The sequence below is a fragment of the Tumebacillus lacus genome (assembly GCF_026410385.1).
Taxonomy (GTDB): Bacteria; Bacillota; Bacilli; order Tumebacillales; family Tumebacillaceae; genus Tumebacillus; species Tumebacillus lacus.
In genome coordinates, this window is record NZ_JAPMLT010000002.1 from 1 (window position 1) to 461,373 (window position 461,373).

General features: G+C 57.4%; 435 protein-coding genes, 2 tRNA genes, 1 pseudogene and 6 riboswitches (1 of these 444 only partly in view). Of the genes and pseudogenes, 100 read left to right on the forward strand and 338 right to left on the reverse strand.

What is annotated here, in order from left to right; all coding sequences use genetic code 11:
• Both OS242_RS04345 and OS242_RS04350 read left to right on the forward strand, forming a co-directional pair.
• The coding region (locus OS242_RS04345) for a deaminase domain-containing protein (protein ID WP_323372903.1) at nucleotides 1-1,584 on the forward strand (1,584 nt) is incomplete at its 5' end.
• 15 nt (nucleotides 1,585-1,599) lie between these two features.
• On the forward strand, nucleotides 1,600-1,968 hold the full coding sequence (locus tag OS242_RS04350) for an Imm3 family immunity protein (RefSeq protein ID WP_267150434.1): 369 nt from the start codon (nucleotides 1,600-1,602) through the stop codon (nucleotides 1,966-1,968).
• A gap of 225 nt (nucleotides 1,969-2,193) precedes the next feature.
• Here OS242_RS04350 and OS242_RS04355 read toward each other — a convergent pair whose 3' ends face one another.
• Complete coding sequence (locus OS242_RS04355; protein ID WP_267150435.1) at nucleotides 2,194-2,379, reverse strand: hypothetical protein; 186 nt, start codon at nucleotides 2,377-2,379, stop codon at nucleotides 2,194-2,196.
• A 79-nt stretch (nucleotides 2,380-2,458) separates the two neighbouring features.
• The gene (locus OS242_RS04360; RefSeq protein WP_267150436.1) at nucleotides 2,459-2,788 is read right to left on the reverse strand and encodes a hypothetical protein; all 330 of its coding nucleotides are present in this window, start codon (nucleotides 2,786-2,788) and stop codon (nucleotides 2,459-2,461) included.
• Between the two features lie 115 nt (nucleotides 2,789-2,903).
• Here OS242_RS04360 and OS242_RS04365 point away from each other — a divergent pair, with 115 nt between their 5' ends.
• The gene (locus OS242_RS04365; RefSeq protein WP_267150437.1) at nucleotides 2,904-3,182 is read left to right on the forward strand and encodes a hypothetical protein; all 279 of its coding nucleotides are present in this window, start codon (nucleotides 2,904-2,906) and stop codon (nucleotides 3,180-3,182) included.
• A gap of 76 nt (nucleotides 3,183-3,258) precedes the next feature.
• Here OS242_RS04365 and OS242_RS04370 read toward each other — a convergent pair whose 3' ends face one another.
• The 6 genes from OS242_RS04370 to OS242_RS04395 all read right to left on the reverse strand — a co-directional run bounded on the left by OS242_RS04370 (nucleotide 3,259) and on the right by OS242_RS04395 (nucleotide 8,886).
• Nucleotides 3,259-3,510, reverse strand: coding sequence for a hypothetical protein (locus OS242_RS04370; RefSeq protein ID WP_267150438.1), 252 nt, complete (start codon nucleotides 3,508-3,510; stop codon nucleotides 3,259-3,261).
• A 20-nt stretch (nucleotides 3,511-3,530) separates the two neighbouring features.
• Nucleotides 3,531-3,860: a hypothetical protein gene (locus OS242_RS04375; protein ID WP_267150439.1), complete on the reverse strand. Its 330-nt coding sequence runs from the start codon at nucleotides 3,858-3,860 to the stop codon at nucleotides 3,531-3,533.
• A gap of 465 nt (nucleotides 3,861-4,325) precedes the next feature.
• Nucleotides 4,326-5,075, reverse strand: coding sequence for an enhanced serine sensitivity protein SseB C-terminal domain-containing protein (locus tag OS242_RS04380; RefSeq protein ID WP_267150440.1), 750 nt, complete (start codon nucleotides 5,073-5,075; stop codon nucleotides 4,326-4,328).
• 13 nt (nucleotides 5,076-5,088) lie between these two features.
• Entirely contained in the window at nucleotides 5,089-5,403 is a 315-nt protein-coding gene (locus tag OS242_RS04385; protein ID WP_267150441.1) for a hypothetical protein, read from the reverse strand.
• Between the two features lie 17 nt (nucleotides 5,404-5,420).
• Nucleotides 5,421-6,833 (reverse strand): WXG100 family type VII secretion target, encoded by a 1,413-nt coding sequence (locus tag OS242_RS04390; RefSeq protein WP_267150442.1) that lies wholly within the window; start codon nucleotides 6,831-6,833, stop codon nucleotides 5,421-5,423.
• A gap of 70 nt (nucleotides 6,834-6,903) precedes the next feature.
• Nucleotides 6,904-8,886: a restriction endonuclease-like protein gene (locus OS242_RS04395; RefSeq protein WP_267150443.1), complete on the reverse strand. Its 1,983-nt coding sequence runs from the start codon at nucleotides 8,884-8,886 to the stop codon at nucleotides 6,904-6,906.
• 118 nt (nucleotides 8,887-9,004) lie between these two features.
• Here OS242_RS04395 and dndB point away from each other — a divergent pair, with 118 nt between their 5' ends.
• From dndB to OS242_RS04420, 5 genes are read left to right on the forward strand one after another with little or no spacing between them, the layout of a single operon-like run.
• A complete protein-coding gene (gene dndB / locus OS242_RS04400; RefSeq protein WP_323372904.1) occupies nucleotides 9,005-10,129 on the forward strand; it encodes a DNA sulfur modification protein DndB in 1,125 nt (374 codons plus the stop codon).
• Nucleotides 10,104-11,492: a DNA phosphorothioation system sulfurtransferase DndC gene (gene dndC / locus OS242_RS04405; protein WP_267150972.1), complete on the forward strand. Its 1,389-nt coding sequence runs from the start codon at nucleotides 10,104-10,106 to the stop codon at nucleotides 11,490-11,492. The genes dndB and dndC overlap by 26 nt, the downstream gene beginning before the upstream one ends.
• Nucleotides 11,489-13,486 (forward strand): DNA sulfur modification protein DndD, encoded by a 1,998-nt coding sequence (gene dndD / locus OS242_RS04410; RefSeq protein WP_267150444.1) that lies wholly within the window; start codon nucleotides 11,489-11,491, stop codon nucleotides 13,484-13,486. The genes dndC and dndD overlap by 4 nt, the downstream gene beginning before the upstream one ends.
• On the forward strand, nucleotides 13,483-13,854 hold the full coding sequence (gene dndE / locus OS242_RS04415) for a DNA sulfur modification protein DndE (protein ID WP_267150445.1): 372 nt from the start codon (nucleotides 13,483-13,485) through the stop codon (nucleotides 13,852-13,854). The genes dndD and dndE overlap by 4 nt, the downstream gene beginning before the upstream one ends.
• A 12-nt stretch (nucleotides 13,855-13,866) precedes the next feature.
• Nucleotides 13,867-15,000 carry a cysteine desulfurase family protein gene (locus OS242_RS04420; RefSeq protein ID WP_267150446.1) on the forward strand — a complete coding sequence of 378 codons (1,134 nt, stop codon included), beginning with the start codon at nucleotides 13,867-13,869 and terminating at the stop codon, nucleotides 14,998-15,000.
• 26 nt (nucleotides 15,001-15,026) lie between these two features.
• Here the strand turns inward: OS242_RS04420 and OS242_RS04425 are convergent, their stop codons facing one another.
• The 4 genes from OS242_RS04425 to OS242_RS04440 form a co-directional block, all read right to left on the reverse strand.
• On the reverse strand, nucleotides 15,027-16,760 hold the full coding sequence (locus OS242_RS04425; protein WP_267150447.1) for a DUF262 domain-containing protein: 1,734 nt from the start codon (nucleotides 16,758-16,760) through the stop codon (nucleotides 15,027-15,029).
• A 104-nt stretch (nucleotides 16,761-16,864) separates the two neighbouring features.
• Nucleotides 16,865-17,716 (reverse strand): HNH endonuclease, encoded by an 852-nt coding sequence (locus OS242_RS04430; RefSeq protein WP_267150448.1) that lies wholly within the window; start codon nucleotides 17,714-17,716, stop codon nucleotides 16,865-16,867.
• 4 nt (nucleotides 17,717-17,720) lie between these two features.
• Nucleotides 17,721-19,283, reverse strand: coding sequence for a ParB N-terminal domain-containing protein (locus tag OS242_RS04435; RefSeq protein ID WP_267150449.1), 1,563 nt, complete (start codon nucleotides 19,281-19,283; stop codon nucleotides 17,721-17,723).
• Nucleotides 19,284-19,560: 277 nt separating this feature from the next.
• Nucleotides 19,561-20,895: a helix-turn-helix domain-containing protein gene (locus tag OS242_RS04440; protein ID WP_267150450.1), complete on the reverse strand. Its 1,335-nt coding sequence runs from the start codon at nucleotides 20,893-20,895 to the stop codon at nucleotides 19,561-19,563.
• 183 nt (nucleotides 20,896-21,078) lie between these two features.
• Between OS242_RS04440 and OS242_RS04445 the strand changes: the two genes are divergently transcribed.
• A complete protein-coding gene (locus OS242_RS04445) occupies nucleotides 21,079-21,444 on the forward strand; it encodes a hypothetical protein (protein WP_267150451.1) in 366 nt (121 codons plus the stop codon).
• Here the strand turns inward: OS242_RS04445 and OS242_RS04450 are convergent.
• Nucleotides 21,348-21,911 (reverse strand): hypothetical protein, encoded by a 564-nt coding sequence (locus OS242_RS04450; protein ID WP_267150452.1) that lies wholly within the window; start codon nucleotides 21,909-21,911, stop codon nucleotides 21,348-21,350. The two genes, OS242_RS04445 and OS242_RS04450, sit on opposite strands and share 97 nt — an antisense overlap.
• On the opposite strand from OS242_RS04450, the gene OS242_RS04455 reads away from it, so the two are divergent.
• The 5 genes from OS242_RS04455 (at nucleotide 21,888) to OS242_RS04475 (ending at nucleotide 25,031) form a co-directional block, all read left to right on the forward strand.
• On the forward strand, nucleotides 21,888-22,772 hold the full coding sequence (locus OS242_RS04455; protein ID WP_267150453.1) for a DNA/RNA non-specific endonuclease: 885 nt from the start codon (nucleotides 21,888-21,890) through the stop codon (nucleotides 22,770-22,772). The genes OS242_RS04450 and OS242_RS04455 overlap by 24 nt on opposite strands.
• On the forward strand, nucleotides 22,769-23,248 hold the full coding sequence (locus OS242_RS04460) for an antitoxin YezG family protein (protein WP_267150454.1): 480 nt from the start codon (nucleotides 22,769-22,771) through the stop codon (nucleotides 23,246-23,248). The genes OS242_RS04455 and OS242_RS04460 overlap by 4 nt, the downstream gene beginning before the upstream one ends.
• Before the next feature lie 236 nt (nucleotides 23,249-23,484).
• Nucleotides 23,485-23,964: a DUF6985 domain-containing protein gene (locus OS242_RS04465; RefSeq protein WP_267150455.1), complete on the forward strand. Its 480-nt coding sequence runs from the start codon at nucleotides 23,485-23,487 to the stop codon at nucleotides 23,962-23,964.
• Nucleotides 23,965-24,011: 47 nt separating this feature from the next.
• Nucleotides 24,012-24,449: a hypothetical protein gene (locus tag OS242_RS04470; protein ID WP_267150456.1), complete on the forward strand. Its 438-nt coding sequence runs from the start codon at nucleotides 24,012-24,014 to the stop codon at nucleotides 24,447-24,449.
• A 45-nt stretch (nucleotides 24,450-24,494) separates the two neighbouring features.
• A complete protein-coding gene (locus OS242_RS04475; RefSeq protein ID WP_267150457.1) occupies nucleotides 24,495-25,031 on the forward strand; it encodes a T6SS immunity protein Tdi1 domain-containing protein in 537 nt (178 codons plus the stop codon).
• A 106-nt stretch (nucleotides 25,032-25,137) separates the two neighbouring features.
• On the opposite strand, the gene OS242_RS04480 is transcribed toward OS242_RS04475, so the two are convergent.
• The 5 genes from OS242_RS04480 to OS242_RS04500 form a co-directional block, all read right to left on the reverse strand.
• Entirely contained in the window at nucleotides 25,138-25,608 is a 471-nt protein-coding gene (locus tag OS242_RS04480) for an SMI1/KNR4 family protein (protein WP_267150458.1), read from the reverse strand.
• A gap of 408 nt (nucleotides 25,609-26,016) precedes the next feature.
• Complete coding sequence (locus OS242_RS04485) at nucleotides 26,017-26,490, reverse strand: hypothetical protein (protein WP_267150459.1); 474 nt, start codon at nucleotides 26,488-26,490, stop codon at nucleotides 26,017-26,019.
• A gap of 288 nt (nucleotides 26,491-26,778) precedes the next feature.
• Nucleotides 26,779-27,162: a VOC family protein gene (locus tag OS242_RS04490; protein WP_267150460.1), complete on the reverse strand. Its 384-nt coding sequence runs from the start codon at nucleotides 27,160-27,162 to the stop codon at nucleotides 26,779-26,781.
• 155 nt (nucleotides 27,163-27,317) lie between these two features.
• Nucleotides 27,318-27,746, reverse strand: a complete 429-nt coding sequence (locus tag OS242_RS04495) for a hypothetical protein (RefSeq protein ID WP_267150461.1) — start codon at nucleotides 27,744-27,746, stop codon at nucleotides 27,318-27,320.
• 55 nt (nucleotides 27,747-27,801) lie between these two features.
• Nucleotides 27,802-28,104, reverse strand: coding sequence for a hypothetical protein (locus tag OS242_RS04500; RefSeq protein ID WP_267150462.1), 303 nt, complete (start codon nucleotides 28,102-28,104; stop codon nucleotides 27,802-27,804).
• A 174-nt stretch (nucleotides 28,105-28,278) separates the two neighbouring features.
• On the opposite strand from OS242_RS04500, the gene OS242_RS04505 reads away from it, so the two are divergent.
• Nucleotides 28,279-29,574, forward strand: coding sequence for a helix-turn-helix domain-containing protein (locus OS242_RS04505; RefSeq protein WP_267150463.1), 1,296 nt, complete (start codon nucleotides 28,279-28,281; stop codon nucleotides 29,572-29,574).
• Between the two features lie 66 nt (nucleotides 29,575-29,640).
• On the opposite strand, the gene OS242_RS04510 is transcribed toward OS242_RS04505, so the two are convergent.
• The 9 genes from OS242_RS04510 to OS242_RS04550 all read right to left on the reverse strand — a co-directional run bounded on the left by OS242_RS04510 (nucleotide 29,641) and on the right by OS242_RS04550 (nucleotide 36,872).
• Complete coding sequence (locus tag OS242_RS04510; protein WP_267150464.1) at nucleotides 29,641-30,108, reverse strand: hypothetical protein; 468 nt, start codon at nucleotides 30,106-30,108, stop codon at nucleotides 29,641-29,643.
• 5 nt (nucleotides 30,109-30,113) lie between these two features.
• The gene (locus OS242_RS04515) at nucleotides 30,114-30,479 is read right to left on the reverse strand and encodes a DUF5412 domain-containing protein (RefSeq protein WP_267150465.1); all 366 of its coding nucleotides are present in this window, start codon (nucleotides 30,477-30,479) and stop codon (nucleotides 30,114-30,116) included.
• A gap of 79 nt (nucleotides 30,480-30,558) precedes the next feature.
• A complete protein-coding gene (locus OS242_RS04520) occupies nucleotides 30,559-31,836 on the reverse strand; it encodes an amino acid permease (RefSeq protein ID WP_267150466.1) in 1,278 nt (425 codons plus the stop codon).
• A gap of 23 nt (nucleotides 31,837-31,859) precedes the next feature.
• Complete coding sequence (gene dapF, locus OS242_RS04525; protein WP_267150467.1) at nucleotides 31,860-32,696, reverse strand: diaminopimelate epimerase; 837 nt, start codon at nucleotides 32,694-32,696, stop codon at nucleotides 31,860-31,862.
• A gap of 17 nt (nucleotides 32,697-32,713) precedes the next feature.
• The gene (locus OS242_RS04530) at nucleotides 32,714-33,862 is read right to left on the reverse strand and encodes an argininosuccinate synthase domain-containing protein (protein ID WP_267150468.1); all 1,149 of its coding nucleotides are present in this window, start codon (nucleotides 33,860-33,862) and stop codon (nucleotides 32,714-32,716) included.
• Nucleotides 33,863-33,889: 27 nt separating this feature from the next.
• Nucleotides 33,890-34,960 (reverse strand): iron-containing redox enzyme family protein, encoded by a 1,071-nt coding sequence (locus OS242_RS04535; RefSeq protein ID WP_267150469.1) that lies wholly within the window; start codon nucleotides 34,958-34,960, stop codon nucleotides 33,890-33,892.
• Nucleotides 34,961-35,015: 55 nt separating this feature from the next.
• Nucleotides 35,016-36,023: a fatty acid desaturase family protein gene (locus tag OS242_RS04540; protein WP_267150470.1), complete on the reverse strand. Its 1,008-nt coding sequence runs from the start codon at nucleotides 36,021-36,023 to the stop codon at nucleotides 35,016-35,018.
• 47 nt (nucleotides 36,024-36,070) lie between these two features.
• Entirely contained in the window at nucleotides 36,071-36,400 is a 330-nt protein-coding gene (locus tag OS242_RS04545) for an NIPSNAP family protein (protein ID WP_267150471.1), read from the reverse strand.
• Between the two features lie 7 nt (nucleotides 36,401-36,407).
• Nucleotides 36,408-36,872, reverse strand: coding sequence for a pyridoxamine 5'-phosphate oxidase family protein (locus OS242_RS04550; protein ID WP_267150472.1), 465 nt, complete (start codon nucleotides 36,870-36,872; stop codon nucleotides 36,408-36,410).
• A 211-nt stretch (nucleotides 36,873-37,083) separates the two neighbouring features.
• On the opposite strand from OS242_RS04550, the gene OS242_RS04555 reads away from it, so the two are divergent.
• Nucleotides 37,084-38,445 (forward strand): tetratricopeptide repeat protein, encoded by a 1,362-nt coding sequence (locus OS242_RS04555; RefSeq protein WP_267150473.1) that lies wholly within the window; start codon nucleotides 37,084-37,086, stop codon nucleotides 38,443-38,445.
• Between the two features lie 53 nt (nucleotides 38,446-38,498).
• Here the strand turns inward: OS242_RS04555 and OS242_RS04560 are convergent, their stop codons facing one another.
• Nucleotides 38,499-38,672, reverse strand: a complete 174-nt coding sequence (locus OS242_RS04560; RefSeq protein ID WP_267150474.1) for a hypothetical protein — start codon at nucleotides 38,670-38,672, stop codon at nucleotides 38,499-38,501.
• Nucleotides 38,673-38,956: 284 nt separating this feature from the next.
• Here OS242_RS04560 and OS242_RS04565 point away from each other — a divergent pair, with 284 nt between their 5' ends.
• Entirely contained in the window at nucleotides 38,957-40,321 is a 1,365-nt protein-coding gene (locus OS242_RS04565) for a helix-turn-helix domain-containing protein (protein WP_267150475.1), read from the forward strand.
• A 51-nt stretch (nucleotides 40,322-40,372) separates the two neighbouring features.
• Here OS242_RS04565 and OS242_RS04570 read toward each other — a convergent pair whose 3' ends face one another.
• From OS242_RS04570 to OS242_RS04615, 10 genes are all read right to left on the reverse strand, one after another.
• Complete coding sequence (locus OS242_RS04570; RefSeq protein ID WP_267150476.1) at nucleotides 40,373-41,107, reverse strand: type 1 glutamine amidotransferase; 735 nt, start codon at nucleotides 41,105-41,107, stop codon at nucleotides 40,373-40,375.
• A gap of 33 nt (nucleotides 41,108-41,140) precedes the next feature.
• Complete coding sequence (locus tag OS242_RS04575; protein WP_267150477.1) at nucleotides 41,141-42,166, reverse strand: LLM class flavin-dependent oxidoreductase; 1,026 nt, start codon at nucleotides 42,164-42,166, stop codon at nucleotides 41,141-41,143.
• A 16-nt stretch (nucleotides 42,167-42,182) separates the two neighbouring features.
• Nucleotides 42,183-44,093, reverse strand: coding sequence for a bifunctional homocysteine S-methyltransferase/methylenetetrahydrofolate reductase (locus OS242_RS04580; RefSeq protein ID WP_267150478.1), 1,911 nt, complete (start codon nucleotides 44,091-44,093; stop codon nucleotides 42,183-42,185).
• 152 nt (nucleotides 44,094-44,245) lie between these two features.
• A riboswitch (SAM riboswitch) is annotated at nucleotides 44,246-44,369 on the reverse strand.
• Between the two features lie 55 nt (nucleotides 44,370-44,424).
• A complete protein-coding gene (locus tag OS242_RS04585) occupies nucleotides 44,425-45,258 on the reverse strand; it encodes a DUF2935 domain-containing protein (protein ID WP_267150479.1) in 834 nt (277 codons plus the stop codon).
• Nucleotides 45,259-45,348: 90 nt separating this feature from the next.
• A complete protein-coding gene (locus OS242_RS04590; protein ID WP_267150480.1) occupies nucleotides 45,349-46,851 on the reverse strand; it encodes an aldehyde dehydrogenase family protein in 1,503 nt (500 codons plus the stop codon).
• A 72-nt stretch (nucleotides 46,852-46,923) separates the two neighbouring features.
• The gene (locus OS242_RS04595) at nucleotides 46,924-47,541 is read right to left on the reverse strand and encodes a nitroreductase family protein (protein WP_267150481.1); all 618 of its coding nucleotides are present in this window, start codon (nucleotides 47,539-47,541) and stop codon (nucleotides 46,924-46,926) included.
• A gap of 83 nt (nucleotides 47,542-47,624) precedes the next feature.
• On the reverse strand, nucleotides 47,625-48,485 hold the full coding sequence (locus tag OS242_RS04600; RefSeq protein WP_267150482.1) for a hypothetical protein: 861 nt from the start codon (nucleotides 48,483-48,485) through the stop codon (nucleotides 47,625-47,627).
• On the reverse strand, nucleotides 48,482-48,907 hold the full coding sequence (locus tag OS242_RS04605) for a VOC family protein (protein WP_267150483.1): 426 nt from the start codon (nucleotides 48,905-48,907) through the stop codon (nucleotides 48,482-48,484). Before OS242_RS04605 ends, OS242_RS04600 begins: the two co-directional genes overlap by 4 nt.
• Before the next feature lie 103 nt (nucleotides 48,908-49,010).
• Entirely contained in the window at nucleotides 49,011-49,199 is a 189-nt protein-coding gene (locus OS242_RS04610) for a twin-arginine translocase TatA/TatE family subunit (protein WP_267150484.1), read from the reverse strand.
• 22 nt (nucleotides 49,200-49,221) lie between these two features.
• A complete protein-coding gene (locus OS242_RS04615; protein WP_267150973.1) occupies nucleotides 49,222-50,880 on the reverse strand; it encodes a PhoX family protein in 1,659 nt (552 codons plus the stop codon).
• Between the two features lie 179 nt (nucleotides 50,881-51,059).
• Between OS242_RS04615 and OS242_RS04620 the strand changes: the two genes are divergently transcribed.
• The gene (locus OS242_RS04620) at nucleotides 51,060-52,334 is read left to right on the forward strand and encodes an erythromycin esterase family protein (RefSeq protein WP_267150485.1); all 1,275 of its coding nucleotides are present in this window, start codon (nucleotides 51,060-51,062) and stop codon (nucleotides 52,332-52,334) included.
• A gap of 46 nt (nucleotides 52,335-52,380) precedes the next feature.
• Here the strand turns inward: OS242_RS04620 and OS242_RS04625 are convergent, their stop codons facing one another.
• A complete protein-coding gene (locus OS242_RS04625) occupies nucleotides 52,381-53,223 on the reverse strand; it encodes a DUF72 domain-containing protein (protein WP_267150486.1) in 843 nt (280 codons plus the stop codon).
• A 132-nt stretch (nucleotides 53,224-53,355) separates the two neighbouring features.
• Between OS242_RS04625 and OS242_RS04630 the strand changes: the two genes are divergently transcribed.
• A complete protein-coding gene (locus OS242_RS04630) occupies nucleotides 53,356-54,975 on the forward strand; it encodes a M14 family metallopeptidase (protein WP_267150487.1) in 1,620 nt (539 codons plus the stop codon).
• A 51-nt stretch (nucleotides 54,976-55,026) separates the two neighbouring features.
• Here OS242_RS04630 and OS242_RS04635 read toward each other — a convergent pair whose 3' ends face one another.
• Entirely contained in the window at nucleotides 55,027-56,271 is a 1,245-nt protein-coding gene (locus OS242_RS04635) for an ATP-binding protein (RefSeq protein ID WP_267150488.1), read from the reverse strand.
• A gap of 180 nt (nucleotides 56,272-56,451) precedes the next feature.
• On the opposite strand from OS242_RS04635, the gene OS242_RS04640 reads away from it, so the two are divergent.
• Complete coding sequence (locus OS242_RS04640; protein WP_267150489.1) at nucleotides 56,452-57,339, forward strand: DMT family transporter; 888 nt, start codon at nucleotides 56,452-56,454, stop codon at nucleotides 57,337-57,339.
• 71 nt (nucleotides 57,340-57,410) lie between these two features.
• Nucleotides 57,411-58,988: a phytoene desaturase family protein gene (locus OS242_RS04645; protein WP_267150490.1), complete on the forward strand. Its 1,578-nt coding sequence runs from the start codon at nucleotides 57,411-57,413 to the stop codon at nucleotides 58,986-58,988.
• A 35-nt stretch (nucleotides 58,989-59,023) separates the two neighbouring features.
• Here the strand turns inward: OS242_RS04645 and OS242_RS04650 are convergent, their stop codons facing one another.
• The 3 genes from OS242_RS04650 to OS242_RS04660 all read right to left on the reverse strand — a co-directional run bounded on the left by OS242_RS04650 (nucleotide 59,024) and on the right by OS242_RS04660 (nucleotide 62,271).
• Entirely contained in the window at nucleotides 59,024-59,869 is an 846-nt protein-coding gene (locus OS242_RS04650; RefSeq protein ID WP_267150491.1) for an EamA family transporter, read from the reverse strand.
• Nucleotide 59,870: 1 nt separating this feature from the next.
• Nucleotides 59,871-60,410 carry a histidine phosphatase family protein gene (locus OS242_RS04655; RefSeq protein ID WP_267150492.1) on the reverse strand — a complete coding sequence of 180 codons (540 nt, stop codon included), beginning with the start codon at nucleotides 60,408-60,410 and terminating at the stop codon, nucleotides 59,871-59,873.
• Between the two features lie 124 nt (nucleotides 60,411-60,534).
• Entirely contained in the window at nucleotides 60,535-62,271 is a 1,737-nt protein-coding gene (locus OS242_RS04660; RefSeq protein ID WP_267150493.1) for a methyl-accepting chemotaxis protein, read from the reverse strand.
• A gap of 277 nt (nucleotides 62,272-62,548) precedes the next feature.
• Between OS242_RS04660 and OS242_RS04665 the strand changes: the two genes are divergently transcribed.
• Nucleotides 62,549-63,079 (forward strand): hypothetical protein, encoded by a 531-nt coding sequence (locus OS242_RS04665; RefSeq protein ID WP_267150494.1) that lies wholly within the window; start codon nucleotides 62,549-62,551, stop codon nucleotides 63,077-63,079.
• Between the two features lie 70 nt (nucleotides 63,080-63,149).
• Here OS242_RS04665 and OS242_RS04670 read toward each other — a convergent pair whose 3' ends face one another.
• From OS242_RS04670 to OS242_RS04710, 9 genes are all read right to left on the reverse strand, one after another.
• The gene (locus OS242_RS04670) at nucleotides 63,150-63,527 is read right to left on the reverse strand and encodes a VOC family protein (protein WP_267150495.1); all 378 of its coding nucleotides are present in this window, start codon (nucleotides 63,525-63,527) and stop codon (nucleotides 63,150-63,152) included.
• 35 nt (nucleotides 63,528-63,562) lie between these two features.
• On the reverse strand, nucleotides 63,563-63,931 hold the full coding sequence (locus tag OS242_RS04675; protein ID WP_267150496.1) for a DUF4180 domain-containing protein: 369 nt from the start codon (nucleotides 63,929-63,931) through the stop codon (nucleotides 63,563-63,565).
• Between the two features lie 89 nt (nucleotides 63,932-64,020).
• Nucleotides 64,021-65,403 carry a 23S rRNA (uracil(1939)-C(5))-methyltransferase RlmD gene (gene rlmD / locus OS242_RS04680; protein ID WP_267150974.1) on the reverse strand — a complete coding sequence of 461 codons (1,383 nt, stop codon included), beginning with the start codon at nucleotides 65,401-65,403 and terminating at the stop codon, nucleotides 64,021-64,023.
• A 20-nt stretch (nucleotides 65,404-65,423) separates the two neighbouring features.
• Nucleotides 65,424-66,008 (reverse strand): cyclodeaminase/cyclohydrolase family protein, encoded by a 585-nt coding sequence (locus OS242_RS04685; RefSeq protein WP_267150497.1) that lies wholly within the window; start codon nucleotides 66,006-66,008, stop codon nucleotides 65,424-65,426.
• A 39-nt stretch (nucleotides 66,009-66,047) separates the two neighbouring features.
• Nucleotides 66,048-66,938 carry a diacylglycerol kinase gene (locus tag OS242_RS04690; RefSeq protein ID WP_267150498.1) on the reverse strand — a complete coding sequence of 297 codons (891 nt, stop codon included), beginning with the start codon at nucleotides 66,936-66,938 and terminating at the stop codon, nucleotides 66,048-66,050.
• 74 nt (nucleotides 66,939-67,012) lie between these two features.
• Entirely contained in the window at nucleotides 67,013-68,458 is a 1,446-nt protein-coding gene (gene gatB / locus OS242_RS04695) for an Asp-tRNA(Asn)/Glu-tRNA(Gln) amidotransferase subunit GatB (protein ID WP_267150499.1), read from the reverse strand.
• Nucleotides 68,459-68,474: 16 nt separating this feature from the next.
• On the reverse strand, nucleotides 68,475-69,947 hold the full coding sequence (gene gatA, locus OS242_RS04700; protein WP_267150500.1) for an Asp-tRNA(Asn)/Glu-tRNA(Gln) amidotransferase subunit GatA: 1,473 nt from the start codon (nucleotides 69,945-69,947) through the stop codon (nucleotides 68,475-68,477).
• A gap of 3 nt (nucleotides 69,948-69,950) precedes the next feature.
• Nucleotides 69,951-70,241: an Asp-tRNA(Asn)/Glu-tRNA(Gln) amidotransferase subunit GatC gene (gene gatC, locus OS242_RS04705; RefSeq protein WP_267150501.1), complete on the reverse strand. Its 291-nt coding sequence runs from the start codon at nucleotides 70,239-70,241 to the stop codon at nucleotides 69,951-69,953.
• Between the two features lie 84 nt (nucleotides 70,242-70,325).
• Nucleotides 70,326-71,390 carry an FG-GAP repeat domain-containing protein gene (locus OS242_RS04710; RefSeq protein ID WP_267150502.1) on the reverse strand — a complete coding sequence of 355 codons (1,065 nt, stop codon included), beginning with the start codon at nucleotides 71,388-71,390 and terminating at the stop codon, nucleotides 70,326-70,328.
• A 441-nt stretch (nucleotides 71,391-71,831) separates the two neighbouring features.
• On the opposite strand from OS242_RS04710, the gene OS242_RS04715 reads away from it, so the two are divergent.
• Together OS242_RS04715 and OS242_RS04720 are read left to right on the forward strand one after the other, a co-directional pair.
• Entirely contained in the window at nucleotides 71,832-72,980 is a 1,149-nt protein-coding gene (locus OS242_RS04715) for a HesA/MoeB/ThiF family protein (protein WP_267150503.1), read from the forward strand.
• Nucleotides 72,977-74,194, forward strand: coding sequence for a hypothetical protein (locus OS242_RS04720; RefSeq protein WP_267150504.1), 1,218 nt, complete (start codon nucleotides 72,977-72,979; stop codon nucleotides 74,192-74,194). Before OS242_RS04715 ends, OS242_RS04720 begins: the two co-directional genes overlap by 4 nt.
• Nucleotides 74,195-74,224: 30 nt before the next feature.
• Here the strand turns inward: OS242_RS04720 and OS242_RS04725 are convergent, their stop codons facing one another.
• The 24 genes from OS242_RS04725 to cobT all read right to left on the reverse strand — a co-directional run bounded on the left by OS242_RS04725 (nucleotide 74,225) and on the right by cobT (nucleotide 96,859).
• Entirely contained in the window at nucleotides 74,225-74,515 is a 291-nt protein-coding gene (locus OS242_RS04725) for a hypothetical protein (RefSeq protein ID WP_267150505.1), read from the reverse strand.
• Nucleotides 74,516-74,532: 17 nt separating this feature from the next.
• Complete coding sequence (locus tag OS242_RS04730) at nucleotides 74,533-75,633, reverse strand: anti-sigma factor (RefSeq protein WP_267150506.1); 1,101 nt, start codon at nucleotides 75,631-75,633, stop codon at nucleotides 74,533-74,535.
• Nucleotides 75,623-76,129 carry a sigma-70 family RNA polymerase sigma factor gene (locus tag OS242_RS04735; protein WP_267150507.1) on the reverse strand — a complete coding sequence of 169 codons (507 nt, stop codon included), beginning with the start codon at nucleotides 76,127-76,129 and terminating at the stop codon, nucleotides 75,623-75,625. The genes OS242_RS04730 and OS242_RS04735 overlap by 11 nt, the downstream gene beginning before the upstream one ends.
• 130 nt (nucleotides 76,130-76,259) lie before the next feature.
• On the reverse strand, nucleotides 76,260-76,961 hold the full coding sequence (locus tag OS242_RS04740) for a HoxN/HupN/NixA family nickel/cobalt transporter (RefSeq protein ID WP_267150508.1): 702 nt from the start codon (nucleotides 76,959-76,961) through the stop codon (nucleotides 76,260-76,262).
• A gap of 15 nt (nucleotides 76,962-76,976) precedes the next feature.
• Nucleotides 76,977-77,723, reverse strand: coding sequence for a uroporphyrinogen-III C-methyltransferase (gene cobA / locus OS242_RS04745; RefSeq protein WP_267150509.1), 747 nt, complete (start codon nucleotides 77,721-77,723; stop codon nucleotides 76,977-76,979).
• A 31-nt stretch (nucleotides 77,724-77,754) separates the two neighbouring features.
• Entirely contained in the window at nucleotides 77,755-78,720 is a 966-nt protein-coding gene (gene cbiB / locus OS242_RS04750; RefSeq protein ID WP_267150510.1) for an adenosylcobinamide-phosphate synthase CbiB, read from the reverse strand.
• On the reverse strand, nucleotides 78,710-79,414 hold the full coding sequence (locus OS242_RS04755) for an adenosylcobinamide amidohydrolase (protein WP_267150511.1): 705 nt from the start codon (nucleotides 79,412-79,414) through the stop codon (nucleotides 78,710-78,712). Before OS242_RS04755 ends, cbiB begins: the two co-directional genes overlap by 11 nt.
• A complete protein-coding gene (locus OS242_RS04760; RefSeq protein ID WP_267150512.1) occupies nucleotides 79,411-80,916 on the reverse strand; it encodes a cobyric acid synthase in 1,506 nt (501 codons plus the stop codon). The genes OS242_RS04755 and OS242_RS04760 overlap by 4 nt, the downstream gene beginning before the upstream one ends.
• A complete protein-coding gene (locus OS242_RS04765; protein ID WP_267150513.1) occupies nucleotides 80,913-81,515 on the reverse strand; it encodes a histidine phosphatase family protein in 603 nt (200 codons plus the stop codon). Before OS242_RS04765 ends, OS242_RS04760 begins: the two co-directional genes overlap by 4 nt.
• A gap of 2 nt (nucleotides 81,516-81,517) precedes the next feature.
• Nucleotides 81,518-82,273 carry an adenosylcobinamide-GDP ribazoletransferase gene (gene cobS, locus OS242_RS04770; protein WP_267150514.1) on the reverse strand — a complete coding sequence of 252 codons (756 nt, stop codon included), beginning with the start codon at nucleotides 82,271-82,273 and terminating at the stop codon, nucleotides 81,518-81,520.
• Nucleotides 82,273-82,818, reverse strand: coding sequence for a bifunctional adenosylcobinamide kinase/adenosylcobinamide-phosphate guanylyltransferase (locus OS242_RS04775; protein ID WP_267150515.1), 546 nt, complete (start codon nucleotides 82,816-82,818; stop codon nucleotides 82,273-82,275). The genes cobS and OS242_RS04775 overlap by 1 nt, the downstream gene beginning before the upstream one ends.
• Nucleotides 82,818-83,900 (reverse strand): threonine-phosphate decarboxylase CobD, encoded by a 1,083-nt coding sequence (gene cobD / locus OS242_RS04780; protein WP_267150516.1) that lies wholly within the window; start codon nucleotides 83,898-83,900, stop codon nucleotides 82,818-82,820. Before cobD ends, OS242_RS04775 begins: the two co-directional genes overlap by 1 nt.
• A 268-nt stretch (nucleotides 83,901-84,168) precedes the next feature.
• On the reverse strand, nucleotides 84,169-84,714 hold the full coding sequence (gene cobO, locus OS242_RS04785; RefSeq protein WP_267150517.1) for a cob(I)yrinic acid a,c-diamide adenosyltransferase: 546 nt from the start codon (nucleotides 84,712-84,714) through the stop codon (nucleotides 84,169-84,171).
• A 5-nt stretch (nucleotides 84,715-84,719) separates the two neighbouring features.
• Complete coding sequence (locus OS242_RS04790) at nucleotides 84,720-86,117, reverse strand: cobyrinate a,c-diamide synthase (protein ID WP_267150518.1); 1,398 nt, start codon at nucleotides 86,115-86,117, stop codon at nucleotides 84,720-84,722.
• Nucleotides 86,095-87,219 (reverse strand): cobalt-precorrin 5A hydrolase, encoded by a 1,125-nt coding sequence (locus tag OS242_RS04795; protein WP_267150519.1) that lies wholly within the window; start codon nucleotides 87,217-87,219, stop codon nucleotides 86,095-86,097. Before OS242_RS04795 ends, OS242_RS04790 begins: the two co-directional genes overlap by 23 nt.
• Nucleotides 87,219-88,007 carry a precorrin-4 C(11)-methyltransferase gene (gene cobM, locus OS242_RS04800; RefSeq protein WP_267150975.1) on the reverse strand — a complete coding sequence of 263 codons (789 nt, stop codon included), beginning with the start codon at nucleotides 88,005-88,007 and terminating at the stop codon, nucleotides 87,219-87,221. The genes OS242_RS04795 and cobM overlap by 1 nt, the downstream gene beginning before the upstream one ends.
• Nucleotides 88,007-88,729: a precorrin-2 C(20)-methyltransferase gene (gene cobI / locus OS242_RS04805; RefSeq protein WP_267150520.1), complete on the reverse strand. Its 723-nt coding sequence runs from the start codon at nucleotides 88,727-88,729 to the stop codon at nucleotides 88,007-88,009. The genes cobM and cobI overlap by 1 nt, the downstream gene beginning before the upstream one ends.
• Nucleotides 88,726-89,967 carry a precorrin-6y C5,15-methyltransferase (decarboxylating) subunit CbiE gene (cbiE, locus tag OS242_RS04810; RefSeq protein WP_407702083.1) on the reverse strand — a complete coding sequence of 414 codons (1,242 nt, stop codon included), beginning with the start codon at nucleotides 89,965-89,967 and terminating at the stop codon, nucleotides 88,726-88,728. The genes cobI and cbiE overlap by 4 nt, the downstream gene beginning before the upstream one ends.
• Nucleotides 89,954-91,066 carry a cobalt-precorrin-5B (C(1))-methyltransferase gene (locus tag OS242_RS04815; RefSeq protein WP_267150521.1) on the reverse strand — a complete coding sequence of 371 codons (1,113 nt, stop codon included), beginning with the start codon at nucleotides 91,064-91,066 and terminating at the stop codon, nucleotides 89,954-89,956. The genes cbiE and OS242_RS04815 overlap by 14 nt, the downstream gene beginning before the upstream one ends.
• Complete coding sequence (locus OS242_RS04820) at nucleotides 91,066-91,722, reverse strand: precorrin-8X methylmutase (RefSeq protein WP_267150522.1); 657 nt, start codon at nucleotides 91,720-91,722, stop codon at nucleotides 91,066-91,068. Before OS242_RS04820 ends, OS242_RS04815 begins: the two co-directional genes overlap by 1 nt.
• Nucleotides 91,706-92,497 (reverse strand): precorrin-6A reductase, encoded by a 792-nt coding sequence (cobK, locus tag OS242_RS04825; RefSeq protein WP_267150523.1) that lies wholly within the window; start codon nucleotides 92,495-92,497, stop codon nucleotides 91,706-91,708. The genes OS242_RS04820 and cobK overlap by 17 nt, the downstream gene beginning before the upstream one ends.
• Nucleotides 92,494-93,582: a sirohydrochlorin chelatase gene (locus OS242_RS04830; RefSeq protein ID WP_267150524.1), complete on the reverse strand. Its 1,089-nt coding sequence runs from the start codon at nucleotides 93,580-93,582 to the stop codon at nucleotides 92,494-92,496. The genes cobK and OS242_RS04830 overlap by 4 nt, the downstream gene beginning before the upstream one ends.
• A gap of 16 nt (nucleotides 93,583-93,598) precedes the next feature.
• Nucleotides 93,599-95,407, reverse strand: coding sequence for a precorrin-3B C(17)-methyltransferase (gene cobJ, locus OS242_RS04835; RefSeq protein WP_267150525.1), 1,809 nt, complete (start codon nucleotides 95,405-95,407; stop codon nucleotides 93,599-93,601).
• Between the two features lie 148 nt (nucleotides 95,408-95,555).
• Nucleotides 95,556-95,738, reverse strand: a riboswitch (cobalamin riboswitch).
• A gap of 83 nt (nucleotides 95,739-95,821) precedes the next feature.
• A complete protein-coding gene (gene cobT / locus OS242_RS04840; RefSeq protein ID WP_267150526.1) occupies nucleotides 95,822-96,859 on the reverse strand; it encodes a nicotinate-nucleotide--dimethylbenzimidazole phosphoribosyltransferase in 1,038 nt (345 codons plus the stop codon).
• A gap of 103 nt (nucleotides 96,860-96,962) precedes the next feature.
• On the opposite strand from cobT, the gene bluB reads away from it, so the two are divergent.
• Nucleotides 96,963-97,610: a 5,6-dimethylbenzimidazole synthase gene (gene bluB / locus OS242_RS04845; protein WP_267150527.1), complete on the forward strand. Its 648-nt coding sequence runs from the start codon at nucleotides 96,963-96,965 to the stop codon at nucleotides 97,608-97,610.
• Between the two features lie 33 nt (nucleotides 97,611-97,643).
• Here the strand turns inward: bluB and OS242_RS04850 are convergent, their stop codons facing one another.
• The 6 genes from OS242_RS04850 to OS242_RS04875 all read right to left on the reverse strand — a co-directional run bounded on the left by OS242_RS04850 (nucleotide 97,644) and on the right by OS242_RS04875 (nucleotide 102,403).
• The gene (locus OS242_RS04850) at nucleotides 97,644-97,910 is read right to left on the reverse strand and encodes a hypothetical protein (protein WP_267150528.1); all 267 of its coding nucleotides are present in this window, start codon (nucleotides 97,908-97,910) and stop codon (nucleotides 97,644-97,646) included.
• 1 nt (nucleotide 97,911) lies between these two features.
• The gene (locus OS242_RS04855; protein WP_267150529.1) at nucleotides 97,912-98,406 is read right to left on the reverse strand and encodes a DUF1722 domain-containing protein; all 495 of its coding nucleotides are present in this window, start codon (nucleotides 98,404-98,406) and stop codon (nucleotides 97,912-97,914) included.
• A 109-nt stretch (nucleotides 98,407-98,515) separates the two neighbouring features.
• Nucleotides 98,516-99,100, reverse strand: a complete 585-nt coding sequence (locus OS242_RS04860; RefSeq protein WP_267150530.1) for a hypothetical protein — start codon at nucleotides 99,098-99,100, stop codon at nucleotides 98,516-98,518.
• A gap of 4 nt (nucleotides 99,101-99,104) precedes the next feature.
• Complete coding sequence (locus OS242_RS04865; RefSeq protein ID WP_267150531.1) at nucleotides 99,105-100,013, reverse strand: MerR family transcriptional regulator; 909 nt, start codon at nucleotides 100,011-100,013, stop codon at nucleotides 99,105-99,107.
• Nucleotides 100,014-100,117: 104 nt separating this feature from the next.
• Nucleotides 100,118-101,164, reverse strand: a complete 1,047-nt coding sequence (locus OS242_RS04870; protein WP_267150532.1) for a YheC/YheD family endospore coat-associated protein — start codon at nucleotides 101,162-101,164, stop codon at nucleotides 100,118-100,120.
• Between the two features lie 6 nt (nucleotides 101,165-101,170).
• On the reverse strand, nucleotides 101,171-102,403 hold the full coding sequence (locus OS242_RS04875) for an ATP-grasp domain-containing protein (protein WP_267150533.1): 1,233 nt from the start codon (nucleotides 102,401-102,403) through the stop codon (nucleotides 101,171-101,173).
• Between the two features lie 150 nt (nucleotides 102,404-102,553).
• Between OS242_RS04875 and OS242_RS04880 the strand changes: the two genes are divergently transcribed.
• From OS242_RS04880 to OS242_RS04905, 6 genes are all read left to right on the forward strand, one after another.
• Nucleotides 102,554-103,321, forward strand: a complete 768-nt coding sequence (locus tag OS242_RS04880) for a ferritin-like domain-containing protein (protein ID WP_267150534.1) — start codon at nucleotides 102,554-102,556, stop codon at nucleotides 103,319-103,321.
• A 310-nt stretch (nucleotides 103,322-103,631) separates the two neighbouring features.
• A complete protein-coding gene (locus OS242_RS04885; protein ID WP_267150535.1) occupies nucleotides 103,632-104,306 on the forward strand; it encodes a TerC family protein in 675 nt (224 codons plus the stop codon).
• 123 nt (nucleotides 104,307-104,429) lie between these two features.
• Nucleotides 104,430-104,669 carry a hypothetical protein gene (locus tag OS242_RS04890; RefSeq protein WP_267150536.1) on the forward strand — a complete coding sequence of 80 codons (240 nt, stop codon included), beginning with the start codon at nucleotides 104,430-104,432 and terminating at the stop codon, nucleotides 104,667-104,669.
• Nucleotides 104,670-104,811: 142 nt separating this feature from the next.
• Nucleotides 104,812-105,147, forward strand: a complete 336-nt coding sequence (locus tag OS242_RS04895; RefSeq protein WP_267150537.1) for a VOC family protein — start codon at nucleotides 104,812-104,814, stop codon at nucleotides 105,145-105,147.
• A 135-nt stretch (nucleotides 105,148-105,282) separates the two neighbouring features.
• On the forward strand, nucleotides 105,283-106,056 hold the full coding sequence (locus OS242_RS04900; RefSeq protein ID WP_267150538.1) for a YhfC family intramembrane metalloprotease: 774 nt from the start codon (nucleotides 105,283-105,285) through the stop codon (nucleotides 106,054-106,056).
• Between the two features lie 108 nt (nucleotides 106,057-106,164).
• Nucleotides 106,165-106,683 carry a superoxide dismutase family protein gene (locus OS242_RS04905; protein WP_267150539.1) on the forward strand — a complete coding sequence of 173 codons (519 nt, stop codon included), beginning with the start codon at nucleotides 106,165-106,167 and terminating at the stop codon, nucleotides 106,681-106,683.
• Between the two features lie 63 nt (nucleotides 106,684-106,746).
• Here OS242_RS04905 and gluQRS read toward each other — a convergent pair whose 3' ends face one another.
• The 5 genes from gluQRS to OS242_RS04930 all read right to left on the reverse strand — a co-directional run bounded on the left by gluQRS (nucleotide 106,747) and on the right by OS242_RS04930 (nucleotide 110,821).
• A complete protein-coding gene (gene gluQRS / locus OS242_RS04910) occupies nucleotides 106,747-107,712 on the reverse strand; it encodes a tRNA glutamyl-Q(34) synthetase GluQRS (RefSeq protein WP_267150540.1) in 966 nt (321 codons plus the stop codon).
• A gap of 107 nt (nucleotides 107,713-107,819) precedes the next feature.
• A complete protein-coding gene (locus OS242_RS04915) occupies nucleotides 107,820-108,638 on the reverse strand; it encodes an MBL fold metallo-hydrolase (protein ID WP_267150541.1) in 819 nt (272 codons plus the stop codon).
• A gap of 70 nt (nucleotides 108,639-108,708) precedes the next feature.
• Nucleotides 108,709-109,221 carry a YobA family protein gene (locus OS242_RS04920; RefSeq protein WP_267150542.1) on the reverse strand — a complete coding sequence of 171 codons (513 nt, stop codon included), beginning with the start codon at nucleotides 109,219-109,221 and terminating at the stop codon, nucleotides 108,709-108,711.
• A gap of 112 nt (nucleotides 109,222-109,333) precedes the next feature.
• On the reverse strand, nucleotides 109,334-109,996 hold the full coding sequence (locus OS242_RS04925; RefSeq protein ID WP_267150977.1) for a YetF domain-containing protein: 663 nt from the start codon (nucleotides 109,994-109,996) through the stop codon (nucleotides 109,334-109,336).
• 123 nt (nucleotides 109,997-110,119) lie between these two features.
• Nucleotides 110,120-110,821, reverse strand: a complete 702-nt coding sequence (locus OS242_RS04930) for a protease complex subunit PrcB family protein (RefSeq protein ID WP_267150543.1) — start codon at nucleotides 110,819-110,821, stop codon at nucleotides 110,120-110,122.
• Nucleotides 110,822-111,015: 194 nt separating this feature from the next.
• Between OS242_RS04930 and OS242_RS04935 the strand changes: the two genes are divergently transcribed.
• The 4 genes from OS242_RS04935 (at nucleotide 111,016) to OS242_RS04950 (ending at nucleotide 113,959) form a co-directional block, all read left to right on the forward strand.
• Nucleotides 111,016-111,534, forward strand: coding sequence for a GNAT family N-acetyltransferase (locus tag OS242_RS04935; RefSeq protein WP_267150544.1), 519 nt, complete (start codon nucleotides 111,016-111,018; stop codon nucleotides 111,532-111,534).
• Nucleotides 111,535-111,602: 68 nt separating this feature from the next.
• Nucleotides 111,603-112,373, forward strand: a complete 771-nt coding sequence (locus tag OS242_RS04940) for an isocitrate lyase/PEP mutase family protein (RefSeq protein WP_267150545.1) — start codon at nucleotides 111,603-111,605, stop codon at nucleotides 112,371-112,373.
• Nucleotides 112,374-112,394: 21 nt separating this feature from the next.
• Nucleotides 112,395-112,970: a bifunctional transcriptional activator/DNA repair enzyme AdaA gene (locus OS242_RS04945; protein WP_267150546.1), complete on the forward strand. Its 576-nt coding sequence runs from the start codon at nucleotides 112,395-112,397 to the stop codon at nucleotides 112,968-112,970.
• 278 nt (nucleotides 112,971-113,248) lie between these two features.
• Nucleotides 113,249-113,959, forward strand: a complete 711-nt coding sequence (locus OS242_RS04950) for a B3/B4 domain-containing protein (protein ID WP_267150547.1) — start codon at nucleotides 113,249-113,251, stop codon at nucleotides 113,957-113,959.
• Nucleotides 113,960-114,071: 112 nt separating this feature from the next.
• On the opposite strand, the gene OS242_RS04955 is transcribed toward OS242_RS04950, so the two are convergent.
• The 3 genes from OS242_RS04955 to OS242_RS04965 all read right to left on the reverse strand — a co-directional run bounded on the left by OS242_RS04955 (nucleotide 114,072) and on the right by OS242_RS04965 (nucleotide 117,028).
• Nucleotides 114,072-114,698, reverse strand: coding sequence for a LysE family translocator (locus OS242_RS04955; protein ID WP_267150548.1), 627 nt, complete (start codon nucleotides 114,696-114,698; stop codon nucleotides 114,072-114,074).
• 342 nt (nucleotides 114,699-115,040) lie between these two features.
• Nucleotides 115,041-115,511 carry a hypothetical protein gene (locus OS242_RS04960; protein ID WP_267150549.1) on the reverse strand — a complete coding sequence of 157 codons (471 nt, stop codon included), beginning with the start codon at nucleotides 115,509-115,511 and terminating at the stop codon, nucleotides 115,041-115,043.
• Nucleotides 115,484-117,028 carry a WXG100 family type VII secretion target gene (locus tag OS242_RS04965; protein ID WP_267150550.1) on the reverse strand — a complete coding sequence of 515 codons (1,545 nt, stop codon included), beginning with the start codon at nucleotides 117,026-117,028 and terminating at the stop codon, nucleotides 115,484-115,486. Before OS242_RS04965 ends, OS242_RS04960 begins: the two co-directional genes overlap by 28 nt.
• A 97-nt stretch (nucleotides 117,029-117,125) precedes the next feature.
• Here OS242_RS04965 and OS242_RS04970 point away from each other — a divergent pair, with 97 nt between their 5' ends.
• On the forward strand, nucleotides 117,126-117,332 hold the full coding sequence (locus OS242_RS04970; RefSeq protein WP_267150551.1) for a DUF1272 domain-containing protein: 207 nt from the start codon (nucleotides 117,126-117,128) through the stop codon (nucleotides 117,330-117,332).
• Nucleotides 117,333-117,412: 80 nt separating this feature from the next.
• Here the strand turns inward: OS242_RS04970 and OS242_RS04975 are convergent, their stop codons facing one another.
• The gene (locus OS242_RS04975; RefSeq protein ID WP_267150552.1) at nucleotides 117,413-117,820 is read right to left on the reverse strand and encodes a DUF1259 domain-containing protein; all 408 of its coding nucleotides are present in this window, start codon (nucleotides 117,818-117,820) and stop codon (nucleotides 117,413-117,415) included.
• Between the two features lie 217 nt (nucleotides 117,821-118,037).
• On the opposite strand from OS242_RS04975, the gene OS242_RS04980 reads away from it, so the two are divergent.
• From OS242_RS04980 to OS242_RS04990, 3 genes are all read left to right on the forward strand, one after another.
• Complete coding sequence (locus tag OS242_RS04980; RefSeq protein WP_267150553.1) at nucleotides 118,038-118,460, forward strand: VOC family protein; 423 nt, start codon at nucleotides 118,038-118,040, stop codon at nucleotides 118,458-118,460.
• A 24-nt stretch (nucleotides 118,461-118,484) separates the two neighbouring features.
• Entirely contained in the window at nucleotides 118,485-119,036 is a 552-nt protein-coding gene (locus OS242_RS04985; protein WP_267150554.1) for a DUF1697 domain-containing protein, read from the forward strand.
• A 322-nt stretch (nucleotides 119,037-119,358) separates the two neighbouring features.
• Nucleotides 119,359-120,840 (forward strand): protein adenylyltransferase SelO, encoded by a 1,482-nt coding sequence (locus OS242_RS04990; RefSeq protein ID WP_267150555.1) that lies wholly within the window; start codon nucleotides 119,359-119,361, stop codon nucleotides 120,838-120,840.
• A 65-nt stretch (nucleotides 120,841-120,905) separates the two neighbouring features.
• Here OS242_RS04990 and OS242_RS04995 read toward each other — a convergent pair whose 3' ends face one another.
• Complete coding sequence (locus OS242_RS04995) at nucleotides 120,906-122,819, reverse strand: putative bifunctional diguanylate cyclase/phosphodiesterase (RefSeq protein WP_267150556.1); 1,914 nt, start codon at nucleotides 122,817-122,819, stop codon at nucleotides 120,906-120,908.
• A 305-nt stretch (nucleotides 122,820-123,124) separates the two neighbouring features.
• Between OS242_RS04995 and OS242_RS05000 the strand changes: the two genes are divergently transcribed.
• Complete coding sequence (locus tag OS242_RS05000) at nucleotides 123,125-123,934, forward strand: ion transporter (RefSeq protein WP_267150557.1); 810 nt, start codon at nucleotides 123,125-123,127, stop codon at nucleotides 123,932-123,934.
• 47 nt (nucleotides 123,935-123,981) lie between these two features.
• Here the strand turns inward: OS242_RS05000 and OS242_RS05005 are convergent, their stop codons facing one another.
• The gene (locus OS242_RS05005; RefSeq protein WP_267150558.1) at nucleotides 123,982-124,971 is read right to left on the reverse strand and encodes an MraY family glycosyltransferase; all 990 of its coding nucleotides are present in this window, start codon (nucleotides 124,969-124,971) and stop codon (nucleotides 123,982-123,984) included.
• Nucleotides 124,972-125,197: 226 nt separating this feature from the next.
• On the opposite strand from OS242_RS05005, the gene OS242_RS05010 reads away from it, so the two are divergent.
• Entirely contained in the window at nucleotides 125,198-125,341 is a 144-nt protein-coding gene (locus OS242_RS05010; RefSeq protein ID WP_267150559.1) for a hypothetical protein, read from the forward strand.
• 105 nt (nucleotides 125,342-125,446) lie between these two features.
• On the opposite strand, the gene OS242_RS05015 is transcribed toward OS242_RS05010, so the two are convergent.
• The 6 genes from OS242_RS05015 to OS242_RS05040 form a co-directional block, all read right to left on the reverse strand.
• Nucleotides 125,447-125,707: an IreB family regulatory phosphoprotein gene (locus OS242_RS05015; RefSeq protein WP_267150560.1), complete on the reverse strand. Its 261-nt coding sequence runs from the start codon at nucleotides 125,705-125,707 to the stop codon at nucleotides 125,447-125,449.
• 54 nt (nucleotides 125,708-125,761) lie between these two features.
• Entirely contained in the window at nucleotides 125,762-127,036 is a 1,275-nt protein-coding gene (gene murA, locus OS242_RS05020; protein ID WP_267150561.1) for a UDP-N-acetylglucosamine 1-carboxyvinyltransferase, read from the reverse strand.
• 93 nt (nucleotides 127,037-127,129) lie between these two features.
• Nucleotides 127,130-127,666: a TlpA disulfide reductase family protein gene (locus OS242_RS05025; RefSeq protein ID WP_267150562.1), complete on the reverse strand. Its 537-nt coding sequence runs from the start codon at nucleotides 127,664-127,666 to the stop codon at nucleotides 127,130-127,132.
• 126 nt (nucleotides 127,667-127,792) lie between these two features.
• Nucleotides 127,793-129,796, reverse strand: a complete 2,004-nt coding sequence (ligA, locus tag OS242_RS05030) for an NAD-dependent DNA ligase LigA (protein ID WP_407702093.1) — start codon at nucleotides 129,794-129,796, stop codon at nucleotides 127,793-127,795.
• A gap of 39 nt (nucleotides 129,797-129,835) precedes the next feature.
• Complete coding sequence (pcrA, locus tag OS242_RS05035; protein WP_267150564.1) at nucleotides 129,836-132,088, reverse strand: DNA helicase PcrA; 2,253 nt, start codon at nucleotides 132,086-132,088, stop codon at nucleotides 129,836-129,838.
• Nucleotides 132,089-132,206: 118 nt separating this feature from the next.
• Nucleotides 132,207-133,274 carry an ATP-binding protein gene (locus tag OS242_RS05040; RefSeq protein WP_267150565.1) on the reverse strand — a complete coding sequence of 356 codons (1,068 nt, stop codon included), beginning with the start codon at nucleotides 133,272-133,274 and terminating at the stop codon, nucleotides 132,207-132,209.
• A 172-nt stretch (nucleotides 133,275-133,446) separates the two neighbouring features.
• On the opposite strand from OS242_RS05040, the gene rseP reads away from it, so the two are divergent.
• From rseP to OS242_RS05055, 3 genes are all read left to right on the forward strand, one after another.
• Complete coding sequence (rseP, locus tag OS242_RS05045; protein ID WP_267150566.1) at nucleotides 133,447-134,484, forward strand: RIP metalloprotease RseP; 1,038 nt, start codon at nucleotides 133,447-133,449, stop codon at nucleotides 134,482-134,484.
• Nucleotides 134,485-134,628: 144 nt separating this feature from the next.
• Nucleotides 134,629-134,705 (forward strand) — tRNA-Pro (locus OS242_RS05050).
• Nucleotides 134,706-134,728: 23 nt separating this feature from the next.
• A tRNA-Pro gene (locus tag OS242_RS05055) sits at nucleotides 134,729-134,805 on the forward strand.
• Between the two features lie 51 nt (nucleotides 134,806-134,856).
• Here OS242_RS05055 and OS242_RS05060 read toward each other — a convergent pair.
• From OS242_RS05060 to OS242_RS05070, 3 genes are all read right to left on the reverse strand, one after another.
• The gene (locus tag OS242_RS05060; RefSeq protein WP_267150978.1) at nucleotides 134,857-135,435 is read right to left on the reverse strand and encodes a GNAT family N-acetyltransferase; all 579 of its coding nucleotides are present in this window, start codon (nucleotides 135,433-135,435) and stop codon (nucleotides 134,857-134,859) included.
• Nucleotides 135,436-135,530: 95 nt separating this feature from the next.
• Entirely contained in the window at nucleotides 135,531-136,226 is a 696-nt protein-coding gene (locus tag OS242_RS05065) for a geranylgeranylglyceryl/heptaprenylglyceryl phosphate synthase (protein WP_267150567.1), read from the reverse strand.
• 89 nt (nucleotides 136,227-136,315) lie between these two features.
• Nucleotides 136,316-136,606: a YerC/YecD family TrpR-related protein gene (locus OS242_RS05070; RefSeq protein ID WP_267150568.1), complete on the reverse strand. Its 291-nt coding sequence runs from the start codon at nucleotides 136,604-136,606 to the stop codon at nucleotides 136,316-136,318.
• Nucleotides 136,607-136,813: 207 nt separating this feature from the next.
• Between OS242_RS05070 and OS242_RS05075 the strand changes: the two genes are divergently transcribed.
• A complete protein-coding gene (locus OS242_RS05075; protein WP_267150569.1) occupies nucleotides 136,814-138,535 on the forward strand; it encodes an ATP-dependent nuclease in 1,722 nt (573 codons plus the stop codon).
• Nucleotides 138,536-138,587: 52 nt separating this feature from the next.
• On the opposite strand, the gene OS242_RS05080 is transcribed toward OS242_RS05075, so the two are convergent.
• The 3 genes from OS242_RS05080 to OS242_RS05090 are packed head-to-tail and all read right to left on the reverse strand — an operon-like array spanning nucleotide 138,588 to nucleotide 143,575.
• Nucleotides 138,588-140,765 (reverse strand): DEAD/DEAH box helicase, encoded by a 2,178-nt coding sequence (locus OS242_RS05080; protein ID WP_267150570.1) that lies wholly within the window; start codon nucleotides 140,763-140,765, stop codon nucleotides 138,588-138,590.
• Entirely contained in the window at nucleotides 140,762-142,096 is a 1,335-nt protein-coding gene (locus OS242_RS05085) for an ATP-binding protein (protein ID WP_267150571.1), read from the reverse strand. Before OS242_RS05085 ends, OS242_RS05080 begins: the two co-directional genes overlap by 4 nt.
• On the reverse strand, nucleotides 142,097-143,575 hold the full coding sequence (locus OS242_RS05090) for a TerB N-terminal domain-containing protein (protein ID WP_267150572.1): 1,479 nt from the start codon (nucleotides 143,573-143,575) through the stop codon (nucleotides 142,097-142,099).
• A gap of 126 nt (nucleotides 143,576-143,701) precedes the next feature.
• Here OS242_RS05090 and OS242_RS05095 point away from each other — a divergent pair, with 126 nt between their 5' ends.
• On the forward strand, nucleotides 143,702-144,811 hold the full coding sequence (locus OS242_RS05095; RefSeq protein WP_267150573.1) for an aminopeptidase: 1,110 nt from the start codon (nucleotides 143,702-143,704) through the stop codon (nucleotides 144,809-144,811).
• 75 nt (nucleotides 144,812-144,886) lie between these two features.
• Here the strand turns inward: OS242_RS05095 and OS242_RS05100 are convergent, their stop codons facing one another.
• On the reverse strand, nucleotides 144,887-145,771 hold the full coding sequence (locus tag OS242_RS05100) for an MSCRAMM family protein (protein ID WP_267150574.1): 885 nt from the start codon (nucleotides 145,769-145,771) through the stop codon (nucleotides 144,887-144,889).
• Nucleotides 145,772-145,988: 217 nt separating this feature from the next.
• On the opposite strand from OS242_RS05100, the gene OS242_RS05105 reads away from it, so the two are divergent.
• Nucleotides 145,989-148,139, forward strand: coding sequence for a HelD family protein (locus tag OS242_RS05105; RefSeq protein ID WP_267150575.1), 2,151 nt, complete (start codon nucleotides 145,989-145,991; stop codon nucleotides 148,137-148,139).
• Between the two features lie 123 nt (nucleotides 148,140-148,262).
• Nucleotides 148,263-149,252, forward strand: a complete 990-nt coding sequence (locus OS242_RS05110; protein ID WP_267150576.1) for a WD40/YVTN/BNR-like repeat-containing protein — start codon at nucleotides 148,263-148,265, stop codon at nucleotides 149,250-149,252.
• Nucleotides 149,253-149,334: 82 nt separating this feature from the next.
• On the opposite strand, the gene OS242_RS05115 is transcribed toward OS242_RS05110, so the two are convergent.
• Nucleotides 149,335-149,673, reverse strand: a complete 339-nt coding sequence (locus tag OS242_RS05115; protein ID WP_267150577.1) for a hypothetical protein — start codon at nucleotides 149,671-149,673, stop codon at nucleotides 149,335-149,337.
• Nucleotides 149,674-149,763: 90 nt separating this feature from the next.
• On the opposite strand from OS242_RS05115, the gene OS242_RS05120 reads away from it, so the two are divergent.
• Complete coding sequence (locus tag OS242_RS05120; RefSeq protein WP_267150578.1) at nucleotides 149,764-150,972, forward strand: MFS transporter; 1,209 nt, start codon at nucleotides 149,764-149,766, stop codon at nucleotides 150,970-150,972.
• A gap of 24 nt (nucleotides 150,973-150,996) precedes the next feature.
• Here the strand turns inward: OS242_RS05120 and OS242_RS05125 are convergent, their stop codons facing one another.
• Nucleotides 150,997-151,665, reverse strand: coding sequence for an MOSC domain-containing protein (locus OS242_RS05125; protein ID WP_267150579.1), 669 nt, complete (start codon nucleotides 151,663-151,665; stop codon nucleotides 150,997-150,999).
• A 120-nt stretch (nucleotides 151,666-151,785) separates the two neighbouring features.
• On the opposite strand from OS242_RS05125, the gene OS242_RS05130 reads away from it, so the two are divergent.
• The 3 genes from OS242_RS05130 to OS242_RS05140 are packed head-to-tail and all read left to right on the forward strand — an operon-like array spanning nucleotide 151,786 to nucleotide 154,748.
• Nucleotides 151,786-152,349, forward strand: a complete 564-nt coding sequence (locus OS242_RS05130; protein WP_267150580.1) for a GNAT family N-acetyltransferase — start codon at nucleotides 151,786-151,788, stop codon at nucleotides 152,347-152,349.
• Entirely contained in the window at nucleotides 152,346-153,671 is a 1,326-nt protein-coding gene (locus OS242_RS05135) for a radical SAM protein (RefSeq protein WP_267150581.1), read from the forward strand. The genes OS242_RS05130 and OS242_RS05135 overlap by 4 nt, the downstream gene beginning before the upstream one ends.
• Before the next feature lie 24 nt (nucleotides 153,672-153,695).
• On the forward strand, nucleotides 153,696-154,748 hold the full coding sequence (locus tag OS242_RS05140) for a hypothetical protein (RefSeq protein ID WP_267150582.1): 1,053 nt from the start codon (nucleotides 153,696-153,698) through the stop codon (nucleotides 154,746-154,748).
• Nucleotides 154,749-154,768: 20 nt separating this feature from the next.
• Here OS242_RS05140 and OS242_RS05145 read toward each other — a convergent pair whose 3' ends face one another.
• The 9 genes from OS242_RS05145 to OS242_RS05185 form a co-directional block, all read right to left on the reverse strand.
• The gene (locus OS242_RS05145; protein ID WP_267150583.1) at nucleotides 154,769-155,788 is read right to left on the reverse strand and encodes a thiaminase II/PqqC family protein; all 1,020 of its coding nucleotides are present in this window, start codon (nucleotides 155,786-155,788) and stop codon (nucleotides 154,769-154,771) included.
• A 347-nt stretch (nucleotides 155,789-156,135) separates the two neighbouring features.
• Nucleotides 156,136-156,942 (reverse strand): dienelactone hydrolase family protein, encoded by an 807-nt coding sequence (locus tag OS242_RS05150; protein WP_267150584.1) that lies wholly within the window; start codon nucleotides 156,940-156,942, stop codon nucleotides 156,136-156,138.
• A gap of 33 nt (nucleotides 156,943-156,975) precedes the next feature.
• Nucleotides 156,976-157,659: an MOSC domain-containing protein gene (locus OS242_RS05155; protein ID WP_407702094.1), complete on the reverse strand. Its 684-nt coding sequence runs from the start codon at nucleotides 157,657-157,659 to the stop codon at nucleotides 156,976-156,978.
• 55 nt (nucleotides 157,660-157,714) lie between these two features.
• Nucleotides 157,715-158,092 (reverse strand): VOC family protein, encoded by a 378-nt coding sequence (locus tag OS242_RS05160; RefSeq protein WP_267150586.1) that lies wholly within the window; start codon nucleotides 158,090-158,092, stop codon nucleotides 157,715-157,717.
• A gap of 97 nt (nucleotides 158,093-158,189) precedes the next feature.
• The gene (locus tag OS242_RS05165) at nucleotides 158,190-159,629 is read right to left on the reverse strand and encodes a sensor histidine kinase (RefSeq protein ID WP_267150587.1); all 1,440 of its coding nucleotides are present in this window, start codon (nucleotides 159,627-159,629) and stop codon (nucleotides 158,190-158,192) included.
• Between the two features lie 4 nt (nucleotides 159,630-159,633).
• Nucleotides 159,634-160,338: a response regulator transcription factor gene (locus OS242_RS05170; protein ID WP_267150588.1), complete on the reverse strand. Its 705-nt coding sequence runs from the start codon at nucleotides 160,336-160,338 to the stop codon at nucleotides 159,634-159,636.
• 14 nt (nucleotides 160,339-160,352) lie between these two features.
• On the reverse strand, nucleotides 160,353-161,120 hold the full coding sequence (locus tag OS242_RS05175; RefSeq protein ID WP_267150589.1) for an ABC transporter permease: 768 nt from the start codon (nucleotides 161,118-161,120) through the stop codon (nucleotides 160,353-160,355).
• Complete coding sequence (locus OS242_RS05180; protein ID WP_267150590.1) at nucleotides 161,113-161,919, reverse strand: ABC transporter permease subunit; 807 nt, start codon at nucleotides 161,917-161,919, stop codon at nucleotides 161,113-161,115. Before OS242_RS05180 ends, OS242_RS05175 begins: the two co-directional genes overlap by 8 nt.
• Complete coding sequence (locus tag OS242_RS05185; protein ID WP_267150591.1) at nucleotides 161,916-162,656, reverse strand: ABC transporter ATP-binding protein; 741 nt, start codon at nucleotides 162,654-162,656, stop codon at nucleotides 161,916-161,918. The genes OS242_RS05180 and OS242_RS05185 overlap by 4 nt, the downstream gene beginning before the upstream one ends.
• Before the next feature lie 104 nt (nucleotides 162,657-162,760).
• On the opposite strand from OS242_RS05185, the gene OS242_RS05190 reads away from it, so the two are divergent.
• Complete coding sequence (locus OS242_RS05190) at nucleotides 162,761-163,642, forward strand: SDR family oxidoreductase (protein WP_267150592.1); 882 nt, start codon at nucleotides 162,761-162,763, stop codon at nucleotides 163,640-163,642.
• Between the two features lie 55 nt (nucleotides 163,643-163,697).
• On the opposite strand, the gene arsC is transcribed toward OS242_RS05190, so the two are convergent.
• The 6 genes from arsC to OS242_RS05220 form a co-directional block, all read right to left on the reverse strand.
• Nucleotides 163,698-164,114, reverse strand: coding sequence for an arsenate reductase (thioredoxin) (gene arsC, locus OS242_RS05195; protein WP_267150593.1), 417 nt, complete (start codon nucleotides 164,112-164,114; stop codon nucleotides 163,698-163,700).
• Between the two features lie 62 nt (nucleotides 164,115-164,176).
• Nucleotides 164,177-164,632 carry an ArsI/CadI family heavy metal resistance metalloenzyme gene (locus OS242_RS05200; RefSeq protein ID WP_267150594.1) on the reverse strand — a complete coding sequence of 152 codons (456 nt, stop codon included), beginning with the start codon at nucleotides 164,630-164,632 and terminating at the stop codon, nucleotides 164,177-164,179.
• Between the two features lie 111 nt (nucleotides 164,633-164,743).
• A complete protein-coding gene (locus OS242_RS05205; RefSeq protein WP_267150595.1) occupies nucleotides 164,744-165,604 on the reverse strand; it encodes a cation diffusion facilitator family transporter in 861 nt (286 codons plus the stop codon).
• 2 nt (nucleotides 165,605-165,606) lie between these two features.
• On the reverse strand, nucleotides 165,607-165,828 hold the full coding sequence (locus OS242_RS05210; protein ID WP_267150596.1) for a hypothetical protein: 222 nt from the start codon (nucleotides 165,826-165,828) through the stop codon (nucleotides 165,607-165,609).
• A gap of 196 nt (nucleotides 165,829-166,024) precedes the next feature.
• Nucleotides 166,025-166,522: a hypothetical protein gene (locus tag OS242_RS05215; RefSeq protein WP_267150597.1), complete on the reverse strand. Its 498-nt coding sequence runs from the start codon at nucleotides 166,520-166,522 to the stop codon at nucleotides 166,025-166,027.
• A 111-nt stretch (nucleotides 166,523-166,633) separates the two neighbouring features.
• Nucleotides 166,634-166,762: a hypothetical protein gene (locus OS242_RS05220; RefSeq protein ID WP_267150598.1), complete on the reverse strand. Its 129-nt coding sequence runs from the start codon at nucleotides 166,760-166,762 to the stop codon at nucleotides 166,634-166,636.
• A 179-nt stretch (nucleotides 166,763-166,941) separates the two neighbouring features.
• Here OS242_RS05220 and OS242_RS05225 point away from each other — a divergent pair, with 179 nt between their 5' ends.
• Nucleotides 166,942-167,553: a hypothetical protein gene (locus OS242_RS05225; RefSeq protein ID WP_267150599.1), complete on the forward strand. Its 612-nt coding sequence runs from the start codon at nucleotides 166,942-166,944 to the stop codon at nucleotides 167,551-167,553.
• Between the two features lie 73 nt (nucleotides 167,554-167,626).
• Here the strand turns inward: OS242_RS05225 and OS242_RS05230 are convergent, their stop codons facing one another.
• On the reverse strand, nucleotides 167,627-168,247 hold the full coding sequence (locus tag OS242_RS05230) for a class I SAM-dependent methyltransferase (protein WP_267150600.1): 621 nt from the start codon (nucleotides 168,245-168,247) through the stop codon (nucleotides 167,627-167,629).
• A 98-nt stretch (nucleotides 168,248-168,345) separates the two neighbouring features.
• On the opposite strand from OS242_RS05230, the gene OS242_RS05235 reads away from it, so the two are divergent.
• Nucleotides 168,346-169,482 carry a glycerate kinase gene (locus OS242_RS05235; protein ID WP_267150601.1) on the forward strand — a complete coding sequence of 379 codons (1,137 nt, stop codon included), beginning with the start codon at nucleotides 168,346-168,348 and terminating at the stop codon, nucleotides 169,480-169,482.
• Between the two features lie 45 nt (nucleotides 169,483-169,527).
• On the opposite strand, the gene OS242_RS05240 is transcribed toward OS242_RS05235, so the two are convergent.
• From OS242_RS05240 to OS242_RS05250, 3 genes are all read right to left on the reverse strand, one after another.
• A complete protein-coding gene (locus OS242_RS05240; protein WP_267150602.1) occupies nucleotides 169,528-170,166 on the reverse strand; it encodes an FMN-dependent NADH-azoreductase in 639 nt (212 codons plus the stop codon).
• Between the two features lie 29 nt (nucleotides 170,167-170,195).
• On the reverse strand, nucleotides 170,196-170,900 hold the full coding sequence (locus tag OS242_RS05245; RefSeq protein WP_267150603.1) for a pirin family protein: 705 nt from the start codon (nucleotides 170,898-170,900) through the stop codon (nucleotides 170,196-170,198).
• Between the two features lie 124 nt (nucleotides 170,901-171,024).
• Complete coding sequence (locus OS242_RS05250; protein WP_267150604.1) at nucleotides 171,025-171,906, reverse strand: GNAT family N-acetyltransferase; 882 nt, start codon at nucleotides 171,904-171,906, stop codon at nucleotides 171,025-171,027.
• A 91-nt stretch (nucleotides 171,907-171,997) separates the two neighbouring features.
• On the opposite strand from OS242_RS05250, the gene OS242_RS05255 reads away from it, so the two are divergent.
• On the forward strand, nucleotides 171,998-172,606 hold the full coding sequence (locus tag OS242_RS05255; protein ID WP_267150605.1) for a TetR/AcrR family transcriptional regulator: 609 nt from the start codon (nucleotides 171,998-172,000) through the stop codon (nucleotides 172,604-172,606).
• A gap of 69 nt (nucleotides 172,607-172,675) precedes the next feature.
• Here OS242_RS05255 and OS242_RS05260 read toward each other — a convergent pair whose 3' ends face one another.
• From OS242_RS05260 to OS242_RS05285, 6 genes are all read right to left on the reverse strand, one after another.
• Nucleotides 172,676-173,755 carry a M42 family metallopeptidase gene (locus OS242_RS05260; protein WP_267150606.1) on the reverse strand — a complete coding sequence of 360 codons (1,080 nt, stop codon included), beginning with the start codon at nucleotides 173,753-173,755 and terminating at the stop codon, nucleotides 172,676-172,678.
• A 109-nt stretch (nucleotides 173,756-173,864) separates the two neighbouring features.
• Nucleotides 173,865-174,722, reverse strand: coding sequence for a GNAT family N-acetyltransferase (locus OS242_RS05265; protein ID WP_267150607.1), 858 nt, complete (start codon nucleotides 174,720-174,722; stop codon nucleotides 173,865-173,867).
• A gap of 79 nt (nucleotides 174,723-174,801) precedes the next feature.
• Nucleotides 174,802-177,531, reverse strand: a complete 2,730-nt coding sequence (locus OS242_RS05270) for an AAA family ATPase (RefSeq protein ID WP_267150608.1) — start codon at nucleotides 177,529-177,531, stop codon at nucleotides 174,802-174,804.
• Between the two features lie 125 nt (nucleotides 177,532-177,656).
• Entirely contained in the window at nucleotides 177,657-178,280 is a 624-nt protein-coding gene (locus tag OS242_RS05275) for a TVP38/TMEM64 family protein (protein ID WP_267150609.1), read from the reverse strand.
• 133 nt (nucleotides 178,281-178,413) lie between these two features.
• Entirely contained in the window at nucleotides 178,414-180,765 is a 2,352-nt protein-coding gene (locus OS242_RS05280; RefSeq protein WP_267150610.1) for an FdhF/YdeP family oxidoreductase, read from the reverse strand.
• Between the two features lie 155 nt (nucleotides 180,766-180,920).
• Nucleotides 180,921-181,064, reverse strand: a complete 144-nt coding sequence (locus OS242_RS05285; protein ID WP_267150611.1) for a hypothetical protein — start codon at nucleotides 181,062-181,064, stop codon at nucleotides 180,921-180,923.
• A gap of 311 nt (nucleotides 181,065-181,375) precedes the next feature.
• On the opposite strand from OS242_RS05285, the gene OS242_RS05290 reads away from it, so the two are divergent.
• Nucleotides 181,376-182,668 carry a helix-turn-helix domain-containing protein gene (locus OS242_RS05290; RefSeq protein ID WP_267150612.1) on the forward strand — a complete coding sequence of 431 codons (1,293 nt, stop codon included), beginning with the start codon at nucleotides 181,376-181,378 and terminating at the stop codon, nucleotides 182,666-182,668.
• A gap of 53 nt (nucleotides 182,669-182,721) precedes the next feature.
• Here OS242_RS05290 and OS242_RS05295 read toward each other — a convergent pair whose 3' ends face one another.
• From OS242_RS05295 to OS242_RS05365, 15 genes are all read right to left on the reverse strand, one after another.
• A complete protein-coding gene (locus OS242_RS05295; protein ID WP_267150613.1) occupies nucleotides 182,722-183,762 on the reverse strand; it encodes a hypothetical protein in 1,041 nt (346 codons plus the stop codon).
• On the reverse strand, nucleotides 183,749-184,267 hold the full coding sequence (locus OS242_RS05300) for a sigma-70 family RNA polymerase sigma factor (RefSeq protein ID WP_267150614.1): 519 nt from the start codon (nucleotides 184,265-184,267) through the stop codon (nucleotides 183,749-183,751). The genes OS242_RS05295 and OS242_RS05300 overlap by 14 nt, the downstream gene beginning before the upstream one ends.
• Before the next feature lie 337 nt (nucleotides 184,268-184,604).
• Nucleotides 184,605-184,865, reverse strand: coding sequence for a metal-sensitive transcriptional regulator (locus OS242_RS05305; RefSeq protein ID WP_267150615.1), 261 nt, complete (start codon nucleotides 184,863-184,865; stop codon nucleotides 184,605-184,607).
• Between the two features lie 35 nt (nucleotides 184,866-184,900).
• Nucleotides 184,901-185,374 carry a DsrE/DsrF/DrsH-like family protein gene (locus tag OS242_RS05310; protein WP_267150616.1) on the reverse strand — a complete coding sequence of 158 codons (474 nt, stop codon included), beginning with the start codon at nucleotides 185,372-185,374 and terminating at the stop codon, nucleotides 184,901-184,903.
• Between the two features lie 48 nt (nucleotides 185,375-185,422).
• Nucleotides 185,423-185,650, reverse strand: coding sequence for a sulfurtransferase TusA family protein (locus tag OS242_RS05315; RefSeq protein WP_267150617.1), 228 nt, complete (start codon nucleotides 185,648-185,650; stop codon nucleotides 185,423-185,425).
• Between the two features lie 39 nt (nucleotides 185,651-185,689).
• The gene (locus OS242_RS05320; RefSeq protein WP_267150618.1) at nucleotides 185,690-186,823 is read right to left on the reverse strand and encodes an MBL fold metallo-hydrolase; all 1,134 of its coding nucleotides are present in this window, start codon (nucleotides 186,821-186,823) and stop codon (nucleotides 185,690-185,692) included.
• Nucleotides 186,824-186,849: 26 nt separating this feature from the next.
• Nucleotides 186,850-187,419 carry a sulfurtransferase TusA family protein gene (locus tag OS242_RS05325; RefSeq protein ID WP_267150619.1) on the reverse strand — a complete coding sequence of 190 codons (570 nt, stop codon included), beginning with the start codon at nucleotides 187,417-187,419 and terminating at the stop codon, nucleotides 186,850-186,852.
• 27 nt (nucleotides 187,420-187,446) lie between these two features.
• Nucleotides 187,447-187,845: a DsrE/DsrF/DrsH-like family protein gene (locus OS242_RS05330; protein WP_267150620.1), complete on the reverse strand. Its 399-nt coding sequence runs from the start codon at nucleotides 187,843-187,845 to the stop codon at nucleotides 187,447-187,449.
• 64 nt (nucleotides 187,846-187,909) lie between these two features.
• Nucleotides 187,910-188,287 carry a rhodanese-like domain-containing protein gene (locus OS242_RS05335; RefSeq protein WP_267150621.1) on the reverse strand — a complete coding sequence of 126 codons (378 nt, stop codon included), beginning with the start codon at nucleotides 188,285-188,287 and terminating at the stop codon, nucleotides 187,910-187,912.
• Nucleotides 188,288-188,334: 47 nt separating this feature from the next.
• Complete coding sequence (locus OS242_RS05340) at nucleotides 188,335-188,703, reverse strand: YidH family protein (RefSeq protein WP_267150622.1); 369 nt, start codon at nucleotides 188,701-188,703, stop codon at nucleotides 188,335-188,337.
• 38 nt (nucleotides 188,704-188,741) lie between these two features.
• The gene (locus tag OS242_RS05345) at nucleotides 188,742-189,527 is read right to left on the reverse strand and encodes a sulfite exporter TauE/SafE family protein (RefSeq protein WP_267150623.1); all 786 of its coding nucleotides are present in this window, start codon (nucleotides 189,525-189,527) and stop codon (nucleotides 188,742-188,744) included.
• Nucleotides 189,528-189,554: 27 nt separating this feature from the next.
• Nucleotides 189,555-189,866: a rhodanese-like domain-containing protein gene (locus OS242_RS05350; RefSeq protein WP_267150624.1), complete on the reverse strand. Its 312-nt coding sequence runs from the start codon at nucleotides 189,864-189,866 to the stop codon at nucleotides 189,555-189,557.
• Between the two features lie 191 nt (nucleotides 189,867-190,057).
• Entirely contained in the window at nucleotides 190,058-190,441 is a 384-nt protein-coding gene (locus OS242_RS05355) for a DUF302 domain-containing protein (RefSeq protein WP_267150625.1), read from the reverse strand.
• A 17-nt stretch (nucleotides 190,442-190,458) separates the two neighbouring features.
• Nucleotides 190,459-191,184: a hypothetical protein gene (locus OS242_RS05360; protein ID WP_267150626.1), complete on the reverse strand. Its 726-nt coding sequence runs from the start codon at nucleotides 191,182-191,184 to the stop codon at nucleotides 190,459-190,461.
• 6 nt (nucleotides 191,185-191,190) lie between these two features.
• Nucleotides 191,191-191,760 (reverse strand): TlpA disulfide reductase family protein, encoded by a 570-nt coding sequence (locus OS242_RS05365; protein ID WP_267150627.1) that lies wholly within the window; start codon nucleotides 191,758-191,760, stop codon nucleotides 191,191-191,193.
• Nucleotides 191,761-191,967: 207 nt separating this feature from the next.
• Here OS242_RS05365 and OS242_RS05370 point away from each other — a divergent pair, with 207 nt between their 5' ends.
• Entirely contained in the window at nucleotides 191,968-192,738 is a 771-nt protein-coding gene (locus tag OS242_RS05370; RefSeq protein WP_267150628.1) for a peptidoglycan DD-metalloendopeptidase family protein, read from the forward strand.
• A 54-nt stretch (nucleotides 192,739-192,792) separates the two neighbouring features.
• Here OS242_RS05370 and OS242_RS05375 read toward each other — a convergent pair whose 3' ends face one another.
• Genes OS242_RS05375 through OS242_RS05385 form a run of 3 tightly spaced genes read right to left on the reverse strand, consistent with a single transcriptional unit; the run spans nucleotide 192,793 to nucleotide 195,476 of the window.
• Nucleotides 192,793-193,710: a ketopantoate reductase family protein gene (locus OS242_RS05375; RefSeq protein WP_267150629.1), complete on the reverse strand. Its 918-nt coding sequence runs from the start codon at nucleotides 193,708-193,710 to the stop codon at nucleotides 192,793-192,795.
• 2 nt (nucleotides 193,711-193,712) lie between these two features.
• A complete protein-coding gene (locus OS242_RS05380; protein ID WP_267150630.1) occupies nucleotides 193,713-194,675 on the reverse strand; it encodes a DMT family transporter in 963 nt (320 codons plus the stop codon).
• Between the two features lie 48 nt (nucleotides 194,676-194,723).
• Nucleotides 194,724-195,476, reverse strand: coding sequence for an SAM-dependent methyltransferase (locus tag OS242_RS05385; RefSeq protein ID WP_267150631.1), 753 nt, complete (start codon nucleotides 195,474-195,476; stop codon nucleotides 194,724-194,726).
• A 91-nt stretch (nucleotides 195,477-195,567) separates the two neighbouring features.
• On the opposite strand from OS242_RS05385, the gene OS242_RS05390 reads away from it, so the two are divergent.
• Nucleotides 195,568-196,245: a phosphopantothenoylcysteine decarboxylase domain-containing protein gene (locus OS242_RS05390; protein ID WP_267150632.1), complete on the forward strand. Its 678-nt coding sequence runs from the start codon at nucleotides 195,568-195,570 to the stop codon at nucleotides 196,243-196,245.
• A 75-nt stretch (nucleotides 196,246-196,320) separates the two neighbouring features.
• Here the strand turns inward: OS242_RS05390 and OS242_RS05395 are convergent, their stop codons facing one another.
• Complete coding sequence (locus tag OS242_RS05395; protein ID WP_267150633.1) at nucleotides 196,321-197,484, reverse strand: pyridoxal phosphate-dependent aminotransferase; 1,164 nt, start codon at nucleotides 197,482-197,484, stop codon at nucleotides 196,321-196,323.
• Nucleotides 197,485-197,788: 304 nt separating this feature from the next.
• Here OS242_RS05395 and OS242_RS05400 point away from each other — a divergent pair, with 304 nt between their 5' ends.
• From OS242_RS05400 to OS242_RS05455, 12 genes are all read left to right on the forward strand, one after another.
• Nucleotides 197,789-198,040, forward strand: a complete 252-nt coding sequence (locus OS242_RS05400; RefSeq protein ID WP_267150634.1) for a chorismate mutase — start codon at nucleotides 197,789-197,791, stop codon at nucleotides 198,038-198,040.
• A 13-nt stretch (nucleotides 198,041-198,053) separates the two neighbouring features.
• The gene (locus OS242_RS05405; protein ID WP_267150635.1) at nucleotides 198,054-199,136 is read left to right on the forward strand and encodes a bifunctional 3-deoxy-7-phosphoheptulonate synthase/chorismate mutase; all 1,083 of its coding nucleotides are present in this window, start codon (nucleotides 198,054-198,056) and stop codon (nucleotides 199,134-199,136) included.
• A gap of 96 nt (nucleotides 199,137-199,232) precedes the next feature.
• Nucleotides 199,233-200,390 (forward strand): chorismate synthase, encoded by a 1,158-nt coding sequence (gene aroC / locus OS242_RS05410; RefSeq protein ID WP_323372907.1) that lies wholly within the window; start codon nucleotides 199,233-199,235, stop codon nucleotides 200,388-200,390.
• The gene (aroB, locus tag OS242_RS05415) at nucleotides 200,387-201,487 is read left to right on the forward strand and encodes a 3-dehydroquinate synthase (RefSeq protein ID WP_267150636.1); all 1,101 of its coding nucleotides are present in this window, start codon (nucleotides 200,387-200,389) and stop codon (nucleotides 201,485-201,487) included. Before aroC ends, aroB begins: the two co-directional genes overlap by 4 nt.
• 5 nt (nucleotides 201,488-201,492) lie before the next feature.
• On the forward strand, nucleotides 201,493-202,785 hold the full coding sequence (aroA, locus tag OS242_RS05420; RefSeq protein ID WP_267150980.1) for a 3-phosphoshikimate 1-carboxyvinyltransferase: 1,293 nt from the start codon (nucleotides 201,493-201,495) through the stop codon (nucleotides 202,783-202,785).
• Between the two features lie 115 nt (nucleotides 202,786-202,900).
• A complete protein-coding gene (locus OS242_RS05425; RefSeq protein WP_267150637.1) occupies nucleotides 202,901-203,494 on the forward strand; it encodes a type 2 periplasmic-binding domain-containing protein in 594 nt (197 codons plus the stop codon).
• Nucleotides 203,495-203,500: 6 nt separating this feature from the next.
• Nucleotides 203,501-204,193, forward strand: coding sequence for a cupin domain-containing protein (locus OS242_RS05430; protein WP_267150638.1), 693 nt, complete (start codon nucleotides 203,501-203,503; stop codon nucleotides 204,191-204,193).
• Between the two features lie 62 nt (nucleotides 204,194-204,255).
• Nucleotides 204,256-205,038: an SDR family oxidoreductase gene (locus OS242_RS05435; RefSeq protein WP_267150639.1), complete on the forward strand. Its 783-nt coding sequence runs from the start codon at nucleotides 204,256-204,258 to the stop codon at nucleotides 205,036-205,038.
• Between the two features lie 37 nt (nucleotides 205,039-205,075).
• The gene (locus OS242_RS05440) at nucleotides 205,076-205,837 is read left to right on the forward strand and encodes an SDR family NAD(P)-dependent oxidoreductase (protein ID WP_267150640.1); all 762 of its coding nucleotides are present in this window, start codon (nucleotides 205,076-205,078) and stop codon (nucleotides 205,835-205,837) included.
• Nucleotides 205,838-205,857: 20 nt separating this feature from the next.
• Nucleotides 205,858-207,294: an ATP-grasp domain-containing protein gene (locus OS242_RS05445; RefSeq protein WP_267150641.1), complete on the forward strand. Its 1,437-nt coding sequence runs from the start codon at nucleotides 205,858-205,860 to the stop codon at nucleotides 207,292-207,294.
• On the forward strand, nucleotides 207,291-208,517 hold the full coding sequence (locus OS242_RS05450; protein ID WP_267150642.1) for an ATP-grasp domain-containing protein: 1,227 nt from the start codon (nucleotides 207,291-207,293) through the stop codon (nucleotides 208,515-208,517). The genes OS242_RS05445 and OS242_RS05450 overlap by 4 nt, the downstream gene beginning before the upstream one ends.
• A gap of 17 nt (nucleotides 208,518-208,534) precedes the next feature.
• Nucleotides 208,535-209,815, forward strand: a complete 1,281-nt coding sequence (locus tag OS242_RS05455; RefSeq protein WP_267150643.1) for an MFS transporter — start codon at nucleotides 208,535-208,537, stop codon at nucleotides 209,813-209,815.
• 43 nt (nucleotides 209,816-209,858) lie between these two features.
• On the opposite strand, the gene OS242_RS05460 is transcribed toward OS242_RS05455, so the two are convergent.
• The 3 genes from OS242_RS05460 to OS242_RS05470 all read right to left on the reverse strand — a co-directional run bounded on the left by OS242_RS05460 (nucleotide 209,859) and on the right by OS242_RS05470 (nucleotide 211,494).
• Nucleotides 209,859-210,368 (reverse strand): methylated-DNA--[protein]-cysteine S-methyltransferase, encoded by a 510-nt coding sequence (locus OS242_RS05460; protein ID WP_267150644.1) that lies wholly within the window; start codon nucleotides 210,366-210,368, stop codon nucleotides 209,859-209,861.
• Between the two features lie 4 nt (nucleotides 210,369-210,372).
• Nucleotides 210,373-210,909 (reverse strand): bifunctional transcriptional activator/DNA repair enzyme AdaA, encoded by a 537-nt coding sequence (locus tag OS242_RS05465; protein ID WP_267150645.1) that lies wholly within the window; start codon nucleotides 210,907-210,909, stop codon nucleotides 210,373-210,375.
• Between the two features lie 120 nt (nucleotides 210,910-211,029).
• Nucleotides 211,030-211,494, reverse strand: coding sequence for a hypothetical protein (locus tag OS242_RS05470; protein WP_267150646.1), 465 nt, complete (start codon nucleotides 211,492-211,494; stop codon nucleotides 211,030-211,032).
• Between the two features lie 147 nt (nucleotides 211,495-211,641).
• Here OS242_RS05470 and OS242_RS05475 point away from each other — a divergent pair, with 147 nt between their 5' ends.
• The 4 genes from OS242_RS05475 to OS242_RS05490 all read left to right on the forward strand — a co-directional run bounded on the left by OS242_RS05475 (nucleotide 211,642) and on the right by OS242_RS05490 (nucleotide 216,157).
• The gene (locus OS242_RS05475) at nucleotides 211,642-212,343 is read left to right on the forward strand and encodes a response regulator transcription factor (protein WP_267150647.1); all 702 of its coding nucleotides are present in this window, start codon (nucleotides 211,642-211,644) and stop codon (nucleotides 212,341-212,343) included.
• Nucleotides 212,344-212,427: 84 nt separating this feature from the next.
• Nucleotides 212,428-213,420: a sensor histidine kinase gene (locus OS242_RS05480; RefSeq protein ID WP_267150648.1), complete on the forward strand. Its 993-nt coding sequence runs from the start codon at nucleotides 212,428-212,430 to the stop codon at nucleotides 213,418-213,420.
• An 81-nt stretch (nucleotides 213,421-213,501) separates the two neighbouring features.
• On the forward strand, nucleotides 213,502-214,272 hold the full coding sequence (locus OS242_RS05485; protein WP_267150649.1) for an ABC transporter ATP-binding protein: 771 nt from the start codon (nucleotides 213,502-213,504) through the stop codon (nucleotides 214,270-214,272).
• Complete coding sequence (locus OS242_RS05490) at nucleotides 214,247-216,157, forward strand: FtsX-like permease family protein (protein ID WP_267150650.1); 1,911 nt, start codon at nucleotides 214,247-214,249, stop codon at nucleotides 216,155-216,157. The genes OS242_RS05485 and OS242_RS05490 overlap by 26 nt, the downstream gene beginning before the upstream one ends.
• A 67-nt stretch (nucleotides 216,158-216,224) precedes the next feature.
• On the opposite strand, the gene OS242_RS05495 is transcribed toward OS242_RS05490, so the two are convergent.
• Entirely contained in the window at nucleotides 216,225-217,277 is a 1,053-nt protein-coding gene (locus OS242_RS05495) for an oxidoreductase (RefSeq protein ID WP_407702084.1), read from the reverse strand.
• Nucleotides 217,278-217,309: 32 nt separating this feature from the next.
• Entirely contained in the window at nucleotides 217,310-217,732 is a 423-nt protein-coding gene (locus OS242_RS05500; RefSeq protein WP_323372909.1) for an acyl-CoA thioesterase, read from the reverse strand.
• 132 nt (nucleotides 217,733-217,864) lie between these two features.
• On the opposite strand from OS242_RS05500, the gene OS242_RS05505 reads away from it, so the two are divergent.
• Complete coding sequence (locus OS242_RS05505; RefSeq protein ID WP_267150652.1) at nucleotides 217,865-218,248, forward strand: hotdog domain-containing protein; 384 nt, start codon at nucleotides 217,865-217,867, stop codon at nucleotides 218,246-218,248.
• A 60-nt stretch (nucleotides 218,249-218,308) separates the two neighbouring features.
• Here the strand turns inward: OS242_RS05505 and OS242_RS05510 are convergent, their stop codons facing one another.
• Both OS242_RS05510 and OS242_RS05515 read right to left on the reverse strand, forming a co-directional pair.
• Entirely contained in the window at nucleotides 218,309-219,481 is a 1,173-nt protein-coding gene (locus OS242_RS05510; RefSeq protein ID WP_267150653.1) for an MFS transporter, read from the reverse strand.
• Nucleotides 219,481-220,161: a TetR/AcrR family transcriptional regulator gene (locus tag OS242_RS05515; protein ID WP_267150654.1), complete on the reverse strand. Its 681-nt coding sequence runs from the start codon at nucleotides 220,159-220,161 to the stop codon at nucleotides 219,481-219,483. Before OS242_RS05515 ends, OS242_RS05510 begins: the two co-directional genes overlap by 1 nt.
• A gap of 165 nt (nucleotides 220,162-220,326) precedes the next feature.
• On the opposite strand from OS242_RS05515, the gene OS242_RS05520 reads away from it, so the two are divergent.
• Nucleotides 220,327-221,304, forward strand: coding sequence for an aldo/keto reductase (locus OS242_RS05520; RefSeq protein WP_267150655.1), 978 nt, complete (start codon nucleotides 220,327-220,329; stop codon nucleotides 221,302-221,304).
• Between the two features lie 103 nt (nucleotides 221,305-221,407).
• Here the strand turns inward: OS242_RS05520 and OS242_RS05525 are convergent, their stop codons facing one another.
• From OS242_RS05525 to OS242_RS05540, 4 genes are all read right to left on the reverse strand, one after another.
• Complete coding sequence (locus tag OS242_RS05525; protein ID WP_267150656.1) at nucleotides 221,408-221,542, reverse strand: hypothetical protein; 135 nt, start codon at nucleotides 221,540-221,542, stop codon at nucleotides 221,408-221,410.
• Nucleotides 221,543-221,855: 313 nt separating this feature from the next.
• Nucleotides 221,856-222,713 carry a dimethylarginine dimethylaminohydrolase family protein gene (locus tag OS242_RS05530; RefSeq protein WP_267150657.1) on the reverse strand — a complete coding sequence of 286 codons (858 nt, stop codon included), beginning with the start codon at nucleotides 222,711-222,713 and terminating at the stop codon, nucleotides 221,856-221,858.
• Between the two features lie 21 nt (nucleotides 222,714-222,734).
• A complete protein-coding gene (locus OS242_RS21425) occupies nucleotides 222,735-230,873 on the reverse strand; it encodes a non-ribosomal peptide synthetase (protein WP_267150658.1) in 8,139 nt (2,712 codons plus the stop codon).
• Nucleotides 230,874-233,969, reverse strand: coding sequence for a non-ribosomal peptide synthetase (locus tag OS242_RS05540; RefSeq protein ID WP_267150659.1), 3,096 nt, complete (start codon nucleotides 233,967-233,969; stop codon nucleotides 230,874-230,876).
• A 268-nt stretch (nucleotides 233,970-234,237) separates the two neighbouring features.
• On the opposite strand from OS242_RS05540, the gene OS242_RS05545 reads away from it, so the two are divergent.
• Together OS242_RS05545 and OS242_RS05550 are read left to right on the forward strand one after the other, a co-directional pair.
• A complete protein-coding gene (locus tag OS242_RS05545; protein WP_267150660.1) occupies nucleotides 234,238-239,958 on the forward strand; it encodes a non-ribosomal peptide synthetase in 5,721 nt (1,906 codons plus the stop codon).
• Between the two features lie 32 nt (nucleotides 239,959-239,990).
• On the forward strand, nucleotides 239,991-241,295 hold the full coding sequence (locus OS242_RS05550; RefSeq protein WP_267150661.1) for an MFS transporter: 1,305 nt from the start codon (nucleotides 239,991-239,993) through the stop codon (nucleotides 241,293-241,295).
• Between the two features lie 45 nt (nucleotides 241,296-241,340).
• Here the strand turns inward: OS242_RS05550 and OS242_RS05555 are convergent, their stop codons facing one another.
• On the reverse strand, nucleotides 241,341-246,887 hold the full coding sequence (locus OS242_RS05555; protein WP_267150662.1) for a type I polyketide synthase: 5,547 nt from the start codon (nucleotides 246,885-246,887) through the stop codon (nucleotides 241,341-241,343).
• Nucleotides 246,888-247,218: 331 nt separating this feature from the next.
• Nucleotides 247,219-249,234 carry an acetoacetate--CoA ligase gene (locus tag OS242_RS05560; RefSeq protein WP_267150663.1) on the reverse strand — a complete coding sequence of 672 codons (2,016 nt, stop codon included), beginning with the start codon at nucleotides 249,232-249,234 and terminating at the stop codon, nucleotides 247,219-247,221.
• Between the two features lie 183 nt (nucleotides 249,235-249,417).
• On the opposite strand from OS242_RS05560, the gene OS242_RS05565 reads away from it, so the two are divergent.
• Complete coding sequence (locus OS242_RS05565) at nucleotides 249,418-249,801, forward strand: DoxX family protein (RefSeq protein WP_267150664.1); 384 nt, start codon at nucleotides 249,418-249,420, stop codon at nucleotides 249,799-249,801.
• Between the two features lie 191 nt (nucleotides 249,802-249,992).
• Here the strand turns inward: OS242_RS05565 and OS242_RS05570 are convergent, their stop codons facing one another.
• From OS242_RS05570 to OS242_RS05600, 7 genes are all read right to left on the reverse strand, one after another.
• Nucleotides 249,993-251,627, reverse strand: coding sequence for a M20/M25/M40 family metallo-hydrolase (locus OS242_RS05570; RefSeq protein ID WP_267150665.1), 1,635 nt, complete (start codon nucleotides 251,625-251,627; stop codon nucleotides 249,993-249,995).
• Between the two features lie 147 nt (nucleotides 251,628-251,774).
• Nucleotides 251,775-253,802, reverse strand: a complete 2,028-nt coding sequence (locus OS242_RS05575; protein WP_267150666.1) for an Mbeg1-like protein — start codon at nucleotides 253,800-253,802, stop codon at nucleotides 251,775-251,777.
• A 1,432-nt stretch (nucleotides 253,803-255,234) separates the two neighbouring features.
• Nucleotides 255,235-255,708, reverse strand: coding sequence for an SMI1/KNR4 family protein (locus tag OS242_RS05580; protein ID WP_267150981.1), 474 nt, complete (start codon nucleotides 255,706-255,708; stop codon nucleotides 255,235-255,237).
• Nucleotides 255,692-256,018 (reverse strand): DUF6572 domain-containing protein, encoded by a 327-nt coding sequence (locus OS242_RS05585; RefSeq protein WP_267150667.1) that lies wholly within the window; start codon nucleotides 256,016-256,018, stop codon nucleotides 255,692-255,694. The genes OS242_RS05580 and OS242_RS05585 overlap by 17 nt, the downstream gene beginning before the upstream one ends.
• A 20-nt stretch (nucleotides 256,019-256,038) precedes the next feature.
• Nucleotides 256,039-257,361 (reverse strand): DNA-binding protein, encoded by a 1,323-nt coding sequence (locus OS242_RS05590; RefSeq protein ID WP_267150668.1) that lies wholly within the window; start codon nucleotides 257,359-257,361, stop codon nucleotides 256,039-256,041.
• A gap of 346 nt (nucleotides 257,362-257,707) precedes the next feature.
• The gene (locus tag OS242_RS05595; protein WP_267150669.1) at nucleotides 257,708-260,584 is read right to left on the reverse strand and encodes a DUF5704 domain-containing protein; all 2,877 of its coding nucleotides are present in this window, start codon (nucleotides 260,582-260,584) and stop codon (nucleotides 257,708-257,710) included.
• Nucleotides 260,585-260,925: 341 nt separating this feature from the next.
• Nucleotides 260,926-262,032 carry a copper amine oxidase N-terminal domain-containing protein gene (locus OS242_RS05600; RefSeq protein ID WP_267150670.1) on the reverse strand — a complete coding sequence of 369 codons (1,107 nt, stop codon included), beginning with the start codon at nucleotides 262,030-262,032 and terminating at the stop codon, nucleotides 260,926-260,928.
• A gap of 190 nt (nucleotides 262,033-262,222) precedes the next feature.
• Here OS242_RS05600 and OS242_RS05605 point away from each other — a divergent pair, with 190 nt between their 5' ends.
• Together OS242_RS05605 and OS242_RS05610 are read left to right on the forward strand one after the other, a co-directional pair.
• Complete coding sequence (locus tag OS242_RS05605; RefSeq protein WP_267150671.1) at nucleotides 262,223-263,842, forward strand: WXG100 family type VII secretion target; 1,620 nt, start codon at nucleotides 262,223-262,225, stop codon at nucleotides 263,840-263,842.
• A gap of 5 nt (nucleotides 263,843-263,847) precedes the next feature.
• Nucleotides 263,848-264,276, forward strand: coding sequence for a hypothetical protein (locus OS242_RS05610; RefSeq protein WP_267150672.1), 429 nt, complete (start codon nucleotides 263,848-263,850; stop codon nucleotides 264,274-264,276).
• Between the two features lie 75 nt (nucleotides 264,277-264,351).
• Here OS242_RS05610 and OS242_RS05615 read toward each other — a convergent pair whose 3' ends face one another.
• From OS242_RS05615 to OS242_RS05625, 3 genes are all read right to left on the reverse strand, one after another.
• Nucleotides 264,352-265,692 carry a TrkH family potassium uptake protein gene (locus OS242_RS05615; protein WP_267150673.1) on the reverse strand — a complete coding sequence of 447 codons (1,341 nt, stop codon included), beginning with the start codon at nucleotides 265,690-265,692 and terminating at the stop codon, nucleotides 264,352-264,354.
• 213 nt (nucleotides 265,693-265,905) lie between these two features.
• Nucleotides 265,906-266,274, reverse strand: coding sequence for a DUF2294 domain-containing protein (locus tag OS242_RS05620; protein ID WP_267150674.1), 369 nt, complete (start codon nucleotides 266,272-266,274; stop codon nucleotides 265,906-265,908).
• 271 nt (nucleotides 266,275-266,545) lie between these two features.
• A riboswitch (cyclic di-AMP (ydaO/yuaA leader) is annotated at nucleotides 266,546-266,691 on the reverse strand.
• A 114-nt stretch (nucleotides 266,692-266,805) separates the two neighbouring features.
• Nucleotides 266,806-267,882 carry a ferritin-like domain-containing protein gene (locus OS242_RS05625; RefSeq protein ID WP_267150675.1) on the reverse strand — a complete coding sequence of 359 codons (1,077 nt, stop codon included), beginning with the start codon at nucleotides 267,880-267,882 and terminating at the stop codon, nucleotides 266,806-266,808.
• A 147-nt stretch (nucleotides 267,883-268,029) separates the two neighbouring features.
• On the opposite strand from OS242_RS05625, the gene OS242_RS05630 reads away from it, so the two are divergent.
• The gene (locus OS242_RS05630; protein ID WP_267150676.1) at nucleotides 268,030-268,353 is read left to right on the forward strand and encodes an antibiotic biosynthesis monooxygenase family protein; all 324 of its coding nucleotides are present in this window, start codon (nucleotides 268,030-268,032) and stop codon (nucleotides 268,351-268,353) included.
• 75 nt (nucleotides 268,354-268,428) lie between these two features.
• On the opposite strand, the gene OS242_RS05635 is transcribed toward OS242_RS05630, so the two are convergent.
• Nucleotides 268,429-269,028 (reverse strand): class I SAM-dependent methyltransferase, encoded by a 600-nt coding sequence (locus OS242_RS05635; protein ID WP_267150677.1) that lies wholly within the window; start codon nucleotides 269,026-269,028, stop codon nucleotides 268,429-268,431.
• A gap of 145 nt (nucleotides 269,029-269,173) precedes the next feature.
• On the opposite strand from OS242_RS05635, the gene OS242_RS05640 reads away from it, so the two are divergent.
• A complete protein-coding gene (locus OS242_RS05640; RefSeq protein WP_267150678.1) occupies nucleotides 269,174-269,599 on the forward strand; it encodes a VOC family protein in 426 nt (141 codons plus the stop codon).
• Between the two features lie 46 nt (nucleotides 269,600-269,645).
• Here OS242_RS05640 and OS242_RS05645 read toward each other — a convergent pair whose 3' ends face one another.
• Nucleotides 269,646-270,218, reverse strand: a complete 573-nt coding sequence (locus OS242_RS05645; protein ID WP_267150679.1) for a TetR/AcrR family transcriptional regulator — start codon at nucleotides 270,216-270,218, stop codon at nucleotides 269,646-269,648.
• Between the two features lie 183 nt (nucleotides 270,219-270,401).
• Between OS242_RS05645 and OS242_RS05650 the strand changes: the two genes are divergently transcribed.
• Nucleotides 270,402-271,712, forward strand: coding sequence for a cytochrome P450 (locus OS242_RS05650; RefSeq protein WP_267150680.1), 1,311 nt, complete (start codon nucleotides 270,402-270,404; stop codon nucleotides 271,710-271,712).
• 78 nt (nucleotides 271,713-271,790) lie between these two features.
• Here OS242_RS05650 and OS242_RS05655 read toward each other — a convergent pair whose 3' ends face one another.
• The 18 genes from OS242_RS05655 to rocF form a co-directional block, all read right to left on the reverse strand.
• Nucleotides 271,791-272,579 carry an HpcH/HpaI aldolase family protein gene (locus tag OS242_RS05655; protein WP_267150681.1) on the reverse strand — a complete coding sequence of 263 codons (789 nt, stop codon included), beginning with the start codon at nucleotides 272,577-272,579 and terminating at the stop codon, nucleotides 271,791-271,793.
• Nucleotides 272,580-272,584: 5 nt separating this feature from the next.
• Nucleotides 272,585-273,277, reverse strand: a complete 693-nt coding sequence (locus tag OS242_RS05660) for a YjjG family noncanonical pyrimidine nucleotidase (protein WP_267150682.1) — start codon at nucleotides 273,275-273,277, stop codon at nucleotides 272,585-272,587.
• Between the two features lie 82 nt (nucleotides 273,278-273,359).
• Nucleotides 273,360-274,259 (reverse strand): 3-hydroxyacyl-CoA dehydrogenase, encoded by a 900-nt coding sequence (locus OS242_RS05665; RefSeq protein ID WP_267150683.1) that lies wholly within the window; start codon nucleotides 274,257-274,259, stop codon nucleotides 273,360-273,362.
• Between the two features lie 294 nt (nucleotides 274,260-274,553).
• A complete protein-coding gene (locus OS242_RS05670; protein ID WP_267150684.1) occupies nucleotides 274,554-274,820 on the reverse strand; it encodes a hypothetical protein in 267 nt (88 codons plus the stop codon).
• A gap of 1,057 nt (nucleotides 274,821-275,877) precedes the next feature.
• Nucleotides 275,878-277,095, reverse strand: a complete 1,218-nt coding sequence (locus OS242_RS05675; protein ID WP_267150685.1) for a cytochrome P450 — start codon at nucleotides 277,093-277,095, stop codon at nucleotides 275,878-275,880.
• Nucleotides 277,096-277,298: 203 nt separating this feature from the next.
• Nucleotides 277,299-278,741 carry a DHA2 family efflux MFS transporter permease subunit gene (locus OS242_RS05680; RefSeq protein WP_267150686.1) on the reverse strand — a complete coding sequence of 481 codons (1,443 nt, stop codon included), beginning with the start codon at nucleotides 278,739-278,741 and terminating at the stop codon, nucleotides 277,299-277,301.
• Between the two features lie 131 nt (nucleotides 278,742-278,872).
• Nucleotides 278,873-280,372 (reverse strand): thiol-activated cytolysin family protein, encoded by a 1,500-nt coding sequence (locus OS242_RS05685; protein WP_407702085.1) that lies wholly within the window; start codon nucleotides 280,370-280,372, stop codon nucleotides 278,873-278,875.
• 177 nt (nucleotides 280,373-280,549) lie between these two features.
• Nucleotides 280,550-282,382, reverse strand: a complete 1,833-nt coding sequence (gene glmS, locus OS242_RS05690) for a glutamine--fructose-6-phosphate transaminase (isomerizing) (protein WP_267150688.1) — start codon at nucleotides 282,380-282,382, stop codon at nucleotides 280,550-280,552.
• A 432-nt stretch (nucleotides 282,383-282,814) separates the two neighbouring features.
• Nucleotides 282,815-284,164 (reverse strand): phosphoglucosamine mutase, encoded by a 1,350-nt coding sequence (gene glmM, locus OS242_RS05695; RefSeq protein WP_267150689.1) that lies wholly within the window; start codon nucleotides 284,162-284,164, stop codon nucleotides 282,815-282,817.
• A gap of 209 nt (nucleotides 284,165-284,373) precedes the next feature.
• A complete protein-coding gene (locus OS242_RS05700; RefSeq protein ID WP_267150690.1) occupies nucleotides 284,374-285,591 on the reverse strand; it encodes a CdaR family protein in 1,218 nt (405 codons plus the stop codon).
• A complete protein-coding gene (gene cdaA, locus OS242_RS05705) occupies nucleotides 285,591-286,415 on the reverse strand; it encodes a diadenylate cyclase CdaA (RefSeq protein WP_267150691.1) in 825 nt (274 codons plus the stop codon). The genes OS242_RS05700 and cdaA overlap by 1 nt, the downstream gene beginning before the upstream one ends.
• Before the next feature lie 161 nt (nucleotides 286,416-286,576).
• On the reverse strand, nucleotides 286,577-287,185 hold the full coding sequence (locus tag OS242_RS05710) for a zf-HC2 domain-containing protein (RefSeq protein WP_267150692.1): 609 nt from the start codon (nucleotides 287,183-287,185) through the stop codon (nucleotides 286,577-286,579).
• 12 nt (nucleotides 287,186-287,197) lie between these two features.
• On the reverse strand, nucleotides 287,198-287,764 hold the full coding sequence (gene sigW / locus OS242_RS05715) for an RNA polymerase sigma factor SigW (protein ID WP_267150693.1): 567 nt from the start codon (nucleotides 287,762-287,764) through the stop codon (nucleotides 287,198-287,200).
• A 172-nt stretch (nucleotides 287,765-287,936) separates the two neighbouring features.
• Nucleotides 287,937-289,193: an MFS transporter gene (locus OS242_RS05720; RefSeq protein WP_267150694.1), complete on the reverse strand. Its 1,257-nt coding sequence runs from the start codon at nucleotides 289,191-289,193 to the stop codon at nucleotides 287,937-287,939.
• Nucleotides 289,194-289,416: 223 nt separating this feature from the next.
• The gene (gene sat / locus OS242_RS05725) at nucleotides 289,417-290,589 is read right to left on the reverse strand and encodes a sulfate adenylyltransferase (protein ID WP_267150695.1); all 1,173 of its coding nucleotides are present in this window, start codon (nucleotides 290,587-290,589) and stop codon (nucleotides 289,417-289,419) included.
• A gap of 34 nt (nucleotides 290,590-290,623) precedes the next feature.
• Nucleotides 290,624-291,394: a sulfite exporter TauE/SafE family protein gene (locus OS242_RS05730; protein ID WP_267150696.1), complete on the reverse strand. Its 771-nt coding sequence runs from the start codon at nucleotides 291,392-291,394 to the stop codon at nucleotides 290,624-290,626.
• 86 nt (nucleotides 291,395-291,480) lie between these two features.
• The gene (locus tag OS242_RS05735) at nucleotides 291,481-292,182 is read right to left on the reverse strand and encodes a phosphoadenylyl-sulfate reductase (RefSeq protein ID WP_267150697.1); all 702 of its coding nucleotides are present in this window, start codon (nucleotides 292,180-292,182) and stop codon (nucleotides 291,481-291,483) included.
• Nucleotides 292,183-292,423: 241 nt separating this feature from the next.
• The gene (rocF, locus tag OS242_RS05740; RefSeq protein ID WP_267150698.1) at nucleotides 292,424-293,323 is read right to left on the reverse strand and encodes an arginase; all 900 of its coding nucleotides are present in this window, start codon (nucleotides 293,321-293,323) and stop codon (nucleotides 292,424-292,426) included.
• Between the two features lie 136 nt (nucleotides 293,324-293,459).
• Between rocF and OS242_RS05745 the strand changes: the two genes are divergently transcribed.
• Together OS242_RS05745 and OS242_RS05750 are read left to right on the forward strand one after the other, a co-directional pair.
• Nucleotides 293,460-293,753 carry a hypothetical protein gene (locus tag OS242_RS05745; RefSeq protein WP_267150699.1) on the forward strand — a complete coding sequence of 98 codons (294 nt, stop codon included), beginning with the start codon at nucleotides 293,460-293,462 and terminating at the stop codon, nucleotides 293,751-293,753.
• 23 nt (nucleotides 293,754-293,776) lie between these two features.
• The gene (locus OS242_RS05750; RefSeq protein WP_267150700.1) at nucleotides 293,777-294,166 is read left to right on the forward strand and encodes a hypothetical protein; all 390 of its coding nucleotides are present in this window, start codon (nucleotides 293,777-293,779) and stop codon (nucleotides 294,164-294,166) included.
• Nucleotides 294,167-294,231: 65 nt separating this feature from the next.
• Here the strand turns inward: OS242_RS05750 and OS242_RS05755 are convergent, their stop codons facing one another.
• The 34 genes from OS242_RS05755 to OS242_RS05920 form a co-directional block, all read right to left on the reverse strand.
• Nucleotides 294,232-294,576 carry a flagellar protein FlaG gene (locus tag OS242_RS05755; protein WP_267150701.1) on the reverse strand — a complete coding sequence of 115 codons (345 nt, stop codon included), beginning with the start codon at nucleotides 294,574-294,576 and terminating at the stop codon, nucleotides 294,232-294,234.
• 132 nt (nucleotides 294,577-294,708) lie between these two features.
• Complete coding sequence (locus OS242_RS05760; protein WP_267150702.1) at nucleotides 294,709-294,954, reverse strand: hypothetical protein; 246 nt, start codon at nucleotides 294,952-294,954, stop codon at nucleotides 294,709-294,711.
• A 130-nt stretch (nucleotides 294,955-295,084) separates the two neighbouring features.
• A complete protein-coding gene (gene fliS / locus OS242_RS05765; RefSeq protein WP_267150703.1) occupies nucleotides 295,085-295,474 on the reverse strand; it encodes a flagellar export chaperone FliS in 390 nt (129 codons plus the stop codon).
• Between the two features lie 28 nt (nucleotides 295,475-295,502).
• Entirely contained in the window at nucleotides 295,503-296,945 is a 1,443-nt protein-coding gene (gene fliD, locus OS242_RS05770; protein ID WP_267150704.1) for a flagellar filament capping protein FliD, read from the reverse strand.
• A gap of 184 nt (nucleotides 296,946-297,129) precedes the next feature.
• On the reverse strand, nucleotides 297,130-299,886 hold the full coding sequence (locus OS242_RS05775; protein ID WP_267150705.1) for an RCC1 domain-containing protein: 2,757 nt from the start codon (nucleotides 299,884-299,886) through the stop codon (nucleotides 297,130-297,132).
• Between the two features lie 154 nt (nucleotides 299,887-300,040).
• Complete coding sequence (locus tag OS242_RS05780) at nucleotides 300,041-302,848, reverse strand: RCC1 domain-containing protein (protein WP_267150706.1); 2,808 nt, start codon at nucleotides 302,846-302,848, stop codon at nucleotides 300,041-300,043.
• 157 nt (nucleotides 302,849-303,005) lie between these two features.
• Nucleotides 303,006-308,726, reverse strand: coding sequence for an OmpL47-type beta-barrel domain-containing protein (locus OS242_RS05785; RefSeq protein ID WP_267150707.1), 5,721 nt, complete (start codon nucleotides 308,724-308,726; stop codon nucleotides 303,006-303,008).
• Nucleotides 308,727-308,894: 168 nt separating this feature from the next.
• On the reverse strand, nucleotides 308,895-310,793 hold the full coding sequence (locus OS242_RS05790; protein WP_267150708.1) for a glycosyltransferase: 1,899 nt from the start codon (nucleotides 310,791-310,793) through the stop codon (nucleotides 308,895-308,897).
• An 86-nt stretch (nucleotides 310,794-310,879) separates the two neighbouring features.
• Nucleotides 310,880-311,716 carry a flagellin N-terminal helical domain-containing protein gene (locus tag OS242_RS05795; RefSeq protein ID WP_267150709.1) on the reverse strand — a complete coding sequence of 279 codons (837 nt, stop codon included), beginning with the start codon at nucleotides 311,714-311,716 and terminating at the stop codon, nucleotides 310,880-310,882.
• 201 nt (nucleotides 311,717-311,917) lie between these two features.
• Entirely contained in the window at nucleotides 311,918-312,151 is a 234-nt protein-coding gene (csrA, locus tag OS242_RS05800) for a carbon storage regulator CsrA (protein WP_267150710.1), read from the reverse strand.
• Entirely contained in the window at nucleotides 312,151-312,579 is a 429-nt protein-coding gene (fliW, locus tag OS242_RS05805) for a flagellar assembly protein FliW (RefSeq protein ID WP_267150711.1), read from the reverse strand. The genes csrA and fliW overlap by 1 nt, the downstream gene beginning before the upstream one ends.
• A gap of 62 nt (nucleotides 312,580-312,641) precedes the next feature.
• Complete coding sequence (locus tag OS242_RS05810; protein ID WP_267150712.1) at nucleotides 312,642-313,226, reverse strand: DUF6470 family protein; 585 nt, start codon at nucleotides 313,224-313,226, stop codon at nucleotides 312,642-312,644.
• A gap of 3 nt (nucleotides 313,227-313,229) precedes the next feature.
• A complete protein-coding gene (flgL, locus tag OS242_RS05815) occupies nucleotides 313,230-314,135 on the reverse strand; it encodes a flagellar hook-associated protein FlgL (protein WP_267150713.1) in 906 nt (301 codons plus the stop codon).
• 26 nt (nucleotides 314,136-314,161) lie between these two features.
• Nucleotides 314,162-315,766 (reverse strand): flagellar hook-associated protein FlgK, encoded by a 1,605-nt coding sequence (gene flgK / locus OS242_RS05820; protein ID WP_267150714.1) that lies wholly within the window; start codon nucleotides 315,764-315,766, stop codon nucleotides 314,162-314,164.
• A gap of 13 nt (nucleotides 315,767-315,779) precedes the next feature.
• On the reverse strand, nucleotides 315,780-316,286 hold the full coding sequence (locus OS242_RS05825) for a flagellar protein FlgN (protein WP_267150715.1): 507 nt from the start codon (nucleotides 316,284-316,286) through the stop codon (nucleotides 315,780-315,782).
• Nucleotides 316,287-316,303: 17 nt separating this feature from the next.
• Nucleotides 316,304-316,576 (reverse strand): flagellar biosynthesis anti-sigma factor FlgM, encoded by a 273-nt coding sequence (flgM, locus tag OS242_RS05830; RefSeq protein WP_267150716.1) that lies wholly within the window; start codon nucleotides 316,574-316,576, stop codon nucleotides 316,304-316,306.
• A 146-nt stretch (nucleotides 316,577-316,722) separates the two neighbouring features.
• On the reverse strand, nucleotides 316,723-317,124 hold the full coding sequence (locus OS242_RS05835; RefSeq protein WP_267150717.1) for a TIGR03826 family flagellar region protein: 402 nt from the start codon (nucleotides 317,122-317,124) through the stop codon (nucleotides 316,723-316,725).
• A gap of 74 nt (nucleotides 317,125-317,198) precedes the next feature.
• Nucleotides 317,199-318,485: a beta-ketoacyl-[acyl-carrier-protein] synthase family protein gene (locus OS242_RS05840; RefSeq protein WP_267150982.1), complete on the reverse strand. Its 1,287-nt coding sequence runs from the start codon at nucleotides 318,483-318,485 to the stop codon at nucleotides 317,199-317,201.
• Nucleotides 318,486-318,507: 22 nt separating this feature from the next.
• On the reverse strand, nucleotides 318,508-319,248 hold the full coding sequence (locus tag OS242_RS05845; protein WP_267150718.1) for an SDR family oxidoreductase: 741 nt from the start codon (nucleotides 319,246-319,248) through the stop codon (nucleotides 318,508-318,510).
• Complete coding sequence (locus OS242_RS05850) at nucleotides 319,235-319,630, reverse strand: hotdog family protein (protein ID WP_267150719.1); 396 nt, start codon at nucleotides 319,628-319,630, stop codon at nucleotides 319,235-319,237. The genes OS242_RS05845 and OS242_RS05850 overlap by 14 nt, the downstream gene beginning before the upstream one ends.
• A gap of 84 nt (nucleotides 319,631-319,714) precedes the next feature.
• Nucleotides 319,715-320,431: a ComF family protein gene (locus tag OS242_RS05855; protein WP_267150720.1), complete on the reverse strand. Its 717-nt coding sequence runs from the start codon at nucleotides 320,429-320,431 to the stop codon at nucleotides 319,715-319,717.
• An 8-nt stretch (nucleotides 320,432-320,439) separates the two neighbouring features.
• Complete coding sequence (locus OS242_RS05860; protein WP_267150721.1) at nucleotides 320,440-321,279, reverse strand: DegV family protein; 840 nt, start codon at nucleotides 321,277-321,279, stop codon at nucleotides 320,440-320,442.
• Nucleotides 321,280-321,384: 105 nt separating this feature from the next.
• Nucleotides 321,385-323,187: a two-component system histidine kinase PnpS gene (gene pnpS, locus OS242_RS05865; RefSeq protein ID WP_267150722.1), complete on the reverse strand. Its 1,803-nt coding sequence runs from the start codon at nucleotides 323,185-323,187 to the stop codon at nucleotides 321,385-321,387.
• 15 nt (nucleotides 323,188-323,202) lie between these two features.
• Complete coding sequence (locus tag OS242_RS05870; protein ID WP_267150723.1) at nucleotides 323,203-323,898, reverse strand: response regulator transcription factor; 696 nt, start codon at nucleotides 323,896-323,898, stop codon at nucleotides 323,203-323,205.
• A gap of 16 nt (nucleotides 323,899-323,914) precedes the next feature.
• Entirely contained in the window at nucleotides 323,915-326,122 is a 2,208-nt protein-coding gene (recD2, locus tag OS242_RS05875; protein WP_267150724.1) for an SF1B family DNA helicase RecD2, read from the reverse strand.
• A 40-nt stretch (nucleotides 326,123-326,162) separates the two neighbouring features.
• Complete coding sequence (phoU, locus tag OS242_RS05880) at nucleotides 326,163-326,822, reverse strand: phosphate signaling complex protein PhoU (RefSeq protein ID WP_267150725.1); 660 nt, start codon at nucleotides 326,820-326,822, stop codon at nucleotides 326,163-326,165.
• Between the two features lie 46 nt (nucleotides 326,823-326,868).
• Complete coding sequence (gene pstB, locus OS242_RS05885; RefSeq protein WP_267150726.1) at nucleotides 326,869-327,642, reverse strand: phosphate ABC transporter ATP-binding protein PstB; 774 nt, start codon at nucleotides 327,640-327,642, stop codon at nucleotides 326,869-326,871.
• Nucleotides 327,643-327,682: 40 nt separating this feature from the next.
• The gene (pstA, locus tag OS242_RS05890) at nucleotides 327,683-328,537 is read right to left on the reverse strand and encodes a phosphate ABC transporter permease PstA (protein WP_267150727.1); all 855 of its coding nucleotides are present in this window, start codon (nucleotides 328,535-328,537) and stop codon (nucleotides 327,683-327,685) included.
• On the reverse strand, nucleotides 328,538-329,449 hold the full coding sequence (gene pstC / locus OS242_RS05895; protein ID WP_267150728.1) for a phosphate ABC transporter permease subunit PstC: 912 nt from the start codon (nucleotides 329,447-329,449) through the stop codon (nucleotides 328,538-328,540).
• Between the two features lie 142 nt (nucleotides 329,450-329,591).
• On the reverse strand, nucleotides 329,592-330,476 hold the full coding sequence (locus tag OS242_RS05900) for a phosphate ABC transporter substrate-binding protein (RefSeq protein WP_267150729.1): 885 nt from the start codon (nucleotides 330,474-330,476) through the stop codon (nucleotides 329,592-329,594).
• A 135-nt stretch (nucleotides 330,477-330,611) separates the two neighbouring features.
• Nucleotides 330,612-332,285, reverse strand: coding sequence for a methyl-accepting chemotaxis protein (locus OS242_RS05905; protein WP_267150730.1), 1,674 nt, complete (start codon nucleotides 332,283-332,285; stop codon nucleotides 330,612-330,614).
• 447 nt (nucleotides 332,286-332,732) lie between these two features.
• Nucleotides 332,733-332,828: riboswitch (cyclic di-GMP riboswitch) on the reverse strand.
• Between the two features lie 79 nt (nucleotides 332,829-332,907).
• Nucleotides 332,908-333,345 (reverse strand): hypothetical protein, encoded by a 438-nt coding sequence (locus OS242_RS05910; protein ID WP_267150731.1) that lies wholly within the window; start codon nucleotides 333,343-333,345, stop codon nucleotides 332,908-332,910.
• A 69-nt stretch (nucleotides 333,346-333,414) separates the two neighbouring features.
• Nucleotides 333,415-334,107 (reverse strand): response regulator transcription factor, encoded by a 693-nt coding sequence (locus OS242_RS05915; protein ID WP_267150732.1) that lies wholly within the window; start codon nucleotides 334,105-334,107, stop codon nucleotides 333,415-333,417.
• 18 nt (nucleotides 334,108-334,125) lie between these two features.
• On the reverse strand, nucleotides 334,126-335,271 hold the full coding sequence (locus tag OS242_RS05920) for a sensor histidine kinase (RefSeq protein WP_267150733.1): 1,146 nt from the start codon (nucleotides 335,269-335,271) through the stop codon (nucleotides 334,126-334,128).
• A 479-nt stretch (nucleotides 335,272-335,750) separates the two neighbouring features.
• Between OS242_RS05920 and OS242_RS05925 the strand changes: the two genes are divergently transcribed.
• Nucleotides 335,751-336,995, forward strand: coding sequence for a helix-turn-helix domain-containing protein (locus tag OS242_RS05925; RefSeq protein WP_267150734.1), 1,245 nt, complete (start codon nucleotides 335,751-335,753; stop codon nucleotides 336,993-336,995).
• 149 nt (nucleotides 336,996-337,144) lie between these two features.
• On the opposite strand, the gene metK is transcribed toward OS242_RS05925, so the two are convergent.
• The 6 genes from metK to OS242_RS05955 all read right to left on the reverse strand — a co-directional run bounded on the left by metK (nucleotide 337,145) and on the right by OS242_RS05955 (nucleotide 342,327).
• Nucleotides 337,145-338,341 carry a methionine adenosyltransferase gene (gene metK, locus OS242_RS05930; protein WP_267150983.1) on the reverse strand — a complete coding sequence of 399 codons (1,197 nt, stop codon included), beginning with the start codon at nucleotides 338,339-338,341 and terminating at the stop codon, nucleotides 337,145-337,147.
• Between the two features lie 240 nt (nucleotides 338,342-338,581).
• Nucleotides 338,582-338,824, reverse strand: a complete 243-nt coding sequence (locus OS242_RS05935) for an alpha/beta-type small acid-soluble spore protein (protein ID WP_267150735.1) — start codon at nucleotides 338,822-338,824, stop codon at nucleotides 338,582-338,584.
• Nucleotides 338,825-338,916: 92 nt separating this feature from the next.
• A complete protein-coding gene (locus OS242_RS05940; RefSeq protein WP_267150736.1) occupies nucleotides 338,917-339,837 on the reverse strand; it encodes an LCP family protein in 921 nt (306 codons plus the stop codon).
• 43 nt (nucleotides 339,838-339,880) lie between these two features.
• Nucleotides 339,881-340,414, reverse strand: a complete 534-nt coding sequence (locus OS242_RS05945) for a hypothetical protein (RefSeq protein WP_267150737.1) — start codon at nucleotides 340,412-340,414, stop codon at nucleotides 339,881-339,883.
• Between the two features lie 96 nt (nucleotides 340,415-340,510).
• The gene (locus tag OS242_RS05950; RefSeq protein ID WP_267150738.1) at nucleotides 340,511-341,236 is read right to left on the reverse strand and encodes a WecB/TagA/CpsF family glycosyltransferase; all 726 of its coding nucleotides are present in this window, start codon (nucleotides 341,234-341,236) and stop codon (nucleotides 340,511-340,513) included.
• 17 nt (nucleotides 341,237-341,253) lie between these two features.
• Nucleotides 341,254-342,327, reverse strand: coding sequence for an LCP family protein (locus tag OS242_RS05955; protein ID WP_267150739.1), 1,074 nt, complete (start codon nucleotides 342,325-342,327; stop codon nucleotides 341,254-341,256).
• A 152-nt stretch (nucleotides 342,328-342,479) separates the two neighbouring features.
• On the opposite strand from OS242_RS05955, the gene csaB reads away from it, so the two are divergent.
• Together csaB and OS242_RS05965 are read left to right on the forward strand one after the other, a co-directional pair.
• Nucleotides 342,480-343,613, forward strand: coding sequence for a polysaccharide pyruvyl transferase CsaB (csaB, locus tag OS242_RS05960; RefSeq protein ID WP_267150740.1), 1,134 nt, complete (start codon nucleotides 342,480-342,482; stop codon nucleotides 343,611-343,613).
• Between the two features lie 117 nt (nucleotides 343,614-343,730).
• Nucleotides 343,731-343,892, forward strand: coding sequence for an aspartyl-phosphate phosphatase Spo0E family protein (locus tag OS242_RS05965; RefSeq protein ID WP_267150741.1), 162 nt, complete (start codon nucleotides 343,731-343,733; stop codon nucleotides 343,890-343,892).
• A 67-nt stretch (nucleotides 343,893-343,959) separates the two neighbouring features.
• Here OS242_RS05965 and OS242_RS05970 read toward each other — a convergent pair whose 3' ends face one another.
• The 18 genes from OS242_RS05970 to OS242_RS06055 all read right to left on the reverse strand — a co-directional run bounded on the left by OS242_RS05970 (nucleotide 343,960) and on the right by OS242_RS06055 (nucleotide 370,852).
• On the reverse strand, nucleotides 343,960-345,234 hold the full coding sequence (locus OS242_RS05970; protein ID WP_267150742.1) for a stalk domain-containing protein: 1,275 nt from the start codon (nucleotides 345,232-345,234) through the stop codon (nucleotides 343,960-343,962).
• Between the two features lie 98 nt (nucleotides 345,235-345,332).
• Nucleotides 345,333-345,435, reverse strand: a riboswitch (cyclic di-GMP riboswitch).
• 111 nt (nucleotides 345,436-345,546) lie between these two features.
• Nucleotides 345,547-347,142 carry a stalk domain-containing protein gene (locus tag OS242_RS05975; RefSeq protein ID WP_267150743.1) on the reverse strand — a complete coding sequence of 532 codons (1,596 nt, stop codon included), beginning with the start codon at nucleotides 347,140-347,142 and terminating at the stop codon, nucleotides 345,547-345,549.
• A 350-nt stretch (nucleotides 347,143-347,492) separates the two neighbouring features.
• Nucleotides 347,493-348,785, reverse strand: a complete 1,293-nt coding sequence (locus tag OS242_RS05980; RefSeq protein WP_267150744.1) for a tetratricopeptide repeat protein — start codon at nucleotides 348,783-348,785, stop codon at nucleotides 347,493-347,495.
• A gap of 112 nt (nucleotides 348,786-348,897) precedes the next feature.
• Nucleotides 348,898-350,550 (reverse strand): CPBP family intramembrane glutamic endopeptidase, encoded by a 1,653-nt coding sequence (locus OS242_RS05985; protein WP_267150745.1) that lies wholly within the window; start codon nucleotides 350,548-350,550, stop codon nucleotides 348,898-348,900.
• Between the two features lie 101 nt (nucleotides 350,551-350,651).
• A complete protein-coding gene (locus OS242_RS05990; protein WP_267150746.1) occupies nucleotides 350,652-352,121 on the reverse strand; it encodes a S41 family peptidase in 1,470 nt (489 codons plus the stop codon).
• A gap of 84 nt (nucleotides 352,122-352,205) precedes the next feature.
• Entirely contained in the window at nucleotides 352,206-355,904 is a 3,699-nt protein-coding gene (locus OS242_RS05995) for an S-layer homology domain-containing protein (protein WP_267150747.1), read from the reverse strand.
• 180 nt (nucleotides 355,905-356,084) lie between these two features.
• Nucleotides 356,085-356,474 (reverse strand): hypothetical protein, encoded by a 390-nt coding sequence (locus OS242_RS06000; protein ID WP_267150748.1) that lies wholly within the window; start codon nucleotides 356,472-356,474, stop codon nucleotides 356,085-356,087.
• A gap of 545 nt (nucleotides 356,475-357,019) precedes the next feature.
• Nucleotides 357,020-357,988 carry an immunity 26/phosphotriesterase HocA family protein gene (locus tag OS242_RS06005; protein WP_267150749.1) on the reverse strand — a complete coding sequence of 323 codons (969 nt, stop codon included), beginning with the start codon at nucleotides 357,986-357,988 and terminating at the stop codon, nucleotides 357,020-357,022.
• Complete coding sequence (locus OS242_RS06010; RefSeq protein ID WP_267150750.1) at nucleotides 357,985-359,157, reverse strand: stalk domain-containing protein; 1,173 nt, start codon at nucleotides 359,155-359,157, stop codon at nucleotides 357,985-357,987. The genes OS242_RS06005 and OS242_RS06010 overlap by 4 nt, the downstream gene beginning before the upstream one ends.
• 124 nt (nucleotides 359,158-359,281) lie before the next feature.
• Nucleotides 359,282-360,472: a stalk domain-containing protein gene (locus OS242_RS06015; RefSeq protein WP_267150751.1), complete on the reverse strand. Its 1,191-nt coding sequence runs from the start codon at nucleotides 360,470-360,472 to the stop codon at nucleotides 359,282-359,284.
• 51 nt (nucleotides 360,473-360,523) lie between these two features.
• Nucleotides 360,524-361,816: a helix-turn-helix domain-containing protein gene (locus tag OS242_RS06020; RefSeq protein ID WP_267150752.1), complete on the reverse strand. Its 1,293-nt coding sequence runs from the start codon at nucleotides 361,814-361,816 to the stop codon at nucleotides 360,524-360,526.
• 160 nt (nucleotides 361,817-361,976) lie between these two features.
• Nucleotides 361,977-362,132: a hypothetical protein gene (locus tag OS242_RS06025; RefSeq protein ID WP_267150753.1), complete on the reverse strand. Its 156-nt coding sequence runs from the start codon at nucleotides 362,130-362,132 to the stop codon at nucleotides 361,977-361,979.
• 1 nt (nucleotide 362,133) lies between these two features.
• Nucleotides 362,134-363,315, reverse strand: a complete 1,182-nt coding sequence (locus tag OS242_RS06030) for a helix-turn-helix domain-containing protein (protein WP_267150754.1) — start codon at nucleotides 363,313-363,315, stop codon at nucleotides 362,134-362,136.
• A gap of 115 nt (nucleotides 363,316-363,430) precedes the next feature.
• On the reverse strand, nucleotides 363,431-364,006 hold the full coding sequence (locus OS242_RS06035) for a hypothetical protein (protein ID WP_267150755.1): 576 nt from the start codon (nucleotides 364,004-364,006) through the stop codon (nucleotides 363,431-363,433).
• Nucleotides 364,007-364,163: 157 nt separating this feature from the next.
• Nucleotides 364,164-367,106: an S-layer homology domain-containing protein gene (locus tag OS242_RS06040; protein WP_267150756.1), complete on the reverse strand. Its 2,943-nt coding sequence runs from the start codon at nucleotides 367,104-367,106 to the stop codon at nucleotides 364,164-364,166.
• Between the two features lie 539 nt (nucleotides 367,107-367,645).
• Nucleotides 367,646-368,779, reverse strand: a complete 1,134-nt coding sequence (locus OS242_RS06045) for a glycosyltransferase (protein ID WP_267150757.1) — start codon at nucleotides 368,777-368,779, stop codon at nucleotides 367,646-367,648.
• 19 nt (nucleotides 368,780-368,798) lie between these two features.
• The gene (locus OS242_RS06050; RefSeq protein ID WP_267150758.1) at nucleotides 368,799-370,157 is read right to left on the reverse strand and encodes an O-antigen ligase family protein; all 1,359 of its coding nucleotides are present in this window, start codon (nucleotides 370,155-370,157) and stop codon (nucleotides 368,799-368,801) included.
• A gap of 2 nt (nucleotides 370,158-370,159) precedes the next feature.
• A complete protein-coding gene (locus OS242_RS06055; RefSeq protein ID WP_267150759.1) occupies nucleotides 370,160-370,852 on the reverse strand; it encodes an S-layer homology domain-containing protein in 693 nt (230 codons plus the stop codon).
• A 164-nt stretch (nucleotides 370,853-371,016) separates the two neighbouring features.
• Here OS242_RS06055 and OS242_RS06060 point away from each other — a divergent pair, with 164 nt between their 5' ends.
• Entirely contained in the window at nucleotides 371,017-371,673 is a 657-nt protein-coding gene (locus OS242_RS06060; RefSeq protein ID WP_267150760.1) for a YigZ family protein, read from the forward strand.
• On the opposite strand, the gene OS242_RS06065 is transcribed toward OS242_RS06060, so the two are convergent.
• The gene (locus OS242_RS06065; RefSeq protein ID WP_267150761.1) at nucleotides 371,634-372,056 is read right to left on the reverse strand and encodes a hypothetical protein; all 423 of its coding nucleotides are present in this window, start codon (nucleotides 372,054-372,056) and stop codon (nucleotides 371,634-371,636) included. The two genes, OS242_RS06060 and OS242_RS06065, sit on opposite strands and share 40 nt — an antisense overlap.
• Before the next feature lie 301 nt (nucleotides 372,057-372,357).
• Between OS242_RS06065 and OS242_RS06070 the strand changes: the two genes are divergently transcribed.
• On the forward strand, nucleotides 372,358-372,927 hold the full coding sequence (locus OS242_RS06070) for a sigma-70 family RNA polymerase sigma factor (protein ID WP_267150762.1): 570 nt from the start codon (nucleotides 372,358-372,360) through the stop codon (nucleotides 372,925-372,927).
• A gap of 113 nt (nucleotides 372,928-373,040) precedes the next feature.
• Here OS242_RS06070 and fabZ read toward each other — a convergent pair whose 3' ends face one another.
• From fabZ to OS242_RS06235, 33 genes are all read right to left on the reverse strand, one after another.
• Entirely contained in the window at nucleotides 373,041-373,472 is a 432-nt protein-coding gene (gene fabZ / locus OS242_RS06075; RefSeq protein WP_267150763.1) for a 3-hydroxyacyl-ACP dehydratase FabZ, read from the reverse strand.
• A 155-nt stretch (nucleotides 373,473-373,627) separates the two neighbouring features.
• Nucleotides 373,628-374,452, reverse strand: coding sequence for a flagellar hook-basal body protein (locus OS242_RS06080; protein ID WP_267150764.1), 825 nt, complete (start codon nucleotides 374,450-374,452; stop codon nucleotides 373,628-373,630).
• 13 nt (nucleotides 374,453-374,465) lie between these two features.
• The gene (locus tag OS242_RS06085; protein ID WP_267150765.1) at nucleotides 374,466-375,284 is read right to left on the reverse strand and encodes a flagellar hook-basal body protein; all 819 of its coding nucleotides are present in this window, start codon (nucleotides 375,282-375,284) and stop codon (nucleotides 374,466-374,468) included.
• A gap of 30 nt (nucleotides 375,285-375,314) precedes the next feature.
• Entirely contained in the window at nucleotides 375,315-376,343 is a 1,029-nt protein-coding gene (mreB, locus tag OS242_RS06090) for a rod shape-determining protein (RefSeq protein WP_267150766.1), read from the reverse strand.
• A 130-nt stretch (nucleotides 376,344-376,473) separates the two neighbouring features.
• Complete coding sequence (spoIIID, locus tag OS242_RS06095; RefSeq protein WP_267150767.1) at nucleotides 376,474-376,782, reverse strand: sporulation transcriptional regulator SpoIIID; 309 nt, start codon at nucleotides 376,780-376,782, stop codon at nucleotides 376,474-376,476.
• Nucleotides 376,783-376,981: 199 nt separating this feature from the next.
• On the reverse strand, nucleotides 376,982-377,968 hold the full coding sequence (locus OS242_RS06100; RefSeq protein ID WP_267150768.1) for a peptidoglycan DD-metalloendopeptidase family protein: 987 nt from the start codon (nucleotides 377,966-377,968) through the stop codon (nucleotides 376,982-376,984).
• Nucleotides 377,969-378,073: 105 nt separating this feature from the next.
• Nucleotides 378,074-379,078: a stage II sporulation protein D gene (gene spoIID / locus OS242_RS06105; protein WP_267150769.1), complete on the reverse strand. Its 1,005-nt coding sequence runs from the start codon at nucleotides 379,076-379,078 to the stop codon at nucleotides 378,074-378,076.
• Nucleotides 379,079-379,166: 88 nt separating this feature from the next.
• On the reverse strand, nucleotides 379,167-381,035 hold the full coding sequence (locus OS242_RS06110) for a LysM peptidoglycan-binding domain-containing protein (RefSeq protein ID WP_267150770.1): 1,869 nt from the start codon (nucleotides 381,033-381,035) through the stop codon (nucleotides 379,167-379,169).
• A 65-nt stretch (nucleotides 381,036-381,100) separates the two neighbouring features.
• A complete protein-coding gene (locus OS242_RS06115) occupies nucleotides 381,101-381,523 on the reverse strand; it encodes a YxiG family protein (protein ID WP_456128173.1) in 423 nt (140 codons plus the stop codon).
• Nucleotides 381,524-381,628: 105 nt separating this feature from the next.
• Entirely contained in the window at nucleotides 381,629-382,927 is a 1,299-nt protein-coding gene (gene murA / locus OS242_RS06120; RefSeq protein ID WP_267150772.1) for a UDP-N-acetylglucosamine 1-carboxyvinyltransferase, read from the reverse strand.
• A gap of 39 nt (nucleotides 382,928-382,966) precedes the next feature.
• On the reverse strand, nucleotides 382,967-383,725 hold the full coding sequence (locus OS242_RS06125; RefSeq protein ID WP_267150773.1) for a YwmB family TATA-box binding protein: 759 nt from the start codon (nucleotides 383,723-383,725) through the stop codon (nucleotides 382,967-382,969).
• Between the two features lie 94 nt (nucleotides 383,726-383,819).
• Complete coding sequence (locus OS242_RS06130) at nucleotides 383,820-384,026, reverse strand: DUF1146 domain-containing protein (RefSeq protein ID WP_267150774.1); 207 nt, start codon at nucleotides 384,024-384,026, stop codon at nucleotides 383,820-383,822.
• A 93-nt stretch (nucleotides 384,027-384,119) separates the two neighbouring features.
• Nucleotides 384,120-385,640 (reverse strand): NADH-quinone oxidoreductase subunit N, encoded by a 1,521-nt coding sequence (locus OS242_RS06135; RefSeq protein ID WP_267150775.1) that lies wholly within the window; start codon nucleotides 385,638-385,640, stop codon nucleotides 384,120-384,122.
• A gap of 5 nt (nucleotides 385,641-385,645) precedes the next feature.
• On the reverse strand, nucleotides 385,646-387,166 hold the full coding sequence (locus tag OS242_RS06140; RefSeq protein WP_267150776.1) for a complex I subunit 4 family protein: 1,521 nt from the start codon (nucleotides 387,164-387,166) through the stop codon (nucleotides 385,646-385,648).
• Complete coding sequence (nuoL, locus tag OS242_RS06145; RefSeq protein WP_267150777.1) at nucleotides 387,167-389,071, reverse strand: NADH-quinone oxidoreductase subunit L; 1,905 nt, start codon at nucleotides 389,069-389,071, stop codon at nucleotides 387,167-387,169. It abuts the gene before it with no gap.
• 42 nt (nucleotides 389,072-389,113) lie between these two features.
• On the reverse strand, nucleotides 389,114-389,422 hold the full coding sequence (gene nuoK / locus OS242_RS06150; RefSeq protein ID WP_267150778.1) for an NADH-quinone oxidoreductase subunit NuoK: 309 nt from the start codon (nucleotides 389,420-389,422) through the stop codon (nucleotides 389,114-389,116).
• Nucleotide 389,423: 1 nt separating this feature from the next.
• Complete coding sequence (locus OS242_RS06155) at nucleotides 389,424-389,954, reverse strand: NADH-quinone oxidoreductase subunit J (protein ID WP_267150779.1); 531 nt, start codon at nucleotides 389,952-389,954, stop codon at nucleotides 389,424-389,426.
• Nucleotides 389,954-390,397: a NuoI/complex I 23 kDa subunit family protein gene (locus OS242_RS06160; protein ID WP_267150780.1), complete on the reverse strand. Its 444-nt coding sequence runs from the start codon at nucleotides 390,395-390,397 to the stop codon at nucleotides 389,954-389,956. Before OS242_RS06160 ends, OS242_RS06155 begins: the two co-directional genes overlap by 1 nt.
• Nucleotides 390,398-390,416: 19 nt before the next feature.
• A complete protein-coding gene (gene nuoH / locus OS242_RS06165) occupies nucleotides 390,417-391,409 on the reverse strand; it encodes an NADH-quinone oxidoreductase subunit NuoH (protein WP_267150984.1) in 993 nt (330 codons plus the stop codon).
• 6 nt (nucleotides 391,410-391,415) lie between these two features.
• A complete protein-coding gene (locus OS242_RS06170) occupies nucleotides 391,416-392,516 on the reverse strand; it encodes an NADH-quinone oxidoreductase subunit D (protein ID WP_267150781.1) in 1,101 nt (366 codons plus the stop codon).
• A 15-nt stretch (nucleotides 392,517-392,531) separates the two neighbouring features.
• Complete coding sequence (locus OS242_RS06175) at nucleotides 392,532-393,245, reverse strand: NADH-quinone oxidoreductase subunit C (RefSeq protein WP_267150782.1); 714 nt, start codon at nucleotides 393,243-393,245, stop codon at nucleotides 392,532-392,534.
• Nucleotides 393,246-393,797 (reverse strand): NuoB/complex I 20 kDa subunit family protein, encoded by a 552-nt coding sequence (locus tag OS242_RS06180; protein WP_267150783.1) that lies wholly within the window; start codon nucleotides 393,795-393,797, stop codon nucleotides 393,246-393,248.
• Nucleotides 393,788-394,156, reverse strand: a complete 369-nt coding sequence (locus OS242_RS06185) for an NADH-quinone oxidoreductase subunit A (RefSeq protein WP_267150784.1) — start codon at nucleotides 394,154-394,156, stop codon at nucleotides 393,788-393,790. Before OS242_RS06185 ends, OS242_RS06180 begins: the two co-directional genes overlap by 10 nt.
• 218 nt (nucleotides 394,157-394,374) lie before the next feature.
• Nucleotides 394,375-394,788 (reverse strand): F0F1 ATP synthase subunit epsilon, encoded by a 414-nt coding sequence (locus tag OS242_RS06190; protein WP_267150785.1) that lies wholly within the window; start codon nucleotides 394,786-394,788, stop codon nucleotides 394,375-394,377.
• Between the two features lie 32 nt (nucleotides 394,789-394,820).
• On the reverse strand, nucleotides 394,821-396,230 hold the full coding sequence (atpD, locus tag OS242_RS06195) for a F0F1 ATP synthase subunit beta (RefSeq protein ID WP_267150786.1): 1,410 nt from the start codon (nucleotides 396,228-396,230) through the stop codon (nucleotides 394,821-394,823).
• A gap of 32 nt (nucleotides 396,231-396,262) precedes the next feature.
• On the reverse strand, nucleotides 396,263-397,141 hold the full coding sequence (atpG, locus tag OS242_RS06200) for an ATP synthase F1 subunit gamma (protein ID WP_267150787.1): 879 nt from the start codon (nucleotides 397,139-397,141) through the stop codon (nucleotides 396,263-396,265).
• A 45-nt stretch (nucleotides 397,142-397,186) separates the two neighbouring features.
• Nucleotides 397,187-398,695: a F0F1 ATP synthase subunit alpha gene (gene atpA, locus OS242_RS06205; protein WP_267150788.1), complete on the reverse strand. Its 1,509-nt coding sequence runs from the start codon at nucleotides 398,693-398,695 to the stop codon at nucleotides 397,187-397,189.
• Nucleotides 398,696-398,717: 22 nt separating this feature from the next.
• Nucleotides 398,718-399,251 carry a F0F1 ATP synthase subunit delta gene (locus tag OS242_RS06210; protein WP_267150789.1) on the reverse strand — a complete coding sequence of 178 codons (534 nt, stop codon included), beginning with the start codon at nucleotides 399,249-399,251 and terminating at the stop codon, nucleotides 398,718-398,720.
• Entirely contained in the window at nucleotides 399,248-399,733 is a 486-nt protein-coding gene (atpF, locus tag OS242_RS06215) for a F0F1 ATP synthase subunit B (RefSeq protein WP_267150790.1), read from the reverse strand. Before atpF ends, OS242_RS06210 begins: the two co-directional genes overlap by 4 nt.
• Before the next feature lie 99 nt (nucleotides 399,734-399,832).
• Nucleotides 399,833-400,051 carry a F0F1 ATP synthase subunit C gene (gene atpE / locus OS242_RS06220; RefSeq protein WP_267150791.1) on the reverse strand — a complete coding sequence of 73 codons (219 nt, stop codon included), beginning with the start codon at nucleotides 400,049-400,051 and terminating at the stop codon, nucleotides 399,833-399,835.
• An 87-nt stretch (nucleotides 400,052-400,138) separates the two neighbouring features.
• A complete protein-coding gene (gene atpB / locus OS242_RS06225; protein ID WP_267150792.1) occupies nucleotides 400,139-400,909 on the reverse strand; it encodes a F0F1 ATP synthase subunit A in 771 nt (256 codons plus the stop codon).
• 34 nt (nucleotides 400,910-400,943) lie between these two features.
• Nucleotides 400,944-401,330, reverse strand: a complete 387-nt coding sequence (locus OS242_RS06230; RefSeq protein WP_267150793.1) for a hypothetical protein — start codon at nucleotides 401,328-401,330, stop codon at nucleotides 400,944-400,946.
• A gap of 283 nt (nucleotides 401,331-401,613) precedes the next feature.
• Nucleotides 401,614-402,798 carry an acetyl-CoA C-acetyltransferase gene (locus OS242_RS06235; RefSeq protein WP_323372912.1) on the reverse strand — a complete coding sequence of 395 codons (1,185 nt, stop codon included), beginning with the start codon at nucleotides 402,796-402,798 and terminating at the stop codon, nucleotides 401,614-401,616.
• Nucleotides 402,799-403,003: 205 nt separating this feature from the next.
• Here OS242_RS06235 and OS242_RS06240 point away from each other — a divergent pair, with 205 nt between their 5' ends.
• A complete protein-coding gene (locus tag OS242_RS06240) occupies nucleotides 403,004-404,317 on the forward strand; it encodes a helix-turn-helix transcriptional regulator (protein WP_267150794.1) in 1,314 nt (437 codons plus the stop codon).
• 66 nt (nucleotides 404,318-404,383) lie between these two features.
• On the opposite strand, the gene wecB is transcribed toward OS242_RS06240, so the two are convergent.
• The 14 genes from wecB to prfA form a co-directional block, all read right to left on the reverse strand.
• A complete protein-coding gene (gene wecB, locus OS242_RS06245) occupies nucleotides 404,384-405,526 on the reverse strand; it encodes a non-hydrolyzing UDP-N-acetylglucosamine 2-epimerase (RefSeq protein WP_267150795.1) in 1,143 nt (380 codons plus the stop codon).
• Between the two features lie 22 nt (nucleotides 405,527-405,548).
• Nucleotides 405,549-406,178 (reverse strand): uracil phosphoribosyltransferase, encoded by a 630-nt coding sequence (gene upp / locus OS242_RS06250; RefSeq protein ID WP_267150796.1) that lies wholly within the window; start codon nucleotides 406,176-406,178, stop codon nucleotides 405,549-405,551.
• 119 nt (nucleotides 406,179-406,297) lie between these two features.
• Entirely contained in the window at nucleotides 406,298-407,563 is a 1,266-nt protein-coding gene (locus OS242_RS06255; protein WP_323372913.1) for a serine hydroxymethyltransferase, read from the reverse strand.
• Nucleotides 407,564-407,664: 101 nt separating this feature from the next.
• The gene (locus OS242_RS06260; RefSeq protein ID WP_267150797.1) at nucleotides 407,665-408,225 is read right to left on the reverse strand and encodes a TIGR01440 family protein; all 561 of its coding nucleotides are present in this window, start codon (nucleotides 408,223-408,225) and stop codon (nucleotides 407,665-407,667) included.
• A complete protein-coding gene (gene rpiB, locus OS242_RS06265; protein WP_267150798.1) occupies nucleotides 408,219-408,689 on the reverse strand; it encodes a ribose 5-phosphate isomerase B in 471 nt (156 codons plus the stop codon). Before rpiB ends, OS242_RS06260 begins: the two co-directional genes overlap by 7 nt.
• 171 nt (nucleotides 408,690-408,860) lie before the next feature.
• Nucleotides 408,861-409,553, reverse strand: coding sequence for a low molecular weight protein arginine phosphatase (locus OS242_RS06270; protein WP_267150799.1), 693 nt, complete (start codon nucleotides 409,551-409,553; stop codon nucleotides 408,861-408,863).
• A gap of 59 nt (nucleotides 409,554-409,612) precedes the next feature.
• A complete protein-coding gene (locus OS242_RS06275; RefSeq protein ID WP_267150800.1) occupies nucleotides 409,613-410,347 on the reverse strand; it encodes a ZIP family metal transporter in 735 nt (244 codons plus the stop codon).
• A 17-nt stretch (nucleotides 410,348-410,364) separates the two neighbouring features.
• Nucleotides 410,365-410,934, reverse strand: coding sequence for a manganese efflux pump MntP (locus OS242_RS06280; RefSeq protein ID WP_267150801.1), 570 nt, complete (start codon nucleotides 410,932-410,934; stop codon nucleotides 410,365-410,367).
• Nucleotides 410,935-411,072: 138 nt separating this feature from the next.
• Nucleotides 411,073-411,495, reverse strand: coding sequence for an NAD-binding protein (locus OS242_RS06285; protein WP_267150802.1), 423 nt, complete (start codon nucleotides 411,493-411,495; stop codon nucleotides 411,073-411,075).
• A 64-nt stretch (nucleotides 411,496-411,559) separates the two neighbouring features.
• Nucleotides 411,560-411,713: riboswitch (cyclic di-AMP (ydaO/yuaA leader) on the reverse strand.
• 127 nt (nucleotides 411,714-411,840) lie between these two features.
• Nucleotides 411,841-412,887 carry an L-threonylcarbamoyladenylate synthase gene (locus OS242_RS06290; protein WP_267150803.1) on the reverse strand — a complete coding sequence of 349 codons (1,047 nt, stop codon included), beginning with the start codon at nucleotides 412,885-412,887 and terminating at the stop codon, nucleotides 411,841-411,843.
• Nucleotides 412,888-412,971: 84 nt separating this feature from the next.
• Nucleotides 412,972-413,469 carry a GNAT family N-acetyltransferase gene (locus tag OS242_RS06295; RefSeq protein WP_267150804.1) on the reverse strand — a complete coding sequence of 166 codons (498 nt, stop codon included), beginning with the start codon at nucleotides 413,467-413,469 and terminating at the stop codon, nucleotides 412,972-412,974.
• A gap of 170 nt (nucleotides 413,470-413,639) precedes the next feature.
• Nucleotides 413,640-414,335, reverse strand: a complete 696-nt coding sequence (spoIIR, locus tag OS242_RS06300) for a stage II sporulation protein R (RefSeq protein WP_267150805.1) — start codon at nucleotides 414,333-414,335, stop codon at nucleotides 413,640-413,642.
• Between the two features lie 92 nt (nucleotides 414,336-414,427).
• The gene (gene prmC, locus OS242_RS06305) at nucleotides 414,428-415,324 is read right to left on the reverse strand and encodes a peptide chain release factor N(5)-glutamine methyltransferase (protein WP_267150806.1); all 897 of its coding nucleotides are present in this window, start codon (nucleotides 415,322-415,324) and stop codon (nucleotides 414,428-414,430) included.
• Complete coding sequence (gene prfA, locus OS242_RS06310) at nucleotides 415,311-416,384, reverse strand: peptide chain release factor 1 (RefSeq protein WP_267150807.1); 1,074 nt, start codon at nucleotides 416,382-416,384, stop codon at nucleotides 415,311-415,313. The genes prmC and prfA overlap by 14 nt, the downstream gene beginning before the upstream one ends.
• Before the next feature lie 187 nt (nucleotides 416,385-416,571).
• Here prfA and OS242_RS06315 point away from each other — a divergent pair, with 187 nt between their 5' ends.
• Genes OS242_RS06315 through OS242_RS06325 form a run of 3 tightly spaced genes read left to right on the forward strand, consistent with a single transcriptional unit; the run spans nucleotide 416,572 to nucleotide 420,433 of the window.
• Nucleotides 416,572-418,170, forward strand: a complete 1,599-nt coding sequence (locus OS242_RS06315; protein WP_267150808.1) for a spore germination protein — start codon at nucleotides 416,572-416,574, stop codon at nucleotides 418,168-418,170.
• Nucleotides 418,167-419,318, forward strand: coding sequence for a GerAB/ArcD/ProY family transporter (locus OS242_RS06320; RefSeq protein WP_267150809.1), 1,152 nt, complete (start codon nucleotides 418,167-418,169; stop codon nucleotides 419,316-419,318). The genes OS242_RS06315 and OS242_RS06320 overlap by 4 nt, the downstream gene beginning before the upstream one ends.
• On the forward strand, nucleotides 419,318-420,433 hold the full coding sequence (locus OS242_RS06325) for a Ger(x)C family spore germination protein (protein ID WP_267150810.1): 1,116 nt from the start codon (nucleotides 419,318-419,320) through the stop codon (nucleotides 420,431-420,433). The genes OS242_RS06320 and OS242_RS06325 overlap by 1 nt, the downstream gene beginning before the upstream one ends.
• A gap of 66 nt (nucleotides 420,434-420,499) precedes the next feature.
• On the opposite strand, the gene OS242_RS06330 is transcribed toward OS242_RS06325, so the two are convergent.
• The 3 genes from OS242_RS06330 to rpmE all read right to left on the reverse strand — a co-directional run bounded on the left by OS242_RS06330 (nucleotide 420,500) and on the right by rpmE (nucleotide 422,181).
• A complete protein-coding gene (locus OS242_RS06330; RefSeq protein WP_267150811.1) occupies nucleotides 420,500-421,165 on the reverse strand; it encodes a YhcN/YlaJ family sporulation lipoprotein in 666 nt (221 codons plus the stop codon).
• Between the two features lie 128 nt (nucleotides 421,166-421,293).
• Nucleotides 421,294-421,908, reverse strand: coding sequence for a thymidine kinase (locus OS242_RS06335; protein ID WP_267150812.1), 615 nt, complete (start codon nucleotides 421,906-421,908; stop codon nucleotides 421,294-421,296).
• A gap of 75 nt (nucleotides 421,909-421,983) precedes the next feature.
• Nucleotides 421,984-422,181, reverse strand: coding sequence for a 50S ribosomal protein L31 (gene rpmE, locus OS242_RS06340; protein ID WP_267150813.1), 198 nt, complete (start codon nucleotides 422,179-422,181; stop codon nucleotides 421,984-421,986).
• Nucleotides 422,182-422,453: 272 nt separating this feature from the next.
• On the opposite strand from rpmE, the gene OS242_RS06345 reads away from it, so the two are divergent.
• A complete protein-coding gene (locus OS242_RS06345; RefSeq protein WP_267150814.1) occupies nucleotides 422,454-423,743 on the forward strand; it encodes a helix-turn-helix domain-containing protein in 1,290 nt (429 codons plus the stop codon).
• A 481-nt stretch (nucleotides 423,744-424,224) separates the two neighbouring features.
• On the opposite strand, the gene OS242_RS06350 is transcribed toward OS242_RS06345, so the two are convergent.
• From OS242_RS06350 to glpX, 3 genes are all read right to left on the reverse strand, one after another.
• On the reverse strand, nucleotides 424,225-425,490 hold the full coding sequence (locus tag OS242_RS06350; RefSeq protein WP_267150815.1) for a radical SAM protein: 1,266 nt from the start codon (nucleotides 425,488-425,490) through the stop codon (nucleotides 424,225-424,227).
• Between the two features lie 89 nt (nucleotides 425,491-425,579).
• Nucleotides 425,580-426,851 carry a transcription termination factor Rho gene (gene rho, locus OS242_RS06355; RefSeq protein ID WP_267150816.1) on the reverse strand — a complete coding sequence of 424 codons (1,272 nt, stop codon included), beginning with the start codon at nucleotides 426,849-426,851 and terminating at the stop codon, nucleotides 425,580-425,582.
• Between the two features lie 91 nt (nucleotides 426,852-426,942).
• Nucleotides 426,943-427,911 carry a class II fructose-bisphosphatase gene (gene glpX / locus OS242_RS06360; protein WP_267150817.1) on the reverse strand — a complete coding sequence of 323 codons (969 nt, stop codon included), beginning with the start codon at nucleotides 427,909-427,911 and terminating at the stop codon, nucleotides 426,943-426,945.
• A 156-nt stretch (nucleotides 427,912-428,067) separates the two neighbouring features.
• On the opposite strand from glpX, the gene OS242_RS06365 reads away from it, so the two are divergent.
• Complete coding sequence (locus OS242_RS06365; RefSeq protein WP_267150818.1) at nucleotides 428,068-429,576, forward strand: M1 family aminopeptidase; 1,509 nt, start codon at nucleotides 428,068-428,070, stop codon at nucleotides 429,574-429,576.
• A 47-nt stretch (nucleotides 429,577-429,623) separates the two neighbouring features.
• On the opposite strand, the gene OS242_RS06370 is transcribed toward OS242_RS06365, so the two are convergent.
• The 26 genes from OS242_RS06370 to OS242_RS06495 form a co-directional block, all read right to left on the reverse strand.
• Nucleotides 429,624-430,763 carry an N-acetyldiaminopimelate deacetylase gene (locus OS242_RS06370; RefSeq protein ID WP_267150819.1) on the reverse strand — a complete coding sequence of 380 codons (1,140 nt, stop codon included), beginning with the start codon at nucleotides 430,761-430,763 and terminating at the stop codon, nucleotides 429,624-429,626.
• A gap of 72 nt (nucleotides 430,764-430,835) precedes the next feature.
• Nucleotides 430,836-431,549: a 2,3,4,5-tetrahydropyridine-2,6-dicarboxylate N-acetyltransferase gene (gene dapD, locus OS242_RS06375; RefSeq protein WP_267150987.1), complete on the reverse strand. Its 714-nt coding sequence runs from the start codon at nucleotides 431,547-431,549 to the stop codon at nucleotides 430,836-430,838.
• Between the two features lie 132 nt (nucleotides 431,550-431,681).
• Complete coding sequence (gene fsa, locus OS242_RS06380; protein ID WP_267150820.1) at nucleotides 431,682-432,326, reverse strand: fructose-6-phosphate aldolase; 645 nt, start codon at nucleotides 432,324-432,326, stop codon at nucleotides 431,682-431,684.
• Between the two features lie 51 nt (nucleotides 432,327-432,377).
• Complete coding sequence (gene fba, locus OS242_RS06385; RefSeq protein WP_267150821.1) at nucleotides 432,378-433,235, reverse strand: class II fructose-1,6-bisphosphate aldolase; 858 nt, start codon at nucleotides 433,233-433,235, stop codon at nucleotides 432,378-432,380.
• Between the two features lie 74 nt (nucleotides 433,236-433,309).
• Nucleotides 433,310-434,125, reverse strand: coding sequence for a 3-keto-5-aminohexanoate cleavage enzyme (kce, locus tag OS242_RS06390; RefSeq protein ID WP_267150822.1), 816 nt, complete (start codon nucleotides 434,123-434,125; stop codon nucleotides 433,310-433,312).
• A gap of 16 nt (nucleotides 434,126-434,141) precedes the next feature.
• Nucleotides 434,142-434,543 (reverse strand): 3-aminobutyryl-CoA ammonia lyase, encoded by a 402-nt coding sequence (kal, locus tag OS242_RS06395; protein ID WP_267150823.1) that lies wholly within the window; start codon nucleotides 434,541-434,543, stop codon nucleotides 434,142-434,144.
• A gap of 80 nt (nucleotides 434,544-434,623) precedes the next feature.
• Nucleotides 434,624-434,992 (reverse strand): response regulator, encoded by a 369-nt coding sequence (locus OS242_RS06400; protein WP_267150824.1) that lies wholly within the window; start codon nucleotides 434,990-434,992, stop codon nucleotides 434,624-434,626.
• A 253-nt stretch (nucleotides 434,993-435,245) separates the two neighbouring features.
• Nucleotides 435,246-435,419 (reverse strand): hypothetical protein, encoded by a 174-nt coding sequence (locus OS242_RS06405; RefSeq protein WP_267150825.1) that lies wholly within the window; start codon nucleotides 435,417-435,419, stop codon nucleotides 435,246-435,248.
• A 117-nt stretch (nucleotides 435,420-435,536) separates the two neighbouring features.
• A complete protein-coding gene (gene def / locus OS242_RS06410; RefSeq protein WP_267150826.1) occupies nucleotides 435,537-436,016 on the reverse strand; it encodes a peptide deformylase in 480 nt (159 codons plus the stop codon).
• A 5-nt stretch (nucleotides 436,017-436,021) separates the two neighbouring features.
• Nucleotides 436,022-436,801, reverse strand: a complete 780-nt coding sequence (locus OS242_RS06415; protein WP_267150827.1) for a type III pantothenate kinase — start codon at nucleotides 436,799-436,801, stop codon at nucleotides 436,022-436,024.
• Nucleotides 436,802-436,857: 56 nt separating this feature from the next.
• Nucleotides 436,858-437,700, reverse strand: a complete 843-nt coding sequence (nadC, locus tag OS242_RS06420; RefSeq protein ID WP_267150988.1) for a carboxylating nicotinate-nucleotide diphosphorylase — start codon at nucleotides 437,698-437,700, stop codon at nucleotides 436,858-436,860.
• Entirely contained in the window at nucleotides 437,700-439,334 is a 1,635-nt protein-coding gene (gene nadB / locus OS242_RS06425) for an L-aspartate oxidase (protein WP_267150828.1), read from the reverse strand. The genes nadC and nadB overlap by 1 nt, the downstream gene beginning before the upstream one ends.
• A 37-nt stretch (nucleotides 439,335-439,371) precedes the next feature.
• On the reverse strand, nucleotides 439,372-440,316 hold the full coding sequence (nadA, locus tag OS242_RS06430) for a quinolinate synthase NadA (protein ID WP_267150829.1): 945 nt from the start codon (nucleotides 440,314-440,316) through the stop codon (nucleotides 439,372-439,374).
• Nucleotides 440,317-440,480: 164 nt separating this feature from the next.
• Entirely contained in the window at nucleotides 440,481-442,199 is a 1,719-nt protein-coding gene (locus tag OS242_RS06435) for a formate--tetrahydrofolate ligase (RefSeq protein ID WP_267150830.1), read from the reverse strand.
• A 53-nt stretch (nucleotides 442,200-442,252) separates the two neighbouring features.
• On the reverse strand, nucleotides 442,253-443,338 hold the full coding sequence (locus tag OS242_RS06440; RefSeq protein WP_267150831.1) for an HD-GYP domain-containing protein: 1,086 nt from the start codon (nucleotides 443,336-443,338) through the stop codon (nucleotides 442,253-442,255).
• 193 nt (nucleotides 443,339-443,531) lie between these two features.
• A complete protein-coding gene (gene ftsH, locus OS242_RS06445) occupies nucleotides 443,532-445,535 on the reverse strand; it encodes an ATP-dependent zinc metalloprotease FtsH (protein ID WP_267150832.1) in 2,004 nt (667 codons plus the stop codon).
• A gap of 49 nt (nucleotides 445,536-445,584) precedes the next feature.
• Complete coding sequence (hpt, locus tag OS242_RS06450) at nucleotides 445,585-446,124, reverse strand: hypoxanthine phosphoribosyltransferase (RefSeq protein WP_267150833.1); 540 nt, start codon at nucleotides 446,122-446,124, stop codon at nucleotides 445,585-445,587.
• 15 nt (nucleotides 446,125-446,139) lie between these two features.
• Nucleotides 446,140-447,555, reverse strand: a complete 1,416-nt coding sequence (tilS, locus tag OS242_RS06455) for a tRNA lysidine(34) synthetase TilS (RefSeq protein WP_267150834.1) — start codon at nucleotides 447,553-447,555, stop codon at nucleotides 446,140-446,142.
• Entirely contained in the window at nucleotides 447,521-448,003 is a 483-nt protein-coding gene (locus OS242_RS06460) for a threonine/serine exporter family protein (RefSeq protein WP_267150835.1), read from the reverse strand. The genes tilS and OS242_RS06460 overlap by 35 nt, the downstream gene beginning before the upstream one ends.
• Nucleotides 448,000-448,776: a threonine/serine exporter family protein gene (locus tag OS242_RS06465; protein ID WP_267150836.1), complete on the reverse strand. Its 777-nt coding sequence runs from the start codon at nucleotides 448,774-448,776 to the stop codon at nucleotides 448,000-448,002. The genes OS242_RS06460 and OS242_RS06465 overlap by 4 nt, the downstream gene beginning before the upstream one ends.
• A 74-nt stretch (nucleotides 448,777-448,850) precedes the next feature.
• Nucleotides 448,851-449,777 carry a protein kinase domain-containing protein gene (locus OS242_RS06470; protein WP_267150837.1) on the reverse strand — a complete coding sequence of 309 codons (927 nt, stop codon included), beginning with the start codon at nucleotides 449,775-449,777 and terminating at the stop codon, nucleotides 448,851-448,853.
• Nucleotides 449,767-450,513, reverse strand: a complete 747-nt coding sequence (locus tag OS242_RS06475) for a VWA domain-containing protein (RefSeq protein WP_267150838.1) — start codon at nucleotides 450,511-450,513, stop codon at nucleotides 449,767-449,769. Before OS242_RS06475 ends, OS242_RS06470 begins: the two co-directional genes overlap by 11 nt.
• 216 nt (nucleotides 450,514-450,729) lie before the next feature.
• Nucleotides 450,730-451,614 carry a GNAT family N-acetyltransferase gene (locus OS242_RS06480; RefSeq protein ID WP_267150839.1) on the reverse strand — a complete coding sequence of 295 codons (885 nt, stop codon included), beginning with the start codon at nucleotides 451,612-451,614 and terminating at the stop codon, nucleotides 450,730-450,732.
• Nucleotides 451,615-451,633: 19 nt separating this feature from the next.
• Nucleotides 451,634-452,917, reverse strand: a complete 1,284-nt coding sequence (locus OS242_RS06485; protein WP_267150840.1) for an MFS transporter — start codon at nucleotides 452,915-452,917, stop codon at nucleotides 451,634-451,636.
• 245 nt (nucleotides 452,918-453,162) lie between these two features.
• Complete coding sequence (gene spoIIE, locus OS242_RS06490; RefSeq protein WP_267150841.1) at nucleotides 453,163-455,697, reverse strand: stage II sporulation protein E; 2,535 nt, start codon at nucleotides 455,695-455,697, stop codon at nucleotides 453,163-453,165.
• Nucleotides 455,698-456,043: 346 nt separating this feature from the next.
• Complete coding sequence (locus OS242_RS06495; RefSeq protein ID WP_267150842.1) at nucleotides 456,044-456,370, reverse strand: hypothetical protein; 327 nt, start codon at nucleotides 456,368-456,370, stop codon at nucleotides 456,044-456,046.
• A gap of 67 nt (nucleotides 456,371-456,437) precedes the next feature.
• On the opposite strand from OS242_RS06495, the pseudogene OS242_RS06500 reads away from it, so the two are divergent.
• A pseudogene (locus tag OS242_RS06500) lies at nucleotides 456,438-456,878 on the forward strand (ComE operon protein 2); the annotation flags it as partial.
• 73 nt (nucleotides 456,879-456,951) lie between these two features.
• A complete protein-coding gene (gene cmpA, locus OS242_RS06505) occupies nucleotides 456,952-457,074 on the forward strand; it encodes a cortex morphogenetic protein CmpA (RefSeq protein ID WP_267150844.1) in 123 nt (40 codons plus the stop codon).
• Between the two features lie 70 nt (nucleotides 457,075-457,144).
• On the opposite strand, the gene OS242_RS06510 is transcribed toward cmpA, so the two are convergent.
• The 5 genes from OS242_RS06510 to OS242_RS06530 all read right to left on the reverse strand — a co-directional run.
• Nucleotides 457,145-457,897, reverse strand: coding sequence for an ABC transporter permease (locus tag OS242_RS06510; protein ID WP_267150845.1), 753 nt, complete (start codon nucleotides 457,895-457,897; stop codon nucleotides 457,145-457,147).
• 16 nt (nucleotides 457,898-457,913) lie between these two features.
• Nucleotides 457,914-458,651, reverse strand: a complete 738-nt coding sequence (locus OS242_RS06515) for an ABC transporter permease (protein WP_267150846.1) — start codon at nucleotides 458,649-458,651, stop codon at nucleotides 457,914-457,916.
• Nucleotides 458,648-459,571, reverse strand: coding sequence for an ABC transporter ATP-binding protein (locus tag OS242_RS06520; RefSeq protein ID WP_267150847.1), 924 nt, complete (start codon nucleotides 459,569-459,571; stop codon nucleotides 458,648-458,650). Before OS242_RS06520 ends, OS242_RS06515 begins: the two co-directional genes overlap by 4 nt.
• Before the next feature lie 70 nt (nucleotides 459,572-459,641).
• Complete coding sequence (locus OS242_RS06525; protein WP_267150848.1) at nucleotides 459,642-460,994, reverse strand: sensor histidine kinase; 1,353 nt, start codon at nucleotides 460,992-460,994, stop codon at nucleotides 459,642-459,644.
• A protein-coding gene (locus tag OS242_RS06530; RefSeq protein ID WP_267150849.1) for a response regulator transcription factor crosses the window boundary here: on the reverse strand, nucleotides 460,991-461,373 show its 3' portion. 295 nt of this gene lie beyond the right edge of the window; only the last 383 of its 678 coding nucleotides appear in the window; its start codon lies beyond the right edge, outside the window — the gene reads right to left on this strand; its stop codon occupies nucleotides 460,991-460,993. Before OS242_RS06530 ends, OS242_RS06525 begins: the two co-directional genes overlap by 4 nt.

Consider the following 461,373-nt stretch of genomic DNA (forward strand, 5'->3'; position numbering starts at 1 on the left):
GATACAGTGGCACATCATTCAGAGGCGTCCTTTTCCTTTTCTAGGATATGTACGGTGGTCATTATATCCGTCAATCTTTGGACAGGCAATAGCGTCAGCTTTTGGGCATTTAGCATCGGCCGCAACACCAAACGTATAAGCGAAGATATAAATGTATCAAGTGAAGCATTTCAAAATGTTGCAAGCGTCCTTTCTAGCCTCGCATCCCAACTAGATCAAGTCAACCAACTTCGTCAACAAGCTATGCAACTGGAAAATCGTATCCACTCTCTACAATCAGAACTTTGGGGCGCCGATGAGATCAGAAAAGACGCCATTCGAGATCAAATTGCATCTCTTCGTTATCGCATGAATGACTTTGATCGGAATGCAGATTATCTGGAGAATAACTCCAATAAAGCCGCTGAAAATGCTTTCGAAGGAATTTCCGCTATGACCAATCGTCTGCATTTTGGTGATGCAGCATCGGTACCGGATAAAATGGCCGACTTTTTCGGTGATTTTTGGAGCAACGTTCAGGATAAGGCTCGTGAGATTCGTGATGAGGTTGAAGAAGCATACGGAGATGTAACAGATTTCTTCGAGGAGAAATATTTAGAGGCTCAGGAAGGAGGAGCATTCGGGGCATTCTTAGGGTTACTTGAAGGTCTTGGTAAGTATGTGTACGAGACGTTGGAGGTATTAGCTAAGCAAACTCCAAGCTACATGCTATCTCACCCCGGAGAGACTTTTGAGCGAGCCTCTGCGATTTTCAAAGCAGTTTCACACCCCAATGAAACCAAGGAGACCATTGTCAAAGAACTGAAAGGTATCCCATATGACCTAAAAGTTTATTGGGAACGAGACTTGGTGAATGGAACTTCGTACACACGAATGAAAGCAGTTGGTACGGGCCTCGGCGTACTAATTGAATTCTTTGGAACGGAAGGATTAGGACGACTCGCGAGGGTAGAAAAATCATTAGACGATGGATTACGACTCGTAGATACGGATCAAGACCCAGTAAAAAATACCACCTCTAATAAAGTCGATAAAGTCGAAGATCAGACGGACCTTTCAAACTCCTATACGATAAGTGATTCCATTTCAATTCGTACAATCAGTCCAGTAGCAGACTCACATATCTATGATCGTGTGATTTCTCTAAGACAGCAACTTCCAAGCGATTTAAAACGATCAGGAAACTTCGGCTACGCACAGGTCAGCATAGAAAATATAAAGGACGAATTCTTCGCCCACAGTGGTATCAATGAAATCGGAGAGAGAGGTTATGACAGCCTCATTGGAATAACATTAAAACCTGATCCAGCGACATTTATTGCCATCGAAACCCCTGATAGACTGGGGAAAAATTATCTCAGGGATCGGGATACCGAATATAAAATTTTAAACGAAATCGCTTTACAACTTGGCGAAAAAACAACTGCATCGGGTTCTATAAAATTGTATACTGATAGAAAGCCATGCGACAGTTGTTCGATCATCATTCAACAGTTCAAAGACAAGTACAAAAATGTAGACGTTGAGATTCTATATAACAGTGTTGAAAAACCACTGTTTAAACGAACTGAAAATAATCAATAACACGGGGGCGTTATGATGGAGTGGGAGTTTGACGAATTACATGAAGCAGTAAAGTATAGATTTCTTAATACTATCAATAGTGGACGAAATGGATTGGTTGCAGCTGCAGTCTGTTTCTACGAGTTTGACAATGTCATTGAAGAAGGCAAAGCAGAAAGCTTGATTTTCCACACGACACTTGGAAAACTATGCCTTGACTACGGCAAAATCCCGGATACATACCTTGAAGAGATTCTGAAAGTAATAGACACATTCGAACCCAATGAGCTTCAAGGCGAATTAACGAATGAGGAAATCACCCGCCTGGGTAATGATGTTACTTTGTTAAAGAAAGAACTAGTTACTATCGAAGTTATCCACGACAATGATATCGAGAAATATTAACCGACGTATATGAATCAAAAAGCCCCCGGCCTGAGCCGAGGGCTTGGTTTTATTTCGGGAAACCAGACGCTTCACGCAGCGCGCTGGCCATGTAGCTGTTGACGTGACGGACATCCGGCGCTCGACTACGGTTTGCTAGATTTGGTCGTGAAAGCTCGCCAGCACATCAAATACTCACGAACATGCACCTTATGCGCCGCTAACAAAGCTTGAACCCCCGCAGCATCAGATGTGCTCGAATCGATCACTACTAGCCTCGGCCTGAAGTAATACAAAAGGGATACACGGATTCGCGTGTATCCCTTTTTTTGGTGTGTTCGTGTTGACTGGCACGCCGTATTTCTCAGACAGAGCCTTCGGGCCCTCGCCCACTTTGTAATCCTGCTCGATCTTGGCATCTACATCAGCCATTACATGATCACCTCCGCCGCTTTTTGTATGATCATACAGGGGCAAGCCTATCACATTGCCACCAACCGAGTACGTCGATTCACTTCCCCAACATCCGCTCCAACTCCCGCACCCGCCGTTCCAGTTCTGCGATCTGCCGGGTGTGGAGGTGGACCGTGTGTTGGAGGGTCAGCGTGCGCTCCAGCCGGGCCAGTTGCTCCTTCACCTGTTGCAACTCCCGCAGGTGATTCCCCGTCGCGTGGGAGCGATGCACCGCCCCCACCGGCGGTACCAGCCGTTGCGGGGTGATCGGGCGCACTTCGAACCGCCTCGGGTCAAAGAAATTGTTCGGCTGCATCACCGCCAACACCGGCACCCCAAATCTCGCCGCAATCGACGCCAGATGTTCTGAAGCCCGTACATACGTCATGACTGATCCTCCCTCTCGCAGATCTCGATTTACTAGATGATATGCATCTGCCAGAGCAGTCATGATTTAAAAAGAACGGTATAATATGGTAAAAACACTCATCAGGAGGATTATCATGGCCCACCGTATCACCGGCCTCACCTTTCTCTTCATCGCCGCCATGCTCTACTGCGGCCGCTACATCACCGCCGCGCTTCTAAGCGATAACCCTAGCACCCACGAATGGTTCGCTCAGACCCTCAAAGACATCATCGGAGGCGGCTACACCACATGGAATGTACTCGCCCTCCTCGTCGGCATCGGGTACCTGATCTATGCTGAGATGGCGAACCACGAACAGAAAGCGACCAAAGAATCCGCCCAAGACACCACCCAAGACACAGAATCACTCTGATCCCCACCGCCCCCACACCCACACAAAAAAGAGCCGAGTCCCGCGACACGGCTCTTTCCCTCCTACAAAGACCCTACTAAGACTCAAACGCCGTTCGTTCTGGAAAAATCCCACCTTCTCGAACTAGACAAACTGCCAACCTCTGTGCCGCTCTGTCAAAATAGAACTTTGATGGCAGACTTGGGTCAGGTATACCTTCTAACTCAGAAAATTTTCTGGTTATTTTGTTTAACTCGATTTTCCCCATTACATTTTCATTGGGTCCAAATTTGTAGATCACAGATTCATCGCTTTCATATTCTTTAAGTAACAGTACATACGCAGCCAAAATTACTCCTCCTCTGGCAGCTATGATTGAGGGAACATCTCCAAATATGTTTCGTACCAATCGGGGCGTTGCGTTTTGATTAAGGAAAGCACCTCTGTCAAAGCAATACCGTTTAGATAAGTTAACTTGTCATAACTTATCTGCTGTGTTGAAAGCCAAATTTGACCTATAGACTCCCCACAACTTGCCTTAATCATCTCATCGCAGTTATTATCGTTTGAAACTTTAATTAAAATATCCACAGTCTCAGCATCTTGGAAGTTCTCTCCTAGTTCAATCACTGCGTCATCTTTTTCTGCATCTGACGCTGTTGGGTCTGTTAATATTTCCAATAACCTTTCCCTCTTCATACACTTCACTCCCCTAATGGAATATGAGTTCCAACACTCCTACCGCCCGTTTCTCCTGTAAACGGATTGATATATGTTCCCTTATCGTCTAGTCTAGCATCGAATCGAGGTTGATTACTCCCTGCTCCTAGTCCTTCCCTTGTACTAGCTTCGGGCTTCAACTTCAGCCTCCAACTAAACGTTCCATCGGCGTTCTTTACTCCCCATTGCTCGACACCACCAGCAGTATCTTGTCTCACCCAACCATTCTTTTCTGCCCAAGCCCTTAAGTTCGCAGTGTTCGTGGAAATGCTACCAATGTCTTTAACTATAGCAGTACCCAACCCCTCGAAATAGGACAGGATCTCCTCATTGGACTGAATCACTCGCTCGGACACTCGAATCACGGTGCCATCAGATCCGCAAGCCTATATCACATTGCCACCAACCGAAAGAGCCGAGTCCCCCGACTCGGCTCTTTCCCTACTACTTCGTCTCCCACATATAAAAAGGTTTTGTTTCCTCCACCATATAAGAAGCAACACCGTTCGGCTGATCCTGACGAATCTCAAAAAAATCGACCAATGCCTCCTCGCCAATCGCCGCTCGAACCACTTGATCCAGTTCGGGCAGAGCACTTAGAAAAGGTGCGCTGCCTGCCTTCAACTCGATCCCCACCACCGGATGCGGCGGCTCGTCTTGATCTGGAAGATAAACCTGAGCGAGATACGCCTTTTCCACAGATCCGCTGCGCTTAAAATAGGCGCTCAACGCCTGCACCAGCGCCTCCGGGTATTCGGCGGGCTGTCCGATAGCCACTTTCTGCCCAGCAGACAAGGGTTGCGGTTGCAAATCTTGGAACAAAACGCCCGTGCACAATGCCTCGATCTCATCGGGCAAAAACTCCTTCCCGACGTTGGTCGCCGGATTCAGGATCGCCGTCACATCAGCAGGCACGCTCGGAAACAGATGCTGCCCTTCCAACACCACGTAGGGTTGCCCCTCCGGGATCACCCGCTCCATCAGCTCCATCGAGGAAAAAAGCGGCAACGTCTTGCGCCCTTCTATATCGAAGAAGGACAGCAACAACTCCTCCCCTTCCACACGCCCCGTCACATACAGATCCGATTCCCACAGCAACTGATAAAAGGCCGGACGCTTCAGCGGGTCTTGCTTACCTTCTACCAGCAATTCCACCAACAGATCGGTCTTTGACTTCTCTTTTTTCCAAAACATCGGTATCCCCCTCCTACTTTCGTTCCGCTTCCTTCAACAATTGCTCAACTAAACTGCTGACCTCACTCAAAACGTCAAAAATCGGATCGTCCCATCCGTGAATCGCACCACTGCTTCCATCAGCCACCATACGCATAATGTTCGAAACCGGAAGATCAAGGCGGGTCAATTCCGAGATCGCTTTTGTCTGGATTCGTTCCTCCGCTTTCCGGTACCTTTTCAATACGTCCTCCAAAGTACCGTCCGGCTCGATACGGATATATTCCTCCAGCATCGTGATCCCTTTTTTTAGCTGTAGCAACAATTGATTTTTTATTTCAGTGCTCAAAAAAACTCCTCCCACACTCATCGACTTGGCACAACTCTTATTTTTTGTATCCATTCCATCGGGAAGTTTTGAGGCAACACGATTTGGTCGATACCACCCGTTAATATAGTACCTGTATCTTCAATCACCTGAGGTGCAACCTTGCCGATTTGTAGTTGCGTTCCTTTTGGGACATGAATCGTCGCTTCATACATTCGGGAATTCTTCCATTCTGGTAAGAGCGCCAAATCGATCTTGACCTGAATACGGTTAGCTGCAGGCGCCGTCGTCGTAAACGAACCCTTTGCCTCTGCCTCCCAGCCAAACGTGCGGTAGACATAGATGTCTTCCTTTGTAACGACCGTCCGGTATTCGCCGTCGAGAAAAGTGTCTTTCAGCCACTGCTTGACTTCCACCTGTCCGATCACTTCCACCTTCTCATCAATCGCCGTCGCGTACTTCCCGAAATCGGCCGCATCGTCCGCCTTGCCAGCCACCCTCGCCGCATGAGACATCTCATCCGAGACCTGACCGGCTGCCTTGGCAACAGATGCCCCCTTTGACACGGTGACCGTTTCCTCGACGACTGTCGCTCCTTTGAACATCGACGCACCCTTCTGTACCACTCCGGAAGCCTTCACTGCTTTGACCGCTTTGTCAGCCCCTTTGGTGCCGACCAAGGACAGCGCGATCTGCCCGACCGCATTGCCAAACCAACGCGCCCTCGTATTCGCATCGCCATTGACGACATCCTGTTCCCACGAATCGCAGATCGCTTTCCAGATCGCCTTCCCCGTCTCCACCGGATGAGAAAGCGCAGCGGCAAGGTTCTCAATAGTTTGAATCGGATGCGTCACCACATCCCAAAGACCCTCCGCCGTATCCACAACCGCATCGCCCACGCCCTTGAAGAAACTGCCGACCACACCGGCCCCTTCCTTCACGCCGCCGACAAAGCGATCCCACCAAGAAGGATCGGCAAAGTTTCGCAAAAAGGGCGACTCTGCCAATTCATCAAAACCTCGCGCGGCCTGTTGATCAGCGACACGCGCCTCATACTCCGCACGATTTTGCAGATCATGCATCCTGTGCCGCAAGTCACTTGCTTCATGCCGCCCCTCCGGTGTCGACGTATCAATGTGCCACAATTGCCGCTCCAACCTCTCCGCTTGCTCTCGAAGTTGATTGACCTGCTCCATCCGATACCCGAACATCTGCATCACTGAAGCCGCTCTTTGCAACACCTCGCTCGCCTGATCCATTTCACGGCGCAATTGCTCACCGATCTGTTCAAACGCCTGTGCTCCTTGGCCTGTCCACCCATACTGCCCGCTCAAGGCATTCTGAGTGATCTCCTCCAATCGCCTTCCCTTGCTTCGCAACTCCTGCGAACCCGCTGCAAAACGATTGGCTCCGTATTTCAATTTTTGTGGATCTGCCTGCACACTCATTCAGCGTCTCCTCCACTCCAGTCGTCTCTATGATTTCCAGTATACGGTATCTGAACTTTGAGAAAAAGCCCTACCCCTCCCCCACGATCTCCACCAGCCGCACCGCCTCGTCCACGTGCTCGCGATCCCACGTCACGCGCACGCGACCTTTGCGGCGTTGTTCGCGCCAGATGGCGACATGTGCGTCCTCCGACAGCCGCAGTTCGGCGACCTGCCCGGCTCGGTCCAGCAGGTATGACGAGGTGAGCAGACACCGCTGCACCCCATGTCCCCCCGGCACGATCACTCGGCTTCGCTCTTCCCACGCCTCGATCTCGAACCGCACATACAACAGGCTCTCCGTCCCCGATCTGGCCGGGATCTCCGTGATCAGCGAGCGGGGCACCACCGTCCAACTCTTGATCCGCCCCGTATACCGGATACCGGCATCCTTGCCAAACGCATCGCGGTGCTGATAGATCCCGATCCGGCGCAGCTCCGTCAGACCCTCCTGCTTCGTCACATTCTTCAGCGGCATGTGATAAAAATTCCGCTCCAGACTGACCGCGAGCTGCTCCCGGCTGCGCACCGACCCGATCAACACATCCAGCCCGCCGAGCTGCTCTGCAAAATAAGCCCCAGACCCTGCCGGCAACGTCGTCCGCTCAAACGCCTTCTCCGGGGAGTCGAGGATCAGCTCGTCCAAAAACGCCTCCACCAGCGTCGTCGCCCCCGGCAGAAACGGCAACGCGCCCACGTTGACCTTGGCGATGCTCCGGTAAAACGGATGCTCCCGATACCGCTCTTCCTCCCCATACGGAAACAGCACATACGCCCCAAACATCGTCCGCGCATACGCCCCGTCGCCATCCTCCGCATGCACGATCGCATCCCGGTAGCGGTGCATCGTATTGATATCGCCCTCCTGCGGCCCAGGCCCGCGATACTGCTCGGCATACGCTGACCCCGCCTCCGCCGGATCGATCCGATACTTCGCGTCAAATACATAGCTGTACGCCACATCGGAGTCCTGCTTTTGCAGCCGCAACACATGGTCCGGCCGCTGTCCGACCGTCGGCGATCCGGTCATCTTCGGATTGAAAGCCAGCGTAAACCGCTCCCCCGTCCGCGGATGTGCATATTCGACCTTCGCCGCCTTCCGCTGATCCAGCGTCACAAACAGTCCGCCGCGATCCACCCGGATCAGATCCTGACTCACCAGCCGATACTTTTTCGCCAGCAGACTGTGCAGTTTCAGGAAGCACCAGTACTCATACAACTGCGCCACATCCTTCAACGACAGCCGAAACAGATCCCCCTGCAACTCCAAGCCTTTGAGCAGCATCAGATAGAGCCGGTACACCTCCCGATACCCCGGTGCCATCTGCAACACCAGCGTCACCGACATCTGCCGCATCTCGCCGACCCCTTGCAGAAAATCAGCCCGGAGCAGCCGCGCCAGATGCCCCTGCATCCGCTCGATGCGCGCCACGCGGTCCTGTTGCTCGGCATCCCCACGCCGCCACCGCTTCCGGCCCGAGAGCAGGTGCTGCTTCATCCGCTTCAACTTCGCGTCGATCCGCAGCAACGCCCATCGCAAAAATCGATTTTCCACCGTGTCCGTATCGACCCGCCGACGCGACTCGATCAGATGCGTCGGGCGATACCCCTGCCCCGCGATCTCGATCACGCCGTGCCGGTCATCCTGTACGAGCAGATGCGGTCGCTTGGCGAGATAGGACACATTGTCCCGTCCCGCCCGCTTGACCCGATCCGCCACCGTCACCCGATCCTCCCGCACGAGCCGATGATGTGGCATCTTCTCGATCCGCTCCACCGCTCGGACCAGATCGTCAAAGATCGCCCGCAGGATCGAGAAAAACTCCGTCAGACTCTGCGACGACGTCTCTTTCAACCCCGTCATCTGGTACGTGCGGCGCAGGAAATCGAACGCGAGATTGTGCACCTGCTCATTCACGTCCCGCAGGATCTCCCGGTAGTCCTTTTGATAATCGAGCTTTGACGGAAAGACCTCCAGCCGCACCTCCAGCACCGTCTCGCCCTTTTGGTGCACCGCATGTCATCGAGATCACCTATTAATCGGTATTAATTCATGTAACTGCATTGACTAGCATTCTACGAAAGACTAATATTAGACTTGCAAACTACGTACGTAAAAAGAGGAGTTGCTAATGATGGATGCAACGTTCAGCTATAACTTCCCGGCCATCCGAGGCGTACAGGCAGGCGAAGACTACTATGTGGTGATGTGCCCGCTTCGGCTGATTCCGAAGATTTTTTTATTTGATGAAGAAGAAATCGCACCGGAACACCGTGCGCAACGGACTTTGAATCGCTCTAGAATCCCTGACATTGCAAACTACATCTTAGACAATCCAGGTGACTATGTGTTCTCATCCCTGACCGCGTCTATTGATGGCGATGTCTCATTCACTCCCTTTTCCATCGAGCCGCAGTTCAAGGATATCGGTAAACTTTCCGTATCACTGGACTCTCGTTTCCTAATAAATGATGGTCAGCATCGTCGTGCTGCAATCGAAGAAGCCTTGAGAACCCAACCTGACATGGGAAATGAGACGATATCCGTTGTCTTCTTCCGGGATGTAGGCTTGGTCAAGAGTCAGCAAATCTTTGCGGATTTGAACCGGCATGCTGTCAATACCACTTCTTCGCTGGGTATCTTGTATGACCACAGAGATCAACTTGCAACGCTGACCAAAGAGATCGTCTCGTCGATCCCGTTGCTCGACCGGTACACAGATCGGGAAAAACAATCACTTCCAAAGATGTCCGCAAAACTATTTGCCCTTAGCAGTATCCACCGTGCGAACTCCCGCATCCTCAACAAGAAAAAAGGCGAGTTTATTTCGGATCAAGAGAAACAGTTCCTCAAAGATTTTTGGGAACAACTATGCAACTCCATGACTGAGTGGCAACAGGTCTTCAAAAAAGAACTCACCCCGACAGAAGTCAGAACCAACTTCATCAACACTCACGGTGTTTTCTTAGAAGCAATCGGCCTCGTCGCAAACTACCTGTTCCACAATCATCCTACCGACTGGAACGAGTACATTCGTACACTCTCAGGAGTTGATTGGAGCCGTAGTAATACGTCCGACTGGATGGGACGTGCGTACAGCCCGAGCGGTCGAATCAACAAGAATAAAGACACCATTCAGTTGACTGCCAATCTGATTAAGATCAAATTGGGACTGCCGCTGTTTGAGCAAGAACTCGCAGCAGAAGAAAAGATAAAAGTAGGTGAAACCGATGATGCTCGACTTGTTAGATCGTAAGAAAATAGCAGATCGGATCAAACAGATCCAAGATATGTACCTCGAAGACTCGCGACCTTGGGTAGTCGGGTACAGCGGCGGGAAAGACTCGACCGTTATCGTGCAGTTGGTTTTTCACGCTTTGTCCGAACTTCCGAAAGAAAAGCTCACGAAAAAGGTCTATGTCATCTCTTCCGATACTCTCGTAGAAACACCTTTGATTATCTCTTCGATTAGTCTCACTCTAAAGCGAATACAAGAAAAAGCACTCGAACTCGGCATGCCCTTTGAAACACATAAAGTACGACCAGATGCAGAGAAAACGTTCTGGGCCTCCTTGATCGGCAAAGGATATCCATCTCCCCGTCAAAAATTTCGTTGGTGCACAGACCGGATGAAGATTGACCCGGCGAACAAATTCATTTTAGACAGGGTATCCGAGTACGGGGAAGTTATCATGGTACTCGGCGTTCGCGATGATGAGAGTGCTACACGTGCTCAAGTTATGAGCTCCCACACGGTAGAAGGAAAGACACTCATGCGTCACTCTACATTAAATAACGCATATGTCTACGCTCCAATTCGCGATTTCACACTGGATGATGTTTGGAGCTACCTGCTGAACGAACCGTCTCCCTGGGGTAACGACAATCACGAACTGATGGCACTTTATCAGAACTCTCAGAGTGGTGAGTGCCCGTTGATCGTCGACAAAGAGATCAAAGAGAGTGCCGGTTCCTGCGGGAACAGCCGCTTTGGTTGCTGGGTGTGTACGGTGGTCGTACAGGATAAAGCCCTGATCGGTTTCATTGAAAACGGCGAAGAATGGTTGATCCCCCTCCTCGAATTCAGAAACTGGTTGTCCGATATTCGAGACGTTCGTGAATACCGGCAAAAACATCGCATCGATGGCACCATCTACTTCGTCGGCCAAGACGAAGATCGGAAACTCGGCCTCGGTCCGTTCACGCTGGAAGCCAGAAAGATGATTTTGCGCCGCCTGCTTGAAGTTCAAAAAGAAGTTCAAAACCCTTACGATCCAAACTACACACTGATCTTGGAGGAAGAACTTCGGGTCATTCGTAAGATCTGGAGCGATAACGGTGACTGGGAGGACTCCGTACCTCAAATCTACCGCGAAGTGATGGGAGAGGATCTGGATTGGGAATACGATGATCGTTCTCTCTTCGAAGACGATCAAATGACCGATCTTGAAACTCTCTGCAAAGAGTTCGATGTCGATATTCAACTGATCAAAAGATTGATCAATATCGAGAAGAAATACAGCGGCTACAAAGTGCGTCGAGGACTCTTCCAAGAGTTTGAAAGAATCCTAAACCAAGACTGGCTACACTACGGGAAAGTTGAAGGGTACAAAGAATGAAGTTCACAAGATTAAGACTAACCAATATCGGCGCGTTCTACGGAAGCTACGACTTCAATCTCACAACCAAGTATCAAGATAAGAATGTCGTCTTGTTCGGTGGACAAAACGGTTCAGGTAAGACAACCATTCTCGAAGGATTCCGCCTTGCGTTGTTTGGACCGCTCTCGTTCGGATATAAAACGGACACTTCGTCGTACTACGAAAAAATCGATGCGAAACTTAACACGATCGCGAAGAAGAATCAGGAAAGAAACTACCAGATCATGCTCGACATTGAACTCGTTGAGAACTTCCAGCGTGTACAGTACACCATCAAAAGAAGTTGGGATCGCAGCAAGAAATCGATCCGCGAAAACCTGAACATACAAAAAAATGGAGCATTCATGTCTGAAAAAGAGATGGAGATTTTCCAAACCAAGTTGCGAGAAGAAACACCTCCGCAACTCTTCGAGTTCTGTCTTTTCGATGGTGAGCGGATCACCCAAATCATCTCTGATGAAACTCTCCCGGCTTACTTGAAGGACACGGCAAAAGTTATGTTCAATCTCGACCTCTTCGAAAACCTAGAAACCGATATTAACAGTCTGCTGCGTCAGGATTCGATCTACGGTAGCTTAACAACCGAAGAGAAACAATTGCACGAGGTTGGACAAACCTTGGAGGATTTGCGCCAAAGACAGAAAGGACTCCTTGATAAACAGGTGACTTTGGAAGTCGAAACAGAGGACAAGAAAGCGCTATTGACCGATCTCTCGAAACAGTTTGAAGTCCACGGTGGTTTGGTGAAAGAAAAGCGAGATGCTCTGCTGTCCGAGATGAGTCATCTTGAAAAGCAACGCGGTGCAATGATGGAGCGAACCAAAGATGCAATAACCTCGATCTTGCCATTTGTTTTGGTACGTGGTCTCGTAGAAAAAACAGCCGAACAATTGAAATCAGAGTCTGTACTAGATGTTCGAAACAACGTTCAAAACATGATTTCAGCCCATGATGTTCAAGGTCTGCTAGAATCTCTAAAGATCACGACTCAAGACTCCAAGGAATCTGCATCCGAACAGATCTATAGGGGCATCCTTGATCTTCTATCTTCTGATACCTCTGACATGTTTCACCACGCCTCTTCTCAACAGAGGGCAGAGGTGGAAAGCCTGCTCGAACAGGTAAAGAAGTTCAGCAAAAACGAAATACTCGATAACTACAAGAAGAATGCTGAAATGCTCACCACCGTTCAAAAGATTCGTAAACAGATTGACGAGAACGATTCTGCAACAGATCTGAAGAAACTCATGGATACGATGCATGACCTTCGAAATGAGATCGAATCCATGCAACTCACAATGGAGCAGCACCAAATAACTCTCGGTGATCTTACAGAAGAAATCACCCAAAAAGAGCATGAGTATGATGCATTGAAACAAAAGATCGTTCGTGCGAAAAAAGCAGAAAACGTCTTTGCCATATCGAATCGTGTATTAGATGTCAGCCGTGCCTTCCGCGATATCCAGCTCAAGAAAAAATTGCAACAAGTAGAGTGGGAAACCACGAAGATGTTGCAAGCTTTGTTTAGAAAAGAGCTATTCATCTACAAGATTTCTCTTGATCCAGAAACCTTCCACCTAAAATTGTACAATTCGTCAAACGAGGAGATTAACAAGCATGTTCTCTCCGCAGGTGAGAAACAAATCCTCCTGTTGGCAACAGTGTGGGCAATGGTGAAGTGCTCTCATAAACGTATTCCTTTCGTATTTGATACACTGCTCGGTCGCCTTGATCAATCGCATAGGAAGAGTTTGATTAAACACCTAATTCCGCAATGCGGAGATCAGGTCATCATCTTGTCCACGGACTCTGAAATCAACGAAGAGTTGTACAAAGAAATCTATCCTACTGTGGCTAAATCCTACACGATCGATTTCAACACCAAAAAATCAACGGTAGAAGTAGGTCATCACTACTTCATGTTTGATCCTCGGGAGGTGACAGCCCAATGAACTTCCGTCTAAGAACATCCAAGAAAACCGCAGAACAGTTGAAAACTCTTCAAAGTTCTACGGGCTTAACCCCCAACTTGTTGGTCCGGTTTGCAGTCAGTTTGTCGTTAAGAGACGAGCAGCCTGTCAGTCAACTGGTCAAAGATGTGAGCGGTATCGAGTTCAATCGAAACACCCTCACCGGACAGTACGACTATGTATTCAAAGCCTTGATCACACAACATGCAAAACGTGAGATCAGCGATGACGAGTACTTCCCGGATCTTTTCAATGCACACCTCGAACGTGGAGTGCGTTTGTTAGCAAACGAGTACAACTACGCGGGCAACTATGAAAAGATGATCACGAACCTGCTGGCTAAAGTCTAAGGAGGTGCCGTCATGATCTACTTTGACAACAGCGCCACTACGCCCATCCATCCCGAAGTTCGGGATGCGATGTGGCCATATCTTTTCGAGATCTACGGGAACCCCTCTAGCAAGTATTACACTCAGGCAAACAAAGCAAGAGATGCAGTCGAAGAATCCCGCGATCATGTAGCCCGACTTCTCGGATGTCAACCGGAGGAAGTCATCTTTACCAGTGGGGCAACTGAAAGTAACAATATGGTCTTGAAAGGTGTTGCCGACCAATACTCATCCAAGGGCAATCACATCGTGACCACGAAGACGGAACATCCCTCCATCCTTGAGACCGCGAAATACCTTGAAACCAAGGGCTATCGAGTCACCTACTTAGATGTGGATCGTTTCGCTCGCGCTGATCTTGATCAACTTTCTCGAATCGTCTTAGATACACCGTCAAAACCGATCTTGGTTAGTGTCATCTGGGGCAACAATGAAGTCGGATCTCTCAACGACCTAGAGTCGATTGCCAAACTGTGCAATGAGCATCAAATCTTTCTGCACACAGATGCCACCCAGGTACTCGGAAAGATCCAAGTCGATATGACCGCATTAGGGATCAACTTTTTATCCTGCTCTTCTCATAAACTCCACGGACCAAAAGGTATTGGGGCAACGGCGATCAAGAAACACCGCTTAGGCTTCAAAACCAAAATGACCCCCTTGCTCCACGGTGGAGAACAAGAGGGTGGGTATCGAAGTGGAACATTAAGTGTCCACAATATCGTAGGGTTTGGCAAGGCTGCCGAAATTGCTTATCGCGACCTGAAAGAGTCCCAACTGAAAATGTCTCAACTCGAAGGTTATCTGATGAGCCGACTGAGTGAAGCATTTGCTTCTTCCATACAATTCAACTCAGATGTCGAAGCCAAGATACCCGGCATTGTAAATGTTCGATTCGAAAGCGTCAACAACGAACTTTTGCTGAAAAAACTTTCGGACCATGTTGCCTTGTCAACAGGATCGGCATGTAGTTCTGGAAAACCCTCACATGTTCTCTCTAGTATGGGAATCAACGTAGATGGGATTCGTTCCTCGGTTCGTATTTCCTTATCGAAACTCAACACAATAGAAGAGATCGATCAGTTTTTGATCGAACTCAAAAAATAAAGAAGGCGGGCTGAGCCGCCTTCTTTTTATAATTTCGAGATATCCAGCGTGAAGATATCCACTGCGCGAGCTGCCATTTCTGCCTGACGTTCATCAATCTCATCTACTGTCCACTTATCGTAATTCGCCAGTTGGGCAGTCATGATCATGTCCGTATGCTGCTCATATACTCGTCTCTTCTCTGCGAACTTTTTATTCCCGGCCTTCCCTTGGGCAGATGGTCCAAGCAGCGTTAAGTTCCCAAGTCGATTCAAGTACATGTCATGCTGTTCCTTCGTGAAGAGAGCCCCCCACTCCCCCTCTTCAATCTTTGTGAAGTCCACTGTTTGAGGGAGAATATGCTCTACCGTAACGTAAGTGCGGCCGGGAGCAATCCATCTTTCAGCGTGCACAACTCTTTCAAATTCAGTAAGGATAAAGTAAGTGGGGTATGTCGTCTCATTGACGATAAGCGACATAAACTTCGCCTTAAACTCACTATCCCCCGCATTCGAAAGGAACTTCTCTGCCAGTGCACTAATTCCAAGACCGAGGCTTCTTGCGAAATCGCTAATTTCTTTTTCTATCGTTGCCGGTTTCTCTCGCATAACCGTTATGAATCGAATCATAAAGTTTAAGCACAACCTTGCAACTTTGTAGATTTTATCTTCGTCATCCGAGAAACGCTTAAAAGCAGCCAGCAGAATCGGGTGAGTCAGATCGAAGTTCAACGATTTGATCTCTTCTAAAACCACTCTCAGCGGTCCCGGATTTAATGTATGCGGGTTCTCTAGGATTCCATAGTAAGGTGCCATATGGTAGAGATCCGAGATCAACGCCTTGGATGTTTCATAACTGGTCGCGACTTCACGTACAGACTTAAAAAGACTTTGGTGAGAGGTATGTCCATAATTTGCGATCCAATAATGACGCAGGTATTTCTTTACGACTGTGCTGTCCAGTCTGCGAATCATATCCAGCCACTTGTCTTTAACTTCGTTAAAGTCTGGGCTATTTGCACAAAACTTGAACAATCTGTTCTTGATCAGATCCACTGAGGACAACTCAAGACCACGATCATTCAACGTTTCGAAGATAAGGAATGCATCCGCATCCTGTTCCACGACAATCTCAACTACTTCAAACTTAGTCAACAACACATCTTGTAACTTTTTGATTCGCCCTAATGCAACTGTGTCATCATTGGCATCAGCAATGTATTCGTTAATGCGAGAGTAGATGTTATCGAATGCATCTTTGATCGATTTCGAGGAGTTATACTCATTTCCCCGCTTGAAGCGATCTACGATCTCACGCCGGAATCCAGCATCCTTATTCCAACCGTTGACGACATATTGCTCAAAGAAGTTTCGGTTAACTTCACCTAACTTAAACTTAGATCCAACAGTCTGACCATCGTCATCTAGAAATTCGAGATATTCTTTTAACTTATTTCTCCGATGCTCTACACCTTCCAGATCTCTAAATCTGGGCTCTTGGTAGAGCCCTCGAAGCACATAGAGGAAAATGGCCACTGTTGTCAACCGCTGCTGGCCATCGATTACTTCAATTGCATCGTCAGATTTCTTCCGCTCCTCGTTGAACACAAATGCACCAAAATAGTGATTTGACTCAGTGAGAATAGTTGCTTCGAGGTCATTAAAAAGATCAGTTAACTCATTTTTGGTCCATGAATACGGGCGTTGATAGTCGGGGATTTCATAAGTGACTTTTTCAGTTAGTATTCTAACCAAATCTTTACCATTTGCAGAAATTTTCACTTGTTTGTCTCCTCAAGCATTAGATATGTATACTTTCTAAGTATAGCAGATTTCCGTCCTGTAACATGAATATCTTTTGTCTGACATACTACTTAATTACACTTCTATTCCGTACTTGTGCTCCTTACAAAGCGAACTTCCCTTACGGGGTCATTCTCCTCTAGACAGGAGTAACAGACGGTGAGTAGATTATCATAAGTATATAATGTTTTCTTTTGGACAGGCATGATCGTTAGACTGCTAACATTTTCCCCTTTGCATAATACGCACGATCTATCCCTATTCAATACTCTATAAAACAACCTGAAAGGAAAAAAATTCTTGTCTGCCTTGGTTGATCCAGTAACGTAGTTCCTCTCAGACTCCACAAACTCATTATATCTCTCTATTTCTACTCTTTCACTGAATGTATTCATCTTATCAACTGATGCAAATAGATCTGACTTTCCAGAATTACAAACAAAACAAAGTACTTGAAGATTTCCAGCAGAACCAGTCCCTAATTTACTTATCGGGGAAATATGGTCTATTTGAATATCATTATTTTTATCTATATTCGAAAAGTATGTTCCAGGATTAAGCACATCCATTATATTATTGCGTTCGAGACCGATATGTCCAGTTGAAAAACTAACACTACAAGAATTACAGAAATTATTGTGCTCAATCCTGTCAATCTTTCGATCTCTATTGTGATAATTAATAGATTGAACAACAAGATACGAAATGAACTGCTGATTATTCGCTAACTCACTCCCCTGAACTTCCCCCACTAAACATTTAATGTATTTACTCAATCTTACTACATCAGTGGTTGGAAGGCGGTTTGGGATATATGTCGCAATTAGTCTCTTTAACATGAAGTCCTTGAACTCCTCTTCGAAAGAAGATAAAAAGCCCCCATCAGGAGCTTTTGGAAATGCACTCATTATTTCTTCAATACTAAACGGAAGCATATGTTTACCTCCCGCTGAATAGCCCGTGCCGTTTTGATTGTACAGTGCCGAACGCAGCATTAATCGCCTCGTACTTGTCTGGCTCTCTTCTAAATTTGGAGAGTCCTTTCCAAGGTGACTCAAAGAAGTCATGACCCTTCCCATGCTGGTGTATCCACTGCTTAAAAACACTTCTCAAGGCAGAGTAATCTACATCCCCATTTACAAAGGTTATTTCGTGGCCGGGAATTTGTTTCAGAAGACTATAGGAATTGTTTATATAGTTAATAAAGTGATCTTGAATAAACAGCATCGAAACTTTGAGACTTAGGTGTGTTCCATTTTCTCTATTACCATTATCATCAACTTTTAGTGGTAAGTACTTCAACTCTTCATCGCTAGTGAATGCTTCCTCGATCAGATGCCATAGGTATACAAAGAATTTGAACCAACTGTCATGTTGCCAAGCCTCTTCACTTAATCCAAATTCATTTAAGACGAGGTTTCTATAGGTTTCGTATGGCCTGCCAAATGCAGCTGAAGTGGTACCTTTAAACTCTCGAAGACGTCGGACTAACGATGTTACTGTAGTATATCGAATTGCGGTCTCAGATTCTCCAGGGACACGATGCTCGATATTATTATAAAACGGATTAATTTGAACTCCATCCACTTCGACCATTGATGAATTTAATTTATTGACTATTAGAGCTTCTGTAACAGGTGCTCCAGATCTCTCTAATTGGTTTCGAAAGCTCACCAATTCATCATCTGTCAAGGATGTAGAAATAATCGAACTTAAAAACTTATTATCTATTTTCTGCGAAGTTTGGTTTATTATAACAAACTGAAACACTGACTCCTTCCAATCCGCATTGATTACTGCGCTGATTGGCATTAAAATTTCATATCCCGCATTTCCATTTGCGTACTCATCATAAATTTTACGTAATGCACCATGGGTACGATGCTGTCCATCCACTAAAAATGCAGGCTTAAGGTAGTCTTCGCAAAATGTCTCTATCTCCTCTCTCTCCTGCTCTGAAACTTCCCCTCCAGTTTCAATTCTGGCTCGGAACTCCCTCAGAAAAGTAAGAGTATCACTCAAGTAGGACTTATAATCAACAATTAACTCCTCATCAGTATCGGTTAGTTCAATTTCCGACTCCTCATCTATTTCCTCATGAGGATTATTTCCAAGCCTAATATTTAAAGATTCGATGACACTGTCAATGTCTTGAACAATATTCCGATCAACATCACTAACCCGAACCTGCAATTGTCCAAAATATGTGTTTTGAGCTAATAAACCGTCTTGAATTTCACCTAGATTTGTTATAGATCCTTCTTTGAATGTCACTAACAAAGAGTTTGGCGTGACACAACTAGAATAATGTGATTTGATTTTATCTAATCTAGAGTCATCAATCGGTCTTTGGAACAGTATTTTCTCAGTATCGCTATACTTCTTTCTTGGTACACCAGCCCAGTTTACAAGATCAGATACCCCCACCACAAAAGTTGCTAGAATAAGATTGTTATTTCCCGGCTGTTTAAAAAAAATCGCATCATAGGAATTAATCCGCACAATAATATACTCCTTTCTTTTTTAGACAATCAGTTCATATTATACTCTTCCTTATTTAATAGTAAACATTTGGAGGGTAATGGAATGCTCACCTCCAAAAACATCACAACGTCGTAAATCCTTTTTGCCTGTCATCGATGGTATGAGTACTCATTTATGGAATATACGAAATCAAATGAGGGCCAGGCCCCATTTCCTGAGCATATGCCGTTTGAGTGGTGATAAATCCTATATACAGAATCGTGATCATAAATGTGACTACCACTTTTCTCATCTCTTACTTCCTCCCCTCGTAACGTAATAACTCATTAATCATTAAGGATACCTCTAAAGCTTCTCGATAGTTCCCCTGCTGTTTATAGACCTGTACAATTAGGTCTAGGGCTTTAGACTTATCTGTTTTCATTCCCATTTTACCATAAAGCATGCTAGCTTTTTCAGCACTTTGTAAACATTGATCGTAACTTTGTCTTGAGAAGTTATATTTTGCTCTAGCAAAATAGTAATAGGGAGTATATTGTCCTGTCTCATTTCCTATCTCGTGGAATTTCCGTGTAGCCAAAGTAAAGGCGTCCGTGGCCCGTATCGAATCATCATTATCTACACATAAAAGAACAGTTCGAGAATATGTAAACAGAGCACGTTCATGTTCATTTAACTTTTCAAATTCACAACCAATATCCAATAGCGTATCAACCGCCGACAAATAACTATCCTTTACATCAAAATGGTATGCCTGAAATTGACGTACTACCTGTAACATAGAGAAACATTCCAAACTTTCATATATATTCTTAGCTTTCAATAAAAATTCTGAGTCATGGGTTGCGATAGCAGATGAGAAGTAAACATCTGCTAGTTTTCTTAGGTCAGAAACAGATTCGTAATACTTACTAGCCATTTCTAAATACTGCCTCGCCTCATCATTTATACCTAACTCATTACATGTGATGGCCAAATTATATGTAACAGATGCAGCCGTCATATCAAACGTACTCAACCGCAAAGAAGATTGATATCCTCGCATATATGCAGCATAGGCTTTTGTAAAATCCCTCATAGAGAAATAGGATGTTCCTAGCTGGTTATACGCTTTACATCTAAATTCATCATCAGCGTTTTTTCTGATTTCTAATGTATCAATTAAACCATCCAGTAAATCACAAGCCTCCTGTGCTTTTCCAATCTTATTATACAATTCTCCTTGCAATAATGCGTGAAATTGCCTCTCAATTTCTACCAAGTCGTCACGATCATCTAATTGACTTAGCGCTAATTGCGCAGCCTCATACTCCCCACGCTTCATATACGCCTCTACCAACTGCAACTTCACCCGATTGGGAAACTCGTCCTCGTCCGGCTGGTAGATCTCCTTCAGCGGGACATTCAGCCGATCCGCGATCATCTCCAAGGTTTTGACCCTGGGGTTGTTTGTGCCGCGTTCGATGGCGGAGATCAGTTGCACGGAGCAGAGGCCGTCGGCGAGTTCTTGCTGGCTCAGGCCGCGTTGGAGGCGGTGGTAGCGGACTTTCTCGCCGACTTGGACCGATTTGAGGCCGGTGGCTTTGGTGCCGCCTTTGTAGAGGGTCTTTGGTTTTTCGATGGTCAACATGGTCACCTCTTTCACGTATCCGGTCGAGTGATTCTAAAGTAGATTTTACCACCTCTGTGGGGAATTTCAAATAAAATCAGATGATTGATTCAGTTTTTCTCCCATCATGATTATAATCAGATAAAATAACGTGATTTTTATTCATACAAAAGTTCACGCAGTACTGCCAAAGGAGGGCACAGCATGAAGGTGGCAGAGCTGATCCGAAACGTTTACTTCCATGACAGCAGCATCCTCCATGTCACACGTGATGAGCGTGCGCGTGAGGTGCGTGTTGAGATCGAACTTTGCAATTGGATGCAAGCGGGTTACACGAGCGAACAGCCGGAGATCGTTGTCGGTATTTTAACTCTGCAACATGTTCAAAAATTCAGGATGCAACCGGAGCTTGAACTCTCAGCAGACGGCCATGAGATCCTGACCACGGAAGTTACGCCATCCGTACATGGGGACTATGAGACGCTGACGTTTGTGGCCCGTGGTGGAGAAGGTGTGATCGTGTTTGAGATAACTTGCCAGTCCGTCTCCTTCCACTTCCAAAACATGTAATTTTTGATTAAACAGCGAGCAGTGCCTTTGAGAGCGTCGCCCAGACGCTCATCCGGTTTGCGATGCGCATGGAGCAGGTGCTGGAACTTCGCCGCCGTGCCGACCGCTTGGACCAACAAGCGTTCGAGTACGGGGATGACACGCTCGACAGCATCCACACAAGGCAACACCTCCATCACCAAGCAGCCCAGATCCGGCATCAAGCCGATGCCGAAGCGAGCCATGCGGACGCGCAGGCATCGTCCGAGTTTCAGACGATCGCCCGGATGATCCCGCCGTCCTTGATCCCCGGTGCGGAGGCGGACGCTCCCGACGCTCTTCTCGCAGGTCTCCCGAAGCACTGGCAGGACTACTACAGCCGACACCCGGAACTGCTCGCAGAAGAAAAAGTCGCTCCCCCGCTGACGGCCGACCAGATCGAGGCCCACCGGCGAGCGGATGCGATGACGATCCTGATCCTGTATCACAAACAGACCCAGTCCCCCTGGCTCCCCGACGAAGATCGCACCGAGGCAGCCCGCGTCTACTGTGAGCAAGCCTATGGCAAGCTGAGCGCGGATGACTTGGAGAACGAGATCGAACTGATCCGGGCCGAGGAGGAAAGAAACTACCTCTGGCAAGAACGCATCCAAAACGGTGCCCCCGGGAAAGAACTGATCGAGCAAGAAGGATACACGGAGTACGCGCTTAAACAGTACTATCAGGATGGTGCCTTCCTCGGCATGGCAGCCGCGATCGCGGCTGCCGGTGGGTTCAAGCGGTCGAAGGGTCAGGGGGAGATTCCCTCAATACCTCAACCCAAGGGGCATGATGGATCGTCTCATCCCCCTAGTACTCACACAACGGTAAACTATGGTGATCACTATACGAGAGATGGTAGAAAAAAAGTATTGAAACCAAATGTGGAGTATACAACTCCATCCGGTCATACTTACAGAACCGACGATCAGGGAAGGATCATCAAAGCCGAAGGGAAACTAAGTTTAGGGTTTGGCAAAAGAAACAACCATGCCCAAAAGGTTGCTGGACGAGAAGACAGATTGCCTGATGACGATGGTGGACACCTGATTGCAAGTATTTTTGAAGGGTCGGGCAGTCTTGACAATCTTGTATCTATGAATGGTAACCTGAACAAAGGTGAATGGAAAAAGCTTGAGAACATGTGGGCGAAGCAACTTGACAATGGGAGAACCGTGGAGGTGCAAGTGATACCGAAATACTTCGGTGACTCCCAAAGGCCTGATCGTTTTGAAATAAAGTATAAAATTGGCGGAGGTAGATGGAGTAAGGTAGACTTCGAAAATGTACCGGGAGGGAAAAACAAATGAATGAGTCTCGTTTAAGTTCTCTCTATCAAGGAATTGCCGAAACAGTCGTTGCAGCCATTCCAGAGGAGTGGTCAAAGGTTTATCTGTATGGCGAGATCGCAGATGGGGTACGAAAAGCGTTTTTCTTCTATTACCCCAAAGACATTGATGCACCCGTGTATGTCCACGATATTCCTGAACTTTTCCAAGTCGATGAAGAAGAGCATGACACGTACTGGTATCGATTGCTGGATCATGTCCAGGAACTCTGGCAAGAGTTCCTGCAGGACGGAAAAGCTTGGACAAACTTTACGATGTTTTTCGATCATACGGGCACATTTAACATTGATTACGGGTATGAAGATTTATCTGACGCAGATGATCATGAACGAGCGATTCTTTGGGAGCATACGTACCTGGGTCTTGCACCAACGGATGAAACTGATCGACGGTTTTTAGAAGAACATCTGAACCGTGCCAAACCAGATCATCAATGATCGTAGATTGATCGTTCAAGTGCCAGCAAAAAAAGCGGTGGAAGCGCCATACGAGCGCCTTCCACCGCTTTTTAACTCCCCCTGACCTCACCACTTCCAAATCATGTAATTCTGCATTAAAATGGAGCCTATCCCCTATCTTCTCAGATAAAGGAGACTCTCCTATTTGATAACAGCCGACCCGAATGTTTTACTAGAACATAATCTCAAAGAGAAGAAGTTAGGAGACTGATGGCATGGCTGAACGTAACCACGAGCTGTTCGGAAAGATCTCGTACGATTACTATTGGAGTGGACAGCAGACGATAAAGATTTTTGGCAAAGAACACAACGTAATTTTGAGCATCGACGGCAATGAAGAAGGCGAGTTTCAAGATGCTCAAAAAGAAGCGTACACCAATCTGGTTCATGATATGGAGTCGATCATGGCGAAGGCTGAGGCGGCTCTTTTTGACTATTATCAAGAAGTGTACATGGAATACAGAGAGATGGTGGGTGATGACGAAGCCGACAAGATCGCGCCTAGTATCGAAAAAATGGACGAGTTGAGTGACTTGGTTGAGCCTACTCAATTGATCATTCGACGAGTGCGAAAAAATGGTGTTCGTAGAGTTGGGCTCCTTTTCGAGTGTACGTGGGAAGAGGAACATGGACTCGGTGTGAAGATTGAAAACGAAGAAGTCGTTGAGGTCGGATTCCAAGATATAGTCCTGTAAGGTGATGCTTGCGTAACAGCATCCCTGTGATCGTGCCGGAGGACGTTATGAAACTACATGGAACAATCTGTGCCAGTATCACCGATGGGTATGAACGTCTGATTCATTTAGACGTCAGTGCTCCCAAAAGAAAACTCTGGTGTCACTTGGTTAAACATGAGGAATATTTGGAAGCCGGGGAGAAGTCTGCGTATCTTTCGGTTGGTCAACGTGTGACTGTAGAGGTTGGAATTGATCTGGTGAATGAATACTCGGTTCTTGCAGCCCCGTCGTCGGTACCCCATACATTCATACAGCCGATCAGCGAATCTTCTCATGTTCTAGTCGAAGTGACTGTGACGGAAGTGGAAGATGAGTACACGCTGCTCTGTGAAGTCGAGGATTTAGGAGGAACCATCTTCGTCGAATTTGAAGAAAAGGTGGATGTGAAAACAGGAGTGACGCTCAGAGTAACGGGTAATTTGAAAGCGGAACTTTGCGGGTAATCGGTTGCCCCCACCCATACACGAAAGGAATGAGGGTACATCCTTGTGTTACAGGATTTTGCGTTACATCAGAGGGCACCGGCATCCGTTATCGAAACATATACCGGGAAAATCCCCGATGAAATGATCGCGATCTTGCAGCAGTTCGGCTTTGGCAGTGTCTTACAGGGTTATCTGAAGATCGTCCATCCTGATCGGTGGCAAGAACTGCTGAGCGACGTATATGTGCGGCATCAAGATGCGATTCCCTTGTTTGCGACCGCGATGGGCGATCTTATCGTTTGGGAAAAAGGCAGGTACTTGAATCTCTTGAACTTCCGCAAGGGTCATGTATCCGTGCTTGCATCCGGATTTGATTTTTTCTTGGATGATCTGATGGATGATGATTTTTTACGCGAGGAAGTAGATGGGGCTCCGTATCCTCAGGCCATTGAAAGGTATGGTCTGCCAACCTTCGATGAGTGTTTCGGCTACGTTCCCCTTCTCGGATTAGGTGGAGCGGAGCAAGTCGAGAACTTGAAAAAGGTCAAACTCATAGAGCACATCTATTTGATCACTCAATTCATGGGGGCTATGGAGTAATAATGAAAAACGCGGTGGAAGTGCCACGAAGGCTGCCTTCCACCGCGTTTTTATTCTCCTGATCACCGAGACTTTCCAAATCATGTGATCTCAGACGGCACAATATTTATTTGATTTTTGAAATAAACTCACTAAAAGTATCTGATACAAAATATGTTATTGGTTCTAGCTCAGCAGATTTTTCATTATCCCACACGCACACACTAGGATTTTTTCTGTCTTTTGTAAAATCCAGGCATACAAAATCACCCGCAAACAATACTACAATCGGTAAAATATCAACACCAATTAGATCTTCATGATCAGTCAATCGATCCTCAATTTGAGTCAGTGTCACATCAATATCATACATGCCTAACACATTTTCTCTAGGTGCATTCAATAAACATAGAAAACGGTCGATCGCATACTCACGACCATTACATTCAAAAGCCCCATCTTTCGTTCTGGCTCCATTATTTTCTTTTAAAAAACCCACATAATCCATTGGGAGATCAACTCTCCAATATTTCTCCTTTCTTTCGAATAACTCATCCGTTGGTAATGGATAAATGATGCTGGCTTTATCAATTAACATAATCATTTCCTCCTCCTTTTATTTTACCTTGGAGCATCTGCCCACATACCAGTTGACCTGCCACCATTATGGAGTGTAATTACGCGCTTAAACAATACTACCAAGACGGTGCCGTCCTCGGCATGGCAGCCGCGATCACGGCTGCAGGTGGGTGCAAGCGGTCGAAGGGTCAGGGGGAGGTTCCAAGCGTGCCCGAGGTGACAGGCAATCTTGATCGCGACTTAACAAAGTCATATGTACGAGATATCGAGGCGAAAACGGGACTCAAAGTTCATCATGAAAGGAAACAAGATCTACGAGGTACTCGACGAAGATATTTCAAAAGCCGAGAACAGAATGGGTATCCGTGTGCCAAATGACCTGAGACAACTGTATTCAGAGGTTTTTCATTTCCAGTTCACCACAAAATTAGTTCGGCAATTTCTCTTCAATATAGGGATGGTCAAGCAAACTGAGTCGATCTGCGGTGAAGTACTTTATCTGGTATTGGTCCAAATCATTACTGACAATTAACTGGCCATTCTCCTTTCTAAGTAATTGATCTGAACCATTTTCTAAAAATAACAGATTGCCACAACACCCCTTCATAATCTTCCCCATGATTTTAAACAAATACTCAAGTCCTTGATAAAAAGTGTTGCCGTATAATTGAACTCTAATGCAAACGTTAACATATAAGTTATAGTGATTTCTTACAAAATCTATGCCGGAAATATCTTCAATTTCAAAAGCCAATGAAAAGTATTCAGTTCCGATAACTATTTCTTCTTCATCATAGTGAACAGATATCTTTTCGTTCAAAGCGTCGTTTATCTTTTTTTGAATAACTTCTGCCAATGATTTGCAACTCAAATTAGATTCTAAAAACAATTCGAAATCCATACATATCTGTCCTCCAAATACCCGTGTGCGTCCAGCCGTCTTGACCTTGCCGAGCATGGCTTGTCACTTGTTCAAGCTGAATCGCCTGTCTCTTCATCTCCTGCGCGGCTGCCGCAAATCGATTGGCACCGTAACGCAACGTATTTGGGTCGGCTGTAATCAAATTTTGCTGTCCCCTTCGCCTAGCAATAATTTCCACACGTATCATTTTAATAGAAAGTTACATCATCCGTCCAGATCGAAAAAAGCGGTGGAAGCGCCATACAGGCACTTCCACCGCTTTTTCGTTTACCCCTGATGGATCGAGATGAGGTTGCCGCAGGTGTCGTCGAACACGGCGAGGACACCCCACTCCGTTTCGGAGGGCAGTGTGGGGAACACCACACCCAGTTTGGACATGCGGTCGTACTCGGCTTGGACGTCGTCGACGAAGAAGGAGGTCGTCGGGATGCCTTGGGTGTAGAGCGACTCTTGGTATGCCTGGGCAGCCGGGTTGATGTTTGGCTCAAGGAGCAGTTCCAGATCGTCCGGTCCTTCCGGCGAGACGACGGTCAGCCACTTGTAGTTGCCGGCCGGCATGTCCTGCTTGACTACGAAGCCCAAGACTTCGGTGTAGAACGTGCGGGCTTTTTCCTGATCGTTGACGAAGATGCTGGTGAGTTTGATCTTCATTGATGGTCCTCCCCCATGCGATGGGCTCGTGCGTGTGGCGAGCTGTACGTATTTGAATTGGATCTGTCAATTGGATGTCTGTGTCTGAGGAGAAGGTCTATCTTGTGATTTCGACGGATTGGAAGTGAGTTCCTTTCTATCGAGAGGAAAGATCTTTATTCAATTGTGTCAGGTTCTGTCGGGAGTTGGAAGCCCCAGATCGGAGTGCGCTCTTCCCACATTTTTTCGAGCTCGCTGCGATCCACTTCTTTTTCGTATTCGAATCGGTCCACCATGTTAAAGCCCAGTTCCTCCGCTTGGAGGCTCGGACCACTGTGATAGAGGAGGACTCGATCCCCTGTAGTTTTTGTAACTTGGAACTGGGTTCCTTGGTAGAGGGCGTACGATGTGACGCTGTAGGCAGATTCGATCTCACTTGGAGCTACCTCTTTGTAGTAACAGCCCTTTGTAAATTCCACGAAACCTGATTGAAGGTCCGCAGAATCAGTTGATATCAATTCAATGTTGGTTTGCCGATATGGACGGTGAGCACTGTATTCTTTGCCTTTGTATCGTGCGTTCGTACTATTTCGTGCTGCTTGCATGATGTCCCTCACCTCTCGTCATCGTTTACCAACTTCCGTAAGGCTTGGCATTTTACTACTCCGTCACGATTTCCACGAAGACGGGGTCCCTCTCTCCTCTTTGGAAGTGGGTGATCATGTAGGTTTCGTGTGTGGACATGGTGGACCAGATGTCGGGGTCTTTCACTTGGACTCGGATTTCTTTCCTTTGCGCGGTGTTGGGGTTGTAGCCTTGTATCCACAGTTTGTTGTCTTGTTCGTATTTGCTGACGATAGTGAATTGTGAGGTGGTGCTCGTTCTCCTTTCATAGGGAGCGATCCAGATCACAAGGAGGACGACAGCGATGGTGAGGAGGCTGTATCGAATGAGTTTGCTCATCCTTCTATTTTATTCCAGATTATAAAAATTTGCATCCGTCTATGATGGGTCTCTAAAATTTTGGATTTCATTTGGTATTTTCTAGAGGTGTGTTGTTTTCTAGAATCAGGGGTGTAAGAGGCGCGCTATACATGGTAAACAATTATTTATTACATAGAAGGATGGTGTTGTTTAATGGAGATGTTTTCTTTAGGGCAGCGTATCCGCGAGTTGCGGTTGAAAAAAGGGTTGACGCAGGTCGACCTTGGCAAGGGGATCTGCACGGCGAGCATGATCTCGCAGATCGAGTCGGATCGGGCGCGGCCTTCTTATAAGATGTTGTTTGCCATCGGCGAGCGGCTCGGGGTGACGTTGGATCGGCTGTTGCTCGATGTGGAGATGAATCTGGAAGCGGTCAGCCTCTTTCGGATGGCGCGGGCGATGGTGGCCGGCAAGGAGTATGCGACGGCGATCCCCCTGCTGCGGGAGTTGATCGAGATGCCGCGGGCGCAGGTGTCGCAGATGGATCTGCTGCTCGATCTCGGGGAGTGTCTGCTGCACACGGGGTCGTATGCGGAGGCGGAGCAAGCGTTGTTGCAGGTGCAAGAAGTGGCGGTGGTACGGCGGGATGCGCGGGTGGCGGCGTTGGTGCTTCGGCTTCTGGGGCAGTTGGAGTATGCGCGCAAACGCTATTCGTTGGCGGTGTATCTCTGGACGAAGGGGCTCCAGGAGGCGGACAAAATGGAGGAGCCGGACGCGTATCTGCGGGCCGGGCTGCTCTACTTACTGGGGGAGGCGCACACGAGGGTCGGGCAACGGGAGCAGGCGCTGACTTCGCTGGAGGAAGCGGCGCGGATGTATGAGGGGTTGGACAGCCTGTATGAGATGGGACATGCGTATCTGGGCCTTGGAATCTCGTATCAAAAGGCGGCCGATCTGGAGCGGTCGGTGGAGTATTCCAATCGGGCGATCGGGATCTTTGAGGGGTTGGACAATCTGCTGATGACGTTGGAGCATCAGGTGACGTGCGCGACGTTGTACGGACAGACGGGTCGCGTGGACGAGGCGAAGCAGATGTTTACCGGGGCGATCCGGCAGTTGCGCGAGTTGGGTCGGACGGAGGAGCTGGGACGTGCGTTGGTGGAGCATGCGGCGTTTTGTCAGACGCAAGGGCGGCTCGGGGAGGCGGAGACGGCGTGCTTGGAGGCGCGTGGGTTGTTGCCGGAGCAGCACGTATATCAGGCGCGGCTCAGTCGCGTGCTGGCCCGCGTCGATCTGGAACGCGACGAGCAGGCGCAGGCGATCCGGCGATATCAGGCGGCCGCCGATGCGTTTGCCCAGGCGGAGGAGGTCGGTGAATGGGGCGACACGTTGCATGAGCTGTCGTTGCTGTATGCGCGGCAGAATGAGTATGCGGAGGCGTTGCGGATCTTGGACCACGTGCGGACGGAGACACAGGTGGCGATGGAGCAGAGAGGGGTCGCGTTGTGAGGGAAGAGAAAAAGCGGTGGAAGGCGCGAAGGGGGCGCTTCCACCGCTTTTTTGTGTAAGGGACTGTTAGAGACCTTTCGCTTTTACGTCCTCGATCCGTTGCATTTCCAGTTGGTAGATGGATGGCGGGATGGGCATGTTCATGCCGAGGATGGAGATGTCCGGGTCTTGGGTATGGACCTCTCGTTCGTCGTTCTCATTGATCGACATGTATGCGACGATCTTGTTGCCACGGTAGATGTTGATCTGGATGTGCTCGGCACCGACGTCTTTCTTGTATTCTTTCTTATGGCTGTACACTTCGGCGATGACGTTGCCGTATTTTTCGTTTGCTTCGGTGCTGGTTTTGTACGTTGCATCGATCACCAGCGTCGGTTGGGGGTCTTGCTGCGTTTGGACGGCTACGACTTCGGTATATCCCTTTGCATGCAGTTTGTCTTTTACGGCATCTGCGGGGTCGGAGGACCGGGCCGTGGTTGCAAGGAAGACGAAAACAAGCAAGGCGAGCGTGCCAAACAGGATTTTTTTATTCAAGTCGTTCACTCCTTCCCTCTTCGCCAGTCGTACTGCTCGTTTCGTACGTCTAAGACTCGGCCGTTGATGGTTACGGTGTGGGAGTCGAGCCACTCTGTGCGTACGTCCTGCTCGCGGTAAGCCCAGTAGATGTTTTTCCTTTCGGAGGTGTGGTGGTTTACCAGTTCGCCTCGGATGCTGTAGGCCGTGGTGGCTCCGCCGTTTGTGAGGTAGAAGTGGATCGTGTAGGTCTCCTCCGGTGACGTCGTGCTGGTCAGCCACTCTCCCTCGGGCAGTCGGCTCATGGAGAAGAACAGCGTGTAGACGATGTAGGCTAGCAGTCCGCCCACAAGGAGCAGCATCGTCGCGCAGCCCAGCAGCCATTTTTTCAAACAGGTCCCCCTCCTTCCCTTCTATATATAGAAGAGCCCGCTCTCCTTATGAGAGAGCGGGCTTTCGCTATGTGTTTTCCTATGCTTGGTGCTGTTGGACGGAGTTTTTGTCGCCGGTCATTTTCTTCGCCAGGAAGAAGCCGGCGATGATGATGATCGGGTAGATGACGACCCAGCCAACAAACGGGAAGACAGCAGCGGTCAGCAGGAAGGACAGCCAAGAGATGGCGACGCCGCCTTTGGTGTCTTTCAGGAGCTTGATGCCCGCTGCGCAACCGCCGAGGTACACCAGCAGGAAGGTCGCGTTCGGGAACTGGATGATCGTCTTCAGCGGGACGAGGCCCGACCAGTAGACGGAGATGACGATCACGAAGCAGCAGGTCAGGAAGCCAAGACCGCCCAGCGGGGTCTGGTACTTCTTGCTCAGGATGCCGAGGATCTTCGGTGCGTCACCGCTGGATGCCAGCGAGTACGCGAGACGGGATGCAGCACCCACGTAAGCGATGATCGTCGCGAGGCAGATGAAGACGGCGGTGATCCCGATGACGATGGCGCCGCCGGTGCCGAGGATCTTGTCGACGACGAGAACGAGCGAGACTTCGGAGCCGGAGCCGCCGTAGGACTTGGTGCCGACGGTCGCCAGCGCGGTCAGGAAGTACAGACCGCCGACGAGGAACGCGGAGTAGGTGACGCCGCGAACCGCTTCACGCTTCGGATCTTTGAACTCAGCCGAGAGATGGGAGATCGCTTCCCAGCCGATGAAGCACCAGTACAGGATCGCGGCCGCTTGGCCGATGGAGACCCAGTCACCGGTCATGAACGGCTGGAAGTTCGCCGCTTCGATGTTCGGAATCGAGCCAAAGCCGGTCAGGAGCAGAACGCAGACAATCGCTGCGACGACGGCGACTTGGATCGCGCCGGCGACTTTCATACCGAGAAGGTTGACGATGAGACCGATAAGCAACATGCCGATGCAAATGAACATGCGTACGTTTTGTTCCCAGCCAAACGCCGAAGCGAGGTAGCCGGAGCCGGTGATCGCGATGACCGGTGCCCCGATCGGGACGGACATCAGGAAGAACCAGCCGATCAACGAGCCGGCCTTCGGGCCGAACGCGTTGGTCACGAAGGTGGAGACGCCGCCTGCGCTCGGGAACTTGGCAGCCAAGAGGCCCATGACGAGCGCCATCGGCAGCACGAGCAGGGCCATCAGCCCCCACGCGATCAGGGATGCCGGACCGGCGATGTCGGCAGCCAGGCCCGGGACGAGCAGGACCCCGGAGCCGAGGACCGCACCGATGTTCAGCGCGATGACCTGCGGCAAGCCGATGGTCTTTTTAAATTCTGCTTTTTCCATGTTGTTTGTACTCCTTTGTTCACTTATTTGGACAGGTAGCCCACTGCGTGCGGTTGGTCAAAGGTGCGAACAAACTCTTCCGCAAAGTTGCCGCTGGAGACGGCCGCGACCGGTCCGATCATCTCGATGCCGTAGTCGTCGCCGATCTTGATCTGCAAGGTGCCGCCCGCCATATGGACGGTGACCTGCTCGTCGACGAGGCCGAGCTTTCTGGCAGCAGCCGCCGCTGCGCAAGAAGAGCTGCCCGATGCGAGGGTATAGCCTGCCCCCCGCTCCCAGATCTCGATCTGGATGTTTTGACGGTCGAGAACTTTCAGGATCTGCATGTTGGTGCGGTTCGGGAACAGCGAATGGTTTTCGATCTGCGGCCCGATCTGTTTGGCCAGTTCCGCCGTCACGTCGTCGACCGGGATGACGCAGTGCGGGTTGCCCATCGAGACGCAGGTGGTCTGATAGGTGACGCCGTCCACCTCAATCGCCGGTGCCATCGGGAAGGTGGCGGTGCCCATCTCGATCTGCAGGTGCGTTTCCTTGTCGATGACGAGGCATCGCACGACGCCGCCTTTGGTGACGATCTCAAACGGTTCGCCGATCTTGCGGTAGCCCGCGTCGATCAGATACCGGGTGAAGATGCGCACGCCGTTGCCGCTCTTTTCCGCTTCCCCGCCGTCGGGGTTGTAGATGTGGAACGTCAGCGTGCCGTCCGATTCAAACGGTCCGTAGAGGATGCCGTCCGACCCTTCGCCAAAGTGGGCGGTGCAGATCGCCCGGATCGCATCCGGTGTCAGGTTGATCTGTGTCTTGTTCGGGTCCATGACCAGGTAGTCGTTGCCAAGACCGTGGTAGCGATAGAAATCCATGAAGATGAACGAGGGGCTTAGTACAGCCCCCCGACCTCCTTTTTCAACAGCAGGCTGTCCGGCACGTGACCGTCGAGGATGCGGATGTTCCCTTTATACAGTTCGACCTTCAGGGTGCCAGTTACCTTCATTTGCCAAGGCATAACTTCCGATTCGATCTGCAGACGCTCCGGAGAGTTCCAGTCGCCGTGGTACATCATCTCGCCCCAACGCTTGTCGAGGATCGCTTTGCGGTCGCGCTCGTACTTGTTCATGACGATCGACTCGATGAAGGCGTGGGTTTTGAGGATGATCTCCGCACCCGGCGCTTCGTAGATCGAGCGGATCTTGTCGCCAAACGCGGTGTCTTCCACGTTGATGATCCGGCCCAGCGCATGGACGCGGCCGATGTCGTTGAGACGGCGGATCACGTCGGAGAGCTTCATCGGCTCACCGTTGACTGCGACCGGCAGACCGTCCTGGAAGGTCAGCTCGATGATCTCCGGGGTGTCGACCGCGTCATGCAGGTCCACGGTGAGTTGGAACCAGCGCGGGTCCATCTCGGTCAGGTTGATCTTGTTGATCTCGTGCGACTCGGTGCAGCGGGACCAGAGGTTCTCGTCGGTGGAGAAGTTGTCTGCGATGCCGACCGGGAAGTCGTAGTCTTTGAGCAGTTCGACTTTTTCACCGCGGGAGAGGACTTGGTCTGCCAGCGGAGCGTAGACTTTGATGTTCGGAACGTGGTTCAAAACGCGGATCGCACGGAGGCGGGTGTTTTGGCAACGGGTCGAGCCGAGCGACAGCAGTTTGTCGCCTTCGCCTTTCAGCGCGCGGATCGCGATGTCAAACGCCATCGCACGTGCCAGCGGGGTGCCGAGCGGGAAGCCCTGGTAGTCGGCGTTCATCTGGATCGCCGACGCGATGTACACATCGCAAAACTCGTCGATGCCGTCATACATCAGGTGGTCAAAGCCGATCAGCTTGGCGCGTTCCACCGACTTTTTAATCTCTTCTTCGCCGATGCCTGTGTCGAGGGTCAGCAGGAGGACTTTGCCCCCGTTGACGCGCTCTTTGGTTTTCATCGCGGTGACGGTCGAGTCTGTGCCGCCGGAGAACAGGCAGACCGCGTCGTACCCTGCGATTTTTTCAGACAGGTTGGTGAAGGTTTGGGATGCAGAAGTCGACATGTGTTTTTCTCCCCCTTGGGTCAACGCTTATGCGTTGACCAGTTCTTTATTTTCGGTGAAGCGCTTGTACAGACGGTCTGCATAGTCGAGGGAGGTGTGCAGGCGATAGAACGCGCCTTTGATGATCTCCCAACGGATGTCTTTGTCTGCTGCCACGAACGGAACGACCGCGTTGCGCAGCCAGCCGTTGCCGTGACGGGTATCGATCGCAACGTGCAGGGAATGGTACATCGCCGCTTGCTCAGACAGGCCGAGGCGTTTGTAGCCGCCGACGAGTCGGTCGAAGCGCTTCGGAGACATCATCTCCAGTGCACCGAGGGAGCCGAGCGCTTTGTAGACGTTTTTGCGATAGAGGACGTTGTTCAGCAGGGCGTTGCCGCATGCCAGCGCTTCCCACGATGCGCCTTCCATCAGGTTGAGCAGGGTGTCTTGGTTGGTCAGGTTGAGCTCTTCCAGCAGGTGGTTGAACATGACGGTGTGGACTTCTTCCATTTTGCCGTTGCCCATCTCGTCCCAGTAGTTCTCTGCCAGCTCCATCTTGATCGTGCCGTCGGTGCCGACTTGGGCAAAGGCGACCAGATCGTCGAAGCGGGTGTCGACGGTGATCTCTTCGGACATGAATTCGCGCATCTCTTCGAAGGTCGCGTCGTTTTCCAGGTATTCGTAGAGCGGGTGATCCGCTACGTAGTGGTTGAGGACGAAGTGACGCAGCCAGCGCTCAAACTCTTTCGGATCTTCCGGCACGTCGTTCAGCTCCGGCATACGGGCTTCTTCAAACGCTTCCCACGCCGCTTCCAGCTCGCGTTGGATCTCGACGAGGATCGGGTCGTTTTGGTTGTAGACCGGCTTTTTGTCCGGGATGTACAGGGAGGTCTCATAGATGTAGCTCAGGGAGCGATGCAGGGTGTAGCGAGCATCTGCGTCACCTGCGTTGTACGCGTCGACGGTGCGTTGCACGTGAGCGAGGACCGCGTCGCGGCGTGCGCTGTTGTTGCGGAAGAAGCTGTAGAGGTCTTCGAAGACGATCAGTTCTTTAACCAGTTCGTGCAGGGCGATGGTTTCATTGGACAGCAACTGTTCGATTTTGGTAGCGGACATGTTTGGAACCTCCAATTTTAGGTAAGGTGGTGTATTGTGAAGATTTCGATATTTTTTAGAAAGCTTTCGTCATTCCGTTGACGTTGTTGACGGAGAAGACGTGTTTTCTGATCCCGCGCAGGCGGATGTCGTCGAGGACGCAGTTGACGCCCTGGTACGGCGACGTGAAGTAGCCGATGCAATGTTTGGCTTTGCAATACTCCGGCTCTTGCATCAGGATCTGGTGCGCGGCGTGCATGTTGTAATGCGGGATGCCGGCATACAGATGGTGGATCAGGTGGAAATGGTCTTTGTGCGGGTAGAACAGCTTCAGGAACAGGATGTTGCCAAAGACGTTGCGCGTTTTAAACAGCGGGTCCGGCTCTTCCATGATGCCGGCGTGTTCCGACATCTCCGCGTAGTAGCGAATGACCTGCAGCACGGTGACGTACGGGACGACCCAGTAGAGCACGAGGTCGAGGCCGTGACCGGTCAGGACCGCTGCGGTGATGACGACCGCCCAGTAGGCCAAGCGGCCGAGTTGTTCCTTGAGCGGGATCTCCTTGGAGAAGATGAAGGAGCTCAACGTCCCGTAGATGTAGCGCGGCACATGGATGAGCGTCAGCGGCTTGATCATGTGCTTGAGGATGAACACCCATTTTTTCTGCGGCGGATTTTCCAGACCGAACAGCTTGTAGCGGATCAGGTCCGGGTCGATCTCTTCCGACAGGTGTTTGTGGTGGGTGAAGTGGGAGACTCGGTAGGCGGAGAGCGACGTGAAGATCGGAAACGACGCAAACAGCATGCCGAGCCAGTTGTTCATCGTCTTGTTTTTGAACAAGGAGTTGTGGCTGGCTTCGTGAGTCAGGTTGTCGAACGCCCGTTGGCGGGACGCGATGAGAAACACGGCGATCAGGTACGTGATCATGCCGCCGACCATTTGGGACAGCGCGATGGCGCCGATGATGACCGCCCAGTCAAACGCGATAAAGAACAAGTTGGTGGTGTTGTTTCGCGTTTGCAGTTTGCGGATGCCCTCCCGGGTCTCTTTGGAGAAGGTGGATTGACCTCCTTTTTCTTGCACAGTTGACACCTCCATAATGGAATATTGTGTAGCGGACGGAGCCGTGGTCACTCGTAGCGGAACGGGAAGAACTCCGAGGCGACGAGCACCTTTGAATCAATCTCTCGAATCAGCGGACCGTCCTGCTGCGTGATGCGCTTGCATTCGATCCACTCGGGATCGCTGGAGAAGTTCTCCCAGGAACGCTCCATCGCTTCCTCGTTTTCAAACTCGCAGATGTAGACAAACTCGCCGGTCTCATGCTGAAGGTTCTCATAGAAGGCGATCACGCGGATGTTGTGACGCCGGAACAAGTGCTTGGCGTGGCGGTCGAATCGGTCGCGCAGTTTGTCCCTGGCTCCCGGCTCGCACGTGTAGGTGCGGTGTTCATAGATCATCTCTTCGTTACTCCTTTCCCACCAGACGCGGGATGCGGGCATTGCAGTTGCCGTAGACTTCCTGCGTCGTCACTTTGACGAACTGGATGGCCGTCGGGAACCATCGCTTCCACTCCGGGTGCGTGTCGATGATCTCCGCGCGACCGTTGATGCGGATGCGGATGGCGTGTTCGAAGTTGACGAACAGCATGCCGACGTGCGGGTTTTCCAAGATGTTGCCAAGGCTCTGGAACGCGCCGTTCCCTTCGTAGTCCGGGAAGATCAAGGTCTGATCGTCCAACACGACGACGGGAGGGATGCCACCTCGGAACGAGCAATCGCACTCGCCCTTTGCGTTCGATGTGGCCAAGAAGAAAAATTGCTGGGATTCCATAAAGGATTTGAAGAACGGATGGATTCTCGTGCCGACGTGAATGCCGCTCGTCCCAAACTTTTCACGAAGGAGTTCTTCTCCAGACTGCTGAAGTTGCATCGTCTCCCCCCTCTCTTTTAACGAGTGAGCCTCGTTTTTTATTCAAACTATCAAATGCTTGTGTGTAAATGATACTATAACGAGATTTCTGGTGTCAACATGAAAATTACTGACTGGGAAATTTATTTTCTGCGTGTTATCATATAAGTAAACAAAAATCACTGAGATAGTTCTTTCGGTGAACAAAGTAGGTTGTAAAGGGGGTCTTTGGATGTATTTTTCGTCTGCCAAGCTGGAGCAATTGATCGACGGGCTGCAGCAACGAAGCGGCCGGTCGTGGACGATTCGGGAGATCTCAGGGGCTACGGGCATCTCCCCCGCCTATCTCACCCATTTACGGAAGGGAAGCCGCAAGTTCCCCAGTTTGGAGGTGATCGATCGGCTGTGCCGATTCTTTCAGATCCGGCTGTTCGATCTGATCGAGGAAGGCGACGGCGACCCGTGGCTTTCGACCCAGGACACGCCCGAGTCGGATCCGCCGATGGCGACGTGGCAAGGGCGCATCCGTCAGGCGCTCGATCTTTGCAACCGCATGATCGCCGCCCGCGACCCGCAGCATGCACTGGAACTGCTGTCGTTGCTGGGCGGCTCCCATCAGTTTTTCTCCGGCGAACGAGATCTGGAGGCGGAGATGAAACTGACGCAGGCGGCAGCGCTGATCGAACTCGGCGAGTTTGACGGGGCGGCTGAGGTGCTGGACGCGCTGTTGTCCGGCACCGTGTCGGACAAGGTCCGCACCCGCGCTCTCTGTTTACAGAGTGAAGTCTGCCTGCGCCGGGGCCGAACGGCCGAAGCCCGATCCGCTCTGCAGGCGGCCAAGACGGTGGCGATGGCCGCCGAGGATCACGAGTTGACGGTGCATGTGATGAGCTCGCTCGGTCAGTATTATGCCAAGCTCGGTGAACACGGCGCGGCTGTTTACTATTATGAAAAGGCCCGTCAGCAATCGGCCGGTCCCGGCGGTTGCCCGGAGCAGGCCCGCGTGTTGCTGAGACTTGGGATCGAGCAGATGAAGATCTTGAATTTTGACGCGGCCGAACGGACGCTGTGCACAGCCAAGGCACACAGCGCGCCGGACGACGGGGTGCGGGCCGATGCGGATCACTATCTGGGACGGCTCGCCTGTTTGCGGGGGGACATGGAACAGGCGATCCTCCATTTGAACCGGGCTCTGATCGCCCACCGCGAATCGGGCCGCTGCCGGGATGCGGGCTCCGATCTGCTGATGCTCGCGATGTGCAAACGACGGATGAACAACTGGCACGATGTCAGCGAACATGCGCTGGAGAGCGCGATCTCTTTTGAAAACGTCAACGAGCGCCGCTCGGCTGTCCGGGCCCGGCTTTTGTGGATCGAGTCGCAGATGCAGGGCGATCACCTGCAGGAGCAACTGTCGCAGTGGCTCGCCGAGATCGGCGAGGAGTTGACCGGAGTCGATTCGCCGCTCGATTCGGCCCGCTGGCTGCACTTGCAGGCCGAGATGTGCCGACGCACGGGACATGTGGAGCTCGGGCTGACGCTGAGCTTGCAAGCGCTGTCTCTTTATGAAGATCTCGCCGGTCGAACGGCATAAAAAAACTCACCCGCGCGGGTGAGTTTTTTGTTTCCTGTGAGAATTCAAACTCGCTATCCTTTGATCGGTGCGATCGGCCACGGCGGTTGAATGTCTGCCACTTTGACCTTCTCTTGCGGTGCGACCGGCCACGGCGGCTGAATGTCAGCCAGTTCGTTGACGGCATTAAAGGCGAACGGCACGACTGCAATCCCTACGATCAGCATCCATTTGACTGTCTTTTTCATTGGTTGATTCCCCCTGTTTCATTGACCCCTGCGTGTCGAGATTTGTTGGTTTTTGATTTATTTTGTTTTCTAGGCTGTATTTGTTAGCAACGTATCAGTAAACAAATAGTAACTCATAAAGTTTCCTCAGTCAACAAAAATCTTAAAATTTGTTTTGTAAAGAATCTATAAAAGTGAGAGATTCCGGGGTGCTACTCGACACAGTAAACAGATTTCTGTATAATGAAGTAAACAAACTAACTTGTACTCCGAGTTACTAGCCTACCGCATAGGAGAGATTTCTCTTGTCTACTTTTTCTGCCAAAAAACTGAACCAGTTGATCGATCATCTGAAACATATAACCGGACACCGCTGGACAATCCGTGAAATTGCTGAGAAAACAGACATTTCTCCTGCCTACCTGACATTACTGAAAAACGGCCAACGCACCAATCCCAGTATGGATATGGTACTGAAGCTCAGTGAATTTTTTAATGTGCCGCCCGATGATTTGCTGGAGGCGGAGATCGGCAGCGGAGCGGGGACGCAACGCACGGTCGAGTCGTATGAGATGACCACCCCGTCGCCGATTCGGCAAACGATCCAGATGAGTGAACAACTCATTCAATCAAACAACCCCCAGCAAGCGCTGGAGTTGCTGAAATTGATCCGCACCGATTATCTGCAAGAGGAGATGCCGGATCTCTACCAAGAGGCGGAGTTGGCACGCGCGTCCGCGTTGGTGGCATTGCGTCAGTATGAAGAGGCGGAGCCGGTATTGGCGACCGTTTCTCAAGAAGGAATGCCGGCGTCGAACCGATTGAAAGCACTGTATTTGCAGAGCCGGATGCTCTATCAACAAGAAAAATATCGACCGGCCATCTCCTCGCTGCAAGCGGCGAAAGATTTGGCGGACAGCATTCATGATTCGGAATACCTCTATAAGATTCATTACTCCTTGGGTCTGTGCTACAACCAATCGAGCGACCTCGGGGCCTCGATCTATCATTATGAGATGGCGTATCATTTCTTCCCGGAGAGCCTGCATCTGGTGCATAAAGCGCATTTGTCGATGGGCATGGGGTTGACGTATATGCGGTTGCACAGCTTGAACAAAGCGCGGGAGATCTTCCAGTACGCCTATCAGATCTACAACGACCTTGGCGAGATCAAGTACCGGGCGGACATCGAGCACAATCTCGCCTGCATCGACACGATCAACGGCGAGTATGAAGCGGCGGTCGAACAATTTCTCCATTGCCTGCCCGCCTTCCAGTCGCTGTCCGACCATGTCGGCATCGCCAACACGCTCTATCAGCTGGCGATCTGCTACAAGGAGATGAAGCGGTGGAGCGAGATGGAGGACAACGCTCTGCGCGCAGTGATCACCTACGAAAACCTGCAACAAAAAGGCCAGGCAGCGCGAGCCCACCTCCTGCTGGCCGAAGCGCAGTTTCAGCGCCATCCGCATGAGGCGGATGTGCTGCCGATGATCGACAAGGCGTACGATGTGTTTACGGAGCTCGATTGGACGGTGGATCAGGCGAAGGCGTTGTATTTGAAAGCGACGGTCTTCCAGCAGCGAGGCGAGTTGGAAACGGCTCTTGGCAACAGTTTGGATGCGCTGGCCTTATATTCGGAACATCATATGCATGTCTTGGAGCATTAAAAAAAACGGCGGCCGTGTCGAGAACACGTCCACCGTTTTTTTTCTTTTGTGTCAGGCACCGACCCATTTGCGCACGAGCTTTTGCTGGGTGCGGCCTTCGAGCGAGTTGTCGAGCGGCGTGAGCAAGCGCTCGGCGTCGTGACGTCGCAAGGCGAGACGCAGCAGGTAATCGGCAAAGTCCGGGCTCTTGGCGAGCAGCGGGCCGTGCAGGTAGGTGCCAAAGATGTTGCCTTGACGCACCCCTTCGAGGGCGTTGTCTTTTTGCGTGTAGGCGACGCTACGCAGCACGCGGGCGAGCGGCTCCGCTTGCGGGCCGAGCTCGGTGCGGCCGGAGCGGTTTTCGTAACCGATCAGCAGGGTCTTCTCCCCTTCGATCTCCATCTCGCAGACGACGTTGCCGACGACGCGGTTGTTGTCGCCGATGGTGATGATGTCGATCAGCTCAAGGCCCGGCACGCGGGTGCCGGTGTGCGTTTGATAGTAATGGCCGAGCATCTGGTATCCGGCGCAGATGCCGAGGATGACCGTGCCGGACTGGATCGCGTCGTCGAGCTGGTCGCGGCGGCGGCCGAGGTCTTCGGCGAGGATGATCTGTTCGCGGTCCATGCCGCCGCCCATAACGATCAGGTCATAATCTTTGAGCTCGGGCATCTCGCCGAGCGTGATCTTGTCGACGGTGACGTCGAGGCCGCGCCACTGGGCGCGTTTTTGCAACACGATCACGTTGCCGCGGTCGCTGTAGAGATCGAGCAGGTCAGGGTACATATGGGCAATGCGCAGCTTCAAATGGACAGCCTCCTAAGTACGGCGTTTCCCCTATTATACCGTACGCATGACGTCGCGTGCGAAACGCTCCATCTCTTCCAGTTGCGGAGAGAACTGCAACAGGAGCAAATCGAGTCCCGCTTCCTCGTATTCCCGGATTTTCTCGCGAATCTGCTCGGGGGTGCCGATCAGGTTCGGTCGCAGGCCGCGGTTGGAGACGGAGTAATCTTGCAGGGTAATTTTTTGCTCCAACTGCGATTTGCTGGTGAAGTCTTTAAATCCGGCGTATCCGCTGACGTCCGCTTTGACATCGGTGATGCGGGCCAACTCAGCCTGCGCTTCTTCTTCTGTGTCGCGGCAGATCACGTAGGCCGCCATGCCAAAGGAGGCAAACGGCGGCAGTCCTGCTGCTGCGCGACGGGCTTTCATGTCGTCGATCTTGACGCGGATCTCCTCCGGGGTGCCGCCGTGCATGACGTAGGCGTCGCAACTTTGCGCGATCAACTGTTTGCCTCGCTCCGACTCGCCGCCTGCGTAGAGGATCGGGTTGGGACGCTGCACGGGCTTTGGCGACAGGTGGGCGTTTTCGATCGTGTAGTAGCGGCCTTTGTAGGAGAAGGTGTGTTCCGTCCACAGGCCTTTGAGCACGTCGACAAACTCCTGGGTGCGCTCATAGCGCTCGTCATGCTCGGCAAAGTGACCGCCGTATTGTTTCGCCTCTTCCGCCCACCACGCCGAGACGACGTTCAAGGTGAAGCGGCCCCCCGAGATCCGGTCGATGTTGGCAGCCATTTTGGCCGCGACGGCCGGGTTGTGGTATCCGGGCCGGATCGCAGTCATGATCTCGATCTTTTCGGTGACGGCAACCAAAGCGGCTGCTGTCGACCACGCCTCCAGCACGTCTTGATCCGGGCCTTTGATGTCGTTGAGGTAAAGTTCGGCGATCAAGGTCGTGGAGTAACCCCACCGCTCTGCCGATTGGATCACGTGTTTCGCGTAGTCGTAGGTCGGCGGCATCCCCTCGTCCTCGACATTGCGCAGCCACCCCCCGAAAATGGGCAACCAAAATCCGTATCTCATCTCATCTGTCTCCTCTCTAGTGAATGCGGTCCGGGACCGCCAGCACCGCTCGCTCCGCTTTGGTGATCTCATGCACATAGCGGGTCAGCTCCGCTGTCATTTCGTAGTAATGGAACGGGGTCATCAGGTAGATGCCCCGGAAATGTTTGACCGCTTCATCGAGCAGCTCTTTGGCGATCTCGACGCCTTCCTCGCGGGCGCGCTCGCCTTCATAACGCTTGATCCGCTGCCGGATCGAGTCGGCGATCTTGATGCCGGGCACTTCGTTGTGCAGAAACTCGGCGTTGCGCGACGAGGTGATCGGCATGACGCCGATGAAGATCGGCACCTGGATGTGCTGCGTCGCTTCCCGGATGGCGATGATCGTCTCCACATCGTAGACCGGCTGGGTCATGATATAATCCGCCCCCGCCTCGACTTTCCGCTCCAGCCGCGCCACGGCTGTTTCGAGACGGCGCACATGCGGGTTGAAGGCGGCGCCGACGACAAAGCGGGCGCGGTTTTTCATCGGCTTTCCGGAGAAAGCGATGCCTTCGTTGAGCTGTTTGACCATGCGGATCAGGTCGAACGAGGAGACGTCGAACACGGAGGAGGAGCCGGGCAGATCGCCGTAGCGGGCCGGGTCGCCGGTGACGACGAGGATCTGATTGATCCCGAGCGCGTGCAGGCCCATCAAGTGCGACTGCTGACCGATCAGGTTGCGGTCGCGGCAAGCGACGTGGACGAGCGTTTCGATGCCGTACTCGCGCTTGATGATCGAGCCGAGCGCCATGTTGCTCATCCGGGTCGAGGCAAGCGAGTTGTCGGCGATGGTGACCGCGTCCGCTCCGGCGTTGTGCAACTCGATGGAGCCGGTGACGAATCGCTCGATGTCGAGGTCGCGCGGCGTGTCGTACTCGACGATGACGGTGTGGCGTTCTTTGACGATGTCGAGCACGCTCGGTTTCTCCGTGGTGACGTGGCGCAGCGGACGCAGGTCGCCGTCGATCACTTCAAGGCGCGGCCGGACCGGATCCGGGTTGGTGCGGATGATGCGCGGACGATCTGCCAGCGCGTCGGAGATCGCTTTGATATGCTCCGGCGTGGTGCCGCAACAGCCGCCGATCAGCCCGACACCCTGCTCCCACAGTTTGACGGCGCTCTCGCCAAAGTAGTTCGCCGTCGAGGTGTAGGAGAACTCGCCGTCGATCAGGCCGAGACGGCCTGCGTTCGGGAAGGCGGACAGAGCCAGCCCCTCCGGCACGACGGTGTTTTCAATCGAACGCAGGATCTCAGCCGGACCGAGTCGGCAGTTCAGTCCGACCATGTCCGCTCCTGCCGCTCTCAACTGTTCAAACGCAGTGCCCAGTTCATAGCCGTCGCGGGTGCGTCCGACCTCGACCAGCGACAGTTGCGCGATCACAGGCGTGCCGGACGACTGGGTCAGCGGTTTGAGCACGTCGAGCGCGAGCAGCAGTTCTTCGAGGTCGTAGAACGTTTCCAGGAGCAGGCCGTCCGCGCCTTCATGCAGCAAGGCGACCGCCTGTTCCTCGTAGACGTCACGGTATTCTTCCAGATCGCGGGACCGGATGCGACCGGCGAGGATCGAACCGACGGTACCGACGACAAACGCGTCTTTGTCCGCTTTTTCAATCGCCTCCCGCGCCAGTTGAACAGCGGCGCGGTTGATGCGCGTCGTTTTGGTTTCCAGTCCGTAGCGGGCCAACCCTTCGCGATTGGCCGCGTAGGTGTTGGTTTCGATCACGCGCGCTCCGGCACGCAGGTAGGCGAGGTGCACGGAGCGCACCCAGTCCGGATTGTTCAGCGTCAGTTCTTCAGTGGAAGCACCGAGCGCACTCCCCTGTTGATACAGCAAAGTGGCCATCGCACCGTCGCCGACCAACAATTCTGTTTGCAAACTTTTTTTAAATTCTACTGTTCGTGCCATTTCTGTCACCCACCTTTTCGATTGTTGGTACGGCTCGCCACTGCATCACAGAGGGAAAGGATCGAATCAAATAAAAAAGCCTCTTCTTGAATGGCATCAAGAAGAGGCGATCATACGTCATCCGAAAAAAAAAACAGAGAGTACGCGGGCTCCTCTTATCTGCCAAAACGCGTGACGTTTTGATGGAATTGGCACCTTGTACGCTGGATTTACAAAAACAGCGTACCGGTTGCCGAGGTTTCACAGGGCCAGTCCCTCCACCTCTCTGGATAAGAGCATGCATATGAAGTTTAAACTTACAGAAAAATCGTAACACCTGCGGAAGAACCTGTCAAGGAGCAGTTGGATAAAGCAAGCTGCAAGCTTTGGCGAATTTGTCAACTTCGGGCACGTAGCGGGACAGTTTGCGCAGGAAATAGCACGTCTCCGGGAAGTGATGCTCGAGGAAGCGCAGCGTCATCCGGTTCGCGACCGAATCGCGCCGGTAATAGGCGACCAACTCGCGGATGAACGGTTCAAAGGCGAGCGTCGCCAGCCCCACGTCACGCGCGTATTTGCGGATGACAGGATTGTCGTCGGGGACGCTGCGCAGGAAGTTCCGGATCGAGACCAAGGCGGCGAGCAGGCCTTGGAAGGTCTGCGAATACTCCTGCAGGCGGCGTTGGATCGCCACCTCAGCCGGATCGACGCCGTTGATCGTCAGCATGACGTGGCCGAACTGGTCGAGCAGCCACAGGTCGATCAATTGGATCAGCGACAATTCGGGAGGTGTCCGGCCTTGCTTGTAAGAGCGAAGCACGCGCAGGTACTCCCCGTTTTCGTTGAGCGTGCCGTTGAAGTAGGTCGGGGTGAGATTCAGCACGACGTCGTTGTAGAGTCGCAGGTTTTGCATCCGGTTCTCCAGTTGGTAGTACCCCGTGGCAACGCGGTCGGCCTCTGCCGCCAGCGCGATCATCTCCTTCGAGGAGGCGGGCAACTGCGGGTCGAGCCGCTCCAGCCGGTCGATCACCGCTTGAAAAGCATCGATGTACGAACTGGCATAGCGCACCCACGTCTCTTCCGCCGGCGACAGGAAGTCGCGCAAAAAGACGGCATGGTCTTGCAGCATATGCAACCAAAAATGGTGTTCTTCCCACGGCGTCATCATCGCCGCTTCTCCGCTCATTCGGTCACACCCCTCGCCTAGTCGGATCGTGTTACTATCTGTATGCAAAAAAGGGCCTCCGATGAGACCCTTTTTTGAAAAGATGTTGAATCAGTTGTGGTTGACCCACACGCTCTTGATCTGGGTGTAGTTGTCGAGTGCGTACTGCCCCATCTCGCGGCCGATGCCGGACTGTTTGTAGCCGCCAAACGGAGAGGCTGCGTCAAACATGTTGTAGCAGTTGATCCAGACGCTGCCCGCTTTGAGCTTGTTCGCGACGTGGAAGGCGGTCTTCATATTTTGCGTCCACACGCCCGCTGCGAGGCCGTAGGTGGACAGGTTGGCGCGGCGGATGATGTCGTCGATGTCATCGAACGGCATCGCGGCGACGACCGGGCCGAAGATCTCTTCTTGGGCGATCGCCATGTCGTCCGCCACGTCGTAGAAGACGGTCGGTTTCACGAAGTAGCCGCCCGCGAGGTCGCCTTCTGCGCGCGCGCCGCCGACTGCCACTTTCGCCCCTTGTTCGATGCCTTTTTCGATATAGCCGGTGACGCGGGAGAGCTGCTCGCCGGTGACCAGCGGACCCATCTGCGTTTTCGGGTCGAGGCCGTTGCCTTGGCGGACGTTGCCCGCGTAGGAGGCGAGATCGGACAGCACGTTGTCATAAGAGGACTTGTGGATGTAGAGGCGGGAACCGGCCGAGCAGACTTGACCTTGGTTGAAGAAGATCGCCTGCATCGCGCCCGGGATCGCCTGCGAGAAGTCTGCGTCCGGGAAGACGATGTTCGGGGACTTGCCGCCCAGTTCCAAGGTGACGCGCTTGAGCGACTCGGCCCCGTAGCTCATGATCAGCTTGCCGACTTCGGTGGAGCCGGTGAACGCGATCTTGTCGACGTCCGGGTGGGTCGCCAGCGCTTTGCCCGCCGTTTCGCCATATCCGGTGACGACGTTGACGACGCCTGCCGGGAAGCCTGCCTCTTGGATCAGTTTCGCCAGATAGAGAGCGGACAAGGGCGTTTGCTCCGCCGGTTTGAGCACGACGGTGCAGCCGGTCGCAAGGGCCGCGCCCAGTTTCCACGCCGCCATCAGCAGCGGGAAGTTCCACGGGATGATCTGGCCGACGACGCCGATCGGCTCGCGACGGACGTAGTTGTGCATGTTCGGCACGTTGACCGGGATCACTTCGCCGCCGATCTTGGTCGCCCAGCCCGCGTAGTAGCGGAAATGTTCAGCGGTCATCGGGACGTCGAAGCCTTTCGCTTCGGAGATCGGCTTGCCGTTGTCGAGCGTCTCGATCTCGGCAAAGACGTCTGCGTCGCGCTCGATCAGGTCGGCGAGGTGGAACATCAGGCGGGCGCGCTCCTGCGGCATCAGGCGCGACCACGGGCCGTCTTCAAACGCGTCGCGGGCGCAGGCGACCGCGCGGTTGATGTCTTCCGCGTCGCCTTCGGAGACGTAGGCGAGGATCTCGCCGGTCGCCGGGTTGTAGGTCGGGAACGTCTTACCGCTCGCCGATTCGACGAACTGGCCGCCGATGAAGAGTTTTTTCACCGTTTTCGATTTGACGAAATCGACGGTGCGCGGGTTTAATTTGTGCGTGGTGGTTTCCATAAAAAAATCCCCCTCTTGAGTATGTAGGATCGATGTCTGTCCTACTCTCAATCTATGAGGGGGATGGATGTTTTAGAAGGACTCTTTGATGACCAATTCTTCGATCGGCAGACGGCCGGTCGGATGCGCCGGTGCTGCCGCTTTGCCGAGGGTCAGACCCATGACGATGTGGAAGCGCTCCGGGATGTTGAGCAGTTTGCGCAGGCCGTTGCGGTCGATGCCGCCCATCGGGCAGGTGTCGTAGCCTTTCGCTTTGGCAGCCAGCATCAGTTGCATCGCGGCAAAACCGGAGTTGAGCACCGCTTCGTCTTGTGCCCATGCTTTGTTGTCCGGGTTGTACGCCCCTTTGATGTTGCCGATCAGGGTCTCGGCCGCTTGCTTGGGCATCAGGCCTTTGTCGACGAGCGGCAGGTAGAGGTCGTCCGCCATCTTGTCCGCTTCACGGTCGCCGAGGACGAGGATGAACACCGGCGCGTCGACCGTCTGTTGCTGGTTGTAGGTCAGCGGCAGCAGCTCTTGTTTGCGAGCCGGGTCGGTGATGACGAGGAAACGCCAGTGTTGCAGGTTCCACGCGGACGGCGCGGTCGCTGCAGCGGTCAGGATGTCGTGCAGGTCCTCAGCCGGGACCGGAGCGGACGAGTCGTATTTGCGGACGGTATGGCGAGCTGTAAACGCTTCAAACAGTTCCATGATTTCAATACACTCCCTTTGTTTGATCGTATGTAGAGTTCTAATTCTTTCTTTTCTAAAGTAATACCCGTTGGCAACGTCTGTCAACCCTTGTTTTGCACGCCGATCACCCAACCTTCGACGGAAGCCCGTCTGCGTTCGTCGTCTGTGAGGTCGGGATGGAAATAAGCATTGAGGGTGCCGGCCCGGTCCCGGTCGCGCAGGCCGACGGCGCAGGCGCGGGCGTCTTCGGCGTCGGAGCGGGTGCCGTGGTTGAAGAGGGTCGGGTAGACTTCGACGAGCACGTGGCCGTGATCCGGCGGCTCAAAGCCGTCGAAGGGCCAGAAAAACAGCGGGATCTCCCGTTCCCGGCAATAAGTGCGCAGGCGTGCCAGGCGGCCGATGCCAAACAGCGCCTGCAACCCGACCGCGCCGTTGCCGCCGATCTGGTAGAGCGGCTTCATGCGCGGGCACCGCTCTTCGACGAGGCGCCGGTTGCGCAAGGGGGTGGCGTCGTGCGGGAAGCGTGGATTTTTCAACTGAGCAAAGTTGGCACCCCAAAACGGACCGCCGCTGTCGATGCCGATCAACTCCCCGATCCGCCGATTGGCTGCCATCGCCCACTCGCGGGGTACGTCCCCGATCGGCGGCAGTCCGTGGCCGCCTTGCACCAGCAGGCTCAAGAGTTGTTCCCACGAGGTCCACTCCGACCCGCTGACCGTCTCATAAAATCCGGTCGGAAACGAGTAGGAGTGATCGAAGCCGAGCAGCACGCGCTGTCCGTTTGCAGTCGCTTCCGCCAAGAGGATCTGGACCGCTTCCAATAAAGACTCCCGGGTCAGCCCCTGCACGAGGCGCACGTTCTCGTCGCGGTGAGAAGCGACGGCGAGCACGATGTGTTTTTTCTGCTGCCGTTCGTCTTTGGCTCCGCTGTAATCGGCAAATGCGTAATAATCGTAGGTCATTTCGTATCCTTTCGCTCCATCTCTTCGATCACGGTCATCCGCTCGGCCAGATCGGAACAATGGAACTCCCATTGCACGCCGTCCGGGTCGAGGAAGTTGACCGACTGGCCGATGCCCCGCAGCACCGGCTCGCGGACGATGGGCACCTGCTGGCGGCGCAGGTGTTCGACCGCCGCTTCGAAGTCGTTCCGGCTCACGGTGAGGGCGATGTGGTGGACGCCGTTGGTTGCCGGCGCATCGTCCGGCAGCGGTTGCTCGGAGAGGCAAAACCAGGTCGTCCCGGACTCCAGATAGGCATATCCTTCCCCGGCGTGCACGACGCGCATCCGCAGGGTGTCGGTATAAAAACGGAGCGAGCGTTGCAGGTCTTTAACGAAGAGAGTGATGTGATTCAAACCGCGCGTTTCGAACAGGAGAGCCACTTCCCTTCTCTGAATGCATAAAACATCACGGGCAGATCTCACTCTCCATTATATAGCAAAAGAGTGCAAACAGCCGTTCCTGTCTGCACTCTTTCTTTCGTTCTTACACAGCCGGTTTCTCTTTTTTCTCTTCCTTGTCGTCCCCGCTCATCAAACCGCGGGTCGCCCCTTTAAACTCAGACAGGGTGCGGCCGACAGCACGGCCGAGCTCCGGTAGTTTGGACGGGCCAAAGACGATCAGGGCGATCACGAGGATCAACACCAGACCTGGGATGCCGATATTGGAAAGCATGTCTGTTCAGCCTCTTTTCCCTCTAAAATTTGAATCCGGTGATCGCGACGACAGCCGGGCGCGGCATCTTGTCACCGGCGCGATGCGGCCACATCGAGGTGAGTTCACCCATCGATTTGGACTGCTCGCCCGGGTGCTGGACCGCCAGGAACAAGGTGCGCTCGTCCGGCGTGAAGGTCGGACCGGTCAGCTCGGCGTCTTTCGGAGCGGAGGCGAACTGCAGAGCCTCCCCTTTTGCTTTGCCCGAGGTCGGGACGACGTAGAGGCCGTTGTGACCAAACGAGGTAAACACGCCTTTGTTCATCGAAGAGCCGGACATGTCGGTGACGATCCACAGGTTGCCATTGGAGTCGAACGTCAGGTTGTCCGGTGCGGAAAAACCGGACTGTCGGCCGCCCGCCGCAAAGATCTCAAAGTCAAACTCGGTCGCCGCCAGATCGCCGTCTTTTTCAAAGAAGCGGGTGACGTGGCCGTGGATGTTGCCGTGCGTGTCGTTGTTGGTGTGGGCGATGAAGACGGTGTTGTCAAACGGCGAGATCTCCACGTCTTCCGGACGGTCTGTCGGGGTCGCGCCGAGGAGCAGCGCCGCTTCGTCTGCGTGGACGAGCACGTCGCCTTGCGTTTGGAAGATCGCCAGCATCTCCTCGCGGGTGCCTTTCACGCCGAACGGAGCGGACCATTTGGCGTTGGACAGGACTTTTTGCACCGCTTCGAGGGTAAGAGCGACCCATTTGCCCGCTTTGAAATTGGCGGCGTAGAGCGTGCCGTCTTCCAGCAGTTTCGAGTTGTTGTACCCGGCTGCGGAGTCGTATTTGCCGTTGGAGATGTATTTGTAGACGCAAGCGTCTTTTTTGTCATCGCCCATGTAGACGACGACGCGGCCGTCTTTGGAGAGACCCATGCAGGTGTTTTCGTGGTGGAAACGGCCGAGGGCGGTGTGTTTGCGCACCTCCCATTTCTCCTCAAACGGCGCGATCTCCGCGACCCAGCCGTAGTGGGTTTCGTTGAGACCGGCTTCCGAGCAGGTGTCCTCATAGTTTTCTTCGCAGGTGAGGACGGTGTTCCACAGCGTCACGCCGCCGGAGCAGTTGGCAAACGTGCCGCGTACGGTCGTTGCGCCGTTGACCGCTTGCGAGCCCGCAGCCGGGCCGGTCAGTTTGAACATCGTCAGGCCGTTAATGCGACGCGCGTATTTCGATTTCGTGTCCATCTTCCAGACGCCGTTCTGGTCGCGGTAGACTTCGAGGATCGAACCGCCTTGGTTGTAGAGCATCTGCTCGGTCTGCGCCGCCGTCCAGCCGCCCGCGCCTTTCGGGCCGGTGACGAACAGTTCGCTGACGTACTCGTGGTTGACCCACAGCAGGCCGCGCTCGTTGGAGCCGTCGATGGGGAAAAAGGCGGTGTAGTCGTTGTTGAAGCCAAACGTGTCGCCACGCTCGTTGATCTTGTCGCCAAACGCTGCGATCACGTCATATTTGAAGCCCGGCGGCAGGAGCAGTTGGTCTTCGGTGGAGTGGCTGATCGGGTTGAAATAGCCGGAGACTTTGTTGGTTTTGAAACCAAACAGGTGATCGGCCGTCTTGGCCTCCGCCTTGCTGCTCAGGACGCCAAGTCCTGCCGATGCGGCGGCCAGCGTCGCAGCCCCGGTGCCCAGATAGCTCAAAAATGTGCGGCGATTCATGTTTTCCACTGCAATCCCTCCCGGAAATACGTGCGAATGAGTGCTTACGGCTCTCATTCTAGCGACCGAACGTAAAAGGGGGATCGTGATTTCCTAAAGTTCTCATTCATTTTCTGTAAACGGGGAACCTGTAGACGTACGAAGTCCTGGAAGAGTTTCTTGGAAAGGAGTCGGAGTTTATGAACCAAAACGAGATCATCGAAGCGATTCAAAACCAATCGATCCGGCTGGATCCAGAGGAGGGGCTCGACGCGCTGATCGACGCCATCGGCGAGGCACGCTATGTGCTGCTCGGCGAAGCGTCGCACGGCACATCGGAATTTTACACGCTGCGCACGGAGATCTCCAAGCGGCTGATCGAGCGGAAAGGGTTCCATTTTCTCGCAGTCGAAGGGGATTGGCCGTCGTGCTACCGGCTGAACCGCTATGTGAAGCGATACGAGGGAGCGGATGACAACGCGGCCGCCGCGATGGGCGATTTTACCCGCTGGCCGACCTGGATGTGGGCCAATCGGGAGGTGATCGCGCTCGCCGACTGGATGCGTGAACACAACGCAGGGAGAGCGGCGGCGGAGCGGGTCGGATTTTACGGGATCGATGTGTACTCGCTGTGGGAGTCGATGGAGGCGATCATCGAGTATCTGGAGCAGACGGGCGCGCCGGAGTTGGAGCAGGCCAAAGCGGCGTTTTCCTGCTTTGAACCGTTTGCTCGCAGCGAGCAGACCTACGGGATCTCGGCCGCGTTTCTGTCGGAGAGCTGCGAGAACGAGGTGGTCAAACTCCTGCGCGACCTGCAGCAAAAAAGGGGCGAGCGCCGGCACGCCGATTATCAGGACGGCGAGGAGTCGCTCAGCGCGGAGTTGAACGCGCTGGCTGCCGTCAACGCAGAGCGCTACTACCGCTCGATGGTGCGCGGGGGTCCCGATTCGTGGAATGTGCGCGACCGACACATGGTCGAGGCGTTGAACCGACTGATGAAATTTCACGGGTCTCGTGCCAAGACGATCATCTGGGAGCACAACACGCACATCGGCGACGCCAGAGCCACCGACATGGCGGGCGAAGGCATGGTCAACGTCGGTCAACTCCTGCGCGAGGCGTATGGCGACGAGGTGTACGCGGTCGGATTTGGCACCCATCGCGGGACGGTGATCGCTGGCCGCGAGTGGGGGGCACCGCTGCAGGTGATGAACGTGCCGCGAGCTGAGCCCGGCTCGTGGGAAGACCTGCTGCACCGGGCAGGCGGCTACGACAAACTGCTCCTCCTCGGCAGCGGCCACCCCCTCTTCCAAGCCACGCTCGGCCACCGCGCCATCGGCGTCGTCTACCACCCGGAGTACGAACGCCGCGGCAACTATGTGCCGACCCGCGTGGCGGAGCGGTACGACGCCTTTTTGTATGTGGAGGAGTCGAAGGCGTTGGACCCGATCAAGGTGGGGAGAGTCCTCGTCTAGCAAACGAAAAAGACCCGGATCAGCGACCGGGTCTTTTTTTGCTTTCTCAAATATCGAAGAGATTGATCTGCCCCGGAGCCTCCCCCTTATACTCGATGCAAAGCAGCCGCATCAGTTCCTTCGCGTTGGGCCCCGCATCGCCGCCGGAGTTGTTGTTGAAGATCACGCAGATCTCCTCCGTCGTCTCCTGCAAACGCAAGAGCCGCACTTTCCAGTCGATCAGTTCGTTGGTGTTGTACCGGTAGAGATAACGCACGTCGCGCCAGTTCTCTTCGCTCGGCTGGCTCCATGCCTTGGTGTTGCGCCCGTGAAACCGGACCAGCGTCAAACGGCTGTCGGTCGCCCGCAGCACCGTCGGCACCGAGCCGGGCCGCACCTGCGGCTCGTCGCAGATCGAGTGAATCCACCCTTCCCGCTCCATGAAGGAGAGCGTTTTGTCCCGCATTTCTCCGTCAAACCAGCTCTGGTGCCGAAACTCCAACGCCAGCGGCAGATCGGCCAGTTTCGCCTTCGTATACCGCAGCAGGTCGACGTTGCGACGGTTGCAGTCAAACCACGGCGGATACTGAAACAGCACCATCTTGAGCTTCCCCGCCTCCCGCACCGGTTCAATCGACCGGGCAAACGCCGCAAACATCTCCTGTGCATCGGCAAACGGGTTGTCCCCTCGCAGATGCCCGGTCATGCCCTGATACGCTTTGATCACAAAGCCAAAATCGGGCGGTGTCTCCCGGCACCATTTTTCAAAATGTCTCGCGGGCTGCACCGCGTAAAACGAGCTGTCCACCTCGACGATGGGAAACTGCGCGCTGTAGGCCGCGATCCCGCCTTTTTCCCCCAGTCCCACCGCATGATGACCGTTCCAGCCGGTCAGTCCTATTCGTATCATCGATCCTCTTCCTGTCTGTGTTCTTTCTCCTATCGTGCCTCACATGGATTCCCATCGCAAGTCCTAAAGGAAATTGATATAAGACCAGAGAACTCTTTACTCACGATAGTAAGGAAATTCTCGGAGGTCGGAATGAAACTGTTTAAGCATCGCTCAAAGAATCGACACCTGTCCCTCCTTGTCCTCTCCTCCGCACTGCTGCTGACCGCCACCCCGGTTCAGGCAGCCGATGTGGTCCAACCGCTCCAAACCTACACCTACGACCTGCTCCAGCGCGACATCGAACGATTGGCCGCCGCTTACCCCGGACTGATCACCTACAAATCGATCGGCAAGACCCCGTTCGGCCGCGAGATCTACGCGGTCAAACTCGGCAAAGGCGAACCCTCGATCACCATCAACGGCTCGCATCACGCCCGCGAGTGGCTGTCGACCAATCTCAACATGTACATGCTCGACCGCTATGCGGAAGCCTATTCCCGCGGCGGCGGCATGGACGGCTACAACGTGCGCGAACTGCTCGACAAAACGTCGATCTGGTTTGTCCCGATGGTCAACCCGGACGGCGTCACGTTGGTCCAGTACGGGTCGGACGCGTTTCCCGACTGGTACCGAGGCGAACTGGTACGGATGAACGAAGGCTCGTCCAATTTTAAACGCTGGAAAGCAAACGCCCAAGGCATCGATCTCAACAGGCAATACAACGCCGACTGGGCGAATATCCAATACAACATCCCGTGGCGCAACTGGTACAACCACAAAGGCGACGCACCGGAGCAAGCCCCGGAGACAAAGGCGATGGTCGCCTTTACCAACGAGATCAACCCGATGGCCTCGCTGGCCTACCACTCCTCGGGTCAGATCCTCTACTGGCATTTCCACAATCGCGCGGAACATCTGGCCCGCGACACCCGCATCGCGGGTCAAGTCAGCGCCTACACCGGCTATTTTCTGGTCAGACCGACCGCTTCTCCCTCCGGCGGCGGTTATACCGACTGGTTTATTCAACAGTTCGGCCGTCCCGCTCTGACGCCGGAACTGGGCAAGTTTGTCGGCGACGCCGAACTGCCCTTGTCCGTTTTCCCGGACGAGTGGAACCGCAACCGCCCGGTGGGGCTGTATATGGTGCAGGAAGGATTTAAAGTCTGGTGGAACTCCACGCCGACCGAGCCTTTCAATCAGCGGATCTATGTCGGCGTGGATGTCGGCATGTTTACAGACCCGACCTGGGATCACAACGCCGACTACCGGATCACGCCGCAGAACGTCAACGCTTTTGAGAAAAAAGGCAACTGGTACAACATCCGCACATGGGTCGGCGACCAGTGGGTGCATGTGCCGAACGCGTATCCGGCGATCACCCCGACCCCCGTTCAGAAACGCGTCGCGCTGACGGCGACCGCCTCGCTGTACTCGGCACCGTTTGAACCGTTCAAATCGGGAGCGGCGATCTCGCCGCAGACGGTCACCGTATTTGAAGAATGGAACGGCTGGTACCACATTCGCACATGGGCAGGCGACCGCTGGATCATCGCGCAGGCCGGCGGGACGGAAACACCGGTGCCGCCTCCGCCGCCCGCGACGACCGAGAAAAAAATCGCGCTCACCCAAGTCACGCCGCTCTACGAACGCCCGTCCCCCGACGCGCTCACGAAAAACGCCGTCACCCCGCAGACGGTCACCGCCTACGAAGTACGCGACGGCTGGGCACGGATCAAAACGTGGCTCGGAGATCGCTGGATACAGCTGTAAGGCTCATTGTGCAAAAAGCCGGCTCCCTTGTGGGTAGCCGGCTTTTTCTGCTCACACGTCACACAGCGGCAGTGAGACGGTCACTTCGGTGCCCACGCCCGGGGTGCTGTGATACTGCGCCTTGCCGTTCATCGACTCGATGATCCGCAGCGACACCATCGTGCCAAGGCCGGTGCCTTTGTCTTTGGTCGTGTAAAACAGCGATCCGAGCCTCGCGAGCTGATCTTTGGACATGCCTTTGCCCGTGTCGTGGATGGTGATCACCGCCATGCCCTTTTCCTCGGCGAGGCAGACCTGCACGAGGCCGCCGGTGGGCGTGGCCTCGATGGCGTTTTTTACGAGGTTGATCAACGCCTGTTTGAGCTGGTTTTTATCGGTCCGGATGTACAGCCCGTCGAGCGGACAACACTCGACTTCGACACCGTTTTTCATGCCGTAGGAGTACAGGAGCGTCACCACCTCGTTCACCACGTCGACAACATGCAGCACCGCGACTTTTTGCATCTGCGGCTTGGCAAAGTTCAGATAGTCGTTGATGATCGACTCAGCCCGCCCCAGTTCGCTCAAGATCAACTGCGTGTAGCCGCGATGCTTCTCATTTTGCTCCTCGTTCATGATCTGCAAAAATCCTTTGACCACCGTGAGCGGATTTCTCACCTCATGGGCTACCGAGGCGGCCAACTCCCCAAGGATGTTGAGCTTTTCCGCCCGCTGGATCTCTCGTCGCATCAAGTTGATCTCCCGCGTCCGTTCCGTCAGCGAGACGGCGAACCCCGCAGCGGCCGCCTGGAACAACGCAAACAGCACCAAGTTGACCGAGCCCTGCTCCATCGCACCGTTCCACCCGTGATACAAGAAGAACAGGCCAAACGGAAAGACGCAGGAAACCAACGAGATCCCCATCGCCGCGAGCACCCGTTGTCTGGGTCGCAACGTCTGGAACTTGCCGGCCAACAGAAAGTAAAATCCGGCGATCAACACCGCACCGACCATCCCGTAGGCCACCGCATCGCCGCCGAGCAACAGCCGGAACACGAGAATCACCGCCAGCACGATCCCGCTGGGCACAAGACCGCCGTACAAGAACGTCAGCAACAGCGGGACATACCGCAAATCCCAGTTAAAACCGTTCGCCTGTATCGGGAACGACATGCACAGCACCACGGCAGCCCCTTGCAGCGTGGCACATAAATACGGTCGGTACACACCGCCCCCTTCTCGCTTTTCAAAAAAGATCGTGTAGAGAAAAAGCGGACAGAGGACGATCAACGTATGCAATAGGAGCTTTTCAGCCAATTTCGCGCCTCCTAAGAATAGGGCTTCGTTTTTTTCTTGTTAATTCGACCTGAAACCTCTCAATTCCTACTTGATAGTTACACCGGAAAAGAGCGCAAGATTTGAAAAGAAAGGGAAGAGCTGAATCATTATAATGGAAAAGGAGCCTGACGCGGCTCCGGGAGAGGAGCCTTGTCGAAGATGAAAATGAAAGAACTGGGAGCCCTGGTCTTATTGGCGTCCATGTGGGGCGCTTCCTTTTTGTTTATGAAAGTGGCTGTGGCGGAACTGGGGCCCCTCGTGACCAGTGCCGTGCGCGTGTTGCTCGCAGGCCTTGCCCTGCTGGCCTATGCCCTCCTGATCGGGAGCCGGCCGGATCTTTTGAGTCGTTGGAAACAATATCTCCTGCTCGGCGCGATCAATGCCGCCCTGCCGTTTGCGCTGATCTGCGCGGCGGAGCTCCATCTGGCCGCTTCGCTGGCAGCGATCCTCAATGCGACGACGCCGCTGTTTACCGCGCTGGTGGCGCTGGGCTGGCTGCGCGAGCCGATCGGCTGGCGAAAAGGCGCAGGACTGTTGCTCGGCGTGTTCGGCGTCTCGATCCTCGTCGGCTGGCACCCCGATTCGCTGGAGTCGGGCAGTGCCTTTTACACCGCCGCCGGGCTGAGCCTGCTCGCCGCGCTCTCCTATGCGTTTGGCGGCATCTACGCGTCGCGGACGTTCACCGGCACCGCATCGCTCGACCTCGCCGTCGGCCAACAACTGGCCGCGAGCGTGTGGCTCGTGCCCGTCGCGCTGGTGACGCTGCCGGAGCACCTGCCGTCGATGGCGACGGTGTGGTCGGTGCTCGCTCTGTCGCTGCTGTGCACCGCGGTCGCGTATCTCCTGTATTTTTTCCTGCTCCAAAGCGTCGGTCCGGTCAAGACGCTCAGCGTCACGTTCTTGGTCCCGCTCTTCGGCGTGGTCTGGGGGACGATCTTCCTGAACGAGAGCCTTTCGATGAACACGCTGCTCGGGCTGATCGTCATCTTCGTGAGCATCCTGATGGTCACCCTTCAGAAAAAGAAAAAACTCCTGCCGACTGCCTAGTCAGCGGGAGTTTTTTCTTAATACACGGAATAAGAATCAGTGAAACACAGTATAAGGAGTGGTTAACTGCAATGAAAGCTTATGACGTGATTATCATCGGCAGCGGGCACAACGCCCTGATCACCGCCGCCTATTTGTCGCGTGCCGGCCGCAGCGTGCTCGTGCTGGAGAAAAATGATCGTCCGGGCGGCTTTGTCCGCACCGAGGAATTGACGTTGCCAGGATTTTTACACGACACGTATTCGGCCGCGCATCCGCTGTTTTTGACAGGCAGCGCGTATGCGGATCTCGGAGCGGAGTTGGAAGCTCGCGGGCTGACGTACGTCAACACCGACCTGCCGACCGGCGTCTCGATGGAAGACGGTCAGACGGCCGTCTTGCCGCGTTCGTTTGAAGCCCTGATGGCAGAGGCGGAACGTCTCGCACCTGGCGACGGTGCCGCGTTGGCCGGGATGTTTGAGGAGCTGAACCCGTATGTGAACGACGTGTTTGGCTTGTTCAATCTCGACCTCGCCAGCCCGGAGGCCGCCCCGGTCATCCACCGCCTGATGCGGGAAGCGGACAGCGGCCGCTACACGCCTTTTGCCGCGTCGATGTTCTCGACCGCTCGCAACGCCGTCGCCCGCTTCAAGTCCCCGGTCATGCGTGCCATGCTCGCCCCGTGGGTCACCCACCTCGGCCGCACCCCGGACGAAGTCGGCAGCGGCGTCTGGGTCCCGCTCACCGCGATGGCCCTGATGGGCGGCGGCATGCCGATCCCCGTCGGCGGCAGTGAAAGGCTGGCGAAGTCGTTGGCGCAGTTGGTCACCGACAACGGCGGCGTGATCGTGACAGGCACGGCTGTGAAGAAGATTTTGGTGGAGAATGGCCGTGCGGTGGGCGTGAAGACAGCGGGTGGCGAGAAATACAAAGCGTCGCAGGCGGTCGTGGCATCGACAGGGCCGGATCAACTGTATTTGGAATTGCTCGCCGACACCGAGATCGCGCCTCCCCTGCGCAAACAGGCGAGCGAATATCGCTACGGCCGCGGCTGCGTGCAGATCCAACTGGCATTGAGCGAACCGCCGAAATGGGGGGATGCACGATTTGACAAGATCGGGCAGCCGCATCTCACCGACGGGCTGAACGGGTTTACAATGGCCATCGCGCAAGGGATGGCCGATCTGCTCCCGGCCAAACCGACGTTTACGGTCGACTGCCCGACCAACCACGACCCGTCGCGTGCACCGGAAGGCAAGGCGATCATGCGAATTCAAGTGCTGGAGGTGCCGTGCCGCCCAGTGGGTGACGCGGCCGGGAAGATCGATGTCGGGGATGGCACGTGGACGGCCGATCTCACGGAAAGATTTACAGAGCGCGTCCTCGACATCGTGAGCCAACACATCCCGAACATCCCGAGCGCCGTGATCGGGAAACACGTCGTGACCCCGCGCACCATCGCGCAGTTCAACCCGAACGCAGGCCCCGGCGATCCCTACGGCGGCTCGCACGACCTCGCCCAGAGCTACCTCTTCCGCCCGCTCCCAGGGCAACCGAGCCATCAGACGGCGGTGCCGAATGTCTATATGCTCGGAGCGGCTACGTGGCCGGGGCATGGGATCAACGGCGGGTCGGGGTATATTGTGGCGCAGAAGTTGTTGTCCTTGTAAGACGAAAGGCTCCCTATTCAAAGGGAGCCTTTTTCTCATCCCGCCCCATACATCCCGAGCAGCACCACGCCCGCTGTCACCAGCATCGATGACACCACCCGCTTTTTCCCTTGCTGTTCGCGCAGCAGGAAAATACCGAGCAGCGTTCCAAACACCGTGCCGATCTCCCGCATCGGGGCCAATTGCGCCACTGGAGCCAGCTCCATGGCGAAGAGGAATAGCAGATACGATCCCGGAGCGAGCACGCCGCCGAGCAGGATCGTCTTCCAGTTCACCGTCCACTCCCGCCGGATCGCGCCCGAACTGACGGCTGCGTAGGTCAGGGCGAGGAGGTTGCCGACGTTGGTCGCGATGTTGAGCACGGCGGGGGTGACGTAGGCGAGCGTGACTTTGTCGAGCACGATGTAACTCGATGTGCAGAGCCCCACGGCTACGGCAAACAGCGGGGCTTTCAGGGAAGCGGAACAGCCGCGTTTGATCTCGCTGATCGAGAGGATGCCCGCCAGAATGCACAGCACCCCGAGCCAGCCGAACGCTGTCAGCGACTCGTTCAGCAACAGTACGCCGAGGATCGGCACCACCAACGGGCTCGTCCCGCGCATGATCGGGTACACCTGCGACAGATCGCCCAACGTGTACACTTTGGCGAGCATCAGCACATACACCCCGTGCAGCACCATCGTCGCCGCCAACCACGCATACCCGATGTCCGGGATGTCCGTTCGTTGGAGATCCATCACGACCCACGGCAGAAACACCACGATGGCAAACCACTGGCACCACCAGAGAAAGACGTTTTTATCCAGGCTCTTTTTCGTAAACAGGTTCCACGTCGCATGCGTGAACCCGGACAGCAAGACAAGCGTAATGGCAACGGTCATCTCACTCGGTCCATATCCGTTTAACCGTCGGTGGATTCTCGGTGAACGCAAGATGATAGACGTCCGGATTGGACAATGCGGCCCATTCTTCAAACCCGATGCGATCCTCGAAATGCTTCAGGATCAACGCCATCAAGTTCCCGTGCGTGACGATCACCACATTCCGCTCCTCGCCACGGACAACCTCATCGATCACGGCCACACCTCGCGACATGGCCACCCGGCTCGACTCTCCGCCTGGATAGCTCAGATCCAGATCACGGAACGTCTCGCGCAGCATCTCGTACCAGTCTGGATGATGGCCTTCGCACAAGACGCGTTCTGCCAATCGCTGGTCCTGAACCGTTTCCATCCCCAACCGCTGCGCCAAAGGTTGGATCGTCTGCCGGGTTCGGACAAAGGGACTTGTCCAAATCGCGGCGATCCCTTTGCCTTCTAAAAAATCAGCAAGCTTCTCCGCCTGCGCATTTCCTTCGTCTGTCAGTTTCGCCTCTGCGGACTGACCTTCTGCTTTGCAATGTCTGATCAGATAGACGTTCATGAAAATCCCCCTAAATCTGGTATTGCGCTGCTTTTCCTTATCTTAAAGGATCGACTGACTGCATGGATACCTTTTTTACGCAAAGCAAAACAGCACCCGCCCGGTAGGCAGGTGCTGTTCTCGTTTACAGGTGGAATCTCTGGATCTTCTCATCCAACTTTTCAGCCATGCGAGTGAGAGAAGCGGCCGAACTCGCGATCTCCTCCAAGGCGGCCAACAATTGCTCGGTGGACGCCGAGATCGAGTGGGTGCCGGAAGCCGATTCATTTGTGGCCTGCTCGACCTGACGGAACGCTTGGACCACCGCTCCTGTGCCGTCCGACAGACCGCGCACCGCACCGGTCACATCTTGGACTTCCGACGTGACGTCCTGAACGGTCGTCTTGATCTGATCGAACAGTTCCCCGGTATGCTGCACCGCTTCGATCCCGCTCTGCACATCGGTGAGGCTTTGCTCCATCTGCCCGACCGACTGATCGAGCGTCTGCTGCACCAGGGAGATCGACCCGGTGATCTGTTGCGCAAATCCGGACGTCTGCTCGGCCAGCTTTCGCACTTCATCCGCGACCACGGCAAATCCTTTGCCTTGCTCCCCGGCGCGGGCTGCCTCGATGGCTGCGTTTAAGGCGAGCAGATTGGTCTGCCCGGCGATGGCGGTGATCGAAGCGACCAACGCGCCGATCTGATCTGTCTGGTCGCTCAAGGTCGTCATCGACGAAGCGGATCGGTTGACGCTGGTCTGGATCGACTGCATCTGCCGGATCGAGCGCGTGACCGCTTCGAACCCTTCCTGCGACAGATCGGACGCATTCCCAGCTCGCGATGCGACAGCCTGCGCCCGTGCCGCGATCTGCCCCACATCCTTCGCCATCCGTTCGACGACCGTCTGCGTCTGAGAGACGATTCCCATCTGCAGATCGGCGCCTTGGGTCAACTGCTCCAGCGTCAGGGCCGCATGCTGCACCGCCTGCTCCGACTCCGATGTGCCGGCGGTCAGTTGTTGCGAAGCGGCTGCCAACTCACTGGACGTATGGTTCACATCGAGCAGCAACTCGCGCAAATTGCCGAGCATCAGATTGAAATGTTGGGCCAACTCCCCGATTTCATCCTGTGATCGGACCGGCACTTCCACCGAAAGATCCCCTTCCCCGACCTTCCGGGTCTGCTGCGCAATCTCCAAGATCGGACGGCTGATCGAACGGGACACATAGATCACCACCGCTGCAGCCACAAGGATCAACAGCACGTTCACGAGCGCCATCAGCGGCAATTTTTCACTCATCACTCGTTTGCTGATCTCCTCCACTCGATCTGCACCCGTATCCACGCCCAAAATGCCGATCACTTTCCCGGACCCGTCACGGATCGGAACGAACGCAGACAGATAATCCCCGTATTCCTCATCGTGCACGACCGGAGTGGTGCTCGTCCCGCCTTCCAAGACGGCGCTCACGTCTTCAAACGTCGTTGCAGTTGTCGGCGCGCCGATCTCGGAGGCCACGTCCGAGCCTTTCGGTTGCCCGTCGATCAGGATGGTCAGCTTTTTGTTTTCCGCGGCCAGGGTGTACACATACAAGGAGCCGTTCTTCTCTCTCCACTCATTCAACTGATTGCGTACTTTCCAATACCGCTCATCTTCTTGCGGATCGGCCAAGAAAGCCGTATATGCCTCCTGATCGATTGAGTTCGCGATCCGCTCCGCCACGCTCACCGTGTATTCAGAAATCGTCGACTCCACAGTATCCATCATCGTTTTGTACGTAAACAAGCCGTTGGCCACCACGACGACCAAGAGAATCAACATCATGGGGACGATGATCTTCGTCCGTATGCTTCGCTGTTTTTTCATGGTGACTGACATCGACCTCCTGTATTTCTGTGGCTGTACCAAGCTCCTTTCTACAAATATATATCCAACTTTTTGACCTGTCTATACAAATTCTATTATGATAAAAATGGTAAGTTATCTCGATTTGATAATTTGTAACTAATCGGTTTAACAGATTCTTTTTCAGATCATAACCGTGTGGAGGCTGCGACACCTGATCCTCGTCTATGCGGAACATCAGGTGGTAAACTTGCATACTGTATACAAACAAGATTCTTCAGTCCACAAAAAACATTCGGGAGGAATGAACATGACACTTCGTATTAACAAGTCCGCCTACACCATGCCCGTCTATTCCGACTACGGCATGCCGAGTTGGGGGACGAAGGTCGGGGATATCTATGTGGGGGAACTGTACACGGAACAAGGCTTTTTCAGCGAAGGGAACTCCGCGATGTCGATCAGTTTTTATTCGCCGAACGGTTGGAAGGGTGGGTATATCAAGTATGAGCACTGGTCGAGATCCGGCGCCGCAAATAAAGCGTTCTCCTCTTCCTATGACCTCGGCACCCAAGCAGACGGCTATGAGTTTAAAGTCAAACTCCGCCAGTGCCGGATCTTCTCAGGTGAAAACCATGTCGCGACGATCTATCCCGGTGACTTCATCGTGACGGACGGCTATTCCAGCAGCGGCTCCAAACACCCCTATCGACTCAGCATCAAAGGATACCGAAAAGCAGGCTCCGCTTTCACCACATCGGTCACGAACGGTTGGTGCGACACGGATATTGAACTCGGCTATTCGATGCATACGGAATGTACGCTGGAAGGCACTTGGTAACGCGCGCTCTCTGCCAGACATTGAAAAGGCGGCTGACACTTCCTGTCAGCCGCCTACACTGGATTTCAATTTAGTTCTTTTTCTCCATGACTGCGAAGTAATTTTCTTCATCATCCGCAAAGTTAAAGACTCTCCCGGACGGCAGATCGACCACTTCTCCGACTGTGATCTCTTTCTTGACTAAGTCACTGCGAAACGCATCGAGGTCTTTCGTGAAAAACATGAGCGAAGGCGTGCCCAGATGCAAGCCGGGAGACATTTTGGCGATCACTTCTTTATCGTGCAGAATGAGGCTCGTTTCTGCGCCCTCCGGAGCGATTTCGATCCATCTCATGTGATCGTTCTTCTCTTCCGAAATCACGCGGAACCCCACTTTTTCTGTCCAAAACTTCACGGCCGCATCTTGATTGTTTACATACAACATCACTTGTCCGAGCTTGCTGATCATCGACGTTTCACTCCCTGATAAAAAATAGAATTCTGCTACTTCACCATGCCTACCTTTTCAATCGCTTGTTCTTCTGTCGGCAGGAAAAAGATATCGCTCCCGCCGTTGCTTTCATAGATGAAGTCCTGGAGGGCTCGGCTTGTATACGCGGAAAAGTCACCGACAATCGCGAGCTTCACGCGATAATTGATGAACTTCTGCAGGATCTCGCCTGCAAGTCGTGTTTTCAAATCGAAAAACGCTTCGCTCAGTGCGGATTTGTGGATGACGATCCGGTCACAGTCTGCTTCATATCGCACGGTCGCCATCAGATCCAAGGCCGACTGGACATCCTGTATCAAGATCTCGCTGCTGTGTACGACGGCAATCGTTCTTCCGCCCGATTCTCTTTTTGAGATTTCCATTATCACCCTCCCCATTTACCTTATTCAAACATAAAAAGCCCCCCTTCGCAAAGGGGGACTCACATCCTGAATGTCCGATCATGCGATCTCTACTGTTCCTGTCTCACCAACCGTGCCACGCACTCGACATGAAACGTGTGCGGGAACATGTCCACGGGCTGAACCTCGACGGTCTTGTACCCGTGTTGTTCGAGGTATTGCAGGTCTCTCGCCAGTGTGGACGGGTTGCAGCTGACGTACACGACGCGGTCGAGCTGCATCGCGGCGATCGTCTCCAGCAGGCGTTCGTCGCAGCCTTTGCGGGGCGGGTCGACGACGAGCACATCGGGCTTGATGCCTTCTTCGTGCCATTTCGGGATGACGGTCTCCGCCTCGCCGACTTCGAAGCGGGCGTTGGTCAGGCCGTTCAACGCGGCGTTCTTTTTCGCGTCTTCAATCGCTTCCGGGACGATCTCGACGCCGTAGACTTCCTTCGCTTTTTTCGCGAGGAAGAGGGAGATCGTGCCGATGCCGCAATAGGCGTCGATGACCGTTTCCGCGCCGGTCAGTTCGGCGTACTCCAGCGCCTTGCCGTAGAGCACTTCCGTCTGCACCGGGTTGACCTGGAAGAACGACCGGGCCGAGATCTCAAACTTGATATCGCCGATGGTGTCGGTGATCGAGTCTTTGCCCCAGAGCGTGATCGTTTCGCGGCCGAAGATGACGTTGGTCTGCTGCGTGTTGACATTCTGCACGATGCTCACCAGATGCGGCACTTTGGCCCGCAGGCGGTCAACCAGCGCTTCGACGTTTTGGATCTTGCGGCCGTTGGTCACGAGCACGACCATCGTCTCGCCGGTGTGGAACCCGACGCGGCCGATGATGTGGCGGACGAGGCCTTTGCCGGTCTGCTCGTCATACGATTTGATCCCGAGTCCTTGCAGAATCTCCTTAGTCGTGTGCACGATGTCGTCGTTGTACGGATGCTGGATGCCGCACGACTGCATCTCAATGATGTCGTGCGTACGCGGCGCGTAGAAGCCGACGGCCAGCCGTCCGTCGATCTCGCCGAGCGGGACTTGCGCTTTGTTGCGGTACTCCCACGGGTTGTCCATGCCGAGCGTGTCGTGGACGGTGACGTCGTCCATGTTCAACTTGCCGATGCGGGTGAGAGCATCGACGACGGTCTGCTTTTTATGGCGCAGTTGCGCCTCGTAGGTCATGTGCTGGAGCTGGCAGCCGCCGCAGCGGTGGAAGATCGAGCACGGCGGTTCGGCGCGGTCGGTGCTTCCCGACAAGACGTCGATCAGCCGCCCGTTGGCGTACGTTTTCTGGGTGCGCACGATCTTGACTTTCACCCGTTCGCCGGGCAGAGCGCGCGGCACAAAGACGGTAAATCCGTCGACTTTCCCCACACCTTCGCCTTCGTGGCCGAGGCCGTGGATGTCGATCTCGTAGTATTCGTTTTTCTGTACCGGGATCGGCGTTTTGATTTTTGACATGCTCTATCTCCTTAACTATGCGAGACGATGCGGTCGCGACAGAGCGTCGCTTGGTCTCGCCAGGTATCGATGCGTGCAAGAAGTTTGTCGTCCGCGCCGCCTGCGCTGCGGATGTTGGCGAGGGCGATCTCCGTGATGCCCATGACGGCGGCGTGACCTAGGAAAGCGACGACGCGCAGGTCGCTGTGCAGATGCACCGGGACGTGCGGAGTCAACTCGTCGGTCTGCCGCAGCAGTTTCACGATGTGGCCCGCGATTTTCGCCGGGGACCCGACGTCGTGACGGACGCAGGCGGCCCGCTCGCCTTGGATGATCTTTTGCGCTTCGTAGACGTCCGCTTCGCCGTAGTCGAGCAGGGTCTGACGCAGCGCGAGGATCTCGGCCAGCCGTTGGTCCAGGTCTGCTACACCCTCCCCTTTTTTCTCCAGACGATTGCGCGTGACGCGGGTGATCAGTTCGAGGAGCGAGGCGGACAGCGCCGCACACAGCGCGACGACGGTGCCGCCTGCCGGGCTCGGCACGTCCGGGTGCGCGATCCAGTCGCACAAGCTTGGCATCGGTTCATCGACGAAGCGTCCCTGTCTGATTCGGTTCATGTTGCCTCGACTCCCTTCTCTTGGAAAAAGTATGCCCGGTTAGCGTCCGACCAACACGTTCAGGTGATGCTTGAGACAACGGAAGCTTTGCGGCAGGACGCCGCCGTACTCGCCGTCGAGGTTCAGTTCGACCGTCTCCGGGCTTTGCACGGTGAGCAGATCGGTCTGGAAATAGATCACGCGGTCGCTCTGCAGATGCTCGCCGCGCACCGCCATCGTGGCGAGGTGCACCAATTCCGGCAAGGTGCATGGCTTGACGAGGATGACGTCAAACACGCCGTCGTTCAGCGACGCTTGCGGAGCGAGCTTTTCAAAGCCGCCGACGGAGTTGCTGTTGGCGATCAGGCAGAGCATCGTCTTGCCTTCAAAGTCAAAGTCGGGCGAAGTGATGTCGAGGTGGATCGGTTTGAGCCTGGGCAGTTTCTCCAGCCCTTTTACATAGTAGGCGAGCTGGCCGAGGTGCGTTTTCAGCTTGCTCGACACTTCATAGGTGATCTCGGTCATCCGGCCGCAGCCTGCGATGTTGATAAAATACCCGCTGCCCGCCAGTCCCACGTCCATCGGGATGGCGTTGCGCTGGTTGATGATCTCGCATGATTTTTTCCAATCGCGGGGCAGGTTCAACGCGCGGGCGAGGTCGTTGGTGGTGCCGGACGGCAGGATGCCGAGGGTGGGGCGGTTCTCCATGATGGAGAGGCCGTTGATCACCTCGTTGATCGTGCCGTCGCCACCCGCCGCAAAGACGTAGTCAAACTCGTCGAGGCAGGCCTGTTTCGCCGCTTCGGTCGCTTCGTTTTGAGCGTGGGTCATGAAGGTCGAAACTTCATAGCCGCCTCTCTCCAGCGTGTCGAGGATGCTCGGCAGATTGCTTTTAAATGCTTCCCGACCTGAAGTCGGGTTGTAGATCAGACGCGCGCGCGGTCTGCGCATACGCGACACCTCCGTTGTGTGACGGGAAAAATTTCTCATGAAAAACCCCAAGCCGGGCTTGGGGTCTCATGGGTTTACCCTTGGATGCGTTCGAGGATGAGCTTGTTGACGAGGGCCGGGTTGGCCTGGCCTTTGGTCGCTTTCATGCATTGGCCGACCAATGCCCCGAGGGCTTTCTCTTTGCCCGCTTTGTAATCCTCGACCGATTTGGCGTTGTTCGCCAGCACTTCTTCGACGATCTTCGCGATCGCGCCTTCGTCGGAGATCTGCACGAGGCCTTTTTCCTTGACGATGACGGCCGGGTCGTGGCCCGTTTCCAGCATGTCTTTGAAAACAGACTTGGCGATCTTGGTCGAGATCTGACCGTCCTGGATCATCTTGATCATCGCGCCAAGGTGCTCCGGCGTGATCTGCGTCTGGTGGATCTCGAGGTTGTTGTGGTTGAGATAGGCGAGCAGGTCGCCCATGATCCAGTTGGAGACCGTTTTGGCCTCTGCGCCGCTCGCCACGGTCGCTTCAAAGAAATCGGCGACGCGCTTGGAGGCGGTGAGCACGTCCGCGTCGTAGGACGGCAGCCCGTATTGCTCGATGTAGCGGGCTCTGCGCTCGCCCGGCAGCTCCGGGATCGTGGCGCGGATCGAGGCGATCCAGTCGGCGTCGATCTCCAGTTGGACAAGGTCCGGCTCCGGGAAATAGCGATAGTCGTGCGCGTCTTCTTTGGTGCGCATGACCAGCGTCTTTTTCGCCGCATCGTCCCAGCGAAGAGTCGATTGCTGGATCTCCTGACCGGCTGCAAGGATCGCTTCTTGGGCGGCTTGCTCATATTCCAGCGCCTTTTGGACGTTGGAGAAGGAGTTCATATTTTTCAACTCGCGCTTGGTGCCGAACTGTTCCCGGCCCCACGGTCGCAAGGAGATGTTCGCGTCACAACGCAGAGAGCCCTCTTCCATCTTGCAGTCGGAGATCTCGCAGTATTGCATGATCGCTTTTAATTTTTCCAAGTACGCCTTGGCTTCTTCCGGGGTGCGGATGTCCGCTTCGGAGACGATCTCGATCAGCGGCACGCCGACGCGGTTGAAGTCGACCAGCGTGGAGGAGCCGTCTGCGGCGTGGCTCGATTTGCCCGCGTCTTCTTCGAGGTGGACGCGGTTGATGCGGATGCGCTTGGTCTCGCCGCCGACTTCGATCTCGATCCAGCCGTGTTCGCCGACCGGCTTGTCAAACTGGGAGATCTGGTACGCTTTCGGCGAGTCGGGATAAAAGTAGTTTTTGCGGTCAAATTTGGACTCGCTGTTGATCGTGCAGTTGAGCGCCAGCGAGGCTTTGATCGCTTTGTTCAACGCCTCCCGGTTGAGCACCGGCAGGACGCCCGGGTGGCCGAGGCAGATCGGACAGACGTTGGTGTTCGGAGGAGCCCCGAACTCCGTCGAGCACCCGCAAAAAATCTTCGAATGGGTGTTCATCTCGACGTGGACTTCAAGGCCGATGATCGTTTCATAGGTGGAAGTGGTCGCCGTCATGTCTGTTCCCTCCTCCTTACAGCATGGCCCGCGGCATCGCACCGCGTGCAGTTTCGTACGCGTGGGCGACGCGCAGGAGCGTCGTTTCATCAAATGCCTTGCCGATCAATTGCAGGCCGACCGGCAGCCCGTCCGCGAGACCGCACGGCACGGAGATCGCCGGGATGCCCGCGAGGTTGACCGGGATGGTGTAGATGTCGTTGAGGTACATCGTCACCGGATCTTCGACTTTGGCGCCGATTTTGAAGGCGGTGGTCGGAGCGGTCGGGGAGAGGATGACGTCGTAGGATGCAAAGACGTGGTCAAAGTCTTGTTTGATCAAGGTGCGGGTCTTCTGCGCGCGCAGGTAGTACGCGTCGTAATAGCCGGACGACAGCGCGTAGGTGCCGAGCATGATCCGGCGTTTGACTTCTTCGCCAAATCCTTGGGCGCGGGTCTGCTTGTACATCTCGACGAGCGTGTCCGCCTCGGTGCGCACGCCGTAGCGGACGCCGTCAAAGCGAGCCAGGTTGGACGACGCTTCGGCCGGGGCGATCAGGTAATAGGCGGCCAGCGCGTATTTGGTGTGCGGCAGGGAGACTTGGCCGACGGTTGCACCGAGGCTTTCGAGGACCCGAATCGCCTTTTCCACCTCGGCGCGGACGGCCGGGTCGAGACCTTCTTCAAAGTACTCGCTCGGCAGCGCGATGCGCAGACCTTTGATGTCGCCGGTCAGCGCGTCGAGGTAGCGGGGCACGGCGACGTTCGCCGACGTGGAGTCGTGCGGGTCGTGGCCTGCGATCGCCTGCAAGACGACGGCAGCGTCCTCGACGGTCTGCGTGAACGGGCCGATCTGGTCGAGCGACGACGCGTACGAGATCAGTCCGAAGCGGGAGACGAGGCCGTAGGTCGGCTTGAGGCCGACGACGCCGGTGTAGGCGGCCGGCTGACGGATCGAGCCGCCGGTGTCGGAGCCGAGCGCAAACAGCACCTGTCCCGCCGATACGGCCGCTGCGGAGCCGGACGACGAGCCGCCCGGCACGCGCTCCAGATCCCACGGGTTGTGCGTCGGGAAGTAGCCGGAGTTTTCACCGGACGAGCCCATGGCAAATTCGTCCATGTTGGTCTTGCCGACGAGCACATAGTTTTCTTTGTTGAGCCTGTCCACGGCGGTCGCGTCGTAGGCGGACGTGTAGTTCGCCAGGATCTTCGAAGCGGCGGTGGTCGGCAGGCCTTTGGTGTTCAGGTTGTCCTTGATCGCGCCGGGGATGCCGAACAGCAAATGCGAGAGGTCGCCCGTTGCGCTGCGCTGGCGGATGTCGTGGACTTGTTCATCCAGCGCTTTTGCACGTTCCATCGCTTCTTCCGCCGCGATGTGCAGGAACGCTTTTATTTTCCCGTCCGTCGCTTGGATGCGCTCCAGAGAAGCGGCGGCCAGTTCGGACGGTTTGATTTCTTTGGAGATGATCTTTGTATGTAACTCGCGGATCGAGGCGTTCAGTAAAGACATTGATTATCCCTCCATGACAGCAGGCACGCGGAATTGGCCATTCTCTTGATCGGGCGCATGGGAGAGAGCTTCCTCTTGGCTCAACCACTCGCGGGACACGTCCTCGCGCAGCACGTTCTTGAGCGGCTGCGGGTGCGTGGTCGGTGCCACGTTCTCGACGTCCAACTCTTGGAGTTCCTGAGCGAAATGCAAGATCTTGCCGAGCGTGTCGGCCATCTTCCCTTTCTCTTCCTCGGAAATCGCCAGACGGGACAGATTGGCGATATGCTCAACTTCTTTGATGGTGATGCTCATGTTGACACCTCCGTACCTGTGTGACATGCATCTTGCAATTATAGCATATAGGCATTTTTACCAGCAACTTGGGGGCGGAGATCGTCATCCCGCCCTCGTCACCTTCCACTCGCTCACCGCATCCGGCTGTTGCACCAGCTCAAAACTCAGCGGTCGCTCCGTGTCGTAGTACCCCTCGGCGAGCCACTCGTAGACCACGGCTTGCACCTTGCCCCCTTTGACCGCTCCGATCTCGTAGGAGTAGAACGTCCCCGGCGCCGCTGTGACCGCCGCTTGGTTCGCACCTTTTCCTACATATAGTTTCGCCCCTGCCGCATCCCCGATCTGCAGCGAGGACAAAAACGCTTCCACCGTCTCTTGCGGGGTATCTGCCCGTTGCAAGGTGCGCTCTTCGGCGCGGACAAACTCAAACACGGGGCTCTCTCCCGGTTTGCGGGTGTAGCGGTGCAGGCGGATCACCTCGCGAAACGGGGTGGTCGCTTTCTGCTCGATCCACGCATCGCCGCGCCCGATCCGCCGAATGCCTGTATAGCCGTGAAAGCCGGTCAGCGCATTGTCTGCCGCTTCCCAGATGTGCATGTGCGGCACGTCGTGCTCCTCCCAGAACACGAGCACTTCCGGGCGGCCGTCGCGGTTGATGTCGACCACTTCGACGCGCAGGCCGTTGTCCGGGTAGACTTCTTGGAGCAGGATCGCACCGGTGGCGGACGTCACGCGCAGGTGGCCGCACTGGTTGGTAAAATACGTCTGCACCGTATCCAGCCGACCATCATGGTCAAAGTCTGCCGTCTCCAGTTGCAGCGGCAAAGGCAGCGTCTCCGTGCACGCGCCGAGCGCGTCGACTTTGGGATAGCGAAAGAAGATCTGATGCGTCCGCCCCGATTTTCTGATGTGCAACCAGCCGTCCGGCTCGGTATCCGGCACGACGATGCGGCCGTTTTGGATCTGCACGACGCGGGCGAACGGCAGCGGGTACACGTCGCCGGTCAGATCGGTTTGCAGCGGCGTGCATTCGATCAGCATCCGCGTCCCACTGCTTCCTTCTTTCATTTGAAACGGCAACGGCGTCTCCTCCACCAACCCAAGCCACTGTCCGTTCACTCGCACCGATGCGCCGAAGAGATGATCTGGCATCACGAGAAATTCCATACCCTTGCACCTCCGATCTGTGTCTCGATATCGTATGCGAAGATTGGGCAGAAAGCGCACGGGAGAGCGGGTTTTTAAAAGGGGTTAAAATTTCAATATATCAGAATGGATCACAGATAGGAAACGTTGTTAAATATATTAAATTAATGAATTCAAGAGAGAATCAGCCGCAAACACAGAATAGTTCGATTATTGGATATTTTACAGTTTGAATGTTCAGAATTTTTCGTTGTATGATGGACTCAGGAAACAAATTCACCCACTCTCACTGAAGGAGGTGCCATCAACAAATGAAAATCACCGTGAAAAAAGTTGAGAAACTCGCTCCGCTGATGATCGTACCGCACGCTTCCTAATGTAAGTGAACAGGGGTTTCACGGGTCGTGTTGTGGTTCCCACAGCACGGCCCCTTTCCCATTAGATCCGGATGGAGGTGCGACGATGCAACCGACGTTTAAACCGATTCTGAAGCCGCTGATGCGAAACGGCGATGTCCTGCGCATCGGGTTCGAACGCGAGGTGTACGAACTCGAAGACGCGGACGGCGCGATCGAACGTTTTTTGACCGCATTGGACGGGACTCTTTCTATAGAAGAAATCGCCGCTTTACACGACTTGAGCACAGACGAGGTGCGTGACGCGCTGGCGACTTTTGACGAACTGGGATTTCTCGATGATAAGTCTGCGGTGAGCGACCGGATGACCGACCGCGACCGTGAGCGCTACCGGGCCAATCTGACCTATTACTCCAATTTCTCCAAGTTGGAGCACAGCCCCGCCGTCTACCAGCAGCGCGTGCAAGACGCGACGGTCGCCGTGCTGGGTCTTGGCGGTGCCTCGCTGATCGCCGCTGCGCTGGCGGGGCTTGGTGTCGGCAAGATCATCGGCCTCGACTGCGACCAGGTGGAGCTGAGCAATCTCAACCGCCAGTTCGTCTTTCGCGAAGACGACATCGGCAAGCTGAAAACGGACGCGGTCGCCGAGCACCTGCACCGCTTGAACCGGGACATCGAGGTGGTCACCCACAATCAACTCGTGACCTCGGCGGCGTCTCTGCTGCCGGTGCTGGAAGGGGCGGATCTCGTTGTCAACATGATCGACACGCCGAGCCTGATCTCGGCGCGCTGGGTCAACTCCGCCTGCGTGCATCTGGGCCTGCCCGTGCTGCTCGGCGGGATCGGCAATAACCGCGTGATGTACCAACGGTTTGTGCCGCATGAGCACGGATGCTACGACTGCTTCCTGATCCATTGTCTGCAACTGGATCAGACGGGCGAATTGGAACTGCGCGCGCTCTACGGGCAGGTGTTTGAAAATCGCAACACGGCGATGGCGCCGCACGTGGCGATGCTCAGCGGATTTATTTCCACGGAGGTCTCGAAACACTTTGCCGGATACGCGTCACCGATGCCGCCGTCGTCGTCGGTCGAGTTGGACTTGATCACGATGGAGTTGAAGCACAGCGGTCCGTGGCAGCGTTACGCCGAGTGCCCGACCTGCGGCGAAGCGCGTCATGCGCGGGAAGACATTGAGCCGGTCGAGTTGGATGCGCTGATCACCATCGCCAAAGAGAGGATGATGCAGCGATGAGCGATCTGGCAGTGACGTTGGACTCGAAACTGGACGTCTCCCACCTCTCGATCCAGCCCGACGGGGACGAGTACACCGTCGGCGACGTGGCGGCTGACGAATTTATCCGCATCCCGTATGAAGGGGTGGCCGCGATCCGGCTGCTCGACGGCACCCGCACGCTCGGCGAGGCGCAGGCGCATCTGCTGGCGAGTGAGGAGATCGAGGTCGATTTCCTCGACTTCGCCGAGACGCTGTTGGAGCTGAAGTTGGTGCGCAGCCTCGACGGGCAGATGCTGATCGAGGAGGCTCCGCAGGCGGCCGAGGCAAAGCTCGGATGGACGCAGCCGCTTGGAAACTTTCTATTTGGCAAAGGGGCGTTGGCTCTGTACGTGCTCTTTGCGGTCGCCAGCGTGGTGATGATCGCAGCACTCCCTTCGGTGCAGCCCCATTATCAGGACTTGTTTGTCTTCTCTTCCATCGGGGTCTCAATGCTGGTGCTGTTTGTCTGGACATGGGGGCTGTTGTTGCTCCACGAGGTCGGTCACATGTTGGCCGCGGCCGGAGCCGGTGCTCCCGTGCGGTTCAAGCTGAGCGTGCGCTGGATGTGGGTGGTCGTCGAGGCGGAGATGAACGGCCTGTGGGCGAAAAGTCGCAACGCCCGCTATGTGCCGTTCCTCGCCGGGATGTGCTGGGATACGACGGTGCTGTTCCTCTCCTTGCTGGTCCAACTGTGGCTTCCGGAGTCGGGTCTTTTGCATCGCTTGGCCGAGATGACCGCCTTGATGATGATCTATCAACTGTTTTCCCAACTGATGATCTTCCTGCGCACCGATCTGTATTTCGTGCTGATCACCGCCACCCACGCGGCCAATTTGTCCGGAGACGCGAAACTGTTCCTCAAGCGCACGTTCCTGCCCTCGACGGCGACCCGCGAGGCTTGGCAAGCACTCTCCCACGTCGAACGCCGTCACGCCACGTGGTTCGGTCTGCTCTACGGCGTCGCCGGTGCGGTCGTCGCCGGGCTGGCAGGACTGGTGATGATCCCGGCGATCCTCGACGCGGTCTCCCGCGCGTGGACGGAGGTCGCCTCGCACAGCGGTTCCTCGCTGCTGTTCTGGGACGGGATGCTGGTCTTGCTCGTGACGGCGGCCAATCTTGCGCTGTATGCGGCAGGCACTTGGTCCCGCTACAGAGGCGGACGCGTGCAACAAAAAGAAGCTGTCGAGTCCTAGGACCCGGCAGCTTTTTTATGTGCATCAGGTTTACGGCTTTGGATTGATCATCGTCCAGGAGATTCCCATATAGGCAAACACAAACACCAGCAAAAACACGTTGATAAAGATCCCCCACACGGCGTACTTTTTGCTCCGCTGCGGGATGAGCAGGCCGATCAGCCCCAGGACGATGCCGATGGGAGGGTAGCCGAACGAGTCGCCGAAGACCTGCTGGTTGACCTCCACATCGAACAGGATGCCGATCACCAGCACGAGCAGCAGCAGAAAGCCGATCCCGAGGGAGAGTCTGCTGCACAGACTTCCGATTTTACTGACCATCGCTCTCTCCTCCTTCCCTACCAGTTCCACAGGCGGACTTCGCCGATCTGGATGCCGCGCACGTTGGGATGTTGTTGCAGTTTCAAGATCTCTTTCGTCGGTCCGGTCACGGCGACCCCGTAGAGGCGGACGCCGTTTTGTTCGACGTAGGCGACGCGCTGTTCGAGATACAGTTCCTTGGCCCGCGCCACGTCTTCCGCCAGATGCGCGTGGTCAGCCAGCACGCGCAGGTCCTTTTTAAAATCATCCGGAGTCTTCGTCTGCGCCCGGTAGCCGACCGGTGTGGCGAGGGCGTATTCCTCGGCAAACTCCTTTTCCACCCCCGTGTCGACCGCATACCAGAGGTCGGTCAGCGAGGCGTCCTCGAACAGGGTCGGGACTTGGTTGGGCGAAACGAAGTCTTGGAAAGAGACGTACGCCTCCGCGACGGTGCCCTCCGGCAATTTGGCGAGTCGCTCCCAACCTTTTTTCAAATCGAGCTGCGTACCGGCCGTCGGGTAGGCAAACTCGATCGTTTTCCCCGTCGGGGTCTCCGGCGGCGGCGCGATGATCAGGTTGCGATGGGGCGTCTGCGGCTCGTTGAGGACAAATCGCATCTCAAACTCCCCGACTGGCTCCGGGTCGCGGCCGATCTGTTTGTAGAGATCCATCCGCGTGTCCAGCGTGAAGAACGGACGGGTGCGCACGTCGATCTGCTGATCGTCGACGTACAGGTTGGGCTCGGTCGTCTCGATGGCCGTGACGATCACGTCGCGGTTGTCGTTGGCGCGGTTGTCATACTGGCCGCCGGTGGCGTAAAAGATCAGGGTGACCAATTGCACCGTGGCGATGGCGAGCAGGACGAACAACACATTGAAAAATCCGCTGGTCAGCCGCGACTTCCATTTGCTGCGAAACAGGATGCGCCGCTCGGAGCGTTCATCGAGATCGTACAGGGCGGACCGGCGTTCGGACGAGGCGAGAGTCGACGGGTGCTCGCCCAATTCCGCTTCGAGGAACGTTTGGTACGTTTCCATTTTCTCCAGTTCTCGTTCGAACGCCGCTTGCTCCTCCTCCGTCATGTTGCCGTCGGCGTAGTTGCGCAGTTTTTGCTGAAACTCTTGCATGTCATCTGCCACGGTTGTCACTCCTTTCTTTATACTGCCGCAGGGCTTGGCGTGCGCGGAAGACCAAAATTTTAAAATGAGACAGGGTCACGCCCATCATCTCCGCCGCTTCTTTGTAGGCCAGTTGCTGGACATCGCACAGCAGCAGGGCCTGTTTTTGTTTGTCGGGCAGTTTGTTGATCCATTGTTGCGTTTCGGCCAGCTCCTCTTTGATCAGCAGGTCGCGCTCCGGCGAGTCGGTGCCGGGGATCGCGTTCAGCTCGGTGTCTTCGGAGGGGACGACGCGTTTGTTTTTTCGGTAATGGTCGATGAAGACGTTGCGGGCGACGCGGAACAGCCAAGCTTTCACTTTGTCAACTTCCGCTTTTTCAAAGGCGACGTACGCCCGATAAAAGGTCTCCTGCACCAGATCTTCCGCGACATGGTGGTCGCGGGTGAGGGAGAGCAGATACCGGTAGACATCATGCAAATAAAAACGATACAGATCATCCAATGTCCATTTTTCCATCGATGCCGCGGCTCGGCTCCCCCCTCTCTCATTTGGAACAACGCTCCGTGCGTTGAAAAGTTACAAGTATTTTGGCACAGAATACAAAAAACCTCCAGCGAGGCTGGAGGCCGATCTGTTTCCCGCATTTCTACGCGGTCAAGATGATATACAGTCCGAGGTACAAGCTGTAGCCCCCCGCCAAACAGCCCATCAAGAGATTGACGGCGCGCACGGAGCGGGCTTTCATAAAGCCCCAGGCCGAGATCAGCGACACGGCAGACGTCGACATCAACAGCCCGACGACAAACATCAGCAGGATGCCGACGCTCACGTACAGGTTGCCCAGTTGCGAGCTGTGACCGATGATCGTGAGCTGAGTCGGCGTTTCCGCACCGAGGCCGTGCACGATGCCGATACACAGCGCTCCGAGCACCCCGACGTGCATGGGAGACAGCGATTTTTCCGTGCTCGGGCGCTTCGTCAGCCGGTCGCGGAATCGGCGGCCGTAGGAAAAGACGAGGGCCCAGCGGCTTTGGTATTTGTAGTCAGGGCCGCTCTTGAACAGCGAACGCAAGATCATGCTGCCGAGGATCAACAAGGAGAGACCGACCAGCATTTCGGTGATGCGAAGCACCGACTCGGGCAGGCTCTTGCCAACGAGGATCGCCAGCAGCCCGATCAACAGGACGACCAGACCATGCCCGAGTGCATAGAAGATCCCCAGTTTCAAGCCGCGTTTCGCTTTTGTATCCGACCCGACCATGTCGGTGATCGCCGCCATGTGGTCCGGGTCCAACCCGTGCCGAAGTCCCAGTACGACAGACAAACCCATGATACTCATCCATTCCATTGAAGAGATCCTCCCTTAGTCGAACCAGCGGATCTGCTCCCTTACCTTGACGACGTCCCCGACCAGAATGATCGAGGGGTTGGCAATCTCTTCGCGGCGGGCGATCTCGACAATCGTCGAGAGCGTCCCGGTCACCGTCTTCTGCTCCGGCATCGTGCCCCAGTGGATGATCGCCACCGGCGTCTGCGGATCGCGGCCGTGGCGTACGAGTTGCTCGCAGATCTGCGGGAGATTTTTCACCCCGAGATAAAAGGCGAGTGTGTCGACTGCGGTCGCGATCTTTTCCCAGTTGATGCTCGACTGCTCCTTTTGCGGGCACTCATGCCCGGCGACCACCGCAAACGAGGAGGACAGCATCCGATGCGTCACCGGAATCCCGGCATACGCAGGCGCTGCGATGCCGGCCGTGATGCCCGGCACCACCTCAAAGGCGATGCCGTGCTCCGCGAGCACCATCGCTTCCTCGCCGCCGCGTCCGAACACGAACGGATCGCCGCCTTTCAGACGGGTGACGATCTTGCCCTGCTGCGCCAGTTCGACGAGCAGCGCGTTGGTGTTCTCCTGCGGAAAATGGCCGTCGGGCTTTTTGCCGACATCGATGAACTCCGCTCCAACACGTGCGTGTTCGAGCAGTTTCGGATTGGCGAGCCGGTCGTAGAGAATTACATCCGCTTCCCGGATGCATTCCACGCCGCGCAGAGTGATCAGTTTCGGGTCTCCGGGACCCGCGCCGACCAGATAGACTTTTCCTGTTGTCGTCATGATGTTCTCCCCTTCTCTCTTCTCTCTCTTCTCAGATCAACGTTTCTATCGTACAGCCGACGAGCAGCCAAAAGACCAGATACAGAGCGGTCGACGCATACAGGAGCCGGATCGTGCCGCCGATATGCTCCGGCGCGATCTCCTCCAGCGGATCGCCCATATAGGCACGCAGCGAGGTGACACCGTGATAGGTGTTGTACCCGCCGAGCCTGATCCCGAGCGCCCCTGCCACCGCTGCTTCCGCGATCCCGCTGTTGGGACTCGGATGCAGGCGAGCGTCGCGCCGAGCTATAAACCAAGTATTCCTACCATTATACCTGAGAATTGCAGAAGAGAAAACGAGAAACGGTAAGGTCAGACGTGCTGGCAGATAATTGGCCAAATCGTCGAGCCGAGCGGAAGCCCAGCCGAGGTGCAAATACTTGTCATTTTTATAACCGACCATCGAATCGAGCGTGTTGACCGCACGATATGCGAGAGCCAGCGGTGCGCCGCCGAGAAAGGCAAACAACAGCGGGGCGGTCACCGCATCCACGATATTTTCCGCCACCGTCTCGATGCCGCCGCGCGAGATCTCGCCCTCGTCGAGGTGTGCCGTGTCGCGGCCGACGATCCACGACAGCCGCTGCCGGGCGAGGGGCAGATCTTTTTTCAAGAGTGCCTCGTACACCCCGCGCCCCGCATCGGCGAGCCCCTTGACGGCGATCGTCGTCGAGATCAACCAGATCTCCACCGCCCAACCGAGCCAAGGGGAGATGCGGTGTGCGCCTTCGACCGTGAGCCAGGCGAGGACGTAGACGAATGGGACGAGCAGCAGCGGGAACAGCATGCCTTTCAGCCGCTGCGACCACTTTTTCTTTGAGCCGCGGGACAGGAGGCGGTCGAGCATCGAGATCAACTTTCCCATCCCCACCACTGGATGCGGGAGGCGGCGGGGATCGCCGACCAGAAGGTCGGTGACATAGGCGAGTGCGAGGACGAGAAGGTTAGCACTCATACGACTCTGTCCTCTTCTTCAAATGGGCGAGCGATGCCGTCAATGACTGATACACCGCATCGGCCAACGCATTGCCCAGTTCCGTCGCCACGCCCGCATATTGATGCACCCCTGAGTACTCGGGGTGTTGCGTGGCGGCGACGATCACCGTATCGGTCGTCGTGCCGGTGGCGACCTGACCCTCGGCGTCGAGGACACCGAGATCCTGCAGCGCGGCCGCCTTCGCCTCCGTGATCGTGATCAGGCAGTTGACCAGCGCGGCGTGCGTCAGCCGCCCGTCGATGGCGGCGATGATGTTGATCGTGCCGGCCACATAGCCGGGGTAGGTGCGCCGCTTGCGTCCGGCGCGGGCGGCGTTGCCGACACCGGCGGTGACATAGACGCGCAGTTGAAACTGCTCCCCGCTCCTGTCGCCCTCCACCACCTCGCCGACCTCCGCCGCCGTCATCATCGCCGTCGTCCCCTCGACGGGCAGCCCCAGATCATGCACCCGTTGCTCCATATCGAGGATCGGATCATCGGACGCATAGCCATGCGGCACCTGCAGATTGAGCAAATACCGCTTGCGCCCCAGCCCGCCGCCGATCAGACCGCTGGACAGCGTCTCAAACTCCCCGCTGCCGCTGACGATCAGCGCTCCGTCGCACATCTGTCTGTGAATCCACTCCCCGCCTGTTGCGCGGGCTCTCTTCATCCCGACCACCTGCCTGCTCGTTCCAACATCGAATACACCTTCTCCAGATCCAGATGACGCCGCAGATGAGCGGCGAGTTGACGATACGAGTTCTCCCGCCGCTCGGCTTCCGTCACCACATCGTCCTCCAGCGGCGCGAGACCTTTCGCCACGCGGATCTCATTCAAGAAATCACGGGTGAAGCTCCGGTTTTGGAACAACCCGTGCAGATACGTCCCAAACGCCCGGCCATCTCCCGAAACCGCCCCGTCATAGTCGCCCGACTCAAACTGTAAAAACGGCGACGTCCCCTCGCGCACCGTGCGCCCGAGATGGATCTCATACCCTTCCACCTTCGTCCCGCTCCACGTGCCGAGCAGTTGACCTTGATTGCGCACCGTACGCTTGTCGGCCACAAACGTCGTCTCTACCGCCAGCAGCCCGAGTCCCTCGACCTGATCATGCGTCGACTCCACATGCTCCGGGTCATACAGCACCCGACCCATCATCTGAAATCCGCCGCACAGCCCGACGACCCGTGCCCCCTGCTCCGCCCGCTCCCGGATCGCGGCTGCGAGACCCTGCCGCTCCAGCCAGAGCAGATCATCGACCGTGTTCTTGCTGCCCGGCAACAAGATCAGATCCGGTCGTCCGAGGCCCCGTGCAGACGTGACAAACCTCACCTCCACACCCGGCTCATCCAGCAGCGGCGACACATCGGTAAAATTCGAGATGCGCGGAAACTTGATCACCGCCACCTCCACATCGGCCCGCCCGCGATCCCTGGCTTTCAGCCGCAAAGCATCCAGCGCCAGCGAATCCTCCGGGTCGATGTCGATCTGCAGATGCGGCACCACCCCGAGCACCGGAATGCCCGTCCGCCGCTCCAGCCACTCCAGCCCTGGATCGAGCAACTCCTTGCGGCCCCGAAATTTGTTGATCACAAATCCCTTCACCCGCGCCCGCTCCTCCGGGTCGAGCAGATCCAGCGTCCCGACCAACGAAGCAAACACCCCGCCCCGCTCGATATCGGCCACCAAGATCACCGGACAATCCAACAACTCCGCGATCCGCATATTCGCTACATCGCGATCCTTCAAATTGATCTCCGCCGGACTCCCGGCTCCTTCCGCCACGACCAGCTCAAACTCCCGTGCCAGTTCATCGACCGCCTCCGAGATCATCGGCATCACCGTCGGCACAAACTCATTGCGATACGAAAACGCCTCCATGTCCGCATAGTGCTTGCCGCGCACGATCACCTCCGACGTCATCTCGCCCTTCGGTTTGAGCAGGATCGGATTCATCGCCGTCGTCGCCTCGATGCCGCAAGCCTCCGCCTGCACACCTTGGGCCCGCCCGATCTCCCCGCCGTCGCGCGTGATATACGAGTTGAGCGCCATATTCTGCGACTTGAACGGCGCCACACGCCAACCGTCTTCCCAAAAAATGCGGCACAGCCCTGTCACCAGCAGACTCTTCCCCGCATCCGAAGACGTCCCTTGCACCATGATCGCTTTCATCGAGTCACGACTCCTTTGACGAGATTCCATCGTCCCTCACTCCGCTCACAGACCACATGCCCGCCAGGGGGCACCCACAACTGTGGAAACAACCCCGCATCGCCAAACGCATACTTGGCCACCCACAGCCGGATCGGCCCCCCGTGCGTCACAGCGATCACCGTCTCACCGCCATGCCCGGCACACATCTCCTCCTGCCAGGCCGTCAGGCGTTCATCCAACGCCCGCAACGTCTCGCCTCCGGGCGGAGCCACCGTCCACGGATCGTCATACCACGCCCACAGCCGAGCACCGTCCCGAGCATGAGCCTGCTCATACGTCAGCCCTTCCCACGCGCCAAAGTCCAACTCCCACAACCGTTCCTCTGCCTCCAGTCGCATCCCCCCCACATTCATTCCAGCCGCCAGCAACACCGCCGTCTCACGTGTTCGCCTGCTGGGAGCGTGCACCAACCGTCCGACCGACTCTTCCGCCAACTCCCTGCCCAAGGCGGCAGCCTGCACCCGCCCATTCTCATTCAGCGGCACATCCGTCCGTCCGGTATATCGTCTCATCACATTCCCGTCCGTCTCCCCGTGCCGCACCAAAACCAACCTCATCTCTACCTCACTCCACCCAGCGTCAGCGCGACCAACACCACCGTCTCCGTCACCTCGCAGACAGCACCGTACACATCACCCGTGCATCCGCCAATCTTCTTCTGCGCCACACGCACCAGCCACACGGCCGCTCCGGCCGCCAACAGCACAGCCACCGCCACACTGCCCTGCAACCAAACGGCACAACCGGCGACAGCCACCGCCGCGAACAAAAAGGGCCACACCCTCTCCCACCGTCCGCCAAAGCGCAAACTGTTCGCCAAGCCGTTCTCCCGCGCATAAGGAGCCCCGTACAACACCGCCAGCATCGCAGTCCGCCCGACCACAGCCGCCAGCACCACCGCTGCCGCTTGCATCGATCCCGCAGGCAGCGCGGCCAGCGCCGCGACCTTGTTGCCGAGCAACAACACCGCCGCCAACACCCCCATCGCGCCGACGCGCGAGTCCTTCATGATCTCCAGCACCCGCTCGCGGCTGCGGTAGCTGCCAAATCCATCCGCCGTATCCATCACGCCGTCCAGATGCAGCCCCCCGGTCAAATACACCCACAGCGTCACCGTCAGCATCGCCGCCACCCACCCGGGAGCCACGACACCCAACGCCCACACCGCCAGTGCCACCGCTGCGCCGAGGAACAGCCCCACGACCGGATAAAACGGCGGACTCGCCTCCCACGCCTCCTCCTCCAACCGTCCCGGAACAGGAAACCGTGTCAAAAACGCCACCGCATGCCAAAACCCGCCCACCTGTTTCTTCATTAATTAGACAACCTCACCGGCCGCCCCGACACCAGCAGAACCATCTCCTCCGCCTGCCCGGCCAGCACCTGATTGACCTCACCGAGCAGATCCTGAAACGCCCGCCCGAGCGGCGACATCGCCACCCCGCCGAGTCCCGTTTCACTCGTCACCACCACGGATCGTTTCTCGCTCCCGCTCAAAACGTCAGCCAGCAGCCCAGCTTCCAAAAGTACTCGCCGCCGCGTCGACTCCGACCGCCACTCTTCCTCCGGCAGGTCCATCAACACCCGGCTGACCCACGTCGACAGACAATCCACCAACACACCGTCCCACCGTCCGCTCTCCAGAGCCTCCATCAGCGGCGCCACCAACTCGCCCTCCGCCTCCAGAAGCCCCCAATGCCCGGGCCGACGCTCCGCATGCCTCGCGATGCGCTCCCGCATCTCGTCATCCCACGCCATCCCGGTCGCCACATACAGCACTCGCTCCACCGTCGCGACCCGTTCCTCCGCATAGCGGCTCTTCCCCGAGCGCACCCCGCCTGTCACCAACACAAACGCCATCACGCACCTCCTTCTGTCGCTGCGGCCAACGCCCCGAGCAACCGCTCACTCTCCGCCCGCGTCCGCACCGCGACCCGATAAAAACCATCACCCAGCCCCGTATACGCCGCACAACTGCGGATCAAAATCCCCTGCCGTCCCAACTTCCCCTGCAGATCAGGCACCTCACACCGAAACAACACAAAATTCACTTCCCCGCCGTACACCTTCACCCCCGGCACCCGGCGCAGCCCTTCCACCAAAAATGGCCTCTCCTCCGCCAGCCACGCCAGCGACCGCCTTTCAAACTCCACATCCAACAGCCCCGCGATCCCGGCCGCCTGCGCCAGCGCATTCACACCCCACGGCGCGAGTTCCTTCTCCACCCGCTCCACCAACACTTTCTCTGCCAACAAAAATCCCAGCCGCAGACCCGGAATCGAATAAAACTTCGTCATCGACCGAAGCAACAGCACATTTGGATACTCTGCCAGCCGCTCCAACAACGACCCCACACCTGGCACAAAATCCAAAAATGCCTCATCCACCACCAGATGCCCCCCGCGACGCGCCAACATATCCGCCATCCGCGCCAGCGTCTCCAACTCCAGCACCCGACCGTTCGGATTATTCGGCTGCCCGATCACAAACAGATCCACCTGCTCACAAGCCGCCAAAAGCTCCTCCACCCGAGGCGCAAAATCCTCCTCCTCCCTCGTCACCACCGACAGCACCTCTGCGCCCACAACCTCCGCCGCCTCCGCATACTCCGAAAAACAAGGCTCCATCAACCCCACGGCCCTTGGCCGCAAGGCCCTCATCATCCCATAAAGGATCTCCGCCGCCCCGTTCCCGACCAACACCCGTTCCGTCGGCTGTCCGAACTTCGCCCCGAGCACCTCACGCAGCTCTCTCGCCTTCGCATCCGGGTACGCCGTCACAGCCGACAGGCTATCCTGAATCGCCTTCCACACCGACTCCGGCGGCCCCAGCGGATTGATATTTGCGCTCAAATCCAACAGTTGTTCCTTCGGAACGCCCAAAACCTTCTCCGCCGTCCACACATCCCCGCCGTGTCCAAACTTCTCAATCAACTCACTCACAACCATCACCCTTCCCATCTCTTCTGCCGCAACGGCGGGGGGAGGGGAGGTTCCGTTCGGTTCGCGAAGTCGCTGATGCTCCTATCTCACACTCACTGGAACCTCCCCTCCCCCCCTCTCACCTGAGTGCCTTTCCAAACGGCGGACACCCAGTGTGGTCGTAGGGGCGGGAGGATGTTCACTGGAGAGAGATAGGAGCGTTAGCGACTTCGCGAACGACAGGAACATCCTCCCGCCCCGCGCCACCCAACCTCCGTCCACCATCAAGCTAGTACTCAACCCCGAACACCGCCGGCACACCCTCCTCGTAATAATGCTTCACCACCTTCATCTCCGACACCAAATCAGCCACCTCAATCATCTCCTGCTTCGCCCCACGCCCTGTCACAACAACGTGCAGATAAGACGGCCTGCCCTGAATCATCTCCACCACCTCCCCCAAAGGCAACACATCATCAATCGGAAACCTCTCAATCCCCAACGCATTATTCAACTCATCCAAAACCACCACATCATACACCCCGCTCGCAATCTCCTCCTTCGCCATCGCGAACGCCTTCCGAAGAGCCTCCCGATGTTCCTCCGGCGTCTTCGTCCACGTAAACCCGACCCCAAGTTGCCGCACCTCCACCCCGAGCCGTTCCAGCGCGATCTTCTCCCCGTACACCCGCTGCGGTCCCTTAATAAACTGCAACACCAGCACCTTATACCCGCGCCCCACAGCCCGCAGCGTCAACCCCAGAGCAGCCGTCGTCTTCCCTTTCCCATCGCCGGTATACACCAGCACCATCCCGCGCCGTCTCGCCCGATCCACCAAACCTACACACTCCTCTCCCGCGCAAAAGCCCTTGCTTCCTCCACAAATCTCCTTGCCACCTCCGGATTCGAAGGAAAATACAAATGCGTATACCCGGCAACCAACCGCCCACCGGCATACCCCTCTTCCTTCTCCCCGCGCAGCCCTTTCACCCGATACGCGTACGCAAACTCCCCCAACTCCGTCAGAGTCGAATAGTGGAACTCATGCCCCCGCACCGTCTCCCCAACAGGCAACAGAAAATGCCCGCCAACAGCCGTCGCCTCCCGATACCCGAGAGCCGCCAACTTCCCCTGCATCTTCACCTCACCCGGCACCACGCCGCACATCTCATGCACAACGCCGTCGCGATCAGCCAACGAAGCTCCGAGATACATATACCCCCCGCACTCCGCCAACGTCGGCAACCCGCCCAAAACCCGCTCCTTCAAATCCTGCCGCGCATCGGTATACCCGGCCAGTTCCCCGGCAAACTCCTCCGGAAACCCGCCGCCGATATACAAAGCCCCCGCATCCTCCGGAACCTTCTCCCCGGCCAGGGGACTAAAAAACACCAACTCCGCCCCGAACCTCTCCAACAGTTCCAAATTCTCCGGATAATAAAAATTAAAAGCCGCATCCCTCGCCACCGCGATCTTCACCCCGGCCGCCTCTTCAACAGCCCCGCCAAACAAACCCGCCTCACACTCATCCAAATCAGGAGCACTCCGCGCGATCTCGATCACCCGATCTACATCCACAAACTCCTCCACCAAATCGGCGAGCCGGTCAAACAACGGAGCCAACTCCCCCCGCTCCACAGCCGGAACCAACCCGAGATGCCGCTCCGGGATCTGAATGCCCTCCGTCCGCACAAACCCGCCGAGCACCGGCACCTCACACTCCTGCTCAATCGCCGCCTTGCACAGCGAAATATGCCCGGCACTTCCAGCCTGATTGCACACAACGCCTGCCAAAGACACACCCTCCGACAGCGTCGCAAACCCTTTCACAATCGCCGCCGCCGACCGCGCCATGCTCGCGATCCCGACCACCAAAACAGCCGGAGCCTCCAGCAACATCGACACCTGCGCCGTGCTTCCTTGATCCGACCGAGGGTCTTTCCCGTCGTAAAACCCCATCACGCCCTCGATCACCGAGACATCCGCGCCCTCACTCCCGCGCAGAAAAATCTCCTTCATCACATCGGCCGACGCCATCCACGTATCCAGATTTCGCGACGGTCGTCCCGTCACCGCCGTATGATACGTCGGATCGATATAATCCGGCCCCACCTTAAAACCTTGCACCGTCAACCCGCGACGCCGTAACGCCGCCATCAACCCCAGCGTCAACGTCGTCTTCCCGGCTCCGCTTCCGGTGCCGCCGATCACAATCCTAGGTCTGTGCAACCTCCGCATGAACACCTGCTCCTCCCGGCACCCGCGCCATCGAAATCGTCACATTGCCCGACTTCTTCTTCTCCAAAATCCACTCCTCAGCCCCTGCCGACAACAAAGCGGCAGGCTCCGACACCCCATACGCCCCGGTGTACTTGAACACCGTCTCAGACGGATTCAACAACTCCACCCGATTCAGCTCCTCCGGCGCATACGTCACCAATTCCCAGCCATACTTCTCGCACAGCACCAGCAGCCCGGCCTCATCCTTCTTCAGATCGATCGTCGCCACATTGCGCACACTCTTCACCGACAACCGCAGTTCCGACAGCGTATCGAGCACCACCGCCTCGATCTCCTCAAAGGAAGTCCCGCGGTTGCACCCGATCCCGAGCACCAGCGACTTCGGCCGATACACCACCGTATTGCGCAGCAAAACGGCCGACTCCACCTCACTCAACTCCCGATCCGTCACGATCAGGGCCGCCTTCCACCAATCGGCGAGCTCCACCGCCTCCGCCGCACTTCCGACCACGCGGATATGCTCCGGCAACGGCTTCTCATACGTCCACCACTCGCGCTCGCCAGCTTCCTGCACCAGCACGACCGGCTCCTCATTCACCACCGACGCGGACACCGGCGTGGCATGCTCAAAACTCTCGATCACCCAGCCGAACTGCCGCCCGAACATGTCGACCGGAATCGTCTTCTGCACATCGGAGGCAGTCGTGATCACCGGCGCCGCTCCGATCAACTCCGCGACCACCCGCGTCAACTCATTGGCCCCGCCCAGATGCCCCGACAGCACCGAGATCGCAAACTGCCCGCGATCATCGACCACCACCACGCCCGGATCGGTCTTTTTATCTTTCAAAATCGGCGCGATCATCCGCACCACCGCCCCGAGCGAGATAAACTGGATGATCCCCGTATACCTCGCAAACAGATCCGGGAGAATCAATTTGACCGATCCTTCAAACAGCCGGATGCCCTTCTCTTCCTCATCGCCGCGGGCGAACTTGCTCATGTAATACAAATCCGCCCCCGGCAGTTTCTCGCACAGTTCCCTCGCCATCTCCACTCCGTGCTTGGTGATCGCGACAATCGCATACGGGTTCGACATCAGGTCGTCACCCCTTTGCGGAACTTGTGGGTAAACTCCTTGTCGTACAATTTCGAACGATGCTCATCCCGGTCCACCAGCGTCGGATCGAGCGCCCATCCGGCCAAGATCATCGCATGCGAGCGAATTCCGTTTTCCTTCATCGCCTCATCCAGCCCTTCGACCGTCGTGCGCACGATCTTCTGATCCGGCCACGACGCCCGCTGCACCACCGCCACCGGCGTCTCCGGTGCCCAGCCCGCGTCGATAAATTCCTTCATCACTTTCTTGGTCAGCGTCGCGCTCAGATACAGGGCGATCGTGCAATGATGCTTCGCCAGATCGGCCAATTTTTCGCGCTCCGGTACCGGCGTCCGTCCTTCCGCACGGGTCAAGATCACCGTTTGCGACAACTCCGGCACCGTCAATTCCGCACCCAGCGCAGCCGCCGCCGCAAACACCGACGACACCCCCGGCACATTTTCAAACGCGACGCCTTCCTTCTTCAGCAACACCATCTGCTCCAGGATCGCCCCGTACACCGCCGGATCGCCCGTATGCATTCTGGCTACGCTCTTGCCTTGGGCCACGGCCGCTTTCATCACATCGACCATCTCTTCCAGATCCATCCCCGCACTTTTCAGCACGGTCGCATCCGGCTTCGCTTTGGCGATCAGGTCCTCGTTGACCAACGAATCGGTGTACAGCACCACATCCGCCTGTTGCAAAATGGTCAGACCTTTCACGGTGATCAGATCCGGGTCGCCCGGTCCTGCGCCTACGATGTACACTTTCGGTTCCAGCACCATCATGATTTTCGCACCACCATCAGCGTGAGATAGTTGAGTTCCTGCCCGCGCAGTTCCTCGACGTTTCGCCAAACCTGTTCTTCGCCGGACGTGACCTTGGTGACGACCGACGCGTTTTCCTTCAAGCCCAGTTCTTCCAGGATGCCGATCATCTGATCGATCACTTTCGCCACCTTGATAAAGACGACCGTGTCATGCGACTCGAGCGCCTGCTTCATCGCCTCGCGATCCTCCGTCGCCGGGACGATGGCAAACAGGTCGTCGCCGTCCGCCAGATGCAGACCGAGTCGTGCCGCCGCTCCCAGTGCCGACGAGATCCCCGGCACCGACACGATCTCCACGTTCGGATGCGCCTCCTGCATGCCGCGCGCCATATGAATCCACGTCGAGTACAGATTGGGATCGCCTTCCGTCACGAACGCCACGTCCTTGCCCTGTTCCAGCAACGCATAGATGTCGCTCGTCACTTTTGCCCACGCCGTCTTCAACGTCTCCTCATCTTTCGTCATCGGAAACACCAGCCCGAGCATCTCCTTCTCACCGGGACGGACATACATCTCCGCGATCTGATGCGCATAGCTCTTGCTGCCTTGCCGCTTCTTCGGATAGGCCACCACATCGACCTCTTTCAAGATCCGAAACGCCTTGACCGTGATCAACTCCGGGTCGCCGGGACCCACTCCCAGACCGTACAGGCGGCCTGTCTTCGTCGCTGTCGTCATTCTGTCTCCTCCTCCGCCTTTGCGTTCCACGCTGTAATGATCCAGATCGGGTTCAACCCTTCAAACCGTGTCAGGTGCAAGACCGGCTTGCTCCTCGCCACCTGCAACTGCGTGACCCGCGTCTTCATGCCAAGTGCCGCAAACGTCTGCGTCGCTTCATACAGCGTCTCGATCGTCGCCGCGTTGAGCACCACGCGCCCGCCTTCCCGCAACCGCTCCGAGCAGATGCGCAACACCTCGCCCATCTCGCCGCCCGAGCCGCCGATAAACACCGCGTCCGGGTCCGGCCACTCGTCCAGCCCCGCCGGCGCCTTGCCGTGCAAAAGCGTCAAGTCGGCGCGATATCTCCGCCCGTTCTCCCGCGCATTTTCCAGATCGGCCTCGTTTTTTTCGATGCCGTACACGTGCCCTTCACTGGCCACTTTCGCCGCTTCAATCGCGACCGATCCGGTGCACGTCCCGATGTCCCACACGATGCTGTCCCGCTTGAGTTGCAACTCCGAGATCGACAGCACGCGCACTTCCCGCTTGGTGATCAGCCCTTTGTCCGGCTTGCGTTGGGCAAACTCCTCGTCGTCGATCCCGAGCGCCCATCTGCGCACCTTCGCTTCTTTCTTCCGCACCAGCACGACCACGTTGAGCGGCGAACACTCGATCTCCGCCGCTTCCTCCAACTCCAGCAAACGGCACCGCTCTTCCGCCCCGCCAAGATTTTCCGCGATGAACATCCGGTACTCGGTCATCCCGTAATGAAGCAGATAGCAGGCGATCACCGACGGCGTATTTTGATGATCGGTCAGCATCGCGACCTTCTCCCGTCCGTCGATGCGCTGGGCGAGGCCCTTGATGCTTTTGCCGTGCAAGCTGTGGATGTACGCATCCTGCCAGCCCAACCCGAGCCTCGCAAACGCGAGTTGGATCGACGACAGATGCGGGTGGATCACCACGCCTGCCACTTTCGACGCCAGATAGCTCCCGATGCCGTAAAACAGCGGATCACCCGATGCCAGCACGACCACATTGCGTCCGGTCGACCGCTCTTCGATCAGTCGCTCGGTCAGTTCGGTCAGCTTCCCGGTGATCGTCACCTTTTCCCCGGCAAACAGCGGGAAAAACTCCAGATGCCGCTCCCCCCCGACCAGCACGTTCGCCCGCTCGATCACCGCCAGCAGGTGCGGAAACAGCCCTGCCGCCCCATCATCGCCGATCCCGATGACATGGATCTCATTTTGAATCATCAACAGTCGCCCTCCCCAACAGATCGCCTTTCATCGTCGTCAGCACCGTCTCCACACAGAGCCCGCCGCCGACCTCTTGCAACGCGTGTCGGCACGCATGCAGGCTCAGCTCGACAAAAAATCGGTCCAAACCGGCTGCGGCCATGATGTCGCCCACCTGCGAAGCCGTGTTGGCCCCGCGTATTTCCTCCCGCATCTCCGGCATCGCCCCGCAGCCCGCCGCCACGTCCGCCAAAAATTCAAAATCCACCGGAGCCGATTTAGAATGCACCATCATCACGCCCTGCGCGATCTTTGAAAATTTGCCCATCATGCCGACGAGAGAGATTTTTTTCGCCCCTTGCCGCTTGCCGTGACGCAGAGAAAATCCGACAAAGTCGCCCATCTGAATAAACGCTTCCTGCGGCAGTTCCGGGAACATCCGCATCGCGTATTTCTCCGATGAGCCGCCTGTGGTCAGCACCAGATGCTCCACACCGCCTGCGCGGGCGACTTTGATCGCCTGCACGACGGACGCCTGATACGCCGCCGTTGAAAAAGGGACGACGATGCCTTTCGTGCCGAGGATCGAGATGCCGCCGATGATGCCGAGCCGCTCGTTGAGCGTCTTTTTGGCGATCTCTTCGCCGTCCGGCACGGAGATCACCACGCGCACACCCCGGTCGATGCCGTACTCGTTCAGCACGTCGGCCACCGCTTGCCGCAGCATCCGGCGCGGCACAGGGTTGATCGCCGCTTCGCCGACGGGGACGGGGAGACCTGGCTTGGTGACGCGGCCGACGCCGATGCCGCCGTCGAGCTCATATTCGCCCGACGCCGACCACGAGACCTCGGAGCGGATCAACGCCAGATGGGTCGCATCCGGGTCGTCGCCCGCGTCTTTGATCATGCCGCAAATCGTCATTTCCCGGGAAACTTCGAGCTGTTCGACAGCAAATGTCGCCACTTCGCCGATCGGCAAGCGCAGTTCGACACTCGCGACAGGCTCGCCTGTGATCAGCGCTTGGAGCGCCGCTTTCGTCGCCGCCGTTGCGACGGCGCCGGTGGTGTAGCCGTGTCGCATCTGCGACGGGTCTTTCTCCTCTTCCTTTTTGCGCATTAGCCGCGCTCGGCCATCAGCGAGATCGCATTCATCGCCGCGACCGAGACCGGGCTGCCCCCCTTGCGTCCGATGTTGGTGATAAACGGCACGTCGCCGTCGATCAGTTTCGCCAGTTCATCCTTCGACTCGGCAGCGGAGACAAAGCCGACCGGCATGCCGATCACCAGCGACGGTCTCGCTTCGCCGATTTTGATCAGACGAATCAGTTCCAGAAGGGCGGTCGGCGCGTTGCCGATGACGAAAATGCCGTCCGGCTGCTCGGCGACCGCTTTGCGGGTGGCGATGATGGCGCGGGTGAGATTGTGCTGTTTCGCTTCAGCGGCCACGTCCGCGTCGGAGATGTAGACGCGCACGTCACCGCCGAATTTTTCAATGCGCGGTTTGGAAATGCCCGACTGGATCATCTGCACGTCGGCGTAGACGTTTTTGCCGGCGCGGATCGCTTCGATGCCGGCACGCACCGCATCGCGGTGGAAGACCATGCTCAGGCCCAGGTCAAAGTCGGCCGATGCGTGGATGACGCGCTGGACGACCGGGTATTGTTCTTCGGTGAACGGGTGCGGGCCCAGTTCCTCGGTGATGATGTTGAAGCTGTAGGCTTCGATCTCCTGCGGTTGTACGGTCAACGGGATAAAATCAGTTTTGAAGTCCATGTGCCACTTCTCCTCTCAGACGTTTCAGATGTGCGAGCACCGGCTCGCTTTCGCTGTACACATCGCCGTACGCAAGGCCCGGACGGCCGATGACGATCACTTGCAGGCCCAGTTCCAGCGCAGATTCGACCTTTTCGTCGACGGCGCCGACTTTGCCGCTTTCCTTGGTGATGACGACGTCGGTGTTGTAGTTGCGGTAGAGGGCGATGTTGAGTTCTTTGGAAAACGGGCCTTGCATGGCGATGATTTGCTTTTGTTCAAGGCCGAGTTCAGCGCATTTTTCCATGTTGTCGAGGCGGGGGAGCATGCGGGCGACGAGGTGGACGCCTTCGACGCCGAGCAGCCGTTTGGTGAAGATGCCGAGCGTTTTGGAACCGGTGGTCAGCATGACCGTGCCTTTCAGTTCAGCCGCTTTGTCGGCGGCGGCCGCGTAGTCGTCGACGAAGTGGAGGTTTGGGTGGGCTTGAAATTGCAGGGCCGCGCGTTCGAACCGGATATACGGGATGCCGCAGGCTTGCGTCGCCGCCATCGCGTTTTTGTGCGCTTCTTCGGCAAACGGATGGGCTGCGTCGACCACGACTTGCACCCCTTGTTCCCGGAACAGCGCGATCATCTCCTCCAGCGTCAGCCGCCCGACGCGCACCGGCAGCCCGGCTTCTTCCAGACTCTTCGCCGCACTGTCGGTCACCACCGACGTCAACACCTCATGCCCCGCCTCGCGGACCTGCACCGCCAGCTCGCGAGCGTCGCTCGTGCCGCACAATTGAAAAATCATAACCCCCCAACCTCCAACCGCTTCGCCGCAACATGATCGTGATCGTGTTCATGTCCGTGTTCATGTCCGTGTTCATGTCCGTGTTCATGTCCGTGTTCATGTCCGTGTTCATGTCCGTGTTCATGTCCGTGTTCATGTCCGTGTTCATGTCCGTGTTCATGTCCGTGTTCATGTCCGTGCTCATGTCCGTGATCATGTCCGTGATCATGTCCGTGATCGTGCCCATGGTCGTGATCATGATCATGATCATGATCATGATGATGGTGATGCCCATCCATCGCGGCCAGCCGGAACTGGCAATTGTCGCAGTTCATCTTGGCCTCGCCGCGTGCGGCCTCTTCCACGCGGTCGCGCAGGATCTCGATCAGCGCGTCGTGGAATCCAAAATACCCGGCCAGTTGCATCGGCACCTCCCGGTACTGCTCAGAAAACTCCAGCAACATCGCTTCCATCCGCTTGATCAGTACGCCCGTGAACAGAAAATACGGCAGCACGTACACCCGCTTTGCCCCCAGGCTCACACAACGCCGCATCCCCTCTGCAAAATCAGGCTGTGTCACGCCGATATAGCACGTCTCCACATACCGCACCGGCACCTTCTCCCACAGCAGCCGCGCCACTTTCATCAGATCGCTGTTCGCATCCGGGTCACTGCTCCCGCGCCCCACGATCAAGATCGCATCCTCGCTGCGTTCCTGCCCGGTCTCCCACGCATATCCCGCCTCGCGCAACCGTGCCGCCAAGATCTCCAGCGTCAACGGATGCACCCCGATCGGCTTGCCATACGCAAACGTCACGTCCGGATACCGCACTCTCGCCTCATCGATCTCATGCGGGATGTGCAGTTTCGAATGCCCGGCTCCGAACAAAATAATCGGCACCAACGTCACCTGCGTCGCGCCCGCCGTCACACAGTTTGCGATGCCCTGTGCGATATTCGGCTTGGCAAATTCCAAAAAACACGTCTCCACCACCGGATACTCTCCGGCGAGCCGCTCCCGCACCCGCTCGGCAAAAGCGAGCAGTTCCTCATTGCCCTGCGGATCGCGGCTGCCATGTCCGACCAGCAAAATCGCCTGTTTCATCGCGTTCGCTCCCTCCTCAATCTCCGCACACCGTATCGACTGGAATCGGTTCCGCCACTTCCTGATGGCGATATCCGGCGACCACGCCCATTCGTTTGAAAAATTTGTGGAATCGCTCATCCGGATGCCCTTTTTCTCTGTACTCCGCCACGATGCGCTCGACCGTCTCGACGATTTCGTCTGCATCCAACCCTTCGGCGACCTGCTGGGCTGCGTGGGCATTGCGGCCGATCGTCTTGCCGCCGAGGAAGAGGTCATATCGATTGCGGCGATACACCACCGCGACATCTTCCATCACCGATCCGTAGCACGCCATCGCGCACCCGGCAAAGCCGATGCGCAGCTCCTTCGGCACAGTCAGTCCGGCGAGCCGCTCGGCCAACCGTTCCGCCTCCGGGATCGAAGCCGCCTTTTCCCCTTGGCAAAAATCGCACGCTTTCATCTGCACCACATTGCCGATGCCTTGCACGTTCAAACCGGCCGCGCGGAGTTTCCGGACGACAGCGTCCGGTTCGGCGGTCGGCACGCGCAGGAGCAGATGATGATTCGGTGTATACTCCATTTCGCCGTCTTCCCCGACCACTTCGAGGATCGTCATCATCTGCCCGTTGGAGATCTTCTTCTCCCACACCCCCGGCGACACCGCCAGTTCCAAGATCGCGGTCATCGAAGCGTAGTAGGGAGACACCTGCTCCTTGCTTACCACATCCGTCTCGATCACCCCGCGCTCCACCAGCCGCGTCACAGCGTCCATCGCCAACTCCAGCGGAGAAACGGCCGCTGCCTCAGTCTCCATAACACCCTTTCCCGTCACCGGCACCGCATTCAAAACCGCAGCACCAGCACCAGCACCAGCACCAGCACCAGCACTACCTGCACTACCTGCACTACCTGCACTACCTGCACTACCTGCACTACCTGCACTACCTGCACTGCCTGCACTGCCTGCACTGCCTGCACTGCCCGCGCCTTTCCCTTCCTTGACCCCGCCGTGCAGGGCCCACGGCTCGTGTTCTTCTTGGAGTCGTTCGTTCATCCGCAGCGGCTGCTCCTCTTTCCCGAGCGTGTATTTGCGCTGATAGCCGCGCGGCGTGATCATCTTGCCGTCGTAGAAGAACGTCGACGAGTTGCCGATCACCACCGTCGTCAGCATCCCGATGTCGTGCTCCAGCATCTCCCCGAGCGTCGTCATCACGATCTGCTGCCGATCCCGGTACGCGCTTTTCACCAGCCCGACCGGCGTCTCAGCCGGGCGGTACTTCAGCAGGATCTTCTGCGTCTCCGCGATCTGCCGCGTACGCTTCCCGCTCTTCGGGTTGTACAGCGCGACGATGAAATCTCCCATCCCCGCCGCTTCCACCCGCCGCGCGATCAACTCCCACGGCGTCAGATGGTCGGACAGCGAGATGCAGCAGTAGTCGTGCATCACCGGCGCCCCGAGCAGCGACGCCACCGAGTTGACCGCCGAAATCCCCGGCACCACCTCGACCTCGACGCCCGACTCCTCACGCCAGCCCTTCTCGATCAACACCTCATACACAAGGCCCGCCATCCCGTACACCCCGGCATCCCCGGACGAGATCACCGCGACCTTCTTCCCCATCTCCGCCTGCCGCACCGCTTCGATGGCCCGCGACACTTCCTCCGTCATCCCCGTCCGCACGATCTCGTGCTTCTCCGTCAACAGCCCGCGAATCAGATCGACGTACGTGTTGTACCCGATGATCACATCCGACTCCTCAATCGCTTCCCGAGCCCGCTTCGTGATATGCTCAAAGCTCCCGGGTCCAAATCCCACGATCAACAGCTTGCCTCGCACACTCATCTCCCCTTCCAAAAAAATCCAACAAAAAAAGACGCCCTTCCCAAAGGAAAGGCGCCTCCTATCGACACGCACAACTGCCACAACTCCGGCAACCCGCACGATTTGTCCACAAAAGCAGTCACCCATCCCCTTATTCCTCGTAAGAAGGCATGGAACAAACAACCGGGCAGGTCTCCTGACTTATGGATCTCTGCTTTCTTCGCCTTCCCATGATCGATATTCTCACAGTGGCAGATGAAGAAAGCTCCCCATTTACAGTGGCGGGACCGTGCTGGACTTACACCAGCTTCCCTTTTAAGCTCTCGCGAACACCCGGTTGCGCTCATATGTATTTTTCAAAAAACAAGTGGCAAATCTTTCATCCAACTGACTAGAATTATAGGCGAACGTCGCCGCCCCTACAAGCCCATCTTGCTAAAGTCCCAGATCGGCAAACGTCGCCATCTCGGCCACCAACCGCGTCGCAGCCTCCAGCAACGGCATCGCCAACACAGCGCCCGTCCCTTCTCCCAGCCGCATATCGAGCGTCAACAACGGACTGAGCCCGATCTCCTGCAACATCACCGCATGCGCCGGCTCCTGCGACAGATGCGACGCAAACAAATAACAACCGGCGTTCGACTCGATCCGGCACGCCGCCAATGCGGCCGCACCCGCGATCACCCCGTCCACCACAACAGCCATTTTATTCGCCGCCGCGCCCAATATGACGCCAACCAGTCCCGCGATCTCCAAACCGCCCACTTTCGCCAGTACATCGAGCGGATCGGCCGGGTCCGGACGATTGACCTCAATCGCCTTTTCGATCACCGCGATCTTCCGCGGTTTCTCCTCCACCGTGATCCCCGTGCCGTAGCCGGTCAGCGCCGCCACCGGGTACCCGATCAGCACCGACGCCATCGCCGCACTCGGAGTCGTGTTGCCGATGCCCATCTCGCCGAGCGCGACCACTTCCACGCCGCGAGCTTTGAGATCGTCCGCCACCTCCACGCCGACCTGGATCGCCTGCAGCACCTCATCACGCGTCATCGCAGGTCCCTGCGCCATGTTGTCGGTGCCCGCCTTCACCTTGCGATGCAGCACCCCGTCCCATTTCTCCTCGACGCGGGAGCCGACATCGACGATCAGCACCTCCGCCCCGGCCTGCGCCGCCAGCACGTTGATCGCCGCCTTTTGCTTCAAAAAATTCTGCATCATCAGCCCTGTCACATCGGCCGGATACGCGCTGACCCCTTCCGCCGCGACCCCGTGATCGCCGCACATCACCACCACCGCCCGACGTGCCACCGACGGGTACACCGTCCCTTGAATCCCGGACAACTTCACCCCGATCTCCTCCAGCTTGCCCAGCGCACCCAGCGGTTTCGTCAATTGATCCCACCGCTCCCTCGCAGCCGTCATCGCCGCTGCATCGAGTTCTGCAATCTTCCCTTTGACCGTCATCAGCATCATCTGCACACTCGCCCCCTTCATTGCCGCATAGTATATACCAGAAGTCTGAGCCAAGGAAGACAAATCATGGTAACATCATGTCAAACAGGAGGTGTCACACAACATGAACTTCACACCCGAACAGCGCGATGCCGTCTACGAAGCGATCCGCAACCGACGCGACGTCCGCTCTTTCAAATCAGACCCGCTGGAAGACGAAAAAGTCCAGCGCATCCTGCTCGCCGGCCACCATGCGCCGTCTGTCGGCTTCATGCAGCCGTGGGATTTCATCCTCGTGCGCGACGAGCAGATCAAAGACCAACTCGCCCTCGCCGCCGACAAAGAACGCCGCGCCCTCGCGATCCATTTCGCCCAAGAAGGCCGCGACGCTCATTTCCTCACCCTCAAAGTCGAAGGCTTGCGCGAAGCCCCGCTGACTGTCTGCATCACCTGCGATCCGACGCGCGGCGGCGACCACGTCCTCGGCCGCAACTCGATCCCCGAGACGGACATCCTGTCTGTCGCCTGTGCCATCCAAAACATGTGGCTCGCCGCCTACGCGGAAGGGATCGCCATGGGCTGGGTCTCCTTTTATAAAAAACCGGACGTCCGCCGCATCCTCGGCATCCCGCCGCACATCGAACCGGTTGCACTGCTCTCGTTCGGCTACACCGACGACTATCCGAGCGCTCCGATCCTCGAACAGTCCGGCTGGCGCAAACGGGAGCACTTTGCCGACCTCCTGCACCAAGACCGCTGGGGGCAAAAATAAAAAGAGGTTCCGATCCCCTCGGAGCCTCTTTTCCTATGTGCAGCAAATGACCGCTTCCTCCTGATCCTTTTTGCGAATCTCCAGATCGCCCTTCTCTGTCACGCGCACTTCGATCCCTCGCTCCGTCAGCCGTTCCACCGCCCGGTTGCGCAGTTCAGCACCGCTCGGACCCTCGAAGGTGCCCCACGGAACCCACGCCTCGCGATCCTCACTCCACACCTTTTCAACCATATAGCCGCCCGTCACGACGACGAGAATCGTCAAAACGGACAGCACCAGCACCCAAACTTCCTTTTTCATCTCACACGATCCCTTCCAGCGGCGGGTCCATCAGATTGCGCTTGCCATGCCGCGCATGCAGGTCGGCAAACAGATCAAACAACCGCTTGGTGACATCGAGATTTCCTTTCGACAGCTCGCCGATCAGATCGAGCACCTCATCCCGCTCCGACTCGACGACATGCTTCTTGAGATACCCCCAGATGTGCGTCAACAGATTGATCATGTTGTCATCCGAGACCTCGCCCGCCAGCGAATCGTAAAAGATGCGAAACACATTTTGCTTCAACATCGGATAGGAGACCGCGCCCAGTCGATGATTGTTAAACATCGTGCGAATGCGGAAATAGCCGCTCGGATTGCTTTCGAGCACAACAAATTTGAGCCGGTGCCAGATCTCCTCCAGCGCCTTGACCTCCCGCACCTTTTCCTCCATCCGCTGTAGCTCGGCCGTCAGCCGCCGGTTGCGGCGATCGATCATCTCGTAGACTTCCGCGTCCACTCGTCCATACGTCATCTGGATGTCACCTCCCGCAGCCTGTTTCCTCTTATCCTATCGAAAGATTCCGTATGATCAGTTCATGCATCGAACCCTCGAAACATGCCGAAACCCGCTTCTTCTACATTCATTCGGTCGCACCCGCCCTGTTTCTGTCGGACACAGCTACCCTTTTCGCCAATTCCAGCCCCAGTTCCTCTGCCAAAAACGCCGTCATCCGCGAAACGGCCGGATCGGTCAGCACCCCGACATCGTCCGCCCCTGCCGCCAGCATCTCCCGCAGTCGCTCCGCTCCGGAGGCCGGATCGACCTGCAAACGCACCGCCCCTTGCCAGACAAACTGCGCCACGCACAGCAACCGGATCACCTCCGACAGCTCCACGTCTTCGTCCTCGGCGACAGTCACCTTGACGGTGCAACCGGACGCACACTCCCGGCATCGCTCCCGGATCGCATACAGCGCATCGACCCGCTCAGCCCACGTCTGCCCCGGCCGCACCGGCAGTTCGATCACCGCCGCCTCCTCCTGCAGACACCACGTCACAGCCCGCCCGAACGCACGTCGGCGAATCATCCACGACGCTTTTTTCAGATCGGCCAGCCGTCCCGCAGGCAACTCGCCCATCGCCAGAGCTTCCTCGCGGGACATCACCGTGCCGAGCGCCACTTTCGCCAACAGTTGATAGAGGGCACGCAGATCCTGCTCCGGCACCGGGCTACCCCCTTTTCATCGTCTGCACGTCAGCCGCGTACCACGTCTCCCACGCTTCCCTGTTTCCGTCCAGCACCAAAGGACGCCACGGTGCAGACACTTGCGCAAACCCTTGCCCGCCCAGCACCAGTTTGATCTTGGGAAACTCCGCCTTCAGCTCGCCGAGCATTCGTTCCGTCTCCTCGCACTGCGCCGGGTCGGTCAGCGACACGGCGACGACCTTCACCCCGTGGTTGCGGATGATCTCCCGCACGCCGAGTTGCGGCGTGTTCGGCCCGAGGTGGATCACGTCCATCCCTTTTTTGCGCAGGAACAGCAAGAACAAGAGCAGTCCGATCTGATGCTCCTCCTTCGCCGGGCAGAACGCCAGCGCTTTTGGCAACGCCGGATCGACCGGAAACACGCGGAAAAATTGATAAAAACGCTGCGACAACAGGTTCGAGGAAAAATGTTCCTGCGCCACGCTGACCTCGCCGCGCTCCCACTCATCGCCGATCCGGCACAGGATCGGCGCCATCACCCCATGAAACATCTCTTCGTAGTGAAACATCGAAAAACCCAGATCCAGCACCGCGTTTGCACGACCGGCATCGAGTTGCAGCAACGCCCGGTACAGATCGCTGCGCAGTTCCTCAAGATTGTCGGACATCACCGGCATCTGCGTTTCCGAGACCGGGAGCCTGCGCCGTTCTTCGCGCATCTTCTCCAGCATCTTCACCGCTTGCGAGATGTTGATGCCCTTTTCCTCCGTCTGCACCTTCAGCCAGCGCAGATCCTCGATGTCCTGATCGGTGTACAATCGATGCCCCGACTCCGAGCGGACCGGCGTCACGACATGATACCGTCTCTCCCACGCCCGGATCGTCACCGCCGGCATCTCCAACATCTTCGAGACCGATTTGATATTATACATAAAATGGTTCTCCATTCTTTTTCATACCTTATACAATCATTATACATCTACAGTACGCAGAAAAAAAGACCTCATTCCTGTACGGAAGAGGTCCGGTTGATTACTCACTGGGCCCGCCACTTATTTTGCCCGTAATGGGCGGCGAGATATTTGCAATACAAGATCATATTCCGCACCACATCCAGTTCCAATCGGAACAGCATCGGCTGACCGGGACGCCAGTTTACCTCATAGAGCCAGAACTTGCGATGCGGGTCGAGACCGATGTCGATCCCGAGTTCATCAAAGTTCTCCTCATACACCTCGTCCATATGAGCCGCGAGTTGCAGCGCAAACACCTCCAACTCGCGAGCGATGTCGTACGCCTCCGTCCCAAACTCATGCTCCAGGAAAAACTTCAACTCGTTCGTCGCCCCGCCGGCGCTCAAGTTCGTGATGATGCTTCCCGCCTGCCCGATGCGCGGGTAGATCGTCGTCATCACCCATTGGCCTTGCCCGCCCTTTTGCACATGGAGCCGGAAATCAAACGGTTGCCCCGCCTTCGTTCGCGACGCCACATACGGCTGGACCAGCAAGTCCTCCATCTCCAGCCACTGCTCCAACCATCGTTCAAACTCACGGCGGGTAAACAGCGAGCGCTCCGTCTGCTCGATCGTGACAAAATCATCGCCGTTCTGCTCCACATAGACCACGCCGATCCCTTTCGCGCCGGACGTCGGCTTGACGATCACCCGCTCGTACTCGTTGAGCTTGTCGAGCACGTCGTCCTCGCTGCGCACCCGGTGCGTCGGCAACAGGTACTTGGCAAACAGGCGGCCTTTGAGCAGGCGATTGTAGACCGTCACCTTGTCGCCGACCGAGTGGCTCGTGTACGGGATCTCGTCGAAGAGACGTTCGATGACTTCATCCGTCTTTTCACTGACCGAGCCGCCGCTGTTATAAATCACATCCGGAAAGGAAGTCTCGCGCTCGACCCATGCCCCGTCTTCATAAAACCAAGCCACGATTGTCCGCTTCTCCAAATCGACTCGTCCCGGCGTGAAATAAAAGAAATCGACCCCTTCCATCTTTGCCGCCGCCGCATACGCATACGCTTTGAACAGCGTACGCGGGTCGCGACGGTAATGCATCATGCCTACTGTGACCTTCAACCCTCTTCACCTCCTTTCCTCAGAACGAAGGTGAAAGGTGATCTTGCCCGCCGCATGCTTTGCCAGTTCCCTCGCCTCGTCCAGCGTGTTGCCTGTCGCGATCACATACGCATACCGATGTCCCATCGACAGCGGGGGTTGCAGCCGCGTCCCCTGCTTCGGCTTGACATACACCTCGTGTACAGACGGGTAGCTCGCCGCCTGCTGTTTGCCGGTCACGCGTTGGAGCACACCGCGCTCCTTCACCGTCACATATTGCGCAAACGCCGGCCGCACATGCCGCCGTGACAGATTCGGCGTTTCGCCAAGAAACAGCCGCAGCGTCTCATACATCAGATTGATCCCGTAGGCGGCCTCGATCAGCGAGTTCATCGCACCGCCGGAGATGCGCGGGTTGCTCTCGATCAGTTTCCATCCGCCGCGCACATCGCGCATCTCCAGATGGCACGCCCCAAGATCCATTCCCATCGCCGTCACGATCTCCTGCACGGCGCGCGGCAGACTCTCCCGCCACTCGTCCGGGATCACCGTGTGCACCGCATACCCGGTGACGATAAATCGCTCCTCCTTCGAGATCTCTTGCTCGATCACCGCGACGATCCGCGCCGTTCCCTCCCACACCAGCGCTTCCACCAGCACCTGCGGTCCGTCGAGATACTCCTCGATCAGCACCGGCTCCCCGTCGTACTTCGCCGCCAGCCGTTCAGCCGCCGCCCGCAGTTCCTCCTCATCCACCGCCTTCAGCACATCCTTGGAACCGGTCGAGCGCGGCGACTTGACCACCGCCGGCAGCGGCATCCGCTCCCGCTCGGTCCACGACTCCCACGACTCCGCTTCCGGGTCCCAACTGGCAAATTGCACGCCATACGCCGTTCCCCGCAGTTGATCGCGCGTGAGAATCTTGTCTTGCATGCGCTCCATCGCTTCACAAGAGAGAGGCGTGCCGCAGATCTCCCGCGACAGACGAGCGGCCGTGGTCACATGCGGCTCGATCATGCTGACGATCAGTTCAATCACCCTTCCCTGCCTTTGCAACATCACCAGTTGCTGACGAATCGCCTCCTCATCCGTCAGATCCACCCGGATCATTCGATGGACATCAGGAAACAGCGACCTCTGCTGCAAAAACGCATCCCGGTCTGTCAACAGCACAGTCAAATACCCGAGATTGGCCGCCGCCCGAACCGCCTCACGACTGGACCCGGACTTGTTCACCCCAAGAAACACAATCGTTCGCATGGGTTGGCCCCCTTCACGCTCTGTCTGATCGTGTTATCCTATGCCCCCCTCAAATGGAAGGAAGCGGCCTGAAAAAAATTGTGCGCATGCCTGTATCTGGCAAGGAAACAATAACCACGAACGAGCATCCATCCAAAGGAGTGTCATCAAATGGAGCACAGAAACACCCCAAATCTAACCAACGCCGAAATGGGCGAACACCCGCCGCATGATCTGCGCGCGATGCTCACCAACGCGTCCAACTTCGAAGGGCGTTTCAACCTCGACAAATCCGGCTTTGACCCGATGATGCCGGGACACGCCTCCGACCACAACATGATCCTGCGCCAACAGCCGCGCACCGTCAAACAGGTCGGCTGCGGCATCTCCCTCCCCTATGAAGTGCGCCTCGAAATGGCTTTGATGCTCGACGACCATCAGTGCGCCCTGAACGTGTTGCTGCACCAATACCAAAAGCACCACTGGTTGTCCGAAGGCGCAGAGTCGTTCCTCTCGCTGCACGAACTGCTCAACGAACACATCGAACAAACCAAAAAGCACATCGACGAGATCGGCGAGCGCGTCGCCCGCCTCGGTGGCGTCCCGACCGCACACCCGGTCACCCAACATGAACTGTCCTACGTCAAACATGAAGTCGAAGGCCGCTACAGCATGCGCGACTACCTGCGCAACGATCTCGAACACGAGCTGAAAGTCCAGCAGATGCTCCGCGCGCAGATCCGCCGCGCCGGCGAACTGGGCGACTACGGCACCGTGCAAGTCCTCGAAGAAGTGCTCGTCGACCGCGAAGACCTCGGCTACCACCTGTACAGCAACCTCGAAGACGACACCCTCGTGCGCGGCATGACCCACCTCGTCGACGGCTACCAAGACCGCGCCGGCGACCGCCCGATGGACCCTGGCACTCGTTTGCAGTAAGAGCTTGGACGGCCCTTCACAAAAGATTTACAAACTTCCACGCCAAATCTATAGACATGTGACGCCTTTTCGCATAATATGTTGGTAACAAAGTTCATACGTGTGCTCCAAAGGGGAGTAGCTGCCACGATTGAGTCGTCATTTCGAGATCGCCTGATCTCCGGCTCTTTCGGCAACGAGAGTTTTATTCAACATTCGTTGTTAGCAAGACCTTTGCCCGATTTTCCAAACGCGGCAAAGGTCTTTTTTGTCTTCGTTCATAGAAAACATCGGGAAGAGCACACACTACCCTTATGAAGGAGTGATCTCGATGGAATTTTTGTCTGCCGGATTTTTCATGGCTCTGCTCTCAATCGTCATCATCGACCTCGTGCTCGCCGGTGACAATGCGATCGTTATCGGATTGGCAGCCCGCAACCTGCCAAAAGACCAACAAAAAAAGGTGATCATCTGGGGCACCGTCGGCGCGATCGTCATCCGCGCCATCGCCACCATGCTCGTCGTCTGGTTGCTGGAGATCCCGGGACTGTTGCTGGTCGGCGGCCTGCTCTTGATCTGGATCGCCTACAAACTGCTCACCGAAGAAAAACAGCATGACGTGCAAGCCACCTCGTCCTTCTGGGCGGCCGTGCGCACGATCATCATCGCCGATGCCGTCATGGGCATCGACAACGTCCTCGCCGTCGCAGGCGCAGCACACGGCTCGTTCCTGCTGGTCATCCTCGGCCTGTTGATCTCCGTGCCGGTCGTTGTCTGGGGCAGCACCTTGGTCCTGAAATGGATCGAGAAATACCCGTGGATCATCTACATCGGCTCGGCCGTGCTCGCCTACACCGCATCGAAGATGATCGTCGAAGAGCGCTTCCTCGCCCCCGTCTTCGAAGGCAACCCGGTACTGAAATGGACGCTCACCATCGTCCTGATCGGCGGCGTGCTGGTGGCCGGTCGCATGAAAAACATGCGTCAACGCAGCACCGCAAACTAATACTGTATCGTATGACCCAGTGCCGCTTTAAGCCACTGGGTTTTTTGTATAATTTTCATTCGATCCGACACATACTAACCCGGGTTCCATACCCTTCTATCATCTCAAAGGGGGAATGTGGGGATGACGACCAACCAAAACGGCACGCAACAGGGACAACATGAAGTGATCGCCTGCTCCCGCGAAGTGTTGGACGAGCTGATGTCCGCCATGCAAGGCTACGAAGCGGAACTGGTCGGTCATCAGCACAGCGGCCACGCCCGCGCCGTCATGGGCCGCTCGTTCGGCCGCCCCGAAGGCGAGATCCGCGAGGACATCGACCGCGTCCAAGCACAGCTCCGCCAGTGCAATCCCGAGTCTTGAGATGAGACACCGCCCCGTTGCCTTCTCGGCAGCGGGGCTCGTGTGCGTTCTGAAAATTCTCCCCCCTTCCTTGAAGGAGTTCGAGACGAATGATTGAATTTTATTACATATCCAAATAACCGCCGAAGCGGAGGGATCACCTGTGACAGCACCGCCTAGCGACCAGCCGCACCTGTACATCCATTGTGAAGATGCGACGCGTGCAAGAAACTGGTACATCCGCGTCTTGGGTCTGACAGAAGACCTGAGTTGCGGCAGTCAACGCCTCCTGTTGATCGACTGGGGCAAAGACAACTACGTCCCGATCTGTAAATCCCCGCAACTCCACGTTCGAACACCTGACATTCACTCCGCCTACGCCGACTTGCAAACCCGCGGCGTTACCCCCGTCGACACCATCCATCCCTGCGAAGACGGACTCCTCGCCTTCCACATCAAAGACTCCGAAGGCAACCTGATCCGCATCCTGCACGAGTAAAAATCGCGCCTCCTCACCGGGAAGCGCGATTTTTTTCTTGACAGCCGACCTGTCCATCCACTATTTTGTAATTAGAAAACAATCTAATTATCTAATCATCTAACCAAATCCATCTCCCAAAGGAGGCACTCCCTCATGATCTCCACCACCTCCATGATCATGCAAATCTTGGCCATCCTGATATCGGTCGCCTTTCCCGTCGCCCTGATCCTCTACTTCCGCCGTCGGGGCGGCCTGTCGTGGAAAGCGGTCGCGTTTGGCGCACTGGTCTGGTTCCTCTTTTCGCAAGTGCTGGAAAAAGGGCTCCACCTCTACATGTTCCAGTTCAACGGCACCACGGCAGAATGGCTCAAACAGCCCCTGTTCTACGCGCTCTACGGCGGGCTGGCAGCCGGGATCTTCGAAGAGGTCGGCCGCTACGTCGCGTTCCGCTACTGGCTGAAAGACCGTCGCGAGCGCCTTGACGGGATCTCGTTCGGGATCGGTCACGGCGGCCTCGAAGCGATCTTGATCGCGTTGACGCTCGGCGTGTCCAACCTCGTCTACATGAACCTGCTCAACGCCGGCACGTTCGACACCACGCTCGGCAGCCAAGTGCCGGCCGAGACGGTCGCTCAGATCAAATCGTCTTTGCTCGACTCCTCGCCGCTCCTGCACCTGCTCGGCGGATTCGAGCGCATTGCCGCTCTCTTCCTGCATATCGCCTTCTCGCTGATCGTCCTGCTCGGCGTGCGCAGCGGCCGCATCTCCTATCTGTTCTGTGCGATCCTGCTCCACGCGGGCGTTGACATTGTGGCCGCCTACGCGACCGCCGCCAAATGGAACCTCTACCTGCTCGAAGCGATTCTTTTCGTCTTTGGCGCCGTCGCCTTCTGGTACATCGGCCGCACGAAACGACTGTTCCACTAAATCAAATGCCTCCCGCCTTCGGGCACTCCTGCGAACCGATCGATCCCGCCGACCATAAACTGACGGAGGGCATCTGTGCAGGATGCCCGAAAAAAGGAGGCTTTTCGCATGTACGGAACGTATTTCCTCCCCGTCACCTACCGCTCCACGAGCGAAACGCGCGCCCCGCTCCAAGCATACGCCCACATCCAGGGCGGACCGCTCGCGCCCGGTCTGCGCGGTCTCGTCTGGTTTCGCGACCTGACGTACGGCACCGAAGTCTCTGTCGAAGTGACCGGCCTGCCCGCCTACACACCCGGCGGTCCCGATCGCGACCCGATCGGCCCGCACGGATTTCACATCCATCAGTCGGGCAACTGCGCCGTCGGTGACCCGAACGATCCGTTCCAAGGGGCAGGCGGCCACTGGAATCCGACCAACCAACCGCACGGCAACCACGCCGGCGACATGCCCAACCTGTTCTCCAACAACGGCTATGCCCGCATGAGCTTTTTCACCAACAAATTCCGCGTCCAAGACATCATCGGCAAAGCGGTGATCATCCACCAAAGCCCGGACGACTATCGCACCCAACCGGCCGGAGACGCGGGCAAACGCCTGGCCTGCGGTTTGATTCGCGGCCGCTGACCGCACAACACCCACAGCAACCGCACACAAAAAAGCAGGAGGCCGCCGACGCCTCCTGCTTTTTTATTCCCCTGCCAAACGGCGCAACAGGCTCTCGCTGACCGCCACCGGATCGCTCGGCACCTTCGCCAGATCAAACGCCCCGATCATCTCCCTTGCTGTCATCCGCTCCGGCCGTTCGACCAGCCCGCCGAGCCACGCCAACTGGCCGACCACCTCTTCCGCCCCTGTGCCCGCCTCCCGGATCGCCGCCAGCGTCAGAGACTTGTCCCGCTTTGACAGCCGCTGTCCGTCCGGGCCGCAGAGCAGCGGCACATGGGCAAACTGCGGCGGCTTCAGGCCGAGTGCCGCATACAGCCACAACTGGCGAGGCGTTGAGCAGAGCAGATCATAGCCGCGCAGGACATCGGTGATCCCCATCGCCGCATCATCCAGCACCACGGCGAGCTGATACCCGAACATCCCGTCCGCCCGCTTGACCACAAAATCTCCGCCGCTGCCTGCTACCGTCTCTTGCCGCCCGGCCAAGAGGTCGACAAACCCGAGCGGCTCGTCCGGCATCGCAAATCGCATCGACGGCACCTTCACCGCCGCCTTTTCCGCCTGTTCGTCCGCGCTCAGACGGCGGCAGTTCCCCGGATACACCGGCCCCTCCGACCCGAGCCCGTGCGGGGCACTTGCGATCTTCATCAGTTCCGACCGCGAGCAATAGCACGGATACAGCCAGCCGTCTTGCAACAGCCGCCGCAGCGCGTCGTCGTACCGCTCCTCCCGCTCGCTTTGCCGGTACGGTGCACAGGGTCCTCCCCGATCCGGTCCTTCGTCCCAGTCGATGCCGAGCCAAAGCAGGTCCTCGACGAGCTGCGCGGCGTACTCCGGCTTGGAACGCGCCTTGTCGATATCCTCGATCCGCAGCACATATTCACCGCCTTCGCTGCGGATCTGCCACCATGACAGCAGCGCCGTCCACGCATTGCCCAGATGCAGGTGCCCGGATGGCGTCGGGGCAAACCGTCCGCGTTTCTTCATGTGCAAACCCTCCGTTCGTCCGTTCAGTCCATACCAGTATTATGAAAGAAAAGAGGAGAGTTTGCCAATCCGGGCAACAAAAAACCACCGAAAATGGTCGGTGGTTTTCATCCCTTTACGTATCGGCCGTGCTCCGGGATCGCCATCGTGTCAAACTCGCGGGCGAGCTTCGAAAGCCCTTGCGCCAGTTCTTCGCCTTGCATCGGCAGCCCGTGCCCGGTGACGACGACGCGAGGTTTGAGCCGCTCCAACTTTTTCACCGAGTTCCACGCCGCCTCCCAATCGGGCGTAAAATACATCGGCGGCCCGTGGATCTCCTGTTCCTGCGTCAACACGTGCCACACCGACTCCTGCTTGGTCGTGATAAACGCATCTCCTGAGATCATCGTCCGATCCGACTCCCGGAACAGCGAGATGTGCCCCTGCGTATGCCCAGGCGTGTGGATCGACTGCCAGCCCGGCAGAACAGGGATGCTGCCGTCCGTCGGCAAGGCGCGCACGCGCTCTCCAAGGTCGATCGGGTCGTTCGGGAACATCGGCGACATCATCGCCACGAGCCCGCCGCCGACCGTCGGGTCCGGCTCCGGATAGGCCATCTTTCCGGTGAGATAAGGCATTTCGAGCGCATGCGCATACACCGGCACCTGCCATTTCTCGAGCAATTCATGGAGAGCTCCGACGTGATCAAAATGCCCGTGCGTCAAAAGGATCGCCTTCGGAGGCCGCTGCCCGTACCGCTCTTCAGCCGCCTCGATGATCTTCCCCGCATAGCCGCGGACCCCGGCATCGACCAGCACATAGTCGTCGCTCCCCGGCTCCCCGACAAACACCACATTCACAATCGCCGTCCGCAAACACAACACATCGCGCAACACCGCAAGGCCGTGTACGTGACGATCCTCCTCATGAACCGATTGCGTCTCCATCCAAGGCCACCTCCTGAAAAAAGGGTTCTCCTCCGTATCGTCTGCCATTGCAGGCAAAAACATCCCCCGCTCAATCTTCATACAACTTCCCCGCCGCGTCTGATACTCGTAACGTCACGTCTTTTCCCTGATCCTCCATCGCTTCCAGCAGCGTCACATCCCAACGACCGGACTCCACATACTTCACCCCGCGAACCACTGGCACATTCCAGTCGGACGCACCGACCAGAGCGGCCGCCACCGCTTGCTCCGGCGTCAGGCGAGCCCCCGCCGGTTTCTCCTGCGGGATCACCGCGATGCTCCTCGCCGCTCCTTGGCCTGGATACGATGTGAGAATCGGACCGTCAAAATACACCTGCACCTTCTGCCCGACATGGATCGACGCGTCGGTCGTCTTCACCCAGACCGCGTTGTAAAACATCCGCTCGACCTGCTTCCCCACCGGATCGACCACCAACACCCGGTCCCCCTCCCGTTTCACGACATGTCCTGCCATGCCAAAAGGCTCCTCCTCCGCAGCACAACCTGCCAAACCGACTGCCAACACCAATGCGACCAACACAGCAAAAAAACGCTTCCACATAACAGAGCACCTCTCTCGTCTCGATCTGCTATGCATACAGTCGCCTCTGCCCTCTCCCGCGTTACAAATCGAAAAAACCCTGCCGTTTCCAGCAGGGTCCCCTCTTTTTTGCTCAATGAAGATCCTCTCGCCGATCCACATACAAACTCCCGTCCTCCTGCAACTCCACAAAGAACACATCTTCCAAACTCTCGACGCCTTCCTGCCGCAGTTTGCTCTCCAGCCATTCGCGGGTGCGATGCAACTTCGCGAGATTGCGCTCGACCAGTTGTCCGTCCACGATCAACTCCGTCGGCAAAAAGCGGCGGCGATTTTGCGGCGGCTTGACTTTTTTCAGCACGCTCAGTTCCCCGTTCGGCTCCAAAATCGCATAGTCCACCTCGCCCACGGAAAACACATCTTTATTTCGCAACAGCATGCTCAGATCGTCCATGTTCAACCGATTCGAAGCCATCGCCCGCTCCAGCACCCGTCCCTCTTTGATCACAATCGTCGGCTCGCCGTCGAGCAGCACCCGCGCCTTGGACGACTTCAAAGAGGCGAACTCCACCACCAGCGTCAAAACCGCCCACAGCACCATGCCCGTGACGCCGTCGAGCACCGTGATATCGCGATGCACCACCATGTCCCCGGCGATGTTGCCCAGCGCGATCCCCGTGATGTACGTGAAAAACGTCATCTGACTGATCTGCTTTTTCCCCAAAATGCGCGTCAACATCAGCAACACCACAAATCCCACGAGCGTCCGCAACGAAGTCACGAGCACCGATTCCATACCATCCCTCGATTCCGGCAGTACTTGCACTCTCTCCTAGCATAGACCACAATCTCGGCAATACAAACAACCCTCCGACCGTTCCAGTCAGAGGGTTGTTTGCTGTTGATTCTGCCGTTCCGCCTACAAAGCCAACGCCTCGCTGTTGACCACCGCAATCGGTTTGACCGCTCTGGCAAATCGCACCACCGTCTGCGGATACGTAATCGCCTGCAACGGGATCTCATCCGGCCCTGGGGCGGTCAGAGACACCGTCACTTCGGTGCGCCCTGCCGTCTCCGCCACGTTTGTCACCTCGATGGCATAGCCGCCCGTGTAGCGTTCGCCCGCTGTGAGGATCAGGTACATATCCTCGCCGCTGCGCTGCGTCACCGCTCCCACCTTGCCTTGCAGGGACAGCGCCGTCTCTTGCACCTCCTGCGGGAGCGTCGACAGGTCGGTGATCACCTCATAGCCGGACACCTCCGTCCCCGGCGTCGCTCCGATCCGGGCCTGCGTCCGCTGCGTGATCGTTCCGAGCTCCGCACGGGTGAGCTTCAACTCCCCGTGGAACAACTGCCCGTCCCCGAGCATGATCCCCAGTGCATACAGCGTCGAAACCGCCTGCTGCTGTACCAGCGTCATCGTGTTGAGATCCGCAAACGGAGCGGGCAGCCCTCCGGCGATCCCCATATTCATCGGCGGCAACGCGCCTGCCAAAACCACAGCCGCTTCTGCCCGCGAGATCCAATCCCCCGGCTCTCCGTCCATTTTCGCCCGCAGACCGATCTGATTCAACTCCTCCAAAAACACCATCCGGGTCACTTTCTCGTTGTTCGCGGCCATATCAAAACGCCTCCTTCTACGAGTTCACCCTTCTCTCGCCCATTGTGCTCCTCAATGTATTCACGATCAACTCGATCAATATCTTCTTTTTGACTTTACTGATTCAAAATACTGTCCTCCAAGACCCCGCTATGCTCGAACAGCGGGCTCTATTATAATAAAGAAAACTGTTTTTTCCAAGAGGAGGAAATCAAATGCCCGAAGAGTTCGTACTCGAAGAACTGACCGAGATCTCCCCGCACGATCTGGAGAGCCTCTCCCGCCTGCTGGTCGATGTGGTGGCAGACGGAGCCGCCGTCGGCTTTCTGCCCCCGATCACCCCGGACGAAGCTGCAACATACTGGCAATCTGTGCTCGCCCCCGACGCCATCCTCTGGGTCGCCCGCTGGCAAGGCGAGATCGTCGGCTCAATCCAATTGCACCTCGCCACCAAAGCAAACGGCACCCACCGCGCCGAGATCGCAAAACTCATGGTCCACCCGACCGCAAGGCGCAAAGGAATCGCCCAACACCTGATGGCCGCCGCCGAATCACGCGCCCGAAGCGAAGCCCGCACCCTGCTCATCCTCGACACCCGTGCAGGCGACCCCTCCAACACCCTCTACCGCTCCCTCGGCTACACCGAAGCAGGCCAAATCCCCCACTACGCCCGCTCCGCCGACGGCACCTTGCACACGACGGTGCTGTACTACAAGTCATTCCCTTCCGACTAGAAGAGCAAGAAACAGGACGAAATCCCACCCGGTCGCTTGCTATAGTGAGTGCGAAAGGATGGGATGAAATGAACAACATTCAGAAATTCAACGAATTGCACCACGGAGAGCGCCTCTTATTTTTAGGGAATGCCTGGGACTTACTGTCTGCATTGGCACTTGAAAAAGCGGGATTCCAAGCGATCGGCACGACCAGTTGGGGCATTGCACAGTCGCTCGGCTTTGAGGACGGAGAAAAGATGGATTTTAAGACCCATCTCGAAGTGATCAAGAGAATCGTCGACCACGTTCGCATCCCGGTTTCCGCAGACATTGAAGCCGGCTATGGAGAAGACACGCACACGATCTTGGAGCATGTACTTCGAACCGCAGACCTCGGCGTGGCAGGCATCAACATCGAAGATTCTTTGAAAAGAAGGCCGGGCCTGCGCGCTGCAAAGGAGCATGCTGAGCTGTTGTCAAAAATCAGAACTGCTCTCGACCAGCGCGGGTTTGCCGATTTCTTCCTCAACGCCAGAATCGATACGTATTTCCAACTCGACGATCCTCTGCCGGAGACGCTCACCCGAGCCGCCGTCTATGTGGAACACGGGGCCAGCGGGATCTTCGTGCCCGGACTCAAGGACGAAGACGAGATCCGAACGGTCGCCGTACAGGTGTCGGCCCCGCTGAACCTTCTCTCCTTGCCGGGGCTGACCAACTGCAAAAAGCTCGCGGAACTCGGTGTGAAACGGTTCAGTATCGGCAATGCGCTGTCCGACCAACTGGCCGCATTCGCAGAAAAAAGCGCGGTACGCCTGTTCGAAGCACAGGATACCGCTGCACTCTATCCCAATTGACCAAACACAGGAGGTGCGGCAATGGCTGCTCTTTCTCTCTCTTTTGACGAGATGTGGGAGAAGATCATCGCTTGTGACAGCTCGTACGACAATTTATTTTACACAGCCGTGAAAACTACCAAGATCTATTGCCGCCCCTCCTGTAAAGCCAGAAAACCGTTGCGGGTCAACGTCACCTTCTACCCGACTATCCCCGAAGCGGAAGCAGCCGGTTATCGCGCATGCAAGAGATGCCAACCGGACATCGCTCAAGCGCCGCAGGCGGGTCTCGTTACAAACGTCAAGGCATTTCTGGTGGAACACTACAAAGAAAAACTGGTGCTGCAAGACATCTCCCAACATGTCGGTATCAGCGCGTACTATCTGGATCGGTTGTTCAAACAGCACACGGCGGACACTCCGCGCGCCTATTTGGAAAAGATCCGAGTCGACAAAGCGGCTCATCTGTTGTCGAGCACCCACCTGACCAATCTTGAGATCTGTTATGAAGTCGGATTTCAAAGCACGTCCGCTTTCTATAGAGTGTTTCGCCGTTATAAACAGTGCTCCCCAGCTGAATATCGGCTGGCTAATGCGAATCGTCCTATTCAACCATGATCAGGTGGACATCGAATACAACTGGAATGCATCGCCCCCTGACCCTTATCCTCCCCCAACTCCAAACCTCCTGCTCCACCCACCCGCTCTTGCTCAGCTTCCACCCCCGGAATCAGCAGAAGAGATCTTTCTGAAACTTGATTTCGAGCAACTGGACACCGCCTTTGAACGGAGTTCCCAGTGAATGGGGGTACTTAAGTGAGTGCAAAGTTACAGATTTGGATCACAAATTATTTGTATAATGGAAGGTATCAATAAAATGAAATGGAGAGATTTTCATGAAGAGATTTATCATTGAAGATGATTTCTGGACGTTATTCCCTTCTGCAAAAATAGGCGTCGTGGTTTGCCAAGGGATTGATAATTCAGTGCGGGACGTAGAGAAATACGAGACGTTGCTGCAAGAAGCGCAGAAAGAAGCGCATAAGTTTATTGAACTGGAGGAATTCAGTCAGAACCCGGCAATCTCCGTATGGCGAGACGCGTTTCAGAAGTTTAAGACCAAGAAGGGGGCAAGGTCTTCCATTGAGTCTTTGTTGAAACGAGTGAAGACTGGCAATCAGATCGGAACCATCAATCCGCTGGTAGACATCTACAATTCCATATCGCTGCGTTATGGCTTTCCATGCGGCGGAGAAGACATCGACACGTTCGCAGGCGATCTGCGGCTGACTCAGGCAATTGGGGACGAGTCGTTTGTCCCGTTGGGCAAAGACGAGAACGCCTCGCCCTATGAAGGGGAGATCATCTACAAAGATGATGAAGGTGCCATCTGCAGATGCTGGAACTGGAGAGAAGCGTTGCGTACGATGCTCACCGAAAATACGAAAAACGCGTTTCTCTGCCTGGAAACTGTAGACGAAACAAGAACCGATGAGTTGAACCTGGCCCTGAAAGAATTGTCCGATTTAGTGACCCATCATCTCGGCGGTGTTGCAAAAATCGAAGTGTTGGATCGTAACAACCGGGAGATCACGATCGTCGATTAAGCAAAAAACCTCGCTGCGGCGGGGTTTTATTTTGTCCGCATCAGTTACCTTGTCCATATCTCACACATGAAAAAGGCTCTGCACCGATGCAGAGCCTTCGATTCCTTTCCCGTCACCGTTGCTGCAACGCCACTTTCACGCCCAGCCCGATGTAGATCAGGCCGACGATCTTGCCGCTCCAGCGACCGATCCACGACACGCGCCCGACCAGCCGCCCCAGCGGACGCACTGTGAGTACGATCATCGTCGTATAGATCACGCCGAGCACCGCAAAGATCGCGCCGAGCATCAAGAACTGCATGACCACCGCTCCCCGTGACGGATCGACAAACTGCGGCAAAAACGCGAGGAAGAACAGAGCGGTCTTCGGATTGAGCACCTCGGCGAGAATCGCCGACCCGTACGATTTGAGCGGTGTCACCGGCGCCACCTCCGGCAACTGCGGATCGGACGGCTTTTCCAAGATCGCACGAATGCCCAAATACACCAAGTACGCCACACCGGCAAACTTCACAAAATTGAACGCAAACGCCGACGTCAGCAAGATCGCAGACAGCCCGACCGCCGCAAACAACGTATGAATGAAATCCCCCGTCGCGATCCCAAGCCCGGCCATCAAGCCACCCCTGCGCCCGCCCTGAACCGTGCGGGTAACAGTCAACAGCACCGCTGGACCCGGAATGAGAAACAGCCCAAACACCACCGCCACAAACGTCCCCAAAGTCGCGAGATCGAACATTTGCCAGCCCTCCTCCTGCCTTCATAAAATTCCGTCAACTCCCGGTGTATGAATCAGTTCGACACGATACGACACGGCTCCTTTTAGGGAAAAGAGGAAAAAGGGATGTGTTCAGTCGTTGATTTACGTTGGGTAGGTAAGATTCAGATCTACTCGAAAATGAATCTGATCCGAGGGATCATCCACATAAGAGGACTTTTGTGGTCGGTCTTCACGATGTGCAGGTCTATTGGCACTGTTGCTTTCAGCTTTACCAAGAGCCACCACCAACCACATACGTTTCTCGCGGTCCAACATAAACAGTCCCGTATTACTCGCTCCTTCCTGCTTCCACCCCATGATTCATTCGGATCTTGGAGATGACAAGGTGAAATTTTCATAAAACCCGTCTCTTTCATAGGCTTTTGACAAATAAACAAAAAAATCAACCGTTTCCTCATCGGCCCACGGATCTAGAATGGGAGGGCCTACAGGATAATCGATGCTTATTTCCACTCCATTGTTTGAGGAGAACACAAACTTTCTGAACTCCGAATTTGTCCCAATACCTTGTACCTCAATTTTGAAATCACGTTGTTTCAGTTGATACATTTTATTATTTCTAAAAAAAATCGGCCCTGCATCAGAAGCAAACACTCCATATAGCTTTCCATCAACATTACAGTAAGAGCCTCTCCTAAGTTTATCCGCTACTGTGTTTCGCTCGACTTCCTTATATTCTCCGGTGTCTGGGTGATATTCGCATACTACTGCATGGATATCATGATTTCTAAGATAGATCGGCGTTACAGTCCGTTTTTCTTCAATAGCCATTGTTTAAACCCTCCCAATAATTTATCTACATCTGGATTTGGCCTATATGATGATTGAATAATAGCTTGATAGGCTTCTTCAGTGGATAGACCCCGTTCCATATTTTTTTCTAGTAAAGAATTGAAAGTAGGTCCGAGCGGATCACCATACCTCCCTTTATTAATTTCATAGATATATTCTCTTAAGTCCGGAGGTGTCAGATCTTTGTATTTCAAACCCAAGTCACGACGTGCTTGATGCAGTTCACCAGCAATCTCTTTATTACTTAAGCCTTGCGCTCTTAGTTCCTGCTCTTTAGTGGATAACTCTTTCACTGAGTTCTCGTATTCTTGCCTGAGAGGGTGATTCTTGATCGAGTTGCCAATGCTATCAACCATGACATCGATCTGATTCTGCGTTAACTTTCCACTGTCCCCCTCTCCTGCTCTTTTGAAGAAGGAAAGGAGTTCCTCATTGGACTGAATCACTCGATCAGACACTCGAATGACTGAGCCGTCGGACAAGACCACTTTACCGGCTGGATTGAGGATATTGCCAAACAGCTCAATGTTCGATTTGGCTACTCTTGTTGCTACTTCTGCGCCTTCTTCACCCGCCCCTGCTCCTTTTAATCCGATTACACTCCAGATCATTTCATGAAATGTCTTACTCCATCCGTAGGTGTTGCCATTCTGCCAATCGGATACAAACTCGTCTTTTTTCCGGACTAGACTCTCGATCACCACATCAGGATGGGTGACGGCATATGCGATGCCTTTTAAGGTTTCGATAGGGTGAGACACGGCGCTTATGAGTCCGATGAGCAGTTCCTTCTCCCCGTCCACGCCGCCTGCGATAAATCCTTTTATTTTTTCCAGCATGGACGGGTCTTCATGTTGATGTTCCTCTACATACTGCTTGACTCCTACTTCATCCGCGCGTTTGAATGACCCCATTGTGAGCTTAGGTGCGACCTTCTCCTCATCCAACAGTTCAGGGTGGCGACGATAGTAATCCTGCCAGTGCTTCGGGAGCCCGTCAAGCAGAGGGACGCTCGTATCTGCACCAGGTATGAGCGTTGCGGGTATCATTTTCGCGATCATTTGAAACTCAGCAGATGCTTGCGAGTCTGCGATACCGGCCTCTGAATCAGCCTGATGACGCAGTTGAGCCGCTTGATGACGAATGTGTTGCCGGGTGTGGATGCTGTCGAGCGTATCATCGCTGTATTCAAATGCTTGCTGATCGAGCCGGTCGGCACGCAGGCGGAGTTCCAGCACACGTTCCATTCTCATCGCGAATCGGCTCAACGTGTTCGCAACGCTCGAAAAGGCGTTGCTTGCTTGTTTCACGTCTGCTGCGAGACGTTCACTGCGGAGTTGAAAGGACTGTGCGCCTTCGCCTGACCAGCCCTCTTGTCCTATACGAGCGCTGTTTGTCGCCTCCATGAGCCGGTCGGCATTTCTTTGCATCTCTTGCGCGGCTGCCGCAAAACGATTGGCACCGTATCGCAGTGCATGTGGGTCGGCTGTGATCAAAAGTTGCGGTCCCCTCCCTCTTTTTCTTGGTTGCCTTTTTTTGGTAACAAGAGTAGTATACTAGCTAGTAAAACCAAATGAAAGGGGCTCGTTGAATATGGCATTAGAGATGAGACATGAATGTGAACGTTGCACGACAGCAATTGAGGAGACGATGGACGCTTTCATCTGTGTGCATGAATGCACGTTCTGCTCCCCGTGCACCGAAGAAATGAATCATGTGTGCCCGAACTGCGGCGGGGAACTGGTCAGAAGACCGAAGCGGCCGAAAAACGTCTGCACGTTATCGAACAGCCCGGCCTAAAGGCAACAGATCTTTTCATACAAGTCCAAGCAAAAAACCGCCTCCTTCGAGACGGTTTTTTGCTTGTTCTCCCCGGACCATTACCGTTTTGGCAGGATGCCCACCGCTCTTGCAGCGGCGGCACTTTTTTGGACAAAACTCACGGGGTTGTCGATCGATTCCCAGTGGATATATTTGAAGGAAGTGCTCTGGAACAGCCAATGGTTATGAACGGCCGTTACTTTGATGCCGCGTTTTCGAAGTTCGGAAATGAACGGATTGATTTCCCGTTCCAAGATCACTGTCTCCCCCAAGTTCAAGGTGCGTCCGCGAGAATCTCTCGCTTCGACAGACAGCGCAAAAGGCAGCGTCAAAGGGGAACGACTGCGGCGGCCCAAGATTCTTACATTGAGATCCCGAAGCGTTTGCACGACGCACGCGCCGTTCGTCACGCTGCCAGTCCCCCCGATGATTCGAGCCAGTCGATTGCAAAGAGTTTGATTGATCATTCATGGTTCCTCCTTTCTCTCTTTTGGTACAAGTTATGAGAAAGGAGTTTTTTCTGTTTGTATCCTTGTCCAGCCACTGCGCGGATTAAGACTGTTGGCTGGGAAAAAATAGAGATGCCTGATCAGTTACGATCACACGTTTTATTATACAAACCGTCTATTGTTTTGTATAATTTCCATCATCTGAACAAGCCCTTCAAAGGAGGCAGCGCATTCTATGAAACCGCGAATTACGGTACTTACCTTGGGTGTCGATGATCTGGAAAGATCGTTGCATTTCTATCGCGACGGACTGGGGTTCCACACACAAGGCATCATCGGGCAAGAATTTGAACATGGCGCTGTAGCCTTTTTCGATCTGCAAGCAGGACTGAGACTCGCGATTTGGAAACGGCAAGATATCGCCCACGATGCACAGATCACTCAGACCGCACCGAGTCCCACCGAATTTACCATTGGCCACAATGTAGGAAGTAAAGAGGAAGTCGATCAGGTCATGGAGCAGGCAAAAAAGGCCGGTGCTGTGATCACCGTCCCTGCCCACGACACGTTTTGGGGCGGATACGCCGGCTACTTCCAAGACCCGGACGGCCATCTGTGGGAAGTAGTCTGGAACCCGGACTGGATGTTTGCAGACTAAACGATGCGGGGAGTGCAACCTTCGATGACGATCTATCTCGCACTGCTCAGAGGGATCAATGTGGGCGGTCACAAGAAAATTAAAATGGCAGATTTGAAACAAACGCTCGAATCCATCGGGCTCTCTCGTGTTCAGACGTATATCCAAAGCGGCAACGTCCTGTTCGAATCGGCAGAAGAGCCCGTACGTTTGCAAACGAAAATCGAGGAGGAGATCCACCGGGTCTTCGGCTTTCAAGTCCCCGTGATGTTGAGAACCTCCGCGGAACTGCAACGCGTTCTCGACCATTGTCCGTACTCCCCCGACTCGCTGGCGGAAGGGGACAGCATCCACGTCTCCTTTTTAACAGCAGCACCTACGCAAGCCGAGATCGAGAAACTGCCCGATCTCTCAGACGAAACGGACGAGTACCTGCTCCTGGGGCGGGAGATCTACTATCTGTTCCATCAGAGAATGCCGGACTCCAAACTGCCGATCAAACTGCAAAAATTGGGCGCACCCGCCACGGTCCGCAACTGGAACACGGTGACGAAACTCGCTGCATTGGCGAAAGCGATGGACTCTTCGATCTCCTGATCCAAGCATCAGTACATGTCAGCGGCTCAGATCAATTTGAAACCACATCTCATCGTTTGCGATCACAATCGGACCAAGAGCACCGAGTCAAACGCCGGCTGTTGGGTCGTCTTCCGATCCCGCGACGGTGACTTTTTCACGGCTTATACTCGTCCTTCATTTTGGAGAATCTCGAGTGCTTTTTGATTTCAAACGTGCAGATCTTCGTCGAAGGAAAGTAAGCGTTGCTTGTAATCCCCGCCACTGCTCCGGTGGCGGGGATATTTTATACTCAACAGAGATACATTAGCCACGATGAGCACATCGTCCAAGGAGGTTCCCTATGTCCGCGAACCATCTCCATACAACATCCGACGCAGGATGGAACTTTGACAACAGTTACGCCCGTCTGCCGGAGATCTTTTTCTCCAGCCAAACTCCGTCCCCCGGACGCGCTCCGAAGTTGGTCGTTTTCAATGACCGGCTGGCAGCGACTCTGGGGCTGAACGCAAAAGCTTTAAAAGGGGAAGCAGGCGTCGAGGTATTTGCCGGCAACCGGGTCCCCGAAGGCGCTTCGCCGCTGGCTCAGGCGTATGCGGGGCATCAGTTCGGGCATTTTACGAGGCTCGGCGACGGCCGGGCTGTGTTGCTGGGCGAGCAGATCACGCCTTCTGGCGAGCGGTTTGATATCCAACTCAAGGGTCCGGGCCGAACGCCGTACTCCCGCGGTGGTGACGGCCGGGCAGCACTGGGGCCGATGCTGCGCGAATACATCATCAGCGAGGCGATGCATGCGCTCGGCATCCCGACCACCCGCTCTCTGGCCGTCGCGACAACCGGTGAGCTCGTATTTCGGGAAACAGGCGGCCTGCCGGGTGCCGTGCTGACCCGTGTGGCGGCGAGTCATCTGCGCGTCGGCACCTTCCAGTACGCAGCTGCATGGGGCACTGTGGAGGATCTGCGGGCTCTGGCTGATTATGCTATCGAGCGCCATGACCCGGAAGTGAAAGACGCTGACAACCGCTACCTTGCGCTGCTGCAAGAAGTGATCAAGCGTCAAGCCGCGCTGATCGCCAAATGGCAACTGGTCGGCTTTATCCACGGCGTGATGAACACCGACAACATGACGATCAGCGGCGAGACCATTGATTACGGCCCGTGCGCTTTTATGGACACCTATGACCCGAAAACGGTCTTCTCCTCCATCGACAGACAAGGCCGCTATGCGTATGGCAACCAGCCGTATATCGGCGGTTGGAATCTGGCGCGTTTTGCAGAGACTCTGTTGCCGCTGTTGCATGACGAGGAAGAGAAGGCGGTTGAAATCGCGCAGGAGGCGATTGCAGAATACAGCAAGGAGCACCACCGTCACTGGCTGACCGGCATGCGAGCCAAACTGGGGCTTTTCAACGAAGAGGAACAGGATACCGCTCTAATCGAAGGTCTCCTCAACATGATGCAGCAGCACAAAGCGGACTTTACCAATACGTTCCGGGCTCTGACTCTGGATAAACTGGAAGAGACGGTCCTCTTCGGCGCACCGGAATTTGCCGACTGGATCGTGCAGTGGCAAGAGAGACGCGGCAGACAACCGGAATCGAAAGACGCCTCGTATGAACGGATGCGGAAGACCAACCCCGCCGTCATCCCCCGCAACCATCGGGTGGAAGCAGCTCTGGAAAGCGCAAACGAGGGAGACTACAGCGTGATGGAGAACCTGCTTGCCGCCCTGGCAGACCCCTACGCGCACTCCCCCGAACAAGAGGAGTACACGACGTTGCCCGGGCCTGCCGCCCTTCCCTACCGGACTTTTTGCGGGACTTAAACCAAAGACTGCAAAGACAACAAAGACCCCCGATTCTCAGAATCGGGGGTCTTTGTCTGCTTCTTTTACGCTCTCTCTTCTTCCTGCTTCTCCACAAATCGGATCAAATTCTCCAACCGGTCCACCGGCAGCGGCGGCGAGAACAGGTACCCCTGCATCTCCTGACAGCCCTGCTCCAGCAGATAGCCCAGTTGCTCCTCGGTCTCGACGCCCTCGGCGATGACTTTGAGGTTCAGCGCATGAGCCAAGGCGATGATCGAGTTGGCGATCGCGGCATCGTCCGGGTCGACGGTGATGTCACGGACGAACGATTGGTCGATCTTCAGCATGTGGATCGGGAAGTGCTTCAAATAGCTCAGCGACGAGTAGCCGGTGCCAAAGTCGTCGAGTGAGATCATCACGCCGAGGTTTTTCAGTCCGTGCAGGATCTGGATCGCCCGGTCGACGTTGTGCATCGTCATGCTCTCGGTGATCTCAAGGTCCAGCAGATGCGGCTTGAGCCCGGTGTCGCGCAACGCCCGTTCGACGACGTCGACGAGGTCATCGCGCATGAACTGGCGGGCGGAGAGGTTGACGGCGACGCGCATCTCCGGGTATCCGTCCTCCGCCCACGCTTTGACCTGCGCGCAGGCAGTGCGCAGTACCCATTCGCCAATCGGGATGATCAGGCCGGTCTCTTCGGCGAGCGGGATGAACTGCGCGGGCGAGATCATGCCGCGCGTCGGGTGGTTCCAGCGCAGCAGCGCCTCGACGCCGATCAACTCGCCTGTCGGGACACGGATCTGCGGCTGGTAGTAGACGACAAACTCGCCCTTGTCCAGCGCCTTGCGCAGATCGCTCATCAAGGACAGGCTCTGCACGGTGGGCGCGGCCATCTGCGGGTTGTAGAGCTGGTAATTGTTGCGACCGAGCTCTTTGGCCCGGTACATGGCGGTGTCGGCGTTTTTGATCAGATCGATGACGTGATGCCCGTCGTTTGGACCGATCGAGATGCCGACCGATGCGGTGACAAACAGTTCGATCTCGTCGAGCATGAACGGCTGCGCAAAGGCGGCCAGCACCTGTTCCGCGAGGACGACCGCATCGGCCGGATCGTCGAGATCGCTCAAGATGAGCGTAAATTCATCCCCGCCGACGCGGGCGACGGTGTCGCCTTCCCTCGCGCACTCCCGCAGTCGCTCGGTGACGGACTGCAGTAAAAGGTCACCCATCGTGTGCCCGAGCGTATCGTTGACGTACTTAAATCGGTCGATGTCGAGCGAGAAGACGGCGAGTGTACGATTGTTCTGCCGCGCACGGCTCAGTTCACGGCCCAACTGGTCCTCGAACAGGATGCGGTTCGGCAGATTGGTCGTGGTATCGTAGAACGCCATGTGGCGCAGACGCTTTTCGACCGTCCGGTGCACCGTGATGTCTTTGGCGATGGCGTAGACGCCTTGCACTTCACCGTTGACGAGGATCGGGACGTTGGTGACGGCCAGTTCCACCGAATGACCGTCCCGGTGGCGAGCGGTCAACTCGTAGTTTTGCGGCTCCCCTTGCAACGCTTTGAAAAAATTCTCTTGGGCCCGAAAACGCTCGTCCGGCGGTATCAGATCATTGACGGGCAACCCGTGCGTCTCCTCCGGCCCGTAGCCGGTCACTTTGACGCTGGCCGCGTTGGTGTGGATGATCGCCCCCTCCAGATTCAGGGTGTAGACGGCATCCGGATTGTGTTCAAACAGCGACTTGTAATATTGTTCTTTTTCCTCTAACTTCTTCGCGAACTGCATCCGCTCATCGAGAATGGAGATGACAAATCGCACCGCGAGGAAGGTCAATACACTTTCAATCAGCCAGTACAGATCGGTGTCCGGCCCAAAGATCGAAAACGGACTCGACAGGCTCGCCAGACTGGCAAGATAGATCTGAAAGACCGCGACGCTCCCCAGCACCGCCGACAAAAACAGCAGGCGGTAGTCGCGCAAACGCCTCAACATGGCGAAGGTATACCCTAATCCCAACAGCCGAATCATGATCGATGTGAGAAAGAATAGACTCATAATAGCTCCTCATTCCTGAAAACTCAGGTCCCTAATTTGCTCTTCAACTTCGACATGATTCGTCATATTTCCTGTTTTTCTTCTGACAAATTTGCAAATTCATGTTGAAACACTGGGGATATTGGTGAAATCTTTCAATAGGAACGAGGACCTATCCATCAATTTTATGGAAAATACCAGTCAGGGAGTTGCTCTCCCTCTTTTTTAATGCTTACATGGTAGAGTAGAGAGGGAGTGTGCGTTTGCTTTTCATTGGACGGATGTTTTATGAAGTCTTTATCATTCTGACCGTTCTGACGTATGCCATCATCATCTTTGCCGATCCGGCCGATCACCCGTTTTTGACTCCCCAATTGATCTGGAGAATCGACATCACGCTGATCTCCGTATTTGCGGTCGAGTACATCTGGGGCTTGCAACGAGCGGCGCGAAAATGGGAGTATGTAAAGAAAAATTGGTTCGACCTGCTGGCGATGATTCCGCTGGAGTCTTTTTTCCCGCTCGCCCGATTCATCCGGGTGGTGCGGTTGATCCGCATTTTTAAAGAGTCGCCGCTGCTGTGGAGTCTGATCACGTCGCGGGAGCTCGGTGTGATCTTCCTGTTTGTCTTCGTCGTCTTAATGTGGGCCTCTTCCGGGGTTTATATGTTGGAGTACGGCGTGAACGATTCGATTCAAACGTTCGGAGACGCGGTGTGGCTGGCCATCGTCACGACGACGACGGTCGGCTACGGGGATATTTCACCGAAAACAGAGGGCGGGCGGATGATCGTGGCGTTCCTGATGGTGACCGGCATCGGCATGATCTCGACGCTGACGGCCAATCTCGCCAACCACTCGATCACGTTTTTTGACTCGATCAAAATGAAATACAAACTGCAAGCGTTGGAAGACGGGTCGCTGGAGGAAGAGGAAGCGGCCGAGGACCGCCTGCATCTGCGGATCAAGGAAGATGTGATCCACCAGATCCAGCACATCGAATCGCTCAGCGACGCGGAGTATCGGACGCTGCTGCGGATGATGGCGTTGCTGCGGGATACATCCAAAGACTAGCATACAAAAGAGCGACTCCCCGGATGCGGGTGAGTCGCTCTTTCTTGTTATTTATTGACCAGCAACACGACGATTGACGCCAGTGAGAAGCAGATGCCGAGCAGATACATGAAGGACACGGTCTGCACCTGATTCATGCCGCTCTGCATCAGCGTGTGGTGCGTGTGCGATTTGTCGGCGTGGTGGATCGGGCGTTTTTCTTTGATCCGGCGGATGATGACAAACACCGTGTCAAAGATCGGCACCCCAAGTGCAAGCACTGGCACGATCACGGAGACGAACGTCGCCGATTTGAACGCGCCGTCGACCGCGATGGCCGCCAGCGTGAAGCCGAGGAACGTCGCGCCCGCGTCGCCCATGAAGATGCGCGCCGGGTGGAAGTTGTGCTTGAGAAACGCCAGGCAGACGCCGATCAGCGCCACTGCGTACAGCGCGACCGAGCCGTTGTCGGCCATCAAGGCGATGAACAGAAGCGTCGTGCCGGAGATCGAGGCGATCCCTGCTGCCAGACCGTCCACCCCGTCGAGGAAGTTGAGCATGTTGGTGATCGCGACCACCCAGAGGATCGTCACCGCGTAGGAGACCCAGCCGATGCCGTGATCGCTGAAGTTATAATACGGCGCGTCGATCCACGGAATGGTGATCGAGTTGACCCGGACGTCGAACGCCACCAGCACGACAGCCGCCGCGATGTGGGTGAGCAGTTTCGGCCAGGCCGGGAAGTCTTTGCCCCGCGTCTTGTAGTAGTCGTCGAGGACCCCGATGGCAAAGAGCAAAAAGCCGCCGATCAAGATCCCGTAGAACGTGCCGTCGATTTTTCCAAAGAAGAATTCCATCACAAAGACGGTGATGACAAATGCGAAGTACAGCGCGACCCCGCCGAGCAGCGGAATCGGTTCCTTGTGCAGTTTGCGCGGATTGGGCAAGTCCACGAATCCGTATTTCATCGCCACTTTCCTCACGTACGGAACCATAAAGTACACGAGCGCAAATGAGACGATCAACGTCGCCGTCAGCACTGAGATCAGGGATTGCATGTTCTGTGTTTCGCCTCCCTCTGCGCCACTTTGAGTTACAAGATTTGAGTTACCAGTAGTGTGCGCAAATTCCCTTATAAAAACCGTACCCATTATACCAGAGTCCCGAAGAAAAACAAAAGAGACGATTCTTGAAAAAACAGCGACGATTTGTGTTCTATCAACTCTTGGCCCTTCATAGAATCTAGCAATCGAACCAAAAATGACAGTTTAGGAGGAGTTACTCATGATCAGCGGTATTCTGTTGTTCCACTTGGTTGCTATTCCATTGGTATTCATGCTCGGCCGGATGTCGAACAAGATCGCGTTTGTTCGCGTAAAAGCGCAAGACCGCTCCACGGTGAGCGAGTTCCTGCGCGGCCGCGATTGATCGCGAAAAGGAACGCCATTCGGTGGACGGGCTGATTCGTAAACAGGAGAAGAGACGCGGCCTCCGAGGCGACGCGTCTCTTTCCATTGTGCCGGAAGTGCCAGATTACGAGAGGCCTTTCAGCTTGAGATAATCGTTCAAGATCTGTTCGACGGCGGTCAGGCGGTCGATCTTCGCCATGGTGGCGCGGGCGTTGTGGGCCGAGGTGATGTAGTTGCTCTCCCCGGTCACGATGTAGCCGGCCAGTTGGCGGGACGGATCGTAGCCTTGTTCTTTCAATGCCGGGATGACTTTTTCGATGATCTCGAGCAGGAGATCGGATTCTTGGTCAGGACGGAAAATCATGGTCTTGTCGAGGTTCGACATGTACTATTCCTCCTTTAAGTTCCGGGATCTGTGGCGCGTCTGTTGCTCTGGATGTCAAACGGTGATGCGTTCCACCTCGGCGCCGAGGGCGATAAACTTATCGACCGGACGCTCGTAGCCGCGGTCGAGGTATTGCAGACCTTCGATGGTCGTCGTGCCCTTGGCTGCGAGACCTGCGAGGATCAACGCGCCGGATGCGCGCAGGTCGCTGGCGACGACGCGGGCGCCGTGCAGGTTTTCCACACCGCTGACGATCGCGGTGTCGCCGCTGATCTTGATGTCGGCGCCCATGCGAGTCAGCTCTTGGGTAAAGCCAAAGCGAGCGTCAAAGACGGTCTCTTTGACATAGGAGATGCCGGTCGCCGTCGTCAGCAAGGTGAGCATCGGCGGCTGCAGGTCGGTGGCAAATCCCGGATACGCAAACGTGATCACGTTCGTCGAACGCAGGTCGCGGTCGCGGGCGTCGACGGTGACGCTGTCGCCGTCCAGCGTGATCTCGCAGCCCATGTCGAACAAGAGAGCCGGGAGACCGGCCAGCGTTTGCGGCGGGATGTTGGAGACGGTGACTTTGCCGCGCGTCATCGCGCCGGCGCACAGGTAGGTGCCCGACTCGATCCGGTCGGTCATCACCGAGTAGCGGACGCCTTTGAGCTCCGGCGTGCCTTCGATGGTGATGATGTCGGTGCCGACGCCGCGAATGCGCGCACCCGCTTTGTTCAGGAACATCACGAGGTCGACGATCTCCGGTTCGCGGGAGGCGTTGTAGATGACCGTCGTGCCTTTGGAGAGCGCGCCGGCCATGATCGCGGCGTTGGTTCCGCCGACGGTCGCGCCAAATCTCGTGCCGAGGTACATTGCAGCGCCTTGCAGACCGCCCGGCGGGACTTCCGCATAGACGGAGCCTTCGAGCATTTGGATCTTGGCACCCAGCGCCTGCATCGCTTTGAGATGCTGGTCGACCGGACGGGCGCCGATCACGCAACCGCCCGGCAGCGGGATCTGCGATTTGCCCGCTTTGGCCAGCAACGGACCGAGGACGGAGAAGGAAGCGCGCATTTTGCGCACGAGATCTTCCGATACCGACCAGTTGGTGACGCCGTTGTTGACGATCTTCACGGAGTTGGTATCGATCCATTCGCAGGCGAGGCCTGTTTCATTGAGGATCTGCATCAACGTGTTGACGTCAGAAAGTCTCGGGACATTATCTAAAATGGTTTCGCCGTCACAGAGCAGGACGGCGCACATGATCGCCAGGACGGAGTTTTTGCTTCCCGACGCTTGAATCTCGCCATTGAGCGGTTTCCCGCCGATCACACGAAGTAATTCCATCGTTGCACACCTCATTTAACTTGTACTGGCTCGACAGACACATTTTACCACATCTTACCGTGAGGATCATCTTAGAGTGTTCGAGGGGTCGGTCTATGGAGCGAGGGTCAGGCGGTCAAACATCGCTTTCATCTGTTCGTGGCTGAGTTGGCCGTCGTAACGGTCGATCACCCGGCCGTCGGGGCCGATGGTCACGGAGACGGGCAGCGACAGAGCCCGGTAGTCGCGCTTGACGGTGCCTTCGACGTCCATCAGGTGCGGGAAGGTGAGCGCGAGCCTGCCGACCAGCTCTTGCGCCTTCTCCACGGTGTCCTCCGATGTGGCGTTGACGCCGTAGACGACGACCTTGCCTTCATAGTCGCGGGACATCTGCTGGAGATCGGGCATCTCCTTTTTGCAAGGCGGGCACCACGACGCCCAGAAATTTAAAAAGATACGCTGCCCGCGCAACTCCGACAGCGTCACCGTCTGCCCGCTCATCGTCGTCAGGGTAAAATCGGGCGCGATCTTGCCCGGATACCCGCCGACGTTCGGATCGGTCGGGGCTGCCGGGGGCTCCTCGCTGCCGCAACCGGCGACGACGACAGCCAGTGTGAGGGCGAAAAAGAGCCCGAGCCATTTTCGGATCATAACGGGTGTTCCTCCTGCATGTTGTTCTTCGTTCAGTATAACGAATGCGGACCGCACTTGCACAGAGCGGTTGTCTGACAATCTCGTGAGCAAAAAAACAACCGGGACGCACAGTCCCGGCCGCGTTTATTTGGTCATTTCGATAAATTGCTCTTCGGTCAGCACGGTGACGCCGAGGCTTTGGGCTTTTTCCAATTTGGAGCCCGCCTCTTCGCCCGCGATGACGAAGTCGGTCTTTTTGGAGACGCTCCCCGTCACTTTCGCTCCGAACGACTCCAGTTTGGCTTTGGCGTCGTTGCGGCCCATCGTCTGCAAGGTGCCGGTCAGGACGACCGTCTTGCCGTAGAACGGGCTCTCCTCCGCCGCTTCGGCCACCTGCGGCGCTTCGAACGTCGGATCGACTCCGGCGTCGCGCATCCGCCGGATGCTCTGCTGCACCCGCTCCGTCGCAAAGAACGTCACGATGCTCTCCGCCACGATCTCGCCAAATCCGGGGATCGCCACCAGTTCTTCGAACGTCGCGTTCATCACCGCATCCAGCGAGCCAAACGTTTCGGCCAGGTCGCGTGTCATCCGTGCGCCGGTGTTCGGGATGCCGAGGGCGTGCAGGAATGCGGCCAGATCGCGCGTCTTGCTCTTTTCCAGAGCGGCGATGAGGTTTTGCGCCTTCTTCTCGCCAAAGCGCGGCAGGGACAGCAGTTGCTCCATCGTCAGCCGGTCGTAGAGATCGGCCGGGTCGCTCACCTGCAACTCTTTGAACAACTGCTGAGCCGTCTTGATCGAAAACGTCTCGATGTCCATCCCCCCGCGCGACGCAAAGTGCGAGATGCGCTCCACGACCTGCGTCTCGCAGCCAGTCACGTTCTGGCAGAACAGATGCGCGCCTTTTTCCGTCAGTTCCGTCCCGCAGCTCGGGCAGTGGGTCGGCTTTTCAATCGGTTGCGTGGTGAGGCTGTCGTCATCCAGTTTGTACAGCACTTCCGGGATGACGTCGTTCGAGCGGCGGATCGCCACCCGGCAGCCGACCTCCACGCCTTTGCGCTGGATGTCGCCCCAGTTGTTCAGAGTCGCCCGTTGCACCGTCACGCCGCCGATGTCGACCGCCTCCAACAGAGCGGTCGGCGTGATCTTCCCGGTGCGCCCGACGTCCCACACGACGTCTTCGAGGATCGTCGAATACTCTTCCGCCTCAAATTTGAACGCCACCGCCCAGCGCGGGAACTTGTCGGTGTACCCAAGCACCTCGCGGGTGCGGATGTCGTTGAGTTTGATGACCATCCCGTCGATCAGATAATCGAGCGATCCGTGCTCTTCGTTGTCAAACCGCTCGATCTCCGCCACGAGATCGTCCATGCCGGTAAACGTTTTGCTGTATGCGCTCGCCTTGATCTGATGGGCCCGCAAAAACGCCGTGATCTGCTCGTGCGTGGTAAATTCCACGCCCTCGTAATAGCCGACCGAGTAGAAATACGCATCCAGATGGCGCTTGGCCGTCACTTCGACGTTTTTTTGGCGGATCGCCCCGGATGCAGCATTGCGGGCGTTTTTCAACAATTCAGCTCCGGTTTCGATGGCTTGTTTGTTGTATGTCTCCAGCACCGACAACGGCATGATGACCTCGCCTTGCACCTCGATCAAGCCTTTGAAGCCGATCGACAGGGGCACCGAGCGGATCGTCTTCACCTGCGCCAGTACCGACTCGCCGACCACACCGCGACCGCGGGTGGCCGCTTGGACCAGCACGCCGTCCCGGTAGGTGAGATTGATCGTCAGTCCGTCAAACTTTTGCTCCAGCACAAACGTCGGCTCGGGCAACGGGTCTTCCGGGTTTTTTTTGTTAAATTCGTCGATCAATTTCCGTACGCGCTTTTCCCACTCGCGCAGTTCATCCGCATTCTGCGCTTTGTCTAGGCTCCACAGCCGCGCCAAATGTTTGTGCTCGGCGAACGAGTCGATGATCACGCCGCCGACCCGGTGCGTCGGCGAATCGGGCAGCGTGACCCCGGTCTCCGTCTCCAGCCGCACCAGTTCGTCGTACAGCCGGTCGTACTCCGCGTCGGTCACTTTCGGCTGATCCAATGTGTAGTAGGCATGGCCGTATTCATTCAGCAAATCGACCAATTCCCGCATCCGCTCTTGTTGTGTTTCCGCCACGCTCGCTCTCCTCCTCTACACTTTCACAATCGGCGCAAATCTCGCCAGCAGCTTTCTCTCGCCGATCGGCTCCGGGAATCGGATATACAACTCCAGATCGTCTCCCGAGTTTTCCGTCTGATAGATCTCGCCGATGCCCCATTTGCGGTGCTCGACCTGCTCGCCGATGTCCCACGTCTGGGACATGTCCGCCCCCATCGACGCCGGGATGCGCATGCCAAAGTTGCCGCCGACGGTCGCCGGTGCCGCATCGCGCGCCGGTCGCTCCGGCCGGTCAAAGCCGCGCCGTGCCGGCACGACCTCTTCCAGCAGATCTTTCGGGATCTCCTTTAAGAAGCGAGACGGCGGGTTGGCCTTGGTCTGGCCGTACATCGTGCGGGTCGCCGCATAGGACATGAACAATTTCTCCTCCGCCCGGGTGATGCCGACGTACATCAGACGGCGCTCTTCCTCGACCTCGCCGTATTCATCCGCCTGCATCGCCCGTGCGCTCGGAAACACGCCTTCCTCCAAACCGACGAGAAAGACGACCGGGAACTCCAGTCCCTTCGCCGCGTGCAAGGTCATCAACTTCATGCCTTCGACCGTTTCGGTGCCGCCTTCATTGGTCTGCTCGCTGTCGGCGATCAGCGCGACGTCGGTCAGGAATGCGACCAGTCGGTCCTCTTCCGTCACGTCGTGCTTGCGGTCGAACTCCGTCGTCACCGACAGAAATTCGTCCAAGTTTTCCAGTCTCGCATCCGCTTCCAGCGTCTTTTCGTTTTCCAGCTCTTTGCGGTATCCGGTCAGCTTGAGCACTTCTTCGGTCAGTTCCGTGACGGTCAGGTATTTGGCCTGTGCCGCCAGCGAGCCGATCAGCCGCACAAAGTCCTTCAGGGCTTGATTGGCCTTGCCCCGCACGCCGACCTGTTCGACCTCTTGCGCCACTGCAAACGCGGACATTTCATTGACCGCGCCGTATGCCAGCAGTTTCGCCACCGTCGTGTCGCCCACGCCGCGCTTGGGCACGTTGACCACGCGCTCAAACGAGATGTCGTCGTTCAAGTTGGCGATCAGGCGCAGATAGGCGAGGATGTCCTTGATCTCTTTGCGTTCATAAAAGCGAATGCCGCCGTAGATCGTGTACGGCAGCGTCGATTTGAGCAACGCTTCCTCGACCACGCGGGACTGGGCGTTGGTGCGGTACAGCACGGCGATGTCGCCGTATGCGCCGCCCGCTTTCACATGCTCCATCGCCTGCCCGATCACAAAATGCGCCTCGGCATGCTCGTCATACGCCTTGAACAGACGCAGCGGTTCGCCCTCCGGCTTGGTCGACCAGAGATTTTTCTCCACCCGCTCGGCGTTGTTGATGATGACCCGGTTGGCCGCTTGCAGGATCTTGCCTGTCGAGCGGTAGTTTTGCTCCAATTTGATGACTTTCGCGTCCGGGTAGTCCTTTTCAAAGCTCAAGATATTGCGGATGTCAGCACCGCGCCACGCATAGATCGACTGGTCGGAGTCGCCGACGACGCAGATGTTTTTCTTTTTTTCAGCCAGCAGTTGGACCAGTTTGTACTGCGACCGGTTGGTGTCCTGGTACTCGTCCACGTTCAGGTAGTGCCAGCGGTTTTGGTAAAACTCCAGCACGTCCGGGTGATGCTTGAACAGATCGACCGTCTTCATGATCAGGTCGTCAAAGTCAAAGGAGTTATTGGCCCGCAGTTTTTTCTGGTAGGCCACATAGACATTTACTGCCGTCTTGCCAAACACGTCGCCTTCGCGAACGGTCTTTTCGTAGCTCTCCGGCCCCATCAGGTCGTTTTTCGCGTTGGAAATCGTCGCGAGCAGGCCTTTGGGGTCAAATTTTTTCGGGTCGAGGTTGAGCTCTTTGAGCACCTGTTTGACGGCTGTCAGTTGATCCCCGCTGTCGAGGATCGTGAACGAATTGGTATACCCGAGCCGGTTCGCATCGCGGCGCAGGATGCGCACGCACATCGAGTGAAACGTCGAGATCGACACGTCGTGCGCCATCGGTCCGATCAGATCTTCGACTCGCGACTGCATCTCTTTGGCCGCTTTGTTGGTAAACGTGATCGCGAGGATCTGCCACGGGGCGACGTTTCGCTCGCGAATCAGATAGGCGATGCGGCGCGTCAACACGCTCGTCTTGCCCGAGCCCGCGCCGGCGACGATCAACAGCGGTCCGCTGCCGTGCATCGCCGCTTCTTTTTGCTGGGGGTTCAATCGTTCGAGCAGCTCTTCCGAACTTTTCGCAGAAAATAACATATGTACAACACCTCAAAAGGTCTAAGATCCCAAGATAATACACCCAGTATAGCAAACATCTGTTCTCAAAAGAAACCCAAAACGCAGGAAAAACGGACGTGTCTTCCCGCCCGTTTCCTCATTTGCCGCGATCATCGGCGAGGCGCACCCACATCAGATCGCCCGCGTACGCGCCGACTTTGTCATAAAAACTGCGCATTTCCTTCAGATCGGCCTCGTCCGGCTGACGCGGCAACAGCATGTGAAACTGAATCAGCGTCGCCACCTCCAGCGCAAAGTCGTGGTCGTAGCCGAGCCGCGTCAACACGCGGAAGGAGAGTTGAGCGCCTAGATTTTCATGTTCGTAAAAATGGCCGACGAGATTGGTGTCCACGCAGTCGCGCGGGATCTGACGTCCCCGCACGATGTAAGACTCGCCGGAGTCCCGTCCCTCGCGGATGTCCGCTCCGTTTTCGATGATCACGCGGTCTTTTTTCTTCCAGCCGTCAAAGTCCTGTGTGACCACGCCGGTGAACTGCTTGATATCGGGGTAGGCTTTGCCGATGTCGTGCAGGAGCATCGTCCAGACCATCTTCAGCGTGCTGCCCGCCATCACGTCGCTCGCTTTCAGGATATGCTCGTAGATCGTGAAGCGATGGTGCGGGTTGTGCTGATCGATGGGGATGCACCGATGCAACTCCGGGAGCCACCGTTCAAGACGGCCGTCTTGTTCCAACTCGCGGATCAACCCCGTCGGGTCTTGGATCAAACGGGCTTCCTCGTCGCGGAAAAAGTCCCGAGCCGCCTCCAAGACCGGTTCGCTCGTGCGCACTTCGATGCGGTCAAATCCTTCCGCATAGGTCGGGATGCGCAGTTGGCGCTCCCATTTTTTCAAGTCCCGCTGATGATTCGAGCCGCCGAGCAGGGCTTCCAGCGGCTCGTTCAATAAAATCGCCTCGGTCCGATAGCCGAACCGTTGCGCCATCTCCAGATAAGGTTTGCGCAGCTTGGGCGTGCGCAGGGCGTCGTCGAGCACGATCCGTTTTCCGGTCGGCAACGCTTTGCCCAGTTGCAACAAAATCGCGTTCGTCGCATCGGCCTCGCCGTCCATGCGGATGACGACGTTGCCCGACCCGGCAGCCCGTTCGCGGACGACGGGAGCCTTGTCGATGCCGGGACTTCCGATCACCATGGTGAGTACGGACATGGGACTCTCCCTCCTTCAAGGTTAGAATGCGCCATTCGACGCTTCAAAAAACAGCCCGTTTCTCTCAGATAACTTGCCTCTTATGTTATAATAACGAATATTACGTTTCTCTGGGACATAAGTATGATCGGACGCTTCCCCCTACATATTACAAATGGGAGTGATGAATCGAATGAACATCGTGATGGCCCTACTCGCACTTGGGTTCCTCATCTTCATTCACGAACTCGGACACTACTGGGCTGCACGAGCCACTGGCGTCCGCGTCGAGGAATTTGCTGTCGGCTTTGGTCCTGCGATCTTTAAGCACGAGCAAAACGGGATCATCTACCGCCTGAACTGGGTACCGCTCGGCGGGTATGTTCGCATGCTCGGAGAGGACAACCCGGAGGCGGCCGCAGCGCCTGACAACTTTAACAACCGACCGTTGGCTGCACGCGTTCTCGTCATCGCAGCCGGCGTGATCATGAACATGATCGGCGCGTTCCTGATCCTGACCCTGCTGTTCAACGTCTACGGCACGCCGGAGCCTCAACTGAACATCGCGAACGTCGTCGCCGGACAACCGGCTGAAAAAGCGGGCCTCCTGCCCGGGGACCGCGTGATGGCGATCAACGACAAGCCGATCAACGAAAACTTCAACGTGTTTAACGAAGAGATTCGCGCCCATGAAAATAAACCGGTGGAGATCGAAGTCCTGCGCGATGGCAAGACGGTCGAACTGACCGCTGTCCCGCAGAAAAACGCGCAAAACATCGTCGCCATCGGCGTGGAGATCCGTCCGGAGCGCGTCTACATCCGCTCGGGCGACTTTATGGCCAACACCGAGTACGCATTCCGCCACACCGGCGAGATCACGATGATGACGGTCGACGGATTTAAACAACTGATCACCGGCGCCGTCTCGTTCAATGACCTCGGCGGTCCGGTCGAGATCATCCGCATCACCGGCCAAGCATCGGAGACCGGGATGCAGCATTTCCTGTATATCGTCGCTCTGCTCTCCGTCAACCTCGCCGTCCTGAACATCATGCCGTTCCCGGCACTCGACGGCGGCCGCCTCGTGTTCCTCTTCTTGGAGTGGATTCGCCGCGGCAAACGAGTCAGCGTGGAGCGGGAAGCTTCGATCAACTTTATCGGCATCCTGTGCCTGCTCACGCTGATGGTGCTCGTCACGTTCAAAGACGTGTTCAAGATCTTTACCCAGTGAGCCTTGCCGAATACATCTACAGCCTATCAAAAGTCCCTTCCGTTGCGAAGGGACTTTTTGTTTTCTTGAAAATGGCACTTGCAAACTAGCGGGCGGCATGGTATCTTATTTCTTGTCACCGCGACAAACGGTCACAAACAACGTCGGAATGTAGCGCAGCTTGGTAGCGCGCACGCTTCGGGAGCGTGAGGTCCAGGGTTCGAATCCCTGCATTCCGACCATTTCCCATCTTTGTTTTCCATATCGGAATGTAGCGCAGCTTGGTAGCGCGCACGCTTCGGGAGCGTGAGGTCCAGGGTTCGAATCCCTGCATTCCGACCAACCATATCGATCAGCAAAAAACCATCGGTGATGTTCCCGATGGTTTTCTGTTTACATAGATTTTTGTTTTGATTGCGATGTCTTCGCTTCCCATTCCTCGCGCAAGATCCCCATTTTGATCGCATCGTAGTAGTCGCCGCGCACGATTCGCGCTTTGCGCATCCTTCCTTCTTCGATCATTCCGCATCTCGCTGCCAGTCTCATCATCCGTTCATTGCCTGACCACGTGGCGATGCCAAGCCGCACGATGTCGTCCATTTCGGCAAACAGATAGTCGATCCACATCTGAAACGCTTCCGTGCCGTAGCCGCCCGACCAGTTGCGGGAATCATAGAGCACGATGCCGATCTCCAGCCATTTCGTATTTTCGTCCACCCAGTAGCGGGTGACAGTTCCGCGCAGTTCGCCGTCGATCTCGATCCCGAGGCAGATACGCACCGCGTCGGCCGCCACCGCGTCGAGGTAGTGTTGATGATCCTTGCGAAACACCTCCCGCGTCCGCTCCGGGATCGGGATGTAGGGTCCGTTCCAGTTGCGATGTTCGCGGTCTTCGGCGAGATAAGTATACTCATAGAGCCTGTCCAGATCCTCGCACGTCACATCGCGCAGCACGACCCGTTTTCCTTGCATACGAACCAAAACAAAATCCCCTTCCAAGTCTCCACAAACTGAAAGCTCACAAACTCACACTTAGCACTTGCACTTCGCATTCCATGTTGCTCTGCTTATTTTACCGCTCGTACGGTTTCTCTCAGCACTTCTCGCCAGTTTTCACTGTACAGGGCGTTGCCGACGACGATGGTGTCGGCGTAGCGGCCCATTCTCTCGGCCTTTTCGTAGCTGTCGATCCCGCCCCCGTAGAAGAGGTGCGCCCGCTGGAGCACGCGACTAACCTCTGCGACCAGCTCCGGGTCGCCGTAGGTGCCGCTGTATTCCAGATAGATCGACGGCATCGAAAACAGTTGCTCGCCGGCCGCCGCGTACGCCCCCGCCTGCTCGCGGTCAAGGTCGGTGACCGCCTGGGTCAGCCCGGCGACCGCCGCCTGCCCGTTGAGGACGAGGTATCCCTCCGTCAACACGCGCGACCAGTCGACGAACGGCCGATAGCGTGCCAACGCTTTGGCATGGGCGCCGATCAACCACTCGGTCGTCCCGGCGTTGAGCACGACGGGGACCGCGTAGCCGTCGACTCCGTCGAGGATCGACTCTGCGTCGGAGATCTCCTGCCACACCGGCAACTCCGGGGCCAATCGGCGCAGTCGTCCGAACAGCCGGTTCACATTTTCATAGGTGATCCCCAGCGTGCCGCCGACAAACACCGCATCTGTGCCCGATGCCGCGAGCGAAGAGAGCAGCTCGTCCGATGTGTCGCGGTCCGGATCGAGCTTGACGACGTGCCGCCAGTCTTTCCATACGGTCACTTGCGATCCCTCCCTGATCCTGTCTTTCCGGGCACACCGCAAAAACCCCTGCTGTTTGGCTTCCTGAGCAGGGGTCTGGTGCGACTGGCTTATCGATTGAGACGTTCCAGCACCGTCTTGTACCCGTCGGTGCCGTAGTTCAAGCAACGCTTGACACGGGAGATCGTCGCCGTGCTCGCGCCCGTCTCGGCTTCGATCTGATTATACGTGTGCCCTTTGCGCAGCATCCGCGCCACTTCCAAGCGCTGAGCCAGGGACTGCACTTCATTGACCGTGCAAAGATCATCAAAAAACTGATACGCTTCTTCCAAGGTGTTCAACTGCAAAACCGCCTCGAAGAGCTGATCAACCGTTCTATCCCGAAGTTTATCGAGCTGCATGATATCCCTCCAACGCTTTCACACTTTAACGCTGATCTTTTCGACAGTGCGAATGCGGATTCCTGCCATTCCTTGCTTTCATTATCCCCCATCCGACCTTATCTCGCAAGCATTTTCAAGAGTTGATGACGTATTTATTGCGTTTAAACCCCTCACATTTCGGTAACGATTGCTAACAAAAACCTACCGAAATGCGAGGTCCTGTTCATGAAGCTCGAAAAGCTGATCGTCCGCCGATTCCGAGGCATCTGTCACCCTGTCACCCTGCGCTTCCACAACAACAACCTGATCTTTCTGAGCGGCCCGAACAACGCGGGCAAATCGACGCTGATGGAGGCGTACGATTTCTTTGTCACGGCAAAGCGAACCGCCGATCCGGACGATTTTCATAAAGGCGATGCATCGTCGCCGATTGAGATCGAGGCGTGGTTCCGTGCGGAGAGCGAGCAAGACCGCACCCATCGCGCGTTTCGATCCTGCCTTGACGAAAACGGACGCGCACGCATTCGCAAAGTCTGGACCACTCCAGGCAGTGAGGGTGCCAAACAAACCTACCATCCGGCCGAAGAAAAATGGGAGGACGGCGGTGCGGGCGGCTTTGACACGATCCTGCAAAACGGCTGCCCGACCCCGATCTGGATACGCGGCATGATGACCCCGGAGGAGGCGGTGTCAGGGCTGCAAGCGCTGGTGAAAGAGACGTTGCTCAAAACGGTTCGCGAGACCGATGCCTACCGACAGGCGAAACGGGCGCTCGAAGCCCTGCAAACGGAAATCTCCACGCTCCCCTACACAGCCGATCTCGAAGCCGGACTCAACCAACTCAACGACCGCACCTTCCCCGGCATCCGCTTCCGGCTGGACACCGAGCCGGAGCCGGACTTTGTCAACAAGCTGATGAAGGACAAGACCCGCGTCAAAGTCTGCCGCAGCGACGACGCCGACCCGGTCGAGCTCGACCTCGACTCCTTCGGACACGGAGTCCGTCGTCAATTTGTGCTCAACTCCTGCTACTCCCTTTCCGAACAGATCCTCCTCTCGAAAAAGAAATCGGCGAAAACACCGGACATGTTTGCATTCCCCGCCTCGTGCGACGCAGCCGACACGCCGGTACGAAAGACCAAGATCCTGCTCTTCGAAGAACCGGAGCTCTACCTCCACCCGGACGTCGCCCGCTCCATCCGCGACCTGCTCTACGAACTGGCCGACCACTCGGAGTTTCAAGTGCTCTGCACCACCCACTCACCGCTGATGGTCGACCTGGCCAAAGAACACACCACCCTCGTGCGCGTCGTGATGAACGAGCGACAGGAGACCACCGTGCATCAGGTCGAGTCCACCCTCTTCGAAGACGACGAACGCGACCGCATGCGGATGCTCAAATCGTTCGATCCCTATGTCTGCGAGGCATTTTTCACCGACCGCGTCCTGCTCGTCGAAGGCGACACCGAAGCGGTGGTCGTGCGCACGCTGGCACCGATCCTTGGCGAGCGGGTGCACGTCGTCAACTGCGGCTCAAAAATGAACATCCCGCTGTTTCAAAAAGTGCTCCGTCACTTCGGCATCGGCTACTCCGTCTTTCACGACCTCGACGACAAAACCAACAGCAAAGGCCAGCTCAACGCCGCGTGGACGATGAACGATCGCATCTGGCACGAGATCGTCGCCGCCCGTCAGGTCGGAGTTGCCGCGAGACGCTACCTCTTTGAACGCAACTTTGAAGAGGCCCATCACTACGAGCACTCCCCCCACGACGGCAAGCCCTACTCCGCCTACAAAATGGCTCGCGCTCTGCTCGATCACGCAACGGCGGCTCACGCTCCCGTCGTGCAGTTCCTGCGCTCCGTCTGCGGACAGCTCGACCTGCCCGAGACATTCAACCAAGACTACGTGGAAGATCGCGGGGAGAACACCGGCACCACCGCCTGACCTGTCTCCACCACTCACACAAAAAAACGACGTCCCGAGGGCGTCGTTTTTCCTACCGTTCCACTTTCCATTTGCGGCCGCCGATCCACTCGCGCAGCCCTTCCACGTCGCGTTCGATCTCATCCTCGATCATCAGTTGCAGATGGCGGGGCAGATACTGGGCAAACTTCGTTGCAGCAGGCTTCTCCGGCTCCATCCCGCGCCCCATCAGCAGGTATTTCTCCTCCTGCCCGCGCGCAAGGATCTCCCCGACGGCCGTCACCGCTTTTTTGCCGATTCCCTTCTCGATGTCGCCGCCTTCGATCACCACGGCAAACGCCGTCTGCTTGACCGTCAGCCGCAGTTCCTGCTCGCGGAACCACCCGCGCAGGAGCCTCGCCAACGCGTTCTGCCGACGCGTCCCGGCAAAGTCGAACACCGTCACCGACCGCGACCCTTCCCGGATCACGCGACGCTCCCGCTCCCAGCCCAGTTCGGCCGCCACCGCACGCGCCGCTTGCAACCGCTCCCACGCACGGGGGCTGAGATAGTCAAGGTCGTCGGTGCCCGTGTAGACCTCGTACATCTTGTCTGCGATCTTCGGATGCAGATAGCGCGACCCGGACAGCCAGATCGGCTTTTTCCCTTCAAACGACGGCGTGACGTAGACGATGCCCCGCTGTTCGTCGAGATCGGTGATCTCCCACATCGCGCCGGCCAGCAGCAGCGACTCGCCCTTCTGTACCAAAGGATTGGCCTCGACGGTGCCGACCAGCCGCAGCCCGTGCATCACCTTGTACAGCGCAGGCGACTGAAACACCGCATAAAAGTCCCGCGACCGCACCAGTTGCTCACCTTGCACACCGAGGATGCATCGTCCTTCGACGACCTCCAGCCAGTCCTCTTCCAGCATGTACGCCAACAACTCGCGCACACGCGACGCAGGCAGTCCGGCAAATACCGGATGGGCCGCGATCTCGGTCAGCAGGTCCTCCTGATAGAGACCGCTGCGCTCCGTGCACATCCCGAGCACCTGATGAAACAGCAGATCGTACACCTCGCGACGCGGCACAGCCGGTTCGATCCATTTGTCAAACAGCAGTTCTGTCACCGCCACCGCCTGCACCAGTTCCTCCGTCTCCGTCGCGTACATCATCAGGTACGAGTCCTGTCCCTCGCGCCGACCGGACCGCCCGAGCCGCTGTTTGAGCGCCGACACCGAATAGGTCGCATCGACCTGCACCACCAGATCGAGCGTGCCGACATCGATCCCCAGTTCCAGCGTGTTCGTGCAGACGACAGACAAGGGTGTCTTGGTCGTCTTCATCTCTTCTTCGATCCACTCGCGCTCGCCTTTGTCGATGGAGGAATGGTGCGGAAAATAGCGCGGCTTATACAGGGGCCCGCCCAGTTCCCGTCCCAGTTCGTTCAAGCGGTGGGTCAGTTCCTCGACCTGCCCCCGCGAATTGCAGAACAGGATCGCCTTCTGGTCTTTCGTCAGATCATACAGGTCCCGCACCAGCGCGGGAGGCAGTCCGGCTTTTTCCTTCTCAAAAAACTCCGCCTGCAAGAAGATCTGCCGTTTCACATCTCCCGGATTGACCACTGCGACCGCCTCCGGGTCCTCCGTGTGCAGGAACGCCTGCCCCTGCGCCGGATCGCCGACGGTGGCCGACAGCCCGATCATCACCGGCTCCTGTCGCATATACCGACGCATCCGAGCCAGCAGCGACTGCACCTGCAGCCCGCGATCCCCTTCCAAAAAGGCGTGGAGTTCGTCGATGATCACATACTCGACCCGCTCCAGCACCCGTGCCAGATCGTCGATGCGGTTGACGAGCAGCGACTCCAGCGACTCCGGCGTGATCTGCAGGATGCCTTTCGGATCTTCCAGCCAGCTCATCTTTTTGCTGCGCGACACATCGCCGTGCCATTTGACCAGCGGAATGTCGAGCGTGTCGGTCAGTCGTTCGACCCGCTCAAACTGATCGTTGATCAACGCCCGCAGCGGCGACAGATACAGCACCTTCACCCCGTCGAGCCCAAGTCCCGTCTGCCCGCTGCTGTCGAGCGCCGACAACACCGGCAAAAACGCCGCCTCCGTCTTCCCCGACGCCGTCCCCGCCATCAACAGCGCATGCCGCCCTTCCAAAATCACCGGGATCGCCGCCTCCTGGATCGGCGTCAATCCCCGCCATTCCATATCCCAGATCTTCTTCTGCACCGTCCGGCTCAGCAGTTGAAACGTCATTCCAACACCCGCCCTGTAAATCTTCGCGTCTCCTGACTTGCCATCTCGAGGCGTTCTGCAAAGATATTGCCTTTCTCCATCTCCGGGTTTTGGTGCAACAGGTTCAGGATGCCGATAAACTCGCGCACCAGTTCGCGGGGCGTGATAAACTGCACGCCGCCCGGTCTCGCCAGCGCTTTCTGGACGATCTCCAGAATGTTTTCGTCGCTGACCAGTGCGGTGATGTTTTCCACGCTGTACAAGGCCGCGTAGATCTCGCGCAGTTTCTGCAACAGCACATACAGCTCTTCTGCCGACAGCGGAGCGAGCTTGATCACCGGCTGTCGCAGGTCGCGGAACTCCTCGGTCTCGTACTGGTTGGTCTGCAACCGCGACTTCAACGCCTTGTAGGAGAACAGCCCGCGCCGCTCGTCTTCGAGAAAATCGGTCGTGCCCATAAACAACAGCATCAGATGCTCGGCCCGGCCTTGCGCGCACTCGTTGTAAAACTCCAGCACGCGCTCGTAGTTTTTGTTGCGCGACTGCGGGTGGTCGATCTTGTACAGGTTGATCGCTTCGTCGAACAGTGCGAGCAACCCGTTGTAGCCGACGGAGGTAATAAATTTGGTCATCACCTTCAGATAATCGAACCAGTTGTCGTCGTTGATGATGTCGCGCACCCCGAGCTCCTGCCGCGCTTCTGTCTTGGTTCGGTACTCGCCGCGCAGCCATTTGACCGCCGCTTCCTGCGTGGTCTCGTCGCCGCTGAGATAGGCGTTGTAGTACTTGGTCAGCACCGTCGCAAAATCAAATCCGCCCGCGAGCTCCTGCAGCTCGCGCACCACGTTTTGCACCTCGGCCGTCACCAGGCGCGTAAACCTCATGTCGCTCGCATCCGGGATGCCGTCAAACTCATTCTCCAGCGCGACCTTCTGCTGCACGTCCGACAGCCACCGCTCGATGATCGAGCGCAGGGCGTTGCCGTTTGGCCTCGATTTGGTGGAGAGGTTTTGCATCAGATTGGCGTAGGTCGCCAGTCCTTTGCCGTCGTGAGCGTAGAGCCGCCGGTTGGCCGTCAGATCGGTGTAGGCGACCGCAAACTGCTCCTTGTACGCGATATAGCGGGTGAGCGTCGCCATGAAGCTCTTGCCTGTGCCGTAGTCACCGATCAGAAACTTCATGCAGGACAGGCCGTCGGCCGTATTCTTCAGATCCTCCACCAACTGCCGGATCTCCTTGACCCGGCCGACCACCACATGCTCGATCCCCTCTTGCGGCACCACGCCGCCACCCATCGACTGGATGATCGCGTTTGCCCCTTTGCGCGTCAATTTCTGCATCGCTTGACTCATCTACGACTCCTCCTTCTGCGCCCACGCTCTCACTTGCGCCGCCGTCTCTTCTTCCAGCCCGATCTCCTCATCTTCGTCGATCAGCACCGGCTCCAAACCTGCATCGACCGCCGCTTCATTGATCGCCGCCACCGTCGCGTCCAGAAACATCCGGCGCCCCTTCAGCCACTCCGCCAACGCCCGCCGTCCTGTGTGACCGGACAACGCCACATGGCGCAGAAATGCCTGCTCGCCGCTTGGAAGCGCATCAAGAAAATCTTCCACTTCCTCCGCTTCGGAGGAGGCAAACAAACTCTGGATCAAATCTTCTTTGTCAGACGGAACAGACGGCGGCGACAGTTCCAACAAACTGTCGGCTGACCCATCCGTCGGCACATGGCCCAGAACTTCCGCAGTCACTTCTCTCGCCACTCCACGCGGCTTCGGAGACCGCTCTAGATTCCGCACCAGCAGCTCTCCGCCTTCTTCCGCCATCATGTCCACCAGCCAGTCGGTCTCCGCCGTCAACTCGCGCACGCGGGTGAGATCGACTTCGACCGGCGTCTCCGGCAGGTCCCGGGCCAGCAGCGGCACCGCTGCTTCCTCGCCCGCCTTGGTCTTGCGCTTTTTCTCGGAGACCTTTTGCGGATACACGCTCTCCCACTCGGCAAAATAAGCCGACACATCGTCCTCGTGTTTGAGCGGCACCTTGCCTTCCGCCCGCCGCAGCAGATTTTCCGCATGTCGCAGGCAATTTTTCACCCAATGCACAAATCCGCCCGAATAGTCGTAGCGACGAAACCCGTCCAGATAGAGCTTTTCATGCACCGGCGTGTTCGAAAACAGATAGATCACCGGCTCTTCCGAATACCGCGCATACCGATCCAACGGATGCTCCCCTTCGATCCGCGCAAACGCTCGAAACGCGCTGTGCACCATCTCTTCGATCTGCTCGTCGATCTGCGGCAGCCGCTCCCGGTAAAACTGCGACTTTTGCAAGCTCGCCACCTTTTGCAGCAGAGCGAGCGGGATGTCGCGGTCGCCGTAGCGGTACCAGGACAACTTTTCATAGAGGTCCCCCGCCGTGCCTTTCGTGTACCAATAGATCGCGTTGTCCGGATCGTCCATCTTCAGATACAGATCGCCAATCCAACGCACCAGCGTCACGTCCAGCTTGGGCTGGATGTTGTGAAACTCGCTGTAAAACTGAATCAGCCGCTCCACCGCTTCTTCCGGCTTTTGCAGATACTCAAGGCTGAGCAACTCAAAAATGTGAATCATCATATACGACAGGCTCGTCTTCCGCACGTCACCCTGCTCCCACAGCGTCCGCCAATACAAAAACCAGCGCAACTGACCGCGGCTCAGATGCTCATGCTTCGGCCAAGGGTGGTAAAACTCGACCTCAGGCGCAGGCTGTCCCTGACGCCCACGCCAGCGGACCACCGCTTCCCGAAACTGTCTCGCTTTCACATGACCGATGTCCAGAGGCCCTGGCACCTCCCTTCCGTCCAAACGTCCTACTCTCCATCGTACCGCATTTGTGTGAAAAAATCTTCCTGCTTGACCGCCAATGTTACAATAAAAGAAAGTATGAAAATTCCAAAAGACTATCGGAGGCCTTCCATGAAAGATCCGCGCTACGCCAAACTGGCACATCAACTGATCAATTTCTCCATCGCGCTTCAGCCGGGAGAAAAGATCCTGATCCACGCCTTTGACGGCGAGATCGAACTGACTCGCGAACTAATCAAAGCCGCCTATGCTGCCGGCGGCTTCCCTTATTTCAAACAACAAGACCGCAAACTGCTCCGTGAAATGAAAATGGGCTGCTCCCCGGAACAGCTGCAGGCGATGGCCGAGATGGACCGCCGTCAAATGAACGAGATGGACGCCTACATCCAACTCCTGCACATCAAAAACATCAACGAGTACACTGGCGTCCCGCAGGAAAAAGAGACGATCTGGGCGGAACACTACGGCCGCCACGTCCGTCCTCCGATGAGCATGAAATGGTGCGTCGTCGGCGTCCCGAACGATTCGATGGCGCAGTCGTCCGGCCGCTCCACCGAAGACTTCGAAGATTTCTACTTCGACATCGTCAACCTCGACTATGCGAAGATGTCGCAGGCGATGCAGCCGCTCAAAGACCTGATGGAGCGCACCGACAAAGTCCGCATCACAGGCCCTGGCACCGACCTGACCTTCTCCATAAAAGACATCATGGTCTTCAAAGCGGACGGCCACTACAACATGCCGGACGGCGAAGTGTTCACCGCCCCGGTCAAAGACTCGATCAACGGCGTGATCCAGTACAACGCCCCCTCCAACTATCGCGGCGTCACGTTTGACAACGTCCGCTTTGTCTTTGAAAACGGCAAGATCGTCGAAGCGACCGCCAACGACACGGAAAAGCTCAACGAAGTCCTCGACTCCGACGAAGGCGCACGCTACATCGGCGAGTTTGCCATCGCGTTCAACCCGAGCATCCTCGAACCGATGCTCGACATTCTCTATGATGAAAAGATCGCCGGCTCCTTCCACCTGACGCCGGGCAACGCCTACGCCGGCATCGCCGACAACGGCAACCGCTCGGTCGTGCACTGGGACCTCGTCTGCATCCAACGCCCGGAGTACGGCGGCGGCGAGATCTGGTTTGACGACGTGCTGATCCGCAAAGACGGCCGCTTCGTCCTCCCGGAGCTCGAAGGACTCAACCCGGAAAACCTCAAATAAACTTCATCGAATACACAGAAAAAGGCATCCTTCTCAGGATGCCTCTTTTTGATCAGGTTCAGAACCAGACCCTGTTCAAAACGCAAACGACAGCTGCACCGTCTCGCCTGTCGTCACCGTGACCGGGCTGCTTTGCGACGTCACGCCGTCCGCTGCGACGACGTTGACCGAATACGTGCCCGGCTCCAGATCGCCGACGCCAAAATGACCTTCCATGTCGGTCTTGACCAGATAATACACGCTGGCATTGGAGACCGACACCGACAGCATCGCCGCCGGAGTGCCGAACGAATCGGTGACCGAGCCCGCGACCGCACCAGCGGTCTCGGTGGCCGACTGTGTGAAATGTGCGCGGACCGTCACCGTACCGTCCGCTTTGACGAGCAGATTTTGATATTGAACGGACGACTCGGTCATCGGGTCAAGCACATACAGCGCATAGGAACCGGCCGGCAAGCCGCCGATGGCGAACTGGCCGCTCATGTCGGACTGCTTCTTCCACACGCGCCCGTTCGAACTCAGTTGCACCGTCGCGCCTTGGATCGGCCAGCCGTCCCAGCCGATCACACCGCCTGTGACCGCTCCATACTCCGCAGACGGTCCGTCGCCAAACACAAAGTCTGCCGTCCGCACCTCGTCTGCTGCAAGCGTCACATACTCCGAGATGTGATCAAAATAGAAATCCGGACCTGCCAGTACCGAATAGGAGCCCGGCAGGATGTCGGGAATCGTGTACACGCCGTGCTCATCCGTCATGCCGTTCCATTGCGACCATCCATCCGATACGGAGACGGTCATCATGTGCAGCGGTTGACCGTACTCATCGATCATCGTGCCGGTCAGAGTGGCCGTGCCGGGCGTCGTCGCCTGAGCCGGAGTGAACAAATACAGGAATACCAGGGCAAGTGCCAACAAGGCCGTCGCCAAACAGCGGCCGTTTGTAAATAAACGAGATTGCATAAGTAAGCCTCCCTTTTGTTATCTGCGAATCTATTTCTATGAACTCACTATACATAAGATATAAGCTGTTTACAAGGTTTTTTGAAGTCAAATTAAAGACGAATATTTTACTTCTGCCCGGACATCCTGAACCGTGTTGCTCTCCCACAGGGGCTGTGATATATTGGAACCTCTCGTCGGTTCAGGCGAAAAATTCTCACTACGGAGGTAACTGATCTTGGAGCCTGAGATTCAAAGTGCCTATCAAGAAGAGTTGCAGCGGCTCGAAGAAACCGCTGCCGAGATTGACCGCCAGATCCAGACCCTGGCCGGGATTCCCCGCTACTACGGAGATGACCTGACAGAACAAGCGTTGGAAAACGTCCGGGAATCCCGCCGTCGAAGCCTCGCCATCGCGGAGCACGAACCGTATTTTGGCCGACTCGACTTTCAAGAGCAAGGCCGCGAACACGCGCAGCCGCTCTACATCGGCAAGGTCGGCGTCGAGGACGATGAGACGGGCCGACTGCTCGTCATCGACTGGCGCGCCCCGGTCGCGTCGCTGTTCTACTCCTTCACCGGCGGCGATGACAGCATCGCCTACGACTCGCCGGACGGGATGATCAAAGGTCTCGTTTATTTGAAGCGAAACCTCGTGATCCGCAAGCAGATCCTGCAACGCGTCGTCGACGCCTACGTCAAAGGCGGCGACAACCTCGCCGTCGCCGATGAGTTTCTGCTCTACCGCTTGGAAGAAAACAAAGACAATCGCCTGCGCGACATCGTCTCGACGATCCAAGAAGAGCAGGACCGCATCATCCGGGCAGCCAAAAACACCGCCCTCGTCATCCAAGGCGTGGCCGGGAGCGGCAAGACGACCGTCGCGCTGCACCGACTGGCGTTTCTGTTGTATCAATACCGCGAGAACATCCGTGCCGAGCGCATGATCATCTTTGCGCCCAACTCGATGTTCCTCGACTATATCTCCGGCGTGCTGCCGGAGCTCGGGGTCGGCGGCATCCAGCAGACCACCTACACCGACTGGGTGCTCGACGCGCTGGACCGCGAAGTCGAGCTGGCCGACCCGGCGGAGCGACTCGCTCATTGGTTCCAGATCGGCCCGCATCGCCCCGTGGCGGACGACACAGCCCCCGGCCGCTTCAAAGGCGCGGTCGCGTACAGGACCTACCTCGACCGCTGTCTCGACCGGTGGGAGCAGGACGCCCTGCCCGCCGAAGACTTTGAGCCGTGGGACGGTGCCCGGCTGCCCGTCGCGACGATCCGCGACTGGTTCCACACCGAGTATCGACACTACCCGCTGATGAAGCGTCGCGAGCGGGTGATCGCCCGCCTCAAGCGCTGGGTCGAGATGGAGCTCGACAAAGTCTGGGAGCTTCATTTGAAAAAAGAGCACAAAAAAACGGCGGCCTCCCGCCTGCGCGCCTATCAAAAGGCGTGGCCGGAACTGACCCCGTTCGGATTTTACAAGCTCGTATTTGCCAAGACGAAACGTCCGCACTGGCTGCCGGACGATCTGCTGACCGAGATCCCAGCGGCGATCGTCGAGGCGTCGAACAAATTATATAAGAAAAAACAGGTCGCCCTCGAAGACCTCGCCCCGCTGATGCACATCCACCAGCGGTTCCAAGGCATTGACGGCAACGATACGTTTGACCACGTCGTCATCGACGAAGCGCAAGACTTCTCGCCGTTCCAAGTGGCGGTGCTGAACGAGCGCACGCGCGGCGGGTCGTTCACCATCCTCGGCGACCTGTCGCAAGGCATCCACTCCTATCAAGGTATCCGCGACTGGCAGGAGTTTCTCTCTCTGTTCCTCGGTGAGGAGCGCTCCGGCTATTTCCGCCTCGACCGCTCGTACCGGTCGACGATGGAGATCATCCACTTCGCAAACGAAGTCATCGCCCGCTCCGGCGACCCGGTCACGCTGGCCAAACCGGTCTTTCGCTCCGGCGAACCGGTGCGCGTCGAACACGTCGCGCCGGAGCAACGCCTCGACGCGATCCTCCGCACCGTCCGCGAACTGACCGGCGGCACGGCCGACACCGTCGCCGTAGTCGGCCGCACCGACGACGAGTGCGCGGCGATCCACGCCCACCTCCGCGAGCAGGGGCTCGAAGCCACGCTGATCACCTCCAAGCAGACGGCGTACAAAGGCGGCCTGTCCGTCCTCCCCGTCTACCTGACGAAAGGCTTGGAGTTCGACGCCGTACTGATCACCGACGTCGACGCCGACCACTACGAACGCAACGCGCAGGATGCCAAGCTGCTCTACGTCGGCTGCACCCGCGCTCTGCACCAACTGCACCTCCACTTCAGCGGCGACGTATCACCGCTGATCGAGGGCATCGACACAGACGCAAACGTATAAAAAGGAGCCTCCCCGCGAGGCTCCTTTCTTTAATCTCCTCCATAAATAACGATTTGAAAAACATGGAATAAAAGGGTAAACTTGATCTTGGCAACGATGATTTTTGAAAGGAGATTTTTCCTTATGTATAAACGCACGCTGCTCGCTGTCTCGCTGACGGCCGCCCTGCTCACCGCAGGATGCTCCTCCGGCGGGAACGAGCCGACTGTGGCCACCGTCAATACTACCAAAGACAAAAAACAGCCAGACCCCAACCAGATCATCATCGGACAAGTGACCGGGCTCGGCTACTCGGCAGACGGCACCTCGCTGTATGCGGCGACAGACAACGCGCTGCTCCCTCATAAACGGGAGGGCTGGTTGGCTCCACTCAACCGCTACGACCTCACCTCGCTGATCACCACCGAAAAGACGATGTACATCTCCGGCCGCGACCCGGAACAGGGCAGCACGCCGCTCGGACTGCTCAAAAGCGCCAACTCCGGCAAAAAATTTGAATCGTCCGCGCTCGCGGGCGTTGCCGCTCTGCCGACGACCACCGCCGCCTCGTATCGCAAAGGCACGCTGTACACCTACAACAAAGAGGCACAAGGCGATTTCAAAGCCGGTCTCTACATCAGCGACGATCAAGGCGAAACGTGGCGCCCGACCGAGATGATCATTCAAAAATCGGACATCCGCGCGCTCGCCGTCCACCCGGATCACGGCAACGTGCTGGCGATCGGCACGAGAGAGGGCATCCTGTTCTCCGAAGACAGCGGCAACACCGTGCTCGTCGAAAGCCCGTTCTTCAAAAACACCACGGCGATGGCGTTCGACCTGAACAACCCGGACACGCTGTTCGTCGCCACGCAGGATGAAAAAGGCTCCTACCTGTACGCCTTCCACAACTATCGCAAACTGCGCAGCGCGCCCAAAAGCGGCTTCACCTACTCACCGCGGATCACGCTGCCACAAGGCAACCGGATCACCGCCGTCGCCGTCAATCCGAAAGTCGACGAGATGGCCATCGCCACCGAGAGCGGCAACATCTATCAGTTCCCTCGCACCAAACCGTCGATGGCCAGCGCCGCACTCACGCAGCAAGGCACCGTGCAGATTTTGAAAAAATAGCGCATAGACTGGCTAACGAACGACCAAAAGGATGCCCGCCGCATGCAGGCATCCTTTTTTCAGAAACACAGGAAGACGAGACTTACCGATTGCCCGGACGCTCGTTCGGATCTTTCTGCCCGTCGCCGCCCTCGACCTGCAACTCCATCTCGTCCAGTTGCTGTTGCAACGCTTCCAGCACTTTGTCGCCGTTGACTTGATCGGTCTGCGTGACATCGTGCATCGGGTGCATAAACATGCCGGACTGAGCCTGCAGCGTCTCCATCGCAATCGTGTTGCTCGCGTCCTCGGTGATGTATTGGCGATTGTCGGTGGACGCGTCGCCGGAGAGGTGCTGAACCGGATAGTTCGGATCATCGGTCAGCCGCAGTTGTTTTTGGTTGGTAAAATCCTTAAAACTCTGCTTTTTGCCTTCTGTCACACGCAAAACCCCCTTTGCTCCTGCCTGACACTAAGATTCCCCGCCTGAAAACGCTTATGCCTGTTTCGTCAAAAAAGGAGGCTACACTCAATGAACCCGAAATTTTCCTACGGGAAGATCTTCGCGATCGGCAGCGGATTTTTTGCGATCTCGGTCGTCTGGATGGTGTACAACACGTTCATGCCGCTGATCCTCAGCGAATTTATCCAGTCCAGTGCCTTGCGCGGTGCGATCATGGGACTCGACAACCTGCTCGCCGTCTTCCTGATCCCCTTTATCGGCGTCTGGTCGGACCGCACCTCGACCCGCTTCGGCCAACGGCTGCCGTTCATCGTCGTCGGCATGCCGCTCGCCGCTCTGCTCGTGATGCTGTTGCCTTTGTCAAACGGAGCCTTGTGGACGTTGCTGGCTGTCGACGTGCTGTTCCTGCTGTCGATGACCGTCTTCCGCGGTCCGGTCATCGCCTTGATGCCCGACCACACCCCGCCGGTCAAACGCTCGTCGGCCAACGGTGTCATCAACCTGATGGGCGGCATCGGCGCGCTCGTCGCCCTGTTTGTGCTCGGCAAGCTCTGGGATACGCACCACGCCTACCCGTTCCTCGCAGCGGGCGCGATCATGCTGCTCGCGTTCGGCTTTCTCTTCTTCGCCGTCGACCGCCGTCCGCCGTATGCAGAGCCGTCGACCGATGACAGCGAATCGCTCGGCTCGTTCCGTCAAAATCTCAGCCAGTTGTTCAGCACCGAACACCGCCCGCAGCTCTATATTCTGATCGCCATCTTCCTGTATTTCATCGGCTATGCGGGCGTCGAAGCGCAGTTTTCCACCTACGCCGTCCACCATCTCGGCGTCACCGGCGGCCAGGCGGCGACCGCGCTCGGCTTCTTCTCGCTCTCGTTCGTGCTGTTCGCGCTTCCGGCCGGCTTTGTCGGCACGAAGATCGGCAAGGCGAACGCGATGAAAATCGGCCTGATCCTGATGCCGGCTACCTTTGTCCTGATCCCGTTCTTCTCGTCGCTCACGATCATCAAAGTCCTGCTCCTGCTCGGCGGCATCGGTTGGGCGCTGATCAACGTCCAAGCCTACCCACTCGTCGCCGACCTCGGCGGCAAACAGCGGATCGGCCTGTTCACCGGGATGTACTACTTCTTCTCGATGGGCTCCTCCATCGTCGCGCCGTTCCTGCTCGGCCTCGTGATGGACTTCCTCTCGTACCCGGCCCTGTACTACGTCGGTTCGGCCTCGGTGCTGCTCGGCCTGTGGTTCCTGCACACCGGCGTCAAAAAGCTCTCTGTCTGATGACAGAGAGCTTTTTTATCAGTGTCAGGCTTCGTTTGCCTTCTTTTCCAGTTCCGCCAGTTGCTTCTCCAGACCCTCACGCCACGCTTGCGACAGTTCCGGGACTGCGAGAATGCGCTTGATACTCTCGACGTTGTTTTTCTCGAGGAAGCGCGCATGGTTCGTGAACGCCACCGTCACGCCGAGCGGATGACGCTCCAGCAGCCGCAGTTCCTGACCGGCCTCGACATGACCTTCCTGCAAGACACGGAGATAAAACCCGGTAAATCCGGTTTGCATCACTTGAAGCCCGACTTTGTCGACGCCGTGGGCCATCGCGATTTTAAAGCAAGGAATCCGCGCTTCCGTGATCTGCACCACCGCTTCGCCGAGCGCAAACGTGTCGCCGATGCACAGATCGTCCTCCAGCATCCCCTGCACCGTCAGATTCTCCCCAAACGCGCCGGGGGTCAGCTCTTTGCCAAACACTTTTTCCCAATAGGGGTAGTGTTCGACCGGATAGACGCACACCGCTTTGTCCGGCCCGCCGTGAAATTCCAGATTGGCTTGCTGATCGCCTGTCAGATTGGTTTTCCCGAGAAACACCGGACCTGCCACCGGCTGTTTGAAAAAGGCGGTCTCCACCGGCTTGCCTTTATACTCCGCCAGTTTCGGTCTTGCCACTTGTATCGATAGCACACGTGCGGTCGTCATCATCGCTTCCCCATTTCCCCAAGATCTTTTCCTTATTTTATCGGGAACTGGCAGGAAAATCCACAGGGCTCCAGAATTATTGTCATATAAAATAATTTATATTCATGGAGTTGCTCATAAATGTTTAACAGAACTCACTTCCCCGTACACTTCGACCTGCGCCCGGTTACTTTATCGGATGCTGACAGCCACTTTGCCTTGATCGACGGCAGCCGGGACTACCTGCGCCGCTGGTTGCCGTTTATCGACGACAGCCGCTCGCCGGAAGACTCGCTCGGCTTTCTGCAATACGCCCTGCAAGCGCAGGAGGAAGGGTCTGCGATGTACTTCGCGATCCTCTCGGAGGGCGAGTTTGCCGGTGTGATCGGCTACCACCGCATCGACCGTGAAAACAACATCGCCACCGTCGGTTGCTGGCTCGGCCTGCCCTACCAAGGGCGGGGACTGGCTCACGCGGCGTATGCGGCGGTGATCGAGTACGCGTTTACCGAGTTGGACATGAATCGCGTGCAGATGTTCGTCTCCACCGACAACGAGCGGAGCAACCGGGCCAAGGAGCGGCTCGGCATGACCCGCGAAGGCCTGATTCGTCAGGCGGAATGGCTGTACGACCGCTACGTCGACCACTGCATCTGGTCGATCCTGCGCGACGAATGGAACCAGAGAGAGGAGCCTGCCCGATGACGACGACCGACTACTCCTATTTGCAAAAAGCCACCCCGCGTCAGATCGATCGGCTCGCCTCGCACCTCCTGCGCCGCTATCGGGAAAAGGAGCAAAAAAGCGGGCTGTCGATCGTCTATGACATCACCTACATCTGCAACCAAGCCTGCCCCGGCTGCTGCGTCTCCGCCATCGCCTACAAGAAAGGCACGGAGATCGCGCCGGAGTCACACGGCCATGATTTTCAGGGAATTTCAAAAGTTCTGCACAAGATCCGCGCCTACCTCGACTCGCGGCCGGACCTGCCGTTCTTTCTGGACTTTGGCGGCGGGGAACTGACCCTGCGCCCGGATTGGAAAGACATCGTGCGCCTCGCCTCGGAGCTGTTCGGTCGCGAGTCGGTCGGCATGAACACCAACGGCACCCGCGCGTCTGTGGAGGACCTGCTGGAGATCGAGCCGTACATCTCGTACATCGGCATCTCCATCGACGGATTGGAGGAGTATCACAACCGTTGGCGGAAAACGGTCGAAGGCGTGAACTCGTACCAAAAGACGATGACCTTGATCTCGCAGATGATCGAGCACCCGTCCCTGCGCGACAAACTGGACATCACCACCGTCCCGACCAAGGACAACCTCGCCCAGATCCCCGATCTGATGCGGGAGTTGCATGCGCTGGGCATCCGGCATTACTCGGTGCACCGGGCGATGCAGGTCGGCCGCTTCTGGGAGCGGGACGAGCTGCTGCCGGGCAAGGAGGACTATTTTGACCTGCTCCTGCGCCTGATCGAGACGGGCGAGGAACTGGGCATGAACGTCCACCTGCACCATTCCATCGAGTCGATCTACACCGCGCTGCTGCTCGGTCACAACACGTACGCCGGCGACAACATCGGCAATCCGGACCGCAAAGCGTCGCTTGGCATCGACCCGTGGGGCCGCGTGTTCTTCGATCCGTGGTGCACCGTCGCGCCGTGGGACAAACTGGCGAGTTCCTCGCTGCTCGACGACGGCATGGACTTCGAAGACATCCTGCGCTCGCACGGCGGCGTGCAGGATCTGATCGACTCCTACTGCCGGATCGAGACCCGCTGCCAAGGCTGCCCGGTCGCCTGCTCCGGCGGCAACCGCATCGCCTCCGCCGCCCAGCACATCCGCTCCACCCGCGGCCTCAAAGCCAGCGCCGTCACCCGCGACGACCTGCTCGGAGCCCTCGCCGCCGTCGACCCGGCCTGCCCGCTCTACCGCGACGGCGACACCTTCGCCCCGCCTGACGATGCCGACCTGCTCGACGTGCTCCGCCCCTTCCGCGAAGCAGCCCGGGGTGCGGCTCAGAAATAAGAAAAAGGAGCGATCCTCTACAGCATGAGCACTCCCAACACCGCCGCGAAAAGCACCTATCGTTTTGGCGCCAGTCCCAACCGTCTTTTACAAATGGACGTACTCTACTTTCTCGTCACATTGCTCTTCTTCTACGTCCAGCTCCACATGGTCATCCAGTTCGCGTGGCTTGGCCATATCACCCTGCTCGCCCTGTTCCTGAACCTGCTCTGCTTCAAACTCGGGGAACTGGCCCACGAGCTGTTCGACGGCGGTCCGGCCCCGCTGTGGATCGTCCTCGCAGCAGGCTCGGCGATCCTCTCCGCGACGATGCCCGACCTCTCCGTCCTCTACTTCGTCTTCGGCCTCGCCATGATGAAGATCCGCGTCGAGCTGTCCGCCTACTCCGCCCGCAGCGTCAAGCTCAGCTCGCGGGCGCTCGGCTTCATCCTCGCACCCTTGTTTCATCCGGTCGTCTTCGAGATCTTTGTCGTCGCCACCTTCGCCCTGTGCCTGCTCCACATCAAGCACATCAAAACGAACGAAGCCCCGCGCCTTCATTGGTTCACCCTGCCGGAGAACAAACGCGTCTACTGGACGATGGGCGTCCACCACGCCCACTATTTCATCTACTGCTACTCGATTCCGATCTCCTTCGCCGCCTGGAGCGACCTGCCGATGTGGAGCATGGGCCTCGTCTTCTACGTTGGCTGGGCCGCGTACAACGCCTATGAAAAATGGCTCCGTCCGAGTTGGCCCGCCTTCATCATCGGCCACTTCATCGGTGCTCTGTCCCTCATCGGCCTGTACTATGCCGAGGCTCTGTCTCCGCTCCTCTTCTGGTGGTTCATGACGGGACTTGGCGGCGGCACCGTCTTCATGCTCCATCGCCTCGTGCCGCGTCCGGCAGACGTCGTCGACCGCGAGTTGAGCATCACTGAAGGGTTCGGCCACGTCTTCGGCGTCGCCGTCTGGGGCCTATTGATCTTCACCGTCTCTCCGGAGAGCCCCTACCTCGCCGGCGCGATCCTCGCCGCCCTCTCGATGTTCATCGCCTACAACGCCTCGAAATCAAAAAATGGTCAACCCGCTTCCTAGCCGGGTTGACCTTTTCTTTCTTACAGCGAGAAATAATCCACATACAAACGCGGAATATACGACGCCGGATCGTTGTAATACGAGATGATATTGTCATGATACAGATCGAACGCATGCTTCAGATCATGCACACAGTTGATCACAAAATGCGCTTCTTTCGCTTCGATATACTCCACATGCTCCAACGCCCGCTCGATCAGGCTCTGATGCCCGCCTTCGATATCGCCGCGCATATGTTGCAGAATCGGCTCAATCGTATCCGGAATGTGGCCAAAGTTGCCCGAGATCTTCTCAAACGACGCCTGCGCCGTCGCGTAGTCCTCCTGACGCGCCTCAAACAGCGACGTGCAAGCGATATACGCCAGCGAGCTCTGACGCCCGATCTCGCACAGCATCTGGATCAACGCCGTCGTCCCGACCAGCGGGTTGGCCGTCTGTGCCACCTCGCGCGGGATGCCCACGTTCTCCAGCGTCTGCAAGATCAGATCGGTATGGTTGTACTCATCGAGGAAGTAGTCGGTCAGGATCTTCTCATGATGCTCGTCCCGGCAATGAGCCAGCGCATTGGAGATATGACGGGTCGCCGACTTCACATACTGGTAGGTCTCCAGCAGTAGCCCGTGGAACACTTCCTTCGGATACTCGTTGCGCTCCAGACCCGCGAACAGCTGATGATACCCGATCTGACGGGACCACATCACCGCCGTGTCGTCGATCGCGCGGAGGAAGTCCTCTTTTTTAATCCGGTCGAGCGGCAGTTCTTCGCGGAACATCCCCATCTCGTCCATCATCGCGACGATGTCGCGCACGCTCTCCTCGTTGACACCGGTGTGTTCGGCGATCTGCGGGATCGTGTGACGGCCGTCCATGTAGCGTTTCAGCTCCATAAACTTGCGCGGGTCGCCCACATCCTTGCCGATTTCAAAATAGTCTTTGCCAAACACCAGAAAAATGCTTTCTTTATCGTTGCGGATCACAAACGTGCAGTGACGCAGACGCGGTTTTCCCAAATAGCCTTTCGCGGTGGACAGTGTGCTCAATGAGTGACTCCTCCTCGATCTCCTGGTAAATAGATCGATCACCTGACCGGACAGCCAGGTGATCGAGGGCGATCACTTGGCGATTATGCGCAAGCGATCAGAGCTGCGGTGGAAGAAGACAGAGCGGAAGATTCACCGATCTTCTTGATCGTCACTTTCAGTTGCATGCTGTCACACCTCCTTGAACGTTAATAGGTAACTCAAATTAATCTTACTTTGGAAAAAATTCACTGTCAATAGATTTGGCTGAATTTTTTCAAAAAAATGTAGCCGTTCATAAAATTGCCTAAATTGAAAGAAGCACCCGTTTCTAAATCGGGTGCTTCTTTCCTTTTTATACGTCCTGTTTACGCCAACACCTCGCGCATAAACGTCAACGTCTGCACCCACGCATCGCGCGCGGCGTCCACGTTGTAGAAATTGCGCGTATCGTTGAAGAACCCGTGATGCGCCCCTTCGTACATCAGCGTGGTCAACTGCTTGCCCTCCGCTTCCATCGCTTCCCGGAACTCCGGGAGCAACGCGTTGATGCCTTTGTCCTCGCTGCCGAACACCCCGAGCACCGGGCAGCCGACCCCTGCGATCAGTTCACGGCGCGGCAGCATGCCATAATAGATCACCGCGCCCGAGAGCGCATCCGACCGGCACGCCATCTGCGCCGACAGCGCCCCGCCCATGCAGTATCCGATCGTCGCGATCCGCTGTCCGGCCGACACGTCGGCCGTCTGCGCATACGCCAGCGCCGCGTGCAGCTTGTTGATATACAAAGGAGCCCGCTCGGCGATGGCAAAGACAGCGGCAAACGTCTCTTGCAGTTCCTTCGATTCCTTCGCCAGCAATTGCCCCAGCAGTTCGCGGTCATGCAGGGAAGTCGCCGGGATGCGGTCGAGGAAGCCTTTGATCAGATCGACCCGCTCCTGTTTGTACACCTCCGGGAGTGCGCCGTTCTCCGCATACAGAACCGGCGCGATCACGTTGTACCCCGCCTGTGCAAACCGGTCGGCCACATCCTGAATGTGATCATCCACGCCAAAGATCTCCTGAATCACCACCACCGTCGGCAGCGGCGTCTGGGCCGCCTCCTGACGCACCGTGTAGAGATAGACCTCCTGCTCGCCTTCCGTCACATGCACCCATTCTTTGCGCAACGTCATCGGTATGTACCCCTCTCCTCTGTAAAAGTAAACCTACAACTTCCCTTTCTCCGCGTAGACCCGGCGCAGTTTATCCCGCCGTTCCTCCGCCAGTACCCGCCACTCGGAAGCCAACGCTTTGGCGGAGAGCACCTCTTCCAACAGTTCCAGATTGGTGTACTCGTGATACAACGACCGGTTGATCATCGCCACCGACACGCCTTCTTCCGCCCGCTCCAGCCGTTCAAACCGGCGGTCTTCGCCGATCATCCCTTCTTCCAGCACGCGCAGATAAAAGCCGGTGTACCCCGTCCGGGCGACCTTCGGCAGCACCGTCGGATCACCGAGCCGCACCTCGACTTTAAAACAAGGCACTCGCGGCTGACAGACCTGAACCACCGCCTCGCCCAGCCGGTACACGTCGCCGATGCACACCTCATGCTCCAGCATGCCGCGCACCGTCAGATTTTCACCGAAAGCGGAGATCGGCATCTCCCGGCCGATCTGTTCCGCCCAGTAGGGGTAGTGGTCGTAGGAATAGACCATCACCGCTTTGTTTTCGCCGCCGTGATGGATCAGGTCCGCCTGACCGTCGCCTTCCAGATTGGTCTTCGCCAGATAGACGGGGCCGTCGACCGGCTGCTTGAAGATCCCGGTCTTGATCCTCATCCCGCGATATTCCACCATCTGCGGCCGTCCGACATTCAGCGAAACGACCTCGATTGATTGAGACATGATATTCCCTCCTTGACATTGATAGATCTATTTATAATGTCAATTCGGGACATGTCCGTCAATTCCTTGCCACGTCGATGATTTCCACGCGATTTCCCCACGGATCGGCGAGAAAGAACCGCATCACGCCGGGGATTTCATCGTTATCCTTGACTTCGATGCCGTGAGCGAGCAATTTCTCACGCAGCGCGGCTGCACCTTGCACCCGAAATGCCGGATGCGCCTTTTTCGCCGGAGCAAACTCCGCCTCCACGCCGACATGCAGCTGCAGGCCGCCGCCGACTTCAAACCAGCAGCCGCCGCGCACCTTCAGCTTTTCCGGCTTCTCGATCTCCGGCATCCCGAGCAATTCGCCAAAAAACCGGCGTGCCTCTTCTTCGCATCCTTTCGGAGCGGCGAGTTGGACATGGTCGAGCCCTGCAAATACGAACGACATATGCGATCCCTCCTTTTGTAAACTTCTTCCTGCTATTGATTGTATCCTGCCGAGCGCCCTTTCGGTTATGCAACATCTCTCTGTCGTTATCGAAAATTCAAAGAACCACTCGCACCACCGCGCCGCCCTCTGGATGATTGCTCGCGGTCACCTCGCCGCCGTGTTGCTCGGTGAGGCGTTTGGCGATATAGAGCCCGAGACCGGCGTGGCCTTTGGCTTGCGAGCGGGACGGGTCGCCTTGATAAAATTTATCGAAGACGCGACCCAGATCCCGTTCTGCAAATCCCGCTCCCGTATCGCGCACTGTGATCGCCAGCCGCCCTGCTTCCACCTCGGCCCTCATCTCGATCCGTCCACCCTCGGGCGTAAACCGCAGCGCGTTGCCGACGATGTTGTCCAACACCTGCGCCACTCGCTGCGCATCGAGGCACAGCACATCGTCGACACCCGCCCCCACGGCATACTCAAACGCAAACACTCGGCCTTTCTGCTCCGCCAGCCACGCATACCCCTGCGCCTTTTCCTCCAAAAACCCCCTCGTCTCAACCGCTTCCGGCCGCAGCGAAAACTCCGCCCTGTCGATCTCCGACACCGCGTTCATCTCTTCGATCAGCCCCACAGCACGCCGCGTGTTGCTCTCAATCGTCCGCAGATACCGCTCCAGCCGCTCCGGTTTGTTCATACCGCCCCCGAGCAGCCCCTCCGCATGACCTTGGATGATCGTCAGCGGCGTCCGCAGATCGTGGGCGATCGCCGCGACCATCTCCCGCCGCTCCTGCTCCAGCCGCCACTCGCGCAGCAACGACTCCTTCAGTTCCGCCCGCATCGCTTCAAACGACCGCGTCAGTTCGCCGATCTCATTTTCCGCCCGATACTCCAGCGAAAAATCGAGGTCCCGCTCCCTGATCCGCTCCGCCGCCCGCACCAACTCCCGGATCGGCCGATTCAACCGCCTGCCAAACCCGCGCGCAAACCCCAGCGCAAAGATCAGCACATACAAAAACGGCGACGCCAACACGATCACCGCCACCATCACACCCCACCAGTTGCGGCGCGGGTCCGCCACCGACACTTCCAAGTCATAGCGCACCGCCACCGCGCCGCGCCACTCCCCCTCCGGATCGAGCAGCGGATACACAGTTGTCACCGTCTGCCCCGATACCGACTGCCGATTTAAGAGGCGAGCCAACTCCGCTCCGTTCGCCGCCAGCTGCCCCTCCAGCGTTCCGTAGCGCACCCGCGCCGACCGGTCCATCACCTGATACCGCATTCCCGGCGACGGCACCTTTTCCTCAAACGCAGCCCGCGCATCCGCTTCGAGCAACGCCGCACCCTGCTCCTCTACATACTCCGCGAGCGCAGGCATCCTTTTTTCATAAAAATTTGCCGGCCGCACCACCCGATCCCCGCCATGCGTCCACCACAAATATCCGACGACGTACGTCACCGCCGAACAAAGCACGCTCAGAACGAGGATCAGCAAAAACGTCGCACCCAGTTGATTTTTCAAACTCCACCGCTCCATCAACCGCCCCATCGTCTCACCCCCGCTCCCATCTGTACCCGACACCCCACACCGTCGCCACAAAAGCGGCGGCCGGATCGACCGCGCCGAGTTTGGCCCGGATCTTTTTCACATGCTCCGTCACTGTGCTCGCATCCCCGACCGCATCCAACCCCCAGACGCGGTCATAGATATCCTCCTTCGAAAACACCTGCCCTGGATGCAACGCCAACAGCTCGACGATGGCAAACTCCCTCGCCGTCAGCACCACCTCCCGACCCTGCAACCGCACCGCATGACCTTGCACATCGATCTCCAATCCGCCGTAGCGCAGCACCGTCCGCTCCGCTCCCTGCCCGCGCTTTTCCCGCCGCAGATGGGCTGCGATCCGCGCCTTGAGCTCGACCAGCGAAAACGGCTTGCCGATATAGTCATCCCCGCCCAAGGCCAGCCCCTTCACCCGGTCGGTCTCACTCTGGCGCGCGCTCAAAAATAAAATCGGACACGCCACCCGCTCGCGAATCGCCTGGCAGACCTCATACCCGTCCTTCCCCGGCATCATCACATCGAGCACGATCAGATCCGGCTGCCTCTCCGCCATCGCGACCGCCTGCTCGCCGTCGAACGCCGTCCAGACCTGATACCCTTCGTCCTCCAGCGCATCGGCAATCAAACTCACGATCTCTTCCTCATCATCCGCGATCAAAATCGTCTCTCGCACCGCACTGTCACCCGCTTTCACTCTTTCCAATCACCTTAACACAATTCCCGCTTTTTCCACATCACCCACGATGCCCCAAACGACAACACCATCACCGAGCCGAGCGCCATCGCGAACACCCCGGCCCCGTTTCCCGACAGCACCTGAAACACCGCCTCCCCGCCCAGCAGGAAAAAGCGCAGATGCTCCGACACATACAGCATCCCGACATAGCTCCCGACCAGTCCGGCATAGGCCAGCACCGTGCTCGGCACGAGCAGGCAGATCAGCGTGCACAGTCCCATCGCCGCCACCGCGATCAGATAAAACACCCCGTAGTACGCCAGCACATCGCCAAACGACGCCAACCCTGCCGCACTCGCTGCAGCAGCCCGCTCCGTCAGTGCCCCGCCATCGCCGAGCCACGTCTGCCCCGCGATCACTCCGACCGCCAACACCACCGCGAGCAACATCGCAACCCACACAGCCAACGCCACCCATTTCGCGAGCAACAGCGCCCCGCGCCCATGCGGCCGCAGCAAAACCATCCGATACGCCCCCTGCACCCGCTCTCCGGCAAGCGCATCGACAAACAACATCGGTGCCGCCACCAGCATCAGCACAAACGACGTCTCCTTCAACAAAAACGCGGGGAAATTCCACGCATCGAGCCGCACCTCCGTCCCCGCATTCACAAATCCCACCCCAAACCGGCTCAACCACATCGCCGCGAGCACACTCACGGCTGCAAATAAAACGAGCGTCACCACCGTCTTCTTTCTGGCCCACATCCGTTCCCACTCGCTCACAAACAACTCAAACATCCAGACCCCTCCTCTTCACAAACCACAGATAACCCACCGTCAAACACACCGCCACATAACAGACCATCACCCCGAGATTCCACCTCATCATCGGCCGCCCGTCTGCCAACATCGCCGCAATCCCCTGATGCTGAATGTGCGTTATCGACAGGGATTGCACCTGCGCCCCAAACATCCTCGCGGCCACCGGCCAGCCAAACGACAGCAGCAACCATCCGATCCCCATCCCGACCGCCGCCGTCGCCGTCTGCGCCATCACAGCCAGCAACAGCATCACGCTCGCCATCGCGACCACCGTCAGCCCGGCGAGGCCGTAATAAGCCAATCCGTACCGCACTGCCTCGCCCCCTGCAAAAGCCCCTTCCCGATAAAACAACCCCACCGTCTCCGTCCGCTCAAACAGCCACCACCCGATCCCCCAGCACTCGAGATAAAAAGCCCCCAAAAACACCCCCACCGCCGCCAACACCACCGTCCACTTCGCCCAGAACAGCTCCGCAAACGTCACCGCCCGCAGCAGCAAAAACCTCAACTGCCCCGACCTTGCCTCCTCTGTCACAGCCGCAGCGAGCAGAACGACGACGAGCAGATTGAACACCGTCATCAGGTGCTCCGCCAACGCCAGCACTGGGAAATTCCACACCGTCGCATACTCCGGCATCCCCGGCGACAAGGCGCCGTTTTGCTCCAAGCAATACCTTGCAGCCGCATACACCAACACCGGCATCATCAAAAACATCCCCCACGTCCGCTTTCGGCTCCACAATCGCAGCCACTCGCTCATCCACAGCCCCTTCATCCGCGCACCAACTCCACAAACGCATCCTCCAGCCGTCCGTCCGCTCCGGCCCGCAAAACCAATTCCCGCGTCTCGCCCTGCCAGAGCAGTTTGCCCTCGCGGATCACGACCAGCCGCGAGCAGATCTGCTGCAATTCATCAAGCAGATGGCTCGACACAAAAAACGTCAATCCAAACTGATCCCGGAGCGACAAAATCAACTCCCGCAACTCCCTCATCCCCAGCGGATCGAGACCGTTGGCCGGCTCATCCAAAATCACCACCTCCGGCCGCCCCAGCAACGCCTGCGCGATCCCAAGCCGCTGCTTCATCCCGAGCGAATACGTCCCGACCTTGTCATCTCCGCGTCCCGCGAGCCCGACCAGCGACAGCACGTCCTTCACCCGCTCTTCCCTCGCCCGCTTCCCTTTCAACTCCGGGTGCAACCGCGCCAGATTGAGCAGATTCTTCCGCCCCGACAGATACGGGAAAAACACCGGCGACTCCACCATCGCCCCGATTTTGCCCAACGCCGTCTTTCGTTCCTTTTGCACGTTCACCCCGGCGATCCGCAGTTCCCCGCTCGTCGGCACGATCAACCCGGTCAACAGCCGGATCAACGTCGTCTTCCCCGCCCCGTTCGGCCCGAGGAACCCGCAGATCTCCCCTTTTTTCACCGCAAAACTCACATCATCCACCAGCGTGCGGCCGCGCACCTTCTTGGTCACACCGATCACTTCGAGCACAGATTCTGTCATCGTGCATCCCTCCCTTGCCTTCATCCTAAACCGCATTTCTAAAGACTTTCTAAAGCGGGCATGTTAACAAGAGACTTTTTTCCACGACAGGGAGGACACAGACGATGACCACCGAGAAAAATCCGGCTCAGCCGCAGAAACAGACGCTGCCGCCGCAGACGCAACATCGCCGTCCCGGCATCCAGTCGGAGATGAAGCCGCTTCCGGAGACGATCCATCCGGGCTACCAAGCGGCGGGCAAACTGACCGACAAAGTCGCGCTGATCACCGGCGGCGACTCCGGCATCGGCCGCGCCGTCGCCGTGCTCTACGCCAAAGAAGGCGCCGACGTCGCCATCGCCTACCTGTGCGAAGACGACGATGCCGCCGAAACGCAACGCCTCGTCGAAGCGGAAGGCCGCGACTGCCTGCTTTTGCGCGGGGACATCGGGCAGGAAGCGCATTGCAAACAGATCATCGACGAGACGTTGCAGACGTTCGGCCGCCTTGACATCCTCGTCAACAACGCCGCCGAACAGCACCCGCAAAAAAGCATCGCCGACATCACGTCCGAGCAGTTCGAGCGCACCTTCCGCACCAACATCTTCTCCTTCTTCTACCTGACCCGCGCCGCTCTGCCGCACCTGAAGCCTGGCAGCGCCGTTATCAACACCGCGTCGGTCACCGCCTACCACGGGCACAAAGAACTGCTCGACTACTCCTCCACCAAAGGAGCGGTCGTCACCTTCACCCGCTCGCTGGCGTTGCAACTGGTCGAGCAGGGCATCCGCGTCAACGCCGTCGCCCCCGGTCCGATCTGGACGCCGCTGATCCCGTCGACCTTCACCGCGGAACAGGTCGCCCAGTTTGGCACCACCACCCCGATGAAACGCGCCGGTCAACCGTCCGAAGTCGCCCCGGCCTACGTCTACCTCGCCGCTGCCGACTCGACGTACATGACCGGCCAAGTCCTGCACGTCAACGGCGGCGAGATCGTCAACGGGTAACGCAAAAAAACCACGGTCATCTGCACCGTGGTTTTTTCGTGATGTTTGAAAGAACTTACTCGCCCTTCTCTGCAAACTCCTTGATCCGCGACTCGATCTGATCGCGCACGCGTTGGAATACCGCCCATTTCTCCTCTTCGGTGCCGGTCGCCTTCGCCGGGTCGTCGAAGCCCCAGTGCCAGCGCGTGACGTGCGGCGGCGTGATCGGGCAGTGCTCGTCTGCGTGGCCGCAGAGCGTCACCACGTAGTCGACCGAGTTCAGCAGGGCCGGGTCGATCACATCGGACGTCTGCCCCGTGATATCGATCCCCTTCTCCGCCATCGCCTTGACCGCGTTCGGATTTAATCCGTGCGCTTCCAGTCCTGCGCTGTACACCTCATAGTTCTCGCCGAGGATCTCCTTGCCAAACCCTTCCGCGATCTGACTGCGGCACGAGTTGCCGGTGCAGAGAAAATAGATTTTTTTCTTCATCGTATACCCTCCCTCTCTTTCTTTTGTAAATTCGCCGCAACCCCATCGAAAACCTTGCTTACTTATTTCAACTCTTCCAACCCGATCAGCATCGGCGCTTCCGGCGCACAGCACATCCCCTGCACCGCCGGGTCTTCGGCCGACTCAAACTCCGAGTCCGCCTTCGTGTAAAAAATCTCCCATGCGTTGCCTTCCGGGTCATGAAACCACACCTTGTCCGACACCGCATAGCAGCACGTCGTCCCCATCTCATCGACAGGCGTCAGTCCGGCCGCTTTCAGCCGCTCCCGTGCTGCCAGCACCGCCTCCGTGCCGTCCACCTGAATCCCGAAGTGATCCAGCACGCCGCGGCCTTCGCCCTTGGAGCGCGTGACCATCGAAAAATGCAGCGGCGGTTCGCTCAGCTCAAACTTGGCATAGTTCGCTTTTACTTTCGTCGGTTCCGCTCCGAAAAAGGCTTTGTAAAAGGTCAAATTGCTCTCGAGGTCTGCTACCTTCACCGAAACGTGCATGCGCATGTGTGTGATCGCTCCCTTGTTGTTATATATACATATAACGATATTCTTATGTACTCTGTCAAGTAAACGAAAAACCTGACTCGCATGATCCTACGAGTCAGGCTTCCCTTCCTAAATTTCCGCTATACGAGTGCAGATCCCGCTGTCCGGGTGCATGTCTGCCGCTTCCACTTGAATCGTGGTGTGCGTCAGGTCGAATTCTTCCCGCAACAGGCGTTCCAGCGTGCACAGGGTCTTGTAGTGGTCGGTGCCTTCTGTCACGGCGACATGGCCGCTCATGCAGATAAATCCGGATGAGATCATCCACACGTGGAGATCATGTACGTCCTTGACTCCCGGAACAGAGAGCATTGATCGGCGCAGTCTCGCCATATCGACGCGGGCGGGGGCGACTTCGAGCAGGACGGTGACCGTCTCTTTGATAAGACGCCAGGAACTGATCAGGACGAGCAGGCCGATGAGGATGGAGATGATCGGGTCGGCGTAGTACCAGCCGGTGAACATCATGATCACCCCGGCGAGGATCGCACCGACCGAGCCGAGCGCGTCTCCGATGACGTGGAGCAGCGCGCCGCGCACGTTCAGGTTGTGGTGATGGTCGCCGCCGCGCATGAGGGCCCATGCGGAGAAGAGGTTGGCGGTCAGGCCGATGCCGGCGACGACGAGCATCCACCCGGTCTCGACCTCTTGCGGTTGGAGAAAGCGATGCAAAGCTTCCCAGAAGATATACAGCGACACGAGGGTCAGCGTCAGCCCGTTAAGCAGAGCGGCGAGCACCTCGGCCCGATAATAGCCAAACGTCCGCTGCATCGTCGCGGGCCGCTTCGTCAACCAAAGCGCCACCAAACTCAACGCCAGAGCGGCCACGTCGCTGAACATATGCGCCGCATCGGACAACAGCGCCAAACTGTTCGTCACAATCCCCCCGACGATCTCCGCCACCATGATCCCGCTCGTCACCACCAGAGCCACCGTCAGCGACTTCTGACTCCCAGAGCCGTGGTGATGATGGCCGAAGCCGTGATCATATCCGTGATCATATCCGTGATCATATCCGTGATCATATCCGTGATCGTGTCCGTGATCGTGTCCGTGATCGTGTCCGTGATCGTGTCCGTGATCGTGTCCGTGATCGTGTCCGTGATCGTGTCCGTGATCGTGTCCGTGATCGTGTCCGTGATCGTGTCCGTGATCATATTTATCGTTTCGCTCTTTCTCTCGCTCTGTCACCCATATCACTCCATGATTGAGAATCTAATATATGAACACATGCTCATATATTAGATTCTACCCGATCACCCCAAGCTGTCAATCCTTCCTGTTTTTTCCTCCAAATAAAACGACCTTCGCCCGATACCCACTCGAACGAAGGTCGACCATCTTTTGAAACGATTACTCCCCGCGCAGAGCCTGATTGACCGCCTCCGCTTGCTTCTGCTCAGGCAACTCCTGCCGCGGCAACAACTCCACCGCCTTGCCCAATCGGTCAGCCACCTCAGCCAGCACCTGCTCATCCTTCGGGTCCTGCGGCTTGTTGTAAATCAAATCACTCAGCACCTTGTTGGTCACGCGCTCGGCATCACCCACCAAATTCAGCACGCTCCCATCGTCGATCTTGCGCTCCGACAGCAAGGGGGCCACCGCCTTGAAATTCTCCAAAGCGACCAACAGATGACGATCCGCCTCTTTCAGCCGATTCATACGGTCCGCCCCCTCTGCGTGCCTGCCTTCCAACTCCGACAGACCCGCGTCCAAGAAATATACAGCCGCTTGATACTGTTGACGTTCTTGAGTATTAATATCCGCCTCTTCGCGAATCACCATCGTCAACAGCACGCCCAATCCGATATTCAACAGCACCGACAACCCCAACGCGATCCGTCCATTCAAAATGCCTCCCTCCCTCCTGTTTCCATCTTCTACAGATAAGAGTATCAATACAGCCCCCTCCCTGCAAGAAATGAATCACTTAACTTTAAAATACCATTCACCCCTCTATGTTCAAACGAGGTCACCCCCGAAGCGCTCGCAGCGCATGGCAAACAGATCATCGACGAGACGTTGCAGACGTTCGGACACTTCGACCTCCTCGTCAACGGGTAAAAACGTTTCAAAGACGCGAACTGCCACCTGTACTCCACAAGTGGCAGCTCGTATTCTTTATTTAAATAAAAACAGAGAAAAGAAATGACCTTAAGCACCACGGACTTACAGTATAATGACGACAAGGCGTTCACGACCTTAGAATGTGACGAACACGAGACATCAGGAAGCTCCGTATGCAAGTTGTGTGATAAAGGAGAGCGAAAATGAAAAAACGATACGCATTGCTACTCACCGGTGCCTTGGCATTTGGTGGACTCGGTTTTTATAACAGTATTGCTCAGGAAGAAACGTACACGAATATCAAAATCGCAACCGCCAGCGCCTCTTATCAAAGGTATCAATCGATCGACGAACTGGAAGAGGAAGCCGAGCTCGTCGTAATCGGCCGTTATACGGGTGATCGGGAACTGTATTTTCGCGACGCAGATCACGGCGGCCCGGGGATTACCCTTTCCAAATCAAGCGTTGAGATCGAAAAAGTCCTGAAAGGCGACGTACAAAAGAAAAAAACGATCACTGTATTTGAAGAAGGCTATATCAAGAAAGACTACTATGTGAACACCGAAGGTTATACGTGGATGAACGAGAATGGAAAGTACTTATTGTTCCTGATTCCAAATCGGTTCAATGACACATACGTGATTGTCGGCATGCATCAGGGAAAATATGACCTGAATCTCACCAATAGAGCCGCCCCCCAAGAAGACAGCAAAGAAGCGTTTCTCGATTCGAATGTCGAGTACATGGGGCACGCTCAAGGTCTCGACGCATTTTATCAACTGAAAGAACAAGCGAAGGCCAAATACAAATTATAAAACGACATTCTCGAAAGCAGCGCCAGAAGATCAGTGCCTATGACTCGGCTTTTTTAGGTTTTCTTACAGACCTTCATTTTGGGCCTTCCTCTTTCTGCAAGACGATGATTCTGTAACTTCCCTTAAAGAGGGAAGACTCCTCATGCACAACTTGAACAGGCAACCCTGCCACGATCTCCTCGAATCGTCGGTTGATGTCAGTTCCGATAAAGGATGTGATCCTGTTCAACAGCCGTCTACCCAGCGAAGGACTCACAGAATCATGCAAAAATTTATCAAAGACGAGGATACTCCCTCCCTCTTTCACCACTCGAAGCGCTTCTTTCATCGCCTGACTCGGCGTTTCAACGACGCTGAGAATCAAGCTTAAGACCACCGTATCAAAATGTTGATCAGGAAACTCCAATTTCTCTGCATTCATCTCCATCAACTGTACCCGAGGACCGTTTGCTTTCGCAGCCGCCTTCGCCAACATTTCCGGTGATAGGTCAACCCCTGTCACATGAGCGTCCGCAGGCAGCAAAGGCAAGTCCGCTCCCGTACCCACCCCCACTAACAAGAGACGTTCGTCAGGCTGTATCTGTAACAGGTTGATCCCTCTTTTTCGTGCAATCAAAAACATGCGATTGCCCATCAACAGATCATATAACAGAGAAAGATATTTATATTTCGCGCGATTGGTTCGGTTTTTCATCCAGGATCTCCCCTCTTTAGAAAGAAATCTTCCAAGTTCTCACACTCACATGTATGTCTGAATCAGAATACCATTTTCAACCAAAGGTGATAACCCCCATGAAAATCCTGATCGCACCCGACTCGTTCAAAGGTTCGCTCTCCGCCCGCGACATCAGTGCCGCGGTGCGTCTCGGTGTTCTGCGCGTTGTCCCGGATGCGGAGATCGTCGAGATTCCGCTGGCCGACGGCGGCGAAGGCACGCTCGACAGCCTGATCCTCGCCACCGGCGGCCGTACCGTCACCCATACCGTGCGCGGCCCGCTCGGCGACCCTGTCTCCGCTTCCTACGGCGTTCTCGGCGGCACCGGCACCGCCGTCATCGAACTCGCCCAAGCATCCGGGCTCCCGCTCGTCCCGCCTGAACGCCGCGACCCGCGCCTCACCACCACGCACGGCACGGGCGAACTGATCCGCCACGCTCTCGACGCCGGTCACCGCGACTTCCTCATCGGACTGGGCGGCAGTGCCACCAACGACGGAGGCACCGGCCTGCTGCGCGCCCTTGGCATGCTCTTCCTCGATGCTGACGGCCGCCCGCTCCCGGACGGAGGCGCAGCACTTCACCGTCTCGCCAGCCTCGACACCACAGGCTTCGACCCCCGCGTCGCCATGTCCCGTTTCCGCATCGCCAGCGACGTCACCAACCCGCTCCTCGGAGCAAACGGTGCGTCCCACATCTTCGGCCTGCAAAAAGGTGCCACCCTCGCCGTCACCGCCGAACTCGATGCCGCCCTCACTCACTACGCCCGTGTCGTCCAACTTCACATCGGCCTCGACATCTCCGCACTTCCAGGCGGCGGTGCGGCAGGCGGAGTCGGCGCGGCCCTCCTCGCCTTCTTCCCGGCCCGGCTCGAATCGGGCATCGACGTGCTCCTCGACGCCGCGCGCTTCGACCGCGCCCTCCAGGGAGCCGACCTCGTCCTCACTGGCGAAGGCCGCCTCGACGCCCAGACCCTGATGGGCAAAACCATATCCGGCGTCTGCCGTCGTGCCGCCACCCGGCACGTCCCCGTCGTCGCCCTCTGCGGCTCCCTCGACCTCACCGCCGCCGACCTCGACGCCCTCGGCCTCCTTGCTGCCTTCCCCCTCGCACCCGGCCCCTGCGACCTCGACACCGCCATCCGCCTCACCGCCCCTTGGGCCGCCGACCGCACCGAACAGATCCTGCGCCTCTTTACCGGTATTCCCAAATAAAAAAGCCACGACATCGCTGTCGTGGCTCTTTCTCCTTCACGAAACTTACTTCAGGCTCGCTGCCAGGTCTTTCGCCTGTGCCATCGCCTTTTGCTTGATTGCGTCCGCTTGATCCGGGAACGCTGCATGACCTTCGATCGCCACCGAGTGGTAGTCGGTGATGCCGACGAACGCGTTTACCGCACGCAGGTAGCGGTCGCCAAACTCAACGTCAGCAGCCGGGCCTTCCGAGTACACGCCGCCGCGTGCTTGGATGTGAACGGCCGTTTTGCCGGCCAGCAGACCGACCGGGCCTTCCGCGGTGTATTTGAACGTCTTGCCCGCCACGCAGATCGAGTCGATGTACGCCTTCACCAGCGGCGGGAAGGAGAAGTTCCACATCGGAGTCGCCCAGACAAACAGGTCGTGAGAAACGAATTGATCCGCCAGTTCGCCCAGACGCCCGACTTTCGCTTTTTCGCTGTCGCTGAGCGAGGCAAACTCCGCGCCGCCAGCCAGCTTGCCCCAGCCTGCAAACACTTCCGCGTCGATGTACGGCAGGTCGATGCTGTACAGGTCGAGCTCGGTGATCTCCGCGTTGGCGTTCTTCGCTTTGTACTCGTTCAGGAACTCGCGTGCGACCGATTTGCTGAACGATTGGTCTTCCGGCTTCGGATTGGCATGGATGTACAGTACTTTCGTCATTTCAAATCATCCTCTCAGTTATCGTGTGGTCATACCAGATCAATCAACATAAATTCCGCTCCCGATTCGAGAGCGCGAACGCTTATCTCTTCCACATCGGTGATCCGGGCCGCATCGCCCGTCTTCATTTGTTGCTCGCCGTTCAAGGTCAACTCGCCGGCGATCATAAACAGATGCATCTTGCGCCCCGCCGCTTGACGGTGCGTAACACCCTGCCCTGCATCCAGATCGGAGAAATAGATCGTGACATCCGAGTGAATCGGCAACGCTCCGTCCGCTCCATCGGGCGCCACCACTTTCAGCAGCGCGTTCCTCTGATCTCCTTTGGAAAACTGCTTTTGCGCATAACCGGGCGTCAACCCTTTCTGATCGGGCAGGAACCACAGCTGAAGCGAATGTACCTCTTCGTCCTGCGAATGATTGTACTCGGAGTGATACACCCCGGTGCCCGCCGTCATCGTCTGGATCTCCCCGGCGCGAACCACGCCGACGTTGCCCATGCTGTCTTTGTGCTCGAGAGCCCCTTCGATCACATAGGTCACGATCTCCATGTCGCGATGCGGGTGCATCCCAAACCCCGTGCCCGGTGCGATGATGTCGTCGTTGAGCACGCGATGCACGCCAAAGTTCAAGTTGGACGGATCATAATACTCCGCAAACGAGAACGAAAAGCGAGCGGTCAGCCACTCATGATGGGCCGTATAGCGGTCTTCCGCTTTGATCACTTTGATCATGTCTGTTTCACCTCGACTCCTCTAGTCTGTACGATCGGTGCAACTTTCTTTCTCAATCTCTATAGTAACAAAAAGTAAGCGACTTACCTCTTGATTGTATAGTACGCAATGTCACTTACTTTTGTCAAGTGACATGCGGAAAACATTCCATCAACACCTGCCCGCCGTTCGCCGCAAACCCGGCCCGCTCCAACAGACGAATCACACGCGGGTCCTTCGACGTCAGATTGAACGTCCGGCGCAAAAACGCACCGTCGTGCGGCGCATACACCTGCCCGAGCAACGCTTCCAAGATCGCCTCGCCATCCTCCCGCCCCGGTTCGGCTGCGCATTGAAACAGATGGGTCGCGGTGTGCATGCCCGCCGGGTCAATCGTCCGCCGGTACAGCGCATAGCCGACGACCGCCTCGCCGTCATACAAAAACACCGCTTCGCCGCCATATTTGACAGACCCCGCCTCCGTCTGCCAAGAAGACAATACTTCATAAAACGGCACCTGCACCGCTTCCTGCGGCAGGCGTCGCTCGGCCCGGTAGCTCCCCGCCGCAAACGGCTCCCCGTCGAACGCTCCCTCGCGTTGCAAAAAATGAAGGTGGTCGGTCACGCGATACCCGAGCGACTTATACAGCCGGATCGCCGGCACATTGTCGGACAGCGCCTCCAGCGTCGCCACCTGTACGCCTTCCTCACGATACAAGTCCATCAACGCCAGCATCATCTGCCGCCCGACGCCCCGCTGCCGGTAGTCCGGCGCGACGCCTGTGCCGCCGTTCCACGCCACCTTTTTCCCGCCGATCTCGCGGATCCCGCTGCAGATGATCCCGACCGGCACCTCGCCGTCGTACGCCAGCACCGACCCGTTCGGCGACATCCCCTCCTGCCCCATCCGCCCCACAAACATCTCCATCGTAAACTCCATCTGATGCTTGTAGCCGATAAAACCGTTGTTCCACGCCGTCAACGCATCTGTAAACGAGCACTCCGTCATCTTGCGCACCGTGATCATACCCATACCCCTCCTCGTTCATTTATCGTGCAAAATCCCTCGATATCGGTTACTCTTAAAACGTAAACGAAATGGAGGAACGGACACATCCATGCCAAAAGTATCTGACGCCTACAAAGAGGAAAAGCGAGCCGCACTGCTCGACGCTGCCCTGTACTGCTTTGCAAACAGAGGGTACGAGGCCACCACCATCGACGACATCGTGCGTCACGCCAAAGTCAGCAAAGGCGCGATCTACAACTATTTCAAAAGCAAGGAAGAAATCTTCCTCACCATCTTAGAGAGCCGCAACGACAATTTTTTCCTTGATATCCGCGCCCATTTCCACGCCTGCCCCGACGCCACATCCAAACTGCGCCATCTGCTCGGCCGACTGCGCTCTCTGCCGATCGACCCGGACCGCCGCCGCTGGGGGCTCGTGCACGTCGAGTTCTGGCTGTACGCATCCCGGCAACCGGAGCTCGAAGCGATGATCGAGCGCCAATACGGCACGTTCATCGACCTCTACCAAGAGATCCTGCTCGAAGGCAAAGCGAGCGGCGAGTTTCGCCCGGACCTCGACGTCGCGGCCGCCTCTTCCCTGCTCCTCGCCCTGCGCGACGGGGTCAACCTGCACCTCTACCTGATCTCCAAAAACCACCCGTTCGAGACCGCGATGGCGGAGATGGAAGACATGCTCCTGCGTTATCTGAAAAACTGAATCGTCGGACGATTCTCTTTTGAAAAAAGGTTGGTGCCGCATGGGTCACCAACCTTTCTTTCGTTTTCGTTACGCTTCGAACAGCCCTTCCACCGTTTTTGCATCCAGTTTTTGAATCACGGCTGCCAGCAACTGCGACGCCAGTTCAAAGTCGCGGCGCGCCATCACCGCCGTATGCGTGTGGATGTAGCGGGTGGCAAACCCGATCACCATCGACGGACAGCCGATCCCGTTGATGTGGAAGCGGCCCGCATCGGTGCCGCCGCCCGGCAGAGACTCATACTGCACCGGGATGCCGAGCTCCTCCGCCGTGTCGAGCACCAGATCGCGCAGGCCGACGTGCGGCACCATCGTCGCGTCAAAGATAAACAAGAGCGGCCCGTCGCCGATATGATTCGTCACCCGGTCCGGCTCAAATCCAGGCGTATCCACCGCGAGGCCGACGTCCACCGCAAACGCGATGTCCGGCTGGACAAGGTTGGCGACGGTCGTCGCACCGCGCAGGCCGATCTCCTCCTGCACCGTTGCGCCCGCGTATACCGTGTTCGGGTGCGCCTGCCCTTGCAGCCGTTTCAGCACGTCGATCGAGAGCGCGCAGCCTGCGCGGTTGTCGAGCGCCTTGCCCGCCCACAGGTCACCGCCGCGCATCGTCAGAAACTCGGCCACCGGCACGATCGGATCGCCCGGACGCACGCCCATCTCCTCCGCCTCTTCCTTGCTCGCCGCCCCGATGTCGATAAACATCTCCTGAATCGGCAGCACCTTCTCGCGCTCCGCCGGCGTCAACAGATGCGGCGGCTTCACTCCTCCGATCAATCCGATATAGTCGCCTTTGCGCGTCTTCACCTTGACACGGTGCGCCTGCATCACCGGCGAGAACCACCCGCCGAGCGTCTGAAACCGCAGGAAACCGCCTTTCGTGATCGACGTGACCATAAATCCGACCTCGTCCATATGCCCGGCCACCAACACGCGCGGACCGTTCGCATCGCCCGTCTTCTTCCCGAGAATGCTGCCGAGGCGATCCTTGACGATCTCATCAGACAGCGGCGTCAGATAGCCCGCCATCTTCGCCCTCACTTCCTTCTCAAAACCGGGCACACCGTCCGCTTCCGACAGATCGCGCATCAACTTTTCCAACTCAGCCATCCCTTACAACCCCCATTCGGATTCAAATCCCGCAGAAAACTGACCAGTTGGTCTTTTATATTCCGATTATGTCATACAATTCCAATTTCTTCAACACGTAAAATCGCGATCACCGATCCACCTTCGCAAACCCCATCGTCTGCACATACACAAACCCCAGACTTTCATACAACCGCCGGGCCGACTCGTTCACATCGACCACCCCGAGATGCACCGGGGAGATGCCGCGCTCGATCATCCGGTTGACCGTGTACTGGACGATCTGCTTGCCGTAGCCGCGCCCCTGCTCGTCCGCGCACACAAACACACTGTTGATCTCAAATTCATTTTCCACCAAAGCTGACCCGACAAATCGTCCTTCGTCAAAAAACAGATAAATATTTTCCGCATCTTCAAGGCGAGACGCATGCTCCTTGTCGAGCCGCTCCTTTGACGCATCGGCCAACCGGTGAGGACGCGCGTCGATCTCCGTCCGAAGCCACGCAAACGCCTCGCTCCAATGCCGCATATACAGGTCTCCGTCCTCCTCTCCGTACTCCCGCACCGTCAGAGCCGGTTCCGGAAACATCTCGCCGTCATAGCGCATCTTGTACTCGTCAAACCACCGGCCGAGCCCGCGCTTCTCATAAAAATCATTCGCGTATCGCCCGTCCTGCCTCGCCATCGCAAACACCCGTCCCGGATCGAGCGGCCGATACGCCGCTTGCATCGCCGTCCAAAGTTGACTCCCGATCCCTTGCCTGCGTGAAGGCTCGTCCACATAGATCCCGATCACGCACAACACGTCGTCCGTCGGCCGTCCGACCTCCAGCGTCGCCACCCCTTTGACCACGCCTTCGTCCTCATACACCAACGCTTGTTTGGCTCCTTCCAGCTTCCCCTTGATCTCCTCTTCCGCCATGATCACCCCGCGCCCGATCATCGCCACCAGCGCCGGGATCTCCTCGTTCCGCAATTCGCGGATCATTTTTTTACCTCCTCTTAAAAAAGAAATTCGACTACAATCTCATTTGATCGTAGTCGAACCTCCCACACGCGTCAACTGCTCAACTCTCCCACTCAAATTCCTCATCTGTCAGCGTCATCAGCTCTTCCCGGCCCACGCTCTCCATCTGCCCGATCTTCGCCGACAGCCGGATCTTGGCCCGTTCCAGCACCTGCTCCGCCAGCCGTCCGTTGCCAAAGTCCGCGCCTGCGCCCACACTCGCTTGCAAAAACAACCGCCACAGCTTTTCCTCCGCAGCCGCCGTGATCGTATACCGTTCGGCGGCTGCCTTTCGCTTCACGATCTCCACGAGATCGGTGGCCGAGTAATCCGGGAAATGCAGGTGAAACCGCACCCGGCTGCGAAGTCCCGGATTGACTTGAAACAGCCCCTCCATCTCCTTCGTGTACCCGGCCAAGATCACCGTGATCAGTCCCTTTTTGTCCTCCATCTCCTTGATCAGCGTCGCCAGCGCCTCCGCTCCAAACCCCTCTTGACCGCGACGGGCCAGCGCATACGCCTCATCGACAAACAGCACGCCGCCGAGTGCTTCTTTGATTTTGTCGGCCGTCCGAAGCGTCGTCTGCCCCACATACCCGGCGATCAGATCCTTGCGGGACGCCTCGACAAACTGCCCCTTCGGCAAATAGTCCAACACCCGCAACAGCCGCCCGATCAGCCGCGCCACCGTCGTCTTGCCCGTGCCGGGGTTGCCGGTGAACGCCATGTGGAACGTCAGCGGCTGATTTTCCAACCCGTGCTCAAACCGCAATTTCTCCAAGCGCAACACATCGACCATCTGCCGGACGAGCTGCTTCACATCCCCGAGCCCGACCAGCCCATCCAGTTCGGCCAGCACGCCTTCCAACGTATCCGCATCTGCGCTGTCCTCCGGTGGAAAGTCATTGGCCGTCAGCCTCGTATACGCTTCCGACTCCCGCTCCTGTGCGGGGAGATCGGCGAGTCGCACCGCATGGGCGATCTTGGCTTTGTCGAGCAGATTGCGCACCGTCCGCGCATTGCCGAACGTCTCATCGATTTTCGTGCGCAACACCCGCCGCAGCAGAGCTGCCTTCGCCCCGTCGGTCAGCTCGTAGTGATCTTTGGCCGCCAGATACGACGCGATGGTCGCCAGTTCCCCCTCGTCATAGTCGGGGAAATCCAAATGAAACGGAATCCGCTCCCGAAGTCCTGGATTGTATCCGAAAAACTCCTCCATCGGTCGCCGGTATCCGGCGACGATCACGATCAGACGATCCCGGTGATCTTCCATCGACTTGACCAGCCCGTTGATCGCCGTCAATCCGAAGTCTTTGCCGGAGTCCTTCTTATAGAGCGTGTACGCTTCGTCGATAAACAAGATCCCGCCGAGTGCCCGCTTCACATATTTGCTCAGATTGGCCTCCGTGTGCCCCATATAGGCACCGACCAGCATCTGCCGGTCGACCTCGACGACATGGCCTTTCGTGATCAGTCCCATCTCCTTGAAGATCTTCCCGATCATCCGCGCCACCATCGTCTTGCCCGTGCCGGGGTTGCCGAGAAACGCCATGTGCATCGTCGGCATCGGTTGTTCCACCCCGAGCACCTGCAGCCGTTCCTTTTCAAAGCAGGCGAACTGCGCGATGTCCCGGATCTGCTTTTTCACCTGCGCGAGTCCCGGCAGTTCCTCCAACCGCTCCAGCGCAGTCGCGTTCGGGGCTTCCTCTGAAGTCTCCTCCGCGATAGACCGACCAAATCCAAGACCGTCCCCCACACCATGACGGTGCTCTAGACCTTGACTGCTTCCTCGACCGCTTCCTTGACTGCTTCCCTGACCGTCTCCCTGCCCGTTGCTGTGCTCGTGACCTTTTCCCGTCGGAACGGTCGCATCCTTTTCCCCGATCCGATACGGCTGTTGCTTCCAGGCCGCCGCATCCTCCCCGCCATGGCGATCCTCTGTGTCACGGGGCGGTCGCCGCATTCCGTCGAGCCGGACATCCCCTTTCTCGATCCGCCGCTCGCCGTTCGTCCACGCCGAGGGAGCCGGGTCGTGAGCTTTCTCCTTTGGCGCAGGCAACGCCTTGCTCAGATACAGCGACGTGGCCGGGAACGGCTTCACAAACGCCTCCCGCACGATTCCGTCACTTGAGGAAGACAACTGCACCCCCGCTTGACCGGTCACCTCCACGTTGACCCGGCAGCCCGCCGGAAACTGTTGCAACCGGCGGCAAAACGCCTCCCGCGGCCACAGCAACACTCCTGTCCGCCGCGTCGCCGTCGCAAACTCCGCCGACCCGATCCGCACCAGCCCTTGCCCGACCTCCACCTTCAACGTCCACTCTGCCTCCTGCCGCAACGCCGCCGCCACCCGCACCGGATCATGGACAGCAAATCGAACCGCGAGCTCCGGGTCAAACGCCGGACTGCCGCCGAGCGTGTGGACCGCACCGAACGGAGCGGGCTCCTCGACCACGCGATTGGGGAGGAGCACCTGCTTTTTCCCATGCTTAAACAGCATCGTCACCCGACTCACCACGAGCAGCAGGTTCCCCTCGGCCTTCGAGAACGCCTTGACCATCGGCATCAACTTCTCAGCGGACACCGCACAGCACACCGCAGGCCCTGGCTGGCCGACCGCCTTTCCCGTCAGCGTCACCCGGTACCCGCTCTCCTCCTCCTCATCCCTGACACTTACCGTCCCGGCTTCCGCATCCACCCGCAACACCAGCGGTCTGCCCGCCGCCTGCGCCACCTCGCGCAGCACCGTCATCCACTGTCTCGCGTCCAACGCGATCTTCACAGGTTGCACCGACTACCCCTCCTTCGCACACAAGATTGAATTGCTATATCGTATGCGCTGGGCTAGAGCCTGTGCGGGATTGCAGGCAATGAAAAAAGCCCCCGTCCAAAGGACGAAGGCTTCCTCTCCACACCCTACTGCTGCTTCTTCAACTCCTGCTTTCTCAAAAACACAAACACCGCGATAAAGATCGCGACCATATACACACCGAACGTGATCACCGATGTCATCTTGCTCTCGCCAAACTGACTGCCTGCAAAGGTGAACACGAGGATCGACGGGATTTTCCCGATCAAGGTAGCGGCGAAGAACGTGAACCACGACACCTTGCTGATCCCGGACAAGATGTTGATCAACGGTGACGGGATCACCGGGACGACCCGGAAGAACAAAATGCTCAAAAAGGCGTTCTGCTCAAAATACCCTTCGTATTCTTTCGCCTTCGGGTACTTTTGAATGTACCCTTGGATCCACTCGCGAAAACCGAACCGCGCCATGCCGAACATGATCAAGGCCCCGACGACCGCGCCGGTCAGCGAGATCAGCGAGCCTTGCCACGTGCCGAACACGCCGCCGATGATCCCGGCCACGAGGAAGAACGGCATGATCGGGAAGAACACCAAAATCGCCACAAACAGGATCGAAACGAGCACCGAAACCATCCCGCCCGCTTCGATCAAGGCGATGAACTGGTCTTTTTGCCAATAACCGAGCGCGATGATCGCGATCATCAACGCTGCCGTCAGAAACTTTTTCATCATCCACCGCTCCGTTTCTCTAGAAAGGACAGACTCTCTTCATCTTAACATACGGACTCCACCCCTGCTTCTCCTTCTCCGCGCCAAATCGAAAAAGCCCTCGACACGCCGAAGGCTTCTTCTCTGACACACACTACCCGACCTGATCTTCCAGCTCTTCAATGCGCTTTTCCACATACCGCGTGTCTTTCAGCGCATGATACGTCTCCGCCTTTTCCACCACGACGGCCGTGTTGTACTCGGGGATGCCCGCATGCTGCTCATACACGCCTTTGGGGATCAACACATTGCCCTCCGGCCAGTACAGGGAGATGTTGCCCGGCTTGGTATCCGCGCCTTTGGCCCGCCCGTGGAACGTGCCGTAGCGGTTGTACACCACCACCGCGTCGCCGTCCTGCAGCCCGATCCGGCGCATGTCGTCCGGGTGGATCAACACGTCGTAGCGGTCGGCCGCGTTGAACGGGTCTTTCTGCCCGTAGATCATCGAGTTAAACTGCTTGCCCCGCCGCGTCGTCACATAGAAATGGCCCTCCGGCTTGCGCAGTTCCGGCAATTCGATCGGCAACAAGTGCCCTTTGCCGTCGGGCGTCGGGAACGCGCCCCCTTCGCACAGCCAAGCCCCGCCCCACTGGAACAGGTCGCCGCGCTCCGAGAGCTGCTGGATGCCGTCATAGTTCGGCGCCGCCTGCGCGATCTCCGCCCGGATCTGCTCCGCGCTGTCAAACTGCACGAGGTGCGCCCGTTTCGGATCGACGCGACGCGCCAGATCGACGTAGATCTCCCACTCCGCCCGCGCTTCCTCGATCCGCGGACCCGCGATCTCCGGCGAGAAATACACCATCCGCTCCGTACTCGTCGACGTCCCGCCGCCCGGTTGCTCATAGCGCGTCATTGCCGGGAGCACGATCACTTCCTCCTTCGCGTCGACCAACGTCGACGTGTTGAGCAAGATATCCTGATGCACCCGCAGTTCCACGCTCTCCAGACACGACCGCACAAATTCCGGCTCCGGCATCGTCTCGATAAAATTGCCGCCGCTCGTATAGAACAGCCGCGTCTTGCGCTCATGCCCGTCCGGCAGCAAGGCGTTTTCCAGCGTCACCCCGACGATATCCCCCTGCCAGGCCGGGATCTCAATGCCCCAGAGCCGCTCGACCCGCTCCCGGCTCGCCGGCTCGCTGAACTCCCCGCCCGGCAGCGAAAACGGATCGGCTCCCATCTCGCCCGACCCCTGCACGCCGGAGTGGCCGCGGATCGGCATCACACCGCAGTTCTCGCGCCCGATAAACCCGCGCAACAACGCCAGATTGGCGACCTGTGAGATGTTGTCGGTGCCAAAGCGGTGCTGCGTCAGCCCCATGCTCCAGACGAACACACCCGTCTTCGATCCGGCGAGCAGTTCGGCGAACTCATAGATCCGCTCCCGACTCAGCCCGGACGACGCCTCCAGTTGCGCCCACTCGTACCGCTTCACATGATACCGCAGCACTTCCAGCCCCGTTGTATGGGCTCTCACAAACGATTGGTCAATCGCCGAACCGGGCTCTTTCTCCTCCATCTCAAACCACGCCTTCATCACGCCGTTCATAAACGCGATGTCGCCGCCGATGTTCACCTGATACACATCATCGACGATCTTCGTGCCAAACAGCGCACTCTCCGGGATCGACGGGATCCAATACTGCTCCATCGACGGCTCCCGATACGGGTTGATGCAGATGATCTTCGTACCCGCCTTTTTCGCCGCGTACATATATTTGGTCGACACCGGCTGATTGTTCGCCGCCACCGAGCCCCAGAAGATCAACACATCGGTGCCGATCCAGTCTTTGTACGAGCAACTCGACGCGCCGATCCCGAGCGACCGTTTGAGCGCCGTCTTGCTCGGCGAGTGACAGATGCGCGACGCATTGTCCAGATTGTTCGTGCCGAGGAAGCGCGCCACCTTGCCCGCCGTGTAGTACACCTCGTTGGTGATGCCTCTGGCCGTCAGATAAAACGCCGTCTGCTTGCCGTCGATCGCTTTGATCTTCGCTGCGATCCGATCCAACGCCTCGTCCCACGTCAGCCGGGTAAATCCCTTCTCCCCAGGCTTTCTCGACAGCGGATACGGGATTCGGCCGAGCTTGCGCAGTTCCGTGCTGTCCATCCTGCGCAGAGTCTCCACATCGTCGAGCCAATGCGGTTTGATCGCCGGCATCGTGTTCAGCCGCAGCACGTTCAGCCGAGTCGTGCACAGATGCGGCCCGTCGAGCGTCTGATCCCTCAGCCCGGACACCCCGAGCGCGCAACCGTCGCACACGCCCTGCGTGAGGATGCGAAACGCGTACGGCAGATTGTCCCGGTTGTCGTACACCGCTTTGATCGTGTCGCGGATATGATGCGGCTTGACCTGACCGAGGCCGAGCGGCACCTTGCTGACCCAGAGATCGGACCGCCATTTTTTATTCAGTTTCACCGGTCCGGTATGCTTCGTTTTTCCCAAACGGACTCACCACCTCAAAAAAGTCTCCGATATCCTCACTATAACAGAATTTTCAATAAAAATAACCGTTTGCACATCCGCGCAAAAAACAGACCCGCATCTCTTTTTGCAAAGAAATCGCGAGCCGGTCTGTTTGTTTTCCGAAATCAGACGTTTCAACCGTTCACCGGAGAGTTGCCGATCGGCCAGATGACAGCCGAATCACTTTCTTGCCATCCGGCAGTCCCCAATAAGATCGTCACTGCCAAACCGATTGTAAATAAACCTGCACATACGCCCAACCACACATTTTTCTTCACGATGGGATCCCTCCATATTATAAGAACACACTTTCTACAATAACAGAGATGTTTGTTTTTGTTAATTCAATACTATCCCTTTATAGTACCTTCGTCAATTTCCAATTTGAACAATATATCCTAAAATATAATATTTATTAGTGAAGTTACATTTGTATCATTCGAATTTGCCTAAATTTTTTCTCATAGGGGGTTCTTAACACTAGCGAAATTGTCTACAATAGGAGAGGGTCAAAGTATGTTATACTGACTGAATAGACCAACACAAGCAATGTAATCTAATCATGGGACTATATAGGAGTGACACAGAAATGGGAGGAGTCGGACAACGCATCAAAGAGTTGCGTAAAGCTTCTCAGATGACGCAGCAAGAACTGGCTGAAGGAGTCGTTACCAGAAGTTACATCAGCCAGATCGAAAAAGGTCTGATCCAGCCCTCTTACGACACGTTGGACAAACTGTCGAAGAAACTGGATTGCACCGTGGAAGACTTTTTCAAAGAACCGGAAAACACCGCCCTGCGCGTCGCAGAGTGGAAGAAATACATCCGCTTCGCCGAAGGTCAGGCGGAGTCCGGGCAGTATGACCAATCCCGCCGCACGCTGGACAGCTGCAACCTCGACGCCAAAGGCGAGCTGGAGCTCAACGATCACGACCTCGGCCTGCTCTACTGGGTACGGGGCAAGCTCGCGGAGGTGCGCTTCCAGCATGACGAGGCGCGCGCCCTGTACGAGATCTCCTTGCATCACCTCGCCAGCTACATGTACGTCAAAGAGCGCGTCCGCACGATGGACTCGCTGGCCTATGTGCACCTGCAGGAAAACCGCAACATGGAGGCGCTCCGGATCCTCAACGACGCCAACGAGATCCTGCTGCAAAACCAGCTCGGCGGCCTGCTGAAGATCTCCGTGCTCGTCAACTCCGGCGTCGCCCACGGCAAACTGGGCGAGTGCCACTCGGCGATCCGACTGCTCGGCGAGGCGGCGCGGATCAACCAAGACCTCGGTTCCCACTACAAGGCCGGTCACATCGCGTCGTCGCTCGGGATCTGCCACATGCAGTTGAAGCAGTTCCCCGAAGCCGAGACTCAGTTCCAGCGCGCTCTGCACTTCTACGATCTCGAAGACAACGTCCCCAACCGGGCGGCCGTCTTGAACAATCTCGGCGAGCTCTACCGCCAGACGGAGCGCTACGACGAGTCGATCAGCGTCCTGTCCGAATCGTTCGACCTGTTCATGGATCAAGGGCAGACCCAGCATGCGATCACCGTCCGGCTGGAGCTCGCCAAATCGTTCTACCTCAAACAAGACTCAACCCGCGCCCGCGTGTACTGTGAACAAGTCCTGCACGACACGGACCGTCCGCAGCACCAAGGCTCGGCTCACAAGATCATCGGCCTGCTCGACTTCCGTTCCGGCAATTACGTGCAGGCGCTGAAACATTTCAAACAGGCGCAAGACCTGCTGATGCCTTACGATGTCAAAGAATCGTTTGCGATCCTCTCCTGCATAGCCGAAGCACACCTCGCCCTCGGCGACTTCGAGACCGCAGCGAAGAGCTACCAGAAAGTCGCACGCAACGAACGCCCCCTCACCCTCGTCTGATCTCCGCACACGTCAAAGAGACCCCGTCCCTACGCGGGACCGGGGTCTTCCCTTTATCTCGACGTTCTCACAAAATAGCGCAACAGCCGTCGCACTTCGTCCTCTGTCTTCTGCGTCTCGATGTGCACCTCGTAAAACGTATCCTCCTGCCGGGTCACATAGACCGCTTTGTACCGCTTCCACAGCAGCCCCGCCTCTTCAAACTCGGACGTCACCGCCGTGCCCGCATCGTCATACATCGGCCCGTGCATCGACTCCCTGGACGAGCCCGCATACGCTCGCGGGTACTCATACACCGTGATCGTGCCGCTCTCCCCTTTGACACCGTACATCATGCGCACCAACTTTTGATCGGGAACATACGCGGCCAGATGCAGGACCAGCGAGTCTTCCACATCCCGAAATTCATAAAAAGAAGGGTTGAGCCGACGGATGTTTTCCAGCACATAGCCGACTTCTTCCTGATCATTTTTCGCATGCAGGATCGCACTCGTATCAACGGCGACCACCGCCGCTCGCCGCATCACCGTATAGACGCCCGGATCGGCCGAGTTGTTCTTGGCGAGGAGCACGATCTCCTTCTTCGGGTCGGCGCCGTTCCGTACATAGTAGACGTTCATCTGCGGCGGATACGCGTTCGAATCCCCTTCCCGCTTCAACGCCCAATCGCCGATCCGCTGCACCCGGCCGAGTTCCGCTCCGACCTGCTCCGGCGGCACGATCTCCTCTGTCGGGACATAGTACGCCTTGTCGTGGATCACATACGCGCCCAGTTGCGGCTCCGGCACCGCTTGCGGCACGGGAGGCTCTTCTCGGCCTGCGATCTGCCCGAGGCTCGCGATTCCCGATAAGATCCGCTCCTTCACCCCGGCCACGCCGCCCGCCCGCTCCAACGCCGGGGGCAGCCCCACCGCCAGCACCACCAGCGCGGCAAACGCGCCGACGATTCCTTTCATCGAGAGGCCCGGCTTTCTTTGCGTCCGCACGCAGGCCATCACGTTTTCCTCCAGCCGGCCAAGGTCTTCGTTTGTGATCGCCAAGTCTCGATCCAGTCGCTCTCTCGCCATCTTGAAGTCACGCTCACAGGAGTCCATACGCTTCCTCCTCCTCGACCTTCTGCCTCAACTTCTTCAAAGCCCGCATCATCCGCACGCGGACGGTCGTCTCTTTATCGGAAAGGATCTCCGCGATCTCCTTCACCTTCAGCTCTTCAAAATAATGCAGCAAGATCACTTCGCGATCCTTCACCGGCAGTTTCATCACCATCGCCAGCAATTCCTCGCCTCGATGCTTCTTCACCAGCACGTCCTCGGGCAGATCCCCCTCATCACGCGCGCGTTCAAAGTGCTGCTGCACGAGCAACTTCCGATACGCCCACGAACGAACGTAGTCTTTGCAATGATTCACCGTGATCCGATACAGCCACGTCTCCACCGAAGCAGTCCCGCGAAATTCCTCAATCTTCGCGTACGCCTTGAGAAACACCTCTTGGGCGATATCCTCCGCGATCATCTTGTCTTTCACGTAATAATACGCCGTACGGATCACCATCCGGCCATGCGCCCGAATCCACTCGCGCAGCATCTCGTCCCGCTTCAACTCGCGCTCCCTCCTCGCCTTTCGCCGACCATTAGACGAAGCCCGGCAGGCAAGCGTTACATATTGTTCCTCATTCCGTAGCATACTTCCACCGACAGGAAAAAGGAGGAGTCCCGTGAACGTATTGCCACTGGAAACACTTTCGATCATGAATCTGTTCTTGCAAGGCATTCTGGTCGTCCTCTTTCTCTTTTTACTCGTCTTGTTTCTCGTGCGCAAGGCTTGACAAAAAGACGCCTCAGGTCGACGCGAACTGGCAAGTGGTCATAAAAAAAGCCCTGCTTTGGCTTCGCTGCCAAAACAGGGCTTTCTCTTTACGAGACGTGCGCGATCATCATCAGCGGCTCTTGACCAGCATTTCCACCGCTTCTTTGATCACTCGGTCCGGCTTGTTGCCTTTTTCCACTTCGTCCCGCACGCACGCTTCGAGATTCATCGCCACGATATAGCCGAGCGAGCGGTCGACAGCGGAGCGGATCGCCGACAGTTGCGTCACCACATCGCGGCAGTCTTTCTCCTGTTCGATCATGCTGAGCACCCCGCGGATCTGACCTTCGATCCGGCGCAGACGATTTTTTATCGAGTCATCGTATTCCACCACTGCCACTTCCTTTCCGGTGACGCCGCCCGATGTTAGATGAACAGGTTGACTTGGCTCTCTTCGGCTTCGGCCAGATACGTCGCGACCCCGGCATAGTCGATGCCGTCGATCAGCTCCGCCTCCGTAATCCCGAGCACATCCATCGACATCGCGCAGGCGATGATCTTGATGTCGAGCTCTTTCGCCAACTCCATCAACTCCGGCAGCGTCGCAATGTTTTTATCACGCATGATCTTTTTCATCAGTTTCGAGCCGATCCCGCCCATGTTCATCTTGGAGATGCCGAGTTGACCCGGACCGCGCGGCATCATCTTACCAAACATGTTCTCCAAAAATGTCTTTTTCACCGGGACATATTGCTCTTTGCGCAAAATGTTCAATCCCCAGAAGGTGAAAAACATTGTGACTTTATTGCCCATCGCTGCCGACCCGGTGGCAATGATGAACGAGGCGATCGCTTTGTCCAGATCTCCGCTGAACACTACCATCGTCGTGCTCTTCTCCATGTTATCCTCTCCCTTTCCGAATGAAAAGGGGCTTTTCAGCCCCTTTGATTACGCCTTTTTCACAAAGAAACGATACACGCCGTTGTCTTCTTCCATCTTGAGCATTTCATTGCCCGTTTGTTTGATCCAGCCTTGGAAGTCGTTGACCGAGCCTTTGTCGGTCGCTTCCAGTTGCATCACTTGGCCGCTTTGCAGCGAGTCGATGCCTTTCTTGGCCCGGACGATCGGCATCGGGCAGGACAGCCCTTTTGCGTCTACAATCAAATCTGCGTTCATCTTTTGGTTCCTCCTCAAAGTTTTGTTCTGGTTACAAAATTACGAATGGTGCACGGCGCAGCGGTTCGGGCCGATCTCCAGATCGGTCGCTTGCTCCGCTGTGACTTGGATCTCACCGCGGTTGATCCCGACGATCTCCTCAAAGTTCGGCGGAGTCGCACCCGACGCGCCCGCCACTTTTTCCGTAAATGCTTCCCGGTCTTCGTTGCGCATCACTTCGTTGCTTGCGCGGATCGCGCCGAGGGTGGCGCCGACATAGCCGTTTTCGTTGATCTCTTTGATGTCGGCAAAGTGAGTCGGCAGGACCAGCACGTCATCAGACAGAGCAGCCACCGTTTTGAAGACGGTGTCGTACAGCGACTGTGCCCACTCACGCGCTTTGCCGCCGAGGTCCGGACGTCCGAGACCGCCGACAAAGATCGTATCGCCGGAGAGCAGGAAGCGGTCGTCGATCAGCACCGACGTGGAGCCCGGCGTGTGACCCGGAGTCGGGACGGCCAGCACTTTCGCGTTGACCGAGCCGATTTTCAGCGTTTCGTGTTGTTCCAGCGGTTCGTACGGCAACGCCGTGGAGCCTTGCATCTCGCTCGAAGACAGGTAGTACGTTGCGCCCGTCTCTTGCGCCAGAGCCGCGCCGCCGGAGATGTGATCGGCGTGCAGATGCGTGTCGATGATGTGCGCGATCTTGACGTTTTCACGCTTCGCCAGCGCCATGTACTCTTCGATGTGGCGGTTCGCGTCGACGACCAACGCTTCGCCGCCGGAGATCACCATGTAGGACAGGCACCCTTTTGCCAGACGGTTGAGTTGGATCAGCTTCATGTCCTCGCCGGTCGAGACGGTCACCGGGTGGTAGAACTGGCTCCAGGAGAGCATGCCGCCTTCCAGAACGCTCGTCGAGTAGCCTTTCTCATCGAGCTGTTCCGCGACCATCTGCGCACTGCCGCCTTTGGCGCAGACCACGACGATCTCCGTCTCTTTCGGCAGTTGGTTGTAGACCGCCTCGTCTTCTTCGAGGAAATCAAAGTACGGGATGTTCACTTGACGAAGCGTCTTGCCTTCGATCTTCCAGTCTTCAAAGTCGTTCGGGTTGCGCACGTCGAGGATAAAGACCGAGTCCCCTGCATCGATACGCGCATGCAACTCTTTGGACGTCATTTCTTTTACAGCCATGATGAGGTCACCCTTTCGGAGATAAGTTATTTCTCGACCGGACCGGTCCATTGCGACATGCCCGGCACGACGTTTTTCACGTGGGAGAAGCCTTTTTCTGCGAGCAACTGGCAGGCCATGTCGCTGCGGTTTCCCGTGCGGCAGACGATGTGGATCTCTTGATCCTTGAGATCGGCGAGCTCAGCCAGACGCTCTTCCAGTTGGCCGAATGCGACCAGTTGCGCACCGGGGATATGACCGAAGTGATACTCCATCGGTTCGCGCACATCGAGGATCACCGGAGTGGTGCCCAGTTTGGCTTGCAGGTCTTCGTTGCTGATCGTATGCGGATGCTTTTGCTCCGCTTTCACTTCGTTCGCGTCCGCTTTGCGGATATAGTGCTTGAACGTGCCGCCTTCCTCTTCCGTGCCGACAAACTGGTGACCCGTGCGGTCCGCCCAGCTCTTCATATCGGCCACCGAGCCCGGATCGGTCGCCAAAACTTCCAAGACTTGACCCGGCTGCATCTCATCGACCGCTTTTTTGGTGCGGACGATCGGCATCGGGCAGGACAGCCCTTTGCAGTCGATCGATTTATCTACATGTTGCGTGCTCATATCCGATTCCTCCTCGTTCAGTTGGGATTAGAAAGTGACGGTGACGTCGGCGTCATACGCGAAGTCGAGGAACGTGACCGCCCCGCCCACTTCCACACCGTCCACAAACATCTCTTTGGTCATGCCGGTGACGTCCATCGTCATCTGGCAGGCGATCATTTTGACGCCCGTCTCACGAGCCACTTCCAGCAACTCCGAGATCGACGGCACGTTGGCGCGCTTGAAGCCTTCGACGTAATGCTCTTTGCCAGGGCCCATCGTCAGCATCGTCGCCGCATCTTTGTGGATGATCGCCAGCGCTTCGAAGGTAAAGAAGATCGCCACCTCCGCTTCGGTCGCCGCTGCGGCCGTCGCAATGTTCAACACTTTATAAGCAGAATCCAGACCACCGCCCGAAGCGATGATTGCCACTTTTCTTTTGGACATGAGAGATCTCTCCTTTGATTTGGGTTTGCAGGTACGCTCTTAGCATTCCAAAGAAACGACTTTCTTACCGAACGACTCGACCTCTCCAGCCGCTCATCCCTGTCTTCAGATGCGCGATGCGGGTGCAGCCGTGTTTGCGCAGGATCTTCGCCGCTTGCCGGCTGCGCATCCCGCTCTGACAGGTCAGGATCACCGTCTTGCCTTTCTCCACCTCGCCGACCCGTCTTTTCAATTGCGAGAGCGGGATGTTGGTGAAGCCGGGGATGTGACCCCCCTTGTACTCGCCCGGCTCGCGGACGTCGAGGTACACATGTTGCTTTTTATCTTTCAGCCGCTCTTCCACATCTTGCGGCCCCAGTTGTTCCAGCCACCTGAGCGGCAGGAACCGGGAGACCACAAACCAGAGCAGCAACCCGTAGATCAAGTACGTCAACCAATCCATCCAACCACCGCCTTCATACCACAGGGGGTATATTTCAGTCAAAATTTTTACTCCAACAGCAGCAACACAACCAGCACGATCAGAAACAGATTGATAAACACCAGACAGCAGACGGTGAAGAAAATGATGTTCGTCGACGCTTCAAACGTCTCGTCATTGATGCCCGCCTTTTTTTGCGTATAGTTGCGGCAGGCGGTAAAGCTGATCAGCGAGCCGAGCAACACAGCGCCGATCCCCACCACCGACGCGATCCAATGACCGGTGTCGGAGTAAGGCGTCGAGCGAAAGACCACACCGGCCGCCAAAAAGCCCAGTCCGATGATGGTGATGCTCGTTCTGATCCACGCCAGAAACGTGCGTTCATTGGCGAGATGTTGCTGGATATACTTTGAATCGACCGTCTTTTCTCGCTCCATGCCGGGCACCTCCTGTCAGGGAGTAGTGTACCCGATCATTAGAACAGAATGTCTGTCCAGACCTTGACTGCCGTGCCGAGGATCAAGACGACCAGCAGACCGCGCAGCATTTTGGTGTTCACCTTCGTGCTGAGTTTGGCCCCGACCGGTGCAGCCAAGATGCTCGCCACCACCATGATCACCGACGGCCAGAAGAGCACATCGCCTGCCAGGACCTTGCCCGCTGTCGATCCGATCGAAGAGATGAACGTGATCGCCAGCGATGTTGCGATCGTCATGCGGGTCGGGATCTTCAAGACCAGCAGCATGATCGGCACGAGGATGAACGCACCGGCCGCACCGACGATCCCCGACGCGATCCCGACGGAGAGCGCGGAGAACACGGCGATCGGTTTGTTGAACTTCACCTGATCGAGCGGCACATCATCCAGCCCTTTTTTCGGGAGGAACATCATGATCGCCGCCAGCGTCGCAAGGATCGCATAGACCAGATTGATCAGATCCCCGCTCAGGAATTTGCCGCCGTACCCGCCGACAAAGCTGCCGATGATGATCGCGACACCCATGTAGGCGACCAGAGAGTAGTTGATGACTTTCTCTTTTCGCAGGGCAAACACCCCGGCGAGCGTTGCGAAAAAGACTTGCACCGCGCTGATCCCGGACACCTCATGAGCGGTGTACGCGAGAAAGCCAAGAGCCGGCGGGATATACAACAGCATCGGATACTTGATGATCGAGCCGCCGATGCCGACCAGACCGGACAGGAACGAACCGACAAATCCAATGAGGAACAACGTGATGATCAAGCCCAGATCCATATCCATTTGTTTGTCCTACCTTTCTAGGAGCGATTATCGCTCGACGTCACCTTGCCAGCCATTCATGCCGCCCATCAGATTTTTCACTTTGTCATAGCCGCGGCCCATCAGGAATTCGCAGGCCATACCGCTGCGGTTGCCGCTGCGGCAGACGATGATCGCTTCCTCGTTCGGATCGATCTCCTGCCAGCGATGTTGCAGTTCGGACAGGGAGATGTGCTTGCTGCCCGGGATGCGACCCGCTGCCACCTCTTCCGACTCACGCACGTCGATCAGGGTGAGCTTTTCACCGCTTTTCAGTCGCTCCTTGACATCGAGCGGATGGATGTTGATGACTTTGGACATTGTGGTCACCTCTTCTATATACCCCTAGGGGTATGTTTGTTGTGAAAAAGAAAGGAGGGATCCCGAAGGATCTGGACTCCTAGAGTTTCTCCATGCAAGACCTGAACGATTCAGGCGCTCGATATACCCCGCGGGGTATCCGATGAATCTTATTATACGCACTCCACAGCGTTTGTCAACACCCCTGCCCGCTACCTCGCCGCCTCAACCGCTTCGATCATCACATGCTCGACCTCGGCACCGATTTCGGCAAGGGAAGGATCATTGACCACCCCCATCAGCACCGAGGGTTTCGGCAGTCCGATCTTGGTCGTGCCCTCCTCTTCGTAGACGGCGATCTTGCAGGGCAAAAAGTAGCCGACCAACAGATTTTTCGAGAGCACCCGCTCGGCCTGCACCGGGTTGCACACTTCGAGAATGCGATAGGCGCTCGGGAACGACAATCCCTTCTCCGCCAGTTTGGCTGTCAGATCGAGTGACCAGAGAACGCCGAACTGGCGCTCCTTCAGGGCCGCTTCCAGCGCCTGCACCGCTTCGTCGACCGACTTGGCGGTCTCCACTGTATAATGAAACATCTTGCCTGCCTCCTCCTTCACATCTTTTCAACAGGCGTAGTATGCTCATCGACCGTCCATGCGTATCCTCCCGCCGAGATCGCGATCAATGCCAGCCATTGCGAGGGAGCGATGCCAAACCACAGGTCCTGCTGAACGAGAAACCACGACGCGATGAGTTGCGCCCCCGCCCACAGCGTCACAGCGGCTGCCACCCGCTGTCGTGGCGACGTGCGCAGGCGATACAGCCACCAGGCGGCGAAGGCCCACGCGACGGCCCGATACAGATGAACAGGATGATAGCTCGCCCCGTCAAACGATACCCCCCAGGGCATGTTTGTCGCCCGACCGATCTCCGCCACCAGCAGCGCATGCAACACCGCTGTCAGCGTCACGGGCAACACCCAGGCCTCCAGCCACCGCCACGTGACCACGCCGTCGCGACCTGCCCGGCCGATCAGATAAACAATACCCCCGAGGGTACCCAAAACAAGCGCATATCCCGGCCCGACCGAGAGCAGCAGTGTCCGAAACGACGTCCACGCTCCCGCTCCATCCGCGCCGATCGTCACCAACCGATAGAGCACATACCCGAACAGCACCGCTTCGAGCAGCCACCCGGTCTGTTTATCGCCGTCAAAACCCAGTCTTTGCAAACTTCGTTTGAGCAGCACGCTGACAAACAAAAAGCTGATCAGCCACGCGATCCACGCGTTGGGCAAAACAACCGGTCCCAGTCGGATCACGTCTGGCAATATCGCCACCGTCCACTACCTCCCGATCAAATCTTGGAGCATCTCTTCCATCGCCGATCTGCTCAACTGACCTCCCGTTCGCTGAACGACCACACCGTTTTCATCGATGGTGAACGAGGTCGGGATCGACACCACCCCGTATCGACCGCCGACTTCCCCTCGTTCATCCAGCAGCGTCGGAAACTCAATGCCGTATTCTTCGACAAAACCCTTGGCCTTCTCCGCCGTATCTTGCGTCGTGAGATTGACCCCGTAAAACTCCACTTGCCCTTGATACTTTTTGCTCATCTCCACCAGATCCGGCATCTCCGCTTTACACGGCGGACACCACGAGGCCCAGAAGTTGATGAATACTTTTTTCCCTTTTAAGGAAGACAATTGCACCTGCTGCCCTTCCAGATTGGTCAGTGTAAAGTCAGCTGCGTGATGGTTCGGATACGGGCGCGTCGGGCGCTCCGCCACGCTTTTCGTCGCTTCACCCCGCGCGGTATCGGCCGGAGCCGTCTCTTTTTGATTGAACCAAGTGACACCCGCCAACAGAAGGACCGTTGCCAAAAGTATGCCCAATTTACTCGCTCGTTTCAATGTTTTCCCTCCTTGGTTCCTGTTATTGTACCGCAGAACTTTTGGTTTTTTGTGTAGCTCGTCAGGTCATCCTACGAATTGTAAAAAAATGTTTCGTGAAAAAATTGTCGATTCACATATTTTATATTTTGTTTATTGAATTGTGTACACATGTAGGTTATACTGTTTGTGAGATCTCATTGAAAATCAAAAAGGAGGCTACACAAAATGAAACAAGCAATTAAAGCGATCGTCATGCCGACGATGATGGTTGCCGCGCTGGTGATCGGCCTGTATCCGCAGGTTGCATCCGCTGCTCCGGCATTCCAAGTTCCGTTCCCGTGCGGACAGACCTGGACCGGTCAAACTCGCACCGACCACTCTCCGGCAAACGCCATCGACTTCAACCGCACCGACGACCTCGGCGACCCGGTCGTGGCATCGGCTGCCGGTAAAGTCATCACCGTCCGTGACCTCGGCGGCACCAGCTACGGCAAATATGTCGTTGTCGACCACGGCAACGGCTGGACCACTTACTACGCACATCTGAACTCCTTCGCCGTCACCGTCGGCGAAGCAGTTTCCACCGGTGAGCGCATCGGCTACGTCGGTTCCACCGGCGGCTCGACCGGCCCGCACCTGCACTTCGAACAACGTAAAGATGGCGTCGTTCAAAAGATCGTCTTCAACGGCGCTCAAGCGTACTACTGGGGTTCCAAGAGCTACACCTCGAATAACGCTTGCTCCGGCGCTACCTACACCGGTACCGTCAACACCTCCGGCGCAAACCTGACCGTTCGCTCCGGTCCGGGCACCGGCTACACGGCTGTCGGCTCTGTCGCTGACGGCTCCACCGTCAAGTTCACCTGCCAAAAGAATGGTGAAAGCGTCACCGGCACCTACGGCACTACCACTCTGTGGGATTACATCGGCACCGGCTATGTATCCGATGCTTACATCTACACCGGCTCCGACGGCCAAATCGCGCCGACCTGCTAATCAGCCGGCACACGAAAAAGACCTTTGCGGCGATCCGCAAAGGTCTTTTCTTCTTTATGCCGCCGGCGTCGCGTGCGGCACCAGCAATCCATACAGCGTGCGGACGGTCGGCAGGTCGATCCCTTCCTCATCGGCGTAGCGGACCGCCACCCCTTGCAGGCTCTCCACTTCCAGCGGCAGCCCTTTGCGGAAGTCCTGATGCATCGACGACGTCGCCCCTGCCGGAAAACCATCCATATACGTCATCAGTTTCTCGACCAGATCATCCGGCATCACCGCGCCTTTGCGTCCGGCCAGCGTGTGCATCTCCGTCAACGCCCGTCGCAGCACCTCGCGGGTCGGCGGATGGGCCATCACGCCGTCAATGCTCAGACGGCTCGCCGTCGTCACCCCGGAGAACGCCGTGATGAACAGATATTTCTGCCACATGTCCCGATAGATCGCCTGACTGTGGTTCAGATTGATGTTCGCCCCTTGACCCGCTGCCAACAGTCGCTCGCACACCGCCTCCTGCTCCGGCACCAACGCGCCAAACGTAAACTCATGCGTCGGCGACGTGTGCACCGCATCGCCCTGTTCGCTCAGCGTCACGATGATGTTGCAGTACCCGCCGAGTACCGCCGCTTCGCCAAACTCCGCACGCAGCAGGTCGAGATGCCCGACCCCGTTGAGCAGCGGCAGCACCTTCGCCCCCCGCTCCACCAACGGCTTCAGCGTCGAGAGCGTGTCGGACAGATGATAATTTTTCACCGCCACTACCAGCACGTCGCACGCCTCCACCTCCGCCGCATCGGTGACGACCTGTGGGGTATATCGATAGTCCCCCTGCACAGAGCGCACCGTCAATCCGCACTCCCGCAACTGGGCCGCCCGCTTTTCCCGGACGAGAAACGTCACATCCACCCCCGCCTCCGCCAGCCTGCTGCCGAAATACCCGCCGACCGCTCCGGCGCCGACCACGACCACTTTCATCTTCATGCCTCCCTTTCTGTTCCTTTACCCAGTTGGTAGATCGCCCACCAGATGACGAGAAAACCGATCGCTTGCCCGGCCGTCAGCACCGAGCCCAGCGCGATCCAGTTCAACAACAGACCGGTCGCCGGAAATGCCAACTCCGCCACCGTCGCATAGCTCGCCGTTGTCGTCGACAGCCCGCGGTAGTACAGCAGCAGCGAGAACAGCCCCGGCAACAACGCTTGCAAAACCAGATTGCCCAGCGTGTCGAGATCTCCGAGCGCGTTCCACATCTGCGGCACCGCTTCGCCCGAGATCACCACCACCGCATAGAGAAACGGCAGGGCAAATAAAAACCGGGCAGCCGTCAGCGTCTCAAAGCTCATCTTGTCCAGCACCAGCCGCCCCATCACCGTCGACCCGCCCCACAGCACCGCCGCTCCGAGCGCAAGCATCGCCGCCATCCCGTTCGCATTGGTAAAATCGGCCCACGGCAGCGTAAATCCGTACGTTACCAGATAGGTCCCGATCATCGCGATCAGCAGATAACCGCCAAAACGTCTTGGCAGCAGTTCCTTCAACATCACGCGGGCGATCAGCAGAACAAAGACCGGTTGCACCTTTTGCAGCAGCAAGACCAGATTGGGATGGCCATACTGAAACGACGCCGTGAACAAGATCGTCGCCAGCCCCGACCCGCCCCACGACAGGAACAAGATCGCGGCCCACTCCTTCGCCGACAGCCGCGCCAGTTGCCTGCGCGCAAAAATCAACATCGGCAGCGCGTAGACCGCCAGCAGCAGATGTTCCAAAAACACGATCTGTGAAGACGTAAACGTGTGCAGCATCTCCACGCGCAAGATCGAGTTTGTCCCCCACAGCGCCGCTCCCAGCGCGACCAGCCACACCCCGCCGTTGCGACGCAGCGTGTCCGGCTCCTTCAGACGCTCCAGACCGGCTCGTGAAAACGGTGCCTGTCTCACGTTGCAAATCCTCCCCTCCACACCACATACGGCCCGATATCCAGATGTTTATTCATTGCGGAACAAATAAAGGCCAAACCCCAGCGTGTCCCGTCCCCACGTCAGATACGTCCGCCGCCAGCCCCGGATCTTCGCCAGCATCGCGTCGCGGTCCGGGTCATCCGGCTGTTCGCTGCAATAATCCTCGACCGACTTGCTGTACAGCCACTCGTACTCGTCCCATTCCTCGTCGTGGGTCACATACGACCAGAGGGGCACCAGCCCGAGTTCTTCCGCCGTCTGCACATTGGCCGCGTGGCTTTTCAGTTCCGACTCGTCCGCGCCGCCGAGCGCTTCCAGATACTCGCTGCAAGGCCGCTGTTTCCAGTACCCTTCGCCGATGAGCAGATAGCCGCCCTTTTTTACCTTGGCACCCAACGCCTGCAGAGTCGGCACCAGCCCGCCGAGCGCATGCGTCGATCCGATGCACATCCCGACATCGAACGACCCGTCGGCGATCCGCTCGATCTCCGCACCGGCGTCGCCCTGCACCCACACGACGCTGTCGTCCGCCACGCGGCCTGCCGCCCGCTGCCGTCCCGCCGACACCGCGCCTTCATACAGCTCCATCGCCGTCGCCCGGACACCGTACTGCTCCGCCATGCGGATCAACAGCTCACCCTGCCCCGCCCCGACATCGAGGACAGTCTGCCCCGCCTCCATCTTCAACATCTCCACCATCCGCATGAGCTTGCTCTCGCTGAGCGGATTGGCAAACGCATGATCGCGATGCGCGATTGCAGAAAATTTATTTCGGTCCATTCCTGTGCCTCCTCTTTCAAACCGCTCCTCATGAACATCAAAAATCGTATATAATGAACAATCATACCACGGAAGGGAGACTCTTCCTCCTATGGAACTCCTTACAGGCAAGAAAATCCTGATCACCAGCGGCGGTACCGTCGAAAAATGGGACGAGGTGCGCGGCCACACCAACCTCGCCCGCGGCACCATCGGCAAATACCTCGTCGGCGAGGCCCTGCAGCGCGGTGCGGAAGTGATCCTCCTGCACGGCTACTTCGCTGAGACGCCGCCCGACGCACCGGGCCTTCGCAAAGAGTCCTTCCTGGGCATCGACGACCTCACCGAAAAGATCCGCGCTCGAGTCATTAATGAGTCGGTCGACGCGGTGATCATGACAGCAGCCGTTTCCGATTGGGTCGTCGACTTCATGACCGACGCACACGGCAACCGGATCGCCGAAACCGGCAAAATCCAAAGCGACGTGCTGCCGATCGTCCATTTCAAAAAAGCGCCGAAAGTGATCACCGAGATCAAAAATTGGCGCCCCGACCTCTTCCTCGTCGGCTTCAAACTCGAGCACACCGACGACGAATCCTATCTCGTGCAGCGTGCCCGCACCCGTATGGAGACGTGGCGGGCAGACCTCACCGTCGCCAACCCGTCCACCTCCCTGCACACCGAGGACGCACCGCACTACCTCGTCCCGCCAAGCGGCGACGTCCGGATCGGACGCGGCAAAAAACACACGGCTGCGGCGTTGATGGACATCCTGTCCCACTCCCTCTAATTCATGATTGAACTCGCACGAAAAGCCCGTCATCGCTGACGGGCTTTTTCCTTCCTTTTTCCTGGTTCCCTGTACCTAAATCACGCGCAAAATCCGTTCGACCGCCTCTTGCAGCCGCTCTTCGCTCGCCAGCAACCCGACCCGGACATAGCCTTCGCCATGTGTGCCAAATCCATTGCCGGGCGCGACCGCGATATGCGCCTCGTGCAACAACTTCTCGGCAAAGCTCACCGACGTATACCCTTTGGGCACCGGCACCCACGTGAAGAACGAACCCCTCGGCACAGGAATGTCCCAGCCCGCCTTGTTGAGTCCGCCGACAAACACGTCCCGACGGCGCTCATAGACCGCAGCCAACTCGCGCACGCAGTCCTGCGGCGACGTGATCGCCGTCACAGCCGCCCGCTGGATAAACGACGGGATCGAGACGAACCAGTGCTCTTGAATCAGATCGATCGCCCGGATCACATCCGCATTGCCGACCGCAAAACCGACTCGCCACCCCGCCATGTTGTACGTTTTGGACAGGGTGTAAAACTCCACCCCGACCTCCTTCGCACCCGGCGTCTGCAGGAACGAGATCATCTTTTCCCCGTCAAAGCCAAACGCGCCGTACGCAAAGTCGGCCGCCACCACGATGTTGTTCTGCTCGGCAAAGCGCACCGTGTCTTCGTAGAACGACAGCGGAGCGACTGCCGATGTCGGGTTGTTCGGATAGTTCAGGAACATCATCTTCGCCTTGGCGAGCTGCTCCTTCGGGATCGCGCTGTAGTCGGGCAAAAAGTCATTTTCCCGCAGCAACGGCATCCCGTGCATCTCCCCGCCGGCCAGTTTCACACCCGACCAGTAGTCCGGGTAGCCAGGGTCCGGCATCAGGCAGACATCGCCCGGTTCGAGCAGGCATTGGCAGATCTCAACCAGACCGGTCTTGCCGCCGAACAAGATCGAAACCTCCCGCTGCGGGTCCAACTCGACGCCAAACTCAACGCGGTACCATTGCGCCACAGCCGCCTTCAATTCGAACAGCCCGGAGAACGGCGGGTATTTGTGCGTCGCCGGATCAAGGATCTCCTCTCGCAACGATTCAACGATATGCGGCGGCGTCGGCAGATCGGGGTTGCCCTGCCCCAGATTGATCACATCATGGCCCGCCTGCACCACTTTTTGAACATTTGACACCATCGTGCTGAAAAATTGTTTCGGCAACGTATCCAAACGAGACGCCGTCACGATATTCACCTTGGCAAGCCTCTTTTCTATTTTTTCTTAACAATAACGATATCTAGATTTATCCTCCACTATACTCGATCAGGTAAAAATCGGACAAGTGCTTTTCGTAAAGAATACTTATAAAATTTCCGAAAAAATAGAGTGATAACCTTTACAAGAAAGAAAATCATTAAAAATGTGGTTGCAGGACGGACAGAAGTAATAGTACAATAGCGCATATATTAAAAACAGTTACACGAATTTCAAGGAGGGTGATCTAGAATACTTCTTATCTTTATGCAGGAACGAAAAAGTCATTAAAGGGGCATCTCGTATGAACAAAATGATCGATTATCGATCTCAACTCGACAAAGTGGATCAGCAACTTTTAGAAACATTGGCCCAACGCTTGGAGATCAACCGGGAGATCCGCCGTTATAAAGCCGACCAGCAATTGCCAGTCGTCGACGCCTCCCGTGAACAGGAACTCCTGCAAAACAGAAAACAATACGCGGAACAAATCGGTGTCGATCCGGAGCTGACAGAAGAACTGTTCAAGCAGATCCTCGCCTTTGTGACCAAGTAGGAGGAGTAAAAAGATGAGTGGAGAGAACTTGCAAGCCCTGCAGACGCAGATTGAGACGGTGCAACAAGAGATTTTGAACCTGATCAACCAGCGGGTTGCTTTGAAAAAACAGTACGATGACGTGCTCGCGAGTGCACTCGGTTGCACAGAACCGCTCACCGACAAATCGATGATCGACAGCCTGGTCGCAGCCAATCGCGGCCCGATCACGGAAGAGCAAGTACGCGTTCTGTTCAAACAGATCTTCCAAGCGGGCGACGCCCCGAAAGCGACGGAGAAAAAGAGCCTGTTGATCTCCCGCAAACACCAAGCGGAAGACACCGTCGTCCGCGTCGGCGACTTCCAAGTCGGCAACGGCACGCCGTTCGTGATCGCAGGTCCGTGCTCGGTGGAAAACGTCGAGCAGATGGACGCTGTCGGCGCTCACCTGAGCAAAGAAGGCATCAAGATCCTGCGCGGCGGCGCGTACAAACCGCGCACGTCGCCGTATGACTTCCAAGGCCTTGGCGTGGAAGGTCTGAAGATCCTTCGCGACGCAGCCAAAAAGCACGGCATGTACTCCGTCAGCGAGATCGTGGCACCGGAAGACGTCGAGATGGCGTGCGAATACATCGACATCATCCAGATCGGCGCCCGCAACATGCAAAACTTCGAGCTGCTCAAAGCGGCCGGTTCGGTGCGCAAGCCGATTCTGCTCAAACGCGGTCTGTCCGCCACCATCGAAGAATTCCTCAACGCGGCCGAATACATCGCGTCGCGCGGCAACTCGCAGATCATCCTTTGCGAGCGCGGCATCCGCACCTACGAGAAAGCCACCCGCAACACGCTGGACATCTCGGCTGTGCCGATCCTCAAGCAAGAATCGCATCTCCCGGTCGTCGTGGACGTCTCGCACTCCACCGGCCGCAAAGACATCATGTTCCCGATTGCCAAAGCAGCACTGGCTGTCGGAGCGGACGGCCTGATCATCGAAACTCACAACAACCCGGCAGTGGCGCTCTCTGACGCCAACCAACAGCTCGACCTGCCTCAGTTCTCGAACATCATGAACAACTTGCGTGAGTCCGGCTACCTGTCTGTACCCGTCGGGGTCTAATCCCCGCACTTCGAAAAGGGCGCACCGAGTCGCAGTCACTCAGCGCCCTTTTCCTCATGACGTCATCAACTTGTTTACAGAAGGAGTTTGGAAGCGATGTTGAGATATCTGACGGCCGGCGAATCGCACGGTCCCGCACTGACCGCCATCTTGGACGGCATCCCGAGCAATCTGCCCGTCTCGGTCGAGGAGATCGATCACCAACTTTGGCGCCGCCAACAGGGCTTCGGCCGCGGCGGACGGATGAAGATCGAGACTGACCGCGTGGATGTGCAGAGCGGCATCCGCTTTGGACGGACGATGGGCACCCCCATCGCCTTGCTGATCCACAACAAAGACTGGCGCAACTGGTCGGAAAAAATGGCCATCGAAGGCAACGCTCCCGACAGCGTCGTCGAGATCACCAAGCCCCGCCCGGGTCACGCCGATCTGGCCGGTGCTCTGAAATACAACCAAGAAGACATCCGCAACATCCTCGAACGGGCCAGTGCCCGCAACACCGCGACGATGGTCGCGTGCGGCGCGGTTGCCCGTCAGTTGCTGCACCGATTTGGCATCGACGTGTACAGTCACGTCGTCGAACTCGGCCCGATCAAAGTCGACCGCCTCGACGGCACGATCCCGGAGATCGCCGAGCGCGCCGAACGCTCCGAAGTCCGCGTCGCCGACCCGGAGGCGGAAGCGCAGATCATCGAAGCGATCACCGCCGCCAAGGAAGCGGGCGACACGCTGGGGGGCATTTTTGAGATCATCGTCACCGGCGTTCCGGTTGGCCTTGGCTCCTACGCGATGCCCGACCGCAAGCTCGACGGCCGCCTCGCCCAAGCCTTGATGAGCATTCAGGCGATCAAAGGCGTGGAGATCGGCATGGGATTTGACGCAGCCCGCCACCCCGGCTCGCTCGTCCACGATGAGATCAACCACCGTGACGACCGCTACCACCGCCCGACCAACCGCGCCGGCGGCATCGAAGGCGGCGTCACCAATGGCCAGCCGATCATCGTGCGCGCTGCGATGAAGCCGATCCCGACGCTGTACAAGCCGTTGGAATCGGTCGACATGCGAACCAAAGAATCGTATCGCGCCACCATCGAACGCTCCGATGTCTGCGCCGTCCCGGCGGCGGCTGTCGTCGGCGAAGCGATGGTCGCTTGGACGCTCGCTCAGGCATTCTTGGAGAAATTCGGCGGCGATTCGGTCGAAGAGATCCAAGACAACCTCGACGCCTACCTGAAACGGGTGAACGAACGATGATCCGCGAGCGTGTCAGCACTTCGACACGGGCGTATGACATCGTGATCGGAGCCGACATTTTGCAGACGCTCGGCGAACTCCTGCGCGGCTGCGAAGTGTCCGTCTCCTCCCGTCACCTGCTGATCACCGACGAGAACGTGCAAGCGACCGGACTGGCTGACATTGCGTTGGAAGCGCTGACCGCATCAGGCTATCAGACCACTGTGCACACGATCCCGGCCGGGGAAGCATCGAAGACGCTCGCCCATGCCGAGACCGCCCTGCGCGCCGCGTATCAGGCCGGATTGGACCGCCGCTCCGTGATCCTCGCGCTCGGCGGCGGCGTGGTCGGCGACCTGGCCGGATTTGTCGCCGCCACCTACATGCGCGGCATCGACTTTGTGCAACTTCCGACCACCCTGCTCGCTCACGACAGCGCGGTCGGCGGCAAAGTGGCGGTCAATCTGCCCGAAGCCAAAAACGTCATCGGCGCGTTCCACCAGCCGCTCTGCGTGCTTTACGACACGCAGACGCTGCGCTCGCTGCCCCTGCGCGAGATGCGCTCCGGCCTCGCCGAAGCGATCAAACACGGCGTGATCCGCGACGCCGCCCTGTTCCGGTGGATCGGTCACTCGCTCGATGCGCTGTTGGAGCGGGACGATGCGGCCCTCGCCGAACTGCTCGCCCGCTCCTGCCGCATCAAAGCGGCCATCGTCTCCGCAGACGAACGGGAGACCGGCGAGCGCGCCCTGCTCAATTTTGGCCATACGCTCGGCCATGCGGTCGAGAGCCTCGCCCGCTACGGCACGTTCACCCACGGCGATGCGGTCGCCATCGGCATGGCTGCCGCCGCCGACCTGTCTGTCGCCCTCGGCCTGATGGCCCGTACCGATGCCGATGAGATCATCGCCTTGCTCAGCCGGGCGGGGTTGCCCGTCCGCATCCCGCGCGACCTGCCCGCAGGCGAGTTGATCGCCGCGATGCGTCAAGACAAAAAAGCGGTCGGCGGATCGCTGACTTTCGTCCTCTGCCGGGAGATCGGTCAGGCGGAGGTCGTCCGCCGCGTCGACGAAGCCGTTATTTGCCAGGTCATCGAAGATCGGAGGGAGCCATCGTGAACCACATCATACAACCTGCCCGCCACCTGACGGGAGAAACGACCGTCCCCGGTGACAAATCGATCTCCCACCGCGCCGTGATGTTCGGCGCGCTGGCCGAAGGACAGACGCGCATCACCGGTTTTCTCCCCGGTGCCGACTGCCTGAGCACCGTCCAGTGCATGCGCCAACTGGGCGTGACCATCGACCAACTGTCGCCGACCGAACTGATCGTGCACGGGGTCGGCCTGCATGGACTGAAAGAGCCGGAAGACGTGCTCGACGCCGGGAACTCCGGCACCACCACACGGCTGTTGCTCGGCATCCTCGCCGGTCAGCCGTTCCACATCACCCTCACCGGCGACGCCTCGATCAGACGACGCCCGATGGGACGCGTCACCGAACCGCTCCGTGAGATGGGCGCAGTGATCGACGGCCGGGAGAACGGCCGCCTCGCCCCGCTCTCGATTCGCGGCAGCCGCCTGAGTGCGCTCCGCTACGATTCACCCGTCGCCAGCGCCCAGGTCAAATCGGCCGTCCTGCTGGCCGGTCTCTCTGCGGAAGGCGGCAGCGCCGTCCGCGAGCCAAAGCCCAGCCGCGACCACACCGAGCGCATGCTGCTGGCGTTCGGCGTCGACGTGCGGACCACCGATGACGGCTACATCACCGTGCCGCCCGGCTCTACCCTGCGCGCGACCGATGTCGACGTGCCAGGCGACATCTCCTCGGCCGCGTTCCTGCTGGCCGCCGCTGCGATCCTGCCCGGCTCCGACCTGATCATCCGCAATGTCGGCATCAACCCGACCCGCACCGGCATCCTCGACGCTCTGCGCGAGATGGGTGCGGAGATCGACCTGCAAAACGAGCGGACATCCGGCGGCGAACCGGTGGCCGATCTGCGCGTGCGCGGTCGCGAGCTGCGCGGCATCACCATCGGCGGTTCGCTGATTCCGCGACTGATCGACGAGATCCCCGTGCTGGCCGTCGTCGCCACCCAAGCGGCGGGCGTCACCGAGATTCGCGATGCCGAAGAATTAAAAGTGAAAGAATCGAACCGCATCGCCACCACCGCCGCCGAACTTCGCAAATTTGGCGCGGTGGTCGAAGAACTTCTCGACGGTCTGCGCATCACCGGCCGCACCCGACTGCGCGGCGGCGCGGAGATCGAGACCTATCACGATCACCGCATCGCGATGGCGATGAGCGTGGCCGGACTGGTCGCAGACGGCGCGACCACGATCTGCGATTGGGAGTCGGTCGACGTCTCCTTCCCCGGATTTGGCGACCTGCTGGCCTCCTTTGACAAACAAACAACCTAGCGAAACATCGACGTTGACACATCAACTTAAGATGAACATAATTAAAATCAAGTTCCCTTATTTCATTCAAATTGTATACGGATCAAATAAAACTGATCGGCAGGTGAATTGATTTATGAGCACCTTATCGGCCAGCATGTCCACCTCCCAAGCGCCGATGCTGAGAATCGGTACGCTCGGTCCCGTCGGGACCAGCAGCGAACAGGCTGCGAACTACGCGATTGAACATCTGTACCCGAATCGAGCGTGTGAACTCTCGCTGCTTGACAGCTTTGAGTCCTGCATTGAAGAACTGCTCACCGAAAAGCTGGACGCAGTCATCGTGCCGCACGCGTATCCCAAGATCAACGATTTTTACATGCACCCGGAACTGGTGGTCGACGAGATCTTCCGCGCCGACACGCCGCTCTACGGCCTGGCGGTGCGGGATGACTTCGAATTTGACGAAGCGATGCTCGACAGCGAGGTCATCGTGTCCCACCCGGCCCCTGTGCCCTTGATCCAGTATTATCTCCAACGCGACCCTTCAATTAAATTGGTCAGTTCGACCAGCGAAGCGGCGCGCCAAGTGCGCGACTTCGAGACCAACCTCGCCGTCACCAATCAGCAGGCGGCTGATGTGTACGGCCTGAAGTTCGTCAAACAGTTCAAGCGCATCCCGATGAGTTGGACCGTCTTTCAAAAAGAGCATGGAAAACTGGAGGAGTGAATCACAATGACGACAACGAAAAACAGCCTCTTCTTCCCGGAAGCCACTCTGGAAGTATCCGAAACCGGCATCCGCACCTACAGCACCGTCCGCGGTGACACCGAGATCAAGTTCTCCTACATCCCGCCGGGTGCATCCGTCCCGATGCACGACCACCAAGAAGTGCAGATCGGCATGGTCGTCCAAGGCGAATTGACGATGACCGTCGGCGGCGTCACCCGCGTGATGACCGCAGAAAACGAGATCTACGTCGCACCGCCGTTCTGCCCGCACGCAGCGGTCAACGAATCGGACGGCGAAACGATCGCCATCGACATCAAGCGGTTCCGCGAAGGCGAGAACTACACGCACGCAGAAGGCTATTTCCGCGAAAAATACAACACCCGCGACCTGATTCCGGGCATGGAAGTCACCTTCTTCCTCGAAGACTGGATGGAGCTGATGATCGCCGACATCCCGGCAAACGGCGGTGAGATGCCGGATCACAAACACAAAAACGAGCAGCTCGGCATCTGCATCGGCGGCTCCTACCCGATGGTCATCGAAAACGAAACCCACATGATGAAAGTGGGAGACAGCTATTTCTGCGGCGCACGCGAGCGTCACAGCGCCGTCAACCCGTTCGACGTGGCAGCCCGCTCCATCAACGTCTTCCTGCCGCCCCGCTACAACCTGCACGAACTGAAGAAAAACAAATAAGCACAGATGAGGACAGGCTTGCAAAAGCCTCCTCATTTCTTAATTTTGGGGGAAGAGAATCCATGAACCATCACACATCCAAAGTCGCACTGGTGATCGGAGCCAGCAGCGGCATCGGCCATGCCGTCGCCCGTCGCTTGGCAGCAGACGGATTTACCGTCGTGCTCAACGCCCGCCGTCAAGAAAAGCTGGACGGCGTGCTGGCCGAGATCCAAGCTATCAGCCCGGACTCGGTCGCCATCGCCGGCGACAACACCGACCCTGCCCTGCGCGAGGCACTGTTCGCAGAGATTGAGCAACGCTTCGGCCGCTTGGACGTGCTGGTCAACAGCATTCCAGGCGCGATGCCGATCAAATTTAAAGACCTGCCGATACAGGATCTGCAGGGAAGTGTCAACGACAAGCTCGTTACTTACCTTGAAAACATTAAACGTGCCTGCGTATTGATGAACATAAACCGTCATGGTAGGATTGTTAATATAGTCGGAAATGCCGGAAAAGAGCCCATTCCCGAAATGTTTGTAAACGGATTAATCAATGCGGCAATCGTCAACGCAAGCAAATCGATTTCCCTCGAACTCGCTGCAGACGGCATTACGGTCAACTGCGTCCATCCCGGCAACATCCGCACCGAACGCTACTACGGTGTCGTGGAGCGGATCGCCGCCCGCAAACAGATCACCTTCGATGAAGTGGAACAGGAGTTCATTGAGAACATCCCGGTGCGGCGCATCGGCACGCCGGAAGACGTGTCGGCGCTGATCGGCTTCCTCGCGTCGGAGGGATCGGGCTATATCACCGGACAGCAGTTTTCCGTCGACGGCGGTCAACTCAAGAGCGTCTAACCACACCATTGACAAAAAAAGAGAGGAAGTCCATATCATGAGCGAACATGCGAACAAAGTTGTGATCGTAACGGGCGGCGCATCCGGCATCGGCCGTCAAACCGTCAAAGAATTTGTCATCCAAGGGGCGAAAGTCGCACTGGCCGACCTCAACCGCGCCGCCGGCGAAGAATACGCGACCGAACTGCGTGACGCCGGGCACGACGTGCTCTTCCTGTATGCGGACGTCTCCAAGGAAGCCGACTGTGAAAACCTGATCCGCACGGTCGTCGAACACTTCGGCCGCTTGGACGTGCTGGTCAACAACGTCGGCATTGAGATCTCCACGCCGATTCACGAGATGCCGTTGAACGAGTGGGAAAAAATGCAAGCGGTCAACGTGACCAGCGTCTTTCTCAACACCAAACATGCCCTGCGCGTGTTTCTTGAGCAAGGCGGCGGCACCATCGTCAACGTCTGCTCCGTATCCGGCCTTGTCGCATGGCCGAACATCGCCGCCTACAACGCCACCAAAGGCGGCGTGCTGATGCTCACCAAATCGATCGCCATCGACTATGCCAAGCACAACATCCGTTGCAACTGCGTCTGCCCGAGCATCGTGGACACGCCGTTCACCAACGCCTCCATCGGAGCTGAAAACCTGGAAGCGATCAAAAAGGAAAAGGCCAAGCTCAATCCGATCGGCCGCCTCGGCACCCCGGAAGACGTGGCCAACGCCATCCTCTTCCTTGCTTCAGACAAAGCTTCCTTCATCACCGGCTCGGCCCTCACGGTCGACGGCGGCTACACCGCGATTTAACAACAGAGAGGAAGAGAAACGTGGAGAAAAAGAAAGTACTCGTCATCGCAGATCTGGGCGGTTGCCCTCCTCATATGTTTTACAAGAGCCTTGCTGAAAAATTTTACGTCTACAGCTACGTCCCGCGCCCGTTCGCGCTGACCGTCGGACATTCCCAACTGATGGAGCAATACTCGGTCGCCGTGCTCAAAGACACCGACTTCCTCCAAACGGTCGAGGACTACGAGCATCCGACCTCCATCTACTGGGCGGACGGTGAATTCACCAAATCGGAGCGTCAGGTCGCCGACGACATCAAGCGCGTCGCGCGCCTGTTCGAAGTCGACGCGATCACGACCAACAACGAACTGTTTGTCGTCCCGATGGCGATCGCCTGCGAAGAGCTCGGCCTGCGCGGTGCCGGCAGCGAAGCGGCCAAGCGTTCCCGCGACAAAAACCTCATGCGCGAGAGCTTCAACGCATCGGGCGTCGCCGCGATCAAGAGCCGCCGCGTGACCACCCTCGCCGACTTTGAGGCTGGCCTGCAAGAAGTCGGTCTGCCTGCGATCCTCAAACCGTCCTACCTCGCCTCGTCCATCGGCGTGCGCAAAATCGACGGGTCGGTCGATCCGAGCCAGCTCTTCCTCGAAGTCCAAGAACAGCTGAAAAACATCCCGGTGCCGGACTCCGTCACCTTCGAAGCACCGTTTATCCTCGAGACCTTCCTCGAAGGCAAAGGGGACGACTGGTACGACACCGACGGGCTCGGCGATTACGTCTCCATTGAAGGGTTGATGGTCGACGGCACCTACTATCCGCTGGCGATCACCGATAAAGGGGGGCTGATCCCGCCGTTTATCGAGACCACCCAGATCATGCCGACCTCGCTCGACGCAGAAGCGCGTGCGATCATCGTCGACACCGCTCGCAAGGCGTGCGAAGGCCTCGGCCTGCAATGGTGCGCCACCCACACCGAGATCAAGCTGATGAAAAACCGCCAAGCAGGCGTCATCGAGTCGGCCGCCCGCTTCCCGGGTTGGAACGTCATCCCGCAGATCAAGACCACATTCGGCGTGGACGCGCCGCAACTGCTGGTCGAACTGCTCTGCAACGGTCAATCGGACCTGCTGCCGAACACCCTGCTCGAAGAACCGATCCGCTCCTCGGGCAACGTGCACTTGTTCCTTTCCGACTTCCGCGACCAGTTGGAAGTGGACGGCGACGAGACGGTCCTGCTGTTCGACTCCATCGAGATCCCGGAAGAACTGTTGGTCGGCGACACGCAGATCACCTCGTTCAGCTCCCTTGGCAAAGGCACCGAGCTGAACGTCAACGATTTCTTTGAAGTGTTGCACTCCGTCGCAGCGGTCGATCTGATCTCCAGCAACGCGGAAGACATGCGCCGCTCGTTGCTGAACATCCGCACTCGTTCCGTATTGAAACTGACCCCCAAGAAAGAGAAGGAGGCACAACGATGAGCCAGACCATCATCATTATGCACCGCTGGAACAACAGCTTCATGCAGTTCCAAAACGTCATCGACCATGCGGCAAACCGCGTGATCTACTTCGTCAATCCCGACGGCAAGAAGGGCATCGAGAGCTACATCGACCAAGCGAGCCGCGTCTTTGAATTCACCACCATGACCGACATTGAAGAACTGCGCGCCGCTTGCCGCGAAGTGATCGATCAATACGGCGGCATCGACCGCCTCATCGCGATGTCCGAGCTCGACCTGACCCCGGCGGCGATCCTGCGCACCGAGTTTGGCATCGTCGGTACGCAAGAGCATCAAGTCAAAATGTACCGCGACAAAGTCGAGATGAAAAAGCGCATGGAGCGAGACGGGATTCGTGCGCCGAAGTTCATCGACTGCGAAACGCCCGATGATGTCATCGCCTTCAGCAAAGAGATCGGCTTCCCGCTGATCCTCAAGCCGAAAAGCGGCGCCTCCAGCCACGGCGTCCACCAGATCAACACCGAAGCAGAACTGCATGCCGTACTGCCGAAGATCGACTTCTCCGACTACGAATGTGAAGAGTTTGTTGCCGGCCCGATCTTCCACACCGACGGCGTCACCCACAACGGCGAGATCGTCTTCCTCTCCGTCTCCCGTTACTTCAACGACTGCCTTGGCTTCCTGTCGGGCAACCCGGTCGGCTCGATCATCGAGGACGACCCGGCGATCCGCGAACAGTTGGGCGAGTTCACCAAGAGAGTGCTCAAATCTCTGGAGTTGGAAAACAGCGCCTTCCATCTGGAGATCATCATGAAAAACGGCAACGAACCGGTCTTCCTCGAGATCGGCGCACGTCTGAGCGGCGGCGAGTTCGCCTTCCAAACGCAGGACGTCTACGGTGTCCACATCGGCGAAGAATGGCTGAAGATCGAACTGGGTCTGTTCGACGGCATCAAAGTCGAGCAGCGCCATCCGTGCGGCGGCTACGTCCTGATCCCGGAACCGCGCGACACCCCGGTTGAAGTCATCCGCAACAAGAGCCTGATCAACGAAGTCGACGGCATGATCAAAGAGATCCTCGCGCAGCCGGGCGATGTCCTCGACGGCAACGGCGGCTACGTGAAGATCAGCGGCCGCTTCATGTTCCGCGGTGAGTCCCGCGCTCAGATCGAAGACGCATTCCGCAAAACCATCGACCTGTTTGACATGGAGTACAAACCGCTGTCCTCCGTCAAGGCGTAGGCTGAGGACGCGCTGAGATGAACAAATTTGGCATTCTGAAAAACAAAGTCTTCCGCAACTTCTTCTTCGCTTCTCTGATCGGCCTGTTTGGCGAAGGGATCTTCGGCCTGACCAACATCGTGCTCATGCAAAAAGAGACCGGCTCGGTCATGGCGATCTCCTTCATGATCATGATGACGATGTTGCCGTCCGTCTTTCTCGCTCCGTTTGGCGGCGTGATCATCGACCGCTTCAACAAGGCGAAAGTCGCCTTTTGGTGCAACCTGATCCGCTTTGTCTGCATGCTGGCTCTGGCTATCTTGTTCTTCATGGACTTGTTTTCGACCCAGGTGCTCTACGTGGCGATCTTCGTCAGCTATCTGGTCTTCCATCTGCTCACCCCGACCACGGAGAGCATGCTGAAAGAAGCCCTGTCCGAAGAAGAATACATGCAGGGCGTCTCGCTGACCCAGGCGGCGTGGCAAGTCGGTCTGCTCAGTTCCGGCCTGCTCGCCGGCATCTTGATCCAGTTCACCGGTCCGACGATCACCTTGATCGTCGCCTCGTCGACCTACCTGATCGGCGCCCTGCTGTACCTCGGGATCTTCGCGATCTACAAACCGGTCGCCGCTCCGGCAGCCGCTGCGGGTCAGCCGGCCAAAAAGCTCGGCCTGCGCTTCTTCCTGAACGACATCAAAGAAGGCTGGGGCTACCTGCTGCAACACAAGGGCGTGCTCTATCTGTCCCTTGGAGCCTGCATCTCGTTCCCCTTCTTCTCCGGCGTCAACATCTTGGTCGGCCCGTTCAACTTTGAAGTGCTCAAAGGCGACGAGTTCACGCTCGGCCTCGTATCGAGCGGCGCGGGCATCGGCTCCTTGCTCTCCGCAGGTGTCTGCCTCTGGCTCTCCAAGAAAAAAGGCATCCCGGGCTATCTGGTCGCCTCGTTGGTCCTGTTGGCCGTCTCTGTGCTGCTGTTCTCCATGCAGACGCACTACGTGCTCGCCTTCATCATGTACATCGTGCTCGGCCTGTTTGTCGGCAACGTCAAGGTGCTCTCCAAGACGCTCGTCTACCAACACGTTGAGACGGCGTACATCGGCCGCACGATGACCACGATCAACATGATCAGCCTCGGCTCGGCAACCCTCTTCTCCCTCCTGATCGGCTACATCGGGGAAAAGGACGTCACCAATGCCTATCTGGCCATCATCGCGTTGCTCGTGCTGCCGATCATCTTTACATTGGCCGGCAAATATTACGTCAACGCTGCATCCAAGCACAGCCTCGCCACGGCCCCGTCCTCGGACACCACGGCCTGATCGCACAAAAAAAGCCCATCGGTCTTGTACCGATGGGCTTTTCCTATCGATCTTCCAACGCCAGCAGCACCTGCTTGGCCGGCAGTCCCCCGCGAAACCCGGTCAGCGATCCGTCCTTGCCGATCACCCGATGGCAGGGCACAACGATCGGCACCGGATTGGCCCCGATGGCCGCTCCGACCGCCCGCACCGCATTGGCTCGTCCCACGGACTCGGCGATCTGTGAGTACGTCTGCGTCGTCCCGGCCTTCACCGCCAGCAACGCCTGCCACACCGCCACCTGAAACGGCGTCCCGCGCAGATCCAGCGGCATCGCAAACTCCGACCGCTCCCCGGCAAAATACTCGTCCAACTGCCCCGCATACTCCGCCAGCCGCTCCCGATCCTCGACCAGCACCGCGCCCGGTGCTTTTTTCGCCGCCCACTTCTCCAGCGTGGCAAACGACTCATTCGGCAACGTGATCACGCACACGCCTTGCTCCGTTCCCGCCAGATACAGCGACCAGTCCCCCTGCTGATAGGGCGCAAAATAAATCGTCTCGCCTCGTGCCATCTCTCTACCGACTCCCTTCCCGATACTCGCGCGGGCTCCTCCCGACATGCTTCACAAACACCGTCGCAAAATGCCCGGCATTGCCATACCCGACCGCACCGGCCACCTCGGTCACGCTGGCGTCTGTCCTCATGAGCAACTCCTTCGCCTTGTCAAGCCGCACGGTCAACAGCGCAACGGCCGGAGTTTGGCCCGTCACCCGTTTGAACACATGATGCAGATGATACGGCGAGACGTGCAACTCCTCCGCAATCCGTTGCAGCGTCAACGCCTCTGCAAAGCGCTCGCCGATCACCGTCCGCACCCGCTCAGCCAGTTCCTCATCCGGCCACCGTGCCGCATCCGGGCGGCACCGCTTGCACGGCCGATAGTGTTCTGCCGCGTCCTCCCGCCGGAGAAAGACCCGCACATGTTCCGGTTTTGGCGTTCGCGACTTGCACGACGGTCGGCAATAGATCCCCGTCGTCGCCACCGCATAATAAAACTGCCCGTCAAACGCCGCATTGCACTCCACAATCGCCCGCCACTGCTCCTCGCGCACGCGCCCCACCTCCGATAGCATTCAGTATAGACGCTTTCCAGCGCAGGCGGTAGACGTTGCGAATGAGAAAGCAAGAATGCAAAGAAACACCCTCCCCCGACAGCCGGGAGAGGGCGTCTGTCACACGCAATAAAACGCGTCGATCGTTCGGACATCGATGCCAAACGGGTAGTACCCGTAGAGCAGACCGGTCGCCGTTCTGCGGCGGACGCCGGTGAGGAAGATCCAGAATTGGTTGCCGTTGCGTTGCCAGATGTACGTCCAGCGGTTGATGCACTGACGCAGTGCTTGCGGCGCGACCGCGTATGTGCCCACGCCCGGTCCGCCCGGGACACCCAGCTTTTGCGCCTGCTGATAGGACGGGGTAAAGCTCGGCGGTCTGCCTACCCCGCCCGGAGCACCCGGCCCGCCCGGGAATCCGCCCGGCACTCCCGGGAATCCACCCGGCACTCCCGGGAACCCGCCCGGCACTCCCGGGAATCCGCCACCCGGCTGGAAGCGCATCTCCTCTTCCACATCCTGATGTACCGCCACCGGCACATACATCCAAACAAATTCATCATCCGCACGATATCGTTTTCCCATCCGACTCTCCCTTTCCTCTCATCTCACACTGCAACGTATGTCAAATGCCCGTAGGCTGCCACACAACCGGGCACAAATGGGCTTCCTCCAATTTGCCAACTTTCGACCGATGGTGTATTTTTACAGAAAGAATGGGAGGCTCGTCTCATGTTTAAAATTCTCATCGTCGAAGATGATCCAAAGATCACCCAACTCCTGCAAACACACCTTGAAAAATACGGCTATCAGGCGTTCATCACCACCGACTTCTCCGCGATCCTCGCACAGTTTGAATCGATCCGGCCCGACCTTGTGCTGCTCGATGTCAACCTGCCGATGTTCGACGGCTACTACTGGTGCCGCCAGATCCGCACCCGGTCGAGCTGCCCGATCCTGTTCCTCTCCGCACGCGAAGGCAAAATGGATCAGGTGCTCGCCCTCGAAAACGGCGCCGACGACTACATCACCAAACCGTTTCACTACGAAGTCGTCCTCGCCAAGATCGCCAGCCAACTGCGCCGGGCCTACGGTTCCTACGCCGCTCCCGCACAGGAGCGCACCGTCAGCGCGACCGGGCTGACCCTGCACCCGGAGCGGCTCAAACTCAGCTACGGCGACCGAACCGTGGAGCTCGGAGCGAAAGAATCGATCCTTCTCCAAGCCCTGATGGAACGCCCAGACCGCGTCGTCTCCCGGGAAAAGCTGCTCGGCGACCTTTGGGACGACCAAGTCTACGTCGACGACAACACCCTCAACGTCTACGTCACCCGCGTCCGCAAAAAACTCCGCGACCTCGGCATCGACACCGCCATCGAAACGGTCCGCGGCACCGGCTACCTCCTGCGCGTCACCTGGGACGAGCCGTCGTAAAAAAACTGGCCCCTGCCGCCATGACCTGCCTTCAACACCGCGACCGGCCTGTCTTTCAATCTCTCATCCAAGGAGCATCTGCCCATGAAACTCTTCTTCCTCGACCAACGCACGCTCTTTCTCCTCTATCCGCTCCAGGTCGCTGTCCTCATCCTGCTCTACTCCTTGGCCGTCCGCTTCGACCTCTGGATCGCGCTCTACGCCGTCTTGCTCAGCACCTGCCTGCTCGCTGTGCACCTGACGCACCGCTACTGGCGCATGGCCGCCTTCTACCGACGCCTGTCCGACCCGGACGCCTCCGCAGACGCTTCCTCCGAAGACATCGGCGACTCGCCGCTCGCCCTCTCGCTCGACGACCTGCTGCGCGCCCGGCACCGACATGCCCAAGCTCAGATCCACGACTACGAGCGGCGCATCCGCGACCACGTCACCTTTATCAACCAATGGGTGCACCAGATGAAAACGCCGCTCTCCGTCATCCAGCTCACCCTCGCAAGCGAGGACGAGCCGATCTTTCACTCCATCCGCGAAGAGACCGACCGCATCCGGCGCGGCCTCGACACCGTGCTCTACGCCTCCCGCCTCGACAGCTTCGCCCACGACTTTCACGTCGAGCCGGTCTCCCTGCACCGCGTCGTGCTCTCCGTCATCGCCGAGCACAAAGCCTATTTCATCTCGAACCGCGTCTTTCCCGAGATCGCCGTCGACGAGTCCCTCCGCGTCTACTCCGATGAAAAATGGCTCCACTTTCTCCTCGGCCAGCTCGTCACAAACGCCGTCCGCTACTCAGCCGGCACCGACTCCCGCGTCTCCTTCGCCACCCGCGTCCAAGGCCGCTCCGTCGTCCTCGACATCACCGACCGGGGCATCGGCATCCCGCCGCAGGACATCAAGCGCGTGTTCGATCCCTATTTCACCGGCGAAAACGGCCGCGTCTTCACCGAGTCGACCGGCATGGGCCTCTACCTCGTCCGGCAGATCTGCCTCCGCCTCAACCACACCGTCGAGCTCCGGTCCGAGGTCGGCGTCGGCACCACCGTCTCCCTGCACTTTCCCTCGCACCTTACACCCGCGTAAGGTTCCTGCAAGGTAAATCGATAGCTCCCTCACCGCCCTCGCGGTTACAGTAGGGGTATCACCGAAAGGAGACGAGATCTCATGGATATGTTGCAAGTCAAACACCTCACCAAAATCTACGACGGAAAAGTCGCATACCGCGCTTTGTCCGATCTTACTTTCACCGTGCAAAAAGGCGAGTTCGTCGGCATCATGGGCCCGTCCGGCAGCGGCAAGACCACCTTGCTCAACCTGCTCTCCACCATCGACACCCCGACTTCCGGCGAGGTGCTGCTCAACGGCCAAAACCCGCACACCCTGCGCAAAAATCAACTGGCCGTCTTTCGCCGCCGACAGCTCGGCTTCATCTTCCAAGACTTCAACTTGCTCGACACCCTCACGCTGGCGGAGAACATCGTCCTCCCGCTCACCCTCGACCGCAAAAGCCTGCGCGAGATGGAGAGCCGCCTGAATGAAATCGCCGCCAAGCTCGGTATCGTCGACATCCTGAACAAACGCACCTACGAGGTGTCCGGCGGCCAACGCCAACGCGCCGCCATCGCCCGCGCCGTCATCCACGAGCCGTCGCTGTTGCTCGCCGACGAACCGACCGGCGCGCTCGACTCCAAATCGTCCAAGAGCGTCATGGAAGCGATGGAGAACCTCAACCAGACCATCGGCACCACGACTCTGCTCGTCACCCACGACGCACAGGCGGCCTCCTACTGCCACCGCGTGCTGTTTCTCAAAGACGGCCAACTGATCAACGAGATCCACCGGGGAGCCAGCCGTCAGACCTTTTTCCAAGAGATCCTCAACATGCTGTCGTTTTTAGGAGGGGACGCCCATGAGCTTTCTGCAGTTCGCCTCTAACAACGTCCGCCGCAACGCCCGTGCCTACGCCGCCTATACCCTGAGCAGCGCATTTGCCGTGATGATCTTCTTCATGTACGCCATGTTCTACTTCCACCCGGGGCTTGAAGGCTCCGACCTCGGCGAGATGGCGCGGCTCGGGATGAAAGCGGCCGAGTACGTGATCTTCGTCGTCTCGTTCCTGTTTGTGCTCTACTCGATCTCCTCCTTTCTGAAAATCAGGCAAAAGGAGTTCGGCATCCTTACCATCCTCGGAGCGGAAGCCCGGCAGATCAACGGCATGCTGCTTTTGGAAAACCTGATGATCGGCCTGACCGCCATTTTGCTTGGCATCGGCAGCGGTCTCGTGCTCTCCAAACTGTTTCTGCTGCTCGGCTCCCGCATCATCGAGATCGACAACATGCCGTTCTATTGGCCGTGGCGCGCCGCAGGACTCACCCTCGCCGCGTTCGGCTCCCTGTTCCTCGTCATCTCGCTGCTCGCCGTCGCTCTCGTGCGCAGGTCCAAACTGCTCGACCTGCTCCAAGGCTCCAACAAACCCAAACCGGAGCCGACCGCATCCTGGCTCCTCTCTCTGCTCGGCCTGTCCACCTTCGGCGGCGCGTACTACATGATGAAACAGGAGCTCGACAACACATCGGTCCTGATCATCCTCGTGCTCGGCTTGGTCGGCACCTACCTGCTCTACTCGCAACTCAGCGTCTTTTTCATCCGCCTGTTGCGCAAAAGCCGTCCCTTCCTCTGGCAGGGCACGCGCCTGCTCTGGGTGTCGGAGATGGGCTATAAAATGAAAGACAACGCCCGCATGTTCTTCCTCGTCACGATGGTCACCGCGATGGCCTGCTCCTCGGCCGGCATCGTGCTCGCCTTGAAAAAACAAAACGAGCTGATCTACACCGACACGCGCTTCGCCATGACCCTCGCGCCGCTGGGTCCTTCCGCCAGCGACTGGACATCAGATATGGCACACGTCGACCGCACCTTGCAAGAAGAGGGAGTCGACTTCCAAAAAGTCAGCGTCACCGGCGTGATGAGCCCGTTGAAAGGGCTGACCAACACGCACATCGAGATCCTGCCCGCCTCCGATTATCTCGCCGTCGCCAAACTCCTCGGTCTGGAACCGCTGCATGCGCTCCAACCGGGTCAGGCGGCCGTGATCCCGGCCGCCCGCGACGAAGAGCGCACCTTGCCGGACACCCTGACAGCAGAAGTGGGCGGCCCGGCCTTTACCGTCGCCCAGCGGATCGCCGACCCGTTGCAGTCGCACCCGATGCTGATCGTAACCGACGCGGACTTCCAAGCCCTGACGACGCTCATCACCGCCCAGAGTCCGACCGTCTACTACCACGTCCCGGCATGGGAGACAGGTGTCGTCCCGACAGTCGACAGCCAAGAAGCCCGCCTCGGCCGCCAACTCGTCAACTGGAACCGCACCGCGCTGAACAACGGCGAGACCCACAGCCTACTGATGTCGAGAGGCGACGCGTACATCAGCATCAAACAGGCGACCAACATCCTGTTCTTCGTCGGTCTGTTCATCGCCGCCATCTTCTCCCTGTCCACGGCGAGCTTCCTGTACTTCCGCCTGTACACCGACCTGCAGCAGGATCAGGTCTCCTACCGTGCGCTCTCCAAGATCGGCGTCTCCGTCCGCGAGATGCAGACCGCGTCCACCGTGCAGATCGCCGCCCTGTTCTTCCTGCCGGTTCTGGTCGCCGCGCTGGAGACGCTCATCAGCCTTGGCGCGATGAACTTCCAGCTCTCCCTTGGCGACACCCGCCTCCCGTCGCTGATCGCCATCGGCGCGTTCCTCGGGATGCAGGCGATCTACTTCCTGCTCGTCCGCTCCCGCTACCTGGCGAAATTGAAACAAGTCATGGTCTGACACGCAAGCACACAAAAAGGAACCCTCCCATTTCGTGAGAGGGTTCCTTTTCATGTCCCGTATCCGCTTAGACCAACTGCCCCAGCATCGTCTTCGCATCATACGGCACCAGCTCTTCGCCCGACTTCACCCGGTGCAGATAGTCCGGGTTGGCGATCAGCGGACGGCCGATCGCCGCCACGTCGATCCAGCCTGCCTGCAACGCTTGCTCCGCCGTCTCCGGGGTCAGATCGCCGACGCCGATGATCGCGTCCTTCCAGTATTTCCGCATCAACTGATGCATCATCTGCCCGTCTACGATCTGCTGCGTGAAGTTCATCGTCGACGGGTGGATGATCTTGGCCCCGGCCGAGCGCAGCGCATCTGCAAATGTGGACAGTGCCGCCTCCGGGTCGTCCCACATATACGTCGGATGGTCGATCTTCAACGCCGAGAAGCGGATCGCCGTCCGATCATCGCCCCACACGTCGAGCACCGCGCCCAGCACGTCTTTCATAAACGTCAGCCGCTGCTTCAGATCGCCGCCGTACTGGTCATCGCGGGTGTTCGACACATCGGAGTTGAACTGGTCGATCAGATACCCGTGCGCCCCGTGGATCTCCACCCCGTCAAATCCGGCCTCCTTCGCCAGTTTTGCCGTGTGGGCAAATTGACCGATCACCTCGCGGATGTCGCTCAAGCTCATCGCAGCCGGCATGTCGTACGGCTTGCCAAAGCGCGACACCTTGCCCTCCGCCCGGATCGCCGACGGCGCGAGCGGAGCCCCGCCCGTGATCTCGTGGTGTGTCACGCGGCCCACATGCCAGATCTGCGCGATGATCGTGCCGCCTTCCGCATGCACCGCCTCCGTCACCTCACGCCACGCCTTGGCCTGCTCCGCATGGATCAGCAGCGGCACGCCGGGATTGCCTTTGCCGCGCGGATCGACGATGATCCCCTCCGTGATGATCAGCCCGATGCCGTCGGCCGCCCGTCTGCGGTAGTAATCGGTCACCGCCGGCGAGATCACCCCCGTCTTGTCATCCGCAAAACAACGCGTCATCGGAGCCATCGCCGTGCGCGACTGCAACTGCCACGCCCCGATCTTTGCCGCTTCCATCAACTTCGTGTACTCCGCCATCTCTCCATTCCTCCCTCTCTCTGTTGAAAAAACTACGCCCGCAATTCCGGCGCACCCTCCGGTGCTTCACCGTGCTTCATCAGCTCCGCTCGGATCTCCTCCGTCATCGGCGCCGCCTTCTGCGTGCCAAAATCAAACCCGAGCATCGTCGCCCGCCCGCGAGCCACCCAGTTGCCCGCCTCATCCCGCATCGCCTGCTCCACTTCAAACGAAGACGAGCCGAGGCGCGAGATCCACGTATAGACGGTCAGCGACTCCGCGTACATCACCTGCTTGAGAAAATCACAGCGGGTCGACGCGAGGATCAGATTCCAGTTTTGCACATCGAGCGACGGATTGAAGATCCGAAACAGATCCTTGCGCCCCTCTTCGAAATAAGTCAAATACACCGCATTGTTGACGTGCCCCAGCCCGTCGCAATCGTTAAACCGCACCGTTACCTGATGTGTAAGCATATAAGTAACTCCTTCATTGACGTATGTACGTTCTTCTGCCTTTAAGTGTAGCACAAAACGCCACGGAGAAAGAATGCATGCTATACTAAAGAAAATCCCACCGAACGGTCGGTAGAAAAAGGAGCTTCCCTCATGACCCCACCTCTTCGCCCAGGCGACGTCTACAGCATCTCCCGCACCTACACCACCGACGACATCCTCGCCTTTGCCGAGCTCACCGGTGACAAAGGCCGTCACCACATGGAGCCGGACGAGCACGGTCGCCTGATGGTCCACGGCCTGATGACCGCCAGCATCGGCTCCAAACTGGCGGGCGACATCCACTTCATCGGTCGCGAACTGCACAACGAGTATCTGCGTCCCGTCTTCAGCGGCGACACGATCACCTGCGAGGTCACCGTAGAACTCGTCGAGCAAAAAGACGGCTACCGCAAAGTCGCCTTGAGATCGATCTACCGCAACCAGCACGGCAAAGAAGTCATCGTCGGCACCACCAGCGGCGTCGTCCGCGACTGAATCACCACAAAAAGGACTTGGGCACCTACTCGCGCCCAAGTCCTTTTTTTCTGCCAACCATCACCCCTGCATCGCCTGCCGCAGCCGGACAAACTGCCGCCCGGCAAACAGCACGACGCAGGCGAACAGCACCGCCGCAAACAGAAACTCCATCCGATGCCCCATCCGATGAAACACCGTCCCGATGATCGGACCGGCCGCCATGCCCATGTAGCGAACGAAGTTGTACACCCCGATCGCCGTCGCCCTGTTGTGCGAAAACGCATCGGCGAGCATCGTCGTCTGCACCGGCAATGACAGCCCGAGGCACAGCCCAAACACCGAGATCACCGCGATCAACACCGGCAGCGACACCCCGGCGAGCAGGAAGAACAACACCGTCGCCGCCACGTTCAGCGACGTGGTGAGGATGAGCAGTTTGCGAGTCTGCACCCGCTCCTGCAACCGTCCGCCAAGATTGCTCCCGACCACCAAAAACAGCGACATTGGCAGAAACACCAGACCGTTCTCCGCTGCCGACAGCCCGTACGTGCTCGTCAGCAAGACCGGCAAAAACACCAGAAACTGATAGAACGTAAAATACTGCACAAATCCCAGCATCACGATGGACGACCCGACCCGATCTTGCAACACCGTCGCAAAGTCCCTGACCGAGAAGCGCTCGCCCCCGCTCGTCTCCGGCTTGGTCTCCGGCAACAGGCGGTACACCGTCAGCCACAGCAGCACGCCGCCGACCGTCAGTACCCAGAACACGCCGTTCACCCCGGCGGCCTCGCCGACAAATCCGCCGACGACAGGCCCGACCACCGGCCCCATCGTCACCAGCATCTGAAACGTGCCCATCGCCCGTCCCCGCATTTTTCCTTCATACAGATCCCCGATCACCGTCGTTGCCACGACCGACCCCGATGCGATCCCGACCGCTTGCATCGCCCGGAAAAACACCAGCCCTTCAATCGTCGAGGACAGCGCGGCCCCGAAAGAAGCAGCGATATACACCAGCACGCTCGGCAACAGCACCTTGCGCCGCCCCATCCGGTCGGTCAACGGCCCGTACACCAGCTGCATCAAGGCCAGCCCCAGCACGAACACCGAGATCGTCAGGTTGACGACAAACTCACTCGTCTGATACTGCTCCTGGATCTGCGGCAACATCGGCGTATAGATCGTCTGCGTAAACGGCCCGAAAAAAGCGGTCAATCCAACGAGATAGACGATTGCTTTTTTGTTCATCACATCATGCTCCTTGCAATCTTCAACGCCAGATACTCCAGCTTTTCTTTCATCTCGTCATCGGCGATCCCTCCGCATCGTTCCGACGGGAACAACAGCCTCTTGCGCATCTCATACGTGTCAAACAGCGCATCCCGGAACGTCAGATTGCGCGCCATCAGAAACTGCGGATCGACCAATTTGCCAAACAGCAGCTCATCCTGCAGGATCAACAGATCCGGATTGAGCGACACAAACACCCCGGCCTCCATCCCCCGCTGATAAAACGCCCGCAACCGCCGATTACGCACGGCGATCCCGTCATGCACCCGTTGCATCAGTTCCGGGTACAATTCGCGCAGATCGGTCCAAAACGCCTCCGACCCGTAATTCGCATGCAACACCATCTTCTCAAACGCCATCTGAAACCCGCGCACATACGAATCCGCTGCCTCTTCCAACGCCTCGTTCATCTCCACGAAATACATCACATACAATTCGACCACCAATTCGATGATCTCGTCCTTTGAAGAGAAGTATTTATAAAGTGTCGCCTTCGACAAATCCATATGCCGGGCGATATCATCTGTTCGCAAATGCGAGATCCCGTTTTTCTTGATCGGAATCAGCAATTTGGCCACCAACTTTTTTTTCGTCTCCAGACTGTCATAACGCGAAGTCGGAGCATCTGAGGAATTCATGCATGTCGGCCTCCTTTTCCTAGATACTAGTATAGTCGAACTTGTTCAACCGGTAAACGAACAAGACAAACTGAACTCAATTTGACGAAACCAGTTTACTTTGTCTTGTTCTGTGTGCTACACTGACCCCAGCAACTCACCTACACGAGAAAAGGAAGTATTCCCATGAAAATGAGAACCCTCGGCCGCAACGGCCTCCAAGTCTCCGCCATCGGTCTCGGCTGCATGAGCATGTCGCCCGTCTACTACGGCGCGGCAGATGAAAACGAATCGCTCGCCACTGTCCACGACGCGCTCGACCATGGCGTCAATCTCCTCGACACCGCCGATATCTACGGCCTCGGTCACAACGAACGACTGCTCTCTCAAGTCCTGAAAGAGCGCCGCAACGAGGTCGTGCTTGCCACCAAGTTCGGATTTGACGCAAGCGGAGGGATGCGCCGCATCAACAACCACCCGGACTATATCAAAACAGCGGTCGACTCCAGCCTGCAACGCCTCGGCATCGACCACATCGACCTCTATTACATGCACCGCCTCGACACCTCCATCCCGGTCGAAGAGTCGGTCGGTGTGATGGCCGACCTCGTGCAGGCCGGGAAAGTCCGCCACCTCGGCCTCTCTGAAGTCGGTGCTGACACCCTGCGCCGCGCATCCCGCGTCCACCCGATCACCGCGCTGCAGTCTGAGTACTCGCTCTGGTCCCGCGACATCGAAGAGCAGATCCTCCCCGCTTGCCGGGAACTGGGAATCGGCATCGTGCCGTACAGCCCGCTCGGTCGCGGCTTCCTGAGCGGACAGATTCAAAAGTTCGAAGACTTCGCCCCCGATGACTTCCGCCGCAGCCAACCGCGCTTCCAAGGCGAGAACTTCCAGATCAACCTCGACATCGTCAAAGAATTGGAATCGCTCGCAACAGACCGCGGATACACCGCGTCACAACTGGCGCTGGCCTGGGTGCTGGCCCAAGGCGAAGACCTCGTCCCGATCCCTGGCACGACCAAACGCAAAAACCTGCGCAGCAACATCTCCGCTGTCGAGATCGAACTCAGCCGCGACGACATCGACCGCATCAACGCCATCGCCAACCGCATCGTCGGCCCCCGCTACAACGAACTCGGGATGAGCTTGACCAATTTATAAAACGATCTTGTCTCCTGCAAAAAAAGACCTGCACAATACCATGCAGGTCTTCCTCACTACATCCTTTCCCGTTTGCGCCGCTCATCCCGCCGTTCCAGAACGGTCACCCGGTTGTGACGTTCCACATCGACACCGAGTCTGCTCGTTTCAACAACTCCAGCACTTCCCCGTTCTCTCCTTGGAAAAACGCCGTCTGCCAGCCGTTCTCCAACCGCAAGGGGCCTTCCAGCAGCGGCACACCGCTTCGGTCGTCTCGTGCGGGACCATGTACTGCCCGTGATTTTCCCTCGGTCCGATTTGCCAGCGGTCGTCGAGCAGATCGCTCAGCCCGGTGTGCAGCTCCCAGGAAAACGTTCGCGTCGCTCCGGCGGGGTGGTGGCGTTGAGTGACTCCGGCAGAGCAAAGTGATGCAGGTGACGTGCGCCCGCATACAAAAAAGAGACTGCGACGCCCCCTGACAGGTGTCGCAGTCTCTCTTGATGTCCGCCGTCTTTGCTCTTTCGTACTCGCTTTCTGATGTTTTCGCGAGGATACACCTCTTACGCGGACGATCAGCCCTCCCGCCGCAGCGGAAACGTCATGCAACGAAAAGCTCCGCCTGACTTGATGATCTCCGAGATGTCCACTTCGAGCACATCAAGTCCCAAACGGAGCAGGGTGGCGTTGACCCCTTGGTTCTGAGGTTGAGAGACCACCTTGCCATCCCCTAAACTGAGCACATTCGTCCCCAGGCCAAACTGCTCGCGCTCTGTGACCGCAACCAGTTCATATCGTCGTTTCAATCGCTCCAGGAGCACCGGAGGGATGGCTTCCCGATAGACCAAGGCCATCTCGGGAGCAATCACGTTGAAGACGCAATCCAAATGAAGGTATTCGGCTCTCATCTCAATCGGTACCACCTCATGCCAAGGCAACTGGCTTTGCAGTTCCTTGGCGGCCTCACGAGATGTCCGTCCTCCGACTCCGAGCCAGATCGTCTCACCATCCACGAGCAAGTCGCCGCCTTCGACGGGAGCCTGTATGCGCCGGAAGGAGAGACCTTGCTCCTCCCACATCATCTCGACTTCACGGGTCTCCTCTTGACGGATCGGATGGTACATCTTCGAAAGAAAGGCACGCTCCTCGATGACGAACCCGATATCACGGGTAAAGACTTGCTCAGGAAGATGAGCGACCGGCGAGAGCAATTCCACCTCGATTCCCTCCTCCTTCAGGAGCCGGAGGAAGGACTGAAACTGGGCAGCCGCCTTTTGGACGTTGATGTTCTCCTTGGCGTAATGCGTCTGCGTGTGATTGATCACTTCTTCGATCCGCATGTAGGTCGGTGGACACATCAACACGTGAGCAAGCTTGCCGTACTCATTCTTACAAAACAGTCCAGTTGCTGTTTTCTGTCGATGGTCTCGCACAGATGTCGCCCCTTTTTCCTCCTACTCGTCCACTCGAAGTTGCAGGTCGGTAAATTCCAACGTGTGAGCGATCGGTTCCCACGTTTTGGAGAACAACCCAAACTGTCGAACCGACTGTTGGAGAGACAAGGCGGCACACTCGAACCAGTCCTCTTCCTGGGAGGCACGCGCCATGAACCGATACGAACTTTCCTTCGCCTCCACACGCAGGAAACGCATATGCGGGTAGGGGTGCTTCGCCAGCGTGAACTCCAATTGCTCGGGGGCATACAGTGAAAGCAGTTCCCCGCTTTCGATCCCGAACAGCAGCTTGCGTCCGTCCTGCAACTTCAATACCAGCCCGGCGTGATAGGAGGCACCGATCGGCGTCTCGGTGTGGAGGCGCACCTCAATGTCAAATGACTGCCCCATCCCGGTCTCCATCAACAATTGCGGCGCATCGTCCTGTACGATCCAACTGTCGTAGCGAGTGTCGGCCGCGTGCTCGATCACGATTCGTCCGTCATCTCTCGTGATCGCAGCGCCTAAGCGGTTCAGTTCTGTAAATCCGTCCTTCCCGGCCTGCACCTCTTGCAAACGGATACGTTCGAGCAGGACTTCCACCTCAACTGTCTTCAGGAACAGTTCGCGGAAGGCATGCTCACGGTTCGCCATCGCATCGATTTGTTGCCAGAGCGCCTCCGACGATAGCTCTCCCGCACTGAGCATGTCGAAGATCTCCATCCGTACCTGTCCCCATCCGGCAGAGAGTTCATCAGCGAGATCGCGCAGAACGGAAACGTCTGCGGGCGACACATCCGCTTTTGGCAAGAACTTGAAGAGCAGATCGTACAGCACATGCTTGAAGTTCAACAGTTGCATCACAGCGCCGAACCGCGGTACCTCTCCTGTCTCCGCCACTTCACGAAGTAACTCCTGTTCCAGATAATGCAAGGCGGCCGTTCCCGCCTCCACCTGTTCGTACAGCGTTCGCAGATCGAGCAGTGCATGAAGTTCGCTCCACGTCTGTTGGACAGGCATCGACTCCATGGACCAGAACACGCGAGTTCCAAAATGCTTTCCATACAAACGGTACATCTCATACAGGTTTTCCGGACGTCCATAGAAATCGCGGTATGTCGGGCGAGCCCCGTTATCCAGATGCATGTTGTCGAGCAGGAAGTAGAGGTCGCGTTGCGGGTCTACCCCTTTGACGATAAAGAAGTGGCGGTGCGGCTCGTTCCGATAGTTGACCGTGTAATACAGGCCGTAGAGGTCGCCCGGAATCATCACCGGACGTCCGAGGCCGATCTCCTGTTCCACAAGGCGTCGGAAGGTCGGCTCATCATCCGCTGTGAAGGTATGCAGTTTCAGGCCAAGTTTCGGCCCGACCACCTGCTCAAAGAAGGTAAAGAACTCCGGCGAGTGCGGTGCGTTGTCCTCCGCAAAGATCGCCGCACGGAAGTGGCCGTTGACATCGAACGTCTCCCACAATCCTGCGTAGAACGAAAACAGATCGAACCCCTGAGGCCGGAATGATTCTGCGAGAATGGCCAGCGGCTTGTGGAAGCAATCCATCTGCTCCCATGTGTAGGTATCCTGATTGGGCAATACACTCGAGAGCACTTTTAACGGAACGTCGTCCAATTGCTTCATTTGTCTGCGCTTCGGCTCAACGCGAGCGTCAGGCAGATCGTGGATTTGGCCCAAATACTCAGCCAATCCGCGGACGGTCGGGTATTGATACAGATCGGTCAATCGTGCGGGGATTCCCTGTTTTTGCATCGCCGTTGCCGTATGGAAGGCGAGGAAGGAATGTCCGCCCATCGCAAAAAAGTCGTCCTGCACGTCGATCGTTTTCAGGTGGAGGATATCCGCCCAGATGTCGGCGATCCGTTCCTCCAAGAGATTTGCAGGCAGGGCCTGCGACTCCATGCTGCGCTCCTGAGACGATGCCTGAGGAGCGGGAAGAGCCGACCGCTGGGTCTTGCCGTTGGAGGACAACGGCATCTCCGGCAGTTCGACGAAGAAACTGGGCACCATGTACTCCGGGAGATGTTTTTTCAGATGTGCCCGCAGTTCTTCGCTGCCCGCTTCCCCATCTGTCGAAAGGACATAGTAGCCGACGAGTGCAGGTCCGCCCGGAACATCCTCGCGGACCGTTACGACCGCCTCACGCACAGCAGGATGCTGGCCGAGCACCGACTCCACCTCTCCCAGTTCGATGCGCAACCCGCGCAGTTTGACCTGGTTGTCCAGACGGCCGATATACTCGATGTTGCCGTCCGGGAGCCAACGCGCCGCATCGCCCGTCTTGTACATGTTCGCCCCTGTTTCAAACGGGTCCGGCACAAACCGCTCCGCTGTCAGTTCCGGTCGGTTCAGATACCCCTTCGCCACCCCGATCCCGCTGATGTACAACTCGCCGGCCACACCGATCGGCACCGGCTGCATCCGCTCGTCCAGTATGTAGAGCTTGATGTTGGCGATCGGTCGTCCAATCGGGACAAAAGGCAGGTCGCTGTCCGCTTGGCACTGCCAATACGAGACGTCGACGGAAGCTTCCGTCGGCCCGTACAGGTTGTGCAATTCAACCGCTCCCAGCCGTTCGAAGAATCGCTGTTGCAGTCCAAGCGGCAGGGCCTCCCCGCTGCAGATCACCCGGCGGATGCTCGTGCAGCCCGCTGCTTCCGGCTCCTCCAAAAACACATGCAACATCGACGGAACGAAGTGCAGCGTCGTGATCCCTTCCCGTGCGATCAAGCGCGCCAAGTATCGGGTGTCCCGGTGCCCGCCCGGCTCTGCCACAACCAACCGCGCTCCCGTCATCAGCGGCCAGAAGAACTCCCACACCGATACGTCAAAACTGTACGGCGTTTTTTGCAACACGCGATCTTCCGCGTTCAGACGGTATTCATCCTGCATCCAAAGCAAACGGTTGCAGATCCCTTGATGCGAGATCAACGCCCCTTTGGGTTTGCCTGTGGAGCCTGACGTGTAGATGCAATAAGCGGTGTCTTCCGCTGTGTTGCGAATGCCTGTCCGCTCTGCCGATTCTGCTGCCAGCAGAGCTTTTTCCGCTGCCCGGTCGAGACAGATCGTCCGCACCGCGTCGCTTGGAAGCGCATCGGCGAGATGCTCTTGCGTCAAAACGATCCGCACCTGCGAGTCTTCCAGTACGAACGCCATCCGTTCTGCCGGATGATCCGGGTCGAGCGGCAGATACGCCCCGCCCGCCTTTAAGATGCCGAGCAGCCCGACCACCATCTCCATCGAACGCTCCATAGAGACTCCGACCAAGTCATTTGCCTGCACGCCTTGCTTCACCAACTGGTGAGCCAGTCGGTTCGCCTGACGATCCAGCTCCCGATAGGTCAGCGTCTCCTCGCCAAACACCACCGCCACTGCGTCCGGCGTCGCGTCCACCTGCTCCTCGATCCATTGATGGAGGTTTTTTTCCAGATCGTACTCCACAGCCGTATCATTGAATGCGGACAATCGCTCATGCTCGGCTTGCGTCAACGGATCGAACAGGTGGTGCAGCTCTTGCGGCGCGGTGGCCATCGCCTCCAAGACGTTCAAGTATTGAGTGAACAAGATTTCATTCTGCTCCGGTGTCACGATGACGCCGTTGGTGTCCAACATGAGAGTGAGTCCGCCCAATGTCGGGTTGATGCAGAACGTGATTTGCAGGGTAAAGTTGGTATCCGCGATTTCACGTTGTCCCAGCATCTCGACATCCCCGAGATCGACAATCTCCTGCATGGCATGAAAATGAACGAAGTTAAACGAAGTCTCAAACAACGGCTGTCGTCCGTGCATTTTTTGAATCTCAGCCATCGGGAAACGACGATACGGCAAGAGTTCCTGTTCATTGCGGAACGCCTCACGGATCAGGTCATCCCAGGTGCCGGGCTTCACTTCCATCCGATACGGCAGCGTGTTCAAAAACAATCCCCGCTGCAGCTCCGCCCCTTGCAGTTCCGGTCGACCGTTTGCCGTCAGACCCGTCTGCACATCCAACGTGCCGGTCGCCAAGCTCAACACCTTCAAGTGAGCCGCGAGCAACATGTTTTTCAAGGGGACGCCGGTCTGCCGTACCCGATTTTGCAACGCTTCAAACACGGGGAGCGGAACGGCCCCGAACTTGCGCTGGAAGACGCGCGCCGACTTGTCGCGGGCACGCGACGGCTGCCAGCTCGGCAATGTGGTCGGTACAACACCTTTGATTTTCTGCTGCCAGTACGCGCGTTGGTCATCGTCCTTCTGGATGGCGCGCTCCCACCAGACGTAATCGCGGTAGGTGAACTCGACCGCTTCCATACTCGGCAGCGGCAGCCCGCGCAATTGATGAAAATACTCGCTGAAGATGTCTCGAACGATCGAGGTCAGACTCCACCCGTCCAAGATCGCATGACATTCCGTTACGAAAAACTGGAGGGTATCGCTGCTTCGCAAGTGAATCTGCAAACGCAGCATCGGCGGACAAGCGAGGTCAAATTTGTCACGAATCTCCCGCTCCATCCAGGATTCGATCTCCCGCTCCTGCTCCTCATCGCTCAAGTGGCGCAAATCGTCGACGCGCAAAGGAAGCGATACGCGTTCATGAACGAGTTGCAGCGGTTCGACGTAAGAAGTCAAATCAAAAGAGGTGCGCAAGATCGCATGGCGCTCGACCACGCGGGCGACCGCCGCCTCAAACACGTCTCGGTCAAACGGCATCCGCATGTACCAGCCTGCGATATTGTGGTACGAGATCGATTCCTCGGTAAACGTCATGTGGTAGATCATGCCCGTTTGCAAAGCGGTCAACGGGTAGGCATCGACAACATCACGGGGAAGTTGGTCCACCACTTCCTGCGGCAGACCGTGGAAAGGCTCGGTGCGCGGGCACGCGTTCACCGCTTCGCCACCGCCACTCGCTTGCAGATCCTTCAGGATCGCACGAATGGTCTGGTGTTGAAAGAGATGTTGCAACGTCAACTCAATCCCGCTCTCCTTCGCCAGTGCGACGACCTGCAAAGCACGAATCGAATCCCCGCCATGCGCAAAGAAGTTGTCCTCCACCCCGACCTGATCGCGATGCAGCACGCGCTTCCACACGTCGGCCAACCGGTGCTCCTGCTCGGTGGCCGGTGCCTCATGCACCCCGCCGATCTCCGCCCGCTCCCCTTGCATGCTGAGCAATGCTTTGCGATCCACCTTGCCATTTTGGGTAAGCGGAATGTTCGCAAGGAAGAAGATATCAGCCGGGATCATATAGTCCGGCAAATGTGATTGCAAGAAACGACGCAGTTCCGTCACAGTCGGTGCTTGACCTGGTTGCGGGACCAGATAGGCCACGAGTCGATTGTCGCCCGCATCGTCCTGCCGCACGAAAACAATCGCCTCCGCCACGCGTTCGAATTGAAGCAGTCGGGCCTCGATCTCCCCCAACTCGATACGAAAGCCTCGAACTTTTACTTGGTGGTCGATCCGCCCCCGGTATTCGAGATCGCCCGTCGCAAGTTTGCGGGCGAGGTCCCCCGTGCGATAGAGGCGACCACCTTTTGCGAACGGGTGCCGCACAAAACGCTCCGCTGTCAGTTCGGGACGATTCAGATATCCGCGCGCGAGACCCGCTCCGCCGACGAACATCTCACCTGTCACACCGACCGGCACCGGCTGCATCTCTTCATTTAATACGTACACCTGCAAGTCCGGGATCGGCACCCCGATGACACTTCCTTGCGCTGCCTCTGCGTCGGCACGCGTGATCGGACGATAGGTCACGTGGACGGTGGTCTCGGTAATGCCGTACATGTTGACCAGTTGCGGGGTCTGATCGCCGTGATCATCGAACCAAGGGAGCAAACTCGTGACCTCTAATTCTTCCCCGCCAAAAATCACGTAGCGCAAGCGAAGCTGTCGTCGCAGGTCCGCTCTCTGTTGTCCGTTGACCTGTATGAGTTGACGGAAAGCGGACGGTGTTTGGTTGAGCACCGTAACTCCTTCTCGGACCAACAACTCGTAAAAAGCTTCAGGCGAGCGGCTGACCAAGTACGGTACGACCACCAACTTCCCGCCATATGCCAGCGCGCCCCACAACTCCCACACCGAAAAGTCAAACGCAGTCGAATGGAACAGCGTCCAGACATCCTGCTCGTGAAATCCGTACCACGCCTCCGTCGAGCGGAACAGACGAACGGCTTGACGGTGCTCCACCTCCACCCCTTTGGGCTTGCCGGTTGAACCGGACGTGTAGATCACATAGGCGAGTTGATCCGGTCGGCACGGGAGGTCTCGACGGGTCAGGGAACCGGCAGTACGGTTTGACGGTTCGAGCGTATCGATGCAGATGACGCGGTGGTCCCCCTCCGGCACCTGCTCCCGAAGATGAGACTGGGTCAGCAACACTTGCGCCTGCGCATCCGACAGGATAAAGGCCAGCCGATCCTTTGGATAGCTGGGATCGAGCGGCACATACGCACAACCGGCTTTTACAATCCCCAAGATGCTGACGACCAGATCCAGGGAGCGTTCCATGTACAAGCCGACAAGTTGTTCCGACTGCAGCCCTTGATCGATCAGGAGGCTGGCCACAGCGTTCGCCCGTTCGTTCAATTCTTGGTAGGTCAGCGTCTCGTCTTCGCAGGCGACTGCGACCGCATGGGGTCGCTTCGCTGCCTGCTCCTCAAACATCGTGTGCAGACAATCGCCGGAGTCGAACGCCACCGATTCGTCTGGTTGTGCCGCGGGCAGCCAATAATCGGTCAGCTCTTCCTCCGTCAACAGATTCAGGCGCAAGATCGGCTCATGCGGCGCTTCCACGACGGCTTGCAACAGGGTGAGAAAATGCCGGAGCATCCTCTGCATCGTGTCTGGCGCGTACAGGTCTGTGCGATATTCGAGACGTCCTTGCAACCCCTCAGGGCTGTGCCAGAATTCGACAGTGAGGTCCACTTTGGCCATCCCGAGATCCACATTGACCGGGTCGACCTTTGCATCTCCAAACAGTTCAAACGAGGGAGCATGCGTATTGTTGTACGAGAACAGAGTTTGAAACAGCGGGCCGTGCGACATCGTGCGCTCCACCTTCAACTCATCCAACAGCGCCTCAAACGGTACTTCCGAGTTCTCCAGAGCGGCCAGCACGGTGGTGCGCACCTGGCGCAACAGGTCACGGAACGAGCCGTTCTCCGACAGGTCAAGCCGAACGGGCAGCGTGTTTACAAAAAAACCGATCAGCGATTCCAGCTGTTGATTGGTTCGGTTGGCGACCGGGATGCCGACCACGAAGTCCTCCTGCCCTGAATATCGACGCATCAGAACCCCGTACGCAGCCAACAGCGTGACATAAAGCGTCGCTTCCTCCTGCTGGCCCAACGCCTGCAATCCTTCGAGCATCCGGTTCGGCAAGACAAAGTGCAGACTCGCCCCCTGTTCGGACGCTGTGAGAGGACGCCGGTAATCGGTCGGCATCTCAAGCAACGCGGGAGCTCCCTGCAGGTGGTTACGCCAAAAGTCGATCTGTTTGGCGATCTCCGGGCCTTGCATGCGCTCTCGTTGCCAAACCGCCGCATCTGCATACTGAATGGACAACTTCGGCAAAGACGACGGCAGCCCGTTGAGTCGCGCTTCGTATAACGCCCCGATCTCCCGCATCAACACGCCGGTCGACCACCCGTCGCTGACGATATGGTGCATGTTGAGGACCAAGACATGCTCCTGTTGCGCGACGCAGATCAGTTCCACGCGCAACAGCGGACCTTCTGTCAAGGAAAAAGGAGTTCGAATCGCTTCGCTCACAGCCTCCTCCATTTGTTCTTCACAAAGGAGCTCACGGTACGTGAAGGGAACATCCTGCCCGGTACCGATCACCTGCATCGGTACCCCATCCTGCTCCAAGAAGCGTGTACGCAACACTTCATGCCGGTCCACAACGTCTCGCACCGCCATTTCCAACGCTTGCGCATCCAGATGCCCCGTGATGCGCAACACGAGCGGCATATTATACAGGAGACTGTCCGGATTCCAGCGATCGAGGAACCAAAGGCGCTGTTGACCGAGCGAAAGCGGCATGGGCTCCCCCGTGCGTTCAACAGGCGGAATCGAAAGGGGCTGTTCCCCTCGTTGCAAGGAGAGTTCCCGCAGTTGCTTTTCTTTGAGTGCTTTCAGGACAGCCAACTTGGTTGATTGCATTTATTCGGAAACCTCCTTTAGTAAGAGCAACATCTCTTCTTCGGTCAGGCCATCCAACTGCTCCATCAAATTCGCTTCAATCAACTCGTCAAGGTAGGTCCCGAGTTTGGCGATGGTCGGATGATCAAAAAACTCAGTAATCCCAAACTCCACTTGGAAAGTCGACGTGATCTGCGACACCAGTTGGATCGCCCGGATCGAATTGCCACCCAAAGCGTGATACTCATCATGCACTCCGATCGATTCCAGTTGCAAAACCTCTTGCCAGATCGAAGCGATCATCTGCTCGGTCATCGTACGCGGTGCAACAAACTCGGCCTGTCGTCTGTTCGCTGGCTGCGGCAAGGCAAAACGATTGACTTTGCCACTGGATGTTAAAGGCATCTCCTTCAGCACAACAAGCGACGCCGGCAGCATATACTCCGGCAATTGGCGGGACAAGAACTGATACACGTCCGCTTCGTCGACCACGCCCCCCGTCCGCGGTACCACATACCCGACCAGACGCACCTGATTCGGTTCATCCTCTCGGACCGTTACGACCGCCTCACGCACAGCGGGATGCTGGCCGAGCACCGACTCCACCTCTCCCAGTTCGATGCGCAACCCGCGCAGTTTGACCTGGTTGTCCAGACGGCCGATATACTCGATGTTGCCGTCCGGCAGCCAACGCGCCGCATCGCCCGTCTTGTACATGTTCGCTCCTGTGTCAAACGGGTCCGGCACAAACCGCTCCGCTGTCAGTTCCGGTCGGTTCAGATACCCCTTCGCCACCCCGATGCCGCTGATGTACAACTCGCCGGCCACACCGATCGGCACCGGCTGCATCCGCTCGTCCAGTATGTAGAGCTTGATGTTGGCGATCGGTCGTCCAATCGGGACAAACGGCAGGTCGCTGTCCGCTTGGCACTGCCAATACGAGACGTCGACGGAAGCTTCCGTCGGCCCGTACAGGTTGTGCAATTCAACCGCTCCCAGCCGTTCGAAGAATCGCTGTTGCAGTCCAAGCGGCAGGGCCTCCCCGCTGCAGATCACCCGGCGGATGCTCGTGCAGCCCGCTGCTTCCGGCTCCTCCAAAAACACATGCAACATCGACGGAACGAAGTGCAGCGTCGTGATCCCTTCCCGTGCGATCAAGCGCGCCAAGTATCGGGTGTCCCGGTGCCCGCCCGGCTCTGCCACAACCAACCGCGCTCCCGTCATCAGCGGCCAGAAGAACTCCCACACCGATACGTCAAAACTGTACGGCGTTTTTTGCAACACGCGATCTTCCGCGTTCAGACGGTATTCATCCTGCATCCAAAGCAAACGGTTGCAGATCCCTTGATGCGAGATCAACGCCCCTTTGGGTTTGCCTGTGGAGCCTGACGTGTAGATGCAATAAGCGGTGTCTTCCGCTGTGTTGCGAATGCCTGTCCGCTCTGCCGATTCTGCTGCCAGCAGAGCTTTTTCCGCTGCCCGGTCGAGGCAGATCGTCCGCACCGCGTCGCTTGGAAGCGCATCGGCGAGATGCTCTTGCGTCAAAACGATCCGAACCTGCGAGTCTTCCAGTACGAACGCCATCCGTTCCGCCGGATGATCCGGGTCGAGCGGCAGATACGCCCCGCCCGCCTTTAAGATGCCGAGCAGCCCGACCACCATCTCCAGCGAACGCTCCATAGAGACTCCGACCAAGTCGTTTGCCTGCACGCCTTGCTTCACCAAATGGTGAGCCAACCGGTTCGCCTGACGATCCAGTTCCCGATAGGTCAGCGTCTCCTCGCCAAACACCACCGCCACTGCGTCCGGCGTCGCGTCCACCTGCTCCTCCATCCATTGATGGAGGTTTTTTTTCAGATCGTACTCCACAGCCGTATCCGTAAACACCTTGCGGATCAGGTGCTCCTCTTCAACGGTCAGAAGGTTCAGACTTCCAATCGTAAGCGGGGAGCGCTCGCAAACTTGTTCCAAAACCAAAATCAACTGATTCAGCTTCTGCCGCGCCCCCTCTTGCAACATGAGGTCGGCATCGTAATACAGCACAAACTCATACCCGTCCGTTTGTTCGAAACAGATCAGCTTGACATCGAACCGATCCCAGCACTCGTAGCTGTCCAGCCACTCCAGAGTCAAGCCTCCGCAGCGTCCGAGCGTCGGTTGCTGCACATAGTCAAAACAAGATTGGAAACAGCCCGCCTGCCCGGTTGATGACTCCAACAGATCGAGGGTGAAGTACTCCTGCCAGTCGGCGAACAGTTCCAACTGCTCCTGCAACTGATCAAGTCCTTCCATAAAGTACGTATCGTCTGTAAGCTCTCGCGCCACCGGCAAGTGTTTGCTCAGAGGACCTGCAACGCCTTGCATGACAGGCAAATTCCGCCCATTGTACGCGACTCCTGTACTCACGACCGATCCGCTGGATAAACGGGACAGCAACGCCTGCCACGCACCCAAGATCAAGGTTCGGACATCCAATCCCGCCTCCGTCGATACGGTTCGCAACGTTTCGGAAAGCGGGGCGCCGATCTTCCTGCGCACAAATCCTGGTTGAAACGCGCCCTGATTCGCAGCGTCCGTCCGTTTCCCCATCACTCTGGGTGCGGACTCCCGCTCTGCCTGTCGCCACAAGGAATGTTCCTCCAACCAAAAAGCCTGACCGAGTTTGCCGTCCTCACCTTCTAAAAGAGAAGAACTCCAAGCTGCGATATCCTGATACTGCAAACGCTCTTCTTGCGGGTCCTCTTCCTGAAAAGTCCCCGCGCAGGCCTGGAACAGTTCCTCCACGATCTGACGCAGCGTCGTGCTGTCTGCGAAACATGCATGCATCGTCAGGCACAGAATTCCCTGCTCCTCGTTTTCCTGGACCCATGCCAGCCAGAACGGCCTCGCCGCTTGTTCCTCTGCAGCCCGTCTCCGCTCCTCTGTCAACAGTTCCTCCGCATCGCATACCGCCCTGTGCAGGAGTTGGCAGGAAAGCTCCTCTCCCGGCCTCGCCGTACGAAAAATCTCGTGCCTTGCCAAGATCTGCTGCATCATGGCTTGTACCTGATCTGCATGGATGGCACCTGTAAAACGGACTGCACATTGAATCAAAGCATCCCGGTCGTTCGCGTTCATCCAACCACTCCTTCTCGAATCTCATTTGATTAATTTATTTATCGAAGTTACTTTTTCCACAAAAATATATCCGTATTTTCATTCAATACAGAATTGGTGTCAATAATCTTCGTGTTGATTATCTATTATTATTCAACACCATCCCTCTCATCTCTTGACACTCAAATTAAAAGGTTGATATTCTACTCTTATTATACGATAATTAATACATCTTTTCTATCGTTTTGTGCAAACGTTTCCACCATCTAACCTGAAGGGATGAATAGGCTTGGCTGATCGAACTGCACTCGATGAAAAACGTGAGCGGCTACGCAAACTCCTGCTGGAGAAAGCACAACGTCCGCAGCAATATCCCTTGACATATGGACAACAGGCGCTGTGGTATCTCCATCAGTTGGCACCGGATACCTCGTCCTACCATATCTTATTTACCGCTCGCATCCAGTCGCCGGTCGAACATGGGGCGTTTCAAGAGGCCGTGTCGCAGCTGACCGCCCGACATCCGGCGATGCGCACGACGATCACCAAAGAGGGCGAACAATTGATGCAGTGCGTACACCACGAGATGGACATCCCGGTGACCCTGCACGACACCGCCGCCCTGAGCGAAGAAGAGGTGCGCCGACAAGTGCTGGCCGCCGCCAACAGCCCGTTCTCTTTTGCTGATGGACCGCTGTTTCGCTTCGACCTTTTTGCCCGACCGACCGATACGATTTTGCTGATAGCCATCCATCATATCCTTTCTGATTTTTGGTCGCTGTCCATCCTTCTCGACGAGTTAGGACAACTCTATCAGGCAGCCTTGTCCTCTGTGCCCGCCGCTTTGCCTCCTGTCAAAGGTACATACGCCAAGCATGTTCGCTGGCAGCTTGATCTGCTAACCGGTACAGAAGGACAAACGTTGCGCGACTATTGGGAACAAGAGTTAAGCGGTGATCTGCCTGCCCTTTCCTTGCCCACCGATTTTCGACGCCCCTCCACCCAGTCCTATCAGGGATCCACCTACTATTTCGAAATTGACCCCGCGCTCGTCCACCAGATTGACGCCCTTGCCCGCACGGAGCGAGTGACGCCCTATGTCACGCTGCTCTCCGCCTTTCAAACCTTCTTGCATCGGTACAGCGGCCAAGACGACATCTTGGTCGGCTCCCCGACAGCGGGACGAAACCGTCTGGAGATGGAGGATGTGATCGGATACTTCGCAAACCCGATCACGTTGCGCGCATCCTTTAACGGGTCCGTGACTTTCCGCGAACTGTTGAACACAAACAAAAGCAAAGTACTTCATGGTCTCGCACACCAAGACTACCCGTTCTCGCTGCTCGTTGAACAACTCAAACAGGAGCGCGATCCCAGCCGTTCGCCGATCTTTCAAGCGATGTTCGCTTTCCACAAAGCCACTCATCTTAAGGAACAGGGCTTGACGCGATACATATCGGGAGACCCGCAGGCCCGACTTGATCTGCACGGCATGCAGCTCTCCTCCTATTTGATTCCGCAACAGGAGGGCCAATTTGACGTCACCCTCTCTCTGACAAAGGACGACCATGTGCTGCGTGGGGGTTTTTCGTATAACACCGATCTGTTCGCTCATGAAACGATCGAGCGCATGGCAGCCCACTTCCAAGTGTTGCTCCGGCATCTTTTGCAAGATCCGGACGGTGACGTGAGACAGGCGCCGCTCTTGCACGAGGCGGAGCGTCAGAAAGTCCTGTACGAGTGGAACCAGCCTCAGACGATACATGAGATGCAGCCGGTGCATGAACGGCTGGCTGTGCAAGCTCAACGAACGCCGGAGGCGGCGGCCATCGTATGCGGCGATCAGATCCTTCGCTACGGCGAGCTGATGGCCAAAGCGCAACGCACAGCCCGGCGCTTGCAGACGCTGGGCCTTCAACCGCAGGAACGAGTCGGCGTACTGCTGGCGCGTTCGCTCCATCTGCCCGTCGGACTGATCGGGATTCTCCAAGCGGGCGGTGTGTATGTGCCGCTTGATCCGCAGTACCCGGAGGAACGCCTTCGTTACATCGTGGAAGACAGCGGGCTGACGACGATCTTGACCACTCGCGAAGATGCCCCGCGCATCCCGGTGTCTTCCGTACGCCTTGTCTGCCTCGACGAGTTGGAAGACGAAGCTTGCGGAGAACCGATCGAGCGGACTGTATCGCTCCACCAGCCGGCGTACGTGATCTACACATCCGGCTCCACCGGCCGACCAAAGGGCGTCGAGATCGAACACGGCCCGCTGATCTCTCATCTGCTTACCATCAAGGAGTACTATCAGATCACATCAGAGGACTGTGTGTTGCAGTTCTCCTCGTACAGTTTCGACACATCGATTGAACAGATGCTGTCCGCTCTGCTCTCCGGGGCCACCGTCGTCTTGCGCGGACCGGAGCTTTGGAGTCCGCACGACTTGTTGCAACAGGTACATCAACACCGGATCAGCGTCATGAACTTGCCCACCTCCTATTGGAATCAGTTGGTGCAGACTTGGCGGGAATTACAAGTTCCTTTGCCGCAGTCCCTGCGCCTGATGATCGTCGGGGGGGAAGCCATGCTGCCGATGCACGTCCAGGCTTGGCAAGAGTTGCCGACGGCCGACATCCGTTTGCTCAACGTATACGGTCCGACGGAGACGGTCGTCACCTCGCACGCCTATGAGATCACAGCCGATGCGGCCGCGCTCGCCCCCGACAAAGCCGTTCCAATCGGGCGCACGCTGGGCTGCCGCACGTCCTATGTCCTCGATGATTTCGGGAACCCCGTCCCGCTCGGGGTGCCGGGTGAACTGCACATTGGCGGCATCAGCCTCGCGCGCGGCTACGTGAACCGACCGGAGCTTACTGTACAAAAGTTTGTAGCCGACCCGTTCGGAACGGACACAGGCTCACGTCTGTACAAGACGGGCGACCTCGTGCGCTTGCGTGCAGACGGAGTGCTCGAGTTCCTCGGCCGCCTCGACAACCAAGTCAAGATCCGCGGATTCCGAATCGAAACAGAAGAGATCGAAGCTGTCCTGCTGAACCACGAAAGCGTACGGGAGAGCGTCGTACTCGTACAGGAAGCACCTGCCGGGGAGAAACGTCTCCTTGCTTTCTGTGTCCCCGCCGACTCGGCCGAAGTCACCGCGCATGACCTGCGTGAATTCTGTCAAGGAAGATTGGCCGAATACATGGTGCCCTCCGCCTTCTTGCTCGTAGATGCGATCCCGCTCACAGCAAACGGAAAAGCGAATCGTGCCGCCCTCTTGGCCTTGGAACTGCCGCAGGAGCAGCGCGATGCAGTCGCCCCGCGAAATGACGTGGAACAGGCACTCGCAGCGATCTGGTCTCAGGTCCTGCACCAAGAGTCGATGGGCGTTCATGACAACTTCTTCGAGCGAGGCGGCGATTCCATTCTGGCCTTGCAGGTGATCATGCAAGCTGCAAAGTTGAATCTTCGCATCACCCCGAATCAGTTATTTGAGCATCCGACAATCGCCAAGTTGAGCGCTGTTGCCGACACGACTCTTTACCAAGGAACGCACAGGAAGATTCCGCTCACCGAAGAGCAATACCAGTTGCTCACGACTGTATCGAGACCGGCACGTCAGAAAGCCTTTTGGCTCACCGGGGCGGATTGGTCGATACGCGAGATCGAAGACAGCCTTCGCGCTCTGCTGCATCAGCATGAAGCGCTGCGTCTGCAGATGGAGCCCGACTCCAAAGTCTGGGTACAGCCCGGGCCTGAGTCTTCAACCTCCCTCCCGCTCCAGCTCATCGATCTGCGAAAGGTCCCTCAACAGGAACAACAACTGCTGATGGAACAAACGTTTGAACAGGCCATCCATGCTGCATCCGGTCCCATGTGGCAAGCCGTGCTGTTCGACCGTGGAGATGATCAGGAGAGCATGCTGTGCCTCATCGGCGACCGGCTGTTGGTCGACGACAGCATGTGGGCGTTGCTCATACACGAGTTCCAGATGGCCCTCCAGCAGGCTCGAACAGGCATGCTGAAACAAGAAACGGCCAAGACCGCATGGCCGACGTGGAAGCCGCCTGCAACAGACTCCCGTTCAGCGCTCATGTTGTTTGAAAAAACGGCTGCCCTTGGGTTCTCGCTGTCGGTACTCGAAACGCAAGCCTTGTTGCAATCCGCTCGCCGCATGTACCGCGCAACGCCCGAGACCGTTCTGCGGACAGCTGTGGCACAGAGCCTTGAGATCGATACGACGTTGTCGGAGAACAAACACGGTCAACACCCCGCTTCTGAAACTGGAGTGGACGTGATCTTCTATGGAAGTCTGTCCTCCTTCAACACGTCCGTTTTGACGTCGATCCGCCCGCATGCGCACGGGACGGTGACCGGAACTCGCGTGGTCATCCACGGGTTTTTGTTCCAAGAACGATTGCACATCCTGTTCCAATACTCGACCGAGGTCGTTGACCTTCAGGCGATCCAAACGTTGGCCGCACGACTTGAAACCGAGTTGCAAAACCTGCACGACCACTGCCGCCAACAAACGGATCCCGTTCTTTCCGTAGGGGACTTCCCGCTTGCGAACGTGAAGACGGAAGACTATCGCTGGTTGTCCTCACGCTATGAAGACATCGAGGACCTCTATCCGCTCACTCCTGTACAGGCCGGAATGGTCTACCACAACTTGACCTCTGCCCAGCCGGACTTGTACGTCGCGCAGTTTGATTGCAAGTTGGAAGGGAACTTGGAAGCCTCCTCCTTCCAGACCGCCTGGCAGACGGTGGTCAACCGGCACAGCATCTTGCGAACCGCTTTTGTTTGTACACACCTTTCCGAACCGCTGCAAGTGGTCGCGGCACGGGTGAACGTCCCCTGGACGGAGCTTGATTGGCGGGACAGCACATCCGCAGAGCGCGAGCAGAGACTTGAGCGGCTGATTCAAGCAGAGCGAAACACGCCGTTTGACTTGGAGACGGCCCCGTTGATGCGCGTTCATCTCATCCGGTTGACGGAGGACCTGTACCATCTCGTTCTGACCAACCATCATCTGCTCTTGGACGGTTGGTCGCTCATTCAATTCCTGCAGGAAGTGTTGAGCGCATACGATCAACTGCAAGTCGGCGGCGGCGTGTCTCTGACGACCCCCCGCGACTACCGCGACTATATCGCCTGGTACCAAGCGCAAGACTGGCACCAAGCGGAGCAGTTCTGGCGCGACCTCTTGCAAGGGTGTCACACGCCGACGCCGCTCCATCTCAAACCTGCGACCCACGATCAGGTGTCATCCTTTTTGGAGGCATCATATACGCTGTCGGCCACCGAGACTCGCGCCTTGCAAGCAGCCGCCTTGCAGCAGAACATCACGCTGAACACCTTGCTGCAAGGAGCGTGGGCACTGCTGTTGCGCGACCGGAGCGGACACACCGACGTTGTATTCGGAGCCGCTTCATCCGGACGTCCCAGCGAGTTGGCGGGGGCGGATTCCATCGTGGGACTGTTCATCAACACCCTTCCGGTACGCGTGCAGACACGCGACGGCGAAAAATGGGCGGACAGCCTGCGCATCCTGCAAGACACCCAACTTCAAGCACGCCGTCATGAAGGCACACCGTTATCGCTCATCCACTCGTGGTGCGGATTGGTTCGCGGGCAGGCACTGTTTGAAAGCATCGTGGCGTTTGAGAATCTTCCGGTCCATTCGTCACAGTTCAAGCGTCGCGACTTGCAGTTGAGCGACATCCGCAACACGGTGCGCAACCACTATCCGCTCTGCCTGAAAGTCACACCCGGTCACGAGCTGATGTTGCAACTTGAAGAAGACGGGAACCGGATGACCCGTCAGGAACTCGAAACGACCCTGTCGCACCTCCGCCATCTGCTTCTGACGATGGCAGAACGACCGGAAGCATGTTGGGACGATCTCCACACGGCCCTCACGTCGTATCAAAAGGCTGAAAAAGCGCAGCGCCAGCAGGCACTCCAAAACGACAAACTCGCCAAGCTCAAGTCCATGCTTGCGAAAAAATGACAGCGCAGTTGCAAATTGAAGGGGGCTGTTTCATGCTCTTCCAGAACCGCACGTTCCGATATCTCTTCATTTCCTATGGATTTTCCCTGCTCGGCTCCTGCTTCGCCTCGTTGGCACTCAACCTGTGGGTGTTGCAAACGACAGGCAGCGCACGCATCATGTTCCTGCTGTTCCTCGTCGTGTTGGTCGTCACACTCTCCGCAGGCAACATCGCCGGGACATTTGCCGACCGCTTCGACCGCAGGACGATCATGTGGGTCTGCGACTTGCTGAACGCTGCGATCATGGCAGTCATCTCGCTGTGCATGTACTTGAACTACACGCCGCTCGCGCTGGTCCTGGTGATCGTCGGGCTTCAGACGTTCGTCATGCTGTTTCATGGGCCCGCGTTTCATGCGTCCCTGAGCAACATCCTCCAAAAAGAGTTGATTCCCAAAGCGACAGCCTCGATCAACATCATCGACAATGTCGCACGGATTCTCGGTCTAGCGGTCGGGGGGACTGTCGTCGGCTTCTTTGGCACCGCGGCCGCAACGGGTGTCAATGCGGTCACCTATGTGTTATCTGCGATCTTCGTCCTGTTCGCCGGCAAGTTTCAATCGGCTCATGTGCAGAACTCGCATGCACCCTCCACCGACGAGCCGATCACAGCGGACTCCCCGGTGACGGAACCCGTTGCCGAACCGACCGGGACGAAGGGGTTTTGGCAAGATTTCACCGCTGGATTTCGCTTTATGTTCGGTGATCCGTTTACTCGAAGCATCATTATCCTCATGCCGGTCATCTCCGCTTTCTTCACGATGTCGCTGATGATGATTCAAGTCATGACCGTGATCGTGTGGAAGGCCGCCCCGGCCGAGTTCGGAATCATCGAGGCTTGCGTGCCATTGGGTTATATCACCGCGTCTTGGATTCTGATGAAGTTGGATACCCGGATCAAGAAAAAGGGATTCTGGATCTTCGTCGGCACGCTGGGACTCGGTCCGATCTTCATCCTCATCTCGCGGATGAACGAACCGGCGCAAGTCTATCCGCTCATCTTCGCCCTCGGGTTTATGTATTGCCTCTGCACGCTGTTGCTCAATGTCGCCATCCGAGTGGAGGTCGATTCGGGGTTGCAGGGCCGGGTATTCGGGATGGTCGCAACGGTGAACGGTCCGCTGCTGACGCTCTGTGTCGGCTTCTCCACATTTTTTGCAGACAGCATCGGCCCGCAAAACGTCTTGCTGTTTGCCGGGGCTCTGTTGACTCTCTGCGCAGCCGTATTGACCGTTGTTTTGACCCCGTTGCGCCGTTATCAGTCCCTGTCAAACCTCACCAAGAGCACCTCCGCCTAGAAAACGAAAAGACCCGCCTTCTCAGGAAGGCGGGTCTTTTTTCACTTAGTTGGCTTCCAGTTCTTGCAGGAGCCTTTCGATCTCTTCGTCCGACAGATCGTCGAGATCCTCCGGCTTCAAATGGTCGAGATGCGACAGGACATCGTCCCCCGACGAGATCTCGGTCTGCATTTGGCTGTTCAGACTGTGGGAGATCTCCTTGACGCTCACCCCTCGGAGGAGTTCGACGACAGGCACCGATACCCCGAACGTCTTCTCCAACCGACTTCTGAGTTCGAGTGCCAGCATGGAATCAAGACCCATCGAAGTCAACGGCTCGTCATTCACCAGCTGTTCGCGATTGAGTAACAAGACGTGAGACACGGAGTCTTTCACATACGCCTCCAAAAGCTCTTGGCGCAGTACCGGGTCGCTCTCGTTCTGCAGGGATTCGCGGATGTTTTCTTTGCCGGTCTCCGGCTCCTCCTTCGCCTGCTGCTGCGCACTTTGCGCGTAGACGTCGTCCAGCATCGCCGGGAATTCGCCCAGCGGGTAGTTCGTCTGGCACGCGACGTTCCAGACGAGCGGCGAGACCATGACTTGCGGCTTGCTGTGACCCATGACATGACCGAATGCCTCCAACCCCTTGGCATTGGTGATCGGATAGTTCCCGCGCTTGGCGAAGAACTCGATCAGGTCTAAATCGTTGGCCATGCCGACTTCTCCCCACGGGCCCCAGTTGATGCTCAGCGCCGGTTTGCCAAGTGCGTGCCGGTAGCGTGCCAACGCATTGAGGAATTCGTTGCCGGCCGCATAGTTGCCTTGACCCGGTGAGACGATCAACGATGCAACCGATGAGAAGAGGATGAAAAAGTCCAGCGGCGCATCATGAAATTGAGTATGAAGATTCCATGCGCCTTGTACTTTCGGACGCAGGACGGATGCGTATTCATCGGCCGTCATGGAGAGAAGCATCTGCGGCTTTGACGTTCCGGCAGAATGGATGATCCCCCGAATGCTCGGCCATCCCTCCGCTTCATAAGCCTCCACGAAAGCGGCAAGCGCACCGGCATCGGCGACATCGAACCCTGCGACGTGAACACTGGCACCGAGCGCTTCCAGCGCACGCACAGAGGCGATGCGCTGACCCGTACGGCTGTCAGGATCCACCTGTTTCCATTCGATACGCGGCGGCAAGGCTTCACGGCCCACCAAGATCAAACGGCGCGCCCCGCGTTCAATCAGATGCGCGGCCACCAGCAAGCCCAGTGCCCCGAACCCGCCGGTAATCATGTAGCTGGCATCTTGACGAAGTTGCGGCGGCAACGGGAGACTCAGATCCTGGCAGTCCACAAGACGTGCCACATAGCGCACACGGTTGCGGTACGCCACTTGATCTTCACGGTCGGTGCGGCGAATCTCCTTGGCCAGGAGCGCAGCCGACTCGTCGACAGCGCTGGCCGGGTCCAGATCCACGATCCCGCCCCAGATGTCACGATGCTCCTGCTGCCCGATGACACGAGCCAACCCCCACAGCGTCGATTGCGCCACTTGGGTACCCGCTTCGTTCGCCACCGTTTGCGCCCCCGACGTCACAAGCCACATCTTTGGAGCCTTGCGCCACGGGTATTGTGCCACCGCTTGGGTGAGATGCAAGACGCTCAGGCCTCCGAGCACTTCAGCCTGCGCCAAAGTCTCGTCTGTCAAATGAACTGTATCTGCGATGTCCAAGCTGTACAGATGCACGATGCCGCGCAGGTGCAACGGATCGTGACCGTTTTCCGCCTGCAGATCGGTGAGCAGACGGTGGTAATCGTCAGTCGAACCCGGACGCACGGCATACAGATCCTCAGCCACTTTTGAATACTGCGATCCGGCCTGCACCATGATCGCTCGGTCACCGTTCTCCCGCAGACGCTCGGCCAACCGGGTGCCCACTCCATCGCGATCGGTGCAGAGCAGCCAGAGATCACCCGTGTTCGCCGCCTCCGTGTCCGTCATCAACTCTTGCTCCACCCACGACAACTCACTGTACGTCATCGGTACATTGCCCATCACCTGTTGCGAATCATCTTTCAACGATCTTGCCCGGCACCCGGCGACCTCGAAGAGCGTATTGCCCTCCTCGTCGAACAGGCGGATGTCCCCTGTCAGCTCCACGTCCGTCTGCTCGCAGATTTTGGCGTGAATCCACATGACCTGCGAGCGAATCGTTCCGCCGAAAATGCCGTGATCGATCCCCGTCGGCATGTAGACCGTCTCTTCACCTTCTCGCGGAAGAGCAGCAGCCAGCGATTGAAACATATAGTCGAGAACGACCGGGTGCATCTCATAGTCGCCCATCTCAGGGAGTATGGCATCCGGTACGCGGATCTGTACCAACACTTCCCCCTGTCCGTTATGCCAGAGGCGTTCAATGCCTTGGAAAGTCGGACCGTACACCAAGCCCAATTTGCGGAAATGCTCATAAGTCTGCTCTTTCGTCACCTCCGAGGTGAGGCGAACTTGCAAATCGGACAACGAGACCTTGGGCACCTGATACCGGTTTTTCCAGAGAACTTTCCCGCTGGAGTGCAGAGGAAGATCTGCCGCCGGATTCGTGGCATCAACGATTCGGTACGTCCCTGCCTCCGGATCAAGGTGCAGTTGCAAGTTGGCATTCCTCTCCTGAGACAAGAACAGCGCTTTATGGAATTCGACCTCGCCGACACCGTAGATGACACCCGGTTTCGCACCCAGCAGATCGTTAATCCCTTGGCAGACCATTTCAAAATAGGCCGCTCCCGGGAAGACAATCGAGCTTTGAATTTGATGATCCGCCAGATAGGTGATCTGCGAAGTGTTGATCTCCGTCTCCCATGCCGGATGAGGAACATGGAGACGGTTTCCGAGCAAGGGGCGACGTTTTTCTCCCAGACGATCCTGCGCGGACTCGTGCGATTCGTTCCAATGGCGTTCCCGCTGCCACGGATAGCCGGGGAGTTTGATGGCGCGGCCGGTCGGATTCAGAGCCGCCCACTCCACCTCCTGCCCTCCCGTATACAACTGACCGAGCGAACCGAGCAGGATCTGTTGCTCATCTTGTCCCCGACGCATCGACGTGGCGATCTTGCCGCTGCGGTTTGAGGCGTCGAGACACTCCGAGATCGAACTTGCCAGCACCGGATGGGGACCGACTTCGAGGAACCGGCTGTATCCGTCTTGGAGCAACTCATTCGTTGCCGCCGCGAAAAGCACAGAATCGCGTACGTTCAACCACCAATAGTGCGCGTCTGCCTGCGTGCCTTCGATTCTCCGGCCCGTAACGGTCGAGTAGAGCGGCAGATGCGTATCCGTCAGCTGCAGGTCGCCAAGCACCTCCAGCAGTTCTTCCCGCAACGGGTCCATGTAATGGCTGTGGTACGGCACTTTCACAAAGAGATATTTGCAAAATACGCCTTTTGCCTCCAAGGGAGCCACCACAAGTTCCAATGCATCCGGATCTCCGACCAGCGTTACGCTCGAAGGGCTGTTGAGCGCTGCAATCGACACGCGGTCTTCCAACCCTTTCAAATAAGGCAAGACATCTTGATGCGGCAAGGAGACTGCCACCAGTTTCCCCTGTCCCGTGGTCAACTGTTGGAGACGGCTGCGATGGTAGATCACTTTGATCGCTTCGTCCAAAGACATGGCCCCTGCCACGTAACAGGCAGCCGCTTCCCCCGCACTGTGGCCGACGATTGCATCCGGCACCACTCCATACGATTTCCAAAGCTCGGTCAAACCGACTTGCAGGAAAAAGTTTGCCGGCTGTGCCACTTCCGTTTCGGCCATGCGCGAACGAGATTCATCCTTCAGCATCTCCTCAAGCACCGACCACCCGGCCTGTTTTTGAAAACGTGCATCACAGTCATCAAGAGCCGCACGGAACACCGGTTCTTCGCGGTACAGTTGCTGACCCATGCCCCACCACTGAGGCCCCATGCCCGTGTAGACAAATACCAATGGCTCCGGTTCGTTTCCAGCTTGGCCTGCTGCCAGACCAGGACGAGATTCTTGGTTGAGATACGCTTGAAGCGAGTCGAGCAAGTCTTCGCTTGATTTGGCCAATACGGCGAGACGATGAGGGTGATGGTCACGGCGCTGACTTGCCCAATGCGCGAGATCCGACAAGGAAGCCCCTTCCAGCAACCCACCGTCCCCCAACTCCCGCATCCACGTAGACGCCTGCTGTTGCAGCGCCTCCGGACTACGCGCGGAAAGCGGCACCACGCGGTAAGATGCCTGTTCCTGTACGTCGTCCTTCAAAGCCGCAGGGATCGGAGCCGCCTCCAGCACAGCATGTGCATTCGTTCCGCCAAATCCAAACGAGTTCACGCCCGCCAAGCGCGGCCCTTCCGTCTCGGGCCACGGAGTCAGTTCTTGCGGCACTTTCAATTTCAACTGCTCCAAATCGATCTTCGGATTGGCAGACAGCAGATGCAGATGTTTGGGGATCTGCCCGTGATGCAGGGCGAGCGCTGCTTTGATCAGACCTGCCACGCCGGCCGCAGCCTCCGTGTGTCCGAAATTCGTTTTGACCGACCCGATGTAGCAGACATCCTGCTCCCCGCGACCGTCGGAAAGCACCGTCCCAATGGCATTCGCTTCAATCGGATCTCCGACCGGCGTCCCCGTTCCATGAGCTTCCACATACTGAATCTCACTGGGCTTCACACCAGCGCGCGCATAGGCTTCGCGCATCAACTTCTCTTGTGCTTCCCCGCGCGGCACCGTCAGCCCGGAGGAGTTCCCATCTTGGTTGACAGCCGTTCCGCGGATCAACGCATAGATGGAGTCCCCGTCTGCAACCGCTTGCGCAAACGGCTTTAAAACGACGATGCCGGCGCCTTCTGCCCGCACATATCCGTTGGCTCGCGAATCAAATGCCCGGGAACGCCCGTCCGGCGACAACATCCCGGCCTTCGACTCCGAAACGGTGATGTCCGGTTTCAACATCACGTTGACACCCCCGGCGATCGCCAGACCCGTTTCGCCGTTCCAAAGACTCTGGCAAGCGAGATGCACGGCAACCAATGAAGAGGAACAGGCCGTATCAACCGCAACGGACGGACCTTGAAAATCGAATACATACGACAGTCGGTTTGCAAGCAACGTCATCATGACACCGGTTGCCGTATGCGAACCCACAACGTGTCGATTCCGCTCCGCAAATTGCAAATATTTATAATCCAGCGTGAACCCGCCGATGAACACCCCGGTCCGGCTGCCGCGCAGCTTGTCGGCCCGTTGTCCGCCGTCCTCCAGCGCCTCCCAGCAAACTTCTAACAACAAGCGTTGCTGCGGATCGAGCATGGAGGCCTCGCGTGGTGAGATCCCAAAGAACGAAGCGTCAAACAAATCGATGGAATCTAAAAAACCGCCCCATTTCGTGTACGTCTTGCCCGGCTTTCCACGGTTTGGGTCAAAAAACCTTTGTTGGCTCCAACGATCCTCGGGGACTTCGGTTATCGCATCAACGCCCTCGGTCAACAGGTTCCAAAAACTTCTCGGGCTGTCGACTCCGCCTGGAAATCGGCAACCGATCCCTACGATCGCGATCGGCTCTCTCTCATTGGTATTCAAATTTGTCATACAAGATCTCCCCCTTTAAACTGCGCGAAAACAACAAAAATTCAATTTTTTGTACGAAAAAGCAATCTGCGAGACAGCCCTTGAACACCTCCCCAACATCACCGTTTATTCCACCAGTTTAGAATCATCTCAGTACTTGAAACGAAGAGAAAATCCGTTTTCGATTAAGATAATCATTTACTGCAATCATTTGATGCACCCATCTTCAAATACATTTTACCAATTATTTCGCATAAATTAAATAGATATGATCTGAAAGTCTTTCGTTTCTGATCAAACCAAAGCGGCCTCCGCGCAAGACGGAGGCCGCTACTTTTCATTCGATGACAGTCTAGTCTCGATTCAACCGCTCCGCCAACTCCACAAAAAACGCCAGTGACTCAGGATTGGCCATCGAGTCCGGGTTGACCGACTTCTCCAGCGGCATCCCGAGCAGGATCTTCCGCACCGGCACCTCCAACTTTTTCCCGTTCAGCGTCTTCGGGATCTGCTTCACCTCATACACCTCATCCGGCACAAATCGGGGAGAGAGCTTTGTCCGAATGTCGTTTTGGATCGCCTCTTTCAGCTCATCGTCCAGCACATGCCCCGGCTGCATCACCACAAACATCGGCAAAAACGAATCGCGCCCGATATACTCCAAATCGATCACGAGGCTCTCCAGGATCTCCTCCCGCGCCTCCGCGATCCGATACAGGTCGCTGGTGCCCATCCGCACGCCGGCGCGGTTGATCGTCGAGTCGGAACGCCCGAAGATCACGCACGAGCCGTCCTCGTGGATCTGAATCCAGTCCCCGTGCCGCCATACGCCCGGATACATATCAAAATAGCTCTCCTGATACCGCAGATTCCCCTCGTCATTCCAGAAATACAGCGGCATCGAAGGCATCGGAGCGGTCACGACCAATTCCCCCACTTCGCCCACCACGGACCGGCCCTCTTCATCGAACGCCTCGACCCGCGCGCCCAATGCCCGGCTTTGCAACAGCCCGGCCCGCACAGCCAGCGTCGGCGAACCGCCGACAAACGCCGCACACACATCCGTCCCGCCGCTGAGCGACCCGAGCCACACATTGCGGTTCACATGCTCATACACCCAGGCAAATCCTTCCGCCGTCAGCGGAGCCGCCGTCGAGCCGATCGACTTGAGGCGCGACAGATCGGCGATCTGATTCGGCTTCACTCCAAACTTCGCACACGCGTTGAGATACCCGGCGCTCGTGCCGAAAAACGTCACGCCGAGATCCTCGATCACGTCCCACAGCACCGCCATCGACGGATACGACGGCGAGCCGTCATACAGCACGATCGCCGACCCGGCGAGCAGACCGCTCATCAGCAGATTCCACATCATCCAGCCGGTCGTCGTGTACCAGAAAAAGACGTCGTCCTCCGTCGTCGTCTGCTCGATCAAAAGCGTCTCCAAATGCTCGATCAAGATCCCGCCATGCCCGTGCACAATCGGTTTCGGCAGCCCCGTCGTCCCCGACGAATACAAAATCCACAGCGGATGATCGAACGCCACCTGTTCAAACGTCAGCTCATGCGTTCCGGCGACCGCATCCGCCCAAAGCACATCATCAGATGCCGTCGAGCCTTGCCCTTCCGCCAAACGCACATCCCCGGACGCTTGCAGCGCTTCTTCGATAAACGGAATCACCACCGTCTTCTTCAACGTCGGCAGTTGCTTCTTCAATTCCTCGATTACCGACCGCTTGTCATGCACCTTTCCGTTAAACTGGCAGCCGTCCACCGCGATCAGCACCGTCGGCTCGATCTGCTGAAACCGGTCCACCACGCTCGCCGTCCCAAAGTCGGGCGAGCAGATCGACCAGATCGCCCCGATGCTGGCACAGGCCAGAAAGGCGACCACCGCCTCCGGGATGTTCGGCAAGTACGCCACCACCCGGTCGCCCGGTCGCACCCCCATCTCCTTCAGCGCATGAGCCACGGCGGCCGTCTTCTCCCGCAGTTCCTTCCAGCTCACTTCTTGCTTCGCCGACCGCTCCGAACGGACATACAACGCCGCCTTGTCATCCGGCCGATTCAAAAACACATGCTCCGCGTAGTTCAGCTCCGCCCCGATAAACCACTTCGCCCCCGGCATCTCGCTCTTCGCCAGCACCTGCTGATACGGCTTGGACGCTTTTACCCCGCAGTACTCCCACACGCTGCCCCAGAAATCTTCCTGCTGGTCCACCGACCATCGCCACAGTTCCTGATGATCCGCAAACGTCAGGCCGAGTCTCTCCTCCACCCAGCGTTGATACTTCGTCAGATTCTGCTCCTCCATCCACTCCGCCGTGGGTTGCCACAGCAAGCTGCCATCCGCGATCCCCTTCGTCATGCGAGCACCTCCGCCAAACCGAATGTTCGGTTGATTGATTTTGTAAAAATCATATCACACTTCAAGGCTCTCATGTATTTTTTTCATACACCCTTGACACGGACAAGGAACTTCGCATAATATACTCACATAAAGTAAGTCACAAACAAAAAATAATCAAACAACAGAAAGGTAGTGTTTCATATGAATCTTGGTCTGCTCATCATCCGTCTTGTCGTCGGTCTGCTCTTCATGGGCCACGGTGCCCAAAAACTGTTTGGCTGGTTTGGCGGCTACGGCCTCCAAGGCACCGGCGGCTGGCTGGAATCCATCGGCGTCAAACCGGGCGTCCTGATGGCGTTCATCGCCGGCCTCTCCGAACTGGTCGGCGGCGCGCTCTTTGCAGCCGGCGTCTTCACCCCGGTCGGGGCCGCACTGATCGTCATCACCATGCTCGTTGCCATCTTCACCGTCCACGGCAAAAACGGACTCTGGGCCACGCAAAACGGTATGGAATACAACCTGGTCCTGATCGCCCTCGCAGTCGGCGTCGCACTGATCGGCCCGGGCGCTTACGTATTGCTCTAATTTCACAGGACATACGAAAAAGGCCGTATCCTCACTCGGACACGGCCTTTTTCCTCGTTCCCGTTTCACAAACACAAAGCCAACTGCTCCTCCCCAACCTCCGTCACAGCCACACCGAACACGCCCGCCAGATGACCATAGCATGTCCTCGCCTGACGAATCTCCTTGTTCATGACCGGATCGCCTCCGTCCTAGAGATCTCCATCCTCCAGCAACAACCTCACCGCCTTCCGCAGCATCGCCGGCAACTTCTCAAACGCAAACTCCGTCTGCAGCCGCTCCGTCCATTTGTGCGCATCACGCCCGACCGGTCCGAGGTTCAGCACCGGTACGTCCAGTGCCTGCAACTCCTTCAACGGCAGCGAGTACCCGCGTTCCCACAGCGGCATATTGGCGACGAGATCGGTCAGCGACTCCATCGGGTATTGCAGCCCGACATAGCTCAGATCGGAGATGCCGGCAAAATAATGCACCGTCTCAAACGCCACATCATGCTCCCGTTTCGCGTACTCCAGCACTTGCGGCAACACCCGCTGGATGCGCGGATGTTCGCTCGCATTCACCGCCGGATAGAACGGCGGGGCAAAGAACACCACAATCATCGGCCCGAGCTCCCGGCACATCGCCGTCACGGCATCGACGAGTTCAATCGTCACGTCCCGGTCATCACGCGCCGTTCCTTTCCCCAACACACCCGCCTGCACCGCATCCACCTTCTCCTGCCCGTGCAGCCGCACCGCTTCCTCCACCAGTTCCGCAAACGTCAGCACCCGCACCGTAAACGCATGCGCCTCCGCCCCCGACACCTCCGCATACGCCCGCGAACGCGCCGCATGCGTGTCAGCGATCTTTTGCGCGGCCCGTTCCGCCGTCTGCCGCAATGCCTGCATCAGTTCATCCAGCGGCTGATTCAGTACAAACAGATTGTACAGAGCCACCCCGCGATGCGACACCTGCACGTTGTACTCCGTCTTCAGATCCTTCTGCACCAATGTCGTCGGAGGCGGCGTCACTTCCTCCCCGTACCGCTGATAAAACTCCGTCGCCAGCTCCATCTCACACGTCACCGTCGACGTCATCAGATTCGCATTCAACCCCGACAACGGCTCCCCTACATGCGTCTCCTTGCCCACGCAGAAAAAGCCTGGCAACACCTTGCCGATCGACCCCGTATAGATAAAGTTCCGGTCATCCCCCGGCTCCGTATTAAACATCGGCTCCGAATTCAACACCGCCTGATACTCCAGCCCGTATGTATCCGCCCACTCCACCAACTTCGGCACAGCCGCCCGCATCCCGACCGAATTCACTTCCTCATCCGGCACCGTCAGCAGCAGCACATTCCCGTCAAACTCCCCCAGACCGGCCCGCTCGATGAGCGCCATGTGCATCGCCAGCCCGCATTTCATATCCATCGACCCGCGCCCAAACACCCACTCCCTTTGCGCCATGTCGAGCTGCACCGGTTCCGGCAGCCGCTCCTTGTGCGCGTAAAACGTCTCCGTGATCGCTTCCATAGAAAACGCATCATCTCTGTAATCCCCGTAGTCCTGCACATCCACCACATCAAAATGGCTCACCAACACCACCGTCTTGCGCGCCGCCGGGCTCTGCTTCACCAACGCCGTCACAAAATACCGCCCATCCCCCGTCGGATGCAACGCCACCTGCTCCGGGTGCGCCTGAAAATACGGCAACTCCCGCAGTTGCCCCGCGATCTTCCCCGCCAACTCTACCTCAGCCGCAGACCCCGTCACGCTCGGCACGCCCACCAACTCGCCAAGCAGCCGGCGCAGACCCTCGCTCGTCGTCCATTTTCCCGTCATGTCTATGCACCCCTCTTGATTTCTCAAATGAAGATCAGATTGTTACCTCCATGATAGAACACCCCCTCCCCGCAAGCAAGAAAAGCCCCCGACATCGCGCGAGAACCTCACGAGGTCGGGGGCTTCCTTGTTCATGTGCAGTTCCGACTAGGGGATATACAGATCCAGCGAGTCGCCTTTCATATCATATCGGTACGAATAGAAGCTCAAAATGCTGTGCTCACCCGTGTACCCTTGCTTGGATTCGTCATAGATCAGGAAGAGACGGCCCGTGCCAAATTCCTCCCACCAGTTTTTCAAGACGCCATCGCTGACCGGGTCCCCTTGGATGATGTACTTCTCAACCGGGTAGTTCCGGATGTGATCCCATTCGGTCGGCGTGAAGTAACCCGGCTCATAGAAACCCGGTGCATTAAACGTCACCGTCTTGAGATAACCGGAATTGGAACCAAGCAGATTGCGGTCTTTCACCATCACCGTCATATAGCTCGCCATCCAACCGCCGAGCGAGTGACCGGTCAAGGTGAGTTTGTAGTTCGGATAGGTCTTCTTAATCGCACGCAGAAACTTCTTCGCATCCGCGCTTTGGTCCACATATCGGTTCGTGATCAATTCAAGGTCGGACTTCAGATCCTCAAAGTCGGTGATTTCGGTGCCGCGGAACGCAACGACGATCTCCTTCGTTCTCGGATTTTTGAAAGCAGAAGCGGAGAAACCGGAGGAACTGTTCAAATAACCGGCGATGCGCCATTGATCGATCGGAGCATACGCTCCATCGAAGCCATAGTCATTGAACAACACTTCCGCTTTATAGTCCGTGTTGTTGTAGACATCACGCAACTCCGCATAGTAGTTGTCGCCCGGAGTGCCATCAAACGACTGGTAGACTTTCTTTTGAATGTAGTTTCTGAGATTGAAATACGAGTAGTGGGAGAACTTGACCAACTCAAGGTTCGTCGAGTTGTAGGTCTTGGACGCGTCAGGCGCGACCTCTTCCATTTCCGGTGCCACCTCGTACTCAGACAACGGATCGAGTACCAGCGTGTTATAGGTCAGAGTGACGTTATACCGGTACAGATCCGGCAGCTTTCTCGTCACCGTGCCGCTGTACGCTTGCGTGTAGTCGGTGTACGTTTGCGACGGTTGTTTCACTTCACCTGCGTACTGCTGGAAATACTTCGTGACCGTCTTGTACGCCGTCCCGCTGTACGACTGTCTCCAGACCGTGGAAGTCGTGCCCGGCTGGTAGACCGTGCCGGAGTACGTCACAGTGCCGTTCGCATACGCATAGAGACCGGAGTACGAGCAGGACCCCGCCGCGTAGCTCGATTTGTAGAGCGTGCCCGTGTAGCCGCTGCCGTCGCTGTACGACACCGAGGCCGGAGCCAGGTTGTACGCAGCCGTATGCGCGGCACTGCAAGAATCGGTGCTCTTGCCCGTAGAAGAGCGCGTCGACGTCGCCGACTTGCTCGCCCCCGGCACCGTCGTCGTGCTGGACGTCGCCGTGCCGCTCTTCGACAACGTGCCCGAGTAGCCGTTCGCGTCCAAATACGGGATCGTATCCGGGAAACTGTTCGTCGAGCTCGTCCGGCTCCCCGTCGCCGTGATCGAGAGCGTCGAGTTGGTGCTGGTCACACTGCCGGACTTGTACAGCGTGCCCGTATACCCGTCCGCATCCGAGTACGAGTACGAATAGGGGAAGGTAGTGGTCGTTCCTTCCAGCGTTTTATACGCCGTCTTGATCTGGCCCGGGATCGTGTACGTGTTCGGCACATACGAGCCGGACGGATACAACGTGCCCGCATACCCCTCCGCATCCGGCCCGTAGCTCATGCTCGCCGGGAAGGACGTCGTGTTGCTCACCTGCGAACGAGTCGCCGTTTTCGACTCCGTCGCACCGGTGATCAGTTGGCCTTGATCCGCCTTCACCGTGACCGAGTCCATGTCCTGAACATAGGACACCGTGCCGTTGTCGACACTGATCGACGTCACCTGATCGATGTCCGGGATGAAGATCGTCTTCTCCCCGGCCGGAGTGGCCGACTCGATGGAGATCGTTTCGGTAAACGTCTCTCCAGCCGCCTGGGCAGGAGAGGCGAGACCGGTCAGCGATCCCGTGACCAGCGTCAAACTGAGCGCGAGAGAGCCCAAAGTTCGTACCTTTTTACTAGACATGTAGATTGCCCCTTCTCTGGTAGATTGCTGCTTTACGAATATACTATATCTTCCAGTTATGGATTTCAATAGGTAATTTGTTATTTTACAACAATCATTTCACTCACCCTGTAAAAGACAATGAAAAAAGCCCGCTCACACGGTTAGGTGCAAGGCGGGCTTTAGCAGTCTTTTTTATGCAAAAGAAGGTAATAAAAAGAGCCTGGAAGCCCAGGCTCTTCAAGAGATCCTTTGGAACGATGCAATTTCGCCAATGCGTCTGCATCGTTTTATCCAAAGTCGTCACCGGGAAAGTAGTTTTACTTCATGTAGAACGCCTACGCCTATCAATCATTCCACAAAAAGTAAAGAGACCATCCGGCAAGAGGTTTTGAGCACTCAGGCACGCCTCCTCCGCTTCTTGCCACCGTTCGAGTTGCGTCATCAGTTTGGCGTACTCGACGAGTGCGATCCCTTGCTCCTCCTCCCTGCCAAGGTTCGCAAGCTGCAGGATCGTGTCTTTCAGTAGCGACTCCGCCTCACTCTCCCGTCCCGACTCCGCATAGGTGACCGCGCACGTCACCTGATTGCGCACCTCATTTATGAGAACATACGATGCGTGCTATAAATAAAATAAGAGATACAATTCGAAATGGGTTATAATAAATACATATAGATTTTCACAATACACCGATCCGGTTTAATCTTCTTTCAGAAGGAGTCAAGCAAAAAAAGGAGAATTCGCGCACGACACCACACAAAGACTCGGAATGGACAGTCTACATTCCTCGATCGTTGCAAAGTAGGATCGACGATTTACATGAGGTTTTCCTCACACATTTCGATTACAATATCTCGCTGCTCACCCTCGAACTGCAAGTACTAGAGGACTCAAAAGTTGGAAGGTACTCTCCCAGCAAGTTTAGGGTTACACTGACCCACGGCCATGCAAAAAAAGTCGAAATGGAACTGACCGACCTCTTCGATGATAACCAGAGTTCGTTTATCGACTTTCTTGCATACCGGGACGGATTCATGTGGCCCCTTGGCAGTGTACTAAAATTGGAGAAGCTCCAGATTGCAGAAGATACACAGGATGAAGCAACAGCCCTCACCCATTTGGCCGTATCGCTCGCCATGTCCCTCGCAGAATGTGTAGTTGTAGAGGAGCAGAAGATGTTGCGTCAATCGGTAGCCGTACAGCAGATCTGGAAAGACAGGCTATGGATTTCGAAGTGAAAAGGAGATCGAATATCAAGGAGTCCGCTACTGGCGTTTCGATGACCCTGCCAGTATGATGTACTAACAACGTGGCATTTCTGGAAAACGCGGATGGAAAGCCCCCCAGCGGGAGGTCTTTTGCTGTCTAAGCGGATCACGAGCGAGTTCGGGGAATTGGAGGTCGCGTGGGAGAATTCGAAACCCAAGAATTGTGCGACAGTTTCAGAGTCATCTATCTCTCATCCTCAATCTCATACAGACAATCGATCAAATCAGCAATCGATCTCGCAACCGGATAGATCGCACGCTCGGGATCTTCCGAAGCCGCCTCATGCTCCCAAAATACAATCGCCGGTTGTGTCAGATCTTCTTGTTGGCGGTAGTCGAAACAAATGAAGTTCCCAAACGCATCGCTGGCAAACGGATATACGCCCTCCACCAATCGTTCCTCGATCCCTTCATACACTCCCACTATATAAGTAGGCTTTGACGCATCATAGCTCAAAAATCGATTAAAAACGGCCTCACCGTATTTCTCCACGTCAAACGTATTCGGCAGCACGGCCGCACCGTGATGCTCCACCGCAACTTCCACATACTCACGCGGAAATTTCACGCCATACAGCTGCTCCACCTGAGCGATGACCTGTCTCTCAATCCATGACCAAACTTCCATTCCACATTCGGCATCATGTCTCAACCACATGATGAACAAACGCAAACCCCGCCTCTTCGATCACTCCCGCGACGTGTTCCAAAAACTGATATCCCAATGGAGTCGGCACATACCGGGCAAAGACCTTTATCTCAAACTCCCTGCCTTCTGCTTTCGGATACGAACTGTACACTTCACCGCTTTCAAGAAAGCTCAGATAGAAATTGATCTTTTCCTGCAACAAAAGCAGATGCCCTTCTTCCTCTTCCCAATCCTGTTCATCAATGATCGCAAGCGTGACTTGCCCGCCCGTTTTGTCGATACCGATCGAATCAACGACATTCAATTTATCTAATGCCATCTATGAACCCCTCCTGCTGCTTATTCTTCTTTTGGTCGTACCACCTTTACTTCCCCTGGAGGTATCTTCGTTCCTCCCACATAAGGAGGCTTCCCATTTCCTACGACCGTTCCACCACTCTCTGCGATCTCAGGAAAAGCTGTTCTTTGATTTTTTGTAAGTGGCGCAGTAGAAGAAGATTTGGCTTCCGTAATCTCCGTTTGGCCCGTCTCCTTATTTCTCCCTAAGAAGTCGACACGTGTTTTCGTTCCGCTTTCTGTTCGAATTGTAATCTGCTCGGCCACGTCATCGTGAGTCTGTGAAAGCTGATTGCTTACTTCCTTTTCAAATTTCTCACCGTTTGCTTTGTTCTCTCTCATCTGCTTTGCTTTATCTGAAATACTGGATGTGCTTCCTTTTCCAGAGTCTAGGCTACTTTTGAACAATTTCCAATCTTTTACACCGTTTTGAGTAGCCTGAGCAGCGGACGCCGTCCCATAAGCCGCCGATACTGCACCAACTGCCGCTACAGCCAATCCAGGCGTTGCCGCTACGATGGTAACTACTCCTGAAACTGCAATTGCGGCTTCACTCAATCCGCCAGTGACTGCTCCCATTCCAAAGTCTGCCAAAGTAGTTCCGATCGCTCCTGCTGCGGCATCCCCGGCTATTCGTCCTAAATAATAGGCACTGCTTCTCCCTTCCTGATCAAGCAAGTACCCCTCGAATTTCCCGAATGTCATACTATTTGCAAACGCAAAAACAGCCCCTTCCGCGAAATCGCCGAAGTTTCCGACCGCAATATCCGCATACTCCCGGTACTCTTCCGGCATCATGGCGAAGAGGTCTTCGATTCCCTCATCCATCAGTTCGTCCAGTTCACCAACTGCCTCTGCGACGGCGTCCTGCAGTCCTTCTACCGCTTCCTCGATCACATCACTCACGCCGTCGACGATCTCCTCGGCCGTGTCCTTGGCAGACTCCCACAGTGACTCGAGGAATCCTCCCGCCTTTTCCCATGCTGAAGGATCGGAGCCCGCTTTGCCGTGTCCAAAATGCATACGGTTCACCATGCTGCCAATGTCATCGAAGTAGCGACCGGCTGTCGTGTTGGCTTGTTGCTCTAAGGAATGCCGCTGATAGGAGAGCCGCGAGATCTGCTCGTTTATCGATGCCCTCCGTTGATCATCCGCGCCCCAGAGATCCATTTCAAGCGAACGGATCCGAGAGCGCATCGTATCCGCTTGATCCAACAGATCATTAACGTGATCCAATTGCATCGCCAAACTGCTCAGAACGGTGGCAGTGCGCTGAAAGGCTTGTCCGGCCAGCATCACATCTTCACGTATCTGCCCGACCACCATTTGATATGACTCCGCACCCTCCCCGCGCCAGCCTTCCGTCCCTGTCAGTAACGTCGACACAGCCTGATCCATCTGTCGAGCATTCCCTTGCAGTTCCTGTCCGGCTGCGGCAAAACGTTGTGCCCCAGCCCGTATGAGTGTGGTATCTGCCCTTCTTCTCAACGAACACACCTGCCTTGCATCATCTAAAATGGTAATTCCACTCTAACCTCTATTACACGCCGCCTGTTAGTGGAAAAATGAATGTTAAAGATCTAATCATCATCCATACCGGACCACAATCAATGACAGCACCGCACACCCCACAAAAGGCTTCCAGATCTCCTGGAAGCCTCTCTGCTCTTCATCAATGCGTCTGATCCGAACCAAAATCATCCCGCGACGATTTGTCGCCGTGGTAGAACAGGACGTCGCCGTCCGCCAGTTCGAAGTCGTTCCCGTAGCCGTCCTCCGTCCAGTTCTGGAACCCTTCCAGCCGCCATTGGTTCATCTGTTCGGCGTAGATGTATTGCAGATGCGGGTGCTCCACATCCTCGTTGCGGATCGTCTCGAGGTTGAAGTTGACGACGATATAACCGTTGCGCTGGAAGATCGGGTCTTTGTCGTCCACTCCGCCTTTTTGCCGGGCATATGCCGGGAGATCGACACCCTGCCGGACCGCGTAGACGTTGGCCGGCAAGGTATACTGCCCGTACCATTTTTGCACCGACGCGTTAGCCCGCAGGACATCGACACCGGGCGGGACGGAGCGCAGTCCCGGCTCCTTCGGCCCGATGAACGTGCGCACCGGCGAGGTCAGGATCATCAGGTCGTAAAAGCCGATCCACGAAGGCTTCGTAGCGTAGCGAAAGGCGTCGGTCATGTACTGGTCATACGACCGCCCCTTCACTTCCTCCGGGCCGTACCGGTTAAATTTGAAATGCGTCGTGTCGTAGATCTCGTCATCCGGCACGTTGCGCAGCGGTTCGTCGAGGATGACGTAGCGCTTCTCTTGATCCGCTTCCGAGCCGATCTTGACAAACTTCCGGCTGTCCGAATGGTAGTACAGATCGACGGGGAACGGTCGGCCGCCCTGCTTGCCGACAAATTTGAACGTCGGCGTGATCCGCACGCCGTCTTTTTTGCCGAACATGTTGCCTTTGGTCTTCACGTCAAACTTGAAATGATACCCCGTCTTGACTGCCACGTTCGGGTAGCCTGGATCGGGGTGAGAGCCGTTCAGGATCGGCAGCATGTACGGGTCGACGTTGCCCCGCTGTGCACCGTCGATGTCCCGGTCCTTGACCCAGTACGCCACCCCGCTCGGGGTCACGCCGTCCGAGCGGCGAAACACCGACTGCCAGTTGTAGTCGGCGACATCGGTGATCCGAAAATCGTAGAGGCGGCCGATGACTTCCACCGGGACGAGGTGAGTGGCGACGTAATTGTTGAGATTTTCGTTGTACGTCGGCTGATGACCGAAGCCCTCGGTGGGCGAGTTGATCGCGATCTCGCGAAACCCGACGTCGTAGAATCCTTCATCCACCCAGACGGGCAGGAAAAAGTCCAACGTGTCTTGGCTCATCGGCACTTCGATCCAGCGACCTGCGGGGACAAATTTGTCTTTGCCGCCGCCGATCCACACGTCGAAGGGGAAATAGACCTGCTTGCTTTTGGTGTATTTCTTGTAATCCCGGTACCCGTAGCCGAGGAGGTTTTTGTGCTGCCCGACTGTCGGCATCGTCACCGTGAACGGACGGTCGAGGATAAACGCCATCCGCCCTTCTGTCGCGTCCGTCTTTTGGTTGTGCGCTTGGTCGTCGGACGTGTAGGAGTAGTTGACGACCGGGGTGTGCACGGTGACGGTGTTGATACCGGGGATGGGGTAGGAGACGGGTGCACCGGTGCCGATCGATTCGAGGAGATCGTAGTAGATCGTCCCGGTACTCGGTTCGTTTGGTTTGTTCAGCTTGGTCGGCTCGATGGTCAGGTCTTTCCGGTAGAGCACGTCATCGCCGATCTTGGTCCCTTTTTTCATCGAGCCGGGGGTGGGGCCTTTTTCCTCGGTCGGCGCGTCGCTCATGACGGTGCCGTGACCGTTGTGACTCGAGATCAGCTTGTCGTTGCGGACTTTAGGTTTGCCGATCCGACTCTCCGCTTCCGACGTCCAGTCCTCCACCGGGACGGGAGGCGGGGAACCATCGCCGGATACGTCTTGAGAGCCCAGATCGACGACCTTCTCATACTCCGGCGGAATGATGTGGTACGTTTCATCGTCGGTGTGATAGGCATCGACATCAGGCAGAGAGTACCCGTTTGGCGTGAGGTCGACCGAGCCGTTTGGCAGGGCGTAGTTGCGAATATTGGCTTTTTGGATCTTGTAGACTTGGAGTTGGGAGATGATCCAGTAGCTGTAGGTGCGCGGGATCTTGTAGGTCTGAGAGACTTGGCGTGATCCGTCATCCACCGTGTCTGAAGAGGTCGAGCCGTCGGGGTTGGTGACGGTGACGGTGTGAGAGAGATTGTAGGTTTTCTTGAAGGTGATTTCGTACTCTTTGACCCCCGTCTTTTCGGTGAAGGCGTAGGAGTAGAGATAGTCCTTCGTCCACGCATTGGCGTAGAGGTCCTCAGACGTCGGGATGCCTGTCGCCACATCGAACATCTCGTTCCCCCGATCATCTGCCCGCACCTTCGCCGACGCCTCCGGGGCAAGATCCGAGCCGGACTTGTTCTCCGGCACATCCGGCGTCGGCGGCGGCTTGACCCCGTACTCGGCGACGATGTCATTGCCGCCGAGGGAGACCGTGATGTTGCGATTGGTCAGGTTGGCGTCACCGGTGTTTTGGACAAAGGTCGGCGGGCCGGGGGGCTTTTTGGTGGTGATATAGGAGCGGTTGATCTCGTACTGCTTGCCGTTGTGAGTGATGATCTTGTCCAGGTTATGGCTGACAGCTGTGCCGGCTTTGTATTTCCCCTTGGGGTATTGCTTCACCGGGACACCGTCGACTTTATAGATCACATCGACAGGGAAATTCGCGCTGCCGTATGGGACTGGAATGTCATAGTATTGACGGAAATAACTTGTATCCGCCCAGTTCTCCGCATTTTTGATCCCCTCTAAGCTATAGTACTTGGTCGGTTGTAACGTAACAGTTCCATTCGAACTACGACTTCCTACCTGAAACACAGAACTCAGATAGATCGTATCCCCATCCTTAATATCCCCGAGACCAGCCGCTAACATGGCATCCGTCACCTGCTGTTCAGGAATTTCAAAATAGGTAGTCACGAGTTGTCCTGGAACCGGGGGATTCGGTACTTGTTTTATCTGACGATTGGCCACTTCACCATGAGCACCGTTCGTTGGGTTGCAATCACTACCGCAACGTGGATTGCGATGAATGATCCAACCGGTGGTCACGTAAATAGTTGGTGCCGATGCGGCTTGGTCAACCGTGGTGAAACTCAACATCCCTTCGATGATTTTCACATCAACACGTGCACCCACCCGATCTGCGACAATTGGTATCATCAAAACCACAATCAATAAAATGTGTAAGACTTTCCGAAGGCGGTGCATGTTTTCTACTCCACTCGACGATTCCAATAGTTATCAAACATACTGACATTGTTGATAACCGCCAGCGTATCCCCCCAGTAAGGTCCTCCTACATTTGTCCCGATCTCAATATCGGTATACCCTTCGTACCAGACACCTTTCTCAAACTTTGGTGCAACGATGTCATAGAATTCGTCGTACAGCAAATTGCTGTTTTGTTTGTAATTCAGCACACGAATCTTATACTTGGATCGAACAAAGTAACCCCAACCAGAGCTATAGATCATTGACGGCTCTGGATCGAGATATCCTTCGATTTGGATCTCGTTGGTTTTGACCCAACTTACATACTTCTCGATTTGAGGTTGTTCATATATTGCTTGGATGCGGTAACTGTACAACTCGTCACCCCAGTTTTGGTTGATCGTACGGTAGTCCGCATTCAGATACAGGGCAAAATGTTTCCGGACACGTTCCATCCAAATATCCACATTCTCTTTATTAAACTCTGGAATCGTCCGGTACAAAGTGGACGTATTTTTGGCTCGTTCCGGGAATTCAGAAAGATACTTCATCTCATACATCTCATTCGGCACGTCTTCCAAAATGTACGGATAGTCGGCCGCGTTGCTCGGCAGGTTGGTGGTGCGGATCTTGCGGCCGTAGGGGTCGAGTTTGACGGAGGGGTCGTCCTTTTGGTCGGCCGTTTTGATGACGACCGTCTGGGTCGCCCCGTCCCACTCGACTTTGGCGTTAAAATTCTCGCTGACGAAGCGCAGCGGCACGAAGGTCCGGTTGCTCTTCAGCAGCACCGGTGCGTCCAAGGTCGTCTCCGCGCCGTCGACGGTCGCTTTGCTGTCGCCGATGCGAAGGCGGATCTCCTTGCCGCCCTGCTGGATCGCGACGGTCTGCGTCTCCCCGATCCACGTCACGTTTGCCCCGAGGCTCTCGGAGACAAATCGCACCGGCACCAGCGTGCGGCCTGAGTCCGCGACAAACGGATGCGCGTCCGGAAACTGCACCTTTTTCCCGTTCAGATGCACATTGACAAGCGGCGGTGCTGCTTCCATCACCGCAGGAAACGCTCCCAGCGTCAAACCGGCAGCTACGAGAAGGCTTAAGCCTTTTTTCATACTCTTTCTCCCCGATCTCTAATAGATTGAACACAAGTCGAGTAAATCATTTTTCAAGATTTTTCGCAAGAAAACAAATCTGCACTTGCTTTTTCACCCCTTATAGGTGCATCATCAGCTGAAATGGTATAAAATAGGAAAGTTATTTTGCTGAATACGAAATCATGTTAACGCAGAGGAGTTCAATCGAATGAACTTTTCAATCCAAGCCAATCCATACGCGCTTCGCTACGGAGCACAGCGTTTTTCAACCGCTGCACAAGCCCTGAGAGGGCGAGCCTACAGCATACGCGAGATCCCTGCCGCACTGATGCACACAAATGACGGCTGGTCAGGTGCCGGAGCGGACGCCTTTTATGACAAATGTGTCGAACTCCAACAAGACCTGCTAAAAGCGAGTTCCGTCTTTGATCGCACCGCAGATGTCTTTCTTACATTCGCCTCGAAAATGGAGCACGTTATCGAACTCCGGGAGCAGGCCCAACATCTTGAACATTCCATCTGGTCCATGAGGATCGAAACACCGGCGGATGAAGAGCACCTCCAAGACATGCGACGCCGCGTACGCGACCTTCACTACACGGCCGAGATGGAAGCACGCGCCGCGGACCAACAGGCATCAGCCGCCTTTCAAGATCTGGGCAACATGGATCGGCTCCTGCACATCTACTCGCTTCTCTCAACAGCCACTGAGACTGTCAAACCCGATGCCATCGACCGCTTCGGCACGGGGCTAAACCGGGCCTTGAAAGACGGAGTAAAAGGAGTCATCGAAGTCTTCACCGAACCGGTCACCACCCTCCGCAACTTTGTCCAAGTCGCACTGCACCCGATCTCTGCTCTGGAAGCCACATACGACGCAGTCTCCGAGTCCTTCTACCGCGACGTCCGGCACGGTGATGCGGGCAGCGCCTCCGAGTGGTTCGGCTATGCCTTCGGGATCGGACTCGCCTCCGCAGTGGGCACGAAGGGATTGGACAAAACCTCCAAAGTCGCCAAGGTCGCCGATCATGTCCCCCACACCAAAGAACATCTGCCGGATCTTATGGGGGAGAACGCCATTCTGGATGGCCCCCTTTACGACGGTGCCGCCCATACACGAGGGGACGGTACGTTCTCCCTGCACAACGTGCGCGGTTATGCGGGAGATCCCTTCGACCGGCAGATCGAAACACTCTTGCCACGCTACGATGTGACAAAAGATCAGTTCAAGGAAATGAAAAACAGACCTCTTGAAAACCCCGGAGGGTTATCTCCGGCTGAGCAGGCTTTAGTCAGGAGCATTCGTGACTCGGTGTCACTCACTCCTGACTCCATTATTTCGAAGGTGATTGACCTCCGGACGCTGGAGAAGTACTTGGATGGTATCTACAAGGAAGTCGGTGGCTATGTTGCCCGTGCTCAAGACACCTCAACTCTAAAAACACCCCTTGAGATCAAAGCTGAACTTCGTCTCGATTATAATCATCCTGACAGTAAGTACCACGACCCGACGTGGTCAAATGAATACCTAAACCCTGACGGCTCCTTTAAGGAGGAGCCGGTGGCCATCATCAGGTTCCCTGCTCATAATACCGAGAACTACTCCGTCCCATATGAATTTGACGACGTGCAAAGGTTGGCAAAACAAAATCCGTACACGGGCACGGGGTTTTTAGGAGGAGATCTGGTGATACCTGAGTTCTATATGTCCAGAAGAAAGATAGCACTAGGCACCGAGATTTTTATTAGAGACAATGATGGTAATGAAAAGCTACTCGCTGTGTACGAAGGCGATGGCGTATGGCGTAAACTAGATACTACGAGGTGAGGCACTTGCAGGAAGCACGCAATGATTCGTATGCCATTTATCAAGGCAAAGAGTACAAGGCTGGCCGTCGTTTTCGTGAAACAAAAATCGTATTGTTCTCAAGAGACAGAACGGATCTCAACTATGGGTTTGAGGAGTTCGCGAATGGTAGGTACAGAAAAGAAGTGGAACCGAACGAGATTGAATCAGCTTATGACGTAATCTCCTTAGCCCTCTACCGCGGTCTCAAATTTCAAGTGATCAACATCGACGGCGATACGATTCTCCTCTACCACAGCGGTCCCAGTCTCGAAAGGGAAGAACTGGGCTTTCGAATGGTCGACCGCTTCGAATACGAAAAAGAAGTACACCGCAGCGAACTCGAAAAAATGTGGGAAGAACGCACACCGCTCTGGGGCTTCCAACTTCCAAAGCAACCGGACGACAATCAGTGACTGCAACTCTCAACGCACAAAAGGCTTCCAGATCTTCTGGAAGCCTTTTCGTTCTTCATTCATGCGACTGATCCTCTACCCCACATACAGATTTTCTTCCGGGTATTTTACGCTATCCTTCTGAGGCTGTCGGGCCGCCAGTGCGACTGCGATCGTCAGCGGGCCCAGTTTCCCGATGAACATCAACGCGATGATGATGCACTTCCCCGGATCGCTCAGATCAAATGTGAGATTGGTCGACAGCCCGACCGTTGCAAAGGCGGACGTCGCTTCAAAGAACAAGCGCACCAGTTCAGCCTCTTCCGTGACGGTCAGCAGGATCGTGCCGATCATGACGAGCAGGCCGGACAGAACGACGATGACAAGCGATTTGTAGATGAGCAGCGGTGCCACCGCACGTTTGAAGATCGTGGTCTGTGACCGATTCGTCACCACCGTCCACACGTACAACAAAATCAAAAAGGCTGTCACCGTCTTGATCCCGCCGCCCGTAGAGCCAGGGCTCGCCCCGATGAACATCAAAAAGATCGTCCACAACATCCCCGTATCGGACAGTTGGCTGTAATCGATGGTGCCAAACCCTGCGGTGCGAGCCGACACCGAAGCAAATGCGGAGGTGAGCCAGGTGCTGCTCGCCGACAGCCCCTGCATCGCGCCCGGCTTTGTCATCTCGATCAAATAATAGCCCAGCGTCCCCGCTGCGAGCAGGATGCCCGTCATGATGAGGACGATCTTACTGTGCAACGTGAGCCTTTCTCCTTTTCGCAGCCGCATCAGATCCACCATCACGACAAACCCGAGGCCGCCCAAAATGATCAAGGTCATCACCGCCAGATTGACGGTCACGTCTTCCTTATAATTGATCAGACTGTTCCCAAACAGATCAAATCCCGCATTGCAAAACGCCGAGACCGAATGAAAGACACCGAAGTAAATCGCCTTCCCCACCGGCATATCGTAGGAGAACCGGATCGACAGCACCACGGCGACCACCGCTTCAATGCTCAGCGTGAGCAACACGACGCTGCGGCTGAGTCGAATCAACCCTTCCAGACTGGACACATTGAGCGAGGTTTGCAGGATCAGCCGCTCCTTCAGACCGATCCGTATCCCGGTGAAGACGGTGATAAACGTCGCGAGCGTCATAAAGCCCAGTGCCCCCAACTGAATCAACAGCAAGATCACGACCTGCCCGAAATGTGTGAAATAACTCCCCGTGTCCACCACCACCAGACCTGTTACACAGACGGCCGATGTCGCGGTAAACAGCGCATCCGTTACAGACAAGGACGTCCCGCTCTGAGAGGCGAGCGGCAAAGTGAGCAAGAGCGCGCCCGTCAGGATCAACAGGGCAAACCCCAGCACGAGAATCCTCGGCGGCGTCAAGGTCCGTTGCCACTTCCCTACTTGTTTCATCTTTCACCCTCCTGTGTTCCATCCCCGTGTGTCCAATAGAAAAAGCCTGCCGATTCTTGAGCGATTCCATACATTCTGCACGTGCAAAATGTACGGAAACCCTTCCAGAACCTGCAGGCTTATGCGATACCCGGCACCTGACTCCGATGAGTCATGTCCCTTGTACCCCATCTTCCTGTCTATGGTTGGAAATCAATTGTGATGCAAGCCAGGCTAGCGACATTCTTTTTCCAAGTCTCGATCCAAAATGAAGATCTCCACGCGCTCGCCCGTTTTGGTCGAGATGTCGCTGTGCGACGTGATGACCGAGCAACCGGTGATCTTGGAAATGATCTCTTCTGTTTCCTGGCTGTAGTGTTCCCGCAAGATCTGGCGCATCTCCTTGACCAAACGCCTGCCCTTGTCTGTTTTCACGAGATGTTTCTCTTCGTGAGTGAGCACGCCTTTGAGCCGGACGATCACCATGTCTTTCAGGATGTACGTTCTTGTTTCTTGCGGACCGCGTCCCAAGATCTCACGCTGAAACTTGATGTACGCTTCGCTGATGTCCGCCTCCATTTTGCTTTTGGAGCTTTGCGCCATAGGGAAAAAACCTCTCCTTTTTACCGGACCGGTCCCTATAAAAAAAGACCGATGTCCTAACTTTAACCTTGCATCTGCAAACAATACCCGATCCTGCGAGGGTCCGGACATCATGTAACAAAAGGTCAAAGTCTGCATCGGTCTACGTAACGCCTGGACAGTCGAATCTGCCCCTGCACCTTGTCTACCCTGAGACGATCTGTGAGCCTTGGTTCGAAAGCCTTTCTCTGTTTACACAACACAAAAAGACCGTTCCAACCAGAAGGCCTTTGACCTTCCTTGCTTTAGCCGACGAAGTTAGCTGACGGGTAGGACGGCAAGGAAGTACTTCTCATCCCTCTCACCACAGTGAGATTAACCCCAAACGATTGGGTCCTCCGTTCTCGGATCATTTCCGAGATTAGGCCGATTCAGTTGTTATCTCTATCATATAACTCCGGCGGGTCGAGTGGCAAGATGCAAGATCTGAACTTCTGAAATCATCATCGACCGCCAGAACCACTTCCGCGTCTTCGCTTTCTTCCTCTTTCCTTATTTCCCGCTCGTCTCCACATACTCAAAGCTCGGCCCGACGAACACACCGTCCTTGCCAGGATACGGAGTCTGCACCAGCGCAGCAGCCGTGGTCGCGACATCACTCATATACGTCGCCGCCGGACCTGGATAGGCGAGCAACTTCGGCTGTCCGTTGAATGCGTCGTGCAGCGTGTTCAACAGATTGCTGTACGCCGTATTAAACTGCAGCAGGTTCTCATAGGCCACCGTGCCCGGAGTCAGGTCGGCCATCTTGGTGTTGGTCTGAATGTTGTACACTTGGTCCCAGTCCACGCTGATCACAGAACCGGTCGGGGCGTTGGGTTGGTCGCCCGTCTGATACGTGCGGCCGAGCAGGATCTGTTGGAACCGGTAGTAGTGCGCGACCTGAGCCGGCTGTTGGAAATTCACATCGTCGCCGTTCCAGATCGAGTCGCGGATGCCTTCTCCCTGCTCGACGATCTCATCAATCGCCTGCAGAGCGGTCTCCAGATCGGTCACGACGACCACCTCGCCGCCGTCTTGCGGGTCATACACGTCCGGCGTGACTTGGCGGGAGGAGTCCTTCACAAAGAGGGTATCCGGGCAGACACCGGCCAAATAGACAAACCCCTCCTTGATCGCTTGATAGAAATCCCCGATGGTCGGATACGTCTCCCCGGCAGACAGCATCACCCCTTCACGCACACGGCGGGGTACACGACTCTCTGCCTGCTTCTCCTGCGAAGCCGGCATCTCAATCTCCAAAAACGTCTCCAAGGCTTCCGGAGAAAACCTCATCAAACTGACTTCGAAAGCCGTCTCCCCGTCCGGGAGATACGCCGGATAGTTCGGGACAAATCCTTTCGTGTTGATCTGCGGTTCGCCCCCGACAGCGTTGAGCAAATTGGCCGCCAGCGTCATGTGCAGCATTTCTTGCACCGCGATGTTAAACACGATCTGACCCGCTTCTTCATTGACTGAGTTCGGCATGATGCTGAACAGAGCCGTCAGATACGTCGGGATGGTGGAGTGCTCCAGTTCGATCGCACTCTGCAAATGATCTTTCAACTGCTCAATCGTCGTGATCGCCATGTTTTGTTCCTGCCCCCATTTTTGATTTTATTTATTTTATCAATATAAATCATATCACACGCACAGGCGACGTGTCTGCGCTTCTCTTTTTGTCTGTTTCAGGTACACTACTAGTATAAGAACAAGTAAAAGAAGGAGGAGTTCTCCATGAGCCAAATCGCCAAAACACCGGCACCGCCCTACTACGCGGTGATCTTCACCTCGATCCGCACCGAAGGAGATCAAGGCTACGGCCAAATGGCGGAGCAGATGGCCGCGCTGGCGTCGCAACAGCCCGGCTTTTTAGGCGTGGAAAGCGCACGCGAAGGCGACGGGGCAGGCATCACCGTCTCCTACTGGGAGTCGCTCGACGCGATCAAATCTTGGCGCGAGCACAGCGTCCATCAAATCGCCCAAGAAAAAGGGCGCGAGATCTGGTACGGGTCGTACACCACGCGCATCTGCAAAGTCGAACGGGAGTATTCGTTCTAACTGTCGGCAACCAAAAAGACGCGATCCCCAAGGGAGCGCGTCTTTCTGATCTTCGCATAGCCTCCAAGCATCGTCCTACTCCGGTTTCTGAATCAAGATCTGAATCACGTGCGACAATCCGTTGTGCAACGCCCCTTCGTGCCGGGTGACTTCGCCCATAAAGAAGTGGATGACCTTCCAGTCGTGGAAGACCTGAAGGAAATCCTCCGGCCGATACAGTTGCTGCAGATCCTTCGGACCGCCGCTTTGGTACGGGGGTTGATACACCGAGTACACTTCGCTGACATAGTACCCGCCCGGTTTCACCGCGTCTTTCACCGCCTGCAACGTTTTCAGGCGCAAGTCTTGGTCGAAATGGCCAAACACACACACGATCTGGTCCCATGCCTCCGGTGTCCACTGCGCGTCGTTGAGGTCGACGAGCTCCGTCTGGACACTTACCCCGCGTTCGGTCGCCAATCGATTCGTCTTGGCAAGACCCGACTCTGCATAGTCCCACGTCGTCACCTGCAGCCCTTGCTCGGCCAGAAACACCGCGTTCCGGCCTTCGCCCTCTGCCAAGGCCAGCGTTTTGCCCTTCGCATGGAGCCGATCCGCCACCGATTTTACAAACTCATTGGCATCCGTACCGTACACATACGCTTCATTTTGAAATCTCTCGTGCCACATGTTCATGTCTCTCACCTCACATCCAGTATCCCAAACAACTTCCCGGAATACCACCCGTTTTCTGAGAATAACTCCGCCCTTTTACTATTTATTGGATTTGGATATAATCAATATGAGTCTCTACATAAAATTTCAAAGGAGTTGTACATTCATGGCGATCAACATGATTCCGTACCTGATTTTCGACGGCAACGCGAAAGAGGCCATCGCATTTTACGAAAAAGCATTGAACGCTGAAAACCTTGGCGTCATCACGTTTGGCGAAATGCCGGAAGACCCGAATTACCCCCTGCCGGCAGAAGCGAAAGACCGCGTCTCGCATGCCACTCTGAAAGTCGGCAACTCGGACCTCATGTTCTCCGATACCTTCCCGGGACAGCCGTATCAAACCGGGAACAACGTGACCATTTGCATCACTTGCGACGACCCGGCCCGCTCCAAAGAGATGTTCGCAGCTCTGGAGCAAGGCGGTCAAGTGAACATGCCGATGATGGAAACGTCCTTCAGCCCGCTCTACGGGGTCGTGGTGGACAAATACGGCGTGACGTTCCAAATCTACACCGAGCACGCTCGCTAATCAAAAAGAGAAGCCATCCGCCTGACAGCGAGTGGCTTCTTTCTTTTCACACAACAGTCAATCCGCGCACGAACACTTGATGGAACGTCCGCTGGATCTCCTCGTCTGAGATCGGTGCGATCCGATTCGCGTATTCGGTGACGAGGCTGAAGTACGTCCGCAGCATCACATACGCCACGACCTCCGGGTTGCATTCGGCGACATCGCCCTGTTCTTGACCGCGCCGGAGTTCCCCGGAAAGGAAACGAATCACCGCATTGTCGATCCCCTCCAGCCCTTCCAAGACTTTGGTCGTCCCCAACGCTTTCGCTTCCAGCGCCAGTTTGACCAGCAGTTCGTGTTTCGACCGAAACTGGAGAACTTGGCGAATCGCCTGCTCCAACTCTTCAAAAAACGGACGCTGCCCGGCCAGCGCTTCTTCCGCCACATGCCGGATCTCTTCTGCGATGCCTCCCAGGATGTGGTGGAACAGCTCATCCTTGCTGGCAAAATACAGATAGATCGTTCCTTTCCCCACATCGGCAAGCTTTGCCACTTTGTCCATCGTCGTGCCTTTATAGCCAAACATCGAGAACGATTGAATCGCCGCCTCGATCACTTTTTGCCTCGTATCCACCATGTATCTCCTCCAGCCAAGGGGCAAGATGATCCTTTATATCCAGTGTAGAGCTCTTTCCTTTCTCTCATACTGTTCCACACGCCTCGCTTGACACCCTTCAAGGAGAGGCTCATAATACTAAATGACCATAAACGTCAACTGGTCAGTCAGTAACAGAAGACCATGTGAGAGGGGACTTGTAAGATGGATACTTCCAAACATACCGTCATCTCGACCCAAGAGATGCCCATTGTGACGATCCCGAACGCCGCGAACCTCGCCAGCGCGCTCGACTTTTTCAGTGCGGTGCGCGACCTTGGTGAACCGGTCGTGCACACGTTCAACGGGGCGATGGAAACGTATGTGATCAACGACCCGGAGATGATCCGGCAGATCTTCGTCACCAAACAGGGTCATTTCATCAAAGGACGCGGTCTCCAAGAGATCCGCCCGCTGGTCGGCAACGGCGTCCTGACCAGTGAAAAAACGGAACACAAAACACAACGCGCCATGATGCAGCCGCATTTTAACATGGCGCATATCGGCACCTATACAGATAAAATGGTCGAGATGACCCTCCAGACGATGGATCACTGGCAAGAGGGCGAAGTGCGAGACACCACAGATGACATGATGGAGATCACCATGGACATCATCACGCACACGATGTTCGGCACCTCGGTCAAAGAGTTCATCGAAGAAATCCGCGAGTCGATGCACGTCGCCTTGACCAAATTTTCCGCGCGCGTCCGCGAGCCGCACAAACTGACGGCAGCCGATGAAGCGAGCATGAGGCAAGCGGTGGTCACCCTGAATACGGTCATCGCCAAGATCATCGAAGACCGTCGCCAGCATCCGCAAGAAGGCAGCCGCGATCTGCTCTCGATCCTCCTGCGCACCGGCATGTCGGATGAAGAGCTCCGGGATCAGGTGATGACGATCTTCCTCGCCGGCCACGAGACGACCGCAAACACGCTGGCGTGGACCTGGTACCTGCTCTCCCAGCATCCGGAGGTCGAGCAAAAGCTCTGGCACGAGCTCGACACCGTCCTCGGCGGTCGTCCGGCGACCTATGAAGACTACAACAAGCTCACGTACACCCACCTCATCATCCAAGAGTCGATGCGACTCTACCCGGCAGCGTGGGTGGTCGGCCGCACCGTGGACGAGGATGTTCAGATCGGTAACTACCAGTTCTCGAAAGGGCAAAACGTTTCGATGAGCCAATGGGCGATGCACCGCAACCCGGCGTATTACGACCGACCGGACGCGTTCCTCCCGGAGCGATTCGACGGCGACCTGCTCAAGCGCATCCCGTCCTACGCCTACTTCCCGTTTGGCGGCGGCCCGCGCGTGTGCATCGGCAACAACTTCGCCCTGCTGGAAGCGGCACTCGTTCTGGCGACCGTCGGCCAGCGATACAAACTCGTGCTGGAAGACGCCGACCAACTGGAACCGGAGCCGCTGATCACCCTGCGCCCGAAAAACCTGCGCATGCGCGTGGTCAAGCGCTAAGAGCGAAAGTGAGAAAGAGACTGCAACGCCCCCTGACTGGGTGTTGCAGTCTCTTTTGGTGTTCGCAGTCTGCGCCTCTTAGTACCCGCCTTCTCGATCTTTTTGCTGCTTCATGGCATGCAGCCATCCCTTCGCCCCTTCGGCGAGCAGTCCGCTGTCGAAAGAACCGGTGAAATAGCGAATGCCCCACTCCGCAAACAGCGGGATCATGCTGGGGTTCGGCACATGAATGCCGACCGCTTTCCCTCGCTTTTGGATACGTCTGGCCACCCAGCGGATCGTCTCCTGCAGCAACGGGTCGTCAAACTGCCCGGCCACACCGAGCGACTGCGACAGATCGGCCGGTCCGATGTAATACAGATCGGTCGCCGCTGCGGAGGCGTCTAGGATCTCGTCGATGCGTTCCACCGCTTCTTTCGTCTCGATCTGCAAAATGAGAGTCGTCCGTTCGTTCGCCTCCGCCGCATACTGCCGGAAACTGGCGGCCCCGTAGTCGTTCGCTCGGCAGGCTCCCCCGAGACCGCGTTGTCCGACGGGAGCAAAGAAGGCGGCATGCACCGCTTGTTGCGCCTCCTCCGCACTGTTGATCCGCGGCACCACGATCCCCGTCGCCCCGAGATCGAGGGCTCGCCCGATCACCGATTCCCCGAGTTCCGGCACCCGCACCATCGTCGGCACACCGGTCGCCTTGGCTGCCAAGAGCAGCCTGTCCAGCTCCCCTGTACCGATGGCCGCATGCTCCATATCGATCTGCAGGAAGTCGAGCCCGCTGCGCCCGAGCACCTCCACGATAACCGGATGCGCGATCCGCACCCACGTGCCGTACAGTTTTTCCTCGGATCGGAGCCGTTGTTTGAATGTCGTCATCTGCATCACTCCACATTTACGATTCGATACAAGTCCTCAAGCGTTTTGATTTCATAGGTTGGCACAATATCCGTCTCGTTTGCTTTCCCGTCTGGATTGTACCAGCAAGTGTCCAGCCCCGCCAGTTGCCCGCCTTTGATATCCGCCGTCAGCGAATCGCCGATGATCAACGCTTGCTCCACATCGAGGCCGGGGACCCGTGCAAAGACATGGTCAAAGAATTCCTTCATCGGCTTCTGATAGCCCGTGTCCTCCGACACGAAGATCCCCTTGAACAACGGATGCAAACCCGCCTTTCGCAATCGCTTGTCCTGCGTCTTGGATACGCCGTTCGTCACGATGTACAACTCATACCGCGCCTGCAGACTCGAGATCAGTTCCAAAGCCCCGGCCACCAGTTGGTGCCCTTCCTCCAAGTAGCTGCGATACTTCTGCTCCAGCAGAGCGCCGTCGACCTCTTGCCCGTACTCCTTGAACAAAAGGGAGAACCGAGTGTTCACGACCTCATCCCGATCCAGTTTCCCCTCTTCGAACGCGCGCCAAAGACCCTGATTGATGTTCCTGTATCGCGCTTCGATCTCATCGGTGAGCGGCGTCCCTTGCTCCTCAAACAACATCCGCAACGCTTCCTTCTCTGCCGCACCAAAATCGAGCAGCGTATCGTCTACGTCGAAGAATAAAGTCTTGTATGTTTTCATCCTGTTCGCCTCCTCCTCTCCTGCACCACAAAAAAGCTGCTTGCCATGATTCTCTCATGACAAGCAGCTGATGGGAAGTCGATCAAGGCTTGAGAAAATCCGGTTTCATGAAACTCGGGTCTGGATACGTGTAAAATCCTTGTCCCGTTTCGATGCCCAGTTTCCCTTTGTCGATATACTCCGTTTTGAGCAACTCGGCCAGTTTTTCAAATTCCGGGCGACCGGTTGCCTTTGCTTTGGCCAGCGTGATGTTGTACGCCGTGCGGATGCCAACCACATCCAAGATGGCAAACGGCCCTTGGGGCGATCCCGTTGCGATCATCCAGGTCTTGTCGATGGACTCGACATCTGCGACCTCCTTCACGAGCAACATCTGCGCCGCATCCAAGAACGGAACGAGCAACGAGTTCAAGATATAGCCGGGCTGCTCCTTGTACAACGGCAGCGGCACCATGCCGATCGCTTTGGCAAAGGCGATGACCTCGTCAAACACACCCTGATCCGTGCCCGGATGTTTCATCACTTCGGCGGTGTTGTTTTTCCAAATCGTATTGGCGAAGTGCAGAGCCAAAAACTTTTCCGGCCGACCTGTGGCCTCTGCAAATTGACTCGGCAACAACGTGGAGGAGTTCGTGACAAACACCGTTTTTTCAGGAGCCGCCTGACCCAGTGCTTGGTAAAAATCCGTTTTGATCGGCACAACCTCCGGCACCGCTTCGATCACAAGATCCGCATCCGCAACGGCTGCGGACAAGTCACTGTAGAACGACAGCCGACGGTACGCTGCGTCCACCTCTTCCTCCGTCGCGCCCAGATCCGCTTGATAACGCGGTTTCAATGCCGAGATTCGTTCTTTGGCACGCTCCAACGCCTCGTCGTTGATGTCATACACCGATACGTCAAATCCCTTAAAAGCCGTCTGATACGCAATCTGACTGCCCAACACGCCACTGCCGGCGACTGTGATCTTTTTGTAGTTCACGGGGAACCTCCTGTGTAAGCCGAGTATTGGAAGGACAGGTGTCCATCTCTTTTACTCTTCCCTGATGGCGTAGATTTGCTTCGGGAGGAAGCGGCTATTAGACGAGCCGGAGGATTTTGTGAACCATCTCGTCCAACTCACCGCCATGCTCCACCGTGTCTAGCTCCTCACGAGAGTGGACGTGCTGGAATGCTTTCCATAGAAATAGTGCTGAAAACGTGACCAATGCTTCCCAAAATGACGCTCCAGTGCGGTAGGTGATTTCTTTGGCGAGGTCGTTGAAATAGGCGCGGACTAGGGTTTCGTAGAAATCGTAGGCTTTTCGATTAAACTCAGCACGCTCATCGCTCTCCGTTTCTGATTCGCCTTTAAGTGGTTTAGCAACAGCGGATTGACCAAAAATTTTCCGAACAACTCTTCATAAATCTTCGGGGAGCCTAACATGAGGAAGCCCCCATCCTTTTGAACACTATATTTTATAGCTGTATTCTCATCCATCTCACTATATTTGAAGACTCCAACCAGAATTCCATCAACGGCTTTTATCCGTAAATTTTCCATGCTCAGTACTCGTACCAGCGCCACCGGCTTGAAAAGCCGACGCTCTACCACTGAGCTACGTCCGCGCATTGTTTGAACTACTCAGTCGGAAATTTACAATATCTACACAAAAATAAGACTTTTTGGCTGCTGATTGACATAGTAACGACTGCGTTGTACTATGAATTACGACATCATTCGACACAAACCGACAAACGGTGATACCGCTGGTGCTGCGGTAGTTTCGATTGGTTCGAGCTTGTCGGGTAGAGTGCGGTTACTCTATCCGACTTCATAAACGAAGATCGTTTAGGTCTTCGTCCTTCGGTAAAACCCGGTACTTGTGGCGCAGGTATCGGGTTTTTTTATATGCCAGCAAGTATCCTCTCTTGATTATTTGTCGGAAAATTGCCTCTTGCTGTCATTACACCTTTAGTAATACTATGTAATCAGGATCACTCGACAACTTTCGACAAGAATCCACAAAATTGCAGGATTGCCTTCAATGGCGGTTGTTCGATGGTTCTAGCCAGCCGGATAAGGTGTTACGGGGCACTTTATCCGGCCACACTTAGAAGGCCTTTTAGGTCTTCGTTCCTCGGCGAACACGGTACTCGTGGCGCGAGTATCGGGATTTTTCTGCTGAAAAACAAAGAGGCCGCCGGCGCCACCGAGCGTCCCCAAAAAGGGAAGGTCCACCAACGATAAAGACCGCTGCGAGACTGTACATGTTCAGTCTCGCAGCGGTCTTTATCCGTCGTCCGGCGCTCTCTTGGGGCCTTCCCCTCAAGCACCTCACACGATCCTAGTAGCACTGTTGCTTCGTTGAAACACGCAGACGATGCGTAGAAACTCCGCAAAAAATGCGCATCGACCATATGACCACTTTCAGTCCCATGCTCATCGGGTCTGGCGGGGATGGGGTCATTTTTCGAGGATTGGTTTTTTGCTCAAAAACCCCTTTGATCCTCGAAATCTGTTCTTGCTGTTTTTATGATCTCCCTTTCTAGTTTAACTCATGTACCTAATGGATGGACAGAAGAAAACCCTAGCCTCAGCCAGGGTTTATCCTCTCCCCTTACATCGTATCAAACGTGATCGGCAGTGCTTTCACCGCGTAGACCAATGTCGAGGTGACCGGTTGCAATTCGGTATCCGCTTGGAGTTTGATGTTCGGCAGGCGTTCGATGATCGCTTGCAACGCGATCTGGCCTTCCAGACGGGCCAGTGGTGCGCCGAGGCAGAAGTGGATGCCCCAGCCGAATGCCAGATGGGCGTTCGGGTTGCGGTTGACGATGAATCGGTCCGCATCGGGGAACTTGTCTTCGTCGCGGTTCGCGGAGGCGACCCAGGCGACGACCTGATCGCCTTTTTTGATCATCTGCCCGCCGAGTTCCACGTCTGTCGTGGCAAACCGGCTCGGGATTGCAGCCACGGGCGAATAGTAACGCAGCGCTTCTTCCACCGCGCCGGGGATCAGGTCCGGGTTTTTACGCAGTTGGGTCTGCAACTCCGGCTGCTCCGTAAAGGCGCGGACGGCGTTGGTGATCAGGTTGGTGGTCGTTTCGTTGCCCGCTACCAGCAGGAGGAGGCAGAAGGAGAGCAGTTGCCCTTCATTCAATCGCTCGCCTTCCACTTCCGCATCGAGCAGGACGGTCAGCAGGTCGTCGCCAGGGTTGACGCGGCGTGCATCGAGTTGCTTTTTAAAGTAGGCGCCGAGTTCTTGCGCGACGCGGGCCTTTTCCATCATGCTGGCTTGATACGCGTCTGCCTGTTGCACGTCGGGCGACTCGACCAGTTTGTCAGACCACTCTTTGAACAGATGGCGGTCTTCTCGCGGAATGCCGAGGATCTCCGCGATGACGATGACCGGCAGCGGACCGGCAAACGCTTCGATCAGGTCGATGGCCCCTTTGCCTGCCGCCTCGTCGAGCAGCTCATGGGTGATCTCCTCAATGCGCGGGGCCAGATCGGCCACTCGCTTGGGGGTAAAGGCGCGGTTTACGATGTTGCGGAACTTGGTGTGTTGCGGCGGGTCCATGCCGATCAGACTGGCACTGTCCTCGCGATTCTGGATGGCGTTGCGGTTTGAAGAGAACGTCGTGTGATCGGACAGCACGCGGTACACGTCTTCATAGCGAAAGACATCCCACGTGTCGCGGTCGCTGTCATAGCGCACAGGGGACGTCTCGCGCATGGTCTTGAAAAAGGAAAAAGGGTGGAGCCGTTCTTCGCGTGTCATCAGACCTTTGACGGGCGTCATGATGCCGGAACGCACTTGGCGCTGTTGTTCCATCTTGGTTCGCCTCCAGTTTGCTTTGATAGGACGAGCAACATTGTTCATCATCCTTCTAGATTATTAATTTTATAATATGCGGCACCTTACTACCAGATACACCTCATTTAATTTCTTTACACGACGCCATTGCGCCGTCATGATTGCGAATAAATGAGCAAAGACGCCCTGCCGATCAGGCAAGGGCGTCTTCTAAGTGACCATCAATGAGGCGCATGCATCGCAGTTTGGTCAACTGGGACACGGCGGATAAAGAACGCTATCACCAAGCCGATCAGTGTCACGCCCATCGCGAACAAGAACACGTGCTGCGATCCGGCCGTCATTGCGTTGGCCAGTTCTGACGGAGCGGTCGGTGTAGCGGAGCCGTGCAAGTACGACTCCATGCCGCCCGTCAGAATGGTGATCGCGACCGCTGTGCCGATTGCACCTGCGACTTGCTGGAGGGTGTTCATGACGGCCGTGCCGTGCGGGTACAACTCCGGGGGCAATTGGTTGAGGCCGTTCGTTTGAGCGGGCATCCAGATCATGGCGATCCCGATCATCAGTCCAATATGCAACGCGACGAGCAACGCCACTGCAGACGCAGGCGACGCGCCGGAGAAGAACCACAACATGATCGCCACGATCACAAGTCCCGGGATCACGAGCCACTTCGGCCCGTAGCGATCAAACAAACGCCCCATGCGCGGAGACAAGATCCCGTTCAACACGCTGCCCGGCAACAGGATCAGCCCGGCTGTGAACGCTGACAGATGCATGCCGTTCTGCAGGAACATCGGCAGGATGATCATACTCGGCATCATGATCAACATACACGCGAGCACCATCAGCAGACCGACGATGTACATCGGGTATTTGAAGACGGTGAGATTCATCATCGGTTCACGCATCGAGATCTGCCGCCATGTGAACAGGACGAGCGCGACCAGCCCGACGATGATCGACGCGATCACCACTGCGCCGCTCCCGTCTTCCGCTCCTTCGCCCGCCTTGCTGAAGCCGAACACAACGCCTCCAAAGCCGAGCGTGGACAAAGAAACGGAAGGCAGATCGATCCGGGGCTTCGTCACCTCAGTGACATTTTCCAAATACTTCAGTCCCACCAGCCACCCGATGACCAAAAACGGCAGCGAGAGCCAGAAGATGTAATGCCAGGACAAATACTCGATCAAGATCCCCGCCACCGTCGGGCCGGTCGCCGGTGCGAACATGATGACGAGGCCGACGAACCCCATCGCCTCTCCCCGCTGGTCCGGCGGATAGATGACCAAGATCGTATTGAACATCAACGGCAGCAACAAGCCCATCCCGAGCGCCTGCAGCACGCGGGCGACCATCAACATTTCAAAATTCACGGCGAGTGCGGCGATCAAGGTCCCTGCGATCAAACTGACGAGCGAACCGGTGAACAACTGCCGCGTCGTAAAGCTCTGCAACAGCAACCCGCTCATCGGCATGATGATGCCAAGCGTCAGCAGAAACCCCGTCGTCAACCACTGTGCGGTCGCGGCCGAGATCTGGAACACTTCCATTAAATTGATGATCGCGATATTGAGCGCGGTCTCGCTGAAAAAGCCGACAAACCCGCAGATCAGCAGCGACGCCAAGATGGCGCGTGTGTTGTATTGTTTTTGGGTCTCCATAAGGACTCCTTCAATTGAACTAGTGGTACCGGACACGTCGAGTCAATTGACATTATATCACCTTCTTCCTTCTGCTGCGGTGTGCACAAAAAAACTGCCCGCCATGATGATCTCATGACAGGCAGGAAGAACTAGCGCTTGATCTTTGCGTACGGATACAACGTGGTGCCGCCGATCGTAACTTGAATTTCGTTCGACAACGGCAGGTTGCGCTCATTCAGAATGGTTCTCCACCACTCCCAGGCAAGGCCTGTGCATTCTTTCGCGAAGATATTGATATTTCTTGCATTGGGCGGCAGAGGAATGACGGTCGAGTAATGAGCCGTCTTGTTTCTGTTGTTGCCTTCCCAGTTTTTATGGGTCAACACTTCTTTGCCTATGGCGTCATAGGCGACCTCATCCCAGGACACTGCAAATTGAGCCACATAGGCGCCGTAATGATCCAAGGTGATCTTGCCTTTCGAGTATTCGGTCGTGGTGGTCTCGATATAATCCGTGTTGTTGTGAACGGCTGCGATGGCGTTGTCTTTCAGAAACACACTGGTGTACGAGATCGGATAGGCCGGATTTTTGAGGCTCAGTGCTGCGTTGTTTTTGATGATCTCTCTGATTTCGTTGAAGTCTTTGGTGACGATTTTGTTATGCTCTTGCGAATCGCCGCCCAGTACAACGGCTGTAAAGGTGCTTTCCTCAAGGATGTCTTTGTATTGTCCGCTTGCTCCCACATCGACACCTTTGAGCAACGCTTTAAATGCGGCTTGTACATCTTTGCTCTTCGAGGTCGTTTCCAATTTCACATAGATCGTTCGGCCATACGCCACGTTGGATACCATGACAGGCGGGGCCGCTTGGCTGACCCCTTTGCGAGTGAGCTCTTCATACGTCACACTCTCGCCAAAGAGGTCGGAAGGATTGTTCGGCAGTTCTGCACTGACGGTATAGAAGATCTGCTTGTAGGCCGCGATCATCGCTTTTTTCTCGCCGCTGGCGATCGCGTTGAAGTCGATGCCCAACTCACCGTCCAGTACTTTCGCGTTCACATTCAGAGCGCTGGCGATCTGATGTTGGCTGTGCACCATCGACTCCGCGTACTGGATTCTTGCCGGCAACGTATGAGTGGCGGAATACTTTTCATTCCAAGTCGACACCAACCCATCGATGGCGCCCGACACGTTGCCGTACGTGGGATTTTGGACGGTCACCGTGTTTTCACTTTTCATGCCCGGCAGATCGATGCTGATGTTGAGCGGCTTTCTTTGCGCCACCAACAGGCTGGGCTGGTTGTCGGCAAACGCACGGTTTGCCAGTTGCACCGCACCCGGATAGGTGCGATTGGCCATCGAGTCGATGATGGAGATGTCCACCGGCGAAGTAGTGAGCGATCTTTTGTTGCGTTCCACCACGATGAACTTATCGCTCGAGGTGATGCCTTCTCTGGGTACGAAGCTTTCGATGGTGTCACCGCGTACGGCCAAGATCTCCCGGCTGTCGTAGTTCAGACTGCCGATGCCCGCGTCAATGCTGCTTGCAGGGGTTTCCGCGAAGGTCACTCCTGAATATGTAGCGAGGGACAACGAGAGAGATAAGGATACTAACAGTTTAGATAGTTTACTTTGTTTAGTGTAGTTCAAAATTACACCCTCCTTTTTTACGAAATTCTATCACTCGATCTCGTAGAAAACAAGGTAAATTAGTCCTAGTAGTCAAGTAAGAATAAAGACTGACCTCATCGCCGCATCGCTCGTGGGAACAAAAAAGACTGCTTGCCATGATCGCCATGACAAGCAGTCTTTTTACATGCTATTTTATTACTCCACCGTAACCGACTTCGCCAGGTTGCGCGGGTTATCCACGTCGTTGCCGCGTGCCGTCGACGCGTAGTATGCGAGCAACTGCAGCGGGATCACAGCCAGCACCGGTGCCAGGAACGGCAGGGTGCGCGGGATGCGAATCACGCGGTCGACCGACTTGGCGATCTCTTTGTCGTCTTCCCATGCGATGCCGAGCACGTACGCGTCGCGGGTTTTGACTTCGATGATGTTGGAGAGGGTCTTGTCGTACAGGTCATCTTGGGTGACCAGTGCGACGACCGGGACGTCCTCGACGATCAGGGCGAGGGTGCCGTGTTTGAGTTCGCCTGCTGCGTACGCTTCTGCGTGCATGTAGGAGATCTCTTTGAGCTTCAGCGAGCCTTCCAGCGAGACCGCGTAGTCGAGGCCGCGGCCAATGAAGAAGGCATGCTCTTTGGATGCCCATTCGTTGGCGAATGCTTTGACCTCGTCGGAGGTGCCGAGCGCTTTTTCCGCCAGTTCCGGCAGTTCGCGCAGGGCGGCGAGGATCTCCGGGACTTGGGTGGCGCCCACGGAGCCGCGCTGCTCAGCCAGCCAGCCTGCGAACAGGTAGAGGGAGATCAGCTGCGTGGTGTACGCCTTGGTCGAAGCGACGGAGATCTCCGGGCCTGCCCAGGTGAACACGACATCGTCCGCTTCACGAGCTGCGGAGGAGCCGACGACGTTGGTGATCGCGACGACGCGGGTGCCGCGAGCTTTTGCTTCGCGCAGAGCTGCCAGGGTGTCGGCCGTCTCGCCTGACTGGGTGATGATGATCATCAGCGTGTTTTCGGTGATGATCGGATCACGATAGCGGTACTCGGACGCGATCTCGCAGGAGACCGGGATGCGGGTCAGCTTTTCCAGTGCAGCCGCGCCGACCATGCCGGCATGCCACGAGGTGCCGCATGCGACGATGTGGATGCGGTCGATGTTTTGCGCGAAGTTCTCCGGCCATTGGATCTCGTCGAACACGACGCGCTGGCCGTCTTCGGAGATGCGGCCGGTCAGGGTGTCGCGGATCGCTTTCGGCTGCTCGTGGATCTCTTTGAGCATGAAGTGCTCGTAGCCGCCTTTTTCAGCAGCCGATGCGCTCCAGGTGACTTCGTAGACGTTCTTTTCAGTCGGGTTGCCTGCGAGGTCGAACGTTTTGACCGAGTCTTGGGTCAGGACCGCCATCTCGCCGTCTTCGAGGATGTAGACGTTGCGGGTGTATTCAAGAATCGCCGGGATGTCCGACGCGATGAAGTTTTCGTCTTGGCCAAGGCCGATGATCAGCGGGGACTGTTTGCGCACGGCGATCAGTTTGCCCGGCTCGTATTTGCTCATGATGCCCAGCGCATAAGCGCCGTGCAGTCGCTTGTTGACGAGCAGAACGGTTTCGAACAGGTCGCCGGTCCAGAGCTCTTCCAGCAGGTGAGCGACGACTTCGGAGTCGGTCTCAGACAGGAAGACGTGGCCTTTTGCAATCAGCTCTTCACGAATCGGGATGTAGTTCTCGATGATGCCGTTGTGCACGATGGTGAAGTTGCCGGTCTGGTCTTGGTGCGGATGCGCGTTTTCATCAGACGGACGGCCGTGGGTCGCCCAACGGGTATGACCGATGCCTTGCGAGCCGGTGATGCGATCCGGGCCGTCGACGAGCTCGGCCAGATTGGCCAGACGGCCGACCGTTTTCTTGATGGTGACGTCGCCGTCGTTGAAGACTGCGATACCCGAAGAGTCATAGCCACGGTATTCCAACTTCGACATGCCGTGCAGCAGGACGTCCTGCGCTTGTTTGTTGCCGATATATCCAACGATTCCACACATGTTTACAGTTCCTCCTCAAATGAGGCAACGGGGAAATAGACCTGCGCCATCGGGGCGCAAGGTACCTGTTGCCGATCCTGTCCCGTTTTTGACGAGCACGGGCGTTTGTTTACTCGGAGCCATGGCGTCCCTTTGTCCCGCCAGTCACCTGTCGGATTTCGGGAAACGTCCTGTCGTTGTGGCTCGCACCGGGAGGCATCCGCCGATGTTTCGATACTCCTCCACCTCGTCAACTGCTGTGCGGTAGATCTCCGCTCAGGCACAACAGTTCAGGCGCTTTTGAAAAGACTCACATTACAGAATACGTACGAGCTGTCCCCTTTTGTAGCATCACCTCCTGCAAAGGTATACTATGCAAGTTTGAAAAAAGCGGAATCCGGCGAACGACCTTGTGAGAACGCCCGCCGGGTTCCCGCCTGTATGCACGTGATGTTACTGCTGGCCTTGCTCTTCGCGGACGACGTCCGCGATCTCACCCACATAGCGTCGCAGGGATTCTTCCTCCGGGCCTTCTGCCATGACGCGGATCAGCGGTTCGGTGCCCGATGGGCGCACCAGCACGCGGCCGTCCGCTCCGAGCAGCTCCTCGACGCGCGTGATCGCCGCCTGGATGCGCTCGTTTTCCTTCCAGCCGTCCTTTGTCGCCACGCGTACGTTGACGAGGACCTGCGGGAAGCTTTGCATCACAGAAGCCAGTGCAGACAGCGACTTCTGAGATTCTACCATAATATCCGTGAGTTGCAGGGCTGTCAAGAGACCGTCGCCCGTGGTGTTGTGCTGGAGCATGATGATGTGGCCGGATTGCTCGCCGCCGAGCAGGTAGCCGCCCTCTTTCATCGCTTCCATCACGTAGCGGTCGCCGACCGCCGCTTTGATCACGTGGATGTCCTGTTCGCGCATCGCTTTGAGGAAACCGATGTTCGACATGACGGTGGCGACGACCGTGTTTCCGGCCAGTTCGCCGCGTGCTTTCAAAGCCACGCCGAGGATCGCCATGATGTAGTCGCCGTCGACGATGTTGCCTTTTTCATCGACTGCGATCAGGCGATCCGCATCACCGTCAAAAGACAGGCCGATCGCCGCACCGTGCGCCAAGACCGCCTCCTGCACGTTTTCCGGGTGGGTGGAGCCGCAATCGACGTTGATGTTGGTGCCGGTCGGCTCGGCAAAGATCGAGACGACCTCCGCACCGAGGGAGCGGAACACGTCGGCCGCGATGTAGGACGCAGCGCCGTTGCCGCAGTCGAGAACGACCTTGACGCCGTCAAAACGGTTTTTGATCGTCGACTGTTGGAACGCGGTGAACATCGCCCCTGCGTCCAGTTGGTCGAGCACGCGGCCGACGTCGTTGCCGGTCGGACGCGGGAGTTCGTCGGACGCCGCGTCGAGCAGCGCTTCAAACTCTGCTTCTTGCGCGTCGGTCAGTTTGTAGCCGTCGCCGCCGAAGAATTTGATGCCGTTATCGGGCACCGGGTTGTGCGAGGCGGAGATCATCACGCCTGCGTCCGCTTTCAACTCGCGGGTGAGGTACGCCACGCCGGGGGTCGGGATGACGCCAAGGCGCAACACGTCCACGCCGATCGAGGTGATGCCGGCGATCAATGCCGCTTCCAGCATGTCGCCGGAGATGCGGGTGTCTTTGCCGACTGCGATCTGTGCGCGGCCGGAGGTTCCTTTGGTCAGGACGTACGCGCCGGCACGCCCCAGTTTAAATGCCAATTCAGGTGTCAGTTCGAGGTTGGCAACACCGCGAACACCGTCAGTTCCGAAATAACGAGCCACAGAGCAATATTCTCCTTCTCTTTCAGAATATGAGAGGTCGAACCTTTTACATCCAGTTCATTGTCACACATCCGCGTACAGAGCACAATAGCGACTCTCTCTTTCCCAATTATTAGACGTGCGCGGAGGGCAAAAGGTTACTCCATCTGTAAAAAAGCTCCGAGCAGGCACCCGGAGCTTTCTTTTTCAACACTTTATCTTCCAGCTTGTTATTTTTTCAGTTCCAAGGTGACGGTCGCAGGTTCCACCGTCAGCACTTTGATAAAGTTGGGCGCGTTGACCTGCACCCGCATCTGATGCCGTCCCGCCGGCTGATTGGTGACGTCCACGTAGGCATGGAGGTCCTGCGCAGTCAGTTTTTCCACCAGTGACGGGGCTCCGGCGACGGTGACCGAGACGGTGTCGCTCGAGTCGAGGACGGTGTAGCTCTGGCCTTCACTCAGTCCTGTCACTTTGACCGGCACGCCGGCAAAGGTGCGCTCGGAGGCCGCCACGACTTTGATCTCCACCTCGACCTCTTGCGGCTCGACGCCGGTCACACCTTCGATGTTGGCCAGTTTGAGCGGCAGGCGGGTGTTTTGGCTCAGTCCGGTCAGATCGATCACCGGCACCGGGTAGGCGCTGAGCGACGAGAGAGCCGCTGCCGAGCCGAACACGGTGACGGAGCCGGTCTGGTTGATCGATTCTACCGCATAGCCCGGTGCGAGGTCGCCTTTGAACTGGAGCTGCAACGGCACCGATTTGGAAGGGCGGGTGATCGGTACGTTGACTTCGGCGCGCTCTTGGCTCAGGTGAACGCCCTCGACCTGCTTGCCCGCCTGATTCAAAGCGATCAAGGGCGCGCTGGTCTGGAGGTTCTCCTGCGCTTCGTCGACGTCGATGGTGGCGACGACGCGGACGACGTCGTTCACCGCCGATTGGGGGCCGGAGATGACGACCGCCTTCGGGTTGACGACCGCATCGCCCACGTTCAGACCTTCTTTGGGTTTGCCTTCGGTGACGAGCGTGATCGCCATCTCTTTGTTGGCGTTCTTCTCCAGTGTAATGGCGACGGTGGTTCTGGTGATCTCCACACCGGGCGGCGTGCCCCGCGTGAACACCTCGACCTCGTGCGTGCCTTCGCCAAGGCGGCGGGCATCGGCCATCACTTCGATGGAGCCGCCCGTCGCCACGGCGCGCAACACGTCGAGCGCCGGTCCCTGCAGGGTGAGGTTGACCTTGGGCTCGCCGACCAGCGAGTAGAGCCTTTCGTCGTAGAGCACCGTCACCGCTTTGTCGTTCAACGACTGCGTGCTCCCGGCAAAACCCGCGCTGCCGTTGCCCGCCGTGTTGGTCTCTTGGCCGCTGTGCACCGTCATCCAAAGCAGGAGGGCGAGCAGGGCGGCGACGATCTTCAGAATCGTGTTGTTTTGCAGCAGGCGGTCCATCATTCCGATCCACCCGCCTTTCGCCCGAACAGCGTGAAGCCGCGCTCTTTGTTTTTGATCAGGAGCTTGGACAGCATCTCGCGGAACGTCTGCTCATCGAGGTTGCGGGTGATCGTGCCGTCGAGGGCGATGGAGATCGTTCCGGTCTCCTCGGAGACGACGACGGCGACCGAGTCGGACAGTTCGGAGACGCCGATGGCCGCCCGGTGCCGGGTGCCCAGTTCTTTGCTCAGCTCCGGATTGTCGGTCAAGGGCAGAAACGCCGATGCGGCGACGATGCGATTGGCCTGGATCATCACCGCTCCGTCGTGGAGCGGGGTGTTCGGGATGAAGATGTTGATCAAAAGTTCGGACGAGACGATCGCCCCGATGGCGATGCCCGTCTCCGTATAATCGCCAAGACCGGTGTCGCGCTCGATGATGATCAGCGCGCCGATCTTGTTTTTTGACAGCACTTGTGTCGCTTTGGTCAATTCGCCGATTGTGCGCGGGATGTCCTCCTCGTCAAACACCGTCGTGCTCCGGGCAAAGAAGCGTCCCCGCCCGAGTTGTTCCAGCGCACGCCGCAGTTCCGGCTGAAAGACGACCGGAATCGCGAACAGTCCGATCGTCAGCGTCTTGTCGAGCAGCCACGAAAGCGCTGCCAGATCTAACGCGTGGGAGAGCCCGGTGCCGATCAGGATGACGACGACGCCTTGGAGCAACTGCACCGCCCGGGTGCCGCGAATCAGCATAATCACGCGGTATATCACAAAAGCGACGATGATGATATCGAGCGCATCAAACAGATTAAACGTGCCAAAAATCTTCTCGAATGTTTGCAAATCGGCCACCTACTGCCTTTCCACTGTCACAGCTTCTGTACCATGCTTACTATTTCCGTTCTTGCCGTATTCTTATGATTTCGCTAGGACTCCCTGTTCTCCTTTTTGATTTTTATAAAAAAACCCCTCTTTTCCAAGAGACGGAAAAGAGGGGGTATCGGTTACTGCCCGTTCTTTGAGATCTCGTGCCAGGCCCGCTTGACGTAAAACATCATCCGCTCCAGCGCTTCGTCAACGACGACCGTCTCGCCGGAGATGTCGGCCGTGGCGGAACGATAGATGTGACCGCCGACCGCGGTGACGGAGCCGTTGACTCGGCCGCGCACTTCGACATCGCCGTTTTGGATGACGAGGTCGCCTTGGTATTCGCTTCCCTCCGGGACGATCACCTTGCCGTTTTCGACGATCAACCCTTGCGAGTTGTCTGCCGTCAGGGCAAATTCGTCCGGCGTCGCCAGCGAGAAGCCAAGACCGAAGACCAGCACCGCCGCCGCCGCGATGCCGCTGTATTTCATAAACTGCGGTCGCCAGTTGCCGCGCGGCGGATGTTCTTTGTCCAGTTTGGCAAGTACATTTTCGGTAAAGCCGGGCGGCGCTTTCAGCCACTCCGCCTGCACCGCGTCTTGAATCGCGCTGCCGAGGAGTTGGAAGTGCGTCAAGCACGGGGGACACGAGGCCATGTGCGCTTCAAATCGCTCGCGCTCTGCCGCATCCATCTCTTCGTCCAGATACCGATGCATCAGTTCTTCATAATGTTCCGTGCAGCTCACGTCCCACACCTCCTATTGAGTCGCCTTGAGGCCGGCGCGCAGGGCTTCCCGACCGCGATGAATCCGCGTCTTGACGGTCGAGACCGGCACCTCTAAAATGTCGGCGATCTCCTGCAGCGACAGATCATGCATATACTTGAGAATCACAGCCGCGCGGTAGTTGTCCGGCAGATTTTCAATCGCCGTCTGCACCTCGCGATGCGTCTCGTTGCGAACCGCATCCTCCTCCGGGGTGCGGCCCGGTGAGGCCAACCGCGAATACATGTCGCCTCCCTCGACGCCGCCTGTCTCCGCGTCGAGCGAGTAGTCCGCCTTTTTCTTGCGCATCCGGTCGATACAAAGGTTCGTCGCGATGCGGTAGATCCAAGTGGAAAATTTGTGATTCGCGTTGTATTTGTTCAGGTTCGCATACGCGCGCAAAAACGCCTCTTGCGCCACGTCTTCCGCTTCCTGCGGGTTGCCGAGCATTCGATAGCCCAGATTGTACAATTTGTCTTTGTAGATCTCCACCAACTCACCAAACGCCAGCCGGTCACCTTTTTGGGCCCGTTTGACGATTCGATGTTCCAACAGTTCCATGAGCAGCCTCCGACGTTTGACTCCGGCTACAAGGGGATACGCACCGGACTCGAAAAAGTTTCACTCCTTTTTGATTTTCCCCTCTTCCTAAAAAATACCTGCCGATCGGTCAGAAAAAAAAAGATCCCCGTAAAGACAGGAATCTTTTCGAATACATATACATACAGTCCCATTATGCCTGCTGTGTGGTTTCCGACGGAGTGGTCGCCTGGGCTGCCGCGTTGGCCAGTTTCTCGAGCGCCCGCTGCTCCTTCAGCCAACGCCAGGCAAACAGCGCGGTCATCACCAGCACGATCGAGCCGCCGATCGCAAACGGGGCACGCAGTGAGATCATCGATTCGAGCTGGGCCGCGGCGAATGTCGCCAGCGGGTAGCAGATCACCGAGACCATCTGCACGACTGCGTAAATCGAGGAGCGCAAATGCGGTTCCGACTGCTGAATGATCGTCGATTCCGAGATGTTGTACACCACCTGGCCGAGGCCGAACACCGCCATCACCAAGATCAACATCAGCCACCAGTGGCTGAACGAAGCCAAGATCCCCACCGCACCGCACAAGAGCGCGCCGACGATCAACACATGACTGTCCCGCCATTTCAGATCCAAGCGGCGCATCAGCATCGCACCGCCAAGACCTCCGACGACCGTCGCGCTGTTCACGACGGAGAGCAGGAACGAGCCGCCCCCGATCACATCGCGCACCAGCGGTGCCATCATCACCAGCATCGGCACGAGGAACGTGTTGATCGTCAGCGACGTCCAGAACACCAAACGGAGCGTTGACGAGTCGGTGATCGCTTTGCGAGCCGCCTGCCAGTTCTCGCTGAAGCGCGAGAACACCTCTTTGACACTGCGCTGATCCCCTTTCGCCGACAGAGTCGGTGCCCCTCCCCCGATAAAGAAAGAGACGATGCCCGCGATGATAAAGGTCACCGCGTTGACCATAAATCCAGCTCCGAAGAACCACTGCATCAACGCCCCGCCGGTCAAAAATCCGACCAACTGCGTGATGCTGCGCCCGGAAGCCAGATCCGCATTTGCTTTGCGAAGCTGCTCCGAGATCGTCGGAATGTACGATTGCATCGCAGCTTCAAAACCGCCCGCCAAGAAAGAGTTCCCTGCCGTCAGCAACAGCGTGACGTAGGTCAAGTTGCTTCCCTCGCCCATCGCCACGAACCAAAACAACACCATCAATCCGCCGCGTACCAGGTCGCTCCACACGATCATCTTGCGGCTTCCAATATAATTGACCCACGGCGCCAAGATAAACGAGCCGACCGCGCGCGCGATGATCGACAAGGACACCGCTCCCGCCACGCCCCAAGCGCCCCCTTGTACCAAGGCAAACCAGACCAATGTAATACTAAAAATGTAGTCCCCGTAATAAGACAAGGTCCGTGCGAACCAAAACGCTTTAAACTTGTTCACTTCTCTTTCCCCTCCTTTCCTCCATGATGATCAGGTTATAACTGGAATATTCAGATATCATGCAAATTATGATCGAGTCCGTCAACTGCTGGATCGATTTTCTGGGAGGATGATTCATAAGTCTAATATTAAATGTATGCTACTCGGGCAAAAAAAACAAGCTCTTGTGACGAATTTAACTTACAAAAATCCGTTACAAGAGCAAAAATGTGTTTTTATTTGTTTAGTTGGCGTGCACTTTTCCCTGCATACCGCGGATCAGCACCTCCGCGACCTCCGGACGCGTAAACTCGACCGGCAAGGATTCTCCGGCGCGAAGTTTGGCGCGCACCTTGGTCCCGGAGAGAGTCAGGTGGTCTTCTTTGCCGTGCGGGCACGTCTTGGTCGAGGCCATCGCTTGGCATTTCGTGCAATAGAAGCTGTGTTCGAAGAACAGAGGCTGGATGCCGAGTTCCTCCGCCGTGAAGTGGCGGAAGATCAGCTGCGCGTCGTACGTGCCGTAATAATCGCCGACCCCGGCGTGGTCACGGCCGACGATAAAGTGCGTGCAGCCGAAGTTTTTGCGCACCATCGCGTGGAACACCGCCTCGCGAGGACCCGCATAGCGCATCGCCGCCGGAAACACGCCGAGTTGGACGCGATCCTCCGGGTAGTAGTGCCGGAGTAGCACTTCGTAGCTCTCCATGCGCACATCGGCCGGGATGTCGTCCGATTTGGTCTCGCCGACGAGCGGGTTCAGGAACAGGCCGTCGACGATCTCCAAGGCGCTTTTTTGAATGTATTCATGCGCGCGGTGCACCGGGTTGCGGGTCTGGAATCCGACGACGGTGTTCCAGCCTTTTTCCGCGAACAGCTCGCGCGTTTCTCTCGGGTCAAAGCGAAACTCGGCAAAGTCTCGGTCGCTCTGGCGTTCCAGCAACCAGATGTCGCCTGCGAGATAGACATCCGGTCTTTGATACAATTTCGCCACGCCCGGATGCGCATCCTCTGTCGTGCGATAGACAAGTTCTGCCTCCCGCACTTTGTCGACTTGATATTGTTCACTGACTTGCAACGTTCCGTAGATCACGCCGTCTTCGCCGACCAGCGCGACCGTCTCTCCGACTTGGATCTGCTCGGCGAGGGCTTTCTCAACCGGCAGGGTGATTGGCAGGCTCCATACGGTGCCGTCTGCGAGGCGCATGTTCTCCAGCACGCTCACATAGTCGGCTGCCCCCAAAAACCCCGTGAGCGGCGAAAATGCGCCCACAGCGATCAGTTCCAAATCGGAGAGTGCAAAGGAGTCCAAAGGGACCTGTTTCAGCGTTTTTGCTATCTGTCGTTGTTCTTCCCGTTCTGCTCCTGTCAGCACACGGTCGATCAAGGTACCGCCATGCGGCGCAATCAAACCTTTCACAGCAAAGACCTCCCAGCTTTAGTTCCGCCACCCTTTATTTGAGCAACATCTTGAACCCGGACAAGAAAATCATCAGAAACAGACACGTCTGCACCGCGACGGCCGGCACTTTCACCGTCATCCGCGAACCGATCAGGATACCGGGAATCGAGCCGATCAACAGCATCCCGACCATCGGCAGGTTGACGTTGCCGATCGCAAAGTGCGCGATCCCGGCCACACCCGTCACCAGTACCGCCTGCACGATGTCGGTGCCGACCAGCCTCGCCACGGCGATCGGATAGATGATGACCAGCATCGCCATGAACAGCGTGCCGGAGCCGACCGAGGTCAGGCCGACGATAAACCCGCCAAAGAGCCCCAAGAACATCATCTTCCGCCGATCCGGCACCGGCGGCCCTTCTTCGGCGCTGCGCACGCGAGGTTTGTTGAACATCCGCCAGATCATCACCAGCGCGATGACCAAGTAGGTAAACCCGAGCATCTTGCCGACGATGCCCTCCACCTCGGCGGCGTAGTTGCCTTGCAAGAACATGATCGTGAAGGCACCGGCCAAAGCGCCCGGCACGCTGCCGACGGAGAGCATCCTCACCACCGGCCAGTCGACCGTCTTTTGCCGCCAGTGCTGCCAGCCGCCAAACAGTTTCGTCACGGAGGCATACAGCAGGTCGGTGCCCACTGCGACCGTCGGATTGACGCCAAAGAGGAAGATCATCATCGGCGTCATCACCAAGCCGCCGCCCATCCCCGTCAGACCGATCAATAACCCGACGACAAAGCCTCCAAGCGAGATTTCCCAACTCATTGATTGTTCGCCCTCCTTCGCGCAGAACAAACAGAGATGCCAGGGTCATGACAGGGGCGTTCTGTGCGACGGCTTGCGGGCGCCGCTTATTTGTGCAGGCCGCACTCCGTCTTGGACTGATCCGCCCACCGGCCGGCACGGGGGTCTTCACCCGGTTTTACCGCCCGCGTGCAGTGGATGCAGCCGATGGACGGATAGCCTTGGTCATGCAGTTTGTTGTACGGCACTTCGTTGTCTGCCATGTAGTTCCAAACGTCCTTGTCGCTCCACAAGGCGATCGGATTAAACTTGATGAGATTGAATTTTTGGTCGACTTCGATCACGCCTGCGTTCGCACGGGTCGGAGCCTGTTCACGGCGGATACCGGTGATCCACGCGTCCAGCGTGCTCAGCGCACGAGTCAGCGGCTCCACTTTGCGAATGTTGCAGCAGGCGTTGGCATCGGTCGCCCACAGGTTGTCACCGTGCTGCTCGGCTTGCTCTTCCAAGGTGAGCAACGGCGAGTACTTGATCAGGTTGGCGCTGTATTTGGCAAGGATCTGGTCGCGCACGAGATAGGTCTCGTCAAACAACACATCAGTATCGAGATAGAAGATCTTTGCGTCCGGCTTGATCTTGACGATCATATCGACCAACGCGACGTCTTCTGCGCCAAAGGAGCAGGCGAAGGCGATGTTTCCAAATGTATCAAAGGCGAGTCGCAGGATCTCCTGCGGGGATTTGCCGAGATATTCCTCATTCAATTTGTTGACTTCTTCTGCGGTGAGCCGCAACGTGTTCGTGCTCATGAGCCACACTCCCTCTACCATAAGATTTTCTGATTCTCGTGATAAGAATTTCTTATTCGCGGCGCTCGCCTAACCCAGTACCTAGGATATACACGAGGTACGACAAGGGTGACCAGATGAGGTCATCCGCCTATTTCCTGCAGTATAAACCTGCCAGCTCATTCCGTCAATACCCATTAGAATACTTGGTTTTAAATCAAAAAAAAGCTCCCAATACGGGAGCTTTGAAAACAGATGGCGATTACATCACCGATTCGCCGAGCAGCGAGCAGACCAGATCGACGGCGGTGCGGGCGGTCTTGTTGCCTTCGTCGAGGATCGGGTTGACCTCGACGAGGTCGCAGGAGACCACTTTGCCCGACTGGTAGAGCATCTCCATCGCGAGGTGGCCTTCGCGGTAGGTGACGCCGCCGAGGACCGGCGTGCCGACGCCCGGGCACATGTCCGGGTCGATGGAGTCGAGGTCGAGCGAGAGATGGATGCCGTCGGTGCCCTCGCCCGCGATGCGGATCGCCTCTTCCATGACTTTCGCGATGCCCATCTTGTCGATCTCGTGCATCGTGAAGCAGGTGATGCCGTGCTGTTTGAGCAGTTCACGCTCTTCCGGGTCGACGGAGCGGGCGCCGACGATGACGACGTGCTCGTTTTTGACCTTTTTCGCGTAGCCGTTGATGTGGGTCAGATCCTCGTGACCGATGCCGACCGTGCAGGACAGCGGCATGCCGTGGATGTTGCCGGACGGCGAAGTCTCGGAGGTGTTGAAATCGGCGTGCGCGTCAAACCAGATCACGCCGAGATTTTTGTGGTGGGTCGCGAGTCCCGCGATCGAACCGATCGCAATCGAGTGGTCGCCGCCGAGGATGATCGGAAAATGATCTTTGGCGATCACTTCCGCGACTTTGTGGGAGAGGTCTTGCGAGACCTGTACGACCTCCGGGAGGTATTTGAGGCTGTCGTTGTCGATATCGTGCGCCTCGGCTGTGGGGACGTTGATGTTGCCCTGGTCCTTTACTGTGTAACCGAGACGTTGGATACGCTCTTTGAGACCCGCATAGCGGATCGCGCTCGGGCCCATGTCGACACCGCGACGCCCTTGTCCAAGGTCCATCGGCACACCGATGACACTGATCGTTTTTTTCACCGTATGTATCCCCCTTCATGTAAACATGAAATCTGGTTTTATCATACCATATTCGACGATCTCCTAGACGCGTACAGGTTACTCTTCAGAAAAATGTGGTAAGATAGGTATCAGACATGTGCATGGAGGGATTTCTTTGTCTGACCAACAACTGGACCCGCAACAAGAAACTGTCGAGATCAGCCCGGACGCCGAGCTGCTCTTGCTCTCGTGGACGCAGATGGTGGCGATCGAACTGATCGCACCGGAAGAGGAAGCGCTGGCAGCCAAGGCAGACCTTGCAGCCACCTTACAATCGCATTTCAGCATCACCGATATTCAGTTGAAGGAACGCACGTTTGCGCATTATGAAGTCTCGTTCCGCGAGCACAACAAGGAACGGCTGATCCGCTTCGAGATCGACGAAGTGGAGAGCATTTACGACCTGTAGAGAAACGGGAAGGAGTCCTTATCATGATCAAAGGGATCACCCGCGGCCTCCTATTGGGTCTGATCTTGCTCGCCGTCGATCTGGTCTATGTTTTTTTGCGCTATCGACCGGACGGATGGGATGCGTGGCGTCTCGCCATCTCCAACTCGATTTTCCTGCTCGCCCTGTGTGTGCTGATCGGCGGCGTGACCGTCTTCTCCCGCCTGTTCTCGTTCCGCCGTCGGATGTACCTGCCCAATGTCAACCCGCTGGAGCGGCAACCCCACACGCGCGAGGAAAAGCAAGAACTGGAGCACGAAAAAGCCAAAATGAACGAGGAAGACAAGGTCAGCCTGAACGAGCGAGGACGCGACATCACGCTGCTCGTGACAGCGGCGATGCTGGTGCTCGTGTCGATCTTGCTGTCGTTGTAGATGGTTTTTGGGGAAGAGAAAAAGACCCGCCGGTGGCGGGTCTTTTTTTGTGTGGGGGCACGGAATCAGATCTTCAGATCGAAGAGCAGTCCGAGCGTTTTGACAAATGCCTTCTCAAACTCGACAAACTTTTCCGTCGGGATCTGACGCACGACTTCTCCCGCAGTGTTCGTGTATTTAACGAGCACGCGGTGGATGTCCTTGTCGTATTCCATGTGGACATTCGTCTCTTTCATCAAGTTGAGTTGGCGTTGGACGTTGTCGATGCTCTGTTCCACGCTTTCGGTCGTATAGGAAGGGACAGCCCGATCCGCTTGGAAAGCGGGCACAAAACCAGCCTCCCGCATCCCGATCATAACCGCAGCGCTTTCCGGAGCCATCGTCATCCCGGTTTCACGCAGGATTTGCATGGCTTGATCATCCTTTCTCTTTGAGATGCACAGCTCGTCCCGGAGCCAAAGAGAGATTTATCCACAGAAAAGCGAAAAGTTATACACATGGGATGGGGATAAGTGCTAGGTTTTCCACAATGGATAGACGCCCTATTCGCGACGGTCGATAAAGGCAGAACCAACAGCGTAGGCCGCGTTGTATGCGTTGTGGCCGCGCTTTTGTTCCTGTACACCTTGCAACTTGCTCTGCGTCTCGGCTTGCAACTGGCGCATCCGGCTCATCACCTGCGCGTCCAATGCCTGCACCTCCGCGAGCAACGTCGCCGTCTCTTCATCGGGCAAACGGTCTTCTTGGCTGGGGACAAAGTTTACAATTAAACGTTCACGTTCAGACATCAGTTCAACCATTTTTGCAAAATTGAATGATTCTGCGTCTGATTGTGTACATTCTACCAACTTTTGTGCCAGTTCACGATAGGTCGAAAGAAACAGGACTTGTTGACTACGCGGTGCCGTTTGATCCATATCAGTTCCCCGCTGCCGCTTGGCCGCGCGTGGCTTTGATCGCTTCGCTCCACGTGTTGCGCAGGTCTTCCATCAGCTCGATCACGTCCTGAACGAGAGCCGGATCTTTTTTCAGCTGTGCGTTAAGCAGATGGCGGGTCATAAACTCATAGAGGGAGAACAGATTGGCCGACATCTCGATGTCCGGATTCAACGTGGCCATCAACTCATGAATGATGTCCTGGCTGCGACGCATGTTGGTCTGCATCTCCGTCAGATTCTCTTGCTCCATCGCTTGTTTGGTCTGCTTCAGAAAACGAATCACACCGTTATAGAGCATGAGGGTCAATTCGCCGGGGGACGCTGTCATCGCTTGGGTGTTGTGGTACGTCTGGTACGGGTTGTTGATCATGCTCGTTTCCCCTCTCGATTCGCCAGCCCTACATGCTGCTGAATTGTTGCGAAAGCCATGCGCTCTGCGAGTTCATGGTTTGAATCGCGGTTTCTAAGGACGCGAATTGTTTGTAGTATTTGTCTTCATAGGCTTTGAGGCCGGACGTTTTGACTGAGATGTTGCGATCGAGGTCACGAAGTTGCAGGCTCAGGTTGCTGTTGTCAGCCAGCGTCGTGCCGCTGCCGGCCAGCTTGGTCAGACGGGTGATCGTCGTGTCGATCTCTTTGTAGAGGCGGTCCGCATAGCCTTTGGTGAGCAGATCGGACACTTGTTCCGGGTTGGTCTCCAGTGCCTCTCTCAGCTTGTTTTCATCGAGATAGAGTTTGCCATTGTCTTTGTAAGCCAGTTGAGTGCCCGGCTTGCTGGTGGAGATCCCGATGTCAGACAGCATGTCGAATGAGCCGGCAGGCAGTCCGGTGACCGGCTCCATCAGTGCGGTCCGCATCTTGTCGACGGCAGACTTGAGAGTCGCATCGTTACGCAACATGCCAGACTTGGCCTTTTCTTCCCACTGTTTGATCTCGTCTTCTTTCATTTCTTTTCGCTGATCATCGGTCAGCGGCTGGAAGTCCCGGTACCGGGCTTCGCTGGTCTTTTTCTGAACCTTGTCGATCAACTCGTTGTATTTGGAGACGAACGACTTGATCGTGTCGAATACTTTGTCGGTGTCAGCAGAAACCGCCACGTTGACGTTTATCGGATAAGTAGCGCCTGCCGTTGGTTTCAATGTGAAGTTTATCCCTTCGATCTTGAAGGAATTGGTGTCAAATGTCAGGCCTGACACACCGTTGTAGTCGACGATCGCCTGCTGACCGGTTGCCGAAGCGGTGCCGAGGTTCATGTTGGTCAGCAGGGAGGCGTCCCCGCTCTTGTGGGCGATGTTAATCGCCGAGGTCGATCCCGTTTGATTGTGGGTCAAGGTGATCCGCTGAGTGACAGCATCAAAAGAAGCTTTCACTCCCGTTTGCGAGGTTTTGGCGTTGAGCGCGGTGACCACATTGTTAGCCGTGCTGTTCTGAGTGATCGTGATGTCGACACCGTTTACGGTCAACACCGTGTCGCCCGCGGTGTTGAGCGGACCGGTCGTACTGGATACCGCGTTGCCGGTGATCGTCGCCGCGCTCGCCATCTGGTGGATGGTCAGCGCGTACGCTCCAGGGGTTGTATCGGACGTTGCAGTCGCCGTAACGGCGGTGGTACCAGTGGTGACTTTTTTTGCGTTGGTCGTCGATTCAAAGCGCAATGTACTGATCGTGTCCCGCAATTGGGCCATCATTGTGTTCATCTCTCTGTATGCATCGCGCTGCCACGTGATAGTCTGTTGCTTTTGCTTCATGCGGTCGATCGGCATGCGATGAGCTTGCATCATCTGTTTGATCATTGTTTCGGTATCCATACCAGTTGCCATGCCCGTTAAACGAATCGGCATTGTAACGTCACCCTCTCACTCGAGACTCTTTTACGATATGTGTCGTCAAATGCTTTCTTTCTTTGCAGGACCAAAATCAGAGATTATGTTGCAGAAACGATCATTTACTCGCTATTACGCTCGATACTCTCTGATTTTGCCTAGAAAAGAAAAAGAGCAGGAAAATTCCTGCTCTTTTTCTTGTTTAGTATTCAAGCCCTGAGGCGTTGAGCGGGTAGTACTCTTCCTTAAAGTAGTCGCTGCCTTCTTCCTCCATCATATCGTCTGCCAGGCTAGGCTGTTTGACGGTGGCGCTGACCACAGTCTTGGTCTCGATCAAAGTACCGGTCGATTGGTAGGCTTCCACTTTGTAGGTGTATGGCGTGTACGCAGACAAGCCGGTATCGGTAAAGTTGAGGTTGGATCCTTGGTACAGCAGAGCACCGTTGCGGTACAACTTGTACACCGTGCCGGTCGTGGCCGGAGCGGTCTTCCACGCGATATACATCGAATCGGTGGTCGTCGTGTCTGCGTAGACCGCAAGTCCAGTCGGTTGGTACATCTTCACCGCGGTGGTGGAGTAGTTGTTGGTGCCGTCGCCGTAAGCGCCGTAGGAATTGCCGCCCCAAACACGGTAGGTTCCGTCAGCGAGTTCTGCGTAGCCGTTGATCCCGCCGGCCACGAGCTTGCTGCCTGTCGCAATGCCCAACGTCTGAACCGGAATGTCTGTGTTGTTACGAGTCCCGTCACCCAGTTGACCGTTATGGTTGTAGCCAAAGCCCCAGACAGTACCGTCTGTCTTCAGCGCCAGAGAGTGACCATAGCCTGCTGCTATCTCCTTGACACCGGTCAGAGTGGTGACTTTCTTCGGGGTGAGTTCGTTGACTTTCATGGCTCCATTGCCGAGTTGTCCGTTTTGGTTGTAGCCCCATGCCCAGACGGTGCCGTCTGTTTTTAGCGCGAGGTTGTGCAGAGATCCGGCTGCGATCGCTTTGACGTTGGTCAGTCCCTGCACTTGGATCGGTGTGGTCGAACCCTTGGTGGTGCCGTTGCCGAGCTGCCCTTGATCGTTGCGTCCCATCGCCCAGACGGTGCCGTCCGTTTTCAGAATCAAGAAGTGGCCGAAGCCCATTTTAACATCGGAGACGCTGCTCAGCCCCGGTATCTTGACCGGAACGGATTGTGAAGTGAAATGTCCCAGCCCCAATTCGCCGAAGTTGTTGCGGCCCCAGCCGTATACGGTGCCATCGCTCATGATCGCGAGGACGTGCTCATATTTGGAGGCCATTTTTTGCACAGAGCCGGTCAGATTGACCTGGACCGGGGTGAGCGAATTGGCGGTCGTGCCGTTGCCGAGTTGGCCCCATTCATTGCGGCCCCACGCCCAGAGCGTGCCGTCGCCTTTTTTCGCGACAGTGAAACCGTAGCCAGCCGCGACATCGACTGCGTCAGAGATCGCCGTCATCGTAAATGGCGAGTAGCGATCATTGAGCGTGCCGTCGCCGACCTGACCATACTGGTTAAAGCCAAAGTTGGACAATTTGCGGTTAGTCGTCACGTTTACGGTATGGTACTCGCCCGCAGCCAGTTTGGCGTAGCGGAGCGTGCGGGTCATCAGCGTGCGTTTGCCGATCTGGATGCCGCCTTTGTCATACATCCGGACGTTGTGCGTGTAGAGAGTGTCAGGGTACAGTCCGTTATCCTGACAATGCGTCATCAGGCCGGTACAAACCTCTCTCGCTCCATCTACTACCAGATAGCTTCCGACGACAGAAGGATCGCTCGGCTCATAGTTGATATTGATCGTTGTCTGACTGTTCGAGATCGCAGACGCCTTCAAGAAATGCGCCTTTTGCGGAGTCTTTACACTAAGTTTGTATGATTTCTCCACCCCTGCTTGGAACGTGTCATTGTAACCCCACGCCCAGACGGTGCCGTCTGACAGCCGCGCTACTGCATGTCTGGCACCCGCTTGGATCTGCTCGACGTTCACCAGATCAGGGATTTGAGTGGGTATGGGGTCTTGATTAACCAGAGTGCCACTGCCCAACTGCCCATACCCATTACTCCCCATCGAGAGGACTGTGTGATCGCTTTTCAAGATGAGCGAGAACGCGTTCCCGACTTCTACCGCCTCAGCTCCGGAAATGTTCAGCGATGTCGGCTTCGAATAAGTGCCACCTTTGTTTACTGGGCCTAGTTGCCCTTCGGAATTCGAGCCAAAGCCCCACACGTCTCCTTCCTTCGTGACCGCGAGGGTATGACCATTATGCGTGCTGACTCCTTTGATATTGGTCATGATAACGCTGGGAATCTTGGTATTTACCGTGCCGGCCACACCCAGTTGATATCCGTCGTTGCTACCCCAACCGTACAGGTTATTGTTCTCGTCGATCGCAAAGGATGTTTTGACCCCTGCTGCGATGAAGATGATTCGTCCGAGTCCTGCCACTTTTTTGGGCGTCGAAGCAGAGGTGACAGTTCCGTCACCGAGTTGACCCCTCGTGTTGCTGCCCCAAGCCCAAACATCGCCGTTGGCATCCAATGCCAATGCGTGCTGGTCGCCAGCCGCGACTGTTTCTATGTTGCTGAGCCCTGATACAGGAGCCGGATATTTGATCACCGTTCCATCAAGATAAGAGGTTCCGGAGAACCATACCGTCTTGTCCTGTTTCAGGTAGACGGTATTGTATTCGCCGCCGCTGACAGCTTTGACATCAGAGATGCCTTGCGTCGGTGTCGGGAAGACACCGCCAGACAGTCCGGAGCCGAACGCATCCGCACGCCCAAACCCCCAGACTGTACCGTCTGCCATCACGGTCAAAGAGTGGTTGCTCCCGGCTCCGATCTGCACGGCAGTCAGATCGGCTGGGAGGGCCGCTTGTGCAGGTTGCACATCCTGTGCACTGATGGCTCCTGCTGCGACGAGCGGGAGGAGCATTGCACGGGAGATCCATGTCATGAGTTTTTTCTTACAGGTCTTTACCTCCATTGAATGTATTGTTTAACCGTAGCAATATCATTTGCCCTATGAGATCCAACGGAGCGAGATGTCGCTTTCTTTCAGAACGAAACCGGCCGATGACTGCGTAGTGATTCCCTGCTCTTTCCGTGTGTTAATATTCCAGCCCGGTGACATTGAGCGGGTAGAATTCTTCAGTGAAGTAGTCGTTCTCCATGCCGTCCATGCCGTCGGTCATGCTCAGCTGCTGTGCGGTGGCGCTGACCACCGTTTTGGTTTCGATCACGCTGCCTGCCGCATCGAGCGCTTCCACTTTGTAGGTGTACGGGGTAAAAGCGGTCAGACCAGTGTCGGTCATGTTCAAGTTGGTGCCTTGATAGATCAAGGTGTTATCCCGGTAAACTTTGTAGCTCGCAGTCGGCGAAGTCATGCCTGCCGCCGGGACCGTTTTCCATGCGAGGTACATCGAATTCGGGAGATCGGTAATCGCGTAGATGGCAAGGCCCGCATTGCTAAACATTTTCACCGGAGTGGTGGAGTAGTTGTTCGTGCCGTCGCCGTATGCACCGTAGGAGTTGCCGCCCCAGACGCGGTACGAGCCGTCGGACAGTTCCACGTAGCCGTTGATGCCGCCGGAGATCAGTTTGCTGGCATTGGTGATGCCTTGGACCTGTACCGGCACCGCACTGTTGAAACGAGTGCCGTCGCCAAGTTGACCGTTGTAGTTGTAGCCGAAGCCCCAGACGGTGCCGTCTGTTTTCAAGGCCAGCGAATGGCCGTAGCCTGCTGCGATTTCTTTCACACCAGTCAGAGTGGTGATTTTTTTCGGAGTCAGTTCGTTGGTGCCTGCCAGTCCGTTGCCGAGCTGGCCGTTTTTGTTGTAGCCCCATGCCCAGACGGTGCCGTCCGTTTTCAGCGCGAGGTTGTGCAGAGAACCGGCAGCGATTGCTTTGACACCGGTCAGACCCGGTACTTGAACTGCTACAGTAGAGCCTTTCGTCGTTCCGTTGCCGAGTTGGCCTTGGTCGTTTCGGCCCATCGCCCAGACGGTGCCGTCCGTTTTGAGGATCAGGGAGTGGCCGAAGCCCATCTTCACGTCCGAGACGTTGGTCAAGTTCGGAATCAGTTGCGGCGTGCTTTGGTTGGTGAAATTGCCAAGACCCAGTTCGCCGAAGTTGTTGCGGCCCCAGCCGTAGACGGTGCCGTTGTTTTGCACGGTCAGAACGTGATGGTATTTGGATGCGATCTTGTTGATGTTGGTCAAGTTGATCTGCACCGGAGTCAGTGAGTCGGTCGTCGTGCCATTGCCGAGCTGACCGAGGTGGTTTTGCCCCCAAGCCCAGAGCGTGCCGTCCGGTTTTTTCGCCAAGGTGAAGCCGTAGCCCGCTGCGATGTCCACCGCGCCCGTGCTGCTTAACCCGATGAAGTTGTACGGCCAATAGCGGTCAGAGGTGAGTTTATCGCCGAGTTGACCGTATCCATTGAAGCCGAAGGTGGAAATGCTACGGTCACCTTTCAAGTAGACGGTGTGGTATTCGCCCGCCGTCAGTTTTTTCGGAATCAGGGTCGTGACGGTGATGGTGCGTCTGCCAATCTCGTATGCCGAGCCTGCAGCGTACATGTAAACCTCATAGGTGTAGGTCTGCCCCGAGGCCAGTCCTGCGACCCGGTACGGCGAGTTCAGGCCGTTATACAGAGGGTTCACACCGGATTTGACTGTGTAACGAGCCACAACCTCCGGGTCGCTGCCCTGATAGAAGAGATCGACCTCCGAAGAGCTCACGGCGGCTCCGGACACTTTCATAAAGTACGCTTGGCTCGGAACGCCTTTCGGAGCATAACGGGTCGCGCCGGTCTGCGCGTACTCGTTTTTACCCCAACCGCGCGTTGTGCCGTCCGACTTGAGAGCCATCATGAAGTTCTGGCCAGCCGAAAGTTTAATCACGCTGTCCAGACCCGGCACTTGGGTCGGCACTGTGATCGGTTCGGTGGTCGAACCGCCCTGACCTGCTTGTCCAAACTGATTGTCGCCCCATGTGGAGACTGTGCCGTCTTGGAACAGCACAGCGGAGGAGTTCCACCCGGCTTCTACCGCCTTGACATTTTGCAGAGGAATCTCAGTAGGGGTCTTGATGCTGATGTCGGCAACTGGGAGCAGTTGTTTGTAGGTGTTGTTGCCCCAGCCGAACACGCGCCCGTCTTTGAGCAAAGCGAGAGTGTGGGAGGTGGCGTTGCTGATCTGAGCCACCGGCGGCAGATTGATCGGCACCGGAGACAGACGCTTCGTCAATGTTCCGTCACCCAGCGAGTAGCTGTTATAACCCCATGCGTACAGATTCCCGTCCGCATCAAGAGCGAAAGAACTCCACAGACTCGCGACGATCGAGATGATCGGCGGCAATCCAGTGACTTGTGTGGGGGTTGCTTTGCTGACCGTAGTCCCATCCCCGAGCTGCCCGTTTTCATTATTACCCCAAGCGAATACCCGGCCCAATTTGTCGAGGGCGAGGGAATGCTTTCCGCCAGCGGAGACGTCCGCGATGTCTTGGAGACCAGGCAGTTGGACCGGCGTCTTTTGGAAACCGGCAGCATTCACCAACTGCTTGTCGTGATTCGATCCAAAGCCCCAGACCGTGCCGTCTGGCATGACGGCCAGAGAGTGAGAGTTGCCTGCGCTGATCTTTACAGGCTCGGACAGGTTGACCACCGGTGCGGGCAACGTGTCGTAGTCGGAACTGTTGCCGTTACCAAGTTGTCCGTAGTGATTGTACCCGAAGCTGCTCATCGTGCCGTCTTTCATTTTGACCAAGGAAAACTGCTCTCCGGCGTCGATGTCGGTGACGAGGCCCCAGTCCTGCGTGGTGGCTGCCTGCGCGGACGGCGCGGTCGGCGCAGTGATTCCGCCTGCGACCAGCAAAGGCACGAGCAACAGGCTGGAGATTCGTTTCAGTAAACGTTTCAAACCATTTCCTCCCTAATCTCAATTAAGTTAATGATTTAATGAATCATAATTCACAGGCACATAATATCATTTTTGTCAGTTCCATACAATAGATATTTTCGCTCATTATTATAAAAAAAGAGACTTTGGGAAGTCCCAAAGTCTCTTTTTGCCCTGCTTATTTGCCTTTGCCGTTGCCTTTGGTGTTGCCTTTGCCACCGTCAGCGTCGTTGACTTTGACGGTTTTCTTGGCGATGACGAGATAGCCATCCTTGGTGTAGCCGCGGAAGACGAGCGTCGTCTCCGGCATGATCCATTTCTCAACGTCCATGCGTTCGAACTTGAACATCCCGCTTGCCGCTTGACCTTCCGGGTTGCCGTTGCCGCGCACTTTCGCGCCGTTTACGGAAACGGTCGGAATGTCAAAGTTGTACTTGTAACCCTTCGGCATGGTCAGGCGGACGGTGAAGATGCCCGGGTTCGGGTTGATCACCATCGGCGTGACTTCCATCTCAGCGAGGATCGCGACGACGAATTTCTGTTGTACAGTGGTCGTCGTCTTGTTGCCTGCGTTGTCGGTCGCGGTGACTTGGACAGTGTATTCACCCGGTTGCAGGGTGAGCGTCGTGCCGTTTGCCACCTCTTTGCCGTTGATCGTCATCACAGAGGATGCGATGCCGGAGAGGTTGTCGGTTGCCGTGTAGGAGAGGGTGAGTTTGTCGCCCATCACGTACTCGGACTTGAGCGGAGCGAGGGTGACGGTCGGTGCAGTCTTGTCGATCTTGACCTCCGCCGTGTTCGCTTGCTCGATGTTGCCTGCGTTGTCGACCGAGTAGAAGGTCACGGTGTGGATGCCTTCGCCCGTTACAGTGAAGGAGGTGCCTTCTTGCTCCGCTGCGCCGTCAACGCTGTAGTAGGTGGTCTTCACACCGCTCAGGTCGTCCGTTGCGGTGAGGGTGACCGGAACATCTTGGTTGGTCCAGATGTCTTGGATGTCGGAGGTGGTGACCGGCGGGAGTTCGTCGATCGGCACTTCAATCGTCTTTTTCGCTTCGATGTTGCCTGCTTTATCCACCGAGTAGAAGGTCACTTTGTGGGTGCCCGGCTCGGTGATCGAAACGGTGGTGCCTTCGACAAACTCGCCGCCGTCAACCGAGTAGAACGTTTTATCAACGCCGCTCAGGTCGTCGGTCGCCGTCAGGGTGACGGTGACGTCAGCGTTTTGCCAGCCTTGCGGTGCATCGGCAGCCGTGACCGGAGCTTGTTCGTCGATCAGGACTTCAATGGTTTTCTTCTCTTCCACGTTGCCTGCGTTGTCCACCGAGTAGTAGGTCACTTTGTGGAGGCCGGACTCATGGATCGAGATGTCGGTGCCAGCAACGAATTCGGCGCCGTTAACCGAGTAGTAGGTTTTCTTCACGCCGCTCAGGTCATCGGTTGCGGTCAGAGTGACTGCAACGTCTTGGTTGACCCAGCCTTGCGGTGCGTCAGCGGTCGTCACCGGAGCTTGCTTGTCCAGTTTGACTTCTGCCGTTTGTTTCGCTTCCACGTTGCCCGCTTTGTCCACGGAGTAGAAGATGATGTTGTGGATGCCCGGCTCGGTGATCGCGATGGTAGTGCCTTCTACAAACTCACCGCCGTCGACCGCGTAGTAGGTCTTGTCTACGCCGCTCTGATCGTCAGTAGCGGTCAGAGTGACGGTGATGTCTTGGTTGGTCCAGTCTGCGGATGCATCCGAGACGGTGACCGGCGGCTTGTTGTCAACATACAGGGTGAACTTGTGCGGTTTTTCCACGTTGCCTGCGTTGTCCACGCTGTAATACTCGATGACATACTCACCAGCGCCCCCGATTTGCAGGGTGTCGCCCTCGCCCGCTTCGCCGTTGACCGTGAAGAAAGTCTTTTTGACGCCGGACAGATTGTCAGTGGCAGCCAAGGTGTAGACCGTGTTCGGGTTGACGTAGCCGTCTTTCAGATCGGACGTCGTCACCGGAGCGGTCTTGTCGATGAGCACGTCTTGCGTTTGTACCGCTTCGACGTTGCCCGCTTTGTCTACGGAGTAGAACGACACTTTGTGCCGGCCTTCTTCGGTGAAGGAGAACTCGGTCCCATCTTGGAAGTCAGTGCCGCCGATTGAATAGAACGTCTTATCCACGCCGGAAAGGTCGTCTGTTGCAGTCAAGGTGCCGAATACGTCCGTTTTGCTCCAAACGTCTTGGACATTGGAGACGGTGGTCGGCGCCGAGTTGTCGATCAGTACGTTGATCACGTGCTTGTCTTCGATGTTGCCCGCTTGGTCCTCAGACCAGTATTCAACGGTGTACTTGCCGACTGCGTTGATCTCGAAAGAGGTGCCATTCACTTGTTCGCCGTTGACGAGGAACGTGGTCTTTTTGAGACCACTCAGGTTGTCGGTCGCACTCAGTTCAACGGTAGCCGCCTTCGTGACCAAACCGTCAGTCAGGTTGGAGACGGTGACAGGAGCCGTCTTGTCGAGCTTCAGTTCAGCCTCTTGTTTTACTTCGACGTTGCCGACGTTGTCGACCGAGAAGAACTCGACTTTGTGCGTGCCTTCTTCGGAAACGATGAATTCGTTGCCTTCTTGGAAAGCAGATTCATCCACTGCATAAGTGGTCTTCGCAACGCCGGACAGGTCGTCCGTTGCAGTCAGAGCGACTGCAAAATCATTTTTAACCCATTTTTCCGGCACGTTGGAGAGCGTGACCGGCGGCAGGATGTCGGAGATGATCTTGTGCGTTTTCGGCTCTTCCATATTGCCTGCGACGTCCACCGAGTAGTAGGTGACAGCAGCAGACGGTTGCGTGCCGTCGAGGATCAGCGAGTTGCCTTCGGTGAAGGAGACGCCGTCCGTCGAGTAGTAAGTCTTCGCCACGCCCGACAAGTTGTCGGTCGCAGTCAGGTTGATCACTTGAGTCGCGCCGCTTTGAACGACGGTGTGTTCGGTCACTGGAGCTTGCGTATCCACCATGAAGGTGATCGTTTGCGGAGCTTCTTTGTGACCGACGTTGTCCTCGGCATAGAAGGTGACAGTATGCTCGCCTTCCGCCAGATCGCCGAACGACTTGCCTTCAACGTATGCTGCACCGTCGAGGGAGTAGTAGAGCGCTTTGAGGCCGGAATGCTCCTCCTGAACGGAGAGCACGACGCGGTGGTCGCCTTTGTACCAGAAGCCTTCGGTGACATTGGCATTGGTGACAGGCGCGGTCTTGTCGATCTTGATCGTCTTGACGTTCGGTCGTTCAGTGTTGCCCGCGTTGTCGGTTGAGAAGTAACGGACGTTGGTTTCACCTTCATCAGTTACGGTGAAAGTGGTACCTTGTTGGTTCTTTTGCTGGCCGATGGTGTAGATCGTCGAAGCGACGCCGCTTAGATCATCGGTTGCGGTAAGCGTGACGTTCACGTCTTGCGCCGTCCACTCTTCGCTGATGTCAGAGACGGTCACCGGAGCGGTTTCATCCGGATTTAGCTTCAAGATGACATCGTCGGTGCGATTGCCCGCGTTGTCCATCGCAAAGTACATCAGGGTGCGCATGTTCGGGGTGATCGCAATCTCGGTACCTGCGCCGAACTCTTCGCCGTTGATGACGTAGTACACATTCTTGATGCCGGAGAAGTCATCGGTTGCAGTCAATACGAGGTTGGTAATACCCTCTGCATAATTGTCGGTAACAGTCGGTTTGGTCTGGTCAATCTTGACTTCAGCGGTCTTTACTGTCTCGATGTTGCCCGCTTTGTCGATCGTGTAGAACTTGACAGTATGGGCACCTTCACCGCTGACAAAGATGCTGGTGCCTTCCTCGTAGGCTCGGTCATCGACCGAGTAGAAGGTCTTGTCCAAACCGGAGCCACCAATGTCATATGGTGCCAGTGTAATGACTGCAGCCCCTTTATACCAACTGTTGATTCCGCCACTCACTTCCGTGACAGGCGGAATCAAGTCAAACTTCGGAGACACGATGTTCGAGTTCTTGGACTCGCCATACGAATCGTGCGCCGCAGTGACTACAAATTCGTAGTTTTCCGTCTTGATCAGATCGACGAGGTTGTAGGTCAAGGCAGTCGTGCTGCCGATCAACTGCGACTCGCCGTTGAGCAGGCGGTAGATGTTGTAAGATTGCGCGTAGTCGATTGTCCCCCAAGTGAGCTTGGCCGAGAACGGGCCGGTCATGTCGAGCTTGACGCTAGGCGCTTTGATCTCCGGCACATCAACGAAGATCGTGGCCGTGGTGCCTTCCAGCGATTCGCCGAAGCGGTCGCTGACAGAGTGAACCACGTAGGTGTAGGTCCCGTGCTGCATTTTTGGCAAGATGCGGCCGGTGCCGTTGTATTTAAAGAGGAGTTTCTTTTGCCCGTCTACGATCTGGTACATGTTGTAGGAAGTCGCATAGAGCGAGGAAGCCCAGGTCAGCAAGACATCGTTGCCATTTTGCATCGTGGCGGTGAACGTCTTTGGCGGCAACATGACAGGGTGAACGATTTTCGTTGCGATCTCAGCGCCTTCAACCGATTCGCCGAAGCGACTGGAGACAGACGTGACAACATAGTTGAAGTCACCCTGCGGCACGTTTTCAAACGTTCTGACGGTCGCCGTGGTGTTCACGACCAACTCACGCTGACCGTTGACCAGTTTGTAAATGTTGTAGGAGTTGGCATACAAAGCCGCATCCCAGCGCAAGGTCATGTCGTTCCCGTTGGAGACAAAATACTTGCCGTTTGCAGGCGCTTGCATCTTCGGGTAGACAACCGCTACATCCAGCACGCTTGGCTGCGATTCGCCAAAGCGCGAGTTGTAGGAGGTGACCTCGAACTTGAAGTTGCCTTCCGGCATGTTCGTGATCGCACGGTTCGGCGAGACCACGTTTGCGATCAGTTTGCGTTGACCGTTTTCGATCTGGTACAGGTTGTAGCTGACCGCGTTCGTTGCCGTGCTCCAGGAGAGGTTCAAATCATTGCCGTTTGAGAAGCTCGACTTGAAGTTTGCCGGAGGTTGCATCGTCGGGTATACCAGCGTGAACGTCAGCGTAGAAGACGTTTTCGACTCCCCGAAGCGATCGGAAACCGAGGTGACTTCGTAGGTGAAGGTCCCTTCTGGGTGGTTCGGCATAGAGCGCGCCGTACTCGAGTAGTTCGTGAAGAACTGCCGCTTGCCGTCCACCACCTTGTAGATGTTATAGGAATTCGCGTAGGTCGCGCTGTTCCATTTCAGGACGACGTCATTGCCGTTGGAGACGGTGTGTGTCAAACCGGTCGGCGGTTGCATGTCCGGGAATGAAAGGGAGACATTCAACGGAGCGGACTGCGCGGATTCCCCATACATCGAGTTCACCGAAGTGACATAGAACGTCGCAGTCTGCGGAACGTTCGATACGAAGTAGGTGATCGAGACCGTGTTGCCGAGCAACTTGATCTTGCCGTCCACAACTTGAAAAACGTTGTAGGACTGCGCGTTAGCAGAAGCCGTCCAGCGCAAGGTCACATCATTTACGTTCGATACTGTGTGCGTGAGCGATGCCGGCGGTTGCATGGTCGGATACACGACATCGACCGCGACCTGATTGGAGAGATCGGTCTCAACACCCGACATGATGGCGGAGACTGCATAGACGTGCTGACCCGGGGTCAATCCGGTCAAATTGCGCACGTTTGAGCTCGCTTTGGCCAACTGGACTGGTGTTCCGCTGGTCAATTCATACACTCGGTACTCGGTCGCACCCGTGAGCGCGGTCCAAGAAAGCGAGATGTCACTCGGTGTGTTGAACTTGTAGGTCAAGTTCGTCGGACCTGGCGTCGCAGCCTGAGCTGTAAACGCCGGCGAGACCAGTTGCAACACCATGAGGAACATCAAGAGCAGCGATACAAGCTTGCTGCTTTTCACCATACTCTTTCTCCTCCTTTCTATTATAAAAAGACAGGTAGCACTTTTTTGGCTAGGAAATGCCTAAAGTACCAAGTTAATCATAATTTACAGAGGGCGGAACTGTCAATTGACAAAAGCGTTATTGCCAGAAGAGACTGAAAGGTATTTTCAAACGTAATTGAATCAGTTTCACACTTGTCCTAGCTGTTTGGCCCACTGAGAGAGAGGGAAACGAACTTTCAACTCTTTGGCGAGGCGTTGTAACGCCGCTCGGTCGCCAGTTTGTTCATACAAGCGGCAGAAACGCGCATAATGTGCGATCACAGGCGCCGTCTGCACAAGTTGCGCGTAGAGCTTCAGTGCATCTTCCACATTGCCATGGAGCAGGCAGAGGTCGCCGAGCTGAGCCAGCACATCCGGCTGCCCGGTGCCCTGTTGATAAAGGCGCAGCAGGATGTCGAACGCAACCTGTGCATACCCGTAGGCTTGCAGCATGCGGGCGAGTTCAGCTTGAAGGGCGACTGGAGCTTGGATCACCCAATCTGCCAGCCGTTCAAACGCTTCGAACTCGCGCAGGGCTACCAATTGCTCCGCCGTTTGCAAGAGCAAAGCTTCGAGTGCCGGCATACCAGTTCCCAAGGCACTCGGTTCCGCCCCCGTCGCGACCCGCAGGAGGACGTCCCATTCCCGCTTGCTGTAGTTCATCTGACGCTTGAAACGCAGCAAGAGATCGGTTTGCCCTGTCAGGATCGCCAGGACAAACAGGTCCGCTTCGTTTTCTTTAGTGATCAGTTCTGCCGAATTCCAGAGATCCTGCGATTGTGCGTATTGACCCGCATAGAGCTTGGACACAGCCAAGTCTTTGACTGAAACAGACACGCCAAATCGAGTGATTAGACGGTCGAGAAGCGGGTGTTTGCGGGTGTATGCCACACCGAGCAGCGCGTTCAAATCCTGCTCATCCTGAAGAGGAAACGCCTCCATCATCAGCGCCTCCGATTCAGAAAGGTCCGTTCCCGACTCGCGCAAGAGTTGGAGATACAAGGAGAGGGTCGGGACGAAACGGCTTTCCAAAACCGCCTGCCCGGACTCTTTCATCGCCTCCTCGAAGCGACCTTGACGCTTACACAACTCCGCCAGTCGGAAATGGGCGAGATAGCTGCCCACGCCTGTCAGCGTCTGCTGCAGCGTCTTGACTTCGCCAAGCTCCAAACAATGGCGATAGGCCAGTTCCGCATCCTGTTCATACCCAGCTTCCTCATACAGTCGGCCCAGCACAAAGTGCAGGTCGGTGTAGGCTGGGAAGGAGTTCACCGCTTTGCTGACGATGTCGATCCCTTCGGCATACCATCCCAGTTGCAGGGCGCAATCTCCCATGTAGAACAGCAAAGGAGCGAGGTATTCTTTGTCATGGCTTAATGCAAACGATTCGCTGAAGGTCCGAAACGCCTGCTCGTACTCTCCATTCGCTCTGTATTGCAACGCAAGAGAAAACAGGTTATAACCGGTTCGGTTCTCTTCCACCGCTTTTTTCAACAAAGTGAAATTGCGTGTGTGCTTGTCCTTCTCCAGGTAGATATCCTCTTCGTAGCCGACATGATGAATCACGAGATCGGTCTGATGACCTTGATATACATTTTGATCGTCACCCAAAAACAGTTGTTCGTGAATACGCCCTCTGTAGTGGATACCGGCTCCGTTTTTAAAGAGTCGAGGGGCATAATGGGAACGCTCAGCCCCTCCCGACAGATTGCGGATGCGCAGCAGATAGACGATGTCCTGTTCGGTCATGACGACCCTCGTCAAGTCTGCATCCCGATCAAGCGTTTCGTCAGCATCGAGCACGAGAATGTAGTCGGAGGTCGCCTGTTGCAGCGAAAAGTTGCGGGCAGCAGCAAAATCATCGATCCAATCGAAGTGTAACACTTTCGCTCCCATCCGTTCGGCGATCTTGACCGAAGCATCGGTAGAACCTGTGTCGACGACGATCATCTCATCAACCGCTTCACGGACGCTGTTCAGGCAATTTTCCAGTTGCTTTTCTTCGTTTTTGATGATCATACAGAGCGAGATCGTATGCTTTCTCATGACTGGCCCCTTTGCTGTATAAAAGATAAAACCCTACATTAGATGTAGGGTTTCGGTTTTCAACGCACTATGCAGCTAAGCTGCTATTAGCCACGCAGGAGTTGCAGAACGCCTTGCGGTTGTTGGTTCGCTTGAGCCAGCATTGCTTGAGCAGCTTGGTTGAGGATGTTGTTCTTGGTGAAGGACATCATCTCTTTCGCCATGTCTACGTCGCGGATGCGGGACTCCGCAGCTTGCAGGTTCTCGGTGGTGGTGCCGAGGTTGTTGATGGTGTGCTCGAGACGGTTTTGAACAGCACCCAGATTGGAACGCGTGTTGGAAACGGTGTCGATCGCGCCTTGGATGATCGTCAGGTTCGCAGATGCGTCAGCGTTCAGAGACGTGGGCGCGGAGGTGCCCAGATCGGTCAGGGTGTTCAGCAAAAGAGTGGTCGAACGAGAATCAATCAGAGTCAGGGTGATGGTTTCACCTTGGTTAGCACCGACTTGGAAAGTCAGCGACGGAATGGAACCGTCCAGCAGGTTCTTGGTGTTGAATTTGGTGTCAACTGCGATGTCTTCGATCTGAGCGGTCAACTCGTTGATCTCAGCTTCAATTTTCGAGGAGTCATTGATGGTGAGGGTTTCGTTCGCTGCTTGGGTGGTCAGTTCAGCCATGCGTTGCAGCATAGCGTGAGTTTCGTTGAGCGCGCCTTCAGCAGTTTGGATCAGGGAGATGCCGTCTTGCGCGTTGCGGTTTGCTTGCTCCATGCCGCGGATCTGGTTGCGCATTTTTTCGGAGATCGCCAGGCCAGCTGCATCGTCCGCTGCACGGTTGATGCGGAAGCCGGAAGACAGTTTCTCCATGTTTTTGCCAGCAGCTTGAGTGTTGCTGGTCAGTTGACGGTGGGTGTTCATTGCGGAAATGTTGTGGTTGATACGCATTGTGTGTTTCCTCCTTGGAAGTGACGCTCCGCATCCGTGCGGAGCCGCTTGGTTTTTGTGAGGCGTTGGCCTCATTCCTAGTATCGGAGCGAACTCTGTTTTTTTTAGTGGTAGTTTGGGCCTGTTTTTCGCGAATAATAGAAAAGAGAGCTGATTATCTCAGCCCTCCAGTGTCTCACGGTCATTTTTCTCGTTATTTCGTCATTCTTCACTTTTCTTTTGGAAGAGTTGTCGCAACACGTCGAGAGCAGGGGCTTGCAACGCGCTGCGGTTTTCCGCTCGAATCTCTTCGTAGATCTCTTGCCGGTAGACGCGGACCGTGCGCGGGGCGCGGATGCCGATCTTGACTGTGTCGCCTTCTTTGCCGAGCACGACGACCTCAATGTCGTCGCCGATCATCACCGTCTCACCGATCTTGCGTTTGAGCACGAGCATCAGCGGCCCTCCTTAAACAGCGGCTCGCGGGTCGGGTAGCCGCTGTTGTGGAGGACGACTTGACGGCCGAGGCGCTTCTGCACATTGAGGACGACCGGAGCGAGCAGGTTCATAGTAGCGTCTTGGAGCGTGTCTTTGGCGGAGACGGTGACCCAGACAGCGAGGTGTTCGCTTTGCGGTTCCCCAAGCGACGCCACATCGCCCTCGGCCAGATCAAACTCATAGTCGCTGCGGAACGTGAACGGGTCGCCGACGAGCATGCAGATCCCCGGCTCGTCGACCGCTTGCAAGTAACGAAACGGCAGCGAGTCGTCCAGGCAGATCAAGGCAAACCGCGTATACTCCTCCAAGCCGTATAGCCCGCTCTCAAATGTGTACACCTGGTCCTCCGGCACCTCCACGACGCCGAGGTGAATCGATTCGATCAACAATGTGTTTCCTCCGTTCTCTGCAAAGAGGGAGCGTGCTGGTGTGCGCGCTCCCTGATTGATTAAAAAGTGATATTCAGATGTTGCCCTTTTACTTCGAAGTTCAGCCAGTTCTTTTGCGACAAATACATGTCGACCCCACCCGGCGTGTACTGGTACTCGAACGGTTGAGGAGTGAACTCCACTTCGGCGTTGGGATGAACGTTCCACTCGATGGTAGTCTCATGCGGAATATAGTCGATGCGCACAGGGTCGTAGCTGAACGGCCCGGTGTCATCGATCGGCATCGGTCCGGCGTTCCATTTTTGGTGTGCGATTTGGCCAATCGACATCTTTTTTTCGATCATCGCGAGTTGGTCGCCTTCCGCGGCGATCTCGCCGATGACCTGCAAGGCGATCTGCTTGCCCTGTTGCGCCATGTCGGTGACGAGGCGGATGTTGGTCTTGATGCCCAGCGCGGCGCGCGCTTCTTCGCCGTCGATGATCAACTGACCCGGGCCTTGGTCGATTGTGTGTGATGCCGCAGGTTGTCGCAGCGACACTTCGGGCAAGGGCGCACGCATCTCGACAGACGCCTTGCGGATGTCAAAGCCGTGCCGGGCGAACTGTTGGCTGATGTTCAGCCGGAGCGTGGTTCCCGGTATCATGGCCTAGCGCAGGAAGTCGACCAGAGTGGGCACGAGGACGCGCGCACCGGTCTCCAGCGAAGATCGTTGCACCGACTCCGCCATTTTCAGCTTGGTGATCGTCTCCGGGATGTCGGCGTCGATCGTCTTGGACAGCAGATTTTGCAGGTTCAGGTCAAGGTCGGCGAGGCGGTTGTCCAGCACATCCAGACGGTTGGCGCGCGCGCCAACGTCAGTCCACATTTCCATCAGATTCTTCATGCGCGAGTCCAGCTTGGTGATCGATGCGGAGATCCCCGCATCGTTATTGGCGACCAAATCGTCTTTGAGCGTCTTTAAGATCGCAAAGACGTTGTCGGAGGTCGTTTCGTTGCCAGGAGTGACCGGTGCGCCGAACAGCTGGTTGCCCGTCACGTTGACCTGCATGGCCACACCTTCGCTTACTTGGTAGATGATCGCTCCGTCGTCGGTGGTGTCGTACATCGGCGACCCGCTGTAGGGCAGCAGATCGGTCGTCTGCCCGTTGAAGACATATCGCCCATTATGCTGCGTGTTGCCGATCGTATTCATCTGCTGATAAAGCTGCTCGATCTCGCCGGAGATCGCTTGACGCGATTCGGCAGAGTTGGCACCGTTGGCTGCTTGCAACGCCAGTTCGCGCACTCGCTTGAGCAGATCGTTGGTCTGCGAGATCGTCGTATCGACAAAGTCGAGGTGACTCTTCGCATCGTTGACGTTATCGCGATACTGCTGATTGCGCACGATCTGCGCATCATAGCGCATCGCATACCCGACGCCGACCGGATCGTCGGACGGCTTGTTCAATCGCTGGCCGGTCGCGAGCATGTCCTGGTATTTACTCAGCCGCACATTGTTCGCGGACAGGTTCGACAGAAAATTGCTGTTCATCATGCTTTGGGTGACGCGCATCTCACATTACTCCTTCCGCGTGGTTATCAGTGTGCCGCCATGCGGTTGATGATCGTGTCGAGCAGGGTATCGACCGTAGAGACGACACGCGCCGCCGCCGCATAGGACTGTTGGAATTTGATCATGTTGGACATCTCTTCATCGAGCGACACGCCGCTCACCGATTGGCGACGGTTGTCGACCTGCTTGATCAGCGCATCTTGGTTGGTCACCTGCATCTCGGCCGTGTTGCCTTGCGCGCCGAGCTGACCGACCATCGCACGCAGGTAACCTGCGACAGTTCCTTTGGTGAGGATCGCGTTGTTGGGCGGCAGACCGTCCTTGAAGTTGATCACCGAGCCGTTCGCTTCCGAGATCATGAAAGCGATGTCGCCGCTGCCTTTTTTCACTTGCAGGTCGCCGTTTGCGTCGGTGTAGGTGGAGAACGACGCGGACATGTTGCGGGTGTCTGCGAGGATCGATTCCGCGACGCGGACGTTGCTCAGATTAAACGTTGCGCTGCCGTCTGCCGTCTCAAACAGCGCGCCCGCCTTGCTGGTCGGCTCCTGCATCGTGTAGCCGAAGCGGTGGATGGCGTTCAGACCTTCAAACGTGATCACCGAGCCCTTCGGCAGAGGATTGGTCGGGATGGCAGCACCCTTGAGATATTGCGTGCCGCCGATCTTCACATCGAAAGGCAGGGTGGTCTCGCTGGCCGAGAACGTGTAGTCGTTGGTCAGGGCTACGTCCATCTTGCCGTTGACAAGGCCGTTTACCAGCGAGTCAAACTGGTCTTGGTACACTTTGACGTATTCGACGCGCGATGCCATCAGTCCGCCGATCTCGCCGTTGCGGATCGGAGGCGTGGTCGAGTTGGTCGCTGCGTCATACGCGACCGGCACCGGCGGTTGCTGACCGTTTACGACCACTTGGTCGCCGATCATCACCCGATAGGTGCCGTCCATCGATTCGGATGTCGTGACGTTGGCCAGTTTGGACAGTTTGTCGACGAGCAGGTCGCGGGAGTCGCGCAAGTCGTTGGCGTTGTCACCGAGCACCTCCAGCGTGTGAATCTGCTTGTTCAAGGCGCTGATCTGTGTGGTCATCGAGTTCACTTGATCCACTTTCGTCCCGATGCTCTCGGCGATGTCGCGGTCCAATTCTTTGATTTTGGCATCCAGCATGTTGAACGACGTGACGAGGTCGAGCGTCGCTTGCTTGACGACAGCACGCGCTTCCAGCGTGTCCGGGTTGGCGCCGAGCTTTTGCCAGGAGAGATAGAATTTATTCAGAACGGTCGAGAGGCCGCTGTCACTCGGCTCGTTGACGATCGCTTGGATCTTGTCCAGCGTGTCGAGGCGCATCTGCCACTCGCCCGCCGCTTTGTTTTCGTTGCGGAACTGCACGTCCAAAAATTGCTCGCGGACGCGCTCGATATTTTTTGCCAAGACGCCGGTGCCGATCTGTCCGGCTTCCGTTTGTTTGGCCATGCCCGGATATTCCATCGACGGCGTGGTCGCAAAGTTGACGCGTTGGCGCGAGTAGCCTTCCGTGTTCGCGTTGGCCACGTTGTGACCAAGCGTGTTCAGGCCGACCGTCTGTGCCAAGAGCGCGCGCTTGCCCGTCTCAAGACCGTGAAAAGTCGATCGCATGCTCCAGTACCTCCTATGCTTTCGAATCGAAGAACGATGTGCGTCCGCCCCGCTCATACGGTGAGTTGGACTCGCCGCTCTGGCCGTACGTCGGCACTTGCGGCGACTCGGTGAACTGGGACACGGTCGTCTCGATAAACGTCAAAGATTGTTCGATCAGTTGTTTGTTCAGATCGTTGAGCTGCTTCAGCCGGTCGAGCGTGCTCCGCAGATCCTCGATCACGAGGGAGACCTGCGCCGCCTCCGCCTCGTCAGCCGCATAGCGCAACAGCGTGTCAGGCTTGACCGCTTCGGCCGGAACGCCCGCTCGCAACGCCAGCAATCGGGCAGCCGCCAGCCGCTCCGCTTCCAAGCGTTCGATCCGGTGGACAAATGCGACCTCTTCACGCCCGATGTGACCCAGCGCTTCCATGTCGCCTTTGATCAAGATGTCTTTTTTCCGCTCCGCCACCGCGAGCAGATCTTTATGTTCACGCAACAGGCTGTCGACGACCGACATCATCGGTTTTAACACGCTCACAGGTCTTGCTCCTTCCGTTATTCGCCGTACGCTTCGAGCAGTTTGCGGGCGACCGCGTCAGAGGGCACACTGTAGGTGCCGTTTTGGATCGCCTGTTTGACCGAGTCGATCCGCTCGGCGCGCTGAACGTCAGTCTCCTGAGAGACGCGCGCCATCTGCATCGCCTCAGGCGAGATCGTCACGCCGTCGCGCTGTGCTTGCGGGGCGCGGCCGAGTCCTTCCCGCTGCAGGCGTCCGTTTTGTTGGTAGGTCGCGATCTGCGCCAAACGGTTGGTATCTTGTATCTTCATTCTCTATCACCTCTATAAAAAAAACCGACACATTTCTTAACACATGTATCGGTCCGATCACCTATTTAGATGAAGGCCGTTTTCGGCCGTTTTCGCAAATGAAATCACTCTGTCACGCATTTTCTCACGCTGACGGGCAGCATTCCCTATCTGTCGCGCTCGCGCTTGTAATAATAGTCGCCGCCTTGCTTCTTGCGCGCCGTGTCCATCAGCTCGTCCTTGGTCTGGGAGAAGCCTCTGTTGAGACGGTCTTTGCACGGTTTGCAAAAACGTCCGTCGGTGATGGCGGTGCCGCAGCTGTCGCACGGATAGTTCAGGTTGGGGTTGTCGATGGTCGCCAGCCGACCTTCCCGGATGAATTTGATGATCGTGCTGATCTCCACTTCGGTCGCCTCGCTGACTTCGACGATCATCGCACGGCGGTTTTCTTTTAAATAGTCGCGCACGAGAAAGAACTGTTCGTCCTCTTCTTTGACGCAGACCGGGCAGTTGTCATTATGCAAGCGGTTAAAAAGGCGTCCGCAGGTTTTGCAGTTGGCCAGTGCCATTCCCATACCTCCCGTTTCCCATTACAGCCCCATTATAGCAAAAAGGTTGGGAGACTTACAGAGCCTTTATGCTGTTAGCGAAGGGAGAGCACCAACGCCGCGTTGTGCCCGCCAAACCCCAGCGACTGGCTCATCACATGATGCAGGGCGGCCCGACGGGCGGTGTTTGGCACGACGTCGAGATTGCAGTCCGGGTCGGGCGTGCGGTAGTTGATCGTCGGCGGCAGGAATTGATCCTGCAAGGCGAGCAGGCACGCGATCGCCTCGACCGCACCGGCGGCGCCGAGCAGGTGCCCGGTCATCGACTTGGTGGACGAGACGGGCACCCGGTCGGCGTGCGGGCCGAGCGCGGCGCGGATCGCCCACGTCTCCCAGCGGTCGTTGAGCGGGGTTGAAGTGCCGTGCGCGTTGATGTAGTCGAGGTCGGCGGGGGAGAGCCCGGCCTCGGACAGCGCGCTGCGGATCGCGACGCGCATGCCTTCGCCGCTCGGCACGGTGATGTGCGAGGCGTCCGCTGTCTGCGCATAGCCCGCGATCTCCGCCAGCACGGCCGCCCCCCGCCTCTTCGCGCTCGCCAGCGACTCCAGCACGACGACGCCCGCGCCTTCGCCCATCACGTAGCCGTCGCGGTCTCTGTCAAACGGGCGGCATGCGGCGGCCGGGTCGTCCCAGCGCTCGCTCATCGCCTTCGACGAGCAGACGCCCGCAAACGAGGTCGGGGTAAACGGCGCCTCCGCCCCGCCCGCCACGACGAGGTCGCAGCGACCGCTGCGGATCCACGCCGCCGCTTCGCCGATGGCGACGGTGCCTGACGCGCAGGCGGCCGAGATCGTGCCGACCGGCCCCGCCGCGCCGAGCAGCCGGGCGATGCCGCTGCCGAGCGGGCAGTGACCGAACGCCGGGAACAGCGCGGCCAGCAATTCCGGCGACAGTGTGCGCCCGGCCTGCCTCGCGTCGCAGAGCATCTCCAATTCGCGCACAGCGCCGCGTGACGTGCCGAGCAGGACACCGATGCGTTCAGGCGGGCAAGGAGGCTCACCATACACGAAGCCTGTGTGCGCAACTGCCTCTTCTGCGAGAGGCTCCTCTGTCAATAGCCCCGCGCTCTTCCACGCTTCTTTGGCGGCAAGCGCCGCATAGTGCAAATAGCGCGGCGCATGGTCCGCCAACCCCGCGACGGCAGGCAGGTCGCCCGGCACTTCGCCGCCGCCTTTGACCGGGTAGTCTGCCGTGTCGAACGCCCGCAACAGCCGGATGCCGCTCTCCCCGTTTTGCAACGCCTTGGCAAACGGCGCGATGCCGACACCAAACGGCGTCACCGCGCCCATGCCTGTGATCACGACGCGCTCTTTGTCCATCATTTCCACCACGTCCCTTTCTCCTCTACCACCCGTTCTGGCGCGTGTCACCGGAAAACACCTGCCCGCTCACCGTCCCCGCCTCCGCCGCCGTCAGCCACGCGATCAACGCAGCCGCTTCCGCCGGCGTCTGCATCCGCCCAAGCGGGATCGCCTGCAGGAGCCGGTGCCGCGCCTCTGCTGTGAGCCCGTCTGTCATCGCCGACTCGGTGACGGACGGCGCATACGCGTTGACCGTGATGCCGTGCTCGATCTCCTCCAGCGCCGCCGCTTTCGTCAGCCCGATCAACGCCGCCTTGCTCGCCGCATACGCCGTCTGCCCGGTCCGCCCGTGCAGCGCGGCATACGACGTGATGTGCACGATGCGGCCGTAACCTTGCGCACGCATCGTCGGCAACACCGCCTGCAACAGATGAAACGCGCCGGTCACGTTGACGTCGAGCACCTGCCCAAAATCGTCGGGGGTCAATTTGCTCATCATCCGGTCGCCCGTGATCCCCGCCGAATGGACGAGGATGTCTAGCCGGCCGCTCGTTGCCAGCACCGTCCCGACAGCCTGGCGGATCGAGATCTTGTCCGCCGCATCCAAACAGAGGGGCGTGCCCTGCAATCGTTCGGCGAGTGCCCGCGCCTTGCTCTCCTGCGAAAAATAGCCGATGTACACGTCCGTTCCGCGCTTCGCCAGCCGCTCGGCCACCGCTCCGCCGATCGCCCCGGAGCCGCCGGTGATCAACGCCACCCGGCGCGGGTGCTCACTGCCGCGCATACCAGATCACCCCCGTCGCCAGTTTCGTCTCGCCTTGCCAGACCGTCCCGACCCGCTTGCCGATCCCGCGCCGCTCCTGCAAAATCTGCACGTCCGCCCGCAACGGCAGGTCGGGCAGCGGCTGCGCAATCAGTTCCAACGAGTCGATGCCGGTCATCAGCGTCTTCTCCCCCGTCCGTCCCGCCAGCACGGCCAAAGCTCCCGTCTGCGCCATAAATTCGGCGATGTACCACAAAGGCACACGGTCGGTCGGATAGCCGAGCTCCGCCAGATCGGCAGCCGGCACGTTTGAACACGCCGCCGCTTCCACGCCCGGCTCGACGCGCAACACCTCGCCGACAAATAAAAACGGACGGCGATGCGACAATATGGTTTCGATCATTGTCAACTCCACACCCACCTCTCGTTAACAATAGTCTAACGAAAAAGAGCCCCTGTCGCCAAGGGCTCTTTTTCCCGCCTCTTTTTATCTCGCCACCGTCAACACATACACCGACCGCGCCCCCGCTTCGTGGAGGCGCATCGCGCAGGTGTTCGCCGTCGTGCCGGTGGTGTACACATCGTCGATCAGGCAGACGGTGCGACCGGTGACCGCGCCTGCCGAGTCGCTCAACAAAATGGCATCGTCGAGGCTCTGTCTGCGTTCCTGTCTGCTGCGCCCGGTCTGCGTGCGGCGCGGGCCGCTCCACCTCAGAGCCTCGCAGACGGGCAGTCGCACCCGTACGCCGAGGACGGCCGCCAGTTCGGCCGCTTGGTTAAATCCGCGCTCCCGACAGGTCTCCTCCGCCATCGGCACCGGGACGAGCAGATCGATGTCCCGGTCGGCCAGCTGCGCGGCATAAGCGAATTCCAGATACTCAGCCAACAAAGGCACCAGTTCCGCCACCCGCTCCTTTTTCATCTGCAACAACAGCCGCCGCAGCACACCTTGATACGGCCCGTACGAGACGGCGCGTTGAAAAAAGGGCTCCCGTCTCTGCACACAGTCGGTGCAAAGGCCGGAAGCCCGCATTTCACGCCCGCACAGTCGGCAGAGCGGCGGTTGATTGCCTGCGATCCTGCGTCGACAAGGCGTGCAGACGAGAGGCTCGCCCTCGAACAGTTCCTCCTGACAAGACAGGCAGAGAGATCGCACGGGTCGAACGGGAAAGAGCAGGTGGAGCAAGGCCTGTGCCCAACTCACATCCCTTTTCACTGATAGAAGATCACGGCGAGCAAGCCCGGCCCGACGTGAGTGCCGATGACCGGCCCGAGCTCCGACAGGTCGGTGGACGCCGACGGGAACTCCGCTTTGACTTGCTCCAAAAAGGCTTTGCCGTCATCCGGGTTGTGCGCATAGACGACGGAGATATGTAACGGTTTGGACGGATCGGTCTTTTCCCGGGTCAGTTCCAGCACGCGGGCCAACGCTTTTTTGCGGGTGCGTACTTTTTCGAACAGCTCCAGCTTGCCCTCGTTGACGGTGAGGATCGGCTTGACCTGCAGCAGGGAGCCGAGCGCCGCCGACACGCCGCCGATGCGGCCGCCGCGGTGCAGATGCTCCAGCGAGTCGACGACAAAGTAGGCGGTGATCTGCTCGCGCATCGCCATCAACTCCGCGACGATCTCTTCTTTTTCCTTGCCGTCGGCGATCATCTGGCAGGCGCGCATGACCATGTGCGCTTGACCGGCCGAGGTGATTTTCGAATCGATGATCGTGATGTCACCCTCGACCATCCGGGCTGCCGTCTCCGCCGAATGGGCGGTGCCGGAAAGCCCTGCGGAGAGGAAGATGCCGATGACCGCGTCGTGCGTCTCCAGCAATCTTTCAAACGAGACCACCAACTCGCCGACGACCGGCTGCGACGTGGTCGGCAGGTTTTTCTCCACGGCGAGGCGCGGGTAAAACTGGCTGTTGACGATGTCAACGCCTTCTTTGTGGCTCTCTTGGCCAAAGTTCACCATCAGAGGAATCACGGTGATGTCATATTCATGAACGGTATCATCGGGCAAATACGCGGTGCTGTCGGTGACAATCGCAATTTTAGCCATAGTCGCCTCCTAGTGAAATTATTTCTCTTATTTACTCCAGTATAACCCAAGTCAGTCAATTCTCCCAATAGAAAAAAGCACCTGCGCTTAACAGGTGCTCTCAAGTCACTCTCCTGCTTCCTCCGCCTCCGCTGCCTGCTTGGGCAAAAAGACGCGAAACGTGCTGCCCGCGCCGACCTGACTCTCGACGGTGACGTGCCCGTGGTGGCCTTCGACGATGTGCTTGACGATGGAGAGGCCAAGACCCGTCCCCCCGGAGCGACGGGCGCGGGCTTTGTCGACGCGGTAGAATCGCTCAAACAGGCGCGGCAGATCTTCCGCCGGAATGCCGATGCCGGTGTCGCTCACCGTCAGCACCGCTTCCTCCGCCGTCTCCGTGAGCGTCACGACCACCTCGCCGTGCGGTGTGTAGGCGATCGCGTTGCCGACGAGGTTGACCAGCACTTGCGCGATGCGGTCGCTGTCGATGCAGGCCCGGACCGGTCCCGGCGGCAGTTCGGCGCGCAGGGAGAGTCCGACCTGCTCCGCTTGGTGGATGTAGCGGCTGACGGTGCGCTCGACCAACTTGCTCAAATCGGCGAAGGAGTGGTGGAACACCGTATGTCCCGACTCGATCTTGGAAAGTTCCAGCAGGTCGGTGACAAGGTGAGTCAGCCGCTCGGACTCGTCGTGGATGATCTGAAGAAACTGGCGAGTCGTCTGCCTGTCTTCCAACGCGCCGTCGAGCAGCGTCTCGGAAAATCCTTTCACCGCCGTGATCGGCGTGCGCAGTTCATGCGAGACGTTGGCGACAAACTCGCTGCGCATCCGCTCCAGCCGCCGCCACTCCGACACGTCGTGCAGCAGCACGACCGCACCGGCGATGGTGCCGTTGCCCGAAGAGATCGGCGTGATGTTGACCTCGACGGTGCGCTCCAGCGGGATGTGCAGCGTGATCTCCTTCTTCTGTGGAGTGCCGACGAGGAGCGCCTCATCGATCAGCGACGACAGGCCAAAGTTGTGCCCGGCCTCCCAGTGCCATTTCTGCAACAGACGCTCCGGGGGGAATCCGATCAACTCCCGCACCGCCGGGTTGACCAGCGTGATCCGGCCGGAGCGGTCGACGACGATGACACCGGAGACGAGGTGGGTCAAAATGCCCTCCAGACGTCCCTTCTGCTGCGTCAGATCGTCGATCTGCTCGTTGATCCGCGCACCCATCGCGTTGATCGCGTCGGCCATCACGCCCAGTTCATCCCGTCCGCGCTGCTGGATGCGCTCGTCGTACGCGCCGTCGGCGATCTTGCGCGTGCTGCGCGTGATCGCTTCGATCGGCGAGGAGATGCTGTGCGCAAAGCGCAGGCCGAACAGCGACGAGACGACCGCGACCACCAGTAGGGACAGCCCGATCCGTCCCCACAGCGCCTGCAGCGTATCGTGCGTGCCTTGCAAAGGCACGGCGAGCCGCACCACTCCGGCCTGCCAGCCGTCCTTGTCAAACACCGGCCGGGCGAGGTGCAGCACGTTGTACGAGGAGTACGGCATCATCCGGACGTGCGTGCCGACGCTCCCGTCCAGCGCCGCCTGCACCTCCGGGTATCGCGCTTGATTTTTCTTGGACTCTTCATCGGCCAGCGTGTCGAGCAGGACGTTGCCCTGATAATCGAGCAACGTCACCCGCCCGCCGGTGGCAAACGCGGTGCGACGCAGCGTGTCGGACACTTCGTCGCGCTCGCCGGGCACCGCCCAGTCGATGTGCGGCGAGATCCACTCGGCGAGCAGCGATGTCTCCTCGCGCACGTGCGACTCCAGCGTGTCCATGTACAACTTCTCGATAAATTGGAGCATGTACACGCCGAAAATGGACAGAGAGAGCACGATCAGCACCAGATAGGTAAGCACGATGCGCCCTCGAATACCGCGTATCATAATCAGTCCCGCCCCTTAGTCGCCCCGCACCAGCTTGTAGCCGACACCGCGCACCGTCTTGATGTACTCCGGCTGCTTCGGATCGCGCTCCAGTTTGTCGCGCAAATGCGAGATGTGGACGTCGACGATCCGCGTGTCGCCCGCAAACTCGTAGCCCCAGACTTTGTCGAGCAGATGGTCGCGGCTCATCACGAGCCCCGTGTTTTTGGCGAGATAGTGCAGCAGTTCAAACTCGCGCGGCGTCAGATCGACCCGCTCTTTGCGAATCGTCACCTCGTAGCGGTTCACATCGAGCATGATCTCCCCGCAATGGTAAACGCCCTCTTCCGGCCCGCCCTCGTCGTTGGCGCGTCGAAGCACCGCCTTGACCCGGGCGACCAGCTCACGCGGCGAGAACGGCTTGGTCACATAGTCGTCCGCCCCCATCTCCAGGCCGAGGATGCGGTCGACCTCGTCGTCCTTGGCTGTCAGCATGATGATCGGTGTGGTGACGCCTTCTCTGCGCAGTCGCTGGCAAAGCTCCATGCCGCCGATGCCCGGCAGCATCAGATCGAGCACGATCAGATCGGGACGCGGCACGTCTTGCAACATCTCATACGCCTTCGTGCCCGTATCGACCGTCACCACGTCAAACCCGGCCTGCTGCAAATTGTACTCCACCAACTTCGAGATCGATTCTTCATCATCTACGACAAACACTCGCTGTGCCATTGAGACACCTCCGTCATCAGTTCTCTCCCAGATGCGCTTCTCTTTCAGCCGTGCGGATGCGTTCCGCCAACCGTGTGTAGCGGCGTTTGGCGGTGCGGTTTTGCACCGCGATGCGCAGCGCGTCCCGGGCTCCCACCAGCACGACCAGCCGCTTGGCCCGCGTCACGCCGGTATAGAGCAGATTGCGCTGGAGCATCACCCGATGCTCCTTGACCAGCGGCAACACCACGCAGGGATACTCGCTGCCCTGGCTCTTGTGCACCGACACCGCGTAGGCGAGGCTCAGCTCCTCCAGCTCCCCGAGCGCGTAGGTGACGTGCCTTGGCTCAGCCTGATCGTGATAGAGCACGACCACCTCGCCCTCCTCCGGGTCGATGGTTGCGATCCGGCCGACATCGCCGTTGAACACTTCTTTTTGATACTGGTTTTTCACCTGCATCACCTTGTCGCCCACGCGCAACACCCGCATGCCGTGCTTGAGCTCCGCCTTGTCTTTGGCGGGCGGATTGAGCGCCTCTTGCAGATGTCCGTTCAACGCTTCCACACCGACCAGCCCGCGCCGCATCGGCACGAGCACTTGCAGATCCTCGACCGGGTCCGCTTGCAAATAGGCGGGCAACCGGCGGGCCGTCAAATCGAGCAACAGCCGCACCAACTCTGCCGGCCGCTCTTCTTCGATAAAAAAGAAATCGCCGTCCTTGCGCGACTCCGGCAACCGGCCCTCGTTGATCCGGTGGGCGTTTTTGACGATCAGGCTCTCCTCCGCTTGCCGGAAGATCGTCTGCAACCGCACCACCGACACGCGACCGGAGTCGATCACATCTTGCAACACACTCCCGGCCCCGACGCTCGGGAGCTGATCGATATCGCCGCAGAGCACCAGCTTGGCCCCGTCCGGCAAAGCTCGCAACAGTTGGAAAAATAACAACAGGTCGATCATCGACGCTTCGTCGACGATAAACACTTCCCCTTCGAGCCGGTTGTCCTCGTTGCGGCCAAAGCGCAGCCCTTCGCCTTCCTGCGGTCCGTATTCCAGCAGGCGGTGCAGCGTCTTGGCCTCCACCCCCGTGCTCTCCGTCATCCGTTTCGCCGCCCGTCCCGTCGGCGCGGCCAGCACCGGCGTCACCCGTTCGCGCTTCAGCGCGGCGAGTACCGCCCGCACGGTCGTCGTCTTTCCGGTGCCAGGGCCTCCGGTGATCACCACCAGCCGCTCCTGCAACACCGCCGCCACCGCCCGCCGTTGCAGCGGAGCCAGCGTCAGCCCGTGCTCCTGCTCGATCTCGGCAAAATACGCTTCGTCCGGTCCGCTCCCGGCAGGCAAAGACGACGGCCCGTCGCCAAGCGACTGCCGCAGGATCTGTGCACACTTCACTTCCGCAAAATAAAAACCGGCCAGAAACGCCGCCCGCTGCCCGTCCGTCTCCTCGAGGATCACGCCGCCTGTGCGCTCTTCGGCCAGTTCGCCGAGGATGCCGGGCAGCCGCATCGCCACATCGGAGCCGAGCAACGCCTCCGCCTTTTGCAACAACTCGCGCTCCGGCAGATAGACATGTCCGTCATCGGCCGCCTCACGCAGCACATGCTTGATCCCGACTTTCAGCCGGGCGGGCGAATCGGCGGGCACGCCGAGCATCCGGGCGAGCTTGTCTGCCGTTTTAAAGCCGATCCCGCGCACCTCGTCGGCGACGCGGTAGGGATTGCCCTCCAGCACCTCGATGGTCTGCGCTCCGTAGCGTTGATACAGGCGGTTCGCCACCGACGGCGTCACGCCCCGCGTCTGCAGATAGACCATCACCGACTGCACGCCGCGGTGCTCGGCAAACGTCCGCGCAATCGTCTCCGCCTTGACCTTGCCGATCCCTTCGATCTCTGTCAGCCGCTCCGGCTCCCGCTCCATGACTTCCAGCGTCTGAATGCCGAAGTGGGCGACCAGCTTTTTGGCCGTCGCCGGGCCGATCCCTTTGACCGACCCGGACGACAGAAATTGCAACATGCCCTCCGACGTCACCGGAAGCACTTTTTCATACGAATCGACGAGCAGTTGCAAGCCGAACTTTTCGTGCCGGTGCCATTTTCCGCTCACCTTCACCCTGTCACCTGTGGAAAGCCCTGGCATCGTGCCGACGACCGGAACAGGCTCACGGCCTTTTTCGACCTGCAGCGTGGCGATCGTATAGCCGTTCTCTTCATTTTGAAAGGTGATCTTTTTGATCTTTCCTTCCATCGACTCGGTTCCTGAAAGCTCCTTCACAAGACGCCCGACCTTACACGTTCAGATCTTTGCGGTCGCCGCTGACCATATAGATGACCCACTCGCCAATGTTCGTGGCGTGGTCGGCGATGCGCTCCAGATGCTGGCAGACGATCAAGAGCATGATCCCCTGCTTGACATGGGCGCTGTTCTCCTCCATCATTCCTTGCAATTCGTTGAAGATGTGTTTGTACAGACCGTCGACGACATCGTCTTTTTTCGCCAGTTGTTCCGCAACTGTCACGTCGTGGCTGACGTAGGCGTTCAGCGCGTCGCGCAGCATCTCTTTGGCGAGATCGGCCATGCGCGGCGTGTCGACCAACGGCTTGAGCAGTTTGTCGCCGGACAGACGCAGCGTCGTTTTGGCGATGTCCACCGCGTGGTCGCCGATGCGCTCCAGATCGGTGACGATCTTCATCGCCGTGCCGATCACGCGCAGGTCGGATGCCATCGGCTGTTGCAGGGCCAAAAGGCGCAGGCAGGCCGACTCGACATCGACCATCAGATCGTTGATCTTGCGGTCGCCGTCGATGACGTTTTGCGCCATCTGGACATCAAGGTTGGCGAGCGACTTCACGCCGAGATAGATCGCCTCCTCGACCAGCACCCCCATCTTCAAGATCTCGCGTTGCAGTTCTTCCAAGGATTGATGAAAACCTTTTCTGGAGTCCATAGTCACCGAGGCCCCTTCCATAGAAATGTAAGATCAGGCTGGCCGATCAACCGAAACGGCCTGTGATGTAATCCTCCGTCCGCTGGTCTGTCGGGTTGGTAAACAGTTTATCGGTCACCCCGTGCTCGACCATCACGCCGTTGAGGAAAAAGGCGGTCGTGTCGGAGATGCGGGCAGCCTGTTGCATGTTGTGCGTCACGATGATGATCGTATACTTCGATTTTAACTCTTGTGTCAACTCTTCCACTTTCAGGGTGGAGATCGGGTCGAGCGCTGAGGTCGGTTCGTCCATCAACAGCACTTGCGGATCGACGGCGAGCAGGCGGGCGATGCACAGACGCTGCTGTTGACCGCCCGACAGTCCCATCGCCGATTTGCCGAGGCGATCTTTGACTTCATCCCACAGAGCCGCCTGTTGCAGCGAGCGTTCGACGATCTCATCGAGGTCGCGCTTTTTGCGAATGCCGTGGATGCGCGGCCCGTAGGCGATGTTGTCGTAGATCGACATCGGGAACGGGTTGGGCCGCTGAAACACCATTCCGACATTTTTTCGCAAGTTGACCACGTCGGTGTCCGGGGCGTAGATGTTCTCGCCGTCGACCAGCACCTCGCCGTTGATCGTCACGTTCGGGATCAGGTCGTTCATGCGGTTGAGCGTGCGCAGCAGGGTCGATTTGCCGCAGCCGGACGGGCCGATGAAAGCGGTGATCGATCCTTCCGGCATTTCGAGATTGATATCAAAGAGCGCTTGGTTGTCGCCGTAGAACAGGCTCAGTCCTTGCGCGCGGATCTTGTCTTTGGTGGCAATAGCGGAAGTCATCTCAGGAGTTCCCCCTTGATCTGTATTCAAAAATGGAAGTTTATTTACCTGCTGCTTTGCGTTGCAGGTAGCGACTCGGCAAGCCGATCAAAAGGTTCAGCAGCAGGACGACGATGACGAGCAGGGCAGCCGTGCCTTCCGCGATCTCCATCGCGTCCGGGACGAGACCTTCGGAGCGCACGTACCAGAGACGGACGGCCAACGTTTCACCCGAAGCAAACACGTTGAAGTCAGGAGCGAAGCGCGATACGGTCACACCGGCGGTGAAGATCAGGATCGCCGATTCGCCCAGTGCACGTCCTGCGACCAGCGTGATGCCGGTGACGAGACCTGGCAGCGCGGTCGGGATCAGCACTTTGCGGATCGTCTGCCATTTGGTCGCACCGAGCGCGGCAGACGCTTCCCGATAGGAGTCCGGCACGGCGCGCAACGTCTCTTCCGTGACGCGCACGAGCACCGGCAGATTGAGCAGGGCGAGGGTCAGTGCCCCGCCGAGGATCGTGAAGCCAAGGCCGAACGTGGTGACGAAGACCAGCATCCCGAACAGACCGAAGACGATCGACGGGACGGAGGACAGCATTTCCGTGGAGAGGCGAACCAGATCGGTGAACCAGTTCTTTTTGGCGTATTCGGACAGCCAGATGCCGGCGCCGATGCCAAACGGGATGGAGAACAGGAGCGACAGGAACAGGATGTAGAACGAGTTGAACAACTGCGGGCCGACCCCGCCGCCGGCGATGATCTCTTGCGGTTTGCCGGTGATAAAGTCCCAGGACAGATGCGGCAGACCGGCCGCAAGGATGTGCCACAGGAACCAGATCAGAATGCCGAGAATCGTAAAGCCGAACATCCAAAAGACGAGGTTGGCGATGTTGTTTGTGAGTTTCGAGTTCATCTACACAGCCCTCCGGCGCGCAACCACGCGAATGATCAGGATCAAAGACAGCGAGACGAGCAACAGGACGAGCGACATCATAAACAGGGCGTTGTTGGTCGTCGAGCCAAACGGCGACGCCATCTCTTTGACGATCTGCGTCGTCAGGACGGACGTCGGTTCGGTCAGACCCTTCGGCAGGATCGGCGCGTTGCCGATGACCATCTGCACCGCCATCGCTTCCCCGATGGCGCGGCCCATGCCGAGGATCACCCCGGTGAGAATGCCGGGGGAAGCAGCCGGGAGCAGCACTTTGCGGATCGTCTGCCAGCGGGTCGCCCCCAGCGCGTACGACGCTTCTTCCAGCGCGACAGGCAGCGTGCGCAGGGCATCTTCGCTGACGGAGAGGATCGTCGGCAGGATCATGATCGCGAGGATTAACGCAGCCGGCAACAGACCGAAACCGGCCGTTCCAAAGATCCCGCCGAAGAACGGCACAAACACGGTCAAGCCGACCAGACCGTAGACGACAGACGGAATGCCGACAAACAGGTCGGTCGCCGGACGCATGATCTCGCGCATCCAGTTCGGCGCGATCTTCGCCATGAACACCGCTCCGCCCACAGCCAACGGGACGGCGATCACCAGTGCGAGGCCGGTGACCAGGAACGAACCGAGGATAAACGCCAACGCCCCGTACTTGCCTTCACCGGGCGTCCAGTCGGTGGTGAAGAAAAACTCGGCGATGCCGGCTTCCGGATCGCCAAACATCTTGATCCCTTGATTGCCGACGAACAGGATGATCGAGAAAATAATCAACGCCACAAAGGCAGCGCTCCCCACGAAGAGCCAGTGCATCAGGCGGTCGTTGCGTTTCACCGCACGGGTATAGCTCGGCGGTGAGCTGTTTTGTTCTGCTGCTTTGATTGCCACAGGTCCTACTCCCTCCACGTATCAGAAATGAGGAATTTTTTATAATTTCTAGACAAATTTTACAATTACCTCCGTAACGTGCGGTAAGGGACGGCGTATTGGTGCGCCGTCCCTTCCGATCCGAGTCAGAGGGTGAATCTTATTATTTTTTCATTTTGGAAACCGGGATGAACTTGAGGGCTTCCACGTTTTTCGATTGGAACTCGTCGGACATCATGTAGTCGAGGAATGCTTTGGTCGCGCCGGTCGGCTCGCCCTTGGTGTACATGTGTTCGAATGCGTAGAGTTTGTACGTCCCGTTGTAGATGTTTTCCGGCTTGTATTCCACGCCTTCAAACTTCAAGGTTTTGACTTTTGCGTCCGCATACGGAGCGTCCATATAGCCGATCGAACCTGCGGTTTGTTCCACTGCGGTGCGCAGTGCGCCGGTCGAGTCTTGCGCGATCGCGTCTTTCGCGAAGTCTTTGCCTTCCGGAAGCACGAGCTTTTTGATCAGTTTGCGGGAGCCGGACGACTCGGCGCGGCCGACGATGGTGATCTTTTGATCAGCGCCGCCGACGTCTTTCCAGTTGGTGATCTCGCCGGTGAAGATCTTGCCCGCTTGCTCTTTGGTCAGGTTGTCGACGGTGACGTCTTTGTTGGTGACCAGTACGAACGGAGCGACTGCGACTTGATGATCGACGAGACCTTTATCCTTATATTCATCTCCTGCCTCAACGTCGGAGTTGCCGATGTTGACGGAGCCTTCAGCCACTTGTTTCAGACCGGTGCCGGAGCCGCCGCCTGCGACGTCTACGGTGACGTTCTTGTGTTTTTCTTGGAATTCGGCAGCCGCTTGTTTGACCAGCGGCAGCAATGCGGTCGAACCGGATGCGGTGACTTTGCCGGACAGTTCGCTGCCCGACGGCGCGGTGGTGCCGCCTTGATTTTGTTCTTCCGTTTTATCTGCGCCGCAACCTGCCATCAAACCTGCGGTCATCGCTGCGATCAACCCCAGAGTCGCTGCCTTCTTCGCATTACCAAACACTGAAAGTCCCCCTTTGAGTGGTTCCTGTATCGTTGCGTTGTGAGTGATTGTGTTGCTTACAGTTCTCATACTAGCAGTGCTACGTAAATCTAGTTCCGGACTCACGTAAAGGTATTGTAAATTCGCATCTGTTGATCAGACATGAAACTTGCCAATCGTCTCACGCATCTCCTGTGCCATCCGCGCCAAACTCTGGACCATGCCGAACACATCTTCCATCGATTCCAACTGGATGACGGAGGAATGGGCACATAATGTAGAATGCTCTGCAGAGACACCTGAAATGCGCGCCATCTCATCAATCGACTCAGCGACCAACCCGGCCCCGGCGGAGATCTGCTCGGACGCGCCGGAGATCTCTTGCACCTGAGCAGCCACACCTGCCGCCGAAGCGGCGATCCGCTCAAACGCCGCTCCTGCCGCCTCCACCAACTCCAGCCCGTCCTGCACCTCGACGGTGCCTTCCTGCATCGACAGCACGACGCCGTGCGTGTGCGCCTGCATCTCGCGGATCAACGCGGAGATCTCCCCTGCCGACGACGCGCTCTGCTCCGCCAGTTGGCGCACCTCGTCGGCGACCACCGCAAAACCGCGCCCCTGCTCGCCGGCCCTCGCCGCCTCAATCGCCGCATTCAACGCCAACAGATGTGTCTGTGCCGCGATCTCGGTGATCACATCGATGATCTGCCCGACCCGCTGCGACCGCTGTTCGAGCCCCGCGACAGATGCGGCCATCCGCTCGGTCGACTGCGAGATCGACGCCATCTGCTCCACGGCGCGAGTCACCGCCGCGTTGCCTTGAGCCGCCACCTCTGTCGTCGCCTCCGAAGCCCGCTCGACGTCCTGCGACGTTTGGACCACCCGCGCGAGGGCGGCCGTCACCTGCTCCATCGCCGCTGCGCTCTCTCCCGCTGCCGCCGCTTGCGTTTTGGCGCCGACCGCCACTTCCTGGATCGTCGCCGCCACAGAGCGGATGCCGTCCGCCGTCCCCTCGCTGCTCGCCGCCAGCTCCTCCGAAGCGGCCGCCAATTGCTCGGCCGCTCCATGCATCTGCCCGATCATGCCGCGCAGATGATCGGCCATCCCATTCACCGCCACGCCGAGCTCCCTGATCTCGCGCAATCGATACGCGGCCGGGTCGATCCGCTCTGACAGATCACCGCCCGCCACCTTTTGCATCAAAGCCCGCACCTCTCCGAGCGGCTGCGCGATGCCCCGCCGCACAAACAGCCGGACAAAGACGGCCGTGAGCAGCAACGCTCCCGCTCCGACCGACACGGCGATGTTGCGCAGATGCAACAGCGGTGTCATCGTGTCGGCGAACGGCACAGCCGCCACGTAGAGCAGACTGCGCTCTGGGATAAACTGATACGCCACCATCATCTCTTCTCCGTCCAGCGTCTCCTGCCGCACCCCCTGCCGGTCAGCCCGCATGCGCGCCGCCATCTCAGCCGGCAGCGTCCACGCCGACCCGCCCAGATCCACGGCGGTGCCCTGCTCCTCGATCAACGCCATGCGAACATGCCAGCCCAGCCCGGCAAACTGCTTGCGCTCCCCGCCGGTCAGCAAGTGCAGCTCGCGTTGAAACTCCTCATTGTTCGTCGTCTGCAACAAAATACCAACCTGCTTGGCCACCGTGCCGACATGACCCTTCATTTGAAACTCCGCCGTCTGACCCAGATCCTCTTTCACAATCCAGTACATCGTCGCCCCCAGCACACACACGACAAAGAGCAAGAGCAGCGACACAAACCCGATCAAACGCGTTTGCATCGACAGACCCTTGCTCTTTCCGGTACCCTTTTCCATAGATGCCCCTCCCCACCAATGTTGTCATCGCCAGTATGACGTAACATTGTGAACGTCAGATGGAGGTTTCGTAAAGTTCCGCACATCAAAAGAGTCATTATTCAGAATCTTCTACATATAGTAAGAACAACTTCTTCTTCTTTTCATGATCTGACCTCCTTTACGACGATTGGCCCCCTCCCGTATCCGGGACGGGGCCACTTTTTTTGCTCCTGCACCAAGATCCGGACACACAAAAACCCCCACAACGTACAACGAGCGCTTCTGGAGGTTGGGGGACCGTCCAGAGCGCTCGTTGTGTGGGGGGTAGGGGGATTACAAAAAGGGTAAAAATGAGAGAATGCTACCCGATGAGTCAAAAGCTGAACTAAAATATCCGCATTCGCGGGTTGCCGAATGCGGATACAGGTCAGTACCGTCGGGGAACGGTATCTGAGAACCGTATCAATCAGCAACCTGGCAGTCGTAGCTGGTTTAGGGAGAACCAGCCTTAGACCCATGGCTTTGCGTCGCCGCCTTTCGACGGGTTTGCCTTTATTGATTGACTCATCTTATGGCTTTATTATATAACGCAGTCTTCTCTCTGCCTATAGGTCTTTTGTCCTAAAATGAAAGTGATCGACTAGGCCGGTTCGTCGCTCCAAAACGCCGCCAGAGTCGGCACCACTTCCTCGACCCGCATCTTGCTCCGCAGATCGAACACGCACTGCACGCCTCTCCCTTTGCGGCGCAAGATCCCCGCGATCTGTCCCTCGGCATCGCCGTCCGCTGCCAGCAGCCGGACGGTGTACCGCTTGGACGAGATCGCCTCCACGATCCGGGCCGTCTCATCCTGCGAGCCGCAATCGACCACAAACACTTCCAGATCACGACCGACAAACGGTTCTGCTGTCGTCAGGGTGCGCAGAAGGCCTTCGATGTAAGAGGCCCCTTCCCGCACGATCAGGATCGCCGTCACCGGCACCCCCCGACGGCTTTGGATCATCCAGTGACGCAACAGCTTCCACACGACTATGAACAGTCCGTACAGGGCAAATCCCCAAATCAAAAGGGCGAGCACTCTTGACACCTCCTTCGACAGTGTCAATATATGCCGCCCTTCTTTGTCCGTGTGCGTCTTGCTTTTGCCTTACAGGATGACCCAACTGCGCTTGGCAGCCGTGATCACCGCTTGCGTGCGGTCGTCGACGCTCAGCTTGCCAAGGATGGAGGAGACGTGATTTTTGACCGTCTTCTCCGAGATGTACAGCACCTCGCCGATCGTGCGGTTGCTTTTGCCTTCCGCCATCAGCTTGAGGATCTCCATCTCGCGCTGGGTGAGGATCGACTGCCACTCGTAGTTGAGCGACGGTTCGTGACTCGACTCAAAGTCGCCGTCGTACACTTGCTCCGACAGACGCTTGAACTCGTCGAGCAATTTGGTCGTCACTTGCGGGTGGATAAACGAACTGCCCTCCGCGACCTGACGCACCGCGTCGACCAACACGTTCGATTCCACGTCTTTTAACAGGTAGCCGTTCGCACCGGCCCGAATCGTCTCAAAGATGTAGGCTTCATCATCGTGGATCGAAAGGATGAGCACCTTGATCTCCGGAGCCGTCTCCTTGATCAGACGCGTCGCGTCGACCCCTGTCATCTTCGGCATGTTGATGTCCATCAATACGACGTCCGGCTGGATATCGAGCGCCATCTGCGAGGCGTTTTCACCGTCGCTCGCCTCGCCGACGATCTCGATGTCGTCCTCCAGCTCAAAGATCCGCCGCAGGCCCTGTCGAAACAGAGTGTGGTCATCGGCCAAAAGCAGACCGATTTTACGTTGCATCTCTTGACCCTCCCTTACCTACTCTCGGATCGGCAGCGAGATCATGATCCGCGTGCCCATCTTCGGCGCAGATTTGATCTCTACTTTTCCGTCCAGCAGCTGAATGCGCTCCTGGATGCCGAGCAGTCCGAAATGGCCGTCCTCCCGGCTGACCATCGCATCCTCCACGGCAAACCCGACACCGTCATCATCTATGTGCACCAAAATGTGGTCTTCTGCCAGCTCCAGCTTGACAGTCGCCACACGTGCTTTTGCATGCTTTGTCACGTTGTTCAACGCTTCTTGGACTGAGCGGAAGATTGCGACTTCGAGCCCGCTGTTGAAGCGTTTTTCACGTCCGAACACCTTCAGTTCGGAGATGATCTTGTTTTTCTCTTGGAAATCGGCCAGATAGCGGCGCAGCGTCGGAACGATCCCCAGATCGTCGAGCGCCATCGGTCGCAGGCCAAAGATGATCTGCCGCACTTCGGCGAGTGAGGCGCGCACCATCTCTTTTAAATCGCGCAGTTCCGTACGCACTTTGGCAACGTCGCGGTCGAGCATTTTTTCGCAGATCTCCGCGCGCAGCACGACGTTGGCCATCATCTGGGCCGGGCCGTCGTGGATCTCGCGGGCGACTCGCTTGCGTTCCTCTTCTTGCGCGAGGATGACGCGGATCCCGAGGTACTGGCGCTGTTCGGCGTTTTTCAGCGCAGTGCCGAGATGTTGCAGGTCGCCGGACAGATACGAAAAGGCCACATCGAGCTGCGTAATCAAAGACTCCGCCCTTGCGATCGTCTGTTCGAGGTTGCGCAGCCGCCGGTCGAGATCATCCCGTCTCGTCCGCAATTGCTGTTCGCGCTCTCTCGTGACCATCACTTGCGTCTGGAGGTAATGTGCATCGTCATACGCTTGTTTGATCGCATCTTCCGTGTATTTATCGAAATCGCGACTGACATCGGCCAGCTTTTTGCGCGCCAGGCGGTATCTCGCCTCCAGACGGTCCACTTCGCTGATCGTCTCATGAACGAGCTTTTGCAGCGCCGTCAGCTCATCGCGCAACGCCTGTCCCTCTTTGCGCGCACTCTCCGCGATCTCGTAGACTTGGTGTTTTCCGTCTTCGATCGCTTCCAGGGTCGCTTGAATGGCGTTGTCCAACAGCTTGGAATTGTTTTCAGCTGCCATCATCGCTCCCCCTGCCATCCCAAAGAATTGTGCATACCCATACGTATTCCATGTCAGTCTGGTTTTTCCTGCTCATGCAACCCTTCCTTCTTTAGGCAAAAAAAAGAGGAGGGCGCGACTGGGTGTGCCGCGCCCCCCAGTGCAATGGGGTAAGGGTGTATGCCAATAGGATACGGAGCGTTTTGCGGGTCTGTGGGGGTCAAATCTGACAACTGAAAAAATTCTTTTGAAAAACTCGACGTGCTTCCCAGATTTGCTCGTATCATTCGACAAAACATTACGCGATTTTCACAAAAACCCTTGTAACGCCTATAAAAAGCAAGCAAGTCTAAGCATACACCCTGCGCGGCGGCGTTCACTAAACGCCAAAGAACGCCTTCAAATCTCGTATTTTTTGATTTTAAATAGCAGTGTTGCTATGATAAAGCCAACGAATTCAGAATCGGCACTTCCGATTTATAAATAAGGAGGTTTCCTACATGAGCAACACCAGCTTGGGTCAACAGATTCGCCGCGCACGCAAAGAAAGCGGCTTGACGCAGAGTGAATTGGCAAAAGGCATCGTCACGTCCAGCATGATCTGCCAGATCGAAAACGGAAAAGCGTTCCCTTCCTACACCGTGCTGCAATCGCTTTCCGAGCGACTGGGCCGTCCGATTGAATTCTTTGTCAGCGACACCGACGCGCACAACCGTCAACGCTCCACCTACTCGCTCGCCAAAGCACTGATGGCGGCCGCTTCCTATGAGAAAGCGTATGCGCTGCTCAAAGGCATTCAAACGTCCGGCGGCACCGAGACGGACGATCTGCGCCTGACCCTGGCTGAGTGCTGCCAGCACCTCGGCAAATACGACGAAGCGGCCGCGCAACTCGATGAGATGCTGAGCGCCGCGATCAACATCGGCGAGAAATCCCGCGCCCTTTCCCTGACGGTGCGCCTCGGCCATGTGGCCCTTGCGGCCGGTCAGCACCAGTTGGCTTTGTACCATTGGCGCAAGGCGCAAGAGATGATGCCGGAAGCGACGCTCGACGCCACAGAGCGCGTGCGTCTGTGGCTGGCGATGGGCAGCACCTATTACAAGCTCGGCTTTGTGTCGGAAGCGATCCCGCTGTTCGAACAGGCGTATGCGGAGAAAGACGCGGAGCTGTCGTTCGAAGAGATGGGCCGTCTGTTTCTCTCCCTGTCGCTGTCCCATCGGGAAAACGGCGACACGTCGCAGGCGATCGAATGCGCGGAGCAAGCGTTTGCAATCTTCAAAAGCGTGCGCAACGCCGACCTCTCCTTGGAGGTCAAACGCTCACTGGCCGCTCTGGCAGCGGAGCAAGGCCGTCATGAAGAAGCGACGGCGTTGCTGATCGAGTGCCGCAACGCCTACTCCCGCACCTATGATGCGCACGGGCTCGGCCTGACGATGGTCGAGACCGCCCGCTCCCTGCATCTGCAAGGCCGTTCGGAAGAAGCGATCGCCGAAGTTCAGAGCGCGATCACGATGCTGGCAGCCGACGAGCTGGAACAAGCCAAGGCGCACCTCCTGCTCTCGAACATGCGTCGCGAGCGCGGTGAGATCCCGGAGGCGGTGCACCACTGCAACATCGCCCTGCAGGCCTACCGCAAGCACGGCCAGTCGGAGCACCTGATGGAAGCGCTCGATCTCTCCGTCCAGCTCTATGACCAATGGGAGACGTACCGCGCGAAAAAGTTCGGCCGCTCGATCACGGCGTAACCCCTCCAAACTAAAACCCGAAAAACCCAGCCTGTCATCAGGCCGGGTTTTTTTACGCGTGATGCCATAAATGCCAGAATCACGTCACCGCCGCAAAAACAGCCCCAGGCATCTGCCAGGGGCTGTTCTTTCTTGCGTATGTGTCAAGCTTACAGGCCAGCGCCTTGGCGCAGCGTGTCCGCTTTGTCGGTGCGCTCCCACGGGAGGTCGACGTCGGTACGGCCGAAGTGGCCGTATGCTGCGGTCTGACGGTAGATCGGACGACGCAGGTCGAGTTCCTTGATGATGCCAGCCGGACGCAGGTCGAAGTTCTTTTCAACCAGTTCGACGATCTTCTCGTCCTCGACTTTGCCGGTGCCGAAGGTGTCGACCATGATCGATACCGGGCGAGCAACGCCGATTGCGTACGCCAGTTGGACTTCCGCTTTGTCAGCCAGACCCGCTGCGACGATGTTTTTCGCCACGTAGCGAGCTGCGTATGCTGCGGAGCGGTCAACCTTCGTCGGATCCTTGCCGGAGAACGCGCCGCCGCCGTGGCGAGCGTAGCCGCCGTAGGTGTCGACGATGATCTTGCGGCCGGTCAGACCTGCGTCACCTTGCGGGCCGCCGATGACGAAACGGCCGGTCGGGTTGATGAAGTACTTGGTTTCGTCGTTGATCAGGTTGGCCGGGATGACCGGACCGATCACGTGCTCGTGCAGGTCTTTTTTGATCTGCTCCAAGGTGACTTCTTCCGCGTGCTGGGTGGAGATGACGATGGTGTCGATGCGAACCGGCTTGTCTCCTTCGTACTCGACGGAGACTTGGGTCTTGCCGTCCGGACGCAGGTACGCCAGCGTACCGTCTTTGCGGACTTCGGTCAGGCGGCGCGCCAGTTTGTGCGCCAGGGAGATCGGGAGCGGCATCAGCTCTTCGGTCTCGTTGCATGCAAAGCCGAACATCAGGCCTTGGTCGCCCGCGCCGATCGCTTCGATCTCCGCGTCGCTCATTTGGCCTTCGCGCGCTTCCAGCGCTTGGTCAACGCCCATCGCGATGTCAGCAGACTGCTCGTCGATGGAGGTCAGAACTGCGCAAGTCTCGGAGTCAAAGCCGTACTTGGCGCGGGTGTAGCCGATCTCGCGGATCGTCTCACGAACGATCTTCGGGATGTCCACGTAGGTGGTGGTGGTGATCTCGCCCGCTACGAGCACGAGGCCCGTGGTGACCGAGGTTTCGCACGCTACGCGCGCATTCGGGTCTTTTGCAAAGATTGCGTCCAGTACCGAGTCAGAGATCTGGTCGCAGATTTTATCCGGATGTCCTTCGGTGACTGACTCCGAAGTAAACAAATAACGTTTCGCCATGATGGGAAGCCCCCTCTTAATGTATTAATGAGGTTCCTAGTTTAAGTCTAGGAGACTGTTATACACAAATCAAGGATATGTTACTTCATTCCACTAGCATGTGTCAATGAGTTCTGCTTGATACTCGCAATCTTATGTAAGATATCGCTCCCAATCGGGCATTCTATGCACCGGAATGGCAAAAGCCCCGGTGGCACCCGGAGCTTTTGCACGGTTTAGACAGCAAACGATGAAGTTGTGCGGTTACTTGGACCCGCCGGGCGTTTGACCGGCCAGCGTCGCTTGCGAGAAGGCGACCAACTTGCGGACCATATGCCCGCCGACCGCACCCGCGTCACGGGTGGTGATGTGACCCCAGTAGTCCTCGCTGCCCTGATAGACGGGAAGACCCATCTCCGTTGCGATCTCGTACTTCATGTCGTCGAGCGCCTTGTGTGCCTCCGGGATCAGTTGACCTTTGTTCCGTCTGCCAGCTCCCAATGCCATGATGTCACACCTCCAGTTCGTTTCGGACGTTTGCTCCTGTCCGGTACGTCTAGTGTGCGCATCGCGCAGTCTGCTACCCCGCGTAATCTTTGTCACTTTTTCATAGTCTGTACCAGCTCTTGCAGTTTCTCCTCGTCGACTTTCCAATACGAGACGTCATACAAGTTTAAAAACGTGCCGGGCACCGTCTGCGTCGTGAAGACGGCCGCCTCCCCTTGCAGCGCGGTGGCGAGCGTGCCCATCTCCGAGATCGACATATCGGTGCGCAGCGAGCCGCTCATCGCCCGCATGCCTTTCATCCAGTCGACCACGTCTGTCGTTCGCAGCGTCGTCAGCAGGGCCTCCAGGAGCTTCTGCTGGCGTTCGATGCGGGCGATGTCCCCTTGCGCCTCCTGACGGTCGCGCACGACCGCCAGCGCTTCCTCGCCGCTGAGCGTCTGCGGGCCGGGAGAGAGCGAGACGGTGCCTTCCGGGCTGGCGATCGGCTTGTCGAGAGCAAACTCGATGCCGCCGATCGCGTTGACCGCCTTGATGAAGGCCGGAAAGTCGAGCATCACATAGCGGTCGACCGGCAGCCCGGTCAGATCGCCGACCGTCTTTTTCAAGCGGTCCATGCCGCCGGTGGCGTAGGCGGCGTTGATCTTGGTCATCCCGGTCGGCAGTTCGACCCGCGTGTCGCGAGGGATCGAAAGCAACGTCGCCCGCCGCTCCGCCTGATCGACCCGGGCCAGGATCAGCACATCGGTGTTCATCACTTGCCGACGGGTCGGTTCGGCAGCGCCCGGGTCGCGGTCGAGACCGGCGATGAGGATGTAGACCGGCGCTTCTTTCGCCAACGGGGTTTGCGCGGCTGCGGCCGGTTCGACCATCTTGCGTTCCAGATACCACCCGTACGCGGCCAGCCCCGTCAGCGAGAGCACCGCCGAAAAGACGATCATCACCAGCAGGAGACGGCCCCAGCGCACTTTGCGGCGGGGCTTTTTTAGTTTCGGAGCTTTGACGGGGGCGACCATCGCCGGTCGCCCTCCTCGCCCTTGGTTTCCGTTGTAGGCCATGTTACTGGATCGAGTAGTTGCCGCGCACCATGATAAAGGTCGTGCCGTCCGAGGTCGCTTTCAGACCGCGGCCGTCATTGCGCGGAACGAGGATCATATGGTTTTGCTCCGCCTCGTCGCCGTGCGCGAGGTTTTCGCCGCTCGAGATATCGGTCAGCCCGCCTTTTGCACCCGCTCCGATCACCGCAGCCGCGCTGCCGGCGCGCACGATAAACTCGGTGCCTTCGCCGCCGTTGATCACCTGACCCTCTTCCAACTCGACGACCTTGAACGTGTCGATGCCGAGCACCGGCGTCGTGCTGCCGCCGGTCGAAGGCGGCGGAGTGGTCGGCGTGGGCGTCGGGGTCGGCGTCGTAGGAGCCGGGGCCGTGCCCCCCAGAGCCGCGATCTTCTGATCGACGTAGCTCTTCGTCACGACCGGGTCGTCTGCCGAGCCCGGCACCGGGACGGTGTCCGCCTTGCCGACCTGACCGATCGCCACCCCGATCGCAAGCGTCAACATCATCGTGCCAAAAAAGGCGATGCGTTTCTTCATGTGGTGAGTTCCTCCTGCCTGAACATTTCAGTCTTTTCAGGCGACTCACTTCGACAATCAGACATGATTTTCCTGCGATAAAGCGCGTTTTCTGTCTCAGACCTTTTTCCTATTTTTATCGGTCAGCACCGTCAGGACGAACTGAGGCAGCACCAACTGGCGCTTCCAGCGGCTCGGCTGCGAGAGCAGGCGGTACGCCCACTCCAGACGCAGATCTTGCCACAGCTTCGGCGCGCGCTTGACCTCGCCCGCCCAGATGTCGATGCATCCGCCGATGCCGATCATCACCTGTGCGCCCGTCTCTTCCTTGTGCTTTTTGATAAACAACTCCTGCCGCGGCATGCCAAGGCCGACCAACAGGAGAGCGGGACCAAAGTCCTTGACCTGAGCGACGACGTCCGCTTCCTCATGCGCTTTGAAATAGCCGTCACGGCCGCCGATGCGCAGACCCGGATAGCGGGCTTGCAGATGTTCCACCGCCTTGCGGTTGGTCTCCGGCTTGGTGCCGAGCAGAAACACGCCAAGGCCCCGCTCCGCCGCCGCTTCAATCAGCGCGGTCGACAGTTCGATGCCCGTGACGCGGTCCTCCAGTTTTTCCCCGTAATACTGCGACGCCCAGACAGCACCGATGCCGTCCGGGGTCACAAGGTCGGCCTCCAAGAGCAACTCCATAATGCGCGGGTCTTTCTGCGCCATCATGATGATCTCCGGATTGGCCGTGATGATATGCAAAGGAGAGTCGCCGCGCAGAGCGTCTGTCAGCCGGCGCAGCGTCTCCTCAAATGTCAGCGTCGAAAAAGGCACTCCCAAGATCTTGACCATCGTGTGCGGACTCTCCTCTATGCGTTGCTTTTCAACCGGCGCAACTCCTGCGCCATGCGGGCGCGCTCTCCCTCGTTGACAAAAAAGTACCAGAGGCGGTCCTGCCGCGAGATGCGGTTCTCGCCGGACAGTTCCAGCGTCTTCACCCGGTCCGCCGCCGTGTTGCGGTAGGCCATCGCCAATCGCACCCAGTCGCGCGGCGGCAGGTCGGTCTTCACATGGCCGCCGAGAATGTCGGCCAACCGGAAGATACGCGACCAACTCTCCGGTTCCCCGCCCTTTTGAATGATAGCACGAATCACTTGCTTCTGTCTTCGCATCCGCCCGGTGTCCGCCTCCGGATCGGCGCGAAATCGGGCATAGTCGAGCGCCTGTTTGCCGGTCGCCAGCGACTGCCCTTTGTGCAGGTGGATCGACGTTCCGTCTGACGGGTCGTCGTAGTGCATCTCCTTCTCCACCGTCAAAGGCAGTCCGCCCAGATCGTCGACGATGCGGCGGAATCCTTGAAAATCCACCGTGACCGTATGATCGATTGGCACCGACAACAACTGCTCCACCGACTTTTTGATCAGCGGAGCCCCTCCGTAGGTCATCGCATGGTTGATCTTGGTGTATCCGTGTCCGGGCACCAAGGCATACGTGTCGCGCGGGATCGAGAGCAGGTGGATGTCACCGCCCGATCTCGGCACGACGGCGAGCAAGATCGTGTCCGAGCGGGCTCGCTCCCCCTCCCGCGAATCGACCCCGAGCAACAAAAACGTCTCCGCCCCTTTTTCTTTGGACGCGCTCAGGAGAGAGAACTTGGACTTGGGCGGCTCCTCGGCCTTTGCCGGCTCCCGTGCTTGGATCGGCTCGACCAGCACCTCCGGCTCCTCTCCCGCCGCTCGCGGACGAGGGCGAACAACGGGCCTTGGAGCAGTCTGATCTGTCTTCTGCTCCGCCGCCTGCCCGAGCGCGGGCGGCTTGGCCTCGTATATTTGATCGGCCGCTCGGTAAAACTGGTAGAGTCCTGCCAGAGCTACGAGCAGAGCCAGACTAAGGAGGGCCGCGGCGGCCTGAAACACACGCTTCCACGGTCTTTTCCGGGTCATCTAGTAGTCGCCCCTTTGCTAAGGTCTCCTCCACTAGTATGGATCGCTCAGAGGTCGATCATCCAACAGCTTTCGAGGTTTTGCTTTCCATCTGTAGGTCTACCTGATATACTAGTCCTGAATTTTTACAATCAGGGAAGTGACAGACAGCTATGCCGCGCATACTGATCTCAGGATATTACGGATTTGATAATCTCGGAGACGACACCGTCCTCTACGGCATCATGTCCTCGATTCGCAAACGCGAACCGGACGCCGAATTGGTCGTGCTCTCCAACCAGCCGGACCGGACAGAGGCTCTGTTCGGCATCCAAGCGGTGAACCGTTGGAACTTCGGCGTGATCTTCCGGGAGTTGATGCGCTGCGACATGCTCGTGATGGGCGGCGGCTCTCTGCTGCAGGACGTCACCGGCGGCCGCAGCATCCTCTACTACCTTGGGATCGCCCGATTGGCCCAAGTGTTGAAAAAGCCAATCGTCTTTTATGGACAAGGCATCGGCCCGATCAACAAGCCGCTCAGCGAGAACTTGATCCGCAAAGTCGGCAACCACGTCTCGCTGATCACCGTCCGCGATGACAAGTCGCGCGAGGACCTGATCTCCTTTGGCGTGAAACAGCCGGACATCATCGTCACCGCCGACCCGGCCTTCGCCATCGACCCGGAGCTGTTCTCCAAGGACGCAGGCGGTAAACTGCTGCTGGAGTTTGGCGTCAAGAGCCGCTTCATGGGCGGCGAGCAAAAGGTCGCCGGCATCGCCATCCGCAACTGGGCGACGAACCACCCGTTCCACAAAGTATTGGCCCAAAACGCCGACGACCTGGTACGCGACGGCTGGCGGGTCGTGTTCATCCCGATGCAGTATCCGGGCGACGTCGGCGCTTCGCAGAAGGTGCTCTCCCACATGAAGGAGCGCGCCGTGCTGCTCAACCGCCAGTTCTCGTTCCGCGACATCGCCAACATCATCGCCAACACCGATCTGATCGTCGGCATGCGCTTGCATTCGCTGATCCTCGCCGCGCACTCAGACGTGCCGTTCGTGTCCCTGTCCTACGACCCCAAAATCGACCGCTTCGTGCATCGAGTGGGCTATGAAGGGCAGATCGACGCGGTCAACACCGTCACCTACGAAGGGCTGCGCGAACGCATCACCGACTGCATCGACCATCTCGACCAATACCGCACCATGATGCATCCGCACGTCGAAGAACTGCGTCAAGAGGCGGAAAAGAGCGGCGAACTCGCCATCCGCATCCTGAACGCCAATCGCCAGTCTGGGACTTTGTGATCATTTCACAGGTCTCGGACTGGTTTTTTTGTATTAAATTCAGATTTGTACTTGTTAACACGTCTGAAAAAGACTAAAATGGAGAAGAATACTTCATGTGGAAAGGGGCGAGATCCTATGGAAGCCTACTTGGAAGAAATCGAAATATTTCGCCAGCGTCTGTCTGAGGTCGTGTGCGAACACCAAGGCAATTTTCTCCATCCGATCGTCCTTCAGGTCAGTCAGCAGCTAGACCGCTCTATTGTGAAGTACCAGGACGCACTGTCTCACCAATCGTAAACACCCCGTTTGTCTTATATAAAAAAACCTCCGACCACAGGGCCGGAGGTTTTTCTGTTGGTTGATGTTACTTCAGGGTCGCCATCGAAGAGGTCGCGTCCCAACCTACGTTCAGGCCGAACAGCTCGCCCAGCGCACGCAGCGGCACGACAGTGCGGTTGCCGATGATCTGAGCCGGCACGTCGAGGGTGATCGGTTGACCGTCAACGGTCGCGGTGGTGTTGCCGAGGGTCAGCGTGACCACTTTGCCTGCTGCGTCGGTCAGGGTGATCTGACCGGTCGCTGCATCGAACTGCACGTCCACTTTCAGGGACTCTGCAATCGCGCGAACCGGCACGACGGTGCGGTTGTTGACGATGGTCGGCTTCACGTCAAACGCCGGCTTGGTGCCTTTGACGTAGACTTTGATGCTCTTGTCGCCTTTTTTCGCGAGCTTCTTGCTCAGTTCTGCGTAGACTTTGTCGTTGGTGTAATCTGCAACGAGTGCTTTTTCCAGCGTCGCCACAGCACCGTCGGTGTTGTTCAGACGGTCTTGGGTCTCAGCGAGAACGATCAGATCTTCCGGGGTTGCTTCGCCCACTTCGTCTTTCGCGCCGAGAGCTTCGAGGATCGCGTTGAGCGCTTCTACGTCAGAAGCGGAGCCTTGAGTCTTCGCCCAGTACATCAGACGGTCCAGTTGAGCTTGCAGATCTTCCATTTCATCTTGCAGCTCTTCCAGGTGCTTGAGCATGTTCATGATCTTGTTGGACCAGCCTTTGTGCTTGCCCTTGTCGATCCAGCAGTCGCTTTTGGACGGCTTGCCCTTTTTCACATCGCCTTTGCCGTGGCCCTTGCTGTCCTTGCTGTCCTTGCCTTTGCCATGACCATGACCTTTGGAAGCCTTCAGCGTGGAAGTGCCCGGCTCGGTGGTGGTGCCGTCGCCCGGTTCGGTGGTGCCGTCGCCCGGTTCGGTGGTGCCGTCACCCGGTTCGGTGGTGCCGTCGCCCGGCTCGGTGGTGCCGTCACCCGGTTCGGTGGTGCCGTCGCCCGGCTCGGTGGTCCCGTCACCCGGTTCGGTGGTGTCGTCTTCGCCTTCATCCTCACCGTCTTCTTCGTCCTCGTCTTCGTCGTCACCGTCTTCCTTCGGCGGGCAGATCAGCTCTTCTGCCGGCGGGGTGGTGCCGTCGCCCGGCTCGACAGTGCCGTCGCCCGGTTCCGTGGTGCCGTCGCCCGGCTCGGTGGTGGTGTCGCCCGGTTGGGTGGTGGTGTCCGGAGTGGTCGTGCCTTCTGCCATCGCAGCTGTCGGTGCGGTGACCAGTGCCACTGCCATCAGCAGCGACAGAAATTTACGCTTACCCGTCATGATTGGTTCCTCCTCGTAGTTAGAAAAATAAGTGCATAAAAAAGAGACTTTCTCCCACGGAATAAGCCTCTGCCGATAACTGTGTCGAAAATTGCGACTTCGGCGACCCGGCTGTCCTGGCAGCCTGTCCAACTGAACAGCACTGCGGTAGACCCGTGGCTTTGCGTCCCTGCCTTTCGGTCAGGTTTGCCTTTATCGGGAGAATTTTCTTTTATAAGCCGAATTTACTAAAATATGTGTCTTTGTACAAGGGTCTCAAGTCCCGAAATACTGTCAAAAAACCCCACTTCCTGTAGAAGCGGGGTCATATGTTCACAAAATTGTTTGTATGCGCACCAGTTCCACACCGAATAATCGGTGCGTATCCGGGTACAAGGTCTTGCCGTCCGTGGTGAACAGCCACGCGTTCTGATAGGAGGACGATCCGAACACATCGGCGATTGCCAGCCCGCCGCCGTCCGCCAGCTGACCGGCTTCGGTCATCGGCGCGTTCGGTTCGAGGAACAGATAGATCGTCTCCGGGTCCGGCTGAGTCTCGGTCAACTGACCCGTCAACTGCACACCTTCCACCCGGCCGTCTCGATAGACGCGCACCGTGTGGTCGCCCGCCGGCAACGTAAAGGTCTGCCACGTCGAGCTGCCCGCCGGCAGCACCGAAAAACGTCCTTGAAAGGCGCCCGACACGCGCAACGTGATCTCCGTCCCCCGCGACACCCGGGCCAACTCCGCCTCCAGCCCTTGGCGAAACTGCCCCTTAAAATCGAGCGACGTCATCCCGAACGCACCCTGAAACGGCGTCGCAGCCCCTGCGCCAAATTGACGCAGATACCGGCGCAAAGCATCCTCACCGGAGCGTTCGACCAGTTCCCGAACCGCCAGATAATCCTGCGACTCGACGTTGTACGTCGCGGTGCCCAGCGCCCGCAGTTTCGAGGCCGAAGAGTCGATCAGATCGAGATAGGTGCGATTTTGGAGCGCCTTCAGCACGTCCTGACGCATGACGCCTTCGATGCTCTCGCGCAGAAGGGCAGGCTGACCTGCGTAGCGCACATCCAGACCGGCGTCCCACGCCACACCCTCATGGATCCAGCTCGGGATCTCATCGCCGCCGTTTTGGTTGAGCAGCACGTGCGTCAACTCGTGCGCGACCGTCATCACCTGATCTTCCACCGAGAGATGACGGTGCAACGGCAAGACGATCTTCGAGCCGACTGCCAGCCCGTCCGCATGTTGAGCCGTATCGGCCGCATCCGGGTCTTCCGCGTAGTTTTTCAAGGCCGCCTGATACCCGGCGTCATTTCCCGCCAAAAACAGCCACACCGGCTCTTGAAACGTCAACCCAAGGCTTGTCTCCAACCGGGAGATCACCGACTTTTGCTGCAATAGTTGCCACACCGCGACCGATGACCCGTCCTTGACCGCGCTGTCCGCACCGACGATGCGCATCTTGGAAGCCTGTCCGCTCTGAATGTCGACGCGCCCCTGTCCGCCGCCCCACGTCACGCGGTCGCCAAACGCTTCGGCGATAAATCGCACCGGCACCATCGTCCGATTTTCGATCAATTTTGCCGGGACGTCGAGCATCACCGGTTGGCCGTTTTTGGTGACGCGACGCTCGCCGATCGGCATCCGCAGCGTCACGCCGTCCTTTTTCGCCACCGCCGTGCGCGTCGCCGCCTCCCATGTCACCTCGGCTCCAAGCCCTTCGAGGATCATCCGCACCGGCGCCAAGGTGCGATCCTGCACGAGCTGCGGCTGCACGTCAAAAAAGAGACGCTGCCCGTCCACGTAGATGTCCGGACGTTGCGGCGTCCCTGCCCATGCGCTCTCGCTCTGTGCCGACACGATCATCGACGCGACCAACGCGACGGTCAACGCGCGACCGACGATCCGCTTGAAACCTCTCATTCCGTCCCACCTCACCTCTTGTTTCTCTCATCCTACCTTTTTGAAGGAAAGACTCGCAAGAGGTGAAAACAACCAACTCAGGTATATATTTCCATGTATGTGTAAAAAAGACCGCCAGTCGAAAGGTCGTCCGGCGTTCTCAATCTACTCATATTGAACTAGTGCAGTAAGAAATATGCGAAAACATCTGCGAAAGAGTATTGTGGTTTCTTTCTCTCTTTATATTCTGTCGATCTACGGAAGCGGGTCCACAACGGACTCTTGCACAATCGGAGCCGCAGCCTGAACGGAAACGGTGGTTACCGCCGCAAACAGTGCTACTACAGCCAACAGAGACATAACTACTTTTTTCACAGATAAAGCCCCCTCGCCCTTAGTCCTTCCTGCATCGTGGAAGTCATTTTTTGCATATATTCACTCGCTTTATCTAATTCATGTCGCGATTGATATATGCTAACAATCTGAGCATAACACTTAGAGGCCTCCGAAAGCAAGCCGAATTTTTCAAAGATGGACACGGAGCTTAATATATATTCCAGAGCTCTGTCAGAGTTTTCAAGTTCTTGATACATCTGGGCCATCGTGCGGTAGACATGCGCCCGTTCGTGGTGTTCGGCCGGCAGCAGTTCCAGTGCGCGGAAGCACCATTTCTCCGCCTCCTGGAAGTTTTTCATCCGCAGGTGGACGACACCCAGTTCACCAAACGCGTTGGCAACAAGTTCCGGTTTGCCGACTTCTTTAAATTCGTCTGCGCATTCTTGCAGTTGCGAGATCGCTTCGTCAAAGTTGCCCATCTCGTATTGGAAAATGCCGTAGTTCATTTTGGCCGTCACTTCGTGGACTTTGTTGTTGACGCTGCGGAACATCGTGATCGCCGTGCGGGTCGTTTCCGCCGCTTCTTTGTAATCGCCGAGGCGATAGTGCGTGTTGGCCAGGCCCATGTATGCTTGGCCGATCAGGAGCAGATTCGGCGTGCCTTGGGAGGCCTTGATCGCCTTTTTGTAGTGCTCCAGCGCTTCCGCCACTTCGCCGAGGTTGGTCAGCGCGACCGCGTAGTACTGGTACAGGACGCCTTGCAGTTCCGGCGAGATCCCGTGCTCGCTCTTGTTGAGCTCCTTCATCGCCTGGGACAGGTAGTGCTTTGCCATCACGTAGTCGTGTTGCTCGATCTTGGCGCGGCCGAGCCAGCGCAGCAGGGTGACCGCCTGCGTGCGGTCGCGGTCGAGCGCGACTTTGTCCAGCATCGATTCGAGCAACTTCGTCGCGCTGTCAAATTCTTTCGCGTGGATGTACGTCTCGGCGAGATCGAGTTGGATCTCTTCGACGTTGCCCGCTTCTTCCGCGACCAGGCCTTCATAGACTTGGATCGCTTTTTTGTATTCTTTTGCGTTCTTGAGCGACTTGGCCAATTTTTGGCGGGTGTCTTGCTCAAGCGTCGCCTGCATATCCATCAAAAATTCGTCAATCGGCACCTCAAGTTTGCGGGAGATGCCTTCCAGCAATTTAAAAGACGGGTTTGCTTTATCCGATTCGATCTGGCTGATCATCGAGGGCGTGACCAAACCTTCGGCAAGCTCGGTTTGGGTGATGCCTTTTTTGATGCGCCACTCGCGGATCTTTTGCCCGAGCGATTTAGTACTCATGAGTCCTGCCTCCCACACTATAGCATTCTTAACGATAATCTTATCCCAAGCTTACGATAATTGAAAGCATATAATACACATTCTCTCCACATTTTCGAAAGGCAAACAAACTTTACGAAGCACCCCGATTTTCTAAAAATGTTGCCCTCTTGGAGAGGAGGTACGAGATGCCATACCCGACAAAAATCGGCAGAACAAGGAAAAATCCGCCGCTCGCCATCTCCATGCCGTCTTTGCCGAACAACAGCGGCAGGCTCATCTGAATCACGTCGAAGATCACGTGCGCAAACACCACCGTCACAAATCCGAACCGCAGATAGCAAAACCCGATGATCACACCAAAGATCGTCAACTCGATAAAACGCGTGTAGATCGGATAGATGGGATACAGGCTGTGCCCGAGTGCCCAGACCATCGCCGGCAGCAGCACCGCGACGAACGAGCTTTTCACATACCGTTTGAGGAACGTCACACCGAACAGGCGGTAAAACGCCTCTTCCTGAATGCCCGCCAACCAGCCGAGCAGCGGGAACAACAGCGGAAACAGCATGTTGACCGGCGACATCGTGAAGTCGTTTTCATACCAGACGCCAAAGTACGTCTGTGCAAGCCAGTAAAACACCGACTGAAACCCGAGCCACGCCAAAGCCAGCCCGTAGCCGTACCACACCGCCTGCCTGACGGACGCCGACCATTCCGGGTCCCGACGGGGAATCCACAGCCGCGGATCGACCTCGCGCACCAGCATCCCGCCCGAGAGGATCGTCGGATAGGTCGCCGCCGCCACGATCACGGAGAGGACCGCCACGCCGACAATCGCAAACGCGCCGACGAGCAACAGCTCCAGTCCGCCGCCGCCCCCTTCAAGGACCGACTGCTCAAAGACCGGCAGTTGATTGAGATTGGCGAAGAAAAACAGGATGAGCACCGTCAAGGTCAGCCAAAATGTCGACCACCACGGCCGCTCCCCTTTTAGAAGAAACGCATAGACAAAGGCACACGCAAAGATCACAAACGAAAGCCCCAGCGAGATCATCGTCAGGATCGTGCCGATCTTTTGCTGCTCGGCATGCCAGGTGAAAAAGTCGCTCGGCACCGAGTAGCTGTACCGCAGGGCGGTCACGCGGTCGTTGGCCACGTCGATCACGTAGCGCAGTTTCAACTCGCCGACGTGCCAGGCTTTTTGTTCGTAGACAAAGCGCCGGGTATGTTCATCCAGAACGGATCTCTGATCGCGAAACAGTTCGGCAGACGCGCCCGGCACTTCGAGTTCCATACGCCGCTCCAGCGCGGACGGGTCGATCCCCATTTGCATCAAGCCGCGCGTTGCGATCTCCTGTGCAGACGCTTCTTCCGTCTGCACCGTCCGCACCATGCCGTGCGAAGCAAAAGCGACCACATCCCCCGTCTGTGCATCCAGCCGAACCGACACGCTGGCATAGCTGATGTCCCGGCTGGAAAAGGTCACCGACCAATAGACCAGCGGTGCAGTCCTTGGCATCACTTGATAAAAAGCGTCTCGCAGATCATGGCGGCCGAGATAGCCGTCCGTGTCCGCATCGCCGTCCAGCGTCGCCGTCACTTTCATCCCGTCGCGCGTGAACCCTTGCGCGGCATACAGGGCCTCCGCCTTGGCGACCGCTTCTTCGCGGGAGATCCTGTCGTTCCCGCCCGTCAGTTCGTCACCCATGGAAAAGAAGATAAAGAGGATCAAACCGAGCAAGCCGAGCACCGCGATCCAACGGTCCGTTCGCCGTTTACCCATGTGCAAGCACCTCCTGAAATGCGGAGCGGCTCAGCCTCATTTCCATTTTACACCAAGGGACTTGACCCCATTCACACATTCCATGCATCGAACGTCACCGCTCAGTTCGACTCCACGCTCACATGCTTGTCTGTCACGAGCACCGGCAGTCCGGTGATCGCCTGCACCGCGTCGGCCGACAGATAGGTCGAACCGTCGACCGAGAGGACCGGCTGCTCGGCCGTGACCGGACGGCCGTCAACGCTGAGGCTGCCCGAACCGGCGTGCAGGCGCACAGAACGGCCGTCGAGCTCAAAGGCGACCTCGCCCGTCCCCGACAGCCAGTTCACTTGCGCACCCAGCGACTCCATCGTGTAGCGCAGCGGCAGATACAAGCGACCGTTCTCTCTCACCAGCGCCGGAGCGTCCGTCAACTCGTACCCGTTGACCATCGCCGCTCCCGTTTGACGGTCGAAGAGCAGCAGTTGGCGACGATCCGGGAGCAGGAGTTGCTCCGCCGCGTTGAGGACCGCTTCCGGCCGCGAGAGGCGCACGTCCGGGGTCAGGCCGACCTGGTCGTTGTTGGTGCCGTCCCGGAACTCCCAGCGGTCGACCGAGACTTTCAGATAGCCGCCGTTTGGCAGCTCGGACGGCGACTGCATCGTGCCTTTGCCGTACGTCTGCTCGCCGACCAGTTTCGCCCGCCCGGCCTTTTGAAACGCCCCGGCGAGGATCTCCGACGCGCTGGCACTGCTGCCGTCGACGAGCACCGTCAGCGGCAGGTTGCTGGCATCCGCGTCCGCTTCGAGCGCCATCTTCTCACCGTTCTCATCATGCGCGTAGAGGAGGATGCCTTCGCTGAGAAACAGATCGGCGATCGCCAGCGCCGAGACCACATAGCCGCCGCCGTTGCCGCGCACGTCGACGATCAAGCCCTTCACGCCCGCTTGCTCCAGTTTGGTCAGCTCTTTTTTCACTTCGTACGACGTGCCCTCGCCAAACGAGTAGATGCCGATATAGCCGATGCCGTTCTCCATTCTGTGCGAGACGACGGTCGGGAGGTGGATCTCCTTGCGAGTCAGCGTGCGGGTCAACCGCTCGCCGCCGCGCACAACCTGCACGGTGACCTGCGAGTCGGCCGGACCGCGCATCCGGGTCACCGCCGTGTCGCGGTTGTCCCCCGTCACGATCAGGTCGTCGACCTGTACGATGCGGTCGCCCTTCTGCAGGCCTGCCTCCGCCGCCGGAGAGCCCGCATGAGCGTTGCTCACCAGCAGCGAGCCGTCTTCTGCGTGCTGCAACGACACGCCGATGCCCGCGTAGGACTGGTTGATCCCGCCGACAAAGTCTGTATACTCCTTGGGCGTCATATAATTCGTATGCGGGTCGCCCAGCGTCTCCAGCATGCCGCGGATCGCGCCCGCCAAGATTTTATCTTCATCCGGTTGGGAATAGTGACTGTCCACAATCTGCGTAAAGACCTCGACCAGCGTCTTGACATTTTGTTCTTCGGCCGCCATCGCGCTCGTGACCGGGGCGGTCGCGAGCATCGCCAGCAAGGCGACTCTGGTACCCCAGTTTTTCCATGACATAAAGAAAAACCCCCTTTTCACTTCATTTCGGAGTGTAAAGGGGGTTTTCCTGCCATTGGCAATTTAGTTTACAAAGAGATTCAACTACAGCTTCTTGATTTTACGCAGGATGCGTTCGCTCATTACAGCCGCTTCCGCACGGGTGAGGAAAGCGTGCGGGTCGAAGCGCAAGGTGACATTCTTTTGTCCCGGCAGCAGTTCGTTGGTGCGGCCGAGGATGATGCCCGCCTTGGTGACGGCGACGACAGAAGCGCGTGCGTAGTAGTCGACCGTGCCGGCGTCGGTAAACGACTTTTGCAGAGCGGCCAGGTCTTTCTTCTCATCTTCCGTCTTGACGAGGTTCATCGCGCGGGCGATCATGACCGCGCCCTGCTCACGGGAGAGCGGAGCGGCAGGGCCAAAGATGCGCGGCCCAAGGCCTCGGATGATCCCGCGTTTGACGGCCGTCTCGATGTAGCGGTAGTCACCGTTCAAGCTCGGGTGGACGATGACCGGCGGCACGTCGTTAAAGGTGAGGTTTTTCGGATCGTAGGAGAGCGGGATGTCGAGCATCTTGACCAGCATCGTCGCGAACTCACCGCGGGTGATGTTGTCATAGACGCCAAACTCATTGTTGTTCTTCTCTTCCATGATCCCTTTCGAGAACATCAGCTCCAGCTGGTTGCGTGCCCACGGGTGGCCGATGATGTCTGCGAAGGAGTACGCGTCTTCAAAGACGGCATAGTAGCCAAATCCGTCGAACGGAGCGGTGACTTCTTTGCGGCCGGTGTCGACGACGCCGCCGAGGTTGACCCAGGTGTTGTCGACAAAGCGCCAAATCGACAGCTTTTTCGCGATGACGTCGCGGATGTACGGATCGTACTTCAGCGTGATCTGACCGCGCTGGGACGGCTCCATCCATTTGTCTTTGGAAGAGCGCAGGTAGAACTGGAAGCCCGGCTGGTACGGATGTTGGCCGTCGACCGTCTTCCACTGCGTGAGGGAGGAGGAGTCGAAGTAGCCTGCATCGATCCAAAACAGGTTGGATGCAAACGCAAAGTGCGCGCGCGGTTGGAGCAGGTTGGTGGCGATGTCTTCAGACAGAACGTCTTTGATCTCGCCGTCTTTCGGCAGGCCGCCTTCGATCTCGCCGACGCGGTTGTATTTCTTGAGCGTGCGGCCGTCGGTGCGGTCTGCGATGCCAAACAGGATATTTTGGCGGTCAAACAGATCGACCGTCGTCTGATCTTGACCCGGACGGGTGTTGGCCTTGCGCAGCAAGGTGCCTTTCGGGAAGGTCAGCGCGAGTTGGGAATCAAACACTTTCAGCGTGCCGCTCTTCGGCATCGTCGTCTTGTACTGCGCCCCGATGGTCGAGGACGCCGCGTAGTTGACTTCGATCTCGCCGTTCAGCTTTTGCGTGCCGCGCACGACAGTAAACTTGATCTTGTTCAGGCCCGCCTTGAGGTTTTTCAACTGGAGGCGGAAGATGTCGTGCTCATCCTTGACGGCCGATTCCTTGCCGACCAGCACTTGGTCAGCGCCTTCTGCGAGGATCGAGACATCGAGGAAGTTTTGGTTGATCACCCGCTCGTTCGGCAGTTTCGGCGAGAGGATGATGTACGGCGACAGTTCACGAGTGATCTGCAGCGTCTGGGAAGCGGTCGCGCTCTCCAGCGTCGCTTGGATCACGATGTTGCGCAGCCCCGTGTTCGGGAGCTGGTGGTTCGGGATGCGGAAGTGGTACGTGCGGGAAGCCGCATCGTAGGAGTCCACACGCAGCGTCGCGTTGTTCGGGATCAGGTTGCCCGAGCCGTCGTCTTCAGCCAGCGCGACTTGGTTGCCGTCGACGTTGACGATGACCTTTTTCGCGTTTTGGACGGTGAAGATGACGTCGGCCACCTTTTCATTGGTGACATAGTCCAGCGTGCCTACGTTTTTAAACTTGATGTTCGGATCGTCCATCTGCGGGACGAGCGGATCGTACGGCACCGGCTTGATCGAGGTGATCAGCGGCACTTGGTCGGAGAACTTGTACACCGTCAGCGAGGTGGCGATCGGAATGCCGTTGGCGACCCCTTCGAAGGAGATCGCGTTCGGGCCGTCGACCAGTTCCATCTCAGCCGGCGGGTCGAAGATAAAGTTGCCGTTGGCATCGATTGCGCCGTAGAGGTGATCGATCAGTCGCACGGTGTAGCCGTTGATTTTCACGTTGATCGAGTTCAGATCGGCGCTGCCCGGCGCGAGGTTAAAGTTGACGAGGCGGCCCGCGATGTGCGAGAACATCTTCGGGTTTTGCGTCGCCGGGTTGACGAGCGGCTCGTTGTCGATGAAGACCTTGCCGTCGTGGAGGTTGTTCATTTGGATGAACGGAGCCGGGATGTAGTTGATCTTCACCGACTTGCGTTCCGTGTTGCCGCCGGAGACCACCTCGACCGTCAGGGTCTGTTCACCCGCCGTCATGTTGGTGATCTTGTACGCGACGTTTTTGTCGGACGTCAGGTACTCCGTGGCTTGGAAATTCGGGTCTTCCACGCCGTTGATCGTCGAGAACAGACGCACGGTGGAGAGGTCGGCGGTGGCCGCGAAGTTGTTCAATTTCGCTTCCAGCCAGACCGGCGTCTCGAACAGCATCGAGTTGCCGGCGAAGACCGTGCTCGACCCGTAGGTGACGACGTTGGTCGCGGAGACGTTTACGTTGTAGAGCTGGTTGAGCTCGGTGAAGTAGGCGGTGTTGCTGTTGCGGTACGAGAAGTAGATCGGGAATTGCGCCGTCTGCGTCCCGTAGCTGCCGATGACCTCGATGCGGTATTTCCCGTTGGTCGGCAGGTTGAGCGTTTCGTTCGAGACAAAGTCGAACGTCATGTGCGTCCCGTCGTTCACGCCCGGTTGGACGGTCGCGGTGAACGGCGTTTGCGCGTTGGCCTCGTCGATCAGGCGCAGCGAGATCGTCGGGGTGTAGCCGCTCGGGAGCGAGTTGTCATAGAAATAGACCAGTTTCCCTTGGATCTGACCGGTCAACGCCGTGCCGCCGTTGTTCGGACCGACAGTCGGGTTGCCTTCCAGCGGGGTGTTCTGCGGGTTGCCCGCGCCGTTGTAGACTTTGACGTCATACGCGGTCGGGTAGCCGTTGTAGTAGACGAGCGAGCGGTTGAGCGAGTACTTCATCGTGCGGTTCGACGCCACGATCGCCAGCGCGTTGAGGCCCGGCTGCAGCGGCAGGTCGGAGATGATGAAGTTGTCAGCGCCCGCGGAGTACGCGTTGATGCCGTTGACGGAGACGTTCTCCGCGTTCGGAGCTTTCAGCATCAGCACCGCGTTGGGCGAATCGACGACCAGCGGCACCCCTGCTTCCAGCGCGCGGCCGTCGACGAGCTTGACGTCGTAGATGACCGGAACGTTGGAGAAATTGACATAGGCCACGCCCGGAACGGTGTTGCCGCTCGAGTTGGTGCCTGTGACGGTGATGCGGTTGAGACCTTGGAACAGCGGTACGTTGAAGAACTTGAACGTCGAGCCGTTTTCAATGGTCGGACGAACACCGGTGCCCTCGTTCGAATTGACGACGGCGCCGTTCACCAACTGCTCGACTCGATAGCCGATGGAGTTGGAGGAGACCCCGTTAAACGTCCCCACCAGGTCGACCAGGTTGCGGTTGACCTGCGTCGGGTACGCAGGGTCGATGGAAAAGTTCGTGAAACGGAAATATTCGTTTGCAGCCTGCGTCACGCCGATGGGCAACAAGGTGATGACCATGGCGAGAATGACGATGAGATGGAGCAACTTATGTCGCAAGAACGCCACCCTTTGGTTCTCCCCTTTCAGGATATTTCAAGTTGGTACAAGATTCGACAGGTTCGAGGAGGAGTCCTGCCTTTTTGGGGGTGACTTTGTTGGTATTTTCTTGGTTTTAAAGGAATTGGGAGAAAAGACCTACGGGACATACCCTGTAAGCAGGGCATGTCCCGTAGCATCGTAAAAGCGCTAGATAAGAACAAAGATTTCCTTGACTTCAGACTCAAGCATTTCGAACCAATCCGACTTATTCTCCAAGGAAATATTAAAACTAGTTTCCAAGTCCCATACCTTCTGACGAATGTCTTTTATTTTAAGGATGTCGACGATCTGTTGACTCTCAAGATCCGCATCAAAAACTCGAATCATCCCTTCTACATCTCCAAGAAGATATGGAACCTCGCACACGTCAAGATAATCTCCTGACCTATGCGTGGTCATCTTCAACCCGTTTCTGTAAATGGTCATCTCGAAGATTTGATCATAATGATACGCGATCGATATCACTTCTGAACGCAGGTGTTTTGACAACCGTTCAGCCACTTCATGAACCGTTAGCCATTCAAACGTACTGTGCATGACCGTTGTCCACCCTGGCGTCACATGCCTACATAGATCGGGTCATGATTGAAGAAAATCCCTTCCCTGCCTCGACCTGTTGCTCTCAAAAGTTCTGATAACGCATCGCACACTTCTGTGGATTGATTGCCTTTTACGATTACATTTGCATATCTCGTGCTCATAAATACACCTCCCCCTGCTCAACTAAGACTCGATTGCCGTCCAAAACACAATCATGATACCTGCCCAGATCGGCAGAGCAATGTAAGGGCGCAACAAATAGCAAATCGATACACCTGCCTGCACTGCCAGTAAGATAACAAGCGCGATACCGGCTTCCATCATTGGCGTCAGCGCATACTCAGCCACTTTCAGTGACAGGATGGTAAAGCCCAGCACGCATGCCGCGAGTTAAAACTTGCGACTCAGCGTGATTTCCTTGTTCCTCGCCCATACCACCACAGACCATGCATAAAACCCCGATCCAAACCACAGAAAGTTGGGGAAGTAGAGGCAGATCAATGTGAGGATCGGGAGTATGATGAATCCCCAACGACGCATCATCAGGCTTCCCCCTCCATCTCCAAGAGTCGCCTGTGCACGACTTTCCCGATCACCCAATACTCCTGCGTCGTGAAAGGAGCTGTCATTCTCGGTTCAAAATCAAGGGGATTGCCTTCCACATCCACCAAATCACCTGTGCGGTGGACTCGAAATCCTGTATCTTTCGAGAACTCCTGCTCCTGCACCGGATAGTTCCCAATCGTCTTGAAATATCCGTTCAACCAAGGACTGGCCGTCACAACATGAGGCGCGATCAGGAGATTGTCAGGCGACAGAGCTTGACGGTCCGGCATCTCCTGTGTGTGAGAATGCAGATTGTAGAGATAGACCAAATTCTTTCCTTTGATGGTCGAACTCTTGCTTTCAAGCTTTGTACGCATCACTCGTCCGTAATAGTAGACCCCTTCATGCGGCTGAAAGACAAACACATCCCCTTCCCGCGGTCGCTTTGAACTGAGTTCAATTCGAACGAGTTCTGTCGGAATTCTGAATCCACCGAGTCCGGCCTCTTGCATATACTTCTCGATTCCCGTTTCAACGTGATACAACGTGTAGATGCCATAGGGAACGCGGATCTTCGGAACATGACTCAGGGGATTTCCCTTCGCATCTTTGTATCGTTTTTCCACCTTTAATGCGTTAAAAAAACCATAGTCCAGCGAGTCATCCTTCTGGGTCACACCCAGGTTTCCGACCGTATAAAAATAGCCGCTGCTCCAAGGATACCCGGTCACAATAAACGGGGGAATCAAGAGGTTGTCCGGATCTAATTCATCTGGTAGTTCCATCTGTTCAGAACATGTCCGATAGAGAAACACCAGCATGCACCTGCTACCGATGTCTATCTCCAGTGCTACCTCCTGAATCACTTTGCCGTAAAAATACAAACCTTCTCTCGGCTGCACGACAAAGACATCTCCAGGCTCCGGCTTCTTTCTCGACATCTTGATTTTGAGGATTTGAGTCATTGTGCGTCACCATGTACAAAGTCCGAGATCTTCGCATCTTCTGGGTTCATCCCATACCTGACATCCGTTCCGATCAGCCATTGGGAATAATCTGTAACCAGCACATCCCAGATCCGATCATGAGGCAGATCCCCCCAGTGATCTTGTACATACTGGACTACAAACTGCTTTTTGCCCGACATGGACAGCTTCATAAACTCGTCGCGAAGCTCATCGCTCAGAAACGTCAGTTGCAGCATCGCACCGATATCAGGATCTGTTCCGTCGCTGAGGATGGTCGGCATCACATAGTAGTGCAGGATCTCGATGATTTCCTCTTCGGTCTGCGCATCTGCCACAGACGGCGTCCTGGTCTCCGTATCGCCCCGTTGTTTAAGAGCGGTCACGATGGAACCATGATCATGCGCGGCCGCGAGCCAGAGAGCCGTCCTGCCGTTGTTGTCTTTGACATGGATGTCAGCCTCGGCATCCAGCAAGATGTCGACAGCCTCTTCGTTGCCCGATACGATTGCAGTCATGAGAGGAGTCACCCCACCTCTTGTTTGCAGATCAGGATCGACACCCTTTTTAAGCAAGGTACGCATCATCTCGTTCACGACTGGTTTTTCGGCCCCGTACTCGACGGCAAAGTGAAGGAGGTTGAAGCCGGTTTCGTTTTTCCAGCCCAGTTCGACGGAGCCTTGATGCAGCAAAGACTCAAACGTCTCCAAATCCCCGACTCTCATGCTGGATAACAAGCGTTGTTCTGCGCTGACGATCCACACCACGCGCGTCTCGCCGTCCCATTCCACCTCTGCCCCGAGGGCTTCACTGACAAACCGGAGCGGCACGAGAGTGCGGCCATTTACAAGTTGCGGTTTTTCAGCCAGAGTCAGAGAGATGCCGTTCACAATCGCAGTCTGCACTCCGATCTGTAATTCCACAGTCGTGTTGCGCTTCGTGGCAATGACCTTTTGATTGATCCCATCCCACTTTACTTCAGCCCCGAGGCTTTCAAAGATCCCGCGCATCGGGACCAGAGTGGTGCCTTCGACGAGGAGCGGCGGTTGGTCATAGGTTTGGACTTCGTAATCCAACAGAACCCCAATTGGAACTTGTGCAGAGACAGGCACAGGACTGGTAATCGTCAGCAACGTGACGAACAAAAGCGAGAAAGCGCGTTTCAACATGACTCCCCCCAGCAATTAATAACCACATATTACCACGTTGTAGATTCTAAAAACACAAAAAAGTCTTCCGAGCATGAAACGGAAGACTTCAAAGAGGTTCTCACAAATTGATCCCTAATCATTACTAAAAATCAAACCCACCATCCTTCGGATACACGATCTTCGCATCCTCGATCTTAGTCTCACCGGTAACATCAATCCCGATCAGCGGCTGGCCCAGATAAGACAGGATCGTATAGCAGTGGTCCATCCCGAGCACAAAGCCCCAGTGGTCTTGCGCATACTCGACGAGCAGTTTCTTTTTCCCTGTCTCGGACAGTTGTTGGTAAGCGTCGTAGTACTCCTTCGTCCCCAGATTCAGGAACATGAGTGCTTCCATACGCGACAAACCGTAGTCGTTTTCATACTGGCCGTCGATGACTGTGCGGCTCAGATGGAAGTGCAGGACATCGATCACCTCGTCCTCCGTCTGTGCGTCTGCCAACTGCGGGGGTTGCGTCTCGGTGTCGCCCGCTTCTCGGAGCAGGTCGACGATGCCCAGTTCCTCTTCGGCAGCCGCTTGCCAGAGAGCCGTCGCTCCCTTTTTGTTTTTCAGGTGGACGTCCGCCTTTGCTTCCAGCAGGATTTCCACTCCGTTTTGATTGCCCATATAGGCGGCCGTCATCAGCACGGTGTTCCCGATCTCATTTTGATAATCCGGATCAGCCCCCGCATGCAACAGCTTGGTCATCATCTCGTTGGCAAGCGAATCACGCGAGCCGACGATCGCCGCCATGCTGAGAGGGTTATCCCGGCCGTTTCCATCCGGGTCTACATGGCCGAGGTTCAGCAAATACACGAACGTGTCCCAATCCCCTGCCCGCACACTGTTGTACAACCGCTCCTCCGCGCTGAAGATCTCCACCGTGCGCGACTCGCCATGCCACTTGACCTCCGCCCCCAGCGACTCGCTGACAAATCGCAGCGGCACGAGGGTACGGCCGTTTACGATCTGCGGCTTTTGCGTCAGGGTCAGAGTCGTGCCGTTCACTTTCGCCGTCTGCACGCCGACCTGCAATTCAACAGTCGCGCTGCTCTTTGTGGCGATAATCTTTTGATTCGCATCGTCCCATGTCACGTCTGCACCGAGGTTTTCAAAGAGGCCGCGCATCGGGACGAGCGTGGTACCTTCGACCAGCAGCGGCGGTTGGTCGTAGGCTTGCGTTTTATAATCAAAGAAGACACGAATCGGTTCATCAGCAGACACTTCTACAGGATGAGTCCCGACAAACATAGCAGCGACGAAAAGAGGGGCTACGACCTTCAAACGTTTCAACTCATAAAACCTCCTAACAGGCTGAATCATCTACTACTACCAAGTTCTACATCACAACACGATCCCCCTCCTCAAAAGTTCCTCATGCGTCTGGTTGCGCACCTCATCCATGATCTTGTAAGCCTGACCGTACTCTTTCACCTCCACGTACACACAGGACAGTTCGAACATCGTGTCTCCATACTCCCGCAGTTCCTTTTGCTGCAAATACACTTCGGCCGCTGTTTGGTAGCGGTGGATCGCGGTCTGTCGCTGCTGTCTCAGGTGGAGGTCCACCTTCGCCCGCAGGCGATGCACCCACGCCTGACAGATGTGATGGTCCGGCAACACGTTCTGCGTCTGCAAGCACGCAGCCTCGCACTCCTCCCAACGCCCGAGGTGACTCATCAGTTTCGCGATCTCAACCAGCGTCGTGCCGGCCTCCTCGATCTGCCCCATCCAGACGAACTGCTTGTAGGCGTCTTGCAACATCGGCTCGGCTTCCTCTGCTTGACCGGATGCGATGTGAGAGATGGCGGATGTCACCTGATTGCGCAGGACGAACAGGCGATCCTCCAGCCCCTTGAAGATCCCGGCCGCACGCTCCGAGTAGTCGACCGACATTTGCAGGTCGTTCTGCTGTTGGTAGCTCGTGCTCAGCCCGAGGTAGACGTGCCCGATGGCTCGCAGGTTGTCAGTTCCAGCATAGAGCGCGGCCGCTTCGTCCAAGTACCGCTGTGCGTCGTGTGGCCGCTCCATTTTGAGTTGCACGGTGCCGAGCACATGCAGGATCTCCGCTCGCAGGAACAGGTCTGGGTGGTCCATCCTCTCCAGACTGGCGAGACCCTTCTCCCACAGAAACGCGGCCAACGGGTACCGTCTGCGCCGCTCCTCGATCTCCCCGAGCAGTTTCAGGGTGCGGGCGACCTTGTGATGATCTTGGCGCAGCACGCCCCATTCCTGCACCTCGTGCAGTTGCTTCTCCGCTCGGTCCAGATCGCCGGTGTGGAGCAGGCATTCACCGAGTTCCAGTTGGATGTCGATGGTGGAGACCTGGGAGCGTTGCTCCTTCAACAGTTCCTCCAGATAGGGGATCGCGGATGGATATTCCTTGGCCCCGACCAGTGCCCGCGCCATTTTAAAGGCGCTGACGTGTTCGAGGTTCATGTCGGTGTCGATCAGCAATGTCTCAAGCTGTGTGTCCAGCCGTTCCGCGATGGCGATCAGCATCTTGTACGACGGACGGGCACGATCCGATTCGATCTGCGAGATCATGGAAGCCGTGCAGATCCCTTTTGCGAGATCGATCTGGGTCATTTTCTTTTTCAAGCGTATTTCGCGTAGACGTTGACCAAGTGAGAACATAAATTAACCACCTCTGATCGTTACTTTGTAGTGCAATTCTATCAGGTATTGTTTATAAATGGTTCAATTCCCAGCCCATTGATTGCTACTATTCTCGATGCCAATAGTAGTCAGATAATTTATTGGCAAATAAAAAACACCCCTATCAAATAGGGATGTTTTAAACCCGAATCGAGAAACCGCCAATTGGAATCGTCTCCGCTACCTGCTTCGCCAGTGACCCACCAATCGGAATCGTCTCCACTACTTGTGTTACCTCTGAGAAAAGCAAGCCGGCACAAACAATCACAGCAACAAACAGTAACCCTTTCTTCATCTCACAACGCTCCTTCATCGAGGATGTCCATACTGGATGAGGATAGTTCCTCTCCCCGCTCATAATAATAGATGAATTTTGTTGAGTCGCCTTTGCCACGGAAATGGTGCATTAAATATCTGCAAGCTACATATCGAACATTCCTGCTATACTCCTCCTCCTGAAACACAAGTTCTGCATGAGTCGGCTCATCGAGCGCCCGCGAAAGCAAGACCAGCAACTTCCCTCTCAGTGGGGAGACCCGTTGATCTGTCAAGGAAGATAACGTTGACTGTATCCAAACTGCGGCAGCTTGATTCCTATTGAGTTTGATCAGAGTCTTAACCAATTCCTTTCTTGCAATCTGCTGCGAAAACACGTCTTCTTCGAGGTCGTCAATCGCTTGTTCCAAAAGTTCCTGTGCCTGTTCATAGTTTTGTGTGAGGTACTCATAGTGTGCAGCATTCACTTTTGTCTTACCGATCAGCGTCCTCTTGTTCGCTTGCATCGCATGGTGTACCGATTGGTAAGCAAATTTCTTTGCACCCTGAATATCTTTCGCGCTCTCTCTAATTTTTGCATGTTGATAGCAAATCGCTGACCGACGTGTTGGGTCCTCCTGAAATACCGATTCTACCTCACGAAGTATTTTGGAGGCATTTAAATAGTTGCCAAGTGCCGTGTATACGTCCATTAAGGCATTTAGAACAAGCGAGTATAAATCTGTGTCTCCGTATTCTTTTTCAATATACACAGCTTGCTGATAGGCTTCGATCAATGAATCATGTGCGTGTTCGTAGCTCTTATTTAAAAATTGCGCGAAACCTACTCGGAGTCGAGCATAGCAACGCTCTGTTACTCCCTTGCTTGTCGCAAGCAATTGCAAGGAGAGAACAAGAGCTTCCTCCGGGTACGATTGTTTGTTCAATAGTTCCTTCAATCTATTTCCGATCTCAGTGCAATCAGTTTGCCTGATTCTTGCCACCGTTATTTTTAGATCGGTGGCAATTTTCTCAAGTTCAAAATTGTAGATCTCCCGTTGCCCGTTCAACATCGATCTGAACGTCTCACGATTGGTTCCCAAACGTTTGGACATCGCTGCGAGAGAATAATATTTGCCCTTCTCCGCCATGATCTCGCGTATGCGTCTGCCGATGGGGATCTGATCGAGGGCCGTGTATGGAGATGCACCCAACTGCGTCACGTTTGAAACCTCCGATCCTGTTCTTCTCCAAATTATACAACTGAATAATCCATGCGTACAGACTATTTAGAAATGAAAAAAGCTACCGATATCCATATCGGTAGCTTTTTTCGCCTTACGCTTTGGTCTTCGAACGATACGTCTCCAACTTGGTCTCGAACTGCGCCAGGTTCTGCTCATACGACGCGAGGATCTCGTCCTTGGTCGGTTCGCCGTTGGTGGCGTTGATCAGGAAGGTATACGCGTCGAGGCGCATGCTGGAGGCGATTTGGACGCCTTCTTTGAAGGCGGGGGAGTTGCGCTCTTCGTCGGAGAGGGCGTTGTTTTCGGTGAACTTCTTGTATTCATCCCAGTTGGCTTTCATCTGGTCGTTGAGCGGGGTCATTGCGGTTTTGAAGGCTTCCGGGGTGATGGTTCCAGCTTTCAGCTCTTCGGTCTTCGCCTTGATCTGCTCGTAGATCTTCACTGCTTCGTCGGTGAGTTCTTTTTCTTTGGAGTTGAAGGTGTTCAGGTCGACCGGCTTGGCGTTTGCAAGCGGGTTCGGGACCTCGTTCTCTTGTTTCGGGGTATTAACCCCTACTTCGGTGGTCAAAGTCTCTTTCTTATCGTCCATCGCATAGTAGCCGATGCCGCCAATCGCCAGCACGGCGACGAGAGCAGCGACCCAGAGGCCGCGTTTGCCGTTGTTCATGTTTCATGTCCTCCTCTAATACGACTCGTAGCAAGGATAACATAATACAAGACGTGGTTCAATTTGAGGTTACTGGGGGGATATGAAAATCCTGTAACAAATAAAAAAGAGTCGGGACAAAAGTCCCGACTCTTTTTTATTTGAGCTCCCGTAGGAACTACGGTTGAACCACTGCGGACAGGGTGTAGGTACCAGCAGTTGCGTTTACGTAGTAAACGGTCTTGGAGGTAGCGCCGTCCTTGAAGGAAACAACGTTGCCTGCAGCCGGTGCGCCGCCAGAAGTGGTGCGGAAGGAACCGGTGTCAGCGTCGCCGAGCAGGATGTTGAGGTTGCCTTCAGCTACAACCGGGTTGCCTTGTGCGTCAACCGGCTTCAGCGTCAGTGCAACTTCCTTGTTCGCTTCAACAGTCAGATCGGTAACTTCTTTGCCATCAGCGCCGAACAGCAGGAAGCCGTCCAGTGCGCCAGCTACAACGCGGATGGAAGCGGTAGCGGACTTCGCGTTCGGGATCGAGAGATCCGTTACGGTGAAGGAAACAGTACCAGCTTTGTCAGCCACGAGAGTAGCCAGGTAGGTGTTCACGTCGGTTACGCGGCCGGTGATGGTACCAGCTTCTTCGTCGACGGAAACGCCCGGGGTTGCAGCAGCCCACTCAACAGCGTTGACGTTGGAAACGGTCACTTTTACGCGATCGTTTTCGCCGGTCGCCGGATCGATTTCCGCGCCGTAAGCGTCATGCTGGGAGATTTGGATGGTGGAGAAGGTGGAACCAGCGGTGATCTTGGTCGAGGAACCAACGGAGGTTACCGGATCAACATCGCCTTTCAGAGCCAGTTTCACTTGTGCTACCGGCATGGTGACAACCGTTACGTTTTCAACGTCGGAGTTGTCGAAGTCAGTTGCGGTAGCTTCTACGTTCCAGGACTCCATGTTGTAGCCTTGGGAAGTGAAGTTGACGGTTGCTTTACCTTCAGCGTCGGTGACTGCGGTCACGAGTACGCCTTCAGTAGAGGTCTTAGCGGTCTTGCCGTTGAAGGAAGCCTTCGCAGCGGAACCGGAGTTAACGTTGGTTGCGGTGAAGGTAACTTCGACGCCTTCCTTCTTAACCGCGTTACCGAACTGGTCGGTGGTTTGAACGGTGAAGGTAGTGGTCGGGTTGGAAGCCGGAACGTAGTCGGTGCCTTCGGACAGAGACAGGTCGGTTGCTACGTCAGCGGTCAGAGCGAAGGTGAGTTCGTCTGCAGCTTTCAGAGCGCCGGTTGCTGCGTTATCCTTCACGACCAGCTTGTAGGTGCCAGCAGCTGCACCGGTAGCGGTGATCGCGATGTTGTTGTCGGTCAGAACTACGCCGTCTTTGGTAACCGCGGTGCCGTTAACTTCGATGTTGGTAGCGGTTTTGCCGTCTTTGGTTACATAGACGGTTACTGCGCCGCCAGCAGCGTCGTATTGACGGATCGGGGTGCCGTTTTCGTCAACTGCGCCAACTACGAAGTCAAGAGCCTCGCCTTGAACTACGGTGTTGTTCGTGTTGGTGGAAACAGCGTTCTTAACGGTCAGTTTGTTCAGGTCTTGAGCCACAGCGGACTTGATGGTCGCGGTGCCGGTGGTCAGGCCTTCAGAGGTAACGGTAACAACGATGTTGCCGGTTTTACCTTTCAGAGCGCGAACGGTAACGGACGGATCAGCAACAGCGCCGCCTACGAAGGAAAGGGACTTTTCAACGGTGTCTGCGGTGTCGTTGAAGACAGCCGGACCGGAGATGTTCACTTTCAGACCGTGGGTGCCAGCAACCATTTCTTTGCCGTCTTGGTCAACAACAGTGATGGTGACAACGGAGGTGTCGAGGCCTTCGTTAGCAGCCAGTACGTCGTGTTCCGAGGTCAGCTTGACAGCGGTTGCGATTTGGTCAACGGTGGAAACTTCGACCGATACGTTTTCGTAACCTTTAACCGCGATGCTGTTCGCGTTTACGAGGTTCGAAGCAACGATGGTGTCGGAGAGACCAGCGATGTCAGTGTTGGAAGCGATGGTGAACTTCACAACGCCGTTGGTGATCTTCTTAGCAGCAGCGGTTACGCCAGCTTTCGCGTTGTTCGCGAAGAAGTTGATGTGGCCTTCTTCAATCGCGAGGTCAACGAAACCGTTGAAGTTCTCAACGAGGTTGCCGTTAGCGTCAACGACTTCGAGAGCAACTTCTTGAGTGGATTCGCTGTTAGCAACCAGCTCTTTTACTGCGCCGAACTTAACGGAAGCAGCTGCGCCGTAAACTTGAACTTCTTTGGTTACGGACTTGCCGTTAGCGGTAGCGGTTACGGTTACTTTGCCAGCAGCGTTGCCGACGAAGGTACCGGTTTGGTCGATGACGCCGTTGCCGGAGACAGACCAGGTTACCGGGCCGGTGTAGTCTTTCACTTTGAAGGTAACTTTTTCGCCGATGCCGACGTTGGTGTCGCCTTCGATGACGCCCAGTTCACCCTTCTTCACGATGTCGAGGAACAGGTTTGCAACCTTAGCAACAGCTTCGCGGGTAGCGGTGCCTTGCGGGTTGAACGCGTTGCCGCCAACGCCGTTGATCAGGCCTTTTTCTACTGCGTATGCAACGGAGTCAGCTGCATAGGAGGAGATGGAAGCCTTGTCGGTGAAGGTCAGGCCAGCTGCTTTGCCAGCAACGTTGGTGCCCAGTGCGCGGACGAACAGGGTAGCCATTTGCTCGCGGGTCAGTTGCTCGGACGGGCCGAACTTGCCGTCGCCGAGGCCGTTGATCAGCTTCGCTGCAGCAGCTGCTTCGACGTACTTGTAGGACCAGTGGTCGGTGCCAACGTCGGAGAAGGTGCCGGTCGCCGGAGCTGCGTCGGTTTTGAGGCCGAGGGACAGAACCAGGATCTTAGCGAACTCTGCGCGGGTAACGTTGCCGGTCGGGTCGAAGGTGCCTTCGCCTTTACCGTTGAGGATACCCATTTCTGCCAGCTTCAGGATCGCGTCCTTTGCAAAGCTGTTGTTGATGTCGTTGAAGTTTACCGCTGCGGAAGCAGGTGCTGCCATTGCAGCTACAACTGCGGATGCAGTCACAGCAGCGGTCAGTTTGTTGCCTTTTTTCACTTAGGTCTTCCTCCTTCGGTTCTTCGAGATCTGGTAGCAATCAGGCTGCGAGTCTTGCAACAGTGAAAGGCTCGCATGACTCCTCCAAACCTCTTGTGCAAATTGTATAGACCCTTGAGGGATATATGCTCCTGTCGAATCGGCTCGAAGCGACAGGCTGGCTAGCAGTTCGTGGTTCCGGTGGCGCCAGAACCACTCCCCGGCGGGGCTCTCATGACAGTCCCGCGGCGGTTAAGTTTCTCAAGGGCTCGAGCCTATGCTTGTATATTAGCAAACTTGAAATAGTTTGTCACTAGCTGGTAGACATTTTTTGTCTACTAAAAAATGTATTTGTCCCTTTTTTGGCACAAATCATTTTTCGACAAACAATTCCATGTTCCACTAACAGAATTACCCAAATTGATCACCGGCGTTAGCACTTTTTATGTACTCGAGTAATAATTTTAGACGAGCGTCCAAAGTTTGGCAATCAATTTTTCTGTAGGGCAAGCAAAAACCCCTACTCAATCTATGAGAGCAGGGGTTCATGTATGTCTTTCTTATTTGCTTGCGATCATCTTTTTGTAGACATCTGTCGTCTCCCGCACGAGCCGCGGCAGAGTAAAGCGGCGGTAGACCATCTCTTGACCCGCCTTTGCCATGCGCAGACGCAGCTCCTTGTCCTTGACCAGGAGACAGATCGCCTGAGCCAGCTCCTCCGGGTCGGCGGGCGGCACGAGCAGGCCGTCCTCGCCGGAGTCGATCACCTCGGGCGAGCCGCCGACCGCCGTCGCGATCGCCGGGACGCCGACGGCCAGCGCTTCGAGCAGCGCGACGCTCAGCCCTTCGGAGAGCGACGGGAGCACAAACACGTCGAGCTGCGGCAACAGATCCGGCACATCCTGCCGGAAGCCGAGCATTTTGATGTACCGCTCGACGCCGAGTGCCTTGGCCTCCGCCTGCAGCTCTTCGTAGAGGTCCCCGTCGCCAAACCAAGGAAAGACGACGTTTTGATCTTCGGCGACGACCTTTTGGATCGCCTGCAGGAGATAGGTGTGACCCTTGACGGTGTGCAGCCGGGCCACGGTGCCGACGATGGTCACATCGTCGCCCACTCCGAGCAACTCGCGCAGCGAGGTCTCCGGCACATGTTCCTGCGGCTGCTCCGGCAGTTCGATCGCGTTGTGCACGACGCTCAGTTTGCTCTCGGGCAGTCCCTTTTTGAGATGCTCTTCCTTCATCGCCCGCGAGACGAGGATGAAGTGATGGACGAACGGCCACGTCAGCCGTTCGAAGGAAGCAAACAGGAGCCGCTTCCAATACATCGGGTAGTCGAGAGCCAGTATGCTGTGCACGGTGGTGATCAGCCGGGCCGGATAGCCGGCCTGACGGTTGGCCAGCCGCCCGATCAGGTTGGCCCGCACGCCGTGCGTGTGGATGACGTGCGGCCGCCAATCGTTGATGAGATCCCGCACCGGGTGCAGGCCGCCCCATTCCTTGCGACCGCTCTTGAGCACGGTGATCGGAATGCCGAGCCGCCGCACCCGCGCAGAGAACTCTCCTTCATAGAATACAGCCACCTGCGGGTGGAATTGATGCGTATCCAAGTTGTTGACCAGTCCGATCAGGTGCTGTTCGGCACCTCCGAACTCGCCGCCTCCGATCAGATAGAGGACGCGTATCGGCGCTTCCACTGTACATCCCGCCTGTCGTTTATGCGTTTGCCTTCCCGTTGATCAAACGGATGCTCACGTACAAGATCGCGATCAACGGCCAGAAGGTGGTGATGACGACTTCATTTTCAAAAATACCAGCCGTGACGTTCTCCACAATCATACCAAAAATTGCCGCCGTAATGCCAGCGTTCAACGCGTGCAGGTACGAGGAGTTTGCTTTTGCGGCAAAGACGTTTTTGATGCCGGCGAACACCGGGGTGAGCAGCATCGCCACGTAGGCGACAAATCCGAGGATGCCCATCTCCGCCAGCACGCGCATGTACTGGTTGTCGATCCAGGTCGCGCCCGGCATGTTGAATTTCAGCGCGACGGTGTCGCCGACGGTGCCGATCCCGGCGCCAAAGACGGGCGACTCTTTCCAGATGTTGAACGCCCGTGCCCAAAACTCGACGCGGCCTTTGTTCGAAGCCTTCTCTAGATATTCGGGCGTGAACGCCAGCAACAGTCGGTCGACGACGTCCGGCGCGGCAAACGGTGCGGCGACGAGGCCGCCGATGCCGATCAGAGCCAGCCATTTGTTGCGGGTGATCAGGGTGTACAGCGCCATGCCGGCGATAAATCCGATCCATGCGCCCCGCGAGAAGGTGAGCAGGAGGCACGCCAACATGAGCAGCGACGCGCTGCCGTAGAGCAGGCGGCGGGTCCAGTCTTTCGCCCAGAGGGTCAGGGCGATGGCGATCGGCGCGACGAGCACCATGTAGCCGCCGAGGGAGTTCGGGTTGCCGATGGTGGAGAAGACGCGGATCGTAAGGCCGGACTCCGCCTCGGAGTAGGTCCACGACTTCGGCGTCTCCATGCCGGACAGTTTCTGGTAGATGCCGTACAGGGCGACGGCGGTCGCGGCGACGATCATGACGTTGATCATGTCTTTGATCGTCACTTCGTCATCGAGCAGCGCGTTGAGGACGAAGAAGTACAGGGTGTACTCCAGCAACGCCCGGATGCCGTAGATCGCAGCCGGGAGCGACGCGTGCACGTCGACCCAGAAATAGTTGCCGTAGCCTTTGGAAATGTCGAGCGACTGCGGGTTGAAGATCCAGTTGGCAAACATCGACAGCACGGCTGTCACGAACGTCGCGAGGATCAGCCAGTGCAGGCGGGTCGCTTTCCAGTCGATGCGACCCTCGGCGCGGGACTTGAGGAAGAAGGCGATGTAGAGCAGGAACATCAGGCCTTCGTTCCAGATGCCGCCGAACATGCCAAGACCCGGCACCGCGCCGAGGATGTCCCGGACGATGGAGTTGGTCATGCCAAACAGGGCGAGGATCAACAGCAGATAGTACGTAAAGTCACGCAGTCGGGGCTGCTGGATAGACGCGAGCGGAGTGGCTCCCATCGTTATTTGCCCCCTTTCTTGCTTTTCTCTTTGGCGTCGTCTTTGGGACGCAGATCTTGCAGAGCTTGGGCGAAGAGGCTCGCCACTTGTTCACGCTTGGCGATCTCGTCCGGCTTGTACAGCCCGTCGACGTTGCCTTTGGCGTACTCGCGGTTGACCATCGTCTTGATCGCGTCTTCGTACGGCGTTCCAGCGATGTCCGGCAGGTCGACCGACTTGGTGTTCAGCGGCACGTTCACAGCTTTCACCACCGCTTGGGCCAGCTCGCCCCGGGTGACCGGCTGATCCGGTTTAAACGTCGGTTGACCGGCGACATCCCGGAACGGGATCAGGTCGCGCTTTTCCGCTTCGGCCAGCACGCCGGATGACCAGTGCTCCAGCGGTACGTCGGTGTAGCTGATCTGTTGCGGCTTGGGCAGATCGACGGTCTCCAGACCCGGTTCGTCGACCTTGAGCATCAGCGCAACCAGTTCGGCGCGCGTCATCGGCTCTGCGGGGTAGAAGTTCCAGATCTCCTTGTCCCGCCCTCGCATCAGACCTTCATTGTACATGTACTCAATGTCGCCGAGCGCCCAATGATCGCCCGGCACGTCGCGAAAAATCGTCGAGCCGAACGGGAGTTTGTAGAAGAAGAGAATGTCCAGTAAATAGAGGACCAGTACGATCCCGGTGAACCATTTCGTCTTTGTCCGCATAGTATTCCTCCGTTTTTGATACTGCCTGCAAACACTCTGTTATTGTAAGACTCCATCCGTGTGTCGTCAATGAATAGGACGTTAACAATCCCCTTTCGGTTGCATGACAGGAAGAAAAGGCAGTACGATAGATGAAAAGAATCAGAGATCAGGAGGGCTGCCCGTTGCTCAAATCATACAAAACGCTCTTCGCCCCGGCGGAAGAGACGATCCTCATCAAAAAGTCCCGCTTCATCGGCTATGCGACGCCTGTCGCGTCGGAGGAGGAGGCGCTGGCCTTTATCCAGTCGATTCAAAAAAAGCACTGGGACGCCACGCACAACTGCTACGCCTATGTGTTCGGACAGCATGACGAGGTGCAAAAGTCGAACGACGACGGCGAACCGGCCGGCACGGCTGGCAAGCCGATCCTCGAAGTGATCAAAAAGGAAGGCTTAAAAAATGTGGCGGTCGTCGTCACCCGCTACTTCGGCGGCATCATGCTCGGAGCGGGCGGACTGATCCGCGCCTACTCGCAAGGCACGACGACGGCGCTGCATGCGGCCCGCATCGTCACTCGCGAACTGTTTCAGGAGATCGCCGTCGCCATCGACTATTCGTGGCTTGGCAAGGTGGAAAATGAGATCCACGGCGTCGACGACTATTATATCGACCGCATCGAGTATCTCGACCGCGTCACGGTGCATGCGCTGGTGCCGGTCGACGAGGCGGAACGCTTCCGGAAGCAATTGATCAACGCGACGAATGGACAAGCGGAGATCGCAAACGGCGAGCAGCGCTATTATTTTGTAGAAGACGGCAAGTTGATCAGCACCCGATAAAACGTCTCCACGATCAGGGCGTTTCGCATCTGCGCTTTGGCGAAGTCTTCGCTTTGCAGACAGTCGAGACGCCCCGCCCCTTGGAGGTGCAGGGTGCAGCGGGTCTGTTCGCTCCCCGGTCGCACCCGTTCGACGTAGCGGGCGCAGACGTAGCCGGTCGTGCCGTCCTTGGGCACGCGCGGCTGCCGCATCTTGACCGGGACGAGCACCAGATCGGGTGCCAATGGCAGGGGCACGTGCAATCTTCTTCCTAGTATATCCCCATATCGCTCCCGAACTGCGGTCAGATCGACACCGAAATAGCGCGCGATCCCTTTCAAGACGACCGGCACCGGCCTTGGGTCGAGCCCCGTCTCTCCGTTGACCAGCAAGACTTCGGTCATATCCCCTCCCCCATCCACGTACACCGGGCGCAGTGCGCCGATTTCATGTATTTTACTGATTACATTCATTTATAGTGTACACCCCTTTAGTAATTTATTTTTGATTGGCGGATTGATTGTAGCGGGACGCGGAGACGGCGTCAAGTCTCTGGCGACTGAAACTGACTCCGGTTCGACTCAGGCTGAGTCGGTGCCGAGTCGAGGCGGCTGCCGCTTCGACGGGAGGGCTGCCCCTTTTTATGCTGAGAGTGCGTATACGACACAGGTTGGACCGGTCCCCGAACAAAGGGGCTTTTGACAGATGGCGCAGGAACAGCAAGATTGGACGGCAGCGGTGGTTGCGGCGAGGTCGGACGGAGCACAGATGATCGAGCTGCTGAAATCGTTTGACAATCTGATTCGGTCGGCGTGCCGCCGTTTTTCGGTGTCGCCTGCCGAGCGAAAGGATCTGGAGCAGGAGGCGTATATCGGATTTTTGAAGGCGGTGAGGGACTTTGACCCGGAGAAGAGCAGCGGGTTTCCCGGATATGCAAAAGCGAAGACACGGGAGGCGGTGTGGCAATGGATTCGCGTCCGCAAACGCAACCACTCCCGCGAGTTGGCCGACCGCCCGGCCGGCACGTCGGGCGAGGAGGAGTCGTCGCTGCTGGAGCAATGGCCGGACGGGCACAGCGGCGAGGCGTTTTCCGAGCTGGAGTGGCGGTCGCTGCTGGCCTCGCTGTCGGAGCGGGAGATGCTGGTCGTCGAGCGGATCGTCATCGACGGCCTGACGATGGCCGAACTGGCCCGGCAAGAGCGCGTCTCCCCCGACACGGTCAAGACGTGGAAGAAACGAGCCTTCGCCAAGATCCGGGCAGAACTGGGAAGATAACGGGCAAAGAAAAAAGACCCGGTGGAAACCGAATCTTTTCAGATCTTGGGCTGCTAACTGTGGGCCATAAAAAAGACCCGGTCGTTGACCGGGTCTTGGGGCTTGCGTGTGTGTCAGTCTTGTTTTTCGCCGAGGGCAAACATGAGCTCGGCTTCGCAGACGGCTTTGCCGTCGACGTAGGCGGTGCCTTTGCCTTTGCCGATCGGGCCTTTGAGGCGGGTGATCTCCACTTCGAGGCGCAGGGTGTCACCCGGACGCACCTGTCCGCGGAACCGGCAGCCGTCGATGCCGGCAAAGAAGGCGAGACGGCCTTTGTTCTCCTCTTTGGAGAGCATCGCCACCGCACCGACCTGTGCCAGCGCTTCGACGATCAAAACGCCCGGCATGACCGGATACCCTGGGAAATGGCCTTGGAAAAACGGCTCGTTGATCGTGACGTTCTTGATGCCGACGGCGCGCTCGCCGACGACCACCTCTTCCATTTTATCGACCAAAAGGAACGGATAGCGGTGCGGGATCGTCGCTTGGATCTCTTCGATGTTCAAGTTTATGACCTCCTCCTAATACTAGGATACCTGTATAGCGGGCAAGGGTCAAACACATACTAGGCGTACCTTCTCGCAAGTCCTTACCGGCTGGAGAAGTTTATATAAAAAGCACCTCTGCCCTTAACGCAGGAGGTGCTTTTTATCGTTCCCATTTAGTTGCGCAGGTTGTTCGCCAGACCCATCATCTCGTCGGCCGTCTGCACCATTTTGGCGTTCATGGAGTAGGCGCGCTGTGCGACGATCATCTCGGTCATCTGCGCAGCCATGTTGACGTTCGATCCTTCGAGGTAGCCTTGGCGAGCCTTGGCAGGCTGGTCACCGGCTGCGTAGTTGTTCTGGTTGCGAACGGTGCCGGCCGGCACGCCCGCGTTCAGCTCCAGATAGTTGCCGCCCGCCGGTTGCAAGTTTGCATCCGGGTGGTCGATCACCGCGATCTGGAGCACGGCGATGTCTTCACGCGTACCTTGACCCGTCTGCACGGCGTTCAAGGTGCCGTTCGGAGCGACGGTCAGCGTCTCGATGTCATATCCGGCCAACGAGATCGGACGGTTGTCCGCATCGAGCAAACGGCGGCCGCTGGCATCGACGAGGAACGGCTCATCGTTCAGTATCCCGACCTTAAACGAGCCGTCACGGGTGTAGGTGTTGTTCGAGTCGCTCTCGACTTTGAAAAATCCGTTGCCTTCCAGCGCGACGTCGAGCAGTTGGGTCGTCTGTTGCAACGACCCTTGCGCCATCGACTGCGCAAGTCCGGTCACGCGCACGCCGTGCCCGATGCGCAGACCCGGCTCGGTCAGGCGGTTCGTCAGGTTGCCGACGTCCGGCTTTTGCACAAACTGCGCGTAGAGCAGGTCTTTGAAGTTGACGTCTTGAGACTTGTATCCGGTGGTGTTCACGTTGGCGAGGTTGTTTGCGACCGTGTCCAGCTTGATCTGCTGGGCGTTCAGGCCGCTCGCCGAAGTCCACAATGCGCGCATCTCTTCTCCTCCTCTACAGTCTGCCGATGGAAACGGCCTTTTCCAGTGTGCTGTCCAACGTGCGGATCATGCGCTGGTTGGCTTCGTAGCTGCGCATGACGTTCATCATCGAGACCATCGACGCGGCGAGGTCGACGTTGGACTGCTCCAACTGACGCTCGACGATCCGGCCGGTGCCTTGCTCAGCTTGTCCACCGGTAAAATAGGTCTCGCCGTATTTGCGAAGTGCGTGACTGTCGACGATGTCGACGACGCCCATCGTCGGCTGCTGACCCGGAGCCACGAAAGGCTGTCCGGTCGCCGCATCGACATATTGGAAGGTGCCGTCCGCTTGGACGCGGATGCGCACGTTTTGCATCACGTCGCCGGTGGCTGCGTTGATCGGCAACACCGCGTCGCCTTTTGTGGTGACGAGGTAGTTGGTGCCGGTCTGCACTTTAAAGTCGCCGTCCCGGGTGTACATCGTCTCGTTGCCGACGCTCACCGGGAAGAACGAGCGGCGGTTCGGTTCCTCCGCACCCGGCGGGGTGTCGAGGATGGCGCGGGCGTAGGGGTTGTCCGACTCTTTGAGTAGCCCCTGTACAAATCGCGGCACCATCTCTTCCAAGGCAGCCCCGTAGCCGAGTTGGCCGATGGCCACGTTGTCACCTTTGCCGACGCCGCCTTTGTCATCCTTGAGACGGTAGGCGAGCAGCTCCGGGAAGGAGCGCACGACGCCGTCGTCCGATTTGTAGCCGATCGTGTTGGCGTTGGCGATGTTGTTCGAGTTCATCTCCTGCAGACGTTCATTGGCCGTCATGCCGGATGTGGCAATGTAGAGTCCGCGAATCATCTCTCAAACCTCCAAAAATAGATAGTGGAATTAGCCTACGTATCCTGCACCGGTTTTCTTGCTGAATATCGACCGCGACATTTTGGACAGGTTGTCCAAGGCGATGCCCGTGCCGCGCACGACGCAAAGCATCGGGTTTTCGGCGATGTGGACAGGCACTTGCAACTCCTGCTGCATCAGGCGGTCGAGGCCAAACAGGAGTGCACCGCCGCCCGTGAGCACGATGCCTTTGTCAAAAATATCGGCCGCCAGTTCCGGCGGGGTCCGTTCCAATACGTTTTTCGTGGTGGCCACAATCATGTCGACCGTCTCTTGCAGCGCCTCGCGCATCTCTTCCGAGTGGACGACGACCGTTTTGGGCAACCCGCTGATCATATCGCGACCTCGAATGTCGAGCTTCTCATCGCGCGCGTTCGGAAAGACCGAAACGACGCGGATCTTGATCTCTTCAGCCGTTCGTTCACCGATCAACAAGGAGTGTTCTTTTTTGATGTGGCGAATGATCGCGTCGTCAAACTTGTCCCCTGCGACGCGTATAGAATTGGAGGTGACGACATCTCCCAGAGAGAGAACTGCGACGTCTGTCGTACCTCCGCCAATATCAACAACCATCGAGCCGGACGGCTCAAAGATATCCAGCCCCGCTCCGATGGCCGCTGCTTTCGGTTCTGAAATCAGGTATACCTGACGGGCGCCTGTGCGCTCCGCCGCTTCGATGACCGCTTTTTGCTCGACCGACGTGATGCCGGACGGCACGCAGATCATGACGCGCGGTCGTTTGAACGGCCCTTTGCCGATCGACTTTTGGATGAAATGGCGGAGCATGATCTCCGTCGTGTCAAAGTCGGCGATCACACCTTCACGCAACGGGCGAGTCGCCACGATATGCCCTGGCGTACGCCCCAGCATGCGGCGCGCTTCCTCGCCGACTGCCACTACCTTTTTCGTCTGAGAGTCGATGGCTACCACGGAAGGCTCATCGAGCACAACGCCTTTTCCCTTCACGTGGACCAGCACGTTCGCCGTGCCCAGGTCAACACCGATGTCGATTCCGAACATAATTCTTGTCTTCCTCCCTTAGCCTCATATGCTGTCATAAAGAAAGCGAAGTCTCATCGGTGTTGAACCGTGTCCTACTGTCTGCCGCACAAATGAGGCTAAGTTTGCTGAGAATCCGCTCCTATACATTCTACAGAGGAGAGGAAACCCCTCTTTCCACTTGCAGGTTTTTCGCCACTTTTCGCTTTGTTTCGTCTTTCCGGTATTTCTTTTTGGTCGCCTCGCCGCCGCGCAAGTGCCGGATCGACTTGTGGTATTCGAGAATCTCCTTTACCCGGTTCGCCAAGTCGGGATTGATCTCGGGCAGCCGTTCGGTCAGGTCTTTATGCACGGTGCTTTTGGAGACCCCGAATTCACGCGCGATCGTGCGGACCGTGTTTTTGGTCTCCACGATGTATTCGCCGATCTTCAGGGTGCGCTCTTTGATGTAATCGTGCACTCCCTTCGCCTCCCCATGTTCATCGGTTTGTCTGTTACATGTATATGGGGGAGTGTACGGCATATTCCAAAAATGAGCCCTGACAAGCTCTGAGCGCAGATTTACGGCGGTTATCTCTCGTTATCTCACGGCTATACTAGAATTGGGGCGACAAAAAGAAAACCGCCCCTGATCGTGTCAGGAGCGGTTTTTCTCATCATTAGTTGACGCCGTGGTCCGGGCCGTTGCTCTCGATCATGGACGGAGCTTCTTTTTTGTCAGCATCCGTAGCCGCGTCTTTCTCAGCCGGGGTGTCGGTCGATTTTGCTGCGCCGTCCGGCGTTTTTTCCTCTTGCTTGCCGGAGTCTTTGTTCGCGTCTTTGTTGGTTTCCTGGCTGGTGCCGGCCGCTGCGCCGTCTTTCTTCTCTTCCGGCTTGGTGGAAGTTTCGGACGCGTCTTCGGTTTTCAGCTTGCCCGCCGCTTTGGCTTGCTCGTAGGCGGACGGTTTTTTCGGGAGCAGGCTTTGCGGGTCGACCGCTGCGCCTTGTTTGCGGACTTCGAAGTGCAGGTGGTTTTTCTCCGCCACTTCAAATTTGTTGTTGCCGGTCTTGGCGATCGGCTGGGACTGCATCACTTTGTCGCCTTTTTTCACTTCGACGCCGGAGAGCGATGCGTAGTAGGTGGTGTAGCCGTTGCCGTGGTCGATCTCGACGGTCCAGCCCATCAGCGGGTCTTCCTTGACATCGAGGACGGTGCCTTTTTCAGCCGCGATGACGGTGAAGGACGCGTCGTTTGCAAGGCCCAAGTTGACACCTTGGTTCGGGGTGAAGGTCTTTTCGTACGCGATCACTGCCATCGAACGTTCGTCTTCGCTTGCATCTTCGCGGTAGAAGTCGAGGGAGATCACGGCGTCTTCGCCGCCTTCGCCCACCGGCCAGACGAAGTTGGTGGACGTGACGGGCGCGCTCGGGCTGTCACCCGGTACGGACGGTCCTGCAATCGGTCCTTGGTTCGACGGGTCCATGCTGTAGTCCTCGGCGTCCTTGCTTTGCGAGTACATCAAACCTACGATGAGGACGGACGCTGCGAGATAGATGACAGGGAAGGTCCAGCGCTTGCCAAAGATCGACTTGCCGCCGGAGTTTTGCGGGGTCGTGCCTTTGGTTTCTTCTTGGTTGTTGTTGTTTTTGTTTTCGTTGTTGTTCATCTCAATCACCTCAGTAGCACATTCTCGACCGATTGCGAGAGTCGTATACGTGCACGGACGGCGATTGGGAAATTTTTTTGATAAAAATCGGTTTCGCTGCAAACCCTATTCGATTACCTCTTTGAGATCGCCGATCTGAACGCCTTGGTAATAGTGCCGGACGATCTCGTCCGCTTTCTTGCCGTCTTTGGCCATGCCGTTGGCTCCGTACTGCGAGAGACCGACGCCGTGTCCGAAGCCGCGCGTGAAGAAGGTGATCGAGTCGCCGTTCGCTTTCCACGTAAACCACGTCGAGCGCAGGCCGAGCTTTTCCCGAAACTCGCGGCCGGAGAACGTCTGATCGCCGACGCGGATCTTTTTGATGTGTTCGCTGGCCGATTTCTCCATCGGTTGCAGCACGGCGTTCAGATTGGAGGCGGTCAGCGCGGAAGTGACGCCCAGTTTGGCGCGCATGTCTTGGAGCGACATCGTGGTCTGTGCGGTGTATTTGTCCGACTGTTCATCCCACGGCGAGGCGACGGAGCGCAGGTACGGGAGCGACTTGTCCCAATAGTCTTCGGAGTTTTCCGTCTTGCCGCTGGACGTGGAGAAGAACAGGGCTTCGATCGGCTTGCCGTCGTAGAGCAGCACCCGGCCTTTGGTCTCGTTGACCGCCTCGTTGATCTTGGAGAGGTTTTGCGCGTATTCGATCATGCCCCAGCGCTTTTGCAACTTCTCATCGGTGGAATACGCTTGGGCTTCGGTGTGGTCGTCGCTGACGTCATACGGATCCTCTTTTGTTCCGCCCGAGGCGAGACGGCGCACGACATAGGTGCGGGCGGCCATCGCCTGCGCTTTCAGAGCTTCTTTTTCAAAGGTGACCGGCATCTCGGCCGCCACGACGCCGCGGACGTATTTTTCCAAAGGCATGGTCACGACTTTTTGCTGATCTTTGAGGAGCACGCGGATGGGAATGTCGTCATCGGCGACTTGTAGTTCGACCAGTCCGCGCTGCTCGTCGTCCGGCCCGTTGCCGGACGGCCAGAGCGAGATCAATGCGGCCGGAAACAAGACCGTGACCGCCGTGATCGTCAGCAGCACGATCAAGATCAGGAGTGCGTTTTTTTTCATCGATGGAGCGTCCTCCCTGTCTCATTTTCAACTCTACGAAATGATATGAGAGGAGCAAGTGGGTTATGCGATGAAAAAAGACCCGCCTTTAGAGGCGAGTCTCCCAGTACTTGAGGAACGGATACGGATTGATCGCGGCAAATCCGGCCGCGTTGTCATACAGCCCGAAATGCAGGTGCGGGGCAAATTTGCCGGTCGTGCCTTCCGGGCCGTAGCCGGTGGCACCGACGTAGCCGATCAACTGGCCTTTGCTGACCCGCACGCCTTTGCCAAGCCCCGGGGCATAGCGGGACATGTGGGCGTAGTAGACGGAGTAGTCGGTGTTGTCGAGGCGGATCGTCACTCGCCAGCCGCCCAGTTCGCTCCAGCCGTAGTTGGTGATCACGCCGCTGCCGACCGAGACGAGCGGCGTGCCGGACGGGGCCATGATGTCGGTGCCTTCGTGCTGGCGGTATTCGCCGGTCGTCGGATTGTAGGTGCGGGTGTCGCCCCATGTGTCGCGCAACGGGTCGTAGCCGGTGCGGCTCTGAAACGGGAAGATAAAGTTTGCGTTGCCCAGTTGCGCGACGGCGGTCGGGTCGGCGCCGCTCAGGTAGCTCTCCGCAGGCGGCGGTGGCGGCACGTAGCCGGGGATCATCAGCCGCTGGCCGGCGATCAGCGAGTCGCCGGTCATGCCGCTGGCCTGCTTGATCGCATCCACCGTCGTGTTGTAGCGGGCGGCGAGGCCGGACAGGGTGTCGCCCGGCTGCACGATGTATTCGCCGGCTGCCGGGGCCGGAGCGGGGGCTGTCGGCGTCGGCGTCGGCGTGGCGGTGCCGGACGGGATCGTCAGTTTTTGCCCGACGTAGATCATGTCGCTCGTCAGGTTGTTCGCCGTGCGGATCGCCGTCACCGTCGTGCCGTAGCGAGCTGCGATCACGGAGAGCGAGTCTCCGGCGACGACCGTGTACGTGACGGTCGTCGGGGCAGGCGCAGGCGCGGTCGGTGTCGGCGCGGGAGTCGGTGCTGTCGGTGCAGGTGCGGCAGATGCCGGGATCGTCAGTTGTTTGCCGACGGTGAGCGTGTCGGTGGTCAGCCCGTTTGCCGTTTTGATCGCGCTGATCGTCACGTTGAAGCGGGCTGCGATCAGCCACAGCGAGTCGCCCGGCTGCACGGTGTAGAGCATGGCCTTGGCCGGGATGAGCAGCTTTTCACCGGGATAGAGGCCGGCGGTGGCCGTCATGCCGTTGAGCCGCTGGATGGCATCGACGGTGGTGCCGCGATTCGTGGCGATCTTCCACAGCGAATCGCCGCTCTGCACAGTGTAGACTTCGCTCGGCTGCATCGACAGCACGGCAGCGGAGCGGTACGTGTCATAGACGTAGTTCGCCCCCATCTGGCGTGCGAGAAACTCAGCCGAGACGTAGGAGGTGCTGCCGATCAGCGTCAGCGGTTCCTCCATCGTGATGGTGCGGCCGCCGACGACCGCTTGGTTGCTACCGATGGTGAAGACCATTTTCAACGCGCCCCGTGTGACGGTGACCTGCCGCGTCGCGGAGTCGAAGCTGACCGTCCCGCCAAGTCCCTCCGCCACCGGCCGGACCGGGACGATCAGATGCCCGTTTTGCATCTGCGGCGTGCACGCCACGCACTGCACGCCGTTCAGGTAGAGTTGCATCGTGGATGCGGCGTAGGCGGTCTGTGAGCCGAGCCCGGTCTTGCCTCCCAGTTCACCGCCCGCCATCGTTACGAGCAGCATCGAGCCGAGAAACACTTTGACCGTCTTGATCGAGGAACCGGCGTATTTATCGGCCAGGTAGCGGCGCACGGTGATCTCGACGCGCTCGTTGCGCTCCTCTTCCCCGAGCGGACCGCCGGTCTCTGCCAAAAAGTCCAGATGGCGAAGGAAAACGTGCAGCTCGCCGCCGTTTTGCGTCTGCACCCATTTTTCACGCAGAATGTACGGAGGATGTGGCATCAGCAGGAATACCTCCTTTTGCTAGATCCTCCTCAGTCTGCCACGTTTACATGGATGTGATTCCCCTAGTTGTTTACAAACCCGACTTCAAATCGTTCGCCGTCGATGATGACGACGCGTGCTTCGAGATGTAGGACTTGCTGATACATTTCGATAGCGAAATTGGGAATGAAATTGTCTAGATGATCCCACTCGCCTTGGGCAAGAAATCCGACCGTTCCCATTCCGCCCGGAAAGTGCTGAACCAAGCTCAATTCCAAATGGTCCCCCTCTTCGTACTCATAGAATACGTTTCGTGCTTCTCCTGTGCTCTGCAACCAGTGAAAGGATGCCACTTCTTCGAAAACAAGCTTTGAATGAGTGACCTTCCCATAGTCGACCGCATGAACGATAAACTCGATTTTTTTGCGCAAAGGATCAAATGTAAGTTCATCGATGATAGCAGCCCATAAAGTGTCCAAGCGTTGCTGCAGGTAACTTCTCTGCATGTTCTTCACTCACTTTCCTTTTGTGTTTTTATGAAAAAGAAAAAACCTTCGCAAGGTTGAAAGCAACATGCTCTCTGTGTCTCGCGAAGGGTTCGTTCCCAAATATTAAGTTGCTTTCTTCTCGATAAGGCTAAACGGTTCGGCCTCCACCCGCTTCAGCTCTGCGCCAAGGCGCATGAACTTGTCGCAGATGTCGACGTAGCCGCGGTCGATGTGGTGTACGCCGTAGACCTCGGTGTCGCCTTCGGCGACGAGGCCGGCGAGGATCAGGCAAGCGCCTGCACGCAGGTCGGTCGAGGTGACTTTGGCACCCTGGAGACGCGGCACGCCTTTGATCATCGCGGTGCGGCCGTCGATGCGGATGTCCGCGCCCATGCGCTTGAGCTCGGCGACGTGCATGAAGCGGTTTTCAAACACCGTCTCGGTGATGAACGACGTGCCAGGCGTGACGGTGAGCATCGCCATCATCTGCGCTTGCAGGTCGGTCGGGAAGCCCGGATAGACCAGCGTCTTGACGTCGAGCGGACGCAGCGGACCGTTCGCCGTCACGCGCACGCCGTAGACGTCATCGACCACCGTCGCGCCACTTTCCTTCAATTTGAAGAGCAGCGGCGTCAGGTGGTTGGAGATCGCGCCTTCGACGTAGACGTCACCGCCGGTGATCGCAGCGCCGATCAGGAACGTGCCCGCCTCGATGCGGTCCGGGATCACCGTATGCTCGACGCCGCGCAGTTCGCGCACGCCGTTGATGCGGATCTCGTCGGTGCCGGCTCCGCGCACCTCAGCCCCCATCTTGTTGAGATAGTTGGCGAGGTCGACGATCTCCGGCTCTTTGGCCGCGTTTTCGATGACGGTCTTGCCGTCTGCAAGGACGGCCGCCATCATGATGTTCTGCGTCGCGCCCACCGATGCGAAATCCAAATAAATCTTCGCACCGCGCAGACGACCGCCTGCGACGCGGGCTTCGATAAAGCCGTTGCCGATCTCAACCTCGGCACCCAGCGCTTCGAACCCTTTGATGTGCAGGTCGATCGGACGCTCCCCGATGGAGCAGCCGCCCGGCATCGCGACGCGCGCGTAGCCAAAGCGGGAGAGCAACGGCCCGAGGACAAGAAAAGAAGCCCGCATTTTCCGAACGAGGTCGGCCGGTGCTTCTTTGGACTCCACCGTTTCGGCAGAAAGGGACAGACGGGTCGAGTCGACCCACTCTGCTTCCACGCCCATCACTTCAAGCAAAGAAATCATATGTCTGACGTCCGAAAGATTCGGCACGTCCTCTAAAACACTCGCACCCCGGCTCGGCAGAAGCGCCGCCGCTAAGATCGGCAAAACGGCGTTTTTTGCGCCGCTGGCCCTCACGGAGCCCGAGAGTCGTTGTCCACCCTGTACGACAATTCTGGTCAATGCTGTAACCTCCACAGGCGGGGCGAATCTTACGAGCCCTCAATACTCAATGGTCACGATCGGAGAACCTACCAGCACACGGGTTTGACCGCGCTTTTCGTCATAGTGAACGGCCACTTGCAGGTTCATTTTGTTCCCATTGGTCACTATGTAATCCTTGGTCAGAGGAGAATACCCGGATACGCTGGTGACAAGGTCCGAACGGACGCCTTCGATCTCTTTGGCTTTGGCCTTTTTGAAGATCGTTTCGACCAATTCGTTCGTTTTGCCGTCCTCCATTTTATCAGCAAGCAAACCTGAGATACAAGTACTAATTTGTGGGACGGTGCCGAGTTGCAGCGCGGTGTCGCGCACGCGTTGGATCGAAGCCGAATAATCGGTCAGGTCCGACGTCTTGCGTTCGACGCGCACAGCCAGCACGGTCTGCGGGGCTTGGTCTTGGAATTTCAGGGAAGAGAGGGTCAGTTGCACCTCCGAACCGTTGGTCCAAGTGCCGCGCAGCACGTAGGAATTTTGGTCGCCTTGATGTTTGACCGATTCCTGTGCCCCTTCGACGGCCAGCGTTTTCGAGAGGGTCTGCCCCATCTCCTTCAGCTCGTCTGTCGATTTGTAGTCCTTGCTCACCACCGACCAGTTGTGGATCGAGTAGCCTTCGACGTCTGCAGACGACGCGATGAAAGCCCGGGTGAGAAACTCGCCCGTGTCTGTCGACTGGGCGATGGTTTGGCGGCTGTTCATAAATTGAAAGCCTGCAAGCAGGAAACAGAAGATGATACCGAGTACTCCGATTTTTTTCATGAGAATCGCTCCCGACTGTCTGAATGGATGTTACCCATTCTGACCGCCGGACGATCTCTTTATACCTTTTGCTAGAAAAAGAGTTTGCTAGTTTTCACCGCAACAGCGAGGTCGCGAGCAGATATTCATTTAAAAAGCGCGACAACTGGTAGCCGAGCAAGATCGCCACCAAAAGTCGCAACACAGCGGCCGGTTTGCTCTTGGCGTCTTTGAGAAACACTTCCCAACGCACGGCCGACAGCGCGTACCAGGCGATCATCACGCCGAACAACAAAAAGATCAGATTGAAGACGGCAATCATGCAAAGATCCCCCCTGTTCTCCTCTATCCTACCACAAATATGAAAAAAGACCCCGAGACTTTCGTCCCGGAGCCTTTTTTTTCGACAATTTTTTTAGCCGAACCAGTGCAAACCGTTCAGTACGTCGAGGAACAGGTTCGGGAAGACCCCGAGACCGACAGTCCCGATCAGACCGATCCAGACGATCAGGTTCAGCGACCACGGCAGGCCGAGCTTCGGCACGGCGGTGCCTTCTTCGGAGGTCTCGCCGGCGAAGATCGCCTTGAGCACGCCGAAGTAGTAGTAGAACGCAATCGCGGAGGTGACGAACAGGAGTGCCGCCAGCCAGTACAGGCCGGTGTTGATCGCCCCGAGGAAGATGTAGAACTTCCCGAAGAAGCCGGCGGTGATCGGCATGCCCGCCATCGAGAGCAGGAACACCGACATCGCCACCGCTTGGAACGGCGAACGTTTGTACAGTCCGCGGAAGGCGTCGATGGTCTCGTTGCCCGCCTCGCGGGTGACGGCGGTGAGCACGGCGAACGCGCCCATCGTCATGAACAGGTAGCCGGCGAGGTAGAACACCGTCTCGCCGAGGGCGAGCCAGATGTTGTGCTCGTTGGTACCTTTGCCGAGTGTGACGAGCGGGATCAGCAGGTAGCCGGCCTGTGCGACCGAGGAGTACGCGAGCAGGCGCTTGATGTTCTTTTGCGCCAGTGCTGCCACGTTTCCGACGATCATCGTCAGGGCCGCGAAGATCGCGAGGTAGATGTACAACTCACCGAACTCGCGAGCGAAGCCCCAGATGAAGGTGCGGATGATCAGCGCGAAGCCTGCCGCCTTGGAGACGACGGCGAGGAACGAGGTGATCGGGTTGGCCGCGCCTTCGTAGGTGTCGGGCGCCCATTGGTGGAACGGCACGAGCGAGATCTTGACGCCAAAGCCGACCAGCATCAGGAGGAAGCCGAGCAGGAGCACCGGCTGCATCTCCATCCACATCTGAGCGATCATCTGACCGCCGAGGGCGATGTTGGTCTGGCCGGTGATGCCGTAGATAAACGACATGCCGTAGAGCACAAACGCCGATGCGATGGAGCCGATGACGAGATATTTCATCGCGCCTTCGGTCGCTTTCGAATTGCCCTTGCGCATCGCCACCAAGATGTAGGAGGAGATCGAGAGGATCTCAAGGCCCACAAACAAGGTGATCAGGTCGAACGCGGACGCCATCGTCATCGCACCGACCGTGCCGAACAGCAGCAGGTAGGTGTATTCAGGCACGGCGACCAGCGGGTTTTTCTTGAAGAAGTCAATCGACATGATCAGCGTGAACAAGGTGCCGAACAGGAAGATCAGCTTGAACACGTTGCCGTAGTCGTCGAGGACGTACAGCATGTTGGAGAGCTGACCCGGCCCCTCCGCTGCGACGACGCCGAAGTTGCGGATGACGAGCACGATCGCGACGATCACCGTCACCACGCCCAGCCACGGCGAGAGGCGGCGGGAGGTTCCTTTGGAAACGAACAGGTCGAACAGCAGGATGGCGAAACCGGCGAGGATCATGATCAGCTCCGGCGCCATCACGTGCCAGACATCAGAGAACGTGATGGTGGTAAAGCCTGTGGTCAAATTCATATCGTCTAGCCTCCTATCCCGGTGACATAAGAGAGAATCGTCGGGTTCACCAGGTCACCGAGGATCGACGGGTAGATACCGATCAGGAGGATCAGCGCGGTCAGGACGATCATCGGCAAGTACTCGATCGCCTTTGCGTCCGACACGCCTTCCAGCGCTGCGGTCGTCGGCCCGTAGGTGGTGCGTTGCATCGCCCACAGGAGGTAGACAGCCGCCAAGATGATCCCCAGCGTACCGACGGCCGCCAGCACCGGGAACGCGTCAAACGCGCCGATGAAGGCCAGCACTTCGGAGATAAAGCCGCTCATACCCGGCAGGCCGAGCGAACCGAGCGCCGCTGCCAGCAGGAAGCCGGAGAGGATCGGCATCGGTTTGGACAGACCGCCCAGCGCGCCGATCATCGTCGTGCCGGTGCGCTCTTGGATCGCGCCGATCAGGAAGAAGAGCAGACCCGAGAGCAGACCGGAGGAGATCGTCATGAAGATCCCGCCTTGCAGACCCGCTTCGTTCATCGCCGCCACCCCGAGGAGCACGACGCCCATGTGCGAGATCGCGGAGAAGGCGAGCAGTCGGCGCCAGTCCTTCTGTACCATCGCGATCAGAGCGGCGTAGACGATGTTGATCACGCCGATGAGGGCGATCAGCGTCGCAAAGTATTGCACGGCATCCGGCAGGATGCCGACCCCGATGCGGAACAAGAGGTACGCGCCGATCTTCATCAGCACGCCGCCGACCAGCATCGAGACAGCGGCCGGCGCTTGCTCATGCGTGTCCGGCAGCCAGGTGTGGAACGGGAAGAACGCTTCCTCGATCAGGATCGCCAGCAGGAGCACCAGGAAGATGCCCTGTTTGAACGCAGCCGTGATCAGGTCCGGCGATGCTTTGGCGAACGCATCGGCGATGTTGACCATGTTCATCGAGATCACGCCGGTCGCATCGGCCGCTTTGAACGCCAGCGCGACAAAAGCGACGAGGACGAAGGCGGACGCGATGCCGCGGTAGACGAGGAACTTGGTCGCCACCGCGCCTTTGCGGTCGCCGCCCCAGATGCCGATCAGGAAGTACATCGGGATCAAGGTCAGCTCGAGGAACAGGAAGAACAGGAACAGGTCGAGGGCGACGAAGCAGCCGTACAGACCTGCGACGAGCAGCATCACCCAGAGGTAGTACTCTTTGACGCGGTGCTGGATGTTTTTCGATGCCAGCACGGCGAGGAAGGTGATGATGCCGGTCAGGAGCAGGAACGGCAGCGAGAGGCCGTCGATCCCGAGGTCAAAACCGATGGTCAGCGCTTTGTCTTGGTAGACGTGCGCGATGTTGATCCATTCGTAGTGCGTCGTGTACTGCATGCCTGCGAGGTCTTGGTCAAAACCTGCGTAGACGAAGATCGAGAGCAGCAGGGACAGCGCCGTGGCGATCAAGGCGACCGCACGGGCTTGGCCTTGGTTGCTGCGCGGGACAAACCCGATGATCAGTGCAGCGATCAGCGGCAGGAGGACGATGAACGTCAGCAGATTGCCCGTCATTTATCGCACACCTCCAATCGCATACATCGCGGCCCCGAGCAGTACGACTGCGCCGAGCACGGTGATCAACCCGTAGGTTTGCACCTGGCCGTTTTGCGCGTACTTCAGGCCGAGAGCGCCGACGTACGTGCCTTGCCCCACGAGGCGGACAATGCCGTCGACGATCCATTTGTCGATAAAGTTCAAGATGCGGCCGATCCAGACGACCGGGAGGACGATGGCGTAGTGGTAGATCTCATCCACGTAGAACTTGTTGTAGGACAGGTTGTACAGCGGACGGAGCGCACCGTTTGCCAAGCGTTCCGGGTTGATCGACTTCGTTTTGTACATCAGGTAGGCAAGACCGATGCCCGCCAGCGCGACGAGGGTCGCAACGTACGGCATCCACGAGACATGCTCCGGGTGTGCGCCGTAGTGCAGGCCGCCCGCTTGCAGGAAGTCTGCCAGCGCGTAGTCGGTGACCGGCGAGTTGAACAGGCCGGAGACGAGTGCCATGATCGCCAGCAGCACCAGCGGAATGGTCATCACAGGACCCGACTCATGCGCATGGTCCCACGTGTCTTTGTCACCGCGGAACTCCCCGGTGAAGGTCATGAAGAACACGCGGAAGATGTAGAACGCGGTGCAGAACGCGGCGATCAGGCCGATCACGAACAGGAGCGTGTTGCCGGACGCGTACGCGCCGAGCAAGATCTCGTCCTTCGACCAGAAGCCGGCGAACGGCGGGATGCCGGACAGTGCCAACGCGCCGATCAGGAAGGTCCAGCCGGTAACCGGCATCTTCTTCCACAGGCCGCCCATTGAGCGGATGTCCTGGTTGTGGTGCAGGGCGTGGATCACGGAGCCTGCCGCCAAGAACAGCAGCGCCTTGAAGAAGGCGTGGGTCATCAGGTGGAACACGGACGCCACATAGGCGGAGACGCCGAGCGCCATCACCATGTAGCCGAGTTGCGAGACGGTCGAGTAGGCGACCACCCGCTTGATGTCGTTTTGCGTGAGACCGATCAGCGCGGCGAAGATCGCCGTGATGCCGCCGATGACCGCGATGACAGTCAGCGCCGTCTCAGATGCGGCAAAGATCGGGAAGGCGCGAGCGACGAGATAGACGCCCGCGGCGACCATCGTCGCGGCGTGGATCAGCGCCGACACAGGGGTCGGGCCTTCCATCGCGTCCGGCAACCAGGTGTGCAGCGGGAACTGCGCCGATTTGCCGATCGCACCGATGAAGATCAGGATCGCAACCAGCGTGATGAACGCTTCCGGAGAGATCCAGTCGATGGCGAAGTTTTTCGACTCTACCGCTTGGAAGACACCTGCATAGTCGAACGTGCCGGTAGCCACAAACAGCAGCATGATGCCGATGAACAGACCGACGTCACCGATACGAGTGACGATAAATGCTTTTTTTGCAGCCGCTGCCGCTTCCGGCTTGTAGTACCAGAAGCCGACGAGCAGGAACGAGCACAGACCGACCAATTCCCAGAAGATGTAGACCTGGAGCAGGTTCGGCGAGATGACCAGCCCGAGCATCGAGAAGACGAACAGGCTGAGATATTGATAGAACACGACGAAGCGTTCGTCGCCTTTCATGTAGCTCTTCGAGAAGAGGAACACCAGCGTCGAGACGAACGTGACGACCGCCAGCATCATCGCGTTGAGCGCGGTGACTTCATAGCCCATCGAGAGCGTATACGAGCCGACCGTCAGCCAGTGGAACATGTACGGGGCTCCCGGGCCGTTCGCCTGCACTTCAGATAAAATCATCAGCGACACGACGAATGCAGCCAGCGAGGCCAGCACAGCAATCGCAGTGACGACACCCTCTTGCGCCCGCCGTCCGAGCACGAACAGGAGCAGATACGCCACCAGCGGGAAGAGGGGAACTAACCAGGCATACTCAACCATATGATCACCTTTCTCCGTTGTTTGAAATGGGATGCAAGCCCGTTACCACTTCATCAGGTCTTGATCCCGCACATCGCTGGTGTTGCGATTGCGATACAGCGCGATCAGGATCGCAAGGCCTACAGCGAGCTCCGCCGCTGCAATCGTCATCGCAAAGAGGGTGAACACCTGACCGTTGATCGCCGGGACGAGACCGAAGCGAGCGAACGTGAGGAGGTTGATGTTGGCCGCGTTGAGCATCAACTCAATCGACACGAGGACGATGATGATGTTGCGCTTCGTCAGGGCACCGTAGAGACCGATGCAGAACAAGATAGCCGCAAGCGTCAGAAACTGTTCGACCGATAACACGTTACTCCTCCTCCTTCTTCGCCAGCGTGATGGCGCCGACCAGTGCGACGATCAGCACGACGGAGACCAATTCGAACGGGATGACGTACTGGTTGAACAGCGACTCCCCGATCAGTTTGACGTTGTCTTCCCCTTGCCACGGCGACTCCGCAGACGGAGTGGGCCATTTGACGCCGGAGAATTTGACCGCCCACAGCACGATGAAGCCGAGACCGGCCGCGCCGATGGCAGCCCAGACCGGGTGTGCGGTGAGTTTTTGCGGCATTTCGACCTCGTCGTGACGGGTCAGCATGATCGCAAACAAGAGCATGATCGTGATCGCACCTGCGTAGAGCAGGACTTGGATGAACGCGAGGAACTCCGCCTCGAGCATCAAGAAGACGGCCGCTACGCCGATGAAGACGCCGCCGATGGCCATCGCCATGTACATGACCTTGCGCAAGGACAGCAGGAGCACCCCGCAGGCGATCACAAACAGCGAGATCAGGAAGAAGGCCACCGACTGTCCGGTGATTGCAAATCCGGAAAACATTACTTGACACCTCCGGATTGTTCTTCTGTTTCGCCTTTTTTCAGGAGACCGTCACTGACGCGGGCGTTTTCGTCCAGCCAGTAGATATTCTTGTAGAGGTCGACGCGGTTGTACGTCGCCAATTCGAATTTATCGGACATCTGAATGGCTTCGGTCGGGCAGACCTCTGTGCACAGGTCGCAGAGGATGCAGATCTCAAAGTTGATGTCGTACGTGTCGATGTGCAGCTTTTTGTCTTCACGTTTGGAGCCGGACAGCGAGATGCAGGACGTCGGGCAGACGCGCGCGCATTGGTTGCACACGATGCATTTCTCCGGGTAAAACTTGTGCACGCCGCGGAACCGTTCGCCGAAATCAGGCATGACGTCCGGGTATTGCAGGGTGATCTTTTTATGAGCCAATTGTTTAAAGGTGACTTTCAAGCCTTTCAGGAAACCAAACATCTTTTCACCCCGTTTCGGTTTACACCAGCGTCATGACGACGGCGGTGGCGACGAGATTGAGCAGCGCCAACGGGATCAGCACTTTCCAGGAGAAGGAAAGCAACTGGTCCGTGCGGATCCGCGGCATGGTGGCGCGAACCCAGAAGAAGAAGAAGATAAACGCCGATACTTTGATGGCGAACCAGAGCCAGCCCGGCAGGAACGGTCCTTCCCAGCCGCCGAAGTACATCGTGGTCGCCAGAGCGGACATCGCAAAGACGTACACGTACTCAGCCAGCATGTAGAAGGCGAAGCGGAAGCCGGAATACTCGGTGAAGTAGCCTGCTACCAACTCCGACTCGGCTTCCGGCAAGTCGAACGGTGTGCGGTTCAACTCGGCCGTCGCAGAGATGATGAAGATGATGAAGCCAAAGAACTGCGGCACGATATACCAGACGTACGGGAAGTTCTTTTGTGCTTCGACGATCTCGACGAGGTTCATCGAGCCGGACATCAGGACGACGGCCAGCAGCGACATCGCCAACGGCACTTCGTAGGAGATCATCTGCGCTGCGGAGCGCATGCCGCCGATCAGCGCGTATTTGTTGTTCGATGCCCAACCGCCGAGCACGACCCCGATGATCGTCAGAGCGGACAGAGCGATGTAGTAGATGACGCCGACGTTGCTTGCCGCCGTAAAGATGTGCGTCGCCGAAAACGGAATGACGGCGAGAACCATGAACGACGGGAAGAACGCGATGATCGGCGCGATCAGGAACATCGTGCGGTCGGCCTTGGCCGGGACAATGTCCTCTTTGATCAGGAGTTTCAGGACGTCGGCGATCGTTTGGAACAGACCGAGCGGACCTACGCGGTTCGGACCGATCCGCCATTGCATCCAGCCGATGACCTTGCGCTCAAAGTAGATCGTATAAGTGACGACCCCGAGGATAAAGCCGAGGACGATGACAGCGCCGAGCGCCATGTTGAGGAACGTCATCCCCGACATCGGTTTATCCAGCCACGTGAACATTTCCATTTATGCGTCGACCTCCCCAAGCACGATATCGACAGCCCCGAGGATGGCGATCAAGTTGGACATCGACTGGCCGACCAACAGCTTCGGCAACAGTTGCAGGTTGACGAAGGAGGGGCGGCGGAATTTCAGGCGGTACGGTTTGTCCTTGCCTTCCGAGACGATGTAGACGCCGAGTTCCCCGCGAGCGCCTTCGACAGCCGAGTAGTACTCGCCGGCCGGGACGCGGAGGATCTTCGGCACCTTGCCCATCACCGGGCCTTCCGGGATCTGATCGAGCGCTTGCTCGACGATCCGCAACGACTGCTCGATCTCTTTGAGGTGACACATGTAGCGGTCGTAGCAGTCGCCGTTCTCCCCGACGACCACGTCAAAGTCAAAGCGGTCGTAGATCGAGTACGGTTTGTTTTTGCGCAGGTCCCAGTTGAAGCCGGTCGAGCGCAGGTTGATACCGGACATCGCGAAGTTGATCGCGGTTTCGGTGTCAAATTTGCCGATGCCTTTGACGCGGTTCAAGAAGATCTCGTTGCCGGTGACCAACTCGTGGTACATGTCCATCTGCTTCTTGAGATGTTGGACAAATTGTTTTGCTTCTTCAACCCAGCCCTCCGGCGTGTCCCATTTGACACCGCCGACGCGCATGTAGTTGAAGGTCAGGCGCGCCCCGCAGAGGCGGTTGAAGAGATCGATGATCTTTTCACGCTCGGCGAAGACGTAGAGGAACGGACTCATCGCGCCAAGGTCCAGCAGGTATGTACCGAAGAAGACCAAGTGCGAGGCGATGCGTTGCAGTTCTGCGACGATGACGCGCAGATGTTCGGCGCGTTCTGGAACTTCCAGGTCCATCGCCTTTTCGACCGCGCCCACGATCGCGTGGTTGTTGATCATCGAGGCGAGGTAGTCCAAGCGGTCGGTGTATGGGATGATCTGCGTGTATTGCAGATCTTCGGCCAGTTTTTCCGTGCCGCGGTGGAGGTAGCCGACGACCGGCTCGGCGTCGACGATGATCTCACCGTCGACTTTGACGACCACGCGCAACACCCCGTGCGTACTCGGATGCTGGGGGCCGATGTTCATTAAGAGTTCTTCCGTGCGAATTGCCATCGTAATCCTTTCCCCCTAGTCCATGACGACGTAATCTTTGCGAAGCGGGTGACCCTGCCACTCTTCTTCGAGCATGATGCGGCGCAGGTCGGGATGTCCTTCGAAGCGCAGGCCGAGCAGGTCGTAGATCTCGCGCTCTTCCCAGTTGAAGCCGGAGAAGATCGGGGTGATCGACGGGACGCTGCCGTTGTCGCGCGCACCGCGGACTTTCAAAGCGATGTCGTAGTCGAGTTCGAAGGAATGCAGGAGGGTGAACACTTCGATGTACCCTTTGTCTTTGTAGTCGGTGCCGGCCATCGCTTCCGGGTAGAAGAAGAGCAGCGAGGGATCGGTTTTGACGTACTCGACGGTGTCGACCCAGTACTCGGGCTTGATCACGAGGGTCGGGGTGATTTTTTTCACGTCCGCTTCCTCGATCGCAGCGTCGCCGAATTTGGTAGCGATCTTGCCTTTGATCGTTTCGAGGCGTTGCTGGGCTTCGATCAGGCGCGGGTCCGGCTCTTTCTCCGGCTCCGGAGCCTTCTCGGCAGCAGGCTTGGCCGCAGCCGCCGGTTTCGGAGCAGCGGGCTTCGCTTCCGGGGTGGCTTCTGCCTTCGGTGCTTCCGGGGCAGCGTCTGCCTTCGGTGCTTCCGGCTTGGCTTCTGCCTTCGGTGCTTCCGATTGCGTTTCGGTTTTTGCCGGTTCTTCCGGTTTTACGGTTTCTTCAGGCGCTTTGTTTTCTTCGCTCATCTAGCGCACCTTCTTCCCTTTCGCTTCCAAGCGGATCTTCTCTTGGAGCTTATTCAGGCCGTAGATCAAGGCCGGCGGAGACGGCGGGCAGCCCGGGATGTAGACATCGACCGGGATGATCTGGTCAGCGCCCTTGACGACACTGTAGGCGCGCACATACGGACCGCCTGCGGTTGCACAGGAGCCCATCGCCACCACCCATTTCGGTTCCGGCATCTGATCGTACAGACGCTTCAAAATCGGCGCCATCTTCTTCGTGATCGTGCCGGCGATGATGATGCAGTCCGCCTGACGCGGCGACGCCCGAAAGATGATGCCGAAGCGGTCGAGGTCATAGTGCGCCGCACCGGTGCCCATCATCTCGATCCCGCAACATGCGGTCGCAAAAGTCAACGGCCAAAGCGAGTTGCTGCGCGCCCATGCCTTTACCTGTTCCAATGTGCCGATCAGCACACCGGCCTTGCTCAATTCCTGCGACTCTTCTTTGCTGAACCCTTCGAACTGGACGTAAGCTGGTTCTTGCGGGTTGGCCGTGTTTTTCGTTACTTCCATTCCAACACCTTCTTTTTCCAGGCATAGACGAGGCCGATTACAAGCAAGCCAAGGAAGATAAACATCTCGACGAGCCCGAAGACCCCCAGGGATTCAAACGAGACTGCCCACGGATACAGGAACATGATCTCAACGTCGAACACTACGAACATCAATGCAAACAGATAGTAGCGGACGTTGTATTGAACATGCGCTTCGCCGAACGGCTCCACCCCGGATTCATAGGTGGTCAGTTTTGCTTCGGTCGGGTTTTTCGGTCGCAACAGCGGCCCGAGAATCATCAACGCGCCGATCGGGAGCAACAACCCTAAGACGAGGAACAGGGAGATAAAGACGTAACTGTTCCAATATGAGACCATAATAGTCCCCTCCATCATGAGAAGATATTCAGAGTTTTGCCTTCAACATTATAACAAAGTCACTCAGCCATGTAAAACCAACCTACCACTCTAGTTTCAACAACCTAACCAGTTCCCGTGATAAATAGTTTTCGAACCAGGTCGCGTCCTATTAGTTTTTGGCATTCTCTGCCGAAACATACAAAAACCCCACACGTTTTTGTGTGGGGTTCTGTCGGCTAACGGCCGGTTTTGATTTTCGCGACTTCCAAACGGTTCAGTGCGCGAGAGAGTGCGAGTTCCGCACGGCGAGCATCGATATCGCCCGATTTCGAGTCCTTGACGCGGCGTTCCGCACGCTCTTTGGCGCGGGACGCACGGTCTACGTCGATCTCCTCCGGGAGTTCGGCCGACTCAGCGAGCACCGTCACTTTATCCGGCTTGACTTCGAGGAAGCCGCCGGATACAGCGATGGTGTGGTCGCCTCCGTCCGTCTTGACGCGGAGTGCGCTGATCTTCAACGTGGTGACGACCGGGGAATGGCCAGCCATGATCCCGATATCGCCGTCACCGCCGCGAGCGATGATCAGGTTTGCTTCGTTCTCATACACTTTGCGTTCAGGAGTTACGATTTCGATCGGCATTTTTCTCATATCGAATTCCTCCTATGCCCCAATGCAGAGCACTAGGCCATGCTCTTCGCGTTTTCGACCGCTTCTTCGATGGTGCCGCACATGTAGAACGCACCTTCCGGAAGGTCGTCGTGCTTGCCTTCGAGGATCTCCTTGAAGGAACGAACGGAGTCAGCGACCTTGACGTACTTGCCTGCACGGCCGGTGAACTGTTCTGCAACGTTGAACGGCTGGGACAGGAAGCGCTGGATCTTACGAGCACGGGTAACGAGCGCTTTGTCTTCGTCAGACAACTCGTCCATGCCGAGGATCGCGATGATGTCTTGCAGTTCTTTGTAGCGCTGCAGGGTAGCCTGAACGCCACGAGCGACTTGGTAGTGCTCTTCGCCGACGATGTCCGGGGACAGCGCGCGGGAAGTGGAAGCCAGCGGGTCAACCGCCGGGAAGATCCCTTGCTCGGCGATGGAACGCTCGAGGTTGGTGGTTGCGTCCAAGTGAGCGAACGCGGTCGCCGGAGCCGGGTCGGTGTAGTCGTCGGCCGGGACGTAGATCGCTTGGATCGAGGTGATCGAACCTTTTTTGGTCGAGGTGATGCGCTCTTGCAGTTGACCCATCTCCGTTGCCAGGGTCGGCTGGTAACCTACTGCGGACGGCATACGGCCGAGCAGTGCGGATACCTCGGAACCTGCTTGGGTGAAGCGGAAGATGTTGTCGATGAAGAAGAGAACGTCGCGCTCTTCCACGTCGCGGAAGTATTCCGCGATGGTCAGACCGGTCAGAGCAACGCGAGCACGCGCGCCCGGCGGCTCGTTCATCTGACCGAAGACCATTGCGGTCTTGTCGATAACGCCGGAGTCTTTCATCTCGTGGTACAAGTCGTTACCTTCACGGGTACGCTCACCGACACCTGCGAATACGGAGTAACCGCCGTGTTGCTTCGCGATGTTGTGGATCAGTTCCTGGATGGTAACGGTCTTGCCTACACCTGCGCCGCCGAACAGACCGATCTTACCGCCCTTGATGTACGGAGCGAGCAGGTCGATGACCTTGATGCCGGTTTCGAAGATCTCGACTTTGGTCGCGAGGTCAACGTATGCCGGAGCTGCTGCGTGGATCGGGTTGGTCTGCTGAGCGTCCACCGGACCTGCTTCGTCGATCGTTTCGCCGAGGACGTTGAGGATGCGGCCGAGGGTGCCCGGGCCGACTGCAACGGAGATCGGACGACCGGTGTCGACAACTTCCGTGCCGCGGACAAGGCCGTCGGTGGAAGACATCGCGATGGTACGAACTTGGTTGTTGCCGAGGTGAGTTGCCACTTCAACGGTGAGGTTGATGTCGCGCTCGCCTTCAGTTTGAGCTTTATAGGTAATGGTCAGGGCGTTGTTCAGCTCCGGAAGTTGGCCTTCCGGGAACTGAACGTCAACGATCGCACCCAGAACCTGGACGATTTGTCCTTTGTTCATCACGAATCCCTCCATTCTCGCATGCTATCGAACTATTGATTCTGTGCTTCAGCGCCGCCAACGATCTCCATGATCTGCGTGGTGATCGCCGCTTGACGGGCACGGTTGAGTACGAGCGTGAGCGTGCCGATCATCTTCGACGCGTTGTCCGTAGCGGCACCCATCGAAGTCATCTTCGCACCGAACTCGCTCGCCTTCGACTCCAACAGCGCGCTGAAGATCAGAGTCTCAGCATACTTGGGGAGAAGGTTGTCGAGCACTGCTTCCGCAGACGGCTCGTATTCGTATTTCGAAGTGTGCACGCCCGGTTGCACGGTCTCTTGCTTGCCGCCCACATCTTCGAGCGGAAGCAGTTTACGGGTGACCGGGACTTGCGTGATCGCATTGATGAATTGGTTGTAGACCAAGATGACTTCGTCGTAGACACCGTCTTGGAACAACTTCACGACATCATTTGCAATCGATTTGATATCCGCAAATGTCGGAGAATCCGACAGGCCAGTAGTTTCACCAACAATGGGATAACCGCGGCGTTGGAAGAAATCGCGCCCTTTGCGCCCGACGATGAACAGGGCGTATTCGTTGTGAGACTTGCCTCTCACTTCGTTCAGCACAGTTCGGATGATCTGAGCGTTGAACGAACCCGCAAGACCCCGGTCGGTCGTCAGGACGACATAACCGGTTTTCTTGACGGGACGCTTGACGAGCATCGGATGGTTCGCGGAACCGCTCCCCGAGGCGATGCTGCCGATTACTTCTTCCATTTTCCCTGCGTACGGACGCGCTTGCTCGACGCGCTCTTGCGCCCGACGCAGTTTCGCCGCAGCTACCATCTTCATCGCTTTGGTGATCTGCTGGGTGTTCTTCACGGATTTGATCCGGCGACGAATGTCGCGGGTATTTTGCGCCATGAATGACACCGCCTTTACATGAAATGGTCAGCTGGACGAGAGGAATTACGCTACGAAGGTCTTGAGGAACTTCTCGATCGCTTCCTTGAGTGCAGCTTCGGTGTCTTTCGTGAGATCTTTGGTCTCCGTGATCGACTTGGCGATCTGCGGGTAGTTGGAATCTACGTAGGACAGCCATTCGGATTCGAAGCGACGGATCGATTCGACCGCTACGCCGTCAGCATGACCGTTTACGACAGCCCACAGAGAGATAACTTGCTTCTCAACGGAGAGCGGAGCGTATTGGCCTTGCTTGAGCACTTCAACCAGACGAGCACCGCGGTCCAGAGTCGCGCGGGTCGCTTTGTCGAGGTCGGATGCGAACTGTGCGAATGCTTGCAGGGAGCGGTATTGCGCCAGGTCCAGACGCAGGGTACCCGCAACCTTCTTCATCGCTTTGATCTGTGCGGAACCACCGACGCGGGATACCGAGAGACCTACGTTGATCGCCGGACGCACGCCGGAGTGGAACAGGTCGGACTCAAGGAAGATCTGGCCGTCGGTGATGGAGATGACGTTGGTCGGGATGTACGCCGATACGTCGCCGCCTTGGGTCTCGATGAACGGCAGAGCGGTCAGCGAGCCGCCGCCGAGTTTGTCAGACAGCTTTGCAGCGCGCTCCAGCAGGCGGGAGTGCAGGTAGAAGACGTCGCCCGGGAATGCTTCGCGGCCCGGAGGACGGCGCATCAGCAGGGACATTTCGCGGTATGCTGCTGCTTGTTTCGACAGGTCGTCGTATACGCACAGAACATGGCCGCCGTTGTACATGAAGTACTCGCCCATCGCAACGCCAGCGTACGGTGCCAGGAAGAGCAGCGGAGCCGGATCGGATGCGGATGCGGATACGACGATGGTGTATTCCATCGCGCCGTGCTTGCGGAGGGTTTCCACAACTTGAGCGACGGTGGATTGCTTTTGACCGATGGCGACGTAGATGCAGATGACGCCTTGGCCTTTTTGGTTGATGATCGCGTCGACTGCGACTGCAGTCTTACCGGTTTGACGGTCGCCGATGATCAACTCGCGCTGACCACGACCGATCGGAACCAGTGCGTCGATCGCTTTGAGACCGGTTTGCATCGGCTCGTGAACCGATTTACGGTCGATAACGCCCGGAGCCGGAGATTCGATCGGACGGAATTCTTTTGCTTCGATCGGACCGCGGCCGTCGATCGGTTGGCCGAGCGGGTTGACAACGCGGCCTACCAGCGCTTCGCCGACCGGAACTTGTGCGATGCGGCCCGTGCGCTTGACTTGGTCGCCTTCTTTGATGCCGACAACCGTGCCGAGGACTACGGCACCGACGTTGTTGGTTTCCAAGTTGAAGGCCATGCCCAGAGCGCCGTTGGTGAACTCGAGGAGTTCCCCGGCCATTACTTTCTCAAGACCATGAATACGTGCGATACCGTCGCCGACTTGGATTACGGTGCCGACGTCATATACTTGAACTTCAGATTGATAGTTCTCAATCTGTTGCTTAATCAGGGAGCTGATTTCTTCAGGACGAATGCTCATGATCTCACCCCTATCTACCGGACTAGTATTTGAGCGTCTGACGGAAACGGTTCAGCTGGGAAGCCACCGAGTAGTCGAACACTCGGTCGCCGATGCGCACGCGCGCGCCGCCGATCAGACTCGGGTTGACCGTCGTGGTCACTTCCACTTGCTTGCCGTTCGTGCCGAGCGTTTGCTTCAACGAGCTCAGTTCCGCTTCGGTGAGCGGGACGGCCGTTTCCACTTCTGCTTTGACTCGACCTTTTTCCAGGTCAGCCAGACGAACATATTCGTTGTATACATCTGCGATCGCGTCTTGGCGACGCGCATCGAAGAGGACTTTCAAGAAGTTCAGCACGGTGTCGGAGACGCGGCCACCGAACAGATCGGTGATCTGCTGCTTTTTCGCATCGAGCGGGATGCTCGGGTGCAGCAGAATGCTGCCGAGTTCCGGATGTGCGTTCAGGACATCGACAATGCTTTTGAGCTCTTGCTCAACCGCGTCGGTCTTGCCTTGTCCTTTTGCCAATTCGATCAGGGCTTCCGCATATCGCTTCGCTACGGCTGCGTTTTTCATACGCGAACACCCATTTCCTTCACTGCTTCATCGAAGAGGGCTTTGTGGCCTTCCGCGTTCAGCTCTTGATGGATGATCTTGCCAGCCAACAGGACGGAGAGAGCCGCGACTTGTTCGCGAACTTCTGCCAGAGCCAGTTCTTTTTCACGCTTGATTTCAGCAGACGCTTCTTCGCGCAGACGGCGCGCTTCTGCTTCTGCAGCCGCTACGAGGTCAGCCGCTTGCTTGTCGCCGGAACGACGAGCGTTCTCCAGCATCTCAGCAGCTTCTTTCTTTGCGGAATCGATGGCAGCTTTGTGTTCCGCTGCCAGTCGCTCCACTTCTGCGCGGTTTTTCTCAGCAGAAGTGATCTGGTTTTCGATATATTCAGCACGATCGCTCATCACTTTCATGAGCGGACCGAACGCGTACTTGCGCAAGAGCAGGAACAGCACAAGGAACACGGCCAGTTGCACCAGCATGGTGCCGAGTTGTGGCATCATGAAGATTCACTCCTTTCGGGATCGGGTTAGACGAGACTGCGGACAAAAGGAAGGCGCAGGCGGTGAAACCCGCCCCGCCGCCCTGCCGGTCGTCCGAGATTAGATGCGGCCGAAGAGGATCAGGCCGAACGCAACCGCGATAACCGGAAGTGCCTCTACGAGACCGAGACCGATGAACATTTGAGTTTGCAGAACGCCGCGCATTTCCGGCTGACGAGCGATACCTTCGATGGTGCGACCAACAACGAGACCGTTACCAATACCTGCACCAACAGCAGCGAGACCGAGCAGCAAACCTACAGCAGTAGCCATTTCCATTTGAGAAGAACCTCCTTGGAGATAGAGAGAATTTTTTAGTCATTTCGAACGTTGAAACGAGAGACAACTTGTCGCGCGGACGAATCCTTAGTGGTGTTCGTCGTGCGGAAGTTTTTGACCGATGTAGACCAGGGTCAGGACGGTGAAGACGAATGCTTGGATCGTGCCGACGAACATGGAGTACGCCAGCCAGACGATGAGCGGGATACCGCCTGTCGGGAAGAACCCGAAGAGGAGCGGCAGACCCACGAGGATCCCGATCAGGACTTCACCCGCAAAGATGTTACCGAAGAGACGCAGACCGAGCGTGATGAACTTTGCCACTTCGTCGATCAAGTGCAGGATAAGGAAAGCCGGATTCGGTTCGATGTAGTGCTTGAAATAACTCTTAGGATTGCGCAGACCGATGAAATGCGTCATGGTGACGATCCCGATCGACATGGCCATCGCGACGCTCAGGTTCGCGGTCGGCGACATGAAGAAGGAGACGTGTGCCTCGCCGTCATGATGATCCAGAGTTTCTTGGGAAATCCCCAACATCGGCTCGTGAATGTGAGCGGTGATGTTCGTGATCAGACCCATCTGGTTGGCAACAAACAGATAGATGATCAAGGTGAACGCCAACGGCACATAGGTCATTGCACGCTTGCCGCCGATAGTATCCTTCGCGAGCCCGGTGATGAAGTCGATCACCCACTCGAAGAAGTTCTGCAAGCCGCGCGGCTTGCGGACATCGACGCTCTTCGTTGCCAGACGAGCCAGCAGAAGAACGATCAAGGCCGCCAAGATGCTGGTGCCAATCGCAGTCAGGTCAATCGCCCAAGTCCCTTCGCCAATGGTAGGAAATAAGTGTTCCATTCTTTACTTTCACCCCTTCCGATAGCGTGATGGCTTATGAAGTTTTGAGCTTGTTGTATAGGAAGCCCCCCAAGATCACCAGTTGATAGGCAAACAGCCCTATCACCACACCCGGAAGACTCACATACCCAATTTTCGGTTCGAGCGCCCGCACCAGAAGAAAGGCACCGAGGAGCATCATGATGCGAAAGGCCATCATGGTTCCCGGTCGCTTTTTGACGTTGCGCAGCGCGACGTCCGCCGCCATCTCCGTCTGTTTGGAAGCGCTGACAGCGAAGTACAGACTAACAACCGACCCGATGGCCAGTCCGGCAAACAGCCCGGAGAGACTTGGCAACACCGCCGCGAGTATCGCCAGAATGGCGGCGACGTATGCGGTGTTTCGGATCGTTCGTCTTGCTAAAAGGTGAAATTCGTTCATGCCGTGGCTCCCATCTCACCTGTGAGGAAAAGTCTACCGTACCTAACCTTGCCCCTAGGCGGAAAAATTATGTATGGCAAACCACAAAAAGACTCGGCGGGTTTCACAGGACGGAACACGAATCCTCTCTGCGGAACCCTAACCGAGAATCATAGTACTATACCGAGTATAGGATTGTCAACGAACTCGCCGTCGTCCGTTCCGCGTCGGCTCTGCACTTTTAGCCGTAATTCATAAATCAGACAAAAGTGTGCTAAAACCAGGCAAATCGTGTAACGAACGCTTAGCGTTCGACGATCATCGAGACGCCTTGACCGCCGCCGATGCACAAGGTGGCAAGGCCGCGCTTGGCATCGCGTTTTTCCATCTCGAAGAGCAGCGAGACGAGCACGCGCGCGCCCGATGCGCCAATCGGATGACCAAGCGCCAGTGCGCCGCCGTTGACGTTGAGCTTTTCGCGCGGGATGTTCAGCTCGCGGCCGACAGCCAGCGATTGCGCAGCAAACGCTTCGTTCGCTTCGATCAGGTCGATGTCGTCGATGGTCAGGCCGGTCCGGTCGAGGACTTTCTTGGTCGCGTAGATCGGACCCAGGCCCATCACGTTCGGATCGAGGCCCGCAGACGCATAGCCGCGCACGGTCGCGAGGATCTTCAGACCGAGCGCTTCCGCCTTCTCGCGGGACATGACGACGATCGCAGCCGCGCCGTCGTTGATGCCCGATGCGTTGCCGGCGGTGACGGTGCCGTCTTTTTTGAAGGCCGGACGCAGTTTGCCGAGCGACTCGGCGGTGGTGCCAGCGCGCGGGTACTCGTCCTTGTCAAACAGGATCGGATCGCCTTTGCGCTGCGGGAGCGGGACCGGGACGATCTCGTCGCGGAAACGGTCGGACTTCAGTGCTTCTTCCGCTTTTTGTTGCGACCAAGCTGCAAATTCGTCCTGCTCTTCGCGGGACAGGCCGAAGCGTTCTGCCACCGTCTCGGCGGTGATGCCCATGTGGGTGTCGTCAAATGCGCACCACAGGCCGTCGCGGATCATCGAGTCGACCGCTTTTTGGTCGCCCATGCGGAACCCGCCACGAGCACCTTCCAATAAATAAGGAGAGCGCGTCATGTTTTCCATGCCGCCTGCGACGATCACGTCGGCATCGCCCGCTTTGATCGCCTGCGCGCCGAGCATGACCGCTTTGAGGCCGGAGCCGCACACTTTGTTGATCGTCATCGACGCGATGGTGTTCGGCAGACCCGCTTTGACCGCCGCTTGACGAGCCGGGTTTTGACCGAGGCCCGCTTGGAGCACGTTGCCCATGATCACTTCTTCGACGAGGTCGCCGGTGACACCCGCGCGAGAAAGCGCTTCCTTGATGACGATGCTGCCGAGCTCCGGTGCGGAGATGCCGGACAGCGCGCCGTTAAAGCTGCCGATCGCTGTGCGCACGGCAGATACGATGACTACATCACGATTGCTCACTGAATGATTCCCCTTTCCAAATACAAGCATTTCCTGCACAGTTCCAATCCATTCTATTCTCGAAGCGATCATGGATTCCTTCCACCTCAAGGCAGAAAGCGTCAAGTCTTTTCGCTCCCTGTAAAAGGTGGTATATTTACTTCTATCACAACGAGATGAACATCACTCACAAATTGACTCCGTCCTCGGAATAGGAGAGTTCACTATGAACTATTTGACCATGGGCCAGAAACTTCGACTGAAGCGCAAAGAATTGGATCTCACGCTGAAAGAAGTGGCGGGGAGCATGATCTCCCCTGCAACGCTCAGTTTGGTGGAGCGCGATCTGCAAGCACCATCGGAGGAGTTGTTGCGCTATCTGGCACAGACCCTGCAAACACCCTTCCATTATTTCCGCGAGACCCCGGAGGAAACTTTAACCCGCCGCGCCGCTTCGCTGCTCGCAGAAGCGGAAGCGCTGATGTATCGCAAACGGTACGGCATGGCTGCCCGCTTTGCCGAAGAGATATTGGAAGACGCGAAAGAACTCGGGCTGACCGCGCTGATCGCCCGCAGCACCTTTTTGCTCGGCCGCATCCATGTCGAGCAGGACGACTACAGTAAGGCCAACCAATACTTGTTCAAGGCGCAGTCCAGCGCCTTGCTCTCCGGGCAATACGCTTGCCTGCCGGAGATCTATTTCCATTTTGGACTCGTCTCCTTCCGCCAGCGATTTTACACGCAGGCGCTCGACTATTTTAAACAGGCCGAAGAAACGGAAAATGTGACGATTGAAGATGCGCTGATTCACAAGATCTACTCGATGCTCGCTCAGACCTGCCACAAGCTCGGCCAGTACGACGATGCGCTGCTCTATGCCAGCCGCGCCAAAGAGCTTGTCGCGCGGATGAACAACATCGACGCCTATGCGGAGTCGCTGCTGGTGCTCGGCGCGTCCTATCGCGAGAAAGAGCAGTACGACCGCGCGCTGGAGCTGTTCCAAGAGGCGCTGCGCCTGATGCGCCAGTCGGATGCCAAGCATGAACTGTCGCAGGTCGAACACACGCTGGCCTCGCTGTATGTGAAGACCGGCGATCTGGTGCTGGCCAACGAGCACTTTGACCTCGCCATCGAGCAAAAGCAGCAATTGAAAGACGCCTCTGTCGTCACCGCCGCTCTCGATCAGGTCGAGACGCTGATCGAGTCGAAGGAGCTGGAAGCGGCCCGCACCCGCCTGGACAAGGCGAGAGAACTGCTCAGCCAATACGACGTCGAGGAGGAGCACGCGCGCGCCCTCGCGTTGAAATACCAACTGTCTCATCTGCTCGGCGAGGAGCAGGAGAGCCGCCTCGCACTGGAAGAGAGCCTGTCGATCATCCGCCGTCTGCCGGTGCCGCGCCGCCTGGCGGACAACCTTGTGCGGATGGGTCGCCTCTGCGCTTCTTCCGGCGATCAGGCGATGGCATCGGTTCTGTACACCGAAGCGCTGGCCGTCTATGAAAATCTCGGCGTGATCATGGGCGTCGGCTCGATGGTCTAGTCCCCTGACGAAACGACCTCCCGTTGGATGAAAACGGGAGGTCGTTTTTTGTTGATGGACGAGCCGTTAGACTTCAAACTCGTCCGGCTTGTCCCCGTTTCCAAAATGGTAGCGGATCGCCTGCACGATGCGCTCCGACGCTTCGCCGTCGCCGTACGGGTTGGCAGCGACAGACATCTTTTGATGAGCGTCCGCGTCGGTCAGCAGTTCGCGCCCGAGGCGGTAGATGGTGTCTTCCTCGGTGCCCGCCAGTTTCAACGTCCCGGCCGCGATGCCTTCCGGGCGCTCGGTGGTGTCGCGCAGGACGAGCACCGGCACGCCGAGCGACGGCGCTTCTTCCTGGATGCCGCCGGAGTCGGTGAGGATCAGGTGCGCCCGCGACATGAAGTTGTGGGTGTCGTACACGTCGAGCGGGTCGATCAAGTGGATGCGTTCGTGATCGCCGAGGATCGCCCGCGCCGGCTCTTGCACAGCCGGGTTGAGATGCACCGGGTAGACGACGACCGTCTCCGGGTGATCGTCCACCAGACGGCGGACAGCGCGGAAGATGTTTTCCATCTTTTCGCCGAGGTTTTCGCGGCGGTGCGCCGTCATGAAGATCAGGCGCTGCCCCTCGCCGATGCCTTCAAGGATCGGGTGGGTATACGTCTCGCGCACGGTGGTCTTCATCGCGTCGATAGCGGTGTTGCCGGTGACAAAGATGCGCGCTTCCGGCTTGTTTTCGCGCAGCAGGTTGTCTTTGGACTGCTGGGTCGGCGCGAAATGAAGATCGGCCATGACGCCGGTCAGTTGGCGGTTCATCTCTTCCGGGAACGGCGAGTACTTGTCAAAGGTGCGCAGGCCCGCTTCGACATGACCGATCGCCACCTGTTGATAAAACGCAGCCAAAGAGGCGACGAACGTGGTCGTGGTGTCGCCGTGGACGAGCACGATGTGCGGCTGCTCTTTGCGAATGACGTCTTCGAGGCCGGCCAGCGCTTTAATCGTGACGCCGGTCAGGGTCTGGCGCGGCTCCATGATGTCAAGATCGTAGTCAGGCGTGATCTCAAAGAGGTTTAACACTTGGTCCAGCATCTGACGGTGCTGGGCGGTGACGCAGACGCGGGAGTGAATCCCTTCCCCTGCACGCTCCAACGCTTTGACGAGCGGTGCCATCTTGACCGCTTCCGGTCGCGTTCCAAATACGGTCAATACACGAATCGGTTCCATGTTCTGATCTCTCTCCCGAATATTATTTCGTGCCAAACAGGCGGTCGCCTGCGTCGCCAAGGCCCGGCGTGATGTAGCCGTGGTCGTTCAGGCATTCATCGACGGCCGCGACATAGATGTCGACGTCCGGGTGCGCCTCTTGGACGACTTTGATGCCTTCCGGTGCGGCGATCAAGCACATCAGTTTGATGCTTTTCGCACCGCGTTGCTTCATAAAGCCGATGGCTGCCGCAGCCGAGCCTCCGGTCGCCAGCATCGGGTCGACAGCGATCAGGTCGCGCTCTTCGACGTCGGTCGGCAGTTTGCAATAGTACTCGACAGGCTGCAGGGTCTCCGGGTCGCGGTAGAGGCCGATGTGGCCGACTTTGGCGTTCGGGATCAGGTTGAGGATGCCGTCGACCATGCCAAGGCCGGCGCGCAGGATCGGCACGACGCCGAGCTTTTTGCCGGCGATCACGTTCATCTTGGCTTCCATGATCGGCGTTTCGACGGTGATTTCCTCCAGCGGCAGATCGCGCGTGATCTCGTACGCCATCAGCATCGCGACTTCTTCCACCAGCTCGCGGAACTGCTTGGTGCCGGTGTTTTTGTCGCGGATATAGGTCAATTTATGTTGGATCAGCGGATGGTCAAACACGTACACTTTGCTCATCGTTGGTGCCCCTTTTCTGTCAGCTTTGGATGTCCTGTCCATTATAGCACAGTTGTGCGGAAGTCAAGAAAAAGGCGCCCCTGGGGGCGCTTTTTCTGTCGCTATGCGGATCTTACAGCTTACAGGTAGGTCAGCCCGTCGTACATCGGGAAGCGGTCGCAGAGCGCCTTGACCTTTTTCAACGCTTCGTTGATCTGGGTCTGGTCCTCGCGATGCTTGAGGGTGAGCTCGATGATGTCGGCGATCTCGGTCATCGCAGCGGTGTCAAAGCCGCGCGAGGTGACAGCCGCCGTGCCGATGCGAACGCCCGAGGTGACGAACGGGGAAGCCGGGTCGAACGGGATGGTGTTTTTGTTGGTGGTGACACCCACCTCGTCGAGCAGGTGCTCCGCCTCTTTGCCGGTCAGACCGAGGTTGCGCACGTCGATCAAGAGCAGGTGGTTGTCGGTGCCGCCGGAGACGATGGACAGGCCGCGGTCGATCAGCGCGGACGCCAGTGCTGCCGCGTTGTCGATGACCGCCTGCGAGTATTGGGTGAACTCCGGGCGGAGCGCTTCGCCAAACGCGACCGCTTTCGCTGCGATGATGTGCATCAGCGGGCCGCCTTGGATGCCCGGGAAGATCGCTTTGTCGATCTGCTTGGCGTACTGCTCTTTGCACAGGATCATGCCGCCGCGCGGACCGCGCAGGGTCTTGTGCGTGGTGGTGGTGACAAAGTCGGCGAATGGCACCGGCGACGGATGGTGGCCGGTCGCGACGAGACCGGCGATGTGCGCCATGTCGACCATCAGGTAAGCGCCCACTTCGTCTGCGATCTCGCGCATTTTGGCGAAGTCGATGGTGCGCGGGTACGCGGATGCGCCTGCGACGATCATCTTCGGTTTGTGTTCGAGCGCGAGGTCGCGCACTTTGTCATAGTTGAGGCGGTGCGTATCTTCTTCGACGCCGTACGGGACGAAGTTGTAGTATTGGCCGGAAATGTTCACCGGGGAGCCGTGCGTCAGGTGGCCGCCGTGAGAGAGGTTCATCCCGAGCACTGTGTCGCCCGGCTTGAGGAACGCAAAGTAGACAGCGGTGTTCGCCTGCGCGCCGGAGTGCGGCTGGACGTTGGCATGGTCAGCGTTGAACAGCTTTTTCGCGCGTTCGCGAGCGAGGTCTTCCACAACGTCGACGTGTTCGCAGCCGCCGTAGTAGCGCTTGCCCGGGTAGCCTTCTGCGTATTTGTTGGTCAGCACGGTGCCCATCGCTTCCATCACCGCGAGGGAGACGAAGTTCTCCGAGGCGATCAATTCGATCTTGTCGCGCTGACGGCCCAGTTCCGCCTCAATCGCGCGGGTGACTTCCGGATCCATCACTTTCAAAACGTTGCCCAAATGGTTGCTCATTCTGAAATCTCTCCTTTTCTCCAAGGAACATCTAAGGTGCTTCTTTTCCGAACATTATAGCATAAGACACGAAATATAGTTCGGTTTTTTGAGAAATTTGCTTAGGATTCGAGAACATAGACGGCGCGTTGTCCGCCGATCAGCTTGGGACGGGTGCGTGCCATCGTCAGGTGCGCCTCGCCGATCTGCCGCACGCTCGGGCGCACAGGCACGGCGACAGGGCGCAGATGCATGCCGATAAACGTGTCGCCGATGTCGATTCCGGCGTGCGCCTGAATCCGCTCGATCATCGCCGGCTGCTCCAGTCGCCGGAACGCCGTCGAAGCCACCGCTCCGCCTGCAGCGGGCACGGGGACGACAGCGACTTCTTCGAGGCCGAACGCTTTGATCGTGTCGCGCTCGACGACGAGGGCGCGGTTGAGGTGTTCGCAGCATTGGAACGCGACGTGATAACCGTACCGGGCACGCGCTTCGAGGACCGCTTCGACGATGGCGGCCGCAGCGTCGAGGGAGCCGGCCGTGCCGATCTTTTTGCCGATCACTTCGCTGGAAGACGCGCCGATGACGAGGATCTGGTCACTGTCGAGCCCGGCGACCGCTTGCAATTCTTCGAGCGCCTGCGCCAGTTGTGCCTTGATCTCGGCGAGACCCTCGGTCAGCATCCGGACACGCCCTCTTCCCGGCCATATCGCGTTTCGATGGCGGAGATCTTGTCGAGACGCTGCGCATGGCGGCCTCCTGCAAACTCGGTGGTCAACCACAGCTCGACGATGTCGTCGGCGAGGCCCGGCCCGATCACGCGGGCACCCATCGCCATGACGTTGGTGTCGTTGTGCTCGCGGGTCGCTTTCGCAGAAAACGTGTCATGCAGCAGGGCGCAGCGGATGCCCGGCACTTTGTTGGCGACGATCGACATGCCAAGCCCGGTGCCGCAGATCAGGATGCCGCGCTCATACTCGCCGCGAGCGACGCTCTCAGCGACGAGGATGCCGTAGTCCGGGTAGTCGACCGACTCCTCCGAATGCGTGCCAAAGTCATGATAATCAAGGCCCATGCTCTCCAACTTGCGCTTGACCGACTCTTTCAGCGTGTAGCCGCCGTGGTCGGCTGCGATTGCGATTTTCATTGGTTGTTCGCCTCCGTATGCGATCCATTTCTGGATTGACTGGTGATTTCTCTCAGTCTAGTATACCCCAGCGGGGTGAGAAATGACCAAAGAAAAAAGCCAAGGGCAGGTGCCTTGGCTGGTGACTAGATGTAAATTCCTTCCTGAACAAGAAAAAACTCCTTGATCCGCTCAAGGAGTCTCTTCCTTCAATCTTTCCACCAATTTGTCGAGCAGCCCTTCGATCTCCGCCGCCGTCGACTCATACACCGCCGCCGGCCCGCCGTACGGATCGGCGATGTCAAAGCTCGGCAGTTGCTGCGCCAATTGATTCATCCGCTCCGCCTCGGCCGTCACCGACTCTTCGAGCCGCTGCTGCAACGCGGCCAACTCCTGCTCGATCTGTGCGTCGGCTCCCAGGCCATAGCGCTCCTGCAGGGACTCGATCTCATCGGCATGCTCGGCGAGGAACAGCGCCTGTTTGGTCTGCGCCTCCGCCTGGATCTGCGCCATCTCCTCAAAGATGCGCTCGTGCTCCGGGTCGTCGTCGACAAACTCTTTGAGCGTGAACGTTTTGTCCAGCGCTTCGATGTGCCGTTCGAGGATCGCTCGCTTGTGCGACTGCGACATCGTCAGGATCAGGTCGGCCCACTTGACGAGCTCCTCGTCTAGCAGCGTGGCTTGGTGGCTCTCCCCGTCGACGCCGCGCGTGCGGAGCGCCTCGCGTGCCCCTTGCGACGCGCTCTGCCCGGCGTAGGCGGCCACCCCGGCGGAGCGCACCTCCCATTTCCCGGCGAGACCCGCCCCTTCCAAGCGGCGGCGCATCATCGGCTCGGCCATCGCGCTGCGGCAGGTGTTCCCGGTGCATACAAACAACAGATTCATCGCTCTCCTCCTCGTTCCATCGCGACTTGACTCACTCGTTCAGTATATCCCTGTCAACACTACCCATGCAAATGGCCGAACAACAGCAGCAGCGCCGCTCCGGTCAACGTGCCGGACACGGTGATCCATTTGGAGGAGATCCACGCTTCCGGCCAGAGGTCACGGCCGACCACATAGCTCATCGCCCCCGCCGCAAACGCCATCGACAGCCCGATGCCGTACGAAGACATCTCAAATAATACGATGCCAAGCAACGTCCCGAGCGGTGTAAACAAACCGAGCACGGCGATCATCGCGAGGATCTGTTTGCCAGGCATCCCCGCCATGCGCAGCGGCACGGCGATCGACATGCCCTCCGGCAGGTTGTGCATCCCGATGGCGAGGGCCAGCATCAACCCGAGATCCGGGTGGATCGCGTCGCCTGCACCAATGGCCAAACCCTCCGGCAGATCGTGCAGCGCGATGACGACGGCGATGAACCAGCCGAGGCGCAGATAGTGAAACTGCTCCCCGCTCGCCAGCGGCGACCGCCGCATCACCAAGCCCACACACGTTCGCATCACCATCATAAACAGCCAGCCTGCCGCAAAGCCGAGCAGGGCAAACCCGCTGCCACCGTTCTCCACCGCCGCCGGGATCAGGTCATGGGCGACCACCGCCAGCATGATCCCGGCTGCCAGCGAGAGGAAAAACGCCAGCCCGTGCCGGGTGAGCTGCCCGATCTTGAGCACCACATAGCCGCCTGCCACAGTCGCCATCCCGGCCAGGCCGCTCATCAACATCAGAACTCCCATACGCCGCCCCCTCTCCGTCAGAGCAGAAATTTGATGCCAAACGCCATCAGCACCGCACCGCCAATCGCTTCGCCGTATTCCCCGAACAGATGGCTGGCCTTGCTGCCGATCGTCAGACCCATCGCCGCCATCATCGCGCCGCAGATGCCAAACAGCGCGACAGCCAGTCCGACATTGGCGCCGAACGTGCCCAGCGAAAAGCCGACGGAGAGCGAGTCGAGGCTGACGGAGAGCGCAAACAGGATCAGCCCGATCCCCACCGTTTTGGAAGCGGCCCGCCGACCGTCTGACTCGTCGCCGCCCGCAAAGGAATTCCACACCATATGTACGCCAAGTCCGATCAAAAGCCCCGCGCCCGCCCAGCGGGTCACATCACCGACGACGCGGGCGAGATAGATCCCGGCCGCCATGCCAAGGAGCGGCATCAGCACGTGGAAGAGGCCGATTGTCAGCGAGATGCGGGTGATCTCCCGCCCTCTGAGTTGAAGCATCCCCATGCCAAGGCCCAGCGAGAACGCGTCCATCCCCAGCGCCAACGCCATCAAAAGGAGAGTGATAAACTCCCCCCCATGCATCATCCATTCCATCGCGGTCTCCCTCCCCCGGTTGTCCGTTCCCCTCATGTCTATGCGGGCAAGCCTTGGAACAGGACAAACAAAAAACCGAAGCCCCGGTAGCGTTCGGACTTCGGTCTTTTCAGAAAAGAGGTTGTGCGGTCAGTGCGGCTAGGCCCCGCGCTTTTTCGAGTACAAGACGCGCAAAGAGTCGCGGCTCCAGCGCTTCACGCCGACGACGCGGTCGGCTCCCAGCGCCCGGTAGGCGCGCATGTAGCTCTGGTTTTGCGCGACGACGACCACCTGTTTGAGCCCGGCCTGTTTGAGCGCTTGGACGATCAAAGCGCTTTCCAGCCATGCCCCTTCAAAGATGACGGCGGTGTCGTACTCGCGGATCGCTTCGTTCTCCAGAACGGCCGATTTGCTCGTGCCGACCTTGATCACCGGCGCGTCCAACCGGTGGGCGTGCTCCTTGAGGAACATGTGAGTCCCCATGCAAAAATCCAAATAAGCAGACTCCACCCCGAGCGTGCTCAGAGTGCGGGCGAGCGGCAGAGCCGATTCGTCCATCGTGACGATCAAACAACGGTTCATGGTTGTTCTTCACCTCAGCATCCAATTTTGAACGAAATTGGACAACGCCTTGCAGAGGTCTCCAGACCTCTCTCGCTACAGGCTTACGAAGTTAGCTGTCGGGTTAGGGTGGCAAGAGAGAAAATCGTTCACCCCTTCCGTCCGTTCGGACGAAACTCACCCCGATAAAATGGGTCCTCCGTTCCCGGTCCAGTACCGGGACTCAGCCTCTTGTTCGGTTGTCTGCTTCCATTATACACGTTCTCTTGAGAAAAGATGAAACGGCATCGGCGCCCATTTTCCCGTCGCCGATGCCGTCTGTCGCCTTCTCATCCGTCCAGAGCGTCCGCTCTCCCTGTTTCTGGATCAATCAGCCGCAATCACACGATGACCGGCCGCCTTGCGCAACCGATTCATGATCGCGACGCCGGTGCCCGTCTCCGGGAACGTCTCGGCATAGATCACATCGGCATCATAGCGGTCGAACGCGCGGATCGCATCGTACAGCCCGGTCGCCACGGTGCTGAGATCGGAGCGGCGGCCGACGGGCAGGACATACACGCGTTCCGCCGCTTGGACGAGCGTTTGGTACTGACCTTCGCCTTCTGCGGTCGTCAGGATCCCGACCCGCAGCCCTGCGCGGATCGCCTTCATCGCCAGTTCCTCGATCACGTCGACCGCCCGCGCCCCTTGCACGAGGTGCATCTCGCCTTTGGGCGCATAGTGGGTGTACTTCACCCCCGGCGATCGCGGTGCTCCCTGCCCGGCCAGTGCCGGGTCGGTGCTCACCTCACCGATCACGTCCCGCAGCATCTCGGCGGTGACGCTGCCCGGGCGCAAGATCATCGGCACGTCACCGGTGCAGTCGAGCACCGTCGACTCCACGCCGACGCTGGAAGGCCCGCCGTCGACCACCCCGGCGATGCGTCCCGCCAGATCTTCCAGCACATGGTCGGCCGCCGTCGGCGACGGTCGCCCCGAACGATTGGCAGACGGAGCCGCCAGCGGAACGCCTGCCGCCTGAATCAGTCCCAGTGCCGTCTCATGATCGGGCATCCGCACCCCCACCGTATCCAGCCCTGCCGTAACATTGGCCGGAATCGACGCTTTGGCCGGCAGCACCAGCGTCAAAGGCCCTGGCCAAAAATGCTCCATGAGACGTCTCGCGTGCGCCGGTACCCTCTCGACCAATTTTTCCACATCGGCCATGTCCGCAATGTGGACGATCAGCGGATTGTCACTCGGCCGCCCTTTCGCCTGAAAAATCTTATCCACAGCACTCCGGTCGAACGCGTTCGCTCCGAGACCGTACACCGTCTCGGTGGGAAAGGCGACCACCTCTCCTTGCCGCAGCAGTCCCGCCGCTCGTTCCACTTCCTCTTCCGACCATCCGAATCGCATCGTCTCCACCATTCATCCCCGCCCTTTGCAATGTCTTACTAGTATAGCAAAGAACAGAAAAAAACCAACATCTCGACACGATTCGAACATTCGTTCTTAGTTACCCACACTATCCACACCGCTATGTGGATAACTTGTGGATTCATACTCTCGCACCATCGCGATCACCTGTTCGCTTTGATAGGCTGAGAAATGCTGGGACAAGGCCACCGCCGACGGAATCTCCTCCTTCGAGGCTGTGGAAAACCCCATGTGGATAAAGAAGGGTTCGGCTGTGGATAGTGTGAGTAAGTACAACCGCTCAATCCCGGTGGTCTGTGCATAGGCCAAAAACAGCTGCAAAAGCTCGACTCCGACCTGTGCGTTCCATGTCTGATTCTTCATCACGAGCGACCGCATCAGCCCGTATTTCTCCTCCAAGATCTCCAATCCGACCGTGCCGACTGTGGACAACTCCCCGTTCTCCTCCGCCTCCACGACCAAAAACTGCCCGATGTTTTCCACAACCCCGCCGCTGCGCACGTTCGCGCCTTCCAACAACGCGAGGATCTGCTCCGTATCTTTGCTCCCCGCCACTCGAATGTTGATCGCCATGTGGACAACTCCCTCTCCGCCGATTTTCGTGTTCTCTATCAACTCTATGAACCGCCGTCTCCTCTTATGCTAGATCCTCATGAAAAAAAGCCCGATCCCCGGGGACGGGTCCCGGCAGGAATCGAGCTTGTCATCTATCTTATGCACACGGGGGATGAGAGGTGAATGGATCAGGCGAACAGGGAGCCGAACCAGCCGGAGATCGTGTCGAAGAGAGCGGAACGCACTTCGACTTCTTTCTCTTGGCCGTCTGCGCTGTCGGTGACAGAGACGGTGGTGATCGGCTCGGACGTTTCCTCGTCCATGTCTTTCGCCTGCACCGCGTCGCCGTTGGCCATGTCGACGAAGCACAGCGGCGGGAACAGCACGCACCACCAGTTCTGACCTTGCGCCTCGCCGATCTGGATGCGCAGCGCTTCGTAGTCGCCGGCCGGATAGACGGTGTCGCCGTACAGCTTGGTCGGGAACGGCACCAGACCAAAATCGGTGGAGACGTCGTAGGAGTAGCCTTGCTCCGCGATCACTTCTGCCGCGATCTCGTTCATTCGCGGCACGGCGAGGCGGATCTGCTCGCGGGCGAGTTCCTCGTCTTCGATGCCGCGCACTTCTTCGGCCACCGCTTGGATGATACGGTCGCGGATGTCGCGCTTGAGCTGTTGGTCGGCTGCGTCATCGCTGTTGGCGATGATGCGCAGTCGGATCGATTCGTTCGGGATGATGCCTTCTTCTTCCGCAATCGCTTGCAACTCCGACTTGGTCTTCTGCTGTTCGACCAACATCGCCGGCGCTGCCTGTCCGTTTGCCGCCAGATACCCGCCCATCACCATCGATACCAATACTGCCGCTGCCACCCAACCTTTTCTCATCTCTCATGTCCCCTTTCAATCTCTCGTATGATACGAGTATGGACACGAGAATAGGAGAGTAAACCTAGCAAACGAGAAATCTGGCAAAAAAATTATAGACTTGTCCGCAATCCCCAGATCACGCGGCCAATCCCTTGCAGGTCGGGCAAAATGCCGGTCTCGACGCCCGGCACGCTGTCCGCGATCATCTGCTCCACATCCCGGTCCTGATGGATGCCCACTTCGAACGCAACAAATGCTGGACCCTCAATGGGCCACAGTTGCGGCAAAGCGCCGGTGATGCGGCGGTACGGGTCGAGTCCGTCCTCGCCGCCGTCCAGCGCAAGGCGCGGCTCAAAGTCGCGCACTTCGGCATCCAGCTCTTCGCAGTCAGCAGACGGGATGTAGGGCGGATTGGACACCACGATGTCTGGCCGCAAGCCGCGCTCGATCAGCGGCAGATACAGATCGCCGAGCATAAAAGTGATTCGCTCTTCGACGCCATGCTCCCTCGCATTTTTCCGCGCCATCTCCAGCGCATCCGGCGACAGGTCGATGGCAATCACGCGCAGCTCCGGCCATTCGGCTGCCAGCGTGACGGCGATCGCGCCGCTGCCGGTGCCGATGTCGACGAGCAGCGGACCTCGTCCCGGCGCCTGAAAATGCGGTCGCTGCTTCAGCACCTGCTCCACGAGCAGTTCCGTCTCCGGACGCGGGATCAGCACATCGTACGACACCGAAAACTTGCGCCCGTAAAACTCCTGATAGCCGAGAATGTGCTGCAACGGCACATGACTTTCACGCAGTTGGACAAACCAAGCCAACTCTTCCTTGCACGTTTCCGGAAACGGTTCATCAAAGCGCAGCAACATCCCCGTCTTGTCCACCCCCAAGACGTCCTGCAGGATCATCTCCGCATTGTACAGCGGCGCACGGATGCCCTCCTCTTCGAACAAACGGGAAGTCCTCAGCAGGACTTCCCGTATCGTCTCTCGATTATTCCTCGTCATTTGCTTTCAGAGCTTCGGCGCGGCCATGAGCGATCAGCGAGTTGATGATCTCATCCATGTCGCCTGCCAGCACGTAGTCGAGCTTGTGCAGCGTCAGGCCGATGCGGTGGTCGGTGACGCGGGATTGCGGGAAGTTGTAGGTGCGGATCCGCTCGGAGCGGTCGCCGGTGCCGACCTGCGATTTGCGGGCTGCGGCGTTTTCGTCGTGCTGCTTTTGCATCTCCATCTCGAACAGGCGGGAGCGCAGGACTTTCATCGCGCGTTCCTTGTTCTTGATCTGCGACTTTTCATCTTGGCAGGAGACGACGAGGCCGGACGGCATGTGCGTGATCCGAACGGCCGACTGGGTCGTGTTGACCGACTGACCGCCCGGGCCGGAGGAGCAGAAGGTGTCGATGCGCAGATCCTTCTCATGCACCTCGACTTCGACTTCCTCAACCTCCGGGAGCACCGCGACCGTCGCGGTCGAGGTGTGAATGCGGCCGCCCGTCTCCGTCTCCGGGACGCGCTGCACGCGGTGAGCGCCCGACTCAAACTTGAGCTTGGAGTACGCGCCTTTGCCGGTGATCTGGAACACGATCTCGCGGAAGCCGCCGAGCTCGGTGTAGGAGGTGTCGAGCACCTCGGTCTTCCAACGCTGGCGTTCCGCATAGGCGGTGTACATTTTGAACAGGGTGCCGGCAAACAGAGCCGCTTCGTCGCCGCCGACTGCGCCGCGGATCTCGACGATGACGTTCTTGTCATCGAGCGGGTCTTTAGGCAGCATCAGGACGGTGAGGCGGTCTTTCAGCTCGACTTCGCGCTCGCTCAGCTCGTCGATCTCCATCTTGACGAGATCGCGCATTTCGTCGTCGAGCTTTTCTTCCAGCATCGCTTTGGCATCGGCCAGGCCTTGCGCGACTTCTTTGTATTCGCGGTAGCAGGTGACGACTTCTTCCAGATCGGATTGCTCCTTGCCGTACTCGCGGAGCTTTTTCGGGTCGCTCGCCACCGCCGGGTCGCAGAGCATGTCACTCAATTTGTCATAACGGTCTTCTAACGATTGCAAACGGTCGATCATCGTTCTGTCACCTCTTCTATAGATACGCACAAATGTGTTAGGCACAATACGCTATTTCTTATACCAGTATATCAGAACTATTATAGTACAAGACCGCCCCGCCGTCAAAATGGCAACTTCCTCATAAAATGGTCCTCACATGCAAACCGTATGGGTACGAATCTTGGTGAGGGAGGGGAAGCCGCAGATGATGAAACTGTTACGCAAACTGCTCAAAAAATCACATCGGCGGCCATCCACCGAGGCACCGATCAAAGAAGCACCCAACATCCCCGAAGGACAGCTCGGCACGTACGCGGAGAACGTGCAGCAGCTCAAAAATGTCTTCAAAGGCTGCAACGACATCAAACTGCGCGAACTCCAGCCCGGCACGCTGACAAACGGGACGATCTTTATGGTGTACGTCGAGTCGCTGTCGAAGATCGACGCGCTGGAGCACGGCATTTCGTTTATGCACAGTTTGGTCCAGCCGCCCAAAAATCTGCGGCCCAACGAGACGACCGGCAGCATGGAAGCCCGCAAACTCCCCGATTTCAAATCGGTCGTCGAATGGGTGCTCGAAGGCTGGTCGGTCTACTGCCTGCCAAACGGCGAGGTCTACGCGGTCAACACCTATCTGCCGCCGCAACGCTCCATCGAACGCTCCGAGACAGAGGGCATCATCCTCGGTCCCCAAGAGGCGTTCAACGAATCGATTCAGACCAACCTCTCGATCATCCGCCGCCGCATCAAATCCACCGACCTGAAAGTCAAAGCGTACAAGGTCGGCAAATACTCGCAAAACTGGGTCGCCATCGTCTATATGAACCATCTCGCCCAAAGCGAATACGTGCAGACGCTGGAGGAGCGCGTACAGGCGATCAACATCGACCTGATCATGGACAGCGGCGACCTCGCCCAGATGATCGATGACAACCCGAACTCGCCGTTTCCTCAATATCATATGACCGAGCGGCCGGAGCGCATCGCTTCGCACCTGCTCGACGGCAAAGTCGCCGTCTTTGTCGACGGCACGCCGTTCGTGCTGTCAGGTCCCGCTTCGTTTATTGAATTTTTCCAGACCTCCGAAGACTACGCGAACCGCTGGGCGGCCGCATCGGTCATCCGAACGCTGCGCATCGTCGGGGTGTTGATCTCGATCTCGCTGTCCGCTCTCTATGTGGCGGTCGTCACGTATCACTATCAGATGATCCCGACCGACATGCTCATTTCCCTGACCGAATCCCGTGCACGAGTACCCTTTCCGCCGGTGCTTGAGACGATGATTATGGAACTCACCATCGAACTGCTGCGTGAAGCCGGTGCCCGTCTGCCCGCCAAAACCGGTCAGACGATCGGTATCGTCGGCGGTATCGTCATCGGACAAGCGGCGGTCTCGGCAGGATTTGCCTCCAACATCCTGATCATCTCGGTCGCGCTTTCGACCGTCGCCTCCTTTATCACGCCGAGTTACATCATGTCCAGCGCCCTGCGCGCCATCCGGTTCGGACTGATCATGCTCGCCGGATTTTGGGGGCTGTACGGGTTGTTTATCGGGCTGTTGATGATGGTGCTCCACTTCCTGCGGCTCACCTCGATGGGCGCCCCTTATTTCTCACCGTTTGCCCCGCTTCGGATCAGCGACTGGAAAGACACGCTCATCCGCGCGCCATTGCCTTTTATGAAATACCGGCCGACTAACACCCGTCCGAAAGATACGGACCGACAGCCGTTTAAAAAAGAGGCGACCAAACGATCGATCCCCACCTCCGCCACCGTCGACTCGGAGAAAGGAGAGAGCGAATGAACGACCTGCCAAAGCAAGCAAAAAACGATCATTCCTTGCGCTCCATCGACTTTATCCAAACGCTCTTTTTCGTGCAGACCGTTCAGGTCGGCATAGGCCTGTTCAACCTGCCGCGCATCGTCTCCGAGGAGGCGGGGCATGACGGCTGGATCTCGATCCTCCTGGCCGGCGGCCTCTCCCAGATCTCGATGGTCGTGATCGTCGTGTTGCTGCGCCGCTTTCACAACTGCGATCTCTACGCGATCATGACGCATGTCTTCGGGAAGTGGATCGGCCGGCTGTTCGGCGGTCTGTTTGCCCTGTACGCAGTCTGCGTCGCGGCCATCGTCTCGCGCACCTACATCGAGATCGTCCAGAGCTGGCTGTTTCCCACCACCTCGACGCTCGTCTTCTTCCTTTTGTTCGTTGTCCCGTTGCTCTATTGTGCCACCGGCGGACCGCGCGTGCTGGGCCAGTTTGCTGTCGTGACCTTTTTTGCGACCTTTTGGCTGATGCTGTTCCTGATCACGCCAGGTCTTCAGATCGAGACGACGTTCTATCAGCCGCTCTTCGAAGCCCCCATCGGCGATCTCGTGCGCGGACTGTGGAAAGTGTCCGCCTCTGTCGTCGGATTTGAACTTTTGCTCGTGATCTATCCGTACGTGCAACGCAAGAATAAAGTGATGCTCGCCTCGTCGATCGGGATCTGGTTCACCACGTTTATCTATTTGATCGTCACGTTGGTGGCGATCGGCTTTTATTCCCAAGAGCAGATCAAAGACATGATCTCCCCCACCCTGCACATGTTCAAAGTGGTGCAGATCCCGATCATCGAGCGCGTCGAACACATCGGCATCGCGACGTGGTCGTTTCTGATCGTCAACACGGCCGGTTCCTACCTGTGGGCGGCAGGCCGCTATCTGTACACGTACGGCCGTTGGTCGGAGAAGAGGTGCATCTATCTGGTTGTCCCGCTGCTGATCTTGCTCGGCGTCTTTCCGCAGGATGTGTTCGTGCTGGTCTCCTTTGAATACTACCTCGGTCTGATCGGCGGCACGGTCTCGCTCGCTCTGCCCGCGCTGCTTTTGATCTGCGCCATCGTGTTGAAGAAAAAAGGCGAGCCGCCGCAGCCGGGCGACTCCGAGCCGAAAGAGGAGGCGACCGCCTGATGGTCAAACGGCCATTTTCCAAATGGGGGCTGGCTCTGCTCTGTCTCGCCGTGCTGGTCACCGGATGCGCCCGGCAAAACATCCTCGAAGATCTCGGTCTGGTGCTCGCCGTCGGCTACGACCTCGCCGACGACGGCAAACTGGTGTTGACCGTCACGATGCCGGAGATCTCCAGAGAGGCCCAAGAAAAGGTTCAAGTGATCACCTCCAAAGGCGACCTGAGCAAAGAAGCGCGGGAAAACATCGCGATGAGCACCGACCGACAGATCGTCAACGGACAACTGCGCACGGTGGTCTTTTCTGAAAAGCTGGCCCGCAAAGGCGTGTGGAAGACGCTGGACACGATCTTGCGGGACGTGAACATCACCTCGAACGTGGTGGTCGCCATCACAGACGGAGAGACGCGGGAACTGCTGCACACCCGATTTCCCGACCGGCCGCGCATCGGCCGCTACCTGTTCGAACTGCTGCGCAAAGAAGCGAAAAGCTTTACCGTGCCCCGCACCAATGTGCATGATTTCGCCCGTCTCTATTACACCCGGGGAGCCGACCCCTATGCGCCTTATGTTCAGCTCAAAAACGGAGCGGTGCGGGCAGCGGGCACCGCTCTGTTTCACAGGGACCGCTTCGTCGGGTCCCTGTCTCCGGAAGAGACCAAGATGCTCCTGCTTTTGCAAGGCAAAGGACAAGGCGGCGACATCAAACACTCCTTTGACACCCACAACGGCAAAAAGGAGATGGTCATGCTCACCTTCGTCCGCACCAACCCGAAACGGGAGATCATCGTCCGCCCAGGCAAACCGGTGCTGGTCCGCTATCAGGTCCAAGTCGGCGGACAGGTCGTCGAGTATACGGGCGATCTCGACCTGACGCGGGAGAAAAACAAGAAGATCGTGGAAAAGAGCATTGAGGAAGGGTTGTCAAATCGGATCATCGACCTGTTTGAACAGCTCCAGCATCAATACAAGAGCGACCCGCTCGGGATCGGAGAAGCGATACGCGCCACCGGTGGCTATCGTCCTTGGACCGAGGAAAAATGGCGGGACCTCTATCAAAACGCTGAGATCGAAGTGAAGTTTGACCTTCGCCTCGTACGCACAGGGATGACCAAATAAACAGAGGCATGCAAAAAGCGGAGCCCGGCAAACAGGGCTCCGCTCTTTCCCTTAGGAAGCAAACGGTCAGCGCACCGGCACGGCCGGCATCGCGTTCGGACCGACTGCCGGGATCTGTCGGGTCAGATCCATGAAGTCGTCGTTGAACATGTTCAGCGAGTGCCCGGAACGCAGTTCGTCCGAGATGCGCTGGATGCGACGGGTCAGCTGACGGTCGGTGGTGATGTGCACGCGCTGGAACTCCGGAGCCTGCACAAGGATGCGTTGGCGCACGTACTGTGTCAGACCAGCCTTTTGATGCGGTTTGACCCCGCGCTCCAAGTTCATCCCGAGCACCACCGTGCGGCCGACGACCAAGGCGCGCGCGTTGGCGACGCCGTTGACCGAACTGGCGAGGGTCGCGATGCGGTCGGCGGTAAACGTGTGCGGATATGCGCCTTGCGTCAGATCGGAGCCGCCGCCCGGCTGAGCGAACGAGCGCAGATCGACAGACGGATTGGCGATGTCGTTGCGGCCGGAGAGATGCTCGCGGTCGCCGTCGCCGTCCACGTCGATGTTCTTGTTGTCAAACTGCGGCGCGTTTTGACGCTGTGCTCCCGGGCCGATCTCCAGCGTGTTCATCCCTTCCGAACTCTGTCGGTGCGACTCCGGGCCCGCTGTGGGAGCGCACCCCACCATCAGGCCTGCGACCAGCAGAGCGCTCAGACCTTTGATCCACGTTTTCGTTTGCATCAAGGTCACCTCCTTCGGGTTACCTCTAGGTTGCCCGAGAGCGGTACGTGCGACACTGGCAAAAAGAGGCCTCTTCCGGTGGGGAAGAAGCCTCTTTGGATGATGTGTGTATCAGAGTACGCATGTGATCAGACGCCTTGCTTGGCATCGCCGACCTCGCAGACAGCGCCGCGCGGCACGTCGTGACAATGGCGGCACCGCGCCTCGTATGCCTCCGCCGCGCCGACTTGGATGATCGGATCATCGTAGCCGGCCGGGCGGCCGTCGATCAGCCGCTGGTTACGGTTGGCCGGCGCGCCGCAGACGTTACAGATCGCCTGCAGTTTGGTGACGTACTCGGCGATGGCGAGCAACTGCGGCGTCGGGCCGAACGGCTCGCCGCGAAAATCTTGGTCGAGACCGGCGACGATGACGCGCTTGCCGTCGTCCGCCCAGTTCTGGCACCATTCGATGATCGCCGGATCGAAAAATTGGACCTCGTCCACCGCGATCACCTCGACGTCCGGGTCGATCAAGTCGAGGATATCGCTCACACAAGCGACCGGGATCGCATCGGCGCGGTCACCGCTGTGCGAAACGACCGCCGTCTGGTGATAGCGGTTGTCGATTTGAGGCTTGAATACTTGGACGTGCTGGCGGGCGATCTTGGCCCGTTTGACGCGACGGATCAGCTCTTCACTTTTGCCGGAGAACATGCTGCCGCAGATGACTTCGATCCACCCCGGCTGTTTCATAACATGCAACCGCGATCTCTCCCTGTGTCGATGTCGTGTAGAATCAAAAAAACAGGGCCGGATGACCCTGTTTTTTGTGTCCGATTAACGGTTGTATTTCTTCTTGAACTTGTCGACGCGGCCGCCTGCATCGATAAACTTTTGCTTACCGGTGTAGAACGGGTGGCACTGCGAGCAGATCTCGACTTTGAGGCCCTCAGTGGTGGAGCCGGTCTCGAACTTGTTGCCGCACGCGCAGGATACGGTGGTGACGTGGAACTTCGGATGGATCTCAGTTTTCATGACTTTCACCTCTTTCCTGGTCATAGTTTTTGCCATGACCCTTTGTTCATACGAAAGGTAGTATAACACAATCTCTTTTTTGGATGCAAGAGACTCAGTTCCCTCATTTCTCGCTTGAATAAAGATATCAACGTAAAAATGCTTTACAAACTTCAAATTAGAGTGTACTTTAAATATAGGGTCGCGAACCGTAACGAGTTACTTAATAGATAGAGAAATTACATGAGTTTATTGTTCTTTGGAAAGTATGCAACAGAAGGAGTGAAGCAACAGTGGTTTCGTTGGGACAAAAAATCCGCGAGTTGCGTATCCGCAAAGGATTGACGCAACAGGAGTTGGGCTCCGGTATCGTCACGATCTCGATGATCTCGCAGATCGAATCGGATAAAGCCTACCCGTCGCACAAAGTTTTAGAGCAGATCGCTTCCCGTCTGGAGACGCCGATTGAGTATTTCGTCGCCGACATGCAGACGCAGATGGAGCAGAGCTCGATCTATAAATTGGCAAAGGCTTATTTGGCCGCCCAAAACTATGACATGGCGATCCCGCTGTTTCGGGATCTGATCTCGACCCCCGCGCCCCATCTCCCCGTGCATGAGGTGCAATACGACCTCGCCGACGCGTTTTTGATGAGCGAAGAGGTGGAGAAGGCGGTCGAACTGTTTGAGCAGGTGCTGGACACGGTGGTACGCAAAAACGACAACCACTTCACCCTGCTGTGCTTGAACAAGCTCGGCGAAGCGCGCTATTCGCAAGAGAACTACCCGCTGGCTCTCTACCATTGGCGCAAAGCGTACGAGACGTTTTCCCGCGTCAAGGAGATCGACCCGTTCACCCGCGCCCGCATCATCTCCAACCTCGCGCACGCTCATTTTCAACTCGGTGAGTTTGAAGATGCGATCCGCTTCTATCAAGAGTCGTACAACCTGCTGCGCGGCAGCACCAACCTCCGCCAGTTGGCGGAGGTCTATCTGCGACTTGGCATCTCCTATCAGAAGATGCGCGAGTGGAGTCGCGCCGTCGACTATTGCCACGACGCGCTGACGATCTACGAGAGCCTGCAAAACATCAAGCAAGCGATCGATGTAAAAGCCAACTTTGCGCTGGTCGAGGCGGAGCAAGGCCGCACCGACGACGCGATCACGCTCTTGCACGAGTGCCTGAGCGAATACCGCCGTCAGGAGATCCCGGTCGACAGCGCGATGATCCACCGCGAGATCGTGATGCTGTACGTGCGGGCCGGCCGCCTGCAAGAAGCGGAGGCGTTCTGCCAGGAGTCGCTGTTCCTGATGGCCGAGCAGCCGGAGCATCAAGCACAGATCTACCACGCCCTCTCCGCTGTCAAACGCGAGCAAGGCGAGATCCCGGCCGCGATTGAATGGTTGAAACGCGCTTTGAACACGTTCCAAGAACGCAACCAACTGCGCGAGACCCGCTTGGCTTATCAAGAGCTGGCCAACCTGTATGAACACCTCGGCGATTATGTGATGGCAAACGACACGCTGCGGCAGATGAACGCGATCCTCGACACGTCGCTGCGCCGCATCGGTATCTTGGTCTAGCCAGCACTTCAACTACGTGAGATGACCCGGCCCGCCGACTCTGGCGGGCTTTTTGTGTCACCTCCCGCTGTCAAACGGCGTGTAAAACGCCGTTAATCGGTTAACATTTTTGTAGAATCTTGTAGTTTGATGGCGCGATTTGTCTGAAAATATACGATCTTTACTTTACATAATCTCATTGTAATCATTCTTCCCTGCGTTATAATAAATATAAGACGGAGAACCCAAGCCGACTTACAAAGATACTCACCCGGAGATGGCGTTCAGGAATCTTCTCGTCCTTGTTGATCAATTACATTGGAGGTCATCACGTGAAGAAACACATGATTTCGACCATTTTTGCCGTTTGTAACCTTGTAAGCGACACGATCATGGGCTGGTGGAATGACCACGAGCCGAACGAGATCGCTCTCACTGTTGCCTAACAACCGAATGTAAAAAGCCTCGACATCTGTCGAGGCTTTTTTTCCGGTTCCGGGGCTTATTTGTTGACGCGGCGCATCTGATCCGGCGGGATATGCGTGAAGGAGCCGATCACGGTGTTCGGGCACTCCTGACGGAAGATCTCCATCATCGTCTTCATGCCGAGCAGATCGCCCCGCTGCTTGGGGATCTTCGACAGGTAGAGCTCCGGGTCGATGTTGAGGTTGCGCATCTGGATCAGCTTGACCTCGTTTTGGTTGATAAAGTCAACCATCGCCTCGATCTCCTCCTCCCGGTCGGTGACGCCGGGGAAGATCAGGTAGTTGATCGACGTGTAGACGCCTTTGTCAGCCGCGTATTTCAGCGAACGGCCGACGTTTTCCACACCGTAGAGGCGCGGGCGGTAGTATGCGTTGTAATGATCGTCGAGCGCCGAGATCGTCGACACGCGCATCAGATCGAGACCGGCGTCGGTGATCAGCTTGATCATGTCGGTCAAACCGGCGTTGGTGTTGATGTTGATAAAGCCTTTGTCGGTGACAGCCCGCACGCGGCGGATCGCTTCGGCGATGTCCACGCCGCGCGTCGACGGTTCGCCTTCGCAGCCTTGGCCGAAGGAGATGATGCCGTTTTCGGCAGTTTGGATGTGTTCGAGCATCAGTTCGACCATCTCTTCCACCGTCGGCTTGAAGTTCATCCGCACCTGCGGCGACGGGAACGGCATGTCCTCCGGTTGCTCGGAGATGCAGCCGACGCAGCCCGCGTTGCAGGTCGAGGACACCGGGAGCGCGCCTTCCCAGCGGCCGAAGAACGTGTTGCGCGAGGTGAGGCATTCATAGTGGAGGGCGCAGGTGGTCAGGTGTTGCCAGATGCGGTTCTCCGGGTATTTGGCGATCATCGCGTCGACCGCCTGTTGCGTGTCTTCCTGCGTGTAGTTGAGCGGGTTCCATTTGGTCCAGTCATCGACCATCTCCGCCGCCACGTAAAACGCGTCGTCTTTCCATACGACCGCCGTGTAGCCGAACAAAGGCATCGGTTCGGCATCGTCGCGCTTGGCATAGCCCGGCAGCAGCAGACGGGTGAAGCCCTGCGGCAACAGAGCGCCGACCGCCATCGCCTCGCCCGGCAGCGCGAGCGTTTTGCCCGACTCCGGGTCATACCCCAGCGCCCGCGTGCCCGGCAGCGACACCAGCGTCGCGCCGTCCGGGAGCGGGATCAGTTCTTCTTCATAGATATCGGTGAGAAATTCGCCGTTGCGTCCGAGCGCCTGCAGCTCCGGATGGTCGAAGATCTGTCCGTCTTTATCTGCATAGACAAGGTTCATTGTCCTCTGATACATCCTTTCTTGGTGAACATCTTTTATATAGTAACACAAAGAGCCGAATGCATGTGCATTCAGCCCTTTTCGCAGTGTTATTGGCCGTCTTTGTTCAGCTGCTTGCCTTCTTTGAGACCTTCGACCGTGGCGAGGAACTCCTCGTTGGTGCGGGTCTTTTTTAAGTTGCGCAGGAACGACTCGGTGAAGTCCGGATGCTCGTTCATCGACTTGCGCAGGCCCCAGATCTTGTCGAGCTCAATCTCCGTGAGCAGCAGCTCTTCGCGGCGGGTGCCCGATTTGCGGATGTCGAGCGCCGGGAAGATGCGCTTCTCGGCGAGGCGGCGGTCAAGTTGGAGCTCCATGTTGCCGGTGCCTTTGAACTCCTCGTAGATCACATCGTCCATCCGGGAGCCGGTCTCGACCAGCGCGGTGGCGAGGATGGTCAGCGAGCCGCCTTCCTCGATGTTGCGCGCGGCGCCGAAGAAGCGCTTCGGACGGTGCAGGGCTGCCGGGTCGATCCCGCCGGACAGCGTGCGGCCGGACGGCGGGATGACGAGGTTGTAGGCGCGTGCGAGGCGGGTGATCGAGTCGAGCAGGATCACGACGTCCTTGCCGTGCTCGACGAGGCGCATCGCACGCTCCAGCACCAGTTCCGAAACTTTGATGTGATTTTCCGGCACTTCGTCAAACGTCGAAGCGACGACCTCCGCGTTGACGGAGCGCTGCATGTCGGTGACTTCCTCCGGGCGTTCGTCGATCAGGAGGACGAACAGTTCGACCTGCGGGTGGTTCTGGGTGATCGAGTTGGCGATCTCCTTGAGCAGCAGCGTCTTGCCGGCCTTCGGCGGCGCGACGATCAGACCGCGCTGGCCAAATCCGACCGGCGCGAGCAGGTCGATGATCCGGGTGGAGAGCTTTTCCGGAGCGGTCTCCATCGTCATCTTCTCTACCGGGAAGAGCGGGGTCAGCGCCGGGTAGTGGATGCGCTCGGCAGCCACTTGCGGCGAGACCCCGTTGACAGCCTCGACCTGCAACAGGCCGAAGTAGCGTTCATTCTCTTTCGGTTTGCGCACCTTGCCGGAGACGAGGTCGCCGACGCGCAGGTCAAAGCGGCGGATCTGCGAGGCTGCGACATAGATGTCCTCGGTGGACGGCAAGAAGCCGACCGGACGGAGAAACCCGTAGCCGTCCTGCATCACGTCGAGCACGCCTTCCGCAAACAGCAGGCCTTCGCCTTCTGCCTGCGCTCGCAGGATCGCAAAGATCAGCTCGCGTTTTTTCATCTGCCCGTAGTACGGGATCTCGTACTCTTTGGCAAGCTTATATAAATCGGTGAGTTTCTTCGTTTCTAATTCGGAAATGAGCAAGTTAGTGGTCACCTACAATCGAACAGAATACAGAACATTATAGCATGCTTCCCGCTCATTTCCTACTTTATGCAGGACTAGTACCCAAGGCCTAGACCAGAACGAGATGGGGCTTTTGGTCCAAGCGGTGGCGGGCTTCGACAAAGCGAACCGTCCCCGTCTTGGCCCGCATCACGATGGAGTGCGAGGTGGCGACATGACTGCCGAGGAAGCGCACGCCTTTGAGCAGTTCACCATCGGTGACGCCGGTCGCAGCAAAGATCGCGTCGTCGCCTTTGACCAGATCGTCGAGCATGAGGATCTGCGTCGGGTCTTTGAGGCCCATCTCCTTGCAACGGTCAAACTCCGCGTCGTTCTCCGGCTTCAGACGGCCTTGCAGGTCACCGCCGAGGCACTTGATCGCCGCCGCTGCCAACACGCCCTCCGGCGCACCGCCGGAACCGAACATGATGTCGACGCCGGTGTGTTCGAAGCAGGTGTTGATCGCCGCTGCCACGTCGCCGTCGGAGATCAGCTTGATGCGGGCGCCTGCAGCACGGATCTCTTCGATGATCGCTTCGTGGCGCGGACGGTCGAGCAGGCAGGCGACGACGTCGGAGATGTGCTTGTTCGTCGCTTTGGCCACCGCGTGCAGATTCTCAGTCACCGATGCGTCGAGATGCACCTTGCCGCGCGCTTTCGGGCCGACTGCGATCTTTTCCATATACATGTCCGGCGCATGCAGCAGTGTGCCTTCCGGTGCGACCGCGACGACGGTCAGGCCGTTCCACAGACCCTTGGCGACGATGTTCGTCCCTTCCAGCGGGTCGACCGCCACGTCGAGCTTCGGACCCCAGCCAGCGCCGAGTTTCTCGCCGATGTAGAGCATCGGGGCTTCGTCCATCTCGCCTTCGCCGATCACGACGGTTCCTTTGAAGTTGACCGAATCAAACATCGCGCGCATCGCGGTGGTCGCCGCGTTGTCCGCCTCGTTTTTCTTGCCCGTGCCCATCCAGCGCGACGCAGCCAGAGCAGCCGCTTCCGTTACACGCACGATCTCTAATGCCAGTTCACGTTCCATCTATGAAGTCACTCCGATCGATTAGATTTACGAAATTATTATAGCACATTTATCCGAATGTGTTATACCTTCTTCTTTGTCCCTGTGGGAACGCAGGACTCTCGCTTATTTTGTCGAAATGGGTAGATCAATCATGAGGGAGGAGAGGGACGAACGATGAAAAAGAACACGATGAAGCTGTACTCCCTGATGTTGACCGTCTTGTCCACGCTGACGGTGCTCGGCGTCTTTCTCCGCCCTCCGGACGGATGGATGCCGCAGATCACCGCGGCGGTGGAGCGATGGACGGCCGACCCGGTCTACCGCTATGAGCCGCTGGTCCTGCCGACGCCCAACCAGCCCCGCTATGTGATCCGCGCGACGCTCGACGAAGCGGCGGCGGTCCTGCGGGGCGAGATGACGGTGACGGTGCCGGAACTGCGGCTGGACGGCATGCCCTTTTATTTATATTCCCCATCTGGCGCCCAGATGCGCGTGTCCGATGTGACCTTAAACGGTGAGCCTGTAGAAGTGGCGGCAAATGCCAAGCAAGTCACCGTGCCTGCCGTCAAAAGTGCGACACCGCAGACGGTCTCGCTGCGGTTTGAGACCGCGCTGCCGAAAAAGCCGACCCGCACCGGGGCATGGCAAGGGGTGTACACGGTCTCCTACTGGTACCCGATCCTCGCCGTCGAGCGGAATGGGGAGTGGGTACCGAGACCTGATCCGCTCGGCTTTGGCGATCCCTATCTGATGGATGCGGGCGACTATGACGTGGAACTGGACAGCCCCGCTTCCTTCAAATGGTACACATCCGGCCCGCGAGTGAGTGAAGCGGAGAAAGAAGGCGGGCGCAAAACGTTCAAATGGTCGGCGGAGAACGTCCGCAATTTTGGGCTGGTCGGCGGAGCGGCCTTTCAGGAGACGCAGTTTGCCACCGGCACCGGCACGCAGGTGTTCGTCGCCGTGACCGACCCGGCCAAGCTGCAACAGACGGCGGAACTGACCCGATCGGCGGTCAAGACGTTTACGGAGAAAATCGGGATGAGCCCGTATCCGGTGCTGAACGTCGTCGAGCTGCCCAAGGGCACGGTGTACGCGCATGAACTGCCCAATCTGGCCTTGTTCAGCCAGGATCTGTGGGGGTATGACGACCCGGAGCATTGGATCGTGCACGAGGTGGGGCACGTGTGGTTTTACAACTCGGTGGGCAACTACGAGGTGGAGACGCCGTGGCTCGATGAAGGGCTGACCGACTACATCGCGCTGGTCGAGCAAGAGGTGCGGCTGGGGCCGGAGCACTATCGGAAGACGATTGCCGAGGCGTGGGAGCGGTATCGGCAGAATCAAACGTACACGCCTTACAAAAAAGGCACCCCATCCGGCGCGAACGACGGGATCTCGGCGATGCCCTACGGGAGTTTTGCGACGTCGCAGGCGCATTATTATTACAATTATCTGCGGCCGATCCTGATGTACCACGACATTCGGCAGGAGCTCGGCGATGAGCGGTTCTTCCTGTTCTTGCGCCAGTACTACACCAAAAATGTCGGCCAAACGGCCACTCGCGCCGATCTGGAACGAGCCCTCGCCGATGTGAATCCGGACAGCGTCAAGCGGCTCAACCTCTGGCTCGACACGCCAAACGGGCAACTGATCTCGCAGATCGCGGGACGATTTCAGTAGCCATACAAAAAAGGACTCCCGATCTCCGGGAGTCCTTTTCTTGATGACTATCTTCCTGCCGCTTTCCATTCGAGGTAGCGGGTCATGGTGTCGATGGCGACGCCGATCGCTTCTTCACTCGGTTCGATCTTGGCGTGGTGAAGGCCGTACGGGGTGTCGGCTCCGAGCCAGAACATGAAGCCGGGAATCTCGGCGAGGAAATAGCCGAAGTCTTCGCCGGTCATCGCTTCGGTGCACTCGTGCAGACGGGCGACCTGCGTCTCCTTCAGCCAATTCATAAACTCGCGGGTGATCTCGTCGTGGTTGTACACTTGGCAATAGTTCGCCCCGTAGTCGATCTCCGCCCGGCACTCAAAGCCGGCTTCGATCCCTTTGACGAGCGCCTCGATCCGCCCTTTGACTTTGTGCATCGAGTCCATCGACAGCGTGCGGATCGTGCCTTCCAGCCGCGCCCGCTCGGCGATGATGTTCTGTTTGGTCCCCGCCTCGATCTTGCCGACGGTGATCACCGCCGAGTCCAGCGGGTTTACATTTCGAGAAATGATGCTTTGGAGCTGTGCCGTCAGATGCGCCGCCGCCACCACCATGTCGTTCGCTTGATGCGGGAACGCCGCGTGGCCGCCTTTGCCGATCAGGTCGATGAACAGCTCCGACGTGTTGGCAAACAAGATCCCCGGCCGGGTCGCGATCGTGCCGACCGGATACTCCGGCGCGATGTGCAACCCGAAGATCAGATCGGGCCGCCACGCCTGAAACTCCTCCGCCGCCAGCATCGGCAGCGCACCGCCCGGCCCTTCCTCCGCCGGTTGGAACACAAACAACAGGTGATCGGCGACCGGCTCGTCGCGCTGTGCAAAATGAGTCAAGATCCCAAGCCCGATCGTCATGTGCACGTCATGCCCGCACGCATGCATCCAACCCGGATGCGTCGACTGAAACTCGTAGCTCGTATCCTCTTGGATCGGCAGCGCATCCATATCAGCCCGATAGCCGAGCGTGCGCGCTCCCACGCTGCCTTTCACTTTCACCAGGATACCCGTGCGCCACGTCTTTATCTCCAGCCGCTCCTGCGGCAGAGTCGCGATGTAGTCGAGCAAAAACTGCTGCGTTTTGAATTCCGCAAAGCCCGGCTCCGGGATCCGGTGCAGGCTGCGGCGGATGTCGATGTATTTGGCCGGCGTTGCCACCCGCGCCACCTCCCTCTTTCGAAAAAAGTCAGACTGCCTCCACGCGACAGTCTGACGGGATGTGTTCAACGATTACAGTTGACGCAGCTCTTGCATGATCTCGGTCTTGGACTTGGTCTTCGCATCGATCTCCTTGATGATGCGAGCCGGAGCCCCTGCCACCACGACACCTTCCGGCACGTCTTGGGTGACGATGGCGCCTGCTGCGACGACCGCGCCTTTGCCGACGCGCACGCCTTCGAGGATGACCGCGTTTGCGCCGACGACGACGTCATCTTCGATGACGACCGGCAGAGCGGACGGCGGCTCGATGACGCCTGCGATGACGGAGCCGGCGCCGATGTGGCAGTTTTTGCCGATGGTGCCGCGGCCGCCGACGACGACGTTCATGTCGATCATCGTGCCGGAGCCGATCACCGCGCCGATGTTGATGCTCGCGCCCATCATGATGACCGCGTTGTCACCGATCTCCACTTGGTCGCGGATGATCGCGCCCGGCTCGATGCGAGCGGTGATGTTTTTCATGTCGAGCAGCGGGATCGCCGAGTTGCGGCGGTCGTTTTCCACCACGTAGTCTTCGATGTGGGCCGCGTTCGCTTCCAGCACCGGACCGATCTCTTTCCAGTCGCCGAAGATCACACCGACGTTGCCGGTGATAAACGTTTTGCTGCTCGCTCCGAAGTCGATCCCTTCGAGGTTGTTGCCTTTGATATGTACTTTGACCGGAGTCTTCTTTTCGCTCTTTTGGATGAATTCGATGATTTGCTTGGCATCCATCATGTTCATAGTCATAGTCGTGCGCAGCTCCTTCCCAAAATAGGAAACTAGTGATGATATTCATTTATGATACCTGATTTTCAGCGAAAAAGCACCTTTCCGAGTTGAAAAGGTGCTTTTTCCTGCTACAGCGATGCCGTCTTACTTGCTCATCTTTTCCCAGTCGGCGAGGAAGCGTTCGATGCCCGAGTCGGTCAGCGGATGCTTGACCAGCGCCTCGACCACTTTCAGCGGCATCGTGCCGATGTGCGCGCCGGCCAGAGCGGCCTCGTGCACGTGGATCGGATGACGGATGCTCGCCGCGATGATCTCCGTTTTCAGGTCGTGGATCAGGAACAGCTCCGCGATGTCCTTGATCAGCGGCAGACCCGGTGTCGAGATGTCATCGAGACGGCCGAGGAACGGCGAGACGAATGTCGCGCCCGCCCGTGCGGCCAGCAGAGCTTGGTTCATGGTGAAGATCAGCGTGACGTTGGTCTTGATGCCTTTTTGCGAGAAACGGTGTACCGCCTTCAGACCTTCCAGCGTCATCGGCACCTTGATCACGATGTTTTCGTGGAGGGCGGCCAGTTTGAGACCTTCCTCCACCATGCCGTCCGCATCCAAAGAGATGACTTCTGCGGAGATCGGACCGTCCACGATCTCGGTGATCTCCTTGAGCATCGCCGTAAAGTCGCCGCCTTCTTTGGCGACCAGCGACGGATTGGTGGTGACGCCGTAGATCACGCCAAGTTCTGCCGCTTGACGGATCTCCGAAACGTTCGCCGTATCAAGAAAAATTTTCATCTGGATTCTCTCCTGTTCGTACAAATCTAAGATGCGTCGTCGGAATCCTTCTTACGCGCGTCCCGAGGAACCGAAGAGGCGCATTTTTTCTTTGACGACCTCTTTGATCGCTTCACGGCCCGGCTTCATGTATTTGCGCGGGTCAAATACGTTTTCGTCTTTGCCGAGGATCTCGCGGATGACGCGGGTCAGCGCTTGTTGGTTCTCGGTGTTGACGTTGATCTTCGAAACGCCGAGCGAGATCGCTTTGCGGATGTCTTCGTCCGGGATGCCCGAGCCGCCGTGCAGGACGAGCGGGGTGTTCGGGAGCAGGTTTTTGATCTCTTCCAGACGGCCGAACGCCAGCTCCGGCTTGCCTTTGTACGGGCCGTGCGCCGAACCGATCGCCGGTGCCAGCGCGTCGATGCCCGACTCTTGCACGAGGCGGACCGCTTCGGCCGGCACCGCCAGCGTCGCGTCGCGCTCGTCGACAGTCAGGTCGTCCTCGGTGCCGCCGATGCGACCCAGTTCACCTTCCACCTCGATGCCCAGCGGATGGCACAGTTCGACCACTTGCTTGGACAACGCGATGTTTTTCTCCAACTCGTAATGGGACGCGTCGATCATGATCGACGAGAAGCCCGCGCGGATGCACTTCATGACGACTTCCAGGCTCGGGCCGTGGTCGAGGTGCAGGATCACCGGCACTTTCGACGTTTCCATCGCCACGCGTGCCATCGCCACGGTGTATTCCAGGCCCATGTACTTCATCGCGCCTTCCGACACGCCGAGGATGACCGGGGATTTTTCTTCGTTCGCCGCTTCGATGATCGCCTGCGTGAACTCCAGGTTGTTCATGTTGAACTGGCCCACCGCGTAGCCGTTGCGGTAGCCGTCGAGCAGCACTTCTTTAAACGATGCGAATGCCATTTGATATGTACCTCCATCTCTCTTTTTCTATCTGTATCTGTCAAGCTTTAGTTCTTAGAGCTATCATACCAAATTTAGAAAGTGAGTTCGAGAAGTTTACGCGTTTTGTCCACCGTGGACACATCCCGTCCCAACTCATTCGCAAGTCGGGCGATCCGCTCCACCAACTGCGCGTTGCTCGTGGCCAGTTCACCTTTGCGATAGTAGATGTTGTCCTCAAACCCGGTGCGGACGTGACCGCCGAGCACGATCGCCATCGTGTTCATCGGCAACTGATGACGGCCGACCGCCGCCACCGACCACGTCGCCCCTTTAGGCAGCTGATTTTTCATCAAGAGCAGATTTTCCGCCGATGCGTCAATCGCGCCGGGGATGCCCATCACAAAATCAAAGTGAAGATGGTGCGGCAACAATCCCTGTTTGGCAAGCCGCAGGGCTGTTGTTATCATGCCCACTTCAAAGATCTCCAATTCGGGCCGCACGCCATGTTGGATCATCGCCTTGGCAAACGCCTCGATGTCCTGCGGCGTGTTCAGGAACACCCCGTCGCCAAAATTGACCGTGCCAAGCGAGAGCGTCGCCATCTCCGGTGACAAGGTCACCGGCTGCAGGCGCTCCTCGGCCGTCATGCCGACCGCTCCGCCGGTGGAGACCTGCACGATGATGTCGCAGCGCTCCTTGATCAGCTCGATGATCCGCTGATACACGCTGCGGTCCTGCGTCGGACGCCCCTGCTCGTCGCGGGCATGCAGATGAAGGATCGACGCTCCCGCCCGCCAGCAGGCATAGGCGGCATCGGCGATCTCTTCCGGTGTCAGCGGCAGATGCGGCGTCTGTTCACGAGTGACTTCCGCGCCGGTCAGCGCGGCCGTGATGATCAAAGGTTCCAAAGGCGAGGCCCCCCGTCTACTGCGACTCGCGCGGTATGCGCTGTTTGTCTTTCGGCGTGACGCACGTCCCGCGCGCGTACGTGACGAGGATCGGTTCCTCGAGCACCTCGGCAGCAGACGGGCTGGCCGGGTCAATGTGGCCCCGGATCACCTTGTAGGCATGAAACTCCATCTGGCGCGACGTGTTGCCGATCTTGGTGATCAAGCCGTGCGCCTCGATGTAGTCGCCGGCGTAGACCGGCGCTTTGAACTCCACACAATCATAGGCGACGAAGAGACCTTCGTCGCCATCCAAACGGATCAGCAGCTCCGTCGCCACATCACCAAACAGCCCCAACATACGTGCCCCGTCGACGAGATCGCCGCCGTAATGGGCGTCATGCGCACTCATTCGGAGTCGGATCACCGCTTTTTCCACGACGAAACATGCCCCCTTTTTGTCAGATGCAAAAATGAGCCTGGCACTGCGTCATTCAATTTCGTACAAGCAAACGGCCGCTACACCAACTGTTCGTTGACAGCCGCGCGCAGTTCATCGATGTCAAACGGCTTGGTGAAGTGGGTCAACGCCCCCAGCACGGTCGCCTCTTTGATCAGGTCGAGCTCGCCGTATGCGGTCATCATGATCACTTTCGTATCCGGTTCGATCTCCCGGATGTGGCGCAGGATCTCAAGGCCGTCCATCCCCGGAATCTTCATGTCCAGCAAGACCAGATCGGGCTTTTCATCACGCACGATCTGCAGAGCGGTCACGCCGTTCGGCGCTTGGAAAATGGTGTAGCCCTCTTTGTCCAATACCTCATTCAACAACACGCGAATGCCGTACTGGTCGTCGACGATCAGAACTTTTTTATCCTTACTACCCATGAATCACAGTTCCCCTCTCTTACAAGACATTCCATTATCACAAATATTTCGCTTCGCAGATGCAAATTCCTTTTTCCCGATCTTAATCTGCAAAAGGAATGTTTTCTTTCACGCTAAAAATTCAAGCAACTCCCTAACAGATCGGGATCAAGGAACGGAACCGTGTTCCCTGCATGTATATTCAACAGGTCCCTGATCCAGACGGGAGCGCCAGTTTTCTTGCATCAGATCACGCGGGGATCGCGGTTCTTCTTCAGTTGAGGCGGTTGCGATCCGGCAGTCCGATCTGGTGCTCGTCCAAACGAGTTTGCAGATGCTCCACTTCGCGGGAGACTTTCTCCAGTTGGTCGACGAGCCGCTCTTGCATGTCCATCATGCGCTCCATCAGGGAGAGCAGGCTGAGAATGGCACTGTTTGTGTCTGACATGTCACTCACCACCAATTTTTTAATCGCACGCTTATTATTGTAGGGGAACGACAAACGGTTTGTCTATGCAAAACGGCTCCCGCATCGCAGCGGGAGCCGTCTGATTTGAACAAACGATCAGTCTTCGATCATTTGCTCTTCTTGGAAGGTGTCGATCGCTTTGTCGGTGTACAGGATGCCGTCGAGATGATCGATCTCATGTTGGAAGATGCGGGCAAAAAAGCCCTCCGGTTTCATCTCATATCGCTTGCCGTCACGGCCGACAAATTGCAGGGTGAGCTTTTCAAAACGCTCGACGTGTCCGCGCAGGCCGGGAATCGAGAGGCAGCCTTCCACATCGACGACAGAGCCGGATTTTTCCACGATCTCCGGGTTGATCATCTCGATCAGGCCGCCGTACTCATCGCCGTAGTCGACGACGATCACGCGCTTGGAGATGCCGACCTGCGGCGCGGCCAGGCCGATGCCTTGGTATTCATACATGGTGTCGGCCATGTCGTCGAGCAGGGTGAGGATCTCTTGATCGACCTTTTCGACCGGCTGCGCGATCTCGCGCAAGACGTCGTTCGGTGCCAGTACTACAGGGCGCACTGCCATATCGGTTATTGACCTCCTTTGTCCTGGTTGCGGTCCCAGATGAGCCGCAGTCCGTCAAGGGTGAGATTGTCATCCTTGATGTCGATCTCGTAGGACTCCGACGAGATCAGACCGGCCAGCCCGCCGGTGGCGATCACCTTAAACGGCAGGTTGAATTCTTTTTTGATCCGGGAGACGATGCCGTCCACCTGACCGGTAAATCCGTAAAGCACACCCGACTGCATCGACGTGATCGTGTTGCGACCGACCACGCTCGCCGGACGGGTGATCTCGATGCGCGGCAGTTTGGCGGCACGCTGGAACAGCGCCTCGGTCGAGATGCCGATGCCAGGGGCGACGACACCGCCCATGTAGTCGCCGTTCTCGTTGATGACGCAGAACGTGGTTGCCGTGCCAAAGTCGACGATGATCAGCGGCGTGCCATAGCGTTCCAAAGCTGCGACGGCATTGACGATGCGGTCGGCGCCGACTTCGCGCGGGTTTTCATACTTGATGTTCAGGCCGGTCTTGACGCCGGGCCCGACGACGATCGGTTTATGCCCGAAGTATTTGACCGACATGCGCTCCAGTGCAAACATCAGCGGCGGCACGACCGAGGAGATCGCGATGCCTTCGATGTCTTTTGGATCGAGGCCGCGGTCCCGGATCAAGTTTTTGATCAGGATGCCGTACTCATCTTCGGTGCGGTCGCGCACAGTGGCGACGCGCCAGTGTGTGAGCAACTCTTTGCCTTGGTAGAGCCCGAGCGTGATGTTGGTATTGCCTACGTCCAGTACGAGAATCATGGCTTGAGTCTCTCCACTTCTGTGCTATTTCTACCTGTATGCGGGGGCAGCCCGCTTTATTTCGCTTCGATGTCGAGCGAGATGTCCAGCGCTTTGATCGAATGGGTCAACGCGCCGATGGAAATGTAATCCACGCCCGATTTGGCAGTGTCGACGATGGTCTCTTCGGTGACGCCGCCCGATGCTTCGGTCAGGGCGCGGCCGGCGATCTTCTCCACCGCCTCGCGCATCATCTCCGGGGTCATGTTGTCGAGCATGATGATGTCCGCTTTTACTTCGAGCGCCTCATCGATCTGCTCCAGCGATTCGCACTCCACCTCGATCCGCATCGTGTGCGGGATCTGCTGGCGAGCTGCCATCACCGCTTGCTTGACGCCGCCGGCGATCTCGATGTGGTTGTCTTTGATCAGCACCGCGTCGAACAGCCCGAAGCGGTGGTTGCGGCCGCCGCCCACGACGACTGCGTATTTCTCCAGCGCGCGCAGGCCCGGGGTGGTCTTGCGGGTGTCGACGATCTTGGCGTTGTAGTAGCGGACGAGATCGACAAATTTGGCGGTGCGGGTCGCGATGCCGGACAGACGCTGCAGGAAGTTCAAGGCGATGCGCTCCGCCGTGAGGATCGAGCGGGCCGAGCCGCTGACTTCCATCAGCGTCTGCCCTTTGGCGACCTGTTCGCCCTCTTTGATGATCCGGGTGATCGTCAGGGTCGGGTCGACGATGCGAAAGGCCATCTCCGCGACGTCAAGACCGGCGATAAAGCCCGGCTCTTTGGCCCACAGCACCGCATGTCCATGCTTGTCTGTCGGCACGATCGAATTGGTGGTGATGTCGCCGTGCCCGATGTCTTCTTCCAAAGCCAACCGCACTGCGCGCTCGATCACGCGAGCATCCAATACCATCATTGATCTTCACACCTCTCTCCATTGACGCCCACTTGCAGGACGCCTGCTTCGCGCTGAAACACGATGTGCTTCAGCCAGTTGTCGCGCGCTTTCGGATAGTCGCTGCGGAAATGTCCGCCCCGGCTTTCCTCGCGCAACAACGCCGCCTGCGCGGTCAAAAGACTCGCGGTCAGCAGATTGACAAACTCCCACTCGCTCGGCTTGGTGTAGCCGTGCGAGAGCATCGGCGTAAAGCGGCCGAGATCGGCCAACGCCCGTTCGAGCCCGTCGCGGGTGCGCTTGACGCCGACGTGGCGCACCATCACTTTTTGCATATGCAATTTGCGGTTGTCGATCTTCTCCACGTGGCTTGGGAAGCGCGGCGGCACGACCGGCACATCGATGTGGTGGCACTCGCCTTCTTCCAATAAGAACGCCTGGATGCGATCAGCGATCCGCTTGCCGAACACGATCGCTTCCGACAGCGAGTTGGACGCCAGACGGTTGGCCCCGTGCACGCCGGTGCAGGACACCTCGCCGCACGCAAACAGCCGCCGCACGTTGGTCTCGCCGTACAGATCGGTGCGCACGCCGCCCATCACGTAGTGGGCGGCCGGAGCGACCGGTATCCAGTCGGTGGTCAGATCGAGCCCGTAGGACAGACAAAACTCATAGATCGTCGGGAACCGGTTCTTGATCAGATCCGGGTCTTGATGCGTGATGTCCAGATAGACAAACGTCGATTTGGTCTTTTCGATCTCCGAGACGATCGCCCGCGCCACGATGTCGCGCGGCGCGAGTTCGGCCAGTTCGTGATACTGGGTCATAAACCGCTCCCCCGCCAGGTTGCGCAGCACCGCCCCTTCGCCGCGCAGAGCTTCCGAGATCAGGAAGCGTGGCGCGCCGGGGTAGTTGAGCACCGTCGGATGGAACTGGATGAATTCGAGATCTTGCAACTGCGCCCCTGCCCGGTAGGCCATCGCAAATCCGTCCGCCGTCGTCACGTCCGGGTTGGTCGTGTAGCGGTACATGTTGCCGGCCCCGCCGGTGGCGAGCACCGTCGCTTTCGACCGTATGTAGTACAGGCGGTCGTCCTTTTGATACAGCACCCCTTTGCAGGAGCCGTTTTCGGCCGTCACCAGATCGATGGCAAAAGCGTTCTCCAGCACGGTGATCCGCTTGTTCTCCCGCACTTGCACCGCCAACGCCCGCACGATCTCCGCTCCGGTCGCGTCGCCGTTGGCGTGCAAGATCCGGCGGCGGGAGTGTGCACCTTCTTTGGTCAGGGCGATGTGGTCGTCCTCGAGGTCAAACTGAGTGCCGAGGCGGATCAGATCCTCGACGAGCGCCGGCCCTTCGTTGACCAGCACCTCGACGGCAGACCGGGAGTTGAGGCCGTGACCGGCCATCAGCGTGTCGGCCTCATGCAAATCAGGGGAGTCGCCCTCCGCGATCGCCGCGGCGATGCCCCCCTGCGCCCAGTTGGTGTTGCTCTCGGTAAGCCCCTTTTTGCAAAGCAGCGTCACATCGGCGTATTGGCTGATCTTGAGCGCCGTATAAAGGCCGGCGATGCCCGTGCCGGCCACGATCACGTCGGTGTCGTGGACGGTGACATCCTCCGGCTGAAAATCAGCTATAAAGCGGGCAAACATCGGCGTTCGCTCCTTTTCCGTACTTCGGTGCCTTCGCTTACTTCGGCACGACGGCCAGCATCGCGTCGAGAGAGCGCTTCGCCTTGGCTGCGACCTCCGGATCGACTTCGATCTGCGGCTGCATCGTCTCCAGCGCACGCACCATCTTCTTGACGTTGTGCACCTTCATGTTCGGGCAGACCATGTAGCGGGAAGCAAAATGGAAGTTTTTATCCGGCGATTCCTTCTCGAGCATATAGCGCACGCCTTCTTCAGTAGCGACGATATAGTCTTTGAAGTTCGACTCGCGGCAGTATTTCAAGATGCCGGTCGTCGAGCCGACGTAGTCGCCCAGTGCGACGACTTCCGGGCGGCATTCCGGGTGGACGACGATCGGCGCGTCCGGGTACTCGCGCTTGAGCTCCAGCACCTCTTCCGGGGTGAGCAGGTCATGCGTGTTGCAGTAGCCCTGCCAGATGATCATCTTCTTGTCGGTGTACTGCGAGACGTAGTGGCCGAGGTTTTTGTCGGGCACCCAGATGATCTCGTCAGACTCGACCGATTCGATCACCTTCAGCGCGTTCGACGACGTGCAGCAGATGTCGGTCTCCGCCTTGACCTCGGCCGACGTGTTGACGTAGGCGACGACGGTGGCGTTGGGATGTTCCGCCTTCAGTTTGCGCAGGCCTTCGCCGGTGACCATGTCGGCCATCGGGCAACCGGAGCGCTCGTCCGGCATCAGGACGATCTTGTCGGGATTGAGAATTTTTGCACTTTCTGCCATGAAATGAACGCCGCAGAACAGGATGACGTCTGCGTCGGTGTCTCTTGCTTGTTGGGACAGACCAAAAGAGTCCCCGATATAGTCAGCGACCGCTTGAACCTCGGGACGCATGTAGTAATGCGCGAGGATGATGGCATTGCGTTCTTTTTTGAGCTCTTGCAGGCGTTGCACGTAGTACTCTTGTTGCTCTTTGTTCGGAGCAGGAGTGAGGAGTGTCATCGCACAGAGCCTCCTTATACTGGTATGGGCCACACGTAGCCCCTATTTTCTCTGTCATTCTAACCCTAGAACGGTGTCATGTCAATTTTTCGCATTTTTGTCACACAAGCAAAAACAAGCCGCTTGGGGTACAGATAGTGTCCCCAAACGGCTTGCTTTCTCCCTTAGAAAAGACCGACAATCCTGCCGTCTTCCGTCAGGTCGATCTTCATCGCAGCCGGCTGTTTCGGCAGGCCCGGCATCGTCATGATGTCGCCTGTGATCGCGACGATAAATCCGGCACCGGCCGACAGACGCAGCTCGCGGATCGTGATCGTAAACCCTTCCGGACGGCCCCGCAGGTTCGGGTTGTCGGAGAAGGAGTACGGCGTTTTCGCCATGCAGACCGGCAGTGTGCCGTAGCCCATCTCTTTGAGGCGAGCGAGCATCGTCTTCGCTTTCGGTGCGAAGGTGACGCCGTCGCCGCCGTAGACGTCGCGGACGATGGTGCCGATCTTCTCCTCGATGGAGTCCGATTCGTTGTAGAGGTACATCAGCCCGCCCGGACGGTTTTCCAGCACGTCGAGGACTTTCTCGGCCAGTCCAAGGCCGCCTTCGCCGCCTTTGGTGAACACCTCCGACAGCGCGACCGGCAGCCCGTTTTGCTCACACCAGTCGCGGACGACGGCGATCTCCTCCGCCGTGTCGGTCGGGAACCGGTTGACGGCGACGATGGCCGGGATGTTGAACATCTGGATGTTCTCGACATGTTTGGACAGGTTGGCGAGGCCGCGCTCCACCGCTTCGGCGTTCGGCGTCGCGAGGTCGGATTTTTCCACACCGCCGTGCATTTTCAGCGCGCGAACGGTCGCGACGACGACCGCCGCTTCCGGTTCGAGGCCCGCTTGGCGGCACTTGATGTGGAAAAATTTCTCGGCACCAAGGTCTGCGCCAAATCCAGCTTCCGTCACCACGTAGTCGGCCAGTTTCAACGCCGTCTTCGTCGCGATCACGGAGTTGCAGCCGTGGGCGATGTTGGCGAACGGGCCGCCGTGAACGAGCGCCGGCACGTGTTCCAGCGTCTGCACAAGGTTCGGCTGGATCGCGTCTTTGAGCAGCACGGTCATCGAGCCTTCCGCTCCGAGGTCGGCGACGGTGATCGGCTGTTTGTCGGCGTTGTAACCGATGACGATGCGGCGCAGGCGCTGCTTGAGATCCTGCTCGTCGGCGGCGAGGCAGAGCACCGCCATCACTTCCGACGCGACGGTGATGTCAAAGCGGCTTTCGCGGGGAACGCCGTTGGCGACGCCGCCCATGCCGATCACGACCTGACGCAGGGCGCGGTCGTTGACGTCGAGCACGCGGCCCCACTCGATGCGGCGCACGTCAAAGCCGAGCTGATTGCCTTGATGGATGTGGTTGTCGATCAGGGCGGCGAGCAGGTTGTGCGCCGAGGTGATGGCGTGGAAATCGCCGGTAAAGTGCAGGTTGATGTCTTCCATCGGCACGACCTGCGAATAGCCGCCGCCTGCCGCACCGCCCTTCATGCCAAACGACGGCCCGAGCGACGGTTCGCGCAGGCAGATCATCGCTTTTTTGCCTTTGTCTTGGAGCTGTTTGGCCAGTGCTTGACCCAGTCCCACGGTGGTCGTCGACTTGCCTTCGCCAGCCGGGGTCGGCGAGATCGCCGTGACGAGGATCAGGCGGCCGTTCGGTTTGTCTACGAGACGGCGGCAGACGTCCAGCGAGATCTTGGCTTTGTATTTTCCGTACTGTTCCATGTCGTCCTCAGTCAGGCCGAGCCCCGCTGCGATCTCGCGGATCGGGCGCAGGGTGGCCTGCTGGGCGATCTCAATGTCCGATTTCATCGGTTCTGTTTTCTCTTGTTCCGTGCCGGTTGTCATGTGATGAGTCCCCCTCCATTCCTTCCATTAGCACGTTTGACACCGCACACCCGTTATCCTTCACAGGAGACGATCATCACAGTCAAATTTTCCATCAGATTCACATCGTAGGGCTGCTTCAACTCTTCGCCGTCCGGTGTCTGCAACACGCGCACCGTCGGCCGCTGCGGATGACCGATATGATGCGCGACAACGACGCCCGTCTCGCCGGTGTTGAGCTGGACGGTCATGCCGACCGGATAGATCGAGATCGTCTTGAGGAAGATCTGCACCATCTCCGTTTCAAAATGACTCCCGCACGCCCCGAGCAGAAACTCCAGCGCATGATGCGGCAGGTGCCCTTTGCGGTAGATGCGGTTGGCTGTCAGCGCTTCATAGACGTCGGCCACCGCGGATATCTTGCCGAAGATGTGGATCTCGTCCCCCTTCAGCCCGCGCGGATAGCCTGTCCCGTCGATGCGCTCATGATGCTGGAGCGCGACGTGAGCCGACATCGCCGAGATGTCATCTTGCGCCCGCAACATCTCATAGCCGTACAGAGCATGGTGCTGGATCGCTTGAAACTCTTCGTCCGTTAGTCTGCCCGGTTTGTTCAAAATCTCTTGCGGCACGCGCAATTTCCCCACATCATGCAACAGCGTCCCGACTCCGAGGTCGAGCGACTGCTTTTCGTTCAATCCGTATTCCAAGCCCATCGCCACCGACATGATCGAGACGTTGAGCGAATGGTGATAGAGAAATCCGTCGGTGGTGTAGATATTGGCGAGGTTGATCGCCATGCCCTTCTTGGAGCGCATCTCACCGAGAATCACATCGAACAGATCGCGAATGCGCCGTCCCACCTCCTGTTGTTGAAACTGGCGAGGAAACTTCTCGGCGACCGTCATCTCGCGCATCGTCGTGTGGATTGTCGACAACGCCTGTTGCCGCGTCTCCTGCGAGATCACATCGTCCGGCACCGCGTCTTCGGTGCGTCCGTCTTCTATATATACGGCTGGGATGCCCAGAGCCGTCAGTCGTTGGATGATAAACGGGGTGAGTTCCGCACCCGCGCCCAGCAAAATAACCCCTTTTTCATCGAGCAGCGGTCTGGCCAGACGCGCTCCCTGATTCAGCCGTTGCAAAGATACGTACCGCAACGTACCACCCCACCCTTCAAATACACAATACGACTACTTTATCACAGCTCACTCAACAGGAAAACGCCGAATGCAAAACACCATTTTCTATTTCATAAAAATTGTAATACAAGAAAAGGGCATCTGCCGTTGGTGTGGACCAAACGGCGAGATGCCCTCTTCCTTTATGAAAGTCGAACCGAGTCTATAACCGTTACTCGTCAGAACCTGCGTCTTCATCGGTCGGCTTCGCTTCCGTTGCGGTCGGCGTTGCTTCCGATTGGGAGGCTTCCGGCTTGGAGTCGTCCGCCTTGACGCCGATCTTCACGTCGGGAGCTTTTTTGGTCTCTTCTTCGCCAGTCATGTGACCTGCGCGGACTTTGATCTCCGGCGCGGTACCGTCCGGCATCTTGCCGGTCTCCATCAGCGAATCGATGATCGCTTTGTCGATCGTCTCGCGGTCGAGCAGGACGTTCGCCAGCAGGTCGAGCTGATCGAGGTGGTCGGTCAGCACTTTGCGGGTCGCGTCGTACGACTGGTCGATGATCGCACGCATCTCCTTGTCGATCTCGAGCGCGATCGTGTCGGAGTAGTTCTGCTCATGGCCGATGTCGCGGCCGAGGAAGACCTGGCCGCCTTGACGGTGGCCGTACTGCAGGTTGCCGAGTTTGTCGCTCATGCCGTACTCGGTGACCATGCCGCGGGCGATGTCGGTGACGCGCTGCAGGTCGTTGTGCGCGCCGGTGGAGATCTCGTCAAACGCGATCTCTTCCGCGACGCGTCCGCCGAGCAGACCGGAGATCCGGTCGTACATCTCGGACTTGGTCATGAAGTAGCGGTCTTCCTTCGGGATCATCACCGTGTAGCCGCCAGCCAGACCGCGCGGGACGATGGTGATCTTGTGGACTTCATCAGCGTGCTTGAGGTGGTAGCCGACGACGGCGTGACCCGCCTCGTGGTAGGCGACCAGACGGCGTTCGCGCTCCGAGATCACGCGGCTCTTCTTTTCCGGGCCGGCGATGACGCGGTCGATCGCTTCGTCGATGTCGAGGTCGTCGATCACTTTCTTATTTTGACGGGCTGCGAGCAGCGCCGCTTCGTTCAAGACGTTTTCCAGATCCGCGCCGGTAAAGCCGACGGTGCGCTTTGCAATCGCTTCCAGCGGCACGTCCGGAGAGATCGGTTTGTTCTTGGCATGGACTTTGAGGATCTCTTCACGGCCTTTGACGTCCGGGCGGTTGACCGTGATCTGACGGTCAAAGCGGCCGGGACGCAGCAGCGCCGGGTCGAGGATGTCCGGGCGGTTGGTCGCGGCGATGATGATGATGCCTTCGTTCGCGCCAAATCCGTCCATTTCCACGAGCAGTTGGTTGAGCGTCTGCTCGCGCTCGTCGTGACCGCCGCCGAGCCCTGCGCCGCGATGGCGGCCGACAGCGTCGATCTCGTCGATGAAGATGATGCACGGCGCGTTTTTCTTCGCCGTTTCAAACAGGTCGCGGACGCGGGATGCGCCGACACCGACAAACATCTCGACAAAGTCGGAACCGGAGATCGAGAAGAACGGCACCCCTGCTTCACCGGCGACGGCCCGTGCGAGCAGCGTTTTACCGGTGCCGGGCGGCCCGTTGAGCAGCACGCCTTTCGGAATGCGCGCCCCCAGTGCGGAGAATTTGCGCGGGTCTTTGAGGAACTCAACGACCTCGACGAGCTCGTTTTTCTCCTCGTCTGCGCCTGCCACGTCGTCGAACGTGACCTTCTTTTTCTCTTCGTTGTAGAGCTTTGCCTTCGACTTGCCGAAGTTCATCACCTTCGAACCGCCGCCTTGGGCTTGGTTCATCAGGAAGAAGAACAGAATGAACATCACGATGAACGGAACGATCGAGGTCAGGAACGTGAGCCACACCGAGTCGCGCTGCGGTTCGTTGATCTTGACTTTCGAGTCGAGCAGCTCTTGGTTGAGTTGCTTGGAGAACTCTTCACTGAACAGCGACCGAGAGATAAACTCTTTGTTGTCGGACGTCTTGCCGGTCAGCTTCAAAGTCAGGCCTTCACTGGTCACGAACAACTCGGAGATCTGGTCGGCCTGCACTTTTTGTATGAATTCATTGTAGCTGATCTCGCTCTTTTCCTGTTTTTCACCGGTGATAAAATTGACAATCCCCACGGTGATCAGGAAGATGAGCAGGTAAAATCCAGCGTTGCGGAAAAATCTGTTCATGTCTTACCTCCTCTCGGCACCTTGGCACCGCTTCGCCAGAACTTGCAGCTTACGGTTGATACACTTCCGGTTTCAACACCCCGACGTACGGCAAGTTGCGGTAACGCTCTGCGTAGTCGAGGCCATACCCGACGATAAAGTGGTCCGGCACGGAAAACCCGAGATAGTCTGCGGTGATCTCCGCCTTGCGCCGCTCCGGTTTGTCGAGCAGAGAGACGACCTTTACAGAAGCGGCCTTTCTCTGTTCGAGCAGATTTTTAAGGTAGGAAAGGGTCAAGCCGCTGTCGATGATGTCCTCGACGATCAGGACGTGACGGCCTTCAATGCTCTTGTCGAGGTCCTTCAGGATGCGTACGACCCCGGAGGATTCGGACGACTTGCCATAGCTGGAGACGGCCATGAAGTCGATCTCCACCAGCATGTCGATGCGTTTGACGAGCTCGGCCATGAACAAGCTGGCCCCTTTCAAAATACCGATGACGAGCAGATCCTGACCTTCATAATCGCGCGCGATCTCCGCGCCGATCTCACGGATTCTCGCATCGACCGCCTCTTCAGTAAAGAGAATCTCTTGCACATCTTGATGCATGAATCACGGTACCCCCTAGGAGAGTTCTGTCGCCCGAATCACGAGCGTTCGCGCCGTGCGCGTGGTGACGGTCGCCTGCTGTCCGCGACGGATGCCGACGACCCAGGCGATCTCATCGCCAACGGTCAAAAGCGGCCAAACGGCGCGGCGGTGCTTGGGCACCTTGGCCTCGCCGAGGATGTCGCTGATCCGCCTGCTGCCGTTCATGCCGAACGGACGGACCTTGTCACCTTTCGTCCATGTGCGTATGTATATGCGGGAACCGGACAGATCATCAGCATCGAAATGCGCTTCCCAAGCGTCTTGCGGACGCTGTGGCACACCTTCCGTCACCGTCCACTCGAGCCGGATCGCACTCTCAGAGAGTTCGACCGCTCCGGGCACCGTGACGTCGATCGGTTCCAGCGGTAAAGCTGACAGGTGTGAAGACGACGCTTGTTTCCCGATGTACAGGAGGTCGTATTCACGCCAAGCGGTCAACCCTTCCGGCAAGGAGAGCTGGCTGCCGGGAGAACGGCTGTCCAAAAGCGATTGAACGCTCTCGACATGCGTGTGTTCCCACTGTTTGGTATGTCCGCACAGATAATATAATATTAGTGTAATTACTCGACGTTGTAAAGGAAGCGGCGTTACAGCGAGGCTTTTGGCTTCAATGCGGACGCGGTCTCCTTCCGGCTGTGCGACCCGGTCAAACTCCCGCTGTGCAAGGTCGTTCAGATACGCATCTTCTTCTCTAGCGATGTTCGCCAGTTGTGTCAACGCTGTTTTCACGCCCGGATTGTAGTCGCGGGCCAGTTCTGGCAAGAGGCGTATACGTATCTTATTTCGCAAGTACTTGGTTGATGCATTCGAACTGTCTTCCCGATGCAAAAGCTGCCGTTGACGGGCGTACGTCTCGATCTCGTTCCGCCAGACATCGAGCAGCGGCCGCACGATCTGACAGCCCTGTTCCGTCCGAGCGTACGGGATGCCGCCCAGTCCCTTCGTCGACGTGCCGCGCAAGATCCGCATCAGCACCGTCTCCGCCTGATCGTCCGCATGGTGGGCGGTGGCGATCGTCCGGGCCTGCACCCGCTGCGCCACACCGCTCAGAAACTCATACCGCAGCTCGCGGGCGGCCACCTGCGTGGACAGGCGGTGCTCCTCTGCATGGAGCCTGACGTTTTTTCGATCTGTGCAAAAAGGAATACGTTTCTGCGCACAAAGCGTTTCTACAAATAATGCATCCCGCTCCGACTCTTCCCCGCGCAGTCCGTGATCGAAATGCGCCACGACGATCTCGCCCGGCACCCCGTCCTGCTCGCGAAGCGTCAGCAGCACGTTGAGCAGGACGACCGAATCGAGACCGCCCGACACGGCGACGACCGTCGTCTCGCCTTTCGCGAACAGGTGCTGCTCACGAATGGTTTCGCGTACCCGTTGCTCGATCACTCCGCGCCCTCCCTGTCATCCGCACCAGCGTGCCGCCGAGCAAGAGCCCGGCGGAGATGGCGGCTGCGATCAAGATCGTCTCCGCCCCGCGCACGATGCCAAACATTTCATTGCCCATCACAAACTCGCGCATCGTCGCGTACGCCTTTGACCCCGGCACGAGCGGCACGATGCCGCCGACCACAAACACCGTCACCGGCATCCGCACCCGGCGGGCGAGAAACTCGCTGACCATCGCCACAAACATTCCGCCGATAAACGCCGACGCGACGGACGCCACGCCGAGCCGCGAGACAAACTCCTGCACCAGCCACGCCCCCGTGCCGACCAGCCCGACAAGGACCAGCGCTTTTTTCGGCACCTGATAGAGCACCGCGTAGCAGTAGGTCGCAGCAAATCCGGCGACGGCGAGCAGCAAGTCCCGCCATGTGAAAAACGTCTCATTCATTGGATCACCACCCCGCGCAACGCGACGGTCAGCACCAGCGCGACCGCGACGGCGATCGCAAACGCGGTCAACGCCGCATCGGCCGCCCGCGCCACGCCGGAGAGGAGCTCGCCGGCCATCAGGTCGCGCACCGAGTTGGTGACCGCGACGCCCGGCACCAGCGGGATCACCGCGCCGAGGATCGCCGCTTCCGTATGGGTGGCAAACGAGTATTTGACCCCGATTACCGCCATCACCACGCCGACCAGCGCGGCAAAGAACGTACGCAGAAACGTCGGCATCCGGTCGCCGATCATCCCCCACGCCGAGTTGCTCAGCCAGCCGCAGACCGCGCCGACGAGAAATTCCGGCAGCGAACCGCCAAACAACACCGCGAAAGCCCCCGACGAGACGGCGGCGGCGAGGTGCTGGTAGCGAAGCCGATATGTATAGGGTACGCGGTCGATCCGATTGAGCTCCACCGCCAGATCGGCGAGCGTCACCGTCCCGCTCGCACAGCGGCGGGAGAGGTCGTTGACCTCGTGGACTTTGCTCAGATTGATCGTCGATGTCCCGGTGATCCGCAGCATCCGCGTCTTTTCACGCTCGCTGTCGGCCATCGAGACAAACAGGCCGGTCGGCGTCGCGAAACTGTGAACGGTGCGGCACCCGAACGATTGGCCGATGCGGACGATCGTCTCTTCCACCCGCGACGTTTCCGCGCCGTTTTTCAGCATGACGCTGCCGGCGCGCAGGCACAATTCCAGCACTTGTTCCAGACTGCTCTCATTCATTGTGGGTTCCATCCTTCAGCGACTGTGAGAGTTCTTCTGTTTCAGTTTCGCGTCCCGACCTGTGCATCCCTTCCTCAACGGAAGAGGACAAATTGACAAAATACCAACATCAGCACCAAACCCGATCCGACAACCAGCCAATCGGTCCAATCGCGCGGCTTGCGGCGTACCTTTTCCTTTTGCTCCAGTCGCACGCCAGCCTTGACCAGCGGGAGAAGTTCCTGACGAAAGGCGGAGATCGTCCGAACCCGCCCGTCGAACACGCCTTGGAGCAACCCGCGCCAGTCGGCTAGCCGGGCATCGCTGCTCACCGCCTGCCGCAATCGCGACCCGTTCGGCACGCCGCTCTCCGTCAATGCTTTGCGCAGGTCGGGAGCGAGCAGGGCGATAGCGAGCATGGCGAGGGCAAATACATCATAGTCCTCCTCCGCCATGCGGCTGCCCCGCCCCCACCACGCGCGGTCGTACCATTCCGTATATTCCTTCACCCCGCGCCCAAACGGGGTCACGCCGCCAAAGTCGACCAAGCGGACGGCTCCTCTCGCTTCCTCAACGAGACAATTTTCCGCCTTCAGATCGCCAAACGCATTACCGGTCTCATGCAGCCGCTCTAGATAGGTGCAGAGTTGGAGCAGCAACACCGGTGTCCAGTGCCGGCCGCGCCGATCCAGAAAAGCGGGCAGAGTGGTGCCGCGCACCAACTCCATCACGAGGAAAAACTGCTTTTGACCGCCGACCTGTACATCATCCAGATCAAACACGCGGGGCCCGAGGTCCGCACCCCGGGCCACCTCGGACAACCGCTTCAAGATCTTGTGCTCCAGCGCGAGGCCCGACGAGAGCGGCGCCGCTTTCAACGCCAGCGTCTGCCCGCTGCTGTCGGTGACGCGGTACACCTCGCCGTTCGCGCCCCGTCCGAGCAGTCCTTCCACCGTGTAGCGGCGTTTGTGCCACAGTCCGGTGACCGTCTGGCCAGGCCGAAAGAGCAGATCAGACGACATAGGCGGACATGTCGCCGTCGTGCTCGTCGTGTTTTTGCACAGGGCGCGAAGGGGTATGGCTGCCTGCGATCAACAGCTGCGTCGCCCGTTCAATCGCCGGTCCAGTCGGGGTGCCGCCGCCTGCTCGCAGCGAGTTGGACAGGCCGCTGAGGTCGGGGGCGTGGCTGAACTCCGAGATCACTTGCACATCCTCCCCGTGGGCACCCGGGAACGTGAGGAGCGCCACTTGATGCATCCCTTTGCGCACGTCGAGCCCGATCTGCAGATCGCGAATCGCCTCGCGCACCGTCGGCAGTTTGTCGTGCATCGAGGCGGACGTGTCGACGGCGAGCACGAGATGGAGCGCCGCTTCGTCGCTCATCCGGTCGACCAGCTCCGCGACTTCGCCGCGCTTCTCCGGCGGCAGGCCTTCGCTGTCTGTGCCGACGAGCTGTTTGAGCTCGCGGTTGACCACCTGCTGGATCGTCATCTGCATCGTATGCTGGGTCATCATGTGCATCGTCATCGCCAGCTGTTTGGCGGCGACGATCCGGCTCATGCCGCCGCCGTGTTCGGCGATCGCCTCGACCTCCTGCCGACCCGCCGAACGCAGGTCGCCGCCGTCGACGATCCCGATCACGTTGACCGCGATCCCTTGTTTGCGCGCATACACCGCCGCTTGCACCGGATCGCTGCCTTTATTGGAACATCCGTCGGTGATCAAAAGAATCTGCTTCATCGTCACTTTCTGGAACATCGTGTCACCCCTCCAGTTTCAGCCCACAGGTGGGTCTAGTTACCATCTAGTATCGCCGGGAGCAGAAGTAGATAATCAAGGGGAGACAATTTTAAAGCGTTTTAAGAGGAAACGGAGAATATCGACGATGTGTGATAAAATGACCTCGTAGACGGTCATCTACAACCAAAGAAAAACACCTGCCGCGACTCGTTCCGGCAGGTGTTTTTTCATTTCCTATTTCCCGACCTGTTTCCCATCAATCTCATAGTAATCGATCCCCGACGTTACGCGGTAGCCGTTCGACTCGTACAGGCCGAGCGCGCCTTTGTTCTCCACGGCGACTTCGAGGGCAAACTCCTGATAGCCTTTCGCCGCATAGTCCCGGATCATCCGCGCCAAAAACTCGCGGCCGTAGCCTTTGCCTTGATACTCCGGGATCACGCAAAATCCGTACACCCAGACGACGCCGCCTTCCGAGTGGTCGACGTTCATGCGGCCGATGCGGACACCGTCCACCTCGGCGACGAGCAACGAGTAGCCTTCCTTGCCAAACTTCCGCTCCGTCGCCTCCACCATCGAGTCCAGCGGCAAGCCAAAGCACACATGCGTCATCCGCCCGAGTTCCGGCGCATCTTCCGGCGTCGCCTCCCGAATGAACAGTTTGTCGGTCGCTTCCGGCAGCGGCGCGTCTTTTTCGCGCTCCATTTTATATTCGGAGTTTTTATACGACGCCCCGGTCGACAGCGCCCATGCTTTCCCCGACTGCGATCCTTCCGACACGATCCAGATCAGGTTCAACTCGCCGCGCCGCGCGACCTCTTCCTTCGCCGCCGCATACAACGCCGAGAAGATGCCTTTGCGACGATGATCGGGATGCACCATGCCGCTGATCTCGATCTCCCAGGCATTAAAATGATACAGAGCAAAAAACCCGACCAATCGTCCCGCTTCATAATAAAGAAAATCATCGGTCCGCTCACCCGGCCGCGTCTTCAGCATGTCCCAATTCAATTTCAACTCGATCCCGTCATGCCCCTCGCACAACGTCGCCAACTCCCGGATCAGAGCCACTTCCTCGGCCGACAAAGCCTTTCGTTCCACCACTCCATGAATTGCCACTCCACAAAAACCCCCTTCTTTATTGAAACTGGCGAATCGGCTTCAGCGTCAGCATCAGCGCCGCCATCACCAAGATCACCGTGCCTTCCAAGATCATCGTCGTCAAGCCCCCGATGCGCTCCGCCAGCCAGCCGGCCAGCAGATACCCGAGCGGCATCAGAGCAAACGACCCCAGCATGTCGAGGCTCATCACCCGGCCAAACGCTTCCGCCGGGATCAGCTCTTGCAGGCTGCCTTCCCATACCAGACCGAACAGCATGATCCCCGCTCCGCTCAACGCACTGAGCGCAATCAATCCGGGCAGCCAATCCACCACGCCCATCAAGAGCAGAGCCAACCCGGTCATTCCGGTACCACTATATGCCATTATACCTCTGTTTTTCCAAACGGCGCGACGACCAAATAAAAACGCCATCATCAGCGCCCCAAGCCCTGACGCCGAGATGATCAAGCCGTACGCATACGGCTCCCAGCCCAGATGCACTTTGACCAGCCACGGCAACAGCACGGCGAGCACCCCGCCGGAAAACACATTGACAAAGCCAAAGCAGAGGATCGTCATCCACAGCCACGCGTGTTTGCGGATCTCCCGATAGCCGCCGAGCAGGTCGTCCCGATAGGCGCGAATTCCTCCGGCGCGCTTTTCCTCCGCCCGCACCGTCTTGGGCAGTTTGAGCAGCAGCAGCCCGCCGATCGACGCGAGAAACGTCAGCGAATCAAATCCGAGCCCCACCGTCGCCGTCGTCACCCCGAGCATCAGACCGCCGAGGGACGGCCCGATCAGCTGCGCGACCTGCGAGCTGGACTGGGTGAGCGAATTGGCTGCGTTGCGGATATCGGGCGTGAACACCTGCGCCCGCACCGCGCCGTACGCCGGCAGGAAGATCGCCGAGCACGCCCCCATCACCGCGCCAAACGCATAGAGCATCGGCAAGGTCAGCATGTCGAGCGCACTGAGCACCGTCAACACCCCCATCGCCGCAAACCGCACCACATCGGTGAGGATCATCAGCCGCACCCGGTCGGTGCGGTCGACGAGCAGACCCGCGAACGGGAGCAGGATCACCTGCGGCAACATGATCAGCATCATCATCGTGCCCATCGCCATCGTCGAGGCGGACACTTCGTACACGATCAAAGGCAATAAAAAATGCAGCAGGACGTCGCCAAATCGGGACAACGTCTGCCCCGTCCAAAGCGCAGTAAAGTTTCGCGATACCCGGAGCGGCGCGAAGATTCCCGTGTGCGTCGGTTGCGCCGATTGCACAGGTGCCGAAGCCGAAGCATCCGTTTGCGTATTCATAGATACAATTCTCCTTTTGTGTCATCTATTACTCTTAACAGTTTCCTGCTAACCCGAGCAGAATCCTGCTCCCATCTGTCCGATTCGCACAACAAATTGCGCATCCGCACTCAAAAGCCGTCTCCCGTGTCTGCCTGTCTCAGCGAAGCGCCCCCTCTTCCCGACAGACACAAAAAAGCCGTGCCCCACGCCCGGACACGGCTTTGCCCCCCTGTTTGTGCTCTTCTCTCTCCGTATCCTCTTCTTTACGACAGCGGCACCAAGATCTCGCCGTTCTGCGCCGCTTGGCCTTTTTGCCGTTTCAGCTTCGTCACGCCCGGCAGGCGGATCGTCGCCCATTCCGGCTTGTATTTCTCCACCTTGGCCACCAGCACCGTCATGTCGTCGATGATCTTGCCGTGGTTGATCCTGACAGCCAGCTCCACCAGCATGTCGGCGATCTCCTGCGGATGTTGCGACTGGAACTCCTGGATGCGTTTCGCCAGCCAGCCCTCTTTGTCGTCGGTGTGCTTCGGTGCATCGAAGATGCCGTCCGACATCAGGATCAGCAGGTCGCCTTCCTGCAACTCCTGCTCCACCGTCTGAATGTCGATCTCCTGCAGGATGCCGATCGGCACGTTCTCCCCGGAGATCGTCAGGACTTGTCCGCCCCGCTTGATGAACGACGGCGCCGACCCGATCTTTAAAAATTCCGCTTTCGCCGTGAACATATCGATCAACGCCAGATCGAGCGTCGTGAAGATCTCATCCTTCGACCGCAGCAACAGCACCGAGTTGACCGTCTTGATCGCCAACTGCTCGTCAAACCCGGCTTTCAACAACTGCTGCAACAGCCGGATCGCCGCACTCGACTCCTGCATCGCCCGCTCGCCGTTGCCCATGCCGTCGCTGACCGCCACCGCAAATTTGCCGTTGCCCACATCCAGCGAGGTGAACGAGTCGCCGCAGTGCATCCGCCCGTCCTTCGCCGCGCTGGCCACTCCCGTTTCAATGTTGTACAATTTCGCGCTCGACAGCGTCATCGTCACGCCGTTCTCGTCTTCCCAATGCCGCTTGCCCGACACGACGATGTTCTCGCCGATGATCTCCGACAGTAGCGGCGCGATCAGTTTCTCCCCTTCGTCCGCCGAGCCCGAGCCGGTCGACGTCACTTCGATCTCGACTTTGCCCACGTCGAGCGACACGATGTCCACCGAGCGGATCGACAGCCCCAGGTGCTCCAGCGCCGCCACGATATGCTCCTCATGATCGGCGGAGACGTGATTCTCTTTGCGGATCTCCTGCGCCAGATCGCCCATGATCCCGGAGATCCCGGCCAGTTGGGCGGCGACCATGTCCCGGCTCTCAGCCAGTTGACCTTGCCACTGCATGTCCCGCTTGACCATCTCGACGGCGCGGTGCAGAGCCGGGAGCAGTTGGTCCGTCTTGACGCAAACTTTTTTCAACTCCGGCGGCATGTCGCTCGCTTTGACGTGACCGTCGATGTCGATCAAGGTCACCGTGTCAAACATCGCACGATACGTCTGATAAAAATTTTTATCCCAGCACTGCTCTTTTTTGAAGCAGTTGGCGCAGACTTGCTTGGCCACCGTGTCGAACGTCTGGTTCATCACTTCATCCTGCGGCGCGGACTCCACCGTGCCGGAGATCTGAGAAAAGGTATGAGACAATTCCTGAAAGACGCTCGACACTTCGCGGATGCGCATCGCCATCAACTCGCGGATGCGGCGGGCGTAGTCTTGTTGCGACAGAGAGTGTTGGTGCGTGCCCGGCACATAGCGGGACACCTGATCGACAAAGCTTTTCGGAGTCAGCAGCAGCAGGCCGAACGCCAGCGCCGATTCTTTCAACGCGGTGACCACGCTCGCGTAGTCGCTCACATACACCGTCAGGATCGCCGCCCCGAGGCCAAAGCCGATGCCGACGCCGACTTTTTTCATATCGCGCAGGAGACCGGCGAGCAGACCGGAGAACGCCAGCAGACCGATCTGCGTCGTCGCGACCAAGGAGGCCATCGTCAGGATGATCCCGGTCACCACCCCGACCCCGGCCGCGATGCCCGCACCGCCGATCAGGGCGAACAGCATGATGAGATAGCGGGAGAACACATTTTCAAACGAGATCCCGGCCATCGCCAGCCCGTGAAACCCGGTCAGCACCGACGCCAGCAGGATCACGAGGCAGACGATCTCTTCGTTGCGCAGTTCCTTCACGCCGCGCTGGAAAGTGAAGATCGGCAGCGACTGGATGAAGATCAGCGTCAGCACCATCGCCAGGAACCCGTCGACCACCGCCATCATCAGCGAGTAGGTCGACATGTCGCCGACCGCCGCGTTGCCCGCCATCCGCACACCGGCGTCGACGAGGAAGACCACGAACGGCACCATGTTCAGCGTCAGCGCCTTTTTCTTGGACAGCATCCCGTAGACGATCCGATAGAAGATCAAGGCCGCCGCCAGCACCGGCCAGATCGAGAACAGCCCGTGCGCGGTAAAGGAGCCTGCGATCAGCGAGATGAGCACCGGCTTGGCTGCCGACCGTTTGAGCCGGAGCATCACCGCATAGAAGGCGATGGCGAACGGGGCGAGCTCGCCCAAGATCATCGCCCGCCCGAGGAAGAAGGCCATCAGCACGAGCACAAACGTCCCTTTCCCGGTCAGCCCTGCCCACCAAGCTTGTCCCTTGCCGATCCACGTCAGCGGATTCCACCGCGAACCCCCGAGCGCGGCGTTGCCTCCGCCGTTCGTCGCCATTCTCATTTGCCAGATACGTTTGAACACGTTTTTCCCACCGTCCCGTTTCCGTTTTTTGAATGGTTACAGGATAGCACACGCCTTCTGAATAGTTTGTCAAAACGCGCTCCGCCAACCGGGAAATTTCCGACAGCCCTCGCCTCCGAAAACCCGCGAACGTGCGTCCCCCTTTTTCCGCCACCCCCCGCCGCTTCTGCATTTCGCATCGACCCGCCCCTGCGACAAACCACCGCGAAACGTCGAAGATCCGGGGGCAATTGTCGGAAAGTTTATCCGGGTTCGACACCTGTTTGGAGTATCACGTGCATATCATGAGAAGTTCTCCATAAAAAACACGGCGCGATCCTGGCAGGGAACGCGCCGTGTTTTGCTTTTATTTTCGTCCCAATCTTCCCACGCCGACGAGCAAAAATCCCATACTCGCAGCCCACACGACCCCAGCCAGCCCGATTCGAAGCGAACTGTTTTCCGACAGCATCGCGCCTTGGTCCGCACGGGTGGCCGCCGCCCCTGCGGGTTCGAGCGACAGCGCGATCGCCACTGCGGCGACGCATGTCACGAGATGAGCAAGCACCCAGAGATACCCGCTCCGTCTCCGGCGGCTCCACCCATACAACACGACCAAAGCGGCGAGTCCGAGCACCGTGTAAAAACCGAAGGCCAGCATCGAGAATGTTTCCGCTTCGAATTGAATTTGCATGTGTGATCACCTCCTATAAAAATACGGTATACTAGCAATAATCGACGAGATGAAGGAGAACTCATTCATGCGCAAACCTTGGAACGAATATTTCATGGATCAAGCAGAGATGGTCGCCACCCGCTCCACCTGCGACCGTCTGCATGTCGGCGCTGTCATCGTGCGTGACAAGCGCATCATCTCCACCGGCTACAACGGCTCGGTCTCCGGCGACGTACATTGCCAGGACGTCGGCTGCCACGTGGTCAACGGACACTGCATCCGCACGATCCACGCGGAGTCGAACGCGATCTTGCAGTGCGCCAAGTTCGGCGTGTCCACCGAGGATGCGGCGATCTACGTCACCCATTTCCCCTGCCTGCTCTGCTCCAAGCAGATCATCCAAGCAGGCATCCGCACGATCCACTACAAACACGAATACCGTGCCGATCCCTACGCGATCGAACTGCTCAAACAAGCGCAGATCGAACTGGTCCGGATCGAATCTCCGGAAGAATTGATCGAACTCGACTGATACAGGCACCGGCCCCCCTCCCGCCGCATACCTTTAGACTAACTTGCGACGACGGGGGGAAGGAGAGATGCCGAGTTGGCTTCGGACTCAGCTCACGCGGGCGTTTCAGGAGAAAGACAAACGCTCGATTGTGATGCTCAACCGCGTGTTTTACAAGTATCGCCGCAACCTGAAGCAGATCGCCGATTGAGATATAGATCTTCAGCAAAAAAGTGCCCGGCTCCTCTCACGGAACCGGGCACTTTTCCTTTTTCAAATCCCTACGCCACGTCGCGTCTGACAAAATGCCGCCAGCCCGCCGCCGTCAGCAGGACAAACCCGCCGACGACGATCACCCAAAAGTTGAGCTGCGAGAAATCGCTGATCGCCTTCTCCATCGGCATCATCGCCAGCAGCGGCTGTGCCCACGGATACCACGGCCCGTACGTCGCCGAGTTGGCAATCGCCACGGCGGGCAGGGTGAAGATGACGTTGAGCGCGAGCGGCGCGGCAAAGCTCTTCCACACCGTCGACACCCACAGTTGCAACGCCGCCAGCGGCCACGTCGCCACCCAGCCGTAGAACAGCCCGTTCAGAAGCCTCCCCCACGGGATCTCCCCTTCCACGCCCAGCACCAGCCCGCCGGCCAGCATCAGGACGAGCAGCAACACCTGCCCGACCAGCAACAAGCCGAGCACGAGCAGCCCCTTCGACAGATACACCGCCGACCGGGAGACCGGCAAGGCGAGCCACTGCTTCCAGCCGCCGCTCTGATGTTCAAAGCGGCAGATCATCGCCGTATACAGCCCAACGAGGATCGGCAGAAACAGCATCGCGTAGTTGAGCACAAACATCGCGTACAGCATGATCCACTCCGGCTGCCCGGCGATCTCCTCGCGCACCTGCACATATCCGCCTACGCCGCCGACCGCCCCGATCAGCGGCCCGAGCCACATCATCCAGCCGATCTGCGACCCGCGCATTTTCAAGATCTCCGCCGACAGCGTGCGGCGGAACGTCGCTCCTTGTGTCATCGCTCGCTCCCCCTCCCTATCGCACATCGCGGCGCGCAAAGTCCAGCGCGCACACGATCAGAGTCACGAGGCCGACACCGAGCCCGAGCCACGCCGTCCACTCCGGGTCAAACGGATTTTTCGGCGACGGAAACGCCATCGACGGGTAGGCGTACGGAATCCACTTCCCGATCATCGACCCGGCCATCGGCGGCGCAAACAACGCGCCGACCAGCCCGACGGCAAACGGCGTCGCTTGATTGCGCATCGTGCACGACAGCCAGAGCTGGATCGAGACCAACGGCAGCGTCGCCAGAAACGGCAAAAGTCCCTCCCGCGCCGCCACCCGCCAGCCGTCCTCCACCGCAAATCCAAACTGCCAGCCCAGCACCAGCATCGCCGCGACGAGCAGCACCGACGAGAGCAGCAGCAAGCCCGCCACCCACAGCCATTTGCTGAAAAAGATCCGCGTGCGCGAGACCGGCAACGCCAGCATCTGCTTCCACGCGTCCGCCTGATGCTCCAGGCCCGCGATCATCGCCGCCAGCAGCGTGGCACCAAACGGCAGGGCCAGAGAACTGAGCATGTGAAAATTGCGAATCACCACATCCCAGACGTCCGTCCCCGGCGGGAACAGGTACTCGTAGCGCAGGTCAAAATTGAACCAGTTCATCCCGTAGATCCCGACCGGCGCGAGGATCGCCAGCCAGACCAGCCACGTCCGCGTCAGTTTGACCCGCTCGGAAGCGAGCCCGGAGAGCGTGGTCGCACTCATAGGCTCACGTCCTTCCCGGTCAGGTCGAGGAAGATGTCCTCCAGCGACCGCTTCACTTCCTCGATCCGCGTCACCGTGTGACCCGCCAGCACCAGCTCCCGGTTGATCGCACCGATGTTCTCCGCCGCACCGCCTTCCAGCCACAAAGCGCCCGCTTCGATCTCCGCCGCATGCCCTTGCCCGCGCAGCAACATCTGCGCCGCACCCGGTCGCTCCGTGACGACACGCAGACGGGGACGGCTCTCGCGGCGGAGGACGTCGATGGAGTCTTGGAAGATCAGCCGACCGCCGTTGATGATCCCGACCTGCGTCGCCACCTGATCGATCTCCGAGAGCAGGTGGGAGGAAACGAGCACCGTGATCCCGTGCTGCCGCGGCATGTCGAGGATCAGTTGCCGCACCTCGTGTATCCCGGCCGGATCGAGCCCGTTGGTCGGCTCGTCGAGGATGACCATCTCCGGGTCGCGCAGCAGAGCGGCCGCGATGCCGAGCCGCTGCTTCATCCCGAGCGAGTAGCCTTTCACCGGGCGGTGTGCGTCTTTGGTCAGCCTGACCGTCTCCAGCACTTCGTCGATGCGGTTTTTCTTCAATCCGAGCAGTTTCTGGATCGTTTGGAGATTCTCATGCCCCGTCAGATGCCCGTAATACGACGGCGACTCAACCAGCGACCCGATCTTGCCCAGCACCTCCATCCGATGCCGTGACAGTTCCCGCCCAAACAGCAGGACCTCCCCCGCACTCGGCCGGATCAACCCGAGCAACATCCGGATCGTCGTCGTCTTCCCCGCCCCGTTCGGCCCGAGGAATCCATAGATCTCGCCTTTTTTCACCTGCAAATTCACATCGTCCACCACCACGCGCGTCCCGTAGCGGCGAGTCAGATGTTTCGTTTCGATCATCATATTTGTGTTTGTGTTCATGTTCACCCTCATCACCTCTGACTCCATGATAAGGGTGGTAGCTTACTCCTACCTTGCGCGAACCTTATGATTACCTTAAATCTGCGGAGAGGCACAACACATACCTCGTCCCCTGCTCCCCGCTTTCCACGGCGAGGTGCAGGCCCATCTCCTTCACCATCAGCGCGACGATCTCCAGTCCCACGCCTGCGCCTTTCGCGGGGGTGGCGGCTTGGAGACCGGGGCCGCGGTCTTCCAGCACGAGGCGGCCATCCTCTGCGGATATCGCCACATACCCGCCCGATTTGGCATGCCGGATCACATTTTGCAAGAGGTTGTCCCAGATCCGCTGGAACCAGTGCACGTCGATCTCCCACCAAATCCCCTCGTCCGGCAGATCCACGTCGATCTCAAATCCCTCTTTCTCCAACACCGGATACCACGCCGCCACGATCGACCGCAGCAGCCGCACCGCGTCTTTTCGCTCCGGGGTAAAGGGCAGTCGTCCCGCCGACAGCAGCGTAAACGACAGCAGATTGTCGATCAGCCGATCCACAAACGAGATCTTTTCATCGATGACACCCAGCGACCGCCGCCCTTCCTCCGACAGCTCCTCCCGTTGCAACCGGTACGCATGCCCGCGCAACGTCGTCAGCGGCGTCCGCAGATCGTGCGAGAGCGACGCGATCAGCCCTTTGCGCAGTTCTTCCTCCTCTTTCTCCCGGGCGCGGCTCTCCTGCACCTGCACGGCCATGCGGTTGAACGACCGCTCCAGCTCGCTGATCTCATCCCCTCGAAACCACCGCTTGCGCTGCTGCTCCAACGGGATCGGCAGTCCGGTCTCCGCCGCGACGCTCATCGAGCGTTGCAACGCCAGCAACCGCTTGCGAATCCGGGAAAAGAACAGCCACGAGAACAGGAGAAACACAGACGCCACCAGCAACACCATCACAAACGTATACACCCAACCGGCGATTGGCGGCGGCGACTTGTACGTCTTGTCACGAGGCACGCGGATCACGAGAAAGCCGCTCTCCTCACTCTCCCCGAACGCCTTCACCACCGTATACGGATCGCCGCCGTAGCTCGCTTTCATAAATTGCACCGTCTCCGTCACCGTCCATCGCTCCGAACGGTCGCCGTGCGTATGCCCGTCGCCGTCCACCCAAAACAGCTCCGCATCCGGGTACAAGCTCCGCAACTCCTCCAGCACCAGCCGCTTCGCTGCTTCCCCGCCGTCTGCCGCCCGATGAGCAGCCGAGGCCGCATTTTCCTCGATCTGCTCCGTCGTGTAATGAGCCGGAAACGCATCGCCCCATTCCTCGCTCAGCAAATACGCCGAATACGTCAGCACCCCCGTCGCAAAAATCACCGGGAGCGTCACCAAAAACGCCAAGACCACCGCCAGATACTGCACCAACAGCGATTGCAGCCGCTTCTTCATCGCTTCAACCGGTACCCGAGTCCCCGGATTGTCTGCAGATGCTCCGGCTTGCTCGGGTCGCGCTCGATTTTTTCCCGCAGGTGGCGGATGTGAACCATCAGTGTGTTGTCCCCGCCGATGAAGTCCTCGCCCCACACCGCTTCAAACAGTTGCTCTTTGGTCAGGATCTGATTGGGATGCCGCAAAAACAGAGCCAGCAGTCCGTGCTCTTTCTGCGTCAACGACACCTCGCGCCCCGTCTCCGTATCGACGATGCGGTTCTCCTCCAGCACGATCCGCAGACTCCCGAGCAGCACCGGCTGGGCAGCCGCCGCCCCAAATCGGCGCAACAGCACGTCCACCCGCGCCGCCAACTCCTCCGGGTGAAACGGCTTGGTCA

Coding starts and splice junctions, on each gene's coding strand:
- fliS (WP_267150703.1), bottom strand. CDS start 295,474: ATGATCAACAACCCGTACCAGACGTACCACAACACCCAAGCGATGACA.
- OS242_RS05330 (WP_267150620.1), bottom strand. CDS start 187,845: ATGTCCAAAAGAAAAGTGGCAATCATCGCTTCGGGCGGTGGTCTGGAT.
- wecB (WP_267150795.1), bottom strand. CDS start 405,526: ATGGAACCGATTCGTGTATTGACCGTATTTGGAACGCGACCGGAAGCG.
- OS242_RS04900 (WP_267150538.1), top strand. CDS start 105,283: ATGATCTCCACCACCTCCATGATCATGCAAATCTTGGCCATCCTGATA.
- OS242_RS04380 (WP_267150440.1), bottom strand. CDS start 5,075: ATGTTTTGGAAAAAAGAGAAGTCAAAGACCGATCTGTTGGTGGAATTG.
- OS242_RS05655 (WP_267150681.1), bottom strand. CDS start 272,579: ATGACGACATTCAAACAACGGCTCCGATCCGAGGAAAAACTGTACGGC.
- OS242_RS05160 (WP_267150586.1), bottom strand. CDS start 158,092: ATGTCGTTCGTATTTGCAGGGCTCGACCATGTCCAACTCGCCGCTCCG.
- OS242_RS05795 (WP_267150709.1), bottom strand. CDS start 311,716: ATGCGTATCAACCACAACATTTCCGCAATGAACACCCACCGTCAACTG.
- OS242_RS04855 (WP_267150529.1), bottom strand. CDS start 98,406: ATGACGTATGGACGAGTGGACGCGGAAGTCTACGAGATGATCGATCGC.
- OS242_RS05925 (WP_267150734.1), top strand. CDS start 335,751: ATGAGCAACACCAGCTTGGGTCAACAGATTCGCCGCGCACGCAAAGAA.
- cobA (WP_267150509.1), bottom strand. CDS start 77,723: ATGACGACAACAGGAAAAGTCTATCTGGTCGGCGCGGGTCCCGGAGAC.
- OS242_RS06180 (WP_267150783.1), bottom strand. CDS start 393,797: ATGGAAGTAACGAAAAACACGGCCAACCCGCAAGAACCAGCTTACGTC.
- OS242_RS04885 (WP_267150535.1), top strand. CDS start 103,632: ATGGAATTTTTGTCTGCCGGATTTTTCATGGCTCTGCTCTCAATCGTC.
- OS242_RS05965 (WP_267150741.1), top strand. CDS start 343,731: ATGGAAGCCTACTTGGAAGAAATCGAAATATTTCGCCAGCGTCTGTCT.
- OS242_RS06115 (WP_456128173.1), bottom strand. CDS start 381,523: ATGCAGAGAAGTTACCTGCAGCAACGCTTGGACACTTTATGGGCTGCT.
- OS242_RS05615 (WP_267150673.1), bottom strand. CDS start 265,692: ATGAAACAAGTAGGGAAGTGGCAACGGACCTTGACGCCGCCGAGGATT.
- OS242_RS06320 (WP_267150809.1), top strand. CDS start 418,167: ATGAACGACCTGCCAAAGCAAGCAAAAAACGATCATTCCTTGCGCTCC.
- OS242_RS05430 (WP_267150638.1), top strand. CDS start 203,501: ATGACGACAACGAAAAACAGCCTCTTCTTCCCGGAAGCCACTCTGGAA.
- OS242_RS05645 (WP_267150679.1), bottom strand. CDS start 270,218: ATGGTGGATACGAGGCAAAAAGTGATCGAGGCGGCGATTCAATCGTTC.
- OS242_RS05585 (WP_267150667.1), bottom strand. CDS start 256,018: ATGGCATTAGATAAATTGAATGTCGTTGATTCGATCGGTATCGACAAA.
- OS242_RS04550 (WP_267150472.1), bottom strand. CDS start 36,872: ATGCAACTTCAGCAGTCTGGAGAAGAACTCCTTCGTGAAAAGTTTGGG.
- OS242_RS04590 (WP_267150480.1), bottom strand. CDS start 46,851: ATGGAAACCACCACGCACAAATTAAACCCGCGCACCGTCGATTTCGTC.
- OS242_RS05470 (WP_267150646.1), bottom strand. CDS start 211,494: ATGGGAAAACGATATCGTGCGGATGATGAATTTGTTTGGATGTATGTG.
- OS242_RS05970 (WP_267150742.1), bottom strand. CDS start 345,234: ATGACGGGTAAGCGTAAATTTCTGTCGCTGCTGATGGCAGTGGCACTG.
- OS242_RS06065 (WP_267150761.1), bottom strand. CDS start 372,056: ATGACCGAAGTCTTGCTGGTCAACGGAGAGACGGGGCTCGACCCAAGG.
- OS242_RS04390 (WP_267150442.1), bottom strand. CDS start 6,833: ATGAGTGTGCAGGCAGATCCACAAAAATTGAAATACGGAGCCAATCGT.
- OS242_RS05225 (WP_267150599.1), top strand. CDS start 166,942: ATGAAAAAACGATACGCATTGCTACTCACCGGTGCCTTGGCATTTGGT.
- OS242_RS04505 (WP_267150463.1), top strand. CDS start 28,279: ATGGAGATGTTTTCTTTAGGGCAGCGTATCCGCGAGTTGCGGTTGAAA.
- OS242_RS05575 (WP_267150666.1), bottom strand. CDS start 253,802: ATGTCTAGTAAAAAGGTACGAACTTTGGGCTCTCTCGCGCTCAGTTTG.
- OS242_RS05670 (WP_267150684.1), bottom strand. CDS start 274,820: ATGGAAAATTTACGGATAAAAGCCGTTGATGGAATTCTGGTTGGAGTC.
- OS242_RS06140 (WP_267150776.1), bottom strand. CDS start 387,166: ATGACGGGCAATCTGCTGACGTTCATCGTCCTCCTGCCGCTGATCGCT.
- OS242_RS05070 (WP_267150568.1), bottom strand. CDS start 136,606: ATGCAGCTCGATAAACTTCGGGATAGAACGGTTGATCAGCTCTTCGAG.
- OS242_RS05235 (WP_267150601.1), top strand. CDS start 168,346: ATGAAAATCCTGATCGCACCCGACTCGTTCAAAGGTTCGCTCTCCGCC.
- OS242_RS04920 (WP_267150542.1), bottom strand. CDS start 109,221: ATGTGGAAGCGTTTTTTTGCTGTGTTGGTCGCATTGGTGTTGGCAGTC.
- OS242_RS05265 (WP_267150607.1), bottom strand. CDS start 174,722: ATGATCCGCGAATTGCGGAACGAGGAGATCCCGGCGCTGGTGGCGATG.
- OS242_RS05390 (WP_267150632.1), top strand. CDS start 195,568: ATGGAACTCCTTACAGGCAAGAAAATCCTGATCACCAGCGGCGGTACC.
- nuoH (WP_267150984.1), bottom strand. CDS start 391,409: ATGTTCACGTGGCTGGATAAACCGATGTCGGGGATGACGTTCCTCAAC.
- OS242_RS04350 (WP_267150434.1), top strand. CDS start 1,600: ATGGAGTGGGAGTTTGACGAATTACATGAAGCAGTAAAGTATAGATTT.
- OS242_RS05450 (WP_267150642.1), top strand. CDS start 207,291: ATGAGCCAGACCATCATCATTATGCACCGCTGGAACAACAGCTTCATG.
- OS242_RS05250 (WP_267150604.1), bottom strand. CDS start 171,906: ATGATCACGGTGCGCAAGATGACGGAGTGCTCGTTTACAGATGCGTTG.
- phoU (WP_267150725.1), bottom strand. CDS start 326,822: ATGGACTCCAGAAAAGGTTTTCATCAATCCTTGGAAGAACTGCAACGC.
- spoIID (WP_267150769.1), bottom strand. CDS start 379,078: ATGAAAAAAAACGCACTCCTGATCTTGATCGTGCTGCTGACGATCACG.
- dndD (WP_267150444.1), top strand. CDS start 11,489: ATGAAGTTCACAAGATTAAGACTAACCAATATCGGCGCGTTCTACGGA.
- OS242_RS04865 (WP_267150531.1), bottom strand. CDS start 100,013: ATGTATAATATCAAATCGGTCTCGAAGATGTTGGAGATGCCGGCGGTG.
- OS242_RS05755 (WP_267150701.1), bottom strand. CDS start 294,576: ATGCAAATCCTGCGTGAAACCGGGATGACGATGGCTCCGGAAAGCGCT.
- arsC (WP_267150593.1), bottom strand. CDS start 164,114: ATGAAGAAAAAAATCTATTTTCTCTGCACCGGCAACTCGTGCCGCAGT.
- OS242_RS04545 (WP_267150471.1), bottom strand. CDS start 36,400: ATGATCTATGAACACCGCACCTACACGTGCGAGCCGGGAGCCAGGGAC.
- OS242_RS05025 (WP_267150562.1), bottom strand. CDS start 127,666: ATGATCCGAAAATGGCTCGGGCTCTTTTTCGCCCTCACACTGGCTGTC.
- OS242_RS06135 (WP_267150775.1), bottom strand. CDS start 385,640: ATGAATTTGACCACAGGCTTTACCACCATCACGTTCTCTGATGTCTGG.
- OS242_RS04365 (WP_267150437.1), top strand. CDS start 2,904: ATGGCCCACCGTATCACCGGCCTCACCTTTCTCTTCATCGCCGCCATG.
- OS242_RS04775 (WP_267150515.1), bottom strand. CDS start 82,818: ATGGCGTTTGTGTTGGTGACAGGCGGGGTGCGCTCGGGGAAGAGCCGC.
- OS242_RS04480 (WP_267150458.1), bottom strand. CDS start 25,608: ATGTTAATTGATAAAGCCAGCATCATTTATCCATTACCAACGGATGAG.
- OS242_RS06515 (WP_267150846.1), bottom strand. CDS start 458,651: ATGAGTGCGACCACGCTCTCCGGGCTCGCTTCCGAGCGGGTCAAACTG.
- OS242_RS06010 (WP_267150750.1), bottom strand. CDS start 359,157: ATGTTGAAACGCGCTTTCTCGCTTTTGTTCGTCACGTTGCTGACGATT.
- flgM (WP_267150716.1), bottom strand. CDS start 316,576: ATGAAGATACAAGATACCAACCGTTTGGCGCAGATCGCGACCTACCAA.
- OS242_RS04875 (WP_267150533.1), bottom strand. CDS start 102,403: ATGCGAACGATTGTGTTTCTTGGGGTGAACAAGTCCGGGTCCAGTCGT.
- spoIIR (WP_267150805.1), bottom strand. CDS start 414,335: ATGAGAAAAGGTTGGGTGGCAGCGGCAGTATTGGTATCGATGGTGATG.
- OS242_RS04660 (WP_267150493.1), bottom strand. CDS start 62,271: ATGTCAGTCACCATGAAAAAACAGCGAAGCATACGGACGAAGATCATC.
- OS242_RS05495 (WP_407702084.1), bottom strand. CDS start 217,277: ATGGCGGAGTACACGAAGTTGATGGAAGCGGCAAAGATCGGGGCGTGG.
- dndC (WP_267150972.1), top strand. CDS start 10,104: ATGATGCTCGACTTGTTAGATCGTAAGAAAATAGCAGATCGGATCAAA.
- rseP (WP_267150566.1), top strand. CDS start 133,447: ATGAACATCGTGATGGCCCTACTCGCACTTGGGTTCCTCATCTTCATT.
- OS242_RS06435 (WP_267150830.1), bottom strand. CDS start 442,199: ATGACAACCGGCACGGAACAAGAGAAAACAGAACCGATGAAATCGGAC.
- OS242_RS04430 (WP_267150448.1), bottom strand. CDS start 17,716: ATGCTTCCGTTTAGTATTGAAGAAATAATGAGTGCATTTCCAAAAGCT.
- OS242_RS05590 (WP_267150668.1), bottom strand. CDS start 257,361: ATGGTGGTCGGGCAGATACGTGAAGATGTGATGCTGGCCGGACAAGCC.
- OS242_RS06270 (WP_267150799.1), bottom strand. CDS start 409,553: ATGAATCTGTTGTTTGTATGCACCGGGAACACCTGCCGCAGCGCGATG.
- OS242_RS04575 (WP_267150477.1), bottom strand. CDS start 42,166: ATGAGATACGGATTTTGGTTGCCCATTTTCGGGGGGTGGCTGCGCAAT.
- OS242_RS04655 (WP_267150492.1), bottom strand. CDS start 60,410: ATGAACGTCTATCTGATCAGACATTGCAAAGCAGAAGGTCAGTCCGCA.
- OS242_RS05625 (WP_267150675.1), bottom strand. CDS start 267,882: ATGGCGATCACGACGATTGAGCAGTTGAAAGATCATTTGCAGAGTGCG.
- OS242_RS04530 (WP_267150468.1), bottom strand. CDS start 33,862: ATGTCGACTTCTGCATCCCAAACCTTCACCAACCTGTCTGAAAAAATC.
- OS242_RS05095 (WP_267150573.1), top strand. CDS start 143,702: ATGAAAGATCCGCGCTACGCCAAACTGGCACATCAACTGATCAATTTC.
- OS242_RS05180 (WP_267150590.1), bottom strand. CDS start 161,919: ATGAAGGGGCTGTGGATGAGCGAGTGGCTGCGATTGTGGAGCCGAAAG.
- aroB (WP_267150636.1), top strand. CDS start 200,387: ATGATCCGCGAGCGTGTCAGCACTTCGACACGGGCGTATGACATCGTG.
- OS242_RS06255 (WP_323372913.1), bottom strand. CDS start 407,563: ATGAGCAACCATTTGGGCAACGTTTTGAAAGTGATGGATCCGGAAGTC.
- OS242_RS05150 (WP_267150584.1), bottom strand. CDS start 156,942: ATGACGTTGCGCAAAGAATGGGTGCATGTGACGGAAGGCGAGCAGGAG.
- OS242_RS05125 (WP_267150579.1), bottom strand. CDS start 151,665: ATGACGACCGCACGTGTGCTATCGATACAAGTGGCAAGACCGAAACTG.
- OS242_RS05845 (WP_267150718.1), bottom strand. CDS start 319,248: ATGCGCGGCAGTGAGCACCCGCGCCGGGTGGCGTTGATCACCGGCGGC.
- OS242_RS06495 (WP_267150842.1), bottom strand. CDS start 456,370: ATGCAAATTCAATTCGAAGCGGAAACATTCTCGATGCTGGCCTTCGGT.
- OS242_RS04645 (WP_267150490.1), top strand. CDS start 57,411: ATGAAAGCTTATGACGTGATTATCATCGGCAGCGGGCACAACGCCCTG.
- OS242_RS05245 (WP_267150603.1), bottom strand. CDS start 170,900: ATGATCAAAGTGATCAAAGCGGAAGACCGCTATACGGCCCATCATGAG.
- OS242_RS04765 (WP_267150513.1), bottom strand. CDS start 81,515: ATGAGGTTGGTTTTGGTGCGGCACGGGGAGACGGACGGGAATGTGATG.
- aroC (WP_323372907.1), top strand. CDS start 199,233: ATGTTGAGATATCTGACGGCCGGCGAATCGCACGGTCCCGCACTGACC.
- upp (WP_267150796.1), bottom strand. CDS start 406,178: ATGAGCAAAGTGTACGTGTTTGACCATCCGCTGATCCAACATAAATTG.
- OS242_RS04360 (WP_267150436.1), bottom strand. CDS start 2,788: ATGACGTATGTACGGGCTTCAGAACATCTGGCGTCGATTGCGGCGAGA.
- OS242_RS05560 (WP_267150663.1), bottom strand. CDS start 249,234: ATGACGAAGGGGATCGCGGATGGCAGCTTGCTGTGGCAACCCACGGCG.
- OS242_RS05730 (WP_267150696.1), bottom strand. CDS start 291,394: ATGAGTTGGGAAATCTCGCTTGGAGGCTTTGTCGTCGGGTTATTGATC.
- OS242_RS05260 (WP_267150606.1), bottom strand. CDS start 173,755: ATGGCTGAGTTGGAAAAGTTGATGCGCGATCTGTCGGAAGCGGACGGT.
- OS242_RS05500 (WP_323372909.1), bottom strand. CDS start 217,732: ATGCTTACACATCAGGTAACGGTGCGGTTTAACGATTGCGACGGGCTG.
- atpG (WP_267150787.1), bottom strand. CDS start 397,141: ATGGCGCAAAATACCCGCGACATTCGTCGCCGGATCAAATCCGTGAAG.
- OS242_RS05540 (WP_267150659.1), bottom strand. CDS start 233,969: ATGAACGCGAACGACCGGGATGCTTTGATTCAATGTGCAGTCCGTTTT.
- OS242_RS04585 (WP_267150479.1), bottom strand. CDS start 45,258: ATGAGCGGAGAAGCGGCGATGATGACGCCGTGGGAAGAACACCATTTT.
- OS242_RS06170 (WP_267150781.1), bottom strand. CDS start 392,516: ATGGCAATTCGCACGGAAGAACTCTTAATGAACATCGGCCCCCAGCAT.
- atpE (WP_267150791.1), bottom strand. CDS start 400,051: ATGGAAATGGCTACTGCTGTAGGTTTGCTGCTCGGTCTCGCTGCTGTT.
- rpiB (WP_267150798.1), bottom strand. CDS start 408,689: ATGAAAATCGCAATCGCAGCCGACCACGGCGGCTACACGCTGAAAGAG.
- OS242_RS05060 (WP_267150978.1), bottom strand. CDS start 135,435: ATGCAAGGAAAACGGGTCGTGCTGCGCGATGTGACGTGCGAGGATCTG.
- OS242_RS05775 (WP_267150705.1), bottom strand. CDS start 299,886: ATGACATGGATCTCCCGTGCAATGCTCCTCCCGCTCGTCGCAGCAGGA.
- OS242_RS04580 (WP_267150478.1), bottom strand. CDS start 44,093: ATGGCACGAACAGTAGAATTTAAAAAAAGTTTGCAAACAGAATTGTTG.
- OS242_RS05935 (WP_267150735.1), bottom strand. CDS start 338,824: ATGGCATTGGGAGCTGGCAGACGGAACAAAGGTCAACTGATCCCGGAG.
- OS242_RS04650 (WP_267150491.1), bottom strand. CDS start 59,869: ATGACCGTTGCCATTACGCTTGTCTTGCTGTCCGGGTTCACGCATGCG.
- OS242_RS05460 (WP_267150644.1), bottom strand. CDS start 210,368: ATGGCACGAGGCGAGACGATTTATTTTGCGCCCTATCAGCAGGGGGAC.
- pnpS (WP_267150722.1), bottom strand. CDS start 323,187: ATGATACGCGGTATTCGAGGGCGCATCGTGCTTACCTATCTGGTGCTG.
- hpt (WP_267150833.1), bottom strand. CDS start 446,124: ATGCATCAAGATGTGCAAGAGATTCTCTTTACTGAAGAGGCGGTCGAT.
- OS242_RS04670 (WP_267150495.1), bottom strand. CDS start 63,527: ATGATCAGCAAGCTCGGACAAGTGATGTTGTATGTAAACAATCAAGAT.
- OS242_RS06510 (WP_267150845.1), bottom strand. CDS start 457,897: ATGACACAAGGAGCGACGTTCCGCCGCACGCTGTCGGCGGAGATCTTG.
- nadB (WP_267150828.1), bottom strand. CDS start 439,334: ATGTTTGCCCGCTTTATAGCTGATTTTCAGCCGGAGGATGTCACCGTC.
- OS242_RS06085 (WP_267150765.1), bottom strand. CDS start 375,284: ATGATTCGCGGACTCTACATTGCCACATCCGGCATGACGGCCAATGAA.
- OS242_RS05515 (WP_267150654.1), bottom strand. CDS start 220,161: ATGAATTCCTCAGATGCTCCGACTTCGCGTTATGACAGTCTGGAGACG.
- OS242_RS06350 (WP_267150815.1), bottom strand. CDS start 425,490: ATGAACCTTGTCTATGCAGATAAAGACGGACAGATCTTCGACCATCCG.
- OS242_RS05835 (WP_267150717.1), bottom strand. CDS start 317,124: ATGGCACTGGCCAACTGCAAAACCTGCGGACGCCTTTTTAACCGCTTG.
- OS242_RS05240 (WP_267150602.1), bottom strand. CDS start 170,166: ATGACGAAAGTACTGTACATCCATGCCAATCCGAAGCCGGAAGACCAA.
- OS242_RS06405 (WP_267150825.1), bottom strand. CDS start 435,419: ATGTCAGACACAAACAGTGCCATTCTCAGCCTGCTCTCCCTGATGGAG.
- OS242_RS05630 (WP_267150676.1), top strand. CDS start 268,030: ATGAGCCAAATCGCCAAAACACCGGCACCGCCCTACTACGCGGTGATC.
- cobJ (WP_267150525.1), bottom strand. CDS start 95,407: ATGAGTGTGCGAGGCAAGCTGTTGATCGTGGGATTTGGACCCGGGAGC.
- OS242_RS04555 (WP_267150473.1), top strand. CDS start 37,084: ATGTATTTTTCGTCTGCCAAGCTGGAGCAATTGATCGACGGGCTGCAG.
- OS242_RS05435 (WP_267150639.1), top strand. CDS start 204,256: ATGAACCATCACACATCCAAAGTCGCACTGGTGATCGGAGCCAGCAGC.
- OS242_RS06020 (WP_267150752.1), bottom strand. CDS start 361,816: ATGTTCTCACTTGGTCAACGTCTACGCGAAATACGCTTGAAAAAGAAA.
- OS242_RS05985 (WP_267150745.1), bottom strand. CDS start 350,550: ATGGGTAAACGGCGAACGGACCGTTGGATCGCGGTGCTCGGCTTGCTC.
- OS242_RS05660 (WP_267150682.1), bottom strand. CDS start 273,277: ATGAAAACATACAAGACTTTATTCTTCGACGTAGACGATACGCTGCTC.
- csaB (WP_267150740.1), top strand. CDS start 342,480: ATGCCGCGCATACTGATCTCAGGATATTACGGATTTGATAATCTCGGA.
- OS242_RS04945 (WP_267150546.1), top strand. CDS start 112,395: ATGGCTGCTCTTTCTCTCTCTTTTGACGAGATGTGGGAGAAGATCATC.
- OS242_RS06525 (WP_267150848.1), bottom strand. CDS start 460,994: ATGAAGAAGCGGCTGCAATCGCTGTTGGTGCAGTATCTGGCGGTGGTC.
- OS242_RS05335 (WP_267150621.1), bottom strand. CDS start 188,287: ATGGATTGGTTGACGTACTTGATCTACGGGTTGCTGCTCTGGTTTGTG.
- OS242_RS05100 (WP_267150574.1), bottom strand. CDS start 145,771: ATGCAATCTCGTTTATTTACAAACGGCCGCTGTTTGGCGACGGCCTTG.
- OS242_RS05290 (WP_267150612.1), top strand. CDS start 181,376: ATGGGAGGAGTCGGACAACGCATCAAAGAGTTGCGTAAAGCTTCTCAG.
- OS242_RS05120 (WP_267150578.1), top strand. CDS start 149,764: ATGAACCCGAAATTTTCCTACGGGAAGATCTTCGCGATCGGCAGCGGA.
- OS242_RS04995 (WP_267150556.1), bottom strand. CDS start 122,819: ATGTTGAGGCGTTTGCGCGACTACCGCCTGCTGTTTTTGTCGGCGGTG.
- OS242_RS06365 (WP_267150818.1), top strand. CDS start 428,068: ATGAAAAAGAACACGATGAAGCTGTACTCCCTGATGTTGACCGTCTTG.
- OS242_RS04560 (WP_267150474.1), bottom strand. CDS start 38,672: ATGAAAAAGACAGTCAAATGGATGCTGATCGTAGGGATTGCAGTCGTG.
- OS242_RS05405 (WP_267150635.1), top strand. CDS start 198,054: ATGAGTGGAGAGAACTTGCAAGCCCTGCAGACGCAGATTGAGACGGTG.
- cobK (WP_267150523.1), bottom strand. CDS start 92,497: ATGATTTTTCAATTGTGCGGCACGAGCGACGCTCGCGAGCTGGCGGTG.
- OS242_RS05570 (WP_267150665.1), bottom strand. CDS start 251,627: ATGACGGGAAAATGGACGACGAGCGAGGGTCTGCGCCGGCTGCTTGGC.
- OS242_RS04470 (WP_267150456.1), top strand. CDS start 24,012: ATGAAACTACATGGAACAATCTGTGCCAGTATCACCGATGGGTATGAA.
- OS242_RS04850 (WP_267150528.1), bottom strand. CDS start 97,910: ATGAAAAAGGAAGTTTGGGTGCTGGTGCTGTCCGTTTTGACGATTCTC.
- OS242_RS05735 (WP_267150697.1), bottom strand. CDS start 292,182: ATGAGCACGAACACGTTGCGGCTCACCGCAGAAGAAGTCAACAAATTG.
- dapF (WP_267150467.1), bottom strand. CDS start 32,696: ATGGATTTCTATCGCTACCACGGTCTTGGCAACGACTACCTGGTCATG.
- OS242_RS05975 (WP_267150743.1), bottom strand. CDS start 347,142: ATGAGAGGTTTCAAGCGGATCGTCGGTCGCGCGTTGACCGTCGCGTTG.
- OS242_RS04500 (WP_267150462.1), bottom strand. CDS start 28,104: ATGAGCAAACTCATTCGATACAGCCTCCTCACCATCGCTGTCGTCCTC.
- OS242_RS04955 (WP_267150548.1), bottom strand. CDS start 114,698: ATGTTCGATCTCGCGACTTTGGGGACGTTTGTGGCGGTGGTGTTTGGG.
- OS242_RS05785 (WP_267150707.1), bottom strand. CDS start 308,726: ATGGTGAAAAGCAGCAAGCTTGTATCGCTGCTCTTGATGTTCCTCATG.
- OS242_RS06280 (WP_267150801.1), bottom strand. CDS start 410,934: ATGGAATGGATGATGCATGGGGGGGAGTTTATCACTCTCCTTTTGATG.
- OS242_RS06175 (WP_267150782.1), bottom strand. CDS start 393,245: ATGAGCGAAGAAAACAAAGCGCCTGAAGAAACCGTAAAACCGGAAGAA.
- OS242_RS04665 (WP_267150494.1), top strand. CDS start 62,549: ATGACACTTCGTATTAACAAGTCCGCCTACACCATGCCCGTCTATTCC.
- dndE (WP_267150445.1), top strand. CDS start 13,483: ATGAACTTCCGTCTAAGAACATCCAAGAAAACCGCAGAACAGTTGAAA.
- OS242_RS06110 (WP_267150770.1), bottom strand. CDS start 381,035: ATGCCACATCCTCCGTACATTCTGCGTGAAAAATGGGTGCAGACGCAA.
- OS242_RS05990 (WP_267150746.1), bottom strand. CDS start 352,121: ATGTCATGGAAAAACTGGGGTACCAGAGTCGCCTTGCTGGCGATGCTC.
- OS242_RS06470 (WP_267150837.1), bottom strand. CDS start 449,777: ATGTCGTCTGATCTGCTCTTTCGGCCTGGCCAGACGGTCACCGGACTG.
- OS242_RS06210 (WP_267150789.1), bottom strand. CDS start 399,251: ATGAAAAACGCAGCCGTAGCGAAGCGATATGCGGAAGCCCTGATCGAA.
- glmS (WP_267150688.1), bottom strand. CDS start 282,382: ATGTGTGGAATCGTTGGATATATCGGCAACAAACAAGCGCAGGACGTC.
- OS242_RS06290 (WP_267150803.1), bottom strand. CDS start 412,887: ATGGTGGAGACGATGCGATTCGGATGGTCGGAAGAGGAAGTGGAACGA.
- OS242_RS04625 (WP_267150486.1), bottom strand. CDS start 53,223: ATGATACGAATAGGACTGACCGGCTGGAACGGTCATCATGCGGTGGGA.
- OS242_RS04610 (WP_267150484.1), bottom strand. CDS start 49,199: ATGCTTTCCAATATCGGCATCCCAGGTCTGGTGTTGATCCTCGTGATC.
- atpF (WP_267150790.1), bottom strand. CDS start 399,733: ATGATGCCACAACTCGGCACCATGCTGGTGCAACTGGCCGTGTTCCTT.
- OS242_RS04715 (WP_267150503.1), top strand. CDS start 71,832: ATGCAACCGACGTTTAAACCGATTCTGAAGCCGCTGATGCGAAACGGC.
- OS242_RS06485 (WP_267150840.1), bottom strand. CDS start 452,917: ATGAATACGCAAACGGATGCTTCGGCTTCGGCACCTGTGCAATCGGCG.
- flgK (WP_267150714.1), bottom strand. CDS start 315,766: ATGCGATCGACTTTTCACGGTCTTGAGACGGGCAAGCGCGCGCTCTTG.
- OS242_RS05010 (WP_267150559.1), top strand. CDS start 125,198: ATGATCAGCGGTATTCTGTTGTTCCACTTGGTTGCTATTCCATTGGTA.
- OS242_RS04535 (WP_267150469.1), bottom strand. CDS start 34,960: ATGTCCGCTACCAAAATCGAACAGTTGCTGTCCAATGAAACCATCGCC.
- OS242_RS04685 (WP_267150497.1), bottom strand. CDS start 66,008: ATGAACCGAATCAGACAGGGACGCTTCGTCGATGAACCGATGCCAAGC.
- OS242_RS04420 (WP_267150446.1), top strand. CDS start 13,867: ATGATCTACTTTGACAACAGCGCCACTACGCCCATCCATCCCGAAGTT.
- OS242_RS05565 (WP_267150664.1), top strand. CDS start 249,418: ATGAATCTTGGTCTGCTCATCATCCGTCTTGTCGTCGGTCTGCTCTTC.
- pstA (WP_267150727.1), bottom strand. CDS start 328,537: ATGAACTCGAAACTCACAAACAACATCGCCAACCTCGTCTTTTGGATG.
- OS242_RS04925 (WP_267150977.1), bottom strand. CDS start 109,996: ATGGAATCGGTGCTCGTGACTTCGTTGCGGACGCTCGTGGGATTTGTG.
- OS242_RS05370 (WP_267150628.1), top strand. CDS start 191,968: ATGAAACAAGCAATTAAAGCGATCGTCATGCCGACGATGATGGTTGCC.
- OS242_RS05850 (WP_267150719.1), bottom strand. CDS start 319,630: ATGATCGAAACCATATTGTCGCATCGCCGTCCGTTTTTATTTGTCGGC.
- OS242_RS06400 (WP_267150824.1), bottom strand. CDS start 434,992: ATGGGTAGTAAGGATAAAAAAGTTCTGATCGTCGACGACCAGTACGGC.
- mreB (WP_267150766.1), bottom strand. CDS start 376,343: ATGTTCGGAATCGACATCGGTGTTGACCTGGGCACGGCGAACGTGCTG.
- OS242_RS04990 (WP_267150555.1), top strand. CDS start 119,359: ATGTCCGCGAACCATCTCCATACAACATCCGACGCAGGATGGAACTTT.
- OS242_RS04375 (WP_267150439.1), bottom strand. CDS start 3,860: ATGAAGAGGGAAAGGTTATTGGAAATATTAACAGACCCAACAGCGTCA.
- OS242_RS05355 (WP_267150625.1), bottom strand. CDS start 190,441: ATGTTTCATTATACAGTGGAGACCGCCAAGTCGGTCGACGAAGCGGTG.
- OS242_RS04595 (WP_267150481.1), bottom strand. CDS start 47,541: ATGGAACTGTTTGAAGCGTTTACAGCTCGCCATACCGTCCGCAAATAC.
- OS242_RS06315 (WP_267150808.1), top strand. CDS start 416,572: ATGATGAAACTGTTACGCAAACTGCTCAAAAAATCACATCGGCGGCCA.
- OS242_RS05760 (WP_267150702.1), bottom strand. CDS start 294,954: ATGTCTGAACGTGAACGTTTAATTGTAAACTTTGTCCCCAGCCAAGAA.
- OS242_RS04355 (WP_267150435.1), bottom strand. CDS start 2,379: ATGGCTGATGTAGATGCCAAGATCGAGCAGGATTACAAAGTGGGCGAG.
- OS242_RS06035 (WP_267150755.1), bottom strand. CDS start 364,006: ATGAACAACGGCAAACGCGGCCTCTGGGTCGCTGCTCTCGTCGCCGTG.
- OS242_RS04465 (WP_267150455.1), top strand. CDS start 23,485: ATGGCTGAACGTAACCACGAGCTGTTCGGAAAGATCTCGTACGATTAC.
- OS242_RS04815 (WP_267150521.1), bottom strand. CDS start 91,066: ATGCGCAAAAAGGAAGAGGAGAAAGACCCGTCGCAGATGCGACACGGC.
- OS242_RS05945 (WP_267150737.1), bottom strand. CDS start 340,414: ATGAAGAAACGCATCGCCTTTTTTGGCACGATGATGTTGACGCTTGCG.
- OS242_RS06025 (WP_267150753.1), bottom strand. CDS start 362,132: ATGAAGAAAGGGTTACTGTTTGTTGCTGTGATTGTTTGTGCCGGCTTG.
- OS242_RS05385 (WP_267150631.1), bottom strand. CDS start 195,476: ATGGACCGAAATAAATTTTCTGCAATCGCGCATCGCGATCATGCGTTT.
- OS242_RS05915 (WP_267150732.1), bottom strand. CDS start 334,107: ATGCAACGTAAAATCGGTCTGCTTTTGGCCGATGACCACACTCTGTTT.
- OS242_RS05810 (WP_267150712.1), bottom strand. CDS start 313,226: ATGATACCGGGAACCACGCTCCGGCTGAACATCAGCCAACAGTTCGCC.
- OS242_RS05455 (WP_267150643.1), top strand. CDS start 208,535: ATGAACAAATTTGGCATTCTGAAAAACAAAGTCTTCCGCAACTTCTTC.
- OS242_RS05255 (WP_267150605.1), top strand. CDS start 171,998: ATGCCAAAAGTATCTGACGCCTACAAAGAGGAAAAGCGAGCCGCACTG.
- OS242_RS05190 (WP_267150592.1), top strand. CDS start 162,761: ATGACCACCGAGAAAAATCCGGCTCAGCCGCAGAAACAGACGCTGCCG.
- OS242_RS06415 (WP_267150827.1), bottom strand. CDS start 436,801: ATGATTCTCGTACTGGACGTAGGCAATACCAACATCACGCTCGGGCTC.
- OS242_RS06260 (WP_267150797.1), bottom strand. CDS start 408,225: ATGCTGACCGAGGGTCTCGCCGAGATCAAGGCACAACTGGCGCAGGCG.
- OS242_RS05320 (WP_267150618.1), bottom strand. CDS start 186,823: ATGGCTGTAAAAGAAATGACGTCCAAAGAGTTGCATGCGCGTATCGAT.
- OS242_RS04795 (WP_267150519.1), bottom strand. CDS start 87,219: ATGTCGAACCCGTATGCGATTGTCGCGATCACCAAGCACGGAGTGGAG.
- OS242_RS05605 (WP_267150671.1), top strand. CDS start 262,223: ATGAACTTTTCAATCCAAGCCAATCCATACGCGCTTCGCTACGGAGCA.
- OS242_RS05005 (WP_267150558.1), bottom strand. CDS start 124,971: ATGCAATCCCTGATCTCAGTGCTGACGGCGACGTTGATCGTCTCATTT.
- OS242_RS05350 (WP_267150624.1), bottom strand. CDS start 189,866: ATGTCCAAAGTCATCAACATCCATCCGCTCGATGTCAAGGAGCGACTG.
- nadC (WP_267150988.1), bottom strand. CDS start 437,700: ATGGTATTGGATGCTCGCGTGATCGAGCGCGCAGTGCGGTTGGCTTTG.
- OS242_RS05310 (WP_267150616.1), bottom strand. CDS start 185,374: ATGGAGAAGAGCACGACGATGGTAGTGTTCAGCGGAGATCTGGACAAA.
- OS242_RS05475 (WP_267150647.1), top strand. CDS start 211,642: ATGTTTAAAATTCTCATCGTCGAAGATGATCCAAAGATCACCCAACTC.
- nadA (WP_267150829.1), bottom strand. CDS start 440,316: ATGACACTCCTCACTCCTGCTCCGAACAAAGAGCAACAAGAGTACTAC.
- fliD (WP_267150704.1), bottom strand. CDS start 296,945: ATGCCGATTCGTTTAACGGGCATGGCAACTGGTATGGATACCGAAACA.
- OS242_RS06520 (WP_267150847.1), bottom strand. CDS start 459,571: ATGAACACAAACACAAATATGATGATCGAAACGAAACATCTGACTCGC.
- prfA (WP_267150807.1), bottom strand. CDS start 416,384: ATGATCGACCGTTTGCAATCGTTAGAAGACCGTTATGACAAATTGAGT.
- OS242_RS04890 (WP_267150536.1), top strand. CDS start 104,430: ATGACGACCAACCAAAACGGCACGCAACAGGGACAACATGAAGTGATC.
- OS242_RS05600 (WP_267150670.1), bottom strand. CDS start 262,032: ATGAAAAAAGGCTTAAGCCTTCTCGTAGCTGCCGGTTTGACGCTGGGA.
- OS242_RS04520 (WP_267150466.1), bottom strand. CDS start 31,836: ATGGAAAAAGCAGAATTTAAAAAGACCATCGGCTTGCCGCAGGTCATC.
- OS242_RS06285 (WP_267150802.1), bottom strand. CDS start 411,495: ATGAACCGTTGTTTGATCGTCACGATGGACGAATCGGCTCTGCCGCTC.
- OS242_RS05425 (WP_267150637.1), top strand. CDS start 202,901: ATGAGCACCTTATCGGCCAGCATGTCCACCTCCCAAGCGCCGATGCTG.
- OS242_RS06130 (WP_267150774.1), bottom strand. CDS start 384,026: ATGATTGCCGTCTTCAATCTGATCTTTTTGTTGTTCGGCGTGATGATC.
- OS242_RS05375 (WP_267150629.1), bottom strand. CDS start 193,710: ATGAAAGTGGTCGTGGTCGGCGCCGGAGCGGTCGGCGGGTATTTCGGC.
- OS242_RS05440 (WP_267150640.1), top strand. CDS start 205,076: ATGAGCGAACATGCGAACAAAGTTGTGATCGTAACGGGCGGCGCATCC.
- pcrA (WP_267150564.1), bottom strand. CDS start 132,088: ATGTTATTTTCTGCGAAAAGTTCGGAAGAGCTGCTCGAACGATTGAAC.
- OS242_RS05480 (WP_267150648.1), top strand. CDS start 212,428: ATGAAACTCTTCTTCCTCGACCAACGCACGCTCTTTCTCCTCTATCCG.
- OS242_RS05555 (WP_267150662.1), bottom strand. CDS start 246,887: ATGACAAATTTGAATACCAATGAGAGAGAGCCGATCGCGATCGTAGGG.
- OS242_RS06080 (WP_267150764.1), bottom strand. CDS start 374,452: ATGCGCGCATTGTGGACTTCGGCGAGCGGCCTGAACGCCCAGCAGATC.
- OS242_RS05325 (WP_267150619.1), bottom strand. CDS start 187,419: ATGAGCACGCAACATGTAGATAAATCGATCGACTGCAAAGGGCTGTCC.
- OS242_RS04720 (WP_267150504.1), top strand. CDS start 72,977: ATGAGCGATCTGGCAGTGACGTTGGACTCGAAACTGGACGTCTCCCAC.
- cbiE (WP_407702083.1), bottom strand. CDS start 89,967: ATGATTCAAAATGAGATCCATGTCATCGGGATCGGCGATGATGGGGCG.
- ftsH (WP_267150832.1), bottom strand. CDS start 445,535: ATGAACAGATTTTTCCGCAACGCTGGATTTTACCTGCTCATCTTCCTG.
- OS242_RS05790 (WP_267150708.1), bottom strand. CDS start 310,793: ATGAGAAAGCATACGATCTCGCTCTGTATGATCATCAAAAACGAAGAA.
- OS242_RS04690 (WP_267150498.1), bottom strand. CDS start 66,938: ATGCGCAGACCGCGCGCGCGTCTGATCTACAACCCGACTTCAGGTCGG.
- OS242_RS06330 (WP_267150811.1), bottom strand. CDS start 421,165: ATGCAAACGAAAACGTGGATCAAAGGTCTGAGCGCTCTGCTGGTCGCA.
- OS242_RS05980 (WP_267150744.1), bottom strand. CDS start 348,785: ATGAGTACTAAATCGCTCGGGCAAAAGATCCGCGAGTGGCGCATCAAA.
- OS242_RS05130 (WP_267150580.1), top strand. CDS start 151,786: ATGTTTAACAGAACTCACTTCCCCGTACACTTCGACCTGCGCCCGGTT.
- OS242_RS06070 (WP_267150762.1), top strand. CDS start 372,358: ATGGCGCAGGAACAGCAAGATTGGACGGCAGCGGTGGTTGCGGCGAGG.
- rpmE (WP_267150813.1), bottom strand. CDS start 422,181: ATGAAAACTGAGATCCATCCGAAGTTCCACGTCACCACCGTATCCTGC.
- OS242_RS04445 (WP_267150451.1), top strand. CDS start 21,079: ATGAAGGTGGCAGAGCTGATCCGAAACGTTTACTTCCATGACAGCAGC.
- OS242_RS05680 (WP_267150686.1), bottom strand. CDS start 278,741: ATGGAGACCCAAAAACAATACAACACACGCGCCATCTTGGCGTCGCTG.
- OS242_RS05400 (WP_267150634.1), top strand. CDS start 197,789: ATGAACAAAATGATCGATTATCGATCTCAACTCGACAAAGTGGATCAG.
- prmC (WP_267150806.1), bottom strand. CDS start 415,324: ATGACGAGGAATAATCGAGAGACGATACGGGAAGTCCTGCTGAGGACT.
- OS242_RS05505 (WP_267150652.1), top strand. CDS start 217,865: ATGACCCCACCTCTTCGCCCAGGCGACGTCTACAGCATCTCCCGCACC.
- cobS (WP_267150514.1), bottom strand. CDS start 82,273: ATGAAGAAACAGGTGGGCGGGTTTTGGCATGCGGTGGCGTTTTTGACA.
- OS242_RS04495 (WP_267150461.1), bottom strand. CDS start 27,746: ATGCAAGCAGCACGAAATAGTACGAACGCACGATACAAAGGCAAAGAA.
- OS242_RS05750 (WP_267150700.1), top strand. CDS start 293,777: ATGATCAAAGGGATCACCCGCGGCCTCCTATTGGGTCTGATCTTGCTC.
- murA (WP_267150561.1), bottom strand. CDS start 127,036: ATGGAATTACTTCGTGTGATCGGCGGGAAACCGCTCAATGGCGAGATT.
- OS242_RS05230 (WP_267150600.1), bottom strand. CDS start 168,247: ATGAAAAACCGAACCAATCGCGCGAAATATAAATATCTTTCTCTGTTA.
- OS242_RS04950 (WP_267150547.1), top strand. CDS start 113,249: ATGAAGAGATTTATCATTGAAGATGATTTCTGGACGTTATTCCCTTCT.
- OS242_RS04600 (WP_267150482.1), bottom strand. CDS start 48,485: ATGACCTACGATTATTACGCATTTGCCGATTACAGCGGAGCCAAAGAC.
- OS242_RS05510 (WP_267150653.1), bottom strand. CDS start 219,481: ATGAACAAAAAAGCAATCGTCTATCTCGTTGGATTGACCGCTTTTTTC.
- OS242_RS04915 (WP_267150541.1), bottom strand. CDS start 108,638: ATGGAGACGCAATCGGTTCATGAGGAGGATCGTCACGTACACGGCCTT.
- fba (WP_267150821.1), bottom strand. CDS start 433,235: ATGGCATTCGCATCGTTTAAAGAAGTGCTGCTCGACGGCTACCGCAAC.
- OS242_RS06325 (WP_267150810.1), top strand. CDS start 419,318: ATGGTCAAACGGCCATTTTCCAAATGGGGGCTGGCTCTGCTCTGTCTC.
- OS242_RS05315 (WP_267150617.1), bottom strand. CDS start 185,650: ATGAACGCAGATTTGATTGTAGACGCAAAAGGGCTGTCCTGCCCGATG.
- OS242_RS04980 (WP_267150553.1), top strand. CDS start 118,038: ATGAAACCGCGAATTACGGTACTTACCTTGGGTGTCGATGATCTGGAA.
- atpB (WP_267150792.1), bottom strand. CDS start 400,909: ATGGAACACTTATTTCCTACCATTGGCGAAGGGACTTGGGCGATTGAC.
- OS242_RS06465 (WP_267150836.1), bottom strand. CDS start 448,776: ATGAATGAGAGCAGTCTGGAACAAGTGCTGGAATTGTGCCTGCGCGCC.
- OS242_RS05340 (WP_267150622.1), bottom strand. CDS start 188,703: ATGGAGCGAGAAAAGACGGTCGATTCAAAGTATATCCAGCAACATCTC.
- gluQRS (WP_267150540.1), bottom strand. CDS start 107,712: ATGAAGAAACGCGGACGGTTTGCCCCGACGCCATCCGGGCACCTGCAT.
- recD2 (WP_267150724.1), bottom strand. CDS start 326,122: ATGGAAGGAAAGATCAAAAAGATCACCTTTCAAAATGAAGAGAACGGC.
- OS242_RS05080 (WP_267150570.1), bottom strand. CDS start 140,765: ATGACGTTTCAACTGCTGAGCCGGACGGTGCAGAAGAAGATCTGGGAT.
- cobT (WP_267150526.1), bottom strand. CDS start 96,859: ATGATGCTGATGACGGTCAAAGGGAAGATTGCAGAACTCGATGCAGCG.
- OS242_RS04940 (WP_267150545.1), top strand. CDS start 111,603: ATGAACAACATTCAGAAATTCAACGAATTGCACCACGGAGAGCGCCTC.
- OS242_RS05955 (WP_267150739.1), bottom strand. CDS start 342,327: ATGACCCGGAAAAGACCGTGGAAGCGTGTGTTTCAGGCCGCCGCGGCC.
- pstB (WP_267150726.1), bottom strand. CDS start 327,642: ATGACTTCCGCTATTGCCACCAAAGACAAGATCCGCGCGCAAGGACTG.
- csrA (WP_267150710.1), bottom strand. CDS start 312,151: ATGCTCGTGCTCAAACGCAAGATCGGTGAGACGGTGATGATCGGCGAC.
- gatC (WP_267150501.1), bottom strand. CDS start 70,241: ATGAGCATCACCATCAAAGAAGTTGAGCATATCGCCAATCTGTCCCGT.
- dndB (WP_323372904.1), top strand. CDS start 9,005: ATGATGGATGCAACGTTCAGCTATAACTTCCCGGCCATCCGAGGCGTA.
- OS242_RS05580 (WP_267150981.1), bottom strand. CDS start 255,708: ATGTGGTTGAGACATGATGCCGAATGTGGAATGGAAGTTTGGTCATGG.
- OS242_RS04725 (WP_267150505.1), bottom strand. CDS start 74,515: ATGGTCAGTAAAATCGGAAGTCTGTGCAGCAGACTCTCCCTCGGGATC.
- OS242_RS04490 (WP_267150460.1), bottom strand. CDS start 27,162: ATGAAGATCAAACTCACCAGCATCTTCGTCAACGATCAGGAAAAAGCC.
- OS242_RS04615 (WP_267150973.1), bottom strand. CDS start 50,880: ATGAATCGCCGCACATTTTTGAGCTATCTGGGCACCGGGGCTGCGACG.
- OS242_RS04710 (WP_267150502.1), bottom strand. CDS start 71,390: ATGGAATTTCTCGTGATGCCAGATCATCTCTTCGGCGCATCGGTGCGA.
- OS242_RS04755 (WP_267150511.1), bottom strand. CDS start 79,414: ATGAAGAGAGCCCGCGCAACAGGCGGGGAGTGGATTCACAGACAGATG.
- OS242_RS04960 (WP_267150549.1), bottom strand. CDS start 115,511: ATGGCTATTGAAGAAAAACGGACTGTAACGCCGATCTATCTTAGAAAT.
- OS242_RS21425 (WP_267150658.1), bottom strand. CDS start 230,873: ATGCAATCAACCAAGTTGGCTGTCCTGAAAGCACTCAAAGAAAAGCAA.
- OS242_RS04830 (WP_267150524.1), bottom strand. CDS start 93,582: ATGAAACAGGCGATTTTGCTGGTCGGACATGGCAGCCGCGATCCGCAG.
- OS242_RS04930 (WP_267150543.1), bottom strand. CDS start 110,821: ATGGCCGCGAACAACGAGAAAGTGACCCGGATGGTGTTTTTGGAGGAG.
- OS242_RS04740 (WP_267150508.1), bottom strand. CDS start 76,961: ATGGAATGGATGAGTATCATGGGTTTGTCTGTCGTACTGGGACTTCGG.
- OS242_RS04735 (WP_267150507.1), bottom strand. CDS start 76,129: ATGGAAAAATGGACATTGGATGATCTGTATCGTTTTTATTTGCATGAT.
- ligA (WP_407702093.1), bottom strand. CDS start 129,796: ATGCGGGAATTGGTCGATTTGCTGAATGAATACGGCCATGCCTACTAC.
- OS242_RS05185 (WP_267150591.1), bottom strand. CDS start 162,656: ATGACAGAATCTGTGCTCGAAGTGATCGGTGTGACCAAGAAGGTGCGC.
- sigW (WP_267150693.1), bottom strand. CDS start 287,764: ATGGAACTGTTGGAACATCGAATCGTCAAACGGGCCCAAAAAGGTGAC.
- OS242_RS05040 (WP_267150565.1), bottom strand. CDS start 133,274: ATGTCCGTACTCACCATGGTGATCGGAAGTCCCGGCATCGACAAGGCT.
- OS242_RS05840 (WP_267150982.1), bottom strand. CDS start 318,485: ATGATGGACAAAGAGCGCGTCGTGATCACAGGCATGGGCGCGGTGACG.
- OS242_RS06295 (WP_267150804.1), bottom strand. CDS start 413,469: ATGGCGATCAACATTCGAGTGGCGGGGAGCAAAGATACGGAGCAGATC.
- OS242_RS05015 (WP_267150560.1), bottom strand. CDS start 125,707: ATGTCGAACCTCGACAAGACCATGATTTTCCGTCCTGACCAAGAATCC.
- OS242_RS05620 (WP_267150674.1), bottom strand. CDS start 266,274: ATGGCGCAAAGCTCCAAAAGCAAAATGGAGGCGGACATCAGCGAAGCG.
- OS242_RS05140 (WP_267150582.1), top strand. CDS start 153,696: ATGAGCACTCCCAACACCGCCGCGAAAAGCACCTATCGTTTTGGCGCC.
- OS242_RS06160 (WP_267150780.1), bottom strand. CDS start 390,397: ATGTTTGGTTTCCTGAAAGGCTTGAAAGTCACCTTTAAACAATTGGCT.
- OS242_RS05485 (WP_267150649.1), top strand. CDS start 213,502: ATGGATATGTTGCAAGTCAAACACCTCACCAAAATCTACGACGGAAAA.
- OS242_RS06100 (WP_267150768.1), bottom strand. CDS start 377,968: ATGAACAACAACGAAAACAAAAACAACAACAACCAAGAAGAAACCAAA.
- OS242_RS06230 (WP_267150793.1), bottom strand. CDS start 401,330: ATGAACGAATTTCACCTTTTAGCAAGACGAACGATCCGAAACACCGCA.
- OS242_RS05640 (WP_267150678.1), top strand. CDS start 269,174: ATGGCGATCAACATGATTCCGTACCTGATTTTCGACGGCAACGCGAAA.
- OS242_RS05075 (WP_267150569.1), top strand. CDS start 136,814: ATGAAGCTCGAAAAGCTGATCGTCCGCCGATTCCGAGGCATCTGTCAC.
- atpA (WP_267150788.1), bottom strand. CDS start 398,695: ATGAGCATTCGTCCTGAAGAAATCAGCTCCCTGATTAAGCAACAGATT.
- OS242_RS05650 (WP_267150680.1), top strand. CDS start 270,402: ATGGATACTTCCAAACATACCGTCATCTCGACCCAAGAGATGCCCATT.
- OS242_RS05135 (WP_267150581.1), top strand. CDS start 152,346: ATGACGACGACCGACTACTCCTATTTGCAAAAAGCCACCCCGCGTCAG.
- OS242_RS04620 (WP_267150485.1), top strand. CDS start 51,060: ATGAACCAAAACGAGATCATCGAAGCGATTCAAAACCAATCGATCCGG.
- OS242_RS04440 (WP_267150450.1), bottom strand. CDS start 20,895: ATGTTGACCATCGAAAAACCAAAGACCCTCTACAAAGGCGGCACCAAA.
- OS242_RS06055 (WP_267150759.1), bottom strand. CDS start 370,852: ATGCGGACAAAGACGAAATGGTTCACCGGGATCGTACTGGTCCTCTAT.
- OS242_RS05920 (WP_267150733.1), bottom strand. CDS start 335,271: ATGGCAGCTGAAAACAATTCCAAGCTGTTGGACAACGCCATTCAAGCG.
- OS242_RS04460 (WP_267150454.1), top strand. CDS start 22,769: ATGAATGAGTCTCGTTTAAGTTCTCTCTATCAAGGAATTGCCGAAACA.
- OS242_RS05550 (WP_267150661.1), top strand. CDS start 239,991: ATGCTCTTCCAGAACCGCACGTTCCGATATCTCTTCATTTCCTATGGA.
- OS242_RS05870 (WP_267150723.1), bottom strand. CDS start 323,898: ATGGCACAGCGAGTGTTTGTCGTAGATGATGAAGAATCGATCTCGAAG.
- OS242_RS04630 (WP_267150487.1), top strand. CDS start 53,356: ATGAAACTGTTTAAGCATCGCTCAAAGAATCGACACCTGTCCCTCCTT.
- OS242_RS06460 (WP_267150835.1), bottom strand. CDS start 448,003: ATGAATGAGACGTTTTTCACATGGCGGGACTTGCTGCTCGCCGTCGCC.
- OS242_RS05175 (WP_267150589.1), bottom strand. CDS start 161,120: ATGTTTGAGTTGTTTGTGAGCGAGTGGGAACGGATGTGGGCCAGAAAG.
- OS242_RS05165 (WP_267150587.1), bottom strand. CDS start 159,629: ATGGGGCGGTTGATGGAGCGGTGGAGTTTGAAAAATCAACTGGGTGCG.
- OS242_RS05940 (WP_267150736.1), bottom strand. CDS start 339,837: ATGGTCGCCCCCGTCAAAGCTCCGAAACTAAAAAAGCCCCGCCGCAAA.
- cmpA (WP_267150844.1), top strand. CDS start 456,952: ATGCCGAGTTGGCTTCGGACTCAGCTCACGCGGGCGTTTCAGGAGAAA.
- OS242_RS04455 (WP_267150453.1), top strand. CDS start 21,888: ATGACGATCCTGATCCTGTATCACAAACAGACCCAGTCCCCCTGGCTC.
- OS242_RS04880 (WP_267150534.1), top strand. CDS start 102,554: ATGGAGCACAGAAACACCCCAAATCTAACCAACGCCGAAATGGGCGAA.
- OS242_RS05110 (WP_267150576.1), top strand. CDS start 148,263: ATGTATAAACGCACGCTGCTCGCTGTCTCGCTGACGGCCGCCCTGCTC.
- nuoL (WP_267150777.1), bottom strand. CDS start 389,071: ATGGTTGAGTATGCCTGGTTAGTTCCCCTCTTCCCGCTGGTGGCGTAT.
- OS242_RS05345 (WP_267150623.1), bottom strand. CDS start 189,527: ATGGATATGGATCTGGGCTTGATCATCACGTTGTTCCTCATTGGATTT.
- OS242_RS05085 (WP_267150571.1), bottom strand. CDS start 142,096: ATGAGTCAAGCGATGCAGAAATTGACGCGCAAAGGGGCAAACGCGATC.
- OS242_RS06125 (WP_267150773.1), bottom strand. CDS start 383,725: ATGAAAAAAATCGGAGTACTCGGTATCATCTTCTGTTTCCTGCTTGCA.
- OS242_RS05675 (WP_267150685.1), bottom strand. CDS start 277,095: ATGGAACAACAGCGCCAAGTGCGTTCCGGCATCATGACGCCCGTCAAA.
- OS242_RS06000 (WP_267150748.1), bottom strand. CDS start 356,474: ATGCACAGTACGTTTGAATGGCTAACGGTTCATGAAGTGGCTGAACGG.
- glpX (WP_267150817.1), bottom strand. CDS start 427,911: ATGGAACGTGAACTGGCATTAGAGATCGTGCGTGTAACGGAAGCGGCT.
- OS242_RS05275 (WP_267150609.1), bottom strand. CDS start 178,280: ATGAAAAAGTTTCTGACGGCAGCGTTGATGATCGCGATCATCGCGCTC.
- flgL (WP_267150713.1), bottom strand. CDS start 314,135: ATGCGCGTCACCCAAAGCATGATGAACAGCAATTTTCTGTCGAACCTG.
- OS242_RS05595 (WP_267150669.1), bottom strand. CDS start 260,584: ATGTTAGCGGCTGGTCTCGGGGATATTAAGGATGGGGATACGATCTAT.
- OS242_RS05860 (WP_267150721.1), bottom strand. CDS start 321,279: ATGGCTAAAATTGCGATTGTCACCGACAGCACCGCGTATTTGCCCGAT.
- bluB (WP_267150527.1), top strand. CDS start 96,963: ATGAACTTCACACCCGAACAGCGCGATGCCGTCTACGAAGCGATCCGC.
- OS242_RS04820 (WP_267150522.1), bottom strand. CDS start 91,722: ATGGACTTCAAAACTGATTTTATCCCGTTGACCGTACAACCGCAGGAG.
- gatB (WP_267150499.1), bottom strand. CDS start 68,458: ATGACGGCGACCACTTCCACCTATGAAACGATCATCGGCCTTGAAGTC.
- OS242_RS05295 (WP_267150613.1), bottom strand. CDS start 183,762: ATGGACTCCTGTGAGCGTGACTTCAAGATGGCGAGAGAGCGACTGGAT.
- OS242_RS04970 (WP_267150551.1), top strand. CDS start 117,126: ATGGCATTAGAGATGAGACATGAATGTGAACGTTGCACGACAGCAATT.
- OS242_RS04485 (WP_267150459.1), bottom strand. CDS start 26,490: ATGGATTTCGAATTGTTTTTAGAATCTAATTTGAGTTGCAAATCATTG.
- cobI (WP_267150520.1), bottom strand. CDS start 88,729: ATGACGACAGCGACGAAGACAGGCCGCCTGTACGGTCTGGGAGTGGGT.
- atpD (WP_267150786.1), bottom strand. CDS start 396,230: ATGAACAAAGGACAAATCGTCCAGGTTCTGGGTGCGATCGTTGACGTT.
- OS242_RS06185 (WP_267150784.1), bottom strand. CDS start 394,156: ATGGTCTCATATTGGAACAGTTACGTCTTTATCTCCCTGTTCCTCGTC.
- OS242_RS06155 (WP_267150779.1), bottom strand. CDS start 389,954: ATGTTTTCCGGATTTGCAATCACCGGACAGTCGGTGGCCTTCTTCCTG.
- OS242_RS05905 (WP_267150730.1), bottom strand. CDS start 332,285: ATGGAAAAGGGTACCGGAAAGAGCAAGGGTCTGTCGATGCAAACGCGT.
- OS242_RS05635 (WP_267150677.1), bottom strand. CDS start 269,028: ATGAACATGTGGCACGAGAGATTTCAAAATGAAGCGTATGTGTACGGT.
- OS242_RS05200 (WP_267150594.1), bottom strand. CDS start 164,632: ATGCGCATGCACGTTTCGGTGAAGGTAGCAGACCTCGAGAGCAATTTG.
- OS242_RS06190 (WP_267150785.1), bottom strand. CDS start 394,788: ATGAGAAAAATGCCGATCGAAATCGTAACTCCTGAACGCAAAGTGTAT.
- OS242_RS05700 (WP_267150690.1), bottom strand. CDS start 285,591: ATGGACCGCCTGCTGCAAAACAACACGATTCTGAAGATCGTCGCCGCC.
- OS242_RS04790 (WP_267150518.1), bottom strand. CDS start 86,117: ATGCGGAGGTTGCACAGACCTAGGATTGTGATCGGCGGCACCGGAAGC.
- OS242_RS04935 (WP_267150544.1), top strand. CDS start 111,016: ATGCCCGAAGAGTTCGTACTCGAAGAACTGACCGAGATCTCCCCGCAC.
- cbiB (WP_267150510.1), bottom strand. CDS start 78,720: ATGAGTGCTAACCTTCTCGTCCTCGCACTCGCCTATGTCACCGACCTT.
- OS242_RS06005 (WP_267150749.1), bottom strand. CDS start 357,988: ATGACTCAAATCCTCAAAATCAAGATGTCGAGAAAGAAGCCGGAGCCT.
- OS242_RS04640 (WP_267150489.1), top strand. CDS start 56,452: ATGAAAATGAAAGAACTGGGAGCCCTGGTCTTATTGGCGTCCATGTGG.
- OS242_RS05950 (WP_267150738.1), bottom strand. CDS start 341,236: ATGGTCAAGATCTTGGGAGTGCCTTTTTCGACGCTGACATTTGAGGAG.
- gatA (WP_267150500.1), bottom strand. CDS start 69,947: ATGTCTTTACTGAACGCCTCGATCCGCGAGTTACATACAAAGATCATC.
- def (WP_267150826.1), bottom strand. CDS start 436,016: ATGGCAGTGCGCCCTGTAGTACTGGCACCGAACGACGTCTTGCGCGAG.
- OS242_RS05490 (WP_267150650.1), top strand. CDS start 214,247: ATGAGCTTTCTGCAGTTCGCCTCTAACAACGTCCGCCGCAACGCCCGT.
- OS242_RS04985 (WP_267150554.1), top strand. CDS start 118,485: ATGACGATCTATCTCGCACTGCTCAGAGGGATCAATGTGGGCGGTCAC.
- OS242_RS05520 (WP_267150655.1), top strand. CDS start 220,327: ATGAAAATGAGAACCCTCGGCCGCAACGGCCTCCAAGTCTCCGCCATC.
- OS242_RS06240 (WP_267150794.1), top strand. CDS start 403,004: ATGAACTATTTGACCATGGGCCAGAAACTTCGACTGAAGCGCAAAGAA.
- OS242_RS04975 (WP_267150552.1), bottom strand. CDS start 117,820: ATGATCAATCAAACTCTTTGCAATCGACTGGCTCGAATCATCGGGGGG.
- OS242_RS04905 (WP_267150539.1), top strand. CDS start 106,165: ATGTACGGAACGTATTTCCTCCCCGTCACCTACCGCTCCACGAGCGAA.
- fsa (WP_267150820.1), bottom strand. CDS start 432,326: ATGAAAATTTTTCTTGATACGGCGAACGTTTCGGAGATCCGTCAAGCG.
- OS242_RS06275 (WP_267150800.1), bottom strand. CDS start 410,347: ATGGGAGTTCTGATGTTGATGAGCGGCCTGGCCGGGATGGCGACTGTG.
- OS242_RS06475 (WP_267150838.1), bottom strand. CDS start 450,513: ATGTTCCAGAAAGTGACGATGAAGCAGATTCTTTTGATCACCGACGGA.
- OS242_RS04675 (WP_267150496.1), bottom strand. CDS start 63,931: ATGGAAATCTCAAAAAGAGAATCGGGCGGAAGAACGATTGCCGTCGTA.
- OS242_RS05210 (WP_267150596.1), bottom strand. CDS start 165,828: ATGATCACGGACACGATCACGGACACGATCACGGACACGATCACGGAC.
- cobM (WP_267150975.1), bottom strand. CDS start 88,007: ATGGTGCTGGAACCGAAAGTGTACATCGTAGGCGCAGGACCGGGCGAC.
- OS242_RS04760 (WP_267150512.1), bottom strand. CDS start 80,916: ATGAAAGCGATCATGGTGCAAGGGACGTCTTCGGATGCGGGGAAGAGT.
- dapD (WP_267150987.1), bottom strand. CDS start 431,549: ATGAACATGATGGATGCCAAGCAAATCATCGAATTCATCCAAAAGAGC.
- OS242_RS06050 (WP_267150758.1), bottom strand. CDS start 370,157: ATGGGAGCCACTCCGCTCGCGTCTATCCAGCAGCCCCGACTGCGTGAC.